This is a genomic window from Cupriavidus sp. Met-2 (genome assembly GCF_049843575.1).
GTDB classification, from domain to species: Bacteria; Pseudomonadota; Gammaproteobacteria; order Burkholderiales; family Burkholderiaceae; genus Cupriavidus; species Cupriavidus metallidurans.
On sequence record NZ_JBBHZL010000005.1, the window covers coordinates 56,968 to 430,477 of the forward strand.

The window sequence follows — 373,510 nt, forward strand, 5'->3', positions numbered from 1 at the left end:
CGTGAGCACGTAGTGATCGGTGAACCAGCGAGCCAGCACACCGTTGACGATAGCCGCCATGCCATCGCGCCGCACGGTTTCGATCCGGGTATTCCACGCCGACTCGGGGCCGATCAGCGCGGCGGTGTTCGCCAGCACAAAACGTCCGAAACGCCCCGCGTGATAGCGCGCCAGATACATTCCCGTCATGCCACCCATCGACAGACCACAGAAGTGCGCCCGCTCAATGCCGGCATGATCCATGATCGCGATCACGTCTTCGGCCAGTTCGCGCATCCCGAACGACGACGACGGCAGGGCCGAACGCCCGTGGCCGCGCGTGTCATAGCGCAGCACCCGGTAATGCGCGGTCAGCCCGGCCATCGGCGGCCCCCACATGTCGAGCGTGGTGCCCAGCGAATTGGACATCACCAGCACCGGCTTGTCGGCGGCGCCCTCGATCACGTAATGGAGCTTGCGCGTCGGTTCAGTCGGCATGAATGCCCTTCTCGCGGATGAGCGTGCCCCACTTGGTGGTCTCCTTGGCCAGGTGGTCCTTCAGCGCGGCTGGCGTGCTGCCGATCGGCTCGGCGCCGATGCCTGCCAGGCGCTGCTGCACGGACGGCTTCTTCAGCGCGTCGAGCATGGCCTTGTTAAGCGTGTCGATGACGGGCTGCGGCGTCTTGGCCGGTACGAATGCCGCGAACCACGGCGACAATTCATAGCCCGGCAGCCCCGCTTCGGCCACTGTCGGCACATTGGGCAATGCCGACGAACGCTTGCTGGTGGTGACGGCGATCGCGGTCAGCTTGCCGCTGTCGATATGCGGCTTGGCCGAGGTGATGCTGTCGAACATGTAGTCCACCTGGCCACCGAGCAGATCGGTCATCGCCGGGCCCGATCCCTTGTACGGGATATGGAGCATGTCCACATGGGCCATCGACGTGAACAGTTCGCCTGCCAGGTGGATCGACGTACCGTTGCCGGCCGACGCATACGTGTACTTGCCCGGCTTGGCCTTGGCGCTCGCGATGACTTCGGCCACGGTCTTGACCGGCGTCTTGGCCTTGTTGGCCACCAGCACGTTGGGCACGACGGCCAGCAGCGACACCGGCGCGAAATCCTTGACCGGGTCGTAGCTGAGCTTGCCATACAGCGCCGGATTCACGGCCATGCCGTTGGCGACAATGATCAGCGTGTAGCCGTCTGCCGGCGAGCGGGCCACCATTTCGGCGCCGATGTTTCCACCCGCGCCGGGGCGGTTTTCGACCACGATCGCCTGACCAAGCGTCTTCGACATGTCTTCGCCCAGCGTGCGGGCGATGTTGTCCATCGCGCCGCCGGCCGGGAACGGCACGATCCAGCGGATCGGGTGGTCGGGATAGGCCGCGTGTGCGGGGGCGGCGGCCGCGAACAGCATCGTGGCGGCGAGAGCGGCCGACAGAACGTTCGACCGTTGCAGCAAGGACTTCATTGTCTCCATTCCTTCTTGTGAGCGCGCCGATCAGCGGATCGACGACGGGTGCTTGGCCAGTGGCGTGACGTGGATCTTCATGTACGGGAACAGCGGCAGCGCCGACAGCAGCGTGTGCAGTTCATCGTTCGACTCCACGTCGAACAGGCTGTAGTTGGCGTACTCGCCCACCACGCGGTACAGCGCCTGCCATTTGCCCTGGCGCTGCAGGTCTTGTGAGTAGGCCTTCTCGCGTGCCTTGATCTCATCGGCCTCGGCAGCCGGCAAATCATGCGGAATCTGAACGTCCATCCTGACGAGAAACAGCATTGGGGTCTCCTTGTGCTTGAAGGATGCGATTAGGTGGTAGGTCGATCAGGCAATCAAGCGGACTTGCGACGATAGTGCGCAAGCTTGTCTTCGTCGATTGCCAGACCCAGCCCCGGACCCTGCGGCAGATGCAGCGAGAAGTCCTTGAATACGGGGCGCTCGACAACGATATCGTCCTTCACCAGCAGCGGGCCGAACAATTCCGTGCCCCACGCCAGTTGCGGCAGCGTGCAGAAGCCATGCGCCGCGGCGATCGTGCCGACGCTGCCTTCGAGCATCGTGCCACCGTAGAGCGCGATACCTGCTGCATCGCCCACGGCCGCAGTCCGCAACATGCCGAAGATGCCACCGGATTTGGCGATCTTCAGCGCGAACACATCGGCGGCGCCCAGGCGTGCCAGTTCCATTGCATCCTCGGGACCCGTCACGGCTTCGTCGGCCATGATCGGCACCACGAAACGGGCGGCCAGACGCGCCAGCGCCGTGCGTTGCTCGCGCGGCGTCGGTTGTTCGATCAGGTCGATGCCGGCCGCTTCGAGCATGGCGATGCCGGTGGCGGCATCGGCTTCGTTCCAGGCCTGGTTCACGTCTACCGTCACGCGGGCGCGATCGCCCAGGGCGCGCTTGATCGCCGAGACATGCGCCACATCTTCACGCACGCTGCGGCGACCGATCTTGAGCTTGAACGTGTTGTGGCGGCGTTCCCCCAGGAAGCGCTCGGCTTCCTCGATATCGCGTGCGGTATCACCGCTGGCCAGTGTCCAGAGCACCGGCAGCGTGTCGCGCACCGCGCCACCCAGCAGCGTGGCCAGCGGCACGTCCAGACGCTTGCCCTGCGCGTCGAGCATGGCCGATTCCAGCGCCGACTTGGCAAACCGGTTGCCGCGCGCGACCTTGTTCAGGCGCGCCATCGCGGCGTGGACATTGGTGGCGTCCTGGCCGACCAGTGCCGGCGCCAGGTAGGTATCGATCGTCAGCTTGATGCCCTCGGGACTTTCGTCGCCGTATGACAGGCCGCCAATTGTAGTGGCCTCACCGATGCCCTCGATCCCGTCGCTGCAGCGCAGCCGCACGATCACCAGCGTCTGCTGCTGCATCGTGGCCATGGCCAACTGATGCGCCCGGATCGTGGGCAGGTCGACCAGAATGGCCTCGATGGAAGAAATCGTCGCTGTCATACCCGCTGTCATACCTTTTCCATGCAAATTAGTCTCGTGCACGGAGTATGTACCTTGACTTGCTAAGCGTCCAAGACCGAAGATGTCTCATCTCATACCTTTTCGGTATGCCAGGATTCTCCTCCTCTCCCTGCTGCGGGAGAGGGAAAAACCCACCGCGATCGCCATCACCATGGAACTCCGCCACCTCCGCTACTTCCAGACGGTTGCCCAGGAACTCAACGTGACACGGGCGGCCGAAAAGCTTCATATGGCACAGCCGCCACTTTCCCGGCAAATCCGCCAGTTCGAGGAAGAAGTCGGCGTGGCGTTGTTCGATCGTGTCGGGCGGGGCCTGAGGTTGACCGAGGCGGGCCGTTTCCTGCTCGAGCAGTCGCTGCAACTGACCCAGCGACTGGAGGAGACGCTGGAAAGCACGCGGCGCATCGGCCGCAACGAAAAGCGCTGGTTCGGCATCGGCTTCGTGCCGTCGGTGCTGTACGGCGTGCTGCCCGAGCTGATCCGCGAACTGCGTGGTGACGATAGCCAGGTGGAGGTCGGCCTGACCGAGATGATCACGGTGCAGCAACTCGAAGCGCTCAAGTCCGGGCGGATCGATCTGGCCTTCGGGCGTCTCACGTTCAACGACCCGGCGATCGTCCAGCAGGTGGTGATGGCCGAATCGCTGGTGGCGGCGATCCCGGGCACCGCGCCCACCCCCACCGCTCCTTTCGATGCCGACGCGCTGGCCCGACAGCCGCTGATCCTCTATCCGGCCCGGCCACGGCCAAGCTACGCCGACCATGTGCTGTCGCTGTTCCGCGGCCAAGGGTTGCAGCCCCGCGTGGTGCAGGAGGCCAACGAACTGCAGACCGCGCTCGGCCTCGTCGCCGCCGGGCTAGGCATCACGCTCGTGCCGTCCTCGGTGCAGCGCCTGCATCGTGATGATGTGCGCTATGTGCCGATCAACGCTCCGGGCTTCGTCTCACCCGTGATCATGAGCTACCGCTCTGGCGACACCTCGCCATACCTGGCCCGCGCGGTCGCATGGGTCCTGCAGCAAGCGTAGTCACTCCTGGGCCGGCGGAATGTATTCCATGCCGATTTCCTCGTAGAGCCGGTAGATCATGTCCAGCATCGCACGCAGATCCTCGGATTCGTCCAGTGTGCGCATGCTCATGATGATCGGCGACACCAGCTTCGCATCATCGAGCTCAACGTAGGTCACATCGTCACGCTTGAGGCCGTAGACGCTGCTGGGTACCACTGAGATACCCTCGCCCATCGCCACCAACCCCAGCGCGATCTGCAACTCGCGTACCTCGTGGATGCGGCCCGGGCGCAACGCGCGGTCGTGAAACGCCGCCAACACCTGGTCGGCAAAACTCGGGCGCGGCGCCTTCGGGAAGATGATCAGCGTGTCGTCGAGCAGATCCGGCAACGCCAGCATCTTCCTGCCGATCGACAGCGGATGCCCCACCGGCAGGGCCACGATCATGCGTTCCTCGCGCAGCACCACGCGGCGCACGGCCGGGTCTTCGTGCCGGATGCGGCCAAAGCCCACATCGATGCGCCCTTCCTTGAGTGCCTTGATCTGGTCCATCGTCGACATCTCGTGCAGCGTCAGTTCGATCTCGGCGTGTTCGGTCCGGAAGCGGCGGATGATGCGCGGCAACATGCCGTAGAGCGTGGAGCCCACGAAGCCGATCGACATCGCCCGCTCAATCTTGCCAACCCGGCGCATCATCGCCTCAAGTTCGGTGGTCTGCGCCAGCAGTTGCAAGGCGTGGGTGTAGAAGAAGCGCCCGGTGTCGGTCAGCTTGAGTGGCCGGGAGTTGCGCTCGAACAGCAACACACCCAGCGACTCCTCCAGTTGCTGGATCTGGCGCGACAGCGGAGGCTGCGCGATATGCAGCCGTTCCGCGGCGCGCGTGAAGTTGCGCTCCTCGGCCACGGCCACGAAGTACCTCAAATGTCTCAATTCCAACGCTATACCTCACAGGTATCGTCCGGATACTCAATCAGTCTTGGACTGCCCAAACACCCCTGAACTATGCTCCGCAACAAGTCGGACGGCAATCCTCGATACGGGTTTATACCCACAGAGCATTAACCGACCGATCATTCGACCCCCACCAAAGAGACATTTCGGAGTGAGACATGACGCACGCTGACATCGAAGCGCTGGTAAAGCAGTTCCTCGTACACACCGCCACGCAAGGCACCCCGGACGCACGCGCGCAACAGGTCGTGGTACGGCTGACGACCGATCTGTTCAAGGCAATCGAGGATCTGGATTTGAGCGCCACCGAAGTCTGGAAGGGCATCGAGTATTTCGCCGAGGCAGGCGCCACCCACGAGCTGGGCCTGCTGGCCGCCGGCCTGGGTCTGGAACGATTCCTGGACATCCGCGCCGACGAGGCAGAAGCCCGCGCCGGCCTGACCGGCGGCACGCCGCGCACGATCGAAGGCCCGCTGTATGTGGCCGGCGCGCCCGAATCCACCGGCTTCGCACGACTCGACGACGGCACGGAGGACGGCACAGCGGACAACAAGGGCGAGGTGCTGTTCATGCAGGGCACGGTCTACGACACCGACGGCAAGCCGCTGGCCGGCGCGAAGGTCGAGGTATGGCACGCCAACCTGCTTGGCAACTACTCGTTCTTCGACAAGAGCCAGTCCCACTTCAACCTGCGCCGCACGATCGTCACCGATGCCAACGGCCGCTACCAGTTCCGCAGCATCGTGCCGATGGGCTATGGCTGCCCGCCCGAGGGCACGACGCAGCGCCTGCTGAACCTGCTGGCCCGTCACGGCCGCCGCCCCGCACATATTCACTTCTTCGTATCCGCCGCCGGCCATCGCAAGCTGACCACGCAGATCAACATCGACGGCGACGAGTACCTGTGGGATGACTTCGCGTTTGCCAGCCGCGATGGACTCGTGCCGGCGGTCGAGCGCGTCGAGGACGCCGCGCAGCTCGACAAGCACGGCGTGAGCAAGCCGTTCGCCTCGATCGACTTCGACTTCCGCCTGCTGCGCGAGGCCAGCGACGCCCCGGCGGCCGAAGTGGACCGCCTGCGCGCTGCCGCCTGAGGCCAGCGCCAAGGGCCATCGCCCAAGACTGCGTGAGATCGCCTGAGACCGCAGAAAGCGATCTGATTCGCCGGGACTCGCCGCCACCGCGCGTCCCGGCCCCTTCCCCGCCGCTCTGGCAGGAGACCACCATGATCCCGATCCATCTGGATACCGGGGCGGGCCCCGCTCGTCCCCAGCATCAGCCCAACCGCCTGGAGAACCTTGACCAGTTCCTGGTCGAAGACAAGACCACCGGCGACTATCGGCTGCACCGCAGCGCGTTCACGGACGAGGCGCTGTTCGAACTCGAGATGCAGCACATCTTCGAGGGCAACTGGATCTACCTGGCGCACGAAAGCCAGATCCCGAACAACAACGATTACTACACGACGCATATCGGCCGCCAGCCGATCGTGATCGCGCGCAATCGCCAGGGCGAACTGAACGCGTTCATCAACGCGTGCAGCCATCGCGGCGCAATGTTGTGCCGGCACAAGCGCGGCAACAAGGCCACATACACCTGCCCGTTCCACGGCTGGACATTCAACAACAGCGGCAAGCTACTCAAGGTCAAGGACCCCGAACAGGCCGGCTATCCGGAATGCTTCAACAAGGAGGGGTCCCACGACCTGAAGAAGCTGGCGCGCTTTTCCAACTATCGCGGCTTCCTGTTCGGCAGCCTCAACGCCGATGTGCCGCCGATCGAGCAGTTCCTCGGCGATGCCGCGCGCATCATCGACATGATTGTCGACCAGTCGCCCGATGGTCTCGAGGTGCTGCGTGGCTCGTCGACATACACATTCGCCGGCAACTGGAAACTGCAGGCCGAGAATGGCGCCGATGGCTACCATGTGTCCGCCGTGCACTGGAACTACGCCGCCACCACAAGCCACCGCAAGCAGCAGAACGAACGCGAGGACAAGATCCGCGCGATGGATGCGGGCAAGTGGGGCCAGCAAGGCGGCGGCTTCTACGCGTTCGATCATGGCCATATGCTGCTGTGGTCGCGCTGGGCTAACCCGGAAGATCGTCCGAACTTCGCCCGCCGCGACGAGTTCGCGCAACGCTGTGGCGAGGAGCGCGCCGACTGGATGATCCAGAACTCGCGCAACCTGTGCCTGTACCCCAATGTCTACCTGATGGACCAGTTCGGCTCGCAGATCCGCCTGCTGCGCCCGCTGTCGGTGGACCGCACCGAAGTCACGATCTACTGCATCGCCCCCAAGGGGGAATCGGACGAGGCCCGCGCACGCCGCATCCGCCAATACGAAGACTTTTTCAACGTCAGCGGCATGGCCACGCCCGACGACCTCGAGGAGTTCCGCGCCTGCCAGCAGGGCTACGCGGGCCAGGCACTGGCCTGGAACGATATGTGCCGGGGCGCCACGCACTGGATCGACGGGCCCGACGACGCAGCGAAGCGGATCGGTCTGAATCCGGTGATGAGCGGGCTGCGTACCGAGGATGAAGGCCTCTATACCGTACAGCATCGCTACTGGCTGGAGACGATGAAGCGGGCCGTGGCACAGGGAGATGCAGCATGAGCGCCGCCATCCCCATGAGCGATGTCTCGGCCTTTCTCTACCGCGAGTGCCGCCTGCTCGACGACGAGCAATGGGATGAATGGCTGACCTGCTATCACCCCGAGGCGCGATTCTGGATGCCTTGCTGGGATGACGACGGCAAGCTCGTCACCGATCCGGAACGAGAGATTTCGCTGATCTTCTATCCGAACCGGCAGGGGCTGGAGGACCGCATCTTCCGCATCAAGACCGAGCGGTCGAGCGCGACGATCCCCGACACGCGCACGAGCCACAACCTGAGCAATATCGAAATCGAGTCGACCGACGGACAACTAGCCACGGTGCGCTTCAACTGGCACACGCTCGCGCATCGCTACCAGACCAATTTCAGCTACTTCGGCATGTCGCGCTACGTGATCGATTTCTCGCAAGGCACGCCGCGCATCCTGGACAAGTACGTCGTGCTCAAGAACGACTACATCCACCAGGTCATCGACATCTATCACATCTGATCCGCTCGCCGCATCAGGCAGCATCACGGAGGGACAAGGCCATGGAACATACGATCGCCCTGCAGTTCGAAGATGGCGTGACGCGCTTCATCACGTGCGGCGACAACGAGACGCTCTCGGACGCCGCCTATCGCCAGCAGATCAACATTCCGCTCGACTGCCGCGACGGCGCGTGCGGCACCTGTCGCGGCCTATGCGAATCCGGCCACTATGACCTGCCCGAATCGAGCTATATCGAGGACGCGCTGACCGCCGAGGAGGCGGCCAAGGGATACGTGCTGGCCTGCCAGACACGGCCGCGCTCGGATTGCGTGATCCGCGTGCCGGCTTCGTCCGCGGCCTGCAAGACTGGCGTGACGCGATTCGAGGGCGCGATCGCCGCCGTGGCGCCGCTGTCGGATTCGACCATCGGCTTCTCGATCGACCTCGATGACCCGGCCGCGCTCAGCTTCCTGCCCGGGCAGTATGTCAACGTGGAAATCCCGGGCAGCGGACTGACGCGCGCGTACTCGTTCAGTTCGCCGCCGGGCGCGTCTCAGGCGGCCTTCGTCGTGCGCAACGTGCCACAGGGCCGCATGAGTGGCTTTCTGGCCGGCGAGGCGCAGACCGGGCAGCGCATGGCATTCTCCGGCCCGTTCGGCAGCTTCTACCTGCGCGCCGTCACGCGGCCCGTTTTGTTCCTGGCCGGCGGCACCGGCATCGCGCCGTTCCTGTCCATGCTCGACGTACTGGCCGCCAGCGGCAGCGCGCACCCGGTGCGCATGGTCTACGGCGTCACGCACGACATCGACCTGGTGGCCACCGAGCGGCTCGAGGCCGCCGCGGCCAGCATCGACGGATTCACCTACCGCACCTGCATTGCCGACGCCGCCAGCACGCACGAGCGCAAGGGCTATGTGACCACGCATGTCGACCCCACATGGATCAATGGCGGGGACGTCGACATCTACCTGTGCGGCCCCGTGGCCATGGTGGAAGCCGTGCGCGACTGGCTGCGTGATGCCGGCATCACGCCGGCCAATTTCTACTACGAGAAGTTCTCGGCCAGCGCGGAGGCATGATGCGCACAACGCAACGTTTCGCCGGCCGGACGATGATCGTCACGGGCGCGGCGCAGGGTATCGGTCGCGGCGTGGCAATGTCCGCGGCTGCCGAGGGCGCGAATGTGGTGCTGGTGGACCGCGCCACGCTGGTCGAGGAAGTCGCGGCCGGGATTCTGGCTGCGGGCGGCGCGGCACTGTCCGTCAATGCTGATCTGGAGACGTATGCGGGGGCGCAGGCGATGGTAGCCACGGCCACCGCTGCCTTCGGCCATGTCGATATCCTGATCAACAACGTGGGCGGCACGATCTGGGCCAAGCCCTATGAGCACTACGCTGAAGCCGAGATCGAGGCCGAGATCCGCCGGTCGCTGTTTCCCACGCTCTGGGGTTGCCGCGCGGTGTTGCCGGGCATGGTCGAGCGTCGCGCCGGAGTCATCGTCAACGTGTCGTCGATTGCGACGCGCGGCATCCATCGCGTGCCCTACGCGGCGGCCAAAGGCGGCGTGAACGCGCTGACCGCGAGCCTGGCGTTCGAGCACGCGGCGGATGGCATTCGCATCAACGCGGTGGCTACGGGCGGCACCGAGGCGCCGCCGCGCAAGATCCCGCGCAACACGCAGCAACAATCGGAACAGTCGGAACAGGAATCGAAGTGGTATCAGGCAATCGTCGATCAGACCGTGTCGTCGAGCCTGATGCACCGGTACGGGACGATCGAGGAACAAGTGGGTGTGATCCTGTTCCTGGCCTCGGACGAGGCGTCGTATATGACGGGGACTGTGGTGCCGGTGGGTGGCGGAGACCTTGGCTGATCGCGCTGACTTGCCGCTTGATCGCGCCCCTCTCCGATTTGCTTGGGAGGGGGCGCGCATGACAGGCGATCACGCGCGCGATGGCTATGCAGTGACGATCGCCGACTTCGCTGCCACCTTCTTCGCTTCCTTCCTGCGGCCATACCAGCCGCCGACCACCAGGAGGATTGCCACCGCCACCAGATCGCCGCCCAGTGCCACGGGCCGCGTGGGCCGGCCGCCGGCAATGCCATAGGTGAAGCCTTCGATCGTCACCGAGACCACGGCGCCCAGCACGAAGCAGAACAGGCTATGCCGGCCGATCTGCACCACCGGCCCCATAAAGCGGGCCACGCGCTCGACCCAGCCCGCGCGCGCCGCCAGATAGACCAGCCATGCCAGCCCCAGGAAGCTGAGCACGCGCAGGAACGCCAGGCTCTGCTTCGGCAGTGGAAAGACCATCGACGGCAACCACGCCGGCAGCCAGGCCTCATACACGTGCGGACGCATCCACAGATACGTCAGCGCCATGCAGGCCATCGTGACGACCACCGCGCCGATGGTGCAGGCCCAGCGCGCGATGTTCTGTTGCGGCAGCACGAAGTCCGGCCGCAGGCGTGCCAGCAGGCCCATGCCGAACATCAGTTGCCATGCGAACGGGTTGAAGCTCCAGCCGCGCGGCTCGCTGCTCGGCAACAGCGGCAGCAGCGCCGGCGCCATGAGCCAGAGCGCCACGCTGCCGCAGACAAAGGCCAATGGATACTTTCTCGCCCAGCCGATCGCCAGTGGCGCCAGTCCAATAAACACCGCATACATCGGCAGTACATCCGAGACGAATGGCTGCCGCGCCAGGCCGATCACCTGGAACAGCGTCTCGATCGGTTGGGCCATGAACGCTGGTGCCTCGGTCGCGCGCACGGCTGGCGCGGGCACCTTGCACATCGCCAGCAGGAACCCGAACAGCAGCATCAGCACCCCGGTCAGCACGAAGGCCTTGTAGATCTCCCAGCTACGGCGGTGCAGGCGTTTGCTCGCGGCGCTGGCGCCCTGACGGGCCTCCATCGCGAGATAGGCGGCGCCCGCCGAATAGCCGGCCAGGAAAACGAATACCTCGGCGGCGTCGAAGAGCGTGAAGTTGCGGATCGTGTAGTCGGCCAGCACGCTGCCGTTGACATGGTCGACCACGATGAAGAGCAGCGCGATGCCGCGAATCAGGTCGACCTCGGTGCGCCGCTGGTTGTTGTTCACTGCGTTCACAGGCGTGCTTCCCAATGCAAACGGGCCGAAATTGCTTCCGGCCCATGTCTTATGCCACGGATTTTACCGTGGCATCAGGGTTAACGTGTACGCACTGTGTTTCAGTAGATTACGCTGCCGAATGTGCTGCATGCAGCCTGCCAAGCGTCCGTCGCCCAGCATCGATCACGCTGCTGGCATGCGTGGTCTGGTAGCGGATGATCATGCCCTCGATGCAGAGCATGGCCTCTTCCGCCACTTCACGTGGGCTGGACAGCCCAAGATCGTGGGCGATCCCGGTGACGAAGTCCTCCAGCGACGCCTTGTGCGCCACTGCCTGCGCCAGCAGCCGTGGGTCGTCACCGGCACCGCCGCCCGCCTCCGCGATCATGTTGATGAAGGAGCAGCCACGAAAATCCTCGGTGGCGAACCACTCGCCTAGCGCATCGGCCATGATATCCAGGTTGCCGCGTGCGGCCAGTCGACGGGTCACCGCATCGCGGAACCAGCCCATCCAGTAGTCATGCCGGCGCTCGAGATACGCGACGATCAGGTCGTTCTTGGAAGGGAAATGCCTGTAAAGCGACATCTTGGCCACGCCCGACTCGGCGATGATCCGGTCGATCCCAGTACCGCGATAGCCATCGCGGTAGAACAGGCGTGCTGCGGTATCGAGGATGCGGTCGCGCGCGGATGGGGTAGGCATGACGGATGACAGGGTAAGGCGTTGGCGTGGATAGGCGCCATTATAGGAGACAGATCTGTCTTGATCTGTCTCGATCTCTATATATGCATCCCGCCAAATGAACAAGGGCCGGAAGCGAGACTTCGCTTCCGGCCCTCCCGATCAAGCCAGGCTCACGCTGCCGTCCGATCAGGCGGCTTCCTGCAATTGCGCCAGCTTGGCTTGCGCATCACGCAGCGCCGTGCGCAAGCCCTCTTCCACAACGGGATGGTAGAAAGGCATGGCCAGCATCGCGACGATCGTCAGCCCCTGTTGGTACGACCACGCCAGCAGATGCGCGATATTCTCGGCGCGCGGGCCAATCCACTCAGCGCCAATGAAGCGACCTGTGGCGCGATCCGCGTAGACGTGCATCAGCCCACGGTTCTTGAGCATCACACGGCTGCGGCCCTGATCCTCGAAGCTGACCTCGCCAGTCACGAAGCTGCCCGGCGTCAGTTCGGCAAAACGCTTGCCGACCATCGCGATCTGCGGATCGGAGAACACCACCGCGATCGGCGCGCGCCGCGTCAGCGGCCCGACCTTCGGCCAGAGCGCAGCGTTTTCGCCAGCAATCTTGCCTTCGTCGGCCGCCTCATGCAGCAGCGGCAGGACGTTATTGGCATCCCCGGCGATGAAGATCGGCGATTCACCGCACTGGAGCGTCACCGGGTCGAACACCGGTACGCCCCGCCCATCGAGTTCCAGCGCGGTGTTGCCCAGCGCAAGCGTATCGACATTGGGCCGGCGACCCGTGGCGGCCAGCACGTAGGCAAAGCGCTCCGTCACGGTCTGGCCGTCGGCGTCTTCGAACGTGATAACGGCGTCGTCGCCCTCGCGGCGCATCTCAAGCACGCGCGCATCCGCCAACAGCGAGAATTCCTGGTTGAAGGACTTGGCAGCGTAAGCACGAATCTCGGGGTCCGACAACGGACCGACGCCGCCACCGACACCAAACACGCGCACCCGCACGCCAAGCCGCGACAGTGCTTGCCCCAGTTCCAAACCAATCACGCCCGGGCCGAACACGGCCACGCTTTGGGGCAGGTCTTCCCACGAGAACACATCGTCATTGACGATCAGGCGATCGCCGAACACGCCAAAGGACGGCGGCACGGCGGGGCGCGAACCCGTGGCGATCACCACGCGGCTAGCGCGCACGACGGTGTGGTCGTCAACCTGGAGGATCGTGTTGTCGATGAACCGCGCCTGGCCGATCAGGCGGTCGTCCTGGGGAATGCTCTCCACGCCGCGCACCACGAAGCCGACAAAGCGGTCGCGTTCGCTCCGCACGCGCTGCATGACTTCCCTGCCGTCGATGCGGACCGGGCCATCCACGTGCACGCCAAATGCAGCAGTGTGACGCGCTTCGTGCGCGGCTTCCGCTGCGGCAATCAGCAGCTTCGACGGCATGCAGCCCACGCGGGCGCAGGTCGTGCCATACGCCCCGCCCTCGATGATCACGGCGCGCTTGCCGGCGGCAATGGCCGCGCGGTAGGCGGCCAGGCCGGCAGTGCCCGCGCCGATGATGGCCACATCAGTCTGGACGGTCTGGACAGTTTGAGCGGTCTGGGCATTCTGGTTCGTGTTCATGTGCGTTTCCTGTATCGATCGTCAATCGGCGTACGGGATGGCGCCGCCACATACGCGGCGCCATCGGATACGACGACTTGCTAGGGGGGGAGATGGTGCCCAGGACACCGGTCGGGGGAACCGGGCCCGGGCGAGGGAGATCAGCGAGCCAGGTACTGTTCGAGCGCTTCTGCGCCACCGACCAGCTTGCCGTTGATGAACACCTGCGGCGCGGTCATTTCGCCCGACACGGCGCCCAGCACCTTGCCGCGAATCTTGTTCTCGAGCGGCACGTCGATGTACTCGAAGCCGTTGTCCGACAGCAGTTGCTTGGCCTTGGCGCAGTGCGAGCAGCCAATCTTCGAGAACACCACCACCTGGTCCGGCTGCTTGGCGGTCGGCGCGATGTAGTTCAGCATCGTGTCGGCATCCGACACCTTGAACGGGTCGCCCGGCTCTTCCGGCTCGATGAACATCTTGTCCACCACACCGTCCTTGACCAACATCGAATAGCGCCAGCTACGCTTGCCGAAACCGAGGTCGGCCTTGTCGACGAGCATGCCCATGCCGTCGGTGAATTCGCCGTTGCCGTCAGGGATCATGACGATGTTCTCGGACTCCTGGTCCTTGGCCCACTCGTTCATGACAAAGGTGTCGTTGACCGACACGCACAGGATCGCGTCGACGCCTTGCTTGGCGAACACCGGCGCCAGTTCGTTGTAGCGCGGCAGGTGTGTGGACGAGCACGTCGGGGTGAAGGCGCCCGGCAGCGAGAACAACACTACGGTCTTGCCGTCGAACAGTTCGGCCGTGGTCACGTCCTTCCACTCATTGTTTGCACGCACACGGAACGTGACGTTGGGAACGCGTTGGCCTTCACGGGATTGCAGCATCTGGATCACTCCTCTGGGTCAGGTTGGCGCCGCGTGTTGCAGCGATGGAGTGGATTCTGAAGATCCCAATGTGATTTGTACAATTCATCGTTTCAACTGAACCGATTGATAATTGCTATTATCAATCGCAGGGAAACGATTGATTTCCCCTATCGACGAGTGATCTCCCTGCTTTCTTGCCGCATCGGGCGCCGCTATCATTCGGCCACCCAACAATGACAACCCGGACAACCGAAGGGACAAACCCGATGAATCGTCTGACTGCACGACTGCCAGCGGCAACCCTGCTGGCCGCCGCCCTGCTCGCCTGCCCGCTGACACCCATGGCGAACGCGGCGACCATCGCCAAGCCGGAGCTCGACCAACTCGTGGCCGGTGCCACGACAACGCCTCCAGCCAGTTTCAATGCCTTCCTCGACGCCGCGGTCAAGGCCGACCCGAAACTTGCGCCTTCCGTGCGAGCCTATCGGGCAAAGCGCCCGCTCACGGGCGACGACCTCGTCAACATCGGACGCCTGCTCGGCGTCTACAACCGCGTGCGCAACGGGCAGGCCGTGCTCGACAGCATCAGCGAGATGGTGGCGCTGCGCACGGTGCGCGACGACAAGGTGCCGCAGCACGAGAACCCCGCAATCATCGAGTTCGGCAAGCTCGTGGAGCGGATGGCCAAGGACTTCGGCCTGCACTATCGCAACATCGACAACCGCGTGTTCGAAGTCACGCTGCCTGGCACCGGCAAGGACACCTTCGGCATCCTTACCCATGCCGACGTGGTGCCCGTGGTGGCCGACGAATGGGTACTCGACGATGGCACGAAGCTCGACCCGTTCAAGGTCACGCGCGTAGGCGACTACCTCTATGGACGTGGCACGATCGACGACAAGGGCTCGATTGCCGCCGCCCTCTACGCGATGAAAACCGTGCGCGAAAGCGGCGTGCCGCTGGCGCGTTCGATCCGGCTGATGATCGAGACCACCGAGGAAACCGGTGGCGACGGCATGAAGTACTACCGCGAGAAAACCGCCCTGCCCGAGTACAACATCGTGCTCGACAGCAAGTACCCCGCCGTGGTCGCCGAGAAAGGCTCGGGCGCGCTGACCGCGCGCTTCGCGGATCAGGCGGTGGACGGCAAGCAGCCGGCCATCGTGGCCATGAGCGGCGCCGCCTCGGCCAACGCGATTCCTCAGACGGCGACGGCACGCATCAGCGGCGGTGACCTGGCAGCCGTGGCCGCCGGCCTGGAAAAGGCGCGCGCCGGTTTCATCGCCCAGCATGAGGCCCAGGGCAAGTTCTCGATCGACATCGCGCGTGACGGCGACGTCATCGTCGTGAAGGTGACTGGCACGTCTGCCCATGGCTCCCGCCCCGAGGAAGGCGTGAACCCCGTGCCGCGTCTCGCGATGTTCCTGCAGTCGTCGGGCGTCGCCTTTGCAGACAACCAGTACGCCCATGCGATCCGCTACCTGACCGACCTCTATGGCACCGACTATCTCGGGGAAAAGCTCGGCGTGGCCTATCGCGATGACTTCATGGGTCCGTTGACGATCTCGCCGACGCTGATCCGCGAGCGCGGCGGCAAGCTCGAAGTCACCGCCAACGTGCGGATGCCGCGCGGTGCAACGCCCGATGCCTTGCGCGCGAAGATCGCCGAGCGCATCCAGGGCTGGGCAGCAACCACGCACACCGCGCTGGAAATCCAGCACGAACAGGGCGACTGGATGGCCCGGGACCCCAAGGGCGCCTGGCTGGCCACATTGCTGAACATCTACGGTGATACCACCGGGCTCGAAGCCAAGCCCGTGCCGACCGCCGGCAGCACCACGGCCAAGCTGATGCCGAACGCGATCAACTTCGGGCCAGCGATGCCGGGCAAGAAGTACACGGCGCACAACGCGAAGGAGTACAAGGAAGTGCCGGACCTGAACCTGGACATGCAGATGTTCACGGAGATGCTCGTGCGCGTTGGCAATCTGAAATCGATGCAGTAAGAGGCCGTTTCAAACTGAAGCGAAGCGGTTCTGGCTAGGGTGAAGCAGGGGTTTCGGCTCGCATGCGAGCCGCCTGCGGAACGGCATGTGCCTGCGAGCACATGCGCGCCCTGCAAGGGCGGGGCCGCAGACAGTACAAGTCGTACGGCAAGGCCCCGCAACGACGCCAGAATCTTTTTGAAACGGCTTCTAAGGCCGCTCGGCTGGCCCGTGCCGGGATACATCAAAGCGGTGCGACCCGCTAAACGGGTCCGCAAAGGGTCCGCTTAGCGGAGTCGTAGCGGGTCGTTTAGCGGGAATTCCTCTTGTTGTTATCGATTTAATCTGTTTTACATGGCTTGCGGCACTGAATAGGCTTTATCCCCGTCCTCACCCCCGTGTGTGCGCCCCCGCGGCCACGGCCCAAGATAAGAACGACGGAGACAAGCCATGGAGAATCGAGTCCGGCGACGCCGGTTTCTCAAGCAGGCTGGCGCGTTGACGGCCAATGCGGTCGTCGGCACCACCGCCCTGAACGCCCTCGCCGCCAGCGGCGACAAGCAGGTCCAGCTCCCCTTCGACAACGGCGCGCGCGAGCTTGTGGCGTTTCCGCAGAAGCGGCCGCTGATCCTGCTGACCAGCCGGCCTCCGCAGTTGGAAACCCCCTTTAGCGTGTTCAACGAGGGGATTCTGACGCCTAACGACGCGTTTTTCGTGCGTTATCACTGGAGCGGCATTCCGACCTCGGTCGACCCACAGACCTATCGGCTCCGCATTGGCGGCAAGGTGAAAACGCCGCTCGAGCTATCACTGGCCGACATCAAGGCCATCGCGCAGCCGATGGAAGTCGTCGCCGTCAACCAGTGCTCGGGCAACAGCCGTGGCTTTCTTGCTCCGCGCGTCAATGGCGGCCAGCTCGCCAACGGTGCCATGGGCAACGCGCGCTGGACCGGCGTGCCGCTGAAGGCCGTGCTCGAACGAGCCGGCGTGCAACCCGGCGCTGTCCAGGTCAGCTTCAATGGCCTCGACCGGCCACCACTCGACAACAGCCCCGACTTCGTCAAATCGCTCGATATCGACCACGCGCTCGATGGCGAGGTCATGCTGGCGTGGTCCATGAATGGCGAAGACTTGCCGATGCTCAATGGCTACCCGCTGCGGCTGGTGGTGCCAGGCCACTACGGTACGTACTGGGTGAAACACCTTTCCGATATCACCGTTCTCGACAAACAGTTCGACGGCTTCTGGGTGCAGAGCGCCTATCGTATTCCCGACAACGCCGGGGCCAATGTCGAACCCGGCTCGGCACCGGCACGCACACGCCCGATCGGGCGCTTCAACGTGCGCTCGTTCATCACTAGCCTGACCGAAGGCGCGACGGTCCCGTCCGGACGAGAGACCGTGGTAAGAGGCATTGCGTTCGACGGCGGCTACGGTATCGCCGAAGTCGCATTCTCGGCAGACGGCGGCCGAAGCTGGACGGAAGCCACGCTCGGCCAGGATCTCGGCAAGTACTCGTTCCGCGAATGGCGCGCCGCATTCCGCCCGCCACGCAAGGGTGCCTATGACCTCCGGGTCCGCGCGGTCAATCGTATCGGCCAGAGCCAGCCGATGACGGCGTTGTGGAATCCGGCCGGCTACATGCGCAACGTGGTGGAAACCACGCGCGTCAAGGCAGTCTGAGGAGCCCACCATGCAAAAGACCCCTTGCAGCCGCTTCCCGGCGCGACGCCTTGCCATCAGCCTGGCGCTGATGCTCTCCGCCCTGCCCGCCGCGCACGCGCTGGAAATCCAGCTTCCACCCGAAACCGCAAGCTATCAACCCAGCGAACTGCCCGGCTATCGGCTGGTGCAGCAGAACTGCATGACCTGCCATTCGGCGCAGTACGTGTCGACTCAGCCGCAGTCGCTGGGCCGCGCTTACTGGGATGCCACCGTCAAGAAGATGAAGACTGCCTTCGGCGCGCCACTGCGCGACGAAGACATCCCGGTGATGGCCGACTATCTGGTCCGGACCTATGGTGCGGAACGCCAGACGACCGCTGCCGCGGCCGTATCGCCTGCTCCCGCCGCATCGGCAAAGCCAGCGCCAGCCAAGGCACACGACGCCAGCAGCCTCCTCGCGGCCAACAACTGCCTCGCCTGCCACGCCGTGGACAAGAAGGTGGTGGGCCCCGCATTCCACGATGTTGCCGCGAAATACGCCGGCCAGGCCGATGCCGTCAGCACCGTGATGCGTAGCATCCGCGCCGGAGGCAGCGGCAAATGGGGAAGCGTGCCGATGCCGCCGTTCGCGGATGTCAGCGACGCCGACCTGCGCGAACTGGCTGGCTGGGTACTCGGGCGCTAAAGGACTGCGTTCAGAAGCCCAGGTCGCTCAGGCCCGGATGGTCATCGGGCCGGCGACCGAGCGGCCAGTGGTACTTGCGATCGCTCTCGCGGATCGGTGCGTCATTGATGGATGCATGACGCTGCCGCATCAGGCCGTTCTCGTCGAATTCCCAATTCTCGTTGCCATACGAGCGGAACCAGTTGCCCGAATCATCGTGCCACTCGTAGGCAAACCGAACCGCGATGCGATTGCCCTCGTACGCCCAAAGCTCCTTGATCAGCCGGTAATCCAGTTCCTTCTGCCACTTTCGGGTAAGAAAGGCCTGAATCTGCTCGCGGCCATGTACGAACTCGGCACGATTGCGCCAGACGCTGTCGATCGTATAGGCCAGGGCCACACGGGCCGGATCGCGCGTATTCCAGCCGTCTTCGGCTGCACGCACCTTGGCAATGGCGCTTTCACGGGTAAATGGCGGCAGCGGCGGCCGGACTTCGGGGACGTTCGACATCGAGGGACTCCTTCCTGCGTGTTATCAGTTGGGGTGATACAGATCTGTCTACACAGTGTATGTAGACAGATCTGTATGTCAAGCAGGAATGCCCCGACTCCGGGATACAGCAAGTCAGCCGATCACATGCGAACAGCCACGGCGACGGGTTGCAAGTCCGCCAGATACCGGTGGATCTGCGCAACGACCGCCGCACCCTCACCCACGGCGGCGGCTACTCGCTTGGTCGAGCCGGATCGCACGTCTCCGATCGCGAACACGCCCGGCACGCTCGTCTCAAGCGTGAAGTCGGCGCGTTCGGTGCAGGAGCGATGGGCCTCGTATCCGGTCAGCACGAAACCCTTGGCATCGGTCTCCACATTGCAGGCGCGCAACCATTCGGTGTTGGGCGCCGCGCCGATGAACAGGAATACGTGGCGCATCGGCACAGAAATGCAGTCGGCACCCTGTGTTTGCTCCCGATAGCGCACGATCGACAGCCACTCCTCGCCCTCCAGCGCGGTGATCTGGGCGTGCGTGTGCAACGTGACGTTGGGGAGGCTGCGGATGCGGTCGATCAGGTAGCGCGACATCGTTGCCTCTAGCCCTTCGCCGCGCACGAGGATGTGCACCTCCCTGGCGTGGGACGCCAGGAACACCGCTGCCTGGCCGGCCGAGTTACCGCCGCCGACGAGCATCGCGTGTTCGTCCTTGCACAGCTTGGCTTCTACCGGCGAAGCCCAATAGTAGACGCCACGGCCTTCATAGCGATCGAGCGAGTCGATCTCCGCGCGACGGTACTGCGCGCCGGTGGCGATCACAACGGTACGCGTGGGAATCTGACGACCGTCCGACAGTTCGATCCGGATCGGATTCTCACCACAATGCAACGCCTTTGCTTCCAGTGGAATCGCCAGATGCGCACCGAACTTGAGCGCCTGGACGAAGGCCCGCCCCGCCAGCGCCTGCCCGGAAATGCCGGTGGGAAAACCCAGGTAGTTCTCGATCCGGGCGCTCGCGCCAGCTTGCCCGCCCGGCGAGCGGCAATCGATCACGGCCACGGACAACCCTTCGGACGCCGCATAGACAGCCGTAGCCAGACCCGCCGGACCAGCGCCGACGACGATCACGTCATAGACATGCTCGGGGTCGAACTCGGGAACCAGGCCAAGGCAACTGGCAAGCTGGCCCTCATCCGGCGCGCGCAGGATGCTGCCATCCGGGCAGATCACCATCGGGAAATCGCTTTGCGGGGCATTGCTGAGATCGAGCAGACAGGTGGAGTCGTGATCCGTCTCGATATCGATCACCTTGTGCGGGTGCCCGTTGCGACGCAGGAACGCCTGCAGCGCCAGCAACAAGGGCTGCGTGCCACGTCCCACCAGCACCGGGCCACTGCCGCGCTCGATCAGGCCGACCCGGCGCAGAATCAGCGCCCGCATGATGCGCTCGCCCAAATCGGCCTCTGCCACCAGCAGCGCACGCAGGCGCTCGGGGGCAATCACCAGTGCGACGGTATCCTCGATGGCCAGGGCGTCCACCAGCGCCGGCTTGCCGGTCAGTTGCCCGACTTCCGCCAGAAACTGGCCGGGCCCTTCCTCGGTAATGGTGCTGCGGTTGCCCAGCCCGTCCCGCTGGATGATGCGCGTGCGGCCGGACAGGACGACGTACATCCCGCGCCCCACGTCGCCCGTCGAGAAAAGCATCTCGCCAGCGCGCCACGATCTAACTTCGCCGAAACGGTGAATGCGCTCGATTTCGGCCGCCGTCAGCGTTGGAAACATCTGGTGGCTGCGGGATTCCAGTAGCGAATACGGCGCCTCCAGCCCGGAAACCGGCTCGTGACCACCGTCGCCACCCGAGGTATCAGGATTGGCATCGGTCTCCGATGTCGCCCGCGTCATCTCCATGCTTCCCCCTTGCAATCGTGTGGTGGCCGGATGCTCCGGCCGCGCAAGGATTGATGGTAGTCATGCCTCACGCCTCGCACCAAGTACACATGAAGATTTTAGGCAGCGGCGGCAGGAAAGACCCGACGGATCACCTGCCCTGCGGTGGAAATGTCGAACCCGCCGTTTCATGAAAAAACCGACTTGATACCAGTGATTTAAATCATGGTGAGAATATTAAGCGGTAGCTACACTGTGCTGCGCGCCTGTTGACACGCAACGTCCGCCGCGATTCACAAGGTCCGCTGGCGGAGAACCAGACAGCCCCCAAGCAAGCAAGGAGACGAGATGTACCGCGATCGCATTCGCCTGGCAGACCTGCAGAACAGGATCATGTCGGCCGATCAAGCTGCAGCACTGATTCAGGATGGCATGACGGTAGGGATGAGCGGGTTCACCCGCGCAGGCGACTGCAAGGCCGTACCGGTGGCGCTGGCGCGCCGCGCTGCCACCGATCCGCTGCAGATCACGCTGATCACGGGCGCATCTCTCGGTAACGACACCGACAAGATCCTGGCGGAGAGCAATGTGCTTGCCCGCCGCCTGCCTTTCCAGTCCGACTCCACGCTGCGCCGCAAGATCAACGACGGCGAGGTGATGTTTATCGACCAGCATCTGGGTGAAACCGTCGAGCAACTGCGCAGCGGCCAGATCGCACCCGTCGATATTGCGGTTATCGAAGCCACGGCTATCACCGAGACGGGTGGCATCGTGCCCACCACGTCGGTCGGCAACTCCGCCAGCTTCGCGATGATGGCGAAGAAGGTGATCGTCGAACTAAATCTGAACATGCCGACCGGGCTGGAGGGACTGCATGACATCGCGTTCCCGGTGCAACGCCCGTATCGCCAGCCGATTCCGCTGATCGCCGTCGAGCAGCGCATCGGCCTGCCGTATATCCCCGTTGATCCGTCGCGCATCGCCGCGATCGTGATCACCCAGCGCGACGACAGCCCATCGAACGCGCTGCCGCCCGATGGCGAAACGCGCCAGATCGCCGGACACCTGAATGCGCTGCTCGATCGTGAAGTGCGCGCCGGACGGCTCTCGACGTCGCTGCAGCCGCTGCAGGCCGGTATTGGCACGATCGCCAACGCCGTGCTGCACGGGCTGGCCGACTCGCCGTTCCACGACCTGACCATGTATTCGGAAGTCCTGCAGGACAGCACCATTGCGCTGATCGACGCGGGCAAGCTGCGCTTCGCCTCGGCATCGTCGATGACGCTGTCGGCACCCGTGTATCGTCGCGTGCTCGATGATATCGAGCGCTACAAATCGCGTCTGATCCTGCGCCCGCAAGAGATCAGCAATCACCCCGAAGTGCTGCGCCGCCTGGGCCTGATCACGATCAACACCGCGCTCGAGTGCGACATCTATGGCAACGTGAACTCGACGCACGTTGGCGGCACGCACATGATGAACGGTATCGGCGGCTCGGGCGATTTCGCGCGCAATGCGTACCTGTCGGTGTTCGTCACCAAATCGGTGGCCAAGGACGGCAAGATCTCCAGCATCGTGCCGATGGTCTCGCACGTCGACAACAGCGAGCACGACGTCGATATCCTCGTCACGGAACACGGGCTGGCCGACCTGCGCGGTCTGGCACCGCGCGAGCGAGCGCTGCAGGTCATCAACAACTGCGCCGACCCCGCCTACCGCGACGGGCTGCTCGACTACTTCCGCCGCGCCTGCCTCCGTGGAGGCCAGACGCCTCATCTGCTCGAAGAAGCGTTCGCCTGGCATATCAACTACCGCGAACAAGGCACGATGCAGCCGCAGGGACAGGTTGGCAAGGCCGCCAACGAAGCGCTGGCAGCCTAAGCCAAGTAAGCTGAGGCCCTTCCTTCAGTCTTCCATCAACACCCGGAGCATCCGCTCCGGGTCGACCAGAAAGTCACGCGTGATCTGGTAGTGCTCCGTGTCCTGATAGGCGATCGGCTCGATGCCGCGCGCCGAGCACTGGTAGATGCATGCGTCGGGATAAGCCATCAGGATGGGCGAGTGCGTGGCGATCACAAACTGCGATCCCTCCCGCACCAAGTCGTGCAGCCGCGAAATCACCGCCAACTGCCTTGCCGGCGATAGCGCAGCCTCGGGCTCGTCGAGGATATAGAGCCCCTTCCCCTGGAAACGCTCGGTCAGCAGCGTCAGGAAAGCCTCCCCATGTGACTGCTCGTGCAATGAGTGGCCACCATACGAGTTGATCACCGGCGCGCCTAGCCCGGGTTCCGCATCAAGCCGTTCAATCTCCGTCGCAACGTTGTAGAAGCTCTCCGCGCGCAGGAAATAGCCCGTGCTCGGCCGGCGGACGCCTTTGGCGATGCGCAGGTATTCGTGAAGATCCGAATGCGACGCGCGTGTGGCGAAACTGAAGTTGCGACTGCCACCTTCGGCATTGAAGCCGAGCGCCACCGCAATCCCTTCCAGCAGCGTCGACTTTCCGGAACCGTTTTCGCCAACCAGGAAAGTCACGCGAGGGTGCAAATCGAGCGTCTCCAGCTCGCGCACGGCTGGCAACGAGAAGGGATAGCGATCGAAGCCCGGAACCTTGTCCCGAAGCAGGGTTACGCGGCTGACGAATTGGCTGGACAGCATGTGCTTGGCGACGAAGTCATTCAGACGACCGCAATGTTTGCACATCTTGCCCCGCCCCCTTATCTGCTGGCCAATTCAGAGGCTGATGGAACTGCCTCTTGGCCGTTAATTGCACATCTCAATCTGGATGAGCTGGTTGAACGCCTGGGCGCAGACGGGTGCGACGATGCGCTCACGGGTATCTGCCTGCCGGGCCGACTTGCCTTGCTGTTCACGCGGGAAGCGCCCTGCGCACGCGATGCCATTCTGAGCGCCCTTGCCGACGTTCGGCGAATCGCACCGTCCGCGCAATTGACCGAACTAGTCGCATAATTGCCGGTGCCATCCCTTCTCTTTGGAGCTGGCCGGAAGTGGCCTATGCTGTCCTCACGACCATCACGCGACAACATTGACGGGCGCCCTGCCCTTCATACCGATATCCATGGAAAAGACTGCATTCGTATTCGCCGGCGGTGGCAGCCTGGGCGCCATCGAGGTCGGCATGCTGCGGGAACTGGTGAAATGGGGTGTGGCACCGGACCTTGTCATCGGCGCATCTGCGGGGGCGATCAACGGGGCCTACTTTGCATGCAACCCCCATGCCGAAGGTACCGCCAGGCTGGAATCACTGTGGCGGAGCATCACCAGGGCGGAAGTCTTGCCATGGTCGTGGCGCAGCATGTTCGGGATGATCGCTGGCAACCGGGGACACCTTGTGGAATCCTTCGGTTTGCGGCGCCTGCTCAATCGCAACTTTGGCGCGGCCAAGCTCGAAGAGTCCGCCGTACCGCTTTATGTGGTCGCCACGGACATGCAGACAGGTGCCGAAGTCGTGCTCTCCGCGGGCAACATCGTCGATGCAGTGTTGGCCAGCGCCGCCATTCCCGGCGTCTTTCCGCCGGTGGAAGTCGGTGGCCGCAAGCTGATCGATGGTGGCGTCGCCAACAATACTCCTGTATCCACCGCCATCCGGCTGGGCGCGACCCGCATCATCGTGCTGCCAGCCGGCTTTGCCTGCGCCGAACGCAGGCCGCCACGCGGGGCCGTCGAGCACGCCTTCAATGCCCTGTCGCTGCTAGTGGCGCGGCAGCTCGTGTATGACCTGGAACGCTGGTCGGAGCAGGCCCAGATCGCAGTGGTGCCACCGCTTTGCCCGCTAGATATCTCGCCTTATGACTACACTCGCTGCGGCGAACTGATCGAGCGTGCAGCCGAGGCAACGGTGGCCTGGCTGCGTGCCGACGGCCTGTCCAGCCGACGCGTGCCGGGCGCGCTGGAGCCGCATACGCACGACGAAGCGTCGCCAAGCTGCAGCACAGATCTGCTTGGCCCCACCAGTGGACACGCCCATGCCAAGCAGCATGGGCACGGCCATCCACACTGATATCTCAAGCGCACGCAGCAGCTGGCCGTAAAATCGTGGCTGACCATTCAAATTCAGAAGCCACAGCTACTCGATGAAGACGCTTGCCTTGTTTTGCGCCGCCCTGCTAACCAGCGCGGTGGCCCACGCTGAAACCCTCAATGCTGCCGCGCCGCTCGGCGTCGAACTGGGAAAAACGACGTGCACGCGTATGCCGTCGGGCCCTGATCGCACCAAGACCGGCACCTCGCCCTGGGCTGGCGGCGACACCATCGAAATCCGGAATCTGGAACGATTCAAGCTGCCAGGCCTGACCAAGGCGACGGTCAACTGCGACCAGCATGACACCGTGGCGCTCGTCACCCTGAACTTCGACCGGTCGGCAATGGACGATGTCGTCCGGCAACTCGATGCGCGGTATGAGTCGAAACGCAAGACCGATGCCAATGCCGAGAATGGCTATGCGGAATGGGCGGCGGCAAACGGCGGCATCGAAATGCTCTACGCCCGCGATGGCAAGGCGCTCGTCGTGGCCTACTGGGCCAAGGGCGCGAAGGCCAAGTACTTCTCGTACAGTGCGACCCGCGATAAGCAGCCGCCTGCGGCCGTCACCCCGCAAGGTCAGCTCTGATCCTGTCCAGGATTTTGGGCGCATATGATCAGTTAATGATCATTTTTACCAAAATGATCATTAAGATACTCATCTCACCTTGAAGAACACGCGGCAACTTGCTACTCTTTCTATGCATTCATGCATAAATGAGTAGCATAATGAGCACAGCCTTACAGAGCGAACTAGAATCAGCCCGTCGTGCCGCCGGCGTCAGCCAACAGGAACTCGCGTCACGCGCAGGCCTGTCGCGGATGACCGTCCAGCGCACGGAAAGCCACGAAATCGATCCCAGGCTGTCCACCGTCATCGAAATGGCACGCGCCCTGGGCATGGACGTGATGCTTGTGCCAACGGTGCTGCGGCCAGACCTCGAGAATTTCGTTCGCGCCGGAGGCAAGTATCTCGCCCAACCTCCGGGCGGCGATGCCCCACCGTCGGTCGTCGACACCTTGATCGCGAAATGACCACGTCGATCCGCTACCTGCGCCTGTTTCTCTATACGGCTACCGGGCGCCGTGGCATCGGCTACCTGTCCCAGTATGGCGACATCCTCCGGATCTCTTTCGACCGTGATTACATCGAGGACGAGAATCGCCCCACGTTGTCGCTCGGATACGTCGGCGAGACAGAGGCGGCTACGCGGGCGATCCTCACGGCGCTACGGGACGTACGAGTGGTCCGCACGGACGGTCACTGGCCGGTGTTCTTCCAGAACCTCCTGCCGGAGGGCCACAATCGCGAGCGCCTGGCCAGCGAGCGCGGCTGCAGCACGGAAGACGAGTTCGAACTGCTGGCGGCGGCCGGTCACGACTTGCCGGGCGCGGTGGAAGTCGAACCCGTTCCGCCCGCCGAAGGCGTGCCCCAGATCGTGCGCAATTGGCACACCGCGCTAGGGCTCGATGTGCTGGAGCCCGGCTTCGTCGAAGACCCGGTGGAAGACGCCGCGGCCATCCCCGGCGTGGTCACGAAATTCTCGGCCATCCAGCAGGGACGGCGTTACGTGGTCAAGCGCCACGGCGAGGCTGGCGACTTCATCCTCAAACTGCCATCGACGCGCCATCCCGATCTGGTCGAGAACGAATTCACGGGTTACCAGCTATGCAGGGCCCTGGGGCTCGATTGCGCAGAGGCAACAGTCATCTCGCGCGAGGAAGCCGAGCTACCCGAGCAGGTGCCCTTCCAGCGCATTCTGGCCGTCAAGCGCTTCGATCGCGCCCCTGGCGGGCATCGCGTGCACATGGAGGAGTTCGCGCAGATACTCGGGTACGCACCGCGAAACAAGTACGGTCGCGCGCTCGCGCTCGACTACGGCAATATGCTTCGCGTCCTCGATCGACTTTCGGCGCGCCCCGCGCCCGACGTCCAGGAGTTCATCAAGCGTTTCGTTGCATTCCTGCTGATGGGCAACACCGATGCCCATTTGAAAAATTGGGCAGTTCGCTATCCGGATGGCCGGGCGCCTGTCCTCTCGCCGCTCTACGACCCCGTATGCGTGACGGCGTTTTTCGACGACGTTCCCGTGACGGACTACGGCATCAATCGCGCGATCGACAAGACCTTGCGCGCCTATACGTTCGACGACCTCGACGCCATGGTGCGCTCCGCCGGCCTGCTCAGGCGCGCGCGTTTGCTGTCGATCGCGAGGGAGACGGTGCGTCAGGCTCAAGCCGATTGGCCACGCATTCTGGAGGATGCGCCCGAAGGTGTCCGCCGAGCCGTGTCGGAGCGTCTCGCCGGTGGTGTGGCACTGACCCGAACCTGACGCCAAGTGCGCCAAGTGCGCCAAACGCCGATACAGTGCGCCGTACCTGGATCAAGCCGTAGCGCCGCCGTCGAGCCCGATCGTCTGCCCGGAGATATAGCGTCCAGCGGGCGATGCCAGCAGCACGGCCAACCCCGCCACGTCGCGCGCCTCGGCAATGCGCCGCATCGGGATGGAGGCAGACAACGCCTTCTCGCGGTCGGGGTTGCCCCATAGCGCATCACGCGAGAAATCGGTGCGGACCGGCCCCGGATTGATGCTGTTCACATTGATGTTGTGCGGTCCGAGCGTATGAGCGAGGCTGCGCATCGCCAGATCGACGGCCCCCTTCGAGATGCTGTACAGCGGCAACAGCGCGGATCCCCGACGTGCCGCGATGCTCGACATGAAGATGATCGAGCCGTCGTTGCGGGAAATCATCTGCGGCGCCAGTGCGTTGACGAGCACGAGATTGCCGCGCACGTTGCCCGCCATCACCGCGTCGAAGTCCTCAGGCCCCTGCTCCAGGATTGAACCGGCCACACCACTGCCCGCGGCATTCAGGACTAATGCGTCCACGCGGCCGAACGTCTCCAGCACCCGGTCGGCAAAGGCGCGCACACTGGCGGTATCGGCGATGTCGCAGGCGAGGCCAGTGGCGTCGATGCCCTCCGACTTCAGTGCGGCGGCAACTTTTTCGCTGACCGCCGCGTTGCGCCCAGACACCACCACCCGGGCCCCGGATGCGCCGAGCGCTCGCGCCATTTCCAGACCCATTCCCTTGGTGGACCCCGTGACGACCGCGACGCGGCCGGACATATCGAAGAGCTTGTACATGAGTGGAACTCCTGTAACTGATCAGGTTAGGTAGATGTCGGCCTCACAATTTGGATGATGCTCGACATCTATTGAATAAAGTATGTTCATCATCTAAACTCGCGTCAAGCAAGGATTCACGATCGGGAATGAAGGAGATCGTTATATGGCGCGCGCATCACGGGCGGTTGCAGAGCAGCACAAGGCAGCCATTGAGGCGGCATCGGCTCGGCTGTTCCGGGAACATGGGCTGCATGGGGTGTCGGTCGCGCAGGTCATGGCAGATGCCGGGCTCACCCATGGCGGGTTCTACGGCCACTTCCCTTCACGGGACGCACTGGTCGCCCGGGCCTGCGCCTTGGCGTTCGAGGAGTCGGCCACACGCTGGCGGCAACGCATCGATCAGGCGCAAGGTGACCGGAAAGCGGCACGCCGGAATCTGGTCGTGCAATACCTGAGCACAACCCATCGGGATGCAGCAGGCCGGGGATGCGCCGCCTCGGCGCTTGCCGGCGACGTGGCACGCGAGGCCAGCGACAAGCCTGTACACGATGCGTATCTGCACGGCCTCAAGTCACTGATCGACATCTGGCAGTCCACCGCGCCGGATGGCGACGATGCCGCCGGCGACTCGGCACTGGTCGATCTCGCCACACTGGTCGGCGCCATCACCATCGCGCGTGCAACGCGTGGCGACGCCCTTTCCGACGACATCCTCGCCGCAGCCCGAGACCGCCTGCTGGCCAGCCACAAACCCACGGACGCCTGACCGCAGGCCGCACCCATTCTCATTGCCCCCAGGGGAGACCCATGTTTGCACAAGCCCTATCGAACCGGCTCGACCGGCGTGGCATCCACTATGCGTGGATCGTCGCAGCCATCACGTTCAGCGTGATGCTCACTACCGCCGCCGCGCTCGGCCTGCCCGGCGCCTTTCTCAAGCCGCTGACCAGCGAGATGGGCTGGAGCACGGATCAGGTCTCGTCGATCCTAGCGGTGCGGTTTGCGCTGTTTGGTTTGATGGCGCCGTTCTCGGCGCTACTGATGGATCGCTTCGGCGTCCGCAACGTAGTCTGCGTGGCGCTGGCGTTGATCGCCGGGGCCATGGCACTGGCCACGGTATCGACGCAGCTTTGGCAGTTGTTCATCGCGTGGGGGCTGATGCTCGGTATCGGGTCGGGCATGACGGCGATGGTGCTTGCCGCGCTCGTCGCCAACCGCTGGTTCACGGCGCGGCGCGGGCTGGTGATCGGCATGTTGACCGCAAGCTCCGCAACCGGCCAGCTTGCATTCCTGCCGGCGGCTGCCTGGCTGATCGAACACATGGGCTGGCGCTTTGCCGTGCTGCCGGTGCTGTTTGCCTGCGGCACGCTGGCGCTCCTCGTGTTCGCCTTCATGCGCAATCGCCCCGCCGACGTCGGCCTGGTGCCGTTCGGCGAATTGCCCGGCACGGCGCCCGCCACCACGGCACCGGCCATGCCGCTGACATGGCGCGGGCCGTTCGTGGTGTTGCGCGACGCGGCGCGCACACAAACGTTCTGGATCCTGGCCGGCACCTTCTTTATCTGCGGGCTGTCGACCAACGGCCTGATCCAGACGCACTTCATCGCGCTATGCGCGGATTTCGGGATGTCGCCGGTACCTGCCGCATCGGCACTGGCCATGATGGGCGCGTTCGACTTCGTCGGGACGATCCTCTCGGGCTGGCTGTCGGACCGCTATGACAACCGCAAGCTGCTGTTCTGGTACTACGTGCTGCGCGGGCTGTCGCTGTTCTGGCTGCCGCACTCGGAGTTCACGCTGTACGGCCTGTCGGTGTTCGCGATGTTCTATGGACTCGACTGGGTGGCCACGGTGCCGCCGACGATCAAGCTGGCCGGCACCACGTTTGGGAGAGAGCGCGCTGCGATGGTATTCGGCTGGATCTTCGCCGCGCATCAGATCGGCGCGGCAACGGCGGCATTCGGTGCGGGATTGTCGCGCACGGCCTGGCTGACCTACTCCCCGGCGCTCTACGTGGCCGGTGCCGCATGTATCGTCGCCGGACTGCTCGCATTGATGGTACGGCGCCCGGCCCCTCGGGCAGATGGCGTCACGCCGCAAGCGGCTGGCGCCTGAACGCTCCTGAGCGCGCCGGAAGGCAACACTAGCGTTCGTGGCAGGCCGCCACGAACGCGTCGATGAGCGCCGCCGCGCTGGCACGCTTCAACGCCGATTGCCGGACCAGCACGCCGATCTCCCGATACATCGGCATACCCGGCATCGGCACCTGCTCGACATTCGGGGTCTGCGCCAGCGGCACAAGCTCGCAAGGAATGATCGCGCAACCGAGCCCCTCGCCAACCATCTGCAGGATGACTGCAGGCTCGTCCAACTCCATGCCCTCGCGTACCCAAAGGCGGTGCCGTTTGAGATAGCGGTCCACGAGTTGCCCGCCGGTCGAGTGGCGGTTGTATCGGATAAACGGGACTGTCGACAGCAGCGTCTTCAGGTCGGCCGGCGCCCCCTTCGGCGCCACCGCTACGAAGCGCTCCTTCACCAGCGGCACCCACTTCAGTTCGGGTGGAATGCCGAGCCGCGGCTTGACCAGCACCGCAATATCCAGCTCGCGGGCATCGACCTGCGTCAGCAACTGCGTCGACATGCCCGGCACGATATTGACGTGGGTGTCAGGAAACGCGACGCGAAAACGTTGCATGGCACGCGGCAACAGACTGGCCTGCACGGTCGATACCGCCCCCAGATCCAGCGGCGCCGTATCGCGCTGCAGTCGCGCGCCCTTCATCGACTCGTAGAGCGCAACGATGCGCGAGGCGTCCGCCAGCATCTGCCGGCCCTCCTCGCTCAGGGTCACCGATTTGCCCGATCGATCGAACAACGTGCAGCCGAGATCTTCTTCCAACCGGCGAATCTGGGTGCTGACCGCCGACTGCGTCAGCCCGAGCCGCGCGCCGGCCGACGAGAACGAACCGGTTTCGGCGGCCACGAGAAAGGTCTTGAAATAGCGGAGCAAGGCGGGATTCAAGCATCGAAATTTTCGATGCTCAGTCAAAAAATGATTCGTTTAATATTACGAGTTCTGCTGATTACAATCAACGACGCCTTCACGCATCCATGGAGATAACGCCCCACCATGAACGCCATTCCCCTGTTCCACCTGGCCTTTCCCGTGCACGATCTTGCCGCTGCCCGCCACTTCTATGGCGAACTGCTTGGCTGCCCGGAAGGCCGCAGTTCCGACGCCTGGATCGATTTCAACTTCTACGGCCATCAAGTGGTGGCGCACCTGTCCCCCGACGAGTGCGGCCACCGCGCTACCAGCGCCGTGGATGGCGATGACGTGCCCGTACGCCACTTCGGGGCGATCCTGCCGATGACCGAATGGGAAGCCCTGGCCGACAAGCTACGTGCCGCCGGCACCCGGTTCGTGATCGAGCCGCACGTGCGCTTCAAGGGTCAGGTCGGCGAACAGGCCACGATGTTTTTCCTGGACCCGTCGGGCAACGCGCTGGAGTTCAAGGCGTTCGGCGACATGAGCCAGGTATTCGCGAAGTAACACCCCACACGATTCACCCATCCCAAGACAATCCAGCGAGACATGACCGAATTCGTCATCCAGCCTGCCCCGCAGGCCAGCGTAGCCGTAGCGGGCAGCCAGGCCCGTTTCCCTATCCGCCGCGTGTTCTGCGTGGGGCGCAACTACGCCGCCCACGCACGCGAAATGGGCAAGGACCCCGATCGCGAACCGCCGTTCTTCTTCACCAAGCCAGCCGATGCCGTCGTGGCCGCTGAAGGCACGGTGCCGCATCCGCCGTTGACGGAGAACCTCCACCACGAGATCGAGCTTGTTGTCGCGATCGGCAAGGGCGGCACGAACGTCAGCCCGGCGCAGGCACTCGACCTGGTGTGGGGCTACGCCGTGGGCGTGGACATGACGCGCCGTGACCTGCAGGACGTCGCCAAGAAGATGAGCCGCCCGTGGGACTGGTCGAAGGCCTTCGATGCGTCAGGCCCGTGCGGTCCGCTGCATGCGGCATCCAGCATCGGCCATCCGTCCAAGGGCGCGATCTGGCTCAAGGTCAATGGCGAAACGCGCCAGGAAGGCGACCTGACCGAACTGATCTGGCCTGTTGCCGATGTGATTGCCTATATCTCGGAAGCCGTTGCACTGGAACCGGGTGACCTGATCTTCACCGGCACGCCGGCAGGTGTCGGCGCCCTGAACCCCGGCGACGTCGTCAGCGGCGGTGTCGAGGGTATCGGTGAGATCACTTTCACCATCGGCAAGCGCTAGAACATCACATTCACGTAGTGCCAGACGGCGTTGCTCATTTCTCGTGAGCAACGCCGTTTCTCCTTTATATTCATGCAATTACGAACACTCTAGAGCGGTTGCTCGAGTTCGAGCATAGCAATTTCTCCAAATTCTCCTTGCCTATCTATCTAGTAGTAGATAATATTTGCCTCATGGACGACGCGATGCAGCAAAGCAGTCCGCAGCACCAAGCCGATCCACGCAACACCAAGTCGTTTGTCAGTACCGGGAGGCGGTCTTTTTTTAGCCCTGGCTACCTATCTAGCAGTAGATAGCAACAGCGCCCAAACCAAGACCCCTGAGATTCGCAGCACAGAACACCGGCCCCGCGACCCACACACCAAGATCGCCCGGCCCTTCGCAAGGAGAGCAATCATGAACGCCAAGACCATCCTGACCGCCGCCGCACTCGCCGCCGCTTTCGTCACTGGCGCCGCCCAAGCCGCCCCCGCCGCCCAGAAGGCCGGCGAAGTCTACGGCTACAGCTATCGCGTGAACGACCAGCGCAGCGCCTTCACCGACGGCGCACGCGTCGGCAAGACCGACCCGTACACCGATGGCGCAAAGGTCGGCAAGGCTGACCCGTTCACCGATGGCGCCAAGGTCGGCAAGTTCGATCCGTACACCGACGGTGCCCGCATCGTCGCCGGCCTGGACCGCACCGGTGTCTCGAGCGAACCCGCCCGCAAGGTTGATCCGTACCTCGACGGCGCCAAGGTCGGCAAGTTCGACCCGTACACCGATGGCGCACGCATGGTCGCCGGCCTGGATCGCACCGGTGTCTCGAGCGAACCGGCCCGCAAGGTTGATCCGTACTACGACGGTGCCCGTGCCGGCAAGTTCGACCCGTACACCGAAGGCGCAAACGCCTAATACAGATCAGGCCACCGACGCGATACACATGCCGGGCCGGTGGCCGACACCAACATCTGGAGTGTCATCATGAGTCTGCGTGACAGTGCCCTGATTCTGGGTGGATGGGTGATGCTGGCCCTTGGCAGCGGCGCCCTTGTCTCGCTCGTTGCAAAGTCGCTGTCGATCTGAGACAGCGAAAATCGGAGGGTCCCCCGCGAAAGCGAAAGCTGGGGACAGTCGCCATGAAAACGTCGTCCGTACGCGAACAACTGCTTGAACACGCTTCGGTGCTGATGCGACGGCGTGGCTATAACGGCTTCAGCTATCGCGACCTCGCGGAGCTGGTGGGCGTGAAGACCTCGAGCATTCATTACTACTTCCCGTCCAAGGACGACCTGGTGCTGGAAGTGGTACGTCAGTACCGCCAAACGTCGGTGGCCCGCCTCGCGGCGATCGACACCTCGCTTCCACTGATCGAACAGGCGCGGAAGTATGTGCTGCCGCTGAGCAATGGCATCGACCTCGGGCAGATCTGTCTGATCGGCATGTTGGCCGCAGAGGTGATGGTCCTGCCGCAAGCGGTTCGCGCGCTGCTGCAGGAGCATTTCCAGGCGAACGAGAACTTCATCGCCGACATGCTGCGCCGCGCCGAGGCAGAACGCGGCCAGCAGTACCCGGTGCCGCCCCAGCTACTGGCCAAGGTGCTTTATGGCGCGATCCAGAACGGACTGATCACCGCGCGGATGTCCGGCTCGAATGATCGAATCGACGCCGCAGCGAATATGCTGATTGGCGCCGTTGGCGGCTCGATGTGCGCCATCGAGGAACACGAAGCCGTAGCCGCCTAGGCCTGGCATTACCGTTTTCGGCGCATCACGCGCCCGACGCCCGCCGTCTTGCTCTCGCGGCGGGCGTTGTTTTCGTTCTCGCTTCCGCTTCCGCCCCCATTTCTATTTCCACCCACGCCGGCGCATGATCGCTCGCGTGCGGCTCGCCACGCACCCATTTGTCGACGCCAGCGTCACGCATGTGCTGCGCCAGACTTCGGCTCAGCAGCAGATGATCGATGCGCAAACCCGAGTCCTTCTGCCAGTGCTGACGAAAGTAGTCCCAGAACGTATAGATCCGGGTGTCGGGATAGCGTGTGCGTAGTGCATCGGCCCATCCCTGCTCAAGCAACTGTCGATAGCATTCGCGAGACGCCGGCTGCAACAGTGCGTCCTTGAGCCACGAGCGCGGATTGTAGATGTCGTCGTCGGTCGGCACCACGTTGAAATCGCCGGCCAGTACCACCGGGTGGCCGCTGGCGTAGAGCGTGCTTGCGTGTCGAATCAACCGTTCGAACCAGGCCAGCTTGTATTCGAACTTCGGCCCTGGCTGGGGATTGCCGTTCGGCAGGTAGAGGCACGCCACCAGCACGCCTGCAACGGCCGCCTCGATATAGCGGCTCTGCGTATCAGCAGCATCGCCTGGCAGACCGCGCCGCACTTCGACCGGATCCGACCCTTTTGCGAGGATCGCCACACCATTCCATGATTTCTGCCCCTGCCAGACTGCGCCGTAGCCTGCCGCGTGGAGCTCTGCCACCGGAAATGATTCGTCCACGGCCTTGAGTTCCTGCAGACAGGCTACGTCGGGCTGCTCGCGCTCCAGCCATGCCAGCAGCGACGGCAGCCGCGCGTGGATGCCGTTGATATTGAACGTCGCGATCTTGAGATGGCCCATCGGCACCGCTCCAGGTCGGATAGCTATTCATCTTAGGTGCCTGGTTCACGCTCCGCCCGTCAATTTCGCGACCACAACCGGGTCAACCCAATGAACCTTGGCGTTCGCCGGGCACCGACCGCGCTAAGCATGGTCGGCCCGATGTATGGTCGGCGCCAGGTTCTGCAACAGTTGCACGGTGATATCAGGCGAATGCAGGACAGTGCCGCCGTGGCGTGAAATGAAGTGCCGGGCCGCCATCACATCCTCGAACGCCGGCAAGTTGCCCTGACGCATCGGCCCCGGAACCGACGAACCCTGCACGTAAACGGCCTCGTTGGTGGCGATCCATTGACCACCCTCGGTCGCGCGCACATAGCTCGCGGCTATCTCGCTGGCGGTTCGGCTGGGCGCATATCGTGGCAGGTTGCGCAGGTAGATGAAAAGGCTTAGCGGCGAATCGAAGAAATAGGCATCGCCGTCGGAAAAGATCACCTGCGCGGCCCATTCCGGCACCCGCGACGGGAATGCGCCGCACACCGGGCACCGCGCATTGGTTGGCACGACGCGCGGGGCGTCAGGTGCGATGCCGGACGCTGGGTCATAGGGCGTGGCCGGAGCAACAAAGCAGATATCCGTGGGTACCTGCGAACTGGCGCGAACCCTTGCGTAGAAGGCGTACCAACCCATGGCTCCCAGCACCAACGTCAGCAATAGCGCAAGACGGAGAACGCGCACGGCTACATCCGCTTGTCGTGCAGTGCCCCGCCGCTGAGGTCAACCATCTCGGGCGTGACTTCCGCGAACCGCAGCATCTTGCCGCCATATTGCGCCACGAAGGTGCGCGCATCGGCCTCCTGCTGGAAACTGGCAAGCGTCGGGCCCATCGAGCCATGGCGCTTGCTGCCCTGGACGTAGAAGCCCTTCCGGGCATCGAACCAGTTGCCGCGGGGGCGCTCCCAGTCGGCCTTCGCCATATCCTGCACGAACACGGCGCGAATCGGCCTTGCCTGCTCCGGCCGCAGCAAGGTGTTGAACATCTCAACCGTGTCGCAACACCAGTGTGGTCGCGCGTCCCCAGTGTAATAAAGCTGGGCCTTCGGACCTGGGTAGTCGCCCAGCAACATGCCATCGAGGTCGCAGGATGTGGCGGCGTCGATCTCCACCGGGGCGATGGTGGTGTCGGTTTGCTTGCTGCACGCAGCCATGGCGAGCAGGCCGGCCGACCCGGCCAGGGCAACCGCCAGAAGGCGGCGACGATCATGGTTCATAGTCGAAATCTCCAGGCAGCCAGCGCTAGCGGGGCCGCGATCCACCCCAGCATCGCGCCGCCCATGGCCCAGGGGTTGCCCAAGGCGGGCGGAACGATGCTGACCAGACCCTGCAGGCCGCGCAATTGCTCCAGCGAGAACACGTTGAGAATGCGGAAAATATCGGTCGGATTGAGGAGCAGCACGTACGCCAGCGCCTCGCCGCCGAAGCTGCCACCGCTGGCTACGAGCAAGCCGAGCATCAGCAGGTCGAACACCAGTACAAAGCCGAACCACAGGCCGATGGCGGCTCCGGACGCACGCGCACGGTCTCGGCTGGTGACCGAGATCAGCAGCGACAGGCTGAGAAACACCAGCCCCAGCAGTATCGAACTGACCACGAAGCCAAATGCGTGGAACAGCCCGACCCAACCAAACTGTTGCCAGAGCAATACGACCATCAGCGCGAATCCGGCCAGCGTGGAAAGCGTAAGCGCCACCGCCAGCCCAAGGTATTTGCCGAGCAACACTTCGAACCGCGTCACAGGCAGGGCCAGCAACAGGTCCAGCGAGCCGCGCTCGCGCTCGCCCACCACGGCATCGAACCCAAGTAGTAGCGCAATCATCGGGATCAGATAGATGACCAGGCTGACCAGGCTGGTGATGACGAACTCCAGCGAGCGCGGCCCGAGCGTCCCTTGCTCGGCGCCGCCGAAGTAGCAGATCACCAGCGAGAACACCGCGAACACCGTGGCCACCGCCAGTACCCAGCGATTACGCAGGCGATCGCGCAACTCCTTGGCCGCGAGGGTGACCACCTGTCTGCACTCGATAGCCATCACGCCGCCTCCTTCAATCCGAAGAACACGTCTTCCAGCGTCGGCTCCTGAATCTGCAGATCGAGCAGACGCCAGCCCATGGGATGCAGCGCCCCCAGGACCTGCATCTTGAGAGACCGCCTGCAACGCAGGATCAGCTCATACTCGGCGCGCCCGTTCTCGAGTTCGACGCCCTGCGCGCGCAGTGGCGCAAAGTGCTGCCACAACGCGGCACGCGCGCCGCGCTCGACGCGCAATGCCAGCGTCACCGGCAGATCAAGCTGCCGGCGCAACTCGGCCACGCTGCCCACGGCCAGGATGCGTCCGTTGCCCATGATGGCAAGGCGATCGATCCGTTGCTGCAACTCCGCCAGAATGTGGGAAGTGATCACGATGGTGACGCCCTGCTCGCGCAGCGCCTGGAGCATGGCGTAGAAGTCGTGAATGGCCGCCGGATCCAGCCCATTGGTGGGCTCGTCGAGAAAAACGACGCGCGGCGACCCCAGCAGCGCCTGCGCGAAGCCGAGCCGCTGCCGCATGCCCTTCGAATAGGCCCGCACCGGCTTCTCCGCCGCGCCAGCCAGCCCTACGCGCGCGAGCAACGGCTCGCAATCCGCCAATGGCGCCCCTTTCATCCGGCCGAAGAAACGCAGCGTCTCGAGTCCGCTCAGGTTGTCGTAGAGCACCAGATTCTCCGGCAGATAGCCGATCTGGCGGCGCGCGGCCCTGAACGCGGCCCCGCCCACGGATGCCCCGGCGACGCGAATATCGCCTTCGCTGGCAGCGATCAGGCCCAGCATCATCCTGAACAAGGTGCTCTTGCCCGCGCCGTTGTGGCCGATCAACCCGAACAGTTCGCCGTAACCGATTTCCAGATCGACGTCGTCGACGGCCCGGACAGCGCCATAGTCCTTGCAAACGCCACGCAGCGCGATGGCGGCCTGCCCTTCAACGTGAATGTGCTCTGTCACGCCAGGTACTCCAATTCTTGTTGACGGGCTGCGCCCGCGGATAGGCGTCGACGACGGTCGGCACGCGCAGAACGGGGAACTGCCGGCTCACGAAGCGCAGTGCCTGCACGGCAGGGCTGGCCAGTAGCAACTGGACGCCCGGATGACGCCAGATCAGGCGGTCGACGACATCGCTGGCCTCATAGGGCAGATCGCCAATGCCATCGCCATCGCGGTCCCAGCCGAGGTAGTCGCTCCAGAAGTTGCCCTGATCGCGTTCCGACGGTTTGCGCCCGCCCCAGGGTTCATCGCGCGCGCCCAGATAGCGCACCTGTTCCCGGTTGCCGATGAAGTCGTTGCCCTGCACCACGTTGCGCGTTGATCCGGCCGAAAGGTGGACGCCGACCTGATTGCCGATGACCAGGTTGCCGCGCAACTCCGTGTATTCGACGTCGTAGATAAAGAACCCACGGTCATTGTCGGCGACGACGTTGTTCTCCACGCGCGAGTCCTGCAGCGTGCGCAGCATGATGCCGTGGTCGGCATTACCCCAGGTCCGGTTATTGCGCACGACCTGGTCGCGCACCTCCATCAACGCCAGCCCGCCGCGATTGTTGTAGCTGTCATTGTCCTCCCACAGGTTGTAGTAGGAGTTCATGTAGTGCGTGCCGTAGCGGCTATGGTGCAGCCGGTTTCCCTTGAAGATCGCGTGGTGCGACACATCGACGTAGAGCGCATCGCGCACAAAGCTGATGTTGTTGTCGATAATGCGGGCGCCTTTGGTGTTGTAGAGCTGTACGCCATTGCCGCGCTGCGCGGAGTTGTAGTCGCGCTTGCCGGTGATGGTATTGCCTTCGACGCGCACGTCATCCGCCTTTTCGATCCACAGGCCGAACAGGTTGTAGGTCAGGTCGCAATGCCGCACCACGGCGCGGTGCGCCCCCGGCAGGATATTGATGCCGGCGTTCTGGTCCTTCAGGCTGTCTCCGGAATCGCGCACGATCAATCCCTCGATGACGACGTCCGACGCGGTGACGCGCAAGGTGTCCCCGTGCTGGCCGCCGCTGATCGTCGGACGATCCACCCCGCGCAGCGTCAGGGCCTTGCCGATCACGAAGTTGCCCGTGTACGTGGCGCGTTCGATCTCCAGCACGTCGCCGGGCCGCGCCGCATCGATCGCCGCCTGGAGCGGCCGCCCGGGCGCAACCCGCACGGTCGCGCCCTGTGCGCCCGTCAGCCATCCTGCAAGAAGAATCAGAATCGGGACCCACTTCATACCTGGAGCAACCCAAGCGCCTTCAGCATCAGGAACAACGCGGCGCCAATTAGCAGGTTCTTGAATCCGACGTAGCTGAGCATGTCCATCACGGTCGCGCGCCGGTAGTTGGAACGCCACCACGGGCCATCCTTGACGTACCGCTTGCCGGACAAGCGAATCAGCACCTCGTAGACGCTCCAGCCGAACCACCACGCGATGATGGCGCCCGACGACATCTGCCCCATGGCAGCCAGCACCCACGCCACGCTGGCCGCCAGCGCGAGCGAGATCCCGGCAATCTGCAAGGCACGGGCCGATGCCCAGCCGTCGCTGCTCCATGGCCAGAGGTGGTCGCGCAGTTCCAGCAGGAGCCAATACGCACCACGAGCCCCATCGCGCCCCTGCGGGGACACGCGGTCGGTCTGCATGCGCGGGTCCGGCCCTTGCGCAACGCGCGGGTTCATGGGCACTGGCTGGATCGGAATGTAATAGCCATCCAGGCCGATCGGCGTGATTTCCAGGCCGTCCCGCTCGCGCCGCTTGCGCTCCTTGGCCAGCGGCGGGCAGCCCTTGACGTCGGTGTACAGCACCATGCAATCCAGGCAATGCAGGCATTCACGATGATCGATACGGCCATCCGCGTCGATCGCCTGTGAGCCGCAGCCAACCGCGCATGCCTTGCAGCTATTGCAGTCCTGCTTGCGACGCAGGCCGAACCAGCGGAAGGTACTCGGCATGGCCAGCGCCGCGCCGAGCGGGCAGATGTACTTGCAGTACGGCCGCTCGATGAACAGTGACAGCCCGAGCAACGCGCAGACGAACAGCCCGTACGGCCAGGCCCGGTTGCTGATACCCACAAGGAACGTCGTCTTGAACGGCTCCACCTCCGCGAGCTTCTCTGCCAGCCCCATGGAGAACACCGACACCGTCAGCAAACCAAAGAAGATGACGTACTTCAACCACTTCAGCCGGTCGTGCCAGGCCCGCGGCAACGGCCGCTGCCAGCGTTTGAAGCCGATCCGGCCGCCAATCTTGTGGATGGCCTCTGACAACGATCCGAATGGGCACAGCCAGCCGCAGAACAGGCCCCGTCCGAACAGGAACACGGTCAGGATGATGAAGATCCAGAAGCAGAAGATGAACGGGTCGGTCAGGAACAACGACCAGGTCCACTGGAACAACAACGCGTGGAACCACGTCAGCACCTGCGTGATCGAGGGCTGCGCCATCGCGCCGAAGCCAACAAACCCGATGCTCAAGGCCCACGCGCTGTACTTGAAGAGGTTAACCGGCCATTTGTTCTTGTGGGTCGAACGGCGTGTCAACCGCTCACGCATGGCATACACCACCCCGACCACCAGCAGCAGGGCCACGAACAGTGCGATCTCGATTGCACGCGCGCGCCAGATGCGACGCCAGGGCGCCTCTGGTTCCTCGATGCGTGGACGACCATCCTGAAGCAGCTTGTCGGGCATCCAGTATGGCGCATCGAACGTGACGAAGCTGCGCACGCCTGACGCGCGATCGACCCTGTTGCCGAGGAACGACAGCTTCCACGGATACGCCGAAGAGAATGCCGGCGAACGGATGATGAAGATTGCCGATTCGGTATAGGCAGGCGCGCCTTGGGCCTCCAGCCCATACAGGTTCAGGTAGTCCGAATCGCGGAACGTGAACGAGTCGGCCCCCTGCTTGATCTGGATGCGATCGTAGATGCCGCCGCGCACGAACCCCGATCCCTTGAACGACGCCGCGCCCGCCGTCCGGATCACGAAGATCGCGTGCTCGTCAGGCTTGAGTTGCGAATGCAGGTTGCTCCATGCCAACTGGCCAAGCAGGCTCGCGCCCAGGTCAGGATGATTGAGATCGCCAAACCAGAGTTCGATAAACGGCTCCGAAGCGCGTTCCAGTCCAAGCTGTTCAGGCCGGATCAGCAACCGCTGCACGCTGCCTTGCTTGACGGCGTCGGCCCAGCTCATGGGCTTGCCGGTCACGGCGTACCGCGCCGGTTCGCGTCGTGCCTGCTCAAGGATGCCGACCTCGCGCGCCACGGCTGCCGTGGCGGTGGTCAGCACCTGGTTCTGGGCGATCACGGTCACGGTCGCCCCGGAAATCGCATCGACCCCAAGCACGCCCTCGTCGGGCCGCGACTGCCCCACTTCGATCTTGTCCTTGACCGACTTCCCGATGTACTGCTTGTTGAAATTCAGCAACGCGGATTCCGGAATCCCCAGCAGCAGGATCGGCTCCGAGTGCTTCAGTACCTTGATACCGACATAGTGCCCCTGCGTATCCATGCCGATCAACGTCACCACCGGCTTGCCCGAATACGCCGGGATGTCGGTGATATCGGTGGACAGCATCACATAGCCCAGCAACGGCGCCTTGCCATCCTGCTCGGGACCGTAGGCTTCCACATACGGCGGCTGCCCCTTGCGCTCGGAAAAGCGCACGGCGCCGGGAAACACGTCGGCGCATGGCACAAGGGCGCACATATCCCTGGCCTCGCCCAGATTAGGCGGCAACGCGGCCTCATAGGCGGCGTGATCCGCCAACGCGGTCTGCATGCACAGGAACAGCAGCAGAAAAAATGCGGCCAACTTGGCCGCGAACTCCTGATTACCGGACTGCATCGTGCTTCATCGTCGCGTGTGCCGAAATCCGGCACACGCGCGCCTCCTGTCAGAGTCAGGCTTCAACAATCATGCGACTGCGCATTTCGAGATGCAGTGCATGGCAGAAATGCGTGCAGTAGCACCAGAACACGCCTGGCTTGTCGGCAACGAACGTCACCGACGCGGTTTCCTGCGGATTGACGATGAAGTTGACGTTGTACTTCGGTATGGCGAAGCCGTGCGTCAGATCCTCGATCTTGTCGAGATTGGTAAGGATCAGCGTCACCTCGTCGCCCTTCTTGAGCTTGAACTCGCGCAGACTGAACGCCGGCGCCTGGGACGTGATCTTCACCGTCACCTTCTTGCCATTGCGGAACACGCCAGAGTCTTTCGGATCCTTGATGGCCAGCGGGAAGTCGTCCAGCGCGTAGACCTGCTTCGGGTGCAGCAGCTCGCGCTTGAAGATGATGAAATCGTGCGGCTCCGGACGAACCGGATGATCCTGCAGCAGCACCATCTTCTCGCCGGAGATGTCGATGAACTGCTCGTTCTCGGGGTGCAACGGCCCAACCGGCAGGAAGCGATCCTTGGAGAATTTGCAGCCAACCGCCAGGAACTTGCCGTCGGCGGCAACCGTCTCCGATTGCGACGCATTCAGGTGGCCCGGTTGATACTGAACATCGAGCCTGTCCACCACGTACTTGGCGTTCTTGTCGCCGTTGTGGAACTTGATGGCCGCGTCGACGTTCCACTTCACGATCTGGCTGTCGAGGAACAGCGTGGTAAAGGCGTTGCCGCGTCCGTCGAATGCCGTGTGGAGCGGCCCCAGGCCCAGTTCGACCTCGGCCACGATGGCGTCGTCGATCTTGGCAAGCTTGCCGTCGAACCACTCCAGCACGCGCGAAACGTCGATCACCGTGGCGGTAGGCGAGAGCTTGCCGGAGCAGATGAAGTACTTCTGATCCGGGCTTGCATTCACGCCGTGCGGGTTCTTCGGCACGGACACGTAGGCGGTCAGCGCCTTCGTCGCCTCCTGGTTGCTGGCGCGGGTGCCATCCACGACCGGAACCTTGGCATCACCGATGGTCTTGAACTTGCCGGCCTTGACGGCCTCCTCGATGCGGGCGACGTTGAAGAACAGGCAGGCATCGCGTTCGGCGGACATCATGTCCTCGTAGTGCACGCCCATCTCGGTGTTGTACTGGTTGGTGGCGGCGAGCTTGCCGTCATACGACGTCGCTACCATATCGCAGTTGCCGTCGATCAGCACCTGCCAGCGTACCTCCATGGTCTCGGCATCGACACAGGTGAAAAGCGAGTGGTACTTGCTGCCGTCTTCCGTCGGCACATTGGGCAGCGGGATCGAGAACTCACCGCCGCAGAACACACGTGTCGTGTAGTTGATCTTCGGGTCGACCGGGTCGCGCTTGTCCGGAAAGATACCGTGGAAGCCCTGGACGTTCGGCAGTTCCGTGATCTTGTCGCAGATGAAGTAGTCCAGCCGCACGCGAGCCAGACGCGCATTGATCTTGTCGTTGATCCACGCGTAACGGCCGTCGTAGTTGCCGTCCTTGTAGGAGGCGTGAACGTGGTGGGTATCGCCCACCGTGTACTTCAGCGTGCCGTCCGGCTTGGTGCCCATCACCTTCCTGGACTCGTTGGTAATGCCCCAGCCCACCAGCGCATCCGGCACGAAGCACGGGATGCGATGAATTTCGCGACCTGACGGCATGCCGAACACGCGCATATCGCCGGTATGGCCGCCGCTCCAAAGACCGTAGTACGTGTCCAGTTCACCAGGCTTCGGGTGCAGGCCCGCGATTTCGTGTCCGGACGCAGCCGGCGCCGCAGCACCCGAAGCCGGTGCAGCGGCTCCCGCGGCTGGCGTTCCCTTATCCGTGCAGGCCACCACCGTCGCCAGCCCGGCCAGTGCCGCCGTGTTCATGAAGCGACGTCGCCCCAGCACGCTGGGCGCATTGTCCTGCGATGTCGTTAGCGAATCTTGCTTGGTCATCATCGGTCCTTGAATCGAATCTCACATGGCCGGACGCGAGCGCGCCAGCCGTCTTTTCCTTCTCGGTCTCTCTTCAACATCTCGATCCCTCTGCGGTTCTTCAGCTTCTCTTGGCAGAGCGATCTTCCGCTTGCGATTGGGGTAGGCGCTTGACATAAGTCATGTGCATCACAAAATAGGCATTTGCAATGCATGTTTGCAGGAGCAAAACATCCACAATGCGGAGCGTGTTGATTCACGAAGCTTTGATGCCCCGCTAAAAGGAGAAAACGATGCGTATCAAGACCCTGTTGCTGACACTGATTTGCGGCGCTGCTCTGGCGGCCTGCGGACAAAAGGAAAGCGCCGCACCTGCGCCGGCCGAGGCCACCGCGGCACCAGCACCGGCCGCTGCGCCCGCGGCTACTGCGGCCACCACCAGTGAACCCGAGAACGCGCTGGGCAAGCGCACGTATGGCTCGGTTTGCTCGATGTGCCACGCGGCAGGCGTGGCCGGCGCACCCAAGCCAGGCGACAAGGCCGACTGGGGTCCGCGCATTGCCCAGGGCAACGACACGCTTTACAAGCACGCACTGGAAGGCTTCACCGGCAGCAAGGGATCGATGCCCGCGCGCGGTGGCTCGACAACGCTGCAGGATGACGCCGTCAAGGCAGCGGTGGACTACATGACGGCACAATCCCGCTGACGCCATGCACGCGCTCTCTCCTTCCGGCCTTGCCCGGCGGCGCTACCTGACGGCGGCACCGCTGCTTGCCCTCGGCATGTTCGTCCTGCCGGCATTGGCCGATTCATCGGTCCGGCACGCCTCACGCCGGCTGCTCGGCACGCGGGTGGACATCGTGACCGACGGCGTGCCAGCGGATGCGGCCGCGCAGGCCATCGACGCGGCGTTCGCCGAGATGGGCAGGCTCGAACGGATCATGAGCCGCTATCGTCCGGACAGTCAGGTCAGTGCCCTGGCACGTGCTGCCGGCAAGCACCCGGTACCCATCGCGCCCGAGTTGATGTCGGCGCTCAGGTTGGCTAGCGAGGTCTCCGCGCGCAGCCAGGGCGCCTTCGACATTACGGTCGGCGCGTTTGAAGGCTGGAACTTCGATCCGGGCCATGAGCAAGTGCCCGGGCAAGCCGAACTGACGCAAGAGCGACCACTAGTGAACTACCGTGATGTCGTTCTGGACTCAACGCGCGGTAGCGCCTATCTACGGCGTCCCGGCATGAAGCTGGATCTGGGCGGCATCGCCAAGCTCCCGATCCTGCAAGCCGGCATGGACGTGCTGCGGCAGCAAGGCATCTCGAATGCGATGCTCAATGGCGGCGGCGACGTGCTGGTCAGCGGCAGGCTTCAGGGCCGCGACTGGCGTATCGGCCTGCGCGACCCGCTTGCGCCGGAGCGATTGCTGGGAGTAGTGGCGATCACCGATGGCGTCGTGGCGTCGTCGGGCGACTATGAGCGCTGCTTTGCCCGTGATGGCCAGCGCTATCACCACATCCTTGACCCTCGAACCGGCCTGCCAACCCGGGGGCCGCACGGGGTCACGCTGGTCGCGCGCAAAACAAGTGACGTCAACGGCCTCGGGGCCGCTATCATGGTGGCTGGTACAGCGGCAGGACGGAGCCTGCTGGGGCCCATGGCTAACGTGGATGCTCTGATTGTCGGGCCCGGGTCTCATCCATGGATGTCCGAAGGCATGGCGACCCGTATGCGGTCGTGAAACTATGATTTAGCGCATGGCTTCACGTGGGGAGCCGCGCTACCCTCCCACTCCTGACGCAGAGACACTAGCAGAATAAAGCCGAGCGGCCCCGGTTCGGGGTGCGGCCGCAGACAGTCCGCCAGGACCGATCAAGGCCGCGCAACGACGCCGGGATCATTTTGATGGTGTCTCTACCTGTCTCTAAACGCCCCCTCCGCCCTAAACAGGTGCAGAGACTCACCGGAGTTGCTGTTGAAACGCTTGCTTGCTTTCCTCCTGGGTACGCTCAGTCTGACCTTGCTCGCCCTGAATACGATTTTCTGGTGCACGCCGCTGTTCGTGCTCGCCGTGATCAAATTGCTGTTGCCGTTCGCCGGTGTGCGACGGCTGATCGACCCCATTCTCAACCGCATCGCGACAAGCTGGATCAGTTGCAACGGCGTCTGGATCGGCCTGCTCCAGCGTGAGCCCTGGGCCGTGGAAGGTCTCGGTTCGTTGCGCCCGGACAGCTGGTATCTGGTTAACTGCAATCACCGCTCCTGGGTCGACATCTTCGTGCTTCAGCGCGTATTGAACCGGCGGATTCCACTGCTGAAGTTCTTCCTGAAGCAGCAGCTCATCTACGTGCCGGTTATTGGCCTGGCCTGGTGGGCGCTGGATTTCCCGTTCATGCGGCGGCATTCGAAAGCCGCGCTGCGCAAGAATCCTGAATTGCGCAACCAGGACCGCGAGACCACGCGACGCGCGTGCGCCAAGTTCGCCCGGATTCCGACCAGCGTGATGACCTTTGCGGAAGGCACGCGCTACACCCCGGTCAAGCATCGGGCGCAATCGTCCCCGTATCGCCATCTGCTCAAACCCAAGGCTGGCTCGCTCGCCATGGCGCTCAACGCGATGGGAGAACAGTTCCACGCGCTGCTGGATGTCAGCATTGCCTACCCGGATGGCACACCCACATTCTGGCAACTTGCCAGCGGTCAGGCTGGCAGGGTAATGGTGCATATTCGGGAACTGCCGATCCCGCCGGACTTCTGCACCAGCGACTACAACAGCGATGCAACCTTCCGCGGTGAATTTCACCGCTGGCTGGGGCAGGTCTGGGAAGAAAAGGACGAGCAGATTGCCACCATGCTCGCCCAAGCCGCTCGGCCCTAGGAGGCCGTTTCAAAAAGATTCTGGCGTCGTGCGGGGCCTTGCCAGAACCGCTTCGCTTCAATCTGAAACAGCTTTAATTGCTCACCACGCTTTCGGAGACCGGCAAGATCTCCGAAAGCGCGAGCTTGATGCTCTGCCAGGTCGCCGCCTCTTCGGCCTCGGTGCATTCTCCGTGCTGGCGCTTGGTTGCCCCGATCCTGTTCAGCACCAGGTGACGCGAGGCAACCACCCCGACACCCTCAAGACAAGCCTTCACGCAAGCAAGCTGACAGCCATCGATCGCCAGAATCGGACGCCCCGACTGCGCGATCCGCGTCAGCGCGGGCACGCGGCCTCCTACCCCACTGATACAGGACATCTCGGCTTGGCCGCTGCGATCCAGCCGGACGGCAAAGGCATTGGCCAGTTGGGCGACACTTGAACACCCTGAGCAGGCGTAGACCAAAGGGAGTCTGGAGCGATCGGACGTAGACATCATGAACTCGGCAGAACAAAGGAAAACAGGCGCCGGGTCGGGCGCCTGACATGGGGAGTGGGAACGGTTCGGCCGTCGTAATCAGGCGCCGCCGCAACCCCCGCAGCACTGACCAGCCTTGGCGGCCGATGCAACCTTCTTGATGGCCACGCGCCAAGTGGCGGGGCCTTGTTCCAGGTAGTCCCAGGCAAACTGGCCAGGACGCTCGATCTGGAATTGCATCTGAAGCGGACGCGGATCATGGTCATTGACTAACTCCAGCGCCTGGCCGACCTCAAGCCCGGTAAACGTCGAGAAAATCAGCGGATGGCGGTCACGCGGCGGGATCGTGCGGAGGTCGAGTTGCGGGTTGGAAGTGGACTGAGACATGGAATTCCTTTCGGCTGGGTATGGCATCCGTAAAGATGCATTTAAATTGCATCAATAGTAGTGAGCGCAATCCGAGGCCGCTTGATGCAGATCAGACCAGCACCCCGACGAGCCCATCAAAGCCGTTGACATGCCTGAACAGCCACGAAAACGATGCCGCACACCGACGCCCCTGTGCTGGCAAAATGATGGTCACGCCGGTTGCGCCCATCGGGATGTGCATCATGGCGCACATTTGCACGCACACGAGGAGCCAGACCGCGATGAGCATGACCAGGAGTTTTGCCGCCACCGAACCGACCCGCGACGAGATCGATGCCCTGCCGGGCGCCACGCTGCTGGAGTTCGGCGCCCCGTGGTGCGGCTACTGCATGCGCGCCCAGCCGTTGATCGAGGAAGCGTTCGGCGGCTACCCGGCCATCCATCACGTGAAGGTCGAGGATGGGAGCGGTCGGCCGCTGGGTCGCTCGTTCCGTGTCAAGCTCTGGCCGACCCTGGTTTTCCTTCGGGATGGCAAGGAAGTAGCGCGGCTGGTAAGGCCGGAAAGTGCCAAGGACATCGCCGCGGCGATGCGGCGCATCCTCCCGTAAGGCAGCAGGACCCAGATACACCCGCCGCTGAAGACTGGGGACTGAAACCTGCCTAGATCTCCAGCGGCATTGCACTCGTGCACTTGATCTCGTCAAGGCACACGCTCGACTTCACCCCGCTCACACCCGGGATGCGCATCAAGGTGTCGAGCAGGAAGTCAGACAAGGACTTCAGGTCCTTGGCCACCACCTTCAGCACATAGTCGATGTCTCCGGTGACGGAGAAGCACTCCTGGATTTGCGCCAGTTCCGCCACCAGTCCCTTGAACTTGGACAGGTCGCGGATATGCCCGCGCTCCATCGTCACATGGATAAACGCCGTGACGCCGAAGCCAAGTGCCGAACTATCCAGCCGCGCCTCGTAGCGCTTGATGATGCCGCCCTCCTCCAGGCGGCGGTGACGCCGCAAAGTCTGCGCGGGCGACAGGCTGATGGCCTCCGCCAGTTCCAGATTCGACGCGCGGCCGTTTTCCTGCAGCACGCCCAGCAAGCGGCGATCCGTGCGATCAAGTTCCGGATGTTGCATTTTCGTTTCCCAAACTAGCCGTTTGACGAAATCTTATCTCATATCCGAGGGTTTTCCTGCGCCTCTAAGGAAATCCTATTTAGCTGGCCGGCATATAAACTTTTCGCATGTCGAGCAGCGTGGGAAGCGCCTCCGGGTGCCCCCAATCCGTTTCCCCGCCGCAATATTATTTCCACCCCCGCATCCGCCCCCGAGCACTGACCATGGCCGACCTCTTTGAAAACCCGATGAAGCTGATGGGCTTCGAGTTCGTTGAATTCGCCTCGCCCACGCCCAACGTCCTGGAACCGCTGTTCGAGAAAATGGGCTTCACCCTGGTGGCCCGTCACCGCTCGAAGGACGTCGTGCTGTACCGCCAGGGCGACATCAATTTCATCGTCAACAACGAGCCGCATAGCCCCGCCGCCTATTTCGCCGCCGAACACGGCCCGAGCGCCTGTGGCATGGCATTCCGCGTCAAGGATTCCCACCAGGCCTACAACCGCGCGCTGATGCTGGGCGCCCAGCCGGTGGAAATCGCTACCGGCCCGATGGAACTGCGCCTGCCCGCGATCAAGGGCATCGGCGGCGCGCCGCTCTACCTGATCGACCGTTTCGAAGACGGCAAGTCGATCTATGACATCGACTTCGAATTCATCGAGGGCGTGGACCGCCACCCGAAGGGCCACGGCCTGAAGCTGATCGACCACCTGACGCACAACGTCTACCGTGGCCGCATGGCGTACTGGGCGAGCTTCTACGAGCGCCTGTTCAACTTCCGCGAAATCCGTTACTTCGACATCCAGGGCGAATACACGGGCCTGACCTCGAAGGCGATGACCGCGCCGGACGGCAAGATCCGCATCCCGCTGAATGAAGAGTCGTCGAAGGGCGCCGGCCAGATCGAGGAATTCCTGATGGCGTTCAATGGCGAAGGCATCCAGCACATCGCCTTCTCTGTCGACAACCTGATCGAAGTCATCGACAGCCTGCAGATGGCCGGCGTCGAACTGATGACGGCACCGAACGACTATTACTACCAGGCCCTGGACACTCGTCTGCCGGGCCATGGCCAGCCGGTGGACCAGCTCAAGGCCCGCGGCATCCTGCTGGACGGCACGACAGAAGGCGGCAAGCCGCGCCTGCTGCTGCAGATCTTCTCGAAGACTGTGCTCGGCCCGGTGTTCTTCGAATACATCCAGCGCTCCGGCGACGATGGCTTCGGCGAAGGCAACTTCAAGGCGCTCTTCGAATCGCTCGAACGCGACCAGATCGAACGCGGCACGCTGAAGGTCTGATCTTCCGGGGGCTTTCGCCCCCGCCTCCCCGCTTGATACAGATTTGCGCCGGCATCCCCCCGGATGGCGGCGCGCACCCTGCGCCCGGCGTCACCCACGCCGGCGCGCTTTATTGACAAGCGTCCGCCTCAAGAGAGACGCGCCCGACATTCCACAAGAATGGGTAGAGGAAACAACTCATGCACGCTCCCGACAATCAAGGCACGCTCAAGCGTGGCCTGAAGAATCGTCACATCCAGCTCATCGCGCTGGGCGGCGCCATCGGCACCGGCCTGTTCCTGGGCATCGCCCAGACCATCAAGCTGGCCGGCCCCTCGGTGCTGCTGGGCTACGCGCTGGCCGGCGTGGTCGCCTTCTTCATCATGCGCCAGCTCGGCGAAATGGTCGTGGACGAGCCCGTCGCCGGCTCGTTCAGCTACTTCGCCAACAAGTACTGCGGACACTTCGCCGGCTTCATGTCCGGCTGGAACTACTGGGTGCTCTACATCCTCGTCAGCATGGCCGAACTATCGGCCGTCGGCATCTACGTCCAGTACTGGTGGCCCGGCATTCCGACCTGGATTTCCGCGCTGGCCTTCTTCCTGATCATCAACGCGATCAACCTTGCCAGCGTGAAGTCGTTCGGCGAGATGGAATTCTGGTTCTCGATCATCAAGGTGGCGGCCATCGTCGGCATGATCGGTTTCGGCGGCTACCTGCTGGCCACCGGCACCGCGGGCCCCGACGCCAGCATCGCCAACCTGTGGCAACACGGCGGCTTCTTCCCGAACGGCTTCAGCGGCCTGGTGATGGCCATGGCTGTGATCATGTTCTCGTTTGGCGGCCTCGAACTCGTGGGCATCACCGCTGCGGAAGCAGACAGCCCCGAGAAGAGCATCCCGAAGGCGACCAATCAGGTCATCTACCGCATCCTGATCTTCTACGTCGGCGCGCTGGCCGTGCTGCTGTCGCTGTATCCGTGGGAAAAGGTCGTGACCGGCGGCAGCCCGTTCGTGCTGATCTTCCACGCGATGAACAGCAACGTGGTCGCCACCGTGCTCAATATCGTGGTACTGACCGCCGCCCTGTCGGTCTACAACAGCGGCGTCTATTGCAACAGCCGCATGCTGCTGGGCCTGGCGCAGCAAGGCAACGCCCCGCGCTCGCTGATGCGCGTGAACCGCCGCGGCATTCCGCTGACCGCGCTGGCCGTCTCGGCCATCGCCACCGGCATCTGCGTGGTGATCAACTACTTCATGCCCGGCGAGGCCTTCGAACTGCTGATGGGCCTGGTGGTCTCGGCCCTGATCATCAACTGGGCGATGATCAGCATCATCCACCTGATGTTCCGTCGCGCCAAGGCAGCCGCCGGCAAGACCACGCGCTTCCAGAGCCTGGGCTACCCGCTGACCAACTACGTGACGCTGGCCTTCCTGGCAGGCATCCTCGTGGTGATGTTCCTGACGCCTGGCCTGCGCATCTCGGTCTACCTGATTCCGGTATGGCTTGGCGTACTTGGCGTAAGCTATCGCCTCCGGCAGAAAAAGGCCGGTTCGGCCATGCCCGCCGCCAGCGCCCAGATCCAGTAATTGCCGGTGCGGCCTCCGGGCCGCCGCCCTCCTGAACCAAACAGCCAGACGCATCCCATGTTCGAACATATAGAAGCCTTTCCGGGTGACCCGATCCTCTCGCTCAACGAGGACTTCCAGCAGGACCCGCGTACCAACAAGGTCAATCTGAGCATCGGCATCTACTTCGACGACGAAGGCCGCCTGCCGGTGATGAAGGCCGTGGCGGAAGCCGAGGCCGCGCTGCTGTCGGACATGGGTCCGCGCCCGTACCTGCCGATGTCCGGCATGGCCGCGTATCGTCAGGCCGTGCAGGCGCTGGTGTTCGGCGAGGATTGCGCCGCCCGCGCCGAAGGCCGCGTCGCCACGCTGCAGACGCTGGGCGGCTCGGGCGCGCTGCGCGTCGGCGCCGATTTCCTGAAGCGCTACTTCCCGAAGGCGGAGATGTGGATCAGCGATCCGAGCTGGGAGAATCACCGCGTGGTCTTCGAGCGTGCCGGCTTCAAGGTCAACACTTACCCGTACTACGATCCGGCCACCGGCGGCCTGAAATTCGACGCGATGCTTGCCGCGATCGAAGCGATCCCGCAAGGCGACATCGTGCTGCTGCACGCGTGCTGCCACAACCCGACCGGCGTCGACCTGAACCAGGACCAGTGGCGCCAGGTGATCGGCGTGCTCAAGGCGCGCAAGCTGCTGCCGTTCGTCGACATGGCCTACCAGGGTTTCGGCTCGGGCCTGGACGATGACGCCTTCGCCGTGCGCGAACTGGCCCGCCAGAATGTGCCCTGCCTGGTGGCCAATTCGTTCTCGAAGAACTTCTCGCTGTACGGCGAGCGTTGCGGCGGCCTTTCGGTGGTCTGCCAAAGCGCCGACGAAGCCAGCCGTGTGCTGGGCCAGCTTACCGGCGCCGTGCGCGCCAACTACAGCAACCCGCCGACCCACGGCGCGCGCGTGGTGGCCCGTGTGCTGACCACGCCGGCGCTGCGCGCGAACTGGGAGCAGGAACTGGCCGCGATGTGCCAGCGCATCACCCGTATGCGCCAGGCCATCCACGACCACCTGCGCGAGCATGTGAGCGGCGAAAAGCTCTCGCGCTACATCACCCAGCGCGGCATGTTCACGTACACCGGTCTGTCGGCCGATCAGGTCGACCGCCTGAAGAACGAGCACGGCGTGTACGTGCTGCGCTCGGGCCGCATGTGCGTGGCCGGTCTGAACGAGCGCAACGTGGGCGTCGTCGCCAACGCCATCGGGCAGGTGCTGAAGGCCTGAAACGCCTGAAGCACGCCTTTGCAGTCACAAGGCCACCCTCGGGTGGCCTTGTTCTTTTCCCGTCCGGCGTTTTTGTCTTATGATGCCGCCCACCTCCATGGCCGGCAGCCTATGTCCAATACCAATACAACACCAGCCGTCCCCGTTCCCGGCCTGCGCCGCGAACTGCGCGCGCGCCATCTGACCATGATCGCCATCGGCGGGTCGATTGGCACCGGACTCTTCGTCGCCTCAGGCGCCACGATCGCCCAGGCCGGCCCCGGCGGCGCGCTGGCCGCCTACATCCTGATCGGCGCGATGGTCTACTTCCTGATGACCAGCCTGGGCGAACTGGCCGCGTACATGCCCGTGTCCGGGTCCTTTGCCACCTATGGCGCGCTGTACGTCGACGAGGGCTTCGGTTTCGCGCTTGGCTGGAACTACTGGTACAACTGGGCCGTCACGATCGCCGTGGAGCTGGCCGCGGCGCAGCTCGTCATGCAGTACTGGTTCCCCGACACGCCAGGCGTGCTATGGAGCGCCCTGTTCCTTGGCCTCATGTTCGCGCTCAACGCGATCTCCGTGCGCGGTTTCGGCGAAGCGGAATACTGGTGCGCGCTGATCAAGGTCCTCACGGTGATCGCCTTCATCGTCATCGGTACCTTGATGATCTTCGGCATCATGCGCGGTGATTTCTCCCACGCAGGCGGACTGGCCAACCTCACCACCGGCGATGCGCCGTTCGTCGGCGGCCTGCCCGCCATGATCGGGGTGGCGATGATCGCGGGCTTCTCGTTCCAGGGCACCGAACTGATCGGCGTGGCCGCCGGGGAATCCGACGAGCCGGCCAAGAACATCCCGCGCGCGGTGCGTCAGGTGTTCTGGCGCATCCTGCTGTTCTACGTGCTGGCGATCCTGATCATCGGCATCCTGATTCCGTACACCGACCCCAGCCTGCTCAAGACCGACGTGGAAACCGTAGGCGTAAGCCCGTTCACGCTGGTGTTCCGCCATGCGGGTCTTGCGTTTGCCGCGGGCGTGATGAACGCCGTGATCCTGACTGCCGTGCTCTCGGCCGGCAATTCCGGCATGTACGCGTCCACGCGGATGCTCTACAACCTGGCCACCGAGGGCCGCGCGCCGCGTATCTTCGCGCAACTCACCCGCAACGGCGTGCCCCTGGTCGCGCTGCTGGCCACCACCGCCGTCGGCGGCCTGTGCTTCCTGACGTCGCTGTTCGAAAGCAAGTCGGTCTACCTGTGGCTGCTGAACCTGTCGGGCATGACCGGCTTCATTGCGTGGCTGGGCATCGCGGTGAGCCACTACCGGTTTCGCCGGGGCTTCATGGCGCAGGGCCTCGACCTGAACCGCCTGCCCTATCGCTCACCGTTCTTTCCTTACGGGCCGATCTTCGCGTTCGTGCTGTGCATGATCGTCACACTCGGCCAGAACTACCAGGCCTTCAGCGAAGGCAAGATCGACTGGGTGGCCGTGACGGCCACCTATGTGGGCATTCCGATCTTCCTGCTGATCTGGCTCGGCTACCGGCTCGTGCGCAAGTCGCGCTTCGTGCCGTATGCCGAAATGAAATTCCCGGCCCTGCCTGAGATCGAAAAGGACGATTCACCCGTGACGCGGCCTCTGGCCCCGGCATCGGCCGAATAGCACGGCATACCGAAGCGCCCGAGTGACCGGGCGCTTCGGCAACCTTCCGCCGAAGCGTTTACCATCCTCGTCTAGCCTTCAACGTTACGAGGATCTCATGGCAGACCTGTCCGCCTTCCCCATTACCAAGCGATGGCCGGCGCAACATCCGGATCGCCTGCAGTTGTACTCGCTGAATACCCCCAACGGCATCAAGGTATCGTTGATGCTCGAGGAAACCGGCCTCCCCTACGAACCGCATTTGGTCCGCTTCGACAAGAACGACCAGATGACGCCGGAATTCCTGTCACTGAATCCGAACAACAAGATTCCGGCCATCCTCGACCCCAATGGCCCCGGTGGCAAGCCGCTGGCACTGTGGGAATCGGGCGCGATCCTGCTCTACCTGGCCGAAAAGACCGGCAAGTTCATGTCCGCCGATCCGGCCCTGCGCTACGAGACGATCCAGTGGGTCATGTTCCAGATGGGCGGCATTGGCCCGATGTTCGGACAGGTTGGCTTCTTCAACCGGTTCGCCGGCAAGGACTTCGAGGACAAGCGTCCGCGTGACCGCTATGTCGGCGAATCGCGCCGCCTGCTGAACGTGCTGAACGAACGCCTGAAGGGTCGCCAATGGATCATGGGCGACGACTACACGATCGCCGACATGGCCACCTTCCCGTGGATCCGCAACCTGCTGGGCTTCTACGAAGCCGGCGATCTGGTCGGCATTCAGGACTTCCCCGAAGTCACGCGCGTGCTCGGTGCGTTCGTGGCCCGCCCGGCCGTGCAACGCGCGGTCAATATCCCGAAGCGCCCTGAATGATCCGGACTCATGCCGGATAAGGCGAATTACGTGGCGTATTACGCGGCGTAGCCCAGCAACGCGCTGATCGCCGCGGCTTCTTCGCGCACGGCGCGGCCGACTGGTCCGTCGATCGAAGGATCGAACCCACCGGTCGCGCCCAGCGCCGTCAGCACCGCGCATACACGGCCCGTGTAGTCGCGCACCGGCGCCGCCACGGCGCTGATGCCCTTCAGGTTCGTATCACGCACCGATGCGCAGTCTTGTGCGCGAACGGGCTCGCGCAACTTGCCGAGCGGATCGACAGCATCGAGCAGCGCCCTTCGGTCAGGCGGCAGCATCTCCAGTTCCTCCTGCGCCAGTGCCTCCACGCTGGATTCATCGAGCAGTCCCAGAAACACGCGTCCGGTGGCCGAAGACAGCAATGGCATCACCGAACCGACGCGCGCGTTCACCGTGACCGGCAAACCCGGTTCCTCAATGCGTACGATGGTCGCCCCGCGGGTTCCCATCACCGCGACGAAGCAGGTCACTTCCAGCCGCTCGCGCAGGCGGATTAGGGCGGCTTCCGACAGCCGCAGCGGATCGGCCTGCCGCATCGCGGCCAGCCCGATCTGCAGCGCCTCGATCCCGAGGTGGTACTGCTGCGTGCCGGCCTCCTGCGCCACAAACCCTTCCTCCATCAGGCTCACCAGATATCGGTGCACTTTGGCCGGACTTTCGTCGAGCTGCGCGGCGATGGCCGTCAGGCTGGCGCGGCCGCCCAGACGGGCCAACCCCTTGAGCACGGCCATGCCGGTCTCGGCAGCCTGCACGCGCTGGCGTCGCGCTCGCGGGCGCGGTGCGGGGGTGGATTCGGCAGGTATGGCTGGCATGGCGGGTGTCCTTGGCATGGCGTCTGCGGTTAACCCTCATTCAATGATTACGCAATGCGTATATGATTTACGCAAAACAGGCCAAATACCATCCGGCCAAATACCAAGGAGACAACCTGATGCGCCCCTCTCAGCCTGCAGCGCTGTTCGCTGCATCCATTGTGTCTGTGACGTCCATGGCATTTGCCGCCAGCGCGGCACATGCCGCCGATAGCTATCCGACCAAGCCGATCCGCTGGATCGTGCCGTATGCAGCCGGTGGGGGTTCGGATTTCCTGGCACGCACGATCGGACAGGGGTTGTCGGCAAAGATCGGCCAGCCGGTGGTGGTGGACAACAAGCCCGGCGGCAACACGGCGATCGGCGCATCGGAAACCGCACGTTCGCCCGCTGACGGTTACACCGTGCTCTCCGCCGACAACGGCACGCTGGTGTTCAACCCCGTGCTGTACAAGACGCTGTCCTATAACCCCACCCGCGATCTCGCGCCGGTGACGCTGATTGGCCGCTTCCCGATGATCCTGGTGGTGGGACCGGGTAGCACCGCGAAGACAGCGCAGGAATTCATCGCACAGGTCAAGGCCGCGCCCGGCGGCATCAACTATGGTTCCGCCGGTGCGGGCAGCCCTCACCATCTGGCGATGGAACTGCTCAAGGTGGAAGCGCACCTGACCATGACACACGCACCCTATCGCGGCGCCGGCCCCGCTCTCTCCGACGTGGCCGCGGGCCAGATTCCCGCGATGATGGTCGACTTCGCTGCCGGCGCGGGCTTCATCAAGGGTGGCAAGGTGCGCGCGCTGGCCGTGGCGAATCCCACCCGTCTGGCGCAACTGCCTGACGTGCCGACGTTCGCGGAACTTGGCTACAAGAATGTGGAGGCCGCCGCGCTGGTTGGGATGGTAGTGCCGGCCGGCACGCCGCCCGATGTGATTGCCACGCTGAACAAGCAGGTGGTGGCGTCGATCAAGGACCCCGCCATCAACAAGAAGCTGGTGGATTTCGGCGTGGAGCCGGTAGGTAGTTCCCCCACGCAATACAGCGACCTGCTGCGTGCCGAGAGCACGCGCTGGACCAAGCTGATTCACGATCTGAAGATCACGTTGGACTAATCTCGCTGGACTGAACCATGCCGCAGACGAACGCACCCGCCAGCAGTGGAAGCTGCCCGATCGACCACAGCGCCCTGCGCGCGCCCAACGGTTGCCCGGTCAGCCACCAGGCGGCGGCGTTCGATCCCTTCGAGGACGGCTACCAGCAGGACCCGCCCGAGTACGTGCGCTGGTCGCGCGCGCAGGAGCCGGTGTTCTACAGCCCGAAGCTCGGCTACTGGGTGGTGACGCGCTACGACGACATCAAGGCGATCTTTCGCGACAACATCACCTTCAGCCCGTCGATTGCGCTCGAGAAGATCACGCCCACGGGTGAGGCGGCCAATGCGGTGCTGGCCTCGTACGGCTACGCGATGAATCGCACGCTCGTCAACGAGGACGAGCCCGCGCACATGCCGCGCCGCCGCGCGTTGATGGAGCCGTTCACACCCGCCGAACTGGCCCACCACGAACCGATGGTGCGCAAACTCACACGCGAGTACGTCGACCGTTTCATCGACACCGGGCGCGCGGATCTGGTGGACGAGATGCTCTGGGAGGTGCCGCTGACGGTGGCGCTGCATTTCCTCGGCGTGCCCGAGGAAGACATGGACCTGTTGCGCCAGTACTCGATCGCCCATACGGTCAATACATGGGGCCGCCCGAAGCCCGAGGAGCAGGTGGCCGTGGCCCACGCTGTGGGCAACTTCTGGCAACTGGCCGGCCGCATTCTCGACAAGATGCGCGAAGATCCATCCGGCCCGGGCTGGATGCAGTACGGCCTGCGCAAACAGCGCGAACTGCCCGAGGTGGTCACCGATTCGTACCTGCACTCGATGATGATGGCCGGCATCGTGGCCGCGCACGAGACCACGGCCAATGCGTCGGCCAACGCGATCAAGCTGCTGCTGCAACATCCCGATGTCTGGCGGGAGATCTGCGAAGACCCGGCATTGATTCCAAACGCGGTGGAAGAATGCCTGCGGCACAACGGATCGGTGGCCGCCTGGCGGCGCCTCGTCACGCGCGATACCGAAGTGGGCGGCATGTCGCTCGCGGCTGGCAGCAAATTGCTGATCGTCACGTCGTCGGCCAACCACGACGAACATCATTTCGCCGATGCCGACCTGTTCGACATCCATCGTGACAATGCCAGCGACCAGCTTACGTTCGGCTACGGCTCGCACCAGTGCATGGGCAAAAACCTCGCGCGCATGGAGATGCAGATCTTCCTGGAGGAACTGACCAGCCGGCTGCCCCATATGCATCTGGCCGATCAACGCTTCACTTACGTGCCGAACACCTCGTTCCGTGGCCCGGAGCATCTCTGGGTCGAATGGGACCCGGCACGCAACCCCGAACGGACCGATCCGACGGTACTGGCGCCACGTGATGCGGTCCGCATCGGCGAACCGACTGGCGGCACCACCGGCCGCACGCTCGTTGTCGAGCGCGTCGAAACGGCCGCGCAGGGGGTGGTGAGGATCCGCCTGGTTTCGCCCGATGGCCGCGCGCTACCGCGCTGGTCGCCGGGCTCGCATATCGACGTCGAATGCGGCCACACCGGCATCTCGCGCCAGTATTCGCTGTGCGGCGACCCCGCCGATACCAGCACCTTCGAGATCGCGGTGCTGCGCGAGCCCGAAAGCCGTGGTGGATCGGCGTGGATTCATGCCAGCCTGCGCGCAGGCGACAAGCTCAAGGTGCGCGGCCCGCGCAATCACTTCCGGCTCGACGAGACCTGCCGTCGCGCGATCTTCATCGCCGGTGGCATTGGCGTGACTCCGGTCAGCGCCATGGCAAGGCGTGCGAAAGAACTGGGCGTCGACTACACCTTCCACTATTGCGGCCGCAGCCGTGCCTCCATGGCGATGATCGATGAACTGCGCGCCCTGCATGGTGATCGCGTGCGGATTCATGCCGCGGATGAAGGCCAGCGCGCCGATCTCGCGCAAGTGCTCGGCGCACCCGATGCGAACACGCAGATCTACGCTTGTGGACCGGCCCGGATGATCGAGGCGCTGGAAGCCCTGTGCGCGACATGGCCCGAGGATTCGCTGCGCGTCGAACACTTCAGTTCGAAGCTTGGAACGCTCGATCCCTCCAGGGAACAGCCGTTTGCGGTCGAACTGAAGGACTCGGGGCTGACGCTTGAAGTTCCTCCGGACCAGACGCTGCTCGCCACCCTGCGCGCCGCGAACATCGACGTGCAAAGCGATTGCGAGGAAGGCCTGTGTGGATCGTGTGAAGTGCGCGTGCTGGCCGGCGAGATCGACCACCGCGACGTCGTGCTGACGCGCGGCGAGCGTGATGCGAACAACCGGATGATGGCCTGCTGCTCGCGAGCGGCGAAGGGCGGAAAGATCGTGCTGGGGCTGTAAGCCGGCGCGAGGGCTTGATGCGCCAGCCCGTGGCGCATCAACCGGCAACAACGCCACTCAGCACGGCATCACGGATGCCGTGCGAGTACACCCCGAATCGTATCGGCCAGATCTTTCGCCAGGAACTTCGACACGTACGCATCGGCGCCAACCTTGCGCACGTGCTCCTCGCTGGCCTCGCCCGAGAGCGATGAGTGGATCACCACCGGCAGCGACTTCAGCCGGGCGTCGGCCTTGATCTTGCGCGTCAGGGTGAAGCCATCCATCTCCGGCATTTCCAGATCGGTCAGCACCAGCGCGATCTCGTCGCGGACCGTGGCGCCCTTGCTGGCGGTCAGGTCGGCGATCTCGCCGAGCATGTCCCAGGCTTCCTGACCGGACTTGGTCATCACGACTTGAACGCCCATTGCCTTGAGGCCGTTTTCGATCAGACCACGCGCCAGCGCGGAGTCGTCCGCGCAGAGAATCTTGCTGCCGGGGCGGATCGACAATGCCGGGCCGACGGTCGACGGATCTACGTCCGGCTGGCGCGAAGGCAACACGTCGCGCAGGATCTGCTCGACATCCAGCACCTGCACCAGCCGCGGATTCTCGCCACCCGCATCGAGCTTGGCGATGCTGGTCACCAGCCCACCCTTCACGCTGGTCTCGGCGGAGATCACCTGGTTCCAGTCCAGGCGGACGATTTCCTCGACCGCTTCCACCGCGAAGCCCTGCGTGGACCGCGCGTATTCGGTCACGAGCATGATGTTCAGGCCCGACTTCGGATTGCATTCCAGCAGGCGCGGCAGGTCGATGACCGGAATCACCTGCCCACGGATATCGGCCATGCCCAGGATCGACGGTTCCGCGCCGACCACGCTGGTCACCGGCGGCATCACCAGAATTTCACGGACCTTGAACACATTGATGCCGAACAGTTCGGACTGCCCGGTGTGTGCCGCATCACCCAGTCGGAACAACAGCAACTCAAACTGGTTGTTGTTGGTCAGGTTGGTGCGCTCGTCGATGTCTCTCATCGCGCTGGTCATGCTCTTGCTCCGCTGGATGGGGTGAATACGGGTATTGCCGAGGAACTAACGGCCGGGAGGCTTCAACCTTTAGCCTCCGGCACGACCCGCGACGCAGTGCCCGCGCTCGAATGACGTACCAGTGACGCGTCCATGGCGCACTTGTGACGCATACCGCTCCCCGAACGCCGTCGCACGCGCACCAAGGGAAATCCCTGAGCCTCGCAATGCACTGCAAACCCGGGGTTATTCAGCCCCCGGCATGTTCCGCATGTTCCCTCGATGATGAAGACAACGTCACGCTCGCCTACCTTTGAGCCTCGCCGGATCCCGCCCATCAGAGGTGGCTGACCGGCCCCGGCCCTAGGGCCGGACACCGAGGAAAGAGCGACCGCACCCCTTGCCCGATGCCCACGGGACCTCCGCCCTCACACCCGGAACCATGTGAGACGAGGCTGACGCCCGATCCGTACGCGGACGCGCGCAGCGCCCCCTGCAAGGAGACACAACATCATGATCGAACAGCCCTATCCGTCCGTCGCGGACACGGATGCCGCGCCCCCCACTGCCCAAGGCAAAATCGACCAGTACTTCCAGATCAGCGCGCGCGGCAGCACGCAGCGCCGCGAGGTCGTCGCCGGCATCACCACCTTCATGGCGATGGTGTATGCCGTTTTCGTCGTGCCTGGGATGCTCGGCAAGGCCGGCTTCGATACCAGCGCGGTATTTGTCGCCGTCTGCCTTACCACCGCCTTCGGCTCGCTACTGATGGGCCTCTGGGCCAAGCTGCCGATTGCCATTGGTTGCGCGATCTCGCTGACCGCGTTCATGGCCTTTGGCCTGGTGCTGGGCCAGCACCTGTCCCCCGCCGTGGCGCTGGGCGCCGTGTTCCTGATGGGCGTGGTCTTCACCGCGATCTCGGTGACCGGCGTGCGCACCTGGATCCTGCGCAACCTGCCCGCAGGCGTGGCACACGGCGCCGGCATCGGTATCGGCCTGTTCCTGCTGCTGATCGCTTCAAACGAAGTCGGCCTCGTCATCAAGAACCCCGGACCCGGACTGCCCGTCTCGCTCGGCAATATCACCGCCTTCCCGGTGATGATGTCGATCCTCGGACTGGCCGCGATCTTCGGCCTTGAGCGTCGCCGCGTGCCGGGTGGCATCCTGCTGGTGATCGTGGCGATCTCGGCGCTCGGCCTTGTTTTCGATCCATCGGTCAAGTTCACCGGCATCTTCGCGCTGCCGACGCTCTCCGCGCCGGGTCACACCTCGCTGATTGGCGCCATGGATATTCGCGGCGCGCTGTCCGCCGCGGTGCTGCCGAGTGTGCTGGCACTGGTGATGACCGCCGTCTTCGACGCCACCGGCACGATCCGCGCGGTGGCCGGTCAGGCCAACCAGCTCGACGCCACGGGCCGCATCCACAACGGTGGCCGCGCCCTGACCGCCGACTCCGTGAGCTCGATCTTCTCGGCCTTCTTCGGCGGCGCCCCGGCTGCGGCCTATATCGAATCGACCGTCGGCGTGGCCGCGGGCGCCCGCACCGGCCTGGCTGCCGTGACCGTCGGCGCGCTGTTCCTGGCCGTGATGTTCTTCTCGCCGCTGGCTGGGCTGGTGCCGTCGTACGCCACCGCTCCCGCGCTGATGTACGTGGGTCTGCTGATGCTGTCGAGCGTGTCGCGCCTGCACATGGATGACCTGGTCGACGCGCTCTCGGGCCTGGTCTGCGCCGTGTTCATCGTGCTGACCTGCAACATCGTCACCGGCATCATGCTCGGCTTCTGCACGCTGGTGATCGGCCGCATCGTCTCGGGCGAATGGCGCAAGCTCAATATCGGCACGGTCGCGATTGCCGTCGCGCTGGCCGCGTTCTATGCAGGTGGCTGGGCGATCTGATCGCACCCATCACCGAGAATCTTGTCTCCTCCACCTGGGATGACCGGTGGATTTGCCAGCCTCCGGGGACTTTCCCCCCGGAGGCTTTTTTCTTCCTCTCGTTCTCCGGTTAGTTATTGTCGGCACTGTATCGGCAAGCTCCGAAGAATCGATGCAGCGTCATTCAAAAACCCGACAGAAATATCATCGGCGCCATTCGCCGACCACGATGACTCGTCAATCGTGGATTGAAATCCGGGTGACTCAACCTCCCTCAGCCGCTTATCCAGATTGCCCGGATACAGCGCCATAAAATCCCGGGTGGCTATCTTGCCGCGTTTTGGTTAGGATGCCGGTCGGCGCCGATGGCTATCCGCCTCCGCCGCAGCGCGCAACCCAATCACAATAATGGGCGGACTTGCCTGCGCCATATGTCTAATAGACGCGATGCAAAGCGAATTTTTCGTTCGCAAATTAGCGTTTGACCCGTGCTTTTTCAGATATTTTTTGTAATATTTTTGTTGTGCGGGTGCGTTGCGATGTCCTGTAACATTCCGCCACAAATCTATCGGGGATCCAAAAATGCCGACCTACAAGCAGTTGCTAGCGGAAAAAGAAGCACTCGAAGCCAAGCTCAATGAAGTTCGTGCCAATGAAGTGGCTGGCGTGATCGAGCAAATTCGCCAATTGATGGCCGATTATGATTTGACCGTCGAGGACATCGCACCCAAGCGCCGTCGCGGTCGTCCGGCCAGCGGCGCCACCGTGGCACGCAAGACGTCGTCCCTGCCGCCGAAGTACCTTGACCCGAAAACCGGCAAAACCTGGTCAGGCCGTGGCCGCGCGCCGGCATGGCTCGGCAAGCGCCCCGAGCGCTTCCTGATCGAACAGGCGTAAGAGAGTTCAGCGGGCAGTCCGGCAAACGCCGGGCTGCCGCACGAGGCGCGCCGCTCAGCGCGCCTCGCAAAGATATTCGCTACGCAACGCCCGGAATCCGAGTTGCGTTGGCTCGGGCGCAACGTTTGCACCCCCATCCCCCCTTGGCTCCAGTCGGAGCACCCGCGCCGAGCAATGCTGCGCGGTCTCATCCCTCGTGTACCGGATCTCGTACTGCGCGCCCGTTCGCGGGATGAACGACACCCCCGCCGCGCAACGAACCTCCTCGGCCGGTGGCGCAGCCGTCGACGTCACGGCCACGTAAATCCGCTTATCCACCGCTACCTTCCGCTCGCGCGTTCGTGACGGCGGTTCCGGGGAGCTTCCGACCATATCCGGCTCTCTGTCGCGCCCCATCGCGGCCAGTTGCTTTCCGGTTCCCGCCAGCACAAGCGGCCACGGCGCCTTGGGACAGCTTGCGGGGTCCAACACGCTGAAGGTCGTACGGTCGTCGGTGCTGGTCGTCACCCGCACCATCGCGTAAGGCGCGTCGGACGGTACCCGATAATGGCTCACGCAACCGCCCAGCACGAGAGCGCAGGGGATACAGAGCACGGCAGCGGACCGGTTCAGGCGCATAGGACGTACGAAGATGACAGTTGACCGACGATGAAGCGAAAGCCGGGAGGCGCCGTCCCGTCCCGGGTATGACCCTGTGGGCGGTGAGGATATCCACAGGTTCTGTGGATATCCTGCCCGAGCGGTTCGCGCTAGCCCTTTATGTACGGCACCGCACTGGACTGCACAAGATTTAGGCAGCCCTGCCGATAACACGACGCCGGAACTGGTCAATGTAGATCAGGAACGCCTCCGCCCCAAGTTCGGACTCCCACCTGCCAGTACGCTGCGCGCTTGCATCTGCGGCCGTGGGACACGGCATCTCCGCCTCCGTTGACACCGGTCAACCGTGACTACGCGGAACTTCACGATGATGCCCCCATGTCTCGGGCGACATCGGTCCCTCCTCGGACTCGCGGCCACGGCATCGGCCTTGATGCTTCGGCTTTGACACCTGGCGCCCGGGCCAATCCAAGTGGATAGACCCGATCGTCGCCATGTTTGATGACACCCAACTCTACGACCGCATTCAGCACGATTTCCCGCTCGACACCCGCCCCTATCAACGCGCGGCATCACTACTCGGCCTCTCCGAGCGAACGGTACTGAGCCTGCTTGCACGAGACCTCGGCAACGGACGCATCAGCCGCATCGGCGCGGTGTTCGCCCCCAATTCGATCGGGACAAGCACGCTGGCCGCGCTGGCGGTGCCGCCCAATGAAATGAAGCAGGTGGCCGAACGTCTGAACGCGGACCCGGCAATCAGTCACAACTATGCCCGTACGGGTCACCGCTACAACCTCTGGTTTGTCGCAGGCGCGCGCGATCGCACGATGCTCGATGCCGTGCTGCACCACATCGCCGACGACGTGGGGTACCAGCCGATTGATCTGCCACTCGAACGCGAATATCACATCGACCTCGGTTTTCCACTCGGCAAGGGCCGGGAAGCCAGCAAACCAACCCGGCGAGCACCACCAGTATCCGTGCCCAAGCCCGAGATGGACGAGTGCGACTGGCGTCTGGTGGCCGCGCTGGAACCTGGCCTGTCTCTGACGCCGGAGCCCTATCACGCGCTGGCCGAACGTTGTGGCCTGCCACTGACCGAGACGCTGCAGCGCCTGCAGCGGTGGCGCAAGAACGGTGTGATCCGCCGCTTTGGCGTCATCCTGCACCATCGGCCATTCGGGTATTCGCACAATGCGATGTGCGTGTGGAATGTGCCCGATGCGCGCGTCGATGCCATCGGGATGCGCATCGCCAGCCTGCCGCACGTCACGCTGTGCTACCGACGCCCACGACGCCTGCCAAACTGGCAATACAACCTCTTTGCCATGGTGCACGCACGCGGGATGCACGAACTCGAGATGACGCTGTCGCGCTTCGATGCGATTGGCGGATTAGCCGCCATGCCGCACGCTGTACTTCGTGCCAGCCATTGCTTCAAGCAGCGCGGCACGCGCTACGGCAATATACCGGCGAGGGTCTAAGCCCTCGCCCGCCCGCTTGCGCGGGCCTTATTTTTCCATTCAGGATTCCATTCAGGACGCCGTGGCCGGCGCGGGAAACAGCACGGACAACCGCGCGGCGAATGGCCCTACCCACGTCGGGCGTGGCGCGGCATCCAGCCAGTATTTGACTTCCAGGCCCAGTTCAGTGTCGCCGCTGATCGACAGGCGGCGCTGGAAAAACAGCGTGTCCGTGTCGGCATCGCCGCTAATCAGGCGCAGGTAGTCCGCCACCTTGGCGCGCAAGGTCAGGTCCGACGCGGAACCATCGAATGGCCCCGGCGCAAACCGGCCATCGACACATCGAAAGCGCACTTCCAAGCCGATATCCTCGACCGTCAGCCGAAACGTATGGCCATTCAGCGCGGCCGGCGGCTCCAGCCATCCCGAGCGGCGCATGGCCTCCACGGCCAACACGAAGGGCAACGCGCGCGCGGGCGCCGGCATGTGCCGGTGCACCCGCGACATCAATCCGGTCAGCATCGTCATGCCGTAGCCTCCTCGCTCTCAATCCATCGAATGCCCGGCTTGCCCGTCCAGTACCCGTTACTGGGTGCCGCGTCCGCAGGCATGACCGGACTCGGCGCCGCCGGCATTCCGTGGCGAATGCCATCGAGATGGGCAATCGCTTCGAAAGTGCCTGTGGAATGGGCGCTGACACGCATCAGACCAACACCGGCCTCTGCCATCCGCGACACTTCGGCGCAGAGATCGAGGCAAGTGGCCGACTGCGTCTGGATGCCGTTGAGCGTGAAGAACGCCTGCCCCTCGCCCGTGTCGGCCACCAGCCCGTCTGGATAGTCCAGGCAGCGGAATTCGCAAGCGTCCTTACGCAGACGGTGATGGCGTGCGGTAAAGCAGCGCGCGGAGAACGCCAGCGGCATACGCCCCCAGACCAGCGCTTCCAGATCAAGACCCGCCGGTCGCGCCGCGGCCAGCGCGGCCATCGTGCGGCCATCCATTTCGACCGGCACCGTGCAACCTACCGCGCCAAGCGATGCCAGCCATGCCAGCGTGTCGCCCTGATAGACGTTCAGGTGTGGGCCGCCCACGAACGGACGCCCGCCCATGCAGCGCACCGCGCCAAGGTCGTTGGCTTCGACCAGGTAGTCGTCCTGCCCGCAAACCCGGCGCATGACTGCGATATCGCTGTCGGATTCGACCAGCACCGGCGTCGACAACACCACCTGCTTGCCTGCCTCGCGCAACATCTGCGCGATTTCGAGCCAGTCCGCATGGCGCAATTCGTGCCGCCGCGTGCAGACGGCTTCGCCGAGATGAACACGGTCGACGGGGCTGTCCGCGACCGACGCGTAGAACTGCAGCACCGTCGCGCGTGGCCAGTAGTAAAGCAAGGGGCCGAGGGAAATTCGAAACAAGGGAGATTGCTGTGTGGGCATTGCCATGTGGAATCCTGGCTTGTGATGGTTGGACGCCGCTCAGCGCCAGGGCCGCTCGTACGCGCCTTGCGTGACCTGGTCGCCTTCGGCGTGGCGTCCCAGCGTGGCCTGCCATTCCTGGCGCGGCGCGAAGCGCTTCGGATCGCGGCATGCATCGTCGATGGCCGCGCGCAGCACACCCACCACGTCGGCGACGTAGCGCGGGCTGCGCTGCCGGCCTTCGATCTTGATCGCGGCGATGCCAATGTCGATCAGAGTGGGCAGCAGCGATACCGCATTGAGACTGGTGGGTTCCTCCAGCACGTAGCCGCGCTCGCCTTCGACCGTGAATCGGCCCTTGCAGAGGGTCGGATAGCCCGCCGGCTCGCCAGGGGCGTAGCTGTCGATCAGGATGCCGGACAGTCGCGCCTGCATCGTGCCGTCCTGTTCGTCCCAGCGCACCGCATGGGCCGGAGAGCAGACGCCCTTGTTATTAGGCGAGTCGCCGGTAGCGTAGGACGACAGCAGGCACCGGCCCTCCGCCATCACGCAGAGGCTGCCGAATCCAAAGACTTCAAGTTCGATATCGGTCTGGCGGGCAAGCTTCGCAATCTGTGTGACCGTGAGCACTCGCGGCAACACGACGCGCCGGATGCCGAACTGCTCGCGCATCAGCTCGATTGCATCGGCGTGGGTGGCGGAGCCCTGCACGGAAAGGTGGATGCGCAGGGACGGATGGCGTTTCGCGGCATAGGCAATCAGACCGGGGTCGGCCATGATGACCGCATCCGCGCCGAGCGCGGCGGCCGTGTCGACGGCATGGTGCCATTGCTCGACGTGGCCCATCTGCGCGAACGTGTTGATAGCGAACAGCACTTCGGCACCGCGTGCGTGGGCCTCGGCCACACCGGTACGGATATCGTCCTCGCTGAAATTCAGACCGCCGAAGTTGCGCGCGTTGGTGGCATCGCGCAGGCCCAGATACACCGCGTCGGCGCCGTGCTGCAACGCCATGCGCAGCGCTGCTAGCGAGCCTGCGGGTGCGACAAGTTGAGGGCGGCGCACGGGCGCCGCCAAGGGTGGATTCATCGCATCGGGTCCGGAAAGGGAGTTCCCGGATGCTAGCGATACGCTGATGGTGGGCCTTTGACTCGGCGCAAACGAAACGAAAGCGTCGCGCCGCGTTTGCCGGCGTTGGCCGCTGTATCAGCCCAGTGCGCGCGACAGGTGACCCGCGCCGAGCCGCGCGGAAAGCTGGTCGGCCAACGCACGGACTTGTCCGCCGATTTGCTTACCGGTCGGCGCATCGATCTCGCTGGTCAGGTAGCTGACCGCGATGGCGCCCGCCGCGCGCGAACGCGTGGCGTCGAACACGGGTGCGCCAAAGCAAGTCATGCCATCGCGCATCTGACCGTTGTCAATCGAGTACCCGAGTGCGCGAACCTGTTCGAGCTCATCCACCAGCGCCGCGACCGTGGCCACGCTCGCGCGCGTCAGCGGCACGGGCATCCCCCCATCGAACAGATTCCTGACTTCCGCCGCCGGTACGGTGCTGAGCATGGCCTTGCCCGTGGCCGTATATGGCGCGGGCAGCCGCATGCCGATGCGGAAGGTCACGCCCAACGGGCGATCGCCATTCTGGCAGGCCAGGTACACCACCTCGGCGCCATCGAGCATCGACAGCGTGACTGTGGCGTCGTGAAAGGCGTCGGTCTCGTCCCAAAGCGCCCGGAATTCTTCCGTGATCTGCGTCTGCGACAGGAAGGCATTGGCCCAGCTCATCACATGCGGCCCCAGCGCCATCGCTCCGCCCGGCAGGCGCTTGAGCAATTGAAGCTGGACGAGCGTGTCGCACATGCCGTGCAGCGAACTCTTGGGCGCGCCGGTCAGCCGGGTCAGGTCGGCCAGCGTCAGCGGCTCGTGCGCTGCCGCCACGGCGTCCATCACCTGGACCGCGCGCACCACGGCAGGCGAAGTGGACTTGAGCGCTGGCGCGGCGTCCGCCGCATCTGCGGCGGGAATGGCATAGGCTGTCTTTGGCATGGGCTGGCTGCTATCGGAACGGTTCTTGCCCTCTGGCGGTCTTTCCGACGAGGGCGTAAGATATTCCATCGTTCCGCATATCGAATATCGTTCAATCTATTGAACGATATTAAACACCGCAAACCCGACGAATGCAACCCGAGGATTTCGCCATGCAACTCAAGGACCCTTCGCTGTTCAAGCAACTGGCCTATGTCGACGGTCAATGGATCAGCGCCGATTCGGGCGCCACGTTCGACGTCACGGACCCGGCCACTGGCGAGGTCATCGCCCGGGTGGCCGACCTGGGTGCTGCCGAGACCACGCGCGCCGTTGCTGCCGCGGAAGTCGCCCAGAAAGCCTGGGCGGCAAAGACCGGCAAGGAGCGCGCCAATATCCTGCGCCGCTGGTTCGACCTGATGTTGGCCAATACCGACGACCTGGCCTACCTGATGACGCGCGAGCAAGGCAAGCCGCTGGCCGAGGCCAAGGGCGAGATCGCCTACGCCGCCAGCTTCATCGAGTGGTTCGCCGAGGAAGCCAAGCGCGTGGACGGTGAAGTGCTGGCCACGCCTGCCGCCGACAAGCGGCTGGTCACGCTGCGCCAGCCGGTAGGTGTGTGCGCCGCGATCACCCCGTGGAACTTCCCGGCCGCGATGATTACGCGCAAGGTGGCGCCGGCGCTGGCCGCTGGCTGCGCGATCGTGATCAAGCCGGCCGAACTGACGCCGCTGTCCGCGTTCGCGCTGGCCGAACTCGCGCATCGCGCCGGCGTGCCGGCAGGCGTGCTGCAAGTTGTCACCGGTGACGCCCGGAACATTGGTGGCGTGCTGACGGCCAGCCCGATCGTGCGCAAGCTGTCGTTCACGGGCTCGACGGAAGTGGGCCGCATCCTGATGGCTCAGTCGGCGCCGACCATCAAGCGCCTGTCGCTCGAACTCGGTGGCAATGCGCCGTTCATCGTCTTTGACGATGCCGACGTCGATGCGGCCGTGGAAGGCGCAATCGTTGCCAAGTACCGCAACGGCGGCCAGACCTGCGTGTGCGCGAACCGCTTCTACATCCAGGACGGTATTTACGATGCGTTCGCCGCGAAGTTTGCCGAGCGCACCGCTCAGCTGCGCGTCGGTAACGGGCTCGAGGCAGGCGTGGTGATCGGCCCGCTGATCGAGGACGCCGCGATCGAGAAGGTGAATTCGCTGGTCGAGGATGCCACGTCAAAGGGCGGCAAGGTACTGGCCGGTGGCGGCAAGCACCCGCTCGGCGGCACGTATTACACGCCGACCGTGATCGGCAATGCCACCGCCGACATGCGCATGGCGCGCGAAGAAATCTTCGGGCCGGTGGCACCGCTGTTCCGCTTCAAGCAGGACGACGAAGCCGTTGCCGCCGCCAACGCCACCGAGTATGGCCTGGCCGCCTATCTCTACACCCGCGACATCTCGCGCGCATGGCGCACCGCCGAGGCGCTGGAGTACGGCATGGTCGGCCTGAACACGGGCCTGATCTCCAACGAGGTGGCACCGTTCGGCGGCATCAAGCAATCCGGCGTCGGCCGCGAAGGCTCGCGCCACGGCATCGAGGAATACCTCGAGATCAAGTATCTTTGCCTGCAGATGTGATTGAGCCCCCCTCTCCCGCTCACTAACAGGGGAGAGGGAAGACAACCCAGAAAACCACACACCGGAGACCCCATGAACCCGTTCCGTTTCCAGACCGTGCCGACGGTCATCGTCGAGCTTGGCGCCGCGCGCCGGCTGGGAGCATTGCTGCGCGAGGCCTTTCCGCAATCGCAACGCCTCTGCGTGGTAACCGACGGCTTCCTCTCGAAGAGCGGCCTGCTCTCGCCGGCGCTCGATGACCTGGGCAAGCACGGCTGGCAGGTGACCCTGATCGACGACGTGATCGCCGACCCGCCCGAGCACATCGTGCTCGAGGCCACCGAGCGCGCGCGGCGGGCCGATGCGGAAGTCGTACTCGGGCTCGGCGGCGGATCGTCGATGGACGTCGCCAAGCTGATTGCCGTGCTGCTTCCTGCCGCGCAGTCGCTCAAGGACATGTACGGCGTGAAGAAGGTCACGGGCACGCGGCTGCCGCTCGTGCAGATGCCGACCACCGCCGGCACCGGCTCGGAAGTGACTGCAGTGTCGATCGTCACCACGGGAGAGACCACCAAGATGGGGGTGGTGGCGCCGCAGCTTCTGGCCGACCTGGCCATTCTCGACGCCGAACTCACGCTTGGCCTGCCACGTGCGGCGACCGCGGCCACCGGTATCGACGCGATGGTGCACGCGATCGAGGCCTATACGAGCGCGCATCTGAAGAACCCGATCTCGGACATGCTGGCCGTGCGCGCGCTGGAACTGCTGTCGCAGAACCTGATGCTTGCCTGCGACAACGGCCACGACCACGGCGCGCGCGAAGCCATGCTGCTCGGCGCGATGTTCGCCGGCCAGGCCTTCGCCAATTCGCCGGTGGCGGCCGTGCACGCGCTGGCCTATCCGATCGGCGGCATCTTCCATGTCGCGCACGGGCTCTCCAACGCGCTCGTGCTGCCGCACGTCATGAAGTTCAACGCGCCGGCAGCCAGCAAGCTGTATGCGGAACTGGCCGACGTGATACTGCCGGGCACCACCGGTAGCTGCGAAACCAAGACGGCCGCGCTGATCGCCCATATCGAGGGACTGGTGCTGGCCACGGGCATCCCGCGCACATTGCGCGAGGTTGGCGTCAAGGAAAATGATCTGGGCCGTCTGGCCCGCGATGCAATGCTGCAGACACGCCTGCTGGTCAACAATCCGCGCGAGGTTACCGAGGCCGACGCATTCGCGATCTACAGCGCGGCATTCTGACGCGCCCCGGCAACGGGCCCACGATGCGGCCGCCATGGAACCGCCGTGGTCCCGCATTCGGACTACAGTGTAAGAGGCGCTATCAAAATGAAGCGAAGCGGTTCTGGCTAGGCGCGCGGCCGCAGACAGTACAAGTAGTACGGCAAGGCCGCGCAACGACGCCAGAATCATTTTGATAGCGCCTCTATAGCGCTATCAGGGTGCTATCCGCCGGCGGTGTCCTACAAGGATGCCGCCGGCCCGTGACACGTCGTTAATACCAACAACGCGTACCTCACCACCTGCAAGGAACTGCCATGATGCAGACCGAAATCCAGGCGTCCACCTGGACCAGCCCCGACGAGGAAGATGAACTACTACGTGAGCGTATCGGCACGTGTATTGCCGAGGCGTGCGGCGGCGATATGCCCGATGGCGTTGCCGTGCACGTGGTAGACCGCCAGGTGACCATCACCGGGCGCGTGGAAGACTCGGACCTTTCCCGCCGCATCGCGCAGGCCGCGGCAACGCCGCCGGGCATTCTCGGCGTCACCAACCTGCTCGTCACGCGGGTGCCGTCTCAGGCCCAGGGATCGTAGCCGTCCTTCTCCCAGTACGGAGAGATCCCGTAGTACTCGTGAATGCTGGTGGCCCACTCGGAGTTGGCCATGGTGGGCCAGTGTTCCTTGTCGAAACCCGGCGACGCCTTGAGACGTTCCTTTTCGACGCCCAGCACGAAGCACTTGCGGCGCGTATCGAGGGTCAGCGCCGACCAGGGCAGCGCGTGCAGCTTTTCCCCGATGCCGAGGAACCCGCCCATCGCCAGCACCGCATAGGCAATCCGTCCCCCAACGATGTCCAGCATGATGTGGTCGATCGTGCCGAGCTCGTCGCCGGCAGGGTCCACGACCTTGTTGCCTTCCAGGGTGTCGGCGGCCATCACGAACGGCCCGCACTTGCCGGGCTTCTGGTTCACATTGCCGATGATGGCGGCCCTGCGTTCGGATGCGCCCGCGGGCGGTGTCTGCTGGTCCATGGGACTCATGGGCAACTCCTCCTGACCAAAGGGTTGGACTGACAAGCGAGACGTATCTCCGGCGCCACATGCGAGCTGAAACCTGCCAACGCCGAACTGTCCTGACTTGATCGTAGACGCGCGCGCGGACGTCTTTCAAGTCATGTTGCAGTGCAATCGAGAGCCGCCGCACGCTGACGCAGGACGCCCCATGTTGCCATAGCGCTGATAAAAATGTCGGCCCCGGCATCGGCGACCGCCCGCGAAGGTGTCCGACCCGGCCTCACCGATGGCTTTGCGCCGTGGCCATATCCCAGATGTCCTGCGCGATCGGATGCTCGCGCTCCTCGATCACGTGGGCCACCAGCCCTGCCACGCGCCCGATCAGCGTGAGACCCTTGCCAAATTCCGGGCTCATGCCCATATCCAGCAGGATCGCCCCTTTGGCGCCCGTGGCATTGAGCGGTACCGGCTTGCCCGCCGCCCGTGTGGCCGCTGCCGCGATCTCCTGGGCCAATGCGCAGTGGCGCCCTTTGTAGCCGCACTCGTCAGCCACCTTCAGCAGCTTGATGCAGCGCGGATCGCCCCCGACGTGGATCGGATGGCCAATGCCTGGAATACGCTTGCCCGAGGCGCGACTGCGTGCCACGGCCGCTTCCGCTGCTGCCCGCATGTGTTCAGCCGTCCAGTCCGCGCCGACGTCCGTGGCAACGCCAGCGAGAAAGCGCGCACTGTACTCCACCGTGCCGAGAAAGCGACTGCCCGCGCCAAGAATGCCCGCCGCGACGGCGCCCTGCAGGGACTCCGGCGCACCGTGCAGCGTGAGCCGGGTGGACAGCGCGCTTGGCGTCAGTCCATGATCGCTCGACGTAACCAGGAACATGTTGATCATGCGCTTGAGATTGGCGTCAGGAAAATCGCCGAGGATCTCCAGGCACAGCACGTCGATGAAATCCCGCTGGTCCATCAGGTCATCGACAAGATCGTAACCGCGCACCTTGATATGGTCGGCATCCCCACCGCCGATCGCACTGTTCAGCATGACGTCTCCTGTCTTACTCGGGCTGCGCGCCCGAATCCTGCACGATCTTGCGCCAGCGCGGCACCTCGGACTCAACGAACGCCTGGAACTTGCGGTCAGCGAGCCCCATCGGAAAACTGCCGATGCGCGCCATCGAGGCCGTCACGTCGGGTGCGTTGGTCGCCTTGTCCAGTTCGGACGAAAGCCGCGCGACGACGTCATCGGGCGTCTTCGCCGGCACGAAGATGCCGGACCATCCCTCTAATGCCGCACCCGGATAGCCGGACTCGGCCATCGTCGGCACGTCGGGCATGACCTCGAGCCGCTTGCCCGCGCTGACTGCGAGCGCACGCAGCTTGCCAGCCCGCATTTGCGGCAGCGCGGTTTCGGGATAGTCGAACATCATGTCGACCGATCCACCCAGCAGGTCAGCCATGGCCGGGCTCTGGCCCTTGTACGGAACATGGGTCAGCTTGATGCCGGCGGCCTGCTCGAATCGCGCGGCTGCCAGATGCGTCTGCGTGCCCTGCCCCGCCGAGGCGAAGTTGAGCTTGCCGGGCGCCTCCTTGGCGGCCTTCACGACATCGGCCACCGAGCGGTAGGGCGATGTGGCATTGGTCATCAGAATGGCGGACTGCCGGAACAGCGAATGCACGCCCCGCAGCTCGCGCGACGGATCGACGCGCGCGTTGCGATACAGCGCCAGATTGGCGGCCTGCGTGCCGTGTGTGCCGTAGAAGAGCGTGTAGCCATCCGCCGGCGCACGCGCGACATACTCGGCGCCGACCATGCCGCTGGCGCCAGGACGGTTCTCCACCACCACCGGCTGGCCCAACGCATCGGACAGCTTGCGGGCGATCAGCCGCGACTGGTTGTCCGAAATGCCACCCGCCGCGAACGGCACCACCAGCGTGATCGGCCGCGTCGGGTAGTCCGCCGCGTTGGCCATACCGGCCATCGCAAGGCTCGCACCCACAGTCCATCGCACCCAGCGGCTCAACAGATTCAAATTCGACATCACCCTTCTCCTCAATACGAATGCCGGCCCGCCGTGGCGCCTGCGTCCACCGGCAACACCGCCCCGGTCACCCAGCCAGACTCGTCGCTGACCAAATACCGGATGGCCTGCCCGACATCCCAGCCGCTGCCCTCGGTGCGCAGAAACGAGCGATTGCGGCGTGCCTCGCGCTTCTCTGGCGACATCCCCTTGGCATAAACCATGGGTGTGTAGACCATTCCCGGCGCCACGCAGTTGACGCGGATGCCCTGTTCGCCGTGATGCGCGGCCATGGCACGTGTCATGTTGACCACCGCGCCCTTCGAGGTCGGATACAGCAGACTCGGATGCCCGCCGATCAGCCCCGCCACCGACGCCACGTTGACGATCGCACCCTTGCCTTGCGCGCGCATGTGCGGAATCGCATGACGTGCCATCAGCATCATCGAGGTCACGTTGATGCGCAGCGCCTGATCCCACGCTTCGAGATCGACGTCCTCGGCAGTGCCTTGCGGTCCGCCGATGCCGACGTTGTTGACCAGGATATCGACGCGCCCCCAGAGTTCCACCGCGCGCGCCACGGCGCTCCGGCAATCTTCATCACGACTCACGTCGCAGGCGATGACCTCGGCCTCGCCGCCCTCCTCCACGATCATCCGGTGCGTCACCTCAGCCCATTCGCGCACGCTGTCGATCAGCGCCACGCGGGCGCCATCGCGCGCCAGCAGAATGGCAGCGGCGCGGCCATTGCCGATGCCATCCGCGCGAGACCCCGCGCCGGTCACGATCGCCACGCGGCCCTTCAGGGACCGGCTGGCCGGTTGTGGATCTGGAATCTGTTCCATCGCGTGTCTCCGTTATCAGTTGACGGCGCGGCCCATGCCGCCCCAGTAGCGTTCGCGCAGTTGCTTCTTGTCGGGCTTGCCAAGCGCGGTCAGTGGCAACGCATCGACGAAATCGATTGTCTTGGGCGTATTGACGGCGCCCTTGGCATGGCGCACCAGCGCGCGCAGCGCCTCCACGTCGAGCTGGGCGCCCGGCCTCGGCACCACGACGGCCTTGACCGCCTCGCCCCATTTCGCGTCGGGCACGCCGATCACCGCAGCGGCCGCTACGCCTGGATGACCAGTCAGGACGTCCTCGACCTCCTTCGGATAGACGTTGAATCCGCCCGAGATGATCATGTCCTTCTTGCGATCGACCAGGTAGTAGTAGCCGAACTGGTCACGGTAGGCCATGTCCCCCGTGTGCAGCCAGCCGTTGCGCAGTGCCAATGCTGTCAGCTGCGGCTGCTTCCAGTAGCCGTCCATCACGAGCGGGCTGCGCACGCAGAGTTCGCCAACGCTGCCCGGCGCCACCGGTTCATCGTTGTCATCCAGCAGGGCCACCGTCACACCCGGATATGGCATCCCCGCGGACGTCGACGTGTCCACGTCGGTGCGCATGTGATCCTCCTGCGTCAGTTGCAGGATGTTGCTCGGGCACTCGGTCTGGCCATAGCTTTGCGCCAGGATCGGGCCGAACCTGTCGATGGCCTCGCGGATCCGCGCGGGCGCCATCGGCGAGGCGCCATAGGAAAGCGTCTGCAGCGAAGAGAAATCGGCCGTGCGCGCACGTGGGTGATCGAGCAGCGTGTAGATCATGGTCGGCACCAGGAACGTCATGCTGGCACGATGGGTTTCCACGGCATCGATGAAACGCTCAGCGTCGAACCCGTGCTGCAGGATGATGGTGCCGCCGCGCCACAGCGTGGGCACGATCATCGCGCCAGCACCGTGTGAAATAGGCGTGGGACACAGCAGCCGCAGATCATCGGGCAGGCTCCGCGCAGCCAGCAGCAACACCGCCTGCATCCACACGCAACGATTGGCGAGCATGACACCCTTCGGCTTGCCGGTGGTGCCGCCGGTATAGGCCAGCCGGATCACGTCCGTGGTCAGCGCTTCCGGCACCAGCCGTGCCGGCGCGAACGATGTCGCCTGGTCCCAGAACGATGGCAATCCCGGCACGTCGGCATGACCGAACCAGTGCGCCACACCCGCGCAGCGCTCGCGCAATGCCAGCGCGCGCTCGGCATAGACGGGATCGGCCATGAACACTCGTGCTTCGGCGTCGTCGACGATATAGGCGTGATCGTCAACACCCCCCATTGCGTGAAGCGTCACCGATCGCAACCCCATCAGGTAGGCGGCCGCCATCACGATGAACACCTCGGGCCGATTGCCCGACAGTTGTACCACGCAATCGCCACGCACGAGACCTAGCGCGCGAAACGCGGAAATGGCCTGGCTGATGCGATCGCCGAGCGCGCGGTAGGTCATGCGGGCATCGCCGTCGATGAATGCCACGCGATCCGGATACCGGTCGATGGCGTGAACGATCATCTCGCCGATGGTGCCGCCAACATGGGCTTCCTGTGTCGTCATTGCGATCCTGTCTCCTGTTGTCGTTCGGCGATTATATGCAGCAATGAAACGTTTCATCAAGCGGAGTTTTGCCATTTCCCTCCGCGACCGAAGCACTCTGGCCGTCGGTTATACTCTTTGGCAACTTCAGGGAATCCCATGGCAGAAAAGCAGATCAGCATCCGTGACGTCGCTGCCCTGGCCGGTGTATCGGTCGGTAGCGCGTCGCGCGTGATCAACGGCGCCGCCAACGTCACGCCGGACGTGCGCGAGCGCGTCGATCGCGCCATCGCGGCACTGCGGTATCGCCCCAACCACGCGGCGCAATCGCTGCGTTCGCGCACGAGCAAGACCATCGGATGCATGTTTTCGGACGTGGCCAACCCGCTCTACGCACGCGCCTTCCGCGCGCTCGAGGAACATTTCCGGCGTGAGGGATACATGCTGCTGCTGGCGAACGGCCTCAACGATGCCGAACGCGAGATCGACATCATCCAGACGTTCCAGTTACGCGGCATGGACGGCGTTATCCTGGCGCCGGGCAACGAGCGACATCCGGGCGTGCTCGATGCGGTGCGCCGGCTGTCGATGCCGGCCGTAATCTACGACCGCGACTTGGCAGTGGATGCCGATGCCGTGCTGTTCGACCACGTGGCCGGCGTGAAGGCCGCGATCCATCATCTGGTGGAACTCGGCCATACGCGCATCGCGCTGGCGCTATGGCAGGTCAAGAGCCGCCCGGTGCGCCGGCGGATCGAAGGCTACAAGGCCGCCTTCAAGGCCGCCGGCCTCCCGGTACCGGACCTGATCCTGCAGGAACCCACACCCACCAGCTCCGCTTTCGACGACGTCACGCGGCTGCTGCAACTGCCTGACCCGCCCACGGCATTCCTTGCCCAGGGCACCCACACGCTCACCAGCACGCTGCGCGCGATCGCCAAGCAAGGCCTGCGCGTGCCGGAGGACGTCTCGGTGATCGGTATCGGCGATACCGACTTCGCGCAGACCTACGATCCGCCGCTGACCGTGCTGCGCACACCAACGGACGAGGTAGCCGCACACGCCGTGGAGATGCTGCTTTCACGCCTGGCCGCCAAGGGGGACGCCAGCCTGTCGCCACGCAAGGCGCTGATCCAGTTCGACCTGATCCTGCGCGAGTCGTGCGCGCCCGTTGCCCGGCACTGAATCGCCTCGCAGGAAAGCGATGACCGGTTAGTCGGCGCTGGCACCCGACGCCTTGACGATGGTCGCCCAGCGCGCGATTTCCTTCTGCACGAACGTCCTGAATTCGGGCACCGTCATGACTTCGATCTCGATACCGGCCTCGGCGTAGCGCGCGCGCAGCTTCTCGCTACGGAACGCGGTGGCAACCGCCTGGTTCAGCTTCTCGACGATGGCGGGTGGCGTGCCGGCCGGCGCGAAGATGCCACTCCAGCTCGACACCACGTAGTCGGGCACACCCGCCTCGATCATCGTGGGCACGTTGGGCAGCGCCGGCAGACGCTTGGCGCTGGTCACTGCCAGCGGCCGCAGAGAGCCCTTCTGGATGTGCGGAATCGCCGTCGGCGAGTTATCGAACATCAGTTGCACACGCCCGCCGAGCAGGTCGGTCATTGCCGGCGCGCCACCGCGATACGGTACGTGCGTGAATCTGGTTCCGGTCATGTACTGGAACAGCTCGCCCGACATATGAATGCTGCTGCCGCTGCCCGACGACCCCATCATCAGTTTGCCCGGCTCCTTCTTCGCCAGCGCGATCAGCTCCTGCACGCTCTTTACCGGCACGTTGGGATTCACAACCAGCACGTTGGTGCCCGACGAGATACGCGCCACGGGCTCGAAGTCCTTCTGCGGATCGAAGTTCAGGTGACGGTACAACGTGGGATTGATGCCATGCGTGCCAATCGTCCCTTGCAGCAAGGTGTAGCCATCGGGCGCCGCGCTGGCCACCATCGCCGCGCCGATATTGCCGCCGGCGCCGGCACGGTTCTCTACCACGACCGGCTGGCCGAGTACCTCCGCCAACTGCTGACTGATCAGGCGCCCGATCAGGTCGGCCGTGCCGCCCGCCGGAAACGGCACGACGAATCGAATGGGCCGCGATGGCCAGTTGTCGGCCGCGAACGTGGGAGCGGCGGCCGTGAACAGTGCAACCATCGCCATCATGCGGCCAAGCCGCGACAGGGTCGAAACCAAGGTCATCTCCGGTTGTTCCTCGAGATCAGTCGTTCAGGCGCGCGGTGCAAGCTGGATGCCGGCCGACAACCCGCCATCCACCGGGAGTTCGATCGCATTCACATAGCGCGATTCGTCCGACACCAGGAAGCGAATCGCTGCCGCCACCTCCCACGCGGTGCCTTGCCGGCCAAACGGCAGCGGCGCGCTGGTGCGGTCCGGCCGCGCAGCCGATGCCGCCCGCCCCATTGGGGTGTCGATAAGGCCGAGCATGACCACGTTGGCGCGGATGCCGCTTGGCTGACCTTCGAGCGCCGCGGCGCGGCATAACGCGCCAAGGCCTGCCTTCGAGACTTCATAGGCAGGGTTCCGCCCATTCGGCCGACGTGCCGCCACCGACGAAACAAAGACGATGGCACCACCCTCCGTCATGCGGGGCAACGCCACCTGCACGCACAGCATGTGTGCCTTGAGGTTGATGCCGAGGACAGCATCCCAGCTCTCCTCGGTCAGCCGGGCGAGCGGCAGCCGATGGCTGATGCCGACGTTGAGCACCAGAGCATCCAGACCGCCCAGCGCCTCGATGGCCTGGTCAATCATCGCGTGGATGTCTGCGGTGCGCGAGACATCGGCCTCGATGGCAGCGGCGCGTCCACCATCCGCGGCGATGCGTGCGACCGTGCGCTGCGCCGCCGCCCCAGAACGGTCCGCGCAGGCGACATGCGCGCCTTCGCGGGCGAGCAGGCAACAGGCGGCCCGCCCGTTGCCGGCCGGCTCGTCCATCTGCTCGTCACCCCCCTGCCCGCCTCCGACGACGAGAATGCGCTTGCCGGCCAGCGTGCCGCCATGCCTGGATAAATCCATGGTGTTCCTTGTCGAACGGGAATCAGATCGTTGCCACGGGCGTCACTGGCGAACCCACCGCACCCGGCAGGCGCAACGGCGGCGCGGTCAGCAGGAAACGCGTGCGACCCTCGGCCTTCAGCGCAGCGGCCAGCTCCGCGAGATACCAGAGTTCACCGAGCGGAATGCCATAGCGGAACAGACACAGCTCGTGCAGCGGCAAGCGCGCGCAGGGCATGGATGCCGCCGTGGCGGGAATGCCCTCAACCGCGTAGTTGTCCGCGCACAGCGCAGCGATACGCTGGTCGACGATCCATTGCTGCAGCCTGGCATCGCGGCCGTCGAGCACCGCGCAGCTTCGTTCGAGCAAATGGGGATCGGGTTGACGCTCCATTTCCAGCAGCATGTCGGCAAAGCCGGTGTAGAGGCACAGGATGTCGCCGGGCTCGACTTCGACGCGCGCCGCGTCCAGCGCGCGCATCAAATGGTCATAGCCGACGTACACACGCTCGCGGCCACACGATGCGAGCAGGTCCACCAGCACGCCGCGCGACTGGATCGCCTTGACCGCGAAGGTCTCGATACCGAGCCGATGGGCGCCCATCGGCCGGCCGTCGGGATCGCCCGGCCCCACCACGTCCACGCCGGCGCGAAAACCGTTGTAGTAGACCGCCACCGGATTGCCGTCGCCCTGTACGTCGAAGCGATGGCCGACGTGGGCAAAGCTGTCCCATTGCGTCGAGTACTGCGTGTGCAGCAGCACCGAGTCGTCGCACAGCACATCGGTGTGTTCGTGCGACGATGCCGATAGCGGAAGGTTGTAAACGAGCCGGCCATCGCGCTCGGTCGGCCGCAGCCGTGGCGGATGCCGGCGCGGGTTGAGCACATTGCCACCCGGATAGTCGAGCGGCAGGCTCAGACAAAGGCTGCGCCCGGTGCGGACTTCCCGCACCGCCCTGCGCACCACGTCGGGTGTGATGTAGTTCAGGGACCCCAATTGATCGTCGGGACCGAAATCGCCCCAGTTCGATGCAGCAGGCCGCTGCTTCCAGCGCGAAATCGTCATGGCATGTCTCTACCGGCAAGCACATGCGTAGCGGACAGGACATCCCTGCGGTCAATCGTCATCCGTCGTCTCCTTATGCGCGGCGGTCGTGGCTTGCTCCCCGCCGTCCGTCTGTCTATTTGTGGGGACGACTCTAACAACAATGAAACGTTTCATCAATAAGGGATTGCGACCAGTTCGCGCGACTGAGCGATATTCCCCCATCGCTGATGAATCGATTTATATGGCAGGACGACCGAAGAACGCGTGCACAGTGGTGCAGCCGTGTGACGTACCCGACAAAGGCGAGAGATCTGCAGATACCGCCGCTTCCATCCATACACCCAAGACCCGTATGGATGACGGACCACAGCTCCGGCGCAAAGTGCCAGACAGGTGCCCGGCGCTGCTGGACGACAACTAGACAATAGCCCGTACGCCTCGACGGCGATCCTCCCGCAGCAACGTGGAGATCCGCTGCAACGCATGAGCCAGATCCGTCTGGCTACGCGCGCCGCCGACCGACAGACGCACCGCATCCACGGGATTCGCATCCACGCTGAACGCATCCGAGCAGGCCACCAGCACGCCCTGCTGCTCGAGCGCGAGCGCGAACAACTGTCGATTCCAGTGGGCCGGCAGCGTCATCCACAAGTGCAGGCCGGTGGGATGTGCGTTGACGTCCTTCGGCAACAGGTTGCGCGCCAGCGTCTGCCGCGCGCGCACTTCGCGCTGGATGTCGAGCATCAGGTGCCTGGCCTGGCCACTGCGCATCCAGTGCTCGGCCACCGCGGTCAGCAATAGCGAACACCCCATGCTGGAGGCGCGCAACGCATCCTGCAGCATTGCGGCATCGTGCTGGCGCGGCAACAGGACGAACGACGTGCGCAGGCTCGGCCAGAGGCATTTCGACAGCGAGGTCAGATAGTACGCACGCTCGCCCCCTTCGTAGGTGACGATCGGCGGCGGCGCGTCGTTGAGCAGGTAGCGGTAGGGATCGTCCTCGATCAGCGTCATGCCGAGCTTGCGCAGCATGGCCCCGATGGCCTTGCGCCGGTGCTCGGGCATGGTGCTCGCAGTCGGGTTCTGGAGCGTCGGATTCAGGTAGATCACCTGCGCGCCGGTTTCGCGATGGCTTCGTTCGATCGCGTCCGGCAACACTCCATCCTGGTCGACTTCGAGCGCGACGACACGCAAACCGAGCTGCTGCGCGGTAAGCAGAAAGCCGGGATAGGTCAGCGGCTCGGCAAGGACGGCATCCCCACGCTGCGTGCGCGACTGCAAAAGGCTGAAGATCGCGGCCTGGGTACCCGCGCAGACAATCAGTTCCTGCTGCCCTGCCATCGCGCCAACCGCGGGCCGCAGCCACGCCCTGCCCGCCTGGACGATCGAGGCGCCGGACCACGTGTCCTGGTAGGCGGACATCGCCTCGATGCCTTGCCGTGCCAGCACTTCGTCAATGGCCAACTTGAGCGCGTCACCCATGCTTCCACTGGCCGGCTGCGGTGGGGTGTTCATCGACAGGTCGATACGCATCTCATCGCCCGCCTCGCCAACGCCCGCGACGAACGAGCCACGCCCGCTGAACGACGAGATCAGGCCACGATTGCGTGCCTCCGTATAGGCACGCGTCACCGTGGTGAGATCCACCCCGAGTTGCGTCGCCAGCCACCGCTGCGACGGGATCTGGTCGCCCACGGCGAGTTCGCCCGTCTGCACCGCCCGCGCAATCAAATCCGCGATCTGCATGTAGCGCGGCCCTGCGCCCGGCGTCAGCGGGCGCAGCCAATCCACACGGCGTTCGCCTTTCGTGTCACTCATCGTCGACTTCCTTCAATCGTCCATTGCAAACCCGGAACCCGAGGCATAGTATACGCATACAGTCCATACACAAACACATACAGTTTATCACTGTATGGAATCTTTGCCACGGGCTCACGGTGTCGCAAGCCGCCAGACAGGCGAGGCGCGGATCGGGATGAGTCCAGGAGAATTTGTCCATGTCTGCATTCGAAGCCCTTGATCTGGCGCGGTTTCAGTTTGCCTTCACCGTCTCGTTCCACATCATTTTTCCGGCCATCACGATCGGGATGGCGTCCTACCTTGCCGTGCTGGAAGGGTGCTGGCTACGCACCGGGAACACCGTCTATCGCGACCTCTATCATTTCTGGTCCAAGATCTTCGCGCTGAACTTCGGCATGGGCGTGGTCTCCGGACTGGTGATGGCCTACCAGTTCGGTACCAACTGGAGTTTCTTCTCCGAGTTCGCGGGCAGCATCACCGGCCCCCTGCTGGCGTACGAGGTGCTGACGGCCTTCTTCCTCGAAGCGGGCTTCCTCGGCGTCATGCTGTTTGGCTGGAAGCGGGTCGGCCCGGGGCTGCACTTCTTCGCCACGCTGATGGTGGCACTGGGCACGCTGATCTCGGCCACGTGGATTCTGGCGTCCAATAGCTGGATGCAGACCCCGCAGGGATTCGAGATCGTCGATGGCCGCGTGGTGCCGACCGACTGGCTCGCCGTGATCTTCAATCCGTCGTTCCCCTATCGCCTGGTGCATATGAGCATCGCGGCCTTCCTCTCCACTGCGCTGTTCGTCACTGCATCGGCCGCATGGCATCTGCTGCGCGGCAACAACAATCCGGCCATCCGCAAGATGCTGTCGATGGCGATGGGAATGCTACTGATCGTCGCCCCCATCCAGGCCGTGGTGGGTGACATGCACGGCCTGAACACGCTCGAACATCAGCCCGCGAAGATCGCCGCGCTGGAAGGCCATTGGGAGTCGCACGGTGACGAGCCACTGCCGTTGCTGATATTCGGCTGGCCAGATATGGAGCGCGAGGAAACACGCTTCGCAGTCGGCATTCCTCGCCTGGGCAGCCTGATTCTGACGCACACGCTGGACGGGCAAATCAAGGGCCTGAAATCCTTCCCGCCGCAAGACCGACCCAATGCCGCGATCCTGTTCTGGAGCTTCCGTGTGATGGTTGGCCTGGGCATGCTGATGATCCTGCTCGGCCTCTGGAGCCAATGGCTGCGCTGGCGCGGGCGGCTGTATGAACATCGCGGCTTCCTGCGCATGGCGCTCTGGATGGGTCCCACAGGATTGGTCGCCCTGCTCGCCGGGTGGTTCACCACGGAGATCGGCCGCCAGCCCTGGGTGGTGTATGGCCTGATGCGGACGGCCGATGCCGCGACGCCGCACAGCGTCACGCAGCTGACGATCTCGCTGGCGCTGTTCGTCATTACGTACTTCTTCGTCTTCGGCGTGGGCATTGCCTACATGTTGCGGCTGGTACGCAAGGGGCCGAAGCCGTCCGAGGGCGACGTGTTCGAATCCGATGCCGAACCGCCAACGGACCACAAACCCGCGCGGCCGCTATCGGCCATCAACGACGACACGCGCCTGAACCCCGCGGAAGCAAGGAGCTGACATCATGGGTATCGATCTCTCTCTGCTCTGGATTCTGATCATCTTCTTCGGCGTGATGATGTACGTCGTGATGGACGGCTTCGATCTCGGCATCGGCATCCTGTTTCCGTTCGTGCCCGCCCGGCATGACCGCGATGTGATGATGAACACGGTGGCGCCCGTCTGGGACGGCAACGAGACCTGGCTGGTGCTGGGCGGCGCGGGCCTGCTGGCGGCGTTCCCGCTGGCCTACTCCGTGGTCCTGTCCGCGCTCTACCTGCCGATCGTTCTGATGCTGCTGGGGCTGATCTTTCGTGGCGTGGCGTTCGAATTCCGCTTCAAGGCCAACGACCGCGAACGCCCGGTATGGGATCTGTCGTTCATGGGCGGATCACTGGTGGCCGCGTTCTTCCAGGGGGTGGCGCTGGGGGCCTACGTCGATGGCCTGCCCGTCAAGGACGGCGCCTTCGTGGGCAGCCCCATGGGATGGCTCGCCCCGTTCCCGCTGTTCTGCGGCGTCGGCGTGGTCGTCGCCTACACGCTGCTGGGGGGCACGTGGCTGATCCTGAAGACCGAGGGCCCGCTGCACGACCGGATGAAAGCCCTGACGTCCCGGCTGGTGTGGGCGCTGCTCGCGATCATCGCGGTCATCAGCATCTGGACGCCGATTGCCCAGCCACGCATCGCCGAACGCTGGTTCAGCCTGCCCAACCTCTTCTGGTTCGCGCCGGTCCCCCTGCTTGTGCTGCTGTGCGCCGTGCTCCTGCTGCGTGCCTTGCGCCGGGACACCCATGCGCAACCGTTCCTCTTCACGCTCGGGCTGGTTTTCCTGGGATACAGCGGCCTGGCCATCAGTGTGTGGCCCAACATCGTGCCGCCATCGGTCTCGATCTGGGCCGCCGCCGCGCCGCCGCAAAGCCAGGGCTTCGCGCTGGTCGGCGCGCTGTTCGTGATTCCGTTCATCCTGATGTACACGGTGTGGTCCTACTACGTGTTCCGCGGCAAGGTCCGCGTCGGCGATGGCTACCACTAGGAGACCCGACATGTCGCACTTTCCTGACTGGGCGCGCCGGACTGGCTGGCTTCTGCTCATCTGGACCTGCAGCGTGGCCGGGCTGGGCGTGGCAGCCCTGGTGCTCCGCCTGCTCATGCAGATGGCTGGCATGCATCGGTAACCGGCTTCTATAGTTGTTCCGGCATTCCGGATCCGAATTCGCGGACCGGATGCGGGCGCGGTTTGCCCCCGCCGAAGGGCCGCGCACGCCGAAAACCTCGGTGACCAGCAAAACCGTAGACAGACAGGAGTCGCATCATGAGCAACAAGCCCACCATCATTCTGGTACATGGGTTCTGGGGAGGCGCCGCCCACTGGGGCAAAGTCATCGTCGAGCTTGCACGCAAGGGGCATACGTCCCTTCACGCCGTCGAGATGCCGCTGACCTCACTGGCCGACGATGCCGAACGTACCCGAAAGATGATTGCGCAGCAGGCCGGCCCCGTGCTGCTGGTGGGCCACTCGTACGGTGGCGCTGTGATCACGCAGGCGGGCAACCAGCCGAATGTGGTGGGGCTCGTCTATATCGCGGCATTCGCCCCGGATGCCGGAGAAAGTCCCGGCGGCATCACGCAGCAATGCCTGCCGGCTGCAGCGCCCAACCTTGCGCCCGACAGCGACGGGTATCTGTGGCTGAAGGCCGACAAGTTTCATGAGAGCTTCTGCCAGGATCTGTCCGCCGACGAGGCCCTGGTCATGGCCGTCCCCAGAAGGCGCCCGTTGCCAGCACCTTCGGCGACACCATCGCCGTGCCAGCATGGAAGGCCAAGCCATCGTGGTACCAGATCTCCAGCGAAGACAGAATGATTGCGCCGGCCAACCAGACCATGATGTCCACCCGGCTCAACGCCAGGAAGGTCATCACGCTGGACGCCAGCCATGCATCGCTGGCCTCCCGGCCTGCGGAGATCGCAGCGTTCATCGACGAGGCCGCCGCCACGGCGAGCCAGGGCTGATGCCTCGTCGTGCCAAGGGGACGTAGCGCTCACGCGACGGATCCCGCCTTGCCCCAAGGCGCAAGGCGGGCCGCGCTGCCACCAACGCTGGCCCCGCAACTAGCCAAACTGGCCGATCACCCGCCAGCCGCCAGCCGCCAACGCTAACTGGCGATATGAGGTCAGGTTCGAACCGGCATCAGCGTGTGCTTGGGAAGGCCGAGGGGTGGAGCCCTTTCATGTCAAGACTTAACCCCGCCAGGGCCTACTGGTAGTCAAACGTGAAGGTCATTGCAGAAGTCACGGCACCTGCTGTTACGGTCCCGACCCGAATGTAGCGTGCCAAAAAGGGAAAGCTGTTCTGAACATTGGCGCTGATCGTGCCCATATCGACGCGTGACTGCAAGCGTACAGGCGCCTGGTGTTGGTCGACGATCTGCACGCCCACGCCCCCAGCACCGCCGGTCTGCACGCTCAATATGCCGTTGTTCGCATCAATCACACTCAATCCGGCAGCGGCATCGAGCGAAATACCGACCTGGGCGCCAGTGTCGCATCTGAGCCCGATGGCGAATGCCGTGGCCCCCGCGGGTCCGGCAGAGAGTGCCCCCTGATTGACCGTCGGGAGTTGCACCACCGCCGGGAAAGTGGTTGAGCAGGCGATGCTTTTCAGCGCAATGGCGCCAGCCGGATAAATCTGGCTGACAGTGATGTTGTCATCCTTGAGCACTTTGTTGGTGTTATAGACACCAAACGCCCAGGCTGCGTTGTTCATGACCGATCCGTTGACAATCGGGCCCGCAATTCTGACTAACTCCAACGTGCCGGAGAAGTTGTAACTGCCTCCCGCACCAATCTGCGCAATGGACGAGAAGCAGGCCTGTCCGGAACCGTTGACGATGGGGGTTCCAGCGCTATTTCGCAGCCGCATCCCGACTCCACTAACGCCAGTCGTATAAACACCAGACATGACTTCCGTCGAGCCACCATCCATGGTGCACGCAACGATGGCGCTGCCTACCTGGATCGTTTGCGGCGAGCCCACGCCAATGGTACAGGTTCCCGATATCGAGAATGCGCGCACCGTGCCTGGAATGGTATCTCCTGGCAACAAGCTGGACGGTACGGCAACAGTGCCTGGATAGCTGATCGCATTCGGTAAGCCGCTTATATTCGTACAGGCGAAAGCGTATGCCGAGGATTGAATTCCCATTGCGAAAGCCAGAACGGCAAGCATCCTTACAAGAAAGCCGTAATTGGTGCCGGCTCTGTTGTGCCGATACGCTGGCACCCGAAGAGAATTGCTCCTGCCAATCGGCAGATTTCTGAAGACGCTCTTTACAATTTCACTAATCATTTTCAATCCCAGTATTCACCGCAGCATTCGTCATCGCTTGTCCGCCAGAATTTCCCAGGCGAATGCCAATGCCGGCCACGCCTGTGGAATACACGCCCGGCACGACCACAACGCCACTGCCGCAGCAGCAGGAGACGATCTGCGCACCAGCGTGGATGGCCGCATTTCCGGCCCCAACGCATCACGACGGCCTGGCGTCGTTCCACACCCGATTCACCATGCCCCTGACCCGTGACGATCACGGGTTCGGCCGGCACTCCGCACCCGCCTGCACCAACCCGGCAGGGGCGGTGTCGACGCCGGGCAATGCATAGGACATCGAACACGAATCCTTCGGTCCCGCGCCCCACTTGGCCAGCAACGTTCCGCTGTCATCCTTCACCCCACGCAGGATCGCCAATCCACCCTGAGCCACGGTGCCGAAGGACCGGCCACTGTCGTCCAGCACTTCCGCACCGAACGGCAGCGGGCTGCCGTCTGGCAGCTTGATGCGCAGCGCCACGGCACGACCCGGGTTATCGGTTTCGAACAGCACCTTCACCACGGCGCCCGCTGTCGGGGCAACGTTCTGCATGGTCGACTTCAGTTCGACGTTCAGCGGCAATCCCTTCGGATCGAGGTTGATCTCGTTGCGCGAGAACGGGGTCAGATTCGAGACCACCGCGTGCCCCCATCGATCGATACGCAGGCCCGTATCGTTGAGCACCTGCGCGCCCACCGCATCCTTGGCCTCGACAACCGCGACGGTATCGCCGAAGCGCGGGGCGAACGTGACGCCGCCCTGGTAAGCCACGACACCGCCTGCAATGCCCACGCCCACCTGCGTGTAGTTCGTGCCCTTGCTCACGTTGCCCGATAGCGTAGCCATCCTCGATATGTAGGAGGCGTTCAGGCTGGCGCTGTTGTTGGTAGGCGAGTCGCCACCGCTGGCATGATTCGCGGAGACCGAGTACGACAGCGCATGATCGGCGCCGACCGTCCCGGAAAGGGTCTCCTGCAAGCTGGTTGCACCCCGCGAGTCCTTCTGCAGGCTGGTCGTCGAGTACGGCGCGAATGGTGTCTTGCCAAGCGGTACCGTCAGGGTCAGCATCACGCGGTTGTCCCACCTGCCGGTATTGAGGCTGAGTTGCCTGGCCGCCGAAATCCCGTAGCTGACGCCCCTGTAGATATTGCTGTAACCGGCCTGGAACTGCGTGTCCCGGCCGTCCCGGTTCCAGTAGTCCTGGGTCGATCCCGACAGATAGAAGCTGCCGTAGCCTGCCTGAAGCATCTGATTGACCATCACCTGCAGCCGGCCACGCACCGTCCCCACCGCAGCAAAGCCGAGCCCGCGTGCATCAAGATCGCGCAGTATCACCGCGTCCGAAAAGCCCAGATAGCCGCGCGTCGAGTAGCGATAGGCCGCCAGCGTCAGGTTGGTATTGGTCGGGGCAACCAGCTTGCTGTACGACAGCCGGATGCTTTGCCCGCTACGATCCGGCTCCGAAGTCAGGTGTGTCGACGCTTGTGTGACATCGAGGCCGATTGCGCCGAAATCCGTGCTCATGGCCAGACCCGCCAGCGCGGACCAGTAGCCCTCGGACACCAGCGCGCCACCGTAGGCGGTGAACATGTTCGACAGACCGCGCTGGATCGTGGCCTGGAACACGCCGGGCTTGCTTGAGATGCTGGTATTGCGGAACTGCCCGGCCGTCACGCCATAGCGCGTCACACCCGGGCGCAGCGCATTGGCCATCGGCGCGAACGGCACGCGGGAGACATGTTGCGACCCATCTGCTTCGGTCACCACCACGTCGATGTCGCCGCCGTAGCCGGTTGGATACAGATCGTTGATCTCGAACGCACCTGGGGCGACCGTGGTTTCGTAAATGATGTTGCCGTTCTGGCGAATCTGTACCCGCGCATTGCTGTTGGCGATGCCATGGATCGTCGGCGCGTATCCGCGTTGCGAGTCCGGATACATGCGGTCATCGGTCGCCAGTTGGACACCACGAAAGCCGAAACTGTCGAACATCCGGCCATCGGTGAAGGCATCGCCCAGTGTGAGCTGGCTCTTGATCTCGTTGATAGAGCGTTGCAGGTTTGTCTGCACCGCCTGGTAGTGCGTGGCGTCCGGCTGCCCTCCGCCACTGCTATACGACAGGTTACCGTTGTGGTGGAACCGCCATGGCCCGAGGTTCAATCCGGCGTCGAGCCCCACGAAACCTTGTGTGTAAGAGACACCCGAGCTGTCCGAATGATAGGCATTGGCGTTGTACTGCAGCCGCGCGGCGGGGATTCCCTCATCCCAGTACTTCGGATCGACGTAACCGCGCGCGGAACGCCTGATATAGAGTTGCGGGATGCTCACGTCAAGACGTTGCTCTCCAGTATCGAACGTCGCGGTGGCTGCGGGGATCAGCGCGGGAATCTGCTCGCAGCCAGACCCATCCTGGAGCCGCGCGATTGCCTCTGGCGGCAGCTTGGCGAGATCGACGCCCATACGTTCGAGCATGTCGTGATCGAAGCAAGGCTGCACGTTGTGCGCGTCATCCCCAATCGCGCGAAGGTTGACTTCGGCGCGGCCCAGCCAGGCATCATTGACATACAGGTCGGCACGGTAGCTGCCTGGGGTCGCGAAGTTGCCCTGATTGAATCGGGAGATATCCAGCCGCATCCCGTCCGGGCTGTGAAGAAAGGTATCGTTAAATTCCACGGCGGCTATCGTCACGCCCACCGGCGCGTCCGTGGAAGTGGCCATGGCGGGCGTGACTACCGCCCCCGCGAACATCGAGAGCACGACTGCGCTCACCTGACACAGGCGACTTGGGATCGAATGAGGGATTCTTGATACCGGCTTCATGGCCACTCGGAGAATTTGGACAAACGGCCGCCCCTGCGGAGCACGCGGCCCGCATCGGTGGACTGTCTTGAAAGGAAACCTCGGACGCCGGCTGTCAGCGCCAGCGCTGATGGATCAACTGGCCGGGACTACCGGAGCATCGCCCTCTATCGGGCCACCCCAGTCATTGATCGCGCGATAGTGCACGCTGCCATTGGCACCCAAACCCGCTTCACCATCGAGAGGAAACGTCTTCGTTTCGCCGGGGCCGATCATGCCGCCCTCCTGATTGCGAACCGTCTTGCCTCCCGCGGACACATCCATGCCGGCGTACGAGACGTGATAGCCCGTCGGATTGGTCGCTTCGAGCGCCAGTGTCTTGCCCGCAGACTTGATGCGCCAGGTCACGCGCGACGGTGCTTCCGCTGCGGTGCCCACCAGGCCGGTGGGTCGGTAGAAGAGCTTGACGCGGGTGCGGAACGCAAGTTGCAGACGATTGGCTTCCGCTAGGTCACCCGTGGCTTTCGGGGGGATTTCCAGCACGTTCAGCCAGAACACGGACTCCTTGTCCGTTGGCAGTGGCTCGCCGGTGTAGAGCACCCGCAGTGTCTGCCCCTTGCTCGGATCGATACGCGCCACCGGAGGCATCACCGAAAATGGCACTTCGATGGATGTCGGCGAAGCCTTCGGATCGCCCTTGTCCACCCACGTCTGGATCAATGCCGGCGTATTGCCTTCATTGGATGCCCGGATCGTGGCTTCCTTGTCTTTCTCGTCGAGTATGACGCGCGTGCCGCCCAGGACCACCGAGGCGTGCGCTGCAGAACCCGTAAGGCCCAATACAAGCATCCCGGCGGCCAACGCGGATTGAATCGTTGACCTAGTTTTCATGACAGCTAATGCGAATTCGGTGTGCTGAAGCCGGATGGCCCCCTGACAGACGCCAAGGCGCCATCCCGGCAGACTGCTTAGTTGTAGGAAATGTCGTACGTCACCGTCGAGCTGACGGCGCCCGCACCCGAGCCGGCGGCCGAGGTCGAGTGATACTGCGCGTAGTAGTCCAGATTGGCGGCGCCAGCGGTGATCGGCACCGACTTCGAGTTCTGCAGACCGGCACCAACGCCATCCGAGGCACCCACGGTGATGACCGAGGTGTCCTTGTTCAGCAGTTCGATTTCGACTGCCGTGGCCGAGCCAGCGTTGATCAGTCGACCAGTGCCCAGATTGACGGTGGAACCTGCCTCGAAGAACGTGTGGACGTTGCCCGTGGCCGGCGTGCAGTTCGTCAGCGCAATCCGGAAGCCCGTGCGGCCGGCGGTCGCGTCCAGGGCGTTCAGCGTGGTCGTCGAAACGGTCGGCATCGTGACCGTGAAGTTCACCGGCGCGGTGCCACCGTTGATCTTGCAGGTCGTGGCGGTGATGTTGCCGTTGAACGTGATAGTGCCGTCCGGCGCGGCATGGGCGAGTTGGGCACCCATGGCGGCGATGGCTACGATCGTGGCGGAAATAAGCTTGGTTTTCATATCGGAATTATCAAGAGACAGGAATCAAAAATATAGACGGAGGGCCTAGCCAGAGATCGAAAACAAAATGCTGCCGCGGATCGGAGAATGCACTTCCTTTCCACCTCTCATTCTCCGCCGGCCCCCAACAACATTATTGGTTCAACCGACATTGCACTCAAATAGGGCAAGCCTTAAAATTCGCTGCAATGTCATTCAATCCTGCAGTAGATAATCCATCAACCCCATTGAGCGACGTTTCCTGCTCAAATAGAGAAAATCCGAATCATGAGAATCAGTTATTCGTGACCCGGCGAAAACCTCACATTTCCGGTTTCCAGCGCGCCGATACCTGGCGCTTAAAGAACTGATGGGCCAGGCGGGCCTCCGGCATCGGCGCTCCCAGCAGAAATCCCTGAGCCTGATGGCAGCCAAGTCTGATCAGGCACTCCAGGTCATCGAAGTTTTCCACCCCTTCGGCGATGGCCTTGAGGCCCATTGCGCGCACCATGCCGATAACGCTGCCCAGCAGGGATGCGGCGCGCGGGTCACGTCCAATGTTCTTCACCAGCGACTGGTCGAGCTTGATCGAGTCACACTCGATATGGCGAAGCAGCTGCAATGAAGTGGTGCCCGTCCCGAAGTCGTCCAGCGCGATGCTCACGCCTTCTGCCCTGAGCGCCCGAATGGCGTCCCGCGCCGTCATTAGGTCATTGACTTCCGTTTGCTCGGACACTTCGACATGCAGGCTACGCATGGAGATGCCGAAATGCTGGCAGGCGGATCGCAGCGCCACGTGCAGCCTGCCGGTTTCCAGGCAGCGCCACTCCGCATTGATCGAGATCGGAAGCGCAAGTCCGCCCTTCTCCCAACGGCGCACCGCCGCGGCTGCGTGCCAGATCATCACGATCGTCAGTTCGGACAGCAGATCGTGCTCACGCAACGCCCCCAGGAATGCGGCCGGCGGAATCATGCCGAAGCCGGGACGCGCCCAGCGCGCGAGCGCTTCTACTCCGCGCAAATGCCCCCCATCCAGATCGAACTGCGGCTGATAGCAAGCCACGAATTCGCCACAATCTATCGCGTTGCGTAGCACTTCCACCTGTAGCAATTCCGGCGCCCACCAGGATTCCATGGTGTCCTCGGCGACCTGCATTTGAGGACACTCGGATTTACCAGACTCGCGGGGTCTGGCGTGCATCTCTTGCATCCATGACATGCTGCTATTACCTCTCGAACGTTTTACCCTTGCCAATCTATCCACGACAGCACAGATACCTCGCCTGAACGAATGCCGTCACCATGAATCGGAGAAACTTCATCGATTCACAAAATCCCCATCACCTTTTCCAATAATGACTCAGATAATTCCCACGACGCTATTGGAAATCCCTTAAATTTGGGCGCGATATTTAATGTAACGATCAGACATTATCGATCGGGCAAGGGCAGCCCGGGAGCCGACGCGCGGCGGACGGGCTGCCCGAGATCCACGCCCGCGTACTGCGCGATCAGCGTTTCCAGGGCCGTGCGCAGGGCAATCCATTGTTCCTCCATGCCCGCAAGACCGGACTCCTCGATGGTTCGCTCGAGCCACCGACATGCCTGGGACTCCGACGCATGACCAAGCGTGGCCAGCGCGCCGGCCAGGGCATGAAGCTTGCGCATCAGGCGGACGGTATCGCCTGCGGCCGCCGCCTCCGACAGTTCCGCCAGGTCCTCGCCGAGGTACTCGCTCAAGGACATCATGGCTTCCTTCGGGATTAGTGACGGTTCCGTACCCGGCAAGGGTGGTGAAGCATCCAAGGGCTCGATCAGTTCCCGAAGCGCCGCGAGCCGTACCGGCTTGGTCAGGCAGCGGTTGATGCCGGCCTTCTGGCACGCACTCTGCAGGTCGGGGCCAACGCTGGCGGTCACGGCAACGATGGGAACGGTGATCCCACGTTCGCGCATCGTCCGCGCAAGTTCGTATCCATCCATGGACGGCATCTGGAGGTCGGTGAGGATCAGGTCGTAGGACTGGCTCGCGGTCAGCGCCAGCGCTTCCCGTCCATCGCCGGCAACATCCACCCGCTGCCCGAGCCATTCGAGCAGCCGGCGCATGACAACCTGGTTGACGCGATGATCCTCCACCAGCAGGATGCGCAGCGACTTGAGCGCGAGATGCCCCTGCGCAGAGTCGGCACGCCGCTGCACGGGCATCGGGAGTTCAAGCCCTGCAGCGGTCAGAATCGCCTGAACCAGGCCGCGCCACGCATACCGCGAGGCACGGATCGGCGTCTGACTCGTGTCTGGCAACAGGGACGCGTTGCTCTCGATCACGACGTCGGCATCGGGACAGGCACGGATATCCCCGTGCTCGCAGACCACCACGTCCACGGGCGTGGCGGGCGGCTGCGAGGAATCGAACCTGACCACCACCGCACCATAGTGCTGCAACAGGTGCTCGATCCCGTGGTAAGTCTCGCGCGAGGGACTGCACAGCCCGACGGTCAGACCACTCAGGCCGTTCGCGATGTACAAATCGTTCAAGAGACCGGTCTGCACGATGTCGGCCGGCTGCGTGACCGTCACCGGCTCCATCGGAATGCGCACATCGAAACAACTGCCGAGCCCCGGCTCACTCACCAGGCGAATGGAACCGTTCATGAGCCCGACGAGCCGGTTGCAGATGGAGAGCCCCAGCCCCGTGCCGCCAAAACGGCGGGAGTCCGACTGCTCGGCCTGCACGAATGGCGCGAACAGGCGCTGCTGATCCTCGATGGCGATACCAATGCCGGTGTCGATCACGCGCAGCTTGAGCCAGTCCCTACCACCTTCCGTCATGGTGGTAGCCTCGACCACAACCTTTCCCTGCTCCGTGAACTTGATCGCGTTGCTGACGAGATTGCCGAGCACCTGCTCCGTCTTGAGTGGGTCGAGCAGGATTGGGGCGTGCAACGCGGGATCGATCACGCAAAGTAGCTGCAACGACCTGCGCTCCGCATCCGGCGCAAACCGCCGGCAAACGTCCTCGACAAGGCTATCGATCTGGCAGGGGCGCGCCTGCAATGCCATCTGCCCGGCCTCGATCTTGCTGAAGTCGAGCACGTCGTTGATGATCTGGATGAGCGACTGCGCCGATTGCTGCATGACCTCCAGCTGGTCGCGCTGGGCCGCGTCGAGCGCGCTCACCTCCAGCAGTTCGATGCTGCCGAGCATGCCGTTCAACGGCGTGCGAATCTCATGGCTCATCGTCGCGAGAAAGGCGGACTTTGCCCGGTTCGCCGCATCCGCGTCATGGATGGCCTGGAGCAGCGTGGATTCGCTCTGCCGGGCGGCGGTCACGTCGTCCATGGCGCAGAGCTTCGCCGGCTTGCCCTGACACGTTGACTCGACCACACGGACGGTAAGATAGCTCACCGTTTCATCGGTATGCGCCAGCTCGAAGTTGAACTTCCCATGCCGGCCAACCGTATTGCCGCGCTCGCCATCCGCCAGCGCATTGCAGGCCGCGCGGTGAAAGCGCGCCAGTTCTCCGGGCTTTGCGTGAGCCGTGATCCGATCGGAGACATCGTTCTCCATCAACACCGCGGCGTTCGTGCTGTCGAGGATCACGAGCCCGACGCCGGTCGACTCGATGATGGTGCGCCCAAGGACTTCGCTCTCCTGCAGGCGCAATGATTGCGTTTGCGTAGGCCGCATGATGCGTCTGTCCACCAGCCGGACCCATGCCAGCATCAAGGTGCAGGTCAGCCCAGTCAACGCGAACAGCCAAAGCGTGTTCCGCCGCAGGCTCTCCCACAGCATGCCGGTCTCCACCACCTCCACGGCTCGCCAGCCGGAGCGATCCACCGGACCGTCCAGCACCATGACGCTGGGTAGTAGCCCGCTGCCCACGAACGTCGGCGAGTTCGTCGCGACATGGGCTCGCTTCACGAGCGCCTGGCTCACTGCCGGCGGCAGCGGATCCCGGGACATGGAATCCGGCCGGAGGATCGTCCCTTCCGCGGTCTGCACGAAGAAGCCGTCCTCAAGGTCGTCATCCTCGGGAAAGATCGCGCTCAGCGGAAAGTCCATCGCAAACACGGCGCGCGGTTCGCCATCTACATGGATCAGGGTCGCCACCGTAACGATGGGGGTGCGAGACACCCAGTCGTAGCCCGGCTCCAGCATCACGACGCGGCCGGGGGCCGCCTTCAACTGCTCCAGCAGCTTCCGGCTGCGCAATCGCGCAATACTCCCTTCGACGAAGGCCTGGTACGTCGCGTCGTTCCGCAGCGTCTCCCTGGCTTGCGGCAGATTGCGTGGCGTGACATAGAAACGATCGGCATTGAGGTCAACGAGCCAGACGTTCTCCAGGCCCTGATACTGGACACTGCTCACGCGCAACATGAACGCCAGCACGTTCGCCAGCGGCGCAATGCTGGCATCGGCCGGTATCGCCTCCCGTCCAGCGGAAATGGGCAACGCCACGTACGGTCGTTCGCCACGCTTCTGCAGATGGTCGATCCAGTCGCGACTGGTGGTCTGCGCCATAGGCTTACCGACGCCAACCTCGATCAGACGTTCGAGCGTGCCTTGCGCGCGCAGCGTCATTCTCCGCACCGCAGTCAGATTTGCCTCCACCTGTTCCGCACGTGCCTGGAACAGGATCTTCTGCCGGTCGACGGCTTCGTCCATGCGGTACTTGAGCAACACGAACCACGACAGCCCGATCAGCACCAGCAGGCAGGTGACAAAGACATAAACCAGATTGCGGATCTGAGAGATGCTCAATGGCAACGCGGCCAGCTTCTCTCCTTTGATCAGCTTCCTCATGATGATTTCCCTTACTACTTGGGGGGCATTCCGGCTCGGGCCGACACGCTCCCCCATCCGCAGCGCATGGTTGCGCGATACGGTGTGTCGTGTCGTGGGTCTGGAACACTGCCAAGCGCCGTCGAGTTTGGCCGCAGTGCCGAGCGGGGCGTTATCCCCGGGGCTTTGGTACCCATGGTGGCCAACCCTCGATCGGGGCTGGCATTCGCTTCAACCTGGCGGGACGTTACGGCCCGCGCCAGGCTACATCGTGCTACACCAGGCCGTACTGGATCGACATCGCCACAAGCTGCACGTGATCTTGCACATTCATCTTGCGCATCAGACTCTTCTTCTGCGCGCTGACCGTGTTGACGCTGCGGCCAGTGTCGCGGGCAATCTTCGAGATCGGCACGCCGGCCAGGTAAAGCCGCAGGACTTCCAGTTCGCGCCGGGAAAGGCTGTGGCGAATCTCGTCGACGCTGTGGCGAACCTCGTCGACGGCGCGCGGCGCGGCACGCCATGAACCCCACATCACGTCCATCGCCCGCGGGGAGAGCGAACCGATGCCCATGTGCGCCATCAATACCGCCTGCGCCACGGCATCGGCGTCATCCAGCGCACTGACGATGTTCTTTACACCGCTGCCGAGCAGCGTCAACACATCGGCCCGGCGCGTCAGATCGGCCTGGACGACCAGCGTTGCCGGCGGCGCCATCGTGGAGTCAACCAGCCGGAGAAACAGTGCGGATTGATCAAGGCCGGATTCCGGCTCCCGGACCTGAAGCACGACGTCGCATCCCGCGCGCTGCGTGATTGCGAGAACCTCCTCGGCACGCCCGCTGTTTCCGACGAGCTCAATGCACGGCAAGGACTCAAGACGTCGCGCCAGAGCCTGACAGACTGCAGGTCGATCACTTGCGATGCATAGCCTGACTTTCTTCATTTCCTACTATCCCGATTCAATATCTGCCTGCATCCATGTTGGTTCACGGGAGCGGCCGGGACTATAAGGCAACGATTAAATTTGGGCGCAATGCATGCAGGTGACGGGGTTACGTCAATGCATCCGCACCGGAATGGTGCGGATGCGATGGCCGACACGGAGAATCGACGGAACTGCGGGAGGGAGCAAGAAGTAGCGCGAAAGAGCGGGTCCGAGGACCCGCGTGCCGGCTGCGATTACGCCAATGGCGGTGGCAGCGGCAACGACCGGGCCCGATTACTGGGCGGCCGCAAGCATGCCGTGGGTGACGGCGTACTGATAAAGCTCGTAATCCGATGTCAGACCCAGCTTGCGCATCGCCATGCTCTTCTGGGCGCTGATGGTCTTGCTGCTGCGATTGGCCTGCCGGGCGATCTCGACCAGGGGCACACCAGCCGCGCATTTGCGCACGACCTCCAGTTCCCGCTTCGAGAGCTTTGGCTCCGGCGCGCCGCCGTCGTCGCTGGCATCGCCGAGCAACGCCTGCACCGCAGGCGCCAGATAAGCGATACCGACGAAGGCCGCCCGGATCGCGGGGGCGAGATGGCCAAGGTGATCGGACTTGCTCAGGATCACCGAGATGCCTGCCTTCTGAATGTTCCGCAGCAGGGCGGGATTGTCGAGCATCGTGATCACGACAATGCGTACGGCCGGATGGCGCCTGCGAATCAACTGCAGCATCGGCAAGCCGTCGCCAGTCGCACTCCCCGGCATGGAATAGTCGGTCACCAGCACATCGCACTGGGTGGTGTCGAGCAGACGCAGCAGCTCGGTGGAGCTATGCGCCGTGCCAACGACTTCAAACCCAACCTCGTCACCTAGTTCTCTACGGATGCCATTGACGACTACCGGGTGATCGTCGGCAATCAGTACCTGAATCATCATGCCCCTTCGGACCCGGTCGATTGAATGAGATATATGGATCACATTGCCCTTGTATGGCCGGGTCGCCATGTCGAGATAATAGAAGTTCTACGAGATATGAGTCCTAGGGAAAGCCTTAAATCCACAAGCCATCATCATCAATGGCCAAGTCTTGCGCGGCACATCGGCGAGCTATGACTCGGCTTCGAGGTACACCTGCAGGTAGCCGTCCAGGTCATCGGTGAGCTGTTTGGCGCCATCGAACGCGTCGCGCGCCACGGCTTCGAGTTCTCTGCACAGGTCCGCCACCTCCTCCCAGTCATGCAAATGCGCGACGGCGCCGCGAACGCGATGCGCGCGCTCGGCCACGGTCCCGAGATTCTTCTGCTCGACAGCCTGCCTGATGGCCCGCGCGTCTTCCCAGACCGTGCGTATCAGCAGCAACCGGTCATCTTGCGAGACGTCGCCCTGAGGCAGTTCGGCGGCGCTCCTGGCTGCCGTCGCCAGCGCTTCACTTCGGTCCGGCAACACCTGCCTGAGGCTATCGGCAAGGGCCTGCAACAGAACAGGCTTGGTGAGATGTCCGTTCATCCCCGATGCCACGCAGCGCTCGGCCTCTCCGGTGGCCACGCTGGCGGTGACGCCGATGATCGGGATGGTGAAGCCGTCCGCGCGCAAGGCATGCGCAAGTGCGTAGCCGTCCATCCCTGGCATGTGCACATCGGTCAGCACCGCATCGAATTGGCCCTGCCTGCAAGCAAGCAATGCGTCCTCGCCACTACTGACCATGGTCGTCCGGCAACCCAGCTGTTCTAGTTGCTGCTGCATCAGCCGGCGATTGACCGGATGGTCGTCCACTGCCAGCACCTGCAGATCCAGCTTCAACATCTGCGTCGAACGTTGAACCGGGGACGCCGTGCTGGTCAGCGGGATGCCTGCCGCCCGACACAGCGCGCGCACGATGCCGGCCTGATGATAGGCGGAGACAACCAGGCCATCGGGCCTTGCCACGGCCTCCAGCGGCCCACTTGCCTTGAGCCTGACCACTCCGGCGTATCCGTTCGGCACGGGGCCCTGCGTCTCGTCCGCTATCAGCAGGATAGTGCCCGGGTCGGTGGCGTCGCCCTGGCAGGCAATTGCCCTTCCTCCTGACTGGCGGATCATGGCGATGACATCCGCGCGCCATACGGGGTCCTGCGCCCGGACGACGACATTGGGCAATGCCGGTTCGACCGACTGTCGTGCCTCCCCAATCTCCAGGGGCACGGAAAAGGAAAAGCGGCTGCCGCGCCCAAGCTCGCTCTCGACGGCAATGCTGGCGCCCATCCGGCGGGCCAGCCTCCTGCAGATCGAAAGACCGAGGCCCGACCCACCAAAACGCCGGGCCGTGGTGGCATCACCCTGAACGAATGGTTCGAAGAGTTGTGCCTGCGTGCCTGGCGACATGCCGATACCGGTATCGAGGACTTCCAGCACCAGACACAGCGTCGTCTCGTCCGAGGGCGTCGAAGCGGCGCGGAAGGCCCGGATGCCAACGTGCCCTTCCGACGTAAACTTCAACGCGTTGGTTAGAAAATTGTCGAGGGCCTGCCTGACACGGACCGGATCGCCGATGAGCCAGGGTAGATCGGCCTGCACATAGCAGGTCAGCGCCAATCCCTTGCGCAGTGCCAGCGGCGCGTGGGATCGAGCTACGGCCTCCACCAGTTCCACGGGATCGAACGCCACGGACTCCAGAGTGAGCTGCCCGCCCTCGAACTTGGTGTAGTCCAGCAGATCGTCGATGATCGACAGCAATGTGGCCGACGACGTCTGAATCGTCCCGACGTCCTGGCGCTGCCGATCATCCAGCGCGGTCAGGGACAACAATTCCAGCGTACCCAACATGCCGTACAACGGCGTCCGCATCTCGTGGCTCATCGCCGCCAGAAAGATCGACTTGGCTGCGTTCGCATCCTCGGCCAGTCGATGAGCCCGTTGGAGTTCGCGCTCGGCCTGCAGGCGGATGGCGACCTGCCGCCGCTGACGCCAGTAGCCGAGAGCCAGAAGCGCCAGCGCCGTGACGACCAGCGCCACGTACGGTGCGGCACGCCGCCGGATTTCGCTACCCGACAAACCGAACTGATAGGTCGTGGTCAGGTATCGATTGCGGATCGCCTGTCGCCGCTCCGGTGGCATGGCCTCGATGGCGCGATCGATCAGCGGCACGAGCGGCTCCAGCCCCGGCCGCACATCGAATCCGATGAGCTGCCGCAGCCTGGTAGCGCCCACAACCTTGAGTTGGCCCACGTAGCGGCTCTGAATAGCGCGATCCAGCGCAGCCAGATTGCCAATGTAGAGATCGGCCTTGTTGTCCCGCACCATCTCCAGCGCCGCCTCGGGCGAGGCAGCAGTCACGATCGGCGCCGACGGTACCGCCGCGCGCACCAGATCGGCCATGACCGACTTGGCGGCCACGGCAACCCGAAAGCCTGCAAGCTCGGACAGTTCGCCGATGGCCGGGGAATCGGTTCGTCCAACGATCACAAGGGGATAGGACTCGACGGCACGGGTACGGGTCGGGAGATGCCGATTCGCCATCTCCGCCGGCTCGACATACTGATTGAGATCGATCTGCCCGGCCGCCCTCAACCGGCCGGACTCGGCCGGCTCCGCGACGGAACTCACATCGAAACGCAGGCCCAGGGTCTCACTCAGGTAGGCCAGGTAGGCGCTCAGTATTCCGGTGGGCTGACCATCCTCGTCCTCGTAGGTGAACGGCGCCCACTGAGTCAGCAATTGCACGCGCAGCCGAGGCAGGGAGGCCAGGTAGCGCCGCTCGTCTTCACTCAACGGCGCCGCCGCCTGCGCTGGTGTGCCGGCCACAACTGAATCTTGCGGCTTGGAGCCGTCCAAAGCGACTGGCTGCGCCGCCGGGAAATAAACGTGGCGCCCCGACGCTTCACCGGCTGCCGCGGACGCCGCGGGCGCCGCAACCGGCAGCAGCACCGCTGCCAGCATGAGGGTGAACGAAGCCACGCGTCGACGGGCAATCCGCGTCGGACTGGAATGCCACATGCCTTCCTCCTAGCGCCCGGGATGGCGACCACGTTCGTCAGCCGTTCGCCCCGGCGTTCACCAATATGGGATTTGTATGCTACTCCACTGCGCGATTAGGTGGTGTCATACGCGATTGCAAGTGCCACCCGTTTGACAACTGGCAGTGGCCGCGCGGCGCGCGGCTCGACGAGATCGCCCGCCATGATCCATGGGATGGCTACAATGCAGTACGGCAGACACTGACCCGCGCACGCAAGCTGCTGGATAGCGTCCCAACCACCTCAGGGAGACGAAACCCATGAAACACGAATCCACGTCCGTTCCTGCTTCGCTGCGCGCGCTCGCGCTGTCTCTCGGCTGCCTGCTGGCCGCACCGGCCATCGCCAAGCTCCCGCCGCCAACGCCGGAACAACAGCAGGCCGCCGAAGCCAGGAAGGCCAAGGAGGCGCAGGACGCCAAGGCTCAGGCCGAGGCGCTGGCCAAGGTCCAGGACCAACTCGCCGCGCGGTTCGGCAAGGGGTCCGACGCAGCGGCCAAACCCGCCGAGGCGCAAGCACGTTGACGCGGGGCCCCCAAGGGGGAAAGGGGACGGGGCCCCAACGCGCGCGGGCGCCGTCAGCGGCGCCTTACTCGAAAGGCTTCGGCTTCGGCGTCTTGTCGCTCGATGGCGGCAGCATCGGCAGCACGATCTTCGGCTGATCGCCGGTCAGCGTCTTCAGGAACGCCACGATGTCGGCGTTCTCTTCCGGCGTGAACTTGCGTGCCAGTTGCAGTCGACCCATCGTATCCACCGCCTGACTCAGCGTGGCCGCCTCGCCATCGTGGAAGTACGGGTAGGTCAGCGCCACGTTGCGCAGGGTCGGCACCTTGAAATTGAAGCGATCAGCGTCCTTGCCCGTCACCGCCGCACGGCCCTCCGACGGATTCCCGGTCTTGTACGGCTCCACGAGACCCATCTTCTGGAACGAGTTGCCGCCGATGTTCTGGCCGTTGTGGCAGGCAACGCAGCCCGAGCCCTTGAACAACTGGTAGCCGCGCAACTCCTGCGCGTTGATAGCCGTCTTGTCACCCTTCAGCCATTTGTCGAAGCGCGCATTCGGCGTGACCAGCGTTTCCTCGAATGCGGCAATGGCCAGTGTGATCTCGGATATCGTCAGCTTGTCCGACTTGAAGACCTTGCGGAATTCGTCGACGTATCCGGGGATGGATCGGAGCGTGTCGACCGCCAACTCGTGCGTGAAGGCCATCTCGATTGGATTGGCAATCGGCCCGCGCGCCTGCTCTGGCAAATCTTTCGCCCGGCCATCCCAGAACTGCACGAAGTTCAGGCTGGAATTCAGGACGGTCGGCGAGTTGATGCCGCCCTGCTTCCACTTGTCGCCGATGGACGTCTTGAGGTTATCCGAGCCACCCATGCTGAGGTTATGGCACGAGTTGCACGAGATAAAGCCAGAGCGCGAAAGACGAGGATCGAACCAGAGCTTTTCGCCCAGCGCCACGCGTTCCGGGTGCTGGACCTTGGCAGGTGCGATGGGCTGGATAGGTTCGGCTTGCGGCTCGGCGGCGTGCGCACTGGATACGGTCGCGGCAAACAGCACCGTTATGAACGTCGCCGTCGAAAACGTCGACAGGACTCTGCTTCGGCTGGATTTCATGGGGACTCCGTCTTGTTGATCGGACCGCGAGACGCGGACCGCAAGCCGGATTAGGCACTTTTGGTTCCATCCAGGTGTTGATAGCTATCAACCGCTTTGGAGGATGAAACGAACGGGTACGACACATATCAAATCGGGCTCGATTTCGTCCCCGATGCGTCGCAGCCAGCCGGACATGCCCATCGTCGCCGAACGATTGGCATGCCCGGCTGGCCCGTCACCCATTGTGCGTCAGCAGTACATCAACGGCGCGTCAGTCCAGGGTGATGCCCTCGCGCTGAATCACCACCGCCCAGTTGGCCTCTTCCTTCTCGACGCGCTTGGCAAAGTTCGCCGGGTCGATCATGACCACTTCACCCTGCTGACTCAGAACCGACTTTGCGCGGGCATCATTGGCCACACCCTTGGTGATCTCATACAGCTTCTGCACAATCTGCGGCGGCGTGCCCGCCGGCGCCAGCATGCCGAGCCAGAAGCTGACATCGAACGGCTTGACACCGGCTTCCTCCAGCGACGGCACGTCTGGCAACTGCGGCATCCGCTTGGGCGATGTCACTGCAAGCGGCTTCAGCTTGCCAGCCTTGATCTGCGGCAGCCCATTCCACGCGTCGAAAGCAGTCTCCAGTTCACCGCTGATCACAGCCATCTCCGCCTGCGAGGCCGATTTGTACGGCACGTGCGTGGTCTGGATCTTCTCCCGGTTGTTCAGCATGGCGAAGCTCAGATGCGCGATGTTGCCCGGCCCCGCCGAGCCATAGCTGAGCTTGCCCGGATTGCGCGTGGCGTAGCGAACCAGATCGCCAACCGAACCGATACTGTTCTTCTTTGCCCACTCGGGGTTCGCCACCAGCACGAACGGCGCCTCCACTACCAGCGCGACCGGCGCCAGATCCTTGGGCTTGTAGTTGCTCCGCTTGTACACCTGCGGGTTGATGGTGATGCTGCTCGAGTTCGTGACCAGCAGCGTATAACCGTCCGCGGGCGACTTGGCGACCTCGGCAACGCCGATCAGGCCGTTCGCGCCCGGCTTGTTCTCGACGATGACCGGCTGCCCCAGCGACTTGCTGAGCTGCTCCGACAGCACGCGCGCGACGGTATCGGTGGTGGACCCTGCCGGGAACGGCACGACGATCCGGATCGGCTTGTTGGGCCAGTTGGCTGTCTGTGTGGCCGTCTGCGCGCCAGCCGGTGCCGCCATCGTCCCTGCCATGACGGCCAGCGCCGCTGCCACCAGCTTCATCCCGCCCTTGATGGCGCGGCGGCGTGCAGTGATTTCGCGTTCTTTCATGTGTGTCTCCTTGTCGTTCTCGATGTCGTTCTCGGTGGTCCTGCTGAGTTCCTGCGTCATGCGCGCCCCTTCGATACCTTGGGCTGCGCGGTTTTCCCTGTCACGCCAATACGCTCCAGTTCCGCGATCTGAGCCGGGCCGAGCGCGAGCACGCGCGCCAGCACCGATTCAGTGTGCTCGCCAAGCGTTGGGGCGGCATATCGGATTGCCTGCGGCTCGCTGCCCGTGCGGAACCAGGCGGTCGTGGCCCGGTACGGCCCGCTATGGGCACGGTCAATGTCGCGCCAGAATCCGCGTGCGTGCAGATGGGCATCCTGAAGTACCTGCGACATGGGACGCACCACGCCCGCCGGGATACCGGCGTGCTGCAGCGTCTGCATCGCAGCCTCGGGATCGCGGCCCGCGCACCAGGCGCTGATTGCCGCGTCGATCTCACTCCCCCGCGCGCGTCGGCCAGACACGCTGGCGAGTTGCGCATCAGCGGCGAGATCGTCGCGCTCGATAACGCGGCAAAGGGCGGGCCAGTGTGCGTCCGTGGCAGACAGGACGACCCACGCATCGTCCCCGTCGCAGCGGAAGCACCCATACGGAAACAGCATCGGATGACGATTGCCCTGGCGCGGCGATACCGCTCCGGAGATCGACTGCTCGATCATGAACGGCGCGGCCATCGGCAGCATGGCCTCCACCTGCGACAGGTTGACGTGCCGCCCCGCGCCCGTGGCCTGCTGCGCGAAAAGCGCCAGCAGCATCGCCGCGCCCGCGTTCAGCCCGCCAATCGGGTCGCCATAGGCATAGGAGGTCATGGCGGGCGGCCCATCCGGGTGTCCGGTGTAGAGCGGCAGCCCGCTGGCCTGCTCGAGCGTGCCGCCGTAGGCCCGGGTGTTGCTCCACGCGTTACCGAGTCCGAAGGCCGGCATCGACACCATGACCAACCGCTTGTTCCGGGCGCGCAAGGCCTCGTAGTCGAGCCCGAGCTTCGGCAACACCTCCGCCGAGTAGTTCTCGATGACAGCGTCCGCGCCCTCTACCAGTTCGAGCAACAGCCGCTTGCCCTCCTCGCGCGTCAGATCGAGCGTGATGCCCTGCTTGTTGCGGTTCATCAGGTTGAAGTTCGAGTTCTTCTCGTACAACCGCTCCCGATAAAACTCCTCGGTAAAGTTCGCGCCGCGCCACCAGTCGGGGTAGCTCGTGCTCTCGACCTTGATGACCTCGGCGCCGAAATCGGCCAGCGTGCGCGATGCAAGCGGCCCGGCCCAGCCCATCGTCAGGTCGATGACACGGATTCCTTCCAGCGGCCCCTTGGCCGTGGTGGCGCGTTGAAACTGGCGCAGCGGTCGATGATCGAGACCCGACGCACGATAGAACGCATCGTCCGCGCCCTTCAGCGGCGCGTCGCCACCGGCCAGCGGACCGGCTGCGTCGAGCCGGAGTGGCACCACGGGACCTTCGAACGTCGTCCCGCCGATTCGTACCGGCACGAACGCCCCACGCTCCCGGTGCACCGCCTGGCCGAGCAGTTCCTGCATCGTTGGCACCAGTACGGTGGGATGCTTCATGTCCCCGAGCAGCTCGAACCATTCCTGCGCAGTTCGCGTGCGGAACGCCGGGATCAGGATCGCGTCGATCTCGTCGGCCCGGTTCATGCGCTCCTGCCCGTTCGCGAAACGCGGGTCGCGGGCCAGTTCGGGCCGTCCGATGGCTTCGCACAGCGCCGTCCACTGCGGCAGCGTGTGCGTGAAGATGCCGATCCAGCCCGATGCGGTCTCGTAGATACCGGCCGGATGCGTGCCGCAGAAGCGGTTGACGCCCAAACGGCGCAGCGGGTGCCGCTTGTCGGGCACCATGCCGGCTTCCATCTCGACCACGCTGAACACCGCTTCATGCAGGCTCAGCACATAGCGACGGCTGCCTTGCGCCCCGCCGATCAGGGCGGCCACCGCAGCCGAGTACGCCATCAGCCCGCCCACGATCGCGGTCTGCACGTCATGCGGCATGTGCGGCGGCCCGTCCATCGGACCGCTTCCGTGCACGGCGCCGGCGAGGCAGCGGCACACGGCTTCCGAACCCGCGAACTCGCTGTATGGCCCGCTTTCGCCGAACCACGTGAGCGCGACCTCGATTGGCTCGTGCCCCGCTTGACCGTCCACGGCTGCGGCTGCGGCCACCGCCCAGACGGGTGCGGACAGCACGCCCACGCCTTCGGTCAGCGCGCGGGCATCGAGAACGACATCGCAGGTTCTTGCCAGCCGGGCAAGCCACGCGCGGTCAGCGGCATCCGCCGAATCAGCGGTCACGCTGCGCTTGTTGGTGTTCAGCCAGGCGAAGAGCGCGCTCTCCGGCTGCGCTTTGGCACTGGAAACCAGCGGCGGCATCTGCCGCCAGACATCGCCCTTCGGGCGCTCGACCTTGATGACTTCGGCGCCGAAATCGGCGAACAACTTGCCCGCGTACGCAAGCGCCGGACCGGTGCCGACCTCGAGTACGCGCAGCCCACCCAGCGCAAGCGGCGCCGGGGCAGCAGCATCCTTCATCTTGAATCCCTCGCGTGTGGACGTGGATCGGGCCTGCCGAACAGTGCCCGCGTTTCACTCATCACAGTGACAATCACCACGCTCACCATGCATCGACGAACGACTGGCGCGCCCTGCGGCTGCGAACGTCGGCCGAGGCAATGCCCTGGGCGATCCATTTGCGCGTCTCGGCCGGGTCGATCACGGCGTCGATCTCCACCGCTGCGGCCGTGTTGATCGCGTGGCCACGCTCGTAGGACTGCGCCACCAGCTTGTCGAACAGCGCCTTGCGCTCCGGGCCATCGGGCACCGCTTCAAGTTCCTTCTTGAAGCCGAGCCTGACCGCGCCCTCCAGCCCCATCGGACCGAATTCGCCGGTCGGCCACGAGATCGTGAAGTTTGCCGAGCGGAAGCCACCGCCTGCCATCGCCATCGCGCCGAGGCCGTAGCCCTTGCGCAGCGTGACGGCCAGCAGCGCCACCCGCAGCTTGGCGGCAGCCAGGAACATCCGCGACACGTGACGCACCTGGGCCTGGGCCTCGATCTCGGGTCCGACCATGAACCCCGGGGTATCAATCAGCGAGATGATCGGCAAGCCATGCGCATCGCAGAGTTGCATGAAACGCGTTGCCTTGTCCGCGGCATCCGCGTCGATCGCGCCACCAAGGTGATACGGGTTGTTGGCCATGATGCCGACCGGCTGCCCCTCCACACGGGCCAGTGCGGTGTGAATGCCCGCGCCGAACCCGCCGCGCAGCATCAGCACGCTGCCGACGTCGGCGATGCCTTCGATGGCCTTGCGGGTGTCGTACACGCGCAGGCGGTTCTCGGGCACGACCTGGCGCAACGCCAGCGCGTCAGGCGCGCTCCAGTGCGTCACGCGGCCCTGGAACATCGACAGGTAGTGCTTGGCGACCACCACGGCCTCGGCCTCATTCTCGACCAGCACGTCGACCACGCCATTGGCGAACTGCACCGACGCGGGACCCACGTCTTCCGGACGGAAGATGCCAAGGCCACCGCCCTCGATCATGGCCGGCCCGGCCATGCCGATGTTCGCCGAGCGATCGGCAATGATCACGTCGCAGCAGCCCAGGAACGCGGCATTGCCGGCAAAGCAACGGCCCGACACGATGCCGACCACCGGCACGTGTCCGCTGAGTTCGGCAAACGCCGCGAACGACGGCTGATACAGGCCGGAGACGGACGGAAAATCCACGTCACCAGGCCGCCCGCCGCCACCTTCGGCAAACAGCACGAGCGGCAGTTCGTCACGGAGCGCCACCTCGACGATACGGTCCGTCTTGATGTGATTGCGCTTGCCCTGCGTGCCGGCCAGCACCGTGGCGTCGTATGCCATCACCGCGCTGCGCGCCCGTTCCTTCGCGACCAGCTCACGGTTGATCTCGCCGATACCGGTGATCAAGCCATCCGCCGGCGTGTTGACGATCAGGTCTTCCTTGCTGCGGCGGGATGCCTGCGCGGCCAGCGCGAGCGCGCCATATTCCACGAAGGAATCGCCATCGCACAGGTCGGCGATGTTCTCCCGCGCCGTGCGCTGCCCGCGCGAACGGCGTTTGGCCACCGCATCGGGACGCGCCGCGTCATACAGATAGGCGTGCCGGTCCAGCACACGCTGCAGATCCGCACGGATCGCATTCGGATCGACATTCCTCGCGGCATCCACGGCCACGCCGTCGGCCTCTGCCTGCTCAAGCACGATCAGCATGTGGCCTTCGGACACCAGCGCACCCTTCTCCGGGCGCAGATCGACCACACGGCCCGCGCACGGCGCGACAATCGCGTGCTCCATCTTCATCGCATCGAGCACGGCCACCGTCTGCCCCGGCTTGACGATCTCGTCCAGTTGCACCGGGATGTCGACCACGCGGCCGGTCAGCGGCGCGCGGATCGCCACGAGCCCTTCTTCCAATTCCTCTTCGGCCTCCGGCGCGCGGGTCGCGTGGCTCGCGTGGGCGGGCGTTGCATGGGATGCGCCGCCGAAACGCGCGTCCTGCGCGCGCTCGGCTTCGGCGATGGTTTCCGCCGACGCCATCAACGCCGGCAGGATCGACTCGAAGAGACGCGTGTGGACGTCCTGCGTCAGGAAGTCCTCGCGCTGGGCAAGCGCCCGCAGCAGATTGAGGTTGGTCGGCACGCCAACGATGCGGAATTCCGCGAGGCTGCGCTGCAGCCGGCGCACGGCAGCTTCGAACCCGGGTGCGGCGCTGCTCACGATCAGCTTGGCCAGCAGGGTGTCGAAGTTCGGCGACGGCTCGTAGCCGGCGTAGCCGTGGGAGTCCACCCGCACATCCGGACCGGCCGGCGGCTCGAAGCGCTCCAGACGGCCAAATGCCGGACGCGCAAGCCCTTGCGCATCGGTCATTTCGGCATTGACGCGCACCTGGATCGCATAGCCCCGGGGTTGCGGCGGCGAAGCCGGATCGAGCCCAAGTTCGACGAGCGTCCGCCCGGAGGCCAGCCCGATCTGCAGCGCCACGAGATCCACGCCGGTCACCTGCTCGGTGATGGTGTGCTCCACCTGCAGCCGGGGATTGGCTTCGATAAAGACGAAGCGCTTCTGCTCGCCCGACTCGCTTTCCTCGACCAGAAATTCGAACGTGCCCAGGCTCTGGTAGTTGACGCGACGCGCCAGCCGCAGCGCGGCCTTGATAATCTCCGCGCGCAGCTCCGGCTTGAGCACCGGGCTCGGGGCAATCTCCACCAGTTTCTGGAAACGGCGCTGCAGCGTGCAGTCCCGCTCGCCCAGCGCAATAACGTGCTGGCCGTCGCCAGCGATCTGCACTTCGATATGGCGTGCCCGGCTGACCAGCCGCTCGGCGTACAGCGCATCCACGCCAAACGCGGAACTGGCCTCGGACCGGCAGCGCGCATAGGCCTCCGCCAGATCCTCGCGTCTGCGCACCACGCGCATGCCGCGCCCGCCGCCACCGCCAACCGCCTTGATGACAATGCCGGCGTCGCCCTGTGCATCGAAGAAGCGTTCGATCTCCTCCAGGGACGCGCCGCCATGCGTGGCGGGCATGACCGGCACGTCGCACTCGGCCGCCAATTGCAGCGCGCGGCCCTTGTCGCCGAACAGCGCGAGATGCTCGACCGTCGGTCCGATGAACCGGATGCCGGCATCGATGCACGCCTGCGCAAAATCGGCCCGCTCACTCAGAAAGCCGTAGCCCGGGTGTACGGCATCGCTGCCCGATGCCTTCGCGGCAGCGATGATTCCCGCGATGTCGATGTACGCAGCAGGGCCCGCACCGTCCAGCGCAATCGCTTCGTCGGCCAGCATCCGATGGCGGCAGCCCGCGTCGTCCTGCGAGTACACCGCGACGGTGCCAATATCCAGGTCGCGTGCGGCGCGCTGGACGCGCAATGCAATCTCTCCGCGGTTGGCGATCAACAGCTTCTTCAATTCAGTCTCCTCGTTTCTGGTTCTGTCTTGGGAATTCAGTTCGTACGTCAATCAGGGCCGGATGCCGAACCGGCTCACGCCTGCCTCGCGCAGCGGCGCCGCCAGATTGGCGAATTCACACAGCAGCGCGCGTGTTTCACGCGGATCGATGATGTCTTCGATGACAAACGCCTCTGCGCTGCGGAACGGCGAGGTCAGGCTGCGCACGCGCAACATGATCTCGGCGCGTTTCTGCACCGGGTCGTCCGCCCCTTCGATCTCGGACTTGTAGGCAACTTCCAGCCCGCCTTCGATCGGCACCTCGCCCCAGTTGGCCGACGGCCAGGCATAGCGGAAATTGAAGCGCCCCATGTGCTGATGCGCCGCGGCCGCCACGCCATACGCGCGGCGCAGGATGATCGAGCACCACGGCACGGTGGCCTGGTAGACCGCGGCCAGCGCGCGTACGCCGCGCCGCGTGGTGCCGGCTCTCTCGGCGTCCAGACCGGACTGGAATCCGGGGGTGTCCACCAGGTTCACCACGGGCAGGTGGAACGCCTGGGCCAGATCGACAATGCGCGTGAATTTCTCGGCGGTATCGCTATCCCAACTGCCACCCTGCACACGTGGATCGCTGGCAACCACCGCCACCGGCCAGCCATCGAGCCGGGCCAGGCCCGTGACGATGGCGCAACCCCAGTGCCTGCCGATCTCGAAGAAGGAACCGGCGTCGACCAATGCTTCCAGGATCGGACGGATCTCGTACGTCGCCCGGCCATCGCGCGGAATGGCGGCCAGCAGCCATTCATCACGGCGGGCGGGGTCGTCTGCCGGTGCCACGCGCGGCGGCAGTTCGTGCACCGATGCGGGCAGGTAGGACAGAAAATCACGCGCCCGCGCGAACGCCTCCTGCTCGGTGGCCACCTCGTCATCGACCACGCCATTGCGGCTGTGGATGTGACTGCCACCCAGCTCGTTCTTCGTCAGCCCCTGCTCATTGGGCGCCGCCGCTGGCGGGCCGGCATAAAAGAGCTGTGATGTCTCGCGGACCATCACCGAGTAGTGGCTGGCTGCCACGCGCGCCGCGCCCATGCCCGCTACCGACCCCAGTGCAAGCGACACCACGGGCACCACGGCCATGTTCTCGACCACGTGCTCCCACACCTTCATGGTGGGGATCAGCGTATGGCCCTTGATCTCGACATTGCGCACCGAGCCGCCACCGCCCGTGCCGTCGACCAGCCGCACCATCGGCAGGCGCAGGTCATGGGCCATCTTCTCCGCGTGAATCAGCTTGTCGCCCACTGCGCCGTCATTGGCGCCACCACGCACGGTGAAGTCATCGCCCACAAGCACCACCGGGCGCCCGCCGACATTCGCCCGGCCCATCACCAGGTTGGACGGCACCAGGTCCACGAGCCGGCCGTTACTGTCGTAGCGGCCGCTGCCGCTCAGTCCGCCAACCTCCCGGAACGTACCGGGATCGGCGATACCGGCAATCCGCTCCCGCACCGAAAGCTTGCCGGCCGCCTTGTGGCGCGCCACCTTTTCCTCACCGCCCATGCGGGCGGCCAGTCGCCTCCGGTAGGCAAGTTCATCAATCTCTGGTTGCCAGGTCACGGCGTGTTTCCTCTTTGGCGGCGTATGCATTGACTCCACAAGCGCACGATCCATGCCACCCCGAAGACACCCGCCAGCGCCATGATTTCATTGAGGATTTTTTCAGTCGCCACTATTATGTCCGCCATAACGACAATTCGTGTCCATACCGAGGACACACATGGAGACAGGCAGTGTCCTCAGAGAACACACAGCGCACGGCCCTCGAAGCCGTCGCGCTCGGCGCACTGGTGCTATCCCGTGACGGCGGCCGGATAGCTGCCGTCGGCGTGTGCGCCGATAGCAACATCGCCGATGCGGCCGAGCAGGCATGGGCGCAGTCGGCAGACCGGAAAACCGGGCGACGACTCTTCCCCGTCGAGACGGGCCAGCACCGCTACATCGGCCTGTGTCAGGAAGACGACCAGCATCGACTGATCCTTCTGCATCGCGCGGACGCGAGCACGGCGCTGTTCGATTTCCTGGGCTCGGTACCGTTCGCCGGTGCGATCCTCGACCACTTCCTGACCAGCCCGTACGAAGCGATCGTGGTAGCGGACCACGCCGGACAGGTGCGCTACGTCAGCCCGGTCCACGAGAAATTCCTCGGACTGAACACCGGCGAAGGCATTGGGCGTCCGGCCGCAAACGTCATCCCGAATTCGCGGCTGCCCCAGGTAGCGGCCAGTGGCAAGGCCGAAATCGGGCAACTGCAGCAGATGAACGGCGTGACACGCGTGGTCAACCGCATCCCTATCCGCGAGGCCGGCGAAGTGGTTGGCGCCATCGGGCAGGTCATGTTCAAGGGACCGGAAGCCATTACGCGAATGCACGAAGAGCTGTCGGAACTGCGCTCTCAGGTCGTGCGTTACCGGCGCGAACTGGATGGCTTGCGTGAAAGCCCATCGCCATACGGCTTGATCGGGGAAAGCGCGCCGATGCAGCGGCTGCGCCGCGAGATCGAGACCGTGGCACGCCTGGACGTGCCAGTGCTGATCCTGGGCGAAAGCGGCACTGGCAAGGAACTGGTGGCCCGCGCCATTCACGCCGCAGGCAGCGAGCCCGCGCGCGAACGGCCGCTGGTCAGCCTGAACCTGGCCGCCCTGCCCGCTACGCTGATCGAATCAGAACTGTTCGGCCATGTGCCGGGTGCCTTCACGGGGAGTCAGCGCAAAGGACAGGCCGGGAAGCTGGCGATTGCAGCCGGCGGCACCGTGTTTCTCGATGAAGTGGCAGACGTGCCGATGGAGGTGCAGGTCAAGCTGCTGCGCGTGCTGGAGGACCACATGGTCGAACGGCTGGGCAGCCATCGACCGGAACGGGTGGATTTCCGCCTGATCTCCGCCACCAACCGCGATATACCCGCGCTGATCGACGCCGGGCGTTTCCGCCTCGACCTCTACTACCGGCTGAGCGGCGTGGTGCTGCGTATTCCTTCACTGCGCCAGCGGCGCGAGGACATTCCCGCGCTGCTGCATCACTTCGTCAACGCGTTCTGCCAGCGTAACAACATCCCCGCCCCCGCGATCGACCAGGACGTGGCCCGGCATATCGCCAGCCAGCCGTGGCCTGGCAATGTGCGCCAGTTACGGCAACGCATCGAGGAAGCACTGGTGTTCTGCGATGGCCGCACGCTGCGCGTGACGGACTTCTCGCGCGGGGAATCCGCAATCGTGCCAGTGGCCGCCAGTGCCCAGCCGGATGAGGCACCGCTGCCGCCAGGTGCGGGGAACAGTGCGCAGAGCAGTGCGGGGATCGAACCGCCAGTGTCCTACGCATCGTCGCTGCCTGCAGCCCCGCCATCCGGCGCGTTGTCCGCCGGCATGAGCGAACTCGCCTATGCGGCGGTACTTGAGGCCATTGCACACCATGGCGGCAACAAGAAGCGCGCCGCCGAGCAACTGCGGATCTCGCGCTCCCACCTGTACAAGATCCTGGAGCGCGGGCCGGGTGGGTAACCCGGCCCGCCACGCCAGTCACACCACGCCATTCACACCACATTGATCACGACATCGATATTGCCGCGCGTGGCCTTCGAGTACGGGCAACGCTGATGCGCATCCTCGGCCAGTGCCTGGGCGGTGTCCCGGTCGAACCCCGGCAGGCTCACGTTGAGCCGTGCCTGCAGGAAATACTGATCGCCCGCCATGCCCAGATCGACTTCCGCATCGACGGCCACGCCTGCGGGCAGTGCAATCTTCCGCGCTTGTGCCGCCTTGCCGAGCGCGCCGATGAAGCAGGCCGACCAGCCGGCCGCGAACAGTTGCTCGGGGTTGGTGCCGTGGCCTGCCGCGCCCGGGGGCGTCAGGCGGATATCGAGCCTGCCGTCGTCACTGCGCGCGGCGCCGTCACGGCCGCCGGTGGTGTGGGTCTTGCCGGTGTAGAGGACTTTTTCGATCTTGGTCATGCTGAGCTCCTGGTATCGGATGAACGTTCTGACCCGGATGACTGCCGGGCCATATAGGTTGATGTCGAAGGTGCCGCCTTCACGGTTTGCGATGCGTGCCGTGCTGCGTACAGGAGCATTTAAGCGGGTGGATGTATCAGCGCCGTAGCCAGGATCGGCCGGTTTCGTGTGCGCACGTATCGGCGTGGCATTGCGATACAGAGAGATACAAAACAGTGCGGCGGTATCGCTGGAAGAGCAGGAAGAGCAGGAAGAGCGGGAAGAGCGGGAAGAGCGGGAAGAGCGGGAAGAGCGGGAACGCGGTGAAACGGTGCGGCAATTGCCGCACCGTCACCAGCCACGTCAGTGGCGCGCAGCAGGCTGCGCCGGGGCCGATGATGCAAGTGGCAACGTAAGCGTCGCTTGCAAGCCACCGCCCTCGCGATTGGACAGCACCAGATGCCCACCCATGGCACGCGCCAGTTGCTGGGCAATCGCCAAACCCAGCCCGGTGCCGCCGGTACCCCGGTTGCGCGACGTCTCGACGCGATAGAACGGCTGCATGACCCGTTCGAGATCGGCTTCGGGAATGCCCGGACCCCGGTCCTGCACCGCAATCGCCAGATTGCCGCCTGCCTCGCGCGAGACGGCGACACGCACCTCGTTGCCGAACTTGAGCGCGTTGTCGATCAGGTTCATCAGGATGCGCCGCAATGCCTGCGGCCGCGTCTCGATAGGCGCGCCGACCTTGCCCTCCACCTCGATCGCCTGCCCGCCATCGCGATAGTCGAACGCAAGGCTGTCGAGGAAGGCATCGACGTCCACGCGCACCGGCGTTTCCGAGCTGCCGTGCAACGTGCGCGCATAGGTCACACCTTCGCGCACAAGCTGCTCCATCTCGCGCAGATCCTGAAGAAAGCGCTCCTGCGTGTCCGATGGCTCCATCAGGTCCAGGCGCAGTCGCATTCGCGTGATCGGGGTCTGCAGATCGTGCGAAATAGCGGCGAGGATCTGCACCCGCTCGGCAAGGTATCCAGCAATGCGCTGTTGCATGGCGTTGAAAGCCGCCGCGGCATGTGCCACTTCCATCGGCCCTGATTCGGGAATCTGCTCGGCCTTGAGATCGGGACCGAGGTTTTCGGCCGCGCTGGCCAGTTGCTTCAGCGGGTGCGTCACCACCCGCACCGCGAGCCAGGCGCAGACGCCCAGCAATACGAGCTGCACCGCGAGCAATGCGGGCAGCCACATGGCCAGTGGCTTGGGCGCCGGGTGAATGTCGATGGTGAGCGGGCTGCCGTCACTCAGGTGGATATGCACCTGGAAGTGCTCCGCGTCGCCCGACACGGCATTCGCGTGCACCGTGTAGCGGCCTTGCAGCGCATGCGTGATGGTGTCCACCGCCTGCCGCGACAAGGCCTCGCGCGGCGGCTCGTCACCGCTGACGCCCGCGTTGAGCTGGTAGCTGTAGTTCTTGCGCTCGAGCTTGTCGAGCCAGCGCGGCCGCTCGGCCGCCGGCATCATGTCGAGAATCGACACGGAACTCGCCACATCCTGTTCCAGGTTCGAGAGCATCAGCCGATCGGCCGCGCCTTCGCGCTCTTTCAGCACGAGCGCGAAGGAAAGCCCCTGCGCCAACGCCAATCCGACCAGCAGGATCACCATCAGCCGGGCAAACAGGGAGCGCGGCCATGCGCGCAGCGCGCTCGCGTGAGTCACGTCCGCTCCTCGCGTACCTCGACGATCGCCGTGAACACATAGCCGCCATTGCGCACGGTCTTGATGTAACGCGCCTCGCGGGCATCGTCGCGCAGCCGCTGGCGCAACCGGCTGACCATCAGGTCGATCGAACGGTCGAACAGTTCGGCGTCGCGCCCCTGTGTGAGGTTCAATAGCTGATCGCGGCTGAGCACACGCTGCGGGTTGTCGAGAAAGACCCGCAGCAGCCGGTATTCCGCGCCGCTCAGCGCCACCAGCACATCGTTCTCGTCCAGCAGATGGCGTGCCGTGGTATCGAGCCGCCAGTCACCGAATGCCAGCAGCGTGGCGGCCTCGGTGATCTGCAGGTTCGGCGGCAACATGCGCGTGCGCCGCAGCACGGAACGAATCCGCGCCAGCAGTTCGCGCGCGGCAAATGGTTTGACGAGATAGTCGTCGGCGCCCATTTCCAGCCCGAGGATGCGGTCGGCTTCCTCGTTGCGGGCCGTCAGCATCAGTACGGGGGTGGTCTTGTGCGGCCCGGCGCGCAAGTCGCGGCACAGGGCCAGGCCGTCTTCGCCTGGCATCATCAGGTCCAGCACGATGAGGTCGACCGACCCCTTCTCCAGCGCGGTGCGCATTTCTCGCCCGTTTGCCGCAAGCGTGACACGCATTTCGTTGCGATCGAGATAGGTCGCAACAAGCTCACGGATCTCACGGTCGTCATCGACGATCAGAATATGGTCAGGCCGGATCATTCCTGGTTCCCCTCGGTACAGTCGGCAATCATCCCCATGCCGCGCATTGTGCAGCGCCTTTGTGTAGCACTTTAGGCGACGCTTTGTATCGCTCTCTATCTGGAGCCGTCTTATACAGGAATCGTTGCAAATCTGCCGGCCGCCCGCGCCATGCTGATGGCTCAGGCGGGCCGGCATCGGCAAGGCCCCGGGAATGCGCCCGCGGGGCCTCCGCCGCTCAGGCATTGGCGCCGTCGAGGTACGGGTCGATCGAGCGCGCCGGAGCGGCAGATACACCGGTGCGGTCCAGACCTGCCAGTGTGCGGGCACCATCGAGGTACGGGTCGACCGAGCGCGCCGGATCGGCGGATACACCGGTGCGATCCAGACCTGCCAGTGTGCGGGCACCATCGAGGTACGGGTCGACCGAGCGCGCCGGATCGGCGGATACACCGGTGCGATCCAGACCTGCCAGGGTGCGGGCACCGTCGAGGTACGGGTCAATCGAGCGTGCCGGATCGGCGGATACGCCGGTGCGGTCCAGACCTGCCAGCGTGCGGGCGCCGTCGGTGAAGGTGTCAACGTTGCGTGCGCCGTCGGTGTACGGGCTGCGCGGGTCCTGCACGCCGTGCGCACCCTCGCTGTACACGTCACGTGCGTCTTGCACGGAACGGGCACCGTCCGTGAACGGGTCGCGCGCGCCGGCATGGGAAAGCCCTGCTGCCTGGACGCCTGCGGCGGCAGCGGCCAGGGCGATCGCGAAAACAAAACGCTTGGTGGTGGTCGAGGTCATGATGGTGCTCCTTGAAGTAGCGGGATCGGGTTGGTAACTGCGTGCCCCGGGATCGCTTCGTTGCAGTTCGCCGTGGGCCACGCAACGTATTCAAGGAGACCGATGTATCGCGCCCGTAGCGCAAATGTGGGGTTTCGGTGACCGCACGTATCTGCGCCGGCGCCAGATACACAGCGATACAAAACCATGCGGAAATGTGACGCGCAGGCAATGGGAGTACCGCCTCGCGCCGGGCGGGCCGGTGGCCACGATCGCTGCCGCGCCTGCCGGCCCTACCGGGGGCCATGAAACCGGACTGACCGGCTTACGGCCCCTTTCCCCCCTTGCCCTATTTGAACGTCAGCGAACCCTGCTGCCCGTTGACCGAGAAGCCGTTCACAACTTCCGACACGAATGTGACGTTACCGGAAGTATCGACACGTAGCGTCGTCTGGTCGTCCGCCAGCTTGATGCCGTTAGTGTCGAAATCACTCTCCAGGAAGGTAACCAGCAGCGTGGTGGAGGTATCGGCCGCCACGCTGAAGGATCGGACCACGGTACCGGTCTTGGTCATCTGGTCCGCGGCGGAAAATGAGGTGCCAGTGACCAGCGTCCCGGAATCGCCTGCCTGAACCGTCGCCGGATATACATAACTCGGGAACACCACGACCGGGCCTCCCAAGTCTTCCTGCACTTCGGCGAACGTTGCCGGATTCCTGAATATCGTTCGGGTTGAGGAAAATGGCGCCGACACATTGTTTGCCATGACCGTGCCACTAAGCGTTTCCGTTGTCTTCAGAACCGCCGCGCCGCTGAGCACTGCCCCGACCGCAGCAGCATCGACAAGCGTGCCGCTACCGGTCACGGCAGTGCCAGCCACTGTGCCAGTGATTGCGAAGTTGACGGAAATCCCGTTATTCACCACATTTGCCACCGCCGTTTGTAGCGGAACCGAGACAGCAACCGGCATCGGATTGTTATTGCCGCCGCCCCCGCTGTCGCCGCCCCCACCACCGCAGGCGCCCAATGCCATCGTCAAGGCAATGGCCACAAATATTCTTCGGGCAGGGTTCATCGCCACCTCCTGACAGACCAGATTGAACAGTTTTTTATCCCCATCCTGTTATTTCACTATATGGAGGTGAATACGAATCTCAATGCACTACAAATTTAATGAGATCTGTCTGGTTTTTATTATGTATCGCCATCGAAACGATTATTAAGATGGGCTGATCGAATATGGCGTGCCAAATTCCCGGAAGACAGTTGCCGGGTTTCGGATATTGTCGCGCTCGCTCCAAAGGTGCCGCTTGCCTGACCAATTCCGCGGGTCGAGGCGCGTTCGCAAACCGGCTTCCTCGCCACTGGGCATCAGACGCAGACCTTGACATCTAATTCTCTTTTTACAATAATTAACTTACTTTCATTCTCATATGGAGAACATCGCGTGAGCGATGTGAAGGCAACGTGGAACTGGCCGAACTGGAGATCTTTCGCGCGGTGGCCCGGGAACAGAGCATCACCCGGGCGGCGCGCGTGCTGGACAGGGTGCAATCCAACGTCACCACGCGCGTGAAGCAGCTCGAGGAAAGCCTCGGCGTCGCGCTGTTCCAGCGTGACAGCAAGAAGATGACCTTGACGCCTGAAGGCCAGCGGCTGCTTGGCTATGCCGAACAGATGCTGGCGCTGGCCGAGGAAGCCCGCCAATCGATGCGCGCCGATACGCCGAGTGGCACGCTTCGCGTGGGGTCCATGGAGAGTTCCGCCGCCACCCTGCTGCCGAAGCCACTCGGGCGCTATCACGCCGCCTGGCCCGACGTCGAACTCGATCTGACGACGGGTACCACGCAGAGCCTTGTCGACGCCGTGCTGGATCGCCGTCTGGACTGCGCGGTGGTCGCGCACCCTGGCAAGGGCGCCGCGCGCGATCTCGATATCGCGGAGATGGGCGCCGGACTGGAAGGCACGTTCATCCGGACCGAGGAACTGGTGCTCGTGCTGCCGGCCACGCATCCGAAGGTGCGCGATCCGCAGGACGTAACGTTGCGCCACCTCGCCGCGTTCGCGCGTGGCTGCACATACCGCCGCTGCGCCGAGGAATGGCTGGAGGAAGGCGGCGACGAGGTACGCCGCTCGCTGTCGGTCATGGAGATGCCGTCCTACCACGCGATCCTCGCATCCGTGGCAGCCGGGTCGGCGGTGGGGATCGTGCCTCGCGCGTTGCTGGCATTGCATCCCGACCATGCCGAATTCCAGACCGTACCGGTCAGGCCCGCCCACACGTTCCTGGTCAAGCGCGCCGGATTCACCACGTCGGCCTTCGAAGCATTCCAGCGGGAGTTGCGTCATGTCTGATTGCCTGCATTCCCCGCACCCGTCTTCGGTCGCGCGCGCCAGTAGCCATGCCACGCCGGCATCGTGGCAAGAACCCGTCGCCGCCGCGCTGGCGCTGGCCGTAGTCATGGGCTTCGGCCGCTTCGCGTTCACCGGCATGTATCCGCTGATGGTCCAGGAGGGGGTCATGTCCGTTGGCACCGGCTCGCTCGCGGCCTCCGCCAACTACGCGGGCTATCTGGCCGGCGCGCTGCTTGCCACGAAGATCCCGGCACGCACGGCCAGCGACTGGACGCGCGCCGCGCTCGTTGCCACCGTCCTGTGCATCCTCGTGCTCGCCGCGCCCATTCCGCCTGCGGTTTTCGTGGCGCTGCGCTTCCTCGCGGGCGTGGCCAGCGCCGTGGGCCTTGTCTGTGCCTCGGTCTGGCTACTGCACGTCGTGGGCCATCACAATGGCGCCCCGCTACTCTTTGCTGGCGTGGGCACCGGCATCGCGGTTTCGGCCGAGCTGATCGCGCTCGGCAATCTGTCGACACCGGGTAGCAGCGTGCTGTGGCTGGTGCTGACAGTGGGCGCGCTGGCGCTGTCGGTGCTGGCATGGCGGCCGATCCGCCGGCCGTCGGCGCAGGCCGCCACGGCTTCGGCGGCGCACCAGCGTCGGCCCCTGCACGCGCTGGGCGCGTGGCCGCTGGTCGCCAGCTATGGCCTGGCAGGTCTTGGCTACATCATCACCGCAACCTATCTGCCGCTGCTGATCCACGGCGCGCTCCACGACGTCAATCCACTTCACATCTGGGCCATGTTCGGGCTGGCAGCGGTGCCCTCCTGCTTCCTGTGGCACGCAGTGCACGAACGGCTGGGCACGCGGCGCGCCATGCAATGGAATCTCGTGGTCCAGGCGGTAGGTGTGGCGCTGCCGGCCATCAATCACTCTGCGGCCGCCTATCTGGCGAGCGCGGTGCTGGTTGGCGGCACGTTCGTCGGCACCGTGACCATCGCCGTACCCGCCGCCCGACACGCGGCGCATCTGGTCCGCTTCAATCTGGTGGCGGCAATGACCGCCGCCTACGGCGTGGGCCAGATCGCGGGGCCGCTGATGGCCTCAGCCCTGATGTCTCACGGCGGCAGCTTCAACGGCGCGATGGAGATCGCCTCCGCCGCCCTGCTGATCGCCGCCGGCATCTGCGAGATCCGCCAGACCGGCCAGACCGGCCAGACCCACCAGACCCATTCGTAAGCTCGACACGCCAACCGGGGAATCCGCCATGAACACCACCTCCCGCAGCCCGCGCCAGAACCTGCTCGCGCGCCTCAACCTCTCCACACCGATCATTCAGGCGCCCATGGCCGGCGTCAGCACACCGGCCATGGCGGCCGCCGTTTCCGAAGCGGGCGGCCTGGGCTCGCTGGGTGTCGGCGCGATGAACGTGGAAGGCGCGCGCAAAGCGATCCGCGAAACCCGCGCGCTGACCAGCAAGCGGTTCAACATCAACCTGTTCTGCCATGTCCCCGACGCGGCCGATGCGGCGCGCGAGCGCGCCTGGCTCGAATACCTCGCGCCGGAATTCAAGAAGTTCGGCGCCGCCGCGCCTGCCAGCCTGAACGAGATCTACAAGACATTCCTGACCGACGAGGCCATGTTCCAGATGCTGCTGGAGGAAAAGCCCGCCGTGGTGAGCTTCCACTTCGGGCTTCCCGCGCAGGAGAAGATCGACGCGCTGCGCGCGGCGGGCATCGTGCTGCTGGCCAGCGCCACATCGTTGCGGGAGGCGCGACTGATCGAAGCGGCGGGCATCGATGCGATCGTGGCGCAAGGTATCGAAGCCGGCGGCCATCGCGGCCTGTTCGATGCATACGGCGAAGACGAGGGACTGGGGACACTGGCACTGGTGCGCGTGCTGGTCGAGCGCACCAGCCTGCCCATCATTGCGGCAGGCGGCATCATGGACGGCGCGGGCATTGCGGCGGTACTGGCGCTGGGCGCGCAGGCCGCGCAACTTGGCACGGCATTCGTCGGCACCCAGGAATCGTCCGCCGATGCCGCTTATCGCGCCGCATTGGCTGCCGCATTTACCGCTGAACAGCCGCGCCCGACCACCTTCACGCAGGCCATCTCGGGCCGCACCGCCCGCGGCTTCGCGAACCGGCTTACCGCGCTGGGCGCCGCAGCCGGCGCGCCAGCCACCCCCGGCTATCCCATGACCTACGACGCCGGCAAGGCGCTGCACGCCGCGGCCAAGGCCAGTGGCAACAGCGACTATGCCGCGCAGTGGGCCGGCCAGGCAGTGCCCCTGGCCAGGGCGATGCCTGCGGCGGAACTGGTTGCCACGTTGACGGCGGAACTGAAAGCAACGCTGGAGCGGCTGAGCGGGTTGAAGGCGGTGCTGGGGTAAGAGGGAGGGATCAGGATCGGGCCGGACGGAGGCCCCCCGTTCGCGCCGGTTCCCTGTCATTCGCCCCCAAATTCCGTCGATTCGGCCCATGCCCATGGCACTGGCACGTGCAGTGGCCTATACATGACGCACCAACACAACCCGCACAATCCACAAAGCGAGGTCACTCATGCGTCAGGAATCCATGCGCCCGCCCTTCCCTCCCTCCGACGACAACGCCTGGGCCTATTGGCGCGCCCGCCGCATGGTGCGGGCGCTGCGCGGCTGGTATATCCACCTGCTGGTCTATGTGCTGGTCAATGGCTGGCTGTGGTTCCGCTTCTACTACTTCGGCTCGCCGTCGTGGTCGCACTACCAGACCACGGGCTGGCCGTGGCCGCTGAGCACTACGCTCGGATGGGGGCTGGCGCTGGCGATCCACGGCGGGCTGGTCTGGATGCGCCTGTCGCGCTGGGGCCGCGACTGGGAAGCGCGCAAGATCCAGGAGTTCATGGATCGCCACTGAGCCCAGGCTTCCAGGCAGGCGCTACATCTGCCTGAAGCGGTGCACATACGCACGCGATACCGGCAGTTCGGTATCGCTGTCGCGTATCCGCACGAACAGCCGGCCGCTCTCGTCGCGGCGCGTGCCGGCGACGCATTCCATATTGACGATGGTCGAGCGGTGGACCTGCCAGAACACGTCGGGGTCCAGGCCCTCGGCCAGTTCCGCCAATGGTGTGCGGATCAAGTGCTCGCCGTCGCGCGTATGCACCACCACGTACTTGTCGTCGCTGTGGAAGTACATCACCTCCTGGATCGGCACATGGCTCGTGGTGTTGCCACGGCTGGCGCGCACCCAGCGCAGCAGGCCGCCACCTTCGGCGCGTGGCTGGCCGCGCGTGAGCTGGCTCAGCAGCTGCGCCAGTTCCGGCATCGGCGCCGCATCCTGGAAGGCCTTGCGCAGCCGCTCCACGGTACGGGCCAGGCGCTCGTCCGTCACCGGCTTGACCAGATAGTCGACCGCCGCGCGATCGAAAGCATCGAGCGCGAACTCGTCGTATGCGGTGACAAACACCAGCCGGGTATCGGTTTCGATACCCTGCGCCACCTCCAGCCCGGACATGCCCGGCATCTTGATATCGAGAAAGGCGACATCGGGCGCCAGACGCGCGATCGACGCCGCCGCCTCCACGCCGTTCGCGGCCTCTCCCACGATTTGCAGTTCCGGCCACAGGCGGGCCAGCTTGCCGCGCAGGTGGGCGCGCAGGTGTTCCTCGTCGTCTGCGATCAACGCCGTAGGGGCGGTGGACATCATGCGGTGTCTCCGGTTCGGAATGCGCGGGGCAGCGGGATCTCGATCAGTACGGCGGTCCCCGGTGACCGCTCCTCGATACGCACGTGGGCGTCACCGTCATACAGCACGGCCAGCCGCTCGCGCAGGTTCGACAGGCCCACGCCGGACCCGGCCTTGGGATGAAAGCCCATGCCGTCATCCTCGATCGTCGCCAACATGCGCGGCCCGCGCGACTCCAGCGTGATCCGCAGATGGCCACCTTCGATCTTCGGTTCCAGCCCATGCTTGATGGCGTTCTCCACCACGGGCTGCAGCAGCATCGGCGCCAGCGGCGCGGTGTCGAGCGAGGGATCGACCTCGATCGTGTATTGCAGCCGGTCGCCCATGCGGATTTTCAGCAACGCCAGGTAATCGCGCAGCAGCTTGGCCTCCTGCGCCACCGTGCCTTGCGTGGCGCGGCTGGCCGCCAGTGACGCGCGCAGGTAGGCAATGAAATGCTCGAGCATCAGCGTGGCTTTCTGCGGCGCCGGCTCGATCAGGCTGACCACGTTGGCCAGCGTATTGAACAGGAAGTGCGGCTCGATCTGGGCCTGCAGCAGGCGCATCTGCGCTTCCACGAGCTGCTTTTCCGTGGAGATCGTGCGCACCTGCTCGCGCGCCATGAACTCGGCGATCTTTCGTTCTTCCCAGCTACGGCCGAGCAGACCCACGCGGCTCCACGTCATCATGCCGTGTATCGCCAGCGCGATTCCCCAACCCATAAGCGGCCCGCCTGACCACGGCCGGTGCGGCGACGTCACCAGGTTGATGGTGATCAGCATCGCATTGACCGTCACGTAGACCAGTGCGTGCATGTAGAAGAAGCGCAGCGCGCGCACGCGACGGCGCGCATCGTTGTAGGCGCGCTGCTCGGAGGCGGTTCGCCAGAGTTCGGGGTCTGCGGGGCGCACGGTTGAATGGGTGGTTCGGATGGTCGGGGACGCGGAATGCTGCGAGGTTACCACCGGCTCCCGCCGGAAGGCATCGGACGTCTCGCGGATGAACCGAAAGGCGGCGCCAATGGCCGCTGGCCGGCGCGACTTGCGACACCCGCCGACTTGCGACACCCGCCACTTGCGCGGATGATGGCGGGTGCCTGCCGCATCGCAACATGCACCGCTTCCGGAGACCTTCGCCCCCATGTCCGCCCCCATGTCCGCCCCCATGCCTGCCCCTGTGTCCACGCCCACCGCCACCCTGAGCACTTCCTCGCCCTCGCCACTCGATCTCGCGCTGCTGCGCCAGTCGATCGCCCTGTCCGAAGATTCGAAGCAGCGTGGCCGCCATCCGTTCGCGGCGCTGGTGGCCGATGCCCAGGGCAATGTCATCGTCACGGCCGGCAACAACTCGATGCCGCCCGAAGGCGACCCCACGCAGCACGCCGAACTGGTGGCCGCTGCTCGCGCGGCAAAGCTGCTCACGCCAGCCCAGCTAGCGGATTGCACGCTCTACACCAGCGCCGAGCCCTGCTGCATGTGCGCGGGTGCGATCTACTGGACCGGCATCGGGCGCGTGGTCTACGCGCTGTCGGAACATGCGCTGCTGGGCCTGACCGGCGATCATCCGGAGAATCCAACGTTCTCATTGCCATGCCGCGAGGTATTCGCGCGCGGACAGCGTCAGGTCGTCGTGCTTGGACCGATGCTGGAAGACGAAGCTGCAGCGCCGCATATCGGGTTCTGGGTGCCGCATGCGTGAATGGGCCTGAGCCCGGCGATTCAAGCCTGATCGACGCCAGCCTGCGCGATCTCCCCGGCTTCGGCACGCAGGCACGCCATCAGTTGCGTAGCGCCCGGCGCCAGTCGCCGGTCCCGCAGCGTGATCAGGCCGACCGGGGGCAAATCCACCTCCACCGGCATCGCCAGCACGCGGAATCTCCCTTCGGCCTCAAGCTGGCGGCCTACCGTCCGCGCGACAAAGCCGACCGCCTGCCGCCGCGCCACGAACGTGGTCACCGCCAGATACGAAGACGACTCCACCCGATCCACCGGGGGTTCGAATCCATGCCGGAAGAACGCCTGCTCGATCTTGACCCGCAGTGAAGCCCAGGGCGGCGGCAGCACCAGCGGGCCGCGCGCCAGATCCGCCCAGCCGGGGCGCTTCTTGCGGGCCAGCGGGTGGTCGGTGGCGACGATGGCAACCATCGGCTCGTCATAGAGCGGTTCGGTCACGAGATCCGGCGCCGCATAGGCTGGCTCCAGCCGCCCGACGATCACGTCGAGCTCCGACAGCCGCAACCGTGGCAGCAGGTGCGTGAGATCGCCCTCTTCGATCAGCACCGTGGCACGCGCCGACTGCTGCTTGAGACGCGCCACCGCGCCGGCCAGCAACACCGGCAGCGTCGCCCCCATCGACCCCACGCGCACACGGCCTGACGCACCGCTGGCCACGGCCTCGATCTCGTCACGCGTGACTTCGTACTGGGCCAGCACGGAACGGGCAAAGCGCACCAGCGCCTCACCGGCTGGCGTCGGCTCGGTCCCGCGCGTGGAGCGCGTGAACAGCGCCATACCCATCATCTTCTCGACCTCCATCAGCACCTTCGACACCGCCGGCTGGCTGACCGCCAGGAACTCCGCAGTGCGGCCCAGATGGCGGAATTCGTCCAGCGCCACAAGCATCTGCAGGTGGCGTAGTTTGATGTTGGAGCGCAATGCGCGGTCGATGTGGGCCATGCTGGCGAGTCTACCTAACCATTTGGTTATGAAGCAATGCCAATTTTTGATTAGATTGTTATGGTCCGCGCCGCCACAATCGCCGGCATGGCGACTGGCAGAGCACCAGCCGCATGAACAACACCGGAGACATCATGACGCAAGGCAGGAGTTGTCCGGCAATGCGGAGTTGCGCCGGATGCTGGCCAGCCTGAACGAGCGCATTCGCTTCATCCGCTGGATCGACATGGAGAACGTGGGGCGCGATTCCACCCAGAGCGAGCACGCCGAAATCGTGGACGCGTTGAAGGCGCGCGACTGGCAACGCGCGGAGGCCCGTCTGACCTCGCATATCGCGCTACGCCGCGAGCAGATCGTCGACGCCATCAAGAAGGGCCTGGCGCGCGTCTATCTGGAGGGTGAAGCGGACTGAAGCCGATTGATGCGGATTGATGCGGATTGATGCGGGCCTCGCCGGTGGCCCATACATCCGGCGGTCAATCAGGCCGTTCGCATACTCAAGACAGCGTGGGTGGACACCATATCCGCCCAAAGCCGGGTCCGGATGCTGTTCCGTCCGGCCCGTTTGGCTTCATAGAGCAACATATCGGCAGCGGCAATCAACGCGCTTTCGGTGACCTCGGTATCGCTGGCCGAGAAATCGACGGAGAGCACCCCGATGCTGACCGTGGCGCGCATGCTCTTGCCATCGGGGCCGGGCACCTCACTGCCCGCCACCGCGGCGCGCATGTCCTCGGACAGACTGGCGGCCGACTCGAAGTCCATCTGCGGCATGACGAGCAGAAACTCCTCCCCGCCGTAGCGAACGACGCTGTCCCGTGGCTCGTGGATGCGGTCCTGCAGCAGCATGGCAACGTGCATCAGCACGGCATCGCCACCCTGGTGGCCGTGGTTGTCGTTGACGCGCTTGAAATGGTCGATATCGCAAACCATCAGCGTCAGCCAGCGACGCTCGGCGCGAGCCCGCTCCAGCACCTGCGGCAGCAGCGTCGTGTGCAGATGCCGCCGGTTGAAGCAGGCTGTGAGATGGTCGCGGATGGATAGCGCCTTCAATGTACTGAGCGCCCGATACTCGTCGCGCCACAGCCGGTGATAGCGGCGCGCCGCGATGATGCCGAAGCTGTTGGTCAGCAGCAGAAGCATCGCCATCGTGACTTCGTCGGAGAACCTCGACTCCCCCCTTATCACGGCCAGCGCGATGAAGGCCGCCGTCGCGCCAAGGGCGATGCCAATCGCGGTGATGAGCCGATTTGGGATGAAGACGTAGATGACGATCAGCATGATGCAGAGCGACATCGCGTGCCAGGGCAACTCGCCGGGACGGAACCAGACGACCAGCATGAAGATCGCCATCCCGACGACCTCCGCCGCGCTGGCCACGGCCCGGTGGGCCAGCACCGACTCAGTTTTCCGGCGAATCAGATACAGACCGCCGCAGGCAGTCAGCGCAACGGTGATTCGCCCCAGCAGCAGCACGAGGAACGACGTCCCATAGCCCAGCGCGGCCAGATCGGTCAGGGAAAAGGCCAGATAAAACAGCGAACAGAACACCAGGGTGACCCGCAACGACGCCCGCGTGGTCCGCAGATGGTGTTGCTGAAACTCCCGCTCGAGCCCCGGATCCGAGAACTCGACCCGAACCGGATCAACAACGAAACTCATTTCGACGTCTGCTTCGGACATAAGCGCGTGGGTGACCAGTCGGCCCGGCGGTCATTGAATGTGCGCCATTGTCTCCTATTACAGCCTGGCAGCCGGAAAGAATCCTCAATCCTTGATCTGCCTGGCAGAAGCCCGCGACCTGTCAGATCAGCTCGCGATACAGCACTGACAGCGATTCGCTACCGGGAGCGCCTTCGCGCCACATGCGCGCAGCAAAGGCGTCCTCGAACTCCTCGGTGCCTTCCTCGAACATGTCGTAGACGTTGTCGTGCGACAGCCCCTTCTCCAACACCATCAACGCGGCGTCAACGGCCTTGCGGGCGCGCTCCGGCAGTTGCGGCTGCAGCGCCCTCAGGGCAGCAATCTCGGCTTGCACCTGCTCTTCGGTCTTCATCGTCATGTCGTATTTCCATAGTGTTGGCGGCAGTCGCGCCGGTGGGCATTATGCAACGGGATCGGGCCGGGCAATCGGGGCGCTTGCCCGGCCCGGACGATACGCGGACCCGTGTGCCGTGTCAGCCGCTCGGCGCGCCCAGGCGATACCCCCCTTATTCATTCCCCAGTTCCCTTGCGGCACGCATTACACTTAGCCTGCCGCGTGGCGATCGGGCGACTTCACCCGTGAGCCGGCGCCGCTCGACTTCTGCTTGCTCTACCCCAACAAGGAGATTTGTCATGGCTACCGCGCCCAATCCGTTCACCGATATCACCAAACTGCTGGAACAGTACAAGCTCCCCGGCGTCGACATGACTTCGATCATCGAAGCGCGGCGCAAGGATATCGAAGCCCTCGCGGAGGCCAACAGGATTGCCTATGAGGGCATGCAGGCACTCGTGCAGAAGCAGACTGAAATCCTGAGCAAGAGCATGCAGGAGATTCAGGCCACGGCCCAGAAGATGGCCACGAGTGGCAATCCCGCAGAGGCCATGACCAGGCAGGGCGAATTGGTACAGCAAGGCTTGCAGACAGCCTTCAACAACATGCGCGAACTGGCGGAAATGGCACAGAAATCGCAAGCCGAGGCACTGGCCGTGATCACCAAGCGTGCCGAGCAGAGCATCGCGGAAGCAAAAAGCCTGATGAAGCCGGCGGGCAAGTAGCCCCCTGGCCGCGAAGCCCGGCCTGACCGGTCGGGCCCGCCGGCCCGGAAGCGTCAACGTCTGATCGGACTGGAATACGGCATCAACATGGAGGACCGACTGGTGGCAGGCACCTAGTCCTGCGCGCCATTGCCTCCCGTTCGCCCCGCCTCGCCATCAATGCGCATCCGCGGCAGGAACTGCGGATATTCGCGCTGCATGAAGTCGATCAGCCCCTCACGCACGACGCAGCGAAGATCCCACGCCAAGCCCGAGGATGCAGCGGTGCACAGCACGCGAATCTGCATCGTGCGTTCCGTTGCGTCGGTCACCACCAGGTTGAAAAACCGCCGATCCCACTGGGGCGCGTTGTTCACGATGCGCTCCAGCTCCTTGCGCAGCGGCGCCAGCGGCATCCCGTAGTCGACATGGAAGAACACCGAGCCCAGTAGCTGGGAGTTGTTGCGGGTCCAGTTCTGAAATGGCTTTTCGATGAAGTACTGCAGCGGGATGATCAGGCGCCGCTCGTCCCAAATCCGCAGCACCACGTACGTCGCCGTGATTTCCTCGACTCGGCCCCACTCGCCTTCGACGATCAGCACATCGTCGAGCCGGATCGGCTGCGTCAATGCAAGCTGCAACCCCGCGATCATATTGCTGAACACCGTCTTGCCAGCCAGGCCGGCGACCAGCCCGACCACACCTGCCGAGGCCAGCAGGCTGGCGCCGACCTGCCTCGCGCCGGGAAACGTCATCAGCAACATCGCCGCCCCGATCACCACCACCAACGCCATCGCGATGCGCGAGAGCACGCGTGTCTGGGTATGGATGCGGCGGGCATTCATGTTGTCCTCGACATCCACGGGGTGCCGGTCCAGCACGCCCTGCGCGAAGCCGGCAATGACCCGCGCCACGAGCCATGTCATGGCAGCGATCAACAGCAGGCCATTAACATGCCGCACATTGTCGATCCAGCGCAGTTCGTCCGGGGCGGCCTGCCATACAGTCTGCAATACAAGCAGCAGCAGAACCGCCTTCGACGGGACCCGCGCCTTGACGACCATGGGATGGAGTATCTGGGCGGAACGCGTGATCCGCAGTAGCAGCAGGCTGCCGATGCGATGTGCCAGCAGCACGACAACGACCGCAACCAGGGCCGCCGTCCACGTGCCAAACCACGGGTGATCGAGAAGAAGAGGAAGATTCATCGGCGTCCTTCATCAGGGGAGGCGTGATGCCGGTTACGAAGTAACCGACACGACGAATGGACAGAAGTTTCACCGATGTTGTCTGCGCTCCACAGACTTTGCGACGCAAGCATCGCACCACGCCTGGTACTTGGCGCGGCGCACGCTGGCCATGCAACCGATCAACGGATCAGCTGATACACCAGCCGCGCGGCAACGCGGGCGCTCTGGCCGTCACGGTCGAACTGCGGATTGAACTCCGCAAGGTCTGCCGCGCGCAGCTTGCCGCTACCCCACACGTGCGTGACGATGGCCTCGATCACGCTGATCGGCACGCCATACGCCGCAGGCGCGGAGACACCGGGCATGACGGCTGCCGGAAGCACATCGAGATCGATCGTCAGGTAGACATGCGCGGCCTGCGCCAGCATCGCGTCGATCTCGGCCAGCCTGTTGTCGAGATGGCGTTCCTGCATCTCCGTGTCTTCAACGTAGCGCACGCCCAGCGCCTGAGCGTGGGCAAACAGCGATGCAGTGTTGCCGAGCCGGCTGACGCCGAGACACGCATAGTCAAACGGCTGCCCTGCGGCACGGCACGCCTCCGCAATCTGGTCGAACGGTGTGCCGGAACTGCCGGGCCGCGCAGTGCGCAAATCGAAATGCGCATCGAGGTTGAGGATCAGGACGCGGCCCGCGTCGCCCGCCGTATCCAGATGTGCCCTGAGACCCTGCCAGGTGCCCCAGGCCACTTCGTGCCCGCCACCGAGCACGATTGGCAGCGCGCCACGGTCCAGTTGCGCCCTGACGACTTCACCGAGCGCCCGCTGCGCAACTTCAAGCGCATCGCCCTCGCAGCGCACGTCACCGGCATCGTAGAGCGCGGCCACGTCATGTACCGGCAGGCTGGCCAGGGCGCGTCGAATGCCGCGCGGGCCATCGGCCGCACCAACACGACCCTGGTTACGCCTGACGCCTGCGTCGCACGCGAAGCCAATCAGCACAGTCGCACCGGCCAGATCGTCGCTGGCCGCTACGGCCAGCGGCTGGACGATATTGAACAGCCGCCGCGTATCCCCGCGCTCACCGGTATCGGCGCGCCCCTGCCAGACCGCATCAAGGGCCTCGGCTTGCGTCAATGCCGTCATTTGCCGCACGTCCGTTTCACGAAACACTGGTTTCCCGGGCGAGCAGCGCGTCCGCCTTCGGCTTGGCCCGCAGGAACCAGGCCAGCGACAGCAGCACGACCCAGCCCGCGCCAACGTACAGAGCCACGCGCGTGTCCTCGACATACCCCAGCACGCCGATCACGAACAGCATGAAGGCGATCGCCAGCGCCGGACCGACCGGCCACAGCGGCACCTTGAACTTGAGGGCGCGAACCTCTTCGGCCGACAGGCGGCGTCGCATGGCAACCTGCGACAGCAGGATCATCAGCCAGACCCACACGGTGGCGAAGGTCGCAATCGACGCGATGATCACAAACACCTGCTCGGGGATCAGGTAGTTCAGCACCACACCGCCGAGCAAGGCAGCAGCCATCGCCAGCACTGTCACCCAGGGCACGCCATGACGCGAGGTGGTGGCGAACAGGCGCGGCGCCTGGCCCTGCTCCGCCATGCCATACATCATGCGGCCTGCGCCAAAGATATTGCTGTTGATCGCCGAGATGGCGGCCGAGATGACGATCAGGTTGAGCACTGCCGCAGCCGATTTGATCCCCAGCCCGGAGAAGATTTGCACGAACGGGCTGCCCTGGCTACCGATGCCGGTCCAAGGGAAGATGGCCATCAGCACGGTCATCGTCAGCACGTAGAACAGCAGGATACGGGCGGGCACGGCGTTGATGGCGCGCGGAATCACCTTCTCCGGATTCTGGGCTTCGCCGCCAGTGATGCCGATGATCTCGATGCCGCCGTAGGCAAACATCACCACCGCCAGTGACGCGATCAACCCGCCCGCGCCGTGCGGCAGGAAGCCGCCATGCGCCCACAGATTGGTCAAGCCCGGCGAATGCTCGCCATTCATCTTCACGCCGAGGAACAGGATCAGCGTGCCGCCGATGATCATCGCCGCGATGGCCAGGATCTTCACCAACGCCAGCCAGAACTCGAGCTCGCCGAACACCTTCACATTGCACAGGTTCAGCCCGCAGATCAGCATGACGATGCCGAGCACCCATATCCATTGCGGCACCTCAGGGAACCAGAACCCCATGTAGATACCGAATGCGGTCACGTCCGCCAGACAGACGATGATCATCTCGAGGATGTAGGTCCATCCGGTAAGAAAGCCCGCGAGCGGCCCCAGGTACTCGCTGGCGTAGCGGCCGAACGAGCCGGTCACCGGCTCGCGCACAGCCATCTCGCCCAGCGCGCGCATGACCATGTAGACCGCCGCGCCGCCCACGATGTACGCCAGGATAACGGCCGGGCCGGCCAGCTGGATCGCCGATGCCGAACCGTAGAACAGGCCCGTGCCGATGGCCGAGCCGAGCGCGAGAAAGCGGATATGCCGCGCGCTCAGATTGCGTTGCAGGTTTTTCAAGCTGTCTCCAGAAGGATGTCTAGATTGGGACCGAAGGCCCATGGCGCGCGGATCTTCGCCCGCTTGGCGCCGGCGCAAGCGTCCGTCAGACGCTCGGCAGGATGCCTGCAGGCAGCAGGGCCGTCAGGTGACGCTCGGCGATCAGCACGCTGGCGTCTTCGATATCCGGCGCGAAGTACCGGTCCTTGTCGTAGAACGGCACCGACTGACGCAGCAGGCCGCGCGCGCGCTCCAGCGCTTCGGTGGTCTTGCCGCCTTCACGGAAGTCCATGCCCTGGCAGGCCGCCAGCCATTCGATCGCCACGATGCCCTTGACGTTGCTGGCCATCTCCCAGAGACGCTTGCCAGCGTTGGGCGCCATCGACACATGGTCTTCCTGGTTCGCCGAGGTAGGCAGGCTATCGACACTGGCCGGATGCGCAAGCGCTTTGTTGTCCGATGCCAGCGCGGCGGCCGTGACCTGCGCGATCATGAAGCCGGAGTTCACGCCGCCATTGGCGACCAGGAACGGCGGCAACTGCGACAGGTGCTGGTCCATCATCAGCGACACACGCCGCTCGGAGAGCGAGCCGATCTCGGCCAGCGCCAGCGCGAGGTTGTCCGCGGCCATTGCCACCGGTTCCGCGTGGAAATTGCCGCCCGAGATGATATCGCCTTCCTGCGCGAATACCAGCGGATTGTCGGAAACCGAGTTCGCTTCGACGCCCAGCACATCCGCCGCATTGCGGATCTGCGTCAGGCAGGCGCCCATGACCTGGGGCTGGCAGCGCAGCGAGTACGGGTCCTGCACCTTGTCGCAATGCGCGTGCGATTGGCCGAGCTGGCTGGTCTCCCCCAGCAGGTGACGATAGACCGCCGCCGCGTCGATCTGGCCGCGCTGGCCACGGGCGGCGTGAATGCGCGGATCGAACGGAGCGCGCGAGCCGAGCGTCGCCTCGACGGTCAGCGCGCCGCAAACGCTGGCCGCCGCGTACAGGTCTTCCGCCTGGAACAAACCCTGCAGCGCATACGCGGTGGAAACCTGCGTGCCGTTCAGCAGCGCCAGCCCTTCCTTGGCGGCGAGCGTCAGCGGCTGCAAATCGGCAATGGCCAACGCTTCGCGAGCCGACAGCCATTCGCCGCGATGGCGTGCCCGGCCTTCGCCCAGCAGCAGCAACGACATATGGGCCAGCGGCGCCAGATCGCCCGACGCGCCAACGGAGCCCTTCAGCGGAATGCACGGGTACACCTCGGCGTTCACCAGCGCGATCAGCGCGCTGATCACCTTGCGGCGGATGCCAGACAGGCCACGCGCCAGGCTGTTGATCTTGAGCACCATGATCAGGCGCACCAGCGCGTCGTCGATCGGCTCGCCCACACCTGCCGCGTGGGAAAGCACCAGCGAACGCTGCAGGTTCTCCAGGTCCTCGCGGGCAATGCGGGTCTGTGCCAGCAGGCCGAATCCGGTGTTGATGCCGTAGGCCGTGCGGCCCTCGGCGATGATGTTTTCGACACACGCCACGCTGCGGTCGATGGCGGGGAAGGCGCGCTCGTCGAGCGTGATCTTGACGGGCTGCTGATGCACCGCACGCAGTTGCGCGAGCGTGAGCTCACCGGGTTGCAGATGCAGGGCGAAGACTGACTGATTTTCTTGGTACGACATGGTTCAAATCCGGAGTTACTTGGAGGTGCCGAGCATCGGCAGGTTCAGGCCGTTTTCGCGGGCGCAATCGATGGCGATCTCGTAGCCGGCATCGGCGTGGCGCATCACGCCGGTCGCCGGATCGTTGTTCAGCACGCGGGCGATACGGGCGGCGGCGGCATCGGTGCCGTCGCAGACAATCACCACGCCAGAGTGCTGGGAGAAGCCCATGCCGACGCCGCCGCCGTGGTGCAGCGACACCCAGGTGGCGCCACTGGCGGTATTCAGCAGCGCGTTGAGCAGTGGCCAGTCAGACACGGCGTCCGAGCCGTCCTTCATGGATTCGGTCTCGCGGTTCGGGCTCGACACCGAGCCCGAGTCCAGATGATCACGACCAATCACCACCGGCGCGGACAGTTCACCCGAACGCACCATTTCGTTGAAGGCCAGGCCCAGCTTGGCACGCAGGCCCAGGCCAACCCAGCAGATCCGCGCCGGCAGGCCCTGGAAGCTGATGCGCTCCTTCGCCATGTCCAGCCAGCGGTGCAGGTGCGCGTCGTCGGGGATCAGTTCCTTGACCTTGGCATCGGTCTTGTAGATGTCCTGCGGATCACCGGACAACGCGGCCCAGCGGAACGGACCAATGCCACGGCAAAACAGCGGACGGATATAGGCCGGCACGAAGCCCGGGAAATCGAAGGCGTTCGACACGCCCTCTTCCTTGGCCATCTGGCGGATATTGTTGCCGTAGTCGAAGGTGGGCACGCCCATCTTCTGGAAGGCCAGCATCGCCTCGACGTGCTTGGCCATCGACTGCTTGGCGGCCTTCACCACCTCGGCCGGCTTCGTCTGCGCGAGGTCGCGGTACTTGTCCCAGGTCCAGCCGATCGGCAGGTAACCATTGAGCGGGTCGTGGGCGCTGGTCTGGTCGGTCACCATGTCCGGGCGCACGCCGCGACGCACGAGTTCCGGCAGGATCTCGGCGGCATTGCCGCACAGCGCGATGGAGATGGCCTTGCCTTCTGCGGTGTACTTCGCGATACGGGCCAGCGCGTCATCCAGATCCGTGGCCTGCTCGTCGACGTAGCGCGTACGCAGACGGAAGTCGATACGGCTTTGCTGGCATTCGATGTTCAGCGAGCATGCGCCGGCCAGCGTCGCGGCCAGCGGCTGGGCACCGCCCATGCCGCCCAGGCCCGCGGTCAGCACCCAGCGTCCGGTCAGGTTGCCGTCATAGTGCTGGCGGCCGGCCTCGACGAAGGTCTCGTAGGTGCCCTGCACGATGCCCTGGCTGCCGATATAGATCCAGGAACCTGCCGTCATCTGACCGTACATCGCCAGACCCTTGGCATCCAGCTCGTTGAAGTGCTCCCAGCTAGCCCAGTGTGGCACCAGGTTGGAGTTGGCGATCAGCACGCGCGGCGCATCGGCATGCGTCTTGAACACGCCCACCGGCTTGCCCGACTGCACCAGCAGTGTTTCGTCGTCGCCCAGTGTCACGAGCGTCTCGACGATCTTGTCGTAGCACTCCCAGTTGCGCGCGGCGCGGCCGATGCCGCCATAGACCACCAATTCCTTGGGGTTCTCCGCCACTTCCGGGTCGAGGTTGTTCATCAGCATGCGCAGCGGCGCCTCGGTCAGCCAGCTCCTGGCCTGAAGCTGATTGCCGCGCCGCGCGCGGATCTCTACGTCACGGTAACGATTGGGGGTGCTCACGGTTGTTCCTCATCCACGGTTTGTTCACGACGGCGATGACGCAACAGCGCCATCCGATGGGGTTGTACAGTATTGTATAGACAAGTTGATTTGTACTGGGGTTTACCCCGTTTTCAGGGGGGGCAGATAGCGCGGCAAAGGGGACGGGAGGGAACGGGAGTGGACCTTGCCGCACAGTGGCGCGGCAAGGTCAGGGGCTCAGCGGTGCAAGGAAAAACGAAGGGGGGCGTCAGGCGCCGGGGCCGAACCGCCCTTCCAGACGGTGACGCGACCCCGGATGCAGCAGGCGGGCGAACGTCACGACGCGCTTGCCCGACCACGTGCGGCGCCGGATCAGCAGGCACGGTTCGGCGCGCGGAATCTGCAGGAGCTTTGCCTCGTCGGCGGTAGCAACAACGGCCTCGACGATATGCTCGCCCGCCGTCAGGGGAGCAAGGCTTTGCAGATAGGCATTCGGCGTGTCGACGCTGAAGTCCTGCTTCAGGTAGTCGGGAGCCAGACCCGGATTGACGTAGCGATCCTCGATCTGCACCGGCACGTTGTCCTGGTAGTGAACGATGATGGAATGGAAGATCTTCTCGCCTTCGCGCAGATCCATCGCCACCGCGCGTTCCGGGCCGGCGGGTTCCTCGCGCACCAGGATCACCTCGGAATGATGGCGATGTCCGCGCTCCGCGATCTCGTCCGCGATGTTGTTGACCTCGAGCAGCGAAGACTGCATCTTCGGCTCCGCCACGAACGTGCCCACGCCCTGCATTCGCACGAGCCGGCCTTCGGCGGTGAGTTCGCGCAACGCGCGGTTGATCGTCATCCGGCTGGCACCGAACTGCTCCACCAGTTCGTTTTCGGACGGCACACGATGATGCGCCGGCCACGCGCCCGTATCGATCTGTCGGGTGATCATCTGCTTCAGGCGCAGATAGAGCGGCATTGGCGCGTCCTCGGCACTGCTGTCCATCGTCAGCTCAGGCGTTTGACGCGGCATTCTTGGGGTTCTCCAGCTCCGGGCAAGGATAAAGCGCGAAGCGTTGACCGATTCGCGCACCTATACATGATTAGACAATTGCCAGCATTATCGCAAATGCCGGGCAATTGGTATTCGCTCCTCGCGTGGGGTAAAGCCGGGCATGGAAATGCCCGGACTGCCGACGCAAGAAACCCCGCGCCTCGACTGCGAGACGCGGGGTCCTTGGCCGGCGACTGGCGCGCCGGGATCGGCCTGGTGGTCGTACTTAGTGGTCGTACTTAGTGGTCGTACTTAGTGGTCGTACTTAGTGGTCGTACTCCACGCTGGTACTGAAACTCAGATCGAACGTGTCAGACCAGCTAAGGTTCGCGAACGACATATCGCTCGTGCCAGTCGCCCCGGCAACCGCCGGAAACGCGGCCCCCTGATCGCCCGGCACCAACACGTTGACCACCGTATTCGCGGCCGCCGGCTTGGCACGCGCATTGCCGCTTACGAATACCTGCGGGGCGCCACCGATGGTTGATCGGATCTGCACGTTGGTCTTTTTCACGAACGGCACACCCGATGCAGAGGTCCAGCTCATCGGGAATGTGGCCCCGCCAGCGAACTCCGATCCCGAGCCGGGCGTCAGGGCATCACGCGCGGTCTTGCTGACGTCCTGCCACGCATACTGGCGCAGCGTATCCGGCGACGGCGGCGGTGTGCGCAAACGCACCGCGTAGGTGTAGGCCGGCGCCGCCGCATTGCCTTTCTGGTAGATCGCGAAGGTGTAGACACCGAACGGCACCACGTTCGCGAGTTCCGTGGCGCTCAACTGCGGATTCGAAAACGCGGCGTTGCTGCCCGGCCATTTGAACTGCGCCTGAGCGGCCGGATCCTGGGCAACGCCGGCCAGACGGTAGCTGTTGCGGCAGCTGTTCAGCTTGCTCGAGTACTTGCCCGGAATCGCGCTGGCGTCCACACCTTGCATGTCACCCGGCGCAAGCTGCGCGTGGATATTGAGCGTGTCGCACGCACCGGTGCTCGGCTTGAGCAGCACCCCTGCACGCAGCCCCGGGCCTGTCACCACGGCAAAATCGACGGGTACATTCTGGTCGTCCGTGATACCTACCTGCAAACTCAGCGAACTGACGAAGGCATTGGTGCCGGTGGTCGCCTTGGCGGTGTTCAACCAGTCCCAGCGCTGCGCATTGCCGGTGACCTTGCTCAGCACGTGACGCTGGTTGCCGACCAGACGCCAGCCATTGTCGCTAGTCGTCCGAGCCGACGGCTGCAACGCGATCTGCGCGATCTGCTGCATGCCATCGCGGATGCCGTCGGCGCGCGTCCAGGACACCTTGATCCAGACCTTGTCGGCCGCCTGGACCCGGATGACCTCCGGCAAGCTGAAGACGGCGCCAGTCATGCCGTCGTCCCCAACGATACTGGAGCCCAGGTCCTGCTCGGCATTCGCGCCGTTGCTAAGGTAGCTGCTGGGCACACCCGCCGTCAGCGCGCCCGGCGTGACATCGTCGACGATGATCTGCGCACAGGCGGCCACGTTTCCGCTCAACCTGGCAGAAGCTGTCGTCGACGCCGCGAAGCACTGGTTGAACGCCGCCTGCAGCCCGGCAAGATCGCTCGCGCTAGGCAGGCTCGAAACCGGCGCGCCGCCGATCGTGGCCACGCCTGGCAGGCTTGCCGTGTCGGCCGCCGTCGGGGCCACACCGGGCGCAAGCTGGAGCATCGTCGGCGTATCGCTCGATGCTCCCGCCACCGATGTCAGTTGCACGCCGCCATTGGGCAGCACGTTGACCTTCAGCTGATCGAGCAGACGGTCCAGCCCGGGCGCACCGGCCGTCAGCGGACCGGAGATCAGATCCACGCCGGTGTTGCCGGTCGCGGCCAGCAGAGCGGCCAGCGCATCCGAGTACGCCTTCACCGTGGTGCTGATCGACGATGCCGTGACCTTGGACTGCAGGAGACTGGTATCGGCCAGCAACTTGGTCGGGTTGTCGCCGATGATCGTCGCCGCAATCGCGTTGGTGAGCGGCGTGATGTTGATCGTCTGGGTGCCAGCCGTGGCGCTCAGGCTGATCAGCGTGGCCTGCGAGTCGGCTACGTTGCCCATGGCGGCCAGCACGAACGGTGCGGTCAGGCCGGTCACATCGCACTGGAACGAGCCAGTGGTGGCGTCGGCCGGGCAGCTTGCCGACTTGCCCGAGGCGTCCGTCAGCGTCACCGTGGCGCCTTGCATCGCCGCGCCGGTCGCCGCAACGCCGCTGACGACCTGCTTGGTGGGCGCGGTGGTGCCCGGTGGCGTGGTTGTGGTCGTGGTCCCCCCCGTTGAAGAATCGCCACCACCACCGCATGCCGACAAGGCAAGCACCGCGATGCAAAGCGCAATGGGCGTGAGCTTCATATTTCCCCTTCCGTGCTGTCTGTATTGAAAAAACACTCTCGATCCGACTCAGAGCACGCAGATCCCCGTGGCCTTCGAGTTCGGGCCGATGGTGCTCGTGTCGAAATTCGTGATGTAGGGCAGCCCCGTTGCGCAGGCGATGACCCACGTGACCTGATTGTTGACGCGGGTCCCCAGGATGACCTGGGTGTTACCGGCGCCCAGGCTATCGGCGCCCTGCCCATAGACGTAGCCGCTCGGGCTAAAGGTGGCGCGCTGGCCCTTGCACGCGAACAGCGAGCCTGTGTCTCCGTCCGGAGCGGCGTAGAGGTTGCAGAACGTATAGGAAATCGTCCCGCCGCACGTATTGGTGATCGTCGTGCTGCCCGATGCGTTGTGGCCCATCCGCACGCAGTTCATGGCACTGACACCGTACTTGAGGCCGCCAGACCCGGAAGCGCCACTGTCGACCGTGGCGCTTCCGCCCGTGCCGGTCGACGTTCCCGCACTGCCTCCACTGCTCGACCCACTGCCGACATACACCCACAGGCCCGTCGCGTCGCCACCGGCGCAATTCTTGTAGGCGAAGCCATAGCTGGTGGTCGCGCTGGGATTCACCGTGACGTTCATGCCACTCGCGAAGGTCTTGGCGTTCGTGAACCAGTCCGCCTGCGTCACGGAGGTATCGCATTTCGCGGTCAACACAACGTTCGTCCCCGCCGGCACCGGGTTGTCCGCCGAAGTCGCGGGAGAGCTCGATACCGTGCACTGCGGCTTGGCAGCCGTGCACGATGCGGCGGGCGTGGCGTCGGTGGCGCTGCCCGTCCCCGCTGCGTCGCCGCCGCCCCCGCACGCGGCGATGGTCACGGCAAGGAAGCCGTATAGCGTGGCTGCGGCGAATCTCCTGGTCTTTGTCATGGCTCGATCTTCCCTTCCGGCTGTTGTCTTGTTTTGTGCCGGCGAGCGTACGTGGCAACGGCCGGGGGCGCATCACCAAGATTGACGATGACAAGTGCGACCGTTTTGCCCATCTCCCCCGGTCGGCCCGCCGTGGACGCCGTGGCCGCCGTCGCTGGTGCAGGCGTGTATCGGTCTGTCCGGAATCCCCGGGGCATATACATTGCGATACAAATCCCCCCGCCCGCCGCTACATGCCGGTTACTTGCGCCACGTAGAGTCATGCACAGGTTGATCACACACACAGGAGCAGGAGATGCCGGAGATCGTCAATTTGCCTCGACGGGGCTTTATGGGAGTTGTGGCGGCGACGCTGGCCGCGGCGCAATTCGGGGGGGCGCAGACGGCCCGGGCCCAGACCAGCCAGTCGAAGGCAACGCCACTGCCCCAGCCACTGCCCCGGCCGGGCACTCATACGAGCTTTGCGCCGATCAAGCAGATCAAAGCCGGCGTGTTGAACGTCGGCTATGCGGAGGCTGGCCCGACCAACGGGCCCGTCGCGCTGTTGCTGCATGGCTGGCCGTACGACATCTACAGCTTCGTCGACGTGGCACCGCTACTGGCGGCACGGGGCTATCGCGTGATCATGCCCTACCTGCGCGGCTACGGCACCACCAGCTTTCTGTCATCCGACACCATGCGAAATGGTCAGCCCTCGGCGATTGCCGCCGATATGATCGCGCTACTGGATGCGCTCGGCATCCAGAACGCCGTGGTGGCCGGCTTCGACTGGGGCGCGCGCACCGCCGACATCATGGCCGCGCTGTGGCCAGACCGCTGCCGGGGACTGGTATCGGTCAGCGGCTACCTGATCGGCAGCCAGGCCGGCGGCAAGGTGCCCCTGCCGCCCGAGGCCGAGCTTCAGTGGTGGTACCAGTTCTACTTCGCCACGGACCGTGGCCGCGCCGGCTATCAGAAGTACACCCACCAGTTCGCCAAGCTCATCTGGAAACTGGCATCACCGAAGTGGGATTTCGATGACGCCACGTTCGAACGCAGCGCCGCCGCGTTCGACAACCCCGACCATGTCGACATCACGGTGCACAACTATCGCTGGCGGCAAGGGCTGGCCACCGGAGAAGCCCGGTTCGACGGTATCGAGAAACGGCTCGCCACCGCGCCCACCATCAGCGTGCCCACCATCACCATGGAAGGCGACGCCAACGGTGCGCCGCATCCCGAGCCAAGCGCCTATGCCAGCAAGTTCACGGGACGGTACGAACACCGCAACGTGACCGGCGGGATCGGCCATAACCTGCCGCAGGAAGCGCCCGCCGCGTTCGCGCAGGCGGTGCTCGACGTGGACCGGCGCTAAGGCACGGTGCCTTCACGGTGCAGGCGATGGGCAGGCGTCATGGCCGCCCATCCCCAATGCCACCTACCTCACCAGGGCTCGAGACGCCAACCTTGGCCGGTTGCCAGCAGACGATCCGTCAGGCCGAGGTTTTCCATGAACCCATCGTCGTGCGACACGACGATCAGGGTGCCCTGGTAACCGCGCAGCATGCTTTCCAGCGATTCCAGCGAAGGAAGATCGAGGTGATTGCCGGGCTCGTCCAGCAACAGCAGTTGCGGCGCGGGATCGGCGTAGAGCACGCAGGCCAGCGCCGCCTTCAGGCGCTCTCCGCCGCTGAGCGCGCCACTTGGCGCCATGATCTTGCGTGCGTCCAGACCAAGTTGCGCCAGTCGCGTGCGCAGGTCGGCTTCTGGCGCAATGCGATTGGCGATCTGCATGTGTTCGAGCACCGTGAGCGCCGGGTCCAGATCGGCCAGCCGCTGGTCGAGATAGACGCAAGCCGCCGCAACCTTGAATGTGCCTGCCAATGGCTGTAGTTGGCCGGCCAGCACCTTGAGCAGCGTGGACTTGCCACATCCGTTCGGCCCGATGACGCCCACGCGTTGTTGCCGGGTCAGCGTCAGGCTGATATCGCGCGTGGCGGCCGGCACGAATGGCAACGCTACGGCATCCAGTTCGGCCAAACGCTGCGTGCCAGCGCCCACTGGCGTCGCAGCGAAAACGATTGGCGCGTCGATTTCCACCTGTCGCGCCGCCGCCCGCACACGTTCGTCGAGTTGCTCCCGGGCCGCGACCTGTTGCTGGCGCAGCTTGCCCGCTGACGTCTCGCTACGCGCCTTCTGCCGATCGAGCAGGATCTTTGCCTGATTGCCGTCCTGGCCGTGCCGGTCGCCGCGCGCCTTGCGCCGGGCCTGCCGATCGGTCTGCTCGCGCATGGCCTGCTCCTTGCGCTTGCGGTCGCGCTTGCTCTGCTCGAGCTGATCGAGCGCATTGCGCCGGTCGTGGGCCTTGCTGCTGGCATAGAACGAGTAATCGCCACCATAGCTGCGCAGCCCCAGCGCGGAAAGCTCGGCGATACGCGCCATCGACGCCAGCAACTGCCGGTCGTGACTGACGACGATCAGCCCGCGCGGCCAACGTCGCAGCTGCTCGATCAACGCCTGCCGGCCGGCCCGGTCCAGGTGGTTGCTCGGCTCGTCCAGGATCAGGAAGTCAGCCTCCGACAACCATGCGCCAATCAGCGCGACGCGCATCGCTTCGCCGCCACTCAGTGCGCGGGCTGGTGTCGCCGCGTCCAGATGACCGAGACCGTTGCGCTCCAGTTCCTGCCGCAGCCGCTGACCGATATCCCATCGGTCACCCAGTACATTGAAGTCCTCAGTGGCGATGCTGCCGGCTTCGATACGCGCGAGCGCGTCAAGCGCATCCTGCACGCCGGCCAGAGAGGCCACGCAAGCCTCCGCGGCGGGCGTCACCTGCTGGGCCAGGTAGCACACGCTGCCAGAGCGCACACAACGCCCCGTGGCCGGCTGCAACTGCCCGGCCAGAATCCGCGCCAGCACGGTCTTGCCAGCGCCATTGCGCCCGACCAGACCGGTGGGCTGCTGGTCAAACTGCTCGTCGAGATCGGAGAAAAGTGTTCTGCCGTCCGGCAGGACAAAAGACACGCCTTCCAGCGCGATGTAAGGATTCGTCATGCGTATTCCAGAGATGCCAGTACCTCCCCCTGCTCGTGGGGAACCAGTGGAGACTAGCCGTCATGCAGACGGCGGCATCAATGGCGCATGGGACGAATACCTCGGTGATGGGTTGAAGGTGCGTAGTGTAACCGCGGTCGGCATCGCGTGCAGAAGGGCACTGACCGGGCCGCCCGGCCAGCGCCCACGCTCGTTACAGGCTCACGGTGGCGTAGCTCAGCGTCTTCGGCGTTTTGACGATGACTTCCGGCACCTCGCCAACGACGACGGTATCGTCCAGACGGAAGCCACCCAGGCCGTACACATACAGTCCCGGCTCGGACGAATAGACTTCGCCAGCGAGCAGCGGCCGGGTGTTGAACGCCATATCCTCGGGATACTCGTGCAGCATCAGGCCCACGGCATGGCCCGTCCGGTGGAACACGTAATCGCCACACCCCGCGCTTTCGATCACCGCCTGCGCGGCAGCATCCATGTCGCAGACACGCCGCCCCACCACCGCCGCAGCCACGGCGGCATCCGTGGCCCGCGCCGCAACGCTGTAGAACCTGGCCTGCTCATCGCTGGGCTGACCGCAGAACCATGTGCGCTCGTTCTCCACGTAAAGGCCGTTCAATCTCGGCAATACAAGGTTGACGATGGTGTCGCCCTTCGCGATGCGCGAGCCGCACGCTGCGCCGTCGCCATGCGGGGACGCCGAAGCGGGGCCGGTGAGCGTCCAGCATTTCATGATCTCGAAGTCCTCTCCCGCGAAACGTCGCGCAGCCTCTTCCACCATCAACGCCGCCATGGCGTGATCGAGCTCCTGCACCAGCCGGCCGGGACGAATGTTCTCTCGGTAGCGGTCCTGAACCCAGTCCGTCAAGGCCGCGAGGTCACGCATGATCTGCAGCTCCTCGGCGTGCTTGACCCAGCGCAGGCTGCGCATCTCGGCCATTGCCGGACGCAACGTCATCTCGGGAAGATAGCGCTGCGCGCCGGTCAGGATCGGATGCTGAACGTCGACGGCGATGCGCGACATCCCGAGGCCTTTCGCGGCCAGCAATGCGGCCACGACTTCAGGCAACTGCGACGGCAGCGCCAGCCGGTTGGCCACACGGGGGTGCTCGGCGTAGTACGTCACGTCCGAGAGCCACACCGTGCCCTTCTCCGTAGCAAACCGCATGTGGTTGGTCGATAGCTCGTTCATCACGGCGAACGTCTCGCCGTTGCGCGGCACGACGACGAACACGGGGCGCTCCCATGGCCACACGTCGAGCTGGAAATTGGTCGCGTACTGGAAAAAGTCCGGCGAGCCGAGTACCAGCGCATCCACGCGCAGGCGGTCCATCAGGCGATGCATCGCGGCCAGGCGATAGTCATGCACGGCTTTGGTCAGATGTGGCATGGTCTTCTTATCAGAGCGGTCAGGGTAATCAGAGAGAAATGTTGAGACGGCGGATGACGGGCCCCCAGGCATCGGCGTCGCGCTTCATGTAGCGCTCCACCTCCGAAGGCGGGCCCTTGATCGCATCGAGGAACTGGAAGCCCAGCTTCTCCTTGAACTGCGGATCGTCCTGGATGTGGTTGATATCGGCATTGATCTGCTGCACCACCGCTGGCGGCGTGCCGGCGCGGGCGACGATGGCATACCAACCCGGCACCTGCACGTCATAGCCGAGTTCCTTGAAGGTAGGCACCGAGGGCAAGGCCGCCAGTCGCCGATCGCCAGTGACCGCCAGCGGGACCAGCTTCTTGCCCGCGATAAACGGTTGCACGCCGGCTACCACGTTCATCATCACCGGCGTCTGCCCGTTCATCAGGCTCGTCGAACCGCCCGTGCCATTGAACGGCACGTGCTGCATCGTGATGCCAGTGCGCTCCGCCACCAGTTCCATTGCCAGATGCGTGGAGTTGCCGATACCGCCCGACGCGAAGCTGATCTCGCCGGGTCGCGCCTTGGCAAGGCGCACGAAGTCCTGCAAGGTCTGAACATGCAGCGACGGCGATGCCACGAACACGAATGGCGAGTTCGCCAGCATTGCCACGCCCGTCAGGTCCTTGGCCGGCTGGTAGGGGAGCTTGGGATAGAGGTACGGGTTGAAGCTGAGGTTGGAAACACCCGCGAAGAACAGCGTGTATCCATCGGCCGGCTGCCCCAGTACGTATGAAATCGCCAGCGTCCCATTCGCGCCCGGCTTGTTCTCCACGACCACCGGTTGCTTCCACGCCTGGCCGAGCTTCTCGGCCAGCGCGCGCGCCAGTACGTCATTCCCCGTGCCGCCGGCCTGCGGCACCACCAGCCGGACGGGTTTCGTCGGAAATGTCTGTGCCTGTCCGATCAGTGGCAGCACCATCGCCACAGCCATGCTGGCCATCCTTCCCATTAGTTTTCGCAGATCCATGTTGCTTCCCGATGAGTTCTCTCGCCGCCACGATCGGTTGCGATGGCGAGGAATGTACCATGTGGTACATGCATGCCGGAAATTGGGGTTTACGTGAAAACGTGGGCATTGGATCGGGTTGGTGCGTGGTAGTGGCCCTGCATGGGCAACGCAAGGCGCCGGAAGTCGAAACGCGCTCAGGCAGGAGGCCGCCGTGTGATGTGGTTGTCGTGTGCGCGGGAGTAGACCCGGCAACGCGCTTCCTCAAGGGTAGCGGGATCGCGCTCGAGAAAGGCGACGTTGCCGTAGACGAGTTGCTGCAGACGAATGTGCCGAACGTCTGGGCAGCCGGCGATGTCACGAGCTTCCGCGATCCCGTCTTCACTCGCCGATCCGACGAGCCATCGTCGCGTGACTACGACTTCTCCAAGACGGCCATTCAGGCCAACCTGGCGCAGGGATATGCGGAGGTCACGGTGGTGTTGGGGCCGATTTCAAACGTAAGTGATGGTGTGGTGGTAAGGCTGGGCGATTCGGATGAAAGTGTCACGGGGGATGTGCCAGACGGTGTCATGCCGTAAGCACTGGCGACGATGGGGACATCGTGATTTGACAGACACTCGCCGCAGGAATCTCCGATGGGCGCCCGCTATGCGCCCTTCCGCCCCTTGCCAGGCGTCGCCATCTTGCTCGCGAAGTACTTGAGCGCGGCAGTGGTGCCCTTGCGGTCCCCGGTCGTGATCAGGTCCAGTAGCAGCCCTCGCATCGTGGCGACTTCTACCCGCGCGTAGAGTCGGGCCTCTTCCTCGCTAATGTTCATGCTTTGCTGCAGACGCTCGGCCAGCATCGAAGTCCAGCTACCGACGACGTCCTCCAGGAAACCGCTGAAGCGATCGCGATCGCGGATCGCCCTGCCGTAGATCTCGAACAGCAACTGCATCACTGGCAGATAGCCCGGCGCGGAATAGCGGTCCCATGCGGCTTCCATCGCCGCGCCGGTATCCTTGCCGCCCGAGAACGCGCGCATGCGCGCCTGCTGCTCGGTATGTCGCACGCGAAACAGCAGCGCCTGCCAGAAGCCATCGGCAGAGCCAAAGTAGTAGATCAGCATTCGATGGCTGGTGCCCAGCGCATCCGCGACATTGCGCAGCGACAGGTCTCCCAGACCGTGAGCCAGCACGTGTTCTGTGGCGGCATCCAGCAGTTGAACGGCTTGCTCGCTGGATGAGCGGTCCGCGGCGGTGGTTTTGGCTTTCGGCATTCGCTGGGCTCTTGGTTGACGCGGCCCCGGCATGGAACGCCGTACCGCAGCGCGTCAATGTACCACGCAGTACATCATCAGACGCCCCTGGGAGACTCGCGGGACGACACCCCTTCCGCGATCCCGAAGGCTCGATTTGTGAATCGTGAATTCCATTGCTCTGGGCAGCGGCCTATCTTAGGGCGCGATCCGCGCTTCCGCGCATCGACACAGAACGACAAGAAACTGAACGGCACCGTCAGCCCAGCCATGTGCGCGAGCGCCGGACAAGGAGACAGGCATGACCATCAAGATGGGCGGGGCGCGTCTGGCCGCCGCATGGGTTGCGGCATCCGCATTGTCATTCGGCATGGCCGGTACCGCGCAGGCCGCCTGGCCTGAGCGGCCGATCCGGTTGATCGTGCCGGCCGCCGCGGGCGGCACCACCGATATCGCGGCCCGCCTGGTAGGCAAGCGTATGAGCGAGATCCTGGGCCAGCCGGTGGTGGTGGACAACCGTGCCGGCGGCGCCGGCATCATCGGCTCGCAAGCGCTGCTCCTGGCGCCGGCCGACGGCTACACGCTGATGATGGGTAACATCGGGCCGAACGCGATCAACTACGCGCTGTATCGCCAGTTGCCCTACAAACCCCAGGATTTCGCGCCGATCACGATGGTGGTCTCCGTGCCAAACGTGCTGGTGGTCAATGCCAAGGTGCCCGCGCGCAACGTCGCGGAACTGGTGGCGCTGGCGAAGTCCGAGCCGGGCAAGCTGTCGTTCGGGTCGTCGGGCTCGGGCCAGTCGGTGCACCTGTCGGGCGAGCTATTCAAGAAGCGCGCAGGCATCGACATCATCCACGTGCCCTACAAAGGCGCGGCGCCTGCCGTGGCCGATCTGGTGGCGGGCCAGGTGACCATGATGGTCGACAACCTGCCCAGTTCGTTGCCGCAGATCCAGGCTGGCAAGCTGCGCGCGCTGGCCGTGACCAGCGGGACGCGGGTGGCCGAGCTACCTGAGGTGCCGACGATGAAGGAAGCCGGCTTCGACGATTTCCAGGTGACGGCGTGGTTCGGCCTGGTGGCACGCGCCGGCACACCACCGGCGGTGATCGCGCAACTGTACAAGGCTGCGGCAACGGCGCTGGCCGAACCGCAGATCAAGTCGCGACTGGCTGAACTTGGCGGACAGGCGGGCGGCGACACGCCCGAGCACTTCGGCCAGTTCATCGAACAGGAGCGCCAGCGCTGGGCGCGGGTCGTCAAGGACACGGGTATTCCGCAGCAGTAACCGCATCACCGTATCCCAGTCTCATCGGTAAAGGAGTTCTCATGATCGACAAGATCGCGCCCTCGCTCGCCGCCGCGGTGGCGGGCATTGGCGACGGCGCCACGGTGCTGGTCAGCGGCTTCGGCGGCTCGGGCATTCCCGACGAACTGCTCGATGCCTTGCTGGCCCACGGCGCGCGCGACCTCACCATCGTCAACAACAACGCCGGCAACGGCGATGCCGGCATTGCCGCGCTGATCCGCGCGGGCCGCGTGCGCAAGGTCATCTGCTCGCACCCGCGTTCGAACAATGCCGAGGCGTTCATTGATGCGTATCGCGCCGGCAAGGTCGCGCTCGAGTGCGTGCCGCAGGGCACGCTGGTGGAGCGGATGCGCGCCGCGGGCGCCGGGCTCGGGCCGTTCTTCACACCCACGGCGTATGGCACCGCGCTGGCCGAAGGCAAGGAAAGCCGCGTTATCGATGGCACCGGCTACGTGCTGGAACAACCGCTGCACGGCGACTTCGCGCTGATCAAGGCGCACCGTGCCGATCGCTGGGGCAATCTGACCTACCGCTATGCAGGTCGCAATTTCGGGCCGGTGATGTGCACTGCCGCGCGGCACACCATCGTGCAGGTCGACGAGATCGTCCCGCTGGGCGAGATGACGCCGCAACACGTGATGACGCCGGGAATCTTCGTCCAGACAGTGGTCCTGGCAACATCGGGAGACAGCCATGCATGACACCCTGCCCCGCCTCGGCACGCTGCCGCGACTGAGCCGCGCCCAGATGGCGCGCATCGTCGCCCATGACATTCCCGATGGCAGCGTCGTCAATCTCGGCATCGGGATGCCCACGCTCGTATCCGACCAGTTGCCCGACGACCGCGAGATCGTGCTGCACAGCGAGAACGGCATTCTCGGCATGGGTCCGGTTATCCGCGAAGGCGAGACCGACCCGGACCTGATCAACGCCAGCAAGGAGCCGATCAGCCTGATCGCCGGCGCGTCGATCTCGGACCACGCGGTGTCGTTCACCATGATGCGCGGCGGGCATATCGATATCACTGTGCTGGGCGGATTCCAGGTCGCGGCCAACGGCGATCTGGCCAACTGGTCAACCGGCGAGCCCGATGCGATTCCTGCGGTGGGCGGCGCGATGGACCTGGTAGTGGGCGCGGCCAGGCTGTTCGTGATGATGGAACACGTGACGCGCGACGGACAACCGAAGATCGTCGAACGCTGCAGCTATCCGTTGACGGGCATCGGCGTGGTTGACCGCATCTATACCGACCTGGCCGTGATCGACGTTCGGCCCGGCAAGCCATTGCTGGTGACCGGCCTGGTCGAGGGCGTGTCGTTCGAAACGGTGCAGGCGCTATCGGCCGCACCACTCACGCTGGCGACCGACTGCCGCGTGCTAAGGCCAGGGCGCTGAAAGCGTCGACGGATCGGGCAGGATCACCACCAGAACAAAAAAGGGGACAAGCATGACCAGGATGACAACCGGAAAGATGAGCCTGACCGCCCGCATCGCGCTACGCGTGCTGCTAGCCACCACCGCCATTGCCGCCCTGCCGCTTGGCGCTCACGCAGCGGATGCGTGGCCATCCCGCCCGATTCAGTTGCTCATTCCCTACCCGCCCGGCGGCAGCGCCGACCTGCTTGCCCGCCCGCTCGGCGCCAAGCTTCAGGAGCGGCTGGGCCAGCCCATCGTCCTAGACTATCGTCCCGGCGCGGGCGGCACGATCGCCACGCAGGCGCTGGCCCGCAGCAAACCCGACGGCTACACGCTGATCATGGTGCTGGCCGCGCACGCGATCAATCCGAGCCTGTATCCCAAGCTGCCGTACGACACGCGCAAGGACTTCGCGCCGGTCTCGCTGGTGGCCAACCTGCCGTTGATCCTGGCCGGCAGCCCGTCGCTCAAGGCGCGCAACGTGCCCGAACTGATCGCCGCCGCCAAGGCCGCGCCCGGCACCATTACCTTCGGCTCCGCCGGCAACGGCAACACCGGGCATCTGGCGGGCGAACTGTTCGATTCGATGGCGGGTGTCAAGATGACCCACGTGCCATACAAGGGTAGCGCCCAGGTGGTCAACGCCATGCTTGCCGGCGATATTCAACTTACGTTCGACAGCATCTCGACCTCGATGCCGCAGATCCGCGCCGGCCGCATGACTGCGCTGGCCGTGACCAGCGCCAAACGCGCCGCGATGGCGCCCGATGTGCCGACGCTGGCCGAGGCTGGCGTGCCCGGCTTCGACATCAATGGCTGGTATGCCATCCTGGCCCCGGCCGGCACCCCGCGCGCCGTCGTCGACAAACTCAGCAGCGAGATTGCCGCCGTGCTGACCCAGCCGGAACTCCGCTCGCAACTCGCCGCCAATGGTTACGAGCCGGTGGGGTCCACGCCGGCCGCCTTGGGCGCGCACATCGACGCCGAACTGGTGCGATGGAACAAGGTGGTGCGTGAAGCGGGCGTGAAGCTGGAGTAAGGACGCCAGCCTCAGCCCTCAGTCCCCTGCCTTGGGGACCGGATCGAGCACGAAGTCGTAGCGTGCTTCACGAAACGGCCCATCAAAGCCGAAGCGCCGCGCCAGCGGATGGTCGGCGGGCCGCTCCTCGTAGGCCACCTGCAGCGATGGCTTGACGCCGAACACCGCGTCCGAGTCCAGATACGGATCGGCCTGGTTGAACAGGTGCGTGACCAGCCGGCGATGGCCCGGCGCATCGATCATGAAATGCAGGTGTGCCGGCCGCCACGGATGCCGTCTGGTAGACGTGAGCATCTGGCCGACCGGCCCGTCGGTCGGAATCGGATAGCTCACCGGCACGATGGTGCGGATGGCGTAGTCACCCTCGTCGTCGGTGCGATAACGACCACGCAGGTTGCCCGTAGGCTGCGCAGTGTCCTGGCCCGAGTACATGCCGTTCTCCGCGGTCTGCCAGATGTCGAGCACCGCGCCACGCAGCGGCGTGCCATCGGCGGAAAACACCCGACCATGAACCAGCGCCGGCGTGCCTGGCGTGAGGGCCATGTTCTCGCCTGCCGAACGGTCGGGCATCCCGGCGATGTAGAACGGGCCGAATACGGTGGTTTCGGTAGCGCCCGTGGACTGCCGGTGGTTGATCGCATCGACCAGCATCGACACACCCAGCGTGTCCGACAGCAGGATGAATTCCTGGCGGACCAGCCCGTCGCACATCTTGCCGGTATCGGTCAGGAACTGGATGGCGGCGAACCACTCCGCTTCCGTCGGCTCGCACTCGCGCACATAGGCGTGCAGGTGGCGCACCAGCCCTTGCATCAGCGCGCGCAGGCGAGGGTCGGGCGTGTCGGCGAAGCGCGCGACGACCTGCTCGGTCAGCGCGGCTTCGGCGGCTGCGTGGGGCGTTGCCTCCATAGTGTCTCTCCTTTGTGTTGGTTGCCGTGCGCCGATCGCTCTCAGGCCGGGCTCTCGCCGCGCCAGGCGCGTTCCAGCAACGCCCGGATCGGCTCGCGCTCGACCGGCCTCGGGTTGTAGTAGGGATTGGCGCAGGCCAGCGTGGCCGCCTCGTCCAACCCATCCTCGCGCATACCGATGGCCGACAACGCCGTGGCGATACCCAGCGACTGGTTCAGCCGGAACAGCAACGGGCCGGCATCCTGCGCGCGTTCGCCACCCAGCGCCCGCGCCACGCTTGCCAGCGCAAGTGGCGCGGCGGCGTGGTTGTAGTGCGCGGTATGCGGTAGCAAGGTGGCGTGGGTCTGCGCATGGGGCAGGTTGAAAGTCCCGCCCAGCGTGTGGCAAAGCTTGTGATGGATCGCCATGCCAACCGAGCCAAGGCAGGCACCCGCCAGCCACGCGCCGTACAGCGCGTCACCACGGGCGTCGATATCGTCCGGCCGCCGCACCACGGTGGGCAAAGCCCCGGCCAGCGCGCGGATCGACGCCTCGGCCATCAGGCTGATGATCGGGTTGGCGTCCTCGGCGTATATCGCCTCCACCGCGTGCGCCATCGCATTCATGCCGGAGGCAGCGGAAATCTCCACCGGCAACGTCAGCGTCAGTTCGGGATCGTAGAGGACCGTGCGCGGCAGCACGCGCGGGTCGCGGCCGGTCTGTTTCAGGCGTCCTTCGGTCAGGCCGTAGATCGGTGTTACCTCCGATCCCGCGTAGGTGGTCGGTACCGCGATGATGGGTTGCCCCGAAACGAGGGCGATGGCCTTGCCAAGCCCGATGGTGGACCCACCGCCAACCGCCACGTAGCAGTCAGCACCCAGCCGCGCGGCCTCATCGCGTGCGGCGTGAGCCACCTCCACCGGCACATGCATCACCGCCTCGCTGTAGACGCCCGCGGAGCACTCCCCCAGCAACGCGGCCACCCGCTCGCCGAGTGCCCGATGCCCGGGCGTGGTCAGCACCAGAGCCCGCCGCGCGCCTAGCCGCAGCACCTCCTCGGGCAACGCCGCCAACCGGCCCGCGCCGAAGACCACCCGCGACGGCGTGGCCTGATAAACGAACGATTCCATCCCCTCTCCCAAGGCATCAACCCACCGAATGCGCTTCAGTGTAGTCCTGCTTCGCATGACGCACATGCCGGGCGAGCGGGCGACCGAATCGCCCGGTTCACACCTGACTCAATGCGGCAGGACGGTTAGGCCCGTGGCGCCGCTGGAAGTCGTCCTGCGCTCGCTCCGGAGTACGCCGTTCTGATCGAACTCGAACAGCACCGTCGACGACAGGATGTCGCCGCCGGCGAACAGCGGACCGATAAAGGGAAGAAAGCTCTCCGGATGCGGCTTCGAGGTCGCATACGCGTAGACCAGCACGATCGCCCCGTCGCTGGTCGTCGCCTGCGAGGTTGGATTGCCGAGTTGCCCGGTCACGTCGTCGAGGGTGGAGAAGCCCAGGATGAAGCTCTGCATCTGCTCGGGCTTGACATCGATACCAGTCGATACGCAGGCGGCCATGAGGCCGCACACCGCAACCATTGCGTAGAACCGGTTCATATCGTCACCGCCCTGCTTCCTGGGCCGTGACTGCAGACGTGCTGGTCGTCGTGGCCCGAGTCTGGCCGGGCAATACGCCCAGTCCATCCCGTACCTCAAGCATAGAACTTCCGAGGCCCAGGAAAAACGCCCGCAAAAGCGGGCGTCAATGCAGGTGCCAGGTCCGTGGAGCAACGCCAACGGCGTTGCAGACGCATCTCAATGCGATTCCACGTGGCGCTTGAAGTTGTTCAGGATGGCCTGCCAGCCTTGTTGCTGCTGCTCGACCGGGTACTCCGTCTCGGCGACGAAGCTCACCCGCACCGTGACCCCCTGCGGTGCCTCGAGGAACTCGACCTTGGCAGCCCGGTCCCCGAACGCGTATTCGATCAGCTTGTTTTCCACGACCTTCGTGTAGGTACCGGCGAAATCGAAACCCATACTGCCGTCCTTGGCCTCCATCCGCGAAGAGAAGGCACCCCCCTCCCGCAAGTCAACCGTGGCGGCCGTGGTGTGCCAGTCGTCGGACGCGGCATTCCATTGCTTGATGTCTTCCGGCGTCGTATAGGCGTGCCACACCTTTCCGACAGGCGCTGCAACAGTGGTTTCAACGGTAACGTTCATAGACTCTCCCGACTCTCGTTCAAGGCCTCGGCTTGCGCCGTCAAGGCTGGCTCGCCATCCCGGGTGGCAATCAGCGCTTTCGGCGCCAGCGGGATCACGGCCAGGATCAGCCCATACACGGCGGTGGTGGCAATCACGCAGTAGGTGAATCCGTGCGAGGGCACGCTATTGTAGATCCAGGAGCCCAGCAGATCGCCAGCGCGCCCCGAGAGCGCGAGCACCCCGTCCACCAGCATCATCAGGGTGCCTTGCAGGCCGGGCGGGCACGACCGCATCGCAAGGTCGAGATAGGCTGCCGTGGCGATGCCGCCCATCAGCCCGATTGGCGCGGCCAGCACCAGCGCAAGGTCGGCGGAATGGATGAACGCCAACGGGACCATCTGCGGCACGGCGATGATCGTGCCCCACCAAAGCAGCCTGTTCAGCGCCACCCGCTTGCACAGATAGCCATAAAGCAGGAACGTCGGCACAAATGCGGCAGCGAAGATGCCGTTGTAGTACGAGTAAACGGAGTCCGACGCGTGCAATTCGTTGGTCAGGTAGAACTGCAGCGGCGTGGCCGAGCCCGGGGCGAAGTTCCACAGAAAGCAGATCAGCACTGCCGGATAGACGGCCTTGTGTCTGACCAGCCGCCTGACGTTCCCGACGAAATCGGTGGCGCGGGCCAGGGGCCTGTCATAGATCTGGCCGAAGACCGACGGGGGTTTCCAGAGCGCTAGCGCGACGATCAGCAGATTGACAATCGCCACCAGGAAGAACGCTTCCGCCGCCGCCAGATGGTCGGAAACATAGCCGGAAGCAAAGGCGCCCGCCACGACCGGAACGGACCCGATCACGTTCCACAGCGCGCTCAGGCGGCCGGACATGAGCTTTTCCTGGCCGACCAGGGCGATCAGCCCCTGATAGGCGGCCGCGACGAACCGGAATGCCAGCATGGCCATCAGGGTCCCGGCCAGCAGCCCGGTGTACGAGAACCCCGAATACGCCATCCAGACGCAGGCCAGCGCGGTCATCGGCGCGAATATCAGGAAGTAGCCGCGATCCCGTAACCCGAGCGGGTTCCATTGGTCCCGCGCCAGTCCGAAAACGAACGCCACATAGACGGGGATGCCCGTCACTAGCCGAAATGTGGAGATCTGCGTTGCCGTCGCGTGCAACTCGTTCTTGAGGACATACGACGTCTGGATATCGACGAGCGCGCCAGCCGGCGTCGCCAGATAGATGAACAGGGTCAGCCAACCAAAGTACAGCAAGGTTCGGTCGTTGCCCTCGGAGCCCTGATGACCTGAAGCGGCCAGCATCGTCGTATCCACGCGGCAAGACTGCGATGGTGATTCGCTCTGGTCCTGCGACCGGAACGGCTAGCAGCACGGCGCCTTGGAGTGCCCGTGACAGCACACGGCGGCTGCTCGAAATAAGTGTAGGTAAGAAAACGTGGTCGCACCGCGCTCAGGTGTCCGCCCCTTGATCCCGCCGCATGGGTGGGTTTCCATTCACGCCGGGCGGCGACGAAGTAACAGGAAGCCCAGAATGCCCAGTATCGGGCCCGGCAGCAGAATCCAGGAAGTCTTCAACCCCAGTTCGCCGAGGTATGTGGACGCCAGCGCAATGGACACCACGGTCAGCGCGAATCCGATCGAATTCTGAATGGCAAGCGCGCCCCCAACCAACGTTGGCGGGCAGGCCCTGGCCGCCAGGGCCGAGAACTGTGGCGAGTCCGCAATGACGGTCGCCCCCCAGACCAGGAAGAAGAACAGCAGCCAACCCGGCGATAGCGCATCGGCTGCGAATGGCAAGAGCAGGCAGCAGGTGCCGGAGATCGTCAACGCGCCCAGCGCCACGCCGGCGCTATCCACCCAGCGGGTCAGCAGGCCGCCCGCAATGCAGCCAAGGGCGCCGATGCCGATGATCGCGAATGCCAGCGTGGAAATACTGAGTCCACCGAAAACGGACGGCAGCGACGAGCGGGCGACGAGCATCGGCAATACCGTCCAGAACGCGTAGAGCTCCCACATATGCCCGAAGTAGCCCACCGCCACCGCTCTGAACCGGCGATCGCGAAAGGCGCGCAGCGGATTGCCGGGACTTGGCGCACCATGCCGGCGCACCGGCAGATGCGGCCCATTGCCCAGGCAGAGCACCAGCACCGCCGCCGCACAGGCCAGCACCGACGAGCCCGCCATGACGTACTGCCAGGGCCACTGGGCAGCCGCGATACGCAAGCCGTGTGGCAGCGCGGTCCCCAGCGTCAGCATTCCCACCAGCAATGCCAGCGCCGCGCCCGCCCTGTCCGGCGCCCAACTGATGACCAGCTTCATGCCGATCGGATAGATTCCCGCCAGGCACACCCCTACCGCGAACCGAAGCGCGATGGCGGCAGAGAAATCACCGGACAGGCAGGCGAACCACGCGTTGAACCCTGCCCCGAGCAGGGCCGCCAGACCGAAGATCCGGCTCGCGGAGAACCTGTCGGCGAGCCCCAGCAAGGCGAAAGCCATGGTGCCGAGAATGAACCCGGCCTGGACCGCCGCCGTCAGCGTGCCGATGTTGGCTGCCGTCAGCCCCCACGTCCGAACGAGGTCGTCGGCGGCACTGTTGGCGCTGAACCAGAGTGACGTGCCGAACAGCTGCGCAATGGCGATCGTCAGCACCGGCGAGAATTGAACGGATCCCCGTTTCACGGTTGTGTTCGATCCGAGCCTGCGGGATTACCGCTGGGCGACGTCCGGGGTGCTGCGATGATCGATATTGAGCTGCATGAATACCAGGTCGAGCCACTTGCCGAACTTCATGCCAACCTCCTTCATCAGGCCGACCTGCTCGAAGCCAAGCTTCTCGTGCAGGCGGATCGAACTGGCATTTCCGGCCTCGATGGCGCCCACCATGATGTGCTTGTTCAGGTCGCGCGCGCGCTCGATGAGCGCCTTCATCATCAGGCCGGCAATGCCCCGGCCCCGCTGGTCGTTCCGGATATAGACCGAATGCTCCACCGTATGGCGGTAGCCGTCGAAAGCACGCCAGTCGCCAAACGACGCATAGCCCACCACGGCCCCCACCTCGTCCTGCGCAACCAGCACCGGAAAGCCCGCCTTGCGGCGCGCGGCCAGCCAGTCCTTGCGATTGTCCACGTCGACCAGCACTTCGTTCCAGATCGCCGTGGTGTTCGCCACCGCATCGTTATAGATCTCGCAAACCGCTTCCATGTCGTCCGGCGTGGCATCGCGAATCGTGATTTCTGACATTGTTTACCCCTTGTTTCCTGTTCCACCTTTTCAGGCGCAGACGCAAGCATCCGCTACCTCTTCGACCTTTGCAATCGGGCACATCGCAAGCCCTGCCCAACTGGTAGCCACCGACGTGACCGCCCGCCGGCTTGACATCGCGCATCTGGAAGCCCCGATCAACGTGGACGTCACGTCCGACCCCGAGGTCGGTGCCCACCGCGATATCGATCATCTCCCCGGAAATGATTGACGAAAGCGCTTCTGCTCGCACCTTTGCGGCTGATAACCTACCTTTGTCAGAATCGCCCGAGCCGGCCGTGAAAGATCAGAACGCTACAGAATCCGTCCGCATCCGCTTGATCAAGGCCGCGCTGGATGGCGTCCTCGCCGACGACTATCACCACGTCACGACCCACCGCATTGCCCAATTCGCCAAGGAGAATGAGCATGACGTTCCAGATGAACGCAGGTGCCGTGCGCCGATTCGCCAAGGCCATGAGGTTCGGCGCCTGGCTTCAATCGATCACTGAGAGGATGACGCCAGCACCTTTCCGGCTGGTGCAGATCGGCTCGGCCTACTGGCAATCGAAAGCGCTCTACGTGGCGGCGAAGCTGGACCTGGCGACTGTCCTGGGAACGACAACCCTGACGGCATCTGCGCTGGCCAGCCGGGTCGGCGCCAATGAAGATGCGCTCGGACGCCTGATGCGATTGCTTGCAGCCATGGGCATCTTCGAGGAAACGGCCCCCATGGTCTTCCGCAACAACAAGCTCTCCCGGTGCCTGGCGAGTGACGATCCCCAAAGCGTCCGGGCCATGATCCTGATGCACAACTCGGAAACCATGAGCCGCCCATGGTTCGAGCAACTGGAGGCCGGCATCCGCAGTGGCACGCCGCCGTTTCAACTCAGCCACGGCGAGGACCTGTTTGATTACCTGGACCATCACGCCGATTTCGACCAGCTTTTCTCGGAAGCCATGAACAGCGTCGAGGCACTGGCTGGCGACGGCTTTGCCACGGATCTGGATTGGGCCCGGTTCGACCGCATCATCGACGTTGGCGGATCACGGGGCACCAAGTCGCTGGCGATCCTGCGACGCCATCCCAGGTTGACGGCACTGATCGTGGATCGGCCCCAGGTCATCGAGGAAGCCCAACGCTACTGGGCAGAGCACCATGCGGATGGCCTCGAACGCCTGCAATTTCAGGCTGCGGATCTGTTTGAAAGCCTGCCTGCAGCAGGTCCGAAGGATGTCTACCTGTACTCGGCCGTCCTGCATGGCTTTGACGACCCTACCTGCGTGCAGGCATTACTACGGCTGCGCGAAGCCATCGGCAACAGCGGCGCCCGCGCGGCAATCCTGGAGATCGTTGTTCCGGAAAAAGGCGCCGACATCTCCAGCGCATCGTTCGACATGCAGATGTTCGTCGGCAGCCGGGGGCGCGAACGCACCTTGACCGAATGGAAAGCCATCATTCAAGCCGGCGGCCTGACGCTTGAAGAGGTCGTGCGTCTCCGGTCGCTCGGGAGCATTCTGGTGTTGCGTGCGGGGTGAAGAGGACGGTTGCGTTGAGAATGTCGAGCTGGTGCGTTTGGGTCCCCGACGCTACGGAATTCGGATTGAGTACGAAGAAAGCGCACTGATGTACTGCACCCCTCCCGAGGCCGTCGCTCCACGAGTTCTCCCCCTTGCGGCAGATGCACCATACACTGTATATTTGTACAGTATCTCGACTCAGCAGCCCCCGGCCCGCAGCGACGGACCGCCTCCCCCAATTCCTTGACGACCAATTCCATGTCCCAAGACGACACCGCCTTTTTGGAAGACGACACCTCTCAAATCCATGAGCCCCGGCTTTGGCGAGACAAAGGCTGGACGGCGAAGGTGGTGAAGAACGAGGACGGCGAGGGGTGGGCGGTCGAGATGTTCCGCGACGGCAGCGCGGAACCTGCCCTCGTTGGCCCGTGGACAATGGGCAGAAACAAGGTCGATCCGAAGCCGCTCGACGCAGCCGCACACCAGACATTAGTGAAGACGGCATCCGAGGTCATCCGCCGGCACGAGCAGCAACTGCACGCACGGCTCAACAAGCAAGTCTCCATCGAGATCGCCTCGCAGCTCGTGAATGTCAGGCTGGCGATCACGCCAGACGAATTCGAGCCGTTCGGCACACTGACGGCCATTGATTCGTTCGGGGACGTTCTCGCAAGCGTCAATGTGCAACCGGACTTTCGTTTGACGACGGAAAGCGCAACAAGATGGGCCGATGGCGGATTTGGTCAGATCCGGCATTGACGGGGTAGCCAGAGTGACCCCTCAACATACACACCTGGATTGCAGACAATACGAAGATCGCACCTCAAAACCGGAGCCGAGCTTCGCGCAGCTTGGTGAGTTGCACTGAATCTGCCACTAAGGGTGCAAATCAAAAGCGTAGGGGCTCCGTGCGAGCGCGGTACTGCTCTATCCACCTTACAGACTGTGCGATGCCTCCGAATGGAAAGAAATGCAGGCTCACCATTCCATGCGCTTCTGTCAGGCCGGTGGCCAGACGATCAGCATGGCCTCCATGACCTCGCCCGAGCAGGGCGCGCAGCAGGAATGCAGCAGCACCTTGTCGTGACCGCCGGGCAGCGGAAGCGGCTTGCGTTCGATGGTGGTGTTCATCAGTTGGCTCCTCGCGCAATGGCGATGGCAGTGACAGGCTTTGGCAATGCTTGTAGCCACCGGGCAGGTATCACGATGCCAGCGCGCCAATGCGGGATACCTGAGCACCAAGCGTGATCAGCGGGTGCAGGCCACGGAAGGATTTTGGAGGGAGGGGCCGAACTAACAGCGGACCAGTCAGTTCCGCGCGATAGAACATTGGCCGATATCAACGGAACCAGCAGCAGCCCATTCCACGGCCTTCAATCTACCGGTTCAATCCCTCCGCACCACTTCCTGCTTTAGCTCAGCACTAGGCCGAGAGTTCCCCTCGGATGATTTCCGCGCCCGCACTGAGAGCATTTAGCTTGCCTCTTGCCACTCCGCGAGGTAAGGGCGCCATGCCACAGTTAGTGCAAGGATAGAGCTTGTCGGCATCCACGAACCGAAGCGCCTTCCGTAGGGTATTAGCGACTTCTTCTGGAGTCTCAATGGTATTAGTTGCCACGTCAATGGCCCCTACCATCACCTTCTTGCCGCGAATGAGTTCAATCAGGTCAATTGGAACATGAGAATTGTGGCATTCCAGCGAGACAATATCGATGCTGGATTTCTGCAGCTTGGGAAAAGATTCTTCATACTGACGCCACTCAGACCCCAGCGTCTTTTTCCAGTCAGTATTGGCCTTGATGCCGTAACCATAACAAATATGGACAGCAGTTTCACATTTAATCCCTTCAATCGCCCTTTCCAGCGTGGCAACGCCCCAATCGTTCACTTCATCAAAGAAAACATTGAATGCAGGCTCGTCAAATTGAATAATATCAACGCCAGCGGCCTCTAGCTCCCTGGCTTCTTGATTGAGAATTGCAGCGAACTCCCAGGCTAGCTTTTCGCGACTCTTATAATGGTTATCATAGAGCGTATCAATCATCGTCATGGGACCCGGCAGGGCCCATTTAATGGGTTGCCTGGTTTGCTGACGCAGAAACTTGGCGTCTTCAACAAAAACGGGCTTCTGGCGGCTCACAGCGCCAACGACTGTCGGCACGCTCGCATCGTACCGGTCGCGAATTCTAACGGTCTCACGTTTCTCGAAATCAACCCCGCTTAGATTTTCAATAAACGTGGTGACAAAATGCTGACGAGTTTGCTCGCCATCACTGACAATATCAATGCCTGCTTGCTGCTGTTCTTGCAGTGACAAACGCAAGGCATCTTGCTTGCCCTCAATTAGCTCATCGTCTTGTAGCTTCCAGGGCGACCAAAGTTTCTCGGGTTGCGCAAGCCAGGAAGGTTTGGGCAAGCTGCCGGCAGTCGAGGTAGGAAGTAGTTTTTTCATGGCAAATGACCTCGTATGTTCTTGATTGATTAGAGAGCGTAATTATCAGCCCATTGTTCGAGAATGTTCTTGTATGGTTTGATAAAGCGCTCCTCTGCAAACTTTCCCTGCTTAATAGCCAGCTGACTACGCTCCACCCGGTCATAGACAATTTGCGTCAATGAATAATCCTGGTTCTTCAAGCTAGGTTGATATACCTTCCCTGCCGAAGAATTGGCGTTGTAAATCTCGGGCCGATAAATTTTTTGAAATGTCTCCATCGTGCTGATGGTGCCGATAAGCTCAAGATTGGTGTAATCAAGGAGCAGATCACCGAGAAAGTAGAAGGCCAATGGTGCAGAACTATTGGGAGGCATGAAAAACCTAACCTGCAACCCCATCTTTTCGAAATACTGATCTGTCGAGGAGGATTCGTTTTGTTGATACTCGACGCCCAGTATGGGGTGCCTGTTTTCGGTTCGATGATAAGTCTTGCTGCTTGAGGCGCTGATGCAGATGACGGGCGGCTTATTGAAGTTCTCTTTGTAAACATCTGAGTTTACAAAGCACTTGAATAGCTTTCCGTGCAAATCGCCGAAATCATCAGGCGTGCTGAATGTGGATTTATTGTTATTGTGCTCTGGCAGCAATACACTGAAGTCGTAATCGCGAACGTAAGAGGAAAAATTATTTCCCGCAATACCGTCTATGCGTTCGCCGGTCTTTTTGTCGATGATATTGGTTTTCAATATCTCAATCAACGGAAACACTTCGCTACCATCTTGGGTATCAACGCCCATCTCTACGGAAATGATCTCGAGATTGACAGAATAACGATCGCCACTCGGATTATCCCAATACGCCAGGTTATTGAAACGGTTGTCAATCATCCTTAGCGTGTTGCGCAAGTTTTCCTGGCGACTCTCTCCGCGGGCCAGATTAGCAAAGTTGGTTGTTATGCGGGTATTTTCCGATGGCTGATAGTTTTCATCAAAACAAATGTTCTTGATCCTAAATGTAAACGCTTTATTCATTGCCATCTGATGCCCCGGTTTCTGATAGAAAACTTGAATCTATTTCTTGCTTATTGAGCCCGTGCTTCAGGCCGCGACCACTTCCTCAACATTGGCAGATCTTGTATGGCGTGTCAGTTCGACCAACGGCAGTGCACGTTGGACCGCCAGTCTGGCCCGCTGGATCAGGGCCCCGTTCTGCAGACGGTAGTCGACGAAATCCTTGTCGGTCGCGTAGACGCCCAACGGCAAGGTACGTGCTTGGAAGAAGCTGAACAGCGGCCGCAACTGGTGGTCGATCATCAGGGCATGGCGTTCGCTGCCGCCAGTGGCAGCCAACAAGACTGGCTTGTCGATCAATGCATCCTGATCAATGAAGTCGAAGAAATGCTTGAACAGCCCCGTGTAGGAACCGCGGAAGACCGGTGTTGCCACCACTAGGACGTCAGCCTGCTCGACTGCCGCAAGTTCCCGCTCCACCGTGTCAGGCAGTTGAGAGCGCCAGACTGCACCGGCAAGCTGCGGCGCGAGCTGACCCACTTCGACCAGGCGCGGTTCGCACAGGACTTCTTCGGCGATCAGGTCCAACAGGTGCTCTGCCAGGGCAGCAGACTTGGAGGGACGTTGCAGCCCACCGGAGACCGCTACGACGCGGAGTGGAAGTGTCATTTTGGCGTTCATATGGATTAATCTGCGCGGCGCCGGGAAACCCGATGTGCACCGATGCCAGCACGTTGACTAAGCCAACAGTGCGCATTGACAGCAGGCCATCGTCGTTGCTCGCGCGGATCGTTTGGCCAAGGCGGCGCGTTGCTCGCCATTTGCTGCCATCCCGTCAAGGATGGTGCAAACCTGCTGCACGGTTTTGAGCATGCTTTGCCAATCCGCCACGTTGGAGATAAGGCAGCAAGCCACCGCTCAACGGCGAAACCTGCTTAAACGCCGGCGCAATCCGAGCTTGTGAATAATGGCCATGGGGCTCCGGTGAATGCGAACAAACAGTAGGAGCGGATGCTAGCGATAGCCGCGCATGAAGTAAAATGGTTAAAACTCACACATCGATGAATACAATTCATATCGCCGATTGAACGCATCCACGTCGGCGACGTTTGGCAAGTCGCGCAACAAGAGGTGTTGACGGCCAAGATGGACGTGGTGCCCGTGGACTGAGCGTGCGCGGCATCGCCAAACAGATCCTCCTGGGGGCACGCGAGGCGGAGATCGCCAAAGTGGTCGAGTCCACCTCCCAGATGGAGGCGTCTGTCAGCACATCTCGACTTGGTCTTCGTGACGCCTGGGCCTGAGCAGCCCGTTGCTCCCCTAGGGCGGACCTTGCACAACGGCCTGCATCGGGCAACTACAAGCTACCGAGCCTCAGCCGGACCCAGGAGAGGTCTCGCGCATTCCCACCAGTGCGGGACTCGAACAGTTCCAAGCAGCGCCGCTTTTGGTCAGGACGTATCAACCACAGCGCGATTCGTCCGATCTTCCTCTGTCAGAGACTTTCACCCTTTACTCCTTGCGGGTTCGCGGGCGAACACTGTATATTTATACAGTTGTCGCCGCACCCCGGAAAAGCTGGCTCCTGCAGTCGAGCCCGAGCGGCGCCTGCTCTTTCTCTCCTCCACCTCGAAAGGCAATCATGTTCGTGGACCGCACCGAAATCATCAACGCCGCCAAGGCACTGCGCGCCAGCCAGGAAGAATCCAGGTACAGCAAGCTCGTCGCGCTCGCGAACAAGCAACTCAAGGCGATGCAAACGGCAATCCAGAAGGGCAAGGAAGAATTCGAGACCAAACTGGTACTCGACATCAACGAAGACAATCCGCAAGCAGCGCTGGAACCGCGCGCGCAACGGCTAGCCGAAGACCTCAGAGCGCAGGGCTATACCGCGACGGTGACCACGTTTGCCGAGGTCAGCACCGACCGCAAGAACTGGACGCCGAATATCACTGTCGCCATCGGACTGGGCGACTTGGTTTCCGAAGTCGACAGCAATATTGCGGCAAACACGATGACCGACGAGACCGAGGTCGCGCTGGCTGACGAAGCTGTCAGTGAAATGGCCTGACAGCAGGCGGACAATCCGAGATAAGGGACGGCATCACCGGGCTTTGCGCACGGTCGCGTGTTGTGATGGCTGTTCCTACAAGGGAAAGCTGCACGCGATCTTCCTGTGGCACATAGCGAGAAATGAGTTGCCGGCAGGTGGCTTCTGCACGATGCCATTGACCGTCTTCGGCATTGAAATGTGCGGCGCCTCGAGAATGGTTGGCATAACGTCCATCAGGTGAAGGAGCGCATCACGGGGCTTGTCGTCGGGATTGATCCGCGCCGGCCATGACACAACCGTCGGATTCCGCGATCCGCCCAAGTGCGGCACTACCTGTTTCCTCCACTGAAAAGGCGTGTTGCCTGCCCGGGCCCAGCCTATAGGGTAGTGCGGTTCCGATTCGGGGCCGCCCAGTTGCGCGACTCGTTACAGGTTGTCCTCAATCGGCGTTGGCACGCCGTTCAGTGACTTGGTCTCGTTGAACGTACCATCGGAGCCACCTTCGCCAGACGCGCCGTTGTCGCCGACAACGTAGATGATCAGTGTGTTGTCGGCATCCGGGAGTTGCTTGACCGCGTCAAGCAGTCGTCCAACTTCGCGGTCAGTGAAGGCGAAGTATCCGGCATAGTTCTCCATGAACGCGGCATAGAGTTTCTTCTGCTCAGCATTGAGGTTGTCCCATGTGGGCACCCAGTCCGGCCTTGGCGTCAGTTTTGTATCCGGGGGGACGATGCCCATCCTCACCTGACTCTGGAAGACCACCTCGCCGCCCTACCCTGGCGGCCGCTTTTATCCCGCCTGCTCGAGGGGAGTGCATTTCGCCTCGCGTCTTTACTTAGGGGTTCCGAGGGGGTGTCCCGGTTCGTTAAATCTATGTCCCCATATGACAAATGAACGGATTGATCTTCGCAAATAATGGCTGGGTTGGGGCCAGTCGGTATCGGTCTCGATTAAACCCGGCAGCGCTACCCCGAGCCTGTGGCAGTTCTTGATCGACAGGAGCACCAAGCCGGTACTTCCCGTACTTCATATTTGCTGGAAGTGGTAGCGCCAAAAGCCAAGCTCCACAATCTCTCTTCCCGGACCTGCCATGAACTTTCTTGACGGACACCTGTTCCCCGAAAACCAGCAACCGCTGATCATCACCGCTGCGCCTTATGCGCCCTCGTGGGTTCCGTCGGACTTTCCCGAGGAGATCCCTGTCACCATGGAGGAGCAAATCCAGAAAGCAGTGGATTGCTACAACGCCGGCGCCACCGTGCTGCACCTTCATGTGCGCGAACTCGACGGTAAGGGCTCCAAGCGTCTGTCCAAGTTCAATGAGCTTATCGCAGGCGTCCGCGCCCGCGTGCCGGAGATGATTATCCAGGTCGGCGGATCCATCAGTTTCGCTCCTGAAACCGAAGGCGCGGCAGCAAAGTGGCTCTCGGACGACACGCGCCACATGCTGGCCGAACTCGACCCCAAGCCCGACCAAGTGACGGTCACCGTCAATACGTCGCAGATGAACGTTCTCGAGCAGTTCGACCACCGCGACATCGTGGGCAGCTCGATGGAGGATCCCGCGGTCTTCAATGCGTACAAAGAGATGACCGTGCCGGCGCAGCCGGGCTGGGTGGAGGAGCACGTCCGCCGCCTGACCGCAGCGGGGATCCAGAGCGCCTTCCAGTGCTACAACGTCAACAGCTTCGAGTCCGTGGAGCGGCTGATGCGCCGCGGGATCTACAAAGGCCCGCTAGTCATGAACTGGGTGGCGATTGGCGGCGGCATGGACTCGCCGACCGTCTACAGCCTCGCCAACTTCATGCGCGGTGTGCCGGATGGCGCAGTCGTGACGGTGGAAAGCTCGGTACTCAACGTGCTGCCCGTCAACACCATCGGTATTGCAATGGGGCTGCATGTTCGCTGCGGCACGGAAGATAATCTCTGGAACCAGACGCGGACGAAGAAGATTGGCACCGCAGCACAGATCGAGCAACTGGTGCGCATCTCTCGCGAGCTGAGCCGCCCGATCGCTACCGCTAAGGAAGCGCGCGAAATGTGCAAGATCGGCGTGTTCTATGACACGGTAGAAGAATCGCTGGAGGCCAACGGGTTCGCACCCAATCGAAACGGTGGACGTCAAGGCTTCCTGCAGAAGGCTGCCTGATCAGGCTTCTGCTCTTCGGGCCTTAGTGCCCCTTCGAACGTCGATGTCTGCGCCGCCCTCTCAATTTGAGAGGGCGTTTTTCTTGGCTCATCGCCGGCTTCCGCAGAGGGCTGATGGCTGGCGGCTGAGTCGGGCCAGGAGCGGGAATTCGATGGTCCGCGCGCCAAAGGCGGCGTTGCCCCAATTTCAGCCACTAGTTGAAGGACCTGCACAAGACAGGACTGCCCGACCCGACCATCGTGGCTGGAGCCTATCCGATTGACGCGCGCCTCCATTGATTGCCACTTTCCAACAAGCAATATCGCGGGGCAGCTAGCTAATAACACCTAGACATCGGAGCGACGACGCTACTTCGCTCGGGAACGGCCGATGGTCTTTTCTGTTGCACGCACCGAAGGTTTCTGGTCGCCGAAAGCCGCCCTCGCCAACACGTTCTACAACACCCTTCACCCCCTCCCCAAGCACCCACTCAGGCCATGGCCCTCGATGCCACCCGCCCTCCAGGCGCTGCCCCCCAATCACCAAATCACCCATCACCGCAGCCACCACGCTGTGATAAATGGCAACCCGCCTCCCGGCGCCGCGTCCGCCATAGCCGCGACCGTGTAAACTCCCCCCTTTTTCCCATCCTGCCGACATGACGCAAGTGCCACAGCGCACGGGTTTCAGCGGCCCGAAACTGCTGCGCGTGCTGGCGCGCCTGACCGAGACCGACGCCGCTGGCGCCGTGCCGTCGCTGTCCGCCGTAATGAGCCGGTGGCTTGGCTGGACCGACGCCATCGCGCTGTCGGCCGCGCTCAACGGCAGTCCGCCGGAAGTGCCGTCCGCCGCACCGGCGCGTCCGGGTAGCGAACGGGGCATCGGCGACGCCACCGGCACTCATGTGCGCGCCATGCTGACCGCCGCGATTACCGGGCAAGGCATGCCGTCTGACAGCCGCCGCCGGATGCCGACTCGGACAGCCGCGTCCGATCCTGCCGAGGCCGACTTCGCCGTTCATCGCCAGCGCTATATCGCGTTGCAGCAGCAGATGGAACGCGAAATCGCCGGCCTGCGCGGGCGGCTGCGGGCCGCACTGGCGTCGCGCACGCCGCAGGCAGCCCGGCTGGCCATGCTGGATGCCGTCATGGAACAGGTACTTGGCGCGCGCGAACAGGCAGTGCTTGCCGCAGTGCCGGGAATGCTGGAACCGCATTTCACGCGGCTGCGCGACGCCGAGGGCGCGTGGCTAAACGTATTTCGCAGGGACATGCAGAGCGTATTGCTGGCCGAGTTGGAAATCCGATTCCAGCCCGTGGACGCCCTGCTCGCCGCCCTGCGCGAAATCTGATCGAACCATATGAACAGACACCTCACACCGCTCGTCGCGCCACTCGTCGTCTTCCTGGCTGGCCTCGCCGTCGTCGGCTGGGTCGGCGCCGGCTATGCGGGCACGAATGCGCTGGCGCTGGCCGTCACGCTGCTCATTGGCGGGTTTTACGTAGGCGGCGCGTTCGAACTGCGCCGCTACCGCCAGGCCACAGCCACCCTGCCCGTCGCGCTTGCCAACCTGGCCGCGCCGCCGACCAGCCTCGGCGTGTGGCTCGACAGCCTGCATCCCAGCCTGCGCAATGCGGTACGCCTGCGCGTGGAGGGCGAGCGCGTTGCGCTTCCTGGCCCGTCGATGACGCCGTATCTGGTCGGCCTGCTGGTGCTGCTGGGGATGCTCGGCACCTTCCTCGGCATGGTCGGCACGCTACGCAGCACTGGCGTCGCACTGGAAAGCGCCGCCGACCTGCAGGCGATCCGCGCCTCGCTGGCAGCCCCGGTCAAGGGTCTTGGCTTCGCCTTCGGGACGTCTGTGGCTGGCGTAGCCACCTCGGCCATGCTCGGGTTGCTTTCGACGCTTGCCCGCCGCGAGCGCGTGCAAGCGGCGCAGATGCTGGACGAGCGCATCGCCACCACGTTGCGCACGCATTCGCGCCATCACCAGCACGACACGGTCTTCGCCCTGCTGCAACGCCAGGCCGAACTGATGCCCACGCTGGTGGATCGGCTGGAAACCATGGCCACGACGATGGCCCGCCAGAACGAAGCCCTCGGCGAGCGGCTGTCGGCCAGTCAGGATGCCTTCCATACGCGAACCGAAGCGGCCTACGCGCTGCTGGCCGATACCGTGGGGCAGTCGCTGAAGGAAGGCATCGCGGACAGCGCCCGGGCCGCCAGCGCGGCGATCCAGCCAGCCGTGGACACCACCATGACCGGCCTCGCCCGCGAAGCCGCCACCATGCGCGACACCGTCACGCAGACCGTACGACAGCATCTGGACGACCTCTCCACCCGCTTCGGCGCCACCACTACCGCCGTGGCCGAGACTTGGCGTCAGGCGCTCGCCGAACACCAGCAGGTGAACGCCTCCCTGACGTCGGACCTGCGCGCATCGCTTGATGGCTTCGGCGAAACCTTCGCGCAACGCTCGACGGCACTGGTCGACGGCATCAGCACGCGCCTCGACACAGCCGCCGCCGACGCCGCCAGGACGTGGGATACCACGCTGTCGCGCCTCGAACATACGGGCGAATCGCTCGCCAGCGCCAACCGCAAGGCGATGGCCGACGCCTCGGCTGCCTTCGCGCAGCACGCCGCCGACGTCGCCGGGACAGTCAACCAGTCGCACGCCAACTTGCAATCGCAATTGGCGGCACAGGAAACGGAGCGCCAGACGGCGCTAGCCGAACGCGATGAAGCGCGGCTTGCCGCGTGGCGCGACACGCTGGCGACTATGGCCGCCACGATGCGCGACGAGTGGCAACAAGCCAGCTCGCAATCGGCTGCCCATCAGCAGGATGTCCGCGATGCCCTGACGCAAAGCGCCCGCGATATTGCCACGCACGCCGAGGCTCACGCGACCGGCACGCTTGCCGAGATCGACCGCCTGCTACAGACCACGACCACGCAGCAATCGGAACTGGCCGCACGTGACGAACAGCGACTCGCCACATGGCGCGACACGCTGGCAGCCATGGCCGCCACGATGCGCGACGAGTGGCAACAGGCCAGCTCGCAATCTGCGACCCACCAACAGGCCGTTCGTGACGCCCTGGCGCAAAGCGCGCGCGACATCGCCACGCACGCCCAGGCTCACACCACCGGCACGCTTGCCGAAATCGACCGTCTTCTGCAAACCACAACCACGCAGCAAGCGGAACTGGCCGCACGTGACGAACAGCGCCTCGCCACATGGCGCGACACGCTGGCAGCCATGGCCGCCACGATGCGCGATGAATGGCAACAGGCCAGTTCGCAATCGGCCGCCCATCAGCAGGATGTCCGCGATGCCCTGACGCAAAGCGCGCACGACATCGCCGCTCACGCGCAGACGCACGCCTCCGGCACGGTTGCCGAGATCGACCGCCTGTTGCAGGCCGCATCCACACTGCAAGCGGAACTGGCCTCGCGCGACGAACAGCGCCTTGCCGCATGGCGTGACACGCTGGCAACCATGGCAGCTACCATGCGCGACGAATGGCAGCAGGCGAGCACGCAATCGGCCGAGCATCAGCGGGAGATCCGCGACGCCCTCGCCCGGACCGCCAGTGACATCGCCACACACACGCAGGAGCAGGCCAACGGCACCATCGCCGAAGTGGCTCGCCTGGCGCAGATCGCAACTGAAGCACCCAAGGCCGCCGCCGACGTCATCGCCGAACTGCGCCAGAAGCTCACAGACGGCATGGCACGCGACAACGCAATGCTCGAGGAGCGTGGGCGTCTGCTCGAAACGCTTGGCACGCTGCTCGATGCCGTGAATCACGCCTCCACCGAGCAACGTGCGGCCGTGGATGGGCTCGTCACGACCACGGCGGACCTGCTGGAGCGCGTCGGCACGCGCTTCACCGAGCAGGTGGCGCAGGAGACCGGCAAGCTGGATGGCATCGCGGCACAGGTCACGGGTAGCGCCGTCGAAGTGGCAAGCCTGGGCGAAGCCTTTGGCATGGCGGTGCAGGTGTTCAGCGCATCGAATGACAAGCTGGCGGAGCACCTCACCCGTATCGAGTCCGCGCTCGACAAGTCCATGATGCGTAGCGACGAGCAGTTGGCTTACTACGTGGCGCAGGCCCGCGAGGTGGTGGACCTGAGCATGCTGTCGCAGAAGCAGATCCTGGAGAACCTGCAGCAGTTCTCCGCGCAGCAAGCCGGAGCCGAGGCGGCATGACGGACGATTTCGACGCCGGCGCGGAGCCCACCGTCCCGGCCTGGGCGGTGTTCGGTGACCTGATGTCGGTCATGCTGGGCGCCTTCGTTCTGGTGCTGCTGGGTGTGATCGGCGTGCAGATCGAACTGTCGGCACGGCTCGAGAACGAGGTCAAGCAGCGGCAGGAGGAACTGAAGCGACGCCAGACGCTGGAGGAAGCGCTCGCCGGGCCGCTGGCGGCTGGCCGGGTCACGCTCAAGGACGGACGCATCGGCATCAGCGGCAATGTGCTGTTCGCGCTAAATTCCGACCAGTTGCAGCCGGAAGGCCGCGCGTTGCTCAAGAGCCTTGCCGCGCCGCTGTCGGCCTATCTGGGCGCGCGCGACGAGATCCTGATGGTGAGCGGTTTCACCGACGACCAGCAGGTCAGGGAAGGCAACCGGCGATTTGCCGACAACCTGGAACTGTCGGCTCAGCGAGCGCTGACCGTAACCCGCGCGCTGATCGAAGCGGGCCTGCCCCCGGCTTCGATCTTCTCGGCGGCATTCGGCTCGCAGCAGCCAGTCGCGTCGAATGCCACGGAGGAAAGCCGGGCAAAGAACCGACGCGTGGAAATCGCGCCAGTGCCGAGGGTATCTGCCGGGGCCGGGGCCACGAAACCCCATGCATAACGACATCCCGCACGACCCCCTTACCCTGCTCGACGGCTGGCGCGACAGCGGCGCAGACCGTGCGGACCCCGTCCGCTTTCGCTTTATCGAGACGATGGCGCAACGCGCGTCCGGCTATAGCGGCGAAGCGGGCCGTCTGCTCGATGCACGGGTAGCCAGGCTGGTGGCGGAGTATGGAGCGATGCTGGCGCGTGACGCCGGCGCTTCGGACGAGGTGGCGTCGCCAGAGGCACAGTCGCAACCGCACAGTGCTCTCGCGGAACTCGCGGCGCTGAGGGAGCGCCTCGGGCAGCATACGCAGCCAGCCACTGGGGCCATCACCAGCCACACCCACGCTAACGCTAACGCTAACGCTCAGGCTCACACGCCCAACGCCCTCATCCCGCAGCGAGCCGCCCCCGTCGAACCGGAACTGGCCGACTACTTCCGCGACACCTGGGCCCGTGTCAGTGTCGACCGGCAAATGCGCCAGTCGCAGGCGGGTGTGCCCGAGAACGCCGGGCCGCTGAATACGAACCATCTGGTGCATCGGTCACTGTCACTGATGCGCGAGGTGTCGCCCGGGTATCTCGAACAGTTCCTGTCGTATGTCGATGCGCTGTCGTGGCTGGAGGGGATGCACCCCATCTCGCTGGTACCCGAACGCAAGGCGCGCGCCAAATCGGGCAAGACGGGAAGCGGCATTGTCTGAAAGGGCCGGCGCGCAAGGCGTAGGCTTTGCGTAGCGGCAATCACCATGGCTCCGTCTGTGCGCAACCGCACGGTGCAATACCGCGACACGCGCATAGTCACCCTCGCAGTACCGAGTCATCCGATTCCTGACCGACTGGGTAGCGAGCCATGAAACCAGAGCCATTTGTAGTGACGCCGGACGCGTACGCACGCCCGCTCAACGTCGTGGGCGAGAAAATCACGGTGCTGGCCTCAAGTGCCGCCACGCAGGGCTACGAGGTATTCCTGCAGCATGGCGAGGAAGGCAGTGGGCCGCCGCCGCATAGCCACGACTGGGACGAATCGTTCTACGTCACCAGGGGCAGTGTCGAGATCGGCTATGACGATCAGGTCTTCGTGGCACCGGCCGGCACGTTCGTCCATATTCCGGCTGGCACGACGCACTCGTTCCGCTTCGGTACCGGCGGGGGCGAGATGATCTCTGTCACCAGCCACGGCGGCAATGCGTCGCATCTCTTCTCGCGCATCGATGAAACGGTACCTCCGGGCCCGCCCGATCTGGAAAAGCTTCATGCGGTGGCGCAGGAGTGCGGCGTGACGATTCCGGGTTGACAGGCCGAGGCCGCGTGATCGCGCGGCAGCCGCATCAATGGATCAACGCTTGATCTTGACCGCCCGTTTCGCGACGGTGCCTGCACGTTTGCCGCTGACGGCCTTTGCGCCCGGCGCGGCCACCGCTCTCCGCTCCTTGACCTTGCCTGACACCGCTGCCGGCAGCGCCTGAGCGGAGCGCATCTGCTGGCTCTCGCTGGTGGTCACGCCAATGGTACGTGCCAGTTGCCGGCTGACGCTGATATAGGCGTGTCCCAGCCGGGCATCGAAGTACAAGGAATCTCCGCGAGCCAGTCGCACGAACTCGCCATTCGCGAAGTGCACCTCGACTTCGCCGCTCAGCACATAGATGAATTCCTCGCCGGGGTGGCTGGCAAAGACCTCCGGGCCCGTGATGTGCCGCGCGTGGACGATGGCCACCGTCGGGCTCATCTGTTTGCCGGCCGCCTCGGTACAGAGAAACTCATAGGCGATCGACTGGCCGGTATAGACCACGCCCTGATTGGCGCGCGTGACGATGGGCCCCTGGAATGGCGCCGCAGTCTCCCCCGCTCCGGCGAACATCTCGCCCATGTCCATCTGCAGCGCTTTGCCGATGGCCGCGAAGTTGTCGTAGCCGAGCGCAAGCTGGCCACGCTCCGCGCGCGAGATGGTGGTGATGGATACGCCGGACAGCTCGGCAAGGTGAGCCAGCGTCCAGCCGAGCGCCTTGCGCGCGCCGCGCAGGCGCTTGCCGAAGGTCTCCCGGTCCAGCGTGCGCGACGGGTCCACGTGCGCCGAGGCATTAGTCTCTTTCAAGCCAGGATCCTTTCGTGATGACGTGTTGTTGAGCCCGGCACATCCCCCACGTAGGGGTATGCCCTTGGCATCCGCAATTTATCCGATAATTTGCGTATTCGCAATTTGCGTATTCGCAAATTCTTGAATACACTCGCTGGACCCATGAGCCTGCGCCCCGCCTTGCGCCGGCGTGCAACGTCCCCAAGCACCCCTTGCCAATGACTGCAACCACGGCCCCACTCCGCTCTGACTTTCTGGTAATCGGCGCAGGTATCGCTGGCGCCTCCGTCGCGTACTGGCTCGCGCCGCACGGCAGCGTCACCGTGCTGGAGCGGGAAAGCCAGCCGGGCTATCACTCCACCGGCCGATCCGCCGCGCTGTTCATGGAAAGCTACGGCACGCCTCAGGTGCGCGCGCTGACGATGGCCAGCCACGCCTTTCTCGCAAATCCGCCGCAGGGCTTTGCCACGCATTCGCTGCTGACGCCGCGCGGCGCGCTGATGGTTGCCGCGCCCGGGCAGCAGGCCCTGCTCGACGAACACTGGGAAATCCTGCGCGCGATGGCGCCAGAGGCCGAACTGCTGACCGCGCAGCAGGCTTGCGAACGTGTGCCCGTGCTGCGTCCGGAGATGGTGATCGGCGCGGTCTACGAGCCCGGCGCGGCCGACATGGATGTCCATGCGATCCATCAAGGCTACCTGCGTGGCATACGTCAGGCCGGTGGCAAGCTGGTCTGCGACGCGGAGGTCCGCGCCATCGCGCGTCATGGCGATGTCTGGCGCGTGGAAGCGGGACAAGCCGTCTACGAAGCGCCGGTCGTGCTGAATGCCGCCGGTGCGTGGGCCGACGTGATCGCGCGCCAGGCCGGCGTCTCCCCGCTTGGCCTGCAGCCCTGCCGGCGTTCGGCCTTTGTTTTCCAGCCACCCGCCGGCGTCGACAGCCACGGCTGGCCCATGGTGCACAGCGCCGACGAGTCCTGGTACATCAAGCCCGACGCTGGCATGTTGCTCGGCTCTCCGGCCAATGCCGACCCGGTCGAGCCGCAAGACGTGCAGCCCGAGGAACTGGATATCGCGATGGCGATCCACCGCATCGAGGAAGCCACCACGCTGACGATCCGCCATCCCGCCCGTACCTGGGCCGGCCTGCGCTCCTTCGTGGCGGACGGCGACCTGGTCGGTGGTTTCGACGATCGCGCGCCCGGCTTTTTCTGGGTGGCTGCGCAGGGCGGCTATGGCATCCAGACGTCCGCAGCCATGGGCGAGACCTGCGCCGCGCTGGCGCGTGGCCTGCCTGTGCCCGCGCACGCCGCGTCCTTCGGGCTGACCGCCGAAATGCTGGGGCCCGCGCGGTTGCGCCGCGCCGCGGCCTCATAGCAGCGGGCCCGGCATCCACGGGCCACGCGCAGACGAAACGAAAGCACAACGACAGGTACAACAACGACTCCAGGAGACAGCCGTGCGTGTGTTCAGCGCTTCCCTCGCCACCGAGACCAATACTTTCGCGCCGATGCCGACCGGGCTCGCATCGTTCCGCGACCGTGGTTACTTCCCGGCCGGCCAGCATCCGGACCAGATGACCTTCTTCTCCGGGCCGCTGTGGGCCGCGCGCCTGCGCGGCAAGGAACGCGGCTGGACGTTGCTGGAAGGCATGGTTGCCGGCGCCCAGCCCAGCGGCACCACCACGCGGCACGCTTATGAAACGCTGCGCGAGGAACTACTGGCCGATCTGCGCGCGGCGCTGCCGGTGGACATGGTGCTGCTCGGCCTGCACGGCGCCATGGTCGCCGATGGCTACGACGACTGCGAAGGCGACCTGCTGCAACGGGTGCGCGCCATTGTCGGCCCCGATGTGGTGATCGGCGCGGAACTCGATCCGCACTGCCACCTGTCGCCCGCCATGACCACGCATGCCGACCTTCTGATCGCCTTCAAGGAGTACCCGCACACAGACGTGCTCGAACGCGCGATCGAACTGGTCGACCTGTGCGCGGCCAAGGTGGAGGGCAAGATCCGTCCGGTACCGGCGGTGGTCGACTGCGGCATGATCGTCACGGTGCATACGTCGCGCCAGCCTGCGCGTGGCTTCGTCGACCGCATCCAGGCACTGGAAGGCCACAACGGCGTCCTGTCGATCTCGATCGCGCACGGATTCTCCTGGGGCGACGTACCCGAGATGGGCACCAGGGTACTGGTCTACACGGACGGCGACGCTACCGCGGCCCAGACGCTCGCACGCCGGCTGGCCGATGAACTGATCGACATGCGCGAGGCGCTCGACGTGCCGTACCCCCGCATCGACGCCGCGCTGGACGAGGCACTGGCCTTTGACGGTGGCCCGGTGGTGCTGGCGGATGGCGCCGACAACCCGGGCGGTGGCGCGGCGGGCGATTCCACCTTCATCCTGCGTCGCATGATCGAACGTGGCATCGTCAATGCGGCCATCGGCCCGATGTGGGACCCAATCGCGGCACGCATCGCGTTCGAGGCCGGCGTGGGCGCGCGCCTGCCGCTGCGCATCGGCGGCAAGATCAGCCCGCTCTCCGGCGAGCCGCTGGATCTGGATTGCACAGTCAAGGCGCTGATGCCCGACATGGTGATGACCGGCCTGGCCAACGCTCCCATGCAGATGGGCGACAGTGCGCTCGTGGAGGCCAACGGCATCGACATCGTTCTGATCACGCTGCGCAACCAGGCCATGGGAACCGATCTCTTTACCCAGCTTGGCTGCGACCTCGCCGCAAAGAAGATCATCGTGGTCAAGTCGTCGCAGCATTTCTACGCGTCCTTCGCGAAGATCGCGCGCCACGTGATCTATGCCGGAGCGCCGGGTGCGGTGACGCTGGACCTGCGTACCCTGCCCTACCGCAAGGTTCACCGCCCGAAGTGGCCCCTCGATCCCGCCTGATTCGCGGGACGCAGAGACTCCAATACCAAGACACCTGACAAGCATCAGGACAAAGCAAGACAAGGAGGAGACAAGACATGCAACACCGACCGCTCGCCACTCTCGTCATGGGTGCCCTGTTGCTGGCCGGCACCAGCCTGCCGGCGCAGGCGCAGGCACCCGCCAGGACGCTGAAGATCGTGCCGCACGCCGACCTGAAGATCCTCGACCCGACCTTCACCACGGCCTACATCACGCGCAACTTCGGCTATATGGTCTATGACACGCTGTTCGCGCAGGACGCGACCGGCAAGCCGCAACCGCAGATGGTGGAGAAGTACACCAGCAGCAAGGACGGCAAACAGTGGAGCTTCACGCTGCGTCCCGGCCTGAAGTTCTCCGATGGCAACGCCGTGACCGCCGCGGACGCAGTGGCATCGTTGCAGCGCTGGGGCGCGCGCGACAGCCTGGGACGCTCGATGGGCGAGGCCGGCGCCGAGTGGAAGGTCGTCGACGCACGCACCTTCACGCTGACGCTACAGCAGCCCTTTGGGCTGGTGCTGGAAGCGCTGGCCAAGCCCTCCGGCTTTCCACCGGTGATCCTGCCCGAACGCCTGGCCAAGCAACCGGCCACCGCGCCGCTGAACGAAGTGGTGGGTTCCGGTCCCTATCTGTTCAAGCGCGACGAATGGGTGCCGGGCAACAAGGCCGTGTTCGTGCGCAACCCCAACTACACGGGCCGCCGCGAAGCACCAAGCGGTCTGGCCGGCAACAAGACCAGCCACTTCGATCGCATCGAATGGCTGTACCTCCCCGACGCCAACAGCGCGGTCGCCGCCCTCAAGCGCGGCGAGGTGGACCTGATCGAGCAGTTGCCACCGGACTACATCACGCCGCTGCGTTCCGACAACAGCCTCAAGGTCGGCTCTGGCGGCACCTACCAGGGAATGCTGGTGATGAACCAGTTGCACCCGCCCTTCAACAATCCGAAGGTACGCCAGGCCCTGCTGCAGGCGGTCAGCCAGGAGCGCTTCACCGCGGCCATGGGCTTCCCGCTGGACATGCGCATGAACTACTGCGCCACGTACTTCATTTGCGGCAGCCCCAACGACACGGCCGCCGGCGCCGAACCCTTCCGCAAACCGGACGTCGCCAAGGCCAAGCAGATGCTTGCGGCCTCGGGCTACAAGGGTGAAAAGGTGGTGTTGCTGGTGCCCACCGACATCACCGCGCTGAACGCCGAGGCGCTGATGGCCGCGCAGACCATGCGCAGCATCGGCATCAACGTCGACATGCAGAACATGGACTGGGCCTCGATCGGCGCGCGACGTGCCAAGCGTGACGCGCCGGATGCCGGTGGCTGGAACATGTATGTGACCGTGGCAGGCGAGTTCGACGTCAACACCCCGGTTACCAATGCCTACCTCAGCGCCGCCTGCGGCAACAGCCTGCCGGGCTGGCCGTGCGACAAGCCGCTGGATGAATTGCGCAGCGCGTGGGTGCGCGAGATGGTGCCGGCCAAGCGGCGCGATCTGCTCGATGCCTTCCAGAAGCGCGCCTATGAAGCGGTGCCGTACGTGAACACCGGGCAGTACTCGTCCGCGTTCGCCGCGCGGGCCAACCTGAAGGGCCTGGACAAGCTGTGGGGCGGCGTACCCACGGTCTGGGCGCTTGACCGCTGAGCGAGCCTGCCATGGGTTACCTGATCCGCCGCCTGCTGGCCACGCTGCCGGTGATGGCCGTGGTGGCCATCGTGGTCTTCCTGCTGATCCACCTGTCGCCGGGCGACCCGGCGGCACTGATCGCGGGCGACCTTGCCACTGTCGAGGACATCGCGCGCCTGCGTGCCACGCTTGGCCTCGACCAGCCGCTGTGGCAACAGTTCGGGCTCTGGGCCGGACGGCTCGCCAGCGGAGACCTGGGCACCTCCATCTTCACGCAGATGCCGGTGACCGAGCTGCTGGCCCAGCGGCTGGAGCCGACGCTGTCAATCGCCGCGCTGACCATGCTGCTGACGCTGCTGGTATCGGTGCCGCTGGGCACGCTGGCGGCCTATCGCGCGGGTAGCTGGATCGACCGGCTGGTGATGCTGTTCGCCGTGCTGGCATTCTCGCTCCCGGTATTCCTTGTGGGCTACCTGCTGGTCTATGCGTTCGCGATCCAGTTGCCGTGGTTTCCGGTGCAGGGCTATGCCCGGCTGGCCGATGGCGCCGGGGGCTGGCTACGTAGCCTGGTGCTGCCGTGCGTCAACCTGGCGTTGGTGTACATCGCCCTGATCACCCGCATGACGCGCGCCACGGTGCTGGAAGTGCTGCACGAAGACTACATCCGCACCGCCCGCGCCAAGGGGCTCGGTGTGCTGCCGGTGCTCGGCCATGCGCTGCGCAACGCGGCCATCCCGATTGCGACCACGGTCGGCACCGGCATCGCGCTGCTGATCGGCGGCGTGGTGGTGACCGAGACCGTGTTCGCGATTCCAGGCGTCGGCCGGCTGGTGGTGGATTCGGTGCAACGCCACGACTACCCGGTCATCCAGAGCGTGCTGCTGCTCTCGGCAGGTGCCTATGTGCTGATCAACCTGATGATCGACCTCAGCTACCGGCTGTTCGATCCCCGCATCAAATACTGAGCCGCCATGACCGCTACCCTGCCCTCGCGCCAGGACGCCGCCGCACGGCCGGCGGACGACGACGCGCCGTTCGTGCTGCCCCGCTGGTACTGGGCGCGCAAGCATCCCACCCTCGTCATTGGCGCCGTGCTCCTGCTGGCCGTTGCCGCGCTGGCGATCGCCGCGCCGTGGATCTCGCCGTTCGACCCGCAGGACATTGACCCGCTGGCGCGTATGCAGCCGCCTTCCGCCGAACACTGGTTCGGCACCGATGCGCTGGGCCGCGACGTGTTCAGCCGCGCGGTCTGGGGCGGCCGCGTGTCGATGATCGTCGCCCTCTCGGTCGGCCTGCTATCCACCGTGCTGGGCGTCAGCATCGGCCTGACCGCCGGCTTCGTGCGCTGGACCGACGGCTTTCTCATGCGCGTGATGGACGGGCTGATGGCCATCCCGGGCATCCTGCTGGCGATCGCGCTGATGGCACTGACCCAGGCCAGCCTGGGTGCGGTGATCGTCGCCATCACCGTCCCCGAGGTGCCGCGCGTGGTGCGGCTGGTTCGCTCGATGGCGCTGACCCTGCGCGAGCAACTGTACGTCGAAGCCGCGCACGCGGTTGGCACGCGGCTGCCGGTGATCCTGCTGCGCCACGTGCTGCCCAACATGGTCGCGCCGCTGATCGTGCAGGCCACCTTTGTCGCGGCAGCGGCCGTTCTGACCGAGGCGGCGCTGTCCTTCCTCGGCGTGGGCGTGCCGGCGCAGACGCCAAGCTGGGGCAACATCATGGCCGAGGGCCGCAACTTCGTTGCCGTGGCTTTCCACATCCTGCTGTATCCCGGCCTGCTGCTGGCCGCCACCGTGCTCGCTATCAACCTGCTCGGCGACGGCCTGCGCGATGCGCTCGATCCGCGCCTGGCGCGCCAACTCTGAGATGGGAACTGCCATGACGTCCACCCGCAAGGCACTCCCCGCCGGCACACCACTGCTGGAAGTACAGGACCTGCACGTGCGCTTCGACACCCTGACCGGCCCCGCGCGATCGGTCAACGGTGTCTCCTACACGGTGCGCGCCGGCCAGACACTGGGTGTGGTCGGTGAATCCGGCTGCGGCAAGAGTGTGACCGCGCTCTCCATCATGCGGCTGCTGTCCGCGCCACCCGCGCATGTGACAGGCGCCGTCCTGCTCGACGGGACCGATCTGCTCACGCTCGGCGAGCGCGAGATGCGCCGCATCCGTGGCAACCGCATCTCCATGATCTTCCAGGAGCCGATGACCTCGCTCAACCCGGTCTTGACCATCGGCCGCCAGATCGCGGAAACCGTACGCCTGCACCAAGGGGCGAGCCATGCCGAAGCGCTTGCCCGCGCGATCGACATGCTGCGCCTCGTGCAGATCCCCGAGCCCGAGCGGCGCGCGAACGAGTATCCGCATCAGCTCTCTGGCGGCATGCGCCAGCGCGTGATGATCGCGCTCGCGCTGGCCTGCAACCCCGAGGTGCTGATCGCCGACGAGCCCACCACCGCGCTGGACGTGACCATCCAGGCGCAGATCCTCGACCTGATCCGACGCCTGCAGCAGGAGCTGGGCACCGGCGTGGTGATGATCACGCACGACCTCGGCGTGGTGGCGGAGAGCTGTCATCGCGTGGTGGTGATGTACGCCGGGCGCAAAGTCGAAGAAGCGAACGTGGCCGATCTGTTCGACCGTCCGCTGCATCCCTACACACGTGCCCTGATGGCGTCCATGCCGTCGATGAACACCGGCAGCAGCCGCCTGACCGAGATCCCCGGGTTGGTGCCGTCGCCCCAGCAACCACAGCGCGGCTGCGCCTTCGCGCCCCGCTGTGCCCAGGCGCAGGCCCGCTGTCACACGGAGATGCCTCGGCTTTCGGCACAGGGCGCCGACCACTTCGTGGCCTGCTTCGCCGTCGAGACACGTCAATCCGATGGCGTCGCACCAGTCGACAGTACCCCGGAGACCCTTGCATGAACCCCTCTCAGGAACCCATCGCAGCGACCGCGCAGGCCGCGCCGCTGCTGCAGGTGGACGGGCTGCGCAAGCACTACACTGCACCGCGCCGCTGGCCCTCGCCGCCGCCCCGGCCGATCCAGGCGGTTGATAACGTCTCCTTCACGGTCGCTCTTGGCGAAACACTGTCCCTGGTGGGCGAATCCGGCTGCGGCAAGACCACCACCGCAAAGTCCGTCCTGCGTCTGGTGGAACCCACCGCAGGTTCGGTCAGGCTGGACGGCGAGGAACTGCTGACCCTGTCGGCCGGAGAGATGCGTCGCCGCCGGCGCGAACTACAGATCATCTTCCAGGACCCGTATGCTTCGCTGAGCCCCCGTCTGACTGCGGGAGAAATCGTCGCGGAGCCGCTGCGCAACTTCGGGATGCGCTCCCGCGCGGAGCGCGAGGCGCGCGTGCAGTGGCTGTTCGGCAAGGTCGGCCTGCGCCCCGAGGCCACCGCGAAGTATCCGCATGAGTTCTCGGGCGGGCAACGCCAGCGGCTCGGCATCGCCCGCGCACTGGCCATGCAGCCCAAGCTGATCGTGTGCGACGAACCGGTCTCCGCGCTCGACGTATCGGTGCAGGCCCAGGTCGTCAACCTGCTGATGGACCTGCAGCAGGAGTTCGGCATCGCCTATCTCTTCGTCGCCCATGATCTGGCCGTGGTGCGCCATATCAGCCGCCGCGTGGCCGTGATGTACCTGGGTCGCATCGTCGAACTGGCCGATCGCGATGCGCTGTTCTCTACGCCGCGCCACCCCTATACGGAGATTCTGCTGTCGGCCGCGCCGGTGCCAAACCCGCGCGCGCCGGCACGACGCATTCTGCTGCAGGGCGATCCGCCCAGCCCGGCAAACCCGCCCTCTGGCTGCCACTTCCATACGCGCTGCCCGCTTGCGCAGCCCATTTGCCGCGAGCAGGCACCGGCGCTGACGGCGCGCCCGTCGGATGCGCCGGGCGGCCACCAGGTCGCCTGTCATTTCCGCTGAAGGACACCCCCAATTCCACTCCAGGAGACCCGTAGCATGGCTGAGCAGGCTTCGAACCATCATGATCTGCTGATCCGGGGCGGCACCGTGATCGACGGTAGCAAGGCACCGCGATTCACCGCCGACATTGCCGTGCGCGATGGCCGCATCGCCGCTATCGGCGACCTTGCTGGTCACACTGCCGAGCGCACGCTGGACGCCGCCGGCCGCATCGTCGCCCCGGGCTTTATCGACTCGCATACCCACGACGACCAGGCGGTGCTGTCGCAGGCGGCAATGCCGTTCAAGATCTCCCAGGGCGTGACCACGGTGGTGGCCGGCAACTGCGGCATCAGCGCTGCGCCGCTACGCGCCGACATGGACCTGCCGATGCCGCTGGGCCTGATCGATGCGCCGCCTGAAGGCCGCTTCACAACCTTCGCCGCCTATCTGGACGCCCTGCGCGCCACCCCCAGCTCGGTGAACGTGGCAGCGATGGTGGGTCACTCCACGCTGCGTGCGGTCACCATGTCCGCGCTGGATCGCCCCGCGAACGACGACGAGATCGCAGCCATGCAGGCGCTGGTCGAGGAAGCGATGCAGGCGGGTGCCATCGGGCTGTCGACCGGTACCTTCTACCCGCCGGCGATCAAGGCCACCACCGAGGAGATCATCGAAGTCTGCCGCCCGCTGAGCGCGCGCAAGGCGCTCTATGTCACGCACATGCGCAACGAGTCCGATCAGGTCATGGAAGCGCTCGAGGAGACCTTCCAGATCGGCCGCGCGCTGGACGTACCCGTGGTGGTGTCGCACCACAAGGTGCAGAACACGCCAAACTTCGGCCGCAGCCGCGTCACCCTGCCCTTTATCCAGGAGACGATGCAGCACCAGTGCGTGTCGCTCGACTGCTATCCCTACACCGCCGGCTCCACCATGATCCGCACCGAACCCGCCATGCTCGAGGGTCGCGTGCGCATCGCCTCCAGCGTGCCGCACCCAGAATGCACAGGCCGCGACCTGGATGACATCGCCCGCGAATGGGGCGTCGCCAAGCAGGAAGCCGCGCGGCGGCTGCAGCCCGGCACGGCCATCTACTTCCTGATGGACGAAGCCGACGTGCAACGCATCCTGGCTTTCGACGAAACGATGATCGGGTCGGATGGCATCCCGGTCGGCGAGAATCCGCACCCGCGTCTGTGGGGCACATTCCCGCGTGTGCTGGGGCATTACTGCCGCGAGGTCGGCCTGTTCCCGCTGGAGACCGCCGTCTGGAAGATGACCGGCCTGACCGCGCGCAACTTCGGCCTGCACGGACGCGGCACGCTGGCGGTCGGCAACCATGCCGACATGGTGATCTTCGATGCCGGCACCATCCGCGACGCCGCCGACTACGACACGCCCACGCGCCCGGCCGAGGGCATCGACACCGTGATCGTCAACGGCGCCATCACCTGGCACGGCGGGCAGCATACCGGCGCCAGGAACGGCCAGGTCATCAAGCGTCGTCACGCCGCCTGATGACCTGGCGGGAAGCACCGAGGCCGAGTGTCATGAGCCCCGGCCTCGGACGCTTCCTCGTAGCGGCTAGAAGCGGTGGCGCACTCCCACGGCCACGCCGATCATGTTGTCCGCTCCGGCACCCAGGTAGTAAGCATTGGCAAAACTGATCGCCGACGTGTCGAAGTTCAACCCCGAGTTCTTCGAATAGGCGGTGGTCAGGTAGACGTCGGTACGCTTGGAGAAGGCGTAGTCGGCGATGAAGGTGACCTGCCACGGGTTCTTCACGTTGAAGCCAGCTACGTTCCTGATGTCGTCGTAGTAGTAGGCCAATGTCAGGCCAAGCGCGGCAGTCGCCTGGTAGTTCGCGCCGATCCAGTAGTAGTTGTCGCGCAGCAGGGTCGCGTCGGTGGTCCCCTTGTTCAATCCCCAGCGGTATCCACCCATCACCTTGACCGGCCCGGTCTCATAGCTGGCCGCTAGCGCGACTTTTCGGAATGCGCCGGTTGCCCCCGTTGTCGCGGACAGCGTGGGGTTGTATTGGTCGTAGACCACCGTGGCCCCGAACGGTCCGCCGGAATAGCTCAACGACGCACCGTATCCGGTATCGCGTCGGAACTGGCCCGCGACCTCGCCGGCACCGGCAACACCGTTGCCAAACGACCAGTAGCCACCTGCGGTGACGCCCCCGAACTTGCCGACATACTTGATGACGTTGTCCGAGCGGTAGTTCAGGCCGAGTTGCATGGCAATCGGCTCGTACTGCACGCCGTAGCGGGTCGGCGAGAAGTCGGCCAGCGCGCTGAAGATCGTGGTGTACTGACGGCCCAGCGTGATGGCACCAACGCTGTCGCTCTGCAAGCCCACATACGCCTGACGGCCAAAGATCCGGCCACCCTGCTGCAACTTGCCGTCGTCGCTGCCAAAGCCGTTTTCCAGCACGAACAGCGCCTTCATCCCGCGGCCGAGATCTTCGGTCCCGCGAATCCCCCAACGCGAGCCAGACAAACCGCCGGGCGTCATGCCTATTTTGCTGTGCGCAGGGCCCGGAAAGCCGGGTTGGGTCGGCGCGATGGAGGAATAGTGGCTGACGTACTCGATGTTTGCATCGACGACGCCATATAGCGTGATCGAACTCTGCGCCAGTACGGGCGCGGATGCAGCACTGAGTACAGCAAATACGGTTCCCTGTTTCATGTTTGATGTCTCCTTGTTGGTCTTGGGTGTTACGGGCACTGCACGAAAAAAAAGGCAAAGCACAGCCAACCCCCAGGGCGGAAATCCCTGGGGACGGCGTGGTGAAAAAAAGGCAAATGCCGGACTGACCGGGGTCGCGCTGCTACCAGCGCGCCGGCATCATGACCTTCGCAATATGGGGGCGTGAAGAAGAACCTGGAGCTGTGCCTTCAGCTCGGACGTTGACGTTGGCATGGCATCCGAAAATGCCTTTCGAGATTCCGGTGCAGGTACGGGTGCCTGCTGACAATGACTACGGTTCGATACCTACTCCGGTTCGATACCTGCTGCCTTGATGGTTTTGGCCCACTTCGCGGTTTCGTTGCGGACAAACGCCGCCAGCTCTTCCGGCGTTGAAGACAGCGGCTGCCCGCCCGTCTTGCCGAAGTGCTCCGCCGCCGCGCTGCTGCCCATGGCCTGCTGGATGAAGCCGCTCATCTGGTCGACGACAGGCGTGGGTGTGCCGGCGGGGAAGAATGCCGCCACCCAAGCCGTCAACTCATAGCCCGGCAATCCGCTCTCATCCATCGTGGGCACGTCCTTGAACAACGGATGCCGCTGTGCGGTAGTCACCGCGATCGCGCGCAGCTTGCCGGCCTGGATCAGCGGCCGCGCCGGCGAGATGTCGGAGATCATGAAGTCGATCTGATGGCCCATCAGGTCGGTCAGCGCCTGGGGCACCCCCTTGTAGGGGACATGCAGCGCTGGCGCTCCGCTCATGATCTTGTACAGCTCGCTGGCGATACGGGTGGAGGAACTGCCGCTCCCGAACGTCAGCTTCCCCTGCCGTTGCCGGGCCAGCGCCGTCAGATCCGCCACGGTGCGCACCGGGCTGTCGGACGGTACCACCAGTACCAGGCCACTCTTGGCGATCAGCGAAACCGGAGCAAAATCCTTGATGGGATCGTAGGGTAGCGTCTTGAACAACGAGGCGTTGGCCGCGTGCGTGGTGTTGGTGGTGATCAGCATGGTGTAGCCGTCGCCCTGCGCGGTGGCAACGGCCTTTGCCGCGATGAATCCGTTCGCGCCGGGGCGGTTCTCGACCACCACGGACTGGCTCGTCTGCATCGTGATGCTTTGGGCCACATAGCGTGCGCTTTCGTCGGTGCCGCTTCCCGCCGGGAACGGCACGACTACGCGTATCGGCTTGTCCGGATACCCCTTGGTCACGGCCGCCGAAGCCATCTCTGGCGCCGTTGCCGATACCGCCAAGGCGGGGAGCAGCCCGAGAAAGCGCCGCCGGTTGATCTGCTGTTCCATTGTGTCTCCTTATATTTTTGTCTCTGGTAATGCGTCGCAGCGTCGCGCGTCAGGTCACGGCGTCATGTGCGCGAATGACGATGAATGCCGAGGGGGCATCACCGGCCGCGATGCGTAGAACATGGTTCTCCGGCACGAAGACCCAATCGCCCGCGATGGCGCGGAACGGTTGATCGCCGATCTGGCCGTCCAGCTTGCCGCAGCGCACGAACAGCACCTGTTCCGCATCCTGCAACGCGTGGGGAGCCACGTAACCGTCGGCTGCAAGCTGCACCATGTAGATATCGAGGAACCGGGCGCCCACCGTCTGATGCGAGATTGCCGGGCTGACCCGCGCGCCCACATAGAAGTCCAAGTCGATCGGCGGCGCATCAGTCCGCACGTCGCGTACGTCGCCGGCACCGTCCTGGAGGCGCGGATCGTCGATGCCGTCCGCTACCACGGCGGCATTCGGGTTCTCGCTGTAGGGTGGCGCGTAGACCACCATGACTTGCACGGGCTCTTCGCTCACGACTTCAAAGCGGTGAAACATGCCGACCGCGTTGAAGCTCCAGTCGCCCGCCCTCAGCGTGCGACGGTGCCCCGGCAGCTCGCCAACGCCCTCGCCGGCCAGCAGGTAACTGGCCTGTTCGAGGTTCGGGTGTGCATGAGGCAATGCGCCATGGCCACGCGTGATGGTGCCAAGCAGCACCTCTACCCGCCGGGCGCCTACCGTTTCCTTGCCGATGATGCGCTGATTCGCGGTACCGGTATGGTTCGCCGGCGTGTAGGTCGCCACGTCCGCCGCACGCAAAACAAATGGGGATGCCATCGTCTGTCTCCTTGTCATATTGCGATGCAGGACTAGCGACGCGCTTCAGGAATCGTCAACTCCGGATAGTGTTCGCTCAGCGTCGCCGGGAGCGCGACATCCAGCACGAAGCGATCGCCGCGATACCAGAAGAAGCCGGCCATCAGGACATTGCCGTCGACATCGAGAATCGACCGGGCCATCTTCGCGACCGGCGCGCCAAAGATGTAGCCGAGATCGCGCACCAGCACATAGTCCGCCGGCTCGACCGTCAGCGTCATGTACGTGGCACCCATCCGGTTGCCCACGACCTGACGCAGCAGCTGGACAAGCTTGTGACGTCTCTCGCCACCGCGCGGAAACCGGGCATATACGGAAGTCGCCACGTACATCTCGATGACGCAGAACGGTGCCCCGTCCTGGATATGGAGCTTGCGCACCATCGCATAGGTGTCGTGTGCCTTGCCGAATCTCGACAGCGCTGTCGGCAGGCTGACGCCGTCCCGCTTCTCGAGAATGCGGATCTCGAGATCGGCGGCGCCAACCGCATCGTCGTTGATGGCGGCACGCAGACGCTCGTCGAATCCGGATGGCGCCTTGATGACATGAGTGCCGCGCCCGCGCTGGCTGCTGATCAGCCCCTCTTCGGCCAGCAACGCGAAGGCCTGCCTCACCGTGACCTTGGCGATCCCGTGGGACTGCGCCATCGCGTCCACCGTCGGTAGCTGGTGGCCAATCGGGTACTCGCCCGAGACGATCTTGTGCCGAATGACGCTGGCGAGCTGCCGATAACGGGTTACGCCATCGGTGCCGTCTTCGCCCAGCACGCTGTTGTCATTGACAGACGTGTTAGCCGTGACCGGGCTCATTGCAGCAGCCCTCCCGGCACGCGCACAGGCATCGTCAACAGAATCTGGGCCATGCCCTTGCCCAGGGGATCGTTGCGCAGAGATGCCATGCCGCCTCCATCCAGTGCTGACTCACACACGAAGTTCATTGCGTCGAAGCCTGGAAGGTCGTAGCGCGTCACTGGCCCTTCCACGAGATGCGCCAGCCAGTCCGCCACGCGGGCCGGCGTGACCTCCGCACGCAACAGCGGCAGGTACTCGGGCCTGCGTGCGATAAGACCGATGTTCGAGATGTCGCCTTTGTCGCCGCTACGCCCGTAGGCGAGGCGGATCAGGGGTACTTCGATCGTGTCGTGAGGTCCCGCCATCGCGGCAACGACGTCGATGTCGGGGGCTGGTGCGGTGACGGTTGCATCCGCGCTGTCGCCCAAAGGAATCGGCACGGCGCTACGCACCCCGTCCATCACAACGGCCGGCGCCAGCGCCGCCTTGTCCAGCAGGAACGCGTACTGCCGGATCGATGGCGATGGGCTGGCGCGCCCGCCTCCGCCAGAACCCGTGGTGCCGGGCGACCAACTCGTTCCCGCAGCGGCGATCTCCCGGGCGAACAGTTCCAGTGGGGCCTTATCCCGGTGCGTGACGGCGATTCGCATGACGACTTCGCGCGTGTGGCGCGTCGCCGCACGCGGCCCGAAGCAGGACTCCGCGCCGAGCACCTCGATGCGGATGCGGATATAGTCGCCCCAGCCGTTCTCCTCGAAGATCCGGCGCGTGCGCGCGAGGATGGCTTCCCCGGTGCGCTCCGCCTTGGCCACCGCATCGACACCAATGATCGAAAGCTGGGCATTGCAGCGAAAGCCTTCGATGTAGGTAGCGCTGACCTTGTAGGCACCGCCCGGCGCGCGTCCACGCGCTCCGCTAACCTCGATCAGGTTCTCGCCGATCTGCCGCAGTTCGACGCACGTGAAATCGCACGTGACGTCAGGCAGCAGGTAAGACGCGGGATCGCCGATCTCGTAGAGGACCTGCTCGCCGACGGTGGCGGTACTCACCAGGCCGCCTGTGGCGGGAGGCTTGCCGACCACGAAACTGCCGTCGTCGCGACATTCCACCACGGGATAGCCCATGTTCGGCCAGTCCGGCACGCTTTCCCAATCGGTATGCAGCCCTCCGGTAGCCTGGCACCCGCACTCGATGATGTGGCCGGCCAGACTGCCCTGCGCCAGCCGGTCATAGTCGTCCGGCTGCCAGCCGAACTCATGCATCAGCACACCCAGGGTGACCGCACTGTCGACACAGCGCCCGGTAATGACGATCTGGGCACCTTGATCCAGTGCCTGGCGAATCGGCAACGCGCCCAGATAGGCATTGGCGCTGACGACCTTCTCCGGCAGGGGGCGCCCCTTCTGCATGTCGCGCACGCCCGCGTCGCGCAATTGCGGCAGCAGCGACATCACGTCGTCGCCTTCTACCACGGCAATGCGCAGCGAGAGACCATGTTCCGCCGCCAGCGCGGCGATGGCCTCGGCGCACCCGTGTGGATTCATCCCACCCGCGTTGCTGATGACACGAATGCCACGCTCTGCGATCTCGCCGATCAGGCTCTTCATCGTCACCGTCACGAAATCCGTGGCATAGCCAAGCTCCGGCTTGCGCAACCGGGCCGAAGCCAGGATCGACATGGTCAGTTCGGCCAGGTAATCGAACACCAGATAATCAATGTTCCCGTGGCGTACCAGTTGCGGCGCGCCCACGCTGCTGTCACCCCAGAAGCCGGATGCGCCGCCGATGCGGATCGTTTTTCCTGTCATGTGTGTGCTCCTATTTGCCGGTCCAGCCGGGCCGGCGTTTCTCACGGAAGGCAAGCTGCCCCTCGCGGGCATCCTCGGTCATGGCCAGCAGGCCGATCTGGCTTTCCGTAAACGCCATCGATTGCGCGAAAGGCATGTCTTCGACGTGCTTGATGGTGTAAAGGCCGCGACGGATGGCCGTCGGCGACTTGTCGAGCAAGCGGCCCAGCAACCAGTCAATCCTGCCATCCAGATCGTCATCGACATAGTTGACCAGCCCTGCCGCGAGCGCGTCGGCGGCCGTGATCGGCTCGCCGCACAGGCACATCTCGTTGAGCAGCCTGCGCGGCACCAGCGACTGCAGCACGCTCAGCACCTGTGCCGGAAACAGGCCAACCTTGACCTCGGGGAGGCCGAAGATCGCATTTCCGCGGGCCACGGCCATGTCGCACATCGCCATCAGCCCCATTCCACCGGCCATGCAGGCGCCGTTGACACGGGCGATCAGCGGAATCGTGGATTGCCGGGCCACACGGAGGAGGTCCGCCAGCCCGAGGTAGGGATCCGAGTAGTCGAAGGCGAAGGACTTGCCACTCTGCAAATCCGCGCCGGCGCAAAAGGCCTGTTCGCCCACACCGGTAATGACGATGGCCCGAATCGCGCCGTCACGATTGGCGCCGACGATGGCTTCGCGAAGTCCCTGCACGACTGCCGGGCTCATGGCGTTGCGTCGTTCGGGTCGATTGATGGTCAGCGTGAGAACAGTTCCCCGGACTTCGCTCCTGAGTTCTTCAGTCATTGTCTGCGTCCTTTTCGATCAATTCCATTCTGGAGGCCTGCATGGAGGCACCCGATGCCATGAGCACGTCAATCGCGGCATCGTCATAACCGGCTTCGCGCAAGACTTCGCGGCTATGCTCGCCCAGGGCCGGCGCGTGGCGGCGCCCCGCCGGAGGCGTTCCGTGCCACTCGCTCGGCACCGCCATCTCGCGGATACGGCCGACCACCGGATGATCCGATTCCGTGAAAAAGCCGATATCGTCCAGATGCGGATCATCGAGCAGCGACGCGAAGGTATGCATCGGAAAGACCGGTATGTCGGCCTCTTTCAGCAAATCGCGCCATTCGTCTGTCGTGCGCCGGATCATCTCGTCGCTGACCATGCCGTAGAGCTCGGTGATATACGCGGTGCGGGTGGTGATGTTCGCGAAGCGCGGGTCCGTGTCATACAGATCAGGCTTGCCAATGACCTTGAGGAAGGTGCGCCAATGATGATCGTGATAGATCAGGCAGCAGACGTAGCCATCCTTGGTCCTGTATGGCCGCCGCTCGGGTGACAGAAGACGCGGATAACCAAAGTCTCCCTTTGCGGGAACGAACGTCTCCCCATACAGATGGTCGCCCATGACATAGGGGACCATGGTCTCGAACATGGGGACATCGACACGTTGCCCCTTACCTGTACGCGCCTGCGAATAGAGCGCCGCGCAGATCACGCCGAAGGCATAGAGGCCCACCGAACGGTCGGCAATGGTGATTGGCAGGTAGCGTGGGATATCGCCGGACCCGAGCGATACAGCCAGCGGCAGGCCGGTGGCCGCCTGGATCAGATCGTCGAATGCGGCTTGTGGCGCGTAGCGTCCGCGCTGCGAGAAGCCGAACATGCCCACATAGACGATGCGAGGATTGATTGCCGCGATCGACTCGTAGTCGAGCCCAAGCCGCTGCATCGCCTGTGGGCGCACGTTGTAGGCCAGGACGTCGGCATCCTTGACCAATCGCAGCAGCGCGTCCTTGCCCGCGTCGGTCTTCAGATCCAGCACGAGGCTGCGCTTGTTGCGGTTGAGACCAAGGAACAGCGGCCCCAGTTTCTCGTCGCCGCAGGGGCCGATGCGGCGCGTGCTGTCGCCCTCTGGCGACTCCACCTTGATCACGTCGGCGCCCAGGTCGGCCAGCATCTGGGTGGCTGACGGCCCCATGAATACGGACGTGATGTCCACCACTTTCACGCCGGCCAATGGGCCGGTTGTCTCCTGTTTCTTCATATTTTTGTCCGCAGTTTGGCTACATCGACCCATTGGCGAAGCCGCCCATGGGCCAGCGTCGACTTTCGTCACACTTGCCGATCATGGCGGCAGTCAATTAGTTCTATGAATAGAACTATAGATGAAACACCATCACGGATCAAAGTCCGCGTTTACCCCAGCAGCAGCTTGAAAGCTCGACGGCTCGGCGGCCCTAGCCTGTTCCGCGCAGCGAAAGCCCCGCACCACGACGGCGCCGCAGGTGCTACGCTGCATCCACTTCCCAACAGGCACGCGACCATGACCACCACGCCCCCGGCTTTCGAGACGCTTCAGTACGCCGTGCAGAACGGCATTGCCACGATTTCGCTTCACCGCCCCGAGAAAATGAACGCGTTCACACACCAGATGTGTGAAGACCTGATCGCGGCATTTGACGCGACGGATGCCGACGACAATGTGCGCGCCGTGGTCGTGACCGGCAGCGGCCGTGCGTTCTGCGCGGGTGCCGACCTGTCCAGCGGTGGCGCCACCTTCGACTACGAGAAGCGTTATGGATCGACCGGCGTGAAACGTGACGGCGGCGGCCGAGTCGTGCTGCGCATTTTCCGCAGCCTCAAGCCGGTCATCGCTGCCGTGAACGGCGCCGCGGTTGGTGTCGGCGTCACCATGCAGTTGCCGATGGACATCCGCATCGCCTCGACCGACGCAAAGTTCGGCCTCGTGTTCGCACGGCGGGGGATCACGCCGGAAGCGGCTTCGTCATGGTTCCTGTCGCGCGTCGTGGGGATTTCGACGGCACTGGAATGGTGTTTTTCGGGTCGCGTGTTCAGCGCGCAGGAAGCGCACGAGCGCGGACTCGTCCGTTCGCTCCATGCGCCCGAGGATCTGCTGCCGGCGGCCTATGCCATTGCCAGGGAGATCGCGGACAACGCCGCCCCGGTTTCGGTCGCCATGGCGCGCCAGATGATCTGGCGCATGGCAGGGGCCGCTCATCCCATGGACGCCCACAAGGTGGATAGCCGCGCGATCCAGTCGCGTGGTCAGTCGGACGATGCGAAGGAAGGTATTGCGAGCTTTCTCGAGAAGCGTCCGGCACAGTTCCCGAACCGCGTATCGAGCCAGATGCCGGACTTCTTTGACTGGCAGGGCGAGCCAGACTTCGAGTAAGCCGCCAATCGCCGGCGATTCGCGAGCCGAGGCGGTTCGCGAATCGTCGTCATAGGATGGCTCGGCTATCGCAGCTTGAGCAGATCCTCGTACAGCGCCCGTGGCACCGTCACGCCCGCCTCATCGCTCCTGGCTCGCGCGGCGTAGCGGCGTTGCGACGGCAAGCGCGCGCCCTGGCTCGTGATTGCCTCGAACAGGCTCTCGGCTTTCTCGAGATACTCGCTGGCCCGATCGCCCAAGAAGACAGTGGGATCGAATGCCAGCAGCAGTTCGCCATGACAAGGCGTGGCCCCCGCGCCCGCATCGAACGCCATGGATTCGGCGCTGGTCATGTCGCCGATCAGCGGGCCGGCCATCAGTTCGATCATCGCGGACAACGCAGACCCCTTGTGCCCGCCGAACGTCAGCATGGCGCCTTTCAGGGCCGCCAGCGGGTCGGTCGTCGGGTTCCCGTCCGCATCGATGGCCCACCCCTCCGGCAGCGCCTTGCCTTGCCGGCGATGAAGCTCGATATCGCCTCTGGCGATCGCGCTGGTCGCAAAGTCGAAGACAAATGGCGTTCTGCCCGGACGCGGCCAGGCGAACGCCAGGGGATTCGTTCCGAATACCGGTTTGGTTCCGCCGGCAGGGGCCACCCACGCGTGGCTGGGCGTCATGGCCATTGCGACCAGTCCTTCGCTCGCCAGCGATTCCACTTCGGGCCAGAGCGCGGAGAAGTGAAAGCAGCGATTGATGGCCATGGCCGCCAAACCGCATTCCCGGGCTTTCCGGATGAAATGCGGCAGGCCGGTCTGAAACGCCAGCAGCGAGTTACCAAAGCGGGCATCGACCCGGACGATCGCTTTCGCCTGATCGACGACTTCCGGCACCGCGTGGCCATCCACCTTCCCGTTGCGAATGGTATGAACGCAGACCAGCAGGCGATACAGGCCATGAGACTGGCACTCGTCGCGCTGGCCCGCGACGATCACGTCCGTGATCGCCTTGCTGTGCGCCTCGGAGTAGCCGTTCGTTTGCAGAACGTTGAGCGAAAGCTCGCGTACCTCCGCGAGCGAGAGCTGGATGGTTTCCGACATTGATCTGCCATGCCTCCTTATCGTTGCCTGTGAGATGTCACGCGCGCTGGAGCAGCCACTCCGGCGCATCCTGAAGCGCCACGGGCCGGAGAAAACGCTGCAAGGCAGCATACCCGACCGATGTGGTCTTCGGATCGGTTGACGCCGGCCAGGGGCCGCCATGTTGCTGCGCGCGCGTCACGGCGACGCCGGTCGGTACACCAGAGAACAGCACGCGGCCCCCAATGTTCTGGGCCATGCGCACGATCTCGCGATTCTCGTGGTTGTCCTGGTCTGCCCCCCAGATCGTGACCGTGAGCGATCCCTTGACGGCGGAGAGTACATCGGGAATCGCATCGACGGATGGCACCATGACCACTACGGCCGCGGGACCGAACATTTCCTCGTGGAGGCTGGCATCCGCGATAAAGGCAGCGCCGGTGGTCTGGAACAGGCGGGGAGCCGGGCCGGCCCCAGCCTCATTCCCTTCCAGTACGACCTCGATATTGGCATTCGCCTTGATACGCGCGGCGGCATCTTCAAAACCATTGCGGATGCCTTCGCTCAGCATCCGATGGGTGGCCTGCCCCGCCAGCGAGTCGCCCAGCGCCGAGACGAACTCGCGGCCGCGCTGGTCATCGACCACCACGATTACGCCGGGGCTGGTACAGAACTGACCGCAGCCTTGCAGCATCGACGCCGCCAGCACCTTGGCCGGCGCAACCGGGTCGTCATGCAGTGCCGCGGGGAGCACCACTACCGGATTGATCGAACCGAGCTCGCCGAAGAAGGGAATCGGGATCTCGCGCTCATTGGCGGCACGCCACAAGGCCACGCCACCCTGATAGGAGCCCGTGAACGCCACGCCCGCGATCAGCGGATGCTTGACCAGATGGATATTGGCGTCGCGCGACATGTCGCACTCGAGCATCGAGAACACGCCATCTTCCACGCCTTGCGCGCGCAGGACCTCTGCGGCAATCTTCGCCACCTCGATTGACAGGCGCGGATGTCCGCCATGCGGCTTCACGATGACCGGACAACCCGCAGCCAACGCCGATGCGGTGTCTCCGCCCAGGACCGAGAACGCGAAAGGGAAGTTGCTGGCTGCAAATACGGCAACCGGACCAATCGGGACCATGACACGGGTCAGACGCGGACGGCCCGACGGAGGCGGGCCGGGAATGGCTTCGTCATCCACCTGGACATAGGGGACGCCCGCCACGACTTCATCCGCGAAGCCCCGCAACTGGAACGATGTGCGGGCGATCTCCCCCGTCAGCCGTGGGATGCCGAGGCCGGTTTCCTCGTCGGCCATCACCGCGAGTTCATTCGCGCGCGCGTCGAGGGCGTCGGCCAGCGCACGCAGCACGCCACTGCGGACCGTGGGACTCGAATGCGCCCATGCCGCGCTGGCCTCGTGGGCGCGCGTGGCGTGCTGGTCGATGATCGCGAAGACTTGGTTCTGTTCGGAAGCGTGCATGAATGGAAACGAGGGAATCTGACGGAAAAGCGGAGAAGCGAGCGGAGCACGAAAGCTCTGCATCGCGGAGAAGGAGTACAGATGGGTAGAACATGCGCCCAAGGCAGCCGACTTCGCCGCCTTGGGATGGTCATGCAGGGTCAGACAGGATCAGGCGTCCACGCCTTTGGACCACTCGCGATACCAGTCGCGGAAGAGTGCGTACTGCTGTTCCGCGTAGTTGCGCTGCGCATCGCTCAGCGCGTCCGTCTCGTTGAAATGCAGCGTGTATTCCTTGTCGCCGTTCAGGACCATCAGGTGCTTGTAGAACAGGACCAGATCAGTGCCTTCGTCGAACGAGGACAGGACATGCAGCGCCGCCTCCAGCTCCCTGGCCAGACGACGCGCCTTGACGTCGCCAGCAGCCGCCTGCTTGCTCAGCTTGACCAGTTGCAGCACTTCACGCGGCAGCGCGTTGCCGATACCGGTGATGGCACCGGTGGCGCCGCAGTTCACAAACCCGTGGAACACTTGCGTGTCGACACCGGCCATCAGGATCACGTTCTCGTCCTGCGAGGTGATGTTCTCCGCGGCATAGCGCATGTCCGCCGCGCCGCCAAACTCCTTGAAGCCAATCAGGTTCGGGAACTGGCGGCGGAGTTCGAAGAACAGGTCCGCCCGGGTGGCGAAGCCATAGTACGGGCTGTTGTAGATCACCGCGGGCAGGCTCGGCGCGGCAGCAAGGATGGCGGAGAAATGCGCCTTCTGCGCGGCCGGGGACGCGCCACGCGACAGCACGCGCGGAATAACCATCAGGCCGTGCGCGCCAACCTTCGCGGCGTGCGCGGCGTGGGAAACGGCTTCCTTCGAATTGACGGCGCCGGTGCCGACGATGGTCGGCACGCCCGCTGCCACGAGGCGGGCCACGCCTTCCTGGCGTTGTTGTTCCGTCAGCAGCGGCCAATCTCCCATCGAGCCGCAGTAGACGACCGCGCTCATGCCGAGTTCGATCAGTTCCTTGCCCTTGGCGACGAGCGCGTCGAAGTCCGGCTTGCGATCCGGAGTGCAAGGGGTCATGAGTGCGGGGATAGTACCCTCAAAAATCTTGGAAGACATCACGCGGTCCTGAGTCAGAAAGTTTCGATAAGAGCGGAATCGGGGCTCCCGGAAACAGCCTCCGGGAGACTGCCTTGTCAGGATGACGATCCCTGCTTCGTGCATATTGTATAAAATCTGTCGCGGAAGGTGCTACGAGATTTCGTCAGGGTTTACCCGTCAGCCCGCACCAGTCTGACTCATCCGCCATCCCCCTCCGACTCCACAGATGCACCTTTTCTGGCTTGCAGAGGCCCTGTCCGGGAGATTGATGACGGCTTTCCAGCCCCAGTGGTTCCCTGCCAAAGGGTAAACCCCTCATTTCCGTATATTGCATGTTGTATAAAATCTCACCACTGACGCCGGTGTGGCGAGGCGGGAATCCACCCGCTGGTCAGCAGAGACAAAAGGACGAGCAAAGATGGCGAATCAACTCAGCGAGGCTGTCCCCGAAGCGAGTGTGGGGCGACAACGCGGCACGACAACAAAAGATCTGCGCCGCGTTGTCGCGGCTGCGATGGTTGGGTCCGTAGCGGAATGGTATGAGTTCTTCCTGTATGGAACGGCATCCGCACTGGTATTTGGGACGCACTTCTTCAAGAAAACAGGGAATCCGGTCGATGGCCTGATCGCGGCCTTCGCGCTCTATGCCGTAGGGTTCGCCGCACGGCCGATCGGCGGGATCGTCTTCGGTTACTACGGCGACAAGTTCGGCCGCAAGTACCTGCTCCAGGTCAGTCTGGTAGCCGTGGGGATCACGACGTTCCTGATGGGCTGCCTTCCCACGTTCGACGTGATCGGGTACTGGGCCCCCGCCCTGCTCGTCACGCTGCGCCTTATCCAGGGCTTTGCCTTCGGTGGCGAATGGGGTGGCGCCGTCCTTCTGGTGAGCGAGCACAGCCCGGACGACCGGCGCGGCTACTGGGCAAGCTGGCCGCAAGCAGGCGTGCCGGCTGGCAACCTCGTCGCCACGCTCATCCTGCTCGCACTCTCGAGCACGCTGCCGGAACAGGACTTCCTGTCCTGGGGCTGGCGAGTCGCCTTCTGGTTCTCCGCCGTGGTGGTGCTGATCGGGTTCTGGATCCGTCGCAAGGTCGATGATGCGCCGATCTTCAAGGAATCCCAGGAACGGCGCGAAAAGGAACATGCGACCCAGCAAGGCGTCCGGTACGTTCTGCGCTATCACTGGAAGGAAGTGCTGATCGGCATTGGCGCGCGCTTCGCGGAGAACATCCTCTACTACATGGTGGTGACGTTCTCCATCACGTACCTGAAGCTCGTGGTCGGCGCGGATACCACGCGCATTCTCAAGCTGATGTTCTTTGCCAATGCCCTGCACTTCATGATCATTCCGTTCATGGGCTACCTGTCGGACATCATCGGTCGCAAACCGGTGTACCTGACCGGCGCGGTCCTGACGGCGGCCTGGGGCTTCATTGGCTTCCCGATGATGGACACCGGGAACGACTGGATCATCATGGCTGCCATCGTGCTGGGCCTGGCAATCGAGTCGATGACCTACTCGCCCTACTCCGCGCTCATGACCGAGATGTTCCCGACGAACGTCCGATACACCGCGCTCTCGCTGTGCTACCAGATCGCACCGCTGATGGCCGGATCGCTGGCTCCGCTGATCGCGCTGTCGCTGCTGGAGAAATACCACTCCTCCACGCCGATCGCCCTCTACCTGGTGGCCGCCGCCGTGATCTCGATCATCAGCGTTGCCGCCGCGAAGGAAACGCGCGGCAAGTCATTGCGTGACGTCGACGCCGAGGCGAAAGCCCGTGTGAATGGCTGATCGAAGTCTCCGAGCAACAAAAAAGCCGCCCTCTCCGGGCGGCTTTTGTTTTCGGGCCTGGCTATTGGCTCGATCCGCTCTGCTTAGCTGGTGCCGCGCCGACGGGAGAGCAGGAAATTCCGCAGTTCCTCGCCGGCATGTTCGATATGCCGCTTCAACAGCGCGGCGGCGCCGCGCCCATCCCCTTTGCGACAGAGATCGACGAGTTGCCGGTGCTCGGCTTCGGCAATCTCCCGGCTGGCCGTGGACAAGGAAAGCTGCAGGCGCGTGTAACGGTCCGTCTGCTGGAGCAGGGACGCGACGATGCTCACTGTCTTCGGCTGATCGGCCTTCGACAGCAGCAACTGATGCAGCATGGTATTCAGGTCGCCCCAGCGATCCTGCGCCTGCGCCTTCAGTTCGCCGCTGAACTCGGCCAGAATCGCGTCGAGTTCCTTGAAATCGTCGACGGAGAGCTTCTTCACGGACTTTCGGATCAGCGTGGGCTCCAGCAACGCCCGCAATTCGAACAACTCGGTGAGCTCTTCAATGGAAAGCTCCGACACGATGGCTCCCTTGTGAGGGAGTATCTTCACCAGCCCTTCGCTTTCGAGCTGCACCAGCGCTTCACGCAGCGGGATGCGGCTGATCCCGAGTTCATTGGCGAGCGCGTCCTGCCGGAGTTGATAGCCATCCACGTACTGGCCGGAGAGGATGCGGCGGCGAATTTCATCGGCGGCGGCCTCTGCTCGCGTCACATGCCGAAGACCAGGTTTATTGGTGACCATTGGAAGTTGACAACGGCGCCACCTGGCGCCGTTTTGCATATTTTCTACATTCTACAGCAGGGCCATCGCGCCTTACGGCCTCCGGCGCTCCCGCAGAAACAGAATCAACTCCTCGCCGGCATGTTCGATATGCCGCTTGAGCAGCGCGCACGCCTCCCTCGATTCGCCCAGCCGGCAAAGGCGGACGAGTTCCTCGTGTTCCGCCTTGGCGCGCTGCACGGCGGCATCGCTGATGGAGAGCTGCACCCGTGTGTAGCGATCGGTCTGCCGCAATAGCGACTGCACCAGGTCCAGGGACCTGGGCCGGTTGGCACGCCCGAGCAGGATGTCGTGCAGCTCGGTGTTGAGTTCGCCCCACCGGTGCGAATGCCCCTCGGCGAGCTCGATGGCGTAGCGCTTCAGGATTTCATCGAGTCGGTCGAAGTCATCCTTTGTGAGGCGGGGAATCGAATGTCGGAGCAGATGGGATTCGAGCAGCGCGCGCAACGAGAACAGCTCTTCGATGTCCTTCGTCGACAGCTCCGCAACAATCGCCCCCTTGTGGGGGACGATCTTCACCAGCCCTTCGTTCTCTAGCTGGACCAGTGCTTCCCGCACCGGGATGCGGCTGATGCCGAATTCTTCCGCGAGAAGATCCTGCTTGAGCTGAAAGCCCTCCACTAGCTCGCCTTCCAGGATTCGCCGCCTGAGTTCTTCCGTTGCCGCTTCGGCGCGTGTCGCCGCGCCTAGCGCAGACGTGGATCTTCCGTTCATATCTGTCTCGTGGATGCCCCTGGGCTAGATGGACGCTTCGGGGTGCGTCTCTGCCATATTGCATTCTACTGCGCTCGCGAGCGGGACCGGCACCTGAGTTGCCGCCGTGCTCACCCCTCCCGCAACTGGCCGGCCACCTCGGCCAGTGTGCTCCGCAGCCAGGCAATCGCGGGGTCCGCGTGGTTGCGCGGGTGCCATGCCGCGCTGAGCGAGAATCCCGGCACATCGAACGGCAGCGCGAAGGCATCCAGCCAATCGGCATAGCGTGCCGCCAGCCGAGCCGGCATCGTGCAGACGTAGTCACTACGGCGCAGCAAATCGGGGACCACCGTGAATGCCTGAACCGATACCGCGACATCACGCGATCGACCCAGCAACTGAAGCTGCTCGTCAACGAAGCCGAAGAAGCTGCCACCACTCGTGGAAACCAGCACGTGGCGCAATTTGCAGTACATATCGAGCGTCAGCCGGCGCGCTCCCCGAGGATGGGATTTCCGCTGCGCCATCACGAAGGTCTCATCGAGAAGTTTGCGCGCCCGCATGGTTGGTGGAACCATGCGCTCGGACCCGATCAGCAGATCGACTTCACCCGATTCGAGCTGGGCGGCGATCTCGGCCTGCCGTCCATGCACGAACGCCACGCGCACCCCGGTCCCCGCGACAATCGATAGCCGCTCCAACAAGGACATGCCAAGCGTCGACGTGGCGTTATCGCTCGCGGCGATCACGAACTGGCGCGTGTCGACGAACGGATCGAACTCGGGCCGCCGATGCACAACGGACTCCAGGTCCTTGAGCGCGACGTGCAGCGGCTCCAGCAATGCCAGGGCCCGCGCGCTTGCGATCATTCCCCGCCCCGTATCGGCCGGGATCAGCAATGGATCGTCGAAGATGCGCCGCAGCCGCGCCAGTTGGGCCGATACGGCGGGCTGCGTCAGCCCGAGCCGCTCCGCCGTATGCGTGACGTTACGTTCATCCAGCAAGGCATCCAAGGTCACCAGAAGATTCAGATCCACGCCCTTGAAATCAACCACACTTATACCTCTTATATCTGTCATCGATTTCAAATATAGGTCGCGAGCCCCTACAGTTCAAGCCAGCCAACCCGCGGACACCCCAATCAAGGAGCCCCGATATGAAAGCCTGGATGCTCGACCAACCCGGCCAGCCGCTTGTCCTGCGTGACATCGACACGCCCCATGCCCGCCCCGGCGCGGTGCTCGTACGCATGGAAGCGGTGCCGCTGCTCAGCTACACGCGCGACTACCTGAACGGCGCGCTGCCTTACGCCTACCCGCCCGGTCCTTTCACCCCCGGTACAAACGGCGTTGGCACGATCATCGAAACCGGAGCGGGTGTCCATCACTTCCGGGCCGGACAACGCGTGGCCGTCAACCCGTACCTGACCAGCACGGAAAGCGTCGATGCACCGGCCGAAATCCTGATTGGCCTGACCGGCATCAGCGCGGACAGCGGCCCCCTGCTTCAGGACTTCCCACACGGAACGCTACGAGAGGTCGCCGAGTTTCCCGCTGCGGCACTTGTCCCCCTCGACGGGCTGGATCGCCTTTCGTCCGACCAGCTGGCCACCCTGTCGAAGTTCGCCATTCCTTTCGGCGGCCTGCGTCGCGGCCGGCTGGTTGCGGGCGAGACCGTCGCGATCAACGGCGCAACGGGCGCGTTCGGATCAGCCGCCGTGCTTGCCGCGCTGGCGATGGGCGCTTCGACCGTACTCGCACTGGGACGCCGCGCTGGCCCGCTCGAATCCCTGGCCCGGATGGGCGACGGCCGGGTGGTGCCGGTAGTGATGACCGGTGATGAGGGGGTCGACAGCGCCGCCATCCGCAGTGCGGCATCCGGCGGCGTCGACCTGGCATTCGACATGGTTGGTCAGGCTACCTCGCCAAACAGTACGCTCGCGGCGCTGCTGAGCCTGAAGCGGCGCGGTCGCATGGTGCTGATGGGCAGCATGACCGTGCCGCTGCCACTGCCCTACGGCGCCATGCTACGCAATGGCTGGGAGCTGATCGGCCACTTCATGTACGCATCCGCCGACTACCGCGCGCTGGTGGCAATGGTTCGCGCCGGCCAGCTTTCACTCGATGCAGTCCACGTGAAGCGCTTCCCGTTCGACGCCATAGAGCAGGCGATCGATGCGGCGGGCACGCTGGCTGGGCTAGAGGCAGCGGTGGTGACGTTCCCACACGACTGAGACGCATCGCGGCGGGGGATTCGCCACGACAAACCTGGCGGAGGATAGCCGGCCGCCCCTCTCACCCGTTCACGCGTCAGGCCACCCGGTACGTCGACTGCACCAATCCCGAGGGGAAGCTGCGGCTCGAGACCAGGGCCAGATCGACGTCGCGCGGCAGCGCCCCGAACAACGGCCGCCCGGCTCCGATCAACACCGGAACCGTGGTGACCACCAGATCGGCGATCAACCCGTCGCGCAGGAACGACTGCACAACCTGCCCGCCATCGACATAGACCCGGCGTACGCCCTCGGCCGCCAGGCGTTCCAGCGTATCCCTCGGCGAAAGGCTCGCGAATCGGACTTTCCCCTCCAACGCCGCCGGCGCCGGCGTGCCCGCCAGTTGCCTGGACAGGACCAGAACAGGCCGGTCATAGGCCCAGTCGCCAAGGGTCAGGACCTTCTCGTAGGTGCCCCGGCCCATCACGATCGCATCCTTGTCGGCGATGAAATCCATATAACCGTGGTCCTCGGCCGGATCGTCGCGCTGGAGCAGCCAGCCGATATCGCCATCGGGTCGGGCGATGAAGCCGTCGAGGCTGGTGGCGATGAAGACGTGTGCGGTGGTCATGGATGGCTCCGGGGCGAACAAGCCGCATATTCTTCACCGGACAGGACACCGACACAAGCCGCACGGGTATATCCCCCTTTTTTCCGTTTGACGCACCGGTGACGCCGGCATACCATTCAGTCACGGTTACGGGACAGACCCAATTCCGCCAATCTCTTGAGGGAGCCTCATGAGCACCAATACAAAGCGCTTCGACGCGCTTGTCTTTATCGGCCGTTTCCAGCCGATGCACCGTGGTCACGTTGATGTACTACGCCGGGCGCTGAGCCAGGCGGACACCGTTTGCATCCTGATCGGATCCACCGACAAGCCTCGCACCATCAAGGACCCGTTCTCGTTCGACGAGCGCCGGCAAATGATCGAGTCCGTACTGGACGAATCAAGCCGCGCGCGCGTCCGGATCGGCGCGGTACAGGATTCGACCTACAACGACAGCGACTGGGTCCGCTGGGTACAGGATGCCGTGGCAGGACTGCTCGGCGATACCGCCGGCCGCCGGATCGGCATCATCGGTCACGAAAAGGATGGTTCTTCGTACTACCTTCGCATGTTCCCGCAATGGGAACTGGTCGAAGCCGACAGTACCGAAGACATCTCCGCCACCGAAATCCGCGAGCAGTTCCTGGCCGAACGCAGCAACAGCTTCGTCTCGTGGGCCGTGCCCGCGCCGGTATTCCAGTGGATGGAGCTGTTTCGCGACCGGCCCGAGTTCGCCCAGCTGAAGGCCGAGGCGGAGTTCATCGCCGGGTACAGGAAAGCCTGGTCGGCCGCGCCGTATCCGGTAACGTTCGTCACCGTCGACGCGGTAGTGGTCCATTCCGGCCACCTGTTGCTGGTGCGCCGGCGCAGCGAGCCGGGACGCGGCCTCTGGGCGCTGCCGGGTGGCTTCGTCAACCAGGACGAACGGCTCGAGACGGCCTGTCTTCGCGAACTGCGCGAGGAAACCGGACTCAAGTTGCCCGAGCCGGTGCTGCGTGGGTCGCTGAAGGACCGGCAGGTGTTCGACCACCCGCAGCGATCGCTGCGCGGCCGCACCATCACCCACGCGTTCCTGTTCAGCTTCCCGGTTGGCGAGCTGCCGCGCGTCAAGGGTGGCGATGACGCCGACAAGGCGCGCTGGGTGCCGCTCAACGATTTCGCCCGCATGAGAAGCGTCATGTTCGAAGACCATTTCGACATCGCCTACCACTTTCTCGGCAAGCTGTAACGCACCCTTCCAGCACGCTTCAGTACCAGCTTTATCCGCCGGGACAGACCTGGCGGCCATCCAACGGCATAGAGGAGCTCTAGCCATGCAAAACGACCTGCGTCGCCTGTCGTCGATCCTTTCCAATCCGATCCTGAACACGGATTCGTACAAGGCCTCTCACTACCTTCAATATCCCCAGGGCACCACGGCGATGTTCTCGTACATCGAATCGCGCGGTGGCCGCTACGATCGCACGCTGTTCTTCGGGCTGCAGATGCTGATCAAGGAATACCTGTGCCAGCCGATCACCGCGGCAATGATCGACGAAGCCCGGGACTTCTTCAGCGCCCACGGGGAACCGTTCAACGAGTCGGGCTGGCGATATATCGTTTCGCGCTATGACGGCTACCTACCCGTGCGCATCCGCGCGGTGCAGGAAGGCGCCGTGATCCCAACGCAGAACGTGCTCGTCACAGTCGAATGCGATGATCCCGAGGTGTTCTGGCTCGCTTCCTACATCGAAACCTTGTTGCTGCGCGTCTGGTATCCAGTGACGGTTGCCACGCAAAGCTGGCACCTGCGGCAACTCGTGCGTCGCTACCTGGAGCGCACCAGCGACGACCTCGGACAACTGCCGTTCAAGGTGCACGACTTCGGCGCGCGCGGCGTGTCGAGCGCCGAGTCGGCTGCTATCGGCGGTGCGGCGCACCTCGTGAGCTTCCTGGGCTCGGACACCGTACTCGGTGTGCTCGCCGCCAACACTTACTACAACAAGCCGATGGCGGCTTTCTCGGTGCCAGCTGCCGAACACAGCACCATCACTGCCTGGGGCCGGGCTGGCGAAATCGATGCGTACCGCAATATGCTTCGGCAATTCGGCCGGCCGGGCGCCATCGTGTCGGTGGTGTCGGACTCATATGACCTGTTCGCCGCCCTGCGGATGTGGGGCACCGAACTGCGGCAGGCCGTGATCGATTCCGGCGCAACACTGGTCATCCGCCCCGACTCCGGCGATCCCCGGACGATCGTGCTGCAGACCATCGGCGCTCTCGACGAAGCGTTCGGCTCGGTGATCAACGGCAAAGGCTACCGCGTGCTCAACCATGTGCGGGTGATCCAGGGCGATGGCGTGAATGCCGAGTCCATCGAAGTCATCCTCGCCGCACTCGAATCGGCAGGCTACGCGGCGGACAACATCGTGTTCGGCATCGGCGGCGCGTTGCTTCAGCAACTGAACCGCGACACGCAGCGATTCGCCATGAAGTGCTCGGCTGTCAAGGTGGAGGATGCCTGGCGCGATGTCAGAAAGGACCCTGTCACCGATGCAGGCAAGCGATCCAAGCAAGGCCGTCTGACACTGCTGCGCAATCGCGGGACCGGCGACTATCAAACCGTCACGCTCCCGCTCGCCTGGGATGCGCGCCGCATCGAGGGAGAATGGGAAGACGCGCTCGAAACGGTATTCGACGGTGGAAAGCTGCTGGTCGACGTCTCGCTGGATGAGGTGCGCGCCCGCGCGGAGGCATACGAAGACTGAGGTGGGTCGATGTCTGCCCTGGGGCCGGCAGCAGTGCTTCCGGCTCCCTCCCATTGCTTCCCAGACCTGATTGATGCAGCATGGCGAGACAAATGCGTCTTGCTGCACGCCCGCGCCATCGGCATTCGCCGGTGGCGGCAAAAGCGGGTGACCAATTCCGGAGTCCCTCTCTTGCGGTACGAACTCACCGATCTCCGCCTTTTCCAGGCCATTGCGGAGGCCCACAGCCTGGCTGGCGGCGCTAGCGCCGCGCATATCACGGCCTCGGCGGCCAGTTACCGTCTGAAGAACCTGGAGCATGCGCTGGGCACACCGCTCTTCGTTCGCAACGCACGTGGCATGGATCTGACGCCTGCGGGCGAGATGATGCTGGCGCATGTGCGCGAGCTGCTGCAAGGCATCGAACGGATGCACGGAGAGGTTGGCCGATTCGCCAGCGGGCTCAAGGGACACATCCGCCTGCTGGCAAACAGCAGCTCGCTGAACGGATTCATCATCCCGAGCGTGAGCCGGTTCCTGGCCGCGCACCCGGCGGTCAACATCGACCTGGAAGAGCGGGCCAGCCAGGCGATCACGGCGGCAGTGGCCGCGCATGAGGCGGATATCGGCATATTTGCCAGCGATATGACCATGGCCGCCGACACCGCCGGCGTTCATGCGGTGCGGTACGCGGTCGATGAACTGGTGCTGGCGGTGGCCCCCGATCATCCGTTGGCACGGCAGGGGCGCATCCGGTTTGGCGCCGCACTCGGGTTCGACTTCGTCTGCATGAGCCGCACTAGCAGCAACTTCCTGTTTCTGCGCGATACCGCGCAACGCGCCGGCAAGCAACCGAATGTCCGCCTGCACGCACACAGCTTCGAGGCGGTACTGGCGCTGGCGGCTGCCGGCGTCGGCGTGGCGCTGGTGCCGCGTAGCGTGGCGGCGGCGTCGATGCTCGAGGGGCGCGTGGTCGGGGTGGCGCTCGACGAGCCCTGGGCGGTACGGGAGCTGACGCTCGTCACGCGCGCCGACGGAAAGCTGCCCGGCTTTGCCGCGGCGTTCGTGCAGTTCCTGCTCAACGACCCGCGCGTGGCCATCACACGCGAGACAGGCGCGGCCCCTGACGCCGCGTCCTGATTCCTGTTACCGCTTGCGGTTCAGGAAGGAGGCCATGTGATGCTGCGGCTCGCCCGTATCGAAGGCGCTGCCGAACTCCGCCACACTGTTGTCGATCGACACGTCGAGCGGCGCTTCTTCCCACTCGCGCAGCAGACGCTTCTGCTGACGCACCACCTGCGGGCCGAAGCTCGCCAGCAGTGATGCCACACGACTAACCTCGACGTCGAGATCGGCCAGCGGCACCACGCGGCTCACTATCCCCGCAGCCAGCGACTCTGCCGCGTCGGCGATCTCGCCCGTCAGCAACAACCACGCGGCGCGCGCGTTGCCAATCAGGCGCGGCATCAGCGCCGCGTGAATCACCGACGGAATGCCTACCTTGACCTCCGGCATACCCAGCTGGGCGTTGTCGGCGGCGATGCGGATATCGCACGCCAGCGCCAGTTCCAAGCCGCCGCCGAGGCACCAGCCCGGCATTCGCGCAATCACGGGTACCGGGAAGTGACGCAGCGCATTGCACAAGTCGCGCAATGCGCTGATGAACACTTCCGCGCGCTCGCGGGTCAGCGCGGCCATCTCGTTGATATCGGCGCCCCCGATAAAGCCCTTGTCCCCCGTGCCGCGAACCACCAGCACGCGCACGTCGTCGCGTTCGGCCAGGGCGCGCACGGCCTGGGTCAGATCCGCAATGACCGGCGTGCCGAGGATATTCAGCGATTTCGCCTCGCGGATGGTGACGGTGGCTACGCCGTGCTCGTCGATTTCTACGGCGGCGTGGTGATTGGAAAGCGATGCGCTCATCGTGTTCTGCTCCTTACTGCAGCTTTGCGAAATGGATATCCTCGACTACCTTCTTCCAGTGCTGATTCTGCTCCCGGATCAGATCGGCGAAGGCCTTGCGCGTGGTATAGGCAGGCAGCGCGCCCTGCTTCTCGATGGCGTCGACCACCTCCGGCTCGGCCAGCACCTGCTTGACGGCCGCATTAATCTTGTCGAGGATCGCCGGCGGCGTGCCAGCCGGCGCGCCGAGGCCAAACCACGACGGATTGTTCATCGCGGGCAGCCCGGCTTCCGCGTAGGTCGGCACATTGGGCAGCATCTTGAGTCGATGCTTGGCCGCCACGGCCAGGGGCCGCAGCTTGCCGCCCTGGATCAGGCCGGACGACGACGGGATATTGTCGAACACAACCTGGATCTGTCCAGCCATCGCATCGTTCAGCGCCGGCCCCAGGCCCTTGTACGGCACGTGCAACATCTTCGTGCCCGTGACGCTCATGAACAGTTCGCCATTCATATGACTCAGGCCACCGTTGCCCGACGACCCAAATGAATACTTGCCCGGCGACGCCTTCAGCAGCTTGATGAAGGCCGACATGTCCTGAGCGGGGAATGACGGATTGACCACCAGCACGTTGGGCACGTCCGCCAGATTGCTGATCGGATCGAAATCCCTGACCGGATCGTACGCCGTCTTCTGATAGACGTTCGGGTTAACCGCGTGGGAGCTTTCCACTTCCATCACGAGCGTATAACCATCGGCCGGCTGCTTGGCCGCGTAGGCACTGCCTACCGCGCCACCGGCGCCGGGACGGTTCTCGACCACAACAGCCTGCTTCAGCACCGCGCCAATCCGCGTGCCGACCACGCGCGCGATGATGTCGGTAGTACCACCGGCCGCGTAGGGCACCACAAGCTTGATCGGCTTGTCCGGCCAGTCGGCGGCGTGGGCAACGCATGCCGGGCCCACACAGGCCAGCGCGGCCAGTGCCAGGAAGGTTGGCTTCATATTCATCATGTGTCTCCGTACGGATTGTCGAAATTCGAGTCGGGCCGCCCGCATCTATTGCGCGGCAGCGATGGCGGCCACCGCTGTGGCACCGGTGTGTTCGCCGAGCAGCGGCGGCGGCTTGAGCGGCTGAGGATTGGCCGGCAGCATCGGATTGCGCACCATTGGCACCTCGCCCATCACCGGATGCGTGGCCACCTGACGCAATTGCCGATGCTGGACCTGCGGATGCGCGAAGACCTCTTCCATCGTATGAATCGGGCCCCAGGGCACACCGGCGGCGTCGAACGCCGACGTCCAGTCGGCACGCGAGCGCGTCGGGAACAACGCCGTCAGTACCTTGCGCAGTTCGGTGAGATGTTCGATGCGGCCTGAGTTCGTGACGTATCGCGGGTCTTGCGCGAGATCCGGACGCCCCGCCACATCACAGAAGCGTGCGAACTGCGTGTCGTTGCCGATCGCCAGAATCAGATAACCATCGGCGCATCGGAAGACCTCATACGGCGCGCAGTTTGGATGCGCGTTGCCCGTGCGTTGCGGGTTCTTTCCCGATACCAGGTAGTTGGCGCCCTGATTCGCATTCAGTGCCACGGCCACGTCGAGCAGTGCGATATCGAGATGCTGGCCTTCACCGGTCTGCTGACGCTGGAACAGCGCCGCCAGCACGGCACTCGTCGCATACATGCCCGTGCTGACATCGACCACTGCAACGCCCGTGCGCAACGGCCCAGCGCCGGGGCTACCATCCGGCTGGCCGGTGTAGCTCATCAGTCCGCCCATACCCTGGAACACGTAGTCATAGCCGGGCTTGTCGGCCATCGGGCCGTCCTGACCGAACCCCGTGATCGACAGATAGATCAGACGCGGATTGATCGCCTTGAGCGACGCATAGTCGAGCCCGTAGCGTTTGAGCGTCCCCACCTTGTAGTTCTCCACCAGCACGTCGGCGTGTCGGGCCAGCTCCAGCAATTGCGCAACACCTTCAGGCTGGCCGTAGTCGATGCATACCGACTGCTTGCCGCGATTGCAGCTGATGAAGTACGCGGAAAGGCGCGCGTCGCTGCCATCCGCGGCATCCAGATACGGGGGGCCCCAACCGCGCGTGTCATCGCCACGCTGCGGATGTTCGACCTTGACAACTTCGGCGCCCAGATCGGCGAGGTTCTGCGTACACCACGGCCCAGCCAGGATGCGCGACAGGTCCAGCACGCGAATGCCTTCCAATGCGCGATGCAACATTGTGACTCCAGATTTTCGTGTTCAGATTCAGGGGGGGTGCGGCGTGAACTCAACGTGGACCGTCGAAAGTCTGCCGGCCTTCTGCGACCAACCGCTCGAGCAGTGGCGCAGGCTCCCAATGGGCACCGTGCACGTCCTGCAACGCGCGGATACGGGCCAGCACGTGCGCCAGACCGAGCGTTTCCGCATAGAACATGGGGCCGCCACGCCACGCCGGAAAGCCGTAGCCATGCACGTACACCACGTCGATATCGGAAGCGCGCTGCGCGATGCCCTCGTCCAGGATGCGCGCGCCTTCATTGATCAGCGCCAGCATGCAGCGCTCGACGATCTCCTCGTCGGCAACCGGTCGCCGCGTAATGCCTGCCTCGCGCGCGCACTCTTCGATCAACGCGTCGATCTGCGGGTCGGGGATCGGCGTGCGACTGCCGGGTTCGTAGCGGTAGTAGCCACCGTTGGTCTTCTGCCCGAACCGGCCCAGTTCGCAGATTCGATCGGCCACCGCCGAATACCGCAGGTGCGCCGGCCGCGTCGGCGCCAGCCGCTTCCGCGTGGCCCAGTTGATGTCCATGCCGGCCAAATCCGCCATCGTCAGCGGGCCCATCGCCATGCCGAACTGCGTCAATGCGCGATCGACCTGCAGTGGCGATGCGCCCTCTTCCAACAGGAAGCCGGCCTCCCGCCAGTAAGGCGTCAGCATCCGGTTGCCGACAAACCCTTCGCACACCCGCACCAGCACCGGAATCTTTCGGATGCGCTGCGCCATCGCCATGCACGACGCGATGACGTCGGCGCGGGTCGCCTGTCCACGCACGACTTCCAGCAGCTTCATCACGTTCGCCGGGCTGAAAAAATGCAGGCCGATCACGTCGCCCGGGCGTTTGGTCGACGCCGCGATCGTGTCGATGTTCAACCGCGACGTATTCGTCGCCAGGATGGCCGACGGCTTGCACAGCGCGTCCAGACGCTCGAAGATGGCCTGCTTCACGGCCATGTCCTCGAACACGGCTTCGACCACCAGATCGGCATCGGCAACGGCCTCGAACGCCAGCGTCGGCGTTATGCGCCCCATGCACGCGTCAATCTGCTGCGGCGCCAGCTTGCCTTTCGCGGCGGTGATCTCGTAGTTGCGGCGGATCAGTGCCATGCCGCGGTCCAGCGCGGCCTGCTCGCGTTCGATCAGCATGACCGGAATGCCGGCGTTGACGAACGACATCGCGATGCCGACGCCCATCGTCCCGGAACCGATGACGGCAACACGTTCGATCGGCCGCAGCGCCTGTCCCTTCCCTTCGGCAAACTTCGGCGCCTCGCGCTCGGCGAAGAAGATATGGCGCAGCGCCTTCGACTCGTTGCCCGCAACAAGCGCCTCGAACTGGGCGCGCTCGAATGCCAGCCCGTCGGCAATCGGCAGCTGCGTCGCGGCTTCGACGCACCGGATGCACGCATTCTGCGCGAGCGCATTGCGTGCCTTGCCGTTGATCGCGGCAATCCGCGCCCCGAAATCGACATCGCCGCTCGCCTTGACGGCCAACGCACTGGCAACCGGATGCGCCACCGCACGGGCGGCAGCACTCCGGCAAAAGTCGATCGCCAGTGCGACAACAGGTCCAGCATCCCGTGTGCCGCTCGGCCTCGCGTCTGCTACCGCATCGGCAAGACCGATGCGCGCGGCGGCTTCGCCGCTGACGGACGCCCCTTGCTGAACCATGTCCAGCGCCTGTTCCACACCAACGAGCCGTGGCAGCCGCTGGGTACCGCCGCCACCGGGCACGAGCCCGAGGTTGACCTCTGGCAGACCCAGGCTGGCGTCGGATGCCACCACGCGATAGTGGCATCCCATGGCCAGCTCCAGGCCACCACCGAGCGCCACGCCGTGTATCGCAGCCACCACGGGCTTGCTCGCCGATTCGATCAGCGCCAGCACATCGCGCGTAAGCGGCCGGGCGGTCGCGGCAGGCGTATTGAACTGCCGGATGTCCGCGCCGCCGCAAAACGCCTTGCCGGCGCCTGCCAGCACAACCCCGGCCACGGTGGCATCCTGCAGCGCGCGCGTGATCCCGGCGTGCAGGCCGGCGCGGGTGCTATCGCCCAGGCCGTTCACCGGCGGGTTGTCGAGCCACAGCACGGCGATATCGCCCTGCTGTTGCCAGCTCACGGTGGAAGAAAGAGGAATGGATTCGATTGCCTGGGACATTGCTGCGATCTCGACTGCGGTTCTTTGTTAGGCTGGTTTGGCCTTTATTGGCTGGATGCCAGGATGGCGGTGGCCTGGCTGGACAGCACACCACCATTGCCGTGCACTAGCGCCGTTTCCACCTTGCTGACCTGCCGCTCGCCGGCCTCGCCGCGCAACTGGATGACGGCTTCGATCACAAGGAAAATGCTGTACATGCCCGGGTGGGTGCACGACAGCCCGCCACCATTGGTGTTCATCGGGAAATCGCCGCCCGGCGCGATGCGGCCGCCCGAGATGAATGCACCGCCCTCACCTTTCGCGCAGAAGCCCAGGTCTTCCAGAAACAGGATCGGGTTGATCGTGAAAGCGTCATAAAGCTCCACCACGTCGATATCGGCAGGCGTCAGGCCCGCCTGCGCAAATGCCTTGCGGCCCGAGTCGATGGCCGGCGTGCGCGTCAGATCGTCCATGCAGGAAATCTGCCGATGCCAGTGCGCGTGTCCGACACCGAGCACATAGACCGGCTTCGCATGAAGACCCCGGGCACGGTCCGCGCGCGTGACGACAAAAGCGCCGGCGCCATCGGTCACCAGACAGCAATCGCGCACCGTCAGCGGGTCGGACACCATCTTGGCGTTGATCACATCGTCGACCGTCAATGGGTCGCGCATGAAGGCGTCGGGATTGCGCTGCGCCCACTGCCGCGCCGCCACCGCCACTTCGGCCAGTTGCGTGCGCGTGGTGCCGAACTCATGCATATGCCGGGCCGCGGCCAGCGCATAGCTGGTGACGGGGTTGAACGGCTTGTACGGATGCTCGTACGGCTGCGGGTCGAGTTCGGCGCGCATCGCGTTGACGCGCGAACTACTGGGAATGCTGCGAGGATTGCTGCCGTAGCAGATCAGCACGTTGTCGCATTCGCCCGCCTCGATCGCCATGGCGGCGATGCGAACATCCGCGATGAACGACGATCCGCCGAACATCGTGCTATCGGAGAACCGGGGCCGGATGCCGAGGTACTCTGACATGCGCATCACCCACCAGGGCGACGTCAGGCTCGACGTGATAATGCCGTCGATATCGGCCATGCGCAGTCCGCTGGCCGCCACCGCGCGGTGCGCGGCCTGGGCGATGATTTCCTGCTCCGTGCGGCCACCTGCATGACCGAGCCCCGCCAGTCCCGTGCCCAGAATCGCCACGCCACCACGATCGGTGGCCTTCAATGCCGCGCTCATTGTCGCTCCCCGGCCGGCGCGAACACCAGCAATGCGTCCTCGCCCGTGCGCTGCACCTGCGCCCTGACGCGGTGCCCGATCCTCACCGCGTCGGGATCCACACTGATCACGCGGCTCATCATGCGCGGCCCCTCGTCGAGATCGACCAGGCACACGTTGTAATCCCCGTCCTTTTTGCGCACGACCGTGGTCGAGTACACGGTGCCAAGACCGCTCGGCGCGGCCCACTGCAACGCTACGGAGCCGCAATGAGGGCAAACGACGCGCGGAAAGAAGTGATGCCGGCCGCAGTCGCGGCACTGGGGGATTTCGAACACGCCTTCGGAGAGGCGCTGGAAGTAGTGGGCGTCGGCAGACGCGGCTGCCGGGTCGCCGGATGGAGGTGCAATCGTCATGGGGCCCCTTACTGCTCGATCTGCACGCCGGTGATCTTGACCATGTTCTGCCACTTGGCCACTTCGGTCTCGACGTACTTGCGGAATTCGGCCGGATTCAGATTGCCCGCCGCCTCGGCGTTCTGCTTCTTGAGTTTCGCCACCATGTCGGGCGACGACATGATCCGGTTCACCTCGGTATTCAGGCGCGTGACGATGGCGGCCGGCGTGCTGGCCGGTGCATACAGCCCCAGCCAGGTATAAGCGTCGAAGTTCTTGTACCCGGCCTCGGCAATCGTCGGCACGTCGGGGAACAGCTTGCTGCGCTCCAGGCTGGTCACGGCGATCGGGCGCAGCTTGCCGGCGGCGATGAACGCGGAGACGCTCATCGAATCCTGGAACACCACCGGAATCTGGCCGGCCACGGCATCGCTGGTGGAGGGCGACGCGCCCTTGTATGGCACGTGTACCAGCGGCGCGCCGGTCATATGGCGGAACAGCTCGCCCGCGAGGTGGGTGGAGCCTCCCACGCCTGCGGAACCATAGGGCACGCTGCCCTGGGCCTTGGCCCACGTCACGAACTCGGGCACGGTATGCGCCGGCACCGAGGGGTTCACCACGAGCATGTTCGGCGCCTTGGCGATCAGAGCAATCGGCTCGAAATCCAGGACCGGGCGATACCGCACGGTCTTCTGCACGGCCGGCCCAATCACGTGCCCGGTGGCGCTAAGCAGCAGCGTGTAGCCGTCATTCGGCTTGCGGGCAACGTATTCCGTGGCGAGTTGTCCGGCCGCGCCGGGGCGGTTCTCCACCACGAAGCTCTGCTTGAACGTCTGGCTCAGCTCGGCCGCGAGCATCCGGCCAACGATATCGGTCATGCCGCCGGGCGCGAACGCCACCACGATCGTGACCGGCTTGGTCGGCCACGTATCGGCATGTGCCGGAGCCAGGGAAGTACCGCCTAGTGCGAATGAAAAGCCAATGGCCGCCATGAGGCGACGGCGCCGAAAGCCATGTTGCATCGATGTCTCCTGCCTTGTCGTTATTCGCCAGGGCTGTGCCGCCCGTGCGTTGGAAATGCCGGGGGCCAGTTTATTTTTGAGGACAGAAAACCACTATCCGAAAGTTTCGAAGCGCGCGTTCGTGGATTTTCAAGGCTTGCATGAATGGCCGCTTCTCGCGGCAATCCCGGCGTGGCATGTCTGGCGTCCGGTGCGCAATGCCGCACAGGAATCGGAAGGCGCATTCGAGGGTGCACTCGGGGGCGCAGTCGGGGGTGCAGTCGGGGGTGCAGTCGGGGGTGCATTCGGGAGCGTCTCTGCCGGCCCGGAAGACCGTGCCGGCGTACCGAACAGCGCACTGTTTTTCCCTCCACCTTGATGTTTTCGATGTGGGGTGCCCCACTCTGGTGCTAAGCTTCGTGCCTGTCCGAAACATCCAGCCACAAGCCTAATTGTTAGGACATTTCGGCTTGCCTCCCAGTCCCGCCGCCTGACGCGGGGTCCCCATCGGGATTTCCCGGGTTTCCATGCCGCGGCGCCCACCAGACACGCCATTCGGAGCGACCCTTCCGCCACACCCACTGCGTGGCGCAGGCGCCGCACATCGCATCAAGAAAACTCAGAGACATCGTGACTTCTCGCACCCTCGATTCCTTCCTGGCCGGGGTCTCCCGGCGTGACCCCAACCAGCCCGAATTCTTCCAGGCCGTGAAGGAGGTCATGATGACCTTGTGGCCGTTCGTCGAACGCAACCCGCGCTATGGCGATCAGGCACTGCTGGAACGGCTGGTGGAACCGGAACGTGTGATCCAGTTCCGCGTGGCATGGACCGACGATCGCGGCCAGGTGCAGGTCAACCGCGCATTCCGCGTGCAGCACAGCTCCGCAATCGGCCCGTACAAGGGTGGGATGCGCTTCCACCCGACCGTGAACCTGTCGGTACTGAAGTTCCTGGGCTTCGAGCAGACCTTCAAGAATGCGCTGACCACCCTGCCCATGGGCGGCGGCAAGGGCGGCTCGGACTTCGACCCAAAGGGCAAGACCGACGCTGAAGTCATGCGCTTCTGCCAGGCGCTGATCACCGAGCTGTATCGTCACCTGGGACCGGACACCGACGTGCCGGCCGGTGACATCGGCGTGGGCGCGCGGGAAGTCGGCTTCATGGCCGGCATGATGAAGAAGCTGTCGAACCAGTCCGCCTGCGTGTTCACTGGCAAGGGTCTGGCCTTCGGCGGCAGCCTGATGCGTCCCGAGGCCACCGGCTACGGCACGGTGTACTTCGCGCAGGAGATGCTGCATCGTCGCGGCCGCGAATTCGACGGTCTGCGTGTGCTGCTGTCGGGCTCGGGCAACGTGGCGCAATACGCCGCCGAAAAGGCGATCGAGCTGGGTGCCAAGGTGCTGACGGCATCGGACTCCGGCGGCGTGCTGCACTTCCCCGAGGGCATGAATCGCGAGCAACTGGACGCGCTGATGACGTTCAAGAACGACACCCGTGGCCGCCTGTCCGACTTTGCCGAGCAGCATGGCCTGCGCTTCGAGGCCGGCAAGACGCCGTGGCACGTGCCCGCCGACGTTGCTCTGCCGTGCGCCACCCAGAACGAACTGAACGGTCAGGATGCCGAGCGCCTGCTGTCGAACGGCGTGTTCTGCGTAGCCGAAGGCGCCAACATGCCGTCGACGCTGGACGCCGTGGACCGCTTCGTGGCCGCACGCATCCTGTATGCGCCGGGCAAGGCCAGCAACGCTGGCGGTGTGGCCACTTCGGGCCTGGAGATGTCGCAGAACGCCATGCGCATGGCCTGGCATCACGCCGAGATCGACGAGAAGCTCCACGCCATCATGAAGGACATCCACGGCAACTGCATCCACTACGGCCAGAAGGAAGACGGCTACATCAATTATGTGGAAGGCGCCAACATCGCCGGCTTCGTCAAGGTGGCGGACGCCATGCTGGCGCAGGGTGTGATCTGATCCCGCGGCCGATCGGGCAGCTGGTCTAACCAGACACCCGGTTGCCAGCCCGGGAAGGAATGCGACGAGGCTTGCCTCGTCGCATTTTCTTTTGCCCGCTGCGCCGCCACGCATCGTCAGGTAGGATTGGCGCTCCCCCTGATCGCGTCGGCCGGGCCCACACGCCCCGTGTGCTGCGGAGAACACAAGATGGAATACATCAACACCCTGCTGGCACTGACCGGCGTCATGATGTTGAGCGTCGCCAGCCCGGGACCGAATTTCATGATCGTCACATCGACGGCGGTCGCGTCTCGGCGTGCAGGCGTGATCACCGGCTTCGCGCTTGGCGCAGCCTCGGGCACCTGGGCCCTGATCGCGATCGCCGGACTCGGCCTGATCGTCACGCATGTGGCATGGATCGGCACGGCGCTCCGGATTGCTGGCGCCGCCTACCTGATCTGGCTCGGGGCAAAGATGATCCTGACCGCGCGCCATCCGCTGAATGCTCCGACCCTCGTTGCGCCATCCGGCTGGACCGCCGCGAAGAAGGGCTATGCCGTCAGCATGACCAACCCCAAGGCCGTGGCGTTCTACGGCAGCATCTTCGCGTTGATGGTCCCCGCTCACGCGCCGGCATGGTTCCACGTCGCTGTCATCGCCATTGCAGTCGCGGTATCGTCTGCATGGTACTGCGGCATGGCGCTGCTCGCCTCACACCCTGCGGTTCACCGGTTACTGATGCGGCGCAAGGCCGTGCTGGATTCCGTGGTTGGAGGACTGCTGATAGTCCTTGGCGGACGGATGCTGGCGGCGCGCTGAAGCCTTGCGTTCCCCACCAATTCACCAGGAATGCGACGGGGGCGGGAGAGGATCGTCATCGACCACCATCGGCCTACTGATAGTCGAAAGTGAAAACCATCGTACCCCTCACGGTGCCAGGACTGGGTCTGGCCGAAAGGCTGTGGTACCGAAACGCATAGCGATACGAGGCCATGCCGTTGGCGGAGATGTTGCCAAGATGATTGCGCGTTTGCAGGGGTACGGGGGAATAAGTGCCGTCGTTGATCAACTGCACACCAACCCCGCTGGCCATGCCGGCCGCGCCTTCGTTCTGGATGCCCAGCACGCCCGTGGAAGCGGATCTGACAGGCGTCCCGCCGGCGCCGTCGAAGGATATGCCCACAACTGCCGCGCCATCGCATATGAGCCCGATGGAGAATGGCGCAAAGCCCGTCGTCGAACCATTCCCGGAAAGACTCGATACCGTGGCATCCGGAAGGGCAACGGTCGTCGGAGCACGTGTCGTGCAGGTAATCTGACGTGGCGTGGCGCTGCCAGTAAAGCCTATGTGGTTCCCTCCACCGCCCAGGCCGACTGCTGAACGATAAACACCAAAACCAAAGAGCGTTTGCGAAGGATCCAGGCTACCTTGACCGATCGCTCCCGTTTTCACGAATTCGATGGAAACGGACACCGAATACGAAAGGTCAGCCGCCAGCGCTCCCAGAGCCGCCGCTCTTGTATCGCAGGTCACGCCGATAGCATTGGTCAAAGGCTGTCCCACGGCGTTCCGTAGCCGAATGCCAATGCCAGCGACACCTGTCGAATACACGCCTGGGGTGATTTCTCTGCCGCTTCCGTAATAGCACGCAATGATCGGCGCTCCTGCATAAATCAAATTGTTGCCGTCCGCGACGCATCGACCGCTGAACGTGTAGTTTCGCCTCGTGCCCGGGACGGCCGCGCCAACCGCAAGGTTAACCGCCACGGCCATATTGTTCATCGCCTGCAAGTAAGGCATGGAAGGCGATGTCGAGCAATCTCCCAACGCGTGAACGGCATCAGATACGGCCACCAAGGCCAGTCCACACAGCATCTTCTGCAGCGTCTCATTCCATACTCTTCGAATCATCACGCCCCCCCTGTTCACGTCATCCTCACAGCCGCTACCGGCCGCGACCATTTGTTGCAATCCTGAAGCAACGGTTTCCGACGTGAAATCGCAAAATCCTTAAATCCCCGCCCAGCGGTCAGGTTCACACTGAGGTGCGGCAGCGCGAGCACACGGAGAGAATCGACTAAGATGGCAGCCTCTTTCGATCCACGCTGCCCTGCCAGCCCCATCATGGCCCGCCTCAAACTCGACCTGCCAGCCGACCAGTTCTGCTACTCCACCCACCTGACCGTTCGCGTCACCGACATCAATTCGGCCAATCACCTGGCCAACGATTCGATGATTTCGATGATCTCGGAGGCACGGGCCCGCTTCCTCTTCGAGTTCGGCAGCGAGGGCGACCGCGTGGACGGTGCGGGCATCATCGTCACCGATCTGGCCACGATGTATCGCAAGGAAGCCCACGCACGCGACCAGCTTCTGTTCGAGGTAGGCGTGATGGACTTCAACAAGTACGGCGGCGACATCATCTTCCGCATCACGCGCCCGCAGGATGGCGCCCTGATCGCCATGGCCAAGTCCGGCTTCGTCTTCTTCGATTACGCCACCACGCGCGTGGTGCCGATGCCCGATGGCTTCGCCGCGCGATTCCCGAAGGTGAACTGGGTCGATTGACCCGACACAGGCCCCGCACCCAAGGCGCGGGGTAGTCCCGCCCTTCCCTCGCCCTTCTCTCGCCCTTCTCTCGCGCCCTCCTTTTCTGCCTGCCCGCGCCCGGAACGATGCGGCTGTAATCTCGCCGCAATCGAAACGAAATGTCGGCATTTCTATACTCGCCGCTCCAATTCAATAACTGGAGAGAGAGTCCATGAATGTTCGTCACGGCGTTGCGATGGCAACCCTGGGGATGATTGCAGGCACCGCGTCCGCGCAATCCAGCGTCACGCTTTATGGCGTCGCCGACGTTGGTATCGAGTACCTCAGCAACGTGCCTTCCGCCAACGGCGGCGCCAGCCAGGTACGGATGGCATCCGGCAACATGTCCACATCCCGCTGGGGCATTCGTGGTGTCGAGGATCTCGGCGGCGGCCTGAAGGCGATCTTCGATCTCGAAAGCGGTATTTCGCTCGATACCGGCGCGCAAAACAACCGGACCCGGCTCTTCGATCGGACGTCTATCGTAGGTCTGAGCAGCAAGTACGGAACCGTCACGTTGGGCCGCCAGACCACCCCGCTGTATGACACCGCGATCCAACTCGACCCGATGGGCTTTGCGCCGCGGTACTCGCTCTACAAGAGTGACGACGTGCTGGCCGGCCGCGCGGACAACTCAATCAAGTACCGTGGCACGTTCAACGGACTAACCGCCAGCGGCTTGTACAGTTTCAGCCGAACCGGCGGCGGAGAGGTCCCCGGCAACTACACCCTCGACCGCAATCTCGGTATCTCGTTGTCCTATGAGGTGAGTTCCTTCGCGATCGGCGCGGTATACGACGAGTACCAGGGCTCCACGCTTGCTACCGCCGAACGCAAGGACCGGCGCATGCTGGTCGGCGCGAGCTACGCCTTCGGCCCGGCAAAGGCCTTCATCGGCTATCGCTGGTACAACGGCAACGTCGGCGCCATGCCGACCGACCGCTCCGATCTGTACTGGGCGGGTCTGCGTTACAGCGTGACGCCCGCGCTGAAGCTGACCGGCGCGGCGTACTACACGAACATGCGCAACGCCGGGGCCGACCCGATCATGTTCGTCGCCTCGGCGGACTATGCATTCTCCAAGCGCACGGACGTGTACATGAATGCCGGCTACGCGCTGAACCGCGGCAACTCCCAGCTCGGCATGAACGGATTCAACACGCCGAGCGGCAGCCCGACCAACGTCGTTCCCGGCAAGGACCAGACTGGCCTGGTGGTCGGCGTGCGCCACAAGTTCTGAACCGTCGAGCGATCGCCAGCATCGACACTTTCTTGCGAGGGCAAGAGGGTTCTTGGCCTCCGGCTTCCGGAGGCCTTTTTTGTTTGCCATCGCCCGGGATGGACGTACGTGCGATCCGCCAGCCAACGCACATGGCAACCTGCCGCGGCGCCATTTTCCTTGATCGGAATCAAACGGGGGATTCTGAAGCCTCGCCACTGTCATCAGACGCAATGCTTATGGCATGAAATGCAAAGTCTGGCGTACCCACAACTCCTACCTTGATGCCAACGCCACGTGCGTTGAATCACCACATCAAAACGATAGGAGACAGATCTTGGCAACGTCCGGCATTCCCTTTCGCATTTCCCTTCGCACCACCCAGTGCGCACCCGTAACCTTCGAGGAGGCACGCTGATGCGCATCGAACCAATGACCGCCAGCATCGGCGCCGAACTCGTGGGCGTCAGGCTTTCCGATGCGATTCATGACGATGGCCTGTTCGACGAAATCCGTGCCGCGCTGCTGCGACACAAGGTGCTGTTCCTGCGCGACCAGGACATCTCCCGGGCCGAACATGTGGCATTTGCCGAGCGCTTCGGCAAGCTCGAAGATCACCCGGTAGCCGGCAGCCATCCCGATCATCCTGGGCTCGTGCAGATCTACAAGCGGCCGGACCAGCCGATGGATCGCTACGAGAACGCCTGGCATACCGATGCCACGTGGCGTGAAGCGCCACCGCTGGGTTGCGTGCTGCGCTGCGTGGAATCGCCCGAGATCGGCGGCGACACAATGTGGGCCAACATGGTGCTCGCCTACGAGAACCTGCCCGCTCATGTCAAGACGCAGATTGCCGGCCTGCGCGCGCGGCACAGCATCGAGGCGAGCTTCGGTGCTGCCATGCCGATCGAGAAGCGCCTGGCGCTGAAGGCGCAGTACCCCGACCCCGAGCATCCCGTCGTGCGGGTCCATCCCGAGACTGGCGAGAAGGTCCTCTTCGTCAATGCGTTCACCACGCACTTCTCCAACTTTCATACGCCCGCGCACGTCCGCTACGGGCAGGACTACAACCCGGGCGCGGGCGAACTGCTGCGCTACCTGATCAGCCAGGCATTCATTCCCGAGTACCAGGTGCGCTGGCGCTGGAAGGCCAACAGCATGGCGATCTGGGACAACCGGAGCACCCAGCACTACGCGGTGATGGACTACGCACCGTGCCATCGCAAGATGGAGCGCGCCGGCATCATCGGCGACAAACCCTTCGGCATCGGCGAAGGCGAAGTCAAGGCAGAGTCGGCGCAGCCGGCCACGGCCTGAACGTTCAATTCCACGGAGAGAGACATGGATTTCATCGACGGTTCGATGTTCCCGGAAAACCAGCAGAAGCTCGTCATTACCGCCGCGCCGTATGGGCCCGAGTGGATACCTTCCGATTTTCCGGAAGACATCCCGGTGACGATGGAGCAGCAGATCCAGAAGGCGGTGGACTGCTATAACGCCGGGGCCACCGTGCTGCACGTTCACGTGCGTGAAGCGGACGGCAAAGGTTCCAAGCGGCTGTCCAAATTCAACGAACTGCTGGCCGGCATCCGTGCCCGCGTGCCGGACATGATCCTGCAGGTGGGCGGATCGATCTCGTTCGCGCCGGAGAGCGAAGGCGACGTGGCCAAGTGGCTGTCGGACGATACGCGCCACATGCTGGCCGAACTGAAGCCGACGCCGGACCAGGTGACGATCGCGATCAACACCAACCAGATGAACGTGGTGGAACAGATGTGCGCGGCCGACGTGGCGGGCACCTCGCTGGCCGAACCGGCCAACTACCGCGCCTATCGCGAAATGACGATTCCGGCCGGCCCGGAGTGGGTGGAGGAGCATATCCGCCGGCTCAGCATCAACGGCATCCAGACCCACTTCCAGCTTGCCAACATCGCGCAACTGGAAACGGTGGAGCGGATGATGCGCCGGGGCAGCTGCAATGTGCCCCTGATCCTGACCTGGGTGGCAATTGGCGGCGGCTTCGAGGCGCCTAACCTCTACAACCTCGCCAACTTCGTGCGCGCTTGCCCGAACGGCTCGGTGCTGACACTGGAAACGTCGATGCTGAACGTGCTGCCGCTGAACATGATGGCGATTGCCATGGGCCTGCATGTGCGCTGCGGCATCGAGGACAACCTCTGGACGCAGCGGCGCGACCGCAAGATGGGCACAGTCGAGCAGATCGAGCAGCTCGTGCGCATCTCGCGCGAGTTCGGCCGGGATGTCGCCAACGCGAAGGAAGCGCGCGAGATCTACAAGATCGGGACGTTCTACGACAGCGCCAACGAGACGTTGGCCGAGAACGGCTTCGCGCCGAACCGCAAACCCGGCCAGGTAGGCTTTACACAGCACGCACGCCGCTAAGGCCCTAAGACCCTAAGACCCTAAGACCCTAGGGCCATCCTGCTCGCCAATGCCCCGACAGCCGACCTGGCAGTCGGGGCATTCGTCATCCTACGGATTGCAAATGACGGGTGCCAGGAGACAAGTAACAAGTGACTCCGGCTGCGCGGTAATTCCCACTGGGTGATAGGTGTCATACGCACCGGCACCTTGTCACGACCTACCAATCCGCGCAGACTCCCCCGAATCGACAACTTTCCTTCCTGGGGTAACAGGTATGCAAACCAGCGCGCGCAATCAGTTTTCCGGTGTCGTTGCACAAGCCACGGCTGGCGCCGTCAACGACGAGATCATCATTGCCATCAACGGTGGCCAGCAGATCGTCGCCACCGTCACACACGACAGCGCCGCCCGCCTGGGCCTGAAAGCCGGCGCCAAGGTCGTCGCGCTGGTCAAGGCAACGTCCGTCATCGTGATGGTCGATGCGGATGCCACCAAGGTTTCGGCCCGCAACTTCGTGCAAGGCAAGGTCACGAACCTGACCAAGGGCGCCGTCAATGCCGACGTGACAATCACGGGTGACAACGGCATGGCTGTCGCCGCAATCATTACCAACGCAAGCGTCGACCGGCTGGGCCTGGCTGTCGGCAAACCGGCCGCCGCCATGTTCAAGGCATCGAGCGTGATCGTTGGCGTGGACAACTGAGTCGGTATCCACGCGACCAGAATAGTCAGCGGAAACATGAAAAAGGCTCCGGTGACGATGCCGTCCACCGGAGCACGGACCTTGCAATAGCGATCAGCCGTCAGCAATCAGGAGTCAGCCCTGCATGACGTACTCGCCGGGCGCATCCCGGAGCGAACCCGGCGCGGAATCGCGTGGCGCGCAGCGGCCCGAGGACTGCTCGGCCAGCCACTCGTGCCAGTACGGCCACCATGAACCGTCATGTCTGGTGGCCTCTTCGGCATAACGATCCGGATCCTTGTACTCACCGTTCGGCACCCGCGTGGCCACACGGTAGCGGCGACCCTTGTGCCCCGGCTCCGAAACAACACCCGCGTTGTGACCGCCAGACGTCAGCACGAAGGTCAGCGCGTTGTGCGTCAGCAGATGCAGCTTGTAGGCGGATTTCCAAGGCGCCACGTGATCGTGCTCGGTGCCAACCACGAACATCGGTGCCTCGACATCGGCCATGGCCACGGGGTGACCATCCACGCAGAACCGGCCTTCGGCCAGTTCATTGCGGAGGAAGAGCCGGGACAGCACCTCGCTATGCATTCGATACGGCAGGCGTGTCGTGTCGCGGTTCCAGGACATCAGATCATTGGGGCGGTCGCGCTCGCCCAGCAGGTACTCCCGCAGCACCCGAGACCAGACCAGATCCCTGGCACGCAGCATCGAGAAGGCCTGCGCCATCTGGAAGCCGTCGAGGTACCCCTGCTTGCGCATCAGCGCATCGAGCGTCGACAACGCGCTGTCATCGATGAACAGGCCAAGCTCGCCGGGTTCGTCGAAGTCGGTTTCCGTTGCAAATAGCGTCACGCTGCGCAGGCTGTCGTCCTTGTCGCGCGCCAGCTTCGCGGCGGCAATCGCCAGCAGCGTGCCGCCCAGACAGTACCCCACGGCGTGTACCTGCTCCTGGCCGCTGCGCTCACGCACGGTGGCCAGCGCGGTAAGCAGGCCCTGCTTGAGGTAGTCATCGAGGCTGGTATCGCGTGCCTCGGCGCCCGGGTTGCGCCATGACAGCATGAACACCGTGTGCCCCTGGTCCACGAGGTACTTCACCATCGAGTTCTGGGGCTGAAGATCGAGGATGTAGTACTTCATGATCCACGACGGCACGATCATGACCGGATCGCGATACACGGAATCGGTAGTCGGGCTGTACTGGATCAGCTCGAACAGATCATTGCAGTAGACGACCTTCCCCGGCGTGATCCCCACATCGCGACCCACCACATACGCGTGCGGCAGCCGCCCGATCGGCAGATGCAGCCGCTCGCCGACCGCATCATAGAGATCCTCCACGAAGTTCCCGGCGCCGCGAACGAAGTTGGCGCCCCGCGTCTGCATCGTGGCATCCAGAACCGTCGGGTTCATCCACCAGACATTGCTGGGAGACATCATGTCGAGCCATTGGCGCGCGCAGAATGCCGCGATTCGCTGATGATGCGGGGAGAGCCCGTCGACGTCGCTGGTCAGCGCCATCCACAAGGACTCAAGCCGCAGGAAGCCATCGCGCAAGACGCAGTACGGCCAGTTTTCCCAGCCCGGCGCGGAAAAGCGCTGGTCGGTGACGACCGGCGGACGCGGCATGAACGGCGGCGCCAGCGAATACTCGGCGGCGGCCGTAGCCTGCCACTGCAACGCGGCCCGCCAGCGTTTGCCGGGCGAGGCCGCCAGATGCATGGCCCAGTCGGTCCAGGCTAGCGCCAGCGACCCGAAGGAAACGCCGCCGGTCATCGAGGCGAGCAATGCCCTGACCTGTTCGTCATAGGCGACGTCAGGCCGCAGCGGCGGCGGTTCCGGGCAGGTAGCCACAGCCGGAGCGGGGGAAGCTGCCGGACCCAATTTGGCCGGTGCCGATGCGGCGGTCTTCCGCGCAGCCGGAACCGAAGGGGTTGATGTCGATGGCTTGGGTGAGGTGGCCTTCGCCCGTTTGGCGGGCGTGGCCTGTTCGATCAGCGTATCCGTGGTGTGCTCGAGGGCGACTGGCTTCTTGGGGCGCATGCATCAATCCATATGTTGGCCACCATTGATGGCAAGGTTGGCGCCGGTCACGTACGCGCCATCGTCCGAGCAGAGGTAACTGATCAGCGCGGCCACTTCCTTCGGCTGACCCAGGCGGCCGACCGGAATCTGCGGAATCACGTGCTGGTCGAGCACGTCCTGCGGCACTGCCCGCACCATCTTCGTATCGAGATAACCGGGAGAAACGGTGTTGACCGTCACGCCCTTGCTGGCCAGCTCCAGCGCCAGCGATTTGCTGAATCCGTGGATGCCGGCCTTTGCCGCTGCATAGTTAGTCTGGCCAAACGCGCCCTTCGAGCCGTTGATCGATGAGATGTTCACGATCCGGCCCCAGCGACGCTCCACCATGCCTTCGCAGAACGGCTTGGTCATGTTGAACACCGAATCGAGGTCGGTAGACATCACGGCGCGCCAGGCCTCGTGCGTCATCTTGCGCAAGGTCGAATCGCGCGTGATGCCGGCATTGTTGATCAGGACATCCACCGGGCCCACCTCGGCCAGAATCCTGGCCGCGCATTGCTGGCAGGATTCGAAGTCGGCGACATCTACCGGGTAGGCCACGAACTCGCGTTGCTGCGTACTGTGTTCGCGCAGCCAGGTCGCGACATGATCGTTGCCAAGCGAATGCGTGACGACCACGCGGAATCCGTCGCTCAGCAGCCTTTCGGCGATGGCTTCGCCCAGACCACCCATGCCCCCCGTCACTACCGCAATGCGTCCGGAGCTCATGATGTCGCACCGCCCTTGGCGGCGCGCGAACGGGTGGCGCTGGTCGCAGTCGTGCTGGACTCGCTGGGCGGTACCACCCCAAACGGCGTCATCTTTCCGAGTCGCTCGTAGAACTCGGCCAGGGATGCGGACAGCGGATCGAGCACGGCAGCGCCATTGCCATTGCCGTTGCCCCTTGCCGTCTCGTTGGTGGTCTCGACTCGCTTCACCCAGTCACTGCCGCATTCCCGGCACTGCTCGAGCCACGCCGACGTCGCTTCGACCAGGACCTTGCCGTAGGCCCGTGCCAGCGCGGCCTGCGCCACTGCCTGATCTGTCAGTGTCTGTGCCTGCGCGGCTTGCAATGAAGCCCAGTCGGCAACCCCCGCCATACGGCTTTGCGCACTATGCATCGCGGTCAGGCGATGCTCCAGGCTCTTCAGATGGGTCTCGATCAGGTTGCGGCGGGTTTCAGCCGCAAGCGCCGCGAACTTGTAACTGTTCTCGAGAAACGCACGGGTCGCATCCAGCATCGGATCGGTGGCCGCAGAACGGAGCATTGCCATTGCTATCTCCTTGAATTGACGTAGTGGGGTGACGATCCGTCATTCGATCGAGTCTAGGCATAGGGCTAGGCCACCAATTGACGTATGTCAAGTTTGACGGGAATGTAGAAATCCATCGAACATTGCAGAAAGTCCGACACCCTTTTACCCAAAGGGTTGCACTTGAATGCACTAAACGCGGCCGATTCCTGTATCGACCGCGTGCCGGTCAAGTCCAATAGCTCCCACGCCGTCGATTCGATCTCCGGCTTGTGGGGCGGATAGGCCTCCATTCCGGGCTCGTATGGAAGTGGGGGCGACTTGCACATGCGATCTGCCGTGCTACCGGAGAGTCTGGGGAGAGTCTGATCCAACCGCATCCACCTACGCCCCCTTAGATTGATGCGAATCAATCCTGCTAACCCTCTTCCCACTACGCTGAGATACAGGAAGAACGCAAGCGTATGGAATAAGGAAGCGTGCATGGATGACGCAGCATTGACCTACGCATTACTGCAACCCAGTGCATATCCCCCGCCGGTTCAGGACGTTCAGGTCATCGAGACGCATATTTCGCGTGTGTTCCTGGCGGGGCAATTCGCCTACAAGGTCCGCAAGCCCGTCAAATTCGATTTCGTGGATTTCTCGACCCCGCAAGCCCGACACGCTGACTGCGAGGCAGAACTGCGCCTGAACCGTCGCTTCGCTCCGGCGCTTTACCTCGATGTTCTGCCAATCGTCGCGGGCGAAACGCCGGGTGCCGTCGTCGTCGGCGGCAGGGGCACACCACTGGAGTACGCGGTCAGGATGCGGCGGTTCGCACAGCACAATCTACTCATCGACATGATCGGCGCAGGCCGCTTGGGGCCGGATCACATCGATGCGCTCGCCAGGGACACCGCGATCTTTCACGGTGCGCAACCGCGCGCTGCCCCACGCGAAGGCTTCGGCACGCCGGCCAGTATCGACGCCACGCTTGAAGAATGTCTGGACGGCCTGGCGCGGCTGACCTTCGATCGAAACATGACAGACCGCGTCGCGAACGCCGCGCGGGCTCGGGCTGCGGCACTGCAAGGCGCTTTCCAGACGAGACTGCGCCACGGCCATGTTCGCGAGTGCCACGGCGACCTGCACCTGGGCAACATCGTCCTGCTCGACGGCAATCCGACGCCCTTTGACTGCCTCGAGTTCGAACCGCGCCTGCGCTGGATCGACACGGCCAGCGATATCGCATTCCCGTTCATGGATCTACTGCACCACGGCAGACAAGACCTTGCCTATCGATTGCTCAACGCCTATCTGGAGCGCCATGGCGACTATGCCGGGCTGGCGGTGCTGCCGTTCTATGTCGCCCTGCGGGCGCTCGTACGCGCGCGCGTGCTACTGGAGCGTGCCCGGCAACGCCATACTGAAAGCACTGCGCTTGATCTCGTACACGTCGAATGCCGCACCCTGCTGAATCTGGCGTTCCAGTTTCTGACGTTGCCCGCAGCGCCCCTGTGCGTGATGCACGGCCTCTCTGGTAGCGGGAAATCGACCGTCGCGGCAACCATGAGCGAAACACGCGCCATGGTGCGCGTCCGCTCCGACGTGGAACGCAAGCGGTTGCGCAACGCAAACGCGCAGCAGGAATCCAGGTACTCAGACAGCGTGACGGCACGCACGTATCACCGCCTGCTGGCCATTTGCAGGCTAGGATGCGCGGCAGGCTTTCCGATGATCGCCGATGCGACATTCCTCTCGCATGACCAGCGCGCCCGCTTCGCAAATCAGGCGCGTCGATTGGGAGTACGGTTCTTCATCGTCGATTGCAAAGCGCCCGTCGAAACATTGCGCGCGCGCATCGTCGCCCGGGCCCTGGCACGCCAAGACCCGTCGGACGCCGATCTGGCCGTGCTTGACCTGCAATTGCGCACGCATGACCCACTGACCACGGAAGAACGGATTCACGTGGTGCCCGCCGATCACCCGGGCTAGTGCCATCGGCGTCGGCATTGGCATCGCCCTGCCTGTCCCTACGACCGCACTCGCTGCAGTTCGTCAATGCGGCGTTGATAGCTCCGCATCAGGCAGGCCTTGTCCACACACACGTTGCGCGAATCGCGGAGCCACGTCCGTTGGTCCGCCCGCAGCCGCGCCTTGTTGGTCGATGTCTTCATCTTCTGATCGTAGATCCGCGCCAATTGGTCGTCGGCGCGGGTCAGCTCCGCATCCCCGCATATGAGCTGCCCCGCGACGGATGTCAGCTTGCTGCAGCCAAAACTCCGGGCAAGCGCATCCTTCGCGCCGCTCCGCCCCTCCAATCGCCCCGGCTTGCATAGCCCCTGCAGCGACCTGCAAGCGATATTCGGGCCGACCCATGCCATTTCGGTAGCGCCATACTTATCTACGAAGCGATTGATGGCCGCGTGGCTGACGCCTCTCAGCATTGCGTTTGCCGCGATGATCTCATTGCAGAGCGAGTCCTCTGCATAGGTATTGCCCTCGTGACGGTAGCAGCTATGGAAGCCCAGCATGCCGCTGCCGACAACGCTTCGACGCGCCCCCGAGGCGAACAGGATCGACGCACAGGCGGACGCGCATTTCGCGCCATTGGGAACCACGGTATAGATGTGCGCCTTGTCCATGACGTCGACCATGCGGAAGGCGGCCTCGACATTCCCGCCCGGACTATCCAGGATGAACACGACCAACCCTTCGTCATCGCGATCGGCCCGTTTCACGGCCGACTGAAACCGCTTTGCGTCTCCATCTTCGATCCGCCCCTCCCCGACCACCATTTTCATGTTGAGCTGTGGCTGGTAGTAGATCCTGAAGCCCATTGCCGCAGCCACGCCGGGAGCAGCCAGCACCGCCACCAAGCAAAGCCACGGCAGCAGCCGTTGCAGCACGGATCGCGCCGCACTGTCATTGCTTGCCTGGCCCACGATGCCTCGCATTCGCCATCTCCCTGGAAAGCGGACAGCATAGCCTCGAATCGATCCCTCGAGCGCAAGAGGCTTCGCGGCGCCTCGTCGCGGTTGCCACCACTCCGCCATGGATTATCCGGACGCCATTCGGCGTCGAGTTAGGGTAATGTGTGCGTGTCCACGGCCTGCGGCGTCACTTCGCCCGCACGGTTGCGGGCGATCCCCCGGCCAGACGCGCACGGACACGGGGCGACTTAAAGGAGACATTCATGATTTCCCACGTGGCCGCCGCCGGGCGCGCTTCGCGAGGCGGCACGTCCAGTGAGGCCCCGGAGACCGATCAGCCCGGACTGATCGCCCAAGCGCACGAGCGTTCGAAATCGCATGGCCTGCGGCCCCATGAATCGCCCGAGTTCCTCCCCGCGCGGCCAAGCGAGCTGAAGACGCAGATCGAGCGCAGCCAGTCGCTGTTCACCCACGCGCTGCCTGTCATGGAGACGCTCCACAACCAGATCGTCAACACGCAAAGCATGGTGATCCTGACCGACTCGGCTGGATTGATCCTGCATTCGCTTGGCGATGATGACTTTCTGGCCAAGGCCAGCAAGGTGGCCTTGCAGCCGGGCGCGCTGTGGTCCGAGGAAAGCCGGGGCACCAACGCCATCGGCACGGCACTGGTCGAGGGTCGGCCGACACTGGTCCACGGTGCCGAGCACTACCTGGAAGCCAACCGGTTCCTCACCTGCTCGTGCGCGCCGATCCTCGACCCGTACGGCAGGACCGTCGGCGCGCTCGACGTCACCGGCGATCAGCGCGGCTTCCACAAGCACACCATGGCCCTGGTGCGCATGTCGGCGCAGATGATCGAGAACCAGTTGTTCGCCAATGCCTTCCAGGACGTGGTGTGCGTGCACTTCCACTCGCGGCCGGAGTTCATCGGCACGCTGGTCGAAGGCATCGCCGCTTTCACGCCTGCCGGGCGCTTTCTCTCCGCCAACCGGAGCGGCGTCTTCCAGCTGGAATTGTCGATCGGGGCCTTGCAGGCGCATACCTTCTCATCGCTGTTCGGCATGTCGATGCCCCAGCTGATCGACTCGGAACGCGGCGCGCCCGCCGGCACCGTCCAATTGCAACTGCCGAGTGGCGTGAAGGTGTATGCGCGCGTGGAGTGGAAACGGCCCGCCAGCCAGATCGCGCGCGCCACCATAAGCGGCGACGCGGCCCACCAGCGCGATACGAAGCCAGCACGCCGACAGGGCGACGGGACGCTGCAGCCAGACGGTCTGGATGCCCTCGATACTGGCGACACCCAGATCAAGAGCGTCATCGGCAAGCTGCGCAAGGTCATCGGCAAGGACATTCCGATTATGGTGCTGGGCGAGACCGGTACCGGCAAGGAGTTGCTGGCCCGTGCCATCCATGCCGACAGCCCACGCCGCGCCGGGCCATTCGTCGCCGTCAATTGCGCTTCGATTCCCGAGGCATTGATCGAGTCCGAGCTGTTTGGCTACGAAGAGGGGGCATTCACGGGCGCGCGAAAAAAGGGCGGCATCGGCAAAATGGTGCTGGCCAACGGCGGCACGCTGTTCCTCGACGAGATCGGCGATATGCCACTGCATCTGCAGGCGCGGCTGCTGCGCGCGCTACAGGAGCGTACGGTGTCGCCGCTGGGCAGCAACAAGCTGGTCCAGGTCGACGTCGCCGTGGTTTGCGCCACGCACCGTAACATGCGCGAGATGATGGCCAGCGGCCAGTTCCGCGAGGACCTCTATTACCGCCTGAATGGACTCGTGGTGCGTCTGCCGGCGTTGCGCGAGCGTGACGACCTGGATGCCGTGGCGCATAGGCTGCTGCAACAGGACCATGCGAATGCGCTGCCGCTCAGCGAACCAGTGGCACGGATGCTGCGCAGCTATCACTGGCCCGGCAATATCCGCCAGCTCGCCAACCTGCTACGCACCGCGCAACTGATGGCCGAGGGATCACCGGAGATCACCGAAGACCACCTGCCTGACGACTTCCTCGAAGACTGGCGCGCGCGACACGCGGCGGAGCCGAACGGAGACGATACCCGCCCCAGTCGGCTCGCCGACATCGAAAGCATGGCCATCCTGACTGCGCTGAAGGCACACGACGGCAATATCTCGGCGACGGCCAAGGCGCTCGGCGTTTCACGCAATACCGTCTACCGCAGGATCGAGGAAGCGGGCGGCCCGTCGCCGCAGGGCGACTGACCACCCTTCACGATGGCGGGAGCGGAAGCAACCGCCCCCGTCAACGATCAGCAGCAGTTCAGAAGAAGCCCAGCGGTTGCGTGTCGTAGCTGACCAGCAGGTTCTTGGTCTGCTGGTAGTGGTCGAGCATCATCTTGTGGGTCTCGCGGCCCACGCCCGACTTCTTGTACCCGCCAAAAGCGGCGTGAGCGGGATACAGGTGGTAGCAGTTGGTCCACACGCGCCCCGCCTGGATGGCGCGGCCCACACGGTAGGCGCGGTTGATGTCGCGCGTCCACAGCCCCGCACCCAATCCGTACTCGGTGTCGTTGGCGATCCGAACGGCCTCCGCTTCATCCTTGAATGTGGTCACGGCGATGACCGGCCCGAAGATTTCCTCCTGGAACACGCGCATATCGTTGCGGCCCTTGAGCAGCGTCGGCTTGATGTAGTAACCCTTGGCAAGGCTGCCGGGCATGACCTCCACATCGCCGCCGACCAGGCATTCGGCGCCCTCTTCCCGGGCGATCTCCAGATAGCCGCGAATCTTGTTGTACTGCTGCTCGGACGCCTGCGCACCGACCATGGTCTCGGTGTCGAGCGGATCGCCGCGCTTGATGGCGGCCACCTTGGTCATCACGGCATCCATGAAGCGGTTGTAGATGGATTCCTGCACCAGCGCGCGCGACGGGCACGTGCACACCTCGCCCTGGTTGAAGAACCCCAGCACCAGCCCTTCGGCCGCCTTCTCGATGAAGCTCGGCTCCGCCTGCATGATGTCCTCGAAGTAGATATTGGGTGATTTGCCTCCCAGCTCCACGGTTGAAGGGATGATGTTCTCGGCCGCGCATTTGAGAATGTGCGAACCAACCGGGGTCGACCCAGTGAAGGCGATCTTGGCAATGCGCTTGCTGGTTGCCAGTGCCTCTCCGGCCTCCTTGCCGAAGCCGTGCACCACGTTCAGCACGCCCGGCGGCAACAGGTCGCCAATCAGCTCCATCAGCACGTTGATCCCCAGCGGCGTCTGCTCGGCCGGCTTGAGCACGATGCAATTTCCAGCAGCCAGCGCAGGCGCCAGCTTCCATGCCGCCATCAGCAAGGGAAAGTTCCACGGGATGATCTGGCCCACCACGCCCAGCGGTTCGTGGATGTGGTACGCCACGGTGTGCTCGTTCAGCTCGGCCGCCGAGCCTTCCTGCGCGCGGATGCAGCCGGCGAAGTAGCGGAAGTGGTCCACGGCCAGCGGAATATCGGCATTGAGCGTCTCGCGCACTGGCTTGCCGTTGTCCCACGTCTCGGTAACAGCCAGCAGTTCGAGGTTTTGCTCGATTCGGTCGGCAATCTTCAGCAGGATCAGCGAGCGGTCCTGTACCGCGGTGCGGCCCCAGGCGCCAGCAGCGGCGTGGGCGGCGTCGAGTGCAAGGTTAATGTCCTCGGCGGTCGAGCGCGGAAATTCGGCGATCGCCTCACCGGTCACCGGCGTGGTGTTGGTGAAGTACTGGCCCTTGACAGGTGGCACGAACTCGCCGCCGATGAAGTTGCCGTAGCGCGGCTTGAACGAAACGATGGCGCCGGGGGTGCCGGGATGGGCGTAACGCATGGACTGTCTCCTGATGGATGAGTGACGACGCCAGCGTTCTGGTCTGATTCTGCGTGGCGTCCATGCGTTATTTGCAAAACCCGGGCCACCCTCCGCTGCGGCCCGTTCAAGCCGGAATCCCGTCGATACACCCCGGTGGCAACGAGAAAGACTGTTCAAGAATGGAACACCGGCTGTTCCAGGGATCAACAGTCGGTGGCTACGGCACTCGCCGGTCAGCGGCTCGGCGGCTCAGCGCTGCGACGGCGTCGCACCTGCGGCCGGAAACCGCATCCGCGCGGCCAGACCGCCCAGAGAGGAGCGCTTCAGTTCGAACGCCCCGTCGTACATCGCGCAGATATCGCGCACGATAGACAGGCCCAGTCCACTGCCCTCGACGGATTCGTCCAGCCGGGAGAAGGGTTGCATGGCCTGATGCATGGAGCTTGCGGGCATGCCCGGGCCATCGTCGTCGACGCAGATCTCGATCTCCGACTCCTGCGATACCAGCGTCACGCGGATACGCGTGTTCGCCCATTTCCAGGCGTTGTCCAGCAGGTTGCCGAGCATCTCGACAAGATCCTGCCTGTCGCCAAAGAAGTCGGCATTGCCTTCCACACTGACTTCAATCGGCTTGCCCGCATGAAGCCGCACGAGCGCGCGGGCGAGTTCCTCGACCGCCGGGCGGATCGCAACGCTTCGCCCGCCCGCGCCGGCGGCACCCACCGCGCGGGCCCGCGACAGATGCCGATCCACCTGCTGGCGCATCGCGTCCACCTGCTGCAGCACGCTCTGGGAGAGCGGACCGGGCAAGGCCGTGGCGCTGTTGGCCAGGATCGCCAGCGGCGTCTTGACCGCGTGGGCCAGATCCGCCGCCTGCCGGCGCGACCGCTCCACGGCATCGTGATTGCGTTTGAGAAGCACGTTGATCTCATCGACCAGAGGCTTCACTTCGGCCGGCCATACCCCCTGCAACGTGGGGTCGCCACCGCCGTGCAGCTTTGCCACCGCCGCGCGCAGGTGGCTCAGCGGCGCCAGCCCAAAGCGGATCTGCGCCCAGACGGCGCCGAGAATGCCCACACCAAGGATGCCGAGTGACAGCCACAACAGATGCCGGAACGACCGTTTGGCGTCCCGCAATTCGGTGCGATCCAGTGCCACCGTGATCTGGACGTACGCGTCATCCCCGGTCAATTGCAGCCTGCGGGACTTCACCAGCAGCGACTGGCCTTCCGGGCCGTTCCGGATATCGGCGTCTCCCGCCGGAATCTTGCGCTCGATCGTCGTGGGGATGTCGATGTCCCACAGCGACCGCGACCGTAGCGATTGCGTGCCCGACGCGGCCTGCCAGTAGGCGCCAGAGTATGGCCGTTCAAAGCGCGGATCGGCGGGCTGGCGCGTCAGTTCCAGCTGGCCGTGGCCATTCCATTCGAGCGCGGCGGCAAGGCTGGTCAGGTCCCGGTCCAGCTCGGTCACGTAAGTCTTGTCGACGTGACGCCCGAACAGCGTATCGAGCACCCAGCCCGTGGCGCATAGCGTGCCGACCACCCACAGCGTGGCGATCAGCAGCAACCTGCCCGCGATGGTGGGCCGCTTCATGCGCCGTGTTCCGGCGGGCGCAGCCGGTATCCGAGGCCACGCACCGTTTCGATGACGTCGACACCCAGCTTGCGTCGCAGGCGACCGACGAATACCTCGATGGTATTGCTGTCGCGGTCATGGTCCTGCGCGTAGATATGCTCGGTCAGCGTGGTCTTGCTGACGATCACACCCTGGTGGTGCATCAGGTAATCGAGCACCTTGTACTCGTGGGCGGTAAGGACGATGGGCGATCCGTCCACACTGACCTGACCAGTGGCGGGCGCCAGCGTGACGGGGCCGCAGACGAGAACGGGCGAGGTATGCCCGGTGGAGCGGCGGATCAGCGCCCGAATACGGGCCAGCAGTTCCTCGGCACGGAACGGCTTGGTGAGATAGTCATCCGCGCCCGCGTCGATGCCTTCCACCTTCTCCACCCAGCTGTCGCGCGCGGTCAGAATCAGCACCGGCACGCCGTTGCCGGCCTGGCGCCAACGCTTGAGCACGGTCAGGCCATCGAGCTTGGGCAGGCCCAGGTCGAGAATGACCGCATCATAGGGATTCTCGGTACCGAGATGCTCGGCGTCGATGCCATCTGACGCGTGATCCACCACATATCCTGCCTGAGACAGCGTATCGGCAAGCTGGCGCGCCAGTGTGGCTTCGTCCTCGATCAGCAGGATGCGCATCGTCGTCAGGGCTTGCGGGCTTTGTCGAGGTCATGCCCCTTTGCCTTCAACAGGCGCGCGTTGCGGGCATCGTACTTGAGCTTGGCCACCGCGCTGTTCGGCAGCAGCAGCTTGACTTCATAGGTCCATATCCCGTCATCGCGGTCCAGCTTGACGTCGATGACGTCGCCCGTGTACTGATTCGAGACGGTCTCGAGGATGTGGGACAGGGGCAGGATCTCGCCCGAGCGCAGCGCCTCGCGGGCGCGGTCGGCATCGGTATCGGCATGGGCGATGCCGGCGGCGCCAAAGGGGCCGAGCGCGGCAACGAGGATCAGGATGTGCGCTGCGGGGCGCAGCCAGCGTGTCAAGGCATTCATGGGGCGCATGTTGCGGGGGCAAGCCTGAACAGAAGCTGAACGCCGCGCTCAGGCGCGGTTCAGGTTCGACAGCGCATGATGCCACGACATTCTCACTCCGTCGCCGCCATGTCACAACGATCCGCCCTACACGCAGTGCTCGCCGGCCTGGTTCAACTCGCCCCGCTGGCCGCGGCGATGGCCGCCGCGGCACTGCCCTTCTGGTACAGCACGCTTTCCCGCTGACCGGAGATCTGGTCAGCCGGGTCAAGCGCCGCGCGTGGCGATGGTGTCCGTACCATCGGCGCCCGCCCGTGCGGGCTGCCGGATGTCTCAGCCCACCTCCCCCCGCATCCCGATCTCGCCGATGAGCTTGTCGTAGCGGGCGTTATCCGCGGCTACCATCTGCGCGAATTCGGCGGGCGATGCGCTCCTGCGAATCTCTCCCGCGTTTGCCTTCATCGACGCATCGAGTTTCCCACTGGCCTGCAGCGCGACCATGGCATCGAACAACTTCTTCGTCAGCGGCGCTGGCAGGCCAGCTGGGGCAAACAGGCCGCTCCAGTTGTCGAGCACGAAGCCTGGCGGCAACGATTCCGCCAGCGTCGGCACGTCGGGAAAATAGATCGACCGCGCGGCTGACGACACCGCCAGCGAACGAAGCTGTCCGTTGCGCAGGAACGGTGCCGCTGTCGATAGAACGGGCATGCCGAACTGCGTCTGCCCACTCATCATCGCAGTCACGATTTCGCTAGCACCCTTGTAGGGGATGTGAACCGCCTTGGTTCGCGTCTGGTGGAGCAGCGACTCCACTGCCAGGTGCGACACACTGCCCTTTCCGCCCGATCCATAGTTCAAGCCATCCGGCTGCCGACGCATTGCTTCGATCAGGTCACGCGCTGTCTTGTATGGCGACGAGGCCGGCACGGCCAACACTACCGGGCCGCCGGACAGCGCCGAAATCGCGGTGAAGTCCTTGGTCGCGTCATACGGCTGGTCGCGATACAGGTGAACGTTGATCACGTGCTGATTGGCCAGCACACCGAGCGTGTAGCCATCCGGCTCGGCACGCTTCAGCGCGCGAGCGCCGATGATGCCGCCCGCGCCACCGATGTTTTCCACCACCAGCGGCTGGCCCAGCACGGGCGCCAGTTCGGCGGAGATCGTGCGGGCCATCGAGTCCGGCGCGGTCCCGGCGATAAACGGCACGATCAACCGGATCGGGCGCGATGGATAGGGTGCGGCTGCCCTGGCCACGCGGCTCATCATGCCGCTCAAGGCCGTGGCGCCGGCCACGGCGCCTGCCGTGGCAAACCACTGACGACGATTCATGGTTGTCTCCTGTCATGCGGCGCATTGTCTTGCATCGCAATGTCGCCACGCAAATGCGTTGAGGCCCGTCGGTCAGGTCAGACCCGATCAGGCCAGATGGTCATGCCCCAGTGGGATCGAGAATCGCCTTGGCGATCGTATTCCGCTGGATCTCGCTGGTGCCCGTAAAGATGCGGAACATGCGCAGCTTGCGCCAGGTCTGCTCCACCGGATGGCCGCGCGTCACGCCCACATTGCCGTGAATCTGCACTGCCTTGTCGGCCACCTCGAAGCAGCGCTCCGACACGAACAGCTTGCACGCCGCCGCCTTCATGCGCAGGTCAGCGCCGGCATCGGCAAGCATCGCTGTCTGCGCGATCATGCTCTCGCACGCCCACAGCGCGGCCGCCATATCGGCCAGCATGTGCTGGATGGCCTGGAAACGCGCGATCGGGCCGCCAAACTGGCGGCGCGCGCCTGCGTACTGTACCGACGCCTTGTACGCGCCCATGGCCAGCCCCAGCATCGACGGACAATGCAGCAGCCGGTTGACGTTGATGCGCGACATGCCGAGTTTGAAGCCACGTCCTTCGCCACCGAAGATGTTCGCACGCGGCACACGCACGTTCTCGAAGCGGATATCGCCATCAATATGCTGGCCAGACATCGGTACGTACTCGGTACTGACGGTCACGCCCGGCAAATCAAGGTCGACGAGCACCGCCGTGATCGACGGTGGCGCGGTGGCGGCATCGGTCACGCACATCACGATGGCAAAGTCCGCGAACGGCGCACCGCTGATGTAGTGCTTCTCTCCGTTGATGACGAGATCATCGCCATCTACGACGGCACTGGTCCGAATGCTCTGCGCATCCGAGCCAGAATGCGTCTCCGTCAGCGCGAAGCACGTGGACTTCTCTCCGCGAATTACCGGTTGGAAGTAGCGTTCGATCTGGTCGGGCGTCGCGTATTTGAGCATGTTGCCCACGCGGGGCGGCCCGCCGAGATCGCCCAGCACGTGCGGCGCCAGCACCGCCCCGCTGGCGGCCAGATCGGCCTTGAGCGCGCACTGCTCCGCGATATTGAGACCCTTGCCGCCAAGTTCCACGGGCAGGCAGGCCGCGTAGAGCCCGAGTTCGCTGGAACGGCGCCAGACGTTGCGCAGCACGTCGCGCGGCCACGGGTCTTCCGCGCCCAGATCCAGCTCGCGCTCCAGCGGCCGCAGTTCCTCGTCGATGAAGCGCTGGATCGCTACGCGCGTATCCAGCAGCACGGGGTTGGTCAGATGTTCGAACATGATGTGCCCCTTAATTGACGCGGCGGCTGGCGCCCACCCAGTACTGTTCCCGCACGACTTTGCGCGCCAGCTTTCCGCTTGCGTTCTTGGGCAACTCGGCCACGAAATCGACCGTGCGCGGCGACTTGTAGTCGGCGATGCGCGCGCGGCAATGGCCGATCAATTCCGATGCGCTGGCTTGCCGGCCCGGCCACAGCGCCACCACGGCCTTGACGCTTTCGCCCCAGGTTTCATCGGGCACGCTGATCACGCAGGCTTCCATGACGTCCGGATGCTGGTACAGCGTGGCTTCCACTTCGGTCGGGTACACGTTGAAGCCGCCCGAGATGATCATGTCCTTCTTGCGATCGACCAGGTACAGGTAGCCATCGGCATCCACACGCGCCAGGTCGCCGGTGTGCAGCCAGCCGTCGACCAGCACCTCGCTGGTGAGACCGGGCTCACCCCAGTAGCCCTGGAACACATCCTCGCCACGAATCACGAGTTCGCCAATCTCGTCGTCGCAGACCTCCTCGCCGCGCTCGTTGACGACCCGCACCTCGGTTTCCCCCATGGCGCGACCGCACGATGCCAGTCGCTCTGGATGCCGCGCGAGTGCCTCGGCATGATCTGCCGTGGATAGCCGGGTAACGCCGGACGTCGATTCGCTGGCGCCGTAGCCTTGCGACAGGATCGGGCCGATGCGTTCCCACGCCTCGCGAATACGTGCGGGCGCCATGGGCGCGGCGCCGTAGGCCAGCGTCTTCAGGCAGCTCAGGTCTGCCGTGGCCAGCGTGGGCTCCGCCAGCAGCAGGTTGATCATCGCCGGCACCATGAACACGTGCGTCAGGTTCAGACGCGGCACCTCGGCCAGGAAGTGCGCGGGCTCGAACTTCTCGAACAGGACCAGGGTGGCACCAAGGAACAGGTACGGCTGCATCAACATGCCAGACGCATGGGTAATCGGCCCGATCAACGCCAGGCGATCGCCCGGGCGTGCGGGGCGATCCATGCCCAGGGTCATCTTGCGCATCGACGCCAACCGGTTGCCGTAGCTCTGCATTGCCGCCTTGATCTTGCCGGTGGAGCCCGACGAGAAATGCAGCACGGCGAGGTCGTCAGGCTGTGGCACATAGTCGATGGCGGCGGTGGCGCCACCATCGATCAGTGCTTCATAGGCACCGTATCCGCCCTCCGCCCCTGAAATCGCAAAGAAATGCTCCACACAGCCGAACCCGCGTGATTCCCGCCGGTATCGCGTGTAGCCGGGGCCGACGATCATCACGCGCGGCGTGCAGTTTTCCACGACATCCGACGCCTCTTCGGCGGTGAAACGGGGATTCAGCGCGGCCTTGACCAGCCCGGCCTTGTACAGCGCGCATTCGATCTCCACGATCTCCGGACAGTTTCGCGCCTGGATCGCCACGCGGTCGCCGCGGGTCAGGCCCAGCGCCAGCAGCGCGTTCGCCAGCCGCGTGGAACGCTCGTCGAGCTGGCGATAGGTCAGCACGCGATCCCGGTACAACACGGCCGGGTTGTCGCCCCAGTAACGAGCGGCGCGCCTGAGGAAGTAGGCGAACGTCATGCATGTCTCCTTGCAACTTGTCTGGTGTTTGTGCGCCCAGTCTGTAAGATGATGGGCATCACTACAATGCATTGACTGGAATAAAGTCATAAATACTAGGAATGTGCGATGGAGACTCGCGATCTGGAATACGTCCTGGCTGTGGAAACCCACGGTGGCATCGGGCGCGCCGCCGAGGCACTGGACATGACCCAGCCGGCACTTACCAAGGCCGTGCAGCGCGTGGAGGCGCAACTGGGCGTACCGCTGTTCGAACGCACGACGCTGGGTATGCGCGTCACGCAGGCGGGAGCGGTCTTTCTGGAACGGGCACGCCGGATCCGGCTGGAATATGAAGATGCAATCAAGGAAATGCGCGGCATCCAGACCGGCGAACAAGGGATGCTGCGCCTCGGCTATTCCCCTTCGATGCCCAATGCGCTGGTGCTGGGCGCGTGTCGGCAACTGATTCGCGAGCGGCCAGTGGCACGACTGCGCCTGACGATGCGTGTGGCGCGCGAGCTGATGGACCTGCTGCAGGCCGGCGAACTCGACCTAGCCATCGCCCCGTTGCCGCGTCAGGTGAACCCGGCCCTGGTATCGCGTGAACTGTTCACCGACCGCCTGGCCGTGGTGGCCGACGAGAATCATCCGTTGCTACGACGACGCAACCTGACGCTGGCGGACCTGACCGACCAGCAGTGGCTGCTGCCTAGCTCGCACGTGCTGATCCGCCAGCGGATCGACGCCGCCTTCACGGAACTGGGCTTGCCCGCGCCGATCCTGCGCGTGGAGACCGACTTCGGCAGCACGGCCCTCTTCGATCTGGTGCGCGGCACCGAAATGCTCTGCATCGCGGGATCAACCAGCAATGGCGCACAGACGGGCCTGCGCCCCATCGCACTGCGACCTGATGCCCTGGACCTGGGCCGACGCGTAGGCGTGATGTCGCGGGCGGGTGCCTATCTCTCGCCGCTGGCCCTGCGCATGATCGGTATTTTCGAGGCGCGGATGCAATGAGGGACGATCGGGACCCGCGCATTACACTGCAGCCTATGAGCCGCAGCCACCCGCAACCGCATCTTCAGGATTCCCTCACCGCCTACTACTGGAGTGGCGACGCCATCCGCAGCCGGCGCGTGAGTGACGTTGTGCTCTCCGGCACCGTCGACATTCCAGAGCCCCCTGCCCGGCTGACCGCAGACTGGGCGCGCGAAATCTCACATCACATGAACCTGGAAGTGGGGGATGTCGAAGTCATGCCCCTGGCGCGAGCACGCGTGCGTTGGCCGGATTATTCGCGCTGCGTGCGCGCGGTCTCGGATTGGGCGAGCACGCTCGGCTTGCCTGAAGTGCTGGCCGCGAGCGATGTGGCGCTTATGGTCTGTCGCGGGGCGCGGTATCACCATGACGGCGACCAGTATGGCGGCGCCGCATTCTGCAATCTCTTCCTGAGCGAGGACAAGGGACAGGACGTCCACTTCCCCTTGCTGGATCTTCGCATTCCGCTGCAGCGGGGCTCGGTGCTGATCTTCGATACCTGCCAGCCTCACGCAGTGATCCCACGCGGCAGCAGCCGTTTCAGCGCCGCCGACTTTCCAGCGAATCAGGATTGCACCCAGCTGTTCCTGACCTGGGAGCTGCCGATCGAGAATGCCCACGTGGCACGGGCTCTCAAGATCGCGTTCGACAGCGACGGATCGACCGCACGCGATCTGGACGAAGAGCAGGTCCGGCTGCATTGCGAACGGGTTGGCGTGTGTCAGGAAACCGGCGCGTGGCAACGCTACGTGGCTGAGTAAATCAGGCCGGCATTCGCACGGCAATCCGCGGGCACGCCGCGGCGATGCGGTCTGCAATCCCCGCCGGGTGCGGCACCGGCATTCCGGCGCGATTGCAGACCTGCAACGACCAGCGCAGGACGCCCTTCTCCGCCAGCGTATGCAGCAGCGCCATCAAATCGGCCTCATCGAATAGCTCGGGGTCCCAGGTCGTACGACATTCATAGGCGACACCGCTTGCCACCAGACGCGCCAGCGAGTCCATCACGCGTGTGGCGCTTCCGGGCGTGCCGGTCACGTGGTCGTAGCGGTGCGCGGGCGCCTTGATATCGAAGCCAACCCAGTCGACCCATGGCAGCGCGGCCTCCAGGCGGTCCGGATACATGCCGGCCGTGTGCAGGGCGACCTCGAAACCCAGTTGCCGCACGTCGCGCATGGCGGCCGGTAGCGCGGCCTGCAGCGTGGGCTCTCCGCCGGAGAACACCACGCCATCCAGCAGGCCGCGCCGCCGCGCCAGGAATGCCAGCACGTCTTCCCAGACCCGCGCGGACGGGCTGGCGACCGGGATCAGGTGCGGGTTGTGGCAGTAGTCGCAACGCCAGGGGCACCCCTGGCAGAACACCACGGCGGCCAGCCGCCCGGGAAAGTCGATGCTGGTCAGCGGCGTGAAGCCGCCGACTTTCAGGTCTGCCACAATGGGCTCAGGCCGCGCAGCGGATCTCATCGAAAAACGTGCGCTCGGCATGCTCGCCCTTCTTGCCGGTATTGAAGCTCGCCACCGGACGGTGGTAGCCCATCACGCGGGTCCAGACTTCGCAGGGTTGGCGCTCGTCGTCCTTGAGTGCCAGTGCGGGTTCGATCGAGAAATGGCGGGCGACAGCGAGATCAGTCATGGCGTTGCTCCTCATGTGCGAAACGTCGGGTTGAAAATCGGGAAACCTCACGCCGCCAGCGCGGCGCGTTTGCGCGCGAGAATGTCCTCGTCGCACTTCGGGCAGAAGCGGTGTTCGCCGGCCAGATAGCCGTGCTTGGGGCAGACGGAGAACGTCGGCGTGATCGTGATGTAAGGCAGCCGGAACGACTCCAGCGCGCGACGCACCATCCGCTTGCAGGCCTCCCCGCTCGACAGGCGCTCGCCCATGTAGAGATGCAGGACCGTGCCCCCGGTGTACTTCGATTGCAGGGATTCCTGACGCGCCAGCGCCTCGAATGGATCGTCGGTAAAGCCGACGGGCAACTGCGACGAGTTCGTGTAGTAGGGCTGATCGGCCGTGCCGGCCTGCAGGATGTCGGGCCAGCGCTTGCGGTCTTCACGCGCGAAGCGATACGTGGTGCCTTCCGCTGGCGTTGCCTCCAGGTTGTACATGTGGCCCGTGGCTTCCTGGAATTCGACGATCCGCCCGCGTACATGGTCCAGCAGACGCATCGCCATCGCGTGCCCGGCTTCCGTAGTGATGTCGTACGCATCGCCCGAGAAATTGCGGATCATCTCGTTGATGCCGTTCACGCCAAGCGTCGAGAAATGATTGCGCAGTGTGCCCAGGTAGCGCTTCGTGTAGGGGAACAGCCCTTCGTCCATCAGTTGCTGGATACGCTCGCGCTTGGCCTCCAGCGTGTCGCGGCCCATGTCCAGCAGTGAGTCGAGCCGGTTCAGCAGTGCGGCTTCGTCGCCTTGATACAGGTAACCGAGTCGCGCGCAGTTGATGGTGACCACACCCAGGGACCCGGTCTGCTCCGCACTGCCGAACAGACCGTTGCCGCGCTTGAGCAATTCACGCAGATCCAGTTGCAACCGGCAGCACATGGACCGGACCATATTGGGCGTCAGGTCCGAATTCACGAAGTTCTGGAAGTACGGCAGGCCGTACTTCGCCGTCATCTCGAACAGCCGCGCGGCGTTCTCGCTTTCCCACGGGAAATCCGGCGTGATGTTGTAGGTGGGGATCGGGAACGTGAAGACGCGCCCTTTGGCATCGCCCTGCGTCATCACCTCGATGTACGCACGGTTGATCATGTCCATCTCCGCTTGCAGGTCGCCATAGCGGAACGGCATTTCCTCGCCGCCGATGACGGGCACCTGTTCCTTGAGATCGTCGGGACATGTCCAGTCGAATGTCAGGTTTGTGAATGGCGTCTGCGTGCCCCAGCGCGACGGCACGTTGAGGTTATAGATCAGCTCCTGGATGTGCTGCCTGACCTCGGGGTACGTCATCGCGTCCTTGCGGATGAAGGGCGCCATATAGGTGTCGAACGACGAGAAGGCCTGCGCGCCGGCCCATTCGTTCTGCATCGTCCCCAGGAAATTCACGATCTGCCCGACCGCGCTCGACATATGCCGCGGCGGCGCGGCTTCCACCTTGCCCGGCACGCCGTTGAGGCCTTCATGCAGCAGAGTGCGCAACGACCAGCCGGCGCAATAGCCGGACAGCATGTCGAGATCGTGGATATGGAGGTCGCCTTCCCGGTGCGCGGCGCCGGCCTCGGGCGCGTAGACATGCGAAAGCCAGTAGTTGGCGGTGACCTTGCCGGCCACATTGAGGATCAGGCCGCCCAGCGAATACCCCTGGTTGGCGTTGGCGTGAATCCGCCAGTCCTTGCGGTCCAGGTATTCATTGATAGACGACTCGACGTCGACAGTCGTCGCGCCCCGGATGTTCTGCTGCATCGCACCCCTCCCGTGCTTACGCACAAAATATGGGGTGGATTATCTATATCGATACCATAGGTAGTGTTGCGGCAGATCAAATGGCGGCACCGCTGGGGGGGGCGACACATCGGGCGGCGGGTCGGGCAGATCTCGCCAGCAAGGCGATCCAGACCTCGACCGCCCGGCGTCATCTGCCGCCGGATGTGCCCTTCCCCAGCCCCCGTGTGCCTAGTTCACCTGCCGGGTGCGGCCCGTCCAGTACGGCTCCCGTAGCGCCCGACGCAGCAACTTGCCCGACGGATTGCGCGGCATGGCATCGATGAAGTCGATGCTCTTGGGCACCTTGAAACCCGCGATACGCTCGCGCGCCCAGCCCAGAATACTGTCGGCGTCAGCGGCCACACCCGGGCGCAGCACCACCATCGCCTTGACCGCCTCACCCCACCGCTCGTCCGGCACACCGATCACGGCCACGTCGGCAACGGCCGGGTGGCCGTAGATGGCGCTCTCCACCTCGGCCGGGTAGATGTTCTCCCCGCCGCTGATGATCATGTCCTTGACCCGGTCGTGGATATAGAGGTAGCCGTCCGCGTCCATGTAGCCAGCATCGCCACTGCGCAGCCAGCCGTCGGCGTCGATGGTGCGGGCGGTCTCTTCCTCCTGCTTCCAGTAGCCCGCCATGTTCTGCGGCGAGCGGATCACCACTTCGCCCACCTCGCCGGCAGCCAGCCTCTGGCCATCCGGCCCGACCACCGCCACCTCGCTACCGGGCATGGCCTTGCCGGCGGCGCGCATGCGCGGGACATCGGCGGGCGTATGATCTTCCGGCGGCAGCGCCACGATCGTGCCCGTGGTCTCCGTCATGCCGTACTGCTGCACGAAGCCGCAGCCAAACACCGCCATGCCCTCACGCAGCAGCGCCGCGGGAATCGGCGACGAACCGTACAGCATGTGCTTGAGGCGTGAATAGTCCACCTGGCGCGCGCGCGGATCACGCAGCACGATCTGCATCGCAGCCGGCACCATGAACAGCTTGCTGATGCGGTCGTGCTCGATATAGTCGAGCACCTTGCCCGGATCGAATTCGCGCGCCACGACACCCTTGCAGCCGACAAGAACACCGCGCACGCCCCAGCCCGAACCGCCGATATGCGCCACCGGCATGGCCACCAGCGACACATCTTCGTCGTTCCATTGCGACCAGTCGGCACCTTCGCGCAGCGAGATCTCGGTACCACTGGTCAGGTTGCGATGCATCAGCATCACGCCCTTGGGACGTCCGGTAGTGCCAGACGTGTAGAGCTGCAGCACCACGTCGGCGGGCTTCGCTTCGTGCGCCGGTGGTGTATCCGGGCACGCGTCGCGCCATTCCGTGTAGGCCGGCCAGTCTGGCTCCCCGCCCTCCATCGCCACGGCGCGGCGCACCAGTGGCAGCGCTGGCAGCAGGTTGCGAACCGATGCCGATGACTCGGGGCCGACGAAGACCAGCGTCGCGTCGCAGTGCGAGACGATGTACTGGATTTCGGGCCCCGCCAGCCGCCAGCTCACCGGTGCAATGACGGCCCCCATCTTGGCCGCGCCAAAGAATAGTTCGAAATAGTGGTCGCTGTTCTTGCCGATATAGGCGATGCGGTCGCCAGCCTTCACGCCGTCGGCCAGCAGGGCCTGCGCCACGCGATCCGTATGGCGATCGAAATCGGCAAACGTGGTCTCGCGGCCTTCGAAGGCGTACGCAATGGCCCCGGCCCGCTCCCGGGCGAAGTGGCGAATCGCGCTGGGCAGCGTCGCGAGGTATTCCGTCTCCATGAGCCTTGTCTCCCTTTTTGATTGATAGGATGGGTACTGGTGACAAATGGCGTCGAGGGACGCCAATGCGGGCACTCAGAGCCGCAATACCTGTCGCGCGATGATGTTGCGCTGGATCTCGCTCGAACCGCCGTAGATCGATGCCTTGCGATAGTTGAAGTAGCGCGGCGCAATCGGGGCGGCATTGTCCGGACCCAGACGCGGGTCGGCAGCGCGGCCCTGGATCTCGGCCCAGGTATCCCGCACGAATGGCAGCGCATAGGGTCCGAGCACGTCGACGGCTAGCTCGGAGATGGCCTGTGCCGTCTCGGTACCGACCAACTTGATCATGCTCGACGCCGCGCCGATCGACGTACCCGAGGCCACGCCGGAGAACAGCCGCAACTCCGCCGCCTCGGTCGCCGCCACGCGCACATACATGGCGCCCAGCCGTTGCCGGAAGACGGGATCGTCGACCAGCCGCCCGGTGCCATCCTCACCGGGCTGAGCGGCGGCCATGGCAGCCACCTTGTCCAGTTGCCGGTGCAGCATCGGCGCGAAGCTGCCGCCACGCTCGAACTCGAGCAGGTACTTGGCAATGGTCCAGCCCATGCCCTCCTCGCCAATGCGTTGGGCGGCCGGCACGCGCACATCGTCAAAGAAAACCTGATTGACCTCCTGCTGGCCCTCCATCGGGCCGTCGAGCGTAGGCAGCGCCGATACGGTGATACCCGGCGTGCGCATGTCGAGCAGCAGGAACGTAATGCCCTCCTGCGGCCTGCCCTCGCGCGAGGTCCGCACCAGACAGAACATCCAGTCGGCCCACTGGGCGTGCGTCGTCCAGATCTTCGAACCGTTGAGGATGTAGTGCTCGCCATTCGCATCGACGCCGCGTGTCGCGCGCATCTGCAGCGAGGCCAGATCGGAGCCTGAGTTCGGTTCGGAGTAGCCCTGGCACCACCAGTCGTCGGACGCCAGGATGCGCGGCAGGAAGCGGGCCTGTTGCTCGGGGCTGCCGTACTTCATGATGACGGGCGCGACCATCTTGAGACCCATCGGCGACACCGGCGGGCAACCGGCGGCGGCCAGTTCGCTTTGGAAGAGGTGCCGTTGCGTGGGTGTCCAGCCGGGGCCACCATGTGCTTGCGGCCAGTTCGGCGCGGCCCAGCCACGCGCGTGCAGGGCCTTTTGCCAGCGTACCTGTGCCGCCTTGTCGAGATAACCGTTCTTCGATTGCGCCATCATGGCGCGAAGCTCGTCATCAAACGCTTCGGAGATCCAGGCGCGCACCTCGGCGCGAAACTGCAGGTCTTGCGGAGACTCGTCGATATCCATGGCGGTCCTTATGCGTTGGCCGGGTAGCGCAGGTCGACACAACGGCGCAGATGGTAGGCAACGTTGCCGAACTGCAGGCCGATGGCGGTGACACGCTTGAAGTAGTGGCCGACCGCCGTTTCCTCGGTCACGCCCATGCCGCCGTGGATCTGCACCGCGCCCTGCCCGATGCGGCGGCCTGCTTCGTCGACATGGGCCTTGGCGGTGCTGGCACCCAGCGCGCGCTCATGTGGCTCGCCAGCAAGACGCATGGCAGCCACCTGTGTGAGGGCGACGGCCTGCTCGTGCAATATGTACATGTCGGCCATGCGATGCTGCAGCGCCTGGAAGCTGCCGATCGCCTGCCCGAACTGCTGGCGCTGACGCGCGTACTCGACGGTGTCCTCCAGCATTCGCGCCGTGGCGCCGGTGGCTTCGGCACACAGCGCGACGGCGGCGGTGTCGCTCAGTTGCTCCAGCAGCGGCAATGCGCCGCCAGGCATTCCCAGCACTTGTGCGGCGCTTACCGGCACGTCGGTCAGTATCAGGTCAGCAGTACGGCCGCCGTCGAAGGTGGGGGCTTCGATCAACGTCAGGCCCGGCGCCGTGCGTTCGACCCAGAACAGCGTCGGACCGGCTTCCGTGTTCGCGCTGACAATGAAGTGCGTGGCCCAGGGCGCGCCGGTGACGAGCGCCTTGCGCCCATGCAACCGGTATCCACCGGCAGCCGCGTCCGCGCGTGTTCGCACCATCATTCCGTAGCGCGATTCCGGTTCGGCGTGCGCCCAGCCGACCACCAGTTCGCCTGCCGCGATGGCGGGCAGCGCTTCGGCGGCCAGCGTCTCATTGGCATATTGCAGTGCATCAACCGCAAGGATGGCCGTGCCAAGGTAGGGCTCCAGCACAAGATGGCGGCCGAACTGTTCCATCACCACGATGTGGTCGATGATGCCGCCGCCCAGCCCACCGAAGCGCTCGGGAATCCCGATGCCAAGCAGGCCAAGGTCGCGCGCGAACGCGCGCCAGCAATCGGGACGCCAGCCGGCGGCCGAATGCACGGCAGCCTGGCGCGCATCGAACGTGTAGTGATCGGACAGGTAGCGCGCGAGCGTGTCGCGCAGCATGGCCTGTTCCTCGTTGAAGCGAAAATCCACGTGTTGGCTCCTCGGTGGAGATGAGACACAGCCATTCTGTTCCGCGCCGGCCATGCCGGCGACGTTCGAACGAACTATTCGCGCCAGACAACAAGTGCACCCGAACGCCTAGACCTGACGTGCGAAATCGCTCACCTTCACGCCATCGCGCCCCAGAATCGCCATGCCGACAACACGATTCCAGTACAACTCCGACCCGTGCGCCATGCGCCATTCGTGCAGGCATCGCGTCACCAGTTGCAGGTCATACTCCTCCGTGATGCCGATGGCGCCGTGGAGCCCATGGGCGGCGGCCGCGACAACCTGCACGGCCTCCGCGCAGCGGGCCTTCGCCACGGCGGCAGCAAGCTTCCCCGGGTGCCGCTGCCCACCCGCGAAAGCCATTTGCGCGGCGACGGACATTGCGGCAATGTGCTCGACGATTACCGAAAGCTGATGCTGGATGACCTGGAACTTGCCGATCGACCGCCCGAACTGAGAACGGTCCTGGCAATACTGGAGGGTCAGCTCTCCCGCGCGTCGGGCCGCCCCCGCCATCAGCACGGCAAGCACGGCGCCGTCCCAGGCGTCCAGTTCGTCCACCGTGACGCCCTCGATAGGCACGGCATCACCCCGCACCCACTTCAAATCCGCGCTGAGGCTGCCGTGCACCCCGATCCAGTCCCGCTGCGCCGCGCTGCAATCCAGCAAGAGCACCGCGTCGCCGCAGCCCACGAGTACATGGTCCGCGACCAGGCCACCGATCACATTGGCGATATGCAGGCTCCCGTCCGGTTCGCACCGGCATCTTGGCGCGATCGTGATCATGCCCGCGGGCGCCCCGCCCCCGGATTTCGAGAGAATCGCCCGTGCTGCAATGGTCTGGCCGATTGGCAGTGGTACGGCGTGCTTTCCGACCTCAAGAAGAATCGGATACAGCTCGCCCAACGCCAGCCCGGCGCCTCCAGCCTCTTCGGGCGCCAGGAGCTCGAGGAATCCCGCCTCCTCGATGGCACCCCATACCTCCCTGACTTCAACGCCTTGTCCAATCTTCCGGAGCGCCTGCGGCGAGAAACGGTCTTTCAGAATATTTGCGATGGCTTCTACGAACATTCACTGTCCTCCTTCGTGTTAGCGCAGCCCGAGGCTACGGGCGATCATGCCGCGGAGAATCTCTCGCGTGCCGCCACGCAACGAGAACGTCGGGGAAATCTGGCTCAGATAGGCCACCGTGCGCAGCAGCTCGCCATCGCCGGCCGCCTCCGGGTCCGAGGCGATCGCCGCTTCCAGATAGGCCGGAATCGCCTGCTCCAGCTCGGTACCCAGATCCTTGACCAACGCCGCTTCGACCACCGGGCTCTCATGGCGTGCCAGCTTCGATGTCACGGCGATCGACATGTTGCGCAACGTCGCCACATGCGTGACGAAGCGGCCAAGCGCGGCCACCTGGTCCCGGGTCGCTTCCGTGCGGCGAAGCTGTTCGATCCAGGCATCCAGCAGGACGATGCTGGAATAGATGCGCTCCGGGCCGCTGCGCTCGAATGCCAGTTCCGCGTTCACCTGCTCCCAACCACTGCCTTCTTCGCCAATCAGGGCATCCGACCGCAGCGCCACATTCTCGAATACCACCTCGGCGAAGTGCGCGTCGCCCGTGAGGTCCCGGATGGGACGCACGGTCACGCCGGGCAGGGAAAGATCGATGATGAACTGGGACAACCCCTTCTGCTTGTCCTCGGGAACCCCTGAGGTACGGACCAGCGCGATCATGTACTGACAATGCTGCGCGTTGGTCGTCCAGATCTTCTGGCCATTCAGGACCCAGCCATCCGCAGCCGGCGTCGCGCGCGTCCGGACACTCGCCAGGTCGGAGCCCGAGTTCGGCTCGCTCATGCCAATGCAGAAGAACGCCTCGCCACGACATATCTTCGGCAGGTAAGCCGCCTTCTGCGCCTCCGTGCCGTACCTGAGGATCAGCGGCCCGCTTTGCCGATCCGCGATCCAATGCGCTGCGACGGGGGCTCCAGCGCTCAGCAACTCCTCGACCAGCACGAATCGTCGGAACGGATCCAGGCCGGCGCCGCCGTACTGCGCCGGCAAGGTAATGCCTACCCATCCGCGGCCGGCAAGCTTCCGGCTGAAATCAGCGTCAAAGCCCATCCACGACCTGGCCCGCTTGCTTGGTGGGGCCTTGGGTTGCATGTCCGCGAGAAAGGCCTTCACCTCGGCGCGAAACGCCTCCGCCTCCGGGGGCAACTGCGCGAGATGAAAGGTATCGAGTAGATGATTCAATGAAAACTCCTGATCTGGCACTGCCGCCAGGCGTCAGTGCAAAAAACCGGCACGGTGCTGCCGTGTGTCCGCAACACGCCGGCAACCGGTGCCTCACATCACGTTCACAGTGGCGATCTTCACCACTGGTACTTCGCGGGTTCCTTGTCGATGAACCTCCGGACTGCCTCCTGGTGATAGGCGCTCTCGCGGCACATGGCCTGCAGCATCGCTTCCTGCGCATGGACGGTATGACGGTCGGACTCGAACGCCCGGTTCATCACGGACTTCGCCGCGCCGATGGCGTCGGTCGGGGCGTGCGCGAAGCGATTCGCCAGCGCAATGGCATCGGCCACGACATCGTCATCGGAGATCGAATGGAGCAACCCAAGGTCGAGCGCCTCATCGGCCTTCACGACGCGCGCGGAGAAGACCAGTTCCTTGGCGCGCGCGAGGCCGATCCAGCGAGGCAGCAGATATAACGCCCCGACATCGGGCACGAATCCGATGCGGGAGAACACCGAACAGAACGTGGCCCGTTTCGATGCCAGGATAAAGTCCGCGCAAAGCGCCAGCGAGAGTCCCGCGCCAAACGCCACGCCGTCCACGGCCGCGATGACCGGCTTCTCCATGTCGATCAACTCGTCGGACCAGCGATGAATCTTGCGAATGCGCTCGCGTCCCTCGAAGATGTCGCGTTCGCCGCCCTGCCCGGCCGCAATCGCCTTCACATCGCCCCCCGCGCAGAAGTGCCCGCCAGCGCCGGTCAGCACGATGGCCTTTACCGCCTTGTCATCGCGCAACGCCGGAACGACCTCGGCGAATGCGTCCCGCATCGTCATGTCGAGCGCGTTGCGCTGCTCCGGACGATTCATCGTCACCACGGCGGTGGTTCCAACGTGCCTGACTTCCAGTACCGTCATTGCTTGTCTCCTTTGTTTTCAGTAGCGCATCTGCAGCAGCCACGTCGCCGCCATGGCGGGGCGTTCGCTGTTTTCCACCTGCATTTCCACTTGCCAAAAGCATCTGATCTCGCCCGGCCGGACATCCTCGACGCGCTGCAGGACGAACACACCGCGCAACCGGGCGCCCGCGGGTACGGCACCAGTGAAACGCACCTTGTCGAACCCGTAGTTCACAGACATCTTGCGGCCCGGAAACGAGAAGCACTGGGTGAACGCCGTGGTGACCATCGACAGTGTCAGGAGTCCATGTGCAATCGTGCAGCCGAACGGCGACTCGGCCGCGGCGCGTACCGGATCGACGTGGATCCATTGACGATCGCCGGTCAGCCTTGCGAACGTATCGATCGTCTCCTGGTCCAGCACGATGTAGTCGCTCACCGCGGCCGGCGCATCTCGAAGCGCCTTGACGGCCTCGACAGAACTCAGCGCCTGCATGCGTCAGTCCGCCTTCACGTTGAGGGACTTCGCCACGGGAATCCAGCGCGCGCGCTCTTCGTTAATGAATTCCCCAAAGCTCGCAGGAGATCCCGGCATCGGCTGCGCGCCGATTGCGCGTAGCTTCTCGACCAGCTCAGGATTGCGAAGGGCGTCGTTGATCGCCTTGTTCATCGCCGCGATAGGCGCAGCGGGCGTGCCAGCCGGCGCGACTACACCAAACCAGGCGCTCGCCTCGGTTCCCGAGTAGCCCAGTTCGTGCATGGTGGGCACGTCCGGCAACAGTGGAAAGCGGTTCGTATCGAGAATGGCCAGTGCGTGAATCCGGTTTGCCCTGGCCTGCTGCATGGAGGACGGCAATGCATCGTAGATCAGGTCGATATTCCCACCAATCAGGCTGACGATGGCAGGCGCGCTACCCGCGAACGGCACATGGGTGACCTTCACGCCGAGCTTGCTCGACGCGTTCTCGCCGGCGAGGTGCGTGATGTTGCCGCTCGACGCCGAGCCCATGGTCAGCTTCCCTGGCTGGCTCTTGCCCAGTGCCACCAGATCCTTGACTGACTTCACCGGCAACTCCGCCCGCACAGAGAGCATCAGCGGCGTCTTGCCCAGCCCCGCCACCGGCACGAAATCGCGCGCCGGGTCATAGGGCAACTTTTCGTAGATCGCGCTGTTGATGACCAGAGGCGCATTCGAGCCGACCAGGAGCGTCTTGCCATCGGGTGCGGATCTGGCCACGGTCTCCGCGGCGATGATGCCCGCTGCCCCTGGCTTGTTGTCGATGACGATCGTCGTCTTCAGGAACTTCGACGCATCGCTGGTCACCAGCCGGGTGATCTGATCCGCTGCGCCGCCCGGCGGATATGGCACCACCAACCGGATGGGCTGATCCGCTGCGGACGCGGCATTTGACACGGCGAACACGGCAACAGCCAGGAAAAGCATCTTTGCGGAATGCAGCATCTTGTCTCCTTGAGTTTTGTTTTGGGTACAACGATCAGATCACGCCCTGCTCCCTCAAGGCGTCGATGGTCTCGGCTGAAAAGGCAAGCATGTCCTGCAGAACCCTGTCGGTGTGTTCACCCAGGGTTGGCGCGGAGCGTTGGTAGCGAATCGGCGTATCGGAGAAACGAATCGGATTCGCAAGCGATGGGGCTTTCGAACCGCTGCTGTGCTCCAGAACGAGCTGCATGTCCCGATGCCTGACCTGCGGGTCTTCGAACACCTGTTTCATGTTGTAGATCGGTCCGCAAGGCACGTTCGCCGCTTCCATCAGCGTCACCCATTCCGTCATGGTTCTGGCCAGCATCGCCTCGGCAACCTGGGGAATCAGCGTCTCCCGATTTCGGTTGCGCTGTGCTGCAGTGGTAAATCGGGCATCTTCCGTCAGATCGGGACGCCCGATGACGCCGCAGAACGCCGCGTACTGGGTGTCGTTGCCGACCGCCACGATGACGTCACCCTCTTTGCAGCGGAATACCTGGTACGGCACCATGTTCGAGTGCGCATTGCCCATCCGCTGGGGGACCTTGCCGGACAGAAAGTAGTTGATGGCCTGGTACGAATTGATGGTGACCACGCAATCGAGCAAGGAGATATCGATGTATTGGCCCTCTCCGCTGACGTTCCGGTGCTCAAGCGCGGCAAGGATGGCCGATGTGGCGTACATGCCGGTGAGCAGATCTGTGATGGCGATGCCGGATTTCACCGGGCCGGCGCCGGGCTCGCCATCCGGCATCCCGGTGATGCTCATCAGACCGCCCATACCCTGGAAAACGAAGTCGTAGCCCGGCAATGCCGCATAGGGCCCGGTCTGACCGAATCCCGTGATCGAGCAGTACACCAGACGCGGGTTGAGCTTGCGCAGGTCTTCGTAGGACAGGCTATAGCGAGCCAGCGTGCCCACCTTGTAGTTCTCGACCACGACATCGCATTCGCGGGCCAGCGCCCGGATGATGTCCTGGCCCTTTGGCGATGCAAGGTCGATCGTGATCGATTTCTTGCCCCGGTTTGCGCTGAGGAAGTACGACGAATCATCGGTCTCGTTGCCTTGCGGGTCCTTCAGGAACGGCGGCCCCCAGCCGCGCGTGTCGTCGCCGGCGCCAGGTCGCTCCACCTTGATGACTTCGGCCCCCATGTCCGCCAGATTCTGGGTGGCCCAGGGTCCGGCCAGCACACGGGACAGGTCCAGCACCTTGATATGGCCAAGCGCCTTGCTCATGTCGTTGTCTCCTGCTTTCGAGTTGTAGCGATGAGCGTAGCCACGTGCCAACGCCGCGTCCAATAGCGATTCGCGAGACTTCGATAAGCTGCGTTTATCACTGCCCGGCAGTACGCCGATATATTTTGGATATCGAAAATCGTCGTTTCTATATTGGACAGCGCCATAGCGCTGCGCATAGTCTCTGCTGACGCTTCGCGTACTAGACGAAGCCGGATAACACGGAGACAGGAATGAAACTCACATCAGCCACGCGCCGGTGGGCCATGCTGTGCGCGCTCGTGGTGACGATTGGCGGCGCACTGACGCCGATGGACGCCAGAAGCGAATACCCGGACAAGCCCATCAAGCTGGTAGTGTCCTTTCCGCCGGGGAGCGGCACGGACTCCAACGCCCGATATCTCGCACGCAAGATGGAGGAACGGCTGGGAAAGCCGGTCGTCGTCGAGAACCGTCCGGGTGGCAACAGCTTTATCGCCGCGCAAACGGTGACCCGCGCCGAACCCGACGGATATACGCTGCTGCTGGCCAGCAACTCGCCGGTGGCGACCAATGTCGCGATGTTCCGCAAGCTCCCCTATGACCCCGTCAGCGAACTCGCACCCATTGCCCGTCTGGGAGTCGGCGCCATGGCGCTGGTCGTGAGCGCGACGTCTCGCTACCAAACCGTCGACGCGCTGTTGAGTGCGGCACGCGAACACCCCGGCACTCTCAACTATGGCGCGGGCAGCGCCTCATACCAGATCGCGACCGAGCTCTTTCTGGCAATGGGTCACATCAAGGCCAACCATGTGCCATACAAGGGCGCGGCGCCTGCGCTGACCGATCTGGCTGCAGGACAGGTGGATTTCGTGTTTGCCGACTATGGCGCGGTACTTCCGCTCCTGAACGGCGGCAAGCTCCGGCTGCTCGCGGTCACCAGCGACAAGCGGCTCGGCAGCCAGCCCAACACGCCCACGCTTCAGGAAAGCGGATTCCCCGGCTACTTCATGGTGAACTGGACCGCCGCGTTCGCACCGGCGAATACGCCAAAGCCGGTCATCGCCAAGCTGGAAAAGCTGATGCTGGACATCTACCGGACACCTGAAACCAGCGAATTCCTGTCGCGCACCAGTTGGGACGTCTTTGTCGGCGACGCGAAAGCGCTGAGGACCTTCCAGCTCGCGGAGATCAAGAAGTGGTCGGACGCCGCCGAGCGCGCAGGCGTGCCGAAACAGTAGACGCAACGATAGACGAACCGATCCATCCAATCCCGGAGACCTACCATGTCGAACTTCCTGTCCTACGAACAAGACGGGCACGTCGTCACGTTGACGATGTCGGAACCCGAGCGCCGGAACCCACTGACGGGCAATACGGCCGTGCCCGAATTCCTGGCCGCGATCGAGCGTATCGAGTCCGATACGTCGGTCCGCGCCGTGATCATCACCGGAAGCGGTACCGCATTCTCGTCGGGCGGCAACATCCACGAAATGAAGCGGCAGGCATCCGGGACTGCCTCGGCAATGGACGTCAGACGGGACTATCGCCATGGCATTCAGCGGCTGCCGCTTGCGCTGTTCAATCTGGAGGTCCCGGTCATCGCCGCCGTCAACGGTCCGGCACTGGGGGCGGGTCTCGATCTCACCTGCATGTGCGACATCCGCATCGCGTCGCGCGCCGCCCAGTTTGCGGAGAGCTTCGTCAAGCTGGGCATCATTCCCGGGGATGGCGGCGCCTGGCTGCTGCCCCGAATCATCGGGATGTCGCGCGCGGCGGAGCTTACGTTCACGGGCAAGGCGATCGACGCGCAAACGGCGCTCGAATGGAATCTCGTTTCACAGGTAGTCGAACCTGAGGCTCTGCTGCCCACGGCCCGGGAGATCGCCGCCGCCATCGCGGCAAACCCGCCGCACGCGGTCCGATTGGCCAAGCGCCTGTTGCGCGAAGGCATGCACACGTCGCTGGGCACGCTGCTGGAACTTTCCGCCGTCTATCAAGCGGTCTCGCATCAGGCCGCCGATCACAAGGAAGCCGTGGAAGCGTTCCTCGACAAGCGCAAACCCGTATTCAAGGGATAAAGGGGTCACGACAGGCCGTTTCTCGTTCCGGCGTGGCGGCGGGAAACGGCTCCCCTGACAGCGATGGCACCGCAGCGGGAATGCCCCGCGACATGCGTATGTGTCCGTATTGCGACGCACAGCATGTTTCAATAAGCTCCAGGTCTCAAGCGCCCTCCGGAGCCAGAACACGACATTGAAATGCGGCGCTCTGTCACCCTTCCAGGAATATGGATCTACGTCGCATCAGGCACTTTGTCGTACTTGCCGAGACTCTGAACTTCCGGCGCGCCGCCGAGCGGCTGCATATCGCCCAGCCGGCCCTGACCGTCTCCATACAGAAACTCGAAGCAGAGCTGGACACCACCTTGTTCCTGCGCGATGCCAGAGGCGTGGCGCTGACCGCCAGCGGGCGGGTCGCGTTGCTGGAGGCAAAGCGCATCCTGTTCCACGCTGGCCAGTTCAGCGAGCGGGTACACGCAGCCGCCAGTGGTCTGGGTGGCACATTGCGCGTGGGATTCGTCGGCTCCACGACGTATCAGGTACTCCCGCGACTCGTCTCGCGCTTCCGCGAGGAATATCCGGGCATCGAACTCGTACTGAAAGAGGCAACGTCGACCAGCATTCTTCGGAGCCTGGAGGAGGAAGTCCTGGATGTCGGCCTCATCAGGACGCCATTGATGTCCAGGGGCACTGCCACGCTGATTTCCCTGCAGGAAGACCGGTTCGTTGCCGCGCTGCCACGGCGCAATCCGCTGGCGGCAAAGCAACCGCTTACGCTCGCCGACCTTGCGCAAGAGCGGTTCGTCATGTATGCCCAGACCGAAGCATCGGGCCTGCACGCCGCAGCGATGGCGGCATGTCAGACCGCCGGATTCCTTCCCCGGATCACGCAGGAAGCCACGCAGATCCAGACGGTATTGGCACTGGTGGAAAGCGGCCTTGGCGTCGCGTTGGTCCCGTCGATCATGCGTCGATTCGGCAGTGACAAGCTGGTCTATTCGACACTGGCCAACTATCCCAACACCACGAGCATCGGCATCGCCCTGGCCTTTTCCCCGCACGCGGATGGTCCGGCCATCAGGCATTTCCGCGAAGTGGCGATTGCGGAGTTCGCCGGCGACGCGCCGGCCGCGTAGGCTTCGGCCCGGATCGAAAAAGGACCCTGACCGAAACCGTAGCGACTTCGCCTCGCCGGCAGCACCTCAGAGTTCGCGCGCGATCAGTTCCTTCATGATCTCGTTCGAGCCACCGTAGATCTTGCTGACCCGCGCGTTCACATACATCCGCGCAATCGGGTACTCCATCATGTAGCCATAGCCGCCGTGCAACTGTAGGCATTCGTCGATGATCTCGCACGAACGCTGCGTGCACCACCACTTGGCCATCGCCGCCGTGCCGGGGTCCAGCTCCCCACGCAGGATTTTCTCCATGCAATCGTTGACGAAGCTGCGCGCGATGGTCGCGTTGGTCTTGCACTCCGCCAACCGGAATCGGGTGTTCTGCAGCTCGATCAGTGATTCGCCGAAGACCTTGCGATTGCGCACGTACTCGATCGTCAGGCCCAGCGCGCGCTCCATCGATGCCAACGCACCCAGCGCGATGATCATGCGCTCCTGCGGCAACTGTTGCATAAGCTGGTAGAAGCCCTTGCCCTCTTCGGTGCCGAGCAGGTTCGCGCACGGCACGCGCATGTCGTCGAAGAACAACTCGGCGGTGTCCTGGCCCTTCTGCCCCATCTTTTCCAGGATGCGACCGCGGCGGAATCCCTGCTGGCCATCAGTCTCGACCACAACGATCGACACACCGCGCGCGCCCGCCTCCGGATCGGTCTTGCAGATCACCAGGATCAGGTTGGCGTGGTAGCCGTTCGTGATGAAGGTCTTCGAACCATTGATGACGTAGCTGTCGCCGTCCTTCAGCGCGCGCGTCTTGACGCTCTTGAGGTCCGAACCCGCACCGGGTTCCGACATGGCGATGGCGGCAACCAGCTCGCCGGTCGCCATCTTCGGCAGCCACTTGCGTTTCTGATCCTCGGTGCCGTAGCGCAGGATGTAGTGGGCAACGATGCCGCTGTGCACGTTGGTGCCGAGGCTGCTCACGCCGGCCCGCCCCTGTTCCATCGTGATGATGGCCTCGTGGGCGAACGTCCCGCCGCCGCCACCGTACTCTTCGGGAATGCTTGCGCAGAGCATCCCCATCTCGCCTGCCTTGTACCAGACTTCACGGTCGATGTACTGCTGCTTCCACCAACGATCCTCGTTGGGTGCAAGCTCGCGCTCGACGAACTTGCGAATGCCATCCTGGAAGATCTCCAGGTCGCCGCTGATCCAGGGCAAAGGGTTGGTCATGATGCGATGTCTCCTGCTTCGATTGTGTTGGATGCGTTGAACGATGACAGCGTCATCAGTCGAGTGTCAGGTTGGCGAGGCGGATGGTCTCGCCCCAGCGCTTCTGATCCTTGCTGACCAGATCGGCGAATTTCGGCTGCGGCTCTCCGCCGGGCATACCACCCATTTCGCGAAAGCGCCGCACGACATCAGGATCCTCCATGACCTTCGCCAGGCTCGCCTGCATCTTCGCGACGACTTCCGGGGGCGTCTTTGCCGCGCCGAAGAACCCCAGCCAGCCCTGCACGACGAAATCCTTCACCCCGGCCTCGGCCATGGTCGGCACGTCTGGCATGCTGGCCTGACGTTCATCGCTCGTTACCGCCAGCGCGCGCAGCTTGCCGCTTCGAATCTGCGGCAGCGACTGGGTCAGGTTGTCGAACATGAAAGTGGTCTCGCCGGCGATCACCGACGTGGTGGCAGGCGTCGACCCCTTGTACGGCACATGGATGGCGTTGGTGCCCGTGCGCTGCGTGAACATCAGCGACGTCAGATGCGTGGTCTGCCCGATGCCGGCCGACGCGTACGAGAGCTTGCCCGGTTCCTTCTTCAGCAGCGCCAGGAGGTCCGCCACGCTCTTCACGGGCGACTGGGCGTTGACGACCAGCACGTTCGTGAACGAGATCATGTCGGTGACCGGCACGAAATCCTGCGGCTTGTAGCTCAGCTTCTTGTATGCCGTGTAGTTGATCGCGTGCGAGCCGGTATTGCCGACGAGCCAGGTGTATCCATCGGCGGGCGCATGCAGGAAGGCCTGCGTGCCGATGATGCCGGCCGAGCCGGCGCGATTGTCGACCACCACGGGTTGGCCCAGCAGTGCCGAGAGCTTCTGCGCGACGATGCGGGCCGGAATATCGGTCGTGCCACCCGGCGCGCCGGGAACGATGATCGTGATGGGCCGCGTTGGCCATGCCTGCGCGTTCGCCGGTTTCGCGGCAACCATGCCGATCGCGCCAAGCGCGAGGCTGGCGCCAAACGCCAGCGAACTGAAGGTCCTGCGTTGCATTTGTCGTCTCCTGATTGGTTGTGTCGGCTCAACCATTTTTTTCTTGTCACCGCCCACGTATTCACGCGGTGGCGCATGTCTTTCTTGCTGCGGCGGGTCTGTAATCGCGGGTGCTGCCGCCGCGAAAGGCCGCCCCTGATCAGGCTCGGGGCGGCCAATCCAGACAGGGTGTTACTTGCCGGTCCAGACCGGCTTGCGCTTCTCCGCAAATGCCGCCGCGCCTTCACGCGCGTCGGCCGAGGTGAAAACCGACTCGATCAGCGGCCGTTGACGCTCGAACATTTCTTCGCGGGTCCAGTCGCCCGATTGCACCACCACCTGCTTGCTCGCGGCGATCGCCAGCGGCCCGTTGGCGCCGACCGCAGCGGCCAGTTGCAGCGCGGCATCCAGCGCGCCGCCAGCTTCGGTCAATCGATTGACGAGACCCAGTTCGTAGGCACGCGTGGCCGGCAGCATGTCGCCGGTCAGGCTGTACTCCATGGCGACGTGGTACGGCACGCGGCGCGGCAAGCGCATCAGGCCGCCGGCTGCTGCAGCCAGGCCACGCTTGACTTCTGGCAGGCCGAACTTTGCTTCGCGCGAGGCCACGACCAGATCGCAAGCGAGCACGAGCTCGAAGCCACCCGCCAGCGCGTAGCCCTCAACCGCGGCGATCAACACCTTGCGCGGCGGGCGCTCGGTCACGCCACCAAAGCCGCGCCCCGGAATGCTGGGCCGCTTGCCGGCGAGGAACCCCTTCAGGTCCATGCCGGAACAGAAGGTGTTGCCGGCACCGGTCAGCACCGCGATGCTCAGGTCGTCGCGCGCATCGAGTTCGTCCAGCGCTGCCGCAATGGCGGTGGCCGTTTCGAAGTCCATCGCATTGCGCGCTTCGGGGCGGTTAATGGTCAGCACCATCACGTTGCCGCGGATCTCCTTGACTAGCGTGTCGGTCATGATCGACTCCTTAGCGCGGGGCCATGCGGATGGCGCCATCCAGACGGATGGTCTCGCCATTGAGCATCGGATTCTCGAGGATGTGCAGCGCGGTGGACGCGTACTCGTCCGGTGCGCCCAGGCGGGCCGGGTGCGGCACCATCGCACCCAACGAGGCCTTCACGTTATCGGGCAGACGGGCCAGCAGCGGCGTGTCGAACAGGCCCGGGGCGATCGTGCAGACGCGAATCATGCGCTGTGCCAGATCGCGTGCCGCGACGATGGTCATGCCGACGATGCCCGCCTTGGCCGATGCGTAAGGAATCTGGCCGATCTGGCCTTCGTAGGCCGCCACCGACGCGGTCAGCACGCATGCGCCACGCTCGCCGTCGACGGGCTCGTTGGTCGCCATGCGTGCCGCACCCAGACGCAGCACGTTGAAGGTGCCAATCAGGTTGATCCGCACCACGCGCTCATAGGCTTCGAGCGAGCCCGGCGAGCCGTCCTTTTCCACCACGCGTACCGCGCCACCGAGCCCCGCGCAATGCACGAGCGCACGCAGCGGCCCCATCGCGACTGCAGCGTCGAACACGCGCGTCATCTGGTCGGTATCGGTGACGTCGGCCTGGACGAACGTGGCATTGGGACCCAGTGCATCCAGCGCGGCAGCGGCACGTTCTTCCGAGATGTCGGCAATCACCACCTTGACACCCTTCTCCACAAGGCGTTTGGCGCTGGCAAGGCCGAGGCCGGAGGCACCGCCGGTCACGACGGCGGACATGGTCTGGTCGAGTTTCATGCTTGTTTTTCCTGTTCGTATGGGATTGCGATGGGCGTCAGACGCGCTCGATGATCGTGGCGTTCGCCATGCCGCCCGCTTCGCACATCGACTGCAGGCCGAAGCGCTCGCCGCTGTCTTCCAGCGCATGGAGCATGGTGGTCATCAGCCGCACGCCCGATGCGCCAAGCGGGTGACCTAGCGCGATCGCGCCACCGCGCGGGTTCAGGCGCGCGCCATCGGCCTTCATCGTCTTCTGCCAGGCCATCGGCACACTGGCGAATGCCTCGTTGATTTCGTAGTGCGCGATCTGCTCGAGCGTCATGCCGGTCTTTGCCAGCACGCGCTGGGTGGCGGGGATCGGCGCGGTCAGCATCTCCAGCGGATTGGCGCCGATCACGTCGAAACCGACAAAACGCGCGCGCGGCTTGAGGCCGAGCTTCGTGGCCATGCGCTCGCTGACAATCAGGATTGCGGCCGCACCATCACTGATCTGCGAGGCGTTGCCGGCGGTAACATTCCAGCCGATCTGCGGAAAACGGGCACTCAGTTCGTCGTTGCGGAATGGCGACTCCAGCGTCGCCAGGCGCTCCACGGTGGTGTTGGCGCGGATCGTCTCGTCCTGCTCCACCAGACCATTCACGGTCTGGATGCCGACGATCTCGCGCTTGAATCCGCCGGCTGCCTGGGTGGCGGCGGCACGCTGGTGCGAGCGCGCCGAGTAGCTGTCCATGTCGTGACGCGAAAGCTCCCACTTGGCGGCAACCAGCTCGGCCGACACGCCCTGCCCGACCAGCCCCGGCGCGTAGCGTTCCTCAAACGACGGACCATATGGGTTCTGGCCAATACGCGCCGCGCCCATCGGCACCCGGCTCATGGACTCGATGCCGCAGGCAATCACGATGTCGTACGCGCCGGCCATGATGCCCTGCGCGGCAAAGTGAACGGCCTGCTGGCTCGAACCGCACTTGCGGTCGATGGTGGTGGCCGGCACGTGCTCCGGAAAGCCCGCCGCCAGCCAGGCCACGCGCCCAACCCCTGCGGACTGTTCGCCGGCCTGCGTCACGCAACCGGTGATGACGTCATCGACCAGACCCGGGTCAAGGTCATTGCGCCGCACGAGCTGCGACAGCACCTGGGCCAGCAGTTCGGTGGCATGGAGTTCGGTAAAGGCGGAGCCGGGCTTGGAACGGCCCAGCGGCGAACGGATTGCGTCGATGATGAAAGCTTGCTGCATGTGTCTCCCCCTGATCCTGGTAGTAGGAAAAATGAGATGGGTGGCTCAAAATATCGGTTGGCGTGACATATCTTCAATCAGATTTAGCCAAAAAGTCCAGCTTCTCGCCTCGAAATTTCTCTTGACCGACTCTTTTTTTGAATTGCAGAATAGAATTTATGAGACACAAGTGCCGAAAAACAGCGACATCGATGGACCGGGAGCATCTGAAGTGACATCACTGCCACCTACCGCACCCGTCACGGCGGGCGAGAGCGAAGGCGAACAGGAAGGTCGCCTGGTGAGCGCGCTCGCACGCGGCATCGGCATCCTTGGCTGCTTTTCGACCACCGTCCAGGAACTGTCCGGCAAGGAACTGATGGAGCTGACGGGTCTGCCCAAGCCCACGCTGTTCCGCCTGCTCGACACGCTGTGCGAACTCGGCCTGCTGCGCTATTCCGAGCGGCTATCGAAATACGTGCCCGGACTCGGCCTGCTGAACCTGGCCGCGCCGACGCTCGCCCGCATGACGATCCGCCAGCTGGCCCGCCCTCTGATGCAGGAACTGGCAGACCACATCGAAGGACAAGTCCAGCTACTCGCGGGGATTGGCACCAATCTGAGCTACGTCGAAGTGGCGCAGGGTGCAGGTTCGCAGTTGTTCCGCTCTGAAATCGGGATGCGCGTCTCGCTGTCGCGCGCGGCATCCGGCCGGGCGTACCTGTTGATGCTGTCCGAGTCCGAACGCAAGGCGTGGCTCGACGGCTTCGCGCGGCGCGACCCATCGCGCAAGGAATGGCTCGACGAGCGCCTTGCCACGGCACAACGCGATCTGAGCGAGCAAGGCTTCTCGCGCAGCTACGGCGACCTGCACCGCGAGATCGAAACCATCGCCGTGCCGATGCAGAAACGCCGCGATGGCGAAGCCTGGGTGCTCGCTGCCGCCGTGCCGATCTACAGCGAACAGTGCAAACGGCTAAAGGAAGACCTCGGCCCGCGCCTGCTGACGCTCATGCGCAATGTGGAGGCATCGCTGGGCGCATAGCGTCGCAATAGAATACAAAACCAACAGGAGGAGACGACCTGTTATGACAACACTGCACGACTGGGCAACCGTGGCGCCGCAAAAGCCAGCATTGATCCAGGCTGAATCGGGCCACGTCATCACGTATGGAGAGTTGGACGCGCGCGCGATCCGCGCCGCGCAATGGCTGGTGTCGCGTGGTCTGGAAGCCGGCGACTGCATCGCCGTGCTGGTGGAGAATCACCCGGGCCTGATCGAGATCGCATCCGCGGCGCGGCGCGTCGGGCTGTACTACACCGCAGTCAACACGCACCTGAGCCCGGCGGAAGCGGCCTACGTGCTGAAGGATTGCGGAGCGAAACTGCTGATCGCGTCGCCCGCCATGTTGCCGCTGGTCGAAGCAGTACGCGCGGCCGATGCCCACGCGCTCGATCTGCCTGTCTTTGTGCTGGCTGGCGCTTCGAACCTGCCGCCAGGCTTTGAAGCGTACGAAGCCGCAATCTCCGCGTTCGCCCCTGACGCCACCCTGCCCCCGCGTCCGGTCGGCCGCGACATGCTCTATTCGTCCGGCACCACCGGCCACCCCAAGGGTATCCGCCGGCCGCTCACGCCCTACGAAGACCGCGACAAACCTGAGCTTGAAATCATCGCCTGGCGCCGTGCATTCGGTTTCGACGAGAACACGGTCTACCTGTCGACCGCGCCGTTCTATCACGCCGCGCCGCTGCGCTACATCATGCGTACGCTTGACGTCGGCGGCACATGCGTCGCCATGTCGAAATACGACGCCGAGGGCGCGCTGGCCGCAGTCGAGCGCTACCGCGTCACACATAGCCAGTGGGTGCCGACGATGTTTGTGCGCCTGCTGGGCCTGCCCGACGAGGCACGCCGCCGTTATGACCTCTCGTCGATGAAGGTCGCCATCCACGCCGCCGCGCCATGCCCGGTCCATGTCAAACAGGCCATGCTCGACTGGTGGGGCGACATCCTTTACGAGTACTACGCCGGCTCCGAAGGCGCCGGCACGACCTCCATCGGGCCACTGGAATGGCGCAAGTATCCGGGCTCGGTCGGACGCGCGTCGGCCGGCGTCATCCACATCGTGGATAACGCCGGCAACGAGTTGCCGCCCAACGAAGTCGGCATGATCTACTTCTCGGGCGTGGCAACGTTCTCGTACCACAACGCCCCGGAGAAGACGCGATCCGCGTACAACGACAAGGGCTGGGCCACCTATGGAGACCTCGGCTACGTCAACGAGGAAGGGTATCTGTTCCTGAGCGACCGGCGCGCGGACCTGATCCTGTCGGGCGGCGTGAACGTCTATCCGCAGGAAATCGAAAGCGTGCTGATGCAGCACCCGTCGGTGGCGGACGTCGCCGTGATCGGCGTGCCCGATCCGGAGTTGGGCGAGGTACCGAAGGCCGTGATCGAACTGCGTGACGGCAAGGCCGCCACGCCGGATCTGGCGCAGGACATCGTCGACTACTGCCAGGGCAGGCTCGGTCGCCTGAAGCTGCCGCGCACGGTGGTCTTCGACGAACGCCTGCCACGCACCCCCACCGGCAAGCTGTTGCGACGGGAACTGAAGGACCGCCATCGCGAGCAACCGCACTCCGGGCATGCCGTGCGGACCGGCCGCGCCTGACCGTACCGACTCAAGGCGGCCCGGCCGCCTGATGGTTGGCGGGTTGGGGGTGGTGGGAGCCCCAGCACATGGAAATGCGGCTATGCTGGCGGCAAAACGTCATCAAGAACGCCAGCCACTGGGGACAATTTCATGCGCCTGAGCCAACTTCAGGACTTCATTGCCGTGGCCGAGACCGGCAGCATTCGGGCCGGCGCCAAGGCCCGCAATGTCTCGGGTCCGGCCATCACCAAGAGCATTCGCCTGCTCGAGGAAGAACTGCACGTGCCGTTGCTGACACGCACTACGCGCGGCGTGGTGCTGTCGCGCTATGGCGAGGCATTTTTGCGGCGCGCGCAGCTCATCGCCAGCGAGGCGCGCAAGGCCACCGACGAGATGTCGCAGATGCTGGGCACGCGCAATGGCGTGGTCCGTATCGGCGCCACGGGCGGCCCGGCGCACCTGCTGCTGCCGGCCGTGCTCAAGCGCTTTCGATCGCAACACCCGGACGTCCAGGTCTGCATCGACAGCGGTGTCTATCCCGCCCACCTTTCCGATCTGCGCGCCGGTGTCATGGACATGGCAGTCAGCCCAATTCCGGACGAGGGCATCGAGCGCGAGTTTGTCTCCGAGCCGCTGTACGACAATGACTCGGTAGTGGTGGCGCACAAGGACCATCCACTGCGCAACGCCCGCAGGCTGCGCGAACTGGTGGGATCGGAGTGGGTGCTGACGGGCCAGCGGATGCACGGCCCCGGCGCCGCGATTCTGGACGCCTTCCGTGCACTCGATCTGCCGTTGCCACGCGTGGCCGTGCGTTGCGACACCATCGGCATGATCCAGACACTGCTTGAAGACCGGTCGCTGCTCTGCCTGCTGCCGCGCCAGTTGGTGCCCGGCCAACTGGCCAGCGCCAATCTGGTGGCGCTGCCCATCGAGGATCCGTTGCCCAGCCATGCGGTAAGCCTGATCTATCGGGCCGATTCTCCGATGACGCCCGTGGCGGAGCAGTTCGCCACGCTGTTGCGGCGAGAAGTGCACTATCTCGGCAAGCAGCCGGACAGCCCACTCCGCAGACAGGTACCCCGCGCCACGGAAATGGCCGGCTAGCCTACTGCGGTCGAGCCGGGAACTTACTTTCAGTTGCGGGTGCTAACCAGCGGTTCACACCCGAACTGCCCCGAAAGGCCGCCAGGCCGCGCCAGTACTGCGCTCGCCGGCTCCAGCGGTGGTCCCGCCGGGACTTTCCCCACTGCATATAACGGCGAATCTGCGCGTGAATATCCCTTCGCCAATTGGAAGGGACGCACATGAACGCAATCGAGGACCGCCCCGCCGCGCTAATCACCGGCAAGGGCATCGACGCCATTGGAGATGGCATCTGGCTGCTGCATGGCCAAGGCCAGAGCTTCGTCGCCGATGTGGGCGGCGGGCTGCTGGTGGTCGACAGCGGTCCCGGCGGGCGCATTACGGCGGGCATGATCGAGGTCCTGCGCATACAGACGGACCTGCCCGTCCTGGCGATCTGCTACAGCCACGGTCACCTGGGCTACAACGCCGGCGCGAAGCAGTGGCTCGACCATGCCGCGCAACGTGGCGACCCCACGCCGCGCATCCTGGCGCATGTCAACGTGCTGGCCCGCCAGAAGCGCTATCGGGAAACGCAGCGGATGCAGGAGCGCATGGCCGAGATCCAGTTCCGCCATGCCAGCGGTGCCCTGGCCGGCAAGCTGGGCCAGAACCGACCTACCGAGACCTTCACCGAAGGCATCACGGTCGGGCAGGGCGATCGGCGCGCCGAGATTTTGTGGGCGCCATCGGAGACCGATGATGCCGTCGCCGTCTGGCTGCCCGGAAGCCGGTTGCTCTACGGCGGCCCCGCCGTGATCGACTCCATCCCGAATGTCGGCACACCGTTCCGCACCATGCGCGACACCGTGCGCTGGGCGGAAACGCTGGAGCGGCTGGCCAGCCTGCGACCCGAAACCGTCGTCCGTGAATTTGGGCCGTCCCTCCAAGGCGAGGACACTTGCCAGCACGTACTGCTGCACACCGCCAGGGCACTGCGCTGGATGCGCGAAGAGGTGGTGCGACTGATGAACGCCGGCTGCAACGAGCGCGAGATGCTGGCCGCGCTGCAGCCGCCGCCGGATCTGTTCGAGCAGCCGTGGATGCAGCCTACCTACGGCGACCCGACCTATATCGCCCGCGATATCTACCGCTCCGAAAACGGCTGGTGGGATCGCAACGCCACGACGCTGCATCCGGCCGCACCGAAAGCGGTAGCCGCCGAGATCGCAGCGGCCATCGCCGATCACGGCGCGATCGTGCGGCACGCCCGCGGACTGGCGGATCGCGGCGAGATCCAGTTGGCCCTGCATGTGATCGACCTGCTGGCACAGGCATCCGGCGATGCACCGCAAGTCGTGGAGGCTCGCCAGCTCAAGGCCGAATGGCTGCGCGCCCGCTCGAAACAGGTGCGCAGCTATGTGTCGCGCAGCCTCTACGTCGCGGCGGCCATGGTCCTGGAAAGCGGCTCGGACGACAACTTCGGCATCCACTAGGAGCCCGCCATGCCGTTCCCACAGTCTGTCGATGACATTGCCAACGACATCGCCGACCATCGCCGGCGCAATGCATTGCGCCTGTTCGCGATGCTCGGTCTGGGCGCCGCACTGCGCCCCGCCGGCGCGGCTGCCACCTGGCCGTCGCGCCCAATCCGCCTCGTGGTGCCCGCTTCAGCCGGAAGCGGCCCGGATCTTTTCGCCCGACCGCTGGCTGAAATGATCGGCAAGCGGCTGGGCCAATCGTTCGTGATCGACAACAAGCCGGGCGCCACCGGCATCATCGGCAACGACATCGTCGCCAAGGCCGCGCCGGACGGTCAGACCCTGCTGTTCACTTACGCCGCCACGGTGGTCATCAACCAGACGCTGCAGCCAAAGATGCCGTACGACGGGCTGCGCGACCTCGCACCCATCGCCCAGATCGGCGCAGGCGGTAACTTCCTTGTGGTCGCGCCCGACTTCCCCGCCCGCAACCTCAAGGAGTTCGTCGCGCACATACGCGCGCGGCCAGATGTTTATGACTACGCGTCCTGGGGCATCGGATCGGGCGGCCATCTGACGATGGAGGCCCTGAAGATGCAGACGGGCATCCGCCTGCGGCACGTGCCCTACAAGACGGTGCCGCAGATCCTGAACGACATGCAGGGCGGCGTCGTGCGCGTGGCCTTCGTCGACACCTCATCGTCGCTGCCATTGCTTCGCGCGGGAAAGCTGCGCGCGCTGGCTATCAGCGGCACACGGCGCGGCTCCGCCTCTCCCGAGGTGCCCACGATGACCGAGCAAGGCTTTCCGTTCGACACCAACAGCTGGTACGGCATGTTCGCGCCAGCCGGCACCCCCGACGCGATCGTGCAACGGCTCAACGCGGAAGTTAACCTCGCACTTGCCAGCGCCGAGATGCGCGAACGTTTCATGCAGTTGAACATGGCCGATCCGCCGATCAGGACCGCCGCGCAATTCGCGCAGACCGTGCGCGATGACGTGACGGCGTGGGGCAACGTGATCCGCGCCAACCACATCACCGTGGACTGACCATCGGAACCCGAAGACACCATGACCCTGAACGCCACCACACTTGACCAGCGTATTGGCGACGCCTTCGTCTACACCTTCCCCTTGCATGACGTGGCGCGTACGCGCTGGCGCCTCACACAGCAGGAAGCCACGCGCGGCAAGCCGCCCAACCGGCTGCATCACAGCCGGCACCTGCTGGACGATCGCGCCCGGCAGGTGACAATGCCCAATAACGACACGTTGTACTCGTCGGCGTGGCTCGACCTGTCCGACGCACCCGTGACGCTGGCGATGCCTGACATGGGTGACCGCTACTACAGCGTGGCACTGCTCGATGCCTTCACAAACAACTTCGCCTGCTTGGGCCCGCGCACCAACGGCCCTGGTGCCCACACGTTCGTGATAGCTGGCCCGGCACACCATGCCAGCGCGGCAAAGGCGCTACCGGTCGGCGCGACGCTGGTCCGGGCGCCTTGCAACGATGTCTGGCTGCTGACGCGCACGCTCATCGACGGCGAACACGATGCGCCCGCCGTGCATGCACTTCAGGAGCAGATGCAGTTGCAGGCCAGCGCCAGGGAACCCGAACGGTTCGTCACCACACCCGACGAATCCAGTCCGGCGGCATATCTGTCGCTCGTCAACGAGGCCCTGGCGCGCAACGGCGTACCCGCCGACGAACAGTTCATGGTCGACGGGTGGGCCGATCTTGGCATCCGGGCTGGCTCGCTGGATGCATGGAGCACGCTCGATCCGCAGGTGCGCGATGCCTGGACACGACTGTGGCCGGCGCTGCGCCACCGGCTCGAACACCCGCCCAAGGGCAGCATCCGTCGAAGCGGCCCCAAGGGCTCGTGGCTCAGCGGCACGGACCACATCGGCAACTTTGGCAAGGACTTCGTGTACCGCGCCTACATCGCGCTCGTCGGACTCGGCGCGCTAGAGCGCGCGGAGGCAATCTATGCAACCGCCCTGGTGGATGGCGACGGACAGGCATTCGACGGTGGGCACCGCTATCGGCTGCATGTGCCCGCGAACATGCCCGTGGACGCATTCTGGTCGTTGTCGATGTACGAGTTCGAACCGGATGGCCGGCGCTTCTTCACAGCCAACCCGATCCGCCGTTATGCGATTGGGGACCGCACGCCTGGACTGATACGCAATGCGGACGGATCGCTCGACATCGCCATCCAGCACGCGCAACCCGAGGCCGGCACCGCCAATTGGCTGCCCGCGCCTGCTGGCCGGTTCTCGATGGCCCTGCGGTACTACCACCCGCAGGCCGACCTGATCGAGCACCGGTTCGTGATGGCGGACACGGAGCGCGTCGCCGGGTAACCGGGGCGGGGTGGTCCGATGCGTCGGTGCCCCGCCTGACAGCCGTCAGAACGCGCCGCCCTTGCAGTCGCCCGGCAGGTTCCTTTAAGAAGCTTGCGCATCTCGCTGTCGCGCAAGCGGGGCACGGCCCGCCCATAGGGGTTGGAATCATTTTCCGGCGTCATCGCATCGGCGAATCCCCGATTCGTTTTCATATATTAGTGAGCGATTGGCGCTGCCTGCCCGTACTCAGAAGCGAACATTGAGCGTGCCCTGGACGCCATGGTCCTGGGCATTGCCAGCGATCTGCCCCTGATAGGCCAGACCCAGCGTTGCCATGCGGCCGACCTTGACGTCAAATCCGGCCTCGATCACGGCGCTGTCCTTGGCGATCGGCACCCCGGCCACGGCAAAGGCGCCGAGAACCGTGGGAGTCGTGCGGTGCCTGGTGGTATCGGGAGGGCGCTATACCGCGCGCCGGTGCCAATGGCGTCTTTCCGTCCGTCCGCCGCGCGGGGATGGGAGTTGTCCCGATTCGACTTGCTGCGCTGTGTCGGTGGCAGGCTGGCGGCCGCAACGCTTGATGATTCGCTTCAGATTCATGACGACTTCCCCGGAGCCGGTGGCCAAGTCGATGACCGACTCGATGACCAACTTGATGACCAATGGCATACACGCCGTGTGCGTGACCCGGCGTGGTGCGGTGTTTGGAATAGGAATGCGTAACCTGGCAGCCGGGATGTCCGGTCTGCCACCCGTGCCCTGACCGTGTCTTGGACGTGTCTTGAGGCAGGAGGCAATTAGATAAGTGACGGCAACGCCTGCCTATCACTACAAACTGGTATTTCGCCGCGATGCGCCAGCAGGGCGACGGCACCACCGCGAATCCCGGCGAAATACCCCCACTAAATACTGGTTTCAAGGGATGGCCCGGTGTGGTCGGCGCGCCGCATAATGCGCGCTGATTCGTCTCTTCTGGGAGCCCGGGCCGATGCCCTTGCGCACGCTTGCCGCCGATCTGACCTTGCCTGCGCCGGCGTTGCTGGTGGAGGACGACCCATTGGTCTCTCGCCGGCTGGAGAACCTGCTGCAACAGCTCGGCTATGCGCCAGATGCGCTTGTACTGGCCGCTTCGCTGGCCGAAGCACGCGCCCGCGTGACGGACCAGCCCGTGGCGCTGGCACTGGTGGACCTGGGCCTGCCCGATGGCAGCGGCATCGACCTGATCGCCGAGTTGCGCGCGGCCGACCCCGGACTGGGCATTCTCGTGATTTCCGCATGGAGCACCCAGGATGCGATCCTGGCCGCCCTGCGTGCCGGGGCCACCGGCTACGTGGTCAAGGAACGCGACGATCTTGAAGTTGCACTGGCCCTGCGCAGCGTGCTGCGCGGCGGCGCGCCCATCGACCCGTTCATCGCCCGGCGCATCATTGAGGAACTGCATCCCGGCCCGAGCGAGTCGGCCAATGCCCAGACACCCGAACCATCGACCGAACGCCTGAGCCCGCGCGAACACCAGATCCTGCGACTGGTGGCAGATGGGCTGGGCAACCGCGAGATCGCCGAGCGCCTGTTCCTCTCGCGCTACACCGTGGAATGCCACATCAAGCATATCTATCGCAAGCTCGCCGTCTCGTCGCGCACCAGGGCGATCAACGCGGCGCGCTCGCGTGGCTTGCTGGGATGAAGCGCTGGCTCGCCTGCCTCGCGCACCTCGTGCTGTGGCTGGTTGCGGCGTCGGCCTGGGCGCAGACACCAACGGCCCAATGTTCGGTGCGCATCCTCACCGTCAGCACGGCCGAAGCGGGCCCACACGGCGCGCGCCCCGATCCCTCGCAGTGGCGCTCGGTCACATTGCCCGACGACTGGAACCGCCGCCAGCCCGGCTTCGGCGGCAGCGTCTGGTATCGCATCGACTGGCAGCGCGAATGCCCGGGCACACTGCGCGAACCGGTCGCGCTGGTACTGCAATCGGTGGTGATGGCGGGCGAAGCCTTCATCAACGACGAGCCGCTGTGGCGCGACGCGCAACTCATCGAGCCGCTGTCGCGGAGCTGGAACCTGCCGCGCCATTGGCGCCTGCCCGAAGCCTGGATTCATGACGGCGTGAACACGCTCTGGGTGCGCGTGGTGGGTGTGGCCGGGCAGTCCCTGGGGCTGGGGCCGGTCTTCGTTGGCGATTCGCTGGCGATGCAGCAGCGCTATGACGAAATCTGGTGGCGCCATCGCACGCTGTTCATGATCAACATCATCGTCTCGGGCGTGATGGCGGCACTGTTCTTCTGCATCTGGGTGGTGCGGCGCGAGCAGACCGCTTATGGCTGGTACGTGCTCATGTACCTGTTCTGGGTACTGTTCATCGCCAACGTGCTGGTGACCACCCCCTGGCCATGGCACAGTACGCTGACGGTGGCGCGTTTCAACACCATGGCGCTGCTGTTGTCCATCGCCTGCTTCTGTGTGTTCACCTGGCGCTTTGGCGGGCAGCACCTGCCGCGCATCGAACGGGCACTGTGGTGGATCACCGGCATACTGCTGGCCACCCAGGTGGTGGTGCCGGATGCGTACGTGGGTCATGCGCAGTTGGTGGGCGTCATGGTTGCCGCCGCGATCTTCTACCTCAATGGCCTGCAGTTTCCGTTCCATGCGCTGCGCACACGCCAGCGGGAACACGCGCTGCTGGCAGGCTGCCTGCTGATCCTGCTAGCCGCCAGCCTGCACGACCTCCTGCTGTTGCTGGCCGTTCTCCGCGGGTCGTACCCAATCTCGCCTTACACCAGCATTGTGGTCACCCTATGCCTATCCGGCATCCTGGGGCTGCGCCACGCGCACAACGTACGTCGTATCGAGCAGTTCAACCAGGAACTGGCCGACGGCATCACCGATGCCCGCGCCGAACTGGCCACGACCCTGGCGCGCGAGCACGCGCTGACGCTGGGCAACACCCGTCTGCAAGAACGCCTGCAGATCGCGCACGACCTGCATGACGGCGTGGGCGGATCGCTGGTGCACATGATGGCCCTGGTCGAACAGAGCGAGGCACCGCTGCAGCGCCAGCAAGTGCTTTCCATGCTCAAGCTGATTCGCGATGACCTGCGCCAGACCATCGACAGCAGCGCCAGTGTTGGCGTCGAGGTACCGGCGACGCCACTGGAATGGATCGCGCCTCTGCGCTACCGCTTTACGGAGCTGTTCGACGAACTGGGCATCGCCATCGACTGGCAGTGCCCCGCCCAGTGGCGGACACCGCCCTCCGCCCTGCAATGCCTGGCGCTGATCCGCCTGCTGGAAGAGTCACTGACCAACGTTGTCAAGCACAGCCGCGCGCGGCGCGTGCGCGTTTGCCTGGAACTCCCCGACGCCAATCGGCTGTTGCTGAGCATCGACGACGACGGCGTCGGCTTCGACGTCGCGGCGGTGCGGCAGGCCGGCATGAGCGTGGGGATGCGCAGCATGCACCTGCGCATCGCGCGCGTGGGCGGCACACTGACCGTGAGCTCGCAGCCAGGCCACACCATGCTGAAAGCTGAACTGGCACTCAAACCCACCCAGCCGCCACAAACGGACGGCGAAGACACTCCCAAGGCACTGCAAGCGTCGTTGTAAAGCACGGGGCGCTGCCTTCCGCGTCACTACTCGCGCAACGTCGGACAATCACTGACAGCATCCATCGCCCGCGCGACCTATAAGAAGAGTTGAAGATTCATTCGGCAACGCGCTCGCGCTGCCGACGTCTGGATGCACTCGCGCATCCTTGCGAGTTTCAACCTGGAGGAGGTATCGCGATGACGAATCGAAGGCGATTTTTATCGAGTATTTCGGGAGTTGTTCTGGCCACCGTGGCCGGGGTTGATGGCAAGGCGGAAGCGCAAACTACTGCGAAACTGGATGAGAAGGACCCTCAAGCGGTAGCGCTGGGATACAAGCACGATACAAGCAAGGTCGACAAAGCCAAATTCGCGAAACACGACGTCAGTCAGAAGTGCAGCAATTGCCAGCTATACCAGGGCAAGCCAGGCGATGCATGGGGGCCCTGTCCAATCTTCGCCGGCAAGCAGGTCTCCGCGAATGGATGGTGTAACTCGTATGTGAAGAAGGCTTGATCCACGCAGTATTGACTTGGAGGATTCGCACGATAAGACGCCTCGAACTCCCCCCTTTTTAATCTCGCGCGATTCTTGGTCGAAGCGAGGTGAGAGTCCTGGTATGTGCGCGAGGAAGGCAAGACCAAGTGGCAGCCTTACCTGACGCTGAACTGGTGGCACACCGGTGTGTCCAGCAACATCTCGTTCAACGAACTACCGCTGGGCAGCATGTATCCGAGCAACCGCTATGAGGTGAAAATTGGTGCCAATGCCCAGTTCAGCAAGCGCTGGACTGGATGGACCAATGTGTCGGGGCGTGGGGCGCGCAGAGCTTCTACCACTACGCGCTGCGTGTGGGCGTGAAGTACACTTGGTAGGCCGTTCTCGGGCGACGCGCTCGCCATGTCGCAGCCAGGTGTCAGTCGTGCGATTGCGCGCCGCGAAGAACAACTCGGGTTGCGGCTCTTCGACCGTACTACGCGCTCCATTCCGATGACTGATGAGGGTCGATCGTTTTACGAGCAGGTCATACCGTTGATCGCAACCCTCGACGCCATCACTGCGTCAGCAAGCGGAAGTGCGAAGACTATCAATGGGCGCCTTCGCGTCAACATCGACCCGTTCCTCTCTCGGCTGATGCTAGGTTCGCGGCTTGGGGCGTTCCTGCAACGTCACCCCGACTTGCAACTCGAGTTGATTACGCGCGACGAGCTAGGCGACATGATCACGGATGGCTTCGATGTGGCGATACGATTCGGCGGTCATGCCCGCCGATACGCGTCAAGCTACCCTTCGGCCGCTTGCATCACGGAGGACCTCGCCTAGACTGCCGGCTTCTGCAAAGCGGCAATCTCCCGGTATGATGCCCGCCAGGCATGGATTTTCTCCACTCGAACCATGAAAACAAAGGTAAGGGCCACCGTAGTTTGCGCGCGCGGCGACCGCGTGCTACTGGTTTCAAAGGACGGCAGCAGATGGGCGCTACCGGGTGGCCGTCCGACAAAGAACGAGACGTTTGCTGACGCAGCAGGCCGGGAACTTCTGGAGGAGACCACGTTACTGGCTCGCGGGCTCGGATTCTTGTTTCAAGTCGTTGGCGCAACCACCGTGCACCACGTCTTCGTCGCGAATATTGGGAAATCGGCCGTGCCGAAGCCAAGCAAGGAAATCCAGGGCTGCCAGTGGTTTTCGCAAGCCGAGTTGGGAAAGATCATCATTAGCCCAACGACCCGTCACATCATTGAGAGCGTCTGGGCGGAGCGCCAGCGTTAGAACTCGGGGCAGACCACTTGCGGACATTCGCTGCTCCGTGCGCAAATTCAAACTGGCGCGAGCGACGGGAATGCCCATGCTGCACGCATTAGCCTACAGGCTGGCAACTGCGCCAGCGATGCGGCCGGACTCGCCAGCATCGTCCAAATTTCGAAGGGCCGATTCTGACAGTCGCCAGCCGCTACCAATCACTTTAGCCGGGCCAGGGCCACCGCGGCGGCCTTGCACAATTGCTTGCTCTTCTGTACCCATCGCGCCGCACCTATTTCGTCGTCACGAAATAGAAAAAGCCCCGCCGGTTTTCTCCCGGCAGGGCTTCTTGCGCAACTTCGAGGGCTACCTTAGATCGGTTCGATCTTGGTCGCCGCGGGGCCCTTCTGGCCTACGCCGGCCACATAGCGCACTTTCTGGCCTTCCTGAAGCGACTTGAACCCATTACCTTGCACTTCGGAAAAATGGGCAAACAGGTCGTCTCCGCCTGCATCCGGCGTGATGAAACCAAAACCCTTTGAATCGTTAAACCACTTTACAGTACCGGTTTCCATGTAGAAATTCCTTAAAAATTCTCGCCGTGCCGAAATAGCGGACGAGGCATGACGATCAAGGAGGAAACATGGAGAGAAAGTGGTGCTGCCGAGGTAAACACCTAACGCTTCGAGGTTACGCTTGAAGATCCTGCGATCATACTTATACAGGTACACCGCACCTCGGTCAATGAACATCTCACGACAATCGATACGTATCTTGCAAGCGCGGCGCGAGGCAATGAACGGACCTTCGGCGAAACAACCCCTGGCTTTTCAACGCCGCATACTACAGTCGCATTCCTTCAGTACAAGAGGTCTCCATATGCCTCTGCGCAAACTGCCTCACAGTGATGCGTCGCGCCCCCGGTTGCTCTGGGCCAGCATCGACGTACAGTGATCGAACGCGACCGCATCGAAACTCGCGCCTCAAGACGGCAGTTTCCCAGAACATGCACTCCTGAATCGCGCCTCACACAACAGCATCATCTCGATCCAAGTACGCGGATCAACGCCACACCATCTTGAATCGGACCGCGTCCAGATTTGAGCGGCAGAGTTTCATTGACTACGGTAGGAAAGCCCCGTATAACAGATTGAGCAGGATCTTCAAGCAGCCACGCCACCTGGATTGACTTGCCCGCCTCTACGGGGCCCCTCTTCAATGCCGTCTCCTTGATCTTCTCGCTGCGCCGCAATTATTGGCGGCGTAGATTGCGCGAGACAACGACGGAGACGAGCACATCCCTGATTCGAATCAATGGCGCATGGCCCCCTCGCATCCATCGCGATGCGAGCGAATCCACGCGCCAGTCCGCTCCGGTACGCGCTTGCTTCCTTTCTGTTCCGCCACGCCTCGTCCGGCGTTACTGAACCGGCAAACCGTGGGAAGAGGCCAATCATCTGCGGGAGAAGCGTGTGTTGGCAATCTACTTTTCCAGTTTCGCATTGCTTGTTCTCTCGCAACTATTTGAGTGGCACCACCGACGAAGCGAGACACCGAGCCGCGCGCTCTACTGGGTTAGCGCGCTCAGCTACTCCACATCATTGCTGGTGATGGTATGCGCTGGCGCCACGATCGTCATCGGCAGCTAGGACAGATGCAATTTGAGGAACGTCTACCATGCCGGCACGAATGAGATGGCTGTGCCAAGGATACCGAGGCATGTACATACATGTCGCGGCATTCGAGGAACCCGGCGAGCCCATTCAAACGTGTGCCCCCGGGCCGAAATGGCGCTATCGGATGGCCATCCGATATACGGCAGACAGGGACGATCGGATATTTTTTGAATCCTTCGACGAAGAGGATGATTACTACACACACGCGGCGGCGGAGCAGGCAGCGCTTCACTATGGCAGGTTCGCCGTCGATCTGATTTATGGCATGGCTTGACGAAGCGCCGCGTCTCACCATGGAAAGCCACAAGACTGATTCCATGCGCTGTTCGCAGCGGCGCACGACCGTCAATCGCTAGCCACCTGCATGTGGATTGAAGGTACGAGACAGTCTGCCAAGGCGATGGTGGCAACTCTCAAGCATTGGTGGCGCACCTGACCGCCGTGACGGAAAGCGCGTGCCGGAACGTACCCTACGTGGAGCGACATAATGGACAACTACCCTGCTGCAAACTGCAAGGGCTTTGATATCTACCCGTTGGTCTACAAGTTCGACTCGCCTCGCGAATGGCACGAGCGCCGACCAGACCGCTCATACAGCGCGTCCGTGGTCATCTGTCGGGAAGGTGAGCCACCGAGCGGAAATTGCGCGCGGGTGTTTCACGTCCCAGACATGCACTGGGCTGACTTAGGGTTAGCAAAGCGTGCGGCCATACGACATGGCGAGCACATCATTGACGGCCAGGTCGTAGGTGAGTCGCTAGCTGGCCTTTGATCGAGAACGCTCAACGCGCCGCGCAGCAACAGCGCCGTTCGCCCTCCCCGAGTAGTCATCGAGCGCGCCCTGACCAAAGGCCGTAGGCTCATCATCCTTACGCCGCATCTTGGACCGCGAAACCTACCATGGCACTCATCAGAGCAGCGCTGCTTGGCATGATGCTGACAACAGCGTCCTCCGCACATGCAATACGCTGCGAAGGCAGTGGCAAGACGCTTTACACCCAAGACTCGGCGTGCCCAGATGGCTACGGAGTCGTTGACGGCTCGCACCACGGCAGCGTCTCGGTGCTTGGAAAGAGCGAGCACGTGCGAGAAAACGAAGCGACCTTCCTGTCTGACCGCGCCTTGGAGCGAGAGACGATGCGCGGTCACGAAGCCAGAATCAAGATGGCATCGGGCGTAAATCAATCCCGCGCTGAAGCGTGCGAAGCCTTGGGTTATCAAGCGCGATCTGTTGACGCCGCGATGGAGCAACCGAACGATCCCCACGCACTCAATACCTTGCGCAAGCTCCACCGAAACATCCTGGAGGAGCAGCAACGAAACGACTGCTAGGAACGTTGGGCACACAACTCCACGCTCGCCAAAGTGCTGGCAGGCACGCCTCTCGCCGGCAAGGATTGCGTAAAGGTGGTACGATGCGCTGCCGTCGATGATCTTCGACGCGTGCGCCGCCAGGACGACATCATCACTAGAAGAGCGTCATCGGCCACCCGGGTGTACTCCGGGTCTTCGAGGCAACTACTGCCCGTAACCATATCCGACCGGCGGCACAGCCGCTCCGCAACACAGCGCATGTACACAACGTCGCTGGCTTGCGCAAGTAAGGTCAATGTTGCGCCTGTCGCCACCCGCCTCAGCACGCGCATCGACGACGTGACCCATTTCTGCTCAGTAGGGCCACCATTTGGATTGGTGGTTACGACGAACCCCGATCGACCTGCCCTTGCCTAGGAGCAGCGCCGACTCGAAACAGAGAACAATTTGAATCAAGATTTCACTCCCTTTACCGTTTCCGTTTACCCAATTCAGCAAGAACCAGGCATCTGGTTCGCAAGCTACATGATCTCCGAGTATCGAGGCGGCGCCGAACGCGTAGTCGCAAACGTTTCGATGCGCCACGTCACCCATGGCTCGGAAGCCAAGGCCAAACAGGCGGCCCGCAACGCTGGTGACGGCGTTGTTGCCCACATGGGACGGCAGTCATTTGAACGGCACCCTACGAACCTCCCTACGCAATGCGTGTGACCCCGCCTGACACTACCGGAGCAATACATGGCTAAAGAAGAATTGGTTGAATTTGGTGGAAAGGTTTCGGAAGTACTTCCGGACAACCGCTTTCGCGTCATCCTTGAGAACGGGTTCGAGGTGTGGGCCTATTCCTCGGGTCGTCTCAAAAAGAATCGCATACGTGTTCTCGCGGGGGACCGCGTTACGCTTGAAATGTCACCATACGACCTTACGAAAGGGCGTATCAACTATCGTCACAAGTCTTGATTGCCAGTTGGCGACGGGCTCGCCAGGCTGTAGAGCCTCTGTCGATCGTACTGGCGGTCGGGGTTACGCGATAACGACGGCGCGGCGTGGAGGAGCGATTCCGCGCACAACATCCGCGCCGTCAGGGTTTTCGATGGTTCAATGGATCGAAGGATTTCCGCTCTTTGATCTGGCCATCTTGGTCATGAATGAAGAGCTTGACCCCGTCCTGCTTCGCGGCGTCTGTGGCAGCCGCGATTGCCTCAACTTCTGTTGGAAACAGAACGGTAGCGCCGTTCGGTCCCTCCACGACCACAATCCAACCTCGGTCGTCATCCGGCATGACGTGGATATTTCGAGAAGCCATGATTGCCCCCAGGCTGATGGCGCTGTACTGACAGTCTCGCGTAGCCAAGTGGGTCTCCGCAATCAGGCGCTGTCCCACGACGGGTAACGCACCTCCGTTGCGCATAGACAGCTGACTGTCCGCGACGTTTCGGGCAATCCAGCACAAACCAACTATGCTTGTCTTGTAAGCAGACAGGTGAGAATGGTGAAATGATGATCGAACCCATCCTGCTGGTTGCCACGCGCGTTGCGACATTCGATGGGCAGCAGGCGCTGACCAATGCCACCGGTTTTTTCTTCGAACGAGATAATCGCCTGTTTGTTGTGACAAGCCGGCATGTGCTGTTCGATGAGCCAAGCAAGCACTTTCCTGACCGGATCGAGATCGAGTTACATGTCAATCCGGAAAACATGGCGGAGTCCATCGGCTTCTCCATTCTGCTGTATCGCGATGGCAAGAGTGTCTGGCGCGATGGGCTCGATACCGCCGGCGGGATCGACGTGGGCGTAATCGAACTCGACCGCGCTGCGTTGCCGCCAGAGATGGTTTATCGGGCGTTTACGCCCGCCCACCTGCATAGGTCGCACGACCCCATCGAAGCGGGCACTTCTTTACTAATTGTTGGCTTCCCGCTTGGCTTTCATGACACGCTTCATCATTTACCCGTGGTGCGGCAGGCGGTCATCGCTTCCTCATTCGGCATGCGCTTTAAGGGGAAAGGCTACTTCCTGACTGATGCCCGGACGCATCGCGGCACCAGCGGCGCACCGGTCGTCACGCGCATCCTTAGTACCGATGCCGGCACGCACGCGCTGCCATGGATGCTGCTCGGCATTCATTCGGCTCGATTGGACGTGAGCTCGCGGGACTTCGAACTAGACGAAGCCCTAGGTTTGAACTCCGCCTGGTACGCCGACATCTTGCTGCCGCTCACGGGAAAATGACTTGCAGGCGAAAACTGGCAGCAGCGGCATCATTCGTTGCATGCGGCAGTACTTGCCATAGCAGGGATGGCGCATGAAAAGACGACTGGAAAAACAGCCTGTGATTGCGCGGTGGGGCGTTGACGTGTCCTACACGTCCGCCCACGTGAACATGGTGCCAGCGTCGATTATCTGGATAGCATAGGCTCGCGCGACAACCATAGCCTCGCCATCAGAACGGAATATGCCGGGAGCGACGAGGTAGTCCGTTCTTCGATCGAAGATGTTGGCCGGGGAGCTGGAACCATATATCCGAACTTCACCTGTCCACTGCGCTCGCTCTTTGGATGCAGCGGAGACTTCGTAGCCGAAGTCTCCGTGCCGATGGACCGGACCCACCCTCGCATCGACCCAACGCATGCCAGCTCTTTCAGCCTTCTGCGATGCCTCTTGCGCTGTTCGATAGACATCGGGACCAAGATCGATCACATGATCAATTGCCGCATCAGCTTGATGCTCCGTCACAATCAGGCGGGGGTTGTACTCGCCACTGGCAAGCAATTGCGGATTGCAGTTGATGATGTGCCGCCTGTAGGTGGTAGCCATTTCAAACTCCCAGGTTAGCGCAAGCCTAGCATGGCGAAAGAACGCTCCACCATCGACGGCCGCCAGTACGCAGACCCGGCCGATCGTGAAGCCTCAGTCGAAAGCTATCGAGCAAGGAAACTCAGCAGAGTTGATCATGCCCAACCTGATTCTCCTTGGGATGAGGACTTAGGACCGCAGTGTGTGATTAGACCGGATTCTTGTCGATCCGAAGCAACGCTTCGTCCATTGCGTCGATTGCAGCAAGCTCGCGGGTAGGATAGCTGTTTCCATGGCTGCTGAATGTTGTGCGGCCGTCGATGGTATAGGTCCAGCACCAGTCCCCGTATGTCCTTTCGACAACGTCAAACTTCAGGTGGCGATCCTTGTACATCAGACTCTCGAACATAGTTCTCGTATTCAGATTCAGCATGATTTAGTAACCCTCGATACCCCTGAGGATATCAATCGCAGCCAACGCCATGTGAGCAGCCCCATTGCGCACCTTAACACGCCTGTCCAGGGCAGGAGTACGTGGAGCATGCGCGGCCCGGAGCGTCTGCGTGCGATTGCTGCACAAATTATGTCTCTGGTTTCGCGTGACGACCTGGCCTAACGGGATGCAAGCGCAACGCCAAACAAGACCGTGGGTCACGTGCCTGCATGGTCTACTGCTACAACGTAGCGCACCACCGTAGCTTTGGTGAGAAGCCGTCAGAATCCATCTAGTATTCGTCAACATCCAGGATCTGGTCAATGGACGCCCGTGCGGCGAGCTCGCCCACTAAATGTGCCCAGCGGCGCGAAAACGGGGACCCCAACACCTTGAGGCGCGCACCGTAGACTGCATCACGGGTTCGAATCGGCCCCTTGATCTGAAACCAAGTATCAAACATCCCCTCGGACGTGTTTAACAGATCAATGCGTATTGCGAAACCTCTGTACTCTGTCGTGCGTTGCATGCTCATCTCCAAGTCGTTTTGACATTCTTCGCAAGGTCAGGCCCGAAATCGAAGGTGACATCGCAGATAGTTGGAGGCCAGGCAATCATGCCCACCTGAGGTTCGGCATCAGGTCGTTGTGCTCGTCAATCGCTACACCACCCAGTTCGTGAATCAACTGCTTCGTGGACTCCTTGGATTTCGAGTCGCAACTGGAGATCATCAGCAACTGGTCTGGTGTCATTTGCGCTTTCTGCCGCCGCAGTCCGAGACGGCCAATCCTGGTACCGACCAATCCGCCGACCCACCAGCCGGTCATGGCGCCTAGCGTCATCGCACCAACATAGGAAATGGCAGTGGCACTTGTACCGACTGAGACTCCGTATCTCAAAACAGCCAGCGCGGCGATGATCGCGCCGACAAAGATTCCGCTGGTCGCTAGTTCTTCGCGATACGTGGTCTGACCAACGTCGATGCTTGGCAACCCATCCACTGGCTGACTGTCACGCTGGGAAAACCAAGGCCCCACAGTTAGTGCTGATGTATTGGCAAGTTCGCCGAGTCGTGCTTGTGCCAATCGCGCCGTGACGACGTCTTTTAGAATGAAATACAGCAACGTACGCATGGTGTTACCTCACTCCGCATTATTTGTTGCCGACGAGCCGACGGACGACTGTGGAGTGATTTCGCCTCAGCGCGATCCCAGTCGAACAATAGCGTGACTGCCCATGCCATTGAGTGGCCACTATGCGTATGAATCCTGGTCTCCTTGCCGACCAGGTGGTCACGCATAAGGTGCGTGATGGGTACGCTTCGGTCGAGAAGGATCGCAGTCGCCGGGCATCGATTGCATCGATCCTCGCGCACGGCCGACTTTCTCGAATATCGTGGATGTTGCCGAGCAGGCGTCGCCGCGTGGCATCTTGCATGGAGTTTCCAGGAAATGCCCGTGAGTGACTTTAGGAGTCACCAGTCCTCAGACGTCGTCGAGGGGGAAGCCCGGAAACGAGCGAAGGCGCTCCGAAAACCCATGATCATCGGGAACGCTCTAGCTAAGAGTATAGGGGGACGTTGCATCCCCTCCTATCGTCCTTACAAAATGGCTCGGCAAGCGTTGCGTCGTGTACTTCCGATCAAGCTCGAACCACGCGCCGAAGACGATCCATCCCTGTCTGATCATACGGCCCGTTGCGCGGTCCGGCTTCCAGAGGTTGGTCCACCAAGGCCCCTCGCCTACGCGATCAACGGACTGAACCATGTCAGTTGCGACGCCCACCATCAGCCCGCTACGCCAGCGCATGATCGAAGACATACAGATTCGAGAGTCTGCGCTCCGACAGCGGGGCCTGGGGCCGAGCGCATTGTGCTCGAGGTCGCGGATATCTTCCGCCTCCACGGTCCACCAGCTTGAACCTCGGGCAGTTGCATGTCATGTCGGGCATCGAACAGTGCCGCACCGGGGCATAGGACGAGCTTGTCTTGCACCGTTCCGATTGCGCCAAGTTCGAGGTGCCCTGTAACTCCTGCCGCAACCGGCATTGCCCGAAGTGTCAGGGCAGCGGCCTAATCGAAGCCCTCGATCGCATCAATGCCGGCAGGCTTTTGCAGCCCTTCTTGAGAGGGGTGAACATCACGTCGGTTCATCCCGATAAGCATGGGTTTAGCTTGCTTTCTAGGACCAATTGATGTCACTTGGAAAAATTATTACGACAATTGCGCTCACAACGCTTTGTTCAGTTGCCCACGCCGGCATGTTCAGTACGCGCACCTACGGCGACGGTGTTGAAAACGTTGGCGACAAGATCTCGGACCTTGTCACTGATAGATTCACTCAGGTCTTCGATGCCAACACGTACTCTGTCGTCGTGATCTTCCAACATGCGCAAGTTGGTCAAGACAACGTCTGCATGGCTATCGCCGGCGTGAGCCGACGGCAGTCCCCAGATAAGCAGACATTGCCGATTCCGGCGTGGCGACTGACTTCCACCCATCTCCAACGAAACTCAGGCACCTTGGACTACGCGCGCAAGGAAGCATGCTTGCTGAGTGCTATTCGGAGTGCGGTACAGGACCTGATGCAGGTAGAACCGGAGGCCGTCAGAGCAAATAGTGCGCGGTCCCTGGCAAATCCGGCGAAGTGATTGGGATCTGATCCCGATTGCCCTCATTGTCGATCGCAGTGTGAGCTGACAACAGCTAGAGAGCCGCGCAGGTCCGGGGAATCTCGCGGCGCAGCGCAACCTTCATGCTGTAGCGCCGCACGCGCTGCTAATTCACGAAGTCCAGTTGGCGACTGGCAACCTTCAGAGAAGAACGCCCGTGAAAGCAGACCCAAGGGAAGAGCCAAAAGCATGCCAAGCGCGCATTCAACCTATGAGTGCCGCTGAATGCTGGATGGCCATGCAGACCATCCAGCGGCCGAGAACGACGAGCCGCAGCGATTACCCTTTGGGCCAGAGAATCAATTGTGTGTTGCGAAAACTAGCGATCAGGGCGTTGTCGCCACCGCGGCGGACCTCAGCATCCCAGACCTGAGTCGTGCGCCCTTTGTGAATGGGGCGCGCGGTGCAAATCACAATGCCATCGCGGGCCGTTCCAAGCATGTTGCTCTTGAGTTCCACTGTGGTGAACCCGCTGGCCCCGGCTGGTAAGCTTCGCACGGTTCCATAGCCGCAGCATGTGTCCGCGAGCGAGACTACCGTTCCCGCATGCAAGTAGCCATTCCAGGCGCCCAAGGCACGACGCACCTCAAGCGTCGCCACTACTTCATCCGGCTCCACTTTGACAAAGCACATGCCAAGAAGGCCAGGCAAATAATCAGCACCGGCCGCGTTCCATTCTTCCAGCGTAACGGGGGGATTAATGTCCATTAGTTACCTCGATGGTTACAGGGCAATCTCGCATTCTACGGGCCTTCCTGTTCAGGCTGCAGCGACAAACGGACACCCTAACGAAGAATCTTCCTGCAGCAATCCGGCATCGAGCCATAATCGATGCGCACTCGCTGCGCAGACAGACCGCTGCCTGCTCAAGATCGGCAAATACGTATGCCGGCGTAGAGGGAAGAGACTAACAAGCGCGAGCGAATTTTGGCATTCAACTACGCCTTTTCGTGGGCGACCGCACATTCATGTGCACTCGGCAGTAAGCAGTATGCTCTGATTCAGCCCGCAATCGACAACAACTGAATAGATTGAGAGGTGAACCGACAATCGACGATCACGGACATGCCCTTCCTCAACGGTACGACGATAGCCCGTCCCAAGCTGTGTTTGCTTCCGCACCGACCTCATGACATCCGGCGTGTGTGAATAGATCGAGAAGCAACGTGGCGACAACCTGGTCCATCGCAATTCCCGATGATGAAACGTACCCCAGCCCGATTGATCGCCCTTTCGATGCATAGTTGGCTACATCTCGCCACCGCAGGACCGTAGTGAGCATGTTCCGGTACCACTCCAGGAAACCATGATGACTGGCGCACAGCGGCCTGGGCCATGACTGAGGCTCACACGTACCCGGGTCTAGCGAGGAGCGGAAGAATTGTCAGGCTCAACAATGTCGGCAGCACGTCATGCGCAAACTCATAATGGGCATTGTGGAATTTCGCGAGAAGATGCTACCGCGGTACGCAGAACAGTTCAGCAAGCTCGCGCTCGCGCAAACGCCTGATGCGCTCTTCATCACGTGCTCGGATAGTCGGGTTGTTCCGGACCTGCTCGCATCGACGCATCCCGGCGATCTTTTTACGATGCGCAACGTTGGCAATCTGATACCCCCTGCAACCGCGGAAGGGGTCTCGACCGGCGATCTCTCCGAGGCAAGCGCAATCGAGTACGCGGTGTTGGTGCTAAAGGTCGCGAATATTGTCGTGTGTGGGCATTCCGAATGCGGCGCTATGAAAGCGGTCTATTCACGCAACCCGAAGCTGAAAGCACCAAATCTTGATAAATGGCTTTACCACGCCAGCAACGCGGCGTTCCGCCTCGAACACGAGGGTGCGCTCGATGAAAGCCTGAAGCCGCACGACCAGCTGTCACAACTCAATGTCCTCGTGCAGATCGAACATCTGATGACTTACCCGATCGTACGCCGGCAAGTTATGGCCGGGGCGTTGGTATTAAGCGGCTGGTGGTTCGACATAGCGACCGGCGACATGTACGCCTATGAGCGGGCGAGCCGTTCGTTCGAGGTCATTGACCGCGCGCTGGCCGAGCGGCTTGCTTCGCGCCTTGCCTCGCGCGCGCGGTGAGGGCCGGGACGATATCAGGATGGCCATCCGTACCACGCGCGACGCGCTCTCTCGCATTTTCTACCAGCGCTGTTTCTGGCTCTTTGTGGTGTTGCTCACGCTCATCGGCGCGGTGTCGTTTGTCCCACCGACCGACAGTGGCCGCCTCGTCCTGAACATCGTCAATATGTTTCTGCTGCTGGCGACCGTGGCAGCCGTCGGCCGCACAACCCTGTCGTTCGTGATCGTGCTGTTACTTGCCGTTCCGGCCATGTGGTTTCAGTACCTCGGCCTTTGGCACGATGACGACAGCAGCCTCGCCATATCCTGGCTGTTCAGCGTTGCGCTCTACTTCATCACCGTCGCGTATCTTCTCCGCTATGTCTTCCAGCCCAGGATCATGACGCCGGACAAGCTGTTTGGCGCCGCTGCCGCCTATCTGTTGATCGGCGTCCTCTGGGCGTACGTCTACGCGAGTATCGGATTCTTCTATCCGCAGTCGTACATGGTCGTCGGGCAGCCGGGGAGGCTCGTCTACGCCGACGCGCTTTACTTCAGCATAACCGTCCTCACGAGCACAGGCTTCGGCGACATCACGCCACTCACGCGCCCGGCACGCGGCATGTGCATGGTGGAACAGATCACCGGCAGCTTGTTCGTCGCGATCCTGATCGCCCGCCTCGCTGGCGTGTATCCGCCGCGAGAGAGTTACACGGACGACAAATCCTAGTGCCCTCGAGCTAGTGGAACAACTCGGTGTAGGACAGTATTCCGCGTCCAATGCCACCTGTGACGAGAACCCTGCCGTCCGTCAGCAATGTTGCTGTGTGTTGCTCGCGCATTTGCTCAAGACTGCCGACCTGGGACCAATTTCCGGTCGTGGGGTTGTACAACTCGCTCACGAACAAGTCACTGCCGTCTGTACCGCCAGCCACCAGGACTCGTCCGCTTGCCATGCGCGTGGCGGTATGGAAGTCACGTGCCTGTTGCAAGCTGCCTGTCGTTGACCACGTACCCGCCGCGGGATCGTAGAGTTCAGCGGTTGCGAGCGCATTTGTGCCATCGAATCCCCCGACTGCGAGCACGCTGCCGTCGGTCAGTTGCGCGGCCGCATGGGCGTTGCGGGCCTGGCTCATGCTGCCGGTCGAAGACCAAGTCCCCGTGGCGGGATCATATAGTTCGGCCGAGGCCAGTGCGCCGCCGCCGGCATCTTCCCCGCCGGCCACCAGGACCCTGCCGTTCGGCAGCAATGTGGCGGTGTGTTGCTTGCGGGCTTGGCCAAGATTGCCGGTCGGCGACCAGGTGCCCGTGGCCGGATCGTAGAGTTCGGTCGACGCCAGTGCGCCCGTACTGCCTCCTTGCCCCTCGCCGCCTGCCACCAGCACGCGGCCATCGAGCAACAGCGTGGCGGTGTGGCTGTCACGCTGCTGGCCCAGGCTGCCGGTCTGCGACCAGCTACCCGCGGCCGGGTCGAACAGTTCCGCCGAGGACAGCGCGTTCCCTCCGCCGGTGCCGAATCCCCCCGCCACCAGGACCCGACCGTCGGACAGAAGCGTGGCGGAGTGCGCTTGCCGGCTCCGCGCCAGGCTGCCAGTTCGTGTCCAGCCGTTCGTGGACGGATCAAACAACTCGGCAGCGGAGGTCGCCTGCTTCCTGTTCCCTGCCGCCACCAGGACTCGACCGTCTGGCAACAGCGTGGCCGTATGCCGGAAGCGACCAAGAGTCATGGCGTCGGCGGGCTGCCAACTACCGACCTGGGCTGTGGCCACCTTCAGGGTGATCTGCGCGGTGACGCTGCCGGCGCTATTGCTGGCCACAATGACAAACGTTTTCTGGGCTAGTTCAGCAGTCGGCGTACCGCTGATGACCCCGCTCTGCGTGTTGAGGGTCAATCCCGCCGGCAAGGCGGGGGATATCGAAAACTGGGTGACTTCGCCGCCGGTGTAGGCGGGCTCGTTGTACGTGATCGGCACGCCGACAATGTATTCGGGCAGCCGATCCACATAGACTAGGCCGACCGGCGGCACCGCCACCGCGGCCACTTCGATGGTCAGCAGGGCCTGGACACTGTCCACGCTGTTGGCGCCGGTCACCGTATAGACCGCCGATGCCGTCACTGCAGTGGGGGTGCCGGTAATCACGCCGGTCTGCGGGTCAATCGCAAGGCCCGCCGGCAGTGCCGGTGACACGCTGTACTGCGTGATCTCGCCACCCGTGCTGATCGGCGTGTTGGGCGTGATCGGGGCATTGGCCGGGTAGATGACCGACCGGTCCAGGTAGTCCAGGCCGTCTGGCGCGATGGGAACGTCCTTGACTTCGATCTCGACCCGGGTTGTCGAACTGCCCGCAGCGTTACTCGCGGTGATCGTGTAGACCGTGGCATGGCTGTCGCCCGTAGGTGTGCCGCTGATCGTACAACTCTGCGGATCGAGGCTAAGGCCCGGAGGCAGCGGCGGAGACACCGTGCATTGGGAAATGGCACCCCCGCTATTGCTCACCGTTTCCGGGGCCACCGGAACGCCGACTGCATAGATCGGCGATTCGTCACGCTCGACCAGGCCGGCGGGTGGTGTCAGAGCGTTGGTCGTATTGCCCCCGCTATCGCCGCCTCCATTACCACACCCTGTCAAGACGATTGGCAGAGACATGAGCAGAGTCGCCAGCCAGCGCAGATTCGCCATCTCAAACTCCGGCAGGTCATTTGATCCAATTAGCATAGATCACAGTTCCGCGGCGCAGTGATGGACGAAGGACCCATTAACTTTGAGGTTTCATGTCCCGCCTCAAGTTTATCCGGGCACAAATCCACGCCAAATCAATAGGTTACGCGGCACGGTACCAAACTGACTGTGTCGAATTCTCACAGTAAGTGAGTAAAAGTCGCGGCCAGCCTCGCAGTGACTGGGTGCACGGAGGCGGCACACTGCCAATGCGAATCGACGCGCTTCAGACCGACCAATTGCTGCCGTTTCCACTTTCCGCCCTTGTTGACTGGAGCACAGTCTTAGGCAGACGTTAACAACACGTAAAGCATTCTGCCCATCAGAAGCTCCGTGTCCGGCTCGATGACGAATTCTGGCCGCATAAGTGCCATCGCTCGTGGCGGGACGGCCCGCTTCACCTAATCGCATTGCCTGATATTCAACGACGCCGGTCAGAACACCATCGCAACGAAGATCCAAGCCATGGCGGAGCGGGGTCCGCCACCGCCTGTGGGCGTCTGACGACATCCGCCTCCCCAGTACTTACACGATCTCGAAGTAATGACAGTCCTACTTTCCTACGCGGATGACGACTGATGCAATGCAAGCGAGTAGGACGGTGCAGAGACAGATGATGATCAATGCCGCATGGGCTGAGGGCGGAGCTGCATCGCTCCGGGATGCTGGTGGCAGAACTCGCAGCAGCCCAGCAGCAGGCCACCGTGATGCGCGCGGGCGCCAGCGGGATGCTGCGTATCGGCACCCTTTCCGGCTCTACCTCATTGCCGCACGGTATCGTCGAGTTACGACGACGCATGCCGAATGTCTTCGTCCAGATCCGTGAAGCGCAAGCGAGTCAGCTCATCGCCGACCTGCTGCTGGGCGAAATCGATTGCATCGTCGGGGGCGCTCGCGCCCGATGAGCTCAACAATGAACGGCTGGACTGCCTACGTGTCGACGTGCTGGCCGAATATCACATGTGCGCGGTCGCCTGCTGAGCATACCTGCACGAGAACAGGAGCCATCGCTACCAGCGCCGAACAGCTTCCAGTACCGAACGCGCTGTCCGACGTGGCAACGGCCAATGCAAAAGATGCGCGCGGAGTTGCGATCGAGCTATATCGAGCTATTCCCCTGCTCTCCCAATAACTGGCTTCAGGCAAGGAACACCGCCGCTTGAGCCGTACTATCTGTTCAGGTATCGTCTCGCGAGTCGTGCGGTGGATGCACCCATGCGGACTACCTACCTGTTGATTGTGAGAGGTGAGAACTGATGATCGACCATACCGGCGTCAACGTTAGCGATTTCTCCCGGAGTCTGGACTTCTACGCTGCTGCGCTTGGCGCGATTGGCATCGTCAAGATCATGGAAATTCCGGCCAGCGTGACTGGACACACTGACGTGGCCGGATTCGGGCCGCCGGGAAAGCCGGAGTTCTGGATTATTTCGGGCGCCCCCAACAAGCCACCGCTGCACGTCGCTTTCCGCGTAGACAGCCGGGCGGAAGTCGATGCGTTCTACAAGGCCGCCATGGCGGCCGGCGGCCGCGACAACGGTGGCCCCGGGTTGCGACCGCATTATCATCCGGACTACTACGGCGCCTTCGTTCTCGATCCAGACGGCCACAACATCGAAGCAGTCTGCCACCAGGCCGCCTGACAACTTTCGGTTGAAGGCGGCAACGATGGGGGATCAGAAATTGTGGGTGATGCCCAGACCGAAGCCGCTGACCGCATCGCCTGCCTTCAGGCCGGGCACGGAATTGGCCGACAGGTTGTAGCTGGCGGTGGCGTGGTTAACCAGACGCGTATAGGCCGCCCAGAGTTCGGTGCGCTTTGACAGCGTATAGCCATAGCCCAGCGACACCTGCCACGCGCCGGAATCAGTGCCCGGCAGGCCGATACCGCCCACGGCCTGGACGGTGTTGCCGTGGGCATTGCCCCCCTGCGTGTACGACGCACGGAACGTATGTGGCCCGCGGTTGTAGGTAGCCGCAGCCTGCCACGCATCGCGCCGCACCGACTGCCCCGGCGCAGGCTCGTAGCTGAGTCGCTCATAGGCGGCGCGCAATCTGACGCCGCCGATGGCGTACACCAGTCCGACCCGATCGGCGTAGTCGTGCGAGCCACTATAGAAATAATCGCCGTGGTACTCGTGGCCCCACGCCGCATACCATTGGCCGGATTCGTAGCTGACCAGCCCAGACCAGGCAATCGGATTCGTGGTGGCCGTGCGGTTTTCCGGCATCGATACCGCCACGCGCGCCGAAACACCGCCCCAGTCCGGCGTGGCGTACTGGACAAGGTTGGGCTGGCGACGGTCAAACGACTGCGGCGAGACGCCATTCGCGGCGGTCACGAAGCCATTCCCCATGATCGAGTTGGACGCAAAGATCCCTGCCGTGAACGGGTCCACCTTGTACACCGACACGTAGCGCAGAGGCATCTCCCACTGCCCCATCCAGAACTGCCCCCAGGGGCCGCTCAGACCAACGGCAGTATTGCGGTCACCGATCTGCGCGGTGCCGGTGCCGTCCATGCGCAGGTTCGTCTCGATCTGGAAGAAGGCACGGTTGCCGCCTCCCAGCGACTCCCCGCCGCGAAAGCCGAGCACCGACAGATCGTTGGACAGGCGTGCCAGGGACTGGCTGCGCCCGTTCCCGGAAATCTGGATCGACTCGACGTTCTCCTTGATGAAACCGTAGATCTGCACGCCGTCGCTCTGGGCGGCGGCTGGGGTGGCTGCACAGAGCAGCACGGGAAAAGAGGCAACGAACGGTGCGAGCCGCCCCCGGTACAACGGTTCCATTTTGTCTCCATGTCGTTATGAGTACAGTTTCTCACAAACGAACTCATATTTGAAGTTCGTGTATACACCAATAAGAAACAGTATTCATTGCATGGAGGCCGTCAGCAGATTCGACTGTTACCAGCTGTTGCGCACCTCCGCGCGCCCGGCGTCTTCCCCGTCCCCTTGTGCTGCACCGCCGCGCTTCCGGTACCAGAGCCAGTAGGCCGCCGACAGCGCCAGCATGAAAGGCACGCCCGCCACCAGGGTCATCCTGAACTCCGGCGTGAACCACGTTGTCACCAGGGTGGCGAACATCAGCCCCGCGCCGAGCAGCGTTGTCACCGGAAAGCCCCACATCCTGAAGGCGAGCGGCCGCCCCCGGTGTTGCCGCCGAAAGAACAGATGTGTAATGAATATCATCAGCCAGGTGAACATCGCACCGAACATCGAGATCGCCATCATCAGCATGAACGAGGCATCCGGATACACCACGTTGAGCACCACCGCGAAGGCGATGCCAACGGTGGACAACAACAGCGCCGTCATGGGCACGCCGCGACCGTTGACCTGGCCCAGCGCCTTTGGCGCGTAGCCCGCGCGGGACAGGCTGAACATCATCCGTGTGGTGATATAGAGCTGGCTGTTCATGGCAGACAACGCCGCCACCAGAATCACGAAGTTGAACACCGCTGCGGCACCCGGTACGCGCGTGGCCGCCATCACCCTGACGAACGGACTTTCGCCGGCGCCGGCCGCCGTCCACGGCACGATCATCAGCATCAGCGCGAGCGTCAGCAGGTAGAAGAACACCAGACGCACCATGGTCGCGCGAAATGCGCGCGTGATGGCGGTCTCCGGGTCGCGTGCCTCGCCTGCCGCCACGGCAATCATCTCGATGCTCAGGTAGCTGAAGATGGACACGATCACCGCCACCCAAGTACCCCACATCCCTTTCGGGAAGAAGCCACCATGTGCGGTGTAGTTGGCCAGCCCGATGCCGGACCCGGTCGGCGCGCGTGTCACCACATAGGCGCCGAGCAGGATAAAGCCGACGATGGCGACAATCTTCAGCATCGAGAACACATACTCGACCGCGCCGAACACCTTGACACTGGTGGCGTTGATGCCGATCAGCGCAGCAGAGAAGCCGACGATCCAGTACCACCCGGGCACCGCCGGGAACCAGTACTTCATGTAGACCGCGATGGCCGTGACTTCCGTGCCGACCGCGAATACGATCGACGACCAGTAGGCATAGCGCACCAGGAATCCGGCCAGTGGCCCGATGTAATGCTCCGCATTGGCGCCGAACGAGCCGGAAGTCGGATGCGCCACCGTCATCTCGGCCAGGCAGCCCATCAGCAGCAAGGCAATCAGCGCCCCGATGGCGTAGCTCACCAGCACGCTCGGGCCGGCGAAGCCGATGGCAAACCCGCTCCCCAGGAACAGGCCGGTACCGATCGCGCCGCCGATGGCGATCATGGAGAGCTGTCCCGTGGACAGCCCCCGATGCAGCCCCTGCTCCCGCTCGACGATTGCGTCGAATCCCTGTTGCTGCCTCATCGCTTGTCTCCTCTTATTGTTCTGGCCGTTGCACTCAGGTCACTGACTTGCGCGTGCGGAACGCTTCCGTGTTCCACGCCTCGCTTGTGACGATGTCCTTCAGTGCTGCGATGGTGTCCCAGATATCAACGTGGCGAACGTAGAGCGCGGCAAAACCGAAGCGCAGGATGTCAGGGGCGCGGAAATCGCCGATGATGTTGCGCGCGATCAGCGCCTGCATGATCGCGTAGCCCTCCGCGTGCCGCAGCGATACCTGGCTGCCGCGTTGGTCTGCATCACGCGGCGTGGCCAGCGTGAAACCCAGTCCCGCCAGTTCCTGCTCGGCCAGTGCGATAAACAGGTCGCCCAGCGACACGCTCTTCTCGCGCAATGCTTCCATGTCGACACCGTCGAACGCTTCCAGCGCGCTCTCCAGCGAAATCAGGCCGAGTTGCGGCGCGGTACCCGTCAGCATCCGGTCGATACCGGCATGCGGTGCGTACTCGTGCGTGAACGCAAATGGCTGAGCGTGGCCATGCCAGCCGGAAAGCGGCTGACGGACATGCTCCAGGTGGCGCGAGGCGACGAACACGAACGCAGGCGCACCGGGGCCGCCGTTCAGGTACTTGTATCCGCATCCGACCGCAAAATCGACCTCGCAGCGATTCAGGTAGACCGGCATGGCGCCCGCCGTGTGGCAGAGGTCCCAGACCACCAGCGCGCCAGCCTCGTGCGCGCGGCGGGTCATCGCCTCCATGTCGTAACGCTTGCCCGTCTTGTAGTTCACGTGGGTCAGCGAGACGATGGCCACGTTCTCGTCGATTGCGGACATCACCTCTTCGGGATCGACGCAACGCAGCTCGCAGCCCGTCATCTCCGCAACGCTCTCCGCAATGTAGACGTCGGTCGGGAAATTGGTACGCTCGGCGAGAATCACGCCGCGGCCGGGCCGCATACGGGTGGCCGCCACCAGTACCTTGAACAGGTTGACCGAGGTCGAATCGGCCACGATCACTTCACCCTGCCCGGCGCCAATCAGCCGGGCAATGCGATCGCCGGTGCGCTGCGGCGCGGGATACCAGTCGGCATCGTTCCACGAACGGATCAGGCCTTCCGCCCATTCCTGTTCGATGGCCACCTTCATGCGGGCTGGCACATTGGCGGGCATCGCGCCCAGGGAATTGCCATCGAGGTAGATGGTGCCGGCCGGCAGCGCAAATCGTGCGCGGCAGCCCGCCAGTTTGTCTGCCGCGTCCAGCGCGGCACAGTCTTCGCGAATCATCATGGGTTGCGGGAATGCTGCAAGAAAAAGACGTGGAAATGCTGGTGTCCCGTCGGGACGTCAACCCAGCGTGTCAGGCCGCGCGTCCGGGATGGACCTGTCCGCAGTGCGGGCAGCGGCGCTTGTCTTCCGAGGCGTAGAAGCTCTCGAAAAGAGGCGGGAGGTCGGTGACGATGCTCTTGAGCTGCACCTCGACGCGATGCACCAGGTGACCGCATGCATCGCAATACCACTCGAATCCGTCCAGCATACCGGCGGGCCGCTGCCGCTCGATCACCAGGCAGGCGCTGCCGGCCTCGGGACGCTGCGGGGAATGGCGAACGTGCGGGGGCAGCAGGAAGATGTCACCCTCTTTCAGGTCCACCCGCTCGCGCCTGCCGTCGACCCAGAGATTCAGGTAGGCATTGCCGCGCAGCTGGTAGAAAAATTCCTCGAGCGGATCGTCGTGATAATCCGTGCGGTGGTTGGGCCCGCCCACCACCGTCACGATGAAATCGCTGTCCTGCCACACCTGCCGGTTGCCGACGGGCGGCTTCAACAGGTGTGCATGCTCGTCGATCCAGCGCGGGAAATTGAAGGGCGCTCCGTAGGTCAGCATAGGTGTCTCTCTCCGTCGGTGTCGCGTCGCAATGCGTCACCGGCCTCTTGAATGGCTCGACCGGAGTCTAGGGGAGCCACGCCGGCCTCGATAATCAAACATCCGGCGCTGGCTATCCCGAACAGGAATACCAGCGCGTCCCGAAGCCACCCTTTCGGAATGTGTCACTCAGCAAGGGAGCGGCACGTCGGGCACGCTTGCCTGCGCGGCCTCTCGCAGGCAAGCGATGAATGCACGGCCCGCCGCGCTCTGTTCCTTGTTCGAACGCATCGAGAATCCAACCGTGCCGAAGGCACAGGTCTCCGGCAGGTCGAGGACGCGCAACAGGCCGGCGCGCGCGAACTGGTTCGCCGCCACGCTTGGCATCAGTGCAATGCGCGGGGTCTCCATCAGCAGCCCAAGGTTGGTCAGCAGCGACAGCGACTCGACGACGTCCCCTGGCAGCGGCAGGCCGGCAGTACGGAATAGCTGCTCCGCTGCCAGGCGTGCCGGAGAGTCGGACGTCGGGAGTATCCACGCCGAATCGGCCAGCTCGGACAGGTGCCCCACGCGATCCGGTGCGTCGCCGTAGCCCTTGCCGACCACCGCGCAGAGCGACTCCTCGAACAACACCTCATGCGTCAGCGGGAAGGCCGTGGCAATCGGCAGTTCACGCTCGGGAAGGCGGCCGACGACGATGTCGAGGTCTCCCGTGGCCAGCGCCGGAAACAAGTGGGCGGTGGTGCCTTCGCGCACGGTCACCAGTACGTTCGGCGTGCGCGCCTTGAGCATGGAGATGGCCAGCGGCAACAGTCGTGCCGATGCCGAGATCAGCGTGCCGACGATGACGTGTCCGCTGGTCCCCAAGCGGAAATCATTCAGCTCGTCGGTCATGTAGCGCAGTTCGGCCATCAGCGACTTGACGCGCTGGCCGAGCAGCAGCCCAAGCTCCGTCGGCATCACGCCGCGGTTGGAACGCAGGAATAGCGCGCCATCGAAGCAAGACTCCAGTTCGTGAATCACCTTGGTCACGGCTGGCTGCGTCAGACGCATGTCATTGGCGGCGCGCATCACCGAGCGCGTCTGCAGCACGCGCTCGAAGATCATCAGTTGGTTCAGCTTCAACCTGCGAATCAGCGAGATCTCGCTGAGTGGATTGACGGACATTTGAGCCTCGGAATCACAAAGTTGAGAAGTCCTGCGCGGGCAGCCGGCGATTTTCCGCCATATACGTGCCGTATAGCGCACACACATTCGGGTCAACCCGCTATTACCAAACCCCCTCTGTGTATAAGAAAATAATCATCGGAATACACATACTCGTCTACGTATAATTTGTAACTCCCGAGTATACACGTTGAGGAAATACGCGGGAGAGAGGAAGACGCCGCCAGGCGAGGTCTTCCGCACGATGGCAGGGGGAGGTGCCTGTGGCGATGACCAGCGACCCACGCTGGCCGCGCTGCCGTGCGGATGGACATTGCCCGCGACACAAGAAACGAAAAGATTCGGAGACACAATGAAAAGGAAGCTGCTTGTACCGGGCGCGATGCTGTTCGCATGCGCTGGTGCCTATGCCCAGAGCGCGGTATGGCTATCGGGCTACGTCGACCTGAACATCGAGCACCTGATTCAATCGGGCCCGGCCAGCGTCACGCGCATGACCAGCGGCGGGCTGAACAACTCGCGCTTCAACCTGAGCGGCGTCGAGGATCTCGGCGGCGGCTACAAGGCCGTGTTCACGATCGAGCCGATGTTCTCCGCCGACACGGGCGTGCAGTCGGCGCAGTTCCGTCAGTCCTTCGTCGGACTCAAGAGTGCGGACCTGGGCGAGGTGACGATGGGCCGCCAGTTCACGCCTTCGTACTGGATTGCGGGTTACGCGGACCCGAGCTGGGCCGCGGCGTACAGTATGGTCAACAACATGGAGTTCTTCTACGCGTCCTATCGCGTAGACAACGCCATCCAGTACAAGACGCCGACCTTCTACGGATTCACCGGCCGCGTGATGTATGCGTTCGGACTCGAAGACACGACGCGTGCGGGGCGCTTCCTCAGTATCGGCGTTGACTACCGTAACGGCCCGCTGTTCCTGGGTGCGGTCAGCGAGCAGCAGTACACACGCGACATCCACCAGGCGTCGCAGATCCCGTCGTCACGCGACAACTATTTCTCCGCGGTCTACCGCATCGGGGGCTTCGAGCCAACCGCCATCTTCCATACCTACAAGGGCTATTACGCGTATCCACCCTATGTGGCGTTCAATTCGAGCGGCTGGGATGCGCAGATCGGCGCGCGCTGGAACATCGACGGCCGCAGCCGCTTGTATGGCAGCGTGGTCTATCGTCACGACGACAACAACAAGAGCATCACCAGCGCGACCGGTTTCGTGATCGGCTACATCTACGGCCTGTCCAAGCGTACCGATCTCTATGCCACCTACGCACACGTGCACAACCAGAACACGGTGCCAATCGCGTACCCGGTGACCTTCCAGTCCAACCCGAGTCCCGGACAGAACCCATCGGGGATGCAGCTTGGCATCCGCCACGCCTTCTGAACACACCCGCTTGCTGCCGGCGCTGCGGATGTGGCGCCGGCTGGAACCACATCGCCTGATCAACAAGGAGTCAGTCATGCATCATCCCCAACGCCGGCATCGCCACACGGCCCTGACCAGGGGCTGCGCCCTGGCAATTGCCCTGATGTCCACCGCCCTGCTGCCGCTGGCCGCACGGGCCGCCGGCGCCGAATCCGCCGCTCCCGCTGCCGCTACCCCTGCCGTCACGCCGAACGCAGGCCAGGTCTCGCCGGGCACGCCCAACGTCAAGGACCCGTACCTGGCAGGCTGGCTGCGCCTGACCCCCGACCGTCGGCCCACCGCGCTCAAGGCCGGCGTCGACTACGGCATGGACCCGGCCACCGGCGAGTTCATCTGGCCCAAGGCCACGCCGGAAGTCCACAACGGCCAACGCTTCCCTGGTGAGATGACCACGTGGGACAAGAACACCTACTCGAAGAACGTCAAGGTTCTCGCCTTCTATCCGGGTGTCGGCTCGCCGTTCCATGCCTGGAACAACATCATCGACTTCGAAGGCAAGCGATACCTGTACATCCATGATCGCGACTACCTGCGCATCATGGACGTGACTGACCCCGCTCACGGCAAGGTGGTCTACTCGCAAGGCGGTGTCTGGGGTCCCAAGGGATCGAGCGAAAAGTATGACCCGAACACGGTGCAGGACTATCTCGGTGGCGCGACCATCGCCTGGAGCAAGAAGCTGGGCAAGCCGGTCATGGTGGCCTCGTACGAGATCGGCCGCTACGGCCTGATGCAAGAGAAGGTGGAGCAGCCCGACAAGGTCGCGGCTCAGCGCCACTACAACTCGCTCAAGGGCTTCAAGGTGTTCGTCATGGACGGCCCGCTGCCCAGCCAGTGGAGACTGCTGGCAACCCGCACCACGGACACGCAGCATCCGGATGCGCCAGTGGGCCAGCAACAGGGTTCCGGCTCGCTGGATGCGCCCGAGTACTACGGCGGCAAGTACATGATCGTCGCATCGGCGCCCGACGACAGCTACGCCCTGACCGAATACCCCAACTATCTGTACTCGCCCGGATACCAGGTCTGGGACATGTCGGACCCGGCCAATCCGACCTTCGTGTCGCAGGTGGCGGTACCGGGGCAGATCCTCGGCAACGCGGAGCATGAACAGACCTACCTCATGAACCCGCGCGCAGGTAACCGCACCTCGTGGATGGGGGCACGCAACCCCATCTTCCTGCCCAAGTCGCTCGAAGCAGGCGGCAAGATCGGCTTCGGCGCGATGGGTGGTCTTGGGTTCTATGCGTTCGACCTGTCCAACCCTGCCCGTCCGAAGATGCTCGGCAACGTCAACACGCCGCCGAGCTACGCCGGCACCGAGTTCGACAATGCTGACGTAAGCCAGTACGAGCGCACGGGCTACGTGTTCACCAACGGCTATCCGATGAACCGGGATTGCTACGAGCCGTACAAGGACATCTTCGTCGTCGACGCGCGCGATCCCGCGCGCCTCAAGGTGGCGGCCAAGCTGCCGCGGCCCGAGGTCCCGGCCGGCGCGCCCTTCACCAGCTTCTGCCAGCGCGGCGGCAACTTCGGGCCCAAGCGCGCCAACGCCATCGGTCAGCCCGGCGGCTGGCGCCAGGGCATCGTGCCGTACTCGTTCTATAACGCCGGCGTGCAGATCTATGACGTGAAGAACCCGGCGCAGCCCACCATCGCCGGCTACTTCATCCCGCCGCTGGCCGACGAGACGCAGTTGCCGTCTTACACCCTGGGCAAGGGCGTGTTCGCGATCTACACGGAGTACGACCGCAACATCATCTGGGCCTTTACCGAAGACGGCGCCTACGCACTGTCGACGCCGTTGCTCGGCGAACCCGTGCTCGGCGCGCCGGCAAAGCCCTGGCCGCGACGCTAAGCATGTCGGCCCGCCATGCCTTGCGTGGGCCGGCGGGCCGGTCTTTCAGGCGACACGATGAATTGATGAAGTCGAAGATGAAGTCGAAGAAAGCGTTTGTTTTTGCGGTGTTCTCCACTTGGGCGGCCGTGCTCGGCCTGTTGAATCCGGCCGCGCACGCCGCCCCTTCTTCCAGTGAGGAAACCTGCCGCGCGTGTCACGCGCTCGATACGGTCAAGGTTGGGCCGCCATTCCGTGCGATTGCCTCGCGCTATCACGACGATGCCGACGCCGTCGACAAGCTGAAGCAGAGCATGCTCCAGGGTAGCAGCGGGAAATGGGGCACGGCGCAGATGCCGCCCAATCCCATCACGCCGGCCGAAGCCACGCGCTTCGCGCACTGGATCCTGCAGCTTGCGGCACCGGGCCAGCGCAACTAGTGGCAGCCGGCGCGCCGGCTGCCACATGCGCGCCGGCGGCGTCGCGCTCAGCCTGCCAGATCGACCGGATGGGCCGGCGCAGCGTGACGGAACCATCCGTCCAGATTACGCAGCAGCGCCTCGTGCTGGGCCACGCGCGTTTCGGGCGAACGGCCCGCCATGTGCGGCGTCAGGATGACCTGATCCATCTCGCGAAACGCCTCGGGCACCAGGGGCTCGGTTTCCAGCACGTCGAGCGCGGCACCACCCAGTTCGCGGCGTCGCAGTGCCTGTACCAGCGCCTCGGTATCCACCACGCTGCCACGCGCCACGTTGACAAGCAGGCCGTCGGGACCCAGCGCGCGCAGTACCTCCGCGTCGACCAGATGCCGAGTGGCCGGACCGCCGGGACAGGTCAATGCCAACACATCGCTTGCGGCCGCCAGCGAACGCACGTCGCCATACGGCGTGCGGTTCGGCTGCAGAGCGCCACTGCGGCGCAGGTAGGCCACGCGCATGCCCACGGCCTCTGCCAGCGCGGCCAGACGCTGGCCGATATTGCCAAGCCCGACGATGCCCAGGGTCTTGCCGCGCACGCCCGGCCGCGGCGCGCGCAGCGCATCCCATTGCCCCGCCTTCAGGCCGCGATCGAGCATCGCAATGCCGCGCGACCACGCCAGCATCATCGCCAGCGCGTGGTCCGCCACGACCTGGCTATTGGTATCCGGCGCATGGCACACGCGCACGCCACGCATCCGCGCCGCATCCCGTTCGATGTTCTCGTAGCCGGCCCCAAAGCTCGCGACCAGTTCCAGCGCCGGCAATGCGGCCATCTCGGCCCCGGTCAGTCCCGTGGAACCATTGGTCAGCACTGCGCGCGCCTGCACACGCTGCGCCTCGTCCACCGCTGTCCACGGCACGAACCGATAACGCGGCGCATGCGCCCGCAGCCAGTCCTGATCCAGTGGCAGCCGCGTCAGCACGACCACCTCCCCTTCGTCTTTCATGCACGCCAGCGACATTGCCTCGCTCCCTTTGGCTCGTTGTTGATGGGTTCCGCGTCGATACACGGTACACGATGAAAAGTATCACTTACGCCTTGACATGTATACACGTAGAAAATAAAGTATTCACAAACGCGGATGTGCATAAAACGAATCGGGAGACCGAATACGTGCTGCGCATACCAACTTTGTCCGACAACACCAAACAGGAGACATGGTGAATTGGTATAGCCTCGCCACTTTTGAACTTGCCGGCCGGCAGCAACCCGGCCTGGTCGTCGAGAACACGCTCTATGCGCTGGCCGATGTGGGCCAGGCGTGCGGCATCGAGGCATCGCGCCTGCCGCAGGACCTGAATGCGGCACTGGCGGACTGGTCGCGCCATGCGCCGCTGCTGGCCGACGCCGCCGCACGTATTCCCGCATTGCGCGCGGCTGGCAAGCTCGCCGCGGTGGACGCCGCCGCCACCTATGCGGCGCCCTATCGGCCACGCCGGATCTTTGGCACCGCCTCAAACTTCTACGAGCACGCGGACGAGATGGGCACCAAGCTGGCTGCCCGCAGCGAAAGCCAGCCCTACATATTCATGAAGGCTGAAACCAGCGTGGTGGCCACCGGCACCACGGTGCTGATGCCGCCGGAAACCAAGAAACTCGACTGGGAAGTGGAGCTGGGCGTAGTGATTGGCCAGGCATGCCGCCATGTCAGCGTGGAGGACGCGCTGTCGGTGATCGCCGGCTATACCGTGTTCAACGACATCAGCGCGCGTGACCTGAACCGCCGCACCGACTATCCGTTCACGCACGACTGGTTCCGCGGCAAGAGCTTCGATACCTTCGGCCCGATGGGCCCGTGGCTTGTGCCCGCGACCTGCATTCCCGATCCGCAGAACCTGCGCATGACGCTGCATGTCAACGGCGAAGCCATGCAGAACGGCAACACCTCGCAAATGATCTTCTCGGTGGCCGAGCAGATCGCCTACCTGTCGCGTATTCTGACGCTGCAACCTGGCGACCTTATCGCCACGGGCACGCCGGACGGTGTGGGCATGGGGCGTGGACTCTTCCTGAAGCCTGGCGACAGCATGACGGCCTGGGTCGAGCAGATCGGCACGATCGAGAACCGCGTCGCGCTGGAACCGAACGCACGCTAGCCACGCGCCGGCCACAGCCCGCTTCGCCAGGCAAACCAGGCAGGAGACAATCACATGACCCCCATTCGAACCCGCAAGCTGGGCCACCTCGTCCTGATGGTGCGCGATCTCGAAGCATCGACGCGCTTCTATACCGAGGTCCTGGGACTTACGGTGTCGGACCGTATCGCCGACCAGATGGTTTTCCTGCGCGCCGGCGAGGACCACCACGACCTGGCACTTTCGCGGCTTCCGCCCGACGCGCCCGACCGCGACACCCCGCCCAGCTACACACGGCCAGGGCTCGAGCATTTCTCGTACTACGTGGAATCGCTCGATGAAATGCAGCGCGCAGTCGAGGTGGCACGCAGCCACGGCGTCACCATCGAGCGTGGCATCGGGCAGCACGGACCCGGCGGCAATTGGTTCTTGGTCTTCAAGGATCCCGATGGCAACAACGTCGAGATCTATACGGAGATGCAGCAGATTCCCACCGGCAGCGAGCACACCGCGCAGACGTGGGAGCGAAACCTGGAATCGTTTGACCGCCATCGCCTTGCACACTTCGTGGTGCCGCCGGCGCCGGGCCTGCTCGCGGCCAAGCAGCGCAGCGAGCAGCGGCCAGCCCCGGCAGAGGACGACGATGCCGGCAAGGACACCGGCGGTGGAGCGGGCGCATGAACGGGAGCGCCATGCCGGTGGCATCGGCGTTCCCGGGACTCTCGTCCTCGCAGGCCAGCGCCATGCTGGCCCTTGGACCACGCTGGACCGATGACATCCAGGCCAACCGGCGGCAGGTATGCACGATCTACGACAGCGTGCACGCGGCACAGCCTGCCGACGGCATCCGCAGCCACGCCAACATTGCCTACGGTACGCACGCACGGCAACGGCTCGATCTCTATCTGCCGGAGGGCAGCGCCGCCGGCGATGACCGGCCAGTGGTGGTCTTCGTCCACGGTGGCGCGTTCATACGTGGCGACAAGGATGCCAGCCCGCATATCTACGCCAACGTGCCACGCTGGTGCGCGCGGCAGGGCTACATCGGTGTCAACGTCGAGTACCGGCTGGCTCCGGAGGCCCACTATCCCGCCGGGGCCGAGGACGTGGCCATGGCGCTGGCGTGGTTGCGTGCCCATGCACGCGCCCATGGCGGCGATCCAGGGCGCATCGTATTGATCGGCCACTCCGCGGGCGGAAGCCACGTCGCGAGCTGCCTCAGCGATCCGGCCTGCGGCGAGAACGGCTCTGGCGTGGCCGGTGCCGTGCTCGTCAGCGCACGCCTGCAGGCCGACACGCTGCCGGATAACCCCAACGCCAACGGCGTCGCCGCGTACTACGGCAGCGATCCGGCACTGCAACTGGCCCACGCGCCGATGCCCTTCGCGGGGCGCCTGCGTGTGCCGTTGATGGTGGCCTTCGCGGAGTTCGAGAATCCCTACCTGGATCTGTACGCGCTGCAGTACGCGGCGCGCGTACGCGAGGCGCAGGGACGCAGCCCGCGCGTGGTGCAGGTGGCACGCCACAACCATACGTCGATCGTCGCCCACCTCGGCACGGCCGACACCACATTCAGCCAAACCCTGAGCGAGTTTCTGGAGACGGTCACGCGGATAGCCACGTAGCTCTCAACCCACCGACCCTACCGCCCCTACCAGACAAGCATCAAAGAAAAAAACAGGAGACAAAGTCATGCCCACCCAACAACTACGGGGCGTGTTCACCCCCGTCGTCACCCCGTTTCATGAAGACCTGTCGATCAACCTGCCCGCTTTCGTCGCGCACTGCAAGCGGCTGATCGCCGACGGCGCCGGTATCGCCATCTCGGGCACCAACAGCGAAGCCTGCTCGGAAACGTTCGAGGAACGCATCGCGCTCGTCGATGCCGCCATCGATGCGGGAATCCCCGGCGAGCGCGTGCTGGTGGGAACCGGTTGTTGCGCGATCGACGATGCCGTGGTGCTGACCCGCCACGCCATCGAACGTGGTTGCGCGGGTGTGCTGGTGCTGCCACCGTTCTTCTTCAAGAACGTGAGCGAAGACGGTGTCTTCGCCTACTACAGCGAACTGATCGCGCGCGTCAACGATCCCGCCCTGCGCATCGTGCTGTACCACATCCCTGCGATGTCTGGCGTGCCCATCTCGCTGTTGCTGATCGAGCGCCTCGTGCAGGCATTCCCAACGCATATCGTGGGCATCAAGGACAGCAGCGGCAACTGGGACAACCTCGTGGCCATGCTCGAGCGTTTCCCGTCGCTCTCCATTTTTCCAGCCTCGGAACTGCTGATGCTGCGTAGTCTGTCGCTGGGTGCCGCCGGCTGCATCTCCGCCACCAACAACATCAATGCGCGCGCCATCGCACAGGCATTCGCCGACGCGGCCGATGCAGCGCGCCTGCAGCCAGCGATCGCCGCGGTGCGCAGCACGGTGGAGCGATTCCCGATGGTGGCCGCCGTCAAGCACACGCTGGCGCAGCAGACCAGCGACCCCAACTGGCGTCACGTGCGCCCGCCCCTTGTGCCGCTGGCGGCAGATGCCTCCAGCGAGTTGCTGCAGGCACTGGCCGGCATTCCCGCCATGGAGGCGCGCGCATGAATCCGCTGCCACTTGCAGCGTACTCGCCTGCGCGCCGGGCCGGTGGCCATGTCCACCTGGCCGGCATGAGCCCGCGTACGCACGATGGATGCGCGGGCGTGTCGACCGGCGCCAACGGCGAGCGTGTCTATGACCTCGCCGCGCAGACCGAGTGCGTGCTCGACAAGATCGATCGTGCCTTACAGGCGGAAGGACTCGAACTGGTCAACTGCGTGACGATGACTTGCTATCTGGTCGACATGCGCGACTACGCCGCATTCAATGCGGCCTACGATGCCATCTGCATGCGCCGCTTTTCCAGCGCGGGCCAGCCCTTGCCGGCGCGTACTTGTGTGGCTGTGGCCGCGCTGCCGCACCCTGACATGCGCGTGGAGATCACCGCGACGGCCTGGGGGCCGGACACGCCGGACAGCCCAAGCAACGCACGGGGTGCCGCATGAGTGCGCCAGTCGCATCCGATGTGCTCGACACCCTGTTCCTGACGGCCCGCAGCCACAACGGCTGGCTCGACGGGGACGTCTCCGACGCCACATTGACCCGGCTCTACGCACTCGTCAGCCAGGGGCCGACCAGCGCCAACTGCAGCCCGATGCGCCTGGTCTTCGTGCGCTCCGACGCCGCCAGGGCAAGGCTCCTGCCTACCCTCGCGCCAGCGAATGTCGACAAGGTCAGGCACGCCCCAGTCACCGCCATCGTGGCCTACGACACGGCGTTCCACGCGTTCGGCGAAACCTTGTTCCCGCACCGTCCCGCCATGTTCGACACGTTCGCAGCGGACCCCGCACTGGCTGCGGAAACGGCGATGCGCAACGGCTCGATGCAGGGCGGCTACCTGATTCTGGCGGCGCGCGCGCTCGGCCTGGACTGCGGCCCGCTCTCCGGCTTCAATGCGGACGCGGTGAACCGCGCCTTCTTTCCCGACGGGCGCTGGCGTGTCAACTTCCTGTGCAACCTTGGCAAGGGAGACCCGGCGCGACTGTTCGCAAAGCTGCCGCGGTTACCCTTCGATCAGGCCTGCCGCATCGAGTAGCACTGCCGGCCGCAACCCATCACAATATCCCCCTGCACACAGAGCCAGAAGGCCGGTGCAGGAGAACTGGAGGAGACCATGAACATTTCCCATCTGCGCGCCCGCCTGCGCGCCATCACCCGCGGGGCCGCGCTGGCGCTGTGCGCGCTAGCTGCCGCCCCCGGCCATGCCCAGGAGCCCTGGCCATCGCGGCCGGTCACCATTGTCGTGCCCTTTGCGCCGGGCGGTAATACCGACATGATCACGCGCCTGATGGCCGAGCGCCTGACCAAGGCGTTCGGCAAGCCATTCGTCGTGGACAATCGCGGCGGTGCGGCGGGCCTGATCGCGGCCGAGTACGTCGCGCGCGCGCCCGCCGACGGCTACGTGCTGTTCATGTCCACGCTGACGCAGATCGTCACCGCGCCAATGACCAACAAGATCCGCTACGATCCGGTGCGTGACTTCGTACCCATCATCAACGTCGGCGGCAATCCTTTCGTGCTGACGGCCAGTACGCGCAACAACTTCAAGTCGCTCGACGACCTGGTGCGCTATGGCAAGGCCCACCCCGGCGCACTCAATGTCGGACATGCCGGCAATGGCGGCCTGACGCAACTCTCCGCACTGCTGTTCCTGAACCGGGCCGGCATCCAGGCCACCATGGTTCCGTATCGCGGCGGCGCGCCAGCGCTTGCCGATGTGCTCGCCGGCCAGATCGACTTGTACAGCGCCAGCGTGTCGGAAGTCATGCCCTACAACGGTACCGGCAAGGTGTCCCTGCTGGCCGTCTCCAGCGACAAGCGCCTGCCAGTGCTGCCAAACGTCCCCACCATCGCCGAGACCTTCCCGGGCCATGAGGTGGATACGTGGAACGGGCTGGTGGGGCCGGCAAAGATGCCTCCGGAAATCGTCGACCGCATCGCCGCCGAATCGAAGAAGATCATCGCCGAGCCGGAGTTCCGCGCGCGCCTTGAGAAAGCCGGCATCATCCCCTTGGGAGAGACCCGCGACGCCTTTGCCCAGCGCATCCAGAAGGATCGCGCGAAGTGGAAACCCGTCGTCGAGGCGGCTGGCATCCAGCCCGAGTAAGGCTGGGCCGCAGGTATTCCGACCCGGAATAGACAACGGCGAAGGATTCAATTTCCAGCGATGTGACCGCTGCCTACACTGCGTCTCAGACCATCGCCGGAGACTGCACCGTGTCGCTCCCTTCCGCTCTCTATCGGAACTACGTGGATGGCCGCTTCGAGGAAGCGGCCAATCTTTTTCCCAATCTCTCACCGGTCGACGGCAGCATCGTCGGCCACGTCTGCGAAGCCGACGCCAGCAAGGTGGATCGCGCGGTGCAAGCCGCACGCGCCGCAATGGAGGGCCCCTGGGGCAACACCAGCGCCGCCGAGCGCGCCCGGGTGTTGCATGCCGTTGCCGACGGCATCGAACGGCGCTTCGATGAATTCGTCGCCGCCGAGGTGGCCGATACCGGGCGTACCGAGCAACAGGCGCGCGCGCTCGACATCCGCCGCGGCGTGCTGAACTTCCGCACGTTCGCGGACCTGGCCAGCCAGGCGGGCGGCGACTACTTCGACATGAGGACGGCCGAAGGTGACGTCTTCAGCTACACCGTACGCAAACCCCACGGCGTCGTCGGCATCATCTCTCCGTGGAACCTGCCCATGCTGCTGATGACGTGGAAGGTTGCCCCCGCGCTGGCCTGCGGCAACGCCGTCGTCGTCAAGCCATCGGAGGAGACCCCCGGTAGCGCCACGTTGCTGGCCGAGGTCATGCATGAGGCCGGCGTGCCGGCGGGTGTATTCAATCTCGTCCACGGCTTCGGCGGCGGCTCGGCAGGCGAGTTCCTGTCGCGGCATCCGGGCATCGACGCCCTCACCTTTACGGGTGAATCCCGCACCGGCAGCACCATCATGAAAGCGGTGGCTGACGGCGTGAAGGAAATCTCCTTCGAACTGGGCGGCAAGAACGCCGCCGTGGTCTTCGCCGACTGCGATTTCGACAAGGCCGTGGCGGGCGTGATGCGGTCCAGCTTCACCAACACCGGGCAGGTATGCCTGTGCTCCGAGCGCGTCTACGTGGAGCGGCCAATCTTCGAACGCTTTGTGGCGGCGATGAAGGCGCGCGCGGAAGCCTTGCGCATCGGCTACCCAACGGTGGAGGGCGTGGAGATGGGTTCACTGATCTCCCGCAATCACCGCGACAAGGTGCTGTCCTATTACGCGCTGGCGCGGGAGGAAGGCGCGACTGTCGTCACCGGTGGCGGCGTGCCGCATTTTGGCGACGCACGCGACAACGGCGCCTATGTGCAGCCCACCATCTGGACCGGCTTGCCTGACTCGGCACGCTGCATTCAGGAGGAGATCTTCGGACCGGTCTGCCATATCGCGCCGTTCGACACCGACGCCGAGGTGGTGAAGCGCGTCAACGATTCGCGCTATGGACTCGCCGCCTCGGTGTGGACCCGGGACCTCGCGCGCGCGCACCGCGTCACACGGCAGTTCGACGTCGGCATCGTCTGGGTCAACACCTGGTTCCTGCGCGATCTGCGCACGCCATTTGGCGGCACCCGGCTGTCCGGTATCGGCCGCGAGGGTGGACGCCATTCGCTCGACTTCTATTCCTCCCTGACCACCATCTGCGTCAATCCCTGACGCCATTGCGAGAGACCGCATGCTGAACCCCGAACTCATCCAGGTTGCGGACCAACTCCGGTTCGCCTCCGAGCATGGCCAGCCTTGCCCGCCGGTGCGCGATGCCATCGCGCGGGCCGCCAGCGCCGGCGCCGATCCACTTGCGCTGGCCTACGCCGTCCAGCAGCGCAACACCGAGCACGCACTCGCCGCCGGCCGCCGGCTGGTTGGCCGCAAGATCGGCCTGACATCCGTCGCCGTACAACGGCAACTGGGCGTGGACCAGCCAGATTTCGGCATGCTCTTTGCCGACATGGTGCGCCAGGACGGTGAAGAGATCGACTGGGGCGATGTCCTGCAGGCCAAGGTCGAAGCCGAGATCGCGCTGGTGCTGGAGCATGACCTGCCGCACGCCGCGCACACCGTCGCCGACGTGATCCGGGCAACCGCCTTCGCGCTGCCAGCCATCGAGATCGTTGGCAGCCGGATCGCCAACTGGGATATCCGGCTGACGGACACCATTGCCGACAATGCCTCGTCCGGCCTCTATGTGCTGGGCACGCGGCCCGTTTCGCTCGCCGCGCTGGATTTCCCGCATTGCGGCATGGTCATGGAACTGGCCGGAGAACCGGTCTCAGTGGGCAGCGGCGCGGCCTGTCTTGGCAATCCGTTGAATGCCGCCGTCTGGCTCGCCAACACAATGAGCCGCGTTGGCGCACCGCTGCGCGCCGGCGACACCATCCTTACCGGCGCGCTCGGCCCCATGGTCGCCGTGCAGCCGGGCAATGTCTTTACCACCAGCATCGAGGGCCTGGGTAGCGTGACCGCGTCGTTCCAGGCCGTCAGACAAGGAGACGCCTGAGATGAAACCCTGCAAGGTAGCCATCATCGGTTCCGGCAACATCGGCACCGACCTGATGATCAAGATCCTGCGCCACGGCAAGCATGTCGAGATGGGCGCCATGGTGGGGATCGATCCCACCTCGGAAGGCCTGGCGCGCGCGACACGCCTCGGCGTGCCGGTCACCGCCGCCGGCATCGACGGCCTGCTGGCCATGCCGGAGTTCGGTGAGATCCGCATCGCCTTCGATGCCACCAGCGCCGGCGCGCACGCCCGCCACAACGCCACGCTGCAGGCGCACAACGTGCGCGTGATCGATCTGACACCAGCTGCCATCGGCCCCTACGTGGTGCCCAGCGTCAATGCCGGCGAACATCTTGATGCGCCGAACCTCAACATGGTCACCTGCGGCGGCCAGGCCACCATTCCCATCGTGGCAGCCGTGGCCAGCGTGACGCCGGTCCACTATGCGGAGATCGTGGCCTCGATCGCGAGCAAGTCCGCCGGCCCCGGCACGCGCGACAACATCGACGAGTTCACGGAAACGACCTCCCGCGCCATCGAATCAGTGGGCGGCGCCAGGCGCGGCAAGGCCATCATCGTTCTCAACCCGGCCGAGCCGCCGCTGATCATGCGCGACACCGTGTGCTGCCTGATCGACGAAGCCGACACCGCGGCGATCGAAGCCGCGGTGCACGCGATGGTGGAACGCATGCAGGGCTATGTGCCCGGATACCGGCTCAAACAGCGTGTGCAGTTCGACCGCATCGACACACCGGTGAATGTGCCCGGCCTCGGACCGACGACCGGCCTGAAGGTCACGGTCTTCCTGGAAGTGGAAGGCGCCGCGCACTACCTGCCCGCCTATGCAGGCAATCTGGACATCATGACGAGCGCCGCGCTCGCATGCGCCGAACGCGTCGCACAGGCATTGGGCAATCATCATGCCCTGTCGGCAGCAAGCTAAGGAGCCGGTCATGACCGACAAGAAACTTTATATCTCCGATGTGACCCTGCGTGATGGTAGCCACGCGATCCGTCACCAGTACTCGGTTCCGCAGGTGCGTGCCATCGCACGCGCGCTCGATGCGGCAGGCGTGGACTCGATCGAGGTGGCGCACGGCGACGGCCTGGCTGGCTCCAGCTTCAACTACGGATTCGGCGCCCACACCGACGTGGAATGGATCGCGGCAGTGGCGGAGTCCGTGCAGCGCGCAGCGGTGGCCACGCTGCTGCTGCCGGGCATCGGTACCGTGCACGACTTGCGCGAAGCCTACGCCGCCGGCGCACGCGTGGTCAGGGTGGCCACGCACTGCACCGAGGCCGACACGGCGCGGCAGCATATCGAGACCGCGCGGTCGATGGGGATGAATGTCGCCGGCTTCCTGATGATGAGCCACATGATCCCGCCCGACAGGCTGGCCGCCCAGGCAAAGCTGATGGAAAGTTACGGCGCGCATTGTGTCTACGTGGTGGACTCCGGCGGCGCCTTGACCATGGACGGCGTGCGCGCGCGCTTTCGTGCGTTCAAGGACGTGCTCGATCCAAAGACTGAGACCGGCATGCACGCGCACCACAACCTCAGCCTGGGTGTTGCCAACAGCATCGTCGCGGTTGAGGAAGGTTGCGACCGCATCGATGCGAGCCTGGCCGGCATGGGCGCGGGTGCGGGCAATGCGCCGCTGGAGGTCTTTATTGCCGCTGCCGAACGCATGGGATGGCACCACGGCTGCGATCTCTACCGGTTGATGGACGCCGCCGACGACATCGTGCGCCCGCTGCAGGATCGCCCCGTGCGCGTGGACCGCGAAACGCTGGCGCTCGGCTACGCCGGCGTGTATTCGAGCTTCCTGCGCCACGCGGAGAGCGCGGCCGGCAAGTACGGCCTGAAGACCGTCGATATCCTGGTCGAACTGGGACGCCGCCGCATGGTGGGCGGGCAGGAAGACATGATCGTCGATGTGGCGCTCGACCTGCAGCGGTCGGGCGGCGCGAAGAGCAAGGAGGCAGCATGAGCCATCACGCCGCCATTGCAGGCGCCCTGGACGCGGCCGCGCGCGACGCCGCGGCGATCGGCCAGTTCAGCGCGGCCTCGCCGTTCACGATTGACGAGGCCTACGGCATCCAGGCCATGTCGATCGAACACCGCTGCCAGCGCGGCGAACGCCGCGTCGGCATCAAGCTGGGTTTCACCAGCCGCGCCAAGATGGTCCAGATGGGCGTGGATAGCCTGATCTGGGGATGGCTGACCGACGCCATGATCGAGGAAGACGGCGGCCGCGTGGATCTGGAACGCTATATCCATCCGCGCGCCGAACCGGAGGTTTGCTTTCTGACCCGCCGCGACATCACTGGCCCGCTGACCCTGCTGGAGAGTGTCGACTACCTGGAGGCCGTGGCGCCGGCAATCGAGATCATCGACTCGCGCTACCGCGATTTCCGCTTCACGCTGGAAGATGTCGTGGCCGACAACTGCTCGTCGGCGGGACTGGTCGTCGGCCCGTGGTCGCGCAATGTTGATGTACTGGCCAATCTCGGCGTGGTGCTGCGCATCGACGGCCGCACCAGGCAAACGGGTTCGACCGCCGCCATTCTCGGACATCCGCTGCGCAGCCTCGTACAGGCATCGCACGTGCTGACGCGCGCCGGCGCAGTGCTGCCAGCCGGCAGCCTGATCATGGCGGGAGCGGCCACGGCTGCGGAAGCGTTCGTGCGCGGCAACCATGTTTCGGCAACGATAGGCGCGCTTGGCCGCGCTTCTTTCCTGGCGGCATGACGCCATGCCTGCCCGGCTACCGGGCAGGCCTTCACAACGAAAAGAGCAAACATGCAGGCAAACTCCGCTTCATCAGTGGTGGCCGGAAAGGCCACGCCACGCGGCACCTTTCCCCATGTGCGTCGCGCTGGAGACTTCCTGTTCGTCTCCGGCACCAGCTCCCGCCGCGCCGACAATACCTTCGAGGGCGTCGAGGTGGATGCCATGGGTACGACCGCACTGGATATCCGCCGGCAAACCCGCGCTGTGATCGAGAACATTCGGGACATCCTGCGCAGCGTGGGCGCGGACCTGGAGGACGTGGTGGAAATCACCAGCTTCCTGGTGGATATGAACGACTTCGGTGGCTACAACGCGGTGTATGCCGAGTACTTCGGCTACGAAGGACCGACCCGCACGACCGTGGCCGTGCACCAGCTTCCGCATCCCCACCTGCGCATCGAGATCAAAGCGATCGCCTACCGTCCGCTCACGTCCCAGGCAACATGAAGAAAATCGATATGCATGCCCACTTCTTTCCGCGCATCACGCGGGAAGAAGCCGCCGCGCTGGACGCGGACAACGCGCCATGGCTCGCCGTCGACAGCGATGGCGAATCGGGCCACATCATGGCCGGCGACAGACGTTTCCGGCCCGTCTATCGCGCGCTATGGGACCCCGCGCTGCGCATCGAGGAAATGGACCGCAACGGACTGGACATGCAGATCGTCTGCGCCACGCCGATCATGTTCGGTTATGGATACGACGCCAGCGCCGCAGCCACGTGGGCGCGCCGGATGAACGACCTCGCGCTCGAGCATTGCGCCTATCGCCCGCAGCGCCTGAAGGCGCTGGCACAGGTGCCGCTGCAGGACCTGGACCTGGCGTGCATCGAAGCCTCACGCGCCAGGGAGTCCGGCCACGTTGGCGTGCAAATCGGCAATCACCTGGGTCCGCACGACCTGGATGACGAGCGCCTGGTCAGGTTCCTGGTGCATTGCGCGAACAACGATATTCCGGTGCTGGTGCATCCATGGGACATGATGACCGACGGGCGCATGAAAAAATGGATGCTGCCGTGGCTGGTATCGATGCCGGCGGAAACGCAACTCGGCATCCTCTCGTTGATCCTGTCCGGCGCGTTTGAGCGGATTCCGGAAACGCTGAAGCTCTGCTTCGCCCACGGCGGTGGTGGTTTTGCCTTCCTGCTGGGTCGCGCGGAGAACGCCTGGCATTGCCGGGACATCGTGCGGCAGGACTGTCCCCAGCCGCCCTCCCACTATCTGAAGCGGTTCTCCGTGGACAGCGCGGTATTCGACGATCGTTCGCTACGTCTGCTGGTGGAAGTCATGGGTGCCGACCACGTGATGCTGGGCTCGGACTACCCGTTTCCGCTCGGTGAACAGGAAATCGGCAAGCTGGTCGCCAACAGCCCCAACCTCGATGAAACGGACCGGGCGCGGATTCTGGCAGGCAATGCCATGCGCTTCTTCGGTCTGACAGGCTGAGGACCCCGCTGCACATCGGTGCTCCGCCGCTGTATCGGACAGCGGCGGACTTGGATGCCGCCTCGCCCGGTATCAGCCCGCGCTTTTCGCGCCGCCGCCCTGCTTCGACTGGATCAGTTCCATCACATGCAGGGTGAGCCGCGTGGTGTGGCTGCGCATCGCCAGATAGGCCTGCTCGGGATGGCCGCCCAGCACTGCCTCCACGATCTGCTGGTGCTCGCGGTGCGAAACCTCGAAGCGGCGCTCGACGCCCGACTGCGCCGCGCGGAACGGCGCCAGCCGCTCGCGCAGGCTTTCCACCGCAGCTACCAGGGTCGCATTCTGGGTGCCCTGGCAGATCAGTTGATGAAAGCGATGGTTCAGGGTCAGGTAAGCGTCACTGTCGTGTTTCTCCGCAGCGGAGATGGCCTCTTCGTGCAGGAGTTCCAGCTGCCGGCGCTGCATCGCGCTCATACGCTGCGTGGCAATGCGGCAGCACAGCGACTCCAGTTCGCACAGTGCCTCGAGCATATCGGCGAGTTGCTCGGGGCTGGTGTTGATCACCACCCCGCCGCGACGCGGCACCAGTTCTATCAGGCCGCGTGCATCGAGCAGCCGCAGCGCCTCGCGCACTGGCGTGCGCGATACCTGGAAACGCTCGGCCAGCGCAGGCTCCTCGAGCTTCGCGCCGGGCGGCAGCGCGCCCGAGATGATCTCGTCGGCAAGTTGCTGGCCAATTTGGGAAGCGATGGTGGTCACGGTGTCCTCAGGTCTGGTACGCGCTGGATGCGACGCAATTATACGCGATGAAGACTGGTTATTTTTATTTACCCATGTGAGTACTTTTTTCTTCTATTGAACACACTTTGTGTGTAGTGTATACACGTACGTCGAATCGAGCCCGGGCGTTCAACCTGAGTCCGCAACGACGACAACACACTGACCACAAAGAGGAGCACACCCATGAGCAGCAAACTGCGCCATATCGCCTTGTCCGTCCCGGACCCCTGGGCCGCGGCCGAGTTCTATCAGCAGGCCTTTGGCTTCCGCAAAGTCGGCGAGACGGATTCGTCGCTGGCACGCGGCGTCTATCTGACTGACGGCACGATCAGCATCGCCCTGCTGAACTACAAGAGCGACCACGCTGCCGGCGAAGACCGCGGCAAGGACTTCGTCGGGCTCCATCACATCGGCGTGTGGGTCGACGACATCGTCGAGGCACGCAAGACCGTGGAAGCAGCCGGCGGCCGCTATTACATGGGCGAAGTCCCCGTGAAGGGCAACATCTTCTACGAGGTGAAGTACCGCGACCCGAACGGCATCATCATCGACCTGACCGACCACGGCTGGGGCGGCGCCTCCAAGGAAGCAAACGGCGGCGACGAGGGTCCGGCCCTGCGCAATCCCGACCTGAAGGCCGACCGCAGCGGCATCTGACGGGCCCCCACGCGCCGCCGGCGCCCTGGTCGGGGAGACACGGGCACCCGGCGCGCGCCAGCCCTGCCCTGCATCCGTGCGAACGCACGGCGCGCAGGGTTGCGCGTCGTGGCCATCAACTCGGCCATCAACTCGGCCATCAAGGCATCCCCCGACCCCGATGCGCGGTCGCCGCTTTGCTCAGCCGGTTCTGCAAGATTTCCTCGCTTGCCTCGCGTGCGTATCGAAGGCCGCATGGAATCTACGTCATGAAACACCTCGTTCCGAGGCTGGCAAGCATGACGTCGCCCGGGCCGGCCGATGCTGGCGCCCTATCGCATTCGTATCCCGTCTCGCAGTTGATGGGTCAGGTCCGGTGTCCGAGATCGGCCATTTTCGGCCGTTTGCTCTCACGGTCATACGGTCATACAAGCGACCGGTCCGATCCAGCAACGGACCTTCGTGCTCGGATTGTGTTCTGCTGGTCGCCGGCCATAGCTGTCGCCTACCGTCCGAACTCTCCAAAACGCAAGCTGATTTCCAGCGGACAGGCTACGGTCACATCGATCAGTAATGCATGGGCGTGGGCGCTGGGACGGTACAGTTACCGTTCGGGCGGATCTTGGTAAAGACCGCAGCGTTGTTTCCTGTTTGCTCAGTCCGCTGGCCGTCTTCGCACGGAGGAAGGAACATGGCTCGCAGGCACTGCCATATCTTCCTCGACGAAACGGAGCAAAGCCTCGGCCAGTGCCTCTCGCGGATACGCGTTTTGCGTGACGAACAACGATCCGACCGTGTCATGCGTACGTGCGATGGGCACGGCGAGCGCCCAATGGTCAGCGTTGACATAGCCAAGAAGCGTACTCCCGGGCACGATCTGGTCATAGAAAATCATCTGGCTGTCGTTGCGCGCGTCGATGCGGGACAGCTTGTTGTAGCTCGATCTGAGAATCGACGAAATGCGCTCCGGTTGCGGGAACGTGACGATCGAGTAGATGGGCAGATCGTATGGCAGAGGGTTCTGTGCAAGCCATGCTTTGCGTGTCTGAGGCCGCAAGCTCTCCACCGCACCGCCATCTCCCGACGAGCACGTCGCACCCGGGAAGTGCCGCAGCAAGTCGGCCTGATACTGCTCGGCATCATTGGCGAGTGGCGACCCACCGACGGCGCCGGCCGCGCTAACCACGGCGGCCACACGGCTGCGGATCTCTGGGTACGTGACGACGGCCTCGAGGATATCGGGTGCGCCCTTTGAATAGCCCATCAATACAATGCGCGGTTCGTTGACCGCGAGCGACATGTCCATGATCGCGTCACGGATCTGACGGGCGTTGTTCGTCGAACTCGAAAGCGCGTCGACGGTGATCATCGTCGCGTCATAGCCGAATTCGCGCAAATGGGTTACGACAGTTCCCGGTGGATCCAGCCATGGCTTAAAACATTCGTACCCGATGCCTGCCACAACTGCTGCGATGAGATGCCGTTTCGATGGACCGAGATCGACAGGCTTGCCGGTGCCAGCAGGTTCGCTGCCCACACGGGTCAGTGCCTCGTCGCAAGGACGGTAATCGGGAAGGGCTGAGCCACGGGTCTGGAGCACAGCACAATAGATTTCGCGAAAGCGCCCCCGCTTGTCCGTCACTCCGGCGAGGGGCGCCGGCACCAGCACGAGCGGAGGCGTATCAGTCGAATAGGGGACGATCGGCTTCGATGCACATGCACCGAGCACGAGGCTCGCCACGAGCGCCGTCGAGCACGCGAAGCTCGCCAACCATGCACGGATCACGCGGAACGCCGGCGTCGCACCGTCGGCTTGTGATTCAGTGCTCAGCGTGTCGAGCTGCATCGTCGCTCTCCTCGCTTTGGAAACGCTCTCGCTGCTCAAGATAGGGCACCCAGTCAAGAAACTGCACATCCGAAACGCTGAGCGGACGGGTCACGAAAAACAGAACCGCACGTAACCCGTCGGTGTGGTAAGTCGCATTGCCCAGTGTCGTCCGCGGATAATGCAGCGAAGCAGCACCGACGCCATACACGAAGCCGAGCTTCTCGAGGCCGCCCGAATACATCATGTCCTGGACAAACAGATTTCTGGCCTCATCGACGTCACTTTGCAAGAGCACGGATTGATCGTCGGTACGTGCGAAACGCCCGCCAACGGGGCGTCCAACTTGGGCGACGAAGACAGGCTGCCCCTGAAATCGAATGGGCGTGAGCCATCCGCGTATCCATATCGCAGGTGCGCCGGCCTGTGCCTGCTTGCGCGTGACTACGTCCGGTTGACGGTCGAACACCCGCTGAGGGAGGTCGGACTGGCGCAGATCGCGCCGGTAGTTTCGACGCACTGCCGCAGCGCTGATGTCGTCGATCTCGCCGACAATCACCGCGTTCAATGGATCGCCCTGACCGGTGCCGCTTGCATCCGTGGCGCAGGCTGGCAGCGTCTCGAGTGCGGCCCGCAGCGACGCCAGGTCGGTGTAGTTCTGGATGTCGGCTTCGGGGTAGCGGAATATGAGCAGCGACCGCGATGCGGCCATAGAGCGTTCGTCGTCTGGCACCTGCAGATACAGCGTGAACGGTATCAAGGTATTGCTGCCGAAGAAATCGATATTGACGAACTTTGTGATGTAGTCGGGATTGGTGAACAGCAGGCCGGCGCGGGTCTGCCCGGGCTGGATGGGGTTCCTGAACCCAAGACCGTTGAAGTAAGCGTCGATGCGCCGGTTAATCGTCCCGCCAAGCAGGGTGTGCAACGACCATGCCACCTCGAGCGGCGAGAAGTAGTCCGGGTCGGTGCCCGAACGCAGCAGCCACAGCGGTTGGGCCGTCCCGTTATGGATCTCCACCCATACCGGCTGCACGCGCATCCTCGTCACGTCGGCACCTAGCATGCGCTTGCTATCCTCCTTGCCGAGTACGGTCGCACTGACACGCACGTCGCGGCTGGTCGCGCTGATGGCGCGCTCGCGCAGCGGACCGTCGCCGGCATCGGTGGGCGGCTGCCATGTTGCGCACGCACCGAGCGCAAGCAGCAGAGCGCTGGATGCACCGCGTCGCAACAAGACGCACAGGCGCCCGGACGCACTCATGGCTTCGCTCCGGGCTTGATTTCAGTGTTTGTTGTCGAAGTTGGATACTTGAGCAAGTCTTCCATGTTCCACGGAAACAGGCTGATTCCCGAGAGCAATGTCGGCGCGCGGTCGAACACCAGTACGACACGGTATCCATTCGTGTAGTAGGGGTCAGTCGTCAGATTTTCGCGCGGCGCGTCCGGCCGTGCGCCGCCAACGCCCCCGACGAATCCGACCTTGACGAGATTCTGCGAATACCCCATGTCCTCCGTGAGCGCCGCGCGGGCTTCGTCGACGTCAGGGTCGATCTTGTGGGTGACAAGCGTTGGCGAGTGAGTCGTAAGACGGACGCCGATGTCACGGCTAATCTGGCCTATCCAGACGGGCTTGCCCTGGTAGCGCATTGGAGTCAGCCAGAGTCGCAGATGGTTGCGCTGGTGGATGGTATCCCGCGCCTTCTGCAATGCGAGATCCTGCGGGCGCCCGAAGACATACAGATCGCTTACGGGCGCGTTGGCATAGCGCTCGCCAGACAGGGCCGACGTGATCATCTTCATGATCGCGCCTGACCACTTCTGCTCGGCCGGTTGCCAGCCCCGGCGCACGAGCGCGGGAAACGCGTCGTCCAGCCCGCCCACGATCACCAGATTGAGCGGATCACCATTCATCGAACCGTCTTCGTTGGTCGAGCAGCAAGGCAGCGCTTCGAGCACCGCACGAAATGCGTCGTCGTCCGTGTAGTCCACGATTTTGTCGGGCGGATAGACGTCGCGCAGAAAAACTTCACTGGCCTTGTAGTCGGCCCGGAAGCCTGGGACTGGTATCAGGATCGAGAATGTCGTTGCGCGACTACTCGCGACCAGGTCCAGTTGAACGAGCTTGACAGCCGCGTTCAGGTTGGTGAGCACAAAGCCCGAGACCGTCTTCCCCGGTGGGATGGAATTGTGAAAAGCGAGCGCGCCAAAGCGCGCCTCGAGCCTGGCTGCGACATCTTGCGACGCGCCGTCAGCGAACGCTTCGGCCCCTTCAGACGCGGGAAGGAAGTTCGGGTCCATGCCTGGCGACAGCAGGAAGTAATTGCGATCGTCGTTGTTCTGCACCTCGACCCATACCGGCTGAATCTTCTTCTTTGCCAGAGGGACACCATACACGGCGGCGCTTTCCTCTGCGGAAAGAACGGCTGCCGATACACGCAATGCGCCCTGGACGCGAGTCACCGCGCGGCTGCGGTAATCACTTCCTGATACATCAGCAGGTGGGACGGCACAGCCAGCGATCGAGCAGGCGATGATCACGACAGCCAAAATGTGCGTCTCGATGCATTTCATCATGGCCTCTCGCGAGTATGGCCGGCGCTTGTAACGCACACTCCCGGTTGCATCGCGTTTCTGCGGGCCCGCGTGAGTCGCTCAAATGGCACTTCACGTGATGAAAAATAATTATAGGTCGCCGACGGTCCGCCTGAAGGTCTTGTGTGCCTTCGCCGCCAGATTCGCGGTGGCGGCGGTGCTGAGTGCAGGCGCGATTGGCGGTTACCTCTCGACAACTACGCGGAGAAGTACCAAGCCGTACTGCTGCAATATCTTCCGGGCTCGACCTGCACATCGGGTGATGGTTGGGCCGTGCATAGCCTAGGACTGACGACCCGCAAAGCGTGGCTCGCTCGCGCAGCACCCGCTTCCGGGCGAACTGCATTACTACTCGATCATAAGATTCCCTGAGTCGGAACGCATCTCGTCTATCCTGAAAACGAGCTACAGCAAGCTCTCGCGCGTTGACTCCGACTGTTTTTGTCGCAGCAGCATAATTGAAAAGACGTGGGCAGAAGTGTGACGCGGTAGTGCTGTACACGATGAGTTTCAACCACGATGGAGAACAAATCATGCTTAAACGTCTGATATCGATTCTCGCAGTCTTGTCGCTGCTGTTACCGATTTCTTCTGCCTGGGCGGACGAGTACACCGACACGATCAAACTCTTCAAGAATGCAGGAGAAAGTGGCCAGCTCCTCAAATCTGCTTACGGCTACGCGGTATTTCCTACAATTGGCAAGGGGGCTGTCGGCATAGGTGGGGCCCATGGCAAGGGCCGTGTGTACGAAAAGGGAAAGTATATCGGCGACACATCGATGACCCAGGTGACCGTGGGCCTGCAGCTCGGCGGCGAAGCCTATAGCGAGATGATCGTGTTCGAGGATGAACGGGCGCTCAAGGAATTTACCGGTGGTAACTTTGAGTTCGGCGCAGATGCCTCTGCGGTTGCGATTACGGCGGCTGCGGGCGCACAGACAAGCACGACAGGCACGTCTGCGCGTGCGAGCGCCGGCAAGAAAGACGCCAAGACCGCGGGTGGCTATCACAAGGGCATGGCGACATTTACAGTGACCAAGGGCGGCTTGATGTACGAGGCGAGCATTGGTGGCCAGAAGTTCAGCTACAAGCCTCACTGACTCTCGCTACGGGGGGCAAAAAATCAATGAGCTTGTTCTCAGGGCTTAGGGGAAGCGACTTGGATACGCTTTTGTTCTTGGCCTCACTTCCGTTCTCAGAAGTAGTATCGCCAGTCGAATACTTGTATTAGCACCACAAGCCATACGGTGTGCAGAGATGGAGCAGCGGCGCAGATCGGTAAAACTGTCCAGGCGCCGGTCGGGACATCCGCACCGGCGAGGAACACCTGTCGAAAATCCCACGAGGAACGATGACAGCTCCGCCTCGGAAGCAGTCGTTCAGATGGTCCCACCCCGATTGGCCGCAATGGGTCGATCAGCGACAACCATGACCCTGGCGATCGGCGCCCGCTCAGATCGTCCAGGAAGATCGATCAACCCGTCTTCGTTCAGCCTATTCGCCAGCTCGTACTGCCCTCCCCCGTCAACCCTGTTGCCCCGATACGAAAGCGCCAGCCGGTTCGCTTTGGCGAGCCTCGGCCAGAATCCAGTCCAGAAATGCATTCTGCGCGGCGCTCCGTGGCCGCTGTGCGTCGACACAGGTGAAATAGCCGCGCCCGGTGTCGACTCGCAAATCAAAAGGCATCACCAGTTCACCGGCTTCCAGCTCGCGTTCGATCAGGCAGGGTTGCGTTAGCGCGATACCCAGTCCGGCCTTCGCCGCAAAGATCAGATTGATGCTCAGGTCGTAGCCTGGGCCCAGCTTGGGTGCGACCCCGAGTCCGGCCACCTTGGCCCAGAGCGCCCAGTTTTCCGGGAAGTTCGTATGGTGGAGCAGCGCCTCTTCAAGCAAGTCTCTGGGACGCTTCAGGCGCGAAAGCAACGATGGCGCGCAGACCGGAACGAGTTCGCGTCCGAGAAGGTATTTCACCTGCATTCTGGCCGGCCAACGTCGCTTGGGACGCTTCACCTCAATCCAGATGTCGATGTCATCGCGGCTGAAGTCTTCGTCATGGCGAAATTGCCGCATTTCGACGTCCACATCCGGGTGCGCCGCCCTGAAGCGCGCGAGGCGGGGAAGCAGCCATTGAGTACCGAGCGTGGGAATCACGCTCAGCCGCAGTTTCCCGTCAGCGCGTGGCCCCTGAAGTCTGGTCGCCGCAGCCTCGAGGGCCAGCACATGGCGCTCCGTCAATTTGCGTAACTGGCGGCCTTCTTCGGTCAGCGCCACACCCTGCGATGATCGCTCGAACAACTGGCAATCACCCAGGTGCTGCTCCAGACGTTGCACGGCTCTGCTGACAGCCGCCTGGGTGACGCAAAGTTCCTCGGCCGCCAGGCGGAAGCTGCGCAGGCGGCTCACCGCCAGAAAGGCATGCAGTTCCACCAGTGAAGGAGAGCGAATTTTCATGGGTCATTACATTTTGTTATCGTGCTCAATGGTTTTGTCGTTTGCTTGCGGATCTGCGTCTGCTTAACCTTCGGACAACGCTAACTCGCACGCCGGCAATGTCCATCAATCGTCGCACCTTTCTCAAAGCAACCGCCCTTGGCAGCCTTGGTGGCCTGGAACTGCCCGCCTTTGCCGCCGACAAATATCCCACACGCCCGATCACTCTGGTTGTGCCGTTCTCCCCGGGTGGCTCGGTCGACGTGTCCGGTCGCCTGATCGCCGAAAGGTTGGGCAGAGCGATTGGCCAGCCTGTGGTAATCGACAACCGGCCCGGCGCCGGGGGCGCCATCGGTTCGACGTATGTAGCGAAAGCACAGCCGGACGGCTACACGCTCATCGTCACCTCGCAGAGCACGCATGTCGTGAATCCGGCGATGAACCCCAAGCTGCCCTATGACGCTGTGAAGGGCTTCTCGAATATCACGCTCATCAGCCGACTGTCAAACGTGCTGCTGTGCAATGCATCGCTGCCGATTCGCAACTTCGCCGAACTGGTCAAGTACGCGCGGGCCAATCCCACCGCGCTGAACTATGCAAGTGCCGGGACGGGTTCGGTGTCACACGTCAGCATGGAGCTTCTCAAAGCCCAGGCGGGTATCCCGATGACGCATGTGCCATATCGGGGCGCCGGTACAGCGTTGACCGACCTGCTGGGCGGGTCGGTGCAACTGACCTGGAACAATTTGTCCTCCAACCTCGACCACATCCTGCAAGGCAAATTGCGTGCGCTGGCCGTGGCGGCACCGGCGCGCGTGCCGCAACTGCCGGATGTGCCAACCTTTGCCGAACTCAAGCTGCCTGACCTGAATGAGACATCATGGACCGGCCTTGCCGCCCCGGCAGGGACGCCGCATGCAATTGTTCAACAGCTCTACGTCGCGGTACGCAAGATCCTTGCGGAACCTTCGACTCGGTCCATCTGGACTGCGAAGGGCATGATCGTGCCCGAGGACATTACGCCGGAAGCCTATACCAGGGAAACGGAGCAGCGCATCAAGTTCTACCAGCGCATCGCCAAAGACAACCACATCACTTTGGATTGACGATGGCCATCGATTCCAAGGCGAGTACAGCGCTTCCCGACCTGCTCCCCCTGCACGACGAGCTTGCCGCGCTGCGACAGCACATCCATCGGCATCCGGAGCTGGCCTTTGAGGAGCACGACACTGCGGATCTGGTTGCCGGGAAGTTGCAGGAATGGGGATACCACGTAACGCGCGGCATCGGAAAGACGGGGCTGGTTGGCCAGCTGCGCGTGGGAAACGGTGACAGGTGTCTTGGCCTGCGCGCCGACATGGATGCCCTGCCTATCCAGGAAGACACCGGGCTTCCCTACGCCAGCATCCGGCCCGGCCTCATGCATGCCTGTGGACACGATGGCCACACCGCGATGCTGCTTGGTGCGGCAAAGCACCTTGCGGCCACACGGAACTTCTCCGGTACGTTGAACCTGATCTTTCAGCCTGCAGAGGAGCGCGGGTTCGACAGCGGCGCCAAGGCCATGGTGGCGGATGGTTTGTTCGATCGCTTTCCTTGCGACATGGTGTTCGCCATGCACAACCATCCCGGTGCACCCCAAGGCCGGTTCCTGATGCGTCCGGGACCGTTTCTCGCCGCGGGCGATCGGGTGTTCATCAAGGTCATCGGCCTGGGCGGCCACGCCGCGCGCCCTCATCTGGCGGTCGATCCGCTTGTGGCAGCGGCTGCCATCGTCATGGCACTCCAGACCGTAGTCTCCCGCAACGTCCCCCCAAACGAGTCGGCAGTACTCACGGTTGGCCGGCTACGCGCGGGAGACGCACTGAACGTCATTCCGGCCGAAGCCGAAATCGGCATCAGCGTGCGCTCGTTCAGCCCGGAGGTGCGCGCACTATTGAAGGATCGCATCACCACGCTGGTCCACATGACTGCCGAATCGTATGGCGCGAAAGCTGAGATCCGCTATGTGGAAGGCTACCCGGTTGTCGACAACGCCGCCGACGCGGTTGCCCTGGCGGCGGAAGTTGCCACGGCGCTTGTTGGCCCGGAGGACGTGGACCGCGACTATCCGAGGATGATGGGTAGCGAGGACTTCGCCTACATGCTGCAGGAATGCCCGGGGGCGCTCGTCCGCATTGGTAACGGCCCATCTGACGGCGGGCGCGGCTTGCACAATCCGCGCTACGACTTCAATGACCGCAACCTGGCGTTGGGTGCAGCGTATTGGTGCCGACTGACAGAGACGTTCCTGGCCTGAGCCCAGCCTGGGAGACGAAAGCAGTGCCTGCGGCGGCGAAGAGGGGCAATCGAACAACCCGCATGGGTCGGGCAGAGGCGGCCTCGGCTTCTTAGCGGCCGTCCGTCCGCGACCATGCGCAGCCGTTCGCCACTCTCTTGAAGCCGGGCATTCAATCGGCTTCGATTGCGGAAGCTGCCGGCATCAAGCCAATGAGCCAATGTGCGGTTTCGCACCGTACAAGGCCCACTGTTATTAATCACAGTAGACCGCGGCGTAGTGCACTCTCATCATACCGACAGCTGCAAGGATGTTTAGGGTCACTCCATGCGTTCCGATGGTCGACGCACGAACAGCGGCCGGACTCGCACTTCGGTCGACTGAGAGTATCCTGCTGAGCCACTCTCCGCTGCACGGAAACAGCCTCAATCACATCCGGCAAGCCGAACGGAGACACCCATGCAGTGGCTTTCACGGGAACACCCCGGGATCGATCAGATCGCCAGCCCATGGCTGATTGCGCGCTTCATCGATGACACGCCAGACTTCCTGTTCGTGCCACCGGGAGACGTGCTCCGCATTGCCAATGAAACCGGCGCAATTCCATATGACGTCCCAAATGCCGAGCTCACGACCGCAAACGAGCTTTGCAGCTTCGACGAACTTCTGGACAAGTACTACCTTGCCGGCGACCCCGCGCTGCAGTTGATGGCGGGAATCGTACGCGGAGCGAGTACGTCGCGGCTGGAGCTGACCCCACAGTCAAGCGGGCTCCGTGCCATTTCACTCGGACTGTCCCGCATTTTCGCTGACGACCGCGAGTTGCTCGAATATGGCATGGTGATGTACGACGCGCTGTATGCATGGTGTCTGAGCTGCCAACCAGAAACGCATGTGCCAGCCACGCGACTGCCAAAGCGAAGCTAGTCGAGACCGGCAAGCCGTCCAACGGCAGCTGGACGCGTCAAGTTCGAAAGCACTGTGCCGTACATTAGCAACGAAGCAGGCGACGCCCCGGAATATGGCCGAGTCCCGCAAATGTCGGTCAATCACGTACGGTGGCCAGGAAACTCAATCCTGCAAAACTACCTGCGACACATGCAATCCGTGCCGCGACATTCGGCCGAAAATCACAACATGCTCGCGCACTTTCGGCACTCGCCCTTTCAGTCGATTATCAAGACAAACTCGACCCGAGAACTGATCGAAGGTTAGCCACACCCTTTTGTCACACCCCCTACCCGGGCCGCTAGGCACTGCGTCCACCACCGCGTCGAACGGGCCACTCGGTGTGCCGCTTACGAAACTCCATGTCGTCATCCAACCCGAGGGCGCGAGCGCCATACAAAACGACAATAATAGGACCGCAGCTGGGTACAAGAAGATCCAGCGCCCCCAGGCAGGCGGATGCTTGGTGCTGGCATTGCCGCCGTCTCGACTCAATCCTCTGAGCATCACTGGGACGACTGGCACCGACAAAATGAAAACCGCCCAGTTGACTTCGTCACCGGGCGTTGTCAGGAACCCCCCGCTGAAGGCGACGTGTCCGAACATGCCGCCCGCCATAAAGACCAAAGCTGGGTAGGCCACCCACCGAGATGGCCGCATTGTTTTTCCCGTTGAAATCAAACGTAGACCTCCATCCATGCGTCTCAGAGCTCAGATTTATGGGAACTTAAGAATCTCACTCTGAAGCCATCGGATGTCTCAAATGGCTTGGTGGTTGCTTCTGAGGCCAGCACGACCCGCACGTGATCGCGCAGACGTCGCAGCGTCCCCTTATCAGCGTTTATCGCAATAGAAGCGACTGCGGATTATAGAGAAAGCGTGGATTCGAAACCTGTTGGGCTCGCTGAATGTCGCAGGTGAAAGTCAGAATACAAGCGTTGCTGTAGCCAAGACGGTGGCAGTGCTATCCAGCCGGTTCTTGCTGGTGACCGTAGGCACCCAGCGCACGCTGAATGAAAGCGGCGCCTTGCCGCCAAGCTTGGTGTCGTACGTGACGATCGGCCCGATCGTGAAGTCGTGGCCGCGGAAGCCATTGAGGCGGTCGGCCGTGGGCCCGGTGTCGTTACCCAGCTGCTGAACCGTGCCCATGACGATCCCTGTACCCCAGGCGCCAAACTTCTTCAGCCCCATGACATCAAGCGTGAACAACGGCGCATTCTGATAGTCAGTGGCGCTGTTGCGCGTATAAAACTGGAACGCAGCCACGCCGTTAAACTCCAGCCCGTATTGCGGCATTACGTGCGTGAATGCGGCCTGCGGCACGAAGGTCCAGTTGTTCAGGCTCGGATTGGCCAGAGCGTTCTTGTCGTATTGCCCAGTGGGGGCCCAGACATTAAAGCTCAAGGCCATGTGGCTGTTCTGCGAGAAGTGAAAGCCGGCGATGATCGGGCTGAAATAGATATCGTAAAGATTCGACGCCCGATCCGAGGTGCCACGCGAGAAGCTGGCGCCGCCAGCGGTCACGCCCGCGTTGGCGTGCACCGAAGTCCAGACATAGGGTAGCGTGAAGCTCGAGGCAAAATTCCAAGCGCCGGGGCCCGTATCCCACACCTTCATCAATGTGGCCAGCGTGAACGCGATCTTCGCGTCAACGCCCAGCGTGGTACGGCCACCGATCGGCACCTGACGACCGCCGCTGATCGATCCGTCCATATAGAGTTGCTGGAGATTGGCTATCCATACCGGCTGGTCCGGGATTACGGCAACGTTGGACGACACGCTGGTGCCCGCCACCGGTCGGCCCAAAGCGCCCTCCGTGGCATGTCCAGCCAGCGGTGCCATCAGGTTGCCAGCGGCGATGGCGGCCAGGACGGGGCCACTTGCACGCTTCATGGTGAGTCTCCGTGTTAAGAGTGCTGCTACGACTTACAGTGGGTGCGGATGCGACATTACGAGGAAACGCGAAGACGCGCCTCACCCTTGGCCAACGCCATCCAAGAGAGGACAAAGGCGTTCTCAGATCCAGAATGCCGCCTTCGTCCAAGTGCCTTCCGCCTTTCCTGACGCGCTCTGCTTAGTCCACAGCCTGAGCCTGCGGAAAACTCCATGCGCCACGGACAATCTCGGCGTGCGGCCGATACAGGCGTACGGTGTAGTTCCACCCGGGAACAATGGGCAGGCAGTTGGGCAACTGTCCGTTGCACCCGCCGAACTGGATCGGAATCGACCCGTCACTGTTCTTCTTCGCTGTGATGTTGTTGACGGTGTAGGCATTGGCCGCGTTTCTCTGGAAGTAGCCTTCGGCGTTGTAAACGCTGATCGACCAGAATCCATCCACGGGCACATCCTTCACGTTCACCCGGTACACGGTCTTTCCGTCGTTCTTTTCCGGTGTGATGTTTAGGTAGATGGCGTCCTTGTCGGGGTTGCCACCCCAGCCAGCCGCCGTGCCCATCAGGTGACGCACCGGATCGACCTCGCCCTTCTTGCCGAATGACCTCTTGAAGTCCGGTGTCGCGGCCGACAATGCCAGCAGCGCGTCGCGCACCTTCTTCTGGCTGGCCTGGTCCCAGTTGGGCAGATCCAGCTTTCCCGTCGCTTTTTGGCTGACCTTGATGGCGTCCTGCAGCGCATGGACTTGCTTCAGGTCATTCAAATCGTTCGGATCCACCAACGTGCGGATGGCTGCGGCCACATAGCGCGTGCCGACGTTCTCGCGCGTCAACGTATGCGTGCCGGCACCGTAGAACACATTGGGTACATAGTGGTCCTCGCTGATGACCTGCAGCGACATGAAGCGCTTGCCCGGGTCCGGCATGGTAATTGTCACCGGGCCAGCATCGAGATCGAACACGCCCGAGGAATACAGCGTGTCACGGTTCAGGCGGATGACGGCCTGGTCATCAATCGACGCGGGCTCGCGCCGGTGCTGCAGCTTACCCACGCCACCCTGCTTTGCCACGCCGACGATATACATGTCGGACTCCGCCCGCACGAAGTTGTCTACCGTGACCGGCACGGGCGCGCCGGTCGCCTGAGCAGCGGCAATCTGGCCATAGGTCGTACTCACGCCAACGAGTGCGAAGCCCATCAAGGCGTTGAAAATCATTGTTCTCTTCACAGTTCCCCTCCGTCGTATCGGGTTTTCATAGTCACACCGGCGCCTTGGCGCCTGCGCCTGATTCTTACTCGGCCACCACCATGGGCGGCTGGCGCCATTGGCCAGACAGCATCTCCTGTTTCGGCAGGTACACGCGCAAGATGGCATAGAAAGACCCGTCAGGCGCCGGCAGCCAGTTGCTCGCCTTATCCTTGCCTGGACTGTCTTTCTGGACATACAGGGTGAGCCCACCGTCGCCATCGCGCTTGAGTTGGCCGAGCATCGAAGCGTTGATCAGATACCGGTTCAGAGGGTTAGCCACCAGCAGCTTGCTCTGGCCGTCATACATCGTTAGCGACCAGAACGCGTTGGCCGGCGGCAGTTTGTCCTTGTCGAAATGCAGCGTATAGCGCGTGGCGGCTGCATCCAGCGGCTTGCCTGCGGCATCCAGGAAGTAGCCGGGATAAATCGCCTCTTCCGCCGAGTTACCGAATATCCCCAGTACTGCCGCTGCATAGCGGTACATATAGTTGTTCTTCAGGTGCTCCCGTGTACCAAACAAGTCGCCGCTGGTGAGCTTCCTGGTGTCCAGTTGTGTCTTTTTGAATTCCACGAACTGGGACTTGCCATCAGCCATGCCGCCCGCCATGGCCTTCTGTATCTCTGGCGATAGCGAGTTTTTGTCGAACGACAGGCCGCGGCCCACACCGATCTTTGCGAAGCGCGCCATCACGTCCTGCTCACTCGGCACCGTCGGCGCGAACTGCAGCATGAAGTTCAGGTAGCGGAAGAAGGCCAACGAATCCGTGGCATCTGCGACGGGCTTCGGCCAGTCGATGGGGGAGGCTGGCGCTGGTGCCGGCTTGCCGAGAAACGCGCTCAGCGTCCGCACCTTGTAGCCGTTCTGGATGGCACGCACCCGGCGCAGGTCCTTGGCATTGAAGAGTTGCGTGCGATAAATGGCATAGGCGATGCTGGATTCGCTGCGAATCACGGCCTTCACGTTGGCTGGCTTCTCGCCGCTCCAGTCAGGGCCCACGATCATGTAATTTCCGCCTTGGTTGCCACTGGTGCGAGTGCCAAGATAGGCGAAGTTGTGCGTATAGAGATCGATCAGCTGAACGGAGTAGTAGCGCTTGCTCTCGATGGGCGGCAACGTCAACACCAGCGGCTCTGCGCGCAGGTCCATCCAGACGAATGAATATGGCGTGTCCGAATTGGGCGTGATGATCGCCGTGTCGTTCGGCGTGAAGACGTTGGCCGTGTTGCCTATCTGGTTAAACGGCGCTTTGAAGTTCGGACCGCCCTGGTCGACCGCCTGGGCGTAGAGCGTCTTGTACGCTTCGACGACCGGGTAGCCGTAGATGTAGGCTTCGCGCGCGATGGAGCGGACTTCCGCTTCATTGACTGCGCTCGCGGCTCTCTCGTCAGTTGCCTGTTCCGTCGCAGGACCAATCTTCACGGACTGGCATCCCGACAACGCAAAGACCGACAGCAAAGCGGCCACCAACAGATCCTTCATCGACATCACGGCTCCTAGACATTACAGCAGAGGGTTTCATGCTCCAAGTGCAGCACACATGGAAAATTGCGATGCCCAACAGCACGTGTTCACGGTCGGCTGCCACTGCCCGCACGATGATCTCGGCCGCTTTTTTCGAGGGCGATGGGGGCGACACCAACGTGCCGGTTCAGAAAAGCTAACTGCGCCGCGATACTGCTTGCGAACGCCGGTTCATCGTGCAAATGCAGCTCAAAGTGGTTACCTTCCACGAGATGGAACTCGCAGTACGGTATGCGCCTGGACGCCCGTCGCGCGGCACTGGCCGGGGTGATCGTGTCATGGGTTCCGGCCACGATCAAGGTAGGCGCGGCGACCTTGTGCGCGTGGCGAATCGGGCTGTAGAGTGGCACCTCCAGAAAGATGCGCGACAGTACCTTGTTCTCCCACGCCGCTCCCGCAGGCAGCAGCCTTGCATAACCATGCCAAGCGTCGTCGCCGGTCAACGCGGCCATATCACCGTGACGACCGATGATCGGGCTGTAGTGCTCGCGACGAATGACGCTGCCGCAGAGGTCGCGCATGGCCGCAAGCATCATGCGCAGCAAGAGATGGAAGGGTACCTGCTTCATGCTGGCCAGCCCACTGACATGCGGGACTTGGGCAATGACGGCTCGGACCCGATGATCTGCAGCAGCAGTCTGGATGACGTGCCCGCCCGAGAACGATGTCCCCCACAACACCATGCGATCGGCGTCAACCTCTGGGAGTGAGCTCACATGTGCGATGGCAGCGACCCAGTCCTGCAGGTGGCGGCGCGGGCTGACCCAGTGCCGCGGGTTGCCTTCGCTGTCGCCGAAGTTCCGGTAATCGAAGAGATATGCGGCGTAGCCTTCGGCCACGAACCGCTCGGCAAAGGCAGACAGACCGGCGGCGCGAATGGCGCCGAATCCGTGCGCCATGATGATGACGGGCGGGCGCGTCCCCTGGCTCGGCAGCATCAGCGTGGCCGCGCAACGCTCACCGTGGCTTTGGAAGGAAGAATCAATGCTGACCATGCAAGGCTCCGATGCGGAATGCGGCTGAACCTCACACGGTTGTTTCGTCCATGCTGGTTGCCACAAGGTCGCTGGCTGGCCGGCCGCGCGCCACCGTCGTGGTCGTTGCGGCACGGACGAACCTCAGCGCTGGATCGTCAATCGGATACCTCGTCAACATCTCGCGATCGGCCACGAAGTTGTGGAGAACGCGCCAGGGAGGCGTACGGCCCTGACGAGGCAAGGTACTCCGACCGCGTTGCACGTAACCAGACTGCAGGGAATCCATGACCGTTTCTTCCAGCATTTCCCCGGCTGGGGCGATTGGCGTTACGACGTTGTAGCCGTGGCGGTCCATGTGGTTGAGCAGGCGGCAGATGTAGTTGGCGGCCAGGTCGACCTTCAATGTCCAGGATGCGTTGGTATAGCCAAACAGGTTGGCCAGGTTGGGCACGTCCTGCATCAGCACGCTCTTGTAGGTCATGAGACTGCTGGGGTGCCGCGGCCGCCCATCCACCTGTACCTCCATGCCACCAAGGGACTGGAGCTGAAGCCCGGTGGCCGTGATGATGATGTCAGCGTCGAGGCTCTTGCCCGACTTCAGGCGGATGCCGGTTTCGGTAAAGGTCTCGATGTGGTCCGTCACCACAGAGGCCTTGCCTTCGGAGATAACCTTGAAGAGATCGCCGTCAGGCACTGCGCACAACCGCTGGTCCCACGGGTTGTAACTGGGCGAAAAGTGCCGCATGTCGGCGCCATGTCCGAGCTGTTGTTCAACATGCGACAGCAGCCAGGAGCGGACGCGCCGCGGCCACCGCTTTGCGGTCCTGTAGATGAAGCGCTGCAGGCGGATATTGCGCCACCGTGCCAGGCCATACACCCAGCGTGCCGGCAGCATCTTTTGCAGGACGGCAGAGATCTTGTCATATGCCGGCACCGAGAAGACGTAGCTGGGCGAGCGCTGCAGCATCGTGACGTGTGACGCCTGACCGGCCATGGCCGGGACCAGCGTCACCGCCGTCGCGCCACTGCCGATCACGACGACACGCTTGCCCCGATAGTCCAGATCTTCAGGCCAGTGTTGCGGATGGACGCAGATGCCCTGGAACCGCTCAAGGCCGGCAAAGTCGGGCCGGTGCCCGTGGTCGTAGTTGTAGTAGCCCGTGCAGGGGATCAGGAATTTGCAAGTGAGGGTACGGGTATCGTGGCTGCCTTCCTGCTGTGTGGTGACGGTCCAGTACTGGTCCTCGCTCGACCACGATGCCCGCAGGACTTTCAGCCCGAACTGGATCCACTTGTCGACACCGTATTCGCGCGCGGTATCGCCAATGTAGCGACGGATCGAAGGGCCGTCGGCAAGGACTTTCAACTCGTGCCACGGGCGGAACTTGTAGCCGAAGCTGAACATGTCCGAATCTGAGCGGATGCCGGGATACCGGAACAGGTCCCATGTCCCGCCGATGGCACTGCGCCGCTCCAGGATGCCGACGCGCTTGCCCGGACATGCCTCAGCCAGATGGCATGCCATGCCGATGCCGGATAGTCCGGCGCCGATAATCAATACGTCGTAATTGGCGTTCACGCAGCGTCTCCTTATGTCTGGCCTTGTCGTCCGGAAACTGTAGCGTGTGGCGCCAAGCGACTCTTGACGTCACGAGACAATTAATTTACGTTACGAGCCATGGATGCCCTAGTGCGAGCAAGCGGACTGCGTGGCTACCCGGCGCTGATGCGCGCCATGGGTTGCGACCCCGCGCCGCTGCTGCGGCGCTATCACGTCGACGAAGGGGCGCTCGACAGCGACGACGCCATGATTTCCCTGCGTGCTGTCGTGCATCTTCTGGAGGCCAGCGCGGAACAGACCCGGACCGGTGACTTCGGCCTGCGCTTGTCCAACCACCAGAGCATTGACGTGCTGGGGCCCTTGAGCATTGCGTTGCAGAATGCAACGACAATCCGCGCCGGTATGGATTTCGCGGCGCACCATATGTTTGTGCATAGTCCGGGTCTCGTCTACACAGTCCACGAGCACAGCGAGATTGCGAAGGATGCGGCCGAGGTCTCCATCGAGATCCGGCTCTCGCGTCAGCCGGCCCAGCGGCAAGCCATTGACCTGTGCCTGGCGGATATGCACAACTTCACCCGGCTACTCGCCGGCGACCGATACGCGCTTCGCGCGGTGTCCATTCCTCACACGCCGATTGCATCGCTTAGCACCTACGAGCGCTTCTTTGGCGCCAGGGTATTGGTGGAGCAGCCAAGGGCCAGTCTGCATCTCAGCCGCAGCACGCTTGCGGCCGACCTGCTGGGCGTCGACGCCACGTTGCGGCGGATCGCGGAGGACTATATCTTCCGCAATTTCCGCAGCGAGCACGGCAGTGTTTCGGATCGTGTGCGGCAGGTGCTGCGCGACACGCTGGGCACGTCGAGCCACAGCAAGGCCAGCGTGGCCGATCTGTTGGCCATGCACCCGCGCACGATGCAACGCCGCCTTACCGCGGAGGCAACCAGTTTCGAGGCCATAAGAAACGATGTGCGCAAGGAGTTGGCGATGCGCTATTTGTCCGAAACCAATCTGCCTCTCGGGCAGATCACCCTGCTTCTTGGCCTTCCCGCCCAATCTGCATTGTCGCGGGCCTGCCGTCAGTGGTATGGCGCCGCCCCTTCGGCACTGCGCAAACATAAACGCACCCCAGATTGATGGGTAATTCGCTGCCAGGATAAAAAAATCCCCTCGACCATGTGTGATCGTGAGGGGCTTTTTAACGGTCCGCACCTGGGGGAGAGGACGCCGACGTCGCGCTCTGTGAGAGGCTGACCTTACGGCCGTCCGGATCATTCGCCAGCCAAACCAGCAGGCGAACGTCGGCTGTACTTCGGCAGGAGACACCTGAGTAGGCTGTCACCGAACGGCACTTCTGGATCGGAAGTCGCCATTGAAGTCGCTCGAGAGCGGATGACCGCGAAAGGGCGAGCAGAGACCTTCGTATGCCCTCTGGACGGCCACCGGCGACTGATGGTCCAGGCAGTAATGTGTCGCCGTTTGAGTACCAACGTGCTGCGGGCGTTTGTGTCGCGCCAGTGCCGAGTTCGCGTCCTATCCAATTTCGGGGGGCGGGCGGGGGGCGAGAAGGCCTATGGTTTTTGCTTACCTTCCGCAGGATCGTTGGCCGAACGCCGAGGACGGCACGTCAACCCACGCACGCCCCGTCGCGCAATCTTTCCGTGCCGACCGCCCCTTCAGCCTTGCCTGCTGCTTGCCAAATCCCACAGCGTAGCCGAACGGGTTCCCGTACGGCAGTACGCAAGTACGGGCTTCGGCAGCTCTGCCACGAGCAAACCGAAGGCTGCAGCGGCTTCGACGGTGACATCACCCGATTCCACGGGCAGGTAGTGCGCAGCCATGCCAAGCGAACTGGCAACCTCCGCGATTTTCGCGAACTGGGTCTGGCCGGCCGCCTCTCCATCGTGCCGGTTGCAGACAATGGAACGGAATCCAATCGCATGCGCCGCCCGTACGTCGGCTCCGCTTAACTGTGGCGCCACGCTCACGTCGTTCGAGAGCTGCTTGATCTGCATGTCCTGTCGGCCCGCGCCCACTTCCAGACAGCGCTCTATGGCCCCACGAAAGCAGTCGACCGCAAAATCCACGTCTGCCTCCGTTGTGAAGCGTCCGAGGCTCAGGCGAACTGTGCGCTCCGCCGAATCCTTATCCAGACCGATGCAAGTCAGCACGTGAGACGGTTTGCCAGCCGCCGAATTGCAGGCAGACGTTGAGGAGATGGCCAGGTCGTCGGCCAACATGGACGGGAGAAAATTGGGCAACTCCACAGTCAGACTGAGTGTGTGCGGAATGCGGACTGCGGAACTGACGTTTTGCGTGATGGCGCCTGTCGCGCGCGCACCACTCAGCAAACGCTCGCTCAGTTGCGCGATGCGCTCGTTGTCCGAAGCCATTTCCGTCCGCGCCAGTTCGCAAGCCGTTCCCATGCCGACAATCTGGTGCGTGGCGAGAGTGCCAGACCGTAGTCCCTGCTCGTGTCCTCCACCATGCATCTGGCAAGCGATGCGCGATGCCACTTCGCGGCTCACATAGAGCGCACCGATGCCCTTCGGACCATATACTTTGTGTGCCGACATCGACAGCAGATCCACGCCCATCGCCTTTACGTCAATCGCGGTCTTGCCAACCGCCTGCGCCGCGTCCACGTGAAGCAGGGCGCCAGCGGCGTGAACGAGCCGCGAGATCTCGGCGATGTTGGTAAGGGTGCCGATCTCGTTGTTCACCATCATCAACGAAACGAGGCCCGTGTGATGGCTGCAGGCCGCTTCCACAGCGGCCGGCGAAATCTCGCCTGACGGATCCGGCAAGAGGTAGGAAACGGAAACGTCAAGTCGCTCAAGGTACGACGCGGTGTCCAGAATTGCCTTGTGCTCAAGCTTGCTGGTAACCAAATGGCGCCGTGTCGGCTCGCGGTCGAAAAAGCCCTTGAGAGCCAGATTGTTCGACTCTGTCGCGCCGGACGTCCAGACAATCTCGGATGGCTCTGCACCAATCAGAGCGGCGACCTGGGCGCGAGCCTGCTCGACCAGATCCTTTGCCTTCAGCCCTGCAGCGTGGGAGTTCGACGCAGGGTTTCCGAAGACGCCGGCGGCCCCCAGGCAGCCGAACATCGCCTCCATGACACGAGGGTCCGCCGGTGTGGTTGCAGCGTAATCGAAGTACCGCAGAGTGTCCGTGCTCATCATTCATCCTTCAGAAGGGTAGAAATGCTACGACGAGCGCACTAAAAATTGCTTCCAAAATCCATGATCGATATTGGAATGTGGAGCATATGATGCTAAAAAATATCATTTTTGCAGAATGCTCTCGCGCTACCTGCTCGCGCGGGCAGACTGAAGTGGTGCCCTGCCGGGTCCCTTTGCTGCATCTGTCCTTCGTGGCGGTGAAAGTTGCGGCGTGAGGCAGAGGCCGGCCATAAGGCGCCGCTCGCCCGATCAGGACAAGCAACTGATAGGGATCAAATCTAGGACATTCCAATACCCCAGCACTGAAACGCCAATCCACGACAGTCTTCTTCGCTCCCCATGCCGATAATGCCCCGGAGCGCTGCCATTCAATATCGCACGGCGGCGCCCCTCACAAGAGTGCGACGGAGACTTCGATGACGACAACAACCCCTTGCGCAGACCTGCGCACGCTTCGCGAACGCGTGGTTCGCGATCACTTTGCCGACGAGATCCGGCAGGACTTCGACGCGGTCCTGTCTACGTTTCCACATCCGCACTACGAACTCATTGCGAGCGGCGCAGTGTTCGATGGCAATGATGACGTCCGGAAGTACTACTCGCAAAGTCGCGTGGCCTTCCCGGACCAGCGCAGCGAGATCATCCAGCTTCGGCATACCGACGATGCCGTGATCGTCGAGTTCTGGCTGCTCGGCACGCATCGCGGCAACCTGAACGGCCTGCCACCGACCGGGAGGCAGTTCCGCTGCCGAATGATTGCGCTGTTCCTGTTCGATGGCGAGACGCTGACCTGTGAGCGGATCTACTACGACAGCCTGACCCTGATGCAGCAACTGCTGGCGGGCTTGCCAGCCGTGCAGAAGGTGCAGGCCATTGCCGGCCTGTTGCAGGACACGGCGGCAGACCAGACGGCCGCGGTGTAGACCGCCATCACCGCCCACGATAGCCACGGAGACACGATATGCCCTTGCCACAAGCCACGACGCATCAGGAACGCCTGCTGACGATCAACACCAACGAAGTCCCGCGCCTGCCGACGGAAGTGCCGGGAACCACTATCACCCCCCTGTTCCTGGACCGCGAGAACGGAGTCTGGGTGCTTTACGGAAGATTCGAACCAGGCACGGTCCTGCCAACGCATTTCCATACGGGCACAGTGCATTTCTACACCACACGCGGCATGTGGAACTACGCCGAGTACCCAGACGATCCGCAAACGGCGGGCAGCTACCTGTATGAACCCGGCGGGTCCATGCACACCTTCATGGTGCCGGCCGATGCCAGCGACCCGGCCGAAGGCTTGATGGTTGTCTACGGCGCCAACATCAACTTCGTCAATGGCGAGTACCACAGCATCATGGACGCCGGAGCCATCGAGGAAACCCTGCTGGCCGCCGTCAGGCTGGGTGCCATGCAAATGCCGAAGTACATCCGTCCGAAAGGCGGTGCGGAATTTGCCAGCGCCCGGTAGCGGGCACGTCAGGCCAGGCGCCGCAAGGCGTCCTGGTCCAGCAGCGTGACGTGCCCGTAGTGCAGTCGCAGGATCCGCTGGCCTTCCCACTCCTTGAGCTGCCGGTTGATGCTCTGACGCGAGACGCCAAGCATGTGCCCAAGGTCCTCCTGAGACAACTGCAGCGCGGTATCCCCGGCGGCGGGCGCGGACAACGCGTGCGCGTGCTGCGCCGCCAGCAGCCGGCGTGCCAGCCTCACCGGCAGCGGTTGCAGGATGGTCTCGTCGATCCACTCCAGCGCCCAGCGATAGCGCCGACAGATCAGTCGCGTGAACTCCATCAGGAACGCCGGGTGATGGTCGACGATGGCGTGGAACGCTTGCGCGGGCACCATCAGCACCTCGCAATCGACCACCGCGCGCGCGTCATAGACGCGCGGTGCGTCCATGAACAGAGAGACCTCGCCGAACCATTGCCCCGGCTCCAGTACGCTGAGCACCGCTTCGCGGCCGTTGGCCGCCGTGACGCTGAAACGCATGCGCCCGCGCTCCACGCAGAACAGCGCCTCCGGCGACGAGCCATAGGTGAACAGCACTTCGTGCTTTGCCAGTTTCCGGCGCAAGACATGGGCGCGCAACGCGACCTCCAGCTCCGGGGACAGTAGTTCCGTACCAGCATGACCGTTGACATCCGCGAGGCCACCCATGAGCCGTCAGTCCAGCGTGATGTTGGCGTCCCTGGCCACGCGCTTCCAGACCTCGATCTCCCGCACATTGACGGCAGCCTGCTCGGCACCTCCAAGGTAGTCGGGGGTAATACCCCAGTCGTTCATCTTCGCCATGACCGAGGGGTCCTGCAGCGTATCCTTCAGCGCCGCCGCGATCTTGTCGACGATCGGCTTCGGCACGCCCGGCGGTGCAAACATCGCCCAGCCCGTCCACTGATCGAAGTCGACGCCCTGCTCCTTGTACGTGGCAACGTTCGGGAAGTTGGCAGTACGCCGGGTACACATCGCCAGTGGCTTGATCTTCCCAGTCTTCACCGCTGCCGTGCCGGAGCCGATATCGAGCCAGCCAACCTTGATCACATCGCCCATCATGGCCGTCATGACCGCCGCACCGCCCTTGAACGGAATATGGTCAAGCTTGATGCCCGTCTTCTGAGCCAGCACTTCGGCGCAGAAATGGCCGGTCGAGCCCTGGCCCCAGGTGCCGAACTGAATCGGCTTCTGGCTTCGCTTCGCTAGCTCGATCAACTCCTTGAGATTGTTGGCCGGCAAGTCGGCAGTGGCGACCAGGATGATCGGCGAGGTGCCGACGCGTGCCAGCGTGGTCAGGCCCTTGACCGGATCGTAAGGCAGCTGGTGATAGACCGCTGGCGCCAGCGTGGTCGTGGTCATCGTGCCCAAGGCGATCGTGTAGCCGTCAGGCCTGGCGTGCGCCAGTTGTCCTATGGCAATCGTTCCGGCCGCGCCGGCGATGTTGTCCACCACAATCGGTTGCTTCAGGCGCTTGCTCAGTTGATCGCCCAGCAAGCGACCAAATGCGTCCGCGCCACCTCCGGGAGCAGACGGCACGATCAGCTTGACCGGGCGGATGGGATAGTCGCCGGTGGGCTGGGCAAAGGCGACGGCGGCAATCGACATGCAAAGCGCCGCGAAGCCGCTGCAGAGGGAATGCTTCATGACAGTTGTCTCCTGAGTACTTGTTCTGACCTGCCAGCTCCGGGGGCGCTTCAGCCCAACGAGAACTCCGCGCCCCCTTTGGGACGGATGTATCGCGGCACGGGAACCCCGGCCTTGCGCGCGGCCGCAAGGATGCCCTCTTCGATCGCGCCGGCATCGCGGACACTCTGGAATTCTCCTTCGGAGAAAATCACATTGGCGCCGTAGACAACCATGAAGCCTTCGGCTGGCTCTTTCGCATCCGCCGGCACGGAGAAGGTATGCACCGAACCGCCAGGTTCATACAGGTAGCTGCCCGCGGTTTGCGAATCCTCGGGATACTCGACGTAATTCCACTGCCCCTTGGTCGTGAAGAAGTGCACGGTACCCGTGTGAAAGTGCGGCGGGAGCGTGGTGCCCGGATCGAACTTGCCGTAGAGCACCCAGACGCCGTTTTCGCGGTCCAGGAATAGCGGGATGATGGTCGAGCCCGGCTCGGAGCCGGGAAATTCGCGCGAATCGTTAATGTTGACCGACAACAGCCGGTCCTGGTGTGTGACAACGTTCGGCAGTGGCATTGCTATCTCCAGCAGAGATGGATATGGGGAATGATTTAGTCCAGCTTGATATTGGCTTCGCGCGCGACGCGCTTCCAGACTTCGATGTCGTGCGCATTGATCGTGGCCTGTTCGGCGCCGGCAACGTAGTCGGGCGTGATGCCGAGGTCGGCCATCTTGCTCGTCACTGCCGGATCCTTGAGCGTGTCCTGGACGGCCGCAGCAAGCTTCTCCGTGATCGGCTTTGGCAGGCCCGCAGGCGCAAACATGGCCCACCCCGTCCATTGGTCGAAATCGACCCCCTGCTCCTTGTAGGTGGGAACATTGGGGAAATTCGCCGTGCGGCGCGTGCACATGGCCAGTGCCTTGATCTTGCCGGTCTTGACGGCCGACGTACCGCTGCCGATGTCCAGCCAGCCCAGCTTCACCACCCCGCCCAGCATGGCAGTCACCACGGGGGACGAGCCCTTGAACGGGATATGGTCCAGCTTGATCCCGGTCTTCTGCGCCAGCACCTCCGCGCAGAAGTGGCCGGTGGAACCCAGCCCCCACGTGCCGAACTGCAGCGGCGACGCGCTCTTCTTCGCCAAGGCGACGAGTTCCTTCAGGTTGTTGGCGGGAAAGTCCTTCGTGGCGACCAGGATGATCGGCGACGTTCCCACGCGGGCGATGGTCGTCAGGTCCTTGACGGGGTCATAGGGCAGGGCCTGGTAGACGGCCGGGGCCAGCGTAGTGGTGGTCATCGTGCCAAGGCCGATGGTGTAGCCATCAGGCGTGGCCCGGGCAAGCTGCCCGATTGCGATGGTGCCGGCAGCGCCGGCATTGTTCTCGACGACCAGTGGCTGTTTCAGGCGTCGGCCGAGCTGGTCCGCGAGGATCCTGGCAAATACGTCGCCGCCACCGCCCGGTGCGGTCGGGACGATCAGGCGGATCGGCTTGTTTGGATAACCGGCTTCACCCTGCGCCTGCGCGCCGAAGGACAAGGCGGCTACAGCGAGTAAACCGAGGGAGGCGAACTTCTTCATCTTTGTCTCCAACTTCTGTATTTCACGCGTTCCGCGCTTCATGTTCGCTTGCCATCCGCAGATGTAGTTTATGGAACATGAAGAAACGTTTCCACAAATTGTGCGAGGGTACCCGCGCAAATCAAATGGTGGTAAACCCGTGAGTCTTTTGTGAGAATTATGGGGCGCGCGGGTACCCTGGAAAGAGCGCGCCTTATGCGTCCTGCGTCAGGACGATCTTTCCGAAATGCGTGTTCCTGCGCATCATTTCGCAAGCCTCCGCGACACGATCCAGCGGTAACCTGGCATCGATCGGCAGGCGCAATTGTCCTTGCCGTAGCGCCGGCCAGAAGTCCCGCTGCACGCGTTCGGCAATGACGCCGAAATCCTCGACGGTGCGGGTCCGGAAGGTCATGCCGAGATACTGGATCCGGCGCAACGAATGGAGGTCGAAGTCGAACTCTCCACGCTCCCCTGCCATCCGGCCGATATTGACGATGCGCCCGCCGATCTTCGTGGCGCGCATGCTGTCATTGATGAACGGACCGGCCAGGAAATCGACCAGCAGATCCACGCCCTGGCCATTGGTGTGCGCCAGCACGGCTTTCATCCAGTCGGGATCGTTGCTGTCGAGCGCGACGTCGGCACCAAACTCCGACAGGCGCGCGCGGCGGTCGGGCTTGGTCGACGTGCCGATGACCAAGCTGGCGCCAAAGTGTTTTGCCACCTGCAATGCCATCAGCCCCACGCCGGACGATGCGCCCAGCACCATCACGGTCTGCCCGGCTTCCAGCCCGGCGAGATGACGCATTGCCGTATGGGTCGTTCGCAACGCAACGGACAGGCAGGCGCCCGTCTCATAGTCCATCTCGGGGTCAGAAAAGGGGAAGGCGCGCCGCCAGTCCGCAATCGCATACTCGGCAAAGCCGCCGAGGCCAGAGCACATCACCTTGTCGCCAATCTTGTAGGCGGTGACCTCCGTGCCAACCTCGATAACATCCCCCGACCATTCCAGGCCCAGCGGCGTACCAGTACCGCCTGCCGCTCCATGCGCTTTCCCGTCCACCAGCGACAAATCGGCGCGATTCAGGGAACTGGCCCGCACTTTCACAAGGATTTCAGTGGGCTTGGGTCGAGGGATCTCCAACTCCGCAAAAACAAGTCCCGTCTCACCGCGAATCGCAGCTTTCATTGTGCGTGTCTCCTGTCGAATAGGTCTGGGTACGTCGTCACGGAGTCACCACCGTGGAGACGTAAGGCGTATCCATTGTAGAAACGTTTTCGCACTTTACGCAAGATTCCATCGGACAAAAAAATGCCGCCTCACATGGAGGCGGCATTGCCGAGCCCAAACGCCTTGCGCTGCGGCTATGCAGTGGCCTTCTTCCGCGCGGCCGCGGGACCGCATGACTCGCGGAGCACGAGTTGCGTGGTAATCACGATGGTCTCGGGCTCGATGCCCGCGTCACGCTCCAGTTGCTTGAGCATCAATTGGGCGAGCACAGTGCCGACAATCTCCAGATCCCACGTCAGCGATGTGATGGACGGACTGAACAACTGCGACAGGTCGGTATCGCCGATGCTGATCACGCTCACATCCCCAGGGGCCGTCCGGCCGGTATGCCGCAGCGCCTGCAGCACCCCAGCCAGGATGCGCGTGCCGAGGCACATGAAAGCCGTTGGCGCTTCAGGCCCAGACAGCAGCGACAACGCTTCGGTGAACGCGAAATCCATCGCGGATTTCTCGCAGCGGATCAGCTTCGGCACCGGCTTGAGATCCTGTTCCTTGTACGCCTCCTTGAAGCCGGCGATACGCTCCCGACCCGGACGCAGGACGCTGCCCGGCGTCAGCAACGCGATGCGTGTGTGGCCGAGATTCAGCAGATAGCGGGTTGCCTGCAGCGCACCGGTGTAGTGATCGACATAGACGCCGGTGCCAGTCGGACCGAAATCCCGGTCAAGCGCGATGACCGGCATCTCCTGGGAGAGTTGTTCCAGCAGTTTGGGATTTTCCGTCTCGCAGGGCCCCAGGATCAGGCCATCCACGCGTCGGCGGCGGAACAGGTCGATCAGATTCTTTTCGCGCTTGCCGTCGTTATGCGTGCTGGCGATCAGCAAGGCGTATCCGGCCGCCTGAAGCGCAGCCTCCACCGAAGTGATGATCCTGGCGTAAAGCGGATTGGCGAGATCCGACACGATCAGCCCAATGGCGCCGGACGAGCGCGTACGCATGCTCTGAGCAATCGCGTCGGGCTCGTATCCCAGCCGCCGGGCCGCCTTGGACACTGCCGCAATCGCTGCTTCGCTGACGCGACCGGCACGATTCAGCGCACGGGATGCCGTGCCAATCGAAACGCCGGCTTCCTTGGCAACCTCCCGGATCGTGATGCGTGGCTTCATTGGCGACGTTTCACGATACGTTGTGCCGCAACAGGCTTAAGACAAGACCGCAACATCGACTCCCTCCCCGGCTTACTTTGCCGCTGCCCGCCGCGATTGCGCAGCGGGCCAGCGACGCGAGACGCATCATTTTCTGGACGTCAGGCATTCTAGCTCACCAGATGCCGCGGGCTCTTCAGGCCTGCGGCCGGAGGGATACCCGGCCGGAAGAGGCAGGCCTGCCGGGCCGGCGGTGCGCTATCGCGGCGCGCCGATCTGGTGGATGGCTTGCCCCTTGCCGTCCCAGGCGAGCCCTGCGCGCCTGACCTCGGCAAAGTACTCGCCTTTGCCGCCGGTCAGTTCGGAGATCTCGAACATGCCGCTGGGCAACTCCGGATGCACAAAGTAGGCAAAGCGTCCACGCGGCCCCATCCGGCCTCCATGCCCCTCGACATACCCTGCTTCCAGCAGGTGGGCCACGATTTCGTCGAAGCGGTCTTCGGTCCAGTAGGCGATATGTTGCGCGCCTTCACCACTGCGCTTGAGCGAGTCCAGATAGAGCGATGGGGCGTCGTCCCGCTGCTGGATCAGTTCAATCTGCAGGTCGCCCGAGTTGGCCAGCGCGATCGACAGCTTCGGCGGCGTGGCGGGCTTGCCGTAGTAGCGGTATTCCGTGGTGCCCACGTCTTCCTTGTAGAACCACGGTCCGACGCCCAGCTTTTCCGTCCAGTGAGCCATGGCCTTCTCAATGTCGCTCACCACGTAGCCAAGCTGCCGGACGCCGCCGAACAAATAACTCATCACTGTCTCCTTGTCCTCTGAAGGTTGCGGTCCTGCTTTTGCAGAAACGTTTTCACAATATAGCCGTAACCACCCAGTTCATGCGGGTAGTGTTTACCATGATTGCCCGCATTTTTCGTGGCAACAACAATTCATCTCAGCAGTGGAAACGTTTCTTCATTTTCACAGAATCCGGTGACATGCAGGACGCTGCGCTTGCAGGACACCTCACAGGAGACTCATCGAGATGACTCAGTTCAAGGACCAAGTGGCGCTGGTGACCGGTGGCGCAAGCGGCATCGGGGCGGCAACCGCGCGCGTGCTGACGAAGCGCGGTGCGCGTGTCGTCATTGCCGATCTTGCGAACGGCAATGGCGCCGCGGTGGCGGACCGGATCGGCGCCGAGTTCATGGCGCTGGATGTCACTAGCGAGCCTGGCTGGAAAGCCACGATCGCCGCCATCCTTGAGCGCCATGGGCGTCTCGACGTGCTCGTCAATGCGGCCGGCATCGTCGGCGACGTGGTCAATGGCACCCTTGCCAACACCACCCTCGCCGACTTCCGGCGCGTGATGGCGGTCAACCTGGACGGAACGTTTCTGGGCTGCCGCGAAGGTATCGAGGCCATGCGCCGGTCCGGCAAGGGCGCCATCATCAATCTCGCATCCGTCGGTGCGTATTACCCGACCCTCCAGAGCGTCGCCTATGGCGCCAGCAAGGGTGCCGTGACGCAACTGACCAAGACCGTGGCGCTGGCCGGGTCCGAGAACGGCCACCAGATTCGCTGCAACTCCGTCCATCCTGGCAAGATCGCCACACCGATGCTCGAGACGATCTTCGATCAGTACAAGCAACGTCAGGCTGCGGGCGGCGTTGATCCCCGGACGGCTGGCCGGCGCATTCCGCTTGCCGAGGAGGGCAAGCCCGAGGACGTTGCCAACCTGATCGCCTTCCTCGCGTCGGACCAGGCCGGCTACATCACGGGCGGCGAATTCACCGTAGACGGCGGCTGGCGGCTGCTGCGCTGACACCGCATTCCATTCCCATTTGGCGACTGGCACAGCGCAAGGCGATGCCAGTCGCCGATCCCTTTCCGCAAAAACCTGATGGAGAACAAGATGTCCGAATCCCTGAACGCCGCACGCATCCAGACCGTGCGTGACCATATGGCCCTTGAGTGCACGCACGAATGGGACGCTGTGATCGACACCTTCGCACACCCCCGCTATGAAATGCACGCCACTGGCACAGTGTTCGATGGGGAGGAAGAGGTGCGCGGCTACTTCGACTCGTCGCGCGCTTCATTCCCCGACCTGGCCAACGAAATCATCGCCATCGCCGCCGCAGATGACACTGTGCTGGTCGAGTTCTGGCTTTCTGGCACGCACCTGGGCGATCTGAAGGCCAATGGCAGAGTTTTCCCGCCCACTGGTCGCAAGTTCCGCGTGCGCATGGCCGCGACCTTCGAGTTCGCGCCGAATTCGGACAAGATCATTTGCGAGCGGCCCTACTCCGCCACCGACGCCAAGCTACGTGCCCTCGGCCTGCTCTGACACTTCACGGCAATTTCGGATAGAAGCGAGGGCCCGATGGCCCTCGCTTCTTTTTTGTCAGGCGGCCGACGTGTGGCTTGCCGGGCGCGCAACGCGGCGTGCGTCGGCGCCATCCCTGAAGTAGTACGCGAAAATGACGGCAGCGCAGACCAGTGCGCCACTCAGAAGGTAAAGGCTTGCAGTAAAGCCACCGGTGAGCGTCTTCAACGCCCCGACGAGCAGCGGAGCGACCGCGCCGGAACTCGAACCGATCGTCGTGATGACTGCAATGCCCGCAGCAGCGCTGGGCCCGAACAGGATCGTTGCAGGCATCGCCCAGAAGACCGCATAGGCACTGGACATGCCGATCGACGCGAGCGTCAGGCACGCGATGGTCATGACGGGATCCCGCGGAAACAACGACGCGCAGAGCATGCCAATTGCCCCCACCAATGCGGCAATGGCAAAGTGCCAGCGGCGCTCGCCAGTCTTATCCGAATGACGACCGACCAAAATAGCCGCGGTGACCCCGAACAGCGCCGGGATCGTTGCAGCAAGGCCCACCTGCATGACGGTCAGCCCCATGCCCTTGAGCAGCGTCGGCTTCCAGAACGACAGCGCGAAGACACCAAACACGACAAGGAACACGATCAACCCCAGCACCCAGACGCGCGCATCAAGGATTGCGTCCCGCATGCGGGCGTGGCCATGGCCGGCGCGATCCTGGTCCAGCATCTGCTCAAGGTCAGTACGGTCACGCTCCGTCAGCCAGCGTGCCTGCTTCGGGCCTTCTGACAGCAGCAGGTATGCCATGACGCCCAACGGCACGCACGGCAGGCCCTCCAATAGATAGAGCCATTGCCAACCGCGGAGTTGCAACACTCCGTCGAGCCACGTCATGATTGCCCCGGCCGCCGGGCCGGCCAGGATCGGAGCCAAGGTATAGGACATATAGAAGATCGCTGTCGCCTGGGCGATGCGCCGCTTCGGATACCACAGCGTCAGGTAATACAGGACGCCAGGAACGAACCCGGCCTCGAATACCCCGATGAGAAAGCGCATGATGTAAAACTGCGTGGGCGTCTCCACGAAGATCATGGCCGCGGAGGCAAGTCCCCACAGGATCAGGATGCGCAGGAATGTCTTCCGCACCCCGATACGCGACAGCAGCATGTTGCTTGGCACCTCGAACAACGCATAGCCAACGAAGAAAACGCTGACTCCCAGCCCGAACACCGCATCGCTGAACCCTAACTCGTCGCGCATCTGGAGCTGGGCGTAGCCCACATTGGTGCGATCCAGAAAGCTAAAGACATAGCAGACACAAAGCACCGGCAGTATTCGCCAGCTCACCTTCCGGAACAGCCTGCGCTCATCGTCTTCATTGATGTCAGTACGCACCAGGTCCATGCCATGTCTCCCAGAGTGATAGGCGTCGCGCCGATTATCTGAGCGGGGTCGAGTACGGACTGTCGCCTTTTGGCAGTCGTGCATGCGGACTAACCCGCATCGGCGCCCATGACTGCAGCCCGGCGCTAAGGATGGAGAGCGGCACAGTGACATCGGCCTGGAGATACGCCTACGCCCTGCGGTAGCTCATTGTGAACGGGCGGTTGAGCAAGCCCTTCGGTCCTCGGCTGGGCATAGCGGGAACATCTGAGACGGGTCGGTAGTTGTCCTCGGCCCCGCGCGTAGTACAGGCATAACAAACCTCATCTTGGTACCCCCTGCTGTCCATTCTCAAAGACGCCGCCAACACGTTCCCCATAAAAATCAAGGCATTGCGAATCGATGAATCACTGAACTCACTAAGGATTCTCACAAATCCTTGCCACATTGGGACTGTCGTATCAAAGAAAGATGCAGATTTGGGAAGATCGATTAGCCGTGGCTTCTCGTGGACTCACAAGTGGCCGTAGGTAACCCACAGCGAAACTGCGCTGGGGCCGAGGAATGCCGTGAGCACCCGGGCCTTGATGACACGATGCCGCGCAGTCTCCACAACCCAGCGCCCTATGCACCAGCACGCGAGCAGAATAGGACGACTTATCTTGCAGTGATTTTGAGTTGAATGGACTGCGCCTGACGTCGGTTCGCCAAAGGTTCAGCTTGCTCACGCCTGCCTCCAAGTGTCCATGCAAACGGGCGATCACCCCGTCGGCATGTGCCCTATAATCCTCCCAACAAACTTCGAGGCGGGGTGTCGGTTGATTACCAAAATCAAGATCCGCGGATACCGTATCTACACGGACTTCACGCTGTCGCCCAACCCAAAGCTCAATCTGATAGTGGGGGGCAACGAAGCCGGCAAATCGACACTGATGGAAGCCATCGCGCTCGCCCTTACCGGGCGCATCGGTGGCCGCAGCGCAAGCGAAGAGCTAAACCCGCACTGGTTTAACGCCGGAGTGGTGGCCGATTTCGTTGCCAAGATCGAGCGCGGTGAACGGCCTCGGTTTCCCGAGATCCACATCGAACTGTACTTCGCGGACAAGCCCGAGTTGCAACGGCTTTGCGGCGCTATCAATACCGACGTGCCGACCCTGGCCTGCCCAGGCCTGTCGCTGCGGATCATGCCGAATCCCGACTATGCGGACGAGCTGGCCGAGTGGATGGCCAAGCCTTCCTCCCTGTTGCCGGTCGAGTTCTACCTTGTTGACTGGCGCTCCTTCGCCGACGAGCGCATCACCAATCGCCCCCGGCAATTGGCGGCGGCCATTATCGACTCGCGGACCGTTCGCTCCTCGAGCGGCGTTGACTATCACCTGCGACAGATCCTTGGCGACCATCTCGACCCGCCGGAGCGTGCCGCCGTGTCCCTGGCCTACCGCGAGCTGAAGGCGACTATGTCGACCACGGCGCTGGACGCGATCAACAAGCGCATCGGCACGATCCACGCCTCCTTGCACGATCAGCCGATCTCGCTGGCCATGGATCAAAGCGCGCGAACCGCCTGGGACGGCGTGGTGACCCCCCATGTCAACGATGTACCGTTCTCGATGTCCGGACAGGGCCAACAGGCCGCGATCAAGATCTCGCTGGCCCTGAACCGCAATGCCGGCCACGCCGCGTTCGTCATGATCGAGGAGCCAGAGAATCACCTTTCCCATACCAGCCTGACCACGCTCCTCTCGCGGATCGAGGCGCTCACTGGCGACCATCAGCAGCTGTTCATCACCACGCACAGCACCTTCGTTCTGAACCGCCTTGGTCTCGATGCCATTCTGCTCCTGGCACACGGCAAGACGTCGAAGATTACGACGCTAGATCCCGAAACCGTCTCGTATTTTCAGCGCCTTCCCGGCTATGACACGTTGCGCATGGCCTTGGCCAAGAAGATCGTCCTCGTGGAAGGGCCCTCCGACGAGATCGTTTTCGAGCGATTCTTCAAGGACCTGTTTGGGAAGCGCCCTATGGAATTGGGCATCGACGTGATCAGCATGCGGGGATTGTCGCTGGCGCGCTGCCTTGAATTCTGCGCCGCGCTGGATAAACCGGTGGCCGCCATGCGCGACAACGATGGCACGGACCCGGCCGAGCTGTCCACAAGCGTTGATGCGTGGCTCAGTCCGGGAAGGCGTGAGCTGTTCATTGGGGAAGTCGCCCACGGCCACACCCTGGAACCGCAAATCATCCACCACAATGGCGAGGCGACATTGCGCAGCCTACTTGGCATCACGGCGAGCGCAGATCTACACAAATGGATGAGCCGGGAGAAAACCGAGACGGCGTTCCGCATCGCCAACGCAACGAGCAAGCTTACGCCACCCAAGTACATGCGCCAGGCCGCGGCGTTCATCCATGGCTAACCAGCTCACTCTGGCCGTTGCTGGCTCGCGGAAGACCCAAGGTATCGTCGAGCATTGCGCACGGCTTCTTCCGGAGCGCCGCGTCCTCGTCCTGACCTTTACCCAGGCAAATCAGGAGGAACTCCGACGCCGGCTCGGGCAACGAGCGGGCGATCACCTGGGCATCGAAGTCATGGGATGGTTCACCTTCCTGTTACGACATTTTGCAAAGCCGTTTCTCCCCTTCAAGTTTCCCGGAGCGCGGGTTCTGGGGTTCAGTTTTGAGGGGCGACCGGACAGGTACGCGAAAGGCTTGTCGCGATTTCTCGACCGCAGCGGCGCAGCCTACGCATGTGAACTCGGGCGCCTCGCCAACGAACTGCTAGGTGCCAGCAAAGGCGCCTTACTACATCGATTGGAGAGCTTGTACGATGAGATACTGATTGACGAGGTGCAAGACTTGAGCGCGCATGACTGGGAGATCGCCGATGCGCTATTGCATTCGTCAATTCAGATTCGGATGGTCGGCGATATACGGCAATCAGTTCTGGCCACGAACCCCCGTGGTACCAAAAATAAGCGGTATGCCTATGCCGAAGCGGTAAAGTGGTTCCGAGAGAGAGAGACACTCGGGAAGTTGACCATCACTGAAAGTGTGGAAACTTGGCGGTGCCACCCGAAGATCGCGGAATTTTCAGACACGATTTTCGATGCAAACTGGGCGTTTCCTTCGACCGTGTCACGCAACGAAGTACAAACAGAACACGACGGGGTATTCCTCCTCATGAAAAAGCACGTGGGGGCTTACGTGGAGCGATTCGCACCTCAATGCCTGCGGAGCATGGCAGGATCCGGCAAGGAGTTCGATTTGGATTTCATGAACTTCAAGGTCGCGAAGGGATCAACGTTTGATCGTGTGCTCATCGTTCCGACGGCCGGCATCACAGCCTTCGTGCGCCAGGGATCCACTCTAGAGCCAGTCCCTGCAGCGAGTTTTTACGTGGCCGTTACTCGAGCGGCGCAAAGCGTGGCCATCGTCATGGACAATGCGGGCGCGTCAGCATTGCCGTATTGGACTCCATAGCGGCGGACTCAAACTTCAATGCGGCTCAAAATAAAAAATGCCAGATTGCGTCGGCTTCTTCCCGGCCCGCAGTGCTGCGGCTGCCGTCTATCGAGGCTAACTTTGACCTTCTCAACGGACGAAATCCGCGAGCATGTGCAGATTTGTAAGGCATCCAGCAGCGGCCTATGCTCGAAGCACTTTCAGGATCTAGGATGCCTTGACCAGTTGTGCAATAGCGGCTGGACCGCCCGACAGTGCTTCCAGTCATTTCGCCTCGATCGAGTTCGCGATGCCGGCTTCCTTCTTGACGCTAGCCAGTCGCAGTTGGAGGTGGCTCACGATCTGGCCCTCGTTGAATGGCATCTCTGCGAGCACTTTGGCGAACGACGATAGCATCCCCGACGCTCAGGCGACTGGTCGATCTTTCTTCTTGCTTCTTACGACGGTGAACCGCTCCACTCGTAGCTGCTTGCGCGCCGCTACGACCGCCATGATGGCAGCCCGTGTGACCAGAAACTGGCATCTTCCGGCGCAGCGCCAGATGACTACATCTGCGCTGCTCCGCGCGCCGTCACTACACAATAACTGGTCCAGGTGTGCAACCGAAGCTCGCTGCGCTCTCGCCTCGTCGTATGTGTAATATTGGGGATGCGCGTCGCCTTCGTGCCACTTGAATTGATTCTGCAGGTGCTCGACATCCGCCGCCGAGAATGAAGGAGGCCCCCACAGTCGTCGCACCCCATATGCCCGCAACAACTTTGCAACTTGAACTGCCGGCAAGCCCCACCGTTCGCGTAGTATGGGGATTGACAGTCGCTCGATACAGCGACCTCGTACATCCAGCACTTGGCGGAGCGGCACTCGTGTCGCCTTGTGGCACGCCTGCTCCCTCGGAATGGCAAGATGTCGGCGCAGGAACTTTTCATTCACGATCGGGTAACTGCAGAGGATATGCGGCACCCAGCAAAGGTACACCCGGTCATCATCATCAAACCCATCGGGATAGGCACTCCAGTGACGGACCCGCTGAGCAAGTCGAGTGGAAACCTCGCGTTCGATGATCCGAAACAATTCCGATGCCACCGCACGGTGGGTTTCGCCACCATCGGGATCCAGAGCGGTAGCGAATTGACAGAACAGGAACTTGACAGGATCAATACCCGTACCAAGTACGGCACCGGCGGCGTCGGCAATAGCTTCCCATTGAAGCCCCACTAAACCGCTGCCCGATTGCACGACACCTTGCATCGAGCGCCGCGCCATACCGAGTACACGCACCAAACGACACCGGCCCTCTAGGTCCAACGTTACCAGCTCCCGGGCGGGTTGTTGCTCACCCAGTACAAAGCGCGTCAAGGCCAGTGCCTCGGCAGACGCGGCCACTGGACGGCAGCAGAACAGCGGCATGCCGCACAGGCAGTTGAAACGCCCGTTGCGCCGATGCCAGTCAAGCAGACGCCCGCAGGCCGAACAATGACTCGTAAGGTAGCAATCATGTAACAGGCAGGCTCGTACAGCACGAATCTCCCATTCAGCACGCCAGTATGATTTTTCTGCAAGGCATAGTGGGCAACACTGCCCCCCCATCTGCTCACGAAAAGCCACACTCAGCGACTCGACCTCCCCGACCAAGCTGGTTGCGTGCCTTTCGCCCGGCGGCATCGATATGGCGCTGGATCGGACGCCCCGGACACGCTGCCGAAAGCTGCTGTCGGTTTCATCCGGCTGCACAGGAAAGTCATAGACAAGATTGACGGCTTGCATGCTGCATCCTCACCAGTCGCCATCCGGCGCAAACGGTTCCCCCGGTCCATCGAGTTGGTCTTCAAATTTAAAGTGCGGGTTGAAAGGGTTCTTGCTGCCGACGCCATCACTCCAGATATCGCGTGTGAATACCGCCTCGAGCAGTTCGCTGGAAAGCAGCCGCTCATCACGCTGGTGAGCCAACTCGACAGCACCGATGAGTAACGGTTTGATGTAACCCAGCCGACCTTGCGCCGCCGACAGCATACGTCGGCCCAGCTCAGGGCCATACAACTCGCTTGCGTTCGGAAACGGCAACACCCGCGTCAAGGCCCGCAGCACGTTGAGAAAGTTCCGGAACGACACGTCGCGAACGTTCGCGTCTGCCACGTTGTCTAGCATCGCCTGGCCGAGCGCCCCCAACTCTCGGGTCGCCGTGAGGCGCCCTCGCAGTTGTTCGCACGTGGCGGTGATGCGCAGCAGCTTGTGCAGGCCCACGACCACGTAAGAGACTGGCTTCGTGCTATTCATGAGACGTTTGAGCGAATTCGCCGCGCGCGCCAGGTGCGTCACGCCCGCCCGCCCCTCCACAAAATGGTGGAACTCGTCGATCAACACCAGCTTGAGCCCGCATTCCCGGGCGATTTTGATGAACTGCGTGGACAGCTTGACCTCGGTGCCATCTGCACGCTCGTTCCCCAGGGCAAAGAGGAGCAATTCGACAATGGTCTTCTCCGTCGGATTGGTGGGAATTTCGATCACCAACGCCCATACTTGACCTGCGGGCGCGCGTGCATTCAGTTCCCGACAGACCAGACTGGCCACCGTCGACTTACCCACGCGGCTCTCGCCGACAATCTTCAAGCCGCGCTGAATGGGCGACTCCGCAAAGCGGATGACCGCTTCTACCACATCCGTGAAAGGCTGGTAGGCCACGATCACGTCGTCAATCGCCCGACTCACCGCATCGACCTCACTATAGTCGCGTCTCTTCATAGTGGCCCCACATCGTCATCGTAGATGACTGGTCGATCCGTCGACCGTCTGCAACTCGTCGCCGAGATCGGCCGCATCGAAGGGGACGTCGTCCGACCCCGGGGTCCGCGTAGACGCGGCGGAGGGCGGAACGTCGTGCGCCTTTGGAGACGTAGGCCGTGCTGCGGCTGCGCGCTGCCTGTCGCGCATGCGCGGGCTGGCTGCCAGGTCGGCGAGCACTGCTGCGAGGTCGGCACGCGCCTTGCTGGCATCACGCTCCTGCGCCAGATCGCGGTTGCGAAAGAGCTTCAACTTGCGGGCCAGGTCGTGCGCCTTGAGCGTGACCCCTTTGGCGTAGGTGGGGCAGACATTGGATACTTCGTATTCGAGTCCAGTGCCGGGGTGTTCGACCCAGACATGGCCAATATCCTCGGTATCCACCCGCACGACTACCTTCAGTTTCGCCCCATACTGATGACGCCAGGTATTGAGCTCACGGCTAGCGTAGCGCTGGTTGCCAAACATCCGCAACCCACTCTTGCTCAGGCTGTATTGATCGGTCGGCCGGGTTGCGTGGATCACCGCTGCCGCCCCTACCGGCTGCGGGGGATGTAGCCGGCAGCAGCGTTGCCACGCCGTGAGCGGCGACGCCTTGTATAGACCCTCATGCGGCATCTGCGCATAGACCCGGTTCAACCACCGCTCGAACTCACGCTGGAGCTCTTCCAGCGTGAGTCCCGTGTCCTTAACCTCGACCTCCTTGCCTCGGATGCGGATCGATAGCGTGGCGCCCGGCAGAGTAGCTATAAACGTTTCCTTGACCGTCTTGAAGAACCGTTCGATATGGGGCTTGAGTTCCGGACGCCTTGCGGGACAAAGCTCGTAGGCAATCAGCAGGGTATCGCACGCCTTCTCGACCTCGGGAGTTTTCATCTCGCTGGCACGATCGGTGCGCCAGAACTCGATCAAGCCCTGACATGGATTGACGCCAAGTTCTGCGATGACCGCCGCATCCTTTGGGGTCTTGTCCAGCATGGCGTGGCGCAGCGTCTGCAGAACCGCGTCGGTACGCGGGGGGCGCAGACCAATCTGCCAGCCGGGCACCATCCGCGTCGTCACGCATATGAGGGCGGTGAGTGTGGGCCTGCCGATTCGCTCCCCAGTCAGCGCGTCGCGCACGATGACGTTCAGCGTCGTGTGATCCAACTCACCCAGTTGCAATGCGCGCTCAGGATCCGTGGCTGGATCGTGTTGCGACATTTGAAACAAGCGATCAGCATAAGCCTTTCCGTACTTGGCGCGGACCTTGTCATACTCGGGGCGTAGCGCATATCGCCGATAAAAGGTCGCAGACGAAACCAGGGGCCAGTCTGCCTCGACCCCGAGAGCCAACCCTTCGGCGTTATGGGCCCGTATCCGCTCGTTGATGCGTCCCAGCACTTCGGTTATCGACTCTTGGCGCAGTTTGGAGTCTCGTGGCGTGAGCAGTTTGTCGATTTCGGCCTGGATCAACGCTTCGCACGCGGGGTGCAAGCGGCTGCCTCCCTTACCACCGCGCTCGTGCGAACGTGAAGCGATGCCCTCAGAGACGCCACCTGATCTCCACCACTTTCGGGCCCAATCGTAGAGGGTATGGTTCGATGGCGGCGACGGATCCTCAAGCTTGGCGGCAATCTGGTCAATGGCCCGTTGCGTGTCCGCGTTGGGCAAGAAGCCGACATTGCATTGCGCGACGCCCTTCAGATACATGTGCACGCGCAAGGTCTCCTTGCGCTGGACGGCACCGCCCACGCGTCGTGCGTGATGCGTGCGGCCTGTGGCAGGGCGAGCCCATCCGGGATGCGCGTCGATCGGATGCACCGCCCGTGCGCCCGACTCCAGGTCTCGCCCCAACAACTCGGACTCGCCCAGTACCGCCTCCAACTGGTATTGCCGACCCTGGTAGTGATAGAGGGAACCGGGACTGAGGGTAGACGACATGAACGGTCTCCGATGCAGGGACGCTGTACCTGCGTTACATGCTTCAATCTCGCCCCCTAATGCGAGCACGAGCGCTAGCCGCAAACGCGAGAAGGTGGCGTGCTGCCGTTATCGGGCGCCATTATTGGGGTGAATGTCCGCTGTCGCACGCCCCTGCGGGGTGGCATCGTCAGTGGTTTGCCGTATTGGCTACGGAAGCAGCGCGTGGGCAATTTTCCGCACGGTTTCGGCAAGCGGCTGCAAGGTGGGATCGGTCCCGAGTCGCGCAACGCGCGAAGGCGTCATGGCCTTGCGCACGGTAGGCAGGATCTGCGCCGCACGGACCTGGATCCGATCGAACAAGCGCGTCTGGTCGGCATCATCGAGCACCAGTGGATTCGGCAGCTCCCGAGTGCAGTGGCGAGGCGTCGCCACGACCAAACAGTCGGGGCGCTCGACACGCTCGAGGAGAAAAGTCACCGGGCATTGCTGGCAGTGGACCGTGTCGCCCCATTCAATCCGGCCGGGATGCGCCTGATAACGCTGGATCAGGCCGAGCACTGCCATAGCCTCGAAGAGTCCTACCAGATCCAGCGCGGGACGGCCACGCAGCCACATACCCCGACCCATGGTGGGCGAAAACCAATGGCCAACATAGCTGGACGCTGGGGCCGCGCTTCGGTCCCAGTCCGTGGGCACCCATCGCAGGGTGCCCCAAGGATCTGTCGCTGAGCGGTGAGCGTGTTCGCTGGGCATGATGGCGGCTCCTTTCCAGGTCGCGACGTCGTAAACGTCGCCTTTTTTTGGGGAAAAAGTTCCCTTGACCTGGGCCGAACCGTCTTCCATACTGAGCCTGTCACGGTTGAGTAAGAAGAAGCTGGCGACCAAGTCGCACGCATGCCGGAATCGGTGTCGTGAGTGTGGAGCTCGCGACGGCGACACAGGCGTTCAGAATTTCGATTCAGATTAGGCTTCATTTTTGCGATAGCAAGAAAAAATCGCCGGCATTTCCATGCCGGCGATTTTTTGTGCGTAACAGTAAAACGTAATTTCGTTGTATCGATTTTAATCTTTAAACAAAAACCGAACTTCGATACAAATAGTTTTAAAAAATAAACTGCTGTCGTATACAACCTTGTACGCCTTGTCAGGCGCGGCATGCGGCGCGCAATGAAATCTCACACGAGCATGCGGAGTGCCCAACGCACGCCCACAGGGACGCCGCCGCGTCGACCTGGACCACTGCACGGCACCACTATTGCGCCGGAAACAGGCAGGAGAGCCGCAGGAAAACGCTGCGCCGCAATAAACCCCACATGCCATCATCTTGCGAGCCCTAAACGGCCGCCCGCTCCCATCGTTGTGACGGGCGACATGCGTTGACGTCCGCGCGGTGGTACCGCTTCAGGGGCGCTGGGTAGACTGCGCGGCCCAAAAATGCGCCATGGCCGCTCGGCGCGCCGCCGCCTCGGTGCGCACATAGCGCGTGGTGGTGGCCAGCGATCGATGCCCGAGGTTCTGCTGCACGACCTCGACCGGCACCCCGGCGGCAAGCGCATGCGAGGCGTGGGTATGCCGCAGCCAGTGGGTACTGGCGCGCTCCAGGCATCGGGCGGCCGGTGGATCCGCGACCGCGAGGGATTGCGCGCAGCCCCGAAAGAACGCCTTGATCTGTCGATGAAAGGTGCTCGCCGCAATCGGCGCGGCCGGATCGACGGTCCGCCGATTGGCCCACGGCACACGGAGGGCCAGATCGGTTGCCCCGCCCAGCAACGCGGCGCCACCGGCCTGCCGCGGGTCACCGGGCAGGCACCGTGTCATCAGGTACTCGGCCAACTGCCGCATCAGGGTCGCCGGCAGCGGCACCTCGCGCAGGCGGCCGCCCTTGCCCACCACCTGCAGCCACCAGCCGTCCCACCCCAGGGTTCCCCCCTGCCCCGCCAGCCCTTCCTGCCGCAGATCGTCGGTGGTCGCGGCCACGAGTTCAGACAGGCGCAGGCCGGTGTCGTACAGCAAGGGCAGTGCGAACTGCAGTCGCTGGTTGACCGAGGTGGGCGGCAGCGCCGCCAACACGCGCACCAGGAGGGACCACTGGTCTGCCGTGAAGCCGCGCCCGGGATCGAGCCCCGTGACCACGGTACGTGGGGCGCGCACCGCGCGCCACGGATTGCCGCTCAGATAGCCCTGCGCGCCCAGAAACGCAAACAGGTTACCCAGCACGCCCAACGCATAGGCGCAGGAGGCGGCAGACAGGGGCCCGGCCAGCGGCCGCCAGCGCGCACTCCAGCGCGGCTCGGTGTGCGCGCTGCACCAGTCGGCCGGCGGCGCCAGCAGGAAGTCCCGGTAGGCCACCGCGTCCTCGATCGTGACGGAGGACAGCGCGCGGCCCCGGGCGAGCACCGCCCACAGCAGAAAGCGCTCGGCCTCCTTGCGGTAGGCCCGCTGCGTCGCGTTCAGAGCCCCTTCCGCCCCCTCCACGTCCACCGCACCATCGCCCTTGCTGGCGAGCCACGCGAGGATCGCATCCCGGTCGTTGTCCGCCGCCAGCCGACACTGCGTGCGCGGGCAACGGTAGGTACCGGTGCGTCCATCCAGATCAGCCGAAGGCGTAAAGCGCTCGAGCGGCAGCCAGGGGCTGACGGGCTCCGCAGGTCCCGCCCTCGCCTGGGTTGACGCACCCACCGCGTCGATCGCGTCCGGTTCGTTCGGGTCGGACGCCGGCACGGCGCCGAGCGTGTCGGCGTGGGCACGCAGGAACACGGTGATCGCGTGCGCCTTGCGCGCCCCGATGCCGCGTAAGGGACGCCACCAGTGCGGTCCGCGCGCCTGCATGAACATCACCAGATCGCCCAACGTGATCAGGCCAGCACGATGCAGGCGCGCCGCCACCGCCTCGACCAGCCAGGCCTCGCAGCCGTCCGCCGGCGACACCGGCTGGGCGACCTGCGCTTCGAGTGTGTGGATCGCGTCGAGCTGGCGGTGCAGCAACGCCTTGCGGCGGCGCTGACGGGCCAACGCCGGGCCAAAGGCGGCCTCATAGGCACTCAGTTGCTCGGCTTCCGCGAACCCATCGAGGCCTGCGGCTCGCACAAAATCGGCCAGCGACGGCAGCGGCGAGGCGCCAGGTGGCGCGAGATCGAGCCGCAGCAGCCGGGCGCGGGCGAAGTCGCCGCCACGCGCGGCCGCCGCCCCGAGTTCGGCCCGGATCCAGCCGGTCATGCGGTGCATGCGCGGGCCGTCGTCGAAGGCGCCCGCGTCGGCGAGGTAGCGCGCCCACATGGCGCGCGCGGACAGCCCCTGCGCCACCGCACGCAGGAAGGCGAAGTGGCCGCGGTGCAGGCGCGGGCGCACCACGCTATAGCGGCCGCGGGGACTATGGGGGCCATGTGGCGGCGCGGGCGCAGAGTCAGGGGAAAGGGACGAGAACATGGCCATGGCAGCTCCAGGTATCGGAGAGGGCACGGCAGAGGCGGGAGGCAGCACGCGGGCCGCAGGTGTCGGCCGATTTACGATAGCAGATAAGACGAATTATCCTGCAGTGGACACCCGCATTTTGCGGGCGGCTTTGAACGTCAACGAGTCCGTGGAGAAACTGGATTCTCTGGTGACGGGATTTCGATTGCTGTAACCCCACTAGACGTGTAGGTTGCTGCAAGGAATCCGTAGCCAACGCCATTCACTCCCACTTTCGGGCACGAGCCATTTGGCAAATGAAGACAAAGTTGTTAGGAATTTGAAGTCGGCCACGCCGCCCCCCCCTACTGGCGCGCCACGCGAGTACCGCATCCCGGTCAGCCAAAGCTGCAGACTGTGACACCTCGAGCCGCTGCAGCAGTTCATGCCCAGTCGTGCGTTTCGAGACGCCGCCCGGACGGCAGGCGCAAGTTGATTTCGCCGAGTTTCGGCTGCCATGGGGCAAGCGGTATGCCTTGTTCGTGGTGCCACGGGCTCAGTTAATTTCCCGACCCGGGTCTACGACAACGCGCCAGAACTGGTAGATTGGCTCGCCGCTGAAATACTGACGCACGACGTCAAGCCCGAAGTGGAAGCCTTCGACTTATCGATGATCTTCCAGGCCGCCAACATGCAGCGGGTCGGCAAGATCGCTGGAGAACTCCACGTCCAATTCGTGATGGGCCTCAAGAACGCAATGCCCGTCGACCGAGAGGTCCTGGAGTTCTATGTGGCGACGCTGCGTAGGCTTTCCCCCAACGCGACCTGGACAGGAGCTGGTATTGGGCGAGACCAAATTACTATGGCACGATGGCCGCTCGAACTGGGTGGACATTGCCGCACAGGTCTTGAGGACAACGTTCGCCTAGACCGAGATGTTCTCGCCCCTTCAAACGCTGCCCTAGTCCGCCAAATTGAAGCGCTTTGCGAAGAGTATGAGCGTCCAGTGGCAACTATTGCCGAGGCAAGCGCCATCCTTGGATTGAACGCCCTCGCCACATAGCAATCCAGCCTGTCAAATACTGGCGGCCAGTCGTGAGATTGACTCCGAAGCGCGATTCACAAGCTCGGCGACGATCGCTCGCGCTGGCCTCGCCTCTGTCAGTAGCCCTCCTCCGACGCCACTAGGATTGCTGTGCAGGTCCCAGCGACTGGCCGCTGCTGCCGCTGCATTGAAGTCATCCATCAAGACCTTCTGGTACGGATTTGCGAGCGGCTCCAATCCAGAGTCCTCCCAAGCCTTGATCGTGGCTTTCCGGAATCCGCGCATGGGACTTCCAGAGTAGATCCGGTCACTGCGGAAATCCTCCAGCCGCCCTTCAAGAATCTGGGACTTATGTTCGCCGGGAATATTGCATTCCTCGGCAACCAGGAACGCAGTTCCCATCCAAACTCCAACGGCCCCAAACGCCAAAGATGCAGCGATGCCCCGGCCATCGCTGATGCCTCCCGCCGCAATGACGGGGACAGAAACAGAATCGATGACATCAGGAAGCAGCGCAAAATTCGGAATTCGCCCCACATGGCCGCCGGCCTCCAGTCCTTGGGCAATGAGGAGATCTGCGCCGGCGAGCGCCTAGCTTTTAGCTTGCTTCGTGCCAGTGGCTAGTCCCATAACGAGCATCCGCTTCTCGTGCGCAGGCCCCGCGATGAGCTTCAGGTCACCGACCGCCCCTGCGAAGACCTGGACATCTTCCTCTAGAACCGCGTCGATCAAGCTTCGCGTCAAGTCAGCGCGCGAGCCACGAAGGTCCGCATCTGTGCCATCTGCAGTCGCCGCGCCAGACACGGCAATGCGACCATCTAGCTCCACTAGTTCAAGTCCGAAGCCTTTTGCCAATTCACGCACGAAAGCGGCATGCTCAGGGAACTGTTCAATAATCTCTCGCCGGATCCTGTCCCTATCCAGCTCGGCCTTCGCAGCGGCTTGTGGCAATACAAGGTTGACGCCAATGGGCTTAGCCGTCAACGCGCGAGCCTCTCGGATGACTGCACGTAGCCGCGAAGGCGATAGTCCTGCGGCACCGATAACGCCCAATCCTCCGGCTTCCGACACCGCGGCGACAAGGGCCGGAGGCGTTGCACGACCTTGAGATCCCATCCCTGCGAGACAAATGGGGTAGTTGATATCGAGCAGCTCGCACAGTCGCGTCCTGAGATGAATACCTGTCATAGATGTCTCCTAGCAACCATAGATCACGAACTAGCTAGCAACTCGTCCGCATCGCTCAACTCTCCTGGGGCAACGAGGACACCGTGGTCAATTACGAGGATATCGTCGATATATACACCGTGCTCGGTACACACAGCGTCGGGATGGTTCTCTCCACCCCCTCTTCCCACCAAGGAGTGCCAAACCCAATCGCGTCATTGCCCCGCACGCGAATGTCTTCGTTGAACGATTTCCCAGTAAACCGGGCCCGGGGATGAAATCCGTGAGAGAAGTGGATAATTGAGCCGAGCCCCCCGGTACTTGCCCTTCGCAGGGCCGCTTCGAACACCTTCCGATGACTGCCCCCTCCGGCAATGCTGCGAATACGACTTCCACCTCCATGGTTAGCCTGGCTCTGCTGGCAACGCCCGGGGCTGCACGTGGGCGGCCGCACCGCGCTGGACTGGCAGGGCGTGCGACACTTCGTGGCCCTGCGCCCACGGCTCATCTTGGGGCGAGGCGCCCACCACCCTGCCGCGTTGGGTGGACGCCGTCTATGCCTATACCTACCAGGGGTGCGCGCTGTTCGATCGGCGCCTACCGGCAGATTTCGGGATCACTGCCCTGCCCGATCACCATCCGGCGGTACGGGTGTCGGTGCCCGAGCGTGCGATCCTGGAACTGGTAAGCGACTGCACCATGAGTTCGCCCGAAGGCATGCGGCTCGTCCTCGGCGCGCTGCGCACCGTCCGCCGTCCCGTCCTCGAGCGGTTGCTGACGCATTGTCACCACCTGGACATCCGCCTGGTACTCGCCACGCTGGCCGGCCAACTCGACGCGCCCTGGGCGCAGTGGGTGGAGCGACACCTTGCCGCACGGCCGCTTAGCGCGCCGTGACGGCGTGCGCCACGCCGGGGCCGCCTTGGCGCACGCCGTCACGGCGCGCAGGAAACGAAGTGGCCGAGGTGCAGGCGCGGTCGCAGGCGACTCAGGCGGAACGGTTGCAGCCATGGCGGCTCCAAGCGTCGGAGCCCGCGCGGCACGGACTGGAGACAGAACGCAGACCACAGGTATCGGCGGCAGACAAGAATTGGCCTGCAGTGGACACACCGATTTTGCAGGCCTGTGGTGGCAAAACGCCCGCATTCCCAATGTAAGTGCGCACCAAAATCGACATCATTGGATGCTATAGTCTGTGCCGGTACTTGCGGAGATTCCTATGCGTACGACGATTACGCTTGACGATGAACTGCTGGCCAAGGCCCGTGCCTATACGGGGCTGGAAGAGAAAACGGCACTTGTGCGCGAGGCGCTAAAGGCCTTGATCCAGCGTGAAGCCGCCAAACGACTCGCGAACCTTGGCGGGAGCCAACCTGGCATCGAAGGGGCACCGCGTCGCCGCAGCGACGATGACGAAAACCGGATCGGTGAGCCACCAGACGGTGGATCAGATTAAGATCATTGAGGCTCCTGTCAATGGCGACGCACCGAATACGGTTGACGAAGAGGCCAAGGTCCTTACACGTTCACTGCCAGGCGTGGAGTCGGTCGCCGACGAAGACGGCGCGATGATCATCCGGTTCAGTGACGGAACTGAGGCTACTGTCGTGCGCAGCTTTCTCGCGTGGGCGGGCGATCCGACGTTTGAGCTTTGACTCCCTCGTGATGAGCGGACGGGCATGGCGTGTTCCCCTCGACCCCGAGTTCAGGCCGATTGAATTGGCAGCAGAAGTTGCGCGCGCGCTCTTCTCGCAATTCGCTCCCAATGCCGATGAGATTACGTTCTTATTCAAGCAGGACGTCGAATTTTTCACCCCGGAGCAAATTGGTCTAGCGTGGCTTGTCCCAATTGCGATGTGGACATCGAAGACTGGTGGGTGACCAAGATGGATGATTTCGCTGTGGGCAGACTACCTGACCTGCTGGTCAAGACTGCTGCTGTCAGGCTACCGTCTCATTGAACGATCTCAGATATTTGTGGCCGACAGCATTTGGACGGCTCGTACTTGAGGCGATGAATCCGAATCTACGCACCCTATCGGGTGAGCAAGAATCGCAACTCGAAGATGCGCTCGGCTGCAAGCTTAGAGCAATCTGTGTACCTATCTAGCTCTGATGCTCTCAACCGCCCGGAGAACGCCTGCTGTAACGGTGCTGCGCGCGAGCGCCGGCGACCGAAGGCCTTCCGAGTTTTCGCGTCATTTCCATTGGAATGATGCTGCTCGCACGAACTGCACACGCGCCTCCTCGGGCAGCCATGAAAATCCAATCTCGAGCCCGTGATCACACGCATCAGAGCATTTCGAAATGTCGACGTACTGCCAATGTTCCGGACGACACGCTTCTGCCCATATCCGCTCGAAAATGGCGCGGTCGTCGGAATCATGTGAGATGTGGTCCAACACAACCGAATAGAACGTCCATGGCTTTTCCCAATCCTTGAACTGAATTGCAACCCCGATGAGGTCAAGCGTGGCCATATTGCTTTGGTCCCAAAGACTCGAAGCGGTCAACGATACCACGCTGAATGGCTGCTTTCGGGTGTGATATGAAGGGTCGGTCACGGCCCGCTCACCGAGACGCCCCCTGCGTCCCGCACAGGAACTCGGCGATTGAGTCTCGGCAACCAACGAATCGGCAAGATCCGAAGCTGCCCCCGCACGAAAATTTTGGTCCTATGCTTCGGCTCTTCGGAGCCTGCGGTGCCTTCGGGCGCGCGCTCATGACGATCAGTATCTCGCTGATCCGAGGAAGCCTCCGGCCGTCACATGCTGCAATCCCCTTCTGCCACGGAGATAAGCGATGGATGACCATACCCAGATTCTCGTCTGCAAATGCGGGGGCCCCGTCCGGATTCGCGAACTGCACTTCGAAATCGGAGGCAACCAGGCCTTGGACTGTGCGCCATGTCCGCTGTGCTACCGAAAGCTCTACCAGATGTGCGTTGAAGGGGTCGTCTCGGCCGAACTGGTTTCGGAGGTGGAGTGGGACTAGCGCCCAGCGCCCACAACTTGAGGGGCTCCGGCACAAGCGCAAAATGGGCTCCCATCAACTCTAGGAGCTAGTCATGACTACCTCCCAAACATCTGTCACCCACCACGACCCGTGGAACAAGGGAAGACTGACGGGGCAGAAACCTCCGTTGAAGCTATCCGAGATCTGGGCCATCCGTACGCGCCTTCAGCTCACCGCAAACACGAGAGACTTGGCGATGTTCAACCTCGCCATCGACAGCAAACTGCGCGCTTGCGATCTGATCCGTCTCCGCGTTCAGGATGTCAGCGTAGGAAGACAAGTTGGCATGCGTGCGACGGTCATGCAGCAAAAGACCCATCGACCGGTGCAGTTTGAGATTACTGGCCCGACTCGCGAATGCCTCCAGGCCTGGATACATGCACGGGGATTGAGCTGCGGCGACTTTCTCTTCCCCAGTCGTTTGCATTCTTCGCCCCATATATCGACCCGACAATATGCCCGATTGGTCCATCGGTGGGTAGCCTCGATCGGCCTGGACACCTCCGCTTATGGGACGCATTCAATCCGGCGAACGAAGGTCTCTTTGATCTACCGACGGACCAAGAACTTAAGAGCCGTCCAACTGCTCCTCGGTCATACCAAGCTCGAGAGCACCGTCAGGTATTTGGGCATTGAGGTTGATGACGCTTTGGAGATTGCAGAGCAAACCGAAGTCTGACCTTTACATCGGCCGGCAGGCGGTCGCTTGTCGGCCATTAGGGGCCATTTGGTTGGTAGACGTTCGTGACCGAACTCCCCTCATTCCGGACGTAGACGCCTCTGTACCTGAATCCCAACCAAGTCGGGGAGACGCCGAACAGAATCCGCCACCCTCCGCGCATCCCGTCGCACCAATTACGCACGTTGCAAGCAAATATTAGAAAGCACTGGACAAGTCAAGCCACGAGGCCAGTGATTCGCAGGATTGACGCGCAACGCGGGTCGCTTCGCAGTTCCGGCAACCTGCGGCGCGATGCATCTCGGGTGGGATGACCGCACGGTATGTTGACATGCATCCAGAGGTCGCAGCCGAAGCGGTTCTCGGCGAACAGCCTGTTGACCCCGCTTGATGCTGGCGTGGACGTCGCGATCAGGATTGCACGTGCGCATTCAAGACCCATGCCTCTGCAGGATTTCCTTGGCGATCGTGTTACGCTGGATTTCGCTGGTTCCCGTGACGATGCGGTATAGCCGGAGCCTGCGGAAGATGAACTCGACCGGATGGTTCTTCGTGACACCCACGTTGCCATGAATCTGCACGGCCTTGTCCGCGATCTGGAAGCAGGCTTCCGAGACGAAGAGCTTGCACATCGACGCCTCCATGCGGACGTCACTGCCTGCATCGGCACGGCGCGCGGCAGCCAGCACCATGCTCTCGCAGGCAAACAGGCTGGACGCCATGTCCGCCAGCATGTGCTGGATGGCCTGGAATCGCATGATCGGGCCGCCGAACTGGCGGCGCGTGTTCGCGTAGTCAATGGACAAGCGCAGCGCCTGGCGGGCCAGGCCGATCATGGTCGGGCAGTGCAATAGGCGGTTGAGGCTGATCCGGTTCATCGCAAGCCGGAAACCGTTGCCTTCGCCGCCGATGCAGTTGCAGCGTGGCACGCGGACATTGTCGAGGATGATGTCGGCGTCCACGTACTGGCCGGTGATGGGCACGCAGGCGGTATCGAGTGTCACTCCCGGGCTGTCCAGATCGATAAAGATCGCGGAGATGCCTTCGTTGCCCTTGTCGGGGTCCGTGACGCACATCGCAAGTCCAAGCCAATTCAGAGACGACTCAGGACAAGGACAGGGATCGCAAGAACTTCGCTGAGATCTTTGAAGTGGCCGGAGTTGGCACCTGACGGTTGCTGTTCCATCGGCATGGAGGCGGTGGCGTAAAAAAAAGCCGCCCGGAGGCGGCTTTTGCCAAAGTTGCTTAGGGCAGCGCTACAGCCACAAGTGCACTCATACCCAGCCCGTGAATCGTTTCCAACACAGACAACACAGACAGCTTCACGAAATCCAGAGAGTTTTTGCCCATACCTTCACCTTCGGCCTTTCCGACACCAGTTGATGTCGAGTTAATATTTGTCATACCGCGCAGCTTGACGAAGTCAAGCACCACCAGCAGGAGAAAATAAAAGACCAGGTATGAGGCACCCAGCAGGGTCGAACTGCCCGCAACCGCCCCTGACCTAAGCAACCTTGCCGTGGATTATGCCAGATCGGCCCGTGTTCTCACGCTCGGGCGTGGCGCTTCCGGTCACAGGGGCGTTTTCTCACGATTGCCAAGCTGCATGAAGGGGCGTGCAGCGAGCGCGTCAACGAAGATTTTCTGCATTGCTGCCATCCTGTCGGCCACGGGCGGCGACTCGTATGTCCATCGGCGCCCTTTACCTACAGGTAGCCGCCCACAAGGCCGCCGGCCTGGTGCAGCATTTCCCGCAGCCACGCGTCGCGGTCCAGACCCAAATTCCGGCCGTAGGGATCGTCGTTGGGGTCGGGCGCATCGCGCTGCGCCAGCGCCTCGGCAAATTCCGCGGCAGCCTGATTACCAGCGAGGTCGACAGCAGCTGCGTTGCCCAGTGCAATCCATCCGCCAGACTGGCCCATTAGAGCCTGTGCACCGTCCAGATCAATAGCCCGCAAGGCGCCGCGCGCGGTCGCGTGTGCTGTGAGTTGGTAGTCGGCCGCAGCGTCCAGCGCGGCCTGCGCCTCGGCCTCGCGCGCGCGGTAGATATCCGGATTCATAGGGACGTTTCCTTAAGCCTGCCACGAAAATCTGGTCGCAAGATACCGAACGGTCGAGTCTTGCAAATCATGCCCGACCTGTCTCATCTGCGCTGAGAACGCAGGGAGCGTCGGATCGGCAAACGGCTCGCTGACGTAGAGTTCGGCACGCGAAATCACCGGTGTACGACAGCGACCCGACAAAGAAGGCAGTGGCCCACCTGTCGTCGTCTGGCAGCGCGCCGAAACTTGGCATGGCGGTGCCGGTAACACCGTTGCTGAGCACTTGATGCAGCGCGAAGAGGCTTCGCTCCTGCGCGCGCAGATGATCGGTCAGATCGGTTGGCTTCGGATCGAGCGTCGCAGCCAGCGGCCCATCACCACGCCCCTGCGCGCCATGGCAACTTGCGCACTGCGCCTGGAACAGCTGAGCGCCCCGACTTAGATCGGGTACTTTGGCAGGCGCCACTGGAAAAGGGTACGCGCGCTGTACAGCGGCCGCGAGTTCGTGGGCGATTTGCGCCACGGCAACCGCTGTGGCCTTGTTCGCGACTGCCTCGCGCAATGACGCTGCCTGCTCGCGTAGCGATTGAGTGGCGGGACCCTGAGGCAACTCTCCCAGTTGGCGCTCCGCTGTGGCCGCAAACTCCTGCATCTCCGCATATTCGGATCCATTGAGCACCTTGCCATCGTCCACCGCACCGCCGTAGTCAACCGCGACGTAGTCCAGGAGTTGCCAAATCTGCCGGGCTTTGGCGTCGAAGGCCTCCGCGGCGTGGACAAAGTTCGTGAACAACGCGCTGATCGTCAGCAGCAGTGCAATCGGCCAACGGCTCAGAACTCGGCAAAACATGGAGGCACCCCGGATATTCATTCGGAAATGAGTGTAATTCGCATTCGCCACCACGTCCACGCCAAACGCTTCGTTCCCGCCACCCTGCGACGCATTAGTGTCCAACGATGGCGTCGTCGGCTAGGCCAAGCGAGATCCTACCGTCAAGTGAGGCCTAAGGATCGCGCCGGATCTCAATGTAATCCCCCCGACAGTTTCCGGTTAACTCCTCGTACTGAGTCCCTCGCATTGCAGACGCCGCAAAACTGACAAGTCAATGCGACGCACCGTGCTTGCTGCATTCCTTCTCGCACCTTTCGCAAATCGTGGCACACAGCGCACAGATCTCCCTTGCGTGCTGGGGCTTTCTGAGGCCACCATCGCCGCTGCGAATGCGCAGGCCTGCACGCACCCGATATCAAGTTCGATGCTGTAGCGAGGCGTCTCAATGAACGCCCGCGCAAGACACTAAACTTCGGTACGCCGGCTGAACGACTCCATCAAGCTGTTGCGTTGACCGGTTGAATCCACAGGTGAAATCCGCTGCCACGCCGCAATGCCCACGCGCATCCACGAAGAATGCGCATCCAATCGTTAAATGACGGGAATCTAACCGCCACATGACATAGTTCTTTCAGAGCGGCTTCAAGTATTACCGCATCAGAAGCGATGCAATGCTCTTAAATTTTTCAATATCCAATCCAAGCTCCAGACGTTTGCCTTTGCATTGGCGCGATCAACGCAGGAAAAGATTTGTATTCATTACCGTATGAAACTGTATCTTCAATTTCTTCCCCGCCAGTGTTACCTCGTTAACATCAATCTTTCGGGAGGATTACATTTTCGCTCTATACGGCCCGCTGCTCGGGTCCGGGAATAAAATTAAATTGAAAAGACAGTTCTCGAACGCCCCATCCGCTACTTGTAATGTCAGGATGCGAATGAAAGCAGGCATGCCACTCCTCTTGTCCGTTGGCGCAGCCATCTGCCTTGTGCCGGGACAGGTGTGGGCAATACAACTGGCATGGGTTGCCGAGACACCGACTGGACTGGGCATTGATGGCATCAAGGCCGAACGCCGCGACGACGGGGATGAGGTCCAGCTATTGGTGTTGGCGGCCAATCCCCGGCATCACTCGATGAAGCATGTTACGCCGCCGAAGGCGACGAGCCAGCCGCCGGACCGATCGACGCCGGCATCTGCACCGGACAGTCAACAGGCGGGTTGCGAAGATGACAAGAAGACAAGGTCCACTGAACCTGTTGTTCCACAACATGGTGGACCCAATGCGCCCTAGTGCAGGACCATAACCTGGAGATCTAAACGATGAAACAAAAACTGATGGTCGGAGCCTTCATTGCTGCCGTATCGCTGAGTGCGGCGGCGGTCGATATGAGCAATGTCGTTAAAACCTACGATTTGCAGGACGGCTCGAAGGTGCACGTTTTCAAGGACGGCAAGATGGGCATGGAGAACAAGTTCGGCAAGTCCATGAACATGCCGGAAGGCAAGGTCATGGAGACCAGGGATGGCACGAAAATCATCATGAAGGGCAACGAGATTTTCAGGCTCGACGAAGCCCTCAGGAAGGGCCACAGCGAAGGGGGCTGATGCTGCCAGGGCGCGTTGCGCGCCCTACTTCGCCCACTCGGGGGATGCAGAAACGAAAATCCGCAACGGCCTCGTTGCCTGCATTCTCCATTCCTGCCGTTCCCCCGCAAGCAAATGAATCGTCACGGGCTGACTATTCGCCATTGGCGTCATGGCTTCGCTCTGCGATAGCACGACAGCGACGTCGATGCTTTTTTCACCCAGGTTTCGCAAGCTGAGCGAAACCGACTCACCGGTCCGGACGGCACGGCTCGCAGGCTGGCCGTCGAGACGGTCCACCTCCACGACCCACTCCGTCGCCGGCCATGTCTTTCCCGACGCGCCCGGCGCCAGATAGGCGGCCGCGGCAGGTTGCACGTCCGGGATGGGGATGATGTGTGCGTGAGCGACAAGCCCCGATAAGCTCGCCAGCCCAACGATTCCATATCTAATTCGACGCAACGCTTGCCTCCACTGCAGTAAGATTTGAAAGCCCATCGGGTCACTTGCTTCCGCCTCGCGGCGCAAGCTGACCAGCACGGCAGCCCACCCCAGGCAGCGCTGCTGTGCGCGAGGCCCTTGCGCGGGCCTCAGGTCAGTCCGAGGCGACCATGCGGGAACGTCATGGTGAAACGGGTTTTTCCGCCGGAACAGTCCGCGGCAATTTTTCCGCCATGCGCAACCACGATCGCCTTGGTGATCGACAGTCCCAGTCCGACACTGTCCGAATCCAGTCGCGTCCTGGACTTATCTGCCCGAAAAAACCGATCAAAAATGTAAGGAAGCAGATCCGGCCGGATTTCCTCGCCCTCATTCTCCACCACGATCATGGCATCAGTTCCGTGCTCCCGTACAGACACCAGGATCTGACGACCCTCCGCGGTGTAACGCAGCGCATTGGATAAGAGGTTGCTGAGCGCCCGACGCATCATCAGACGGTCGCCCGCTAATTTGGCGTTCCCCTGCAGTTGCAGGTTGACCCCCTTGTCCTCGGCCAGCGCGTCGTAGAAGTCGAAGAGTGCCAGCACTTCATCGGCAATATCGATCGACTCCTCATTGGGCAGCGTGATGCCGTGCTCCATTTTTGCCAGATACAGCATATCCGAGACCATCCGTCCAAGACGCTGCAATTCCTCGGCGTTTGAGGTCAGCACATCGCGATACTTTGCGGCGTCACGCGGCTGGGACAGAACGACATGTGTCTGCGTCATGAGGTTGGTAATCGGGGTGCGCAACTCGTGCGCCAGATCTGACGAAAATTCCGACAACCGTTGAAAATCGTTCTGCAGACGCTCGAGCATCGCGTTCAATGTCGCCGCGAGATCCGCCATCTCGACTGGCACCGCGGCCACCGGCATGCGCGCATCCAATCGGTTCGCCGTCACATCTTTAGCGCGCGATGCCATCATGCGCAGTGGCGCCAGACCGCGGCGCGCAGCCCACCAGCCCAGCAAGCCGCTAGCGAAAGCAGCGAGCGTTGTATAGAAAGCCAAGGACCGGCGGAAGGCATGCATAAAGTGTGCATGAATCTCCGTGTCCATTCCGACGACCACTTTCAAGGCGCCCACATCCGAGCCTAAAACGGGCACCTCCGCTCGCATGCCGCGGTAGTGCTTGGTTTCCTGCTGCCACACGAAGGTGCCTTCGGAGTTCGGCCCCTCGTTCGTAGCGCTCTCCGCCGGCCTGAAATCGAAATCCCGCGTGGCAAAAATCGTCTTGCCTTGCGCGGTCTGCACCCGTGCGACAAAGCCGGGATGGTGCTCCACCAACTCCTGCAGGCGCGCAGGCAGACGTTCCACAGGAGTTTCATCCGCGACGCGTTCAATCAGACGGATGTTGTCCCCCAGCACCACAAAATCTTCGTTGGCGAAGTGCCGGTCCATCGCCAGCCAGATAAGCACGCCAAGTCCGAGCAGGACCACTGCGGAGGAAAGCGAGAACAGGATGGTCAGCCGAACAGTCAGGGACAGACGGTGCCTCATAGAGGATCCTCAGGTGCCTCGAGGACGTATCCCATGCCGCGCACAGTCTGGATCAGCTTTACTTCAAAGCCGTCATCGATTTTTGCCCGCAGGCGCCGGATCGCCACGTCGATCACGTTACTATCGCTATCGAAGTTCATGTCCCACACCTGGGAGGCAATGAGGGATCGGGGAAGCACCTCCCCCCTTCGACGCGCAAACAACTCGAGCAAGGCGAATTCCTTACTGGTCAGCGTGATGCGTCGCCCACCGCGAGACGCTCGCCGCCGGCTCAGATCCAGAATCAGATCGGCCACTTGAATCCGGTCCATCGCTAGTTGCACCGCGCCTCGACGCAGCAGCGTCCTGACCCTGGCAAGCAGCTCCGAAAAGGCAAATGGCTTGACCAGATAGTCATCCGCGCCGAGCTCGAGGCCTCGCACGCGATCGGCAACACTGTCTCGCGCCGTCAGAAACAAGACCGGGACCGCGTTCCCTGACGCGCGGATGGCATGCAGAATATGCCATCCGTCGACGTCGGGCAGCATGACATCGAGGATGATGAGATCGTAGGTTTCATTGACCGCAAAGTGTTGACCATCGAGTCCATTGGCGACCAGGTCGACCACGAACCCCGCCTCGGTCAGGCCCTGCCGGAGATACTCCCCCGTCTTGACTTCATCTTCCACTACCAGCAGTTTCATTACCCAACCTCCTCCCAACGCGATCGGCCGGGTTTTGTTAATACAAATTTTTATCTTCGGCGTAGTCTACCCAGTACGCACCGAGGTGACCCCAACCTGTCCGGAATGTAATGTTCAGGTAAGTCGTCGGTAGCCAGCATCTCGCTACTCTTTGACCTGCCGCAAAAACCGAAGCGGCCATTCAAGCGAAAAGGACTATTTTCATGCGACGTGATCGACTGTCTGGCATCTTGCTGCCCAACCTGCCACGCCGCCGTTTCGTACAAGGTTTGGCCGCCGGCGGGGTAATGGCGGGGCTGAGTGCTTTGGGCGGAACTGCGTGGGCACAATCATCGGGACTCCCCGAAAGCGCTTCATCCGGCACCGCCCCGGTATTGACGGGGACGGAGTTTGACCTTGTCATCGCCGAATCGGTTGTCAACTTTACCGGTACGCCGCGGGTGGCGACAACTATCAATGGGATGCTTCCCGGTCCGACGTTGCGCTGGCGGCAAGGCGACACCGTGACGATCCGCGTCACGAACCGCTTGCACGAGCACACGTCAATCCACTGGCACGGCATCATCCTGCCGTTCCAGATGGACGGCGTACCGGGAATCAGCTTTGCCGGTATCGCCCCCGGCGAGACATTTACCTACCAGTTCAAGGTCGAACAAACCGGCAGCTACTGGTATCACTCGCATTCCGGCTTCCAGGAAATGACCGGTGTGTATGGCGGCATCGTGATTGATCCGGCCACCGGCGTGGACGGTGTGCGAGCCGACAGGGACTACACCATTCTGCTCTCGGACTGGACCGACGAGGACCCCATGCGAGTCCTGTCGAAACTGAAGGTTCAGAGCGACTACTACAACTACATCAAGCCCACCGTCTTCGATTTTTTCCGCGACGTTTCAAACGACGGTGTGAAGAGCGCTTTCGAGAAGCGCAAGATGTGGAACGAGATGCGGATGAATCCGACCGACCTGGCGGATCTTTCCGGTGCCACACTGACCTATCTGACCAATGGCGTTACCCCCGCTGGCAATTGGACTGGCTTGTTCAAGCCCGGTGAGAAGGTACGCCTGCGGTTCATCAATGGGTCCGGGAATACGTTCTATGACGTACGTATTCCCGGCCTGAAGCTCAAGGTCATTCAAGTCGACGGCCAGAACCTGGAACCCGTAAGCGTTGACGAGTTCCGCTTTGGTCCCGGCGAGACCTACGACGTGCTGGTGGAACCGCGAGACGACGCCTATACGATCTTCTCCCAATCCATGGATCGCACTGGCTACGCCCGCGGCACACTCGCGGTGCGCGCAGGACTCAACGCCCAGGTGCCGGCCGTGGACAAGCCCGAGTGGCTCACCATGAGCGACATGATGGGTGGCATGGGTGGCATGGGTGGCATGGACCACAGCAAGATGGACATGGGCGGCATGAACCAAGGCAGCATGGCTGGCATGAACCATGGGGCCATGACCATGGACCATAGCCAGCACGCGATGGGCGGCATGGCCATGGATGCTTCGCTCAAGGTCCCCAGCACGAAGGCTCGGCACGCCAAGACCGAATATGGCGCGAACACGGACATGCGCGTGGACATGGCCAGAACGAATCTCGACGACCCTGGCATCGGTCTGCGTAACAACGGCCGCCGCGTTCTGACGCTGGCCGATCAACATACCATTGGCGGCCCCCTCGACAAGCGCGGTCCTGCTCGGGAAGTTGAACTGCACCTCACCGGCAACATGGAACGCTACTCCTGGTCAATCGATGGTGTTGAGTACGGCAAATCCACACCGGTCCGTTTCAAGTACGGTGAACGACTGCGCGTGATTCTGCACAACGACACGATGATGACTCACCCGATGCACCTGCACGGCATGTGGAGTGAGCTCGAGTCGCCTGACGGTTCGTTCCAGGCCCGGCGACATACCATTCCGGTCCAACCTGCGCAGCGGATCAGCTTCCTGGTAACCGCCGACGCATTGGGCCGCTGGGCATGGCACTGCCACCTTATGTTGCACATGGATGCCGGGATGTTCCGCGAAGTACTTGTGGCCTGATCCGACTCTCTTCAACCGACTACCAGATCCCATGTACAAGTACACACGAATTGCAGTCGCCGCCCTGCTCACTGCAGGAATGAGCGCCGCGTGGGCACAGCACTCGCATTCGCCCAACAGTTCAAACAACGATGGTGCGCCGGCAAACGAAGCAACGCCGGATTCACGCCCCCAGAAGGCGACAGCCCCAACCGCGAAGAAGCAGGGCTCAACGCCGAGCGCAGGACAAGGCTCAATGCAGGGCATGGACCACAGCAAGATGCAGGGCATGGACCAGGGCTCGATGCAGGGCATGGACCACAGCAAGATGCAAGGCATGGACCAGGGCTCAATGCAGGGCATGGACCACAGCAAGATGCAAGGCATGGACCAGGGCTCAATGCAGGGCATGGACCACAGCAAAATGCAAGGCATGGACCAGGGCTCAATGCAGGGCATGGATCATGGCGCCATGCAGATGCAGGGTGGAAGCGCTCCGCCGGACGCCAGAGATCCAGATGCTTATTCCGACGGCGCAAAGCTCGGCGTCGGCCAATACGCGATTGGCCCCAGCCGGTCGCTGCATATGGCGGACGAACATATCTTCG

At 63.5% G+C, this 373,510-nt stretch carries 341 protein-coding genes and 10 pseudogenes (1 of these 351 cut by a window edge); 160 read left to right on the forward strand and 191 right to left on the reverse strand.

The annotated features are described in order from the left end of the window. The 4 genes in view from pcaD to WD006_RS12850 are tightly spaced (at most 53 nt apart) and all read right to left on the reverse strand, a layout consistent with a single transcriptional unit that may run on beyond the window. Nucleotides 1–477, reverse strand: the 5' portion of a protein-coding gene (gene pcaD, locus WD006_RS12835) for a 3-oxoadipate enol-lactonase (protein WP_029306400.1). Its footprint begins 300 nt before the window's first position; only the first 477 of its 777 coding nucleotides appear in the window; the start codon lies at nucleotides 475–477; its stop codon lies off the left edge, out of view. Next, nucleotides 467–1,453: a tripartite tricarboxylate transporter substrate binding protein gene (locus WD006_RS12840; protein WP_011519298.1), complete on the reverse strand. Its 987-nt coding sequence runs from the start codon at nucleotides 1,451–1,453 to the stop codon at nucleotides 467–469. Before WD006_RS12840 ends, pcaD begins: the two co-directional genes overlap by 11 nt. 30 nt (nucleotides 1,454–1,483) lie before the next feature. Further along, nucleotides 1,484–1,762 (reverse strand): muconolactone Delta-isomerase, encoded by a 279-nt coding sequence (catC, locus tag WD006_RS12845; RefSeq protein WP_008641477.1) that lies wholly within the window; start codon nucleotides 1,760–1,762, stop codon nucleotides 1,484–1,486. A gap of 53 nt (nucleotides 1,763–1,815) precedes the next feature. Next, on the reverse strand, nucleotides 1,816–2,940 hold the full coding sequence (locus WD006_RS12850) for a muconate/chloromuconate family cycloisomerase (RefSeq protein ID WP_008641478.1): 1,125 nt from the start codon (nucleotides 2,938–2,940) through the stop codon (nucleotides 1,816–1,818). 172 nt (nucleotides 2,941–3,112) lie between these two features. On the opposite strand from WD006_RS12850, the gene WD006_RS12855 reads away from it, so the two are divergent. After that, nucleotides 3,113–3,988 (forward strand): LysR family transcriptional regulator, encoded by an 876-nt coding sequence (locus WD006_RS12855; RefSeq protein WP_011519300.1) that lies wholly within the window; start codon nucleotides 3,113–3,115, stop codon nucleotides 3,986–3,988. Here WD006_RS12855 and WD006_RS12860 read toward each other — a convergent pair whose 3' ends face one another. Further along, on the reverse strand, nucleotides 3,989–4,906 hold the full coding sequence (locus WD006_RS12860; RefSeq protein WP_029306401.1) for a LysR family transcriptional regulator: 918 nt from the start codon (nucleotides 4,904–4,906) through the stop codon (nucleotides 3,989–3,991). Nucleotides 4,907–5,079: 173 nt separating this feature from the next. Between WD006_RS12860 and catA the strand changes: the two genes are divergently transcribed. From catA to WD006_RS12885, 5 genes are all read left to right on the forward strand, one after another. Continuing rightward, complete coding sequence (gene catA / locus WD006_RS12865) at nucleotides 5,080–6,015, forward strand: catechol 1,2-dioxygenase (RefSeq protein WP_029306402.1); 936 nt, start codon at nucleotides 5,080–5,082, stop codon at nucleotides 6,013–6,015. Nucleotides 6,016–6,146: 131 nt separating this feature from the next. Then, the gene (gene benA, locus WD006_RS12870) at nucleotides 6,147–7,541 is read left to right on the forward strand and encodes a benzoate 1,2-dioxygenase large subunit (RefSeq protein WP_029306403.1); all 1,395 of its coding nucleotides are present in this window, start codon (nucleotides 6,147–6,149) and stop codon (nucleotides 7,539–7,541) included. Next, a complete protein-coding gene (gene benB / locus WD006_RS12875) occupies nucleotides 7,538–8,032 on the forward strand; it encodes a benzoate 1,2-dioxygenase small subunit (protein ID WP_024570183.1) in 495 nt (164 codons plus the stop codon). The genes benA and benB overlap by 4 nt, the downstream gene beginning before the upstream one ends. Before the next feature lie 41 nt (nucleotides 8,033–8,073). Continuing rightward, a complete protein-coding gene (gene benC, locus WD006_RS12880) occupies nucleotides 8,074–9,093 on the forward strand; it encodes a benzoate 1,2-dioxygenase electron transfer component BenC (protein ID WP_029306404.1) in 1,020 nt (339 codons plus the stop codon). Further along, complete coding sequence (locus WD006_RS12885; RefSeq protein ID WP_029306405.1) at nucleotides 9,093–9,887, forward strand: 1,6-dihydroxycyclohexa-2,4-diene-1-carboxylate dehydrogenase; 795 nt, start codon at nucleotides 9,093–9,095, stop codon at nucleotides 9,885–9,887. The genes benC and WD006_RS12885 overlap by 1 nt, the downstream gene beginning before the upstream one ends. A gap of 84 nt (nucleotides 9,888–9,971) precedes the next feature. Here the strand turns inward: WD006_RS12885 and WD006_RS12890 are convergent, their stop codons facing one another. From WD006_RS12890 to WD006_RS12905, 4 genes are all read right to left on the reverse strand, one after another. Next, nucleotides 9,972–11,123 (reverse strand): OpgC domain-containing protein, encoded by a 1,152-nt coding sequence (locus WD006_RS12890; protein ID WP_011519307.1) that lies wholly within the window; start codon nucleotides 11,121–11,123, stop codon nucleotides 9,972–9,974. 109 nt (nucleotides 11,124–11,232) lie between these two features. After that, nucleotides 11,233–11,808 (reverse strand): TetR/AcrR family transcriptional regulator, encoded by a 576-nt coding sequence (locus WD006_RS12895; protein WP_029306406.1) that lies wholly within the window; start codon nucleotides 11,806–11,808, stop codon nucleotides 11,233–11,235. Nucleotides 11,809–11,976: 168 nt separating this feature from the next. Further along, nucleotides 11,977–13,419: a dihydrolipoyl dehydrogenase gene (locus tag WD006_RS12900; RefSeq protein ID WP_029306407.1), complete on the reverse strand. Its 1,443-nt coding sequence runs from the start codon at nucleotides 13,417–13,419 to the stop codon at nucleotides 11,977–11,979. A gap of 140 nt (nucleotides 13,420–13,559) precedes the next feature. Beyond that, nucleotides 13,560–14,291 (reverse strand): glutathione peroxidase, encoded by a 732-nt coding sequence (locus WD006_RS12905; protein ID WP_011519310.1) that lies wholly within the window; start codon nucleotides 14,289–14,291, stop codon nucleotides 13,560–13,562. A 248-nt stretch (nucleotides 14,292–14,539) separates the two neighbouring features. Between WD006_RS12905 and WD006_RS12910 the strand changes: the two genes are divergently transcribed. The 3 genes from WD006_RS12910 (at nucleotide 14,540) to WD006_RS12920 (ending at nucleotide 18,608) form a co-directional block, all read left to right on the forward strand. After that, nucleotides 14,540–16,279: a dipeptidase gene (locus tag WD006_RS12910; protein ID WP_029306408.1), complete on the forward strand. Its 1,740-nt coding sequence runs from the start codon at nucleotides 14,540–14,542 to the stop codon at nucleotides 16,277–16,279. A gap of 429 nt (nucleotides 16,280–16,708) precedes the next feature. After that, complete coding sequence (locus WD006_RS12915; protein WP_029306409.1) at nucleotides 16,709–17,941, forward strand: molybdopterin-dependent oxidoreductase; 1,233 nt, start codon at nucleotides 16,709–16,711, stop codon at nucleotides 17,939–17,941. Between the two features lie 10 nt (nucleotides 17,942–17,951). Then, nucleotides 17,952–18,608 (forward strand): c-type cytochrome, encoded by a 657-nt coding sequence (locus WD006_RS12920; protein WP_011519314.1) that lies wholly within the window; start codon nucleotides 17,952–17,954, stop codon nucleotides 18,606–18,608. Between the two features lie 10 nt (nucleotides 18,609–18,618). Here WD006_RS12920 and WD006_RS12925 read toward each other — a convergent pair whose 3' ends face one another. Both WD006_RS12925 and WD006_RS12930 read right to left on the reverse strand, forming a co-directional pair. Beyond that, nucleotides 18,619–19,098, reverse strand: a complete 480-nt coding sequence (locus WD006_RS12925; protein WP_029306410.1) for a DUF1348 family protein — start codon at nucleotides 19,096–19,098, stop codon at nucleotides 18,619–18,621. Between the two features lie 122 nt (nucleotides 19,099–19,220). After that, nucleotides 19,221–20,981 carry an FAD-dependent oxidoreductase gene (locus WD006_RS12930; protein ID WP_413784100.1) on the reverse strand — a complete coding sequence of 587 codons (1,761 nt, stop codon included), beginning with the start codon at nucleotides 20,979–20,981 and terminating at the stop codon, nucleotides 19,221–19,223. 333 nt (nucleotides 20,982–21,314) lie between these two features. Between WD006_RS12930 and WD006_RS12935 the strand changes: the two genes are divergently transcribed. Beyond that, a complete protein-coding gene (locus WD006_RS12935) occupies nucleotides 21,315–22,847 on the forward strand; it encodes an acetyl-CoA hydrolase/transferase family protein (protein ID WP_029306412.1) in 1,533 nt (510 codons plus the stop codon). A gap of 24 nt (nucleotides 22,848–22,871) precedes the next feature. Here the strand turns inward: WD006_RS12935 and WD006_RS12940 are convergent, their stop codons facing one another. Then, nucleotides 22,872–23,621: an AAA family ATPase gene (locus WD006_RS12940; protein ID WP_029306413.1), complete on the reverse strand. Its 750-nt coding sequence runs from the start codon at nucleotides 23,619–23,621 to the stop codon at nucleotides 22,872–22,874. Between the two features lie 108 nt (nucleotides 23,622–23,729). Here WD006_RS12940 and WD006_RS12945 point away from each other — a divergent pair. From WD006_RS12945 to WD006_RS12965, 5 genes and pseudogenes are all read left to right on the forward strand, one after another. Continuing rightward, a pseudogene (locus WD006_RS12945) lies at nucleotides 23,730–23,921 on the forward strand (DNA-binding protein); the annotation flags it as partial. Between the two features lie 121 nt (nucleotides 23,922–24,042). After that, the gene (locus tag WD006_RS12950; protein ID WP_029306415.1) at nucleotides 24,043–24,984 is read left to right on the forward strand and encodes a patatin-like phospholipase family protein; all 942 of its coding nucleotides are present in this window, start codon (nucleotides 24,043–24,045) and stop codon (nucleotides 24,982–24,984) included. Between the two features lie 73 nt (nucleotides 24,985–25,057). After that, the gene (locus WD006_RS12955) at nucleotides 25,058–25,594 is read left to right on the forward strand and encodes a hypothetical protein (protein ID WP_011519321.1); all 537 of its coding nucleotides are present in this window, start codon (nucleotides 25,058–25,060) and stop codon (nucleotides 25,592–25,594) included. A 140-nt stretch (nucleotides 25,595–25,734) separates the two neighbouring features. Further along, the gene (locus WD006_RS12960; protein WP_017513114.1) at nucleotides 25,735–26,040 is read left to right on the forward strand and encodes a helix-turn-helix transcriptional regulator; all 306 of its coding nucleotides are present in this window, start codon (nucleotides 25,735–25,737) and stop codon (nucleotides 26,038–26,040) included. Next, nucleotides 26,037–27,338: a type II toxin-antitoxin system HipA family toxin gene (locus tag WD006_RS12965; protein ID WP_011519323.1), complete on the forward strand. Its 1,302-nt coding sequence runs from the start codon at nucleotides 26,037–26,039 to the stop codon at nucleotides 27,336–27,338. The genes WD006_RS12960 and WD006_RS12965 overlap by 4 nt, the downstream gene beginning before the upstream one ends. Before the next feature lie 51 nt (nucleotides 27,339–27,389). Here the strand turns inward: WD006_RS12965 and WD006_RS12970 are convergent, their stop codons facing one another. Continuing rightward, nucleotides 27,390–28,154, reverse strand: a complete 765-nt coding sequence (locus tag WD006_RS12970) for an SDR family NAD(P)-dependent oxidoreductase (RefSeq protein WP_029306416.1) — start codon at nucleotides 28,152–28,154, stop codon at nucleotides 27,390–27,392. 145 nt (nucleotides 28,155–28,299) lie between these two features. On the opposite strand from WD006_RS12970, the gene WD006_RS12975 reads away from it, so the two are divergent. Together WD006_RS12975 and WD006_RS12980 are read left to right on the forward strand one after the other, a co-directional pair. Beyond that, on the forward strand, nucleotides 28,300–28,902 hold the full coding sequence (locus tag WD006_RS12975) for a TetR/AcrR family transcriptional regulator (RefSeq protein ID WP_011519325.1): 603 nt from the start codon (nucleotides 28,300–28,302) through the stop codon (nucleotides 28,900–28,902). Nucleotides 28,903–28,943: 41 nt separating this feature from the next. After that, nucleotides 28,944–30,251, forward strand: a complete 1,308-nt coding sequence (locus WD006_RS12980) for an MFS transporter (protein WP_029306417.1) — start codon at nucleotides 28,944–28,946, stop codon at nucleotides 30,249–30,251. Nucleotides 30,252–30,279: 28 nt separating this feature from the next. Here WD006_RS12980 and WD006_RS12985 read toward each other — a convergent pair whose 3' ends face one another. After that, the gene (locus tag WD006_RS12985) at nucleotides 30,280–31,146 is read right to left on the reverse strand and encodes a LysR family transcriptional regulator (protein ID WP_017513109.1); all 867 of its coding nucleotides are present in this window, start codon (nucleotides 31,144–31,146) and stop codon (nucleotides 30,280–30,282) included. 120 nt (nucleotides 31,147–31,266) lie between these two features. Between WD006_RS12985 and WD006_RS12990 the strand changes: the two genes are divergently transcribed. The 4 genes from WD006_RS12990 (at nucleotide 31,267) to WD006_RS13005 (ending at nucleotide 34,151) form a co-directional block, all read left to right on the forward strand. Continuing rightward, nucleotides 31,267–31,689: a VOC family protein gene (locus tag WD006_RS12990; protein WP_008645798.1), complete on the forward strand. Its 423-nt coding sequence runs from the start codon at nucleotides 31,267–31,269 to the stop codon at nucleotides 31,687–31,689. A 42-nt stretch (nucleotides 31,690–31,731) separates the two neighbouring features. Further along, the gene (locus WD006_RS12995; protein ID WP_011519328.1) at nucleotides 31,732–32,427 is read left to right on the forward strand and encodes a fumarylacetoacetate hydrolase family protein; all 696 of its coding nucleotides are present in this window, start codon (nucleotides 31,732–31,734) and stop codon (nucleotides 32,425–32,427) included. A 396-nt stretch (nucleotides 32,428–32,823) separates the two neighbouring features. Continuing rightward, nucleotides 32,824–33,321: a hypothetical protein gene (locus WD006_RS13000; RefSeq protein WP_011520002.1), complete on the forward strand. Its 498-nt coding sequence runs from the start codon at nucleotides 32,824–32,826 to the stop codon at nucleotides 33,319–33,321. Nucleotides 33,322–33,545: 224 nt separating this feature from the next. After that, nucleotides 33,546–34,151 (forward strand): TetR/AcrR family transcriptional regulator, encoded by a 606-nt coding sequence (locus WD006_RS13005; RefSeq protein WP_011519330.1) that lies wholly within the window; start codon nucleotides 33,546–33,548, stop codon nucleotides 34,149–34,151. 25 nt (nucleotides 34,152–34,176) lie between these two features. Here the strand turns inward: WD006_RS13005 and xth are convergent, their stop codons facing one another. The 8 genes from xth to nosZ all read right to left on the reverse strand — a co-directional run bounded on the left by xth (nucleotide 34,177) and on the right by nosZ (nucleotide 43,915). Further along, entirely contained in the window at nucleotides 34,177–35,028 is an 852-nt protein-coding gene (xth, locus tag WD006_RS13010; protein ID WP_029306419.1) for an exodeoxyribonuclease III, read from the reverse strand. A 123-nt stretch (nucleotides 35,029–35,151) separates the two neighbouring features. After that, nucleotides 35,152–35,697, reverse strand: a complete 546-nt coding sequence (locus tag WD006_RS13015) for a nitrous oxide reductase accessory protein NosL (RefSeq protein WP_051722934.1) — start codon at nucleotides 35,695–35,697, stop codon at nucleotides 35,152–35,154. A 50-nt stretch (nucleotides 35,698–35,747) separates the two neighbouring features. Continuing rightward, nucleotides 35,748–36,278, reverse strand: a complete 531-nt coding sequence (locus WD006_RS13020) for a nitrous oxide reductase accessory protein NosL (protein ID WP_029306421.1) — start codon at nucleotides 36,276–36,278, stop codon at nucleotides 35,748–35,750. Continuing rightward, nucleotides 36,275–37,096: an ABC transporter permease gene (locus WD006_RS13025; protein ID WP_029306422.1), complete on the reverse strand. Its 822-nt coding sequence runs from the start codon at nucleotides 37,094–37,096 to the stop codon at nucleotides 36,275–36,277. The genes WD006_RS13020 and WD006_RS13025 overlap by 4 nt, the downstream gene beginning before the upstream one ends. After that, entirely contained in the window at nucleotides 37,096–38,046 is a 951-nt protein-coding gene (locus tag WD006_RS13030) for an ABC transporter ATP-binding protein (protein WP_029306423.1), read from the reverse strand. Before WD006_RS13030 ends, WD006_RS13025 begins: the two co-directional genes overlap by 1 nt. Beyond that, on the reverse strand, nucleotides 38,024–39,301 hold the full coding sequence (locus WD006_RS13035; protein ID WP_029306424.1) for a nitrous oxide reductase family maturation protein NosD: 1,278 nt from the start codon (nucleotides 39,299–39,301) through the stop codon (nucleotides 38,024–38,026). The genes WD006_RS13030 and WD006_RS13035 overlap by 23 nt, the downstream gene beginning before the upstream one ends. Continuing rightward, on the reverse strand, nucleotides 39,298–41,916 hold the full coding sequence (locus WD006_RS13040; RefSeq protein ID WP_029306425.1) for a NosR/NirI family protein: 2,619 nt from the start codon (nucleotides 41,914–41,916) through the stop codon (nucleotides 39,298–39,300). Before WD006_RS13040 ends, WD006_RS13035 begins: the two co-directional genes overlap by 4 nt. Nucleotides 41,917–41,971: 55 nt before the next feature. After that, nucleotides 41,972–43,915: a TAT-dependent nitrous-oxide reductase gene (gene nosZ, locus WD006_RS13045; RefSeq protein ID WP_375199044.1), complete on the reverse strand. Its 1,944-nt coding sequence runs from the start codon at nucleotides 43,913–43,915 to the stop codon at nucleotides 41,972–41,974. Between the two features lie 269 nt (nucleotides 43,916–44,184). Between nosZ and WD006_RS13050 the strand changes: the two genes are divergently transcribed. From WD006_RS13050 to WD006_RS13060, 3 genes are all read left to right on the forward strand, one after another. Then, nucleotides 44,185–44,598, forward strand: a complete 414-nt coding sequence (locus WD006_RS13050) for a c-type cytochrome (RefSeq protein WP_011519340.1) — start codon at nucleotides 44,185–44,187, stop codon at nucleotides 44,596–44,598. A gap of 4 nt (nucleotides 44,599–44,602) precedes the next feature. Continuing rightward, nucleotides 44,603–45,625, forward strand: coding sequence for an FAD:protein FMN transferase (locus WD006_RS13055; protein WP_011519341.1), 1,023 nt, complete (start codon nucleotides 44,603–44,605; stop codon nucleotides 45,623–45,625). A 234-nt stretch (nucleotides 45,626–45,859) separates the two neighbouring features. Continuing rightward, complete coding sequence (locus WD006_RS13060; protein ID WP_011519343.1) at nucleotides 45,860–46,762, forward strand: acyltransferase; 903 nt, start codon at nucleotides 45,860–45,862, stop codon at nucleotides 46,760–46,762. 73 nt (nucleotides 46,763–46,835) lie between these two features. Here the strand turns inward: WD006_RS13060 and WD006_RS13065 are convergent, their stop codons facing one another. The 3 genes from WD006_RS13065 to WD006_RS13075 all read right to left on the reverse strand — a co-directional run bounded on the left by WD006_RS13065 (nucleotide 46,836) and on the right by WD006_RS13075 (nucleotide 47,832). After that, the gene (locus tag WD006_RS13065) at nucleotides 46,836–47,237 is read right to left on the reverse strand and encodes a putative zinc-binding protein (RefSeq protein WP_035822411.1); all 402 of its coding nucleotides are present in this window, start codon (nucleotides 47,235–47,237) and stop codon (nucleotides 46,836–46,838) included. An 81-nt stretch (nucleotides 47,238–47,318) separates the two neighbouring features. After that, nucleotides 47,319–47,606 (reverse strand): DUF2249 domain-containing protein, encoded by a 288-nt coding sequence (locus tag WD006_RS13070; protein ID WP_029306428.1) that lies wholly within the window; start codon nucleotides 47,604–47,606, stop codon nucleotides 47,319–47,321. A gap of 91 nt (nucleotides 47,607–47,697) precedes the next feature. Next, nucleotides 47,698–47,832 carry a hypothetical protein gene (locus WD006_RS13075; RefSeq protein ID WP_267880306.1) on the reverse strand — a complete coding sequence of 45 codons (135 nt, stop codon included), beginning with the start codon at nucleotides 47,830–47,832 and terminating at the stop codon, nucleotides 47,698–47,700. Between the two features lie 37 nt (nucleotides 47,833–47,869). Between WD006_RS13075 and WD006_RS13080 the strand changes: the two genes are divergently transcribed. Beyond that, the gene (locus WD006_RS13080; protein ID WP_024570521.1) at nucleotides 47,870–48,196 is read left to right on the forward strand and encodes a thioredoxin family protein; all 327 of its coding nucleotides are present in this window, start codon (nucleotides 47,870–47,872) and stop codon (nucleotides 48,194–48,196) included. Nucleotides 48,197–48,248: 52 nt separating this feature from the next. Here the strand turns inward: WD006_RS13080 and WD006_RS13085 are convergent, their stop codons facing one another. Continuing rightward, on the reverse strand, nucleotides 48,249–48,722 hold the full coding sequence (locus WD006_RS13085) for an Lrp/AsnC family transcriptional regulator (protein WP_008651063.1): 474 nt from the start codon (nucleotides 48,720–48,722) through the stop codon (nucleotides 48,249–48,251). 203 nt (nucleotides 48,723–48,925) lie between these two features. Here WD006_RS13085 and hppD point away from each other — a divergent pair, with 203 nt between their 5' ends. The 5 genes from hppD to WD006_RS13110 all read left to right on the forward strand — a co-directional run bounded on the left by hppD (nucleotide 48,926) and on the right by WD006_RS13110 (nucleotide 55,270). After that, on the forward strand, nucleotides 48,926–49,999 hold the full coding sequence (gene hppD, locus WD006_RS13090) for a 4-hydroxyphenylpyruvate dioxygenase (protein WP_011519347.1): 1,074 nt from the start codon (nucleotides 48,926–48,928) through the stop codon (nucleotides 49,997–49,999). A 179-nt stretch (nucleotides 50,000–50,178) separates the two neighbouring features. Continuing rightward, nucleotides 50,179–51,567, forward strand: coding sequence for an amino acid permease (locus tag WD006_RS13095; protein WP_011519348.1), 1,389 nt, complete (start codon nucleotides 50,179–50,181; stop codon nucleotides 51,565–51,567). A 57-nt stretch (nucleotides 51,568–51,624) separates the two neighbouring features. Next, nucleotides 51,625–52,821 carry an amino acid aminotransferase gene (locus WD006_RS13100; RefSeq protein WP_011519349.1) on the forward strand — a complete coding sequence of 399 codons (1,197 nt, stop codon included), beginning with the start codon at nucleotides 51,625–51,627 and terminating at the stop codon, nucleotides 52,819–52,821. Between the two features lie 111 nt (nucleotides 52,822–52,932). Then, nucleotides 52,933–54,465, forward strand: a complete 1,533-nt coding sequence (locus WD006_RS13105) for an amino acid permease (RefSeq protein ID WP_029306430.1) — start codon at nucleotides 52,933–52,935, stop codon at nucleotides 54,463–54,465. Nucleotides 54,466–54,562: 97 nt separating this feature from the next. Beyond that, nucleotides 54,563–55,270 (forward strand): glutathione S-transferase N-terminal domain-containing protein, encoded by a 708-nt coding sequence (locus tag WD006_RS13110; RefSeq protein WP_029306431.1) that lies wholly within the window; start codon nucleotides 54,563–54,565, stop codon nucleotides 55,268–55,270. A 38-nt stretch (nucleotides 55,271–55,308) separates the two neighbouring features. On the opposite strand, the gene WD006_RS13115 is transcribed toward WD006_RS13110, so the two are convergent. After that, nucleotides 55,309–56,124 (reverse strand): IclR family transcriptional regulator, encoded by an 816-nt coding sequence (locus WD006_RS13115; RefSeq protein WP_011519352.1) that lies wholly within the window; start codon nucleotides 56,122–56,124, stop codon nucleotides 55,309–55,311. A 176-nt stretch (nucleotides 56,125–56,300) separates the two neighbouring features. On the opposite strand from WD006_RS13115, the gene WD006_RS13120 reads away from it, so the two are divergent. Continuing rightward, nucleotides 56,301–57,236, forward strand: coding sequence for a Bug family tripartite tricarboxylate transporter substrate binding protein (locus tag WD006_RS13120; protein WP_375199047.1), 936 nt, complete (start codon nucleotides 56,301–56,303; stop codon nucleotides 57,234–57,236). Between the two features lie 17 nt (nucleotides 57,237–57,253). Then, nucleotides 57,254–59,596: a cytochrome P450/oxidoreductase gene (locus WD006_RS13125; protein WP_029306434.1), complete on the forward strand. Its 2,343-nt coding sequence runs from the start codon at nucleotides 57,254–57,256 to the stop codon at nucleotides 59,594–59,596. Between the two features lie 68 nt (nucleotides 59,597–59,664). Here WD006_RS13125 and WD006_RS13130 read toward each other — a convergent pair whose 3' ends face one another. Further along, a complete protein-coding gene (locus WD006_RS13130; protein WP_011519355.1) occupies nucleotides 59,665–60,627 on the reverse strand; it encodes a chemotaxis protein in 963 nt (320 codons plus the stop codon). Between the two features lie 492 nt (nucleotides 60,628–61,119). Here WD006_RS13130 and WD006_RS13135 point away from each other — a divergent pair, with 492 nt between their 5' ends. Then, a complete protein-coding gene (locus tag WD006_RS13135) occupies nucleotides 61,120–62,502 on the forward strand; it encodes an NCS2 family permease (RefSeq protein ID WP_011519356.1) in 1,383 nt (460 codons plus the stop codon). Between the two features lie 561 nt (nucleotides 62,503–63,063). Then, nucleotides 63,064–63,378, forward strand: a complete 315-nt coding sequence (locus WD006_RS13140; protein ID WP_008651043.1) for an H-NS histone family protein — start codon at nucleotides 63,064–63,066, stop codon at nucleotides 63,376–63,378. A gap of 54 nt (nucleotides 63,379–63,432) precedes the next feature. On the opposite strand, the gene WD006_RS13145 is transcribed toward WD006_RS13140, so the two are convergent. Beyond that, a complete protein-coding gene (locus tag WD006_RS13145; RefSeq protein WP_224444281.1) occupies nucleotides 63,433–63,933 on the reverse strand; it encodes a hypothetical protein in 501 nt (166 codons plus the stop codon). Nucleotides 63,934–64,472: 539 nt separating this feature from the next. Between WD006_RS13145 and WD006_RS13150 the strand changes: the two genes are divergently transcribed. Continuing rightward, nucleotides 64,473–65,465 carry an Lrp/AsnC family transcriptional regulator gene (locus WD006_RS13150; protein ID WP_029306436.1) on the forward strand — a complete coding sequence of 331 codons (993 nt, stop codon included), beginning with the start codon at nucleotides 64,473–64,475 and terminating at the stop codon, nucleotides 65,463–65,465. A 51-nt stretch (nucleotides 65,466–65,516) separates the two neighbouring features. Here WD006_RS13150 and ubiT read toward each other — a convergent pair whose 3' ends face one another. From ubiT to WD006_RS13170, 4 genes are all read right to left on the reverse strand, one after another. Next, nucleotides 65,517–65,972, reverse strand: a complete 456-nt coding sequence (gene ubiT, locus WD006_RS13155) for a ubiquinone anaerobic biosynthesis accessory factor UbiT (RefSeq protein ID WP_011519360.1) — start codon at nucleotides 65,970–65,972, stop codon at nucleotides 65,517–65,519. Beyond that, nucleotides 65,969–66,889 (reverse strand): U32 family peptidase, encoded by a 921-nt coding sequence (locus WD006_RS13160; protein ID WP_011519361.1) that lies wholly within the window; start codon nucleotides 66,887–66,889, stop codon nucleotides 65,969–65,971. Before WD006_RS13160 ends, ubiT begins: the two co-directional genes overlap by 4 nt. Before the next feature lie 33 nt (nucleotides 66,890–66,922). Beyond that, entirely contained in the window at nucleotides 66,923–67,951 is a 1,029-nt protein-coding gene (gene ubiU, locus WD006_RS13165; RefSeq protein ID WP_029306437.1) for a ubiquinone anaerobic biosynthesis protein UbiU, read from the reverse strand. Nucleotides 67,952–68,068: 117 nt separating this feature from the next. Next, the gene (locus WD006_RS13170; RefSeq protein WP_080711341.1) at nucleotides 68,069–68,905 is read right to left on the reverse strand and encodes an IclR family transcriptional regulator; all 837 of its coding nucleotides are present in this window, start codon (nucleotides 68,903–68,905) and stop codon (nucleotides 68,069–68,071) included. A 152-nt stretch (nucleotides 68,906–69,057) separates the two neighbouring features. On the opposite strand from WD006_RS13170, the gene WD006_RS13175 reads away from it, so the two are divergent. The 3 genes from WD006_RS13175 (at nucleotide 69,058) to WD006_RS13185 (ending at nucleotide 72,314) form a co-directional block, all read left to right on the forward strand. After that, nucleotides 69,058–70,506, forward strand: a complete 1,449-nt coding sequence (locus WD006_RS13175; protein WP_011519364.1) for an NAD-dependent succinate-semialdehyde dehydrogenase — start codon at nucleotides 69,058–69,060, stop codon at nucleotides 70,504–70,506. Between the two features lie 72 nt (nucleotides 70,507–70,578). After that, the gene (locus tag WD006_RS13180; protein ID WP_029306439.1) at nucleotides 70,579–71,736 is read left to right on the forward strand and encodes an iron-containing alcohol dehydrogenase; all 1,158 of its coding nucleotides are present in this window, start codon (nucleotides 70,579–70,581) and stop codon (nucleotides 71,734–71,736) included. Between the two features lie 296 nt (nucleotides 71,737–72,032). Further along, complete coding sequence (locus WD006_RS13185) at nucleotides 72,033–72,314, forward strand: BON domain-containing protein (RefSeq protein WP_008651028.1); 282 nt, start codon at nucleotides 72,033–72,035, stop codon at nucleotides 72,312–72,314. Here the strand turns inward: WD006_RS13185 and WD006_RS13190 are convergent. From WD006_RS13190 to WD006_RS13210, 5 genes are all read right to left on the reverse strand, one after another. Beyond that, nucleotides 72,296–72,760 carry a PRC-barrel domain-containing protein gene (locus WD006_RS13190; protein WP_011519366.1) on the reverse strand — a complete coding sequence of 155 codons (465 nt, stop codon included), beginning with the start codon at nucleotides 72,758–72,760 and terminating at the stop codon, nucleotides 72,296–72,298. The two genes, WD006_RS13185 and WD006_RS13190, sit on opposite strands and share 19 nt — an antisense overlap. Before the next feature lie 253 nt (nucleotides 72,761–73,013). After that, nucleotides 73,014–73,772, reverse strand: coding sequence for a citryl-CoA lyase (locus tag WD006_RS13195; protein ID WP_029306440.1), 759 nt, complete (start codon nucleotides 73,770–73,772; stop codon nucleotides 73,014–73,016). A gap of 13 nt (nucleotides 73,773–73,785) precedes the next feature. Then, complete coding sequence (locus WD006_RS13200; protein WP_011519368.1) at nucleotides 73,786–74,769, reverse strand: Bug family tripartite tricarboxylate transporter substrate binding protein; 984 nt, start codon at nucleotides 74,767–74,769, stop codon at nucleotides 73,786–73,788. Between the two features lie 11 nt (nucleotides 74,770–74,780). Beyond that, nucleotides 74,781–75,593, reverse strand: a complete 813-nt coding sequence (locus WD006_RS13205) for an SDR family NAD(P)-dependent oxidoreductase (RefSeq protein WP_011519369.1) — start codon at nucleotides 75,591–75,593, stop codon at nucleotides 74,781–74,783. Nucleotides 75,594–75,608: 15 nt separating this feature from the next. Continuing rightward, nucleotides 75,609–77,174 carry an AMP-binding protein gene (locus WD006_RS13210; protein WP_011519370.1) on the reverse strand — a complete coding sequence of 522 codons (1,566 nt, stop codon included), beginning with the start codon at nucleotides 77,172–77,174 and terminating at the stop codon, nucleotides 75,609–75,611. A gap of 138 nt (nucleotides 77,175–77,312) precedes the next feature. On the opposite strand from WD006_RS13210, the gene WD006_RS13215 reads away from it, so the two are divergent. Continuing rightward, entirely contained in the window at nucleotides 77,313–78,338 is a 1,026-nt protein-coding gene (locus WD006_RS13215) for a substrate-binding domain-containing protein (RefSeq protein WP_011519371.1), read from the forward strand. 27 nt (nucleotides 78,339–78,365) lie between these two features. Here the strand turns inward: WD006_RS13215 and WD006_RS13220 are convergent, their stop codons facing one another. The 4 genes from WD006_RS13220 to WD006_RS13235 form a co-directional block, all read right to left on the reverse strand. Beyond that, nucleotides 78,366–79,355, reverse strand: coding sequence for a tripartite tricarboxylate transporter substrate binding protein (locus tag WD006_RS13220; RefSeq protein ID WP_029306441.1), 990 nt, complete (start codon nucleotides 79,353–79,355; stop codon nucleotides 78,366–78,368). A gap of 27 nt (nucleotides 79,356–79,382) precedes the next feature. Then, entirely contained in the window at nucleotides 79,383–80,192 is an 810-nt protein-coding gene (locus WD006_RS13225; protein WP_029306442.1) for an SDR family NAD(P)-dependent oxidoreductase, read from the reverse strand. Nucleotides 80,193–80,214: 22 nt separating this feature from the next. Next, on the reverse strand, nucleotides 80,215–81,237 hold the full coding sequence (locus WD006_RS13230; RefSeq protein ID WP_029306443.1) for a cyclase family protein: 1,023 nt from the start codon (nucleotides 81,235–81,237) through the stop codon (nucleotides 80,215–80,217). A gap of 399 nt (nucleotides 81,238–81,636) precedes the next feature. Then, nucleotides 81,637–83,037, reverse strand: coding sequence for a PLP-dependent aminotransferase family protein (locus tag WD006_RS13235; RefSeq protein WP_029306444.1), 1,401 nt, complete (start codon nucleotides 83,035–83,037; stop codon nucleotides 81,637–81,639). A 179-nt stretch (nucleotides 83,038–83,216) separates the two neighbouring features. On the opposite strand from WD006_RS13235, the gene WD006_RS13240 reads away from it, so the two are divergent. The 4 genes and pseudogenes from WD006_RS13240 (at nucleotide 83,217) to WD006_RS13255 (ending at nucleotide 86,639) form a co-directional block, all read left to right on the forward strand. After that, nucleotides 83,217–84,650 (forward strand): cytochrome ubiquinol oxidase subunit I, encoded by a 1,434-nt coding sequence (locus tag WD006_RS13240; protein WP_029306445.1) that lies wholly within the window; start codon nucleotides 83,217–83,219, stop codon nucleotides 84,648–84,650. A gap of 4 nt (nucleotides 84,651–84,654) precedes the next feature. Beyond that, nucleotides 84,655–85,662, forward strand: coding sequence for a cytochrome d ubiquinol oxidase subunit II (gene cydB / locus WD006_RS13245; RefSeq protein WP_011519377.1), 1,008 nt, complete (start codon nucleotides 84,655–84,657; stop codon nucleotides 85,660–85,662). 10 nt (nucleotides 85,663–85,672) lie between these two features. Then, nucleotides 85,673–85,804: a DUF2474 domain-containing protein gene (locus WD006_RS13250; protein ID WP_080711342.1), complete on the forward strand. Its 132-nt coding sequence runs from the start codon at nucleotides 85,673–85,675 to the stop codon at nucleotides 85,802–85,804. Between the two features lie 137 nt (nucleotides 85,805–85,941). After that, a pseudogene (locus WD006_RS13255) lies at nucleotides 85,942–86,639 on the forward strand (alpha/beta hydrolase). A 244-nt stretch (nucleotides 86,640–86,883) separates the two neighbouring features. Here the strand turns inward: WD006_RS13255 and WD006_RS13260 are convergent. The 9 genes from WD006_RS13260 to WD006_RS13300 form a co-directional block, all read right to left on the reverse strand. Continuing rightward, nucleotides 86,884–87,975: a fimbrial protein gene (locus tag WD006_RS13260; protein WP_080711343.1), complete on the reverse strand. Its 1,092-nt coding sequence runs from the start codon at nucleotides 87,973–87,975 to the stop codon at nucleotides 86,884–86,886. Between the two features lie 238 nt (nucleotides 87,976–88,213). Continuing rightward, a complete protein-coding gene (locus tag WD006_RS13265) occupies nucleotides 88,214–90,817 on the reverse strand; it encodes a fimbria/pilus outer membrane usher protein (protein WP_029306447.1) in 2,604 nt (867 codons plus the stop codon). 114 nt (nucleotides 90,818–90,931) lie between these two features. Continuing rightward, nucleotides 90,932–91,687: a fimbria/pilus periplasmic chaperone gene (locus tag WD006_RS13270; protein WP_029306448.1), complete on the reverse strand. Its 756-nt coding sequence runs from the start codon at nucleotides 91,685–91,687 to the stop codon at nucleotides 90,932–90,934. A gap of 77 nt (nucleotides 91,688–91,764) precedes the next feature. Further along, complete coding sequence (locus WD006_RS13275) at nucleotides 91,765–92,319, reverse strand: fimbrial protein (RefSeq protein ID WP_011519383.1); 555 nt, start codon at nucleotides 92,317–92,319, stop codon at nucleotides 91,765–91,767. 301 nt (nucleotides 92,320–92,620) lie between these two features. Further along, nucleotides 92,621–93,454 (reverse strand): EAL domain-containing protein, encoded by an 834-nt coding sequence (locus WD006_RS13280; protein WP_029306449.1) that lies wholly within the window; start codon nucleotides 93,452–93,454, stop codon nucleotides 92,621–92,623. A 275-nt stretch (nucleotides 93,455–93,729) separates the two neighbouring features. Next, nucleotides 93,730–97,098, reverse strand: coding sequence for an ATP-binding protein (locus tag WD006_RS13285; protein WP_051722938.1), 3,369 nt, complete (start codon nucleotides 97,096–97,098; stop codon nucleotides 93,730–93,732). Nucleotides 97,099–97,351: 253 nt separating this feature from the next. Continuing rightward, nucleotides 97,352–97,795, reverse strand: coding sequence for a helix-turn-helix transcriptional regulator (locus WD006_RS13290; RefSeq protein ID WP_186401018.1), 444 nt, complete (start codon nucleotides 97,793–97,795; stop codon nucleotides 97,352–97,354). 504 nt (nucleotides 97,796–98,299) lie between these two features. After that, complete coding sequence (locus tag WD006_RS13295; protein WP_011519387.1) at nucleotides 98,300–98,944, reverse strand: response regulator transcription factor; 645 nt, start codon at nucleotides 98,942–98,944, stop codon at nucleotides 98,300–98,302. Nucleotides 98,945–99,118: 174 nt separating this feature from the next. Further along, nucleotides 99,119–101,983, reverse strand: coding sequence for an ATP-binding protein (locus tag WD006_RS13300; RefSeq protein ID WP_051722939.1), 2,865 nt, complete (start codon nucleotides 101,981–101,983; stop codon nucleotides 99,119–99,121). A gap of 280 nt (nucleotides 101,984–102,263) precedes the next feature. Here WD006_RS13300 and WD006_RS13305 point away from each other — a divergent pair, with 280 nt between their 5' ends. Continuing rightward, nucleotides 102,264–102,527 carry a hypothetical protein gene (locus WD006_RS13305; RefSeq protein ID WP_029306453.1) on the forward strand — a complete coding sequence of 88 codons (264 nt, stop codon included), beginning with the start codon at nucleotides 102,264–102,266 and terminating at the stop codon, nucleotides 102,525–102,527. Nucleotides 102,528–102,591: 64 nt separating this feature from the next. On the opposite strand, the gene WD006_RS13310 is transcribed toward WD006_RS13305, so the two are convergent. The 5 genes from WD006_RS13310 to WD006_RS13330 form a co-directional block, all read right to left on the reverse strand. After that, a complete protein-coding gene (locus WD006_RS13310; protein ID WP_029306454.1) occupies nucleotides 102,592–103,620 on the reverse strand; it encodes a cytochrome-c peroxidase in 1,029 nt (342 codons plus the stop codon). Between the two features lie 253 nt (nucleotides 103,621–103,873). Continuing rightward, a complete protein-coding gene (locus tag WD006_RS13315) occupies nucleotides 103,874–104,908 on the reverse strand; it encodes a Bug family tripartite tricarboxylate transporter substrate binding protein (RefSeq protein WP_049799851.1) in 1,035 nt (344 codons plus the stop codon). Nucleotides 104,909–104,964: 56 nt separating this feature from the next. Next, nucleotides 104,965–107,442 (reverse strand): CoA transferase, encoded by a 2,478-nt coding sequence (locus WD006_RS13320; protein ID WP_029306456.1) that lies wholly within the window; start codon nucleotides 107,440–107,442, stop codon nucleotides 104,965–104,967. Between the two features lie 82 nt (nucleotides 107,443–107,524). Beyond that, complete coding sequence (locus WD006_RS13325; protein WP_029306457.1) at nucleotides 107,525–110,851, reverse strand: acetyl-CoA carboxylase family protein; 3,327 nt, start codon at nucleotides 110,849–110,851, stop codon at nucleotides 107,525–107,527. Nucleotides 110,852–110,902: 51 nt separating this feature from the next. Then, on the reverse strand, nucleotides 110,903–112,450 hold the full coding sequence (locus WD006_RS13330; RefSeq protein WP_029306458.1) for an acyl-CoA carboxylase subunit beta: 1,548 nt from the start codon (nucleotides 112,448–112,450) through the stop codon (nucleotides 110,903–110,905). A 173-nt stretch (nucleotides 112,451–112,623) separates the two neighbouring features. On the opposite strand from WD006_RS13330, the gene WD006_RS13335 reads away from it, so the two are divergent. After that, nucleotides 112,624–114,387, forward strand: a complete 1,764-nt coding sequence (locus tag WD006_RS13335) for a sigma-54 interaction domain-containing protein (protein ID WP_029306459.1) — start codon at nucleotides 112,624–112,626, stop codon at nucleotides 114,385–114,387. A 32-nt stretch (nucleotides 114,388–114,419) separates the two neighbouring features. On the opposite strand, the gene WD006_RS13340 is transcribed toward WD006_RS13335, so the two are convergent. The 5 genes from WD006_RS13340 to WD006_RS13360 form a co-directional block, all read right to left on the reverse strand. Next, nucleotides 114,420–114,836 (reverse strand): organic hydroperoxide resistance protein, encoded by a 417-nt coding sequence (locus WD006_RS13340; protein ID WP_029306460.1) that lies wholly within the window; start codon nucleotides 114,834–114,836, stop codon nucleotides 114,420–114,422. A gap of 342 nt (nucleotides 114,837–115,178) precedes the next feature. Continuing rightward, a complete protein-coding gene (locus WD006_RS13345) occupies nucleotides 115,179–116,477 on the reverse strand; it encodes a sensor histidine kinase (protein WP_051068955.1) in 1,299 nt (432 codons plus the stop codon). Between the two features lie 50 nt (nucleotides 116,478–116,527). Then, a complete protein-coding gene (locus WD006_RS13350) occupies nucleotides 116,528–117,268 on the reverse strand; it encodes a response regulator (RefSeq protein WP_008650998.1) in 741 nt (246 codons plus the stop codon). A 217-nt stretch (nucleotides 117,269–117,485) separates the two neighbouring features. Continuing rightward, nucleotides 117,486–118,040, reverse strand: a complete 555-nt coding sequence (locus WD006_RS13355) for a hypothetical protein (RefSeq protein ID WP_060784795.1) — start codon at nucleotides 118,038–118,040, stop codon at nucleotides 117,486–117,488. Between the two features lie 328 nt (nucleotides 118,041–118,368). Further along, nucleotides 118,369–119,094: a hypothetical protein gene (locus tag WD006_RS13360; RefSeq protein WP_141192927.1), complete on the reverse strand. Its 726-nt coding sequence runs from the start codon at nucleotides 119,092–119,094 to the stop codon at nucleotides 118,369–118,371. Nucleotides 119,095–119,486: 392 nt separating this feature from the next. Between WD006_RS13360 and WD006_RS13365 the strand changes: the two genes are divergently transcribed. The 4 genes from WD006_RS13365 to WD006_RS13380 all read left to right on the forward strand — a co-directional run bounded on the left by WD006_RS13365 (nucleotide 119,487) and on the right by WD006_RS13380 (nucleotide 123,251). Further along, nucleotides 119,487–120,374 carry a LysR substrate-binding domain-containing protein gene (locus WD006_RS13365; RefSeq protein WP_029306463.1) on the forward strand — a complete coding sequence of 296 codons (888 nt, stop codon included), beginning with the start codon at nucleotides 119,487–119,489 and terminating at the stop codon, nucleotides 120,372–120,374. Continuing rightward, the gene (locus WD006_RS13370; protein WP_029306464.1) at nucleotides 120,367–121,590 is read left to right on the forward strand and encodes a YbfB/YjiJ family MFS transporter; all 1,224 of its coding nucleotides are present in this window, start codon (nucleotides 120,367–120,369) and stop codon (nucleotides 121,588–121,590) included. The genes WD006_RS13365 and WD006_RS13370 overlap by 8 nt, the downstream gene beginning before the upstream one ends. Nucleotides 121,591–121,618: 28 nt before the next feature. After that, complete coding sequence (locus WD006_RS13375) at nucleotides 121,619–122,746, forward strand: NAD(P)H-dependent flavin oxidoreductase (protein ID WP_035831917.1); 1,128 nt, start codon at nucleotides 121,619–121,621, stop codon at nucleotides 122,744–122,746. A 169-nt stretch (nucleotides 122,747–122,915) separates the two neighbouring features. Continuing rightward, nucleotides 122,916–123,251: a 2TM domain-containing protein gene (locus tag WD006_RS13380; RefSeq protein ID WP_029306466.1), complete on the forward strand. Its 336-nt coding sequence runs from the start codon at nucleotides 122,916–122,918 to the stop codon at nucleotides 123,249–123,251. 21 nt (nucleotides 123,252–123,272) lie between these two features. Here WD006_RS13380 and WD006_RS13385 read toward each other — a convergent pair whose 3' ends face one another. Both WD006_RS13385 and WD006_RS13390 read right to left on the reverse strand, forming a co-directional pair. After that, entirely contained in the window at nucleotides 123,273–124,043 is a 771-nt protein-coding gene (locus WD006_RS13385; protein WP_017511825.1) for a LytR/AlgR family response regulator transcription factor, read from the reverse strand. Next, entirely contained in the window at nucleotides 124,040–124,900 is an 861-nt protein-coding gene (locus tag WD006_RS13390; RefSeq protein ID WP_268744982.1) for a sensor histidine kinase, read from the reverse strand. The genes WD006_RS13385 and WD006_RS13390 overlap by 4 nt, the downstream gene beginning before the upstream one ends. Before the next feature lie 325 nt (nucleotides 124,901–125,225). Between WD006_RS13390 and WD006_RS13395 the strand changes: the two genes are divergently transcribed. Further along, nucleotides 125,226–125,759, forward strand: a complete 534-nt coding sequence (locus WD006_RS13395) for a nucleoside deaminase (RefSeq protein ID WP_051722946.1) — start codon at nucleotides 125,226–125,228, stop codon at nucleotides 125,757–125,759. Between the two features lie 20 nt (nucleotides 125,760–125,779). Here WD006_RS13395 and WD006_RS13400 read toward each other — a convergent pair whose 3' ends face one another. Beyond that, nucleotides 125,780–126,736, reverse strand: a complete 957-nt coding sequence (locus tag WD006_RS13400; protein WP_029306469.1) for a LysR substrate-binding domain-containing protein — start codon at nucleotides 126,734–126,736, stop codon at nucleotides 125,780–125,782. 64 nt (nucleotides 126,737–126,800) lie between these two features. Between WD006_RS13400 and WD006_RS13405 the strand changes: the two are divergent. Next, nucleotides 126,801–127,148, forward strand: a pseudogene (locus WD006_RS13405) (FCD domain-containing protein); the annotation flags it as partial. Between the two features lie 68 nt (nucleotides 127,149–127,216). Here the strand turns inward: WD006_RS13405 and WD006_RS13410 are convergent. Further along, on the reverse strand, nucleotides 127,217–128,398 hold the full coding sequence (locus WD006_RS13410; protein WP_035831923.1) for a GGDEF domain-containing protein: 1,182 nt from the start codon (nucleotides 128,396–128,398) through the stop codon (nucleotides 127,217–127,219). A gap of 142 nt (nucleotides 128,399–128,540) precedes the next feature. Then, nucleotides 128,541–128,798, reverse strand: a complete 258-nt coding sequence (locus WD006_RS13415; RefSeq protein WP_011519455.1) for a hypothetical protein — start codon at nucleotides 128,796–128,798, stop codon at nucleotides 128,541–128,543. Between the two features lie 275 nt (nucleotides 128,799–129,073). On the opposite strand from WD006_RS13415, the gene WD006_RS13420 reads away from it, so the two are divergent. Then, on the forward strand, nucleotides 129,074–129,499 hold the full coding sequence (locus WD006_RS13420; RefSeq protein WP_029306509.1) for a phasin family protein: 426 nt from the start codon (nucleotides 129,074–129,076) through the stop codon (nucleotides 129,497–129,499). A gap of 113 nt (nucleotides 129,500–129,612) precedes the next feature. On the opposite strand, the gene WD006_RS13425 is transcribed toward WD006_RS13420, so the two are convergent. The 8 genes from WD006_RS13425 to WD006_RS13460 all read right to left on the reverse strand — a co-directional run bounded on the left by WD006_RS13425 (nucleotide 129,613) and on the right by WD006_RS13460 (nucleotide 140,814). Continuing rightward, on the reverse strand, nucleotides 129,613–130,686 hold the full coding sequence (locus WD006_RS13425) for a mechanosensitive ion channel family protein (RefSeq protein ID WP_029306510.1): 1,074 nt from the start codon (nucleotides 130,684–130,686) through the stop codon (nucleotides 129,613–129,615). A gap of 161 nt (nucleotides 130,687–130,847) precedes the next feature. Then, nucleotides 130,848–131,810, reverse strand: coding sequence for a formimidoylglutamase (gene hutG, locus WD006_RS13430; protein ID WP_029306511.1), 963 nt, complete (start codon nucleotides 131,808–131,810; stop codon nucleotides 130,848–130,850). Nucleotides 131,811–131,826: 16 nt separating this feature from the next. Beyond that, nucleotides 131,827–133,209: an amino acid permease gene (locus WD006_RS13435; RefSeq protein ID WP_029306512.1), complete on the reverse strand. Its 1,383-nt coding sequence runs from the start codon at nucleotides 133,207–133,209 to the stop codon at nucleotides 131,827–131,829. A gap of 85 nt (nucleotides 133,210–133,294) precedes the next feature. Beyond that, complete coding sequence (hutH, locus tag WD006_RS13440; protein WP_029306513.1) at nucleotides 133,295–134,851, reverse strand: histidine ammonia-lyase; 1,557 nt, start codon at nucleotides 134,849–134,851, stop codon at nucleotides 133,295–133,297. Nucleotides 134,852–134,866: 15 nt separating this feature from the next. Further along, nucleotides 134,867–136,546 (reverse strand): urocanate hydratase, encoded by a 1,680-nt coding sequence (gene hutU, locus WD006_RS13445; protein WP_011519461.1) that lies wholly within the window; start codon nucleotides 136,544–136,546, stop codon nucleotides 134,867–134,869. 229 nt (nucleotides 136,547–136,775) lie between these two features. Then, nucleotides 136,776–137,531 carry a histidine utilization repressor gene (gene hutC, locus WD006_RS13450; protein WP_008651975.1) on the reverse strand — a complete coding sequence of 252 codons (756 nt, stop codon included), beginning with the start codon at nucleotides 137,529–137,531 and terminating at the stop codon, nucleotides 136,776–136,778. A gap of 286 nt (nucleotides 137,532–137,817) precedes the next feature. Beyond that, on the reverse strand, nucleotides 137,818–139,917 hold the full coding sequence (locus WD006_RS13455; protein ID WP_029306514.1) for a hypothetical protein: 2,100 nt from the start codon (nucleotides 139,915–139,917) through the stop codon (nucleotides 137,818–137,820). Between the two features lie 48 nt (nucleotides 139,918–139,965). Beyond that, nucleotides 139,966–140,814 (reverse strand): hypothetical protein, encoded by an 849-nt coding sequence (locus WD006_RS13460; RefSeq protein WP_035831927.1) that lies wholly within the window; start codon nucleotides 140,812–140,814, stop codon nucleotides 139,966–139,968. Nucleotides 140,815–141,109: 295 nt separating this feature from the next. Here WD006_RS13460 and WD006_RS13465 point away from each other — a divergent pair, with 295 nt between their 5' ends. After that, nucleotides 141,110–142,168, forward strand: a complete 1,059-nt coding sequence (locus WD006_RS13465) for an alpha/beta fold hydrolase (protein ID WP_029306516.1) — start codon at nucleotides 141,110–141,112, stop codon at nucleotides 142,166–142,168. Nucleotides 142,169–142,236: 68 nt separating this feature from the next. Here the strand turns inward: WD006_RS13465 and WD006_RS13470 are convergent, their stop codons facing one another. The 3 genes from WD006_RS13470 to WD006_RS13480 form a co-directional block, all read right to left on the reverse strand. Further along, a complete protein-coding gene (locus tag WD006_RS13470) occupies nucleotides 142,237–143,847 on the reverse strand; it encodes an ABC-F family ATP-binding cassette domain-containing protein (RefSeq protein WP_029306517.1) in 1,611 nt (536 codons plus the stop codon). A gap of 193 nt (nucleotides 143,848–144,040) precedes the next feature. Continuing rightward, nucleotides 144,041–145,234, reverse strand: coding sequence for a M24 family metallopeptidase (locus tag WD006_RS13475; protein ID WP_029306518.1), 1,194 nt, complete (start codon nucleotides 145,232–145,234; stop codon nucleotides 144,041–144,043). A gap of 28 nt (nucleotides 145,235–145,262) precedes the next feature. Then, a complete protein-coding gene (locus WD006_RS13480; RefSeq protein ID WP_223277367.1) occupies nucleotides 145,263–146,195 on the reverse strand; it encodes a Bug family tripartite tricarboxylate transporter substrate binding protein in 933 nt (310 codons plus the stop codon). 95 nt (nucleotides 146,196–146,290) lie between these two features. Between WD006_RS13480 and WD006_RS13485 the strand changes: the two genes are divergently transcribed. Then, nucleotides 146,291–146,791: an FAD-dependent oxidoreductase gene (locus WD006_RS13485; protein WP_375199045.1), complete on the forward strand. Its 501-nt coding sequence runs from the start codon at nucleotides 146,291–146,293 to the stop codon at nucleotides 146,789–146,791. Nucleotides 146,792–146,859: 68 nt separating this feature from the next. On the opposite strand, the gene WD006_RS13490 is transcribed toward WD006_RS13485, so the two are convergent. Next, nucleotides 146,860–147,471 carry a TetR/AcrR family transcriptional regulator gene (locus tag WD006_RS13490; protein ID WP_029306520.1) on the reverse strand — a complete coding sequence of 204 codons (612 nt, stop codon included), beginning with the start codon at nucleotides 147,469–147,471 and terminating at the stop codon, nucleotides 146,860–146,862. Nucleotides 147,472–147,751: 280 nt separating this feature from the next. Here WD006_RS13490 and WD006_RS13495 point away from each other — a divergent pair, with 280 nt between their 5' ends. From WD006_RS13495 to WD006_RS13510, 4 genes are all read left to right on the forward strand, one after another. Next, nucleotides 147,752–148,738 (forward strand): Bug family tripartite tricarboxylate transporter substrate binding protein, encoded by a 987-nt coding sequence (locus tag WD006_RS13495; protein ID WP_029306521.1) that lies wholly within the window; start codon nucleotides 147,752–147,754, stop codon nucleotides 148,736–148,738. Between the two features lie 41 nt (nucleotides 148,739–148,779). Continuing rightward, on the forward strand, nucleotides 148,780–149,460 hold the full coding sequence (locus tag WD006_RS13500) for a 3-oxoacid CoA-transferase subunit A (protein WP_011519471.1): 681 nt from the start codon (nucleotides 148,780–148,782) through the stop codon (nucleotides 149,458–149,460). Next, a complete protein-coding gene (locus WD006_RS13505) occupies nucleotides 149,453–150,154 on the forward strand; it encodes a 3-oxoacid CoA-transferase subunit B (RefSeq protein WP_029306522.1) in 702 nt (233 codons plus the stop codon). The genes WD006_RS13500 and WD006_RS13505 overlap by 8 nt, the downstream gene beginning before the upstream one ends. Before the next feature lie 61 nt (nucleotides 150,155–150,215). Continuing rightward, the gene (locus WD006_RS13510) at nucleotides 150,216–151,214 is read left to right on the forward strand and encodes a Bug family tripartite tricarboxylate transporter substrate binding protein (protein ID WP_375199048.1); all 999 of its coding nucleotides are present in this window, start codon (nucleotides 150,216–150,218) and stop codon (nucleotides 151,212–151,214) included. A gap of 18 nt (nucleotides 151,215–151,232) precedes the next feature. Here WD006_RS13510 and WD006_RS13515 read toward each other — a convergent pair whose 3' ends face one another. The 7 genes from WD006_RS13515 to WD006_RS13545 form a co-directional block, all read right to left on the reverse strand. Continuing rightward, nucleotides 151,233–152,123, reverse strand: coding sequence for an intradiol ring-cleavage dioxygenase (locus tag WD006_RS13515; protein ID WP_029306524.1), 891 nt, complete (start codon nucleotides 152,121–152,123; stop codon nucleotides 151,233–151,235). Between the two features lie 41 nt (nucleotides 152,124–152,164). Further along, nucleotides 152,165–153,232 carry a maleylacetate reductase gene (locus WD006_RS13520; protein ID WP_029306525.1) on the reverse strand — a complete coding sequence of 356 codons (1,068 nt, stop codon included), beginning with the start codon at nucleotides 153,230–153,232 and terminating at the stop codon, nucleotides 152,165–152,167. Between the two features lie 108 nt (nucleotides 153,233–153,340). After that, nucleotides 153,341–153,712, reverse strand: coding sequence for a hypothetical protein (locus WD006_RS13525; RefSeq protein ID WP_008651998.1), 372 nt, complete (start codon nucleotides 153,710–153,712; stop codon nucleotides 153,341–153,343). A gap of 198 nt (nucleotides 153,713–153,910) precedes the next feature. After that, complete coding sequence (locus WD006_RS13530; protein WP_029306526.1) at nucleotides 153,911–154,315, reverse strand: SRPBCC family protein; 405 nt, start codon at nucleotides 154,313–154,315, stop codon at nucleotides 153,911–153,913. Beyond that, nucleotides 154,312–155,616, reverse strand: coding sequence for an MFS transporter (locus WD006_RS13535; RefSeq protein WP_008652000.1), 1,305 nt, complete (start codon nucleotides 155,614–155,616; stop codon nucleotides 154,312–154,314). The genes WD006_RS13530 and WD006_RS13535 overlap by 4 nt, the downstream gene beginning before the upstream one ends. Nucleotides 155,617–155,808: 192 nt before the next feature. Next, on the reverse strand, nucleotides 155,809–156,996 hold the full coding sequence (locus tag WD006_RS13540; RefSeq protein WP_029306527.1) for an MFS transporter: 1,188 nt from the start codon (nucleotides 156,994–156,996) through the stop codon (nucleotides 155,809–155,811). Nucleotides 156,997–157,023: 27 nt separating this feature from the next. Further along, on the reverse strand, nucleotides 157,024–157,557 hold the full coding sequence (locus WD006_RS13545) for a GNAT family N-acetyltransferase (protein WP_029306528.1): 534 nt from the start codon (nucleotides 157,555–157,557) through the stop codon (nucleotides 157,024–157,026). On the opposite strand from WD006_RS13545, the gene WD006_RS13550 reads away from it, so the two are divergent. From WD006_RS13550 to WD006_RS13565, 4 genes are all read left to right on the forward strand, one after another. Further along, nucleotides 157,544–157,789 carry a hypothetical protein gene (locus WD006_RS13550; RefSeq protein WP_141192926.1) on the forward strand — a complete coding sequence of 82 codons (246 nt, stop codon included), beginning with the start codon at nucleotides 157,544–157,546 and terminating at the stop codon, nucleotides 157,787–157,789. The genes WD006_RS13545 and WD006_RS13550 overlap by 14 nt on opposite strands. After that, nucleotides 157,782–158,069 (forward strand): hypothetical protein, encoded by a 288-nt coding sequence (locus WD006_RS13555; protein ID WP_152567199.1) that lies wholly within the window; start codon nucleotides 157,782–157,784, stop codon nucleotides 158,067–158,069. The genes WD006_RS13550 and WD006_RS13555 overlap by 8 nt, the downstream gene beginning before the upstream one ends. Nucleotides 158,070–158,073: 4 nt before the next feature. Then, entirely contained in the window at nucleotides 158,074–159,096 is a 1,023-nt protein-coding gene (locus WD006_RS13560) for an acetylserotonin O-methyltransferase (RefSeq protein ID WP_227874120.1), read from the forward strand. A gap of 240 nt (nucleotides 159,097–159,336) precedes the next feature. Next, on the forward strand, nucleotides 159,337–159,837 hold the full coding sequence (locus WD006_RS13565) for a hypothetical protein (protein ID WP_011519481.1): 501 nt from the start codon (nucleotides 159,337–159,339) through the stop codon (nucleotides 159,835–159,837). Nucleotides 159,838–160,098: 261 nt separating this feature from the next. Here the strand turns inward: WD006_RS13565 and WD006_RS13570 are convergent. The 4 genes and pseudogenes from WD006_RS13570 to msuE form a co-directional block, all read right to left on the reverse strand. Continuing rightward, nucleotides 160,099–160,209: pseudogene (locus WD006_RS13570) on the reverse strand (epoxyqueuosine reductase QueH); the annotation flags it as partial. 292 nt (nucleotides 160,210–160,501) lie between these two features. Then, a complete protein-coding gene (locus tag WD006_RS13575) occupies nucleotides 160,502–161,530 on the reverse strand; it encodes a methionine synthase (RefSeq protein WP_029306530.1) in 1,029 nt (342 codons plus the stop codon). A gap of 29 nt (nucleotides 161,531–161,559) precedes the next feature. Continuing rightward, nucleotides 161,560–162,543, reverse strand: coding sequence for a DUF1852 domain-containing protein (locus WD006_RS13580; RefSeq protein ID WP_029306531.1), 984 nt, complete (start codon nucleotides 162,541–162,543; stop codon nucleotides 161,560–161,562). Nucleotides 162,544–162,609: 66 nt separating this feature from the next. Beyond that, a complete protein-coding gene (msuE, locus tag WD006_RS13585) occupies nucleotides 162,610–163,191 on the reverse strand; it encodes an FMN reductase (RefSeq protein WP_029306532.1) in 582 nt (193 codons plus the stop codon). Nucleotides 163,192–164,164: 973 nt separating this feature from the next. Here msuE and WD006_RS13590 point away from each other — a divergent pair. Then, nucleotides 164,165–164,593: a hypothetical protein gene (locus WD006_RS13590; RefSeq protein WP_011519485.1), complete on the forward strand. Its 429-nt coding sequence runs from the start codon at nucleotides 164,165–164,167 to the stop codon at nucleotides 164,591–164,593. A 408-nt stretch (nucleotides 164,594–165,001) separates the two neighbouring features. On the opposite strand, the gene WD006_RS13595 is transcribed toward WD006_RS13590, so the two are convergent. Next, nucleotides 165,002–165,313 (reverse strand): sulfatase-like hydrolase/transferase, encoded by a 312-nt coding sequence (locus tag WD006_RS13595; RefSeq protein ID WP_029306534.1) that lies wholly within the window; start codon nucleotides 165,311–165,313, stop codon nucleotides 165,002–165,004. Nucleotides 165,314–165,665: 352 nt separating this feature from the next. Between WD006_RS13595 and WD006_RS13600 the strand changes: the two genes are divergently transcribed. From WD006_RS13600 to WD006_RS13625, 6 genes are all read left to right on the forward strand, one after another. Beyond that, on the forward strand, nucleotides 165,666–166,724 hold the full coding sequence (locus tag WD006_RS13600; protein WP_008652041.1) for a 3-keto-5-aminohexanoate cleavage protein: 1,059 nt from the start codon (nucleotides 165,666–165,668) through the stop codon (nucleotides 166,722–166,724). Between the two features lie 637 nt (nucleotides 166,725–167,361). Continuing rightward, entirely contained in the window at nucleotides 167,362–168,054 is a 693-nt protein-coding gene (locus WD006_RS13605) for a DUF3348 domain-containing protein (RefSeq protein WP_029306535.1), read from the forward strand. A 9-nt stretch (nucleotides 168,055–168,063) separates the two neighbouring features. Continuing rightward, the gene (locus WD006_RS13610; RefSeq protein ID WP_425648202.1) at nucleotides 168,064–170,919 is read left to right on the forward strand and encodes a DUF802 domain-containing protein; all 2,856 of its coding nucleotides are present in this window, start codon (nucleotides 168,064–168,066) and stop codon (nucleotides 170,917–170,919) included. Next, a complete protein-coding gene (locus WD006_RS13615; RefSeq protein WP_029306537.1) occupies nucleotides 170,916–171,569 on the forward strand; it encodes an OmpA family protein in 654 nt (217 codons plus the stop codon). The genes WD006_RS13610 and WD006_RS13615 overlap by 4 nt, the downstream gene beginning before the upstream one ends. Continuing rightward, the gene (locus WD006_RS13620) at nucleotides 171,562–172,260 is read left to right on the forward strand and encodes a DUF2894 domain-containing protein (RefSeq protein ID WP_029306538.1); all 699 of its coding nucleotides are present in this window, start codon (nucleotides 171,562–171,564) and stop codon (nucleotides 172,258–172,260) included. Before WD006_RS13615 ends, WD006_RS13620 begins: the two co-directional genes overlap by 8 nt. A 149-nt stretch (nucleotides 172,261–172,409) precedes the next feature. Beyond that, nucleotides 172,410–172,853, forward strand: a complete 444-nt coding sequence (locus WD006_RS13625) for a cupin domain-containing protein (protein WP_011519490.1) — start codon at nucleotides 172,410–172,412, stop codon at nucleotides 172,851–172,853. 42 nt (nucleotides 172,854–172,895) lie between these two features. Here the strand turns inward: WD006_RS13625 and WD006_RS13630 are convergent, their stop codons facing one another. Next, the gene (locus WD006_RS13630) at nucleotides 172,896–173,651 is read right to left on the reverse strand and encodes a helix-turn-helix domain-containing protein (protein WP_029306539.1); all 756 of its coding nucleotides are present in this window, start codon (nucleotides 173,649–173,651) and stop codon (nucleotides 172,896–172,898) included. Between the two features lie 200 nt (nucleotides 173,652–173,851). Between WD006_RS13630 and WD006_RS13635 the strand changes: the two genes are divergently transcribed. From WD006_RS13635 to WD006_RS13670, 8 genes are all read left to right on the forward strand, one after another. Further along, complete coding sequence (locus tag WD006_RS13635) at nucleotides 173,852–175,009, forward strand: NAD(P)/FAD-dependent oxidoreductase (protein WP_029306540.1); 1,158 nt, start codon at nucleotides 173,852–173,854, stop codon at nucleotides 175,007–175,009. Between the two features lie 82 nt (nucleotides 175,010–175,091). Beyond that, on the forward strand, nucleotides 175,092–176,540 hold the full coding sequence (locus tag WD006_RS13640) for a M81 family metallopeptidase (protein ID WP_011519493.1): 1,449 nt from the start codon (nucleotides 175,092–175,094) through the stop codon (nucleotides 176,538–176,540). Between the two features lie 77 nt (nucleotides 176,541–176,617). Continuing rightward, the gene (locus WD006_RS13645; RefSeq protein ID WP_011519494.1) at nucleotides 176,618–178,201 is read left to right on the forward strand and encodes an ABC transporter substrate-binding protein; all 1,584 of its coding nucleotides are present in this window, start codon (nucleotides 176,618–176,620) and stop codon (nucleotides 178,199–178,201) included. Nucleotides 178,202–178,212: 11 nt separating this feature from the next. After that, a complete protein-coding gene (locus WD006_RS13650) occupies nucleotides 178,213–179,148 on the forward strand; it encodes an ABC transporter permease (protein WP_008642556.1) in 936 nt (311 codons plus the stop codon). A 6-nt stretch (nucleotides 179,149–179,154) separates the two neighbouring features. Then, the gene (locus WD006_RS13655) at nucleotides 179,155–180,054 is read left to right on the forward strand and encodes an ABC transporter permease (RefSeq protein ID WP_011519495.1); all 900 of its coding nucleotides are present in this window, start codon (nucleotides 179,155–179,157) and stop codon (nucleotides 180,052–180,054) included. A gap of 13 nt (nucleotides 180,055–180,067) precedes the next feature. After that, nucleotides 180,068–181,114, forward strand: a complete 1,047-nt coding sequence (locus WD006_RS13660) for an ABC transporter ATP-binding protein (RefSeq protein WP_011519496.1) — start codon at nucleotides 180,068–180,070, stop codon at nucleotides 181,112–181,114. After that, the gene (locus WD006_RS13665; RefSeq protein WP_029306541.1) at nucleotides 181,111–182,124 is read left to right on the forward strand and encodes an ABC transporter ATP-binding protein; all 1,014 of its coding nucleotides are present in this window, start codon (nucleotides 181,111–181,113) and stop codon (nucleotides 182,122–182,124) included. Before WD006_RS13660 ends, WD006_RS13665 begins: the two co-directional genes overlap by 4 nt. Before the next feature lie 36 nt (nucleotides 182,125–182,160). Then, nucleotides 182,161–183,621: an N-acyl-D-amino-acid deacylase family protein gene (locus WD006_RS13670; protein WP_029306542.1), complete on the forward strand. Its 1,461-nt coding sequence runs from the start codon at nucleotides 182,161–182,163 to the stop codon at nucleotides 183,619–183,621. A gap of 66 nt (nucleotides 183,622–183,687) precedes the next feature. Here the strand turns inward: WD006_RS13670 and WD006_RS13675 are convergent, their stop codons facing one another. The 7 genes from WD006_RS13675 to WD006_RS13705 form a co-directional block, all read right to left on the reverse strand. Continuing rightward, nucleotides 183,688–184,797 (reverse strand): porin, encoded by a 1,110-nt coding sequence (locus tag WD006_RS13675; RefSeq protein WP_008642545.1) that lies wholly within the window; start codon nucleotides 184,795–184,797, stop codon nucleotides 183,688–183,690. A 306-nt stretch (nucleotides 184,798–185,103) separates the two neighbouring features. Next, nucleotides 185,104–186,096, reverse strand: coding sequence for a Bug family tripartite tricarboxylate transporter substrate binding protein (locus WD006_RS13680; RefSeq protein ID WP_029306543.1), 993 nt, complete (start codon nucleotides 186,094–186,096; stop codon nucleotides 185,104–185,106). Between the two features lie 49 nt (nucleotides 186,097–186,145). Further along, nucleotides 186,146–186,907: a cupin domain-containing protein gene (locus WD006_RS13685; RefSeq protein WP_029306544.1), complete on the reverse strand. Its 762-nt coding sequence runs from the start codon at nucleotides 186,905–186,907 to the stop codon at nucleotides 186,146–186,148. A gap of 32 nt (nucleotides 186,908–186,939) precedes the next feature. Then, nucleotides 186,940–187,755, reverse strand: a complete 816-nt coding sequence (locus WD006_RS13690; protein WP_029306545.1) for a GntR family transcriptional regulator — start codon at nucleotides 187,753–187,755, stop codon at nucleotides 186,940–186,942. Then, nucleotides 187,752–189,545 (reverse strand): acyclic terpene utilization AtuA family protein, encoded by a 1,794-nt coding sequence (locus tag WD006_RS13695; RefSeq protein ID WP_029306546.1) that lies wholly within the window; start codon nucleotides 189,543–189,545, stop codon nucleotides 187,752–187,754. The genes WD006_RS13690 and WD006_RS13695 overlap by 4 nt, the downstream gene beginning before the upstream one ends. Nucleotides 189,546–189,555: 10 nt before the next feature. Next, on the reverse strand, nucleotides 189,556–190,323 hold the full coding sequence (locus WD006_RS13700) for an enoyl-CoA hydratase/isomerase family protein (RefSeq protein WP_029306547.1): 768 nt from the start codon (nucleotides 190,321–190,323) through the stop codon (nucleotides 189,556–189,558). Further along, entirely contained in the window at nucleotides 190,316–191,569 is a 1,254-nt protein-coding gene (locus WD006_RS13705; RefSeq protein ID WP_029306548.1) for a CaiB/BaiF CoA transferase family protein, read from the reverse strand. Before WD006_RS13705 ends, WD006_RS13700 begins: the two co-directional genes overlap by 8 nt. A 279-nt stretch (nucleotides 191,570–191,848) precedes the next feature. On the opposite strand from WD006_RS13705, the gene WD006_RS13710 reads away from it, so the two are divergent. Continuing rightward, nucleotides 191,849–192,718 (forward strand): crotonase/enoyl-CoA hydratase family protein, encoded by an 870-nt coding sequence (locus WD006_RS13710; protein WP_024570961.1) that lies wholly within the window; start codon nucleotides 191,849–191,851, stop codon nucleotides 192,716–192,718. A 65-nt stretch (nucleotides 192,719–192,783) separates the two neighbouring features. On the opposite strand, the gene WD006_RS13715 is transcribed toward WD006_RS13710, so the two are convergent. The 3 genes from WD006_RS13715 to WD006_RS13725 all read right to left on the reverse strand — a co-directional run bounded on the left by WD006_RS13715 (nucleotide 192,784) and on the right by WD006_RS13725 (nucleotide 196,351). Continuing rightward, nucleotides 192,784–193,794, reverse strand: a complete 1,011-nt coding sequence (locus tag WD006_RS13715) for an Ldh family oxidoreductase (protein ID WP_017513742.1) — start codon at nucleotides 193,792–193,794, stop codon at nucleotides 192,784–192,786. A 37-nt stretch (nucleotides 193,795–193,831) separates the two neighbouring features. Continuing rightward, the gene (locus tag WD006_RS13720; protein WP_035831983.1) at nucleotides 193,832–195,256 is read right to left on the reverse strand and encodes an aldehyde dehydrogenase (NADP(+)); all 1,425 of its coding nucleotides are present in this window, start codon (nucleotides 195,254–195,256) and stop codon (nucleotides 193,832–193,834) included. Nucleotides 195,257–195,406: 150 nt separating this feature from the next. After that, nucleotides 195,407–196,351 carry a dihydrodipicolinate synthase family protein gene (locus tag WD006_RS13725; protein WP_017513740.1) on the reverse strand — a complete coding sequence of 315 codons (945 nt, stop codon included), beginning with the start codon at nucleotides 196,349–196,351 and terminating at the stop codon, nucleotides 195,407–195,409. A 400-nt stretch (nucleotides 196,352–196,751) separates the two neighbouring features. Here WD006_RS13725 and abaF point away from each other — a divergent pair, with 400 nt between their 5' ends. Further along, nucleotides 196,752–198,128 carry a fosfomycin efflux MFS transporter AbaF gene (gene abaF, locus WD006_RS13730; RefSeq protein WP_029306550.1) on the forward strand — a complete coding sequence of 459 codons (1,377 nt, stop codon included), beginning with the start codon at nucleotides 196,752–196,754 and terminating at the stop codon, nucleotides 198,126–198,128. 83 nt (nucleotides 198,129–198,211) lie between these two features. On the opposite strand, the gene WD006_RS13735 is transcribed toward abaF, so the two are convergent. The 3 genes from WD006_RS13735 to WD006_RS13745 all read right to left on the reverse strand — a co-directional run bounded on the left by WD006_RS13735 (nucleotide 198,212) and on the right by WD006_RS13745 (nucleotide 200,706). Further along, nucleotides 198,212–198,895 (reverse strand): GntR family transcriptional regulator, encoded by a 684-nt coding sequence (locus tag WD006_RS13735; protein ID WP_017512097.1) that lies wholly within the window; start codon nucleotides 198,893–198,895, stop codon nucleotides 198,212–198,214. 72 nt (nucleotides 198,896–198,967) lie between these two features. Further along, complete coding sequence (locus tag WD006_RS13740; protein ID WP_011519505.1) at nucleotides 198,968–199,648, reverse strand: GntR family transcriptional regulator; 681 nt, start codon at nucleotides 199,646–199,648, stop codon at nucleotides 198,968–198,970. Between the two features lie 110 nt (nucleotides 199,649–199,758). Further along, complete coding sequence (locus tag WD006_RS13745; RefSeq protein WP_011519506.1) at nucleotides 199,759–200,706, reverse strand: LysR family transcriptional regulator; 948 nt, start codon at nucleotides 200,704–200,706, stop codon at nucleotides 199,759–199,761. A 77-nt stretch (nucleotides 200,707–200,783) separates the two neighbouring features. Here WD006_RS13745 and WD006_RS13750 point away from each other — a divergent pair, with 77 nt between their 5' ends. Then, a complete protein-coding gene (locus WD006_RS13750) occupies nucleotides 200,784–201,860 on the forward strand; it encodes a zinc-binding dehydrogenase (protein WP_029306551.1) in 1,077 nt (358 codons plus the stop codon). A gap of 76 nt (nucleotides 201,861–201,936) precedes the next feature. Here WD006_RS13750 and WD006_RS13755 read toward each other — a convergent pair whose 3' ends face one another. Further along, nucleotides 201,937–202,470 carry a dihydrofolate reductase family protein gene (locus WD006_RS13755; RefSeq protein ID WP_029306552.1) on the reverse strand — a complete coding sequence of 178 codons (534 nt, stop codon included), beginning with the start codon at nucleotides 202,468–202,470 and terminating at the stop codon, nucleotides 201,937–201,939. A 169-nt stretch (nucleotides 202,471–202,639) separates the two neighbouring features. Between WD006_RS13755 and WD006_RS13760 the strand changes: the two genes are divergently transcribed. The 3 genes from WD006_RS13760 (at nucleotide 202,640) to WD006_RS13770 (ending at nucleotide 206,315) form a co-directional block, all read left to right on the forward strand. Beyond that, nucleotides 202,640–203,677 carry a bifunctional nicotinamide-nucleotide adenylyltransferase/Nudix hydroxylase gene (locus WD006_RS13760; RefSeq protein WP_011519510.1) on the forward strand — a complete coding sequence of 346 codons (1,038 nt, stop codon included), beginning with the start codon at nucleotides 202,640–202,642 and terminating at the stop codon, nucleotides 203,675–203,677. Nucleotides 203,678–203,762: 85 nt separating this feature from the next. Further along, nucleotides 203,763–205,196, forward strand: coding sequence for a nicotinate phosphoribosyltransferase (locus tag WD006_RS13765; protein ID WP_029306553.1), 1,434 nt, complete (start codon nucleotides 203,763–203,765; stop codon nucleotides 205,194–205,196). 171 nt (nucleotides 205,197–205,367) lie between these two features. Next, the gene (locus tag WD006_RS13770; protein ID WP_011519512.1) at nucleotides 205,368–206,315 is read left to right on the forward strand and encodes a LysR family transcriptional regulator; all 948 of its coding nucleotides are present in this window, start codon (nucleotides 205,368–205,370) and stop codon (nucleotides 206,313–206,315) included. Nucleotides 206,316–206,321: 6 nt separating this feature from the next. Here WD006_RS13770 and WD006_RS13775 read toward each other — a convergent pair whose 3' ends face one another. Genes WD006_RS13775 through WD006_RS13805 form a run of 7 tightly spaced genes read right to left on the reverse strand, consistent with a single transcriptional unit; the run spans nucleotide 206,322 to nucleotide 214,132 of the window. Continuing rightward, the gene (locus WD006_RS13775) at nucleotides 206,322–207,098 is read right to left on the reverse strand and encodes an enoyl-CoA hydratase (RefSeq protein ID WP_029306554.1); all 777 of its coding nucleotides are present in this window, start codon (nucleotides 207,096–207,098) and stop codon (nucleotides 206,322–206,324) included. Between the two features lie 13 nt (nucleotides 207,099–207,111). Beyond that, complete coding sequence (locus WD006_RS13780; RefSeq protein WP_029306555.1) at nucleotides 207,112–208,083, reverse strand: Bug family tripartite tricarboxylate transporter substrate binding protein; 972 nt, start codon at nucleotides 208,081–208,083, stop codon at nucleotides 207,112–207,114. Nucleotides 208,084–208,137: 54 nt separating this feature from the next. Then, nucleotides 208,138–209,322, reverse strand: coding sequence for a CaiB/BaiF CoA transferase family protein (locus WD006_RS13785; protein ID WP_029306556.1), 1,185 nt, complete (start codon nucleotides 209,320–209,322; stop codon nucleotides 208,138–208,140). 49 nt (nucleotides 209,323–209,371) lie between these two features. Further along, entirely contained in the window at nucleotides 209,372–211,519 is a 2,148-nt protein-coding gene (locus tag WD006_RS13790) for a 3-hydroxyacyl-CoA dehydrogenase NAD-binding domain-containing protein (protein WP_029306557.1), read from the reverse strand. A 44-nt stretch (nucleotides 211,520–211,563) separates the two neighbouring features. Beyond that, the gene (locus WD006_RS13795) at nucleotides 211,564–212,736 is read right to left on the reverse strand and encodes a thiolase (protein ID WP_029306558.1); all 1,173 of its coding nucleotides are present in this window, start codon (nucleotides 212,734–212,736) and stop codon (nucleotides 211,564–211,566) included. Continuing rightward, nucleotides 212,733–213,131: a Zn-ribbon domain-containing OB-fold protein gene (locus tag WD006_RS13800; RefSeq protein WP_029306559.1), complete on the reverse strand. Its 399-nt coding sequence runs from the start codon at nucleotides 213,129–213,131 to the stop codon at nucleotides 212,733–212,735. Before WD006_RS13800 ends, WD006_RS13795 begins: the two co-directional genes overlap by 4 nt. 8 nt (nucleotides 213,132–213,139) lie before the next feature. Further along, the gene (locus WD006_RS13805; protein ID WP_029306560.1) at nucleotides 213,140–214,132 is read right to left on the reverse strand and encodes a tripartite tricarboxylate transporter substrate binding protein; all 993 of its coding nucleotides are present in this window, start codon (nucleotides 214,130–214,132) and stop codon (nucleotides 213,140–213,142) included. Between the two features lie 609 nt (nucleotides 214,133–214,741). Here WD006_RS13805 and gdhA point away from each other — a divergent pair. Further along, nucleotides 214,742–216,085, forward strand: a complete 1,344-nt coding sequence (gene gdhA, locus WD006_RS13810; protein WP_029306561.1) for an NADP-specific glutamate dehydrogenase — start codon at nucleotides 214,742–214,744, stop codon at nucleotides 216,083–216,085. Between the two features lie 189 nt (nucleotides 216,086–216,274). After that, nucleotides 216,275–216,886 carry a LysE family translocator gene (locus tag WD006_RS13815; protein WP_029306562.1) on the forward strand — a complete coding sequence of 204 codons (612 nt, stop codon included), beginning with the start codon at nucleotides 216,275–216,277 and terminating at the stop codon, nucleotides 216,884–216,886. 73 nt (nucleotides 216,887–216,959) lie between these two features. Here the strand turns inward: WD006_RS13815 and WD006_RS13820 are convergent, their stop codons facing one another. Then, entirely contained in the window at nucleotides 216,960–218,030 is a 1,071-nt protein-coding gene (locus WD006_RS13820; protein WP_029306563.1) for a fimbrial protein, read from the reverse strand. 162 nt (nucleotides 218,031–218,192) lie between these two features. On the opposite strand from WD006_RS13820, the gene WD006_RS13825 reads away from it, so the two are divergent. The 5 genes from WD006_RS13825 (at nucleotide 218,193) to WD006_RS13845 (ending at nucleotide 222,964) form a co-directional block, all read left to right on the forward strand. Continuing rightward, complete coding sequence (locus tag WD006_RS13825; protein ID WP_024570954.1) at nucleotides 218,193–218,636, forward strand: thioesterase family protein; 444 nt, start codon at nucleotides 218,193–218,195, stop codon at nucleotides 218,634–218,636. A gap of 193 nt (nucleotides 218,637–218,829) precedes the next feature. Then, complete coding sequence (locus WD006_RS13830) at nucleotides 218,830–219,897, forward strand: porin (protein ID WP_011519524.1); 1,068 nt, start codon at nucleotides 218,830–218,832, stop codon at nucleotides 219,895–219,897. A gap of 396 nt (nucleotides 219,898–220,293) precedes the next feature. Then, nucleotides 220,294–221,193, forward strand: coding sequence for a TauD/TfdA dioxygenase family protein (locus WD006_RS13835; RefSeq protein ID WP_011519525.1), 900 nt, complete (start codon nucleotides 220,294–220,296; stop codon nucleotides 221,191–221,193). A gap of 24 nt (nucleotides 221,194–221,217) precedes the next feature. Further along, nucleotides 221,218–222,279, forward strand: coding sequence for a 3-keto-5-aminohexanoate cleavage protein (locus tag WD006_RS13840; protein WP_011519526.1), 1,062 nt, complete (start codon nucleotides 221,218–221,220; stop codon nucleotides 222,277–222,279). Between the two features lie 256 nt (nucleotides 222,280–222,535). Beyond that, nucleotides 222,536–222,964 (forward strand): TOBE domain-containing protein, encoded by a 429-nt coding sequence (locus WD006_RS13845; protein WP_011519527.1) that lies wholly within the window; start codon nucleotides 222,536–222,538, stop codon nucleotides 222,962–222,964. A 114-nt stretch (nucleotides 222,965–223,078) separates the two neighbouring features. Here WD006_RS13845 and WD006_RS13850 read toward each other — a convergent pair whose 3' ends face one another. From WD006_RS13850 to WD006_RS13860, 3 genes are read right to left on the reverse strand one after another with little or no spacing between them, the layout of a single operon-like run. Next, on the reverse strand, nucleotides 223,079–224,989 hold the full coding sequence (locus tag WD006_RS13850) for an alpha/beta fold hydrolase (RefSeq protein ID WP_060784781.1): 1,911 nt from the start codon (nucleotides 224,987–224,989) through the stop codon (nucleotides 223,079–223,081). Nucleotides 224,990–224,992: 3 nt separating this feature from the next. Next, nucleotides 224,993–225,739 carry an acetoacetyl-CoA reductase gene (phbB, locus tag WD006_RS13855; protein ID WP_029306565.1) on the reverse strand — a complete coding sequence of 249 codons (747 nt, stop codon included), beginning with the start codon at nucleotides 225,737–225,739 and terminating at the stop codon, nucleotides 224,993–224,995. Beyond that, nucleotides 225,736–226,284 (reverse strand): hypothetical protein, encoded by a 549-nt coding sequence (locus WD006_RS13860; RefSeq protein ID WP_029306566.1) that lies wholly within the window; start codon nucleotides 226,282–226,284, stop codon nucleotides 225,736–225,738. Before WD006_RS13860 ends, phbB begins: the two co-directional genes overlap by 4 nt. Nucleotides 226,285–226,746: 462 nt before the next feature. Between WD006_RS13860 and WD006_RS13865 the strand changes: the two genes are divergently transcribed. Further along, nucleotides 226,747–228,240, forward strand: coding sequence for a bifunctional aminoglycoside phosphotransferase/ATP-binding protein (locus tag WD006_RS13865; protein WP_029306568.1), 1,494 nt, complete (start codon nucleotides 226,747–226,749; stop codon nucleotides 228,238–228,240). Between the two features lie 38 nt (nucleotides 228,241–228,278). Here the strand turns inward: WD006_RS13865 and WD006_RS13870 are convergent, their stop codons facing one another. Next, nucleotides 228,279–229,154: a lysozyme inhibitor LprI family protein gene (locus WD006_RS13870; RefSeq protein WP_234707222.1), complete on the reverse strand. Its 876-nt coding sequence runs from the start codon at nucleotides 229,152–229,154 to the stop codon at nucleotides 228,279–228,281. Between the two features lie 287 nt (nucleotides 229,155–229,441). Between WD006_RS13870 and WD006_RS13875 the strand changes: the two genes are divergently transcribed. Continuing rightward, nucleotides 229,442–231,406, forward strand: coding sequence for a sigma-54-dependent Fis family transcriptional regulator (locus WD006_RS13875; protein ID WP_029306570.1), 1,965 nt, complete (start codon nucleotides 229,442–229,444; stop codon nucleotides 231,404–231,406). A 58-nt stretch (nucleotides 231,407–231,464) separates the two neighbouring features. On the opposite strand, the gene exaC is transcribed toward WD006_RS13875, so the two are convergent. The 8 genes from exaC to WD006_RS13915 form a co-directional block, all read right to left on the reverse strand. Then, nucleotides 231,465–232,985 carry an acetaldehyde dehydrogenase ExaC gene (exaC, locus tag WD006_RS13880; protein ID WP_029306571.1) on the reverse strand — a complete coding sequence of 507 codons (1,521 nt, stop codon included), beginning with the start codon at nucleotides 232,983–232,985 and terminating at the stop codon, nucleotides 231,465–231,467. 231 nt (nucleotides 232,986–233,216) lie between these two features. Beyond that, complete coding sequence (locus WD006_RS13885; RefSeq protein ID WP_029306572.1) at nucleotides 233,217–234,563, reverse strand: sensor histidine kinase; 1,347 nt, start codon at nucleotides 234,561–234,563, stop codon at nucleotides 233,217–233,219. Continuing rightward, complete coding sequence (locus tag WD006_RS13890) at nucleotides 234,560–235,231, reverse strand: response regulator transcription factor (protein WP_011519536.1); 672 nt, start codon at nucleotides 235,229–235,231, stop codon at nucleotides 234,560–234,562. The genes WD006_RS13885 and WD006_RS13890 overlap by 4 nt, the downstream gene beginning before the upstream one ends. Nucleotides 235,232–235,236: 5 nt before the next feature. Beyond that, complete coding sequence (locus WD006_RS13895; protein ID WP_017512555.1) at nucleotides 235,237–235,590, reverse strand: PepSY domain-containing protein; 354 nt, start codon at nucleotides 235,588–235,590, stop codon at nucleotides 235,237–235,239. A gap of 152 nt (nucleotides 235,591–235,742) precedes the next feature. Beyond that, nucleotides 235,743–235,871, reverse strand: a complete 129-nt coding sequence (locus WD006_RS13900; RefSeq protein WP_267880307.1) for a hypothetical protein — start codon at nucleotides 235,869–235,871, stop codon at nucleotides 235,743–235,745. Nucleotides 235,872–235,902: 31 nt separating this feature from the next. Continuing rightward, nucleotides 235,903–236,901, reverse strand: coding sequence for a tripartite tricarboxylate transporter substrate-binding protein (locus WD006_RS13905; RefSeq protein ID WP_011519538.1), 999 nt, complete (start codon nucleotides 236,899–236,901; stop codon nucleotides 235,903–235,905). Between the two features lie 100 nt (nucleotides 236,902–237,001). After that, on the reverse strand, nucleotides 237,002–238,177 hold the full coding sequence (locus tag WD006_RS13910; RefSeq protein ID WP_029306573.1) for an acyl-CoA dehydrogenase family protein: 1,176 nt from the start codon (nucleotides 238,175–238,177) through the stop codon (nucleotides 237,002–237,004). Between the two features lie 10 nt (nucleotides 238,178–238,187). After that, the gene (locus tag WD006_RS13915; RefSeq protein WP_029306574.1) at nucleotides 238,188–239,741 is read right to left on the reverse strand and encodes an AMP-binding protein; all 1,554 of its coding nucleotides are present in this window, start codon (nucleotides 239,739–239,741) and stop codon (nucleotides 238,188–238,190) included. A 108-nt stretch (nucleotides 239,742–239,849) separates the two neighbouring features. On the opposite strand from WD006_RS13915, the gene WD006_RS13920 reads away from it, so the two are divergent. Further along, entirely contained in the window at nucleotides 239,850–240,740 is an 891-nt protein-coding gene (locus tag WD006_RS13920; RefSeq protein ID WP_029306575.1) for a LysR family transcriptional regulator, read from the forward strand. Between the two features lie 35 nt (nucleotides 240,741–240,775). After that, a complete protein-coding gene (locus WD006_RS13925) occupies nucleotides 240,776–241,522 on the forward strand; it encodes a hypothetical protein (protein WP_029306576.1) in 747 nt (248 codons plus the stop codon). 1 nt (nucleotide 241,523) lies between these two features. Here WD006_RS13925 and WD006_RS13930 read toward each other — a convergent pair whose 3' ends face one another. From WD006_RS13930 to WD006_RS13985, 12 genes are all read right to left on the reverse strand, one after another. Then, entirely contained in the window at nucleotides 241,524–242,195 is a 672-nt protein-coding gene (locus tag WD006_RS13930) for an anaerobic ribonucleoside-triphosphate reductase activating protein (RefSeq protein ID WP_011519543.1), read from the reverse strand. A gap of 7 nt (nucleotides 242,196–242,202) precedes the next feature. Then, nucleotides 242,203–242,394 (reverse strand): anaerobic ribonucleoside-triphosphate reductase, encoded by a 192-nt coding sequence (nrdD, locus tag WD006_RS13935; RefSeq protein WP_011519544.1) that lies wholly within the window; start codon nucleotides 242,392–242,394, stop codon nucleotides 242,203–242,205. Between the two features lie 47 nt (nucleotides 242,395–242,441). Beyond that, nucleotides 242,442–244,166 carry a ribonucleoside triphosphate reductase gene (locus WD006_RS13940; protein ID WP_011519545.1) on the reverse strand — a complete coding sequence of 575 codons (1,725 nt, stop codon included), beginning with the start codon at nucleotides 244,164–244,166 and terminating at the stop codon, nucleotides 242,442–242,444. A gap of 210 nt (nucleotides 244,167–244,376) precedes the next feature. After that, complete coding sequence (locus WD006_RS13945; protein ID WP_029306577.1) at nucleotides 244,377–245,954, reverse strand: fatty acid--CoA ligase; 1,578 nt, start codon at nucleotides 245,952–245,954, stop codon at nucleotides 244,377–244,379. Nucleotides 245,955–246,029: 75 nt separating this feature from the next. After that, nucleotides 246,030–247,268, reverse strand: coding sequence for an acyl-CoA dehydrogenase family protein (locus tag WD006_RS13950; RefSeq protein WP_029306578.1), 1,239 nt, complete (start codon nucleotides 247,266–247,268; stop codon nucleotides 246,030–246,032). Between the two features lie 8 nt (nucleotides 247,269–247,276). After that, nucleotides 247,277–248,401 carry an acyl-CoA dehydrogenase family protein gene (locus tag WD006_RS13955; protein WP_029306579.1) on the reverse strand — a complete coding sequence of 375 codons (1,125 nt, stop codon included), beginning with the start codon at nucleotides 248,399–248,401 and terminating at the stop codon, nucleotides 247,277–247,279. A gap of 108 nt (nucleotides 248,402–248,509) precedes the next feature. Beyond that, the gene (locus tag WD006_RS13960; RefSeq protein ID WP_011519549.1) at nucleotides 248,510–249,493 is read right to left on the reverse strand and encodes an acyl-CoA dehydrogenase family protein; all 984 of its coding nucleotides are present in this window, start codon (nucleotides 249,491–249,493) and stop codon (nucleotides 248,510–248,512) included. 18 nt (nucleotides 249,494–249,511) lie between these two features. Next, complete coding sequence (locus WD006_RS13965) at nucleotides 249,512–250,669, reverse strand: acyl-CoA dehydrogenase family protein (RefSeq protein WP_011519550.1); 1,158 nt, start codon at nucleotides 250,667–250,669, stop codon at nucleotides 249,512–249,514. Between the two features lie 119 nt (nucleotides 250,670–250,788). Further along, on the reverse strand, nucleotides 250,789–251,571 hold the full coding sequence (locus WD006_RS13970) for an enoyl-CoA hydratase/isomerase family protein (RefSeq protein ID WP_011519551.1): 783 nt from the start codon (nucleotides 251,569–251,571) through the stop codon (nucleotides 250,789–250,791). Nucleotides 251,572–251,589: 18 nt separating this feature from the next. Next, nucleotides 251,590–252,048 (reverse strand): MaoC family dehydratase, encoded by a 459-nt coding sequence (locus tag WD006_RS13975; RefSeq protein ID WP_011519552.1) that lies wholly within the window; start codon nucleotides 252,046–252,048, stop codon nucleotides 251,590–251,592. A gap of 3 nt (nucleotides 252,049–252,051) precedes the next feature. After that, nucleotides 252,052–253,014 carry a Bug family tripartite tricarboxylate transporter substrate binding protein gene (locus WD006_RS13980; protein WP_017512014.1) on the reverse strand — a complete coding sequence of 321 codons (963 nt, stop codon included), beginning with the start codon at nucleotides 253,012–253,014 and terminating at the stop codon, nucleotides 252,052–252,054. Between the two features lie 34 nt (nucleotides 253,015–253,048). Continuing rightward, nucleotides 253,049–254,272, reverse strand: a complete 1,224-nt coding sequence (locus WD006_RS13985; protein WP_029306580.1) for a CaiB/BaiF CoA transferase family protein — start codon at nucleotides 254,270–254,272, stop codon at nucleotides 253,049–253,051. Between the two features lie 233 nt (nucleotides 254,273–254,505). Between WD006_RS13985 and WD006_RS13990 the strand changes: the two genes are divergently transcribed. From WD006_RS13990 to WD006_RS14000, 3 genes are all read left to right on the forward strand, one after another. Beyond that, entirely contained in the window at nucleotides 254,506–255,492 is a 987-nt protein-coding gene (locus tag WD006_RS13990) for a Bug family tripartite tricarboxylate transporter substrate binding protein (RefSeq protein WP_029306581.1), read from the forward strand. Between the two features lie 45 nt (nucleotides 255,493–255,537). Then, nucleotides 255,538–256,332: a crotonase/enoyl-CoA hydratase family protein gene (locus tag WD006_RS13995; RefSeq protein ID WP_008645293.1), complete on the forward strand. Its 795-nt coding sequence runs from the start codon at nucleotides 255,538–255,540 to the stop codon at nucleotides 256,330–256,332. Nucleotides 256,333–256,541: 209 nt separating this feature from the next. Next, nucleotides 256,542–257,450 (forward strand): LysR family transcriptional regulator, encoded by a 909-nt coding sequence (locus WD006_RS14000; RefSeq protein ID WP_011519556.1) that lies wholly within the window; start codon nucleotides 256,542–256,544, stop codon nucleotides 257,448–257,450. A gap of 66 nt (nucleotides 257,451–257,516) precedes the next feature. Here WD006_RS14000 and WD006_RS14005 read toward each other — a convergent pair whose 3' ends face one another. The 5 genes from WD006_RS14005 to WD006_RS14025 form a co-directional block, all read right to left on the reverse strand. Further along, nucleotides 257,517–258,662: an acyl-CoA dehydrogenase family protein gene (locus WD006_RS14005; RefSeq protein ID WP_029306582.1), complete on the reverse strand. Its 1,146-nt coding sequence runs from the start codon at nucleotides 258,660–258,662 to the stop codon at nucleotides 257,517–257,519. A 55-nt stretch (nucleotides 258,663–258,717) separates the two neighbouring features. Continuing rightward, nucleotides 258,718–259,707: a Bug family tripartite tricarboxylate transporter substrate binding protein gene (locus tag WD006_RS14010; RefSeq protein WP_011519558.1), complete on the reverse strand. Its 990-nt coding sequence runs from the start codon at nucleotides 259,705–259,707 to the stop codon at nucleotides 258,718–258,720. 171 nt (nucleotides 259,708–259,878) lie between these two features. Continuing rightward, the gene (locus tag WD006_RS14015) at nucleotides 259,879–260,643 is read right to left on the reverse strand and encodes a crotonase/enoyl-CoA hydratase family protein (protein WP_008645301.1); all 765 of its coding nucleotides are present in this window, start codon (nucleotides 260,641–260,643) and stop codon (nucleotides 259,879–259,881) included. 10 nt (nucleotides 260,644–260,653) lie between these two features. Further along, a complete protein-coding gene (locus tag WD006_RS14020) occupies nucleotides 260,654–261,421 on the reverse strand; it encodes an SDR family NAD(P)-dependent oxidoreductase (protein ID WP_011519560.1) in 768 nt (255 codons plus the stop codon). 37 nt (nucleotides 261,422–261,458) lie between these two features. After that, nucleotides 261,459–262,637 (reverse strand): thiolase family protein, encoded by a 1,179-nt coding sequence (locus tag WD006_RS14025; RefSeq protein ID WP_011519561.1) that lies wholly within the window; start codon nucleotides 262,635–262,637, stop codon nucleotides 261,459–261,461. 211 nt (nucleotides 262,638–262,848) lie between these two features. Here WD006_RS14025 and WD006_RS14030 point away from each other — a divergent pair, with 211 nt between their 5' ends. The 6 genes from WD006_RS14030 (at nucleotide 262,849) to WD006_RS14055 (ending at nucleotide 270,186) form a co-directional block, all read left to right on the forward strand. Continuing rightward, the gene (locus tag WD006_RS14030) at nucleotides 262,849–263,661 is read left to right on the forward strand and encodes an IclR family transcriptional regulator (protein WP_011519562.1); all 813 of its coding nucleotides are present in this window, start codon (nucleotides 262,849–262,851) and stop codon (nucleotides 263,659–263,661) included. A gap of 43 nt (nucleotides 263,662–263,704) precedes the next feature. Then, nucleotides 263,705–265,288 (forward strand): acyl-CoA synthetase, encoded by a 1,584-nt coding sequence (locus WD006_RS14035; RefSeq protein ID WP_011519563.1) that lies wholly within the window; start codon nucleotides 263,705–263,707, stop codon nucleotides 265,286–265,288. Between the two features lie 132 nt (nucleotides 265,289–265,420). Then, the gene (locus WD006_RS14040) at nucleotides 265,421–266,377 is read left to right on the forward strand and encodes a LysR substrate-binding domain-containing protein (RefSeq protein WP_011519564.1); all 957 of its coding nucleotides are present in this window, start codon (nucleotides 265,421–265,423) and stop codon (nucleotides 266,375–266,377) included. Nucleotides 266,378–266,577: 200 nt separating this feature from the next. Continuing rightward, the gene (locus tag WD006_RS14045) at nucleotides 266,578–267,831 is read left to right on the forward strand and encodes an alkyl sulfatase dimerization domain-containing protein (protein ID WP_029306584.1); all 1,254 of its coding nucleotides are present in this window, start codon (nucleotides 266,578–266,580) and stop codon (nucleotides 267,829–267,831) included. A 9-nt stretch (nucleotides 267,832–267,840) separates the two neighbouring features. Next, nucleotides 267,841–268,866, forward strand: coding sequence for a Bug family tripartite tricarboxylate transporter substrate binding protein (locus tag WD006_RS14050; RefSeq protein ID WP_029306585.1), 1,026 nt, complete (start codon nucleotides 267,841–267,843; stop codon nucleotides 268,864–268,866). 21 nt (nucleotides 268,867–268,887) lie between these two features. Next, nucleotides 268,888–270,186 carry a DUF1254 domain-containing protein gene (locus WD006_RS14055; RefSeq protein ID WP_029306586.1) on the forward strand — a complete coding sequence of 433 codons (1,299 nt, stop codon included), beginning with the start codon at nucleotides 268,888–268,890 and terminating at the stop codon, nucleotides 270,184–270,186. Between the two features lie 228 nt (nucleotides 270,187–270,414). On the opposite strand, the gene WD006_RS14060 is transcribed toward WD006_RS14055, so the two are convergent. Then, a complete protein-coding gene (locus tag WD006_RS14060; RefSeq protein ID WP_141192963.1) occupies nucleotides 270,415–270,573 on the reverse strand; it encodes an autotransporter outer membrane beta-barrel domain-containing protein in 159 nt (52 codons plus the stop codon). A 193-nt stretch (nucleotides 270,574–270,766) separates the two neighbouring features. On the opposite strand from WD006_RS14060, the gene WD006_RS14065 reads away from it, so the two are divergent. The 7 genes and pseudogenes from WD006_RS14065 (at nucleotide 270,767) to WD006_RS14095 (ending at nucleotide 275,522) form a co-directional block, all read left to right on the forward strand. Beyond that, nucleotides 270,767–270,931, forward strand: a complete 165-nt coding sequence (locus tag WD006_RS14065; RefSeq protein WP_155714385.1) for a hypothetical protein — start codon at nucleotides 270,767–270,769, stop codon at nucleotides 270,929–270,931. Between the two features lie 225 nt (nucleotides 270,932–271,156). Continuing rightward, on the forward strand, nucleotides 271,157–271,852 hold the full coding sequence (locus tag WD006_RS14070) for a LuxR C-terminal-related transcriptional regulator (RefSeq protein WP_011519569.1): 696 nt from the start codon (nucleotides 271,157–271,159) through the stop codon (nucleotides 271,850–271,852). Further along, nucleotides 271,849–273,771: a sensor histidine kinase gene (locus WD006_RS14075; RefSeq protein WP_029306588.1), complete on the forward strand. Its 1,923-nt coding sequence runs from the start codon at nucleotides 271,849–271,851 to the stop codon at nucleotides 273,769–273,771. Before WD006_RS14070 ends, WD006_RS14075 begins: the two co-directional genes overlap by 4 nt. A gap of 179 nt (nucleotides 273,772–273,950) precedes the next feature. Continuing rightward, the gene (locus WD006_RS14080; RefSeq protein ID WP_017512246.1) at nucleotides 273,951–274,268 is read left to right on the forward strand and encodes a high-potential iron-sulfur protein; all 318 of its coding nucleotides are present in this window, start codon (nucleotides 273,951–273,953) and stop codon (nucleotides 274,266–274,268) included. A gap of 105 nt (nucleotides 274,269–274,373) precedes the next feature. After that, nucleotides 274,374–274,613: an autotransporter domain-containing protein gene (locus WD006_RS14085; protein ID WP_011519572.1), complete on the forward strand. Its 240-nt coding sequence runs from the start codon at nucleotides 274,374–274,376 to the stop codon at nucleotides 274,611–274,613. Between the two features lie 21 nt (nucleotides 274,614–274,634). Next, nucleotides 274,635–275,009, forward strand: a pseudogene (locus WD006_RS14090) (LysR family transcriptional regulator); the annotation flags it as partial. 138 nt (nucleotides 275,010–275,147) lie between these two features. After that, complete coding sequence (locus tag WD006_RS14095) at nucleotides 275,148–275,522, forward strand: NUDIX hydrolase (RefSeq protein ID WP_011519574.1); 375 nt, start codon at nucleotides 275,148–275,150, stop codon at nucleotides 275,520–275,522. Between the two features lie 341 nt (nucleotides 275,523–275,863). Here WD006_RS14095 and WD006_RS14100 read toward each other — a convergent pair whose 3' ends face one another. Continuing rightward, on the reverse strand, nucleotides 275,864–276,067 hold the full coding sequence (locus tag WD006_RS14100) for a cold-shock protein (RefSeq protein WP_008646235.1): 204 nt from the start codon (nucleotides 276,065–276,067) through the stop codon (nucleotides 275,864–275,866). 1,144 nt (nucleotides 276,068–277,211) lie between these two features. Here WD006_RS14100 and WD006_RS14105 point away from each other — a divergent pair. The 5 genes from WD006_RS14105 (at nucleotide 277,212) to infA (ending at nucleotide 279,442) form a co-directional block, all read left to right on the forward strand. After that, nucleotides 277,212–277,442, forward strand: coding sequence for a hypothetical protein (locus tag WD006_RS14105; protein WP_104669896.1), 231 nt, complete (start codon nucleotides 277,212–277,214; stop codon nucleotides 277,440–277,442). 213 nt (nucleotides 277,443–277,655) lie between these two features. Continuing rightward, the gene (locus tag WD006_RS14110) at nucleotides 277,656–277,940 is read left to right on the forward strand and encodes a hypothetical protein (RefSeq protein ID WP_011519578.1); all 285 of its coding nucleotides are present in this window, start codon (nucleotides 277,656–277,658) and stop codon (nucleotides 277,938–277,940) included. Nucleotides 277,941–278,068: 128 nt separating this feature from the next. Further along, nucleotides 278,069–278,500: a hypothetical protein gene (locus tag WD006_RS14115; RefSeq protein WP_029306590.1), complete on the forward strand. Its 432-nt coding sequence runs from the start codon at nucleotides 278,069–278,071 to the stop codon at nucleotides 278,498–278,500. A 429-nt stretch (nucleotides 278,501–278,929) separates the two neighbouring features. Continuing rightward, complete coding sequence (locus WD006_RS14120) at nucleotides 278,930–279,193, forward strand: isochorismatase (protein ID WP_080711350.1); 264 nt, start codon at nucleotides 278,930–278,932, stop codon at nucleotides 279,191–279,193. A gap of 27 nt (nucleotides 279,194–279,220) precedes the next feature. Further along, entirely contained in the window at nucleotides 279,221–279,442 is a 222-nt protein-coding gene (infA, locus tag WD006_RS14125; protein WP_008646230.1) for a translation initiation factor IF-1, read from the forward strand. A 121-nt stretch (nucleotides 279,443–279,563) separates the two neighbouring features. Here the strand turns inward: infA and WD006_RS14130 are convergent, their stop codons facing one another. Beyond that, nucleotides 279,564–279,836 carry a DUF2188 domain-containing protein gene (locus WD006_RS14130; protein ID WP_227874121.1) on the reverse strand — a complete coding sequence of 91 codons (273 nt, stop codon included), beginning with the start codon at nucleotides 279,834–279,836 and terminating at the stop codon, nucleotides 279,564–279,566. A 146-nt stretch (nucleotides 279,837–279,982) separates the two neighbouring features. On the opposite strand from WD006_RS14130, the gene WD006_RS14135 reads away from it, so the two are divergent. Then, a complete protein-coding gene (locus WD006_RS14135; protein ID WP_029306592.1) occupies nucleotides 279,983–280,714 on the forward strand; it encodes a S1 family peptidase in 732 nt (243 codons plus the stop codon). Between the two features lie 129 nt (nucleotides 280,715–280,843). Here WD006_RS14135 and WD006_RS14140 read toward each other — a convergent pair whose 3' ends face one another. The 4 genes from WD006_RS14140 to WD006_RS14155 all read right to left on the reverse strand — a co-directional run bounded on the left by WD006_RS14140 (nucleotide 280,844) and on the right by WD006_RS14155 (nucleotide 282,844). Then, nucleotides 280,844–281,299 (reverse strand): hypothetical protein, encoded by a 456-nt coding sequence (locus WD006_RS14140; RefSeq protein ID WP_011519583.1) that lies wholly within the window; start codon nucleotides 281,297–281,299, stop codon nucleotides 280,844–280,846. 187 nt (nucleotides 281,300–281,486) lie between these two features. Beyond that, a complete protein-coding gene (locus WD006_RS14145) occupies nucleotides 281,487–281,672 on the reverse strand; it encodes a hypothetical protein (protein WP_223277372.1) in 186 nt (61 codons plus the stop codon). A gap of 331 nt (nucleotides 281,673–282,003) precedes the next feature. Beyond that, nucleotides 282,004–282,240, reverse strand: coding sequence for a hypothetical protein (locus WD006_RS14150; RefSeq protein ID WP_029306594.1), 237 nt, complete (start codon nucleotides 282,238–282,240; stop codon nucleotides 282,004–282,006). A gap of 85 nt (nucleotides 282,241–282,325) precedes the next feature. Next, nucleotides 282,326–282,844 carry a hypothetical protein gene (locus WD006_RS14155; RefSeq protein ID WP_029306595.1) on the reverse strand — a complete coding sequence of 173 codons (519 nt, stop codon included), beginning with the start codon at nucleotides 282,842–282,844 and terminating at the stop codon, nucleotides 282,326–282,328. A 738-nt stretch (nucleotides 282,845–283,582) separates the two neighbouring features. Between WD006_RS14155 and WD006_RS14160 the strand changes: the two are divergent. Further along, nucleotides 283,583–283,779, forward strand: a pseudogene (locus WD006_RS14160) (transposase zinc-binding domain-containing protein); the annotation flags it as partial. Between the two features lie 125 nt (nucleotides 283,780–283,904). Beyond that, the gene (locus tag WD006_RS14165; protein WP_062794393.1) at nucleotides 283,905–284,360 is read left to right on the forward strand and encodes a hypothetical protein; all 456 of its coding nucleotides are present in this window, start codon (nucleotides 283,905–283,907) and stop codon (nucleotides 284,358–284,360) included. A gap of 300 nt (nucleotides 284,361–284,660) precedes the next feature. Here the strand turns inward: WD006_RS14165 and WD006_RS14170 are convergent, their stop codons facing one another. After that, nucleotides 284,661–285,089 carry a PaaI family thioesterase gene (locus WD006_RS14170; RefSeq protein ID WP_011519589.1) on the reverse strand — a complete coding sequence of 143 codons (429 nt, stop codon included), beginning with the start codon at nucleotides 285,087–285,089 and terminating at the stop codon, nucleotides 284,661–284,663. Between the two features lie 704 nt (nucleotides 285,090–285,793). On the opposite strand from WD006_RS14170, the gene WD006_RS14175 reads away from it, so the two are divergent. After that, nucleotides 285,794–286,471 carry a carbonic anhydrase gene (locus tag WD006_RS14175; protein WP_011519591.1) on the forward strand — a complete coding sequence of 226 codons (678 nt, stop codon included), beginning with the start codon at nucleotides 285,794–285,796 and terminating at the stop codon, nucleotides 286,469–286,471. A gap of 19 nt (nucleotides 286,472–286,490) precedes the next feature. Next, the gene (locus WD006_RS14180; RefSeq protein ID WP_011519592.1) at nucleotides 286,491–287,180 is read left to right on the forward strand and encodes a potassium channel family protein; all 690 of its coding nucleotides are present in this window, start codon (nucleotides 286,491–286,493) and stop codon (nucleotides 287,178–287,180) included. Between the two features lie 10 nt (nucleotides 287,181–287,190). Here the strand turns inward: WD006_RS14180 and WD006_RS14185 are convergent, their stop codons facing one another. Then, nucleotides 287,191–289,098, reverse strand: a complete 1,908-nt coding sequence (locus WD006_RS14185) for a Kelch repeat-containing protein (RefSeq protein ID WP_231108944.1) — start codon at nucleotides 289,096–289,098, stop codon at nucleotides 287,191–287,193. 734 nt (nucleotides 289,099–289,832) lie between these two features. On the opposite strand from WD006_RS14185, the gene WD006_RS14190 reads away from it, so the two are divergent. Together WD006_RS14190 and WD006_RS14195 are read left to right on the forward strand one after the other, a co-directional pair. Next, nucleotides 289,833–290,075, forward strand: a complete 243-nt coding sequence (locus tag WD006_RS14190) for a LysR substrate-binding domain-containing protein (protein WP_029309753.1) — start codon at nucleotides 289,833–289,835, stop codon at nucleotides 290,073–290,075. Nucleotides 290,076–290,426: 351 nt separating this feature from the next. After that, entirely contained in the window at nucleotides 290,427–290,813 is a 387-nt protein-coding gene (locus WD006_RS14195) for a VOC family protein (RefSeq protein ID WP_011519595.1), read from the forward strand. A 33-nt stretch (nucleotides 290,814–290,846) separates the two neighbouring features. Here the strand turns inward: WD006_RS14195 and WD006_RS14200 are convergent, their stop codons facing one another. The 5 genes from WD006_RS14200 to WD006_RS14220 form a co-directional block, all read right to left on the reverse strand. Next, nucleotides 290,847–291,962, reverse strand: coding sequence for a porin (locus WD006_RS14200; RefSeq protein WP_011519596.1), 1,116 nt, complete (start codon nucleotides 291,960–291,962; stop codon nucleotides 290,847–290,849). Nucleotides 291,963–292,079: 117 nt separating this feature from the next. Beyond that, nucleotides 292,080–293,507 (reverse strand): amino acid permease, encoded by a 1,428-nt coding sequence (locus WD006_RS14205; protein ID WP_029306599.1) that lies wholly within the window; start codon nucleotides 293,505–293,507, stop codon nucleotides 292,080–292,082. 34 nt (nucleotides 293,508–293,541) lie between these two features. After that, nucleotides 293,542–294,771, reverse strand: coding sequence for a kynureninase (gene kynU / locus WD006_RS14210; RefSeq protein ID WP_029306600.1), 1,230 nt, complete (start codon nucleotides 294,769–294,771; stop codon nucleotides 293,542–293,544). Nucleotides 294,772–294,841: 70 nt separating this feature from the next. Next, entirely contained in the window at nucleotides 294,842–295,366 is a 525-nt protein-coding gene (locus WD006_RS14215) for a 3-hydroxyanthranilate 3,4-dioxygenase (protein ID WP_017513601.1), read from the reverse strand. A 168-nt stretch (nucleotides 295,367–295,534) separates the two neighbouring features. Further along, on the reverse strand, nucleotides 295,535–296,512 hold the full coding sequence (locus WD006_RS14220) for a LysR family transcriptional regulator (protein WP_035831940.1): 978 nt from the start codon (nucleotides 296,510–296,512) through the stop codon (nucleotides 295,535–295,537). A 352-nt stretch (nucleotides 296,513–296,864) separates the two neighbouring features. Between WD006_RS14220 and WD006_RS14225 the strand changes: the two genes are divergently transcribed. The 3 genes from WD006_RS14225 (at nucleotide 296,865) to WD006_RS14235 (ending at nucleotide 300,227) form a co-directional block, all read left to right on the forward strand. After that, nucleotides 296,865–297,905, forward strand: coding sequence for a porin (locus tag WD006_RS14225; protein ID WP_008646197.1), 1,041 nt, complete (start codon nucleotides 296,865–296,867; stop codon nucleotides 297,903–297,905). 76 nt (nucleotides 297,906–297,981) lie between these two features. Then, the gene (locus WD006_RS14230) at nucleotides 297,982–299,808 is read left to right on the forward strand and encodes a hypothetical protein (RefSeq protein WP_227874122.1); all 1,827 of its coding nucleotides are present in this window, start codon (nucleotides 297,982–297,984) and stop codon (nucleotides 299,806–299,808) included. A 77-nt stretch (nucleotides 299,809–299,885) separates the two neighbouring features. After that, nucleotides 299,886–300,227 (forward strand): c-type cytochrome, encoded by a 342-nt coding sequence (locus WD006_RS14235; RefSeq protein ID WP_063834238.1) that lies wholly within the window; start codon nucleotides 299,886–299,888, stop codon nucleotides 300,225–300,227. Nucleotides 300,228–300,274: 47 nt separating this feature from the next. Here the strand turns inward: WD006_RS14235 and WD006_RS14240 are convergent, their stop codons facing one another. Next, complete coding sequence (locus WD006_RS14240) at nucleotides 300,275–301,213, reverse strand: 2-hydroxyacid dehydrogenase (protein WP_227874124.1); 939 nt, start codon at nucleotides 301,211–301,213, stop codon at nucleotides 300,275–300,277. Between the two features lie 211 nt (nucleotides 301,214–301,424). On the opposite strand from WD006_RS14240, the gene WD006_RS14245 reads away from it, so the two are divergent. The 14 genes from WD006_RS14245 to WD006_RS14310 all read left to right on the forward strand — a co-directional run bounded on the left by WD006_RS14245 (nucleotide 301,425) and on the right by WD006_RS14310 (nucleotide 313,695). Next, nucleotides 301,425–302,363, forward strand: a complete 939-nt coding sequence (locus WD006_RS14245; RefSeq protein ID WP_029306605.1) for a fumarylacetoacetate hydrolase family protein — start codon at nucleotides 301,425–301,427, stop codon at nucleotides 302,361–302,363. 54 nt (nucleotides 302,364–302,417) lie between these two features. Beyond that, nucleotides 302,418–303,023 carry a VOC family protein gene (locus tag WD006_RS14250; protein ID WP_008645561.1) on the forward strand — a complete coding sequence of 202 codons (606 nt, stop codon included), beginning with the start codon at nucleotides 302,418–302,420 and terminating at the stop codon, nucleotides 303,021–303,023. Next, complete coding sequence (locus WD006_RS14255; RefSeq protein ID WP_029306606.1) at nucleotides 303,020–303,967, forward strand: alpha/beta hydrolase; 948 nt, start codon at nucleotides 303,020–303,022, stop codon at nucleotides 303,965–303,967. Before WD006_RS14250 ends, WD006_RS14255 begins: the two co-directional genes overlap by 4 nt. A gap of 67 nt (nucleotides 303,968–304,034) precedes the next feature. Next, complete coding sequence (locus tag WD006_RS14260) at nucleotides 304,035–304,937, forward strand: dihydrodipicolinate synthase family protein (RefSeq protein WP_029306607.1); 903 nt, start codon at nucleotides 304,035–304,037, stop codon at nucleotides 304,935–304,937. After that, nucleotides 304,934–305,377 carry a RidA family protein gene (locus tag WD006_RS14265; protein ID WP_029306608.1) on the forward strand — a complete coding sequence of 148 codons (444 nt, stop codon included), beginning with the start codon at nucleotides 304,934–304,936 and terminating at the stop codon, nucleotides 305,375–305,377. The genes WD006_RS14260 and WD006_RS14265 overlap by 4 nt, the downstream gene beginning before the upstream one ends. Next, on the forward strand, nucleotides 305,374–305,967 hold the full coding sequence (locus WD006_RS14270) for a malonic semialdehyde reductase (RefSeq protein ID WP_011519609.1): 594 nt from the start codon (nucleotides 305,374–305,376) through the stop codon (nucleotides 305,965–305,967). The genes WD006_RS14265 and WD006_RS14270 overlap by 4 nt, the downstream gene beginning before the upstream one ends. Nucleotides 305,968–306,045: 78 nt before the next feature. Continuing rightward, entirely contained in the window at nucleotides 306,046–307,038 is a 993-nt protein-coding gene (locus WD006_RS14275; protein ID WP_008645550.1) for a Bug family tripartite tricarboxylate transporter substrate binding protein, read from the forward strand. A 110-nt stretch (nucleotides 307,039–307,148) separates the two neighbouring features. Then, the gene (locus tag WD006_RS14280; RefSeq protein ID WP_029306609.1) at nucleotides 307,149–308,612 is read left to right on the forward strand and encodes a 2-hydroxymuconic semialdehyde dehydrogenase; all 1,464 of its coding nucleotides are present in this window, start codon (nucleotides 307,149–307,151) and stop codon (nucleotides 308,610–308,612) included. Between the two features lie 19 nt (nucleotides 308,613–308,631). Beyond that, entirely contained in the window at nucleotides 308,632–309,453 is an 822-nt protein-coding gene (locus WD006_RS14285) for a 2-keto-4-pentenoate hydratase (RefSeq protein ID WP_029306610.1), read from the forward strand. Nucleotide 309,454: 1 nt separating this feature from the next. Continuing rightward, the gene (locus tag WD006_RS14290) at nucleotides 309,455–310,399 is read left to right on the forward strand and encodes an acetaldehyde dehydrogenase (acetylating) (RefSeq protein WP_011519613.1); all 945 of its coding nucleotides are present in this window, start codon (nucleotides 309,455–309,457) and stop codon (nucleotides 310,397–310,399) included. Nucleotides 310,400–310,409: 10 nt separating this feature from the next. Beyond that, entirely contained in the window at nucleotides 310,410–311,447 is a 1,038-nt protein-coding gene (gene dmpG, locus WD006_RS14295; protein ID WP_029306611.1) for a 4-hydroxy-2-oxovalerate aldolase, read from the forward strand. Next, a complete protein-coding gene (locus WD006_RS14300; RefSeq protein ID WP_011519615.1) occupies nucleotides 311,444–312,208 on the forward strand; it encodes a 2-keto-4-pentenoate hydratase in 765 nt (254 codons plus the stop codon). Before dmpG ends, WD006_RS14300 begins: the two co-directional genes overlap by 4 nt. A 51-nt stretch (nucleotides 312,209–312,259) precedes the next feature. Next, nucleotides 312,260–312,697 carry a RidA family protein gene (locus WD006_RS14305; RefSeq protein ID WP_008645543.1) on the forward strand — a complete coding sequence of 146 codons (438 nt, stop codon included), beginning with the start codon at nucleotides 312,260–312,262 and terminating at the stop codon, nucleotides 312,695–312,697. After that, nucleotides 312,694–313,695, forward strand: coding sequence for an amidohydrolase family protein (locus WD006_RS14310; protein WP_011519616.1), 1,002 nt, complete (start codon nucleotides 312,694–312,696; stop codon nucleotides 313,693–313,695). Before WD006_RS14305 ends, WD006_RS14310 begins: the two co-directional genes overlap by 4 nt. A 72-nt stretch (nucleotides 313,696–313,767) precedes the next feature. Here the strand turns inward: WD006_RS14310 and WD006_RS14315 are convergent, their stop codons facing one another. Next, entirely contained in the window at nucleotides 313,768–314,433 is a 666-nt protein-coding gene (locus WD006_RS14315; RefSeq protein WP_011519617.1) for a GntR family transcriptional regulator, read from the reverse strand. A 204-nt stretch (nucleotides 314,434–314,637) separates the two neighbouring features. On the opposite strand from WD006_RS14315, the gene WD006_RS14320 reads away from it, so the two are divergent. Further along, nucleotides 314,638–315,111 carry a VOC family protein gene (locus WD006_RS14320; protein WP_011519618.1) on the forward strand — a complete coding sequence of 158 codons (474 nt, stop codon included), beginning with the start codon at nucleotides 314,638–314,640 and terminating at the stop codon, nucleotides 315,109–315,111. 634 nt (nucleotides 315,112–315,745) lie between these two features. On the opposite strand, the gene WD006_RS14325 is transcribed toward WD006_RS14320, so the two are convergent. Genes WD006_RS14325 through WD006_RS14335 form a run of 3 tightly spaced genes read right to left on the reverse strand, consistent with a single transcriptional unit; the run spans nucleotide 315,746 to nucleotide 319,489 of the window. Beyond that, complete coding sequence (locus WD006_RS14325; protein WP_011519619.1) at nucleotides 315,746–316,936, reverse strand: hypothetical protein; 1,191 nt, start codon at nucleotides 316,934–316,936, stop codon at nucleotides 315,746–315,748. Further along, nucleotides 316,911–318,179, reverse strand: a complete 1,269-nt coding sequence (locus WD006_RS14330; protein WP_029306612.1) for an LssY C-terminal domain-containing protein — start codon at nucleotides 318,177–318,179, stop codon at nucleotides 316,911–316,913. Before WD006_RS14330 ends, WD006_RS14325 begins: the two co-directional genes overlap by 26 nt. Beyond that, nucleotides 318,176–319,489, reverse strand: a complete 1,314-nt coding sequence (locus tag WD006_RS14335; protein ID WP_011519621.1) for an LssY C-terminal domain-containing protein — start codon at nucleotides 319,487–319,489, stop codon at nucleotides 318,176–318,178. Before WD006_RS14335 ends, WD006_RS14330 begins: the two co-directional genes overlap by 4 nt. Before the next feature lie 554 nt (nucleotides 319,490–320,043). Between WD006_RS14335 and WD006_RS14340 the strand changes: the two genes are divergently transcribed. Next, the gene (locus tag WD006_RS14340; protein WP_011519623.1) at nucleotides 320,044–320,610 is read left to right on the forward strand and encodes a YSC84-related protein; all 567 of its coding nucleotides are present in this window, start codon (nucleotides 320,044–320,046) and stop codon (nucleotides 320,608–320,610) included. Nucleotides 320,611–321,034: 424 nt separating this feature from the next. On the opposite strand, the gene WD006_RS14345 is transcribed toward WD006_RS14340, so the two are convergent. Then, nucleotides 321,035–321,961 carry a LysR substrate-binding domain-containing protein gene (locus WD006_RS14345; RefSeq protein ID WP_011519624.1) on the reverse strand — a complete coding sequence of 309 codons (927 nt, stop codon included), beginning with the start codon at nucleotides 321,959–321,961 and terminating at the stop codon, nucleotides 321,035–321,037. Between the two features lie 98 nt (nucleotides 321,962–322,059). Between WD006_RS14345 and WD006_RS14350 the strand changes: the two genes are divergently transcribed. The 3 genes from WD006_RS14350 (at nucleotide 322,060) to WD006_RS14360 (ending at nucleotide 325,145) form a co-directional block, all read left to right on the forward strand. Further along, nucleotides 322,060–323,046, forward strand: coding sequence for a Bug family tripartite tricarboxylate transporter substrate binding protein (locus WD006_RS14350; RefSeq protein WP_029306613.1), 987 nt, complete (start codon nucleotides 322,060–322,062; stop codon nucleotides 323,044–323,046). Between the two features lie 2 nt (nucleotides 323,047–323,048). Continuing rightward, a complete protein-coding gene (locus tag WD006_RS14355) occupies nucleotides 323,049–324,239 on the forward strand; it encodes a M20 aminoacylase family protein (RefSeq protein WP_029306614.1) in 1,191 nt (396 codons plus the stop codon). Between the two features lie 438 nt (nucleotides 324,240–324,677). After that, complete coding sequence (locus WD006_RS14360) at nucleotides 324,678–325,145, forward strand: chromate resistance protein ChrB domain-containing protein (protein WP_029306615.1); 468 nt, start codon at nucleotides 324,678–324,680, stop codon at nucleotides 325,143–325,145. A 945-nt stretch (nucleotides 325,146–326,090) separates the two neighbouring features. Here the strand turns inward: WD006_RS14360 and WD006_RS14365 are convergent. The 5 genes from WD006_RS14365 to WD006_RS14385 all read right to left on the reverse strand — a co-directional run bounded on the left by WD006_RS14365 (nucleotide 326,091) and on the right by WD006_RS14385 (nucleotide 332,386). Then, nucleotides 326,091–327,059 (reverse strand): SphA family protein, encoded by a 969-nt coding sequence (locus tag WD006_RS14365; protein WP_029306616.1) that lies wholly within the window; start codon nucleotides 327,057–327,059, stop codon nucleotides 326,091–326,093. Between the two features lie 181 nt (nucleotides 327,060–327,240). Further along, complete coding sequence (locus WD006_RS14370; protein ID WP_029306617.1) at nucleotides 327,241–328,275, reverse strand: DUF1254 domain-containing protein; 1,035 nt, start codon at nucleotides 328,273–328,275, stop codon at nucleotides 327,241–327,243. Nucleotides 328,276–328,351: 76 nt separating this feature from the next. Continuing rightward, complete coding sequence (locus tag WD006_RS14375) at nucleotides 328,352–329,794, reverse strand: DUF1254 domain-containing protein (protein WP_029306618.1); 1,443 nt, start codon at nucleotides 329,792–329,794, stop codon at nucleotides 328,352–328,354. Between the two features lie 83 nt (nucleotides 329,795–329,877). Next, complete coding sequence (locus WD006_RS14380; RefSeq protein WP_029306619.1) at nucleotides 329,878–330,825, reverse strand: alpha/beta hydrolase; 948 nt, start codon at nucleotides 330,823–330,825, stop codon at nucleotides 329,878–329,880. 31 nt (nucleotides 330,826–330,856) lie between these two features. Next, complete coding sequence (locus WD006_RS14385; RefSeq protein WP_029306620.1) at nucleotides 330,857–332,386, reverse strand: flavin-containing monooxygenase; 1,530 nt, start codon at nucleotides 332,384–332,386, stop codon at nucleotides 330,857–330,859. 99 nt (nucleotides 332,387–332,485) lie between these two features. Here WD006_RS14385 and WD006_RS14390 point away from each other — a divergent pair, with 99 nt between their 5' ends. Beyond that, a complete protein-coding gene (locus tag WD006_RS14390) occupies nucleotides 332,486–333,505 on the forward strand; it encodes an AraC family transcriptional regulator (RefSeq protein WP_029306621.1) in 1,020 nt (339 codons plus the stop codon). Nucleotides 333,506–334,044: 539 nt separating this feature from the next. Here WD006_RS14390 and WD006_RS14395 read toward each other — a convergent pair. Beyond that, nucleotides 334,045–335,553 (reverse strand): aminotransferase class V-fold PLP-dependent enzyme, encoded by a 1,509-nt coding sequence (locus WD006_RS14395; RefSeq protein ID WP_029306622.1) that lies wholly within the window; start codon nucleotides 335,551–335,553, stop codon nucleotides 334,045–334,047. A gap of 416 nt (nucleotides 335,554–335,969) precedes the next feature. On the opposite strand from WD006_RS14395, the gene WD006_RS14400 reads away from it, so the two are divergent. Both WD006_RS14400 and WD006_RS14405 read left to right on the forward strand, forming a co-directional pair. Further along, the gene (locus tag WD006_RS14400) at nucleotides 335,970–336,476 is read left to right on the forward strand and encodes an ester cyclase (RefSeq protein ID WP_035831947.1); all 507 of its coding nucleotides are present in this window, start codon (nucleotides 335,970–335,972) and stop codon (nucleotides 336,474–336,476) included. 38 nt (nucleotides 336,477–336,514) lie between these two features. Then, on the forward strand, nucleotides 336,515–337,024 hold the full coding sequence (locus WD006_RS14405; protein ID WP_029306624.1) for a 2,4'-dihydroxyacetophenone dioxygenase family protein: 510 nt from the start codon (nucleotides 336,515–336,517) through the stop codon (nucleotides 337,022–337,024). Nucleotides 337,025–337,032: 8 nt separating this feature from the next. Here WD006_RS14405 and WD006_RS14410 read toward each other — a convergent pair whose 3' ends face one another. The 7 genes from WD006_RS14410 to WD006_RS14440 all read right to left on the reverse strand — a co-directional run bounded on the left by WD006_RS14410 (nucleotide 337,033) and on the right by WD006_RS14440 (nucleotide 343,408). Beyond that, nucleotides 337,033–337,710, reverse strand: coding sequence for a Crp/Fnr family transcriptional regulator (locus WD006_RS14410; protein WP_051722950.1), 678 nt, complete (start codon nucleotides 337,708–337,710; stop codon nucleotides 337,033–337,035). A gap of 6 nt (nucleotides 337,711–337,716) precedes the next feature. Continuing rightward, the gene (locus WD006_RS14415; protein ID WP_029306626.1) at nucleotides 337,717–338,688 is read right to left on the reverse strand and encodes a Bug family tripartite tricarboxylate transporter substrate binding protein; all 972 of its coding nucleotides are present in this window, start codon (nucleotides 338,686–338,688) and stop codon (nucleotides 337,717–337,719) included. Nucleotides 338,689–338,738: 50 nt separating this feature from the next. Beyond that, nucleotides 338,739–339,245 (reverse strand): 2,4'-dihydroxyacetophenone dioxygenase family protein, encoded by a 507-nt coding sequence (locus WD006_RS14420; protein ID WP_029306627.1) that lies wholly within the window; start codon nucleotides 339,243–339,245, stop codon nucleotides 338,739–338,741. Nucleotides 339,246–339,280: 35 nt separating this feature from the next. Further along, nucleotides 339,281–340,249: a Bug family tripartite tricarboxylate transporter substrate binding protein gene (locus tag WD006_RS14425; protein ID WP_029306628.1), complete on the reverse strand. Its 969-nt coding sequence runs from the start codon at nucleotides 340,247–340,249 to the stop codon at nucleotides 339,281–339,283. A gap of 193 nt (nucleotides 340,250–340,442) precedes the next feature. After that, on the reverse strand, nucleotides 340,443–341,420 hold the full coding sequence (locus WD006_RS14430) for a zinc-binding dehydrogenase (RefSeq protein WP_029306629.1): 978 nt from the start codon (nucleotides 341,418–341,420) through the stop codon (nucleotides 340,443–340,445). A gap of 176 nt (nucleotides 341,421–341,596) precedes the next feature. Then, on the reverse strand, nucleotides 341,597–342,628 hold the full coding sequence (locus WD006_RS14435; RefSeq protein WP_017511358.1) for a LacI family DNA-binding transcriptional regulator: 1,032 nt from the start codon (nucleotides 342,626–342,628) through the stop codon (nucleotides 341,597–341,599). A 237-nt stretch (nucleotides 342,629–342,865) separates the two neighbouring features. After that, the gene (locus tag WD006_RS14440) at nucleotides 342,866–343,408 is read right to left on the reverse strand and encodes a VOC family protein (protein WP_017511357.1); all 543 of its coding nucleotides are present in this window, start codon (nucleotides 343,406–343,408) and stop codon (nucleotides 342,866–342,868) included. Between the two features lie 226 nt (nucleotides 343,409–343,634). Between WD006_RS14440 and WD006_RS14445 the strand changes: the two genes are divergently transcribed. Both WD006_RS14445 and WD006_RS14450 read left to right on the forward strand, forming a co-directional pair. Further along, a complete protein-coding gene (locus WD006_RS14445) occupies nucleotides 343,635–344,414 on the forward strand; it encodes an SDR family NAD(P)-dependent oxidoreductase (RefSeq protein ID WP_029306630.1) in 780 nt (259 codons plus the stop codon). 90 nt (nucleotides 344,415–344,504) lie between these two features. Continuing rightward, the gene (locus WD006_RS14450) at nucleotides 344,505–344,939 is read left to right on the forward strand and encodes an ester cyclase (RefSeq protein ID WP_024570048.1); all 435 of its coding nucleotides are present in this window, start codon (nucleotides 344,505–344,507) and stop codon (nucleotides 344,937–344,939) included. Between the two features lie 57 nt (nucleotides 344,940–344,996). Here WD006_RS14450 and WD006_RS14455 read toward each other — a convergent pair whose 3' ends face one another. Next, on the reverse strand, nucleotides 344,997–346,328 hold the full coding sequence (locus WD006_RS14455; protein WP_029306631.1) for an MFS transporter: 1,332 nt from the start codon (nucleotides 346,326–346,328) through the stop codon (nucleotides 344,997–344,999). A 797-nt stretch (nucleotides 346,329–347,125) separates the two neighbouring features. Between WD006_RS14455 and WD006_RS14460 the strand changes: the two genes are divergently transcribed. Both WD006_RS14460 and WD006_RS14465 read left to right on the forward strand, forming a co-directional pair. Continuing rightward, complete coding sequence (locus WD006_RS14460) at nucleotides 347,126–348,727, forward strand: ATP-dependent nuclease (RefSeq protein WP_024569973.1); 1,602 nt, start codon at nucleotides 347,126–347,128, stop codon at nucleotides 348,725–348,727. After that, nucleotides 348,720–349,790 carry a UvrD-helicase domain-containing protein gene (locus WD006_RS14465; RefSeq protein WP_017513706.1) on the forward strand — a complete coding sequence of 357 codons (1,071 nt, stop codon included), beginning with the start codon at nucleotides 348,720–348,722 and terminating at the stop codon, nucleotides 349,788–349,790. Before WD006_RS14460 ends, WD006_RS14465 begins: the two co-directional genes overlap by 8 nt. A gap of 246 nt (nucleotides 349,791–350,036) precedes the next feature. Here WD006_RS14465 and WD006_RS14470 read toward each other — a convergent pair whose 3' ends face one another. The 6 genes from WD006_RS14470 to WD006_RS14495 form a co-directional block, all read right to left on the reverse strand. Further along, nucleotides 350,037–350,168 (reverse strand): hypothetical protein, encoded by a 132-nt coding sequence (locus WD006_RS14470; protein WP_017513707.1) that lies wholly within the window; start codon nucleotides 350,166–350,168, stop codon nucleotides 350,037–350,039. Between the two features lie 9 nt (nucleotides 350,169–350,177). Continuing rightward, on the reverse strand, nucleotides 350,178–351,536 hold the full coding sequence (locus tag WD006_RS14475; RefSeq protein ID WP_111733677.1) for a TniQ family protein: 1,359 nt from the start codon (nucleotides 351,534–351,536) through the stop codon (nucleotides 350,178–350,180). Nucleotides 351,537–351,545: 9 nt separating this feature from the next. Then, nucleotides 351,546–352,511, reverse strand: coding sequence for a TniB family NTP-binding protein (locus WD006_RS14480; protein WP_017513709.1), 966 nt, complete (start codon nucleotides 352,509–352,511; stop codon nucleotides 351,546–351,548). Nucleotides 352,512–352,526: 15 nt separating this feature from the next. Further along, nucleotides 352,527–354,470, reverse strand: coding sequence for a Mu transposase C-terminal domain-containing protein (locus tag WD006_RS14485; protein WP_375199009.1), 1,944 nt, complete (start codon nucleotides 354,468–354,470; stop codon nucleotides 352,527–352,529). A gap of 189 nt (nucleotides 354,471–354,659) precedes the next feature. After that, the gene (locus WD006_RS14490) at nucleotides 354,660–355,337 is read right to left on the reverse strand and encodes a hypothetical protein (RefSeq protein WP_133258068.1); all 678 of its coding nucleotides are present in this window, start codon (nucleotides 355,335–355,337) and stop codon (nucleotides 354,660–354,662) included. A 516-nt stretch (nucleotides 355,338–355,853) separates the two neighbouring features. After that, a complete protein-coding gene (locus tag WD006_RS14495; protein WP_231108954.1) occupies nucleotides 355,854–357,884 on the reverse strand; it encodes a phage integrase family protein in 2,031 nt (676 codons plus the stop codon). Between the two features lie 475 nt (nucleotides 357,885–358,359). On the opposite strand from WD006_RS14495, the gene WD006_RS14500 reads away from it, so the two are divergent. After that, entirely contained in the window at nucleotides 358,360–358,905 is a 546-nt protein-coding gene (locus WD006_RS14500) for a 3-keto-5-aminohexanoate cleavage protein (protein ID WP_017515406.1), read from the forward strand. 12 nt (nucleotides 358,906–358,917) lie between these two features. Here WD006_RS14500 and WD006_RS14505 read toward each other — a convergent pair. Both WD006_RS14505 and WD006_RS14510 read right to left on the reverse strand, forming a co-directional pair. Then, nucleotides 358,918–359,460: pseudogene (locus tag WD006_RS14505) on the reverse strand (NAD(P)H-dependent flavin oxidoreductase); the annotation flags it as partial. An 18-nt stretch (nucleotides 359,461–359,478) separates the two neighbouring features. Continuing rightward, nucleotides 359,479–360,075 (reverse strand): nitronate monooxygenase, encoded by a 597-nt coding sequence (locus WD006_RS14510; protein WP_017511943.1) that lies wholly within the window; start codon nucleotides 360,073–360,075, stop codon nucleotides 359,479–359,481. Nucleotides 360,076–360,576: 501 nt separating this feature from the next. On the opposite strand from WD006_RS14510, the pseudogene WD006_RS14515 reads away from it, so the two are divergent. From WD006_RS14515 to WD006_RS14525, 3 genes and pseudogenes are all read left to right on the forward strand, one after another. Further along, a pseudogene (locus WD006_RS14515) lies at nucleotides 360,577–360,951 on the forward strand (type IV toxin-antitoxin system AbiEi family antitoxin domain-containing protein); the annotation flags it as partial. A gap of 322 nt (nucleotides 360,952–361,273) precedes the next feature. Continuing rightward, the gene (locus WD006_RS14520; RefSeq protein WP_008652555.1) at nucleotides 361,274–361,510 is read left to right on the forward strand and encodes a type II toxin-antitoxin system VapB family antitoxin; all 237 of its coding nucleotides are present in this window, start codon (nucleotides 361,274–361,276) and stop codon (nucleotides 361,508–361,510) included. Further along, complete coding sequence (locus WD006_RS14525) at nucleotides 361,464–361,709, forward strand: cytochrome c1 (RefSeq protein ID WP_223277379.1); 246 nt, start codon at nucleotides 361,464–361,466, stop codon at nucleotides 361,707–361,709. Before WD006_RS14520 ends, WD006_RS14525 begins: the two co-directional genes overlap by 47 nt. 543 nt (nucleotides 361,710–362,252) lie before the next feature. On the opposite strand, the gene WD006_RS14530 is transcribed toward WD006_RS14525, so the two are convergent. Then, nucleotides 362,253–362,534, reverse strand: a complete 282-nt coding sequence (locus WD006_RS14530) for a hypothetical protein (RefSeq protein WP_008652558.1) — start codon at nucleotides 362,532–362,534, stop codon at nucleotides 362,253–362,255. Nucleotides 362,535–363,121: 587 nt separating this feature from the next. On the opposite strand from WD006_RS14530, the gene WD006_RS14535 reads away from it, so the two are divergent. Beyond that, a complete protein-coding gene (locus tag WD006_RS14535) occupies nucleotides 363,122–363,748 on the forward strand; it encodes a tyrosine-type recombinase/integrase (protein WP_008652562.1) in 627 nt (208 codons plus the stop codon). Between the two features lie 431 nt (nucleotides 363,749–364,179). On the opposite strand, the pseudogene WD006_RS14540 reads toward WD006_RS14535, so the two are convergent. The 3 genes and pseudogenes from WD006_RS14540 to WD006_RS14550 form a co-directional block, all read right to left on the reverse strand. After that, nucleotides 364,180–364,830: pseudogene (locus WD006_RS14540) on the reverse strand (acyl-CoA dehydrogenase family protein); the annotation flags it as partial. A 624-nt stretch (nucleotides 364,831–365,454) separates the two neighbouring features. Further along, nucleotides 365,455–365,808, reverse strand: a complete 354-nt coding sequence (locus tag WD006_RS14545) for a hypothetical protein (RefSeq protein ID WP_008652569.1) — start codon at nucleotides 365,806–365,808, stop codon at nucleotides 365,455–365,457. 67 nt (nucleotides 365,809–365,875) lie between these two features. Next, nucleotides 365,876–366,700, reverse strand: a complete 825-nt coding sequence (locus tag WD006_RS14550) for a c-type cytochrome (RefSeq protein WP_227461555.1) — start codon at nucleotides 366,698–366,700, stop codon at nucleotides 365,876–365,878. Nucleotides 366,701–367,560: 860 nt separating this feature from the next. Here WD006_RS14550 and WD006_RS14555 point away from each other — a divergent pair. Further along, the gene (locus WD006_RS14555) at nucleotides 367,561–367,917 is read left to right on the forward strand and encodes a Cu(II)/Cu(I) resistance protein CopM (RefSeq protein WP_128646544.1); all 357 of its coding nucleotides are present in this window, start codon (nucleotides 367,561–367,563) and stop codon (nucleotides 367,915–367,917) included. 29 nt (nucleotides 367,918–367,946) lie between these two features. Then, nucleotides 367,947–368,231 (forward strand): periplasmic Cu(I)/Cu(II)-binding protein CopK, encoded by a 285-nt coding sequence (gene copK / locus WD006_RS14560; RefSeq protein WP_008652571.1) that lies wholly within the window; start codon nucleotides 367,947–367,949, stop codon nucleotides 368,229–368,231. Nucleotides 368,232–368,255: 24 nt separating this feature from the next. On the opposite strand, the gene WD006_RS14565 is transcribed toward copK, so the two are convergent. Genes WD006_RS14565 through WD006_RS14575 form a run of 3 tightly spaced genes read right to left on the reverse strand, consistent with a single transcriptional unit; the run spans nucleotide 368,256 to nucleotide 370,875 of the window. Further along, entirely contained in the window at nucleotides 368,256–368,750 is a 495-nt protein-coding gene (locus tag WD006_RS14565; protein WP_011514844.1) for a hypothetical protein, read from the reverse strand. Nucleotides 368,751–368,800: 50 nt separating this feature from the next. Then, nucleotides 368,801–370,192, reverse strand: a complete 1,392-nt coding sequence (locus tag WD006_RS14570) for a heavy metal sensor histidine kinase (protein ID WP_008652574.1) — start codon at nucleotides 370,190–370,192, stop codon at nucleotides 368,801–368,803. Further along, the gene (locus WD006_RS14575) at nucleotides 370,189–370,875 is read right to left on the reverse strand and encodes a heavy metal response regulator transcription factor (RefSeq protein ID WP_008652575.1); all 687 of its coding nucleotides are present in this window, start codon (nucleotides 370,873–370,875) and stop codon (nucleotides 370,189–370,191) included. The genes WD006_RS14570 and WD006_RS14575 overlap by 4 nt, the downstream gene beginning before the upstream one ends. A 203-nt stretch (nucleotides 370,876–371,078) precedes the next feature. Here WD006_RS14575 and WD006_RS14580 point away from each other — a divergent pair, with 203 nt between their 5' ends. Both WD006_RS14580 and WD006_RS14585 read left to right on the forward strand, forming a co-directional pair. Continuing rightward, a complete protein-coding gene (locus WD006_RS14580) occupies nucleotides 371,079–372,923 on the forward strand; it encodes a copper resistance system multicopper oxidase (protein WP_011229403.1) in 1,845 nt (614 codons plus the stop codon). Between the two features lie 31 nt (nucleotides 372,924–372,954). Continuing rightward, nucleotides 372,955–373,510 (forward strand): annotated as a pseudogene (locus tag WD006_RS14585) (copper resistance protein B); the annotation flags it as partial.

What these genes read in the sequence shown, in the direction of transcription:
- WD006_RS12840 (WP_011519298.1), bottom strand. Translation starts at nt 1,453, where the DNA reads ATGAAGTCCTTGCTGCAACGGTCGAACGTTCTGTCGGCCGCTCTCGCC.
- catC (WP_008641477.1), bottom strand. Translation starts at nt 1,762, where the DNA reads ATGCTGTTTCTCGTCAGGATGGACGTTCAGATTCCGCATGATTTGCCG.
- WD006_RS12850 (WP_008641478.1), bottom strand. Translation starts at nt 2,940, where the DNA reads ATGACAGCGACGATTTCTTCCATCGAGGCCATTCTGGTCGACCTGCCC.
- WD006_RS12855 (WP_011519300.1), top strand. Translation starts at nt 3,113, where the DNA reads ATGGAACTCCGCCACCTCCGCTACTTCCAGACGGTTGCCCAGGAACTC.
- catA (WP_029306402.1), top strand. Translation starts at nt 5,080, where the DNA reads ATGACGCACGCTGACATCGAAGCGCTGGTAAAGCAGTTCCTCGTACAC.
- benA (WP_029306403.1), top strand. Translation starts at nt 6,147, where the DNA reads ATGATCCCGATCCATCTGGATACCGGGGCGGGCCCCGCTCGTCCCCAG.
- benB (WP_024570183.1), top strand. Translation starts at nt 7,538, where the DNA reads ATGAGCGCCGCCATCCCCATGAGCGATGTCTCGGCCTTTCTCTACCGC.
- benC (WP_029306404.1), top strand. Translation starts at nt 8,074, where the DNA reads ATGGAACATACGATCGCCCTGCAGTTCGAAGATGGCGTGACGCGCTTC.
- WD006_RS12885 (WP_029306405.1), top strand. Translation starts at nt 9,093, where the DNA reads ATGCGCACAACGCAACGTTTCGCCGGCCGGACGATGATCGTCACGGGC.
- WD006_RS12895 (WP_029306406.1), bottom strand. Translation starts at nt 11,808, where the DNA reads ATGCCTACCCCATCCGCGCGCGACCGCATCCTCGATACCGCAGCACGC.
- WD006_RS12900 (WP_029306407.1), bottom strand. Translation starts at nt 13,419, where the DNA reads ATGAACACGAACCAGAATGCCCAGACCGCTCAAACTGTCCAGACCGTC.
- WD006_RS12905 (WP_011519310.1), bottom strand. Translation starts at nt 14,291, where the DNA reads ATGCTGCAATCCCGTGAAGGCCAACGCGTTCCCAACGTCACGTTCCGT.
- WD006_RS12910 (WP_029306408.1), top strand. Translation starts at nt 14,540, where the DNA reads ATGAATCGTCTGACTGCACGACTGCCAGCGGCAACCCTGCTGGCCGCC.
- WD006_RS12915 (WP_029306409.1), top strand. Translation starts at nt 16,709, where the DNA reads ATGGAGAATCGAGTCCGGCGACGCCGGTTTCTCAAGCAGGCTGGCGCG.
- WD006_RS12920 (WP_011519314.1), top strand. Translation starts at nt 17,952, where the DNA reads ATGCAAAAGACCCCTTGCAGCCGCTTCCCGGCGCGACGCCTTGCCATC.
- WD006_RS12925 (WP_029306410.1), bottom strand. Translation starts at nt 19,098, where the DNA reads ATGTCGAACGTCCCCGAAGTCCGGCCGCCGCTGCCGCCATTTACCCGT.
- WD006_RS12930 (WP_413784100.1), bottom strand. Translation starts at nt 20,981, where the DNA reads ATGACGCGGGCGACATCGGAGACCGATGCCAATCCTGATACCTCGGGT.
- WD006_RS12935 (WP_029306412.1), top strand. Translation starts at nt 21,315, where the DNA reads ATGTACCGCGATCGCATTCGCCTGGCAGACCTGCAGAACAGGATCATG.
- WD006_RS12940 (WP_029306413.1), bottom strand. Translation starts at nt 23,621, where the DNA reads ATGCTGTCCAGCCAATTCGTCAGCCGCGTAACCCTGCTTCGGGACAAG.
- WD006_RS12950 (WP_029306415.1), top strand. Translation starts at nt 24,043, where the DNA reads ATGGAAAAGACTGCATTCGTATTCGCCGGCGGTGGCAGCCTGGGCGCC.
- WD006_RS12955 (WP_011519321.1), top strand. Translation starts at nt 25,058, where the DNA reads ATGAAGACGCTTGCCTTGTTTTGCGCCGCCCTGCTAACCAGCGCGGTG.
- WD006_RS12960 (WP_017513114.1), top strand. Translation starts at nt 25,735, where the DNA reads ATGAGCACAGCCTTACAGAGCGAACTAGAATCAGCCCGTCGTGCCGCC.
- WD006_RS12965 (WP_011519323.1), top strand. Translation starts at nt 26,037, where the DNA reads ATGACCACGTCGATCCGCTACCTGCGCCTGTTTCTCTATACGGCTACC.
- WD006_RS12970 (WP_029306416.1), bottom strand. Translation starts at nt 28,154, where the DNA reads ATGTACAAGCTCTTCGATATGTCCGGCCGCGTCGCGGTCGTCACGGGG.
- WD006_RS12975 (WP_011519325.1), top strand. Translation starts at nt 28,300, where the DNA reads ATGGCGCGCGCATCACGGGCGGTTGCAGAGCAGCACAAGGCAGCCATT.
- WD006_RS12980 (WP_029306417.1), top strand. Translation starts at nt 28,944, where the DNA reads ATGTTTGCACAAGCCCTATCGAACCGGCTCGACCGGCGTGGCATCCAC.
- WD006_RS12990 (WP_008645798.1), top strand. Translation starts at nt 31,267, where the DNA reads ATGAACGCCATTCCCCTGTTCCACCTGGCCTTTCCCGTGCACGATCTT.
- WD006_RS12995 (WP_011519328.1), top strand. Translation starts at nt 31,732, where the DNA reads ATGACCGAATTCGTCATCCAGCCTGCCCCGCAGGCCAGCGTAGCCGTA.
- WD006_RS13000 (WP_011520002.1), top strand. Translation starts at nt 32,824, where the DNA reads ATGAACGCCAAGACCATCCTGACCGCCGCCGCACTCGCCGCCGCTTTC.
- WD006_RS13005 (WP_011519330.1), top strand. Translation starts at nt 33,546, where the DNA reads ATGAAAACGTCGTCCGTACGCGAACAACTGCTTGAACACGCTTCGGTG.
- xth (WP_029306419.1), bottom strand. Translation starts at nt 35,028, where the DNA reads ATGGGCCATCTCAAGATCGCGACGTTCAATATCAACGGCATCCACGCG.
- WD006_RS13015 (WP_051722934.1), bottom strand. Translation starts at nt 35,697, where the DNA reads ATGGGTTGGTACGCCTTCTACGCAAGGGTTCGCGCCAGTTCGCAGGTA.
- WD006_RS13020 (WP_029306421.1), bottom strand. Translation starts at nt 36,278, where the DNA reads ATGAACCATGATCGTCGCCGCCTTCTGGCGGTTGCCCTGGCCGGGTCG.
- WD006_RS13025 (WP_029306422.1), bottom strand. Translation starts at nt 37,096, where the DNA reads ATGGCTATCGAGTGCAGACAGGTGGTCACCCTCGCGGCCAAGGAGTTG.
- WD006_RS13035 (WP_029306424.1), bottom strand. Translation starts at nt 39,301, where the DNA reads ATGAAGTGGGTCCCGATTCTGATTCTTCTTGCAGGATGGCTGACGGGC.
- WD006_RS13040 (WP_029306425.1), bottom strand. Translation starts at nt 41,916, where the DNA reads ATGCAGTCCGGTAATCAGGAGTTCGCGGCCAAGTTGGCCGCATTTTTT.
- nosZ (WP_375199044.1), bottom strand. Translation starts at nt 43,915, where the DNA reads ATGATGACCAAGCAAGATTCGCTAACGACATCGCAGGACAATGCGCCC.
- WD006_RS13050 (WP_011519340.1), top strand. Translation starts at nt 44,185, where the DNA reads ATGCGTATCAAGACCCTGTTGCTGACACTGATTTGCGGCGCTGCTCTG.
- WD006_RS13055 (WP_011519341.1), top strand. Translation starts at nt 44,603, where the DNA reads ATGCACGCGCTCTCTCCTTCCGGCCTTGCCCGGCGGCGCTACCTGACG.
- WD006_RS13065 (WP_035822411.1), bottom strand. Translation starts at nt 47,237, where the DNA reads ATGTCTACGTCCGATCGCTCCAGACTCCCTTTGGTCTACGCCTGCTCA.
- WD006_RS13070 (WP_029306428.1), bottom strand. Translation starts at nt 47,606, where the DNA reads ATGTCTCAGTCCACTTCCAACCCGCAACTCGACCTCCGCACGATCCCG.
- WD006_RS13075 (WP_267880306.1), bottom strand. Translation starts at nt 47,832, where the DNA reads ATGATGCACATCCCGATGGGCGCAACCGGCGTGACCATCATTTTGCCA.
- WD006_RS13080 (WP_024570521.1), top strand. Translation starts at nt 47,870, where the DNA reads ATGAGCATGACCAGGAGTTTTGCCGCCACCGAACCGACCCGCGACGAG.
- WD006_RS13085 (WP_008651063.1), bottom strand. Translation starts at nt 48,722, where the DNA reads ATGCAACATCCGGAACTTGATCGCACGGATCGCCGCTTGCTGGGCGTG.
- hppD (WP_011519347.1), top strand. Translation starts at nt 48,926, where the DNA reads ATGGCCGACCTCTTTGAAAACCCGATGAAGCTGATGGGCTTCGAGTTC.
- WD006_RS13095 (WP_011519348.1), top strand. Translation starts at nt 50,179, where the DNA reads ATGCACGCTCCCGACAATCAAGGCACGCTCAAGCGTGGCCTGAAGAAT.
- WD006_RS13100 (WP_011519349.1), top strand. Translation starts at nt 51,625, where the DNA reads ATGTTCGAACATATAGAAGCCTTTCCGGGTGACCCGATCCTCTCGCTC.
- WD006_RS13105 (WP_029306430.1), top strand. Translation starts at nt 52,933, where the DNA reads ATGTCCAATACCAATACAACACCAGCCGTCCCCGTTCCCGGCCTGCGC.
- WD006_RS13110 (WP_029306431.1), top strand. Translation starts at nt 54,563, where the DNA reads ATGGCAGACCTGTCCGCCTTCCCCATTACCAAGCGATGGCCGGCGCAA.
- WD006_RS13115 (WP_011519352.1), bottom strand. Translation starts at nt 56,124, where the DNA reads ATGCCAGCCATACCTGCCGAATCCACCCCCGCACCGCGCCCGCGAGCG.
- WD006_RS13120 (WP_375199047.1), top strand. Translation starts at nt 56,301, where the DNA reads ATGGCATTTGCCGCCAGCGCGGCACATGCCGCCGATAGCTATCCGACC.
- WD006_RS13125 (WP_029306434.1), top strand. Translation starts at nt 57,254, where the DNA reads ATGCCGCAGACGAACGCACCCGCCAGCAGTGGAAGCTGCCCGATCGAC.
- WD006_RS13130 (WP_011519355.1), bottom strand. Translation starts at nt 60,627, where the DNA reads ATGACCAGCGCGATGAGAGACATCGACGAGCGCACCAACCTGACCAAC.
- WD006_RS13135 (WP_011519356.1), top strand. Translation starts at nt 61,120, where the DNA reads ATGATCGAACAGCCCTATCCGTCCGTCGCGGACACGGATGCCGCGCCC.
- WD006_RS13140 (WP_008651043.1), top strand. Translation starts at nt 63,064, where the DNA reads ATGCCGACCTACAAGCAGTTGCTAGCGGAAAAAGAAGCACTCGAAGCC.
- WD006_RS13150 (WP_029306436.1), top strand. Translation starts at nt 64,473, where the DNA reads ATGTTTGATGACACCCAACTCTACGACCGCATTCAGCACGATTTCCCG.
- ubiT (WP_011519360.1), bottom strand. Translation starts at nt 65,972, where the DNA reads ATGACGATGCTGACCGGATTGATGTCGCGGGTGCACCGGCACATGCCG.
- WD006_RS13160 (WP_011519361.1), bottom strand. Translation starts at nt 66,889, where the DNA reads ATGGCAATGCCCACACAGCAATCTCCCTTGTTTCGAATTTCCCTCGGC.
- ubiU (WP_029306437.1), bottom strand. Translation starts at nt 67,951, where the DNA reads ATGAATCCACCCTTGGCGGCGCCCGTGCGCCGCCCTCAACTTGTCGCA.
- WD006_RS13170 (WP_080711341.1), bottom strand. Translation starts at nt 68,905, where the DNA reads ATGCCAAAGACAGCCTATGCCATTCCCGCCGCAGATGCGGCGGACGCC.
- WD006_RS13175 (WP_011519364.1), top strand. Translation starts at nt 69,058, where the DNA reads ATGCAACTCAAGGACCCTTCGCTGTTCAAGCAACTGGCCTATGTCGAC.
- WD006_RS13180 (WP_029306439.1), top strand. Translation starts at nt 70,579, where the DNA reads ATGAACCCGTTCCGTTTCCAGACCGTGCCGACGGTCATCGTCGAGCTT.
- WD006_RS13185 (WP_008651028.1), top strand. Translation starts at nt 72,033, where the DNA reads ATGATGCAGACCGAAATCCAGGCGTCCACCTGGACCAGCCCCGACGAG.
- WD006_RS13190 (WP_011519366.1), bottom strand. Translation starts at nt 72,760, where the DNA reads ATGAGTCCCATGGACCAGCAGACACCGCCCGCGGGCGCATCCGAACGC.
- WD006_RS13195 (WP_029306440.1), bottom strand. Translation starts at nt 73,772, where the DNA reads ATGCTGAACAGTGCGATCGGCGGTGGGGATGCCGACCATATCAAGGTG.
- WD006_RS13200 (WP_011519368.1), bottom strand. Translation starts at nt 74,769, where the DNA reads ATGTCGAATTTGAATCTGTTGAGCCGCTGGGTGCGATGGACTGTGGGT.
- WD006_RS13205 (WP_011519369.1), bottom strand. Translation starts at nt 75,593, where the DNA reads ATGGAACAGATTCCAGATCCACAACCGGCCAGCCGGTCCCTGAAGGGC.
- WD006_RS13210 (WP_011519370.1), bottom strand. Translation starts at nt 77,174, where the DNA reads ATGACGACACAGGAAGCCCATGTTGGCGGCACCATCGGCGAGATGATC.
- WD006_RS13215 (WP_011519371.1), top strand. Translation starts at nt 77,313, where the DNA reads ATGGCAGAAAAGCAGATCAGCATCCGTGACGTCGCTGCCCTGGCCGGT.
- WD006_RS13220 (WP_029306441.1), bottom strand. Translation starts at nt 79,355, where the DNA reads ATGACCTTGGTTTCGACCCTGTCGCGGCTTGGCCGCATGATGGCGATG.
- WD006_RS13225 (WP_029306442.1), bottom strand. Translation starts at nt 80,192, where the DNA reads ATGGATTTATCCAGGCATGGCGGCACGCTGGCCGGCAAGCGCATTCTC.
- WD006_RS13230 (WP_029306443.1), bottom strand. Translation starts at nt 81,237, where the DNA reads ATGACGATTTCGCGCTGGAAGCAGCGGCCTGCTGCATCGAACTGGGGC.
- WD006_RS13235 (WP_029306444.1), bottom strand. Translation starts at nt 83,037, where the DNA reads ATGAGTGACACGAAAGGCGAACGCCGTGTGGATTGGCTGCGCCCGCTG.
- WD006_RS13240 (WP_029306445.1), top strand. Translation starts at nt 83,217, where the DNA reads ATGTCTGCATTCGAAGCCCTTGATCTGGCGCGGTTTCAGTTTGCCTTC.
- cydB (WP_011519377.1), top strand. Translation starts at nt 84,655, where the DNA reads ATGGGTATCGATCTCTCTCTGCTCTGGATTCTGATCATCTTCTTCGGC.
- WD006_RS13250 (WP_080711342.1), top strand. Translation starts at nt 85,673, where the DNA reads ATGTCGCACTTTCCTGACTGGGCGCGCCGGACTGGCTGGCTTCTGCTC.
- WD006_RS13260 (WP_080711343.1), bottom strand. Translation starts at nt 87,975, where the DNA reads ATGATTAGTGAAATTGTAAAGAGCGTCTTCAGAAATCTGCCGATTGGC.
- WD006_RS13265 (WP_029306447.1), bottom strand. Translation starts at nt 90,817, where the DNA reads ATGAAGCCGGTATCAAGAATCCCTCATTCGATCCCAAGTCGCCTGTGT.
- WD006_RS13270 (WP_029306448.1), bottom strand. Translation starts at nt 91,687, where the DNA reads ATGAAAACTAGGTCAACGATTCAATCCGCGTTGGCCGCCGGGATGCTT.
- WD006_RS13275 (WP_011519383.1), bottom strand. Translation starts at nt 92,319, where the DNA reads ATGAAAACCAAGCTTATTTCCGCCACGATCGTAGCCATCGCCGCCATG.
- WD006_RS13280 (WP_029306449.1), bottom strand. Translation starts at nt 93,454, where the DNA reads ATGCAGGTCGCCGAGGACACCATGGAATCCTGGTGGGCGCCGGAATTG.
- WD006_RS13285 (WP_051722938.1), bottom strand. Translation starts at nt 97,098, where the DNA reads ATGAGGAAGCTGATCAAAGGAGAGAAGCTGGCCGCGTTGCCATTGAGC.
- WD006_RS13290 (WP_186401018.1), bottom strand. Translation starts at nt 97,795, where the DNA reads ATGGCGCCGCCGGCAACGCTGGTCGTCCAGGCCGATCTGACGCGCCGG.
- WD006_RS13295 (WP_011519387.1), bottom strand. Translation starts at nt 98,944, where the DNA reads ATGATTCAGGTACTGATTGCCGACGATCACCCGGTAGTCGTCAATGGC.
- WD006_RS13300 (WP_051722939.1), bottom strand. Translation starts at nt 101,983, where the DNA reads ATGTGGCATTCCAGTCCGACGCGGATTGCCCGTCGACGCGTGGCTTCG.
- WD006_RS13305 (WP_029306453.1), top strand. Translation starts at nt 102,264, where the DNA reads ATGAAACACGAATCCACGTCCGTTCCTGCTTCGCTGCGCGCGCTCGCG.
- WD006_RS13310 (WP_029306454.1), bottom strand. Translation starts at nt 103,620, where the DNA reads ATGAAATCCAGCCGAAGCAGAGTCCTGTCGACGTTTTCGACGGCGACG.
- WD006_RS13315 (WP_049799851.1), bottom strand. Translation starts at nt 104,908, where the DNA reads ATGAAAGAACGCGAAATCACTGCACGCCGCCGCGCCATCAAGGGCGGG.
- WD006_RS13320 (WP_029306456.1), bottom strand. Translation starts at nt 107,442, where the DNA reads ATGAAGGATGCTGCTGCCCCGGCGCCGCTTGCGCTGGGTGGGCTGCGC.
- WD006_RS13340 (WP_029306460.1), bottom strand. Translation starts at nt 114,836, where the DNA reads ATGACCAAGATCGAAAAAGTCCTCTACACCGGCAAGACCCACACCACC.
- WD006_RS13345 (WP_051068955.1), bottom strand. Translation starts at nt 116,477, where the DNA reads ATGGTGATCCTGCTGGTCGGATTGGCGTTGGCGCAGGGGCTTTCCTTC.
- WD006_RS13350 (WP_008650998.1), bottom strand. Translation starts at nt 117,268, where the DNA reads ATGATCCGGCCTGACCATATTCTGATCGTCGATGACGACCGTGAGATC.
- WD006_RS13355 (WP_060784795.1), bottom strand. Translation starts at nt 118,040, where the DNA reads ATGACCTCGACCACCACCAAGCGTTTTGTTTTCGCGATCGCCCTGGCC.
- WD006_RS13360 (WP_141192927.1), bottom strand. Translation starts at nt 119,094, where the DNA reads ATGAACCCTGCCCGAAGAATATTTGTGGCCATTGCCTTGACGATGGCA.
- WD006_RS13370 (WP_029306464.1), top strand. Translation starts at nt 120,367, where the DNA reads ATGTCTGATTGCCTGCATTCCCCGCACCCGTCTTCGGTCGCGCGCGCC.
- WD006_RS13375 (WP_035831917.1), top strand. Translation starts at nt 121,619, where the DNA reads ATGAACACCACCTCCCGCAGCCCGCGCCAGAACCTGCTCGCGCGCCTC.
- WD006_RS13380 (WP_029306466.1), top strand. Translation starts at nt 122,916, where the DNA reads ATGCGTCAGGAATCCATGCGCCCGCCCTTCCCTCCCTCCGACGACAAC.
- WD006_RS13385 (WP_017511825.1), bottom strand. Translation starts at nt 124,043, where the DNA reads ATGATGTCCACCGCCCCTACGGCGTTGATCGCAGACGACGAGGAACAC.
- WD006_RS13395 (WP_051722946.1), top strand. Translation starts at nt 125,226, where the DNA reads ATGCCTGCCCCTGTGTCCACGCCCACCGCCACCCTGAGCACTTCCTCG.
- WD006_RS13400 (WP_029306469.1), bottom strand. Translation starts at nt 126,736, where the DNA reads ATGGCCCACATCGACCGCGCATTGCGCTCCAACATCAAACTACGCCAC.
- WD006_RS13410 (WP_035831923.1), bottom strand. Translation starts at nt 128,398, where the DNA reads ATGAGTTTCGTTGTTGATCCGGTTCGGGTCGAGTTCTCGGATCCGGGG.
- WD006_RS13415 (WP_011519455.1), bottom strand. Translation starts at nt 128,798, where the DNA reads ATGACGATGAAGACCGAAGAGCAGGTGCAAGCCGAGATTGCTGCCCTG.
- WD006_RS13420 (WP_029306509.1), top strand. Translation starts at nt 129,074, where the DNA reads ATGGCTACCGCGCCCAATCCGTTCACCGATATCACCAAACTGCTGGAA.
- WD006_RS13425 (WP_029306510.1), bottom strand. Translation starts at nt 130,686, where the DNA reads ATGAATCTTCCTCTTCTTCTCGATCACCCGTGGTTTGGCACGTGGACG.
- hutG (WP_029306511.1), bottom strand. Translation starts at nt 131,810, where the DNA reads ATGACGGCATTGACGCAAGCCGAGGCCCTTGATGCGGTCTGGCAGGGG.
- hutH (WP_029306513.1), bottom strand. Translation starts at nt 134,851, where the DNA reads ATGTCGTACCAAGAAAATCAGTCAGTCTTCGCCCTGCATCTGCAACCC.
- hutC (WP_008651975.1), bottom strand. Translation starts at nt 137,531, where the DNA reads ATGCCGCGTCAAACGCCTGAGCTGACGATGGACAGCAGTGCCGAGGAC.
- WD006_RS13455 (WP_029306514.1), bottom strand. Translation starts at nt 139,917, where the DNA reads ATGAAGCTCACGCCCATTGCGCTTTGCATCGCGGTGCTTGCCTTGTCG.
- WD006_RS13460 (WP_035831927.1), bottom strand. Translation starts at nt 140,814, where the DNA reads ATGACAAAGACCAGGAGATTCGCCGCAGCCACGCTATACGGCTTCCTT.
- WD006_RS13465 (WP_029306516.1), top strand. Translation starts at nt 141,110, where the DNA reads ATGCCGGAGATCGTCAATTTGCCTCGACGGGGCTTTATGGGAGTTGTG.
- WD006_RS13470 (WP_029306517.1), bottom strand. Translation starts at nt 143,847, where the DNA reads ATGACGAATCCTTACATCGCGCTGGAAGGCGTGTCTTTTGTCCTGCCG.
- WD006_RS13475 (WP_029306518.1), bottom strand. Translation starts at nt 145,234, where the DNA reads ATGCCACATCTGACCAAAGCCGTGCATGACTATCGCCTGGCCGCGATG.
- WD006_RS13480 (WP_223277367.1), bottom strand. Translation starts at nt 146,195, where the DNA reads ATGGCTGTGGCGATGGTGCTGCCACTGATCGGACAGGCACAGACATTT.
- WD006_RS13485 (WP_375199045.1), top strand. Translation starts at nt 146,291, where the DNA reads ATGTGGTACATGCATGCCGGAAATTGGGGTTTACGTGAAAACGTGGGC.
- WD006_RS13490 (WP_029306520.1), bottom strand. Translation starts at nt 147,471, where the DNA reads ATGCCGAAAGCCAAAACCACCGCCGCGGACCGCTCATCCAGCGAGCAA.
- WD006_RS13495 (WP_029306521.1), top strand. Translation starts at nt 147,752, where the DNA reads ATGACCATCAAGATGGGCGGGGCGCGTCTGGCCGCCGCATGGGTTGCG.
- WD006_RS13500 (WP_011519471.1), top strand. Translation starts at nt 148,780, where the DNA reads ATGATCGACAAGATCGCGCCCTCGCTCGCCGCCGCGGTGGCGGGCATT.
- WD006_RS13505 (WP_029306522.1), top strand. Translation starts at nt 149,453, where the DNA reads ATGCATGACACCCTGCCCCGCCTCGGCACGCTGCCGCGACTGAGCCGC.
- WD006_RS13510 (WP_375199048.1), top strand. Translation starts at nt 150,216, where the DNA reads ATGACAACCGGAAAGATGAGCCTGACCGCCCGCATCGCGCTACGCGTG.
- WD006_RS13515 (WP_029306524.1), bottom strand. Translation starts at nt 152,123, where the DNA reads ATGGAGGCAACGCCCCACGCAGCCGCCGAAGCCGCGCTGACCGAGCAG.
- WD006_RS13520 (WP_029306525.1), bottom strand. Translation starts at nt 153,232, where the DNA reads ATGGAATCGTTCGTTTATCAGGCCACGCCGTCGCGGGTGGTCTTCGGC.
- WD006_RS13525 (WP_008651998.1), bottom strand. Translation starts at nt 153,712, where the DNA reads ATGAACCGGTTCTACGCAATGGTTGCGGTGTGCGGCCTCATGGCCGCC.
- WD006_RS13530 (WP_029306526.1), bottom strand. Translation starts at nt 154,315, where the DNA reads ATGAACGTTACCGTTGAAACCACTGTTGCAGCGCCTGTCGGAAAGGTG.
- WD006_RS13535 (WP_008652000.1), bottom strand. Translation starts at nt 155,616, where the DNA reads ATGCTGGCCGCTTCAGGTCATCAGGGCTCCGAGGGCAACGACCGAACC.
- WD006_RS13545 (WP_029306528.1), bottom strand. Translation starts at nt 157,557, where the DNA reads ATGTCAGAAATCACGATTCGCGATGCCACGCCGGACGACATGGAAGCG.
- WD006_RS13555 (WP_152567199.1), top strand. Translation starts at nt 157,782, where the DNA reads ATGATTGACGAAAGCGCTTCTGCTCGCACCTTTGCGGCTGATAACCTA.
- WD006_RS13560 (WP_227874120.1), top strand. Translation starts at nt 158,074, where the DNA reads ATGACGCCAGCACCTTTCCGGCTGGTGCAGATCGGCTCGGCCTACTGG.
- WD006_RS13565 (WP_011519481.1), top strand. Translation starts at nt 159,337, where the DNA reads ATGTCCCAAGACGACACCGCCTTTTTGGAAGACGACACCTCTCAAATC.
- WD006_RS13575 (WP_029306530.1), bottom strand. Translation starts at nt 161,530, where the DNA reads ATGAAAAAACTACTTCCTACCTCGACTGCCGGCAGCTTGCCCAAACCT.
- WD006_RS13580 (WP_029306531.1), bottom strand. Translation starts at nt 162,543, where the DNA reads ATGAATAAAGCGTTTACATTTAGGATCAAGAACATTTGTTTTGATGAA.
- msuE (WP_029306532.1), bottom strand. Translation starts at nt 163,191, where the DNA reads ATGACACTTCCACTCCGCGTCGTAGCGGTCTCCGGTGGGCTGCAACGT.
- WD006_RS13590 (WP_011519485.1), top strand. Translation starts at nt 164,165, where the DNA reads ATGTTCGTGGACCGCACCGAAATCATCAACGCCGCCAAGGCACTGCGC.
- WD006_RS13595 (WP_029306534.1), bottom strand. Translation starts at nt 165,313, where the DNA reads ATGGGCATCGTCCCCCCGGATACAAAACTGACGCCAAGGCCGGACTGG.
- WD006_RS13600 (WP_008652041.1), top strand. Translation starts at nt 165,666, where the DNA reads ATGAACTTTCTTGACGGACACCTGTTCCCCGAAAACCAGCAACCGCTG.
- WD006_RS13605 (WP_029306535.1), top strand. Translation starts at nt 167,362, where the DNA reads ATGACGCAAGTGCCACAGCGCACGGGTTTCAGCGGCCCGAAACTGCTG.
- WD006_RS13610 (WP_425648202.1), top strand. Translation starts at nt 168,064, where the DNA reads ATGAACAGACACCTCACACCGCTCGTCGCGCCACTCGTCGTCTTCCTG.
- WD006_RS13615 (WP_029306537.1), top strand. Translation starts at nt 170,916, where the DNA reads ATGACGGACGATTTCGACGCCGGCGCGGAGCCCACCGTCCCGGCCTGG.
- WD006_RS13620 (WP_029306538.1), top strand. Translation starts at nt 171,562, where the DNA reads ATGCATAACGACATCCCGCACGACCCCCTTACCCTGCTCGACGGCTGG.
- WD006_RS13625 (WP_011519490.1), top strand. Translation starts at nt 172,410, where the DNA reads ATGAAACCAGAGCCATTTGTAGTGACGCCGGACGCGTACGCACGCCCG.
- WD006_RS13635 (WP_029306540.1), top strand. Translation starts at nt 173,852, where the DNA reads ATGACTGCAACCACGGCCCCACTCCGCTCTGACTTTCTGGTAATCGGC.
- WD006_RS13645 (WP_011519494.1), top strand. Translation starts at nt 176,618, where the DNA reads ATGCAACACCGACCGCTCGCCACTCTCGTCATGGGTGCCCTGTTGCTG.
- WD006_RS13650 (WP_008642556.1), top strand. Translation starts at nt 178,213, where the DNA reads ATGGGTTACCTGATCCGCCGCCTGCTGGCCACGCTGCCGGTGATGGCC.
- WD006_RS13655 (WP_011519495.1), top strand. Translation starts at nt 179,155, where the DNA reads ATGACCGCTACCCTGCCCTCGCGCCAGGACGCCGCCGCACGGCCGGCG.
- WD006_RS13660 (WP_011519496.1), top strand. Translation starts at nt 180,068, where the DNA reads ATGACGTCCACCCGCAAGGCACTCCCCGCCGGCACACCACTGCTGGAA.
- WD006_RS13665 (WP_029306541.1), top strand. Translation starts at nt 181,111, where the DNA reads ATGAACCCCTCTCAGGAACCCATCGCAGCGACCGCGCAGGCCGCGCCG.
- WD006_RS13670 (WP_029306542.1), top strand. Translation starts at nt 182,161, where the DNA reads ATGGCTGAGCAGGCTTCGAACCATCATGATCTGCTGATCCGGGGCGGC.
- WD006_RS13675 (WP_008642545.1), bottom strand. Translation starts at nt 184,797, where the DNA reads ATGAAACAGGGAACCGTATTTGCTGTACTCAGTGCTGCATCCGCGCCC.
- WD006_RS13680 (WP_029306543.1), bottom strand. Translation starts at nt 186,096, where the DNA reads ATGGAACAGCAGATCAACCGGCGGCGCTTTCTCGGGCTGCTCCCCGCC.
- WD006_RS13685 (WP_029306544.1), bottom strand. Translation starts at nt 186,907, where the DNA reads ATGGCATCCCCATTTGTTTTGCGTGCGGCGGACGTGGCGACCTACACG.
- WD006_RS13690 (WP_029306545.1), bottom strand. Translation starts at nt 187,755, where the DNA reads ATGAGCCCGGTCACGGCTAACACGTCTGTCAATGACAACAGCGTGCTG.
- WD006_RS13695 (WP_029306546.1), bottom strand. Translation starts at nt 189,545, where the DNA reads ATGACAGGAAAAACGATCCGCATCGGCGGCGCATCCGGCTTCTGGGGT.
- WD006_RS13700 (WP_029306547.1), bottom strand. Translation starts at nt 190,323, where the DNA reads ATGACTGAAGAACTCAGGAGCGAAGTCCGGGGAACTGTTCTCACGCTG.
- WD006_RS13705 (WP_029306548.1), bottom strand. Translation starts at nt 191,569, where the DNA reads ATGAAGAAACAGGAGACAACCGGCCCATTGGCCGGCGTGAAAGTGGTG.
- WD006_RS13710 (WP_024570961.1), top strand. Translation starts at nt 191,849, where the DNA reads ATGACCACCACGCCCCCGGCTTTCGAGACGCTTCAGTACGCCGTGCAG.
- WD006_RS13715 (WP_017513742.1), bottom strand. Translation starts at nt 193,794, where the DNA reads ATGTCGGAAACCATCCAGCTCTCGCTCGCGGAGGTACGCGAGCTTTCG.
- WD006_RS13720 (WP_035831983.1), bottom strand. Translation starts at nt 195,256, where the DNA reads ATGCACGCTTCCGAACAGAACCAAGTCTTCGCGATCATCGACCAGCAC.
- WD006_RS13725 (WP_017513740.1), bottom strand. Translation starts at nt 196,351, where the DNA reads ATGTCTTCCAAGATTTTTGAGGGTACTATCCCCGCACTCATGACCCCT.
- abaF (WP_029306550.1), top strand. Translation starts at nt 196,752, where the DNA reads ATGGCGAATCAACTCAGCGAGGCTGTCCCCGAAGCGAGTGTGGGGCGA.
- WD006_RS13735 (WP_017512097.1), bottom strand. Translation starts at nt 198,895, where the DNA reads ATGGTCACCAATAAACCTGGTCTTCGGCATGTGACGCGAGCAGAGGCC.
- WD006_RS13740 (WP_011519505.1), bottom strand. Translation starts at nt 199,648, where the DNA reads ATGAACGGAAGATCCACGTCTGCGCTAGGCGCGGCGACACGCGCCGAA.
- WD006_RS13745 (WP_011519506.1), bottom strand. Translation starts at nt 200,706, where the DNA reads ATGACAGATATAAGAGGTATAAGTGTGGTTGATTTCAAGGGCGTGGAT.
- WD006_RS13750 (WP_029306551.1), top strand. Translation starts at nt 200,784, where the DNA reads ATGAAAGCCTGGATGCTCGACCAACCCGGCCAGCCGCTTGTCCTGCGT.
- WD006_RS13755 (WP_029306552.1), bottom strand. Translation starts at nt 202,470, where the DNA reads ATGACCACCGCACACGTCTTCATCGCCACCAGCCTCGACGGCTTCATC.
- WD006_RS13760 (WP_011519510.1), top strand. Translation starts at nt 202,640, where the DNA reads ATGAGCACCAATACAAAGCGCTTCGACGCGCTTGTCTTTATCGGCCGT.
- WD006_RS13765 (WP_029306553.1), top strand. Translation starts at nt 203,763, where the DNA reads ATGCAAAACGACCTGCGTCGCCTGTCGTCGATCCTTTCCAATCCGATC.
- WD006_RS13775 (WP_029306554.1), bottom strand. Translation starts at nt 207,098, where the DNA reads ATGAGCGCATCGCTTTCCAATCACCACGCCGCCGTAGAAATCGACGAG.
- WD006_RS13780 (WP_029306555.1), bottom strand. Translation starts at nt 208,083, where the DNA reads ATGAAGCCAACCTTCCTGGCACTGGCCGCGCTGGCCTGTGTGGGCCCG.
- WD006_RS13785 (WP_029306556.1), bottom strand. Translation starts at nt 209,322, where the DNA reads ATGTTGCATCGCGCATTGGAAGGCATTCGCGTGCTGGACCTGTCGCGC.
- WD006_RS13790 (WP_029306557.1), bottom strand. Translation starts at nt 211,519, where the DNA reads ATGTCCCAGGCAATCGAATCCATTCCTCTTTCTTCCACCGTGAGCTGG.
- WD006_RS13795 (WP_029306558.1), bottom strand. Translation starts at nt 212,736, where the DNA reads ATGAGCGCGGCATTGAAGGCCACCGATCGTGGTGGCGTGGCGATTCTG.
- WD006_RS13800 (WP_029306559.1), bottom strand. Translation starts at nt 213,131, where the DNA reads ATGACGATTGCACCTCCATCCGGCGACCCGGCAGCCGCGTCTGCCGAC.
- WD006_RS13805 (WP_029306560.1), bottom strand. Translation starts at nt 214,132, where the DNA reads ATGCAACATGGCTTTCGGCGCCGTCGCCTCATGGCGGCCATTGGCTTT.
- WD006_RS13815 (WP_029306562.1), top strand. Translation starts at nt 216,275, where the DNA reads ATGGAATACATCAACACCCTGCTGGCACTGACCGGCGTCATGATGTTG.
- WD006_RS13820 (WP_029306563.1), bottom strand. Translation starts at nt 218,030, where the DNA reads ATGGTCGCGGCCGGTAGCGGCTGTGAGGATGACGTGAACAGGGGGGGC.
- WD006_RS13825 (WP_024570954.1), top strand. Translation starts at nt 218,193, where the DNA reads ATGGCCCGCCTCAAACTCGACCTGCCAGCCGACCAGTTCTGCTACTCC.
- WD006_RS13830 (WP_011519524.1), top strand. Translation starts at nt 218,830, where the DNA reads ATGAATGTTCGTCACGGCGTTGCGATGGCAACCCTGGGGATGATTGCA.
- WD006_RS13835 (WP_011519525.1), top strand. Translation starts at nt 220,294, where the DNA reads ATGCGCATCGAACCAATGACCGCCAGCATCGGCGCCGAACTCGTGGGC.
- WD006_RS13840 (WP_011519526.1), top strand. Translation starts at nt 221,218, where the DNA reads ATGGATTTCATCGACGGTTCGATGTTCCCGGAAAACCAGCAGAAGCTC.
- WD006_RS13845 (WP_011519527.1), top strand. Translation starts at nt 222,536, where the DNA reads ATGCAAACCAGCGCGCGCAATCAGTTTTCCGGTGTCGTTGCACAAGCC.
- WD006_RS13850 (WP_060784781.1), bottom strand. Translation starts at nt 224,989, where the DNA reads ATGCGCCCCAAGAAGCCAGTCGCCCTCGAGCACACCACGGATACGCTG.
- phbB (WP_029306565.1), bottom strand. Translation starts at nt 225,739, where the DNA reads ATGAGCTCCGGACGCATTGCGGTAGTGACGGGGGGCATGGGTGGTCTG.
- WD006_RS13860 (WP_029306566.1), bottom strand. Translation starts at nt 226,284, where the DNA reads ATGGCAATGCTCCGTTCTGCGGCCACCGATCCGATGCTGGATGCGACC.
- WD006_RS13865 (WP_029306568.1), top strand. Translation starts at nt 226,747, where the DNA reads ATGGATGACGCAGCATTGACCTACGCATTACTGCAACCCAGTGCATAT.
- WD006_RS13875 (WP_029306570.1), top strand. Translation starts at nt 229,442, where the DNA reads ATGATTTCCCACGTGGCCGCCGCCGGGCGCGCTTCGCGAGGCGGCACG.
- exaC (WP_029306571.1), bottom strand. Translation starts at nt 232,985, where the DNA reads ATGCGTTACGCCCATCCCGGCACCCCCGGCGCCATCGTTTCGTTCAAG.
- WD006_RS13885 (WP_029306572.1), bottom strand. Translation starts at nt 234,563, where the DNA reads ATGAAGCGGCCCACCATCGCGGGCAGGTTGCTGCTGATCGCCACGCTG.
- WD006_RS13890 (WP_011519536.1), bottom strand. Translation starts at nt 235,231, where the DNA reads ATGCGCATCCTGCTGATCGAGGACGAAGCCACACTGGCGCGCCAGCTT.
- WD006_RS13895 (WP_017512555.1), bottom strand. Translation starts at nt 235,590, where the DNA reads ATGAATGCCTTGACACGCTGGCTGCGCCCCGCAGCGCACATCCTGATC.
- WD006_RS13900 (WP_267880307.1), bottom strand. Translation starts at nt 235,871, where the DNA reads ATGGTACGGACACCATCGCCACGCGCGGCGCTTGACCCGGCTGACCAG.
- WD006_RS13905 (WP_011519538.1), bottom strand. Translation starts at nt 236,901, where the DNA reads ATGAATCGTCGTCAGTGGTTTGCCACGGCAGGCGCCGTGGCCGGCGCC.
- WD006_RS13910 (WP_029306573.1), bottom strand. Translation starts at nt 238,177, where the DNA reads ATGTTCGAACATCTGACCAACCCCGTGCTGCTGGATACGCGCGTAGCG.
- WD006_RS13915 (WP_029306574.1), bottom strand. Translation starts at nt 239,741, where the DNA reads ATGACGTTCGCCTACTTCCTCAGGCGCGCCGCTCGTTACTGGGGCGAC.
- WD006_RS13920 (WP_029306575.1), top strand. Translation starts at nt 239,850, where the DNA reads ATGGAGACTCGCGATCTGGAATACGTCCTGGCTGTGGAAACCCACGGT.
- WD006_RS13925 (WP_029306576.1), top strand. Translation starts at nt 240,776, where the DNA reads ATGAGCCGCAGCCACCCGCAACCGCATCTTCAGGATTCCCTCACCGCC.
- nrdD (WP_011519544.1), bottom strand. Translation starts at nt 242,394, where the DNA reads ATGACTGATCTCGCTGTCGCCCGCCATTTCTCGATCGAACCCGCACTG.
- WD006_RS13940 (WP_011519545.1), bottom strand. Translation starts at nt 244,166, where the DNA reads ATGCAGCAGAACATCCGGGGCGCGACGACTGTCGACGTCGAGTCGTCT.
- WD006_RS13945 (WP_029306577.1), bottom strand. Translation starts at nt 245,954, where the DNA reads ATGGAGACGGAATACCTCGCGACGCTGCCCAGCGCGATTCGCCACTTC.
- WD006_RS13950 (WP_029306578.1), bottom strand. Translation starts at nt 247,268, where the DNA reads ATGGATATCGACGAGTCTCCGCAAGACCTGCAGTTTCGCGCCGAGGTG.
- WD006_RS13960 (WP_011519549.1), bottom strand. Translation starts at nt 249,493, where the DNA reads ATGTTCGTAGAAGCCATCGCAAATATTCTGAAAGACCGTTTCTCGCCG.
- WD006_RS13970 (WP_011519551.1), bottom strand. Translation starts at nt 251,571, where the DNA reads ATGACGGTACTGGAAGTCAGGCACGTTGGAACCACCGCCGTGGTGACG.
- WD006_RS13975 (WP_011519552.1), bottom strand. Translation starts at nt 252,048, where the DNA reads ATGCAGGCGCTGAGTTCTGTCGAGGCCGTCAAGGCGCTTCGAGATGCG.
- WD006_RS13980 (WP_017512014.1), bottom strand. Translation starts at nt 253,014, where the DNA reads ATGCTGCATTCCGCAAAGATGCTTTTCCTGGCTGTTGCCGTGTTCGCC.
- WD006_RS13985 (WP_029306580.1), bottom strand. Translation starts at nt 254,272, where the DNA reads ATGAGCAAGGCGCTTGGCCATATCAAGGTGCTGGACCTGTCCCGTGTG.
- WD006_RS13990 (WP_029306581.1), top strand. Translation starts at nt 254,506, where the DNA reads ATGAAACTCACATCAGCCACGCGCCGGTGGGCCATGCTGTGCGCGCTC.
- WD006_RS13995 (WP_008645293.1), top strand. Translation starts at nt 255,538, where the DNA reads ATGTCGAACTTCCTGTCCTACGAACAAGACGGGCACGTCGTCACGTTG.
- WD006_RS14000 (WP_011519556.1), top strand. Translation starts at nt 256,542, where the DNA reads ATGGATCTACGTCGCATCAGGCACTTTGTCGTACTTGCCGAGACTCTG.
- WD006_RS14005 (WP_029306582.1), bottom strand. Translation starts at nt 258,662, where the DNA reads ATGACCAACCCTTTGCCCTGGATCAGCGGCGACCTGGAGATCTTCCAG.
- WD006_RS14010 (WP_011519558.1), bottom strand. Translation starts at nt 259,707, where the DNA reads ATGCAACGCAGGACCTTCAGTTCGCTGGCGTTTGGCGCCAGCCTCGCG.
- WD006_RS14015 (WP_008645301.1), bottom strand. Translation starts at nt 260,643, where the DNA reads ATGACCGACACGCTAGTCAAGGAGATCCGCGGCAACGTGATGGTGCTG.
- WD006_RS14020 (WP_011519560.1), bottom strand. Translation starts at nt 261,421, where the DNA reads ATGAAACTCGACCAGACCATGTCCGCCGTCGTGACCGGCGGTGCCTCC.
- WD006_RS14025 (WP_011519561.1), bottom strand. Translation starts at nt 262,637, where the DNA reads ATGCAGCAAGCTTTCATCATCGACGCAATCCGTTCGCCGCTGGGCCGT.
- WD006_RS14035 (WP_011519563.1), top strand. Translation starts at nt 263,705, where the DNA reads ATGACAACACTGCACGACTGGGCAACCGTGGCGCCGCAAAAGCCAGCA.
- WD006_RS14040 (WP_011519564.1), top strand. Translation starts at nt 265,421, where the DNA reads ATGCGCCTGAGCCAACTTCAGGACTTCATTGCCGTGGCCGAGACCGGC.
- WD006_RS14045 (WP_029306584.1), top strand. Translation starts at nt 266,578, where the DNA reads ATGAACGCAATCGAGGACCGCCCCGCCGCGCTAATCACCGGCAAGGGC.
- WD006_RS14050 (WP_029306585.1), top strand. Translation starts at nt 267,841, where the DNA reads ATGCCGTTCCCACAGTCTGTCGATGACATTGCCAACGACATCGCCGAC.
- WD006_RS14055 (WP_029306586.1), top strand. Translation starts at nt 268,888, where the DNA reads ATGACCCTGAACGCCACCACACTTGACCAGCGTATTGGCGACGCCTTC.
- WD006_RS14065 (WP_155714385.1), top strand. Translation starts at nt 270,767, where the DNA reads ATGACGACTTCCCCGGAGCCGGTGGCCAAGTCGATGACCGACTCGATG.
- WD006_RS14070 (WP_011519569.1), top strand. Translation starts at nt 271,157, where the DNA reads ATGCCCTTGCGCACGCTTGCCGCCGATCTGACCTTGCCTGCGCCGGCG.
- WD006_RS14075 (WP_029306588.1), top strand. Translation starts at nt 271,849, where the DNA reads ATGAAGCGCTGGCTCGCCTGCCTCGCGCACCTCGTGCTGTGGCTGGTT.
- WD006_RS14080 (WP_017512246.1), top strand. Translation starts at nt 273,951, where the DNA reads ATGACGAATCGAAGGCGATTTTTATCGAGTATTTCGGGAGTTGTTCTG.
- WD006_RS14095 (WP_011519574.1), top strand. Translation starts at nt 275,148, where the DNA reads ATGAAAACAAAGGTAAGGGCCACCGTAGTTTGCGCGCGCGGCGACCGC.
- WD006_RS14100 (WP_008646235.1), bottom strand. Translation starts at nt 276,067, where the DNA reads ATGGAAACCGGTACTGTAAAGTGGTTTAACGATTCAAAGGGTTTTGGT.
- WD006_RS14105 (WP_104669896.1), top strand. Translation starts at nt 277,212, where the DNA reads ATGTACATACATGTCGCGGCATTCGAGGAACCCGGCGAGCCCATTCAA.
- WD006_RS14110 (WP_011519578.1), top strand. Translation starts at nt 277,656, where the DNA reads ATGGACAACTACCCTGCTGCAAACTGCAAGGGCTTTGATATCTACCCG.
- WD006_RS14115 (WP_029306590.1), top strand. Translation starts at nt 278,069, where the DNA reads ATGGCACTCATCAGAGCAGCGCTGCTTGGCATGATGCTGACAACAGCG.
- infA (WP_008646230.1), top strand. Translation starts at nt 279,221, where the DNA reads ATGGCTAAAGAAGAATTGGTTGAATTTGGTGGAAAGGTTTCGGAAGTA.
- WD006_RS14135 (WP_029306592.1), top strand. Translation starts at nt 279,983, where the DNA reads ATGATCGAACCCATCCTGCTGGTTGCCACGCGCGTTGCGACATTCGAT.
- WD006_RS14140 (WP_011519583.1), bottom strand. Translation starts at nt 281,299, where the DNA reads ATGGCTACCACCTACAGGCGGCACATCATCAACTGCAATCCGCAATTG.
- WD006_RS14145 (WP_223277372.1), bottom strand. Translation starts at nt 281,672, where the DNA reads ATGTACAAGGATCGCCACCTGAAGTTTGACGTTGTCGAAAGGACATAC.
- WD006_RS14150 (WP_029306594.1), bottom strand. Translation starts at nt 282,240, where the DNA reads ATGCAACGCACGACAGAGTACAGAGGTTTCGCAATACGCATTGATCTG.
- WD006_RS14155 (WP_029306595.1), bottom strand. Translation starts at nt 282,844, where the DNA reads ATGCGTACGTTGCTGTATTTCATTCTAAAAGACGTCGTCACGGCGCGA.
- WD006_RS14165 (WP_062794393.1), top strand. Translation starts at nt 283,905, where the DNA reads ATGTCACTTGGAAAAATTATTACGACAATTGCGCTCACAACGCTTTGT.
- WD006_RS14170 (WP_011519589.1), bottom strand. Translation starts at nt 285,089, where the DNA reads ATGGACATTAATCCCCCCGTTACGCTGGAAGAATGGAACGCGGCCGGT.
- WD006_RS14175 (WP_011519591.1), top strand. Translation starts at nt 285,794, where the DNA reads ATGCGCAAACTCATAATGGGCATTGTGGAATTTCGCGAGAAGATGCTA.
- WD006_RS14180 (WP_011519592.1), top strand. Translation starts at nt 286,491, where the DNA reads ATGGCCATCCGTACCACGCGCGACGCGCTCTCTCGCATTTTCTACCAG.
- WD006_RS14185 (WP_231108944.1), bottom strand. Translation starts at nt 289,098, where the DNA reads ATGTCTCTGCCAATCGTCTTGACAGGGTGTGGTAATGGAGGCGGCGAT.
- WD006_RS14190 (WP_029309753.1), top strand. Translation starts at nt 289,833, where the DNA reads ATGCTGGTGGCAGAACTCGCAGCAGCCCAGCAGCAGGCCACCGTGATG.
- WD006_RS14195 (WP_011519595.1), top strand. Translation starts at nt 290,427, where the DNA reads ATGATCGACCATACCGGCGTCAACGTTAGCGATTTCTCCCGGAGTCTG.
- WD006_RS14200 (WP_011519596.1), bottom strand. Translation starts at nt 291,962, where the DNA reads ATGGAACCGTTGTACCGGGGGCGGCTCGCACCGTTCGTTGCCTCTTTT.
- WD006_RS14205 (WP_029306599.1), bottom strand. Translation starts at nt 293,507, where the DNA reads ATGAGGCAGCAACAGGGATTCGACGCAATCGTCGAGCGGGAGCAGGGG.
- kynU (WP_029306600.1), bottom strand. Translation starts at nt 294,771, where the DNA reads ATGATGATTCGCGAAGACTGTGCCGCGCTGGACGCGGCAGACAAACTG.
- WD006_RS14215 (WP_017513601.1), bottom strand. Translation starts at nt 295,366, where the DNA reads ATGCTGACCTACGGAGCGCCCTTCAATTTCCCGCGCTGGATCGACGAG.
- WD006_RS14220 (WP_035831940.1), bottom strand. Translation starts at nt 296,512, where the DNA reads ATGTCCGTCAATCCACTCAGCGAGATCTCGCTGATTCGCAGGTTGAAG.
- WD006_RS14225 (WP_008646197.1), top strand. Translation starts at nt 296,865, where the DNA reads ATGAAAAGGAAGCTGCTTGTACCGGGCGCGATGCTGTTCGCATGCGCT.
- WD006_RS14230 (WP_227874122.1), top strand. Translation starts at nt 297,982, where the DNA reads ATGCATCATCCCCAACGCCGGCATCGCCACACGGCCCTGACCAGGGGC.
- WD006_RS14235 (WP_063834238.1), top strand. Translation starts at nt 299,886, where the DNA reads ATGAAGTCGAAGAAAGCGTTTGTTTTTGCGGTGTTCTCCACTTGGGCG.
- WD006_RS14240 (WP_227874124.1), bottom strand. Translation starts at nt 301,213, where the DNA reads ATGAAAGACGAAGGGGAGGTGGTCGTGCTGACGCGGCTGCCACTGGAT.
- WD006_RS14245 (WP_029306605.1), top strand. Translation starts at nt 301,425, where the DNA reads ATGGTGAATTGGTATAGCCTCGCCACTTTTGAACTTGCCGGCCGGCAG.
- WD006_RS14250 (WP_008645561.1), top strand. Translation starts at nt 302,418, where the DNA reads ATGACCCCCATTCGAACCCGCAAGCTGGGCCACCTCGTCCTGATGGTG.
- WD006_RS14255 (WP_029306606.1), top strand. Translation starts at nt 303,020, where the DNA reads ATGAACGGGAGCGCCATGCCGGTGGCATCGGCGTTCCCGGGACTCTCG.
- WD006_RS14260 (WP_029306607.1), top strand. Translation starts at nt 304,035, where the DNA reads ATGCCCACCCAACAACTACGGGGCGTGTTCACCCCCGTCGTCACCCCG.
- WD006_RS14265 (WP_029306608.1), top strand. Translation starts at nt 304,934, where the DNA reads ATGAATCCGCTGCCACTTGCAGCGTACTCGCCTGCGCGCCGGGCCGGT.
- WD006_RS14270 (WP_011519609.1), top strand. Translation starts at nt 305,374, where the DNA reads ATGAGTGCGCCAGTCGCATCCGATGTGCTCGACACCCTGTTCCTGACG.
- WD006_RS14275 (WP_008645550.1), top strand. Translation starts at nt 306,046, where the DNA reads ATGAACATTTCCCATCTGCGCGCCCGCCTGCGCGCCATCACCCGCGGG.
- WD006_RS14285 (WP_029306610.1), top strand. Translation starts at nt 308,632, where the DNA reads ATGCTGAACCCCGAACTCATCCAGGTTGCGGACCAACTCCGGTTCGCC.
- WD006_RS14290 (WP_011519613.1), top strand. Translation starts at nt 309,455, where the DNA reads ATGAAACCCTGCAAGGTAGCCATCATCGGTTCCGGCAACATCGGCACC.
- dmpG (WP_029306611.1), top strand. Translation starts at nt 310,410, where the DNA reads ATGACCGACAAGAAACTTTATATCTCCGATGTGACCCTGCGTGATGGT.
- WD006_RS14300 (WP_011519615.1), top strand. Translation starts at nt 311,444, where the DNA reads ATGAGCCATCACGCCGCCATTGCAGGCGCCCTGGACGCGGCCGCGCGC.
- WD006_RS14305 (WP_008645543.1), top strand. Translation starts at nt 312,260, where the DNA reads ATGCAGGCAAACTCCGCTTCATCAGTGGTGGCCGGAAAGGCCACGCCA.
- WD006_RS14310 (WP_011519616.1), top strand. Translation starts at nt 312,694, where the DNA reads ATGAAGAAAATCGATATGCATGCCCACTTCTTTCCGCGCATCACGCGG.
- WD006_RS14320 (WP_011519618.1), top strand. Translation starts at nt 314,638, where the DNA reads ATGAGCAGCAAACTGCGCCATATCGCCTTGTCCGTCCCGGACCCCTGG.
- WD006_RS14325 (WP_011519619.1), bottom strand. Translation starts at nt 316,936, where the DNA reads ATGCAGCTCGACACGCTGAGCACTGAATCACAAGCCGACGGTGCGACG.
- WD006_RS14330 (WP_029306612.1), bottom strand. Translation starts at nt 318,179, where the DNA reads ATGAGTGCGTCCGGGCGCCTGTGCGTCTTGTTGCGACGCGGTGCATCC.
- WD006_RS14335 (WP_011519621.1), bottom strand. Translation starts at nt 319,489, where the DNA reads ATGAAATGCATCGAGACGCACATTTTGGCTGTCGTGATCATCGCCTGC.
- WD006_RS14340 (WP_011519623.1), top strand. Translation starts at nt 320,044, where the DNA reads ATGCTTAAACGTCTGATATCGATTCTCGCAGTCTTGTCGCTGCTGTTA.
- WD006_RS14345 (WP_011519624.1), bottom strand. Translation starts at nt 321,961, where the DNA reads ATGAAAATTCGCTCTCCTTCACTGGTGGAACTGCATGCCTTTCTGGCG.
- WD006_RS14350 (WP_029306613.1), top strand. Translation starts at nt 322,060, where the DNA reads ATGTCCATCAATCGTCGCACCTTTCTCAAAGCAACCGCCCTTGGCAGC.
- WD006_RS14355 (WP_029306614.1), top strand. Translation starts at nt 323,049, where the DNA reads ATGGCCATCGATTCCAAGGCGAGTACAGCGCTTCCCGACCTGCTCCCC.
- WD006_RS14360 (WP_029306615.1), top strand. Translation starts at nt 324,678, where the DNA reads ATGCAGTGGCTTTCACGGGAACACCCCGGGATCGATCAGATCGCCAGC.
- WD006_RS14365 (WP_029306616.1), bottom strand. Translation starts at nt 327,059, where the DNA reads ATGAAGCGTGCAAGTGGCCCCGTCCTGGCCGCCATCGCCGCTGGCAAC.
- WD006_RS14370 (WP_029306617.1), bottom strand. Translation starts at nt 328,275, where the DNA reads ATGATTTTCAACGCCTTGATGGGCTTCGCACTCGTTGGCGTGAGTACG.
- WD006_RS14375 (WP_029306618.1), bottom strand. Translation starts at nt 329,794, where the DNA reads ATGTCGATGAAGGATCTGTTGGTGGCCGCTTTGCTGTCGGTCTTTGCG.
- WD006_RS14380 (WP_029306619.1), bottom strand. Translation starts at nt 330,825, where the DNA reads ATGGTCAGCATTGATTCTTCCTTCCAAAGCCACGGTGAGCGTTGCGCG.
- WD006_RS14390 (WP_029306621.1), top strand. Translation starts at nt 332,486, where the DNA reads ATGGATGCCCTAGTGCGAGCAAGCGGACTGCGTGGCTACCCGGCGCTG.
- WD006_RS14395 (WP_029306622.1), bottom strand. Translation starts at nt 335,553, where the DNA reads ATGATGAGCACGGACACTCTGCGGTACTTCGATTACGCTGCAACCACA.
- WD006_RS14400 (WP_035831947.1), top strand. Translation starts at nt 335,970, where the DNA reads ATGACGACAACAACCCCTTGCGCAGACCTGCGCACGCTTCGCGAACGC.
- WD006_RS14405 (WP_029306624.1), top strand. Translation starts at nt 336,515, where the DNA reads ATGCCCTTGCCACAAGCCACGACGCATCAGGAACGCCTGCTGACGATC.
- WD006_RS14410 (WP_051722950.1), bottom strand. Translation starts at nt 337,710, where the DNA reads ATGGGTGGCCTCGCGGATGTCAACGGTCATGCTGGTACGGAACTACTG.
- WD006_RS14415 (WP_029306626.1), bottom strand. Translation starts at nt 338,688, where the DNA reads ATGAAGCATTCCCTCTGCAGCGGCTTCGCGGCGCTTTGCATGTCGATT.
- WD006_RS14420 (WP_029306627.1), bottom strand. Translation starts at nt 339,245, where the DNA reads ATGCCACTGCCGAACGTTGTCACACACCAGGACCGGCTGTTGTCGGTC.
- WD006_RS14425 (WP_029306628.1), bottom strand. Translation starts at nt 340,249, where the DNA reads ATGAAGAAGTTCGCCTCCCTCGGTTTACTCGCTGTAGCCGCCTTGTCC.
- WD006_RS14430 (WP_029306629.1), bottom strand. Translation starts at nt 341,420, where the DNA reads ATGAAAGCTGCGATTCGCGGTGAGACGGGACTTGTTTTTGCGGAGTTG.
- WD006_RS14435 (WP_017511358.1), bottom strand. Translation starts at nt 342,628, where the DNA reads ATGAAGCCACGCATCACGATCCGGGAGGTTGCCAAGGAAGCCGGCGTT.
- WD006_RS14440 (WP_017511357.1), bottom strand. Translation starts at nt 343,408, where the DNA reads ATGAGTTATTTGTTCGGCGGCGTCCGGCAGCTTGGCTACGTGGTGAGC.
- WD006_RS14445 (WP_029306630.1), top strand. Translation starts at nt 343,635, where the DNA reads ATGACTCAGTTCAAGGACCAAGTGGCGCTGGTGACCGGTGGCGCAAGC.
- WD006_RS14450 (WP_024570048.1), top strand. Translation starts at nt 344,505, where the DNA reads ATGTCCGAATCCCTGAACGCCGCACGCATCCAGACCGTGCGTGACCAT.
- WD006_RS14455 (WP_029306631.1), bottom strand. Translation starts at nt 346,328, where the DNA reads ATGGACCTGGTGCGTACTGACATCAATGAAGACGATGAGCGCAGGCTG.
- WD006_RS14465 (WP_017513706.1), top strand. Translation starts at nt 348,720, where the DNA reads ATGGCTAACCAGCTCACTCTGGCCGTTGCTGGCTCGCGGAAGACCCAA.
- WD006_RS14470 (WP_017513707.1), bottom strand. Translation starts at nt 350,168, where the DNA reads ATGCTATCGTCGTTCGCCAAAGTGCTCGCAGAGATGCCATTCAACGAG.
- WD006_RS14475 (WP_111733677.1), bottom strand. Translation starts at nt 351,536, where the DNA reads ATGCAAGCCGTCAATCTTGTCTATGACTTTCCTGTGCAGCCGGATGAA.
- WD006_RS14480 (WP_017513709.1), bottom strand. Translation starts at nt 352,511, where the DNA reads ATGAAGAGACGCGACTATAGTGAGGTCGATGCGGTGAGTCGGGCGATT.
- WD006_RS14485 (WP_375199009.1), bottom strand. Translation starts at nt 354,470, where the DNA reads ATGTCGTCTACCCTCAGTCCCGGTTCCCTCTATCACTACCAGGGTCGG.
- WD006_RS14495 (WP_231108954.1), bottom strand. Translation starts at nt 357,884, where the DNA reads ATGGCCATGTTCTCGTCCCTTTCCCCTGACTCTGCGCCCGCGCCGCCA.
- WD006_RS14500 (WP_017515406.1), top strand. Translation starts at nt 358,360, where the DNA reads ATGGGGCAAGCGGTATGCCTTGTTCGTGGTGCCACGGGCTCAGTTAAT.
- WD006_RS14510 (WP_017511943.1), bottom strand. Translation starts at nt 360,075, where the DNA reads ATGACAGGTATTCATCTCAGGACGCGACTGTGCGAGCTGCTCGATATC.
- WD006_RS14520 (WP_008652555.1), top strand. Translation starts at nt 361,274, where the DNA reads ATGCGTACGACGATTACGCTTGACGATGAACTGCTGGCCAAGGCCCGT.
- WD006_RS14525 (WP_223277379.1), top strand. Translation starts at nt 361,464, where the DNA reads ATGACGAAAACCGGATCGGTGAGCCACCAGACGGTGGATCAGATTAAG.
- WD006_RS14530 (WP_008652558.1), bottom strand. Translation starts at nt 362,534, where the DNA reads ATGGCCACGCTTGACCTCATCGGGGTTGCAATTCAGTTCAAGGATTGG.
- WD006_RS14535 (WP_008652562.1), top strand. Translation starts at nt 363,122, where the DNA reads ATGACTACCTCCCAAACATCTGTCACCCACCACGACCCGTGGAACAAG.
- WD006_RS14545 (WP_008652569.1), bottom strand. Translation starts at nt 365,808, where the DNA reads ATGAATCCGGATATCTACCGCGCGCGCGAGGCCGAGGCGCAGGCCGCG.
- WD006_RS14555 (WP_128646544.1), top strand. Translation starts at nt 367,561, where the DNA reads ATGAAAGCAGGCATGCCACTCCTCTTGTCCGTTGGCGCAGCCATCTGC.
- copK (WP_008652571.1), top strand. Translation starts at nt 367,947, where the DNA reads ATGAAACAAAAACTGATGGTCGGAGCCTTCATTGCTGCCGTATCGCTG.
- WD006_RS14570 (WP_008652574.1), bottom strand. Translation starts at nt 370,192, where the DNA reads ATGAGGCACCGTCTGTCCCTGACTGTTCGGCTGACCATCCTGTTCTCG.
- WD006_RS14575 (WP_008652575.1), bottom strand. Translation starts at nt 370,875, where the DNA reads ATGAAACTGCTGGTAGTGGAAGATGAAGTCAAGACGGGGGAGTATCTC.
- WD006_RS14580 (WP_011229403.1), top strand. Translation starts at nt 371,079, where the DNA reads ATGCGACGTGATCGACTGTCTGGCATCTTGCTGCCCAACCTGCCACGC.